The sequence below is a fragment of the Actinopolyspora lacussalsi genome, assembly GCA_030803735.1.
In the GTDB taxonomy this organism is placed as follows: domain Bacteria; phylum Actinomycetota; class Actinomycetes; order Mycobacteriales; family Pseudonocardiaceae; genus Actinopolyspora; species Actinopolyspora lacussalsi.
In genome coordinates this window covers 4,030,001-4,491,373 of sequence record JAURUC010000001.1, presented here as the reverse complement: position 1 = coordinate 4,491,373, position 461,373 = coordinate 4,030,001, and the positions used below count along the sequence as shown (strand labels likewise).

Annotated in this window: 401 protein-coding genes, 3 tRNA genes, 2 rRNA genes, 3 pseudogenes, 9 CRISPR repeat arrays and 1 riboswitch (2 of these 419 only partly in view); of the genes and pseudogenes, 191 read left to right on the top strand and 218 right to left on the bottom strand. The window is 68.0% G+C overall.

The features are described from left to right. The 3 genes from J2S53_RS19990 to rsmI all read right to left on the bottom strand — a co-directional run. Nucleotides 1–1,242 carry the 5' portion of a glycoside hydrolase family 18 protein gene (locus J2S53_RS19990; RefSeq protein WP_456242278.1) on the bottom strand. It extends 144 nt beyond the left edge of the window, so only the first 1,242 of its 1,386 coding nucleotides appear in the window; its start codon is at nucleotides 1,240–1,242; its stop codon lies off the left edge, out of view. A gap of 466 nt (nucleotides 1,243–1,708) precedes the next feature. Further along, complete coding sequence (gene upp, locus J2S53_RS19985; RefSeq protein WP_092974623.1) at nucleotides 1,709–2,332, bottom strand: uracil phosphoribosyltransferase; 624 nt, start codon at nucleotides 2,330–2,332, stop codon at nucleotides 1,709–1,711. Nucleotides 2,333–2,392: 60 nt separating this feature from the next. After that, the gene (gene rsmI, locus J2S53_RS19980) at nucleotides 2,393–3,253 is read right to left on the bottom strand and encodes a 16S rRNA (cytidine(1402)-2'-O)-methyltransferase (RefSeq protein ID WP_456242277.1); all 861 of its coding nucleotides are present in this window, start codon (nucleotides 3,251–3,253) and stop codon (nucleotides 2,393–2,395) included. An 11-nt stretch (nucleotides 3,254–3,264) separates the two neighbouring features. Between rsmI and J2S53_RS19975 the strand changes: the two genes are divergently transcribed. Beyond that, a complete protein-coding gene (locus J2S53_RS19975) occupies nucleotides 3,265–4,842 on the top strand; it encodes a dolichyl-phosphate-mannose--protein mannosyltransferase (RefSeq protein WP_456242276.1) in 1,578 nt (525 codons plus the stop codon). Between the two features lie 44 nt (nucleotides 4,843–4,886). On the opposite strand, the gene J2S53_RS19970 is transcribed toward J2S53_RS19975, so the two are convergent. Both J2S53_RS19970 and J2S53_RS19965 read right to left on the bottom strand, forming a co-directional pair. Then, complete coding sequence (locus J2S53_RS19970) at nucleotides 4,887–5,627, bottom strand: ABC transporter permease (RefSeq protein ID WP_456242275.1); 741 nt, start codon at nucleotides 5,625–5,627, stop codon at nucleotides 4,887–4,889. Continuing rightward, the gene (locus tag J2S53_RS19965; protein WP_456242840.1) at nucleotides 5,624–6,562 is read right to left on the bottom strand and encodes an ABC transporter ATP-binding protein; all 939 of its coding nucleotides are present in this window, start codon (nucleotides 6,560–6,562) and stop codon (nucleotides 5,624–5,626) included. The genes J2S53_RS19970 and J2S53_RS19965 overlap by 4 nt, the downstream gene beginning before the upstream one ends. A 168-nt stretch (nucleotides 6,563–6,730) precedes the next feature. On the opposite strand from J2S53_RS19965, the gene J2S53_RS19960 reads away from it, so the two are divergent. Continuing rightward, nucleotides 6,731–7,918, top strand: a complete 1,188-nt coding sequence (locus J2S53_RS19960) for a sensor histidine kinase (protein ID WP_456242274.1) — start codon at nucleotides 6,731–6,733, stop codon at nucleotides 7,916–7,918. A gap of 96 nt (nucleotides 7,919–8,014) precedes the next feature. Further along, nucleotides 8,015–8,617 carry a response regulator transcription factor gene (locus J2S53_RS19955; RefSeq protein WP_456242273.1) on the top strand — a complete coding sequence of 201 codons (603 nt, stop codon included), beginning with the start codon at nucleotides 8,015–8,017 and terminating at the stop codon, nucleotides 8,615–8,617. A 36-nt stretch (nucleotides 8,618–8,653) separates the two neighbouring features. Here the strand turns inward: J2S53_RS19955 and lat are convergent, their stop codons facing one another. Continuing rightward, nucleotides 8,654–10,018, bottom strand: a complete 1,365-nt coding sequence (lat, locus tag J2S53_RS19950) for an L-lysine 6-transaminase (protein WP_456242272.1) — start codon at nucleotides 10,016–10,018, stop codon at nucleotides 8,654–8,656. 210 nt (nucleotides 10,019–10,228) lie between these two features. Between lat and J2S53_RS19945 the strand changes: the two genes are divergently transcribed. Beyond that, the gene (locus J2S53_RS19945) at nucleotides 10,229–12,268 is read left to right on the top strand and encodes a neutral/alkaline non-lysosomal ceramidase N-terminal domain-containing protein (RefSeq protein WP_456242271.1); all 2,040 of its coding nucleotides are present in this window, start codon (nucleotides 10,229–10,231) and stop codon (nucleotides 12,266–12,268) included. A gap of 132 nt (nucleotides 12,269–12,400) precedes the next feature. On the opposite strand, the gene J2S53_RS19940 is transcribed toward J2S53_RS19945, so the two are convergent. The 4 genes from J2S53_RS19940 to J2S53_RS19925 form a co-directional block, all read right to left on the bottom strand. Next, on the bottom strand, nucleotides 12,401–12,745 hold the full coding sequence (locus J2S53_RS19940) for a hypothetical protein (RefSeq protein ID WP_456242270.1): 345 nt from the start codon (nucleotides 12,743–12,745) through the stop codon (nucleotides 12,401–12,403). Nucleotides 12,746–13,043: 298 nt separating this feature from the next. Continuing rightward, on the bottom strand, nucleotides 13,044–13,439 hold the full coding sequence (locus J2S53_RS19935; protein ID WP_456242269.1) for a hypothetical protein: 396 nt from the start codon (nucleotides 13,437–13,439) through the stop codon (nucleotides 13,044–13,046). Nucleotides 13,440–13,570: 131 nt separating this feature from the next. After that, on the bottom strand, nucleotides 13,571–14,092 hold the full coding sequence (locus tag J2S53_RS19930; RefSeq protein WP_456242268.1) for a hypothetical protein: 522 nt from the start codon (nucleotides 14,090–14,092) through the stop codon (nucleotides 13,571–13,573). After that, a complete protein-coding gene (locus J2S53_RS19925; protein ID WP_456242267.1) occupies nucleotides 14,076–14,324 on the bottom strand; it encodes a hypothetical protein in 249 nt (82 codons plus the stop codon). The genes J2S53_RS19930 and J2S53_RS19925 overlap by 17 nt, the downstream gene beginning before the upstream one ends. Nucleotides 14,325–14,887: 563 nt before the next feature. On the opposite strand from J2S53_RS19925, the gene J2S53_RS19920 reads away from it, so the two are divergent. Together J2S53_RS19920 and J2S53_RS19915 are read left to right on the top strand one after the other, a co-directional pair. Beyond that, a complete protein-coding gene (locus J2S53_RS19920) occupies nucleotides 14,888–15,751 on the top strand; it encodes a helix-turn-helix domain-containing protein (protein ID WP_456242266.1) in 864 nt (287 codons plus the stop codon). Between the two features lie 19 nt (nucleotides 15,752–15,770). After that, on the top strand, nucleotides 15,771–15,971 hold the full coding sequence (locus tag J2S53_RS19915; RefSeq protein ID WP_456242265.1) for a DUF397 domain-containing protein: 201 nt from the start codon (nucleotides 15,771–15,773) through the stop codon (nucleotides 15,969–15,971). Nucleotides 15,972–16,193: 222 nt separating this feature from the next. Continuing rightward, nucleotides 16,194–16,527: direct repeats of the CRISPR family, unit length 29 nt; unit sequence GTGCTCTCCACGGGCGTGGAGGTGGACCG. 85 nt (nucleotides 16,528–16,612) lie between these two features. Here J2S53_RS19915 and J2S53_RS19910 read toward each other — a convergent pair. Beyond that, nucleotides 16,613–16,810, bottom strand: coding sequence for a hypothetical protein (locus tag J2S53_RS19910; protein WP_456242264.1), 198 nt, complete (start codon nucleotides 16,808–16,810; stop codon nucleotides 16,613–16,615). Further along, nucleotides 16,807–17,952, bottom strand: a complete 1,146-nt coding sequence (dgoD, locus tag J2S53_RS19905; protein ID WP_456242263.1) for a galactonate dehydratase — start codon at nucleotides 17,950–17,952, stop codon at nucleotides 16,807–16,809. The genes J2S53_RS19910 and dgoD overlap by 4 nt, the downstream gene beginning before the upstream one ends. A 324-nt stretch (nucleotides 17,953–18,276) precedes the next feature. Between dgoD and J2S53_RS19900 the strand changes: the two genes are divergently transcribed. The 4 genes from J2S53_RS19900 to J2S53_RS19885 all read left to right on the top strand — a co-directional run bounded on the left by J2S53_RS19900 (nucleotide 18,277) and on the right by J2S53_RS19885 (nucleotide 22,017). Then, the gene (locus J2S53_RS19900) at nucleotides 18,277–19,038 is read left to right on the top strand and encodes a FadR/GntR family transcriptional regulator (protein WP_456242262.1); all 762 of its coding nucleotides are present in this window, start codon (nucleotides 18,277–18,279) and stop codon (nucleotides 19,036–19,038) included. Between the two features lie 75 nt (nucleotides 19,039–19,113). Next, a complete protein-coding gene (locus J2S53_RS19895; RefSeq protein ID WP_456242261.1) occupies nucleotides 19,114–20,007 on the top strand; it encodes an SMP-30/gluconolactonase/LRE family protein in 894 nt (297 codons plus the stop codon). Then, nucleotides 20,004–20,954, top strand: coding sequence for a sugar kinase (locus J2S53_RS19890; protein WP_456242260.1), 951 nt, complete (start codon nucleotides 20,004–20,006; stop codon nucleotides 20,952–20,954). Before J2S53_RS19895 ends, J2S53_RS19890 begins: the two co-directional genes overlap by 4 nt. A gap of 439 nt (nucleotides 20,955–21,393) precedes the next feature. Beyond that, nucleotides 21,394–22,017: a bifunctional 4-hydroxy-2-oxoglutarate aldolase/2-dehydro-3-deoxy-phosphogluconate aldolase gene (locus J2S53_RS19885; protein WP_456242259.1), complete on the top strand. Its 624-nt coding sequence runs from the start codon at nucleotides 21,394–21,396 to the stop codon at nucleotides 22,015–22,017. A 56-nt stretch (nucleotides 22,018–22,073) separates the two neighbouring features. Here the strand turns inward: J2S53_RS19885 and J2S53_RS19880 are convergent, their stop codons facing one another. Continuing rightward, a complete protein-coding gene (locus J2S53_RS19880) occupies nucleotides 22,074–23,450 on the bottom strand; it encodes an MFS transporter (RefSeq protein ID WP_456242258.1) in 1,377 nt (458 codons plus the stop codon). A 72-nt stretch (nucleotides 23,451–23,522) separates the two neighbouring features. Here J2S53_RS19880 and J2S53_RS19875 point away from each other — a divergent pair, with 72 nt between their 5' ends. From J2S53_RS19875 to J2S53_RS19865, 3 genes are all read left to right on the top strand, one after another. Further along, nucleotides 23,523–24,446, top strand: coding sequence for a LysR family transcriptional regulator (locus tag J2S53_RS19875; protein WP_130469140.1), 924 nt, complete (start codon nucleotides 23,523–23,525; stop codon nucleotides 24,444–24,446). 210 nt (nucleotides 24,447–24,656) lie between these two features. Then, nucleotides 24,657–26,381, top strand: coding sequence for an SDR family oxidoreductase (locus tag J2S53_RS19870; RefSeq protein WP_456242257.1), 1,725 nt, complete (start codon nucleotides 24,657–24,659; stop codon nucleotides 26,379–26,381). A 382-nt stretch (nucleotides 26,382–26,763) separates the two neighbouring features. After that, complete coding sequence (locus tag J2S53_RS19865; protein WP_456242256.1) at nucleotides 26,764–28,155, top strand: peroxidase family protein; 1,392 nt, start codon at nucleotides 26,764–26,766, stop codon at nucleotides 28,153–28,155. An 88-nt stretch (nucleotides 28,156–28,243) separates the two neighbouring features. Here J2S53_RS19865 and J2S53_RS19860 read toward each other — a convergent pair whose 3' ends face one another. Together J2S53_RS19860 and tnpB are read right to left on the bottom strand one after the other, a co-directional pair. After that, complete coding sequence (locus J2S53_RS19860; protein ID WP_456242255.1) at nucleotides 28,244–28,585, bottom strand: hypothetical protein; 342 nt, start codon at nucleotides 28,583–28,585, stop codon at nucleotides 28,244–28,246. A 28-nt stretch (nucleotides 28,586–28,613) separates the two neighbouring features. Further along, nucleotides 28,614–29,984 carry an IS607 family element RNA-guided endonuclease TnpB gene (gene tnpB / locus J2S53_RS19855; protein ID WP_456242254.1) on the bottom strand — a complete coding sequence of 457 codons (1,371 nt, stop codon included), beginning with the start codon at nucleotides 29,982–29,984 and terminating at the stop codon, nucleotides 28,614–28,616. Nucleotides 29,985–30,037: 53 nt separating this feature from the next. Here tnpB and J2S53_RS19850 point away from each other — a divergent pair, with 53 nt between their 5' ends. Beyond that, nucleotides 30,038–30,241: a helix-turn-helix transcriptional regulator gene (locus tag J2S53_RS19850; protein ID WP_207227430.1), complete on the top strand. Its 204-nt coding sequence runs from the start codon at nucleotides 30,038–30,040 to the stop codon at nucleotides 30,239–30,241. Here the strand turns inward: J2S53_RS19850 and J2S53_RS19845 are convergent. The 3 genes and pseudogenes from J2S53_RS19845 to J2S53_RS19835 all read right to left on the bottom strand — a co-directional run. Beyond that, nucleotides 30,186–30,713 (bottom strand): annotated as a pseudogene (locus J2S53_RS19845) (maleylpyruvate isomerase N-terminal domain-containing protein); the annotation flags it as partial. The gene J2S53_RS19850 and the pseudogene J2S53_RS19845 sit on opposite strands and share 56 nt — an antisense overlap. Nucleotides 30,714–30,818: 105 nt before the next feature. Continuing rightward, complete coding sequence (locus J2S53_RS19840) at nucleotides 30,819–31,367, bottom strand: RNA 2'-phosphotransferase (RefSeq protein WP_456242253.1); 549 nt, start codon at nucleotides 31,365–31,367, stop codon at nucleotides 30,819–30,821. Between the two features lie 220 nt (nucleotides 31,368–31,587). Beyond that, nucleotides 31,588–33,096: a catalase gene (locus J2S53_RS19835; protein ID WP_456242252.1), complete on the bottom strand. Its 1,509-nt coding sequence runs from the start codon at nucleotides 33,094–33,096 to the stop codon at nucleotides 31,588–31,590. Between the two features lie 524 nt (nucleotides 33,097–33,620). Between J2S53_RS19835 and J2S53_RS19830 the strand changes: the two genes are divergently transcribed. The 4 genes from J2S53_RS19830 (at nucleotide 33,621) to J2S53_RS19815 (ending at nucleotide 37,255) form a co-directional block, all read left to right on the top strand. Further along, a complete protein-coding gene (locus J2S53_RS19830) occupies nucleotides 33,621–34,232 on the top strand; it encodes a M15 family metallopeptidase (RefSeq protein WP_456242251.1) in 612 nt (203 codons plus the stop codon). Then, complete coding sequence (alr, locus tag J2S53_RS19825) at nucleotides 34,229–35,374, top strand: alanine racemase (protein ID WP_456242250.1); 1,146 nt, start codon at nucleotides 34,229–34,231, stop codon at nucleotides 35,372–35,374. Before J2S53_RS19830 ends, alr begins: the two co-directional genes overlap by 4 nt. After that, on the top strand, nucleotides 35,371–36,366 hold the full coding sequence (locus J2S53_RS19820) for a D-alanine--D-alanine ligase family protein (RefSeq protein ID WP_456242249.1): 996 nt from the start codon (nucleotides 35,371–35,373) through the stop codon (nucleotides 36,364–36,366). Before alr ends, J2S53_RS19820 begins: the two co-directional genes overlap by 4 nt. 85 nt (nucleotides 36,367–36,451) lie before the next feature. Next, the gene (locus tag J2S53_RS19815) at nucleotides 36,452–37,255 is read left to right on the top strand and encodes an acyltransferase family protein (RefSeq protein WP_456242248.1); all 804 of its coding nucleotides are present in this window, start codon (nucleotides 36,452–36,454) and stop codon (nucleotides 37,253–37,255) included. A gap of 699 nt (nucleotides 37,256–37,954) precedes the next feature. Here J2S53_RS19815 and J2S53_RS19810 read toward each other — a convergent pair. The 6 genes from J2S53_RS19810 to J2S53_RS19785 form a co-directional block, all read right to left on the bottom strand. Next, the gene (locus J2S53_RS19810) at nucleotides 37,955–38,332 is read right to left on the bottom strand and encodes a DUF1330 domain-containing protein (protein WP_456242247.1); all 378 of its coding nucleotides are present in this window, start codon (nucleotides 38,330–38,332) and stop codon (nucleotides 37,955–37,957) included. Nucleotides 38,333–38,671: 339 nt separating this feature from the next. After that, nucleotides 38,672–38,744, bottom strand: a tRNA-Ala gene (locus J2S53_RS19805). Between the two features lie 90 nt (nucleotides 38,745–38,834). Beyond that, on the bottom strand, nucleotides 38,835–39,476 hold the full coding sequence (sepX, locus tag J2S53_RS19800) for a divisome protein SepX/GlpR (protein WP_456242246.1): 642 nt from the start codon (nucleotides 39,474–39,476) through the stop codon (nucleotides 38,835–38,837). Nucleotides 39,477–39,989: 513 nt separating this feature from the next. After that, nucleotides 39,990–40,655 carry a GNAT family N-acetyltransferase gene (locus J2S53_RS19795; protein WP_130469121.1) on the bottom strand — a complete coding sequence of 222 codons (666 nt, stop codon included), beginning with the start codon at nucleotides 40,653–40,655 and terminating at the stop codon, nucleotides 39,990–39,992. Between the two features lie 79 nt (nucleotides 40,656–40,734). Continuing rightward, nucleotides 40,735–41,958 carry a molybdotransferase-like divisome protein Glp gene (glp, locus tag J2S53_RS19790; protein ID WP_456242245.1) on the bottom strand — a complete coding sequence of 408 codons (1,224 nt, stop codon included), beginning with the start codon at nucleotides 41,956–41,958 and terminating at the stop codon, nucleotides 40,735–40,737. 64 nt (nucleotides 41,959–42,022) lie between these two features. Next, complete coding sequence (locus J2S53_RS19785) at nucleotides 42,023–42,946, bottom strand: UTP--glucose-1-phosphate uridylyltransferase (protein WP_092974524.1); 924 nt, start codon at nucleotides 42,944–42,946, stop codon at nucleotides 42,023–42,025. A 37-nt stretch (nucleotides 42,947–42,983) separates the two neighbouring features. Between J2S53_RS19785 and J2S53_RS19780 the strand changes: the two genes are divergently transcribed. The 3 genes from J2S53_RS19780 to J2S53_RS19770 all read left to right on the top strand — a co-directional run bounded on the left by J2S53_RS19780 (nucleotide 42,984) and on the right by J2S53_RS19770 (nucleotide 45,126). Beyond that, nucleotides 42,984–43,580, top strand: coding sequence for a 5-formyltetrahydrofolate cyclo-ligase (locus J2S53_RS19780; RefSeq protein WP_217643357.1), 597 nt, complete (start codon nucleotides 42,984–42,986; stop codon nucleotides 43,578–43,580). Nucleotides 43,581–43,802: 222 nt separating this feature from the next. Beyond that, nucleotides 43,803–44,162, top strand: a complete 360-nt coding sequence (locus tag J2S53_RS19775) for an FmdB family zinc ribbon protein (RefSeq protein ID WP_456242244.1) — start codon at nucleotides 43,803–43,805, stop codon at nucleotides 44,160–44,162. Between the two features lie 304 nt (nucleotides 44,163–44,466). Next, nucleotides 44,467–45,126, top strand: coding sequence for an SAF domain-containing protein (locus J2S53_RS19770; protein ID WP_456242243.1), 660 nt, complete (start codon nucleotides 44,467–44,469; stop codon nucleotides 45,124–45,126). A gap of 81 nt (nucleotides 45,127–45,207) precedes the next feature. Here the strand turns inward: J2S53_RS19770 and J2S53_RS19765 are convergent, their stop codons facing one another. The 7 genes from J2S53_RS19765 to J2S53_RS19735 form a co-directional block, all read right to left on the bottom strand. Next, complete coding sequence (locus J2S53_RS19765; protein ID WP_092975099.1) at nucleotides 45,208–45,387, bottom strand: hypothetical protein; 180 nt, start codon at nucleotides 45,385–45,387, stop codon at nucleotides 45,208–45,210. A gap of 171 nt (nucleotides 45,388–45,558) precedes the next feature. After that, complete coding sequence (locus J2S53_RS19760) at nucleotides 45,559–46,059, bottom strand: molybdenum cofactor synthesis domain-containing protein (protein ID WP_092629600.1); 501 nt, start codon at nucleotides 46,057–46,059, stop codon at nucleotides 45,559–45,561. A gap of 241 nt (nucleotides 46,060–46,300) precedes the next feature. Then, a complete protein-coding gene (locus tag J2S53_RS19755) occupies nucleotides 46,301–48,145 on the bottom strand; it encodes a trypsin-like peptidase domain-containing protein (protein ID WP_456242242.1) in 1,845 nt (614 codons plus the stop codon). Nucleotides 48,146–48,243: 98 nt separating this feature from the next. Next, on the bottom strand, nucleotides 48,244–49,341 hold the full coding sequence (galT, locus tag J2S53_RS19750) for a galactose-1-phosphate uridylyltransferase (protein ID WP_456242241.1): 1,098 nt from the start codon (nucleotides 49,339–49,341) through the stop codon (nucleotides 48,244–48,246). Then, entirely contained in the window at nucleotides 49,338–50,177 is an 840-nt protein-coding gene (locus J2S53_RS19745) for a DeoR/GlpR family DNA-binding transcription regulator (protein ID WP_456242240.1), read from the bottom strand. Before J2S53_RS19745 ends, galT begins: the two co-directional genes overlap by 4 nt. A 310-nt stretch (nucleotides 50,178–50,487) precedes the next feature. After that, the gene (locus J2S53_RS19740) at nucleotides 50,488–51,951 is read right to left on the bottom strand and encodes a sensor histidine kinase (protein WP_456242239.1); all 1,464 of its coding nucleotides are present in this window, start codon (nucleotides 51,949–51,951) and stop codon (nucleotides 50,488–50,490) included. After that, nucleotides 51,948–52,640 (bottom strand): response regulator transcription factor, encoded by a 693-nt coding sequence (locus J2S53_RS19735; protein WP_456242238.1) that lies wholly within the window; start codon nucleotides 52,638–52,640, stop codon nucleotides 51,948–51,950. Before J2S53_RS19735 ends, J2S53_RS19740 begins: the two co-directional genes overlap by 4 nt. Before the next feature lie 218 nt (nucleotides 52,641–52,858). Between J2S53_RS19735 and bluB the strand changes: the two genes are divergently transcribed. The 3 genes from bluB (at nucleotide 52,859) to J2S53_RS19720 (ending at nucleotide 56,529) form a co-directional block, all read left to right on the top strand. Continuing rightward, entirely contained in the window at nucleotides 52,859–53,539 is a 681-nt protein-coding gene (gene bluB, locus J2S53_RS19730) for a 5,6-dimethylbenzimidazole synthase (protein ID WP_092974506.1), read from the top strand. A 105-nt stretch (nucleotides 53,540–53,644) separates the two neighbouring features. After that, complete coding sequence (locus J2S53_RS19725; RefSeq protein ID WP_456242237.1) at nucleotides 53,645–55,138, top strand: diguanylate cyclase; 1,494 nt, start codon at nucleotides 53,645–53,647, stop codon at nucleotides 55,136–55,138. Nucleotides 55,139–55,191: 53 nt separating this feature from the next. Further along, nucleotides 55,192–56,529: a hypothetical protein gene (locus tag J2S53_RS19720; protein WP_456242236.1), complete on the top strand. Its 1,338-nt coding sequence runs from the start codon at nucleotides 55,192–55,194 to the stop codon at nucleotides 56,527–56,529. A gap of 87 nt (nucleotides 56,530–56,616) precedes the next feature. On the opposite strand, the gene J2S53_RS19715 is transcribed toward J2S53_RS19720, so the two are convergent. Beyond that, nucleotides 56,617–58,740 carry a tetratricopeptide repeat protein gene (locus tag J2S53_RS19715; RefSeq protein ID WP_456242235.1) on the bottom strand — a complete coding sequence of 708 codons (2,124 nt, stop codon included), beginning with the start codon at nucleotides 58,738–58,740 and terminating at the stop codon, nucleotides 56,617–56,619. 194 nt (nucleotides 58,741–58,934) lie between these two features. Between J2S53_RS19715 and J2S53_RS19710 the strand changes: the two genes are divergently transcribed. Next, nucleotides 58,935–59,007: transfer RNA gene (locus J2S53_RS19710), tRNA-Arg, on the top strand. Between the two features lie 306 nt (nucleotides 59,008–59,313). On the opposite strand, the gene J2S53_RS19705 is transcribed toward J2S53_RS19710, so the two are convergent. Further along, nucleotides 59,314–59,733: a transposase family protein gene (locus J2S53_RS19705; protein WP_456242839.1), complete on the bottom strand. Its 420-nt coding sequence runs from the start codon at nucleotides 59,731–59,733 to the stop codon at nucleotides 59,314–59,316. 491 nt (nucleotides 59,734–60,224) lie between these two features. On the opposite strand from J2S53_RS19705, the gene J2S53_RS19700 reads away from it, so the two are divergent. Beyond that, the gene (locus J2S53_RS19700) at nucleotides 60,225–61,430 is read left to right on the top strand and encodes a hypothetical protein (protein WP_456242234.1); all 1,206 of its coding nucleotides are present in this window, start codon (nucleotides 60,225–60,227) and stop codon (nucleotides 61,428–61,430) included. 553 nt (nucleotides 61,431–61,983) lie between these two features. Here J2S53_RS19700 and J2S53_RS19695 read toward each other — a convergent pair. Then, nucleotides 61,984–62,418, bottom strand: a complete 435-nt coding sequence (locus tag J2S53_RS19695) for a VOC family protein (RefSeq protein WP_456242233.1) — start codon at nucleotides 62,416–62,418, stop codon at nucleotides 61,984–61,986. Nucleotides 62,419–62,684: 266 nt separating this feature from the next. Between J2S53_RS19695 and J2S53_RS19690 the strand changes: the two genes are divergently transcribed. The 5 genes from J2S53_RS19690 (at nucleotide 62,685) to J2S53_RS19670 (ending at nucleotide 67,268) form a co-directional block, all read left to right on the top strand. Continuing rightward, nucleotides 62,685–63,149, top strand: coding sequence for a PPOX class F420-dependent oxidoreductase (locus J2S53_RS19690; protein ID WP_456242232.1), 465 nt, complete (start codon nucleotides 62,685–62,687; stop codon nucleotides 63,147–63,149). Nucleotides 63,150–63,578: 429 nt separating this feature from the next. Beyond that, nucleotides 63,579–64,004 carry a MarR family winged helix-turn-helix transcriptional regulator gene (locus tag J2S53_RS19685; RefSeq protein ID WP_456242838.1) on the top strand — a complete coding sequence of 142 codons (426 nt, stop codon included), beginning with the start codon at nucleotides 63,579–63,581 and terminating at the stop codon, nucleotides 64,002–64,004. A 181-nt stretch (nucleotides 64,005–64,185) separates the two neighbouring features. Continuing rightward, on the top strand, nucleotides 64,186–65,037 hold the full coding sequence (locus J2S53_RS19680) for a p-hydroxycinnamoyl CoA hydratase/lyase (protein WP_456242231.1): 852 nt from the start codon (nucleotides 64,186–64,188) through the stop codon (nucleotides 65,035–65,037). 95 nt (nucleotides 65,038–65,132) lie between these two features. After that, nucleotides 65,133–66,650, top strand: coding sequence for an acyl-CoA synthetase (locus J2S53_RS19675; protein WP_456242230.1), 1,518 nt, complete (start codon nucleotides 65,133–65,135; stop codon nucleotides 66,648–66,650). A 129-nt stretch (nucleotides 66,651–66,779) separates the two neighbouring features. Then, nucleotides 66,780–67,268, top strand: coding sequence for a DUF1203 domain-containing protein (locus J2S53_RS19670; RefSeq protein WP_456242229.1), 489 nt, complete (start codon nucleotides 66,780–66,782; stop codon nucleotides 67,266–67,268). A gap of 44 nt (nucleotides 67,269–67,312) precedes the next feature. Here J2S53_RS19670 and J2S53_RS19665 read toward each other — a convergent pair whose 3' ends face one another. Then, complete coding sequence (locus J2S53_RS19665; RefSeq protein ID WP_456242228.1) at nucleotides 67,313–69,286, bottom strand: Orn/Lys/Arg family decarboxylase; 1,974 nt, start codon at nucleotides 69,284–69,286, stop codon at nucleotides 67,313–67,315. Nucleotides 69,287–69,825: 539 nt separating this feature from the next. Here J2S53_RS19665 and J2S53_RS19660 point away from each other — a divergent pair. Further along, a complete protein-coding gene (locus J2S53_RS19660) occupies nucleotides 69,826–70,989 on the top strand; it encodes a beta-1,3-glucanase family protein (protein ID WP_456242227.1) in 1,164 nt (387 codons plus the stop codon). Nucleotides 70,990–71,071: 82 nt separating this feature from the next. Here the strand turns inward: J2S53_RS19660 and J2S53_RS19655 are convergent, their stop codons facing one another. From J2S53_RS19655 to J2S53_RS19635, 5 genes are all read right to left on the bottom strand, one after another. Next, the gene (locus J2S53_RS19655) at nucleotides 71,072–72,307 is read right to left on the bottom strand and encodes a macrolide family glycosyltransferase (RefSeq protein ID WP_456242226.1); all 1,236 of its coding nucleotides are present in this window, start codon (nucleotides 72,305–72,307) and stop codon (nucleotides 71,072–71,074) included. Then, nucleotides 72,304–73,140 (bottom strand): ABC transporter permease, encoded by an 837-nt coding sequence (locus J2S53_RS19650; RefSeq protein WP_456242225.1) that lies wholly within the window; start codon nucleotides 73,138–73,140, stop codon nucleotides 72,304–72,306. Before J2S53_RS19650 ends, J2S53_RS19655 begins: the two co-directional genes overlap by 4 nt. A 16-nt stretch (nucleotides 73,141–73,156) precedes the next feature. Continuing rightward, a complete protein-coding gene (locus J2S53_RS19645) occupies nucleotides 73,157–74,104 on the bottom strand; it encodes an ATP-binding cassette domain-containing protein (RefSeq protein ID WP_456242224.1) in 948 nt (315 codons plus the stop codon). Between the two features lie 57 nt (nucleotides 74,105–74,161). Then, entirely contained in the window at nucleotides 74,162–74,782 is a 621-nt protein-coding gene (locus tag J2S53_RS19640; RefSeq protein WP_456242223.1) for a TetR/AcrR family transcriptional regulator, read from the bottom strand. Nucleotides 74,783–74,863: 81 nt separating this feature from the next. Further along, complete coding sequence (locus tag J2S53_RS19635; RefSeq protein ID WP_456242222.1) at nucleotides 74,864–76,321, bottom strand: carboxypeptidase regulatory-like domain-containing protein; 1,458 nt, start codon at nucleotides 76,319–76,321, stop codon at nucleotides 74,864–74,866. Between the two features lie 366 nt (nucleotides 76,322–76,687). On the opposite strand from J2S53_RS19635, the gene J2S53_RS19630 reads away from it, so the two are divergent. Next, complete coding sequence (locus J2S53_RS19630) at nucleotides 76,688–77,353, top strand: TetR/AcrR family transcriptional regulator (RefSeq protein WP_456242221.1); 666 nt, start codon at nucleotides 76,688–76,690, stop codon at nucleotides 77,351–77,353. 606 nt (nucleotides 77,354–77,959) lie between these two features. Next, a complete protein-coding gene (locus J2S53_RS19625) occupies nucleotides 77,960–79,411 on the top strand; it encodes a hypothetical protein (protein WP_456242220.1) in 1,452 nt (483 codons plus the stop codon). Here the strand turns inward: J2S53_RS19625 and J2S53_RS19620 are convergent. The 3 genes from J2S53_RS19620 to J2S53_RS19610 form a co-directional block, all read right to left on the bottom strand. Continuing rightward, complete coding sequence (locus tag J2S53_RS19620; RefSeq protein WP_456242219.1) at nucleotides 79,392–81,485, bottom strand: IucA/IucC family protein; 2,094 nt, start codon at nucleotides 81,483–81,485, stop codon at nucleotides 79,392–79,394. The genes J2S53_RS19625 and J2S53_RS19620 overlap by 20 nt on opposite strands. Then, on the bottom strand, nucleotides 81,482–83,473 hold the full coding sequence (locus J2S53_RS19615; protein WP_456242218.1) for an IucA/IucC family protein: 1,992 nt from the start codon (nucleotides 83,471–83,473) through the stop codon (nucleotides 81,482–81,484). Before J2S53_RS19615 ends, J2S53_RS19620 begins: the two co-directional genes overlap by 4 nt. Before the next feature lie 224 nt (nucleotides 83,474–83,697). Further along, nucleotides 83,698–85,815, bottom strand: coding sequence for a cation:proton antiporter domain-containing protein (locus J2S53_RS19610; protein WP_456242217.1), 2,118 nt, complete (start codon nucleotides 85,813–85,815; stop codon nucleotides 83,698–83,700). A gap of 102 nt (nucleotides 85,816–85,917) precedes the next feature. Between J2S53_RS19610 and J2S53_RS19605 the strand changes: the two genes are divergently transcribed. From J2S53_RS19605 to J2S53_RS19595, 3 genes are all read left to right on the top strand, one after another. Beyond that, nucleotides 85,918–86,136 (top strand): hypothetical protein, encoded by a 219-nt coding sequence (locus J2S53_RS19605; protein WP_092974453.1) that lies wholly within the window; start codon nucleotides 85,918–85,920, stop codon nucleotides 86,134–86,136. Between the two features lie 47 nt (nucleotides 86,137–86,183). After that, nucleotides 86,184–86,519 (top strand): hypothetical protein, encoded by a 336-nt coding sequence (locus J2S53_RS19600; RefSeq protein WP_456242216.1) that lies wholly within the window; start codon nucleotides 86,184–86,186, stop codon nucleotides 86,517–86,519. Between the two features lie 380 nt (nucleotides 86,520–86,899). Next, a complete protein-coding gene (locus tag J2S53_RS19595) occupies nucleotides 86,900–87,985 on the top strand; it encodes a hypothetical protein (protein ID WP_456242215.1) in 1,086 nt (361 codons plus the stop codon). 133 nt (nucleotides 87,986–88,118) lie between these two features. Here the strand turns inward: J2S53_RS19595 and J2S53_RS19590 are convergent, their stop codons facing one another. The 4 genes from J2S53_RS19590 to J2S53_RS19575 form a co-directional block, all read right to left on the bottom strand. Then, nucleotides 88,119–88,520: a type II toxin-antitoxin system VapC family toxin gene (locus J2S53_RS19590; RefSeq protein ID WP_456242214.1), complete on the bottom strand. Its 402-nt coding sequence runs from the start codon at nucleotides 88,518–88,520 to the stop codon at nucleotides 88,119–88,121. After that, complete coding sequence (locus tag J2S53_RS19585) at nucleotides 88,520–88,753, bottom strand: hypothetical protein (RefSeq protein WP_456242213.1); 234 nt, start codon at nucleotides 88,751–88,753, stop codon at nucleotides 88,520–88,522. Before J2S53_RS19585 ends, J2S53_RS19590 begins: the two co-directional genes overlap by 1 nt. A gap of 142 nt (nucleotides 88,754–88,895) precedes the next feature. Continuing rightward, nucleotides 88,896–89,741 (bottom strand): formate/nitrite transporter family protein, encoded by an 846-nt coding sequence (locus J2S53_RS19580; protein ID WP_456242212.1) that lies wholly within the window; start codon nucleotides 89,739–89,741, stop codon nucleotides 88,896–88,898. A gap of 189 nt (nucleotides 89,742–89,930) precedes the next feature. Beyond that, nucleotides 89,931–92,675 (bottom strand): LuxR C-terminal-related transcriptional regulator, encoded by a 2,745-nt coding sequence (locus tag J2S53_RS19575; protein ID WP_456242211.1) that lies wholly within the window; start codon nucleotides 92,673–92,675, stop codon nucleotides 89,931–89,933. Nucleotides 92,676–92,863: 188 nt separating this feature from the next. On the opposite strand from J2S53_RS19575, the gene J2S53_RS19570 reads away from it, so the two are divergent. The 4 genes from J2S53_RS19570 to J2S53_RS19555 all read left to right on the top strand — a co-directional run bounded on the left by J2S53_RS19570 (nucleotide 92,864) and on the right by J2S53_RS19555 (nucleotide 96,140). Then, nucleotides 92,864–93,529 (top strand): esterase/lipase family protein, encoded by a 666-nt coding sequence (locus tag J2S53_RS19570; RefSeq protein ID WP_456242210.1) that lies wholly within the window; start codon nucleotides 92,864–92,866, stop codon nucleotides 93,527–93,529. 244 nt (nucleotides 93,530–93,773) lie between these two features. Further along, nucleotides 93,774–94,556 (top strand): exonuclease domain-containing protein, encoded by a 783-nt coding sequence (locus J2S53_RS19565; RefSeq protein ID WP_456242209.1) that lies wholly within the window; start codon nucleotides 93,774–93,776, stop codon nucleotides 94,554–94,556. Between the two features lie 2 nt (nucleotides 94,557–94,558). Then, a complete protein-coding gene (locus J2S53_RS19560; RefSeq protein WP_456242208.1) occupies nucleotides 94,559–95,266 on the top strand; it encodes a DUF5710 domain-containing protein in 708 nt (235 codons plus the stop codon). A gap of 43 nt (nucleotides 95,267–95,309) precedes the next feature. Beyond that, complete coding sequence (locus J2S53_RS19555; RefSeq protein ID WP_456242207.1) at nucleotides 95,310–96,140, top strand: MOSC domain-containing protein; 831 nt, start codon at nucleotides 95,310–95,312, stop codon at nucleotides 96,138–96,140. Between the two features lie 109 nt (nucleotides 96,141–96,249). Here the strand turns inward: J2S53_RS19555 and J2S53_RS19550 are convergent, their stop codons facing one another. Beyond that, complete coding sequence (locus J2S53_RS19550) at nucleotides 96,250–96,540, bottom strand: helix-turn-helix domain-containing protein (RefSeq protein ID WP_456242206.1); 291 nt, start codon at nucleotides 96,538–96,540, stop codon at nucleotides 96,250–96,252. A gap of 60 nt (nucleotides 96,541–96,600) precedes the next feature. Here J2S53_RS19550 and map point away from each other — a divergent pair, with 60 nt between their 5' ends. The 4 genes from map (at nucleotide 96,601) to J2S53_RS19530 (ending at nucleotide 99,671) form a co-directional block, all read left to right on the top strand. Next, a complete protein-coding gene (gene map / locus J2S53_RS19545; RefSeq protein ID WP_456242205.1) occupies nucleotides 96,601–97,368 on the top strand; it encodes a type I methionyl aminopeptidase in 768 nt (255 codons plus the stop codon). A gap of 70 nt (nucleotides 97,369–97,438) precedes the next feature. Further along, nucleotides 97,439–98,449: an aldo/keto reductase gene (locus J2S53_RS19540; protein ID WP_456242204.1), complete on the top strand. Its 1,011-nt coding sequence runs from the start codon at nucleotides 97,439–97,441 to the stop codon at nucleotides 98,447–98,449. Then, nucleotides 98,446–99,033 (top strand): TetR family transcriptional regulator, encoded by a 588-nt coding sequence (locus J2S53_RS19535; protein ID WP_456242203.1) that lies wholly within the window; start codon nucleotides 98,446–98,448, stop codon nucleotides 99,031–99,033. The genes J2S53_RS19540 and J2S53_RS19535 overlap by 4 nt, the downstream gene beginning before the upstream one ends. Before the next feature lie 125 nt (nucleotides 99,034–99,158). Further along, nucleotides 99,159–99,671, top strand: coding sequence for a MarR family winged helix-turn-helix transcriptional regulator (locus J2S53_RS19530; protein WP_130469096.1), 513 nt, complete (start codon nucleotides 99,159–99,161; stop codon nucleotides 99,669–99,671). Between the two features lie 322 nt (nucleotides 99,672–99,993). Here the strand turns inward: J2S53_RS19530 and J2S53_RS19525 are convergent, their stop codons facing one another. Then, nucleotides 99,994–101,022, bottom strand: a complete 1,029-nt coding sequence (locus tag J2S53_RS19525; RefSeq protein ID WP_456242202.1) for an aldo/keto reductase — start codon at nucleotides 101,020–101,022, stop codon at nucleotides 99,994–99,996. A gap of 344 nt (nucleotides 101,023–101,366) precedes the next feature. Between J2S53_RS19525 and J2S53_RS19520 the strand changes: the two genes are divergently transcribed. Both J2S53_RS19520 and J2S53_RS19515 read left to right on the top strand, forming a co-directional pair. Then, nucleotides 101,367–102,380 (top strand): NADP-dependent oxidoreductase, encoded by a 1,014-nt coding sequence (locus J2S53_RS19520; RefSeq protein ID WP_456242201.1) that lies wholly within the window; start codon nucleotides 101,367–101,369, stop codon nucleotides 102,378–102,380. 62 nt (nucleotides 102,381–102,442) lie between these two features. Continuing rightward, on the top strand, nucleotides 102,443–103,489 hold the full coding sequence (locus J2S53_RS19515; protein WP_456242200.1) for an alcohol dehydrogenase catalytic domain-containing protein: 1,047 nt from the start codon (nucleotides 102,443–102,445) through the stop codon (nucleotides 103,487–103,489). Between the two features lie 165 nt (nucleotides 103,490–103,654). Here J2S53_RS19515 and J2S53_RS19510 read toward each other — a convergent pair whose 3' ends face one another. Continuing rightward, complete coding sequence (locus J2S53_RS19510) at nucleotides 103,655–104,530, bottom strand: arginase family protein (RefSeq protein WP_456242199.1); 876 nt, start codon at nucleotides 104,528–104,530, stop codon at nucleotides 103,655–103,657. A gap of 100 nt (nucleotides 104,531–104,630) precedes the next feature. Continuing rightward, nucleotides 104,631–105,308 carry a haloacid dehalogenase type II gene (locus J2S53_RS19505; RefSeq protein ID WP_456242198.1) on the bottom strand — a complete coding sequence of 226 codons (678 nt, stop codon included), beginning with the start codon at nucleotides 105,306–105,308 and terminating at the stop codon, nucleotides 104,631–104,633. A gap of 106 nt (nucleotides 105,309–105,414) precedes the next feature. On the opposite strand from J2S53_RS19505, the gene J2S53_RS19500 reads away from it, so the two are divergent. Next, complete coding sequence (locus J2S53_RS19500) at nucleotides 105,415–105,987, top strand: TetR/AcrR family transcriptional regulator (protein WP_456242197.1); 573 nt, start codon at nucleotides 105,415–105,417, stop codon at nucleotides 105,985–105,987. Between the two features lie 60 nt (nucleotides 105,988–106,047). On the opposite strand, the gene J2S53_RS19495 is transcribed toward J2S53_RS19500, so the two are convergent. From J2S53_RS19495 to J2S53_RS19475, 5 genes are read right to left on the bottom strand one after another with little or no spacing between them, the layout of a single operon-like run. Continuing rightward, a complete protein-coding gene (locus J2S53_RS19495; RefSeq protein WP_456242196.1) occupies nucleotides 106,048–106,884 on the bottom strand; it encodes an anti-sigma factor family protein in 837 nt (278 codons plus the stop codon). A 20-nt stretch (nucleotides 106,885–106,904) separates the two neighbouring features. After that, nucleotides 106,905–107,441: an RNA polymerase sigma factor gene (locus J2S53_RS19490; RefSeq protein ID WP_456242195.1), complete on the bottom strand. Its 537-nt coding sequence runs from the start codon at nucleotides 107,439–107,441 to the stop codon at nucleotides 106,905–106,907. 54 nt (nucleotides 107,442–107,495) lie between these two features. Further along, on the bottom strand, nucleotides 107,496–108,041 hold the full coding sequence (locus tag J2S53_RS19485) for a hypothetical protein (protein ID WP_456242194.1): 546 nt from the start codon (nucleotides 108,039–108,041) through the stop codon (nucleotides 107,496–107,498). Between the two features lie 53 nt (nucleotides 108,042–108,094). Next, nucleotides 108,095–109,387 carry a hypothetical protein gene (locus J2S53_RS19480; protein WP_456242193.1) on the bottom strand — a complete coding sequence of 431 codons (1,293 nt, stop codon included), beginning with the start codon at nucleotides 109,385–109,387 and terminating at the stop codon, nucleotides 108,095–108,097. After that, a complete protein-coding gene (locus tag J2S53_RS19475; RefSeq protein WP_456242192.1) occupies nucleotides 109,384–110,154 on the bottom strand; it encodes an ABC transporter ATP-binding protein in 771 nt (256 codons plus the stop codon). The genes J2S53_RS19480 and J2S53_RS19475 overlap by 4 nt, the downstream gene beginning before the upstream one ends. Before the next feature lie 651 nt (nucleotides 110,155–110,805). Here J2S53_RS19475 and J2S53_RS19470 point away from each other — a divergent pair. Continuing rightward, nucleotides 110,806–111,456 carry a DUF3800 domain-containing protein gene (locus J2S53_RS19470; RefSeq protein ID WP_207227544.1) on the top strand — a complete coding sequence of 217 codons (651 nt, stop codon included), beginning with the start codon at nucleotides 110,806–110,808 and terminating at the stop codon, nucleotides 111,454–111,456. A gap of 499 nt (nucleotides 111,457–111,955) precedes the next feature. Here the strand turns inward: J2S53_RS19470 and J2S53_RS19465 are convergent, their stop codons facing one another. From J2S53_RS19465 to J2S53_RS19450, 4 genes are all read right to left on the bottom strand, one after another. Continuing rightward, on the bottom strand, nucleotides 111,956–112,342 hold the full coding sequence (locus J2S53_RS19465) for a hypothetical protein (protein WP_456242191.1): 387 nt from the start codon (nucleotides 112,340–112,342) through the stop codon (nucleotides 111,956–111,958). Between the two features lie 79 nt (nucleotides 112,343–112,421). Beyond that, nucleotides 112,422–112,755: a CRISPR direct-repeat array (repeat unit 29 nt; unit sequence CGGTTCACCTCCACGCACGTGGAGAGCAC). A 460-nt stretch (nucleotides 112,756–113,215) separates the two neighbouring features. Next, complete coding sequence (locus J2S53_RS19460; RefSeq protein WP_456242190.1) at nucleotides 113,216–113,662, bottom strand: hypothetical protein; 447 nt, start codon at nucleotides 113,660–113,662, stop codon at nucleotides 113,216–113,218. Continuing rightward, the gene (locus J2S53_RS19455; protein WP_456240747.1) at nucleotides 113,662–113,904 is read right to left on the bottom strand and encodes a hypothetical protein; all 243 of its coding nucleotides are present in this window, start codon (nucleotides 113,902–113,904) and stop codon (nucleotides 113,662–113,664) included. The genes J2S53_RS19460 and J2S53_RS19455 overlap by 1 nt, the downstream gene beginning before the upstream one ends. Beyond that, nucleotides 113,901–114,158 (bottom strand): zinc finger protein, encoded by a 258-nt coding sequence (locus J2S53_RS19450; RefSeq protein ID WP_456240748.1) that lies wholly within the window; start codon nucleotides 114,156–114,158, stop codon nucleotides 113,901–113,903. The genes J2S53_RS19455 and J2S53_RS19450 overlap by 4 nt, the downstream gene beginning before the upstream one ends. A 124-nt stretch (nucleotides 114,159–114,282) precedes the next feature. Between J2S53_RS19450 and J2S53_RS19445 the strand changes: the two genes are divergently transcribed. Together J2S53_RS19445 and J2S53_RS19440 are read left to right on the top strand one after the other, a co-directional pair. Continuing rightward, on the top strand, nucleotides 114,283–115,137 hold the full coding sequence (locus J2S53_RS19445) for a helix-turn-helix domain-containing protein (protein WP_456242189.1): 855 nt from the start codon (nucleotides 114,283–114,285) through the stop codon (nucleotides 115,135–115,137). Continuing rightward, nucleotides 115,127–115,321 carry a DUF397 domain-containing protein gene (locus J2S53_RS19440; RefSeq protein ID WP_456242188.1) on the top strand — a complete coding sequence of 65 codons (195 nt, stop codon included), beginning with the start codon at nucleotides 115,127–115,129 and terminating at the stop codon, nucleotides 115,319–115,321. The genes J2S53_RS19445 and J2S53_RS19440 overlap by 11 nt, the downstream gene beginning before the upstream one ends. Nucleotides 115,322–115,376: 55 nt before the next feature. Next, nucleotides 115,377–115,771: a CRISPR direct-repeat array (repeat unit 29 nt; unit sequence CGGTCCACCTCCACGCACGTGGAGAGCAC). Nucleotides 115,772–115,789: 18 nt separating this feature from the next. On the opposite strand, the gene cas2e (J2S53_RS19435) is transcribed toward J2S53_RS19440, so the two are convergent. The 16 genes from cas2e (J2S53_RS19435) to cas3 (J2S53_RS19360) all read right to left on the bottom strand — a co-directional run bounded on the left by cas2e (J2S53_RS19435) (nucleotide 115,790) and on the right by cas3 (J2S53_RS19360) (nucleotide 134,184). Beyond that, the gene (gene cas2e, locus J2S53_RS19435; protein ID WP_456242187.1) at nucleotides 115,790–116,146 is read right to left on the bottom strand and encodes a type I-E CRISPR-associated endoribonuclease Cas2e; all 357 of its coding nucleotides are present in this window, start codon (nucleotides 116,144–116,146) and stop codon (nucleotides 115,790–115,792) included. Nucleotides 116,147–116,151: 5 nt separating this feature from the next. Beyond that, nucleotides 116,152–117,141, bottom strand: coding sequence for a type I-E CRISPR-associated endonuclease Cas1e (cas1e, locus tag J2S53_RS19430; RefSeq protein ID WP_456242186.1), 990 nt, complete (start codon nucleotides 117,139–117,141; stop codon nucleotides 116,152–116,154). Further along, nucleotides 117,138–117,806 carry a type I-E CRISPR-associated protein Cas6/Cse3/CasE gene (cas6e, locus tag J2S53_RS19425; RefSeq protein ID WP_456242185.1) on the bottom strand — a complete coding sequence of 223 codons (669 nt, stop codon included), beginning with the start codon at nucleotides 117,804–117,806 and terminating at the stop codon, nucleotides 117,138–117,140. The genes cas1e (J2S53_RS19430) and cas6e (J2S53_RS19425) overlap by 4 nt, the downstream gene beginning before the upstream one ends. Beyond that, nucleotides 117,803–118,549, bottom strand: coding sequence for a type I-E CRISPR-associated protein Cas5/CasD (cas5e, locus tag J2S53_RS19420; RefSeq protein ID WP_456242184.1), 747 nt, complete (start codon nucleotides 118,547–118,549; stop codon nucleotides 117,803–117,805). Before cas5e (J2S53_RS19420) ends, cas6e (J2S53_RS19425) begins: the two co-directional genes overlap by 4 nt. Continuing rightward, complete coding sequence (gene cas7e, locus J2S53_RS19415) at nucleotides 118,546–119,721, bottom strand: type I-E CRISPR-associated protein Cas7/Cse4/CasC (RefSeq protein ID WP_456242183.1); 1,176 nt, start codon at nucleotides 119,719–119,721, stop codon at nucleotides 118,546–118,548. The genes cas5e (J2S53_RS19420) and cas7e (J2S53_RS19415) overlap by 4 nt, the downstream gene beginning before the upstream one ends. Continuing rightward, nucleotides 119,718–120,506, bottom strand: coding sequence for a type I-E CRISPR-associated protein Cse2/CasB (gene casB, locus J2S53_RS19410; RefSeq protein ID WP_456242182.1), 789 nt, complete (start codon nucleotides 120,504–120,506; stop codon nucleotides 119,718–119,720). Before casB (J2S53_RS19410) ends, cas7e (J2S53_RS19415) begins: the two co-directional genes overlap by 4 nt. Continuing rightward, nucleotides 120,503–122,128: a type I-E CRISPR-associated protein Cse1/CasA gene (casA, locus tag J2S53_RS19405; protein ID WP_456242181.1), complete on the bottom strand. Its 1,626-nt coding sequence runs from the start codon at nucleotides 122,126–122,128 to the stop codon at nucleotides 120,503–120,505. The genes casB (J2S53_RS19410) and casA (J2S53_RS19405) overlap by 4 nt, the downstream gene beginning before the upstream one ends. A gap of 228 nt (nucleotides 122,129–122,356) precedes the next feature. Beyond that, a CRISPR array of direct repeats spans nucleotides 122,357–122,873; the repeat unit is 29 nt; unit sequence CGGTCCACCTCCACGCACGTGGAGAGCAC. A 253-nt stretch (nucleotides 122,874–123,126) separates the two neighbouring features. Next, nucleotides 123,127–123,363 (bottom strand): type II toxin-antitoxin system RelE family toxin, encoded by a 237-nt coding sequence (locus J2S53_RS19400; RefSeq protein ID WP_456242180.1) that lies wholly within the window; start codon nucleotides 123,361–123,363, stop codon nucleotides 123,127–123,129. Further along, on the bottom strand, nucleotides 123,363–123,656 hold the full coding sequence (locus tag J2S53_RS19395) for a hypothetical protein (protein ID WP_456242179.1): 294 nt from the start codon (nucleotides 123,654–123,656) through the stop codon (nucleotides 123,363–123,365). The genes J2S53_RS19400 and J2S53_RS19395 overlap by 1 nt, the downstream gene beginning before the upstream one ends. 504 nt (nucleotides 123,657–124,160) lie before the next feature. Beyond that, nucleotides 124,161–127,751, bottom strand: a complete 3,591-nt coding sequence (dnaE, locus tag J2S53_RS19390) for a DNA polymerase III subunit alpha (protein ID WP_456242178.1) — start codon at nucleotides 127,749–127,751, stop codon at nucleotides 124,161–124,163. A gap of 71 nt (nucleotides 127,752–127,822) precedes the next feature. Next, nucleotides 127,823–128,156: a CRISPR direct-repeat array (repeat unit 29 nt). A 250-nt stretch (nucleotides 128,157–128,406) separates the two neighbouring features. Further along, a complete protein-coding gene (locus J2S53_RS19385; protein WP_456242177.1) occupies nucleotides 128,407–128,646 on the bottom strand; it encodes a type II toxin-antitoxin system RelE family toxin in 240 nt (79 codons plus the stop codon). Then, entirely contained in the window at nucleotides 128,643–128,915 is a 273-nt protein-coding gene (locus J2S53_RS19380) for a hypothetical protein (protein ID WP_456242176.1), read from the bottom strand. The genes J2S53_RS19385 and J2S53_RS19380 overlap by 4 nt, the downstream gene beginning before the upstream one ends. Nucleotides 128,916–129,066: 151 nt before the next feature. Continuing rightward, nucleotides 129,067–129,767: a CRISPR direct-repeat array (repeat unit 29 nt; unit sequence CGGTCCACCTCCACGCACGTGGAGAGCAC). A gap of 503 nt (nucleotides 129,768–130,270) precedes the next feature. Beyond that, nucleotides 130,271–130,627, bottom strand: a complete 357-nt coding sequence (locus tag J2S53_RS19375; RefSeq protein WP_456242175.1) for a DUF6247 family protein — start codon at nucleotides 130,625–130,627, stop codon at nucleotides 130,271–130,273. Next, the gene (locus J2S53_RS19370) at nucleotides 130,621–130,749 is read right to left on the bottom strand and encodes a hypothetical protein (RefSeq protein ID WP_456242174.1); all 129 of its coding nucleotides are present in this window, start codon (nucleotides 130,747–130,749) and stop codon (nucleotides 130,621–130,623) included. The genes J2S53_RS19375 and J2S53_RS19370 overlap by 7 nt, the downstream gene beginning before the upstream one ends. Before the next feature lie 131 nt (nucleotides 130,750–130,880). Then, nucleotides 130,881–131,084 (bottom strand): hypothetical protein, encoded by a 204-nt coding sequence (locus J2S53_RS19365; protein WP_456242173.1) that lies wholly within the window; start codon nucleotides 131,082–131,084, stop codon nucleotides 130,881–130,883. Nucleotides 131,085–131,460: 376 nt separating this feature from the next. Next, the gene (gene cas3, locus J2S53_RS19360) at nucleotides 131,461–134,184 is read right to left on the bottom strand and encodes a CRISPR-associated helicase Cas3' (protein ID WP_456242172.1); all 2,724 of its coding nucleotides are present in this window, start codon (nucleotides 134,182–134,184) and stop codon (nucleotides 131,461–131,463) included. 237 nt (nucleotides 134,185–134,421) lie between these two features. On the opposite strand from cas3 (J2S53_RS19360), the gene J2S53_RS19355 reads away from it, so the two are divergent. The 6 genes from J2S53_RS19355 to J2S53_RS19330 all read left to right on the top strand — a co-directional run bounded on the left by J2S53_RS19355 (nucleotide 134,422) and on the right by J2S53_RS19330 (nucleotide 141,378). After that, on the top strand, nucleotides 134,422–134,691 hold the full coding sequence (locus J2S53_RS19355; RefSeq protein WP_092927590.1) for a metal-sensitive transcriptional regulator: 270 nt from the start codon (nucleotides 134,422–134,424) through the stop codon (nucleotides 134,689–134,691). 201 nt (nucleotides 134,692–134,892) lie between these two features. Then, nucleotides 134,893–135,213 (top strand): rhodanese-like domain-containing protein, encoded by a 321-nt coding sequence (locus tag J2S53_RS19350; RefSeq protein ID WP_456242171.1) that lies wholly within the window; start codon nucleotides 134,893–134,895, stop codon nucleotides 135,211–135,213. A gap of 8 nt (nucleotides 135,214–135,221) precedes the next feature. Continuing rightward, on the top strand, nucleotides 135,222–136,643 hold the full coding sequence (locus J2S53_RS19345; protein WP_456242837.1) for an MBL fold metallo-hydrolase: 1,422 nt from the start codon (nucleotides 135,222–135,224) through the stop codon (nucleotides 136,641–136,643). Between the two features lie 102 nt (nucleotides 136,644–136,745). Further along, entirely contained in the window at nucleotides 136,746–137,342 is a 597-nt protein-coding gene (locus J2S53_RS19340; protein WP_456242170.1) for a rhodanese-like domain-containing protein, read from the top strand. Between the two features lie 141 nt (nucleotides 137,343–137,483). Next, a complete protein-coding gene (locus J2S53_RS19335; RefSeq protein ID WP_456242169.1) occupies nucleotides 137,484–138,269 on the top strand; it encodes a sulfite exporter TauE/SafE family protein in 786 nt (261 codons plus the stop codon). Nucleotides 138,270–138,495: 226 nt separating this feature from the next. Then, on the top strand, nucleotides 138,496–141,378 hold the full coding sequence (locus J2S53_RS19330; RefSeq protein WP_456242168.1) for a helix-turn-helix transcriptional regulator: 2,883 nt from the start codon (nucleotides 138,496–138,498) through the stop codon (nucleotides 141,376–141,378). 253 nt (nucleotides 141,379–141,631) lie between these two features. Here J2S53_RS19330 and J2S53_RS19325 read toward each other — a convergent pair whose 3' ends face one another. Beyond that, nucleotides 141,632–143,140 (bottom strand): S8 family serine peptidase, encoded by a 1,509-nt coding sequence (locus tag J2S53_RS19325; RefSeq protein WP_456242167.1) that lies wholly within the window; start codon nucleotides 143,138–143,140, stop codon nucleotides 141,632–141,634. 564 nt (nucleotides 143,141–143,704) lie between these two features. After that, nucleotides 143,705–145,201: a potassium/proton antiporter gene (locus tag J2S53_RS19320; protein ID WP_456242836.1), complete on the bottom strand. Its 1,497-nt coding sequence runs from the start codon at nucleotides 145,199–145,201 to the stop codon at nucleotides 143,705–143,707. Between the two features lie 228 nt (nucleotides 145,202–145,429). Here J2S53_RS19320 and J2S53_RS19315 point away from each other — a divergent pair, with 228 nt between their 5' ends. Further along, the gene (locus tag J2S53_RS19315) at nucleotides 145,430–145,885 is read left to right on the top strand and encodes a DUF4442 domain-containing protein (protein WP_456242166.1); all 456 of its coding nucleotides are present in this window, start codon (nucleotides 145,430–145,432) and stop codon (nucleotides 145,883–145,885) included. A 54-nt stretch (nucleotides 145,886–145,939) separates the two neighbouring features. Here the strand turns inward: J2S53_RS19315 and J2S53_RS19310 are convergent, their stop codons facing one another. Then, nucleotides 145,940–146,422: an NUDIX domain-containing protein gene (locus J2S53_RS19310; protein ID WP_456242165.1), complete on the bottom strand. Its 483-nt coding sequence runs from the start codon at nucleotides 146,420–146,422 to the stop codon at nucleotides 145,940–145,942. A 343-nt stretch (nucleotides 146,423–146,765) separates the two neighbouring features. Here J2S53_RS19310 and J2S53_RS19305 point away from each other — a divergent pair, with 343 nt between their 5' ends. From J2S53_RS19305 to J2S53_RS19290, 4 genes are read left to right on the top strand one after another with little or no spacing between them, the layout of a single operon-like run. Continuing rightward, nucleotides 146,766–148,100: a glycosyltransferase gene (locus J2S53_RS19305; protein ID WP_456242164.1), complete on the top strand. Its 1,335-nt coding sequence runs from the start codon at nucleotides 146,766–146,768 to the stop codon at nucleotides 148,098–148,100. Further along, nucleotides 148,097–150,406, top strand: a complete 2,310-nt coding sequence (locus tag J2S53_RS19300) for a glycosyltransferase family 39 protein (RefSeq protein WP_456242163.1) — start codon at nucleotides 148,097–148,099, stop codon at nucleotides 150,404–150,406. The genes J2S53_RS19305 and J2S53_RS19300 overlap by 4 nt, the downstream gene beginning before the upstream one ends. 22 nt (nucleotides 150,407–150,428) lie before the next feature. Continuing rightward, complete coding sequence (locus tag J2S53_RS19295) at nucleotides 150,429–151,172, top strand: response regulator transcription factor (RefSeq protein WP_456242162.1); 744 nt, start codon at nucleotides 150,429–150,431, stop codon at nucleotides 151,170–151,172. Nucleotides 151,173–151,180: 8 nt separating this feature from the next. Further along, nucleotides 151,181–152,677, top strand: coding sequence for a sensor histidine kinase (locus J2S53_RS19290; protein WP_456242161.1), 1,497 nt, complete (start codon nucleotides 151,181–151,183; stop codon nucleotides 152,675–152,677). Between the two features lie 99 nt (nucleotides 152,678–152,776). Here the strand turns inward: J2S53_RS19290 and J2S53_RS19285 are convergent, their stop codons facing one another. The 3 genes from J2S53_RS19285 to J2S53_RS19275 all read right to left on the bottom strand — a co-directional run bounded on the left by J2S53_RS19285 (nucleotide 152,777) and on the right by J2S53_RS19275 (nucleotide 156,174). Next, on the bottom strand, nucleotides 152,777–154,384 hold the full coding sequence (locus J2S53_RS19285; RefSeq protein ID WP_456242160.1) for a long-chain fatty acid--CoA ligase: 1,608 nt from the start codon (nucleotides 154,382–154,384) through the stop codon (nucleotides 152,777–152,779). A gap of 266 nt (nucleotides 154,385–154,650) precedes the next feature. Further along, a complete protein-coding gene (locus tag J2S53_RS19280; protein WP_456242159.1) occupies nucleotides 154,651–154,956 on the bottom strand; it encodes a YrhK family protein in 306 nt (101 codons plus the stop codon). A 243-nt stretch (nucleotides 154,957–155,199) separates the two neighbouring features. Beyond that, nucleotides 155,200–156,174, bottom strand: coding sequence for an aldo/keto reductase (locus tag J2S53_RS19275; protein ID WP_456242158.1), 975 nt, complete (start codon nucleotides 156,172–156,174; stop codon nucleotides 155,200–155,202). Nucleotides 156,175–156,395: 221 nt separating this feature from the next. Between J2S53_RS19275 and J2S53_RS19270 the strand changes: the two genes are divergently transcribed. Next, nucleotides 156,396–156,836, top strand: a complete 441-nt coding sequence (locus J2S53_RS19270) for a peptidase inhibitor family I36 protein (protein ID WP_456242157.1) — start codon at nucleotides 156,396–156,398, stop codon at nucleotides 156,834–156,836. Between the two features lie 135 nt (nucleotides 156,837–156,971). Here J2S53_RS19270 and J2S53_RS19265 read toward each other — a convergent pair whose 3' ends face one another. The 4 genes from J2S53_RS19265 to J2S53_RS19250 form a co-directional block, all read right to left on the bottom strand. Further along, entirely contained in the window at nucleotides 156,972–158,105 is a 1,134-nt protein-coding gene (locus J2S53_RS19265) for a glycosyltransferase family 4 protein (protein ID WP_456242835.1), read from the bottom strand. A gap of 80 nt (nucleotides 158,106–158,185) precedes the next feature. After that, nucleotides 158,186–159,151 carry an alpha/beta fold hydrolase gene (locus J2S53_RS19260; RefSeq protein ID WP_456242156.1) on the bottom strand — a complete coding sequence of 322 codons (966 nt, stop codon included), beginning with the start codon at nucleotides 159,149–159,151 and terminating at the stop codon, nucleotides 158,186–158,188. Between the two features lie 111 nt (nucleotides 159,152–159,262). Then, nucleotides 159,263–160,498 (bottom strand): glycosyltransferase, encoded by a 1,236-nt coding sequence (locus J2S53_RS19255; RefSeq protein ID WP_456242155.1) that lies wholly within the window; start codon nucleotides 160,496–160,498, stop codon nucleotides 159,263–159,265. A gap of 11 nt (nucleotides 160,499–160,509) precedes the next feature. Beyond that, nucleotides 160,510–161,433, bottom strand: coding sequence for a hypothetical protein (locus J2S53_RS19250; protein ID WP_456242154.1), 924 nt, complete (start codon nucleotides 161,431–161,433; stop codon nucleotides 160,510–160,512). 745 nt (nucleotides 161,434–162,178) lie between these two features. On the opposite strand from J2S53_RS19250, the gene J2S53_RS19245 reads away from it, so the two are divergent. From J2S53_RS19245 to J2S53_RS19210, 8 genes are all read left to right on the top strand, one after another. Beyond that, on the top strand, nucleotides 162,179–162,922 hold the full coding sequence (locus tag J2S53_RS19245; protein WP_456242153.1) for a DUF4232 domain-containing protein: 744 nt from the start codon (nucleotides 162,179–162,181) through the stop codon (nucleotides 162,920–162,922). A 41-nt stretch (nucleotides 162,923–162,963) separates the two neighbouring features. Beyond that, nucleotides 162,964–163,767 (top strand): alpha/beta fold hydrolase, encoded by an 804-nt coding sequence (locus tag J2S53_RS19240; protein ID WP_456242152.1) that lies wholly within the window; start codon nucleotides 162,964–162,966, stop codon nucleotides 163,765–163,767. A gap of 166 nt (nucleotides 163,768–163,933) precedes the next feature. Then, nucleotides 163,934–164,467 (top strand): PRC-barrel domain-containing protein, encoded by a 534-nt coding sequence (locus tag J2S53_RS19235; protein WP_456242151.1) that lies wholly within the window; start codon nucleotides 163,934–163,936, stop codon nucleotides 164,465–164,467. A gap of 78 nt (nucleotides 164,468–164,545) precedes the next feature. Then, nucleotides 164,546–165,019, top strand: a complete 474-nt coding sequence (locus J2S53_RS19230; protein WP_456242150.1) for a hypothetical protein — start codon at nucleotides 164,546–164,548, stop codon at nucleotides 165,017–165,019. Between the two features lie 256 nt (nucleotides 165,020–165,275). Next, nucleotides 165,276–165,536: a hypothetical protein gene (locus J2S53_RS19225; RefSeq protein WP_043575913.1), complete on the top strand. Its 261-nt coding sequence runs from the start codon at nucleotides 165,276–165,278 to the stop codon at nucleotides 165,534–165,536. 4 nt (nucleotides 165,537–165,540) lie between these two features. After that, on the top strand, nucleotides 165,541–165,792 hold the full coding sequence (locus tag J2S53_RS19220; protein ID WP_092974306.1) for a hypothetical protein: 252 nt from the start codon (nucleotides 165,541–165,543) through the stop codon (nucleotides 165,790–165,792). A gap of 291 nt (nucleotides 165,793–166,083) precedes the next feature. Then, on the top strand, nucleotides 166,084–169,005 hold the full coding sequence (locus tag J2S53_RS19215) for an FtsK/SpoIIIE domain-containing protein (RefSeq protein ID WP_456242149.1): 2,922 nt from the start codon (nucleotides 166,084–166,086) through the stop codon (nucleotides 169,003–169,005). Continuing rightward, nucleotides 168,998–169,435, top strand: coding sequence for a hypothetical protein (locus tag J2S53_RS19210; RefSeq protein WP_456242148.1), 438 nt, complete (start codon nucleotides 168,998–169,000; stop codon nucleotides 169,433–169,435). Before J2S53_RS19215 ends, J2S53_RS19210 begins: the two co-directional genes overlap by 8 nt. A 78-nt stretch (nucleotides 169,436–169,513) precedes the next feature. Here J2S53_RS19210 and J2S53_RS19205 read toward each other — a convergent pair whose 3' ends face one another. Then, a complete protein-coding gene (locus tag J2S53_RS19205) occupies nucleotides 169,514–169,951 on the bottom strand; it encodes a hypothetical protein (RefSeq protein WP_456242147.1) in 438 nt (145 codons plus the stop codon). 233 nt (nucleotides 169,952–170,184) lie between these two features. On the opposite strand from J2S53_RS19205, the gene J2S53_RS19200 reads away from it, so the two are divergent. The 8 genes from J2S53_RS19200 to J2S53_RS19165 all read left to right on the top strand — a co-directional run bounded on the left by J2S53_RS19200 (nucleotide 170,185) and on the right by J2S53_RS19165 (nucleotide 177,664). Further along, nucleotides 170,185–171,027 (top strand): helix-turn-helix domain-containing protein, encoded by an 843-nt coding sequence (locus tag J2S53_RS19200; protein ID WP_456242146.1) that lies wholly within the window; start codon nucleotides 170,185–170,187, stop codon nucleotides 171,025–171,027. Continuing rightward, nucleotides 171,024–171,239: a DUF397 domain-containing protein gene (locus tag J2S53_RS19195; RefSeq protein ID WP_456242145.1), complete on the top strand. Its 216-nt coding sequence runs from the start codon at nucleotides 171,024–171,026 to the stop codon at nucleotides 171,237–171,239. The genes J2S53_RS19200 and J2S53_RS19195 overlap by 4 nt, the downstream gene beginning before the upstream one ends. A 111-nt stretch (nucleotides 171,240–171,350) precedes the next feature. Next, nucleotides 171,351–171,509 carry a hypothetical protein gene (locus tag J2S53_RS19190; RefSeq protein WP_456242144.1) on the top strand — a complete coding sequence of 53 codons (159 nt, stop codon included), beginning with the start codon at nucleotides 171,351–171,353 and terminating at the stop codon, nucleotides 171,507–171,509. A 158-nt stretch (nucleotides 171,510–171,667) separates the two neighbouring features. Further along, nucleotides 171,668–172,105 (top strand): NUDIX hydrolase, encoded by a 438-nt coding sequence (locus tag J2S53_RS19185; RefSeq protein ID WP_456242143.1) that lies wholly within the window; start codon nucleotides 171,668–171,670, stop codon nucleotides 172,103–172,105. A gap of 169 nt (nucleotides 172,106–172,274) precedes the next feature. Further along, complete coding sequence (locus J2S53_RS19180; protein ID WP_456242142.1) at nucleotides 172,275–173,306, top strand: NADP-dependent oxidoreductase; 1,032 nt, start codon at nucleotides 172,275–172,277, stop codon at nucleotides 173,304–173,306. Between the two features lie 113 nt (nucleotides 173,307–173,419). Next, entirely contained in the window at nucleotides 173,420–175,045 is a 1,626-nt protein-coding gene (locus tag J2S53_RS19175; protein WP_456242141.1) for an FAD-dependent oxidoreductase, read from the top strand. A 454-nt stretch (nucleotides 175,046–175,499) separates the two neighbouring features. Continuing rightward, the gene (locus J2S53_RS19170) at nucleotides 175,500–176,411 is read left to right on the top strand and encodes an ABC transporter ATP-binding protein (RefSeq protein WP_456242140.1); all 912 of its coding nucleotides are present in this window, start codon (nucleotides 175,500–175,502) and stop codon (nucleotides 176,409–176,411) included. Beyond that, on the top strand, nucleotides 176,408–177,664 hold the full coding sequence (locus tag J2S53_RS19165) for an ABC transporter permease (RefSeq protein ID WP_456242139.1): 1,257 nt from the start codon (nucleotides 176,408–176,410) through the stop codon (nucleotides 177,662–177,664). Before J2S53_RS19170 ends, J2S53_RS19165 begins: the two co-directional genes overlap by 4 nt. A gap of 107 nt (nucleotides 177,665–177,771) precedes the next feature. Here the strand turns inward: J2S53_RS19165 and J2S53_RS19160 are convergent, their stop codons facing one another. The 3 genes from J2S53_RS19160 to J2S53_RS19150 form a co-directional block, all read right to left on the bottom strand. Beyond that, nucleotides 177,772–179,076 (bottom strand): citrate synthase, encoded by a 1,305-nt coding sequence (locus tag J2S53_RS19160; protein ID WP_092628874.1) that lies wholly within the window; start codon nucleotides 179,074–179,076, stop codon nucleotides 177,772–177,774. 1,200 nt (nucleotides 179,077–180,276) lie between these two features. Further along, nucleotides 180,277–181,221, bottom strand: coding sequence for a carbohydrate kinase family protein (locus tag J2S53_RS19155; protein WP_456242138.1), 945 nt, complete (start codon nucleotides 181,219–181,221; stop codon nucleotides 180,277–180,279). Further along, complete coding sequence (locus J2S53_RS19150; RefSeq protein ID WP_130469051.1) at nucleotides 181,218–181,889, bottom strand: TetR/AcrR family transcriptional regulator; 672 nt, start codon at nucleotides 181,887–181,889, stop codon at nucleotides 181,218–181,220. The genes J2S53_RS19155 and J2S53_RS19150 overlap by 4 nt, the downstream gene beginning before the upstream one ends. 168 nt (nucleotides 181,890–182,057) lie before the next feature. Between J2S53_RS19150 and J2S53_RS19145 the strand changes: the two genes are divergently transcribed. Next, on the top strand, nucleotides 182,058–183,194 hold the full coding sequence (locus J2S53_RS19145) for an acyl-CoA dehydrogenase family protein (protein WP_456242137.1): 1,137 nt from the start codon (nucleotides 182,058–182,060) through the stop codon (nucleotides 183,192–183,194). Between the two features lie 130 nt (nucleotides 183,195–183,324). Here J2S53_RS19145 and J2S53_RS19140 read toward each other — a convergent pair whose 3' ends face one another. Beyond that, a complete protein-coding gene (locus tag J2S53_RS19140) occupies nucleotides 183,325–184,254 on the bottom strand; it encodes an aldose 1-epimerase family protein (protein WP_456242136.1) in 930 nt (309 codons plus the stop codon). Nucleotides 184,255–184,446: 192 nt separating this feature from the next. Beyond that, a complete protein-coding gene (gene pdxH / locus J2S53_RS19135; RefSeq protein WP_092974260.1) occupies nucleotides 184,447–185,100 on the bottom strand; it encodes a pyridoxamine 5'-phosphate oxidase in 654 nt (217 codons plus the stop codon). A gap of 445 nt (nucleotides 185,101–185,545) precedes the next feature. On the opposite strand from pdxH, the gene J2S53_RS19130 reads away from it, so the two are divergent. The 4 genes from J2S53_RS19130 (at nucleotide 185,546) to J2S53_RS19115 (ending at nucleotide 190,844) form a co-directional block, all read left to right on the top strand. Continuing rightward, nucleotides 185,546–186,688, top strand: coding sequence for a citrate synthase 2 (locus J2S53_RS19130; protein WP_456242135.1), 1,143 nt, complete (start codon nucleotides 185,546–185,548; stop codon nucleotides 186,686–186,688). A gap of 411 nt (nucleotides 186,689–187,099) precedes the next feature. After that, complete coding sequence (locus J2S53_RS19125) at nucleotides 187,100–188,119, top strand: cytochrome c oxidase assembly protein (protein ID WP_456242134.1); 1,020 nt, start codon at nucleotides 187,100–187,102, stop codon at nucleotides 188,117–188,119. A gap of 213 nt (nucleotides 188,120–188,332) precedes the next feature. After that, on the top strand, nucleotides 188,333–190,306 hold the full coding sequence (locus J2S53_RS19120; protein ID WP_456242133.1) for a cytochrome c oxidase assembly protein: 1,974 nt from the start codon (nucleotides 188,333–188,335) through the stop codon (nucleotides 190,304–190,306). A 244-nt stretch (nucleotides 190,307–190,550) separates the two neighbouring features. Then, the gene (locus tag J2S53_RS19115; protein ID WP_456242132.1) at nucleotides 190,551–190,844 is read left to right on the top strand and encodes a DUF2218 domain-containing protein; all 294 of its coding nucleotides are present in this window, start codon (nucleotides 190,551–190,553) and stop codon (nucleotides 190,842–190,844) included. Nucleotides 190,845–191,233: 389 nt separating this feature from the next. On the opposite strand, the gene J2S53_RS19110 is transcribed toward J2S53_RS19115, so the two are convergent. From J2S53_RS19110 to J2S53_RS19095, 4 genes are all read right to left on the bottom strand, one after another. Further along, a complete protein-coding gene (locus tag J2S53_RS19110) occupies nucleotides 191,234–193,816 on the bottom strand; it encodes an ABC transporter permease (protein ID WP_456242131.1) in 2,583 nt (860 codons plus the stop codon). A 6-nt stretch (nucleotides 193,817–193,822) separates the two neighbouring features. Then, the gene (locus tag J2S53_RS19105; RefSeq protein ID WP_456242130.1) at nucleotides 193,823–194,644 is read right to left on the bottom strand and encodes an ABC transporter ATP-binding protein; all 822 of its coding nucleotides are present in this window, start codon (nucleotides 194,642–194,644) and stop codon (nucleotides 193,823–193,825) included. 379 nt (nucleotides 194,645–195,023) lie between these two features. Beyond that, nucleotides 195,024–197,309 (bottom strand): heavy metal translocating P-type ATPase, encoded by a 2,286-nt coding sequence (locus J2S53_RS19100; RefSeq protein ID WP_456242129.1) that lies wholly within the window; start codon nucleotides 197,307–197,309, stop codon nucleotides 195,024–195,026. 73 nt (nucleotides 197,310–197,382) lie between these two features. Next, nucleotides 197,383–198,129 carry a zf-HC2 domain-containing protein gene (locus J2S53_RS19095; RefSeq protein WP_456242128.1) on the bottom strand — a complete coding sequence of 249 codons (747 nt, stop codon included), beginning with the start codon at nucleotides 198,127–198,129 and terminating at the stop codon, nucleotides 197,383–197,385. A 201-nt stretch (nucleotides 198,130–198,330) separates the two neighbouring features. On the opposite strand from J2S53_RS19095, the gene J2S53_RS19090 reads away from it, so the two are divergent. From J2S53_RS19090 to sepH, 3 genes are all read left to right on the top strand, one after another. Continuing rightward, nucleotides 198,331–198,897 carry a sigma-70 family RNA polymerase sigma factor gene (locus J2S53_RS19090; protein ID WP_456242127.1) on the top strand — a complete coding sequence of 189 codons (567 nt, stop codon included), beginning with the start codon at nucleotides 198,331–198,333 and terminating at the stop codon, nucleotides 198,895–198,897. A gap of 295 nt (nucleotides 198,898–199,192) precedes the next feature. Continuing rightward, nucleotides 199,193–200,338, top strand: a complete 1,146-nt coding sequence (gene serC, locus J2S53_RS19085) for a phosphoserine transaminase (RefSeq protein WP_456242126.1) — start codon at nucleotides 199,193–199,195, stop codon at nucleotides 200,336–200,338. Between the two features lie 368 nt (nucleotides 200,339–200,706). Beyond that, the gene (sepH, locus tag J2S53_RS19080; RefSeq protein WP_456242125.1) at nucleotides 200,707–201,711 is read left to right on the top strand and encodes a septation protein SepH; all 1,005 of its coding nucleotides are present in this window, start codon (nucleotides 200,707–200,709) and stop codon (nucleotides 201,709–201,711) included. 143 nt (nucleotides 201,712–201,854) lie between these two features. Here the strand turns inward: sepH and J2S53_RS19075 are convergent, their stop codons facing one another. The 3 genes from J2S53_RS19075 to J2S53_RS19065 all read right to left on the bottom strand — a co-directional run bounded on the left by J2S53_RS19075 (nucleotide 201,855) and on the right by J2S53_RS19065 (nucleotide 203,808). Beyond that, the gene (locus tag J2S53_RS19075; RefSeq protein WP_456242124.1) at nucleotides 201,855–202,205 is read right to left on the bottom strand and encodes a hypothetical protein; all 351 of its coding nucleotides are present in this window, start codon (nucleotides 202,203–202,205) and stop codon (nucleotides 201,855–201,857) included. 93 nt (nucleotides 202,206–202,298) lie between these two features. Then, entirely contained in the window at nucleotides 202,299–202,907 is a 609-nt protein-coding gene (locus J2S53_RS19070; RefSeq protein ID WP_456242123.1) for a DUF2537 domain-containing protein, read from the bottom strand. 94 nt (nucleotides 202,908–203,001) lie between these two features. Next, nucleotides 203,002–203,808 carry a TrmH family RNA methyltransferase gene (locus J2S53_RS19065; protein WP_456242122.1) on the bottom strand — a complete coding sequence of 269 codons (807 nt, stop codon included), beginning with the start codon at nucleotides 203,806–203,808 and terminating at the stop codon, nucleotides 203,002–203,004. A gap of 225 nt (nucleotides 203,809–204,033) precedes the next feature. Between J2S53_RS19065 and J2S53_RS19060 the strand changes: the two genes are divergently transcribed. The 3 genes from J2S53_RS19060 to J2S53_RS19050 all read left to right on the top strand — a co-directional run bounded on the left by J2S53_RS19060 (nucleotide 204,034) and on the right by J2S53_RS19050 (nucleotide 207,846). After that, entirely contained in the window at nucleotides 204,034–205,353 is a 1,320-nt protein-coding gene (locus tag J2S53_RS19060) for a multidrug effflux MFS transporter (protein WP_456242121.1), read from the top strand. A 215-nt stretch (nucleotides 205,354–205,568) separates the two neighbouring features. Next, nucleotides 205,569–207,065, top strand: a complete 1,497-nt coding sequence (locus J2S53_RS19055; protein ID WP_456242120.1) for a glutamate--cysteine ligase — start codon at nucleotides 205,569–205,571, stop codon at nucleotides 207,063–207,065. 151 nt (nucleotides 207,066–207,216) lie between these two features. Then, entirely contained in the window at nucleotides 207,217–207,846 is a 630-nt protein-coding gene (locus J2S53_RS19050; protein WP_043575974.1) for a superoxide dismutase, read from the top strand. Nucleotides 207,847–208,267: 421 nt separating this feature from the next. Here J2S53_RS19050 and J2S53_RS19045 read toward each other — a convergent pair whose 3' ends face one another. Beyond that, the gene (locus tag J2S53_RS19045) at nucleotides 208,268–209,599 is read right to left on the bottom strand and encodes an MFS transporter (RefSeq protein WP_456242119.1); all 1,332 of its coding nucleotides are present in this window, start codon (nucleotides 209,597–209,599) and stop codon (nucleotides 208,268–208,270) included. Nucleotides 209,600–209,844: 245 nt separating this feature from the next. Further along, complete coding sequence (locus J2S53_RS19040) at nucleotides 209,845–210,273, bottom strand: MarR family winged helix-turn-helix transcriptional regulator (protein ID WP_456242118.1); 429 nt, start codon at nucleotides 210,271–210,273, stop codon at nucleotides 209,845–209,847. A 200-nt stretch (nucleotides 210,274–210,473) separates the two neighbouring features. Here J2S53_RS19040 and J2S53_RS19035 point away from each other — a divergent pair, with 200 nt between their 5' ends. After that, on the top strand, nucleotides 210,474–210,776 hold the full coding sequence (locus J2S53_RS19035) for a DUF2530 domain-containing protein (RefSeq protein ID WP_245779965.1): 303 nt from the start codon (nucleotides 210,474–210,476) through the stop codon (nucleotides 210,774–210,776). A 101-nt stretch (nucleotides 210,777–210,877) separates the two neighbouring features. Here J2S53_RS19035 and J2S53_RS19030 read toward each other — a convergent pair whose 3' ends face one another. After that, entirely contained in the window at nucleotides 210,878–213,913 is a 3,036-nt protein-coding gene (locus J2S53_RS19030; protein WP_456242117.1) for a sacsin N-terminal ATP-binding-like domain-containing protein, read from the bottom strand. 422 nt (nucleotides 213,914–214,335) lie between these two features. Here J2S53_RS19030 and J2S53_RS19025 point away from each other — a divergent pair, with 422 nt between their 5' ends. Then, the gene (locus tag J2S53_RS19025) at nucleotides 214,336–214,716 is read left to right on the top strand and encodes a cupin domain-containing protein (RefSeq protein ID WP_130469032.1); all 381 of its coding nucleotides are present in this window, start codon (nucleotides 214,336–214,338) and stop codon (nucleotides 214,714–214,716) included. A 180-nt stretch (nucleotides 214,717–214,896) separates the two neighbouring features. Here the strand turns inward: J2S53_RS19025 and J2S53_RS19020 are convergent, their stop codons facing one another. After that, nucleotides 214,897–215,748 (bottom strand): DUF3027 domain-containing protein, encoded by an 852-nt coding sequence (locus J2S53_RS19020; RefSeq protein WP_456242834.1) that lies wholly within the window; start codon nucleotides 215,746–215,748, stop codon nucleotides 214,897–214,899. Nucleotides 215,749–215,952: 204 nt separating this feature from the next. Here J2S53_RS19020 and J2S53_RS19015 point away from each other — a divergent pair, with 204 nt between their 5' ends. Together J2S53_RS19015 and J2S53_RS19010 are read left to right on the top strand one after the other, a co-directional pair. Beyond that, nucleotides 215,953–216,741: a glutaminyl-peptide cyclotransferase gene (locus J2S53_RS19015; protein WP_456242116.1), complete on the top strand. Its 789-nt coding sequence runs from the start codon at nucleotides 215,953–215,955 to the stop codon at nucleotides 216,739–216,741. A gap of 104 nt (nucleotides 216,742–216,845) precedes the next feature. Continuing rightward, nucleotides 216,846–217,340, top strand: a complete 495-nt coding sequence (locus J2S53_RS19010; protein ID WP_456242115.1) for a DUF2771 family protein — start codon at nucleotides 216,846–216,848, stop codon at nucleotides 217,338–217,340. 75 nt (nucleotides 217,341–217,415) lie between these two features. On the opposite strand, the gene J2S53_RS19005 is transcribed toward J2S53_RS19010, so the two are convergent. Then, a complete protein-coding gene (locus J2S53_RS19005; protein WP_092628913.1) occupies nucleotides 217,416–217,811 on the bottom strand; it encodes a cold shock domain-containing protein in 396 nt (131 codons plus the stop codon). 482 nt (nucleotides 217,812–218,293) lie between these two features. Between J2S53_RS19005 and J2S53_RS19000 the strand changes: the two genes are divergently transcribed. The 4 genes from J2S53_RS19000 to J2S53_RS18985 all read left to right on the top strand — a co-directional run bounded on the left by J2S53_RS19000 (nucleotide 218,294) and on the right by J2S53_RS18985 (nucleotide 221,133). Beyond that, complete coding sequence (locus tag J2S53_RS19000) at nucleotides 218,294–218,512, top strand: hypothetical protein (RefSeq protein WP_456242114.1); 219 nt, start codon at nucleotides 218,294–218,296, stop codon at nucleotides 218,510–218,512. Nucleotides 218,513–218,566: 54 nt separating this feature from the next. Beyond that, on the top strand, nucleotides 218,567–219,559 hold the full coding sequence (locus J2S53_RS18995; protein ID WP_456242113.1) for a R2-like ligand-binding oxidase: 993 nt from the start codon (nucleotides 218,567–218,569) through the stop codon (nucleotides 219,557–219,559). 183 nt (nucleotides 219,560–219,742) lie between these two features. Continuing rightward, on the top strand, nucleotides 219,743–220,423 hold the full coding sequence (locus tag J2S53_RS18990; RefSeq protein WP_456242112.1) for an MmpS family transport accessory protein: 681 nt from the start codon (nucleotides 219,743–219,745) through the stop codon (nucleotides 220,421–220,423). Between the two features lie 326 nt (nucleotides 220,424–220,749). Then, nucleotides 220,750–221,133, top strand: a complete 384-nt coding sequence (locus J2S53_RS18985) for a DUF6247 family protein (RefSeq protein WP_456242111.1) — start codon at nucleotides 220,750–220,752, stop codon at nucleotides 221,131–221,133. A gap of 420 nt (nucleotides 221,134–221,553) precedes the next feature. Here the strand turns inward: J2S53_RS18985 and J2S53_RS18980 are convergent, their stop codons facing one another. Then, entirely contained in the window at nucleotides 221,554–223,206 is a 1,653-nt protein-coding gene (locus J2S53_RS18980) for an AMP-binding protein (protein WP_456242110.1), read from the bottom strand. Between the two features lie 139 nt (nucleotides 223,207–223,345). Between J2S53_RS18980 and J2S53_RS18975 the strand changes: the two genes are divergently transcribed. After that, nucleotides 223,346–224,128 (top strand): PhzF family phenazine biosynthesis protein, encoded by a 783-nt coding sequence (locus J2S53_RS18975; RefSeq protein ID WP_456242109.1) that lies wholly within the window; start codon nucleotides 223,346–223,348, stop codon nucleotides 224,126–224,128. A 126-nt stretch (nucleotides 224,129–224,254) separates the two neighbouring features. Continuing rightward, complete coding sequence (locus J2S53_RS18970; protein WP_456242108.1) at nucleotides 224,255–224,656, top strand: YccF domain-containing protein; 402 nt, start codon at nucleotides 224,255–224,257, stop codon at nucleotides 224,654–224,656. 275 nt (nucleotides 224,657–224,931) lie between these two features. Here the strand turns inward: J2S53_RS18970 and J2S53_RS18965 are convergent, their stop codons facing one another. The 5 genes from J2S53_RS18965 to J2S53_RS18945 all read right to left on the bottom strand — a co-directional run bounded on the left by J2S53_RS18965 (nucleotide 224,932) and on the right by J2S53_RS18945 (nucleotide 228,948). Then, entirely contained in the window at nucleotides 224,932–225,693 is a 762-nt protein-coding gene (locus tag J2S53_RS18965; protein ID WP_456242833.1) for an HAD-IIA family hydrolase, read from the bottom strand. 37 nt (nucleotides 225,694–225,730) lie between these two features. Then, on the bottom strand, nucleotides 225,731–226,867 hold the full coding sequence (locus J2S53_RS18960; RefSeq protein ID WP_456242832.1) for a sulfate/molybdate ABC transporter ATP-binding protein: 1,137 nt from the start codon (nucleotides 226,865–226,867) through the stop codon (nucleotides 225,731–225,733). 73 nt (nucleotides 226,868–226,940) lie between these two features. Then, nucleotides 226,941–227,720, bottom strand: a complete 780-nt coding sequence (locus J2S53_RS18955) for an ABC transporter permease (RefSeq protein ID WP_245779961.1) — start codon at nucleotides 227,718–227,720, stop codon at nucleotides 226,941–226,943. Nucleotides 227,721–227,782: 62 nt separating this feature from the next. Next, nucleotides 227,783–228,547 (bottom strand): molybdate ABC transporter substrate-binding protein, encoded by a 765-nt coding sequence (modA, locus tag J2S53_RS18950; protein WP_456242107.1) that lies wholly within the window; start codon nucleotides 228,545–228,547, stop codon nucleotides 227,783–227,785. Then, nucleotides 228,544–228,948, bottom strand: a complete 405-nt coding sequence (locus J2S53_RS18945; protein ID WP_456242106.1) for a TOBE domain-containing protein — start codon at nucleotides 228,946–228,948, stop codon at nucleotides 228,544–228,546. The genes modA and J2S53_RS18945 overlap by 4 nt, the downstream gene beginning before the upstream one ends. Nucleotides 228,949–229,133: 185 nt before the next feature. Between J2S53_RS18945 and moaA the strand changes: the two genes are divergently transcribed. The 4 genes from moaA to J2S53_RS18925 all read left to right on the top strand — a co-directional run bounded on the left by moaA (nucleotide 229,134) and on the right by J2S53_RS18925 (nucleotide 232,962). Beyond that, on the top strand, nucleotides 229,134–230,192 hold the full coding sequence (gene moaA / locus J2S53_RS18940; protein WP_456242105.1) for a GTP 3',8-cyclase MoaA: 1,059 nt from the start codon (nucleotides 229,134–229,136) through the stop codon (nucleotides 230,190–230,192). 122 nt (nucleotides 230,193–230,314) lie between these two features. After that, a complete protein-coding gene (locus J2S53_RS18935; RefSeq protein WP_456242104.1) occupies nucleotides 230,315–230,656 on the top strand; it encodes a MoaD/ThiS family protein in 342 nt (113 codons plus the stop codon). Between the two features lie 760 nt (nucleotides 230,657–231,416). Then, nucleotides 231,417–232,100 (top strand): transglycosylase family protein, encoded by a 684-nt coding sequence (locus tag J2S53_RS18930; RefSeq protein ID WP_456242103.1) that lies wholly within the window; start codon nucleotides 231,417–231,419, stop codon nucleotides 232,098–232,100. Nucleotides 232,101–232,389: 289 nt separating this feature from the next. Next, nucleotides 232,390–232,962 (top strand): VanZ family protein, encoded by a 573-nt coding sequence (locus J2S53_RS18925; protein WP_456242102.1) that lies wholly within the window; start codon nucleotides 232,390–232,392, stop codon nucleotides 232,960–232,962. A gap of 372 nt (nucleotides 232,963–233,334) precedes the next feature. Here J2S53_RS18925 and J2S53_RS18920 read toward each other — a convergent pair whose 3' ends face one another. The 4 genes from J2S53_RS18920 to J2S53_RS18905 form a co-directional block, all read right to left on the bottom strand. After that, the gene (locus J2S53_RS18920) at nucleotides 233,335–234,321 is read right to left on the bottom strand and encodes a molybdenum cofactor biosynthesis protein MoaE (protein WP_456242101.1); all 987 of its coding nucleotides are present in this window, start codon (nucleotides 234,319–234,321) and stop codon (nucleotides 233,335–233,337) included. Between the two features lie 99 nt (nucleotides 234,322–234,420). Further along, a complete protein-coding gene (gene moaC / locus J2S53_RS18915) occupies nucleotides 234,421–234,912 on the bottom strand; it encodes a cyclic pyranopterin monophosphate synthase MoaC (RefSeq protein WP_456242100.1) in 492 nt (163 codons plus the stop codon). 94 nt (nucleotides 234,913–235,006) lie between these two features. Next, nucleotides 235,007–236,494 carry a malic enzyme-like NAD(P)-binding protein gene (locus J2S53_RS18910; protein ID WP_456242099.1) on the bottom strand — a complete coding sequence of 496 codons (1,488 nt, stop codon included), beginning with the start codon at nucleotides 236,492–236,494 and terminating at the stop codon, nucleotides 235,007–235,009. Between the two features lie 275 nt (nucleotides 236,495–236,769). Next, nucleotides 236,770–236,964, bottom strand: coding sequence for a hypothetical protein (locus tag J2S53_RS18905; protein ID WP_092974169.1), 195 nt, complete (start codon nucleotides 236,962–236,964; stop codon nucleotides 236,770–236,772). A 194-nt stretch (nucleotides 236,965–237,158) separates the two neighbouring features. Here J2S53_RS18905 and J2S53_RS18900 point away from each other — a divergent pair, with 194 nt between their 5' ends. After that, on the top strand, nucleotides 237,159–239,459 hold the full coding sequence (locus J2S53_RS18900; protein ID WP_456242098.1) for a helicase-associated domain-containing protein: 2,301 nt from the start codon (nucleotides 237,159–237,161) through the stop codon (nucleotides 239,457–239,459). A gap of 201 nt (nucleotides 239,460–239,660) precedes the next feature. Here J2S53_RS18900 and J2S53_RS18895 read toward each other — a convergent pair whose 3' ends face one another. From J2S53_RS18895 to J2S53_RS18880, 4 genes are read right to left on the bottom strand one after another with little or no spacing between them, the layout of a single operon-like run. After that, a complete protein-coding gene (locus tag J2S53_RS18895) occupies nucleotides 239,661–240,269 on the bottom strand; it encodes a GTP-binding protein (RefSeq protein WP_456242097.1) in 609 nt (202 codons plus the stop codon). Continuing rightward, nucleotides 240,250–240,996, bottom strand: a complete 747-nt coding sequence (locus J2S53_RS18890; RefSeq protein ID WP_092975004.1) for a DUF742 domain-containing protein — start codon at nucleotides 240,994–240,996, stop codon at nucleotides 240,250–240,252. The genes J2S53_RS18895 and J2S53_RS18890 overlap by 20 nt, the downstream gene beginning before the upstream one ends. 31 nt (nucleotides 240,997–241,027) lie before the next feature. Continuing rightward, nucleotides 241,028–241,456, bottom strand: coding sequence for a roadblock/LC7 domain-containing protein (locus J2S53_RS18885; RefSeq protein WP_017973097.1), 429 nt, complete (start codon nucleotides 241,454–241,456; stop codon nucleotides 241,028–241,030). Then, entirely contained in the window at nucleotides 241,453–245,052 is a 3,600-nt protein-coding gene (locus J2S53_RS18880; protein WP_456242096.1) for a nitrate- and nitrite sensing domain-containing protein, read from the bottom strand. The genes J2S53_RS18885 and J2S53_RS18880 overlap by 4 nt, the downstream gene beginning before the upstream one ends. 580 nt (nucleotides 245,053–245,632) lie before the next feature. Here J2S53_RS18880 and J2S53_RS18875 point away from each other — a divergent pair. The 4 genes and pseudogenes from J2S53_RS18875 to J2S53_RS18860 all read left to right on the top strand — a co-directional run. Then, nucleotides 245,633–246,655 (top strand): ABC transporter substrate-binding protein, encoded by a 1,023-nt coding sequence (locus J2S53_RS18875; RefSeq protein ID WP_456242095.1) that lies wholly within the window; start codon nucleotides 245,633–245,635, stop codon nucleotides 246,653–246,655. A gap of 189 nt (nucleotides 246,656–246,844) precedes the next feature. Continuing rightward, nucleotides 246,845–247,609 carry an ABC transporter permease gene (locus J2S53_RS18870; protein ID WP_092927657.1) on the top strand — a complete coding sequence of 255 codons (765 nt, stop codon included), beginning with the start codon at nucleotides 246,845–246,847 and terminating at the stop codon, nucleotides 247,607–247,609. Further along, nucleotides 247,606–248,412, top strand: a complete 807-nt coding sequence (locus J2S53_RS18865) for an ABC transporter permease (RefSeq protein WP_456242094.1) — start codon at nucleotides 247,606–247,608, stop codon at nucleotides 248,410–248,412. The genes J2S53_RS18870 and J2S53_RS18865 overlap by 4 nt, the downstream gene beginning before the upstream one ends. A 62-nt stretch (nucleotides 248,413–248,474) precedes the next feature. After that, nucleotides 248,475–249,338 (top strand): annotated as a pseudogene (locus J2S53_RS18860) (ABC transporter ATP-binding protein); the annotation flags it as partial. Between the two features lie 597 nt (nucleotides 249,339–249,935). Here J2S53_RS18860 and J2S53_RS18855 read toward each other — a convergent pair. Continuing rightward, nucleotides 249,936–250,586, bottom strand: coding sequence for an LppU/SCO3897 family protein (locus J2S53_RS18855; protein WP_456242093.1), 651 nt, complete (start codon nucleotides 250,584–250,586; stop codon nucleotides 249,936–249,938). A 378-nt stretch (nucleotides 250,587–250,964) separates the two neighbouring features. Between J2S53_RS18855 and J2S53_RS18850 the strand changes: the two genes are divergently transcribed. The 5 genes from J2S53_RS18850 (at nucleotide 250,965) to J2S53_RS18830 (ending at nucleotide 257,943) form a co-directional block, all read left to right on the top strand. Continuing rightward, nucleotides 250,965–252,629, top strand: coding sequence for a DNA repair helicase XPB (locus J2S53_RS18850; RefSeq protein WP_456242092.1), 1,665 nt, complete (start codon nucleotides 250,965–250,967; stop codon nucleotides 252,627–252,629). 111 nt (nucleotides 252,630–252,740) lie between these two features. Beyond that, nucleotides 252,741–253,337 (top strand): suppressor of fused domain protein, encoded by a 597-nt coding sequence (locus J2S53_RS18845; protein WP_456242091.1) that lies wholly within the window; start codon nucleotides 252,741–252,743, stop codon nucleotides 253,335–253,337. 223 nt (nucleotides 253,338–253,560) lie between these two features. Continuing rightward, entirely contained in the window at nucleotides 253,561–254,574 is a 1,014-nt protein-coding gene (locus J2S53_RS18840; RefSeq protein ID WP_456242090.1) for an o-succinylbenzoate synthase, read from the top strand. A gap of 331 nt (nucleotides 254,575–254,905) precedes the next feature. Continuing rightward, nucleotides 254,906–256,582, top strand: a complete 1,677-nt coding sequence (locus J2S53_RS18835; protein ID WP_456242089.1) for an SPFH domain-containing protein — start codon at nucleotides 254,906–254,908, stop codon at nucleotides 256,580–256,582. After that, nucleotides 256,582–257,943 carry an SPFH domain-containing protein gene (locus J2S53_RS18830; RefSeq protein ID WP_456242088.1) on the top strand — a complete coding sequence of 454 codons (1,362 nt, stop codon included), beginning with the start codon at nucleotides 256,582–256,584 and terminating at the stop codon, nucleotides 257,941–257,943. Before J2S53_RS18835 ends, J2S53_RS18830 begins: the two co-directional genes overlap by 1 nt. A 181-nt stretch (nucleotides 257,944–258,124) precedes the next feature. On the opposite strand, the gene J2S53_RS18825 is transcribed toward J2S53_RS18830, so the two are convergent. The 6 genes from J2S53_RS18825 to J2S53_RS18800 all read right to left on the bottom strand — a co-directional run bounded on the left by J2S53_RS18825 (nucleotide 258,125) and on the right by J2S53_RS18800 (nucleotide 264,619). Next, nucleotides 258,125–259,081: an SRPBCC family protein gene (locus J2S53_RS18825; RefSeq protein ID WP_456242087.1), complete on the bottom strand. Its 957-nt coding sequence runs from the start codon at nucleotides 259,079–259,081 to the stop codon at nucleotides 258,125–258,127. Nucleotides 259,082–259,203: 122 nt separating this feature from the next. Continuing rightward, a complete protein-coding gene (locus tag J2S53_RS18820; protein ID WP_456242086.1) occupies nucleotides 259,204–260,058 on the bottom strand; it encodes an FAD binding domain-containing protein in 855 nt (284 codons plus the stop codon). Next, the gene (locus J2S53_RS18815) at nucleotides 260,055–262,523 is read right to left on the bottom strand and encodes a xanthine dehydrogenase family protein molybdopterin-binding subunit (RefSeq protein WP_456242085.1); all 2,469 of its coding nucleotides are present in this window, start codon (nucleotides 262,521–262,523) and stop codon (nucleotides 260,055–260,057) included. Before J2S53_RS18815 ends, J2S53_RS18820 begins: the two co-directional genes overlap by 4 nt. Next, nucleotides 262,520–263,083, bottom strand: coding sequence for a (2Fe-2S)-binding protein (locus J2S53_RS18810; RefSeq protein ID WP_092974122.1), 564 nt, complete (start codon nucleotides 263,081–263,083; stop codon nucleotides 262,520–262,522). The genes J2S53_RS18815 and J2S53_RS18810 overlap by 4 nt, the downstream gene beginning before the upstream one ends. A 531-nt stretch (nucleotides 263,084–263,614) precedes the next feature. After that, nucleotides 263,615–264,166, bottom strand: coding sequence for a PIN domain-containing protein (locus J2S53_RS18805; protein WP_456242084.1), 552 nt, complete (start codon nucleotides 264,164–264,166; stop codon nucleotides 263,615–263,617). After that, complete coding sequence (locus J2S53_RS18800; RefSeq protein WP_456242083.1) at nucleotides 264,167–264,619, bottom strand: helix-turn-helix domain-containing protein; 453 nt, start codon at nucleotides 264,617–264,619, stop codon at nucleotides 264,167–264,169. A 218-nt stretch (nucleotides 264,620–264,837) separates the two neighbouring features. Between J2S53_RS18800 and lexA the strand changes: the two genes are divergently transcribed. Next, nucleotides 264,838–265,491: a transcriptional repressor LexA gene (lexA, locus tag J2S53_RS18795; RefSeq protein ID WP_092974116.1), complete on the top strand. Its 654-nt coding sequence runs from the start codon at nucleotides 264,838–264,840 to the stop codon at nucleotides 265,489–265,491. Between the two features lie 86 nt (nucleotides 265,492–265,577). Here lexA and J2S53_RS18790 read toward each other — a convergent pair whose 3' ends face one another. The 3 genes from J2S53_RS18790 to purU all read right to left on the bottom strand — a co-directional run bounded on the left by J2S53_RS18790 (nucleotide 265,578) and on the right by purU (nucleotide 268,833). Next, complete coding sequence (locus J2S53_RS18790) at nucleotides 265,578–266,729, bottom strand: XdhC family protein (RefSeq protein ID WP_456242082.1); 1,152 nt, start codon at nucleotides 266,727–266,729, stop codon at nucleotides 265,578–265,580. Further along, nucleotides 266,722–267,888 carry a vWA domain-containing protein gene (locus tag J2S53_RS18785; protein ID WP_456242081.1) on the bottom strand — a complete coding sequence of 389 codons (1,167 nt, stop codon included), beginning with the start codon at nucleotides 267,886–267,888 and terminating at the stop codon, nucleotides 266,722–266,724. Before J2S53_RS18785 ends, J2S53_RS18790 begins: the two co-directional genes overlap by 8 nt. 84 nt (nucleotides 267,889–267,972) lie before the next feature. Further along, nucleotides 267,973–268,833: a formyltetrahydrofolate deformylase gene (gene purU, locus J2S53_RS18780; RefSeq protein WP_175529984.1), complete on the bottom strand. Its 861-nt coding sequence runs from the start codon at nucleotides 268,831–268,833 to the stop codon at nucleotides 267,973–267,975. A 496-nt stretch (nucleotides 268,834–269,329) separates the two neighbouring features. On the opposite strand from purU, the gene J2S53_RS18775 reads away from it, so the two are divergent. From J2S53_RS18775 to J2S53_RS18755, 5 genes are all read left to right on the top strand, one after another. After that, a complete protein-coding gene (locus J2S53_RS18775) occupies nucleotides 269,330–270,616 on the top strand; it encodes an SGNH/GDSL hydrolase family protein (protein WP_456242080.1) in 1,287 nt (428 codons plus the stop codon). A 209-nt stretch (nucleotides 270,617–270,825) separates the two neighbouring features. Further along, nucleotides 270,826–271,080, top strand: coding sequence for a hypothetical protein (locus J2S53_RS18770; RefSeq protein WP_456242079.1), 255 nt, complete (start codon nucleotides 270,826–270,828; stop codon nucleotides 271,078–271,080). 205 nt (nucleotides 271,081–271,285) lie between these two features. Further along, a complete protein-coding gene (locus J2S53_RS18765; protein WP_456242078.1) occupies nucleotides 271,286–271,486 on the top strand; it encodes a hypothetical protein in 201 nt (66 codons plus the stop codon). Then, a complete protein-coding gene (locus J2S53_RS18760; RefSeq protein ID WP_456242077.1) occupies nucleotides 271,483–272,196 on the top strand; it encodes a hypothetical protein in 714 nt (237 codons plus the stop codon). Before J2S53_RS18765 ends, J2S53_RS18760 begins: the two co-directional genes overlap by 4 nt. Nucleotides 272,197–272,563: 367 nt before the next feature. Then, nucleotides 272,564–272,749 carry a hypothetical protein gene (locus J2S53_RS18755; RefSeq protein ID WP_456242076.1) on the top strand — a complete coding sequence of 62 codons (186 nt, stop codon included), beginning with the start codon at nucleotides 272,564–272,566 and terminating at the stop codon, nucleotides 272,747–272,749. 451 nt (nucleotides 272,750–273,200) lie between these two features. On the opposite strand, the gene J2S53_RS18750 is transcribed toward J2S53_RS18755, so the two are convergent. The 3 genes from J2S53_RS18750 to J2S53_RS18740 all read right to left on the bottom strand — a co-directional run bounded on the left by J2S53_RS18750 (nucleotide 273,201) and on the right by J2S53_RS18740 (nucleotide 274,913). Beyond that, a complete protein-coding gene (locus tag J2S53_RS18750) occupies nucleotides 273,201–273,377 on the bottom strand; it encodes a hypothetical protein (RefSeq protein ID WP_165400754.1) in 177 nt (58 codons plus the stop codon). Between the two features lie 209 nt (nucleotides 273,378–273,586). Further along, nucleotides 273,587–273,790 (bottom strand): cold-shock protein, encoded by a 204-nt coding sequence (locus tag J2S53_RS18745; RefSeq protein ID WP_092974098.1) that lies wholly within the window; start codon nucleotides 273,788–273,790, stop codon nucleotides 273,587–273,589. 250 nt (nucleotides 273,791–274,040) lie between these two features. After that, the gene (locus J2S53_RS18740) at nucleotides 274,041–274,913 is read right to left on the bottom strand and encodes an AAA family ATPase (RefSeq protein ID WP_456242075.1); all 873 of its coding nucleotides are present in this window, start codon (nucleotides 274,911–274,913) and stop codon (nucleotides 274,041–274,043) included. A gap of 209 nt (nucleotides 274,914–275,122) precedes the next feature. On the opposite strand from J2S53_RS18740, the gene J2S53_RS18735 reads away from it, so the two are divergent. Together J2S53_RS18735 and J2S53_RS18730 are read left to right on the top strand one after the other, a co-directional pair. After that, complete coding sequence (locus J2S53_RS18735; protein ID WP_092927795.1) at nucleotides 275,123–275,680, top strand: suppressor of fused domain protein; 558 nt, start codon at nucleotides 275,123–275,125, stop codon at nucleotides 275,678–275,680. A gap of 167 nt (nucleotides 275,681–275,847) precedes the next feature. Continuing rightward, a complete protein-coding gene (locus J2S53_RS18730; RefSeq protein ID WP_456242074.1) occupies nucleotides 275,848–276,102 on the top strand; it encodes a PspC domain-containing protein in 255 nt (84 codons plus the stop codon). 34 nt (nucleotides 276,103–276,136) lie between these two features. Here the strand turns inward: J2S53_RS18730 and J2S53_RS18725 are convergent, their stop codons facing one another. The 5 genes from J2S53_RS18725 to J2S53_RS18705 form a co-directional block, all read right to left on the bottom strand. Next, on the bottom strand, nucleotides 276,137–278,185 hold the full coding sequence (locus tag J2S53_RS18725) for a beta-N-acetylhexosaminidase family protein (RefSeq protein WP_456242073.1): 2,049 nt from the start codon (nucleotides 278,183–278,185) through the stop codon (nucleotides 276,137–276,139). Nucleotides 278,186–278,583: 398 nt separating this feature from the next. Continuing rightward, on the bottom strand, nucleotides 278,584–280,236 hold the full coding sequence (groL, locus tag J2S53_RS18720; protein ID WP_092974995.1) for a chaperonin GroEL: 1,653 nt from the start codon (nucleotides 280,234–280,236) through the stop codon (nucleotides 278,584–278,586). Between the two features lie 339 nt (nucleotides 280,237–280,575). Beyond that, the gene (locus J2S53_RS18715; protein ID WP_456242072.1) at nucleotides 280,576–281,877 is read right to left on the bottom strand and encodes a serine/threonine protein kinase; all 1,302 of its coding nucleotides are present in this window, start codon (nucleotides 281,875–281,877) and stop codon (nucleotides 280,576–280,578) included. A 394-nt stretch (nucleotides 281,878–282,271) separates the two neighbouring features. Next, nucleotides 282,272–282,475 carry a cold-shock protein gene (locus J2S53_RS18710; RefSeq protein WP_456242071.1) on the bottom strand — a complete coding sequence of 68 codons (204 nt, stop codon included), beginning with the start codon at nucleotides 282,473–282,475 and terminating at the stop codon, nucleotides 282,272–282,274. A 256-nt stretch (nucleotides 282,476–282,731) separates the two neighbouring features. Beyond that, on the bottom strand, nucleotides 282,732–283,388 hold the full coding sequence (locus J2S53_RS18705) for an AIM24 family protein (protein ID WP_456242070.1): 657 nt from the start codon (nucleotides 283,386–283,388) through the stop codon (nucleotides 282,732–282,734). Between the two features lie 201 nt (nucleotides 283,389–283,589). Between J2S53_RS18705 and moeA the strand changes: the two genes are divergently transcribed. From moeA to J2S53_RS18675, 6 genes are all read left to right on the top strand, one after another. Next, nucleotides 283,590–284,843: a molybdopterin molybdotransferase MoeA gene (gene moeA, locus J2S53_RS18700; protein WP_456242069.1), complete on the top strand. Its 1,254-nt coding sequence runs from the start codon at nucleotides 283,590–283,592 to the stop codon at nucleotides 284,841–284,843. A 388-nt stretch (nucleotides 284,844–285,231) separates the two neighbouring features. Next, nucleotides 285,232–287,217, top strand: a complete 1,986-nt coding sequence (locus tag J2S53_RS18695; RefSeq protein ID WP_456242068.1) for a M48 family metallopeptidase — start codon at nucleotides 285,232–285,234, stop codon at nucleotides 287,215–287,217. 559 nt (nucleotides 287,218–287,776) lie between these two features. Continuing rightward, the gene (locus J2S53_RS18690; RefSeq protein WP_456242067.1) at nucleotides 287,777–288,508 is read left to right on the top strand and encodes a phosphatidylserine decarboxylase; all 732 of its coding nucleotides are present in this window, start codon (nucleotides 287,777–287,779) and stop codon (nucleotides 288,506–288,508) included. After that, entirely contained in the window at nucleotides 288,505–289,437 is a 933-nt protein-coding gene (gene pssA, locus J2S53_RS18685; protein ID WP_456242066.1) for a CDP-diacylglycerol--serine O-phosphatidyltransferase, read from the top strand. The genes J2S53_RS18690 and pssA overlap by 4 nt, the downstream gene beginning before the upstream one ends. Nucleotides 289,438–289,544: 107 nt before the next feature. Further along, on the top strand, nucleotides 289,545–290,513 hold the full coding sequence (locus J2S53_RS18680) for a cation diffusion facilitator family transporter (RefSeq protein ID WP_092974071.1): 969 nt from the start codon (nucleotides 289,545–289,547) through the stop codon (nucleotides 290,511–290,513). Between the two features lie 315 nt (nucleotides 290,514–290,828). Then, entirely contained in the window at nucleotides 290,829–293,093 is a 2,265-nt protein-coding gene (locus J2S53_RS18675; RefSeq protein ID WP_456242065.1) for an AAA family ATPase, read from the top strand. A gap of 52 nt (nucleotides 293,094–293,145) precedes the next feature. Here the strand turns inward: J2S53_RS18675 and J2S53_RS18670 are convergent, their stop codons facing one another. Both J2S53_RS18670 and J2S53_RS18665 read right to left on the bottom strand, forming a co-directional pair. Beyond that, on the bottom strand, nucleotides 293,146–293,805 hold the full coding sequence (locus J2S53_RS18670) for a LytR C-terminal domain-containing protein (RefSeq protein WP_456242064.1): 660 nt from the start codon (nucleotides 293,803–293,805) through the stop codon (nucleotides 293,146–293,148). Between the two features lie 4 nt (nucleotides 293,806–293,809). Then, entirely contained in the window at nucleotides 293,810–294,277 is a 468-nt protein-coding gene (locus J2S53_RS18665) for a DUF3263 domain-containing protein (RefSeq protein ID WP_456242063.1), read from the bottom strand. A gap of 269 nt (nucleotides 294,278–294,546) precedes the next feature. On the opposite strand from J2S53_RS18665, the gene J2S53_RS18660 reads away from it, so the two are divergent. Beyond that, on the top strand, nucleotides 294,547–295,119 hold the full coding sequence (locus J2S53_RS18660) for a peptide deformylase (protein WP_456242062.1): 573 nt from the start codon (nucleotides 294,547–294,549) through the stop codon (nucleotides 295,117–295,119). A gap of 94 nt (nucleotides 295,120–295,213) precedes the next feature. Here the strand turns inward: J2S53_RS18660 and J2S53_RS18655 are convergent, their stop codons facing one another. Beyond that, nucleotides 295,214–295,825 (bottom strand): Uma2 family endonuclease, encoded by a 612-nt coding sequence (locus tag J2S53_RS18655; RefSeq protein WP_456242061.1) that lies wholly within the window; start codon nucleotides 295,823–295,825, stop codon nucleotides 295,214–295,216. A gap of 243 nt (nucleotides 295,826–296,068) precedes the next feature. Here J2S53_RS18655 and thiC point away from each other — a divergent pair, with 243 nt between their 5' ends. Then, nucleotides 296,069–297,724 carry a phosphomethylpyrimidine synthase ThiC gene (gene thiC / locus J2S53_RS18650; RefSeq protein WP_456242060.1) on the top strand — a complete coding sequence of 552 codons (1,656 nt, stop codon included), beginning with the start codon at nucleotides 296,069–296,071 and terminating at the stop codon, nucleotides 297,722–297,724. A 143-nt stretch (nucleotides 297,725–297,867) separates the two neighbouring features. Here the strand turns inward: thiC and J2S53_RS18645 are convergent, their stop codons facing one another. Further along, nucleotides 297,868–298,104 (bottom strand): ribbon-helix-helix domain-containing protein, encoded by a 237-nt coding sequence (locus tag J2S53_RS18645; protein WP_456242059.1) that lies wholly within the window; start codon nucleotides 298,102–298,104, stop codon nucleotides 297,868–297,870. A 201-nt stretch (nucleotides 298,105–298,305) separates the two neighbouring features. Here J2S53_RS18645 and thiD point away from each other — a divergent pair, with 201 nt between their 5' ends. The 3 genes from thiD (at nucleotide 298,306) to J2S53_RS18630 (ending at nucleotide 302,699) form a co-directional block, all read left to right on the top strand. Beyond that, nucleotides 298,306–299,184: a bifunctional hydroxymethylpyrimidine kinase/phosphomethylpyrimidine kinase gene (thiD, locus tag J2S53_RS18640; RefSeq protein ID WP_092974047.1), complete on the top strand. Its 879-nt coding sequence runs from the start codon at nucleotides 298,306–298,308 to the stop codon at nucleotides 299,182–299,184. 248 nt (nucleotides 299,185–299,432) lie between these two features. Next, nucleotides 299,433–301,406 carry an FUSC family protein gene (locus J2S53_RS18635; RefSeq protein ID WP_456242058.1) on the top strand — a complete coding sequence of 658 codons (1,974 nt, stop codon included), beginning with the start codon at nucleotides 299,433–299,435 and terminating at the stop codon, nucleotides 301,404–301,406. 138 nt (nucleotides 301,407–301,544) lie between these two features. Beyond that, nucleotides 301,545–302,699: an ABC transporter permease gene (locus tag J2S53_RS18630; protein WP_456242057.1), complete on the top strand. Its 1,155-nt coding sequence runs from the start codon at nucleotides 301,545–301,547 to the stop codon at nucleotides 302,697–302,699. Between the two features lie 36 nt (nucleotides 302,700–302,735). Here J2S53_RS18630 and thiG read toward each other — a convergent pair whose 3' ends face one another. The 3 genes from thiG to thiO form a co-directional block, all read right to left on the bottom strand. Continuing rightward, on the bottom strand, nucleotides 302,736–303,500 hold the full coding sequence (gene thiG / locus J2S53_RS18625) for a thiazole synthase (protein ID WP_456242056.1): 765 nt from the start codon (nucleotides 303,498–303,500) through the stop codon (nucleotides 302,736–302,738). A 2-nt stretch (nucleotides 303,501–303,502) separates the two neighbouring features. After that, on the bottom strand, nucleotides 303,503–303,703 hold the full coding sequence (gene thiS, locus J2S53_RS18620) for a sulfur carrier protein ThiS (protein WP_456242055.1): 201 nt from the start codon (nucleotides 303,701–303,703) through the stop codon (nucleotides 303,503–303,505). Then, nucleotides 303,700–304,815, bottom strand: a complete 1,116-nt coding sequence (thiO, locus tag J2S53_RS18615) for a glycine oxidase ThiO (protein ID WP_456242054.1) — start codon at nucleotides 304,813–304,815, stop codon at nucleotides 303,700–303,702. The genes thiS and thiO overlap by 4 nt, the downstream gene beginning before the upstream one ends. Then, nucleotides 304,806–304,912: riboswitch (TPP riboswitch) on the bottom strand. It overlaps the preceding gene by 10 nt. A 139-nt stretch (nucleotides 304,913–305,051) precedes the next feature. Between thiO and thiE the strand changes: the two genes are divergently transcribed. Continuing rightward, a complete protein-coding gene (gene thiE, locus J2S53_RS18610; RefSeq protein ID WP_456242053.1) occupies nucleotides 305,052–305,726 on the top strand; it encodes a thiamine phosphate synthase in 675 nt (224 codons plus the stop codon). A 556-nt stretch (nucleotides 305,727–306,282) separates the two neighbouring features. Here thiE and J2S53_RS18605 read toward each other — a convergent pair. Together J2S53_RS18605 and J2S53_RS18600 are read right to left on the bottom strand one after the other, a co-directional pair. Next, nucleotides 306,283–307,410: a S1 family peptidase gene (locus J2S53_RS18605; protein ID WP_456242052.1), complete on the bottom strand. Its 1,128-nt coding sequence runs from the start codon at nucleotides 307,408–307,410 to the stop codon at nucleotides 306,283–306,285. Nucleotides 307,411–307,606: 196 nt separating this feature from the next. Continuing rightward, complete coding sequence (locus J2S53_RS18600) at nucleotides 307,607–308,698, bottom strand: hypothetical protein (protein ID WP_456242051.1); 1,092 nt, start codon at nucleotides 308,696–308,698, stop codon at nucleotides 307,607–307,609. A 229-nt stretch (nucleotides 308,699–308,927) separates the two neighbouring features. On the opposite strand from J2S53_RS18600, the gene J2S53_RS18595 reads away from it, so the two are divergent. Continuing rightward, nucleotides 308,928–309,905, top strand: a complete 978-nt coding sequence (locus J2S53_RS18595) for a threonine ammonia-lyase (protein WP_456242050.1) — start codon at nucleotides 308,928–308,930, stop codon at nucleotides 309,903–309,905. On the opposite strand, the gene J2S53_RS18590 is transcribed toward J2S53_RS18595, so the two are convergent. Next, nucleotides 309,886–310,644 (bottom strand): GntR family transcriptional regulator, encoded by a 759-nt coding sequence (locus tag J2S53_RS18590; protein WP_456242049.1) that lies wholly within the window; start codon nucleotides 310,642–310,644, stop codon nucleotides 309,886–309,888. The genes J2S53_RS18595 and J2S53_RS18590 overlap by 20 nt on opposite strands. 237 nt (nucleotides 310,645–310,881) lie before the next feature. Here J2S53_RS18590 and J2S53_RS18585 point away from each other — a divergent pair, with 237 nt between their 5' ends. Beyond that, the gene (locus J2S53_RS18585) at nucleotides 310,882–311,952 is read left to right on the top strand and encodes an SIS domain-containing protein (RefSeq protein WP_456242048.1); all 1,071 of its coding nucleotides are present in this window, start codon (nucleotides 310,882–310,884) and stop codon (nucleotides 311,950–311,952) included. A 232-nt stretch (nucleotides 311,953–312,184) separates the two neighbouring features. Then, nucleotides 312,185–313,195 (top strand): N-acetylglucosamine kinase, encoded by a 1,011-nt coding sequence (locus tag J2S53_RS18580; RefSeq protein ID WP_456242047.1) that lies wholly within the window; start codon nucleotides 312,185–312,187, stop codon nucleotides 313,193–313,195. 142 nt (nucleotides 313,196–313,337) lie between these two features. Here J2S53_RS18580 and J2S53_RS18575 read toward each other — a convergent pair whose 3' ends face one another. From J2S53_RS18575 to J2S53_RS18565, 3 genes are all read right to left on the bottom strand, one after another. Further along, the gene (locus tag J2S53_RS18575) at nucleotides 313,338–314,036 is read right to left on the bottom strand and encodes a DUF3159 domain-containing protein (protein ID WP_456242046.1); all 699 of its coding nucleotides are present in this window, start codon (nucleotides 314,034–314,036) and stop codon (nucleotides 313,338–313,340) included. Nucleotides 314,037–314,114: 78 nt separating this feature from the next. Next, nucleotides 314,115–314,867 (bottom strand): ESX secretion-associated protein EspG, encoded by a 753-nt coding sequence (locus J2S53_RS18570; RefSeq protein ID WP_456242045.1) that lies wholly within the window; start codon nucleotides 314,865–314,867, stop codon nucleotides 314,115–314,117. A gap of 132 nt (nucleotides 314,868–314,999) precedes the next feature. Continuing rightward, nucleotides 315,000–316,967 (bottom strand): hypothetical protein, encoded by a 1,968-nt coding sequence (locus J2S53_RS18565; protein WP_456242044.1) that lies wholly within the window; start codon nucleotides 316,965–316,967, stop codon nucleotides 315,000–315,002. Between the two features lie 713 nt (nucleotides 316,968–317,680). On the opposite strand from J2S53_RS18565, the gene J2S53_RS18560 reads away from it, so the two are divergent. Beyond that, nucleotides 317,681–318,523: an SGNH/GDSL hydrolase family protein gene (locus J2S53_RS18560; protein WP_456242043.1), complete on the top strand. Its 843-nt coding sequence runs from the start codon at nucleotides 317,681–317,683 to the stop codon at nucleotides 318,521–318,523. 377 nt (nucleotides 318,524–318,900) lie between these two features. Here J2S53_RS18560 and J2S53_RS18555 read toward each other — a convergent pair whose 3' ends face one another. After that, a complete protein-coding gene (locus tag J2S53_RS18555) occupies nucleotides 318,901–321,801 on the bottom strand; it encodes a BTAD domain-containing putative transcriptional regulator (protein ID WP_456242042.1) in 2,901 nt (966 codons plus the stop codon). A gap of 310 nt (nucleotides 321,802–322,111) precedes the next feature. On the opposite strand from J2S53_RS18555, the gene J2S53_RS18550 reads away from it, so the two are divergent. Continuing rightward, complete coding sequence (locus tag J2S53_RS18550) at nucleotides 322,112–323,146, top strand: ADP-ribosylglycohydrolase family protein (protein WP_245779954.1); 1,035 nt, start codon at nucleotides 322,112–322,114, stop codon at nucleotides 323,144–323,146. Nucleotides 323,147–323,184: 38 nt separating this feature from the next. On the opposite strand, the gene J2S53_RS18545 is transcribed toward J2S53_RS18550, so the two are convergent. From J2S53_RS18545 to J2S53_RS18465, 17 genes are all read right to left on the bottom strand, one after another. Next, complete coding sequence (locus tag J2S53_RS18545) at nucleotides 323,185–323,577, bottom strand: ectoine synthase (RefSeq protein WP_092974009.1); 393 nt, start codon at nucleotides 323,575–323,577, stop codon at nucleotides 323,185–323,187. 137 nt (nucleotides 323,578–323,714) lie between these two features. Continuing rightward, on the bottom strand, nucleotides 323,715–324,962 hold the full coding sequence (gene ectB, locus J2S53_RS18540; protein ID WP_456242041.1) for a diaminobutyrate--2-oxoglutarate transaminase: 1,248 nt from the start codon (nucleotides 324,960–324,962) through the stop codon (nucleotides 323,715–323,717). Nucleotides 324,963–325,106: 144 nt separating this feature from the next. Next, nucleotides 325,107–325,646, bottom strand: coding sequence for a diaminobutyrate acetyltransferase (gene ectA, locus J2S53_RS18535; protein WP_456242040.1), 540 nt, complete (start codon nucleotides 325,644–325,646; stop codon nucleotides 325,107–325,109). Nucleotides 325,647–326,097: 451 nt separating this feature from the next. Then, nucleotides 326,098–326,850, bottom strand: coding sequence for a S1 family peptidase (locus tag J2S53_RS18530; RefSeq protein WP_456242039.1), 753 nt, complete (start codon nucleotides 326,848–326,850; stop codon nucleotides 326,098–326,100). A gap of 404 nt (nucleotides 326,851–327,254) precedes the next feature. After that, complete coding sequence (locus J2S53_RS18525; RefSeq protein ID WP_456242038.1) at nucleotides 327,255–327,542, bottom strand: hypothetical protein; 288 nt, start codon at nucleotides 327,540–327,542, stop codon at nucleotides 327,255–327,257. A 742-nt stretch (nucleotides 327,543–328,284) separates the two neighbouring features. Continuing rightward, nucleotides 328,285–329,061, bottom strand: a complete 777-nt coding sequence (locus J2S53_RS18520; RefSeq protein WP_456242831.1) for an SAM-dependent methyltransferase — start codon at nucleotides 329,059–329,061, stop codon at nucleotides 328,285–328,287. 382 nt (nucleotides 329,062–329,443) lie between these two features. Beyond that, on the bottom strand, nucleotides 329,444–331,042 hold the full coding sequence (locus J2S53_RS18515; protein ID WP_456242037.1) for a CocE/NonD family hydrolase: 1,599 nt from the start codon (nucleotides 331,040–331,042) through the stop codon (nucleotides 329,444–329,446). Between the two features lie 332 nt (nucleotides 331,043–331,374). Next, nucleotides 331,375–331,638: a GlsB/YeaQ/YmgE family stress response membrane protein gene (locus tag J2S53_RS18510; RefSeq protein WP_092973995.1), complete on the bottom strand. Its 264-nt coding sequence runs from the start codon at nucleotides 331,636–331,638 to the stop codon at nucleotides 331,375–331,377. 178 nt (nucleotides 331,639–331,816) lie between these two features. Beyond that, nucleotides 331,817–332,413: a hypothetical protein gene (locus J2S53_RS18505; protein ID WP_456242036.1), complete on the bottom strand. Its 597-nt coding sequence runs from the start codon at nucleotides 332,411–332,413 to the stop codon at nucleotides 331,817–331,819. 124 nt (nucleotides 332,414–332,537) lie between these two features. Next, nucleotides 332,538–333,284: a hypothetical protein gene (locus J2S53_RS18500; RefSeq protein ID WP_456242035.1), complete on the bottom strand. Its 747-nt coding sequence runs from the start codon at nucleotides 333,282–333,284 to the stop codon at nucleotides 332,538–332,540. Next, nucleotides 333,274–333,612, bottom strand: a complete 339-nt coding sequence (locus J2S53_RS18495; protein ID WP_456242034.1) for a hypothetical protein — start codon at nucleotides 333,610–333,612, stop codon at nucleotides 333,274–333,276. Before J2S53_RS18495 ends, J2S53_RS18500 begins: the two co-directional genes overlap by 11 nt. Before the next feature lie 280 nt (nucleotides 333,613–333,892). Beyond that, entirely contained in the window at nucleotides 333,893–334,564 is a 672-nt protein-coding gene (locus tag J2S53_RS18490) for a hypothetical protein (protein WP_456242033.1), read from the bottom strand. A 12-nt stretch (nucleotides 334,565–334,576) separates the two neighbouring features. Next, nucleotides 334,577–335,881 carry a putative T7SS-secreted protein gene (locus tag J2S53_RS18485; protein WP_456242032.1) on the bottom strand — a complete coding sequence of 435 codons (1,305 nt, stop codon included), beginning with the start codon at nucleotides 335,879–335,881 and terminating at the stop codon, nucleotides 334,577–334,579. Further along, nucleotides 335,878–336,243, bottom strand: coding sequence for a hypothetical protein (locus J2S53_RS18480; RefSeq protein ID WP_456242031.1), 366 nt, complete (start codon nucleotides 336,241–336,243; stop codon nucleotides 335,878–335,880). Before J2S53_RS18480 ends, J2S53_RS18485 begins: the two co-directional genes overlap by 4 nt. A gap of 317 nt (nucleotides 336,244–336,560) precedes the next feature. Then, the gene (locus tag J2S53_RS18475; protein WP_456242030.1) at nucleotides 336,561–337,187 is read right to left on the bottom strand and encodes a hypothetical protein; all 627 of its coding nucleotides are present in this window, start codon (nucleotides 337,185–337,187) and stop codon (nucleotides 336,561–336,563) included. After that, a complete protein-coding gene (locus J2S53_RS18470; protein ID WP_456242029.1) occupies nucleotides 337,180–337,428 on the bottom strand; it encodes a hypothetical protein in 249 nt (82 codons plus the stop codon). The genes J2S53_RS18475 and J2S53_RS18470 overlap by 8 nt, the downstream gene beginning before the upstream one ends. After that, nucleotides 337,425–337,670: a zinc finger protein gene (locus tag J2S53_RS18465; protein ID WP_456242028.1), complete on the bottom strand. Its 246-nt coding sequence runs from the start codon at nucleotides 337,668–337,670 to the stop codon at nucleotides 337,425–337,427. The genes J2S53_RS18470 and J2S53_RS18465 overlap by 4 nt, the downstream gene beginning before the upstream one ends. A gap of 138 nt (nucleotides 337,671–337,808) precedes the next feature. Between J2S53_RS18465 and J2S53_RS18460 the strand changes: the two genes are divergently transcribed. The 3 genes and pseudogenes from J2S53_RS18460 to J2S53_RS18450 all read left to right on the top strand — a co-directional run. Continuing rightward, nucleotides 337,809–338,660, top strand: coding sequence for a helix-turn-helix domain-containing protein (locus tag J2S53_RS18460; RefSeq protein ID WP_456242027.1), 852 nt, complete (start codon nucleotides 337,809–337,811; stop codon nucleotides 338,658–338,660). Between the two features lie 2 nt (nucleotides 338,661–338,662). Beyond that, the gene (locus tag J2S53_RS18455) at nucleotides 338,663–338,854 is read left to right on the top strand and encodes a DUF397 domain-containing protein (RefSeq protein ID WP_456242830.1); all 192 of its coding nucleotides are present in this window, start codon (nucleotides 338,663–338,665) and stop codon (nucleotides 338,852–338,854) included. A gap of 159 nt (nucleotides 338,855–339,013) precedes the next feature. Further along, nucleotides 339,014–339,163, top strand: a pseudogene (locus J2S53_RS18450) (DUF397 domain-containing protein); the annotation flags it as partial. Nucleotides 339,164–339,302: 139 nt separating this feature from the next. Here J2S53_RS18450 and J2S53_RS18445 read toward each other — a convergent pair. Continuing rightward, complete coding sequence (locus tag J2S53_RS18445) at nucleotides 339,303–339,956, bottom strand: hypothetical protein (protein ID WP_456242026.1); 654 nt, start codon at nucleotides 339,954–339,956, stop codon at nucleotides 339,303–339,305. Between the two features lie 155 nt (nucleotides 339,957–340,111). Next, nucleotides 340,112–340,954: a type I-E CRISPR-associated protein Cas6/Cse3/CasE gene (cas6e, locus tag J2S53_RS18440; protein ID WP_456242025.1), complete on the bottom strand. Its 843-nt coding sequence runs from the start codon at nucleotides 340,952–340,954 to the stop codon at nucleotides 340,112–340,114. A gap of 568 nt (nucleotides 340,955–341,522) precedes the next feature. On the opposite strand from cas6e (J2S53_RS18440), the gene J2S53_RS18435 reads away from it, so the two are divergent. Then, nucleotides 341,523–341,984 (top strand): helix-turn-helix domain-containing protein, encoded by a 462-nt coding sequence (locus J2S53_RS18435; protein ID WP_456242024.1) that lies wholly within the window; start codon nucleotides 341,523–341,525, stop codon nucleotides 341,982–341,984. Nucleotides 341,985–342,000: 16 nt separating this feature from the next. After that, a complete protein-coding gene (locus J2S53_RS18430) occupies nucleotides 342,001–342,630 on the top strand; it encodes a hypothetical protein (RefSeq protein WP_456242023.1) in 630 nt (209 codons plus the stop codon). Between the two features lie 324 nt (nucleotides 342,631–342,954). Here the strand turns inward: J2S53_RS18430 and J2S53_RS18425 are convergent, their stop codons facing one another. Next, the gene (locus tag J2S53_RS18425) at nucleotides 342,955–344,076 is read right to left on the bottom strand and encodes an XRE family transcriptional regulator (protein ID WP_456242829.1); all 1,122 of its coding nucleotides are present in this window, start codon (nucleotides 344,074–344,076) and stop codon (nucleotides 342,955–342,957) included. A 50-nt stretch (nucleotides 344,077–344,126) separates the two neighbouring features. Next, nucleotides 344,127–344,810, bottom strand: a complete 684-nt coding sequence (locus J2S53_RS18420) for a hypothetical protein (RefSeq protein ID WP_456242022.1) — start codon at nucleotides 344,808–344,810, stop codon at nucleotides 344,127–344,129. Nucleotides 344,811–345,030: 220 nt separating this feature from the next. On the opposite strand from J2S53_RS18420, the gene J2S53_RS18415 reads away from it, so the two are divergent. The 11 genes from J2S53_RS18415 (at nucleotide 345,031) to J2S53_RS18365 (ending at nucleotide 369,921) form a co-directional block, all read left to right on the top strand. Continuing rightward, a complete protein-coding gene (locus J2S53_RS18415; RefSeq protein WP_456242021.1) occupies nucleotides 345,031–347,865 on the top strand; it encodes a helicase-related protein in 2,835 nt (944 codons plus the stop codon). A gap of 198 nt (nucleotides 347,866–348,063) precedes the next feature. After that, nucleotides 348,064–352,674: an Eco57I restriction-modification methylase domain-containing protein gene (locus J2S53_RS18410; protein WP_456242020.1), complete on the top strand. Its 4,611-nt coding sequence runs from the start codon at nucleotides 348,064–348,066 to the stop codon at nucleotides 352,672–352,674. After that, entirely contained in the window at nucleotides 352,671–356,438 is a 3,768-nt protein-coding gene (locus tag J2S53_RS18405) for an AAA family ATPase (protein ID WP_456242019.1), read from the top strand. Before J2S53_RS18410 ends, J2S53_RS18405 begins: the two co-directional genes overlap by 4 nt. Nucleotides 356,439–356,533: 95 nt before the next feature. After that, nucleotides 356,534–356,950 carry a prevent-host-death protein gene (locus tag J2S53_RS18400; protein WP_456242018.1) on the top strand — a complete coding sequence of 139 codons (417 nt, stop codon included), beginning with the start codon at nucleotides 356,534–356,536 and terminating at the stop codon, nucleotides 356,948–356,950. Further along, on the top strand, nucleotides 356,947–357,372 hold the full coding sequence (locus tag J2S53_RS18395; RefSeq protein WP_456242017.1) for a cytotoxic translational repressor of toxin-antitoxin stability system: 426 nt from the start codon (nucleotides 356,947–356,949) through the stop codon (nucleotides 357,370–357,372). Before J2S53_RS18400 ends, J2S53_RS18395 begins: the two co-directional genes overlap by 4 nt. Before the next feature lie 123 nt (nucleotides 357,373–357,495). Next, the gene (locus J2S53_RS18390) at nucleotides 357,496–363,717 is read left to right on the top strand and encodes a DEAD/DEAH box helicase (protein ID WP_456242016.1); all 6,222 of its coding nucleotides are present in this window, start codon (nucleotides 357,496–357,498) and stop codon (nucleotides 363,715–363,717) included. Continuing rightward, the gene (locus tag J2S53_RS18385; protein ID WP_456242015.1) at nucleotides 363,714–365,888 is read left to right on the top strand and encodes a UvrD-helicase domain-containing protein; all 2,175 of its coding nucleotides are present in this window, start codon (nucleotides 363,714–363,716) and stop codon (nucleotides 365,886–365,888) included. Before J2S53_RS18390 ends, J2S53_RS18385 begins: the two co-directional genes overlap by 4 nt. Nucleotides 365,889–366,051: 163 nt before the next feature. Next, nucleotides 366,052–366,561, top strand: coding sequence for a hypothetical protein (locus J2S53_RS18380; RefSeq protein ID WP_456242014.1), 510 nt, complete (start codon nucleotides 366,052–366,054; stop codon nucleotides 366,559–366,561). Between the two features lie 167 nt (nucleotides 366,562–366,728). Beyond that, entirely contained in the window at nucleotides 366,729–367,298 is a 570-nt protein-coding gene (locus J2S53_RS18375; RefSeq protein ID WP_092973948.1) for an STM3941 family protein, read from the top strand. Nucleotides 367,299–367,468: 170 nt separating this feature from the next. After that, on the top strand, nucleotides 367,469–368,251 hold the full coding sequence (locus tag J2S53_RS18370) for an alpha/beta hydrolase (RefSeq protein WP_456242013.1): 783 nt from the start codon (nucleotides 367,469–367,471) through the stop codon (nucleotides 368,249–368,251). 32 nt (nucleotides 368,252–368,283) lie between these two features. Next, complete coding sequence (locus J2S53_RS18365; protein ID WP_456242012.1) at nucleotides 368,284–369,921, top strand: flavin-containing monooxygenase; 1,638 nt, start codon at nucleotides 368,284–368,286, stop codon at nucleotides 369,919–369,921. Nucleotides 369,922–370,152: 231 nt separating this feature from the next. On the opposite strand, the gene J2S53_RS18360 is transcribed toward J2S53_RS18365, so the two are convergent. Beyond that, nucleotides 370,153–371,094 carry a threonine/serine dehydratase gene (locus tag J2S53_RS18360; protein WP_456242011.1) on the bottom strand — a complete coding sequence of 314 codons (942 nt, stop codon included), beginning with the start codon at nucleotides 371,092–371,094 and terminating at the stop codon, nucleotides 370,153–370,155. 240 nt (nucleotides 371,095–371,334) lie between these two features. Here J2S53_RS18360 and J2S53_RS18355 point away from each other — a divergent pair, with 240 nt between their 5' ends. After that, nucleotides 371,335–371,829, top strand: coding sequence for a hypothetical protein (locus tag J2S53_RS18355; RefSeq protein WP_456242010.1), 495 nt, complete (start codon nucleotides 371,335–371,337; stop codon nucleotides 371,827–371,829). Nucleotides 371,830–371,940: 111 nt separating this feature from the next. Here the strand turns inward: J2S53_RS18355 and J2S53_RS18350 are convergent, their stop codons facing one another. After that, nucleotides 371,941–372,444, bottom strand: a complete 504-nt coding sequence (locus tag J2S53_RS18350; protein WP_456242009.1) for a GNAT family N-acetyltransferase — start codon at nucleotides 372,442–372,444, stop codon at nucleotides 371,941–371,943. Nucleotides 372,445–372,590: 146 nt separating this feature from the next. Here J2S53_RS18350 and J2S53_RS18345 point away from each other — a divergent pair, with 146 nt between their 5' ends. Further along, entirely contained in the window at nucleotides 372,591–373,103 is a 513-nt protein-coding gene (locus tag J2S53_RS18345) for a DinB family protein (protein ID WP_456242008.1), read from the top strand. A 58-nt stretch (nucleotides 373,104–373,161) separates the two neighbouring features. On the opposite strand, the gene J2S53_RS18340 is transcribed toward J2S53_RS18345, so the two are convergent. Continuing rightward, the gene (locus J2S53_RS18340; protein WP_456242007.1) at nucleotides 373,162–374,199 is read right to left on the bottom strand and encodes a zinc-binding dehydrogenase; all 1,038 of its coding nucleotides are present in this window, start codon (nucleotides 374,197–374,199) and stop codon (nucleotides 373,162–373,164) included. 347 nt (nucleotides 374,200–374,546) lie between these two features. Between J2S53_RS18340 and J2S53_RS18335 the strand changes: the two genes are divergently transcribed. Then, entirely contained in the window at nucleotides 374,547–375,017 is a 471-nt protein-coding gene (locus tag J2S53_RS18335; protein WP_456242006.1) for a RidA family protein, read from the top strand. A 129-nt stretch (nucleotides 375,018–375,146) separates the two neighbouring features. On the opposite strand, the gene J2S53_RS18330 is transcribed toward J2S53_RS18335, so the two are convergent. From J2S53_RS18330 to J2S53_RS18315, 4 genes are all read right to left on the bottom strand, one after another. After that, nucleotides 375,147–376,013 carry a PhzF family phenazine biosynthesis protein gene (locus tag J2S53_RS18330; RefSeq protein ID WP_456242005.1) on the bottom strand — a complete coding sequence of 289 codons (867 nt, stop codon included), beginning with the start codon at nucleotides 376,011–376,013 and terminating at the stop codon, nucleotides 375,147–375,149. Further along, nucleotides 376,010–376,216, bottom strand: a complete 207-nt coding sequence (locus tag J2S53_RS18325; protein ID WP_456242004.1) for a hypothetical protein — start codon at nucleotides 376,214–376,216, stop codon at nucleotides 376,010–376,012. The genes J2S53_RS18330 and J2S53_RS18325 overlap by 4 nt, the downstream gene beginning before the upstream one ends. Before the next feature lie 136 nt (nucleotides 376,217–376,352). Further along, nucleotides 376,353–376,925: an AAA family ATPase gene (locus J2S53_RS18320; RefSeq protein ID WP_456242828.1), complete on the bottom strand. Its 573-nt coding sequence runs from the start codon at nucleotides 376,923–376,925 to the stop codon at nucleotides 376,353–376,355. A gap of 188 nt (nucleotides 376,926–377,113) precedes the next feature. Further along, nucleotides 377,114–377,476: a GNAT family N-acetyltransferase gene (locus J2S53_RS18315; protein ID WP_456242003.1), complete on the bottom strand. Its 363-nt coding sequence runs from the start codon at nucleotides 377,474–377,476 to the stop codon at nucleotides 377,114–377,116. Between the two features lie 65 nt (nucleotides 377,477–377,541). Between J2S53_RS18315 and J2S53_RS18310 the strand changes: the two genes are divergently transcribed. Next, on the top strand, nucleotides 377,542–378,561 hold the full coding sequence (locus tag J2S53_RS18310; protein ID WP_456242002.1) for a pirin family protein: 1,020 nt from the start codon (nucleotides 377,542–377,544) through the stop codon (nucleotides 378,559–378,561). A gap of 76 nt (nucleotides 378,562–378,637) precedes the next feature. Here J2S53_RS18310 and J2S53_RS18305 read toward each other — a convergent pair whose 3' ends face one another. Continuing rightward, nucleotides 378,638–379,072, bottom strand: a complete 435-nt coding sequence (locus J2S53_RS18305; RefSeq protein ID WP_456242001.1) for a VOC family protein — start codon at nucleotides 379,070–379,072, stop codon at nucleotides 378,638–378,640. Between the two features lie 133 nt (nucleotides 379,073–379,205). Between J2S53_RS18305 and J2S53_RS18300 the strand changes: the two genes are divergently transcribed. Then, nucleotides 379,206–379,340, top strand: a complete 135-nt coding sequence (locus tag J2S53_RS18300; protein ID WP_456242000.1) for a methyltransferase domain-containing protein — start codon at nucleotides 379,206–379,208, stop codon at nucleotides 379,338–379,340. Between the two features lie 62 nt (nucleotides 379,341–379,402). Continuing rightward, the gene (locus J2S53_RS18295) at nucleotides 379,403–379,531 is read left to right on the top strand and encodes a hypothetical protein (protein WP_456241999.1); all 129 of its coding nucleotides are present in this window, start codon (nucleotides 379,403–379,405) and stop codon (nucleotides 379,529–379,531) included. Nucleotides 379,532–379,620: 89 nt separating this feature from the next. On the opposite strand, the gene J2S53_RS18290 is transcribed toward J2S53_RS18295, so the two are convergent. The 16 genes from J2S53_RS18290 to cas3 (J2S53_RS18215) form a co-directional block, all read right to left on the bottom strand. Beyond that, a complete protein-coding gene (locus J2S53_RS18290) occupies nucleotides 379,621–381,126 on the bottom strand; it encodes an AAA family ATPase (protein WP_456241998.1) in 1,506 nt (501 codons plus the stop codon). A gap of 24 nt (nucleotides 381,127–381,150) precedes the next feature. After that, nucleotides 381,151–384,009, bottom strand: a complete 2,859-nt coding sequence (locus tag J2S53_RS18285) for a hypothetical protein (protein ID WP_456241997.1) — start codon at nucleotides 384,007–384,009, stop codon at nucleotides 381,151–381,153. A gap of 132 nt (nucleotides 384,010–384,141) precedes the next feature. Next, on the bottom strand, nucleotides 384,142–384,660 hold the full coding sequence (locus tag J2S53_RS18280) for an HIT family protein (RefSeq protein WP_456241996.1): 519 nt from the start codon (nucleotides 384,658–384,660) through the stop codon (nucleotides 384,142–384,144). A gap of 212 nt (nucleotides 384,661–384,872) precedes the next feature. Beyond that, nucleotides 384,873–385,496 carry a hypothetical protein gene (locus J2S53_RS18275; protein WP_456241995.1) on the bottom strand — a complete coding sequence of 208 codons (624 nt, stop codon included), beginning with the start codon at nucleotides 385,494–385,496 and terminating at the stop codon, nucleotides 384,873–384,875. A 33-nt stretch (nucleotides 385,497–385,529) separates the two neighbouring features. After that, nucleotides 385,530–386,156, bottom strand: a complete 627-nt coding sequence (locus J2S53_RS18270; protein ID WP_456241994.1) for a hypothetical protein — start codon at nucleotides 386,154–386,156, stop codon at nucleotides 385,530–385,532. A 57-nt stretch (nucleotides 386,157–386,213) separates the two neighbouring features. Further along, nucleotides 386,214–386,654, bottom strand: coding sequence for a hypothetical protein (locus tag J2S53_RS18265; RefSeq protein WP_456241993.1), 441 nt, complete (start codon nucleotides 386,652–386,654; stop codon nucleotides 386,214–386,216). A 14-nt stretch (nucleotides 386,655–386,668) separates the two neighbouring features. Further along, nucleotides 386,669–386,872 carry a hypothetical protein gene (locus J2S53_RS18260; RefSeq protein WP_456241992.1) on the bottom strand — a complete coding sequence of 68 codons (204 nt, stop codon included), beginning with the start codon at nucleotides 386,870–386,872 and terminating at the stop codon, nucleotides 386,669–386,671. 110 nt (nucleotides 386,873–386,982) lie between these two features. Then, a complete protein-coding gene (locus tag J2S53_RS18255) occupies nucleotides 386,983–387,531 on the bottom strand; it encodes an SAV_915 family protein (protein ID WP_456241991.1) in 549 nt (182 codons plus the stop codon). Nucleotides 387,532–388,077: 546 nt separating this feature from the next. Continuing rightward, a CRISPR array of direct repeats spans nucleotides 388,078–388,960; the repeat unit is 28 nt; unit sequence GGATCATCCCCGCGCCTGCGGGGAGCAC. A 74-nt stretch (nucleotides 388,961–389,034) separates the two neighbouring features. Next, entirely contained in the window at nucleotides 389,035–389,454 is a 420-nt protein-coding gene (cas2e, locus tag J2S53_RS18250; protein WP_456241990.1) for a type I-E CRISPR-associated endoribonuclease Cas2e, read from the bottom strand. Beyond that, nucleotides 389,451–390,401 (bottom strand): type I-E CRISPR-associated endonuclease Cas1e, encoded by a 951-nt coding sequence (gene cas1e, locus J2S53_RS18245; protein ID WP_456241989.1) that lies wholly within the window; start codon nucleotides 390,399–390,401, stop codon nucleotides 389,451–389,453. Before cas1e (J2S53_RS18245) ends, cas2e (J2S53_RS18250) begins: the two co-directional genes overlap by 4 nt. Beyond that, a complete protein-coding gene (cas6e, locus tag J2S53_RS18240) occupies nucleotides 390,398–391,081 on the bottom strand; it encodes a type I-E CRISPR-associated protein Cas6/Cse3/CasE (protein ID WP_456241988.1) in 684 nt (227 codons plus the stop codon). Before cas6e (J2S53_RS18240) ends, cas1e (J2S53_RS18245) begins: the two co-directional genes overlap by 4 nt. 1 nt (nucleotide 391,082) lies before the next feature. Beyond that, complete coding sequence (cas5e, locus tag J2S53_RS18235) at nucleotides 391,083–391,808, bottom strand: type I-E CRISPR-associated protein Cas5/CasD (RefSeq protein WP_456241987.1); 726 nt, start codon at nucleotides 391,806–391,808, stop codon at nucleotides 391,083–391,085. Then, entirely contained in the window at nucleotides 391,805–392,926 is a 1,122-nt protein-coding gene (cas7e, locus tag J2S53_RS18230) for a type I-E CRISPR-associated protein Cas7/Cse4/CasC (RefSeq protein ID WP_456241986.1), read from the bottom strand. The genes cas5e (J2S53_RS18235) and cas7e (J2S53_RS18230) overlap by 4 nt, the downstream gene beginning before the upstream one ends. A 5-nt stretch (nucleotides 392,927–392,931) precedes the next feature. Continuing rightward, entirely contained in the window at nucleotides 392,932–393,591 is a 660-nt protein-coding gene (casB, locus tag J2S53_RS18225) for a type I-E CRISPR-associated protein Cse2/CasB (RefSeq protein ID WP_456241985.1), read from the bottom strand. Further along, nucleotides 393,588–395,234: a type I-E CRISPR-associated protein Cse1/CasA gene (gene casA, locus J2S53_RS18220; protein ID WP_456241984.1), complete on the bottom strand. Its 1,647-nt coding sequence runs from the start codon at nucleotides 395,232–395,234 to the stop codon at nucleotides 393,588–393,590. Before casA (J2S53_RS18220) ends, casB (J2S53_RS18225) begins: the two co-directional genes overlap by 4 nt. Further along, complete coding sequence (gene cas3 / locus J2S53_RS18215; protein WP_456241983.1) at nucleotides 395,224–398,076, bottom strand: CRISPR-associated helicase Cas3'; 2,853 nt, start codon at nucleotides 398,074–398,076, stop codon at nucleotides 395,224–395,226. The genes casA (J2S53_RS18220) and cas3 (J2S53_RS18215) overlap by 11 nt, the downstream gene beginning before the upstream one ends. A gap of 278 nt (nucleotides 398,077–398,354) precedes the next feature. Beyond that, nucleotides 398,355–399,539: a CRISPR direct-repeat array (repeat unit 28 nt; unit sequence GGATCATCCCCGCGCCTGCGGGGAGCAC). Nucleotides 399,540–399,541: 2 nt separating this feature from the next. Between cas3 (J2S53_RS18215) and J2S53_RS18210 the strand changes: the two genes are divergently transcribed. From J2S53_RS18210 to dnaB, 3 genes are all read left to right on the top strand, one after another. After that, nucleotides 399,542–400,138 (top strand): GGDEF domain-containing protein, encoded by a 597-nt coding sequence (locus J2S53_RS18210; RefSeq protein ID WP_456242827.1) that lies wholly within the window; start codon nucleotides 399,542–399,544, stop codon nucleotides 400,136–400,138. A gap of 132 nt (nucleotides 400,139–400,270) precedes the next feature. Then, nucleotides 400,271–401,548, top strand: coding sequence for a radical SAM protein (locus J2S53_RS18205; RefSeq protein WP_456241982.1), 1,278 nt, complete (start codon nucleotides 400,271–400,273; stop codon nucleotides 401,546–401,548). Between the two features lie 88 nt (nucleotides 401,549–401,636). Further along, on the top strand, nucleotides 401,637–403,010 hold the full coding sequence (gene dnaB / locus J2S53_RS18200) for a replicative DNA helicase (RefSeq protein WP_456241981.1): 1,374 nt from the start codon (nucleotides 401,637–401,639) through the stop codon (nucleotides 403,008–403,010). Here dnaB and J2S53_RS18195 read toward each other — a convergent pair. Then, complete coding sequence (locus tag J2S53_RS18195) at nucleotides 402,971–404,248, bottom strand: MFS transporter (protein WP_456241980.1); 1,278 nt, start codon at nucleotides 404,246–404,248, stop codon at nucleotides 402,971–402,973. The genes dnaB and J2S53_RS18195 overlap by 40 nt on opposite strands. 185 nt (nucleotides 404,249–404,433) lie before the next feature. On the opposite strand from J2S53_RS18195, the gene J2S53_RS18190 reads away from it, so the two are divergent. Beyond that, a complete protein-coding gene (locus J2S53_RS18190; protein ID WP_456241979.1) occupies nucleotides 404,434–404,841 on the top strand; it encodes a hypothetical protein in 408 nt (135 codons plus the stop codon). A 438-nt stretch (nucleotides 404,842–405,279) separates the two neighbouring features. Then, nucleotides 405,280–407,136: direct repeats of the CRISPR family, unit length 28 nt; unit sequence GTGCTCCCCGCAGGCGCGGGGATGATCC. A gap of 51 nt (nucleotides 407,137–407,187) precedes the next feature. On the opposite strand, the gene J2S53_RS18185 is transcribed toward J2S53_RS18190, so the two are convergent. Continuing rightward, nucleotides 407,188–409,041 carry a tyrosine-type recombinase/integrase gene (locus tag J2S53_RS18185; protein WP_456241978.1) on the bottom strand — a complete coding sequence of 618 codons (1,854 nt, stop codon included), beginning with the start codon at nucleotides 409,039–409,041 and terminating at the stop codon, nucleotides 407,188–407,190. A gap of 88 nt (nucleotides 409,042–409,129) precedes the next feature. Then, nucleotides 409,130–409,205 (bottom strand) — tRNA-Thr (locus tag J2S53_RS18180). A gap of 628 nt (nucleotides 409,206–409,833) precedes the next feature. Here J2S53_RS18180 and J2S53_RS18175 point away from each other — a divergent pair. From J2S53_RS18175 to J2S53_RS18140, 8 genes are all read left to right on the top strand, one after another. Next, entirely contained in the window at nucleotides 409,834–411,279 is a 1,446-nt protein-coding gene (locus tag J2S53_RS18175; RefSeq protein WP_456241977.1) for a threonine/serine ThrE exporter family protein, read from the top strand. Nucleotides 411,280–411,688: 409 nt separating this feature from the next. Then, nucleotides 411,689–413,128 (top strand): alpha,alpha-trehalose-phosphate synthase (UDP-forming), encoded by a 1,440-nt coding sequence (locus J2S53_RS18170; protein ID WP_456241976.1) that lies wholly within the window; start codon nucleotides 411,689–411,691, stop codon nucleotides 413,126–413,128. Nucleotides 413,129–413,616: 488 nt separating this feature from the next. Further along, complete coding sequence (gene otsB, locus J2S53_RS18165; RefSeq protein ID WP_456241975.1) at nucleotides 413,617–416,178, top strand: trehalose-phosphatase; 2,562 nt, start codon at nucleotides 413,617–413,619, stop codon at nucleotides 416,176–416,178. A 326-nt stretch (nucleotides 416,179–416,504) separates the two neighbouring features. Beyond that, nucleotides 416,505–417,113 carry a DUF4178 domain-containing protein gene (locus tag J2S53_RS18160; protein WP_456241974.1) on the top strand — a complete coding sequence of 203 codons (609 nt, stop codon included), beginning with the start codon at nucleotides 416,505–416,507 and terminating at the stop codon, nucleotides 417,111–417,113. Nucleotides 417,114–417,134: 21 nt separating this feature from the next. After that, nucleotides 417,135–417,572, top strand: coding sequence for a DUF4247 domain-containing protein (locus J2S53_RS18155; RefSeq protein ID WP_456241973.1), 438 nt, complete (start codon nucleotides 417,135–417,137; stop codon nucleotides 417,570–417,572). Further along, nucleotides 417,569–418,573, top strand: a complete 1,005-nt coding sequence (locus J2S53_RS18150) for a hypothetical protein (protein WP_456241972.1) — start codon at nucleotides 417,569–417,571, stop codon at nucleotides 418,571–418,573. Before J2S53_RS18155 ends, J2S53_RS18150 begins: the two co-directional genes overlap by 4 nt. Nucleotides 418,574–418,654: 81 nt before the next feature. Further along, a complete protein-coding gene (locus J2S53_RS18145; protein ID WP_092973867.1) occupies nucleotides 418,655–419,080 on the top strand; it encodes a DUF350 domain-containing protein in 426 nt (141 codons plus the stop codon). Nucleotides 419,081–419,114: 34 nt separating this feature from the next. Then, entirely contained in the window at nucleotides 419,115–420,755 is a 1,641-nt protein-coding gene (locus J2S53_RS18140; protein WP_456241971.1) for a polyamine aminopropyltransferase, read from the top strand. A gap of 83 nt (nucleotides 420,756–420,838) precedes the next feature. Here the strand turns inward: J2S53_RS18140 and J2S53_RS18135 are convergent, their stop codons facing one another. Beyond that, nucleotides 420,839–421,369, bottom strand: coding sequence for a MarR family winged helix-turn-helix transcriptional regulator (locus J2S53_RS18135; protein WP_092973861.1), 531 nt, complete (start codon nucleotides 421,367–421,369; stop codon nucleotides 420,839–420,841). Nucleotides 421,370–421,415: 46 nt separating this feature from the next. Between J2S53_RS18135 and J2S53_RS18130 the strand changes: the two genes are divergently transcribed. Further along, complete coding sequence (locus J2S53_RS18130) at nucleotides 421,416–423,071, top strand: FUSC family protein (RefSeq protein ID WP_456241970.1); 1,656 nt, start codon at nucleotides 421,416–421,418, stop codon at nucleotides 423,069–423,071. 133 nt (nucleotides 423,072–423,204) lie between these two features. Here J2S53_RS18130 and J2S53_RS18125 read toward each other — a convergent pair whose 3' ends face one another. After that, nucleotides 423,205–424,308 (bottom strand): LacI family DNA-binding transcriptional regulator, encoded by a 1,104-nt coding sequence (locus J2S53_RS18125; protein ID WP_456241969.1) that lies wholly within the window; start codon nucleotides 424,306–424,308, stop codon nucleotides 423,205–423,207. Between the two features lie 386 nt (nucleotides 424,309–424,694). Between J2S53_RS18125 and J2S53_RS18120 the strand changes: the two genes are divergently transcribed. The 4 genes from J2S53_RS18120 (at nucleotide 424,695) to J2S53_RS18105 (ending at nucleotide 428,905) form a co-directional block, all read left to right on the top strand. After that, nucleotides 424,695–425,795 (top strand): ABC transporter ATP-binding protein, encoded by a 1,101-nt coding sequence (locus J2S53_RS18120; RefSeq protein ID WP_456241968.1) that lies wholly within the window; start codon nucleotides 424,695–424,697, stop codon nucleotides 425,793–425,795. 183 nt (nucleotides 425,796–425,978) lie between these two features. Then, entirely contained in the window at nucleotides 425,979–427,136 is a 1,158-nt protein-coding gene (locus tag J2S53_RS18115; protein ID WP_456241967.1) for a metal ABC transporter solute-binding protein, Zn/Mn family, read from the top strand. Nucleotides 427,137–427,232: 96 nt separating this feature from the next. Continuing rightward, entirely contained in the window at nucleotides 427,233–428,024 is a 792-nt protein-coding gene (locus J2S53_RS18110; RefSeq protein WP_456242826.1) for a metal ABC transporter ATP-binding protein, read from the top strand. Continuing rightward, nucleotides 428,021–428,905 (top strand): metal ABC transporter permease, encoded by an 885-nt coding sequence (locus tag J2S53_RS18105; RefSeq protein ID WP_456241966.1) that lies wholly within the window; start codon nucleotides 428,021–428,023, stop codon nucleotides 428,903–428,905. Before J2S53_RS18110 ends, J2S53_RS18105 begins: the two co-directional genes overlap by 4 nt. 403 nt (nucleotides 428,906–429,308) lie before the next feature. On the opposite strand, the gene J2S53_RS18100 is transcribed toward J2S53_RS18105, so the two are convergent. From J2S53_RS18100 to J2S53_RS18090, 3 genes are all read right to left on the bottom strand, one after another. Then, nucleotides 429,309–430,640 carry an alginate O-acetyltransferase AlgX-related protein gene (locus J2S53_RS18100; RefSeq protein WP_456241965.1) on the bottom strand — a complete coding sequence of 444 codons (1,332 nt, stop codon included), beginning with the start codon at nucleotides 430,638–430,640 and terminating at the stop codon, nucleotides 429,309–429,311. Between the two features lie 180 nt (nucleotides 430,641–430,820). Next, nucleotides 430,821–431,147, bottom strand: a complete 327-nt coding sequence (locus tag J2S53_RS18095) for a winged helix-turn-helix domain-containing protein (protein WP_092929775.1) — start codon at nucleotides 431,145–431,147, stop codon at nucleotides 430,821–430,823. After that, nucleotides 431,144–431,566, bottom strand: a complete 423-nt coding sequence (locus J2S53_RS18090; RefSeq protein WP_456241964.1) for a hypothetical protein — start codon at nucleotides 431,564–431,566, stop codon at nucleotides 431,144–431,146. Before J2S53_RS18090 ends, J2S53_RS18095 begins: the two co-directional genes overlap by 4 nt. A 198-nt stretch (nucleotides 431,567–431,764) precedes the next feature. On the opposite strand from J2S53_RS18090, the gene J2S53_RS18085 reads away from it, so the two are divergent. Beyond that, nucleotides 431,765–431,905, top strand: coding sequence for a hypothetical protein (locus tag J2S53_RS18085; protein WP_456241963.1), 141 nt, complete (start codon nucleotides 431,765–431,767; stop codon nucleotides 431,903–431,905). Between the two features lie 74 nt (nucleotides 431,906–431,979). Further along, the gene (locus J2S53_RS18080) at nucleotides 431,980–432,558 is read left to right on the top strand and encodes a hypothetical protein (RefSeq protein ID WP_092973844.1); all 579 of its coding nucleotides are present in this window, start codon (nucleotides 431,980–431,982) and stop codon (nucleotides 432,556–432,558) included. A gap of 184 nt (nucleotides 432,559–432,742) precedes the next feature. Here the strand turns inward: J2S53_RS18080 and J2S53_RS18075 are convergent, their stop codons facing one another. Continuing rightward, nucleotides 432,743–432,943: a DUF397 domain-containing protein gene (locus J2S53_RS18075; RefSeq protein ID WP_456241962.1), complete on the bottom strand. Its 201-nt coding sequence runs from the start codon at nucleotides 432,941–432,943 to the stop codon at nucleotides 432,743–432,745. 19 nt (nucleotides 432,944–432,962) lie between these two features. After that, nucleotides 432,963–433,826 (bottom strand): helix-turn-helix domain-containing protein, encoded by an 864-nt coding sequence (locus J2S53_RS18070; RefSeq protein ID WP_456241961.1) that lies wholly within the window; start codon nucleotides 433,824–433,826, stop codon nucleotides 432,963–432,965. A gap of 496 nt (nucleotides 433,827–434,322) precedes the next feature. On the opposite strand from J2S53_RS18070, the gene J2S53_RS18065 reads away from it, so the two are divergent. Then, nucleotides 434,323–434,649 (top strand): hypothetical protein, encoded by a 327-nt coding sequence (locus J2S53_RS18065; protein WP_456241960.1) that lies wholly within the window; start codon nucleotides 434,323–434,325, stop codon nucleotides 434,647–434,649. 814 nt (nucleotides 434,650–435,463) lie between these two features. On the opposite strand, the gene J2S53_RS18060 is transcribed toward J2S53_RS18065, so the two are convergent. The 9 genes from J2S53_RS18060 to J2S53_RS18020 form a co-directional block, all read right to left on the bottom strand. Continuing rightward, nucleotides 435,464–435,736, bottom strand: coding sequence for a hypothetical protein (locus J2S53_RS18060; RefSeq protein ID WP_456241959.1), 273 nt, complete (start codon nucleotides 435,734–435,736; stop codon nucleotides 435,464–435,466). A 713-nt stretch (nucleotides 435,737–436,449) separates the two neighbouring features. Continuing rightward, entirely contained in the window at nucleotides 436,450–438,129 is a 1,680-nt protein-coding gene (locus J2S53_RS18055) for a hypothetical protein (protein WP_456241958.1), read from the bottom strand. A gap of 460 nt (nucleotides 438,130–438,589) precedes the next feature. After that, entirely contained in the window at nucleotides 438,590–440,023 is a 1,434-nt protein-coding gene (locus J2S53_RS18050; protein ID WP_456241957.1) for an MBOAT family O-acyltransferase, read from the bottom strand. Between the two features lie 223 nt (nucleotides 440,024–440,246). Then, nucleotides 440,247–441,206 carry a 23S rRNA (guanosine(2251)-2'-O)-methyltransferase RlmB gene (gene rlmB / locus J2S53_RS18045; protein WP_456241956.1) on the bottom strand — a complete coding sequence of 320 codons (960 nt, stop codon included), beginning with the start codon at nucleotides 441,204–441,206 and terminating at the stop codon, nucleotides 440,247–440,249. 3 nt (nucleotides 441,207–441,209) lie between these two features. After that, nucleotides 441,210–442,607 (bottom strand): cysteine--tRNA ligase, encoded by a 1,398-nt coding sequence (cysS, locus tag J2S53_RS18040; RefSeq protein WP_456241955.1) that lies wholly within the window; start codon nucleotides 442,605–442,607, stop codon nucleotides 441,210–441,212. 357 nt (nucleotides 442,608–442,964) lie between these two features. Further along, complete coding sequence (locus J2S53_RS18035) at nucleotides 442,965–443,654, bottom strand: HAD family hydrolase (protein WP_456241954.1); 690 nt, start codon at nucleotides 443,652–443,654, stop codon at nucleotides 442,965–442,967. A gap of 328 nt (nucleotides 443,655–443,982) precedes the next feature. After that, complete coding sequence (gene ispF, locus J2S53_RS18030; RefSeq protein WP_456241953.1) at nucleotides 443,983–444,471, bottom strand: 2-C-methyl-D-erythritol 2,4-cyclodiphosphate synthase; 489 nt, start codon at nucleotides 444,469–444,471, stop codon at nucleotides 443,983–443,985. Next, nucleotides 444,468–445,238, bottom strand: a complete 771-nt coding sequence (ispD, locus tag J2S53_RS18025; RefSeq protein WP_456241952.1) for a 2-C-methyl-D-erythritol 4-phosphate cytidylyltransferase — start codon at nucleotides 445,236–445,238, stop codon at nucleotides 444,468–444,470. The genes ispF and ispD overlap by 4 nt, the downstream gene beginning before the upstream one ends. A 16-nt stretch (nucleotides 445,239–445,254) precedes the next feature. Then, a complete protein-coding gene (locus J2S53_RS18020; protein ID WP_043576289.1) occupies nucleotides 445,255–445,743 on the bottom strand; it encodes a CarD family transcriptional regulator in 489 nt (162 codons plus the stop codon). 287 nt (nucleotides 445,744–446,030) lie between these two features. On the opposite strand from J2S53_RS18020, the gene J2S53_RS18015 reads away from it, so the two are divergent. The 8 genes from J2S53_RS18015 (at nucleotide 446,031) to J2S53_RS17980 (ending at nucleotide 454,532) form a co-directional block, all read left to right on the top strand. Continuing rightward, nucleotides 446,031–446,831: a copper chaperone PCu(A)C gene (locus J2S53_RS18015; protein WP_456241951.1), complete on the top strand. Its 801-nt coding sequence runs from the start codon at nucleotides 446,031–446,033 to the stop codon at nucleotides 446,829–446,831. An 86-nt stretch (nucleotides 446,832–446,917) separates the two neighbouring features. Further along, nucleotides 446,918–448,291 (top strand): DNA repair protein RadA, encoded by a 1,374-nt coding sequence (gene radA / locus J2S53_RS18010; RefSeq protein WP_456241950.1) that lies wholly within the window; start codon nucleotides 446,918–446,920, stop codon nucleotides 448,289–448,291. Nucleotides 448,292–448,432: 141 nt separating this feature from the next. Continuing rightward, nucleotides 448,433–448,930: a beta-class carbonic anhydrase gene (locus J2S53_RS18005; protein WP_456241949.1), complete on the top strand. Its 498-nt coding sequence runs from the start codon at nucleotides 448,433–448,435 to the stop codon at nucleotides 448,928–448,930. A gap of 362 nt (nucleotides 448,931–449,292) precedes the next feature. Next, nucleotides 449,293–450,231, top strand: coding sequence for an A/G-specific adenine glycosylase (locus J2S53_RS18000; RefSeq protein ID WP_456241948.1), 939 nt, complete (start codon nucleotides 449,293–449,295; stop codon nucleotides 450,229–450,231). Between the two features lie 124 nt (nucleotides 450,232–450,355). Next, on the top strand, nucleotides 450,356–451,027 hold the full coding sequence (locus J2S53_RS17995) for a class I SAM-dependent DNA methyltransferase (RefSeq protein WP_456241947.1): 672 nt from the start codon (nucleotides 450,356–450,358) through the stop codon (nucleotides 451,025–451,027). A 136-nt stretch (nucleotides 451,028–451,163) separates the two neighbouring features. Continuing rightward, nucleotides 451,164–452,114 carry an ATP-binding cassette domain-containing protein gene (locus tag J2S53_RS17990; protein ID WP_456241946.1) on the top strand — a complete coding sequence of 317 codons (951 nt, stop codon included), beginning with the start codon at nucleotides 451,164–451,166 and terminating at the stop codon, nucleotides 452,112–452,114. Next, nucleotides 452,111–454,054: a YhgE/Pip family protein gene (locus tag J2S53_RS17985; protein WP_456241945.1), complete on the top strand. Its 1,944-nt coding sequence runs from the start codon at nucleotides 452,111–452,113 to the stop codon at nucleotides 454,052–454,054. The genes J2S53_RS17990 and J2S53_RS17985 overlap by 4 nt, the downstream gene beginning before the upstream one ends. Nucleotides 454,055–454,223: 169 nt before the next feature. Next, nucleotides 454,224–454,532, top strand: coding sequence for an antibiotic biosynthesis monooxygenase family protein (locus J2S53_RS17980; protein ID WP_456241944.1), 309 nt, complete (start codon nucleotides 454,224–454,226; stop codon nucleotides 454,530–454,532). A gap of 308 nt (nucleotides 454,533–454,840) precedes the next feature. On the opposite strand, the gene J2S53_RS17975 is transcribed toward J2S53_RS17980, so the two are convergent. Continuing rightward, complete coding sequence (locus J2S53_RS17975; protein ID WP_456241943.1) at nucleotides 454,841–455,893, bottom strand: endonuclease/exonuclease/phosphatase family protein; 1,053 nt, start codon at nucleotides 455,891–455,893, stop codon at nucleotides 454,841–454,843. 130 nt (nucleotides 455,894–456,023) lie between these two features. On the opposite strand from J2S53_RS17975, the gene J2S53_RS17970 reads away from it, so the two are divergent. Both J2S53_RS17970 and J2S53_RS17965 read left to right on the top strand, forming a co-directional pair. Next, on the top strand, nucleotides 456,024–457,004 hold the full coding sequence (locus J2S53_RS17970) for an ATP-binding cassette domain-containing protein (protein WP_456241942.1): 981 nt from the start codon (nucleotides 456,024–456,026) through the stop codon (nucleotides 457,002–457,004). Further along, entirely contained in the window at nucleotides 457,001–457,831 is an 831-nt protein-coding gene (locus J2S53_RS17965; RefSeq protein WP_456241941.1) for an ABC transporter permease, read from the top strand. Before J2S53_RS17970 ends, J2S53_RS17965 begins: the two co-directional genes overlap by 4 nt. A 96-nt stretch (nucleotides 457,832–457,927) precedes the next feature. Here J2S53_RS17965 and J2S53_RS17960 read toward each other — a convergent pair whose 3' ends face one another. The 3 genes from J2S53_RS17960 to J2S53_RS17950 form a co-directional block, all read right to left on the bottom strand. Then, complete coding sequence (locus J2S53_RS17960; RefSeq protein ID WP_456241940.1) at nucleotides 457,928–459,499, bottom strand: SLC13 family permease; 1,572 nt, start codon at nucleotides 459,497–459,499, stop codon at nucleotides 457,928–457,930. 258 nt (nucleotides 459,500–459,757) lie between these two features. Beyond that, nucleotides 459,758–459,875 (bottom strand): 5S ribosomal RNA (gene rrf, locus J2S53_RS17955). Nucleotides 459,876–460,014: 139 nt separating this feature from the next. Next, nucleotides 460,015–461,373: ribosomal RNA gene (locus tag J2S53_RS17950) — 23S ribosomal RNA — on the bottom strand; it runs 1,745 nt beyond the window's last position.

Below are 461,373 nucleotides of genomic sequence, written 5' to 3'. Positions count from 1 at the left end.
GAACGTGTTGCCGTCGAACAGCCACGCGAAGCCCGCCTGTTCGTCACGGTGGATCGTGTACTGACCGACCTTGTCCTTGAGCACCTTGTAGTCCTCGTATCCCGCTTCGTAAGTGGCGGGAGCGGGTCCGGTGGAGGTCTGGAACAGGCCGTTGTTTTGGTCCGGAACCCCGGTCCAGCCTCGGCCGTAGAACGGGACTCCGAGCACCAGTTCGTTCGCCGGAGCCCCTCTGTCAAGATAGGTGTCGATCGCCTTGTCGACGCTGAACCGCTCGGTGGAGGGATCACCGGCCGGGCTGTACAGCGCGGACTGGTGGTTGGTGGTCTCCTCGTAGGCGCCGTGCAGGTCGTAGCCCTGCACGGTGGCGAAGTCCAGCGAGTCGAAGACCTTGTTCACCTCGAAGCCCGCGTCGATCTTCTCGGGTGAGGCGGGCAGGAAAGCGGTCAGGTCGTAGGTCTCGCCGGTCTCGGCTTCCAGACCGTCGAGCTGGCTGCGCCACTCCCGCAACAGGGCGGTGTAGTTCTGCTTGTCGGCCGGATCCACGATGGTGCCGGGGCCGCCCTCGGAAGCGGGCCACTCCCAATCGATGTCGACGCCGTCGAAGATGCCCGCCGCGACGCCCTCGCCGCCCTGCGGCGAACCGCCGAGCTTCGGCAGGTTGCCCCGCAACCACATGTCGATGCAGGACTTCACGTGCTGCGCGCGGGACTGCTGCGTCGCGGCCGCGGTGTGGAAGTCGTCCGACCACGACCAGCCGCCCAGCGAGATGTAGACCTTGAGGTGGGGATACATCTCCTTGAGCTCGGCCAGCTGGTGGAGATTGCCCGCCAACGGCTGGTCCCAGGTGTCGGCGACGCCGTCGACGGAGTTGGCCGCCGAGAACCGCTTCTGGTAATCGGCCCACGCGTCGGCCTCACCGGCCTGGTTACCGGTGAAGCACTGCCCGGAGGAATCCAGGTTTCCGAACGCGTAATTGATGTGGGTCAGTTTCTCGGCGGTACCCGAGGTGACCAGATCGTTGATGTAGAACTGCCGGTCGTAGATCGACCACTGTGTGAAGTAGCCGACCTTGCGGGATCCACTTTGGGCAGCCGCCTCGGCGGTGGCCGCGCGATCCGCGCCCTGCTCGGTGGAACCGTCAACGCCGGTGGCAGTGGCCGGTGCGGCCAACAGCCCCGTGAACAGCGCGGCTCCGGCTGCCAGTGCTGATAATCGCCACGTCGAACGTGTACTCAGAGACATCGCTCACTCCCGATGGGATCGGTACGGGATGCCCAACACCGTGTGGTCTAGACCAAGTTTGGTCAAGGTATGGACCAATCTTTCACCCGTTCGGACGCAGGACCACGAAACCGGATCCGTGAAGCAGCGAATGCCGCTCAACAGCGGAAACGAAGCACTGGTTCCACACTGGACCGACACTTCCACACTCGGGGCGCCGTGGTGCTCCCACTGCCGCGCACACGATGGTGACTCGACACACAGCGCGGCACCGTCAATCTCTCGCGAAATCGCCGAGCCGCTTCGACGCAGGCCGAACCCCAGCCACTGTCGCAGTCGGCACCGCCGCGGGTTCGCTGGCGCGACTCTCGCGAGGAAGGCCCGACGTTGTGTAGGTCGCTACCCGATGTCGGGCCTCCCGGAGCGAGAGCCGCGCGAGAGGTTCCGCCAAGCAACCGACCACGGAAACCGAGGCAGCGAAGTTCTGCTACCGGGGTCCGTACTCACGATCGCCGGCATCACCCAGCCCGGGGACGATGAACCCGGACTCGTTGAGTCGTTCGTCCACACTCGCCGTGACCACGCGAATCGGAAGCCCCGACTCCGACAACCGGTCGATCCCTTCCGGGGCCGCCAGCGTGCAGATCGCGGTGACGTCGCTCGCGCCACGCTGATGCAGCAGTCCGATCGTGTGGACCATCGACCCGCCGGTGGCAAGCATCGGATCGAGCACGATCACCGGACGCCGCGAGAGGTCGTCCGGCAGCGACTCCATGTAGGGCGTGGGACGCAGCGTCTCCTCGTCCCTGGCCAGGCCGACGAATCCCATCTGCGCCTCCGGGATCAGCCGGTGGGCCTGGTCGGCCATACCGAGCCCGGCGCGCAGCACCGGCACCAGCAGCGGCGGGTTCGCCAGCCGGTACCCGGTGGTGCGGGCCACGGGGGTGTGGATGGACTCCTCGGCCACCTCGGCGTCCCTGATCGCCTCGTAGAGCAGCATCAGGGTGAGTTCCTGCAGCGCGGCCCGGAACGCCGCGTTGTCGGTCCGCGCGTCACGCATGGTGGACAGTCGCGCCCGCGTCAAGGGGTGATCGATGACCCGCACATCCATGACCGCCACGGTATCGGCAAGTCCGTGGAAGTCCGCTGCTCACCCTCGGCGGGGATCGCGTCAGCCGCGTGCCGCCAGCACCGCGTCGTAGAGGTCCTTCTTGCGCACTCCGCCCATCTCGGCTATCTCGGCCACCGCGTCCTTGAGTCGCATCCCGGTGGCCGCACGCTGTTCGACCTGGGCCACGAGTTCCGCGGGGTCCTCCGGTGCCGCGGTTTCCGCTCCGGCGAGCACCACGGTGATCTCGCCGCGCACGCCCTCCCGTGCCCACTCGGCGAGTTCGCCCAGCTCACCACGACGAACCTGTTCGTAGGTCTTGGTCAGCTCCCGGCACACCGCGGCACGTCGCCGTGAGCCGAGCACGGTCACCGCGTCGTCGAGCGTGTCGGCTATGCGATGCGGTGCCTCGAAGAACACGGCGGTGCGCTGCTCGGCCACCAGACCGGCCAGCCAGCGTCTGCGCGGCCCGGACTTGCGCGGTGGGAATCCCTCGAAGCAGAACCGGTCGCTGGGGAGCCCGGACAGCGCCAACGCGGTGGTCACCGCGCTGGGGCCGGGCAGACAGGTCACGGGCAGGCCCTCCGACGCGCACGCCGCGACCAGGCGGTAACCGGGATCGGAGACGCTGGGCATCCCCGCGTCGGTGACCAACAACACGGTCGAACCACCGCGCAGCGCCTCCAGCAGCGTGGACTGCCTGCTCTCCTCCACCGCGTCGTAATAGCTCAGCACCCGCCCGGATGGAGCCACTCGCAGCGAACCGGCCAGCGCACGGACCCGCCTGGTGTCCTCGGCGGCGACGACGTCGGCCGTGGCCAACGCCTCGGTCAGCCTCGGCGAGGCGTCGCGCGCGTCGCCGAGTGGGGTGGCCGCCAGCAACAATGTGCCCGATCCGGATTCGTCAGTCACGAGAACCACCATACGATTTGCGTGTGAACGTCCTCGTGCCGAGCTCCGGTGCCAGCAGCGCCCGCGACGAAGCCGTTCGCGACGGCGAAACCCCGCCGGTCCGGTATCCCGGCGAACACGACCGGGCGAAACTGTTGTCGCCGAGAGAACCGACGGATCGCCTGCGCGGATGGATCGTGACCCTGGTGGTCACGCTGCTGGCGGGTGTGGTCCGTTTCTGGCGACTGGGGCAGGCGACCGACGACGGCACCCCGATCTTCGACGAGAAGCACTACGTCCCGCAGGCGTGGCAGATGCTGCGCAACGGTGGCTTCGAGGACAATCCCGGTTACGAGCTGGTGGCCCACCCGCCGGTGGGCAAACACCTGATAGCGGTCGGCGAGTGGCTGTTCGGATACACCCCGCTGGGCTGGCGGTTCAGCGCCGCGGTCGCTGGCACGCTGATGGTGCTGCTGCTGGTGCGCATCGCGCGCCGCATGACGCGTTCCACCCTGCTGGGCGCGTTGGCGGGAATCCTGCTGATCTGCGACGGGCTCAGCCACGTGCAGGCGCGCGTTGGCATGCTGGACATCTTCCACGCCGTGCTGGTGCTCGCCGCGTTCGCCTGTCTGCTGGTGGATCGCGACCGAATGCGTTCCCGCCTGGCGCTGGTCGTCACCGAACAGCGGATCGGGGAATCGGAGCTGGGTCCCAGATTGGGATTCCGCTGGTGGCGGTTCGGCGCGGGCCTCCTGCTGGGGCTGGCGTGCGGGGTGAAGTGGAGCGGCATCTACTTCGTGCTGGCCCTGAGCCTGCTCAGCCTTGTCTGGGACGCGTTGGCCCGGCGGAGCGCGGGAGTGGCACGCCCGTGGCGCGGCGCGTTGCTGCGGGACGCCCTGCCCGCGTTCGCATCGCTGTTCGTACTGCCGTTGGTGGTCTACTTCGCCACCTGGGCCGCCTGGTACGCGAGCGAGACGGCCACCGACCGGCACGCGGCGGCCGTCGCGGACGACGTGGGATTCGGTTTCCTGCCCGACGTGGCGCGATCACTGCTGTATTACCACTTCAACGTGCTGGAGTTCCACACTCATCTGGTCACCGGCGACGATCCGCACCCTTGGGAGTCGAAGCCGTGGTCCTGGCCGATGGGCATGCGGCCGATGCTCTACTACTACGAGTCCGGGATGCCCGGTTGCGGCCAGGGCGACTGCGTGCAGGCCACGATGCTGCTGGGGACCCCGGCACTGTGGTGGGTGGCGCTGCCGGTCGCGGGTTGGGCGGTGTGGCGTGCCGTCGGACGGCTGGACTGGCGCTACGCCGCGGTGCTGGTCTGCTACTGCGCCGGTTACCTGCCCTGGTTCGTCAACCTCGACAGGCAGATGTACTACTTCTACGCCACACCGCTGGCCCCCTTCCTGGTGCTGGGGATCGTGCTGGTGCTCGGCGAGATCCTCGGGCGTTCGAACGCGAGCACCGAACGCCGCAAGACAGGTCTGCTGGTGGTCGCGCTCTACGTCGGACTGGTAGTGGCCAACTTCGTGTGGCTGTGGCCGATCCTGAACGGTTTCCCGATCACCGAGGCGCGCTGGGCGGCCGAGCTCTGGCTCCCCTCGTGGCGGTGAGCGGGCCCGGCCGCGAGCGCCCCGGAATCCCCGGAGAACTCCGATCAGCTGCGCGGCTCCCAGCGGAAGGTGCGCCGCGCCACCAACAAAGCCAGCAGCGTCCACGCGGCCAGCACCACCAGATCCGTAAGCGTCGCGGTGAACACGCCCTCGCCCGGGGCCACGGCATGCCGTACCAGATCGGTAACCGCACCGCCGGGGGTGAACCGCAACGGCTGAGCGGCCTGCCCCGCCACGGCCGAACCCGCCCCACCACCGAGCAGCAACAGCAGGAACGGCAGCGTGGTGATCTGGGCGTGCTCGGCACTGGAGGTGAAACCGGTGGTGGCCACCCCCACGACGGCGCAGCAGACCGTGCCCGCCAGCACCGCCAGCAGTAGGAACAGCGCCTCCACCCGCAGCGGAGCGAGCAGCCGCAGCCCGACCGCGAGCACCACAGCGAGCTGCGCCACGGCGAGCAGCGCGGGCACGAGCACCAGCGAGTTGAGCACGGTCGTCGGAGAGGGCGCGGCGCAGCAGAGCCGCTTGAGGTAGTGCTCCTGGCGTCTGCTGGTCAGGGTGGTGGTCACGGTCAGGTAGACGGTGAACCCCAGGATCGTCAGGACCTGCATCGCCAGGGCGGGCACCGCCGTCGAGGGCCCGGAGGTCCTGGTCAGCAGCAGCCCCAGCACCACGGGAAGCAGCGTGGCGGTCACCGCGACAGTACGGTTGCGCAGCAACAGGTTGAGTTCGGCACGCAGCAGCGCCGGTACCGCGGTATGTGGTGTCCGCAGCGGTGTACTCATCGGAACTTCACCTCCTGCTGTGTTGCCCGACCGGGACGGCCGTCGCTCTCGCGTACCGCGTGGAAGACGTCCTCCAGGGAGGCCTGCCGGGCGCGCAGGCCGCTGAGGTGGATCCCGTGTTCCCGCGACCAGTCGAGCACCCGGTGCAGATCGGGCTGCAACGACTCGGTGCGGATGTCCACCCGGCCCGTGTCGTCCCGTTCCACCTCGCCGGCCAGCTCCGGGAGTCCGGGAGCTCGCGCGGAGACGGAGAACCGGATGCGGGCGCTCTCGGCGGACAGCACCTCGGACAGCGTTCCCGACAGTGCGATCCCGCCGCGGTGCATGATCGCCAGCCGGTGGGCCAGCCGCTCGGCCTCCTCCAGGTAGTGCGTGGTCAGCAGCACGGTGGTTCCCTCGGCCAGCAACCCGGCCACCAGTTCCCAGCTGGCCCTTCGCGACTCCGGATCGAGCCCGCTGGTGGGTTCGTCGAGGAACAGCAGCTCGGGGCGGGCCAGTGTGGCCAGCGCCAGATCCAGCCGACGGCGCTCACCACCGGAGAGCAGCTTGACGCGAACCCGCTCGCGGTGCCGCAACCCGACGGTTTCCAGGGCGGTGCGCGGGTCCTTCGCGTTCGGGAGCATGGCGCGCCACAACCGGGCCGTCTCCAGCACGGTGAGTTCCCCGGCGAATCCGCTCTGCTGCAGCATGATCCCGGTGCGGGGACGAACCTCGGCCCGCTGCCGCCACGGGTCCTTGCCGAACACCCGTACGCTTCCCTCGGTGGCCGGGCGGAGCCCTTCGACGGTTTCCAGCAGTGTGGTCTTGCCCGCACCGTTGGTGCCGAGCAACGCGAACAGCTCACCGGCACGAATGTCGAACCGCACGCCGCGAACGGCCTCGAAGGAACCGTAGGAGCAGCGCACCCGGTCGACGTTGACGACTTCTTCGAACATGTCCCCGAGCCTGCTGCCCACAGGGACGGTGCGGTAGGAACAGCGATCACCGATGTCGGTGACCGGGGTGGTCGAGGTGATGACATCCGTCATCGAGGCAAGTGACAATCGCGCTCGAATCGCCGCTCCGGTGTGTGTGGCTCGGCCCGGATCGGGGATGCTGCCCTGGTGAACTCCAGTGCTTCCGAGAACAGCGCCGCACGGGTACGCCGGGTGCACCGCTACACCTGGTGGATGGTGATGCCGACCGCGCCGATCTACTGTCTGCTCGCGATCGTCAATCTGGTGCACGGCCGGGTCGCGGGACTCTACAACAACGTCGAGCTGGCGGTGCTGTTGGCGGTGGTGCTGGTCATCGCGGTGGAGGGCACCCGTGCGTGCCGGATGATCATGCGCGGGATGGGCGCGGGCATCCCGGAGCCCGTTCGGATCACAACGGATTTCGCCGCGTCGCTGGTCGTGCTGGGCTACGTAACCACGCGCGAGATCCCCGCCTTCCTGGTGTTCACGCTGCTGCCCGCCCTGTTCGCGGCGGCGATAGTGACGGGGTCACGACGTGAACACCGCTGGTGGATGGGCTGCGGCTGTACGGTGCTGACGGCCGGAGTGGCGAGCGCGAGCGTGGTCGCGACGGGGAACGAGGAGTTCGTCCCGGTGACGGTGGGTTACGCGACGTTCCTGGTGGCGATGACGGTGTTCATGCTGCTGGTGCAGGGCTGGATCTGGGACGTGGTGTGCGAGCTGGACCGGGCCCGCGGCACGGAGGCGGAACTGGCCGTGGCGCGGGAGCGGCTGAGGTTCGCCAGCGAACTGCACGACGTGCAGGGGCATCACCTGCAGGTGATCGCGTTGAAGGGGGAACTGACCGAACGCATGATCGACAGCGACGCGGGCGCCGCGCGCGCCCAGGCGGCCGAGATCGCCGAAACGGCCCGTCGGGCGCTGCGGGAGACCCGCGAGGTCGTGCACGGTTACCGGCGCAGCGATCTGTCCACCGAGTTGAACAACGCGGTACGGATCCTGCGAGCGGCGAGCATCGAGACGACCGTCGAGGGCAGCAGCACTTCGGTGCCGCCGCCGCTGCAACCGCTGTTCGCCGCCATGGTGCGCGAGGGCACCACCAACATCCTCCGGCACAGCGGTGCCCGACGGTGCGAGTTGCGCATCGACGACACCGACGGCATATCGGTGACACTGTGCAACGATGGGGCCGGGAACGGATCGGAGCACGACGCCGGTTCGGGGATCGCCGGACTGCGGGATCGCTTCGACCCGATGCACGGCAGCCTCACGGCCGAACGTCGTGGCGAGTGGTTCGAGCTGGTCGGTCACGCCCCTACGCCCGGGGAGGATTGAGGACTCCTCCACGGCCCGCTCGGTGGCACCGGAACCGACCGGTACCAACCACCCGAGTACCCGAGGCGGAACGGAACTCCGAAAGGACGCCCGAGCATGATCGGTGTCGTGCTGGCCGACGACGAGGACCTGATCCGTGGCGCCATGGCGGCACTGCTCGACCTGGAAAGCGACATCGAGGTCCTAGCGCAGGCCAGCAGCGGCACCGAGGCGGTAGAGGCCGTCTCGCGCGAGCGCCCCGACGTGGTCGTGCTGGACCTGGAGATGCCCGAACTGGACGGTGTCGAGGCCACGGCCCGGATCGCGCGCGAGACGGCGACCCCGGTGGTACTGGTCACCAGGCACGCCAGACCGGGGGTGCTCAAGCGTGCGCTGAGCGCGGGGGTGCGTGGTTTCGTGCCGAAGACGACACCGGCGAGCAAACTCGCGGCCATTCTCCGCGACGTCCACAACGGGGGGCGCTACGTCGACTCCGAGATAGCCGCCAGCGCGCTCACCGAGGGGGACTGCCCACTCGGTGAGCGCGAGATCGAACTGCTGCGGCACACCCAGCACGGGGCCTCGGTCAGCACCATCGCCGAGCGGGTGCACCTGGCTCCGGGGACGGTTCGCAACTATCTGTCCGCGGCCATGAGCAAACTGGGGGCCGAGACCAGGCACGAGGCCGCTCGCCGTGCCTGGGAGGAAGGTTGGATCTGACCTCCCCGCCACGCACGCGAGTTCCACTGTGGATTCTCACTCCGAGGACAGCTCCCGCAGTGTCGCGCGCAGCGCGGCCACGGCGTCGGTGAGCTCGTCCGGGCGCACCGACAACGCGGGGCGCCACCGCAGCGAACGCGGACCGGAGGGCAGGAAAACGGTGTGATGACGCTGCCTGGCCAGGGCCGTCGCCCGGTCCCGCAGCGTGGCGTCCGGGAAGTCCAGCGCGGCCATCAGACCGCGACCGCGAGGAGCGGTGACCAGATCCGGGTACTCCGCGGCCAGCCCACGCAGCTCGGAGAGCAACAGCTCCCCCATCCGCGCCGCGTGGTCCAGCAGGTCCTCCGACTCGATCACTTCGAGGATCCTGGTGGCTCGCACCATGTCCACCAGGGAACCGCCCCAGGTGGAGCTGATCCTGCTGGGCTCGCGGAAGGCGTTGTCCTCGATGTCGTTCACCCGCCTACCGCCCATGACGCCGCACACCTGCAGTCGCTTGCCGAAGGCGACCAGATCGGGTTCCAGTCCCAGGGCCTGGTGCGCCCAGGGGTGGCCGGTGATGCCTCCGCCGCTCTGCACCTCGTCCGCGACGGTGAGCACGTGGTGCTCCCGGCAAAGCCGCTGCATCTCGCGCAGGAAGGCCGGACGCAGATGCCGGTCGCCGCCCTCCCCCTGGATCGGCTCGTAGACGAAGCAGGCGATCTCGTTGCCGTAGCGGGTCAGTGCGGCCTCCGCCGCGTCCAGTGCCTCCCGTTCGGCGGGTAGCAGCTCGGCCGTGTCCCACCGCGGTCCCGGTTCCACGGCGGGGCTCGGGATCCTGGGCCAGTCGAAGGCCGGGTAGTCGCGTACCTTCCTGGGGTCGGTGTTGGTCAGCGACATCGTGTAACCGGTCCGGCCGTGGAAGGCCCACCGCAGATGCATCGCGCGCGAGCCGCGCATCGGCACGCCGCGCCGCGCGTTGTGCTTGGTCTTCCAGTCGAAGGCCACCTTGAGGGCGTTCTCCACCGCCGGACCGCCGCCCTCGATGAAGAACAACCACGGCAACTCGGGATCCCCGAACACGCGCCGCAGGGTCTCGGCGAACCGGGCCTGTTCCACCGTGGCGAAGTCCGGGTTGGCCGGTTTGACCCTGCCCGCCCGCACCAGGGCCGCCTCGAACTCGGGAGTGCGCAGGCCCGGGTGACCGTGGCCGAGCGGCGCGGAGCTGAAGTACATCGTCATGTCGAGATACCGGGTGCCGTCCCGCAGGTCGCTGAGGCGGCATCCCTCGCCGGAGTCGAGATCGACGACCACGTCGAGCAGATCACCGGTCACCCGCGAGCGGAGTTCGTCGACGACGTTCGGAGCCTGCTCCTCCGGAGCGGCGTCGTGCTCGACCGGTGCGAGTCGCTGTGCGGTCATGTTCAGCCTCCTGTGGGCCGCGACTACCTCGCCTTAAGGAATTCATACCCCAAATCACGAATATCGAGCAATATTTTCCGTTTTAACTCCAGATAAAGAGAAAGATTTTCTTAGTGTCATCCCTTTGGGCGACATTAAGCGAGAAATATTCACTTCTCAGTGATCGCCGCGCTACTGTGACGCGCGTCATCCCCGGCGCGGAGGTAGGCGATGGACGGCGGAAACACGCTCGGCAGACGCCCGGTGCTGCGGGGCGGCCTGACCGCACTGCTGACGGCCGCCGCCGCGGGGCGCCCCGCCGCGGCGAGCGAGCCCGGAGGTGGGCACTACCTGCTCGGTCGCGGCATCGGCGACGTGACGGGCCAGCCCGCCGAGAACGGCATGATGGGCTACGCGCGGCTGGGGCAGCGCACCACAGGCATCCACCAGCGGCAACGCGCTCGCGCCTTCGTCATCGCCGAACGAACCGCCCCCGAACGGCGGGTGGCCGTGGTGACGGTGGACGCGGGGATGATCTTCGGGGCCGTGCGCCGCGCCGTGCTCGAACGCCTGGCACGCGCACACGGCACGCGCTACGGCGAGCACAACGTGCTGCTGACGGCCACCCACACCCACGCCGGACCGGGTGGCTTCTCCTGCCACACCCTCTACAACGTCACCACGCTGGGTTTCCAGCCCGGCACCTTCGAAGCGCTGGTGGCGGGCATCACCGAATCGATCGAACGCGCCGACGCCGACCTGGCTCCCGGAAACCTCCACATCGCACGCGGCGAGCTGACCAACGCCAGCGTGAACCGCTCCCGCGCGGCGTTCGACCGCAACCCGGCGACGGACCGGAACCACTTCCCCGACGCGACGGACCCGGCCACGGTGCTGCTGCGCTTCGAACGCGGCGGGAGGGCCGTGGGCGCGATCAACTGGTTCGCCACCCACGCCACCAGCCTCAGCCCGGACAACACGCTCATCAGCGGCGACAACAAGGGCTACGCCGCCTACCGGTGGGAGCGCGAGATCGCGGGAGTGGACTACCGCGCGGGCGACCCCGGGTTCGTCGCCGCGTTCGCGCAGTCCAACGCCGCCGACATGTCGCCGAACCTGGAGCTGCGCCCCGGAACCGGCCCCACGGACGACGAGTTCGCCAACACCCGGATCATCGGCGATCGACAGTACACCGCGGCGGCCCGGCTGCTGCGGGAGGCGACCACCGCCGTGGACGGCGGCATCGACCACCGAACGTCCTATGTCGACATGTCGGACACCCACGTCGGACCGGATTTCACCGGCGACGGAAGTCCGCACCGGACCTGCGCGGCGGCGCTGGGGGCATCGTTCGCGGCGGGTGCCGAGGACGGTCCGGGGCCGTCCTTCTTCGAGGAGGGGGCGGGCAACAACCCGTTCTTCGGCACGATCAGCCGTGCGCTGTACCGGGCGTCACCGCGACTGCGGAACCGGCAGGCACCCAAAGAGATCCTGTTGCCGGTGGGGTCGATGGGCTGGGTACCGCGAATACTGCCGATCCAGCTGGTGCGGATCGGCACGCTGCACCTGGTCGGGATTCCGCAGGAGGTCAGCATCGTCGGCGGGCTGCGGCTGCGCCGCACGGTGGCCGCCGAGCTCGGTGTGGAGCCCACCGATGTCGTGGTCGCGGGCTACGCCAACGACTACGCCGGGTACCTGACCACTCCGGAGGAGTACGACCAGCAGGCCTACGAGGGCGGCCACACCATGTTCGGGAGGTGGTCGCTGCCCGCCTACCAGCAGGAGTTCGCCAGGATCGCGGCCGACATGGCCGCCGGCCGGGACAGCGCCCGGGGACCGTCCCCGGCGGGCAATCCCGAGGGCGGCAGGGTGCGACTGCAGCCGGGAGTGGTGTTCGACTCCCCACCCGTGGGTCGGGAGTTCGGCGAGGTGCTGGAACAGCCCCGGGAGCACTACCGGCGCGGCGGGACGGCGCGGGTGGTGTTCGCCTCGGCACACCCCAACAACGACCCGCACCGCGGCGGCAGCTACCTGCTGGTGCAGCGCCGCTCGGCCGACGGTTGGGTGACGGTGGCCGACGACGGTGACTGGTCGACCCGGTTCCACTGGGCACGCCGTGGGGTGGCGGCCTCCACCGCGACCGTCAGCTGGACGATCCCATCGGACGCCGCCGAGGGCGACTACCGCATCGTGCACCACGGCGCCGCCAAGGCGGTGGGCGGGGAGATCACCCCCTTCTCCGGAACATCGCGGACGTTCCGGGTGGAGTGAGTCGGCCGGGACTGCCTGGCTGGTCACTTAGCTGGTTAATTCCAACTGGTCAAGGCTGTGCGATGTGGATGTCGATCCCGGCCTGTGACAGCGGTGCGGATCTGTCGGGCTGCGCCCATCGGACTTCGAGTTTCACGTGTAGTGGACTACCGCCGCGACAGTGAGTTCGATCGTGTGTATGCCGGTGAGGAGTAGGCCGATGCGGGTGGGCCAGTTGGGTCGCCATCCGGCGAGGCGTAGTCCGCCCACGCCTGTCCACCACAGCAGGCAGGCCAGTGTGCCGAAGAGGGTGTGGAGTTCGATGTTTGGTTCGTCGGGGTGGGTGATCGTCGAGATGAGGGACAGGTTCAGGACGACGGTGATCCAGCCGCTGTAGGCGAAGGCCGCTACGGCCAGCCCGGTTCCGGTGCATTCGCGCAGCAGGATCGTGGTGACCGGGGAGAGTCGGGGCATGGCGATGGGTCCGATTCGGTTCAACGGATTGGGTGTGATGCGGGATCCCCGGCCGGGGCGGGGTGGGAGCGGCCCCGTTCCCGGCCGGGGTGGTGCCGCGCCGGACGGGGAAGGGAAAACTCCGGCACGGCACCGGTCTGGGGGGTGTGCCCTGCTTCGGTCGCGGCGATTTCGCGGGAAATTGACGCGGCTGGGGCGGTGATTTCGTGGGAAATTGGCGGCGGGGTGTGGGTGGCCCCGCACGGCGGTGTGCGGGGCCGGGCGGGCGCGTGCCGGAGGTGTCGGGGTTTTCACGACACACGCCCGGGTCCGAAAGGGACGGTCAGGCCACGACTGGGAGACTGTGGTGACCGGTCCCTGCTGGACACGGGCTGGCGGGGGTTTCCTGGGCTGGTGTCTCGGGCTCGTCGGGATCGGCGACGGGCCAGCCTGGGTCGGTGTCGCTGTGAATGATCCGCAGTGAACGCAGCCGAGGCAGGTACGGCGGTAGGTGCCCGATCGTGTGCAGGCAGGCGTCGCAGACCGACCGGCCCTCCTCGTCGGGCGGGCCGCTGCTGGCCCGGCCGCGGTAGGGGCCACGGCGGGACAGGTGCCCGCACAACGCCCGCACCCCGTGGGCGTGGGCTTCGGTGTTGGCGGGGCAGGCGTGCCACTTCGACTCGAACACGCTGGAGAACCAGGCATGCCCACTACTGGTGTTCAGCGGTTCGGTCCCCACGCCAGCCGTACCAACACCAGCACGAGCAACGCCAGCAGCAGCACCGCGATCTCGAACTCGGACACGGCCCCTCCCGGGAACACGGCGTTTGGTGAGCAGGTGGCGCAGCGCGAGCAGCAGCAGGGTCAGCGTCATGAGGACCACCCCGCTCTGGCACCGATGGCCTCGTCCAGAGCTCCCCGCAGTTGCCGCGCCTCGGCGAGCGTGAGCAGTGAAGCCGCAGCCGGGGCGGGCGCCAGCAACGCGATGCCCTGAGCGGTGGGTTTGAGCCGCAGCACCGCCCGGCCGTGCCGCTGCTGACGGCACGGGATGACCGACCACTCCGACACACCGTCCACAGTGGCCGAAACATCGAGCTGGGCCAGCTCGCGAAGCCACGGCTCGTAGGAATTGACCGGGCTTGGCGGGTGGGCCTCGCTACCGCCGATCACATACTGCAGACACACCCGGCAGTAGTGATGCCACCCGCCCAAGATGCGTTCCGGCGGGTGCGGGGCGAGTTCGACCACCTCGCCGCAGAAACACGCCACGAACCCTTGGCCCGCCCGGGCGGACTCGGTGCGTTTGTAGAACGCGGTGGCATGAATCGCCCCGGAATCGGTGCCGGTGACGAACCGAGGCGGCGGCACGGACAGCTCAACGAGCGACGGCATGGCGCACCACCCGCCCCCGCAGACCCGACCACGCGATCATGGAACAACACTGCGAACACAGCTCCGGATCGGCCTCCGGGCCAGTGATCACGGCCATCTCGCCCAACCCCAGATAAACCTGGCACAGACTCAGCACCCACGAGGCCGTGTACTCGACCGGATGGCGCTCGATCGCATGCAGCCGTGGTGTCCGGCCAGACCGGTGATCGGCCTCGGTCGCGGCCAACACCACACACACCAAGCTGCGCGGAAACAACACCCCCACCTCACACCACCCCCACCAGGCAGCCGAGGTGCGGAAGTTCGAGACGCGCAACGACACACGTCACACAAAGCGATAGCATCAACAACGCTCCACATCAGTAGTAAACGGCTGACGGAGCCACCCCCGCGTGATGCTTGCCGGCGTACGCGGGAAGGGCTACTCGTCCGGTGGCCGCCACCGGACGAGTGGTCAAAACATCGATGACTCAGCTTTCGAGCCACCTGGCGCTACACGAATTCGCTCCAGCAGCACCGACACACGTCTGAACTGGACTCTTCACCGGTCGGACATGTCCTTCGATGGAGCCGTGTCGATGCCCGCGCGACTGTCTACCCCTCGGGTTCACTGCGCACCCCTGCCTCGCCCGATCTTTCACTTTTCGTATCTTGTCAATTACTCTCTATCAAGGTCTTACGCTATCGCGAAACTTTCGAGTTGACAACACAGTGCATAACACTGTCGTGTATAGAGCGTGAGCGTTCGATTCGGCGTGCGCTTGCGGTGACGACGTATCGAAGGAGGCGTCTCGTATGGCCACTGAGGATCCACAGGTCGTGCTGATCCAACTGGGGATTCTGCTGCGACGACTTCGGGAGGACGCGGACTTGAACGCTTCCGACGCCGCTGCGCACCTGGGCTGTTCCACGGCCAAGATCTCCAAGATGGAGAACGGCAAACAGGCCATCAAGTCCGATGAGGTCAGCGCCCTGCTGGAGCGCTACGGGGCGGATGACTCCCAGACAGCGGAGGCGCTGCGCCTGGCGGCAGTGCCGAAACCACGCAAGAAGGGCACCTACCGGGACTCCGTTCCCGACTGGTTCCGCCGATTCCTGGTCATGGAGTCCGAAGCCACCGAACTCTCCATCTACGAGAGCGAGATCGTGACCGGTCTTCTACAGACCGAAGACTACGCGCGCGTCTTGCTGCGAGCGGGTTACCCGCTCGCTTCGGCCCAAGAGCTCGAACAACAGGTCAAGATAAGGATGAACCGAAAAGCGGTACTCACCAAGGAAGACGCTCCGAAGGTCAGTGTCGTGCTGCAAGAGACGGCACTCCACCGAGTCATCGGAAATGACGCGATCATGCGTGAGCAGCTCACTCACTTGAACGAACTCTCCGAGCTGCCGAACGTGAGCCTGCACGTTCTCCCCTTTCGCCCCAGGACAACGCCGAATCACGACGAGGCGTACATAGCCAAGGCAGCGTTCGTGCTCTTGCGTCTGGATTCAACCGGTGTCATGGCCTACGTCGAAGACGTGGCAGGCGCTACCTATCCCGAAGAGAACTCAGTGATCCAGACGTATGCGACTGCCTACCAACGCCTCCGCGGTGCTGCGCTGCCTGAAGAAGAATCACACGGTCTCCTCGATAAGGTGAGGCGCGGATACAGCTAACCCAGACGAGAGGCCTGACATGACTACTAGCGCACGGTCCTTCACATGGCACGCTTCGAGCTACAGCGGCAACACCGGCAACTGCGTCGAGGTGGGAAATGCCGTAAACGTTGTCGGCGTACGCGACACCAAGGACCGCGATGGTGGGACTCTCGTGGTGGACAGCACCGCGTGGACTTCGTTCGTCGACGCGATCAAAAGCGACCGCCTCGACGGCTGAACCGCTGCCGTGAAGTCCCGCTCGATACTGCCGGGCGGGACTTTTCGCGTCTCCAGCCACGATGGCTGGTCGTGGTGTGCGGAGATCGAGACGTTCGGTTGCCGACGCTACGATGACTCCTGACCGGAACCGGCCGAGAAGTACTGAGCTCACATCCGAGGTGCGATGTCGCGGTGGCGCGAAAACGTGCAACGGCGGTCATAACGTCGCAGGTCGCAGAGGGTGCTCTCCACGGGCGTGGAGGTGGACCGCCGTTGATGGTCGGAGGGAACCCGGGCGCCGGGTGCTCTCCACGGGCGTGGAGGTGGACCGGGCTTCAGCAGACCCTGACGATGGCGCGCAACGTGCTCTCCACGGGCGTGGAGGTGGACCGCCTACGACGCGGTGCTCGACGGCGACACCGACGTGCTCTCCACGGGCGTGGAGGTGGACCGCGGCGGCCACCCAGGCCCGATCGAAAGTCCGGGTGCTCTCCACGGGCGTGGAGGTGGACCGACCCCATCGAGCACTAACAGCAGCCAACAGGCGTGCTCTCCACGGGCGTGGAGGTGGACCGGTCGTACGTCGCAGCCTGATGGTGTTCGAGGAGTTATCTCCACACGTGTTGACCGGGCTGGGCGGCACGTGGTCACCGGCAGCGATCAGGTACTCGGTACGCATCCGGCAGTAGTGGTGCCACCCGCCCAGCACCCCTCCGGCTGGTGCTGGGCCAGGTCGATCGCCTCGCCTCGGAACTCGACTCCACGATCACGGAGCAGCGCACACAGCTCGAGATCGGCCTCCGGCACGGCGATCCCGGACATCTCGCCCAACCCGAGCAGGACGTGACACCGGCTCACCACTCGGCGAAAGCGCCGTCCGAATCACGCCAGACCGGTGAACGCCAGCGGTGACCGCGCTCGGCGGCCTCGCGCACCTTCGCCTCGTCGATCTCGACGCCCAGACCGGGCGCCTGGGGCGCGGCGACGTGCCCCTCGTCGAACCGGAACGGGCTGGGATCGACCAGGTAGTCCAGCAGATCCGAGCCCACGTTGTAGTGGATTCCCCTGCTCTGCTCCTGGATCAGGAAGTTCGGGGTCGCGAAGGCGACCTGCAGGCTGGCCGCCAGCGCCAGCGGCCCGAGTGGACAGTGCGGCGCCAGCGTCACGTCGTGCGCCTCGGCCATCGCCGCGATGCGGCGCACCTCCGATATCCCGCCCGCGTGCGACAGGTCGGGCTGCGCGACCGCGATGCCGGAGGGCAGCACATCGCGGAAGTCCCAGCGGGAGAACAACCGCTCCCCCAGCGCGATGGGAATGGAGGTCGAGGTGACGACGTCGCGGACCTTGGCGGTGTTCTCCGGTAGCACCGGTTCCTCGACGAACAGCGGGGACAGCGGCTCCAAGCGAGGTAGCACCCGACGGCTCATCGCGGTGGAGAACCGGCCGTGGAAGTCCACCGCCACGTCACGCTCGTCGCCGAGCACCTCGCGCACCGCGGCGACCCGGCTGACCACCGCGTCCAGCTCGGCGGGCGTGTCGATGTGGCGCAGTCTGCCGCTGCCGTTCATCTTCACGGCGGTGAACCCGGCCTCGACCTGCTCGGCTGCCGCTTCGGCCACGTCCGAGGGCTCGTCACCACCGATCCACTGGTATACCCGGACCCGCTCGCGCACCGGCCCACCGAGCAGCCGGTGGACGGGAACGCCGTAGCTCTTGCCCGCGATGTCCCAGAGCGCCTGGTCTATGCCCGCCACGGCGCTGGAGAGCACCGGACCACCCCGGTAGAAACCGCCCTTGGTCATCACCTGCCAGTGATCCTCGATGGCCAGCGGGTCGCGCCCCACCAGCAGCTCGGACAGCTCGTCGACGGCCGCCGCGACGGTGTGGGCACGCCCCTCGACCACCGGTTCGCCCCAGCCGACGATCCCCTCGTCGGTGGAGATCCTGAGAAACAGCCAGCGAGGTGGCACCGGGAAAGTCTCCAGCCCCGTGATTCGCATGTCCACTCCGTTCCGCCTGTCGGGTTTCGCCTGTCGGGTTTCGCTCGTGGGGTTCGGTGTCCGCGCTTGCCGGGGGTCGCGTGCCCTCCCGGACCAGTACCGAGTCGAGCGAGAGATTCTGTATGACAGGTGACTCCGCGTCAACACCACGTCCGGAGCAATCACGGCCCGGTCATCGGACCAATAAATTACTATGAGCTGCGTATATGCCGAATCGTCCGATCCGAATGAAGCCTATCGAGTTAAGAACGTATCTGATAGGTTCTCGATCCGAACGCTGGGGATACTCGGCGGATGCCGCCCAACGAGCGACCGAGGACACGGATGAGCGAGACCGACGAACCGGAGCGCCCGGGAACTCGGGACGCCGCGACCGAACTCGAGGAACTGATCTTCGAGCGGTTCGGGGTGGGCGAGCTGCTGCCCTCCGAGTCCGAGTTGGCGACCCGACTGGGTGTCAGCAGGCTGACCGTGCGCGAGGCGATCCGGTCACTGCAGGCACGGGGCCTGGTGGAGATCCGCAAGGGAAGGCGTCCCCGCGTCACCGCACCCAGCGGGGACCAGATCGGGGACTTCTTCAACACCCTGCTGCGCTGGAACCCCGGCTCGGCCTTCGAACTGCTCGAAGTCAGGCACGGCCTGGAGACGCAGACCAGCACGCTCGCCGCGAACAACGCCGGTTCGAGCGACGTCTCCGCGATGGAACTGGCGATCAGAGCGATGGACCAGGCCGAGGACGCCACCGAGTACCACGACGCCGACCTGCGGTTCCACGAACTGCTGGCGCGCGCCTCCGGCAACCGGATGCTGGCGTTGCTCATCGAGGCGCTGGCGGGCAGCCTGCACGACAGCATGATCGCCAGTTACCGGGGACACCGGAAGCTGGGCGGTTCGCACGCCGACGCGGCCGAACAGCACCGCGAGGTACTCGACCGCGTCCGGCAACGCGATCCCGGCGGGGCGGCCGAAGCGATGCGCAGGCACCTGCGAACCACCGAGCGGGACCTGCGCGCCGTGTTCAACACACCCCCCACGGGGAAATCGGCAGCCGATCCCCCGAGCGAGCGACAGGATTCGGACTGCTGAGCGGAAGCAGCGGCAGTGTCCGAACCGGACGCACCGTCCGGATCGGCAGAACCCGGCACGAAAGGATTCTTCGGCTTGCACAGCGATTCGAGCGTTGCCGTACACCGGGCCGAACAGCTGACCGAGAACCGCGCCGAGCACGGCGAGGGACCGGTCTGGGACGAGGCCACCGGACAGCTGCACTGGGTGGACATGCTCGCGGGAGACCTGCTGAGCATGGTTCCGGGCGGCACCGTCGGCCGCACCAAGGTCGGAACCGTGGCCGCCGTGGCACGGCCGGTGGTGGGCGGTGGTCTGGTGCTGGCGCTGGAACGGGGCTTCGCCCTGCTGCGGCCGGGCAACGAGACACCGGAGTCACTGCCCGAGTTGTGGAGCGACCCCTCGGTACGCATGAACGACGGCGGGTGCGACGCCCTCGGCAGGTTCTACGCGGGCTCGATGGCCTACGACGAATCCCCCGGCCGGGGGGCGTTGTGGCGGCTGCACGGCGACCTGAGTACCGAGCGGGTGCTGGACGGGGTGACCATCTCCAACGGTCTGGTGTGGACCCCCGACGGTGGGACGGCGTACTACGTGGACACCCCCACCCGGCGCATCGACCGGTTCGACGTCACGCCGGGCACCGGGGAGCTGCACGACAGACGTCCCGTGGTGCGGATTCCGAACGAACTCGGCGCTCCGGACGGGTTGACGCTGGACGCAGCGGGCTGCCTGTGGGTCGCGCTCTGGCAGGGCGGGGCGGTGCACCGCTACAGCCCGGAGGGCGAACTGCTCACCAGGGTGGAGCTGCCCACACCCCAGGTGACCGCCTGCGCGTTCGGCGGAACCGACCTGGACACCCTCTACATCACCACCTCCCGGCAGGGCATCGAGAACCGGGAGGATCCCCACGCGGGCGCGCTGTTCCACTTCGATCCCGATGTCCGGGGCAACCGCGTGCACCCGTTCCGGATCGAGGAGGACGCTTGAGCCCCGAGGTGATCACTTTCGGTGAGACGATGGGGCTGCTGCTGGCGGAGCAGGGGCAGCCGCTGGAGCACGCGGCGGGGTTCCGGCGTTCGATCGCCGGAGCGGAGTCGAACACGGCCGTGGGGCTGGCCCGCCTCGGCCACCGCGTGGGGTGGTTCGGGCGGGTGGGCGACGATCCGTTCGGCCGTTCCGCGCTGCGTACCCTGCGCGGCGAAGGAGTCGACGTCTCCCGGGCTGTGGTGGACGAGTCGCTGCCCACCGGGCTGCTGGTGCGCGACGCGCACGCGCACCGCCCCATCGAGGTCTGCTACTACCGGAGCGGCTCGGCCGGCAGCGCCCTGCACGAGGGGGACGTGGACGAGGAGTGGATCGGTGGGGCCGGGTTGCTGCACCTGACCGGCATCACCGCCGCGCTGTCCGAGGACGCGAGAGCGGCCACCGAACGGGCGGTGCGGGCGGCGCGGGATGCCGGGGTTCCGGTGAGTCTGGATCCCAACATTCGGCGCAAGCTGGCCGGGATCGAGCGGTGGGTGGAGCTGCTGCGCCCACTCACCGAGCGAACCGACCTGGTACTGACCGGTCTGGACGAGGCCGAGGAGATCAGCGGGTGCGCCGGTGAGCGTGCCGCCGCCGGGTGGTTGCTCGAACGGGGTGCCCGGCTGGTGGTGCTCAAGCTGGGCTCGCGCGGGGCCTGGGCCACCGACGGTGAGCGGGAGTGGTTCCAGCGGGCGGCCGAGGTGCCCGCGGTGGATCCGGTGGGAGCCGGTGACGCGTTCAACGCGGGATTCCTGTCCGCGCACCTGCGGGGGATCTCGGTGCCCGAGGCGCTGGCCGAGGCCGCCACCGTGGCGGGCAGCGTGGTGCAGATTCTCGGGGACATGGACGGCCTCCCTGACTCGCGGTTGCGGGATCTGGCCGTGGGTGACGAGCAGGTCACCGCGCGCTGACGCCATTCGACCACGCGTTGTGGAGTCGGCACGGCCCCGGTGGCGTCGATTTCTCGCGAAATCGACGCCCCGCTGGGGCGGCACGGCGGAGGCGGACGTCGATTTCTCGCGAAATCGCCGGGCGGTGGGACGGCACGGGGCCGCACTCCCACCACTCCCGCGAGCCGAGCTCCCACCACTTACGCAATCGGCACCGCCGCGGGTTCTCCCGTGCGACGTCGATTTTCCGGGTGTGTTCCAGGGGCGCCGTCGGGAAGCGAGCGTGAGTGTCGCAGCGCGGGTGTCCCCGGTGCGTGAGTCGGATGCATTGCGAGGCCGGGCCGCTCGCCGCGTAGGTCGCTACTCAAGAGCCGGCCCAACACAGCAAGGCGCCGACTCACGTGACGGCTAACCGAGCACGCACACGAATACCGTTTCGAGTTCTGTACGGAGGAGTGGAATGTACCGCTGGCAGGTAGCAAGCACCATCGCCGAGCACGGGGTGGTGGGTATCGTCCGGGCCGCCGACGCACGAACGGCAAGGCAACGTGCCGCGGCCTGCCTGAACGCGGGCCTGGAGGTACTGGAGGTCTCGCTGACCACACCGGACGCCACGACGGTGTTGCGCGAGCTCCGTGCGGAGTACCCGAACGCGCTGCTGGGGGCGGGCACCGTGCTGGACGCCACCTCCGCACGACTCGCCGTCGACGCCGGGGCTCGGTTCCTGGTATCGCCATCGCTGCACGACGAGGTGATCTCCACCGGCCACCGCTACGGTGCGGCGGTGCTGCCCGGTGTCGACACGCCGAGCGAGCTGGTGCGGGCCCTGGAAGCGGGTGCCGACGCGATCAAGCTGTTCCCCGCGAGCAGGTGGACGCCGGAGAGCATGCGGGACGTGCTCGCGGCACTGCCGCAGGCCCCGATGGTTCCAACCGGCGGAGTCTCGGTGGACCGAGCCCCCGACTGGATAGCGAACGGGGCGGTCGCGGTCGGGATGGGTTCGGCGCTGTCCGAAGGCGATCAGGCGGAGGCCGCCGAACGTATCTCGGGACTGCTGGAACGGATTCGACAGGCCCGCGGCTGACCCAGCTCGCACCCGGTACGGCCGGGAGACGCGACGCGGGCCCGTGTCGCGACGGCTCATCCCGATCGGCTGAACTCGGTATCGGCCGGTTCGAGCCGGTCCTGGTGTGCGGGCACGTCGCGTCGACCGAATCGGCCGAACCGACGGGGCTCACGGAACGGCTGGTACGTGGCGGTGGTTCGTGCCCGGAACTCGGTACGCGACACCCGCCGGTTGCGGTCGGCCAGCAGCAGCGCCATCACGACGATCGGCACGAGCGAAGCGGCGACGGCACCCAACCAGGACACGGCCGTGGCCATGTCGTGCCAGCGGGTCAGCAGTCCGACCACCACAGCGGGCAGCCCGGCACCGGCGTAGAAGGCGATGTAGAGCGCGGAGGTCACCCCCGCGCGCTGCCGTTCGGGAGCTACCACGTCGATGGTGGCGCCCGCGCCGCTGTAGGTGAGGCCGTGCCCGACTCCGGTGGCCACCGCCGCGATCACGGTCACCGACAGCGAACCGCCGCCGGTCAGCGCCAGCAGCACGAGCCCGCTCAGCAACGCACCGAGCCCGAGCAGCTGCGCCAGGCGCGGACCGAACCGGGTCACCAGCGGTTGAATCAGCACCGAGCAGGTGAGCACGGCACAGAGCAGCGCGCCCGTGATCGCCGGGTTCTCGACTCCCGCCCGTCGACCGAGCACGACCGGCACGACCGCCAGGAAGAGGCCGGCGCCGGTCCAGGCGAGGAAGCCGGAAGCGGCGGCCGTGGTGAACGAAGCGCGTATCCCCGCCGGTATTCGCGGGCGTGTCGGGCGCCAACGGCTCACCCGGGAGGTGGCCGCGGGCAGTGCCGAGACCAGGCACCACCCGACCGCCAGCAGCGCCAGATGCACCAGATAGGGCGAGAGGCGGGGCGCGGGCGCGTACTGGGCCAGCACCCCCGCGACGAGCGGCCCGGTGGCGGTCCCCGCCACGAATCCCATGCTGGCCACTGTGGACGCGCGTAACCTGTCCCTGTTCGCGGCCCGTTCGACGAGCAGCGCGCTGGTCGCCCCGGTCACGGCTCCCAGCGCTGTTCCCTGCGCGGCGCGCCCCACCAGCAACCAGGCCGGGCCGGAGGCGAGCGCGAAACAGCACGAACCGAGCGCGGCGGCCAGCAAGCCAGCGCGAAGTACCGTTCTGGGACCCAGCGCGTCCGAAGCCGGGCCGAACAGCAGCAGGGCGGGCGCGCTGACGAGTGCGAAGGTGGCGTAGATCGACGTCATCGTGAGATCGCCGAATCCGAAGGCCTGCTGGTAGTCGGGGTACAACGGGCTGGGCAGATAGGCCCCCGCAGTGAGCACGACCAGCAGGTAGACCGCCGTACGCACCTCGTGGGCGCGACCGGTGGCAAACCTGCCCGTGGCGAGTCGGGGACCGGAACCATCTTCGTCGAAAAATCTCCGGAACAGCACGACACCAGTCTGTCCACGAAAACTGCTGCAGAGAAGCAAACGTTTTCGCAAACGATCGTGCAAAATATTTACATGATCGATCCGAAGTTGCGGGTGCTGCAGCTGGTGGCCCACCACGGCACGGTCACCGCCGCCGCCCAGGCGTTGCACTACACGCCCTCGGCCGTGTCACACCAGTTGCGTCAGCTGGCCGCCGAACTCGGGGTGGAACTGATCACCCAGTCGGGGCGCGGCATCCGATTGACCGCCGCCGCCACGACCGTGCTGCGCCACGCCGAGGTGCTGTCCGCACAGGCCGAGCGCGCCCGGGCGGAACTGGCCGCCGCCACCGACGAACCCGAGGGCTCGTTCACCGTGTGCGGCTTCTCCACCGCGGCGACTCACCTGCTTCCCCCGGCCGCCGCCGCGCTACGGGACCACTACCCGCACCTGCGGGTCCGGGTCATCGAGGCCGAACCGGCGCGCTGCTTCGATCTGCTGCTGGCGGGCGATGCCGATCTGGCACTGCTGATCGCCACCGACGACACGCCGCCCGCATCGGACACCCGCTTCGACCAGCATCCACTGCTCGACGATCCGCTCGATCTGGTGGTACCCGAGCACCACCACCTGACCGAGCGCCGGACGGTCACGCTCGCCGACGCCGCCGACGAGTCGTGGATACTGGGACGGCCGGGCAGCACCTACCACCACCTGGTGCGCACCGCGTGCATGGCGGCCGGGTTCACACCGGACATCGCGCACTACGCCGACGAGTGGGAGACCGGAACAGCCCTGGTGGCCCACGACTTCGGCATCATCCTCGTTCCCAGGCTCGCCAGGTTGCACCAGGACTGGCCCGTCACCCGCATCCCGCTGCGCGGCGAACCGGCACCGGCACGCCGCATCCTGGCGACCAACAGGCTCGGCAGCCGGGACCGCCCGGCGATCGCCACCGCGCTGGACACGATCACCCGAACCGCCGACACGCTCCTCCCTCCGCCTGCCCAGGGGTAACAGGGGCGGAACGATTCGCCGGGACAGGTGGTCAGCACGCGAGTCGGCCCGTCGCGGTGGATCACCGGTGTCGCTCGGTGTTCGACAACCTACTGTTACTCGTGGTAACAGTTACTTCGTCGATCGGGCCGGACGAAATAACGCCCGGACCGGTCGGTTGCCCGCCCCGGGCGGGCCGACGGCTTCGGGACCCCCGACGAGGACGTGATCATGACGGCCAGTCCGCGAGTACACACCAGCGACGGAATCCGGCTCGCGGTGCGCGAGCACGGCGACCGTGCACGTCCGTGCATCGTGTGCGTACACGGGTATCCCGACGACCGGCACGTCTGGGACGAGGTGGTTCCCCTGCTCGCCGAGCGGTATCACGTGGTCACCTACGACGTGCGGGGCGCGGGCGAATCGGACAGGCCCCGCCGGAACGACGCCTACGACCTCGAGCGGCTCGCCGCCGACCTGGAACGGGTCATGGACGAGGTCAGTCCCGAACGCCCCGTGCACCTGCTGGCCCACGACTGGGGATCGATCCAGGCGTGGCAGGCCGTCACCAATCCGAGGCTGCGGGAACGAATCCGCTCCTTCACCACGATCTCGGGCCCCTCCCTCGACCACGCGGGCGAGTGGATGCGGAGCAAACTGCGCCGTCCCACGCCGCGAGGGCTCCGCGACCTGGTGAGCCAACTCACGCACTCCGGCTACATCGGTTTCTTCCAGCTTCCCGTCATCCCCGAACTGGCGTGGCGCACCGGCATCATGCGGCGGGTGATACGGCTGCTGGACCCCAGTGCTCGGCACATCACGGCGCGAACCAGTGACGGGGTGGCCGGGCTCGCGCTGTACCGCAGGAACACCTCGCGGCGGTTCCGCGCTCCGACCCCACGCGCCACCTCGGTACCGGTGCAGGTACTCGCCCCCACGGGCGATTCCTTCGTCGGAACCCCCATGCAGACCGAGATCGACCGCTGGGTCGAGGACCTGCGGGTGCGGCACCTGCGGGGCGGGCACTGGCTGCCCCGCAGCTCCCCGGAACGGATCGCCCACGCTACCGAGGAGTTCGTCCGGCACCTGGAAGGCGGGGAACAGTCCCGGGAACTGCGCAGAGCCCGAACCGGCGTCGATCGGCGGGGTTTCGCGGACCGGCTCGTCGTGGTCACCGGGGCGGGAAGCGGAATAGGTCGTGCCACCGCGCACGCCTTCGCGGCGGAGGGCGCCGAGATCGTGGCGGCCGATGTGGACGAAGCCGCGGCGCGGCTGACCGCGGCGCGACTGCGCGAGCAGGGGGCCGTGGCCGCGGGATACGGCGTGGACGTGGCGACGGGCTCCTCGGTGCGGGAGCTGGCCGAACGGGTACGGGAGGAGCACGGCGTAGCCGACATAGTGATCAACAACGCCGGGATCGGCATGTCCGGTTCCTTCATGGACACCACGGAGGCCGACTGGCAACGGGTCCTGGACGTGAACCTGTGGGGCGTGATCCACGGTTGCCGGGCGTTCGCCGAACAGCTGATCGAGCGCGGCGAGGGCGGCCGGATCGTCAACGTGGCCTCGGCGGCGGCCTATCTGCCCGTACCGGGGTTGCCCGCCTACGCGAGCTCCAAGGCCGCGGTACTCGCCCTCTCCGAACGACTGCGGGGTGAGCTGTCCGCGCACGGCATCGGGGTCACCGCGGTGTGCCCGGGAGTGGTCAGCTCCGGCATAACCGACACGACGACCTTCGTGGGCAGCTCTCCCGAACAGCAACGGCGCAAGCGGGAACGAGCGGGGCGCCTCTATCGTCGTCGCGCCTTCACCTCTGAGAGCGCCGCGGCGGAGATCCTGCGGGCGGTTCGCCGCGACCGAGCCGTCGCACCGGTCACGCCGGAGGCCAGGGCGGGCCTGCTGCTCTCGCGGTTGACGCCCGGCCTGTTGCGAACGGTGACACGTGCCCGGGGCTGATCGGGGATGATCGGCAGGCTTACCCGGTTACCCCGCTACCTTCCGTACTGCCGAAATCCTAACTCTGCTCCATTCGAGTGACTTACCGAGTAGTTGATTGTCACTGTCGAGTGAAATCCACTACTTTCGTTTACGGATCCGATTGGGAATCGGATCTCTCCGGAGGGAAGGATCTCTTCGCGCGCGGATTCGCGAGGAGAAGATCGCAGGCACATCGGGAACGACCGAAGGTCTGTTCATGGGGGGCGAGAGACATTCGATCCTTTTGCGATGTTCGCCGCATGAAAACCAAAGCGGGAGTTTGTTCATGACGGTACACGGATCGCGGAACCGGGGGCAGTCGGCCGCACGAAACGGTGCGGTAACCGGCAGATTCGGCAGAATGTTTCCGACGATCGAACCCAGAAGGGCCACCGGGCCGGAACTCGCCGAGGAGTTCGGCCTACCGGGTGGAAAAATGGATTCCGGAACCACGACCGACGAGCAACAGAACCCGGTCCTCGACTCGGGGTTCACCTTTCTCGGACAGTTCATCGACCACAACATCACGTTCGATCCGACCAGCAGCCTGGAACAGCGGGTCGACCCCGAAGCCCTGCGCAGTTTCCGCTCACCGCGCCTCGATCTGGACCACCTGTACGGCGGCGGCCCGGCCGTCGACGAACTCCTCTACGACGCCGAGTCACAGCAGACCAAACTCGCGATCGCAGAAGGGGGGCACGATCACGCCCGAACTCCGGAGGGAGTGGCGTTGATCGGCGATCCGCGCAACGACGAGAATCTGATTATATCGCAGCTGCATCTGGCATTCGCTAAGTTCCACAACCGGATCGTGGACGAACTGCGATCCGGTGAAATCACCGACGTCTTCGGCCAAGTGTTTCCCAACGCACCCGAACGGCCGGAGGAAGGCCGGTCGACCACCGAACTGCTGACGTTGAGCAATTACTACGACGATCTCCTGGCCACCGCACAACAGTTGGTGCGCTGGCACTTCCAATGGATCGTACGCAATCAGTTCCTCCCGCTGGTGGTCGGCGAGGACCTGATGAACGACATAGCCGAGAACGGACCGCGGTTCTTCGACCCGAGCGGTGATCCGTTCATCCCGGTGGAGTTCGCGGTGGCCGGTTTCCGGTTCGGCCACGCCACCATCCGTTCGCACTACCGGGTCAACGAGTCCTTCTTCGCACCGATCTTTCCGGAGGATCCGGAGGCGCCCGGTGTTCCCAGAACGGATCTGAACGGCGGACCGGTGGCGCCGGAGGACACGGTGGACTGGCGCTACTTCTTCCAGACGGACGAGGAAACGAGCGCCACGCAGGCCAAGCGGTTCGAGGCCGCGATCAACACGCGGCTGCTGGATCTGCCCATCCGTGCCGTTCCGGGCGCGGTCGACGGTGCGTTGCCGTCGCAGCTGCGCTCGCTCGTGGTGCGCAACCTGCTGCGCAGCGAGACGCAACAGCTCCCCTCGGGGCAGGACGTGGCCCGCAAGATCGGGGAGATTCCGCTCAGCGACGAGGAGCTGGGGAGCGAGGGGCCGATATACCTCTGGTACTACCTGCTGAAGGAAGCCGAGGTGCTGCGCGGGGGACGACAGCTCGGTCCGGTCGGCGGCCGTCTCGTCGCCGAGACGCTGGTGGGCCTGCTGCGGGCGGATCCGAGCTCCTACCTGTCGGTGTTCCCGCGCTGGGAACCCACGATCGGTGGCGTGGGCAGCGAGTTCGGCATCGTCGACCTGCTGCGCTACGCCGGGGTGGTCTCGGTGGAGTGACGATCCACTCGCGGAGGGCGCCGTGCCCGGGCGGGCGCGGCGCCGTCCTCCGGTGACGCGTCCGCACGGCCGCCGAACCGCGCGGAACCTAGCGGAACCAGACGGTGACGCGCTCCAACCAGCCGCGCAGCAGCTCGGTGTCGCCGAGCACCTCGAGGTCCGGATCGGACAACGGCTTTCGCAGGTAGGCGGCCAGCAGCAATCCCGTCAGCGACCCCCGTAGCGCCACGGTCGCCTTCTCGTGCGCACGACGCCAGGTGATCGGCTCCCCGCTCAGGTCGACCAACCACTCCGCCGCGAGCTCCTCGGGCACGTCGGTGGCGTGCAGGTGCACCGTGTTCCCGTCACCGAGCAGCCGCCGCAGCTCGGGATCGGCCTGCGATAACCGCGGCAGCGCGCACAGCAGCATCCACTCGTCCAGCGCGTCCACCGCGAGCTCCGGATCCGATGTGAACCGTTCAGGAAACGTGTAAAAGTGTTCCTGAGCTGTCGCCTTGCGGCGCAGCGTTGGCCCTGGCCCGTTGGGGCGGGGTCTTCCCGTGGCGGTACCCGTTGCCAGCGGGGCTGGTCTTACGTGGGTTTCCAGCGGGCGTGTTTTCCGTCCCGACGCAACTCGCCGTGGACGCGAGACCCGCTAGGTTGCGGGCCGCGTTGAGATCACGATCAGCGGTGTATCCGCAGTGATCGCAGGTGAATGTCCGCTCGGACAGGCGCAGTTTGGTTTTCACCGCACCACAGTCGTTGCAGGTCTTCGAGCTGGGATACCACCGGTCGGCCACCACCAGGTCGCGACCGTTCCACGTGGTTTTGTAGTCGAGCTGGCGACGCAGCTCAGCCATGCCGACATCGGAGACGACGCGGGCAAGCTTGTGGTTACGCACCATCCCGGCCACGTTGAGGTCTTCCACCACCACGGCGTCGAACTCATCGACCAAGCGCGCCGAGAGTTTGTGCAGACCATCCCGGCGTGCGTTCGCGATGGCGATGTTCAGCTTCGCGATGCGTGCTTGGGTCTTGCGCCACCGGTTCGACGGCTGCTTCCGGGGGCGCTTGTCTGGGCCGTTTCGGCGGGAGGCTTGGCGCTGCAACCGGCGTAGTTCGCGCTGCGCTACTTCGAGGTGCTTGGGGTTGGCAATGGTTTCGCCGGTGGAGAGCACGGCGAGGGACTTGATTCCGAGATCCACGCCGACCGCACCGCCCTTGCCCGCAGGCTTGGGTTCGGTCTTGGTGATCTCCACGGAGAACGACACGTGCCACCGGCCCCGATGAAAGCTCACACTGGCCGAGCGGATGTGGGCGGTGCCGCGCTCGACGTGCCGGGCGAGTGTGCGGGTGGACTCGTAGGTGCGCACCGTGCCGATGCGGGGCAGCTTCACATGACGGCGATCGCGGGCGGCCAGGCCGAACGAACCGGTCGTGAACCGGCACGACAAGCGGTGACGTTTGGACTTGAACCGGGGGAACCTCATCTTGCCCCCGGCGCGCTTGCCCTTCCGTGACTTGTTCCAGTTGTCCAGCGCGGTCGCGAGGTTCGCCAGCCCGGAGGCGTACGCCTCTTTCGAGTTCTCGCCCCACCAGGGGGCAACGTCGTGCTTGGCGGTGTTCCAGGCTTTGCGCAGGGAATAGGCCGACCACGGCATGGAGGGGGTGAGCTGATCCTCGGGCAAGTCGTAGCTGCGTTCGGCGCTGCGCTGCTCCATCACGGCCTTGACCTGCGCTAAGCCCCAGTTGTAGGCGAACCGGGCCGCGCCGCAGTGCGACGACAACATGGCCCGCTGATCAGGCGTGGGTTCGAGCGCGAACTGGTATGCCTGCAACACCGTGGCCATGCTTGTCACCTCCTCGTGGCGTTTTGCTTGACCACAAGCTAACATACTCAAGTATGTCTAACTTGGATGGGCTGATCTCCGCCCCACAAGCAGCTGAACTACTGGGCATCAGCGTGAAGACGCTGTACCGCAACTCCTACACCTACGACGACTTCCCCCAGCCGACCAGGGTCGGCCGCACCGTCCTGTACGACCCGGACAAGCTCCGCGCGTGGCGTTACGACCACCCACCACGCGGACACGCTGACACGCGTTGACACGTTTTTCCGCGAAACCGACAGCAGTTGAGAACCCCGCACCGACCGTGAACTCCGCGTCGGCCCGGTGCAACAGCGTCTCGTGCGTCATGCGTCGAGCCCACGAGAGCGCGTTCCGCGGTACTCCGACGATCGGGTTCCAGACCTCCGCCTCCGGTCCCGCGCCACGCAGCGCATCCGCGAGGCCCTCGGCCCCCTCGACCAACCATGTCCCGAGGGAAGCCGAATCCTGCCCCGCGGGCTCGGGGGCGCCGTCGGCATGGGCGGCACAGATCTCTACCTGATCACGCGTGCGCACGATCTGCTCCGCCCAGCGGTACTCACCTCCCAGATGCAGCATCAACCGCTCCAGGTTCCAGTTCGGGCAGCTCGGCACGGTCGAGTCCGGTTCCGCGCCGTCGACGGCTTTGCCCAGCAGCTTGGCCTGCGTGACGATCTCCGAGCAGTAGCGCTCGTGGTCCAGTGCACCCATGACTACACCGTAGAGCCGAACCGCCCCGCCGTGCGTCGATTTCTCGCGAAATCGCCGGGCACGCGGAAAGAGCACCCGGTGTACCGGAATGGTGGTGGCAGCGGCTCAGGTACCGCGACGCAGGAAACCCGGCGGGACACGGTCCACCAACCAAACCCCGTTCGTACTGACCCGGAACTCGTGGTCCGCCTCGACCATCTCGCGTGCGGCGATCTCCAGCACGACAGGTGTTCCCCTGCGCGCACCGACAGCACGCGCTTCGGCGACGCTCGCCGAAAGATGGACGTGGTGGCGATTCCTCGGCAGGAGCCCGTCGGCACGGATCGAGGGCAGAAAGCGCTCGACAGTGCCGTGGTACAGCACTTCCGGGGGCGAGGTCACCGGCAGATCGAGATCGACGACGACGCTGTGGCCCTGGTTGGCCCTGATCGACTCGCCGGTGCGATCGAAGGCGAAGCGTGACTTGTCGTTGCGGAGCACGACCTCGGCGAGCTGATCACGAGTAAGCGGCATACCGTGCTGGTCCAACGCGGACAGCAGCTCGTCCACACTCACCCAGCCGTCGGCTTCCAGGCGGATACCGATGCGTTCGGGAGCATGGCGCAGATACAGCGCGAGCCGCTTGGACACGCGCACTATTTCCCGTTGTTCCATTCGCCGCTCATTGCCGCATCGACCGGGACGAAACGCAACTTCTTTTCGAGAACGGCCCGGAGGACCACCCGCTCGGTAGGGCCACAACTCGCTGGGCGGCGTCGATTTCTCGCGAAATCGCCGGGCATGCGGCCGGCGGTACGCTCCGCGCACAACCCGGGGTGCCCCGGCCGGACCGGAGCACCCCGGGTGACGAGGCGCGGCGAGTGGAATTGAGCGGTCAGCCGTTGTGGTTGCGGACCGCCCGCTCGATGCGCTTGCCGATGTCCTCGTCGATGTTGCGCCAGTACTCGAAGGCGCGCTGCAGGATCGGTTCGGTGACGCCGTCGAGCAGGTGCCCCGAGACGTTGTTGACCAGCCGTTCCCGGGCGGCGTCGTCCATCACCTCGCGAACCAGCGTGCCCGCCTGGATGAAGTCGTCGTCGTCCCGGCGAGGGGTGTACGCCTCGTGCACCATCTCACCACTGGTGTGCCAACCGGCGTAATCGCCGAACCGGGCCGTGTCGGCCTCGGGACCACCGTAGGAGTTCGGTGCGTACACCGGGTCCGAGATCTTGTTGACCCGCATGCTGCCGTCCTTGCTGTAACTGTGGACGGGCACCTCGGCCGAGTTGACCGGGATCTGCTTGTAGTTGGCTCCCAGTCGCGCCCGGTGGGCATCGGCATAGGAGAACAACCGGGCCAGCAGCATCTTGTCCGGGCTCGGACCGATCCCCGGAACGAGGTTGTTCGGTTCGAACGCGGCCTGCTCGATCTCGGTGTGGTGATCGGTCGGGTTCCGGTTGAGCTTCATCCGCCCCACCTCGATGAGCGGATAGTCACCGTGGGGCCAGACCTTGGTCAGGTCGAACGGGTTGAACCGGTAGGTCTCGGCCTCGGCGAACGGCATGATCTGCACGTACAGCGTCCAGCTGGGGTGATCCCCGTTCTCGATGGCCTGGTAGAGGTCCCGCTGGTGGTAGTCACCGTCCGCGCCGGCCAGGTGGTCGGCCTCCTGCTGCGTGAGGAAGTCGACGCCCTGGTCGGTCTTGAAGTGGTACTTGACCCAGAACTTCTCGCCCCGGTCGTTGATCCACATGTAGGTGTGGCTGGAGTAGCCGTTCATGTGCCGCCAGGTCTTCGGGATCCCCCGGTCGCCCATGAGCCAGGTGACCTGGTGTGCCGATTCGGGGGAGAGCGTCCAGAAGTCCCACTGCATGTCCTTGTCGCGCGAATTGGTGTCCGCGCGTCGCTTCTGCGAACGGATGAAGTGCTGGAACTTCATCGGATCGCGGACGAAGAACACCGGCGTGTTGTTGCCGACCATGTCGTAGTTGCCGTCGCTGGTGTAGAACTTCACCGCGAAACCACGCGGATCACGCCAGGTGTCCGGGCTGCCGCGCTCACCGGCGACCGTGGAGAACCGGATCATCATCTCGGTGCGGGTGCCCGGCTGAAACACGGAAGCCTTCGTGTAGGCGCTGACGTCGTTGGTCACCACGAACTCACCGAACGCGCCGTTGCCCTTGGCGTGCGGCTGGCGTTCCGGGATTCGCTCCCGGTTGAACTGCGCCATCTGCTCGATGAGGTAGTTGTCCTGCAGCAGGATCGGCCCGTTCGGGCCCACCGTCAACGAGTGCTCGTCGCTTTCGACCGGGATTCCGGCATCGGTTGTTGTCGGGGGTTTGGGTTTTTCTTGCGTCACTGCTGGTGCCTCCTCGTGGTGGTTTCGAGGTGGCGAAGTCCGCATGCTCACCCGGCGGGCCCCGCGACGGGTCCCACAACACGACCCCGGCCCTGGCGAGCATGTCCACGCCGTCCTCGTGGGGATTCAGGCAACGGCGCGGTACCGGGCACACATGCGTCCTCGTACGCCCCGGTCGACGAGACCGCACTCCGCGCCGGAGCGGCACCGCACGGGAACCGGGCGATCCGCCCCCGCGTGACACGCGTGCCACGAGCGGCCCGAACGCGCCCGAATCGGCGAGATCGACCCGAACACCAACCGGCCAGCCGGGCGTGAGAACCCGTGTACCGGCACACCGCCGTTCCCCATACACCCAGTGCACTCCCGTATCCGGAACGGAGCAAATCGGGACACGCGGAAGGGCACTGATCGTGTTGCCCGAGGTGTGGACGAAGGCAGCGACAGCGTCATCTTCGGGAGCCCGACCGATCGGACCATCCGTGCAGAGAGAAAACCGGCCGTTCGGCGCTGTCGCTCGTACTTCCGAACGATGTGGTGACACGCGGTGCGTTCATAGTCTCGACGACATGACGATCTTGCTGGCCGACCCGCGAGTTCGCGCGATCGGTGTGCGTGACAACGGTGATCCGCTGATACCTTTGGACTTCGCGTCCGGGGTCATGGTGCGATCGGGGCTCGCCGACCGGCTGGACGAGGCCAGGAGCGCGCTGCCGCCCGGTGTGGATCTTCGGGTCCTGGAGGGCCACCGGAGCGTGAGGGATCAGCAGGCCATCATCGATGACTACACCGGCGAGTTACGCGTGCTGCATCCCGACTCCGATGAGGCCGAACTGGACCGGCTGTCCAGCCGGTTCGTCGCACCCGTGGCGGTGGCTCCGCACGTGGCCGGAGCGGCGGTCGATCTGACGCTGGTCGACGAGGAGGGCGAGGAACTGTGGCTGGGGACGGCGGTCGACGCCACTCCGGAGCACAGCGACGGCGCGTGTTGGTTCGACGCCGAGGTGGACCGGACGGCACGGCGCAACCGGACGACACTGGCACGCGCGCTCGGTGACGCCGGACTGGTCAACTACCCCACCGAGTGGTGGCACTGGTCCTACGGGGACAGGTACTGGGCGTTACTGACCGAAAGCGGACACGCCATCTACGGACCTGTCGAAACGAAGGTGCCGGCATGAACGCGCCGGCGACCCGCCCACGGACCTCCCGAAGCACCACGGGGGGTCACGAACCCACGTTGGAGATCGACCTGGCCGCCGTGGCCGCCAACACCCGCCGATTCGTAAGGCAGGCACGCGGCGAAGTGATGGCCGTGGTGAAAGCCGACGGGTTCGGACACGGACTGCACGCGATGGTCAGAACCGCGCTCGCGAGCGGCGCGAGCTGGCTCGGCACCACGTCGATCACGGAGGCCCTGGCCGTGCGCGCCACCGGAGTGGACGCACCGGTGCTGAGCTGGCTGAATCCGGTGGACGCCGACGTCACGACCGCTTGCAGGCACCGGGTCGACCTCGCCGTACCCAGTGAGAACCACCTGGCGGTCGTGGTCGAGGCCGCCGCGTGGTCCGGATATCGGGCCCGAGTACACCTCCAGCTCGATACGGGGATGGCCCGCGACGGCGCCGCCCCGGACGAATGGGCCGACCTGATGACGATCGCCCGGCGAGCCGAGATCGCCGGACACATCACGGTCGTGGGGGTGATGGGCCACCTGGCCAGGGCCGACGAGCCGGGCCACCCGGCGAACACGACCGGACTGCGAATGATGCTCGACGGGGTGGAGGCGGCCGAACAGGCTGGGCTCCGTCCCTCGATTCGGCACTTGGCCGCCACGGCCGCCACGCTGACCGACCCCGACGCGCACCTGGAACTGGTTCGGATCGGAGCCGGGCTGGTTGGCATCGACCCGTCCGACAGCACACGACTGCGCTCCGCGCTGCGATTTACCGCACCCGTCGTCCAGGTGCGGCGAGTACCCGCCGAAACCGGGATCGGCTACGGGCACACCCATGTGACCGACCGTGCCACCAACCTGGCGCTGCTCCCCGTCGGCTACGCCGACGGCCTGCGTCGGGACGCATCGGAGGGGGCTTGGGTCCTGGTCGCGGGCAGGAGGTGCCCGGTGGCCGGGGTGATCTCGATGGATCAGGTCGTGGTGGATCTGGGGGACGATCCGGTCCAGCCGGGCACCGAGGCGGTGGTGTTCGGTCCGGGTGACGACGGCGAACCGACCGTCGACGACTGGGCGCACTGGGCGGGCACCATCCCGCACGAGATCGTGACCGGTATCGGTCACCGGATTCGGAGGAGCATTCGATGAGCGAACGGTTACGGGTGGCCGTGATCGGCGGGGGGCAGAACAGCGAACACGATGTCTCGCTGGCCTCCGCGGCCTCGGTACGTGCGGCACTCGACCCCGCCGACTACGAGGCGGTGGCGTTGACCATCCGCCGCGACGGCAGGTGGCTGGGTCCTGACGGGCAGCCGCTCGGCAGCTCGCCCGCCGACGATCTCGCCGCCGCGCTCGGGGTGCTCGCGGATTGCGACGTGGTGATGCCGCTGTTGCACGGACCACGAGGCGAGGACGGGAGTCTCGCCGCCTTGTGCGAGCTGGCCGGCGTCCCGTACGTCGGTGCGCCGGTACGTGCGGGCGCGCTCGCGATGGACAAGTGGGCGACGAAGCGGGTGGCCGAGGCCGTCGGGGTACGAACCGCGCCGGACAGGCTCGTCACGCGGAACGAGCTGTCCACAGTAGTCTTCGACCGATCCGTGGTGGTCAAGCCGATCGCGGCGGGATCGAGTTTCGGGGTCCGCCTGGTGCGGACCGCGGCGGAACTCGAACCGGCGCTGCGGGCGGCGTTGGAACTCGACGAACGGGTGCTCGTGGAGCACGTGGTGGCGGGCCGCGAGGTGGACGTCACCGTGATCGACGATCCGGAGCACGGGCGCCGGGTCGGACCACCGCTCGAGATTCTGGTCGACGACGGCCTGTTCGACACCGCCACCAAGTACGACGGAAGTGCCGCGTTCGAGATCCCGGCTCGGCTGACCGAAGCCGAGGTCGGGGAACTGACCGATTCGGCCCTGCGGGTGTACGACGCCCTCGGCTGCCGCGGGCTCGCTCGGATCGACTTCTTCCTGACCTCCGATGGTTTCGTACTCAACGAGGTGAACACGATGCCCGGCATGACAGCCGAGTCCCAGGTTCCCAAGATGTTCGCCGCCGAGGGACTGACCTATCCGGAGCTGTTGGACCGACTCATCCGATCGGCCCTGGCCGACGGCGAAGTGGCCGCGGCGGCAAGCGGGTGAGCCGGGCACGTGGCGGACAGCTCGCACGTGGCGGACAGATCGTCTCGGACTCAACGTACTGCGGGGTCTCGCGGTCCTGCTCGTCATGCTGCGCCACGCCTTCCCCGACGTATTCCCCGGTGCGGGCGTGGTCGGGATCGTGATGTTCTTCACGCTGAGCGGTTACCTGATCACCGGAGTGCTGACCAAGGAGTTGGCCATCGGCGGAAGGATCGACTACCGGCGGTTCTACCTGCGCAGAGCCCGGAGACTGTTGCCCGCGTTGCTCGCGGTGATCGTCGTGTTCGTCGCGGTGGCGGCGACCGTCGACCCGCTGGACGAGAGCGGCAGCCTGCCCCGCACCGTCGCGGTGATGCTGACGTTCACCGACGACCTGCCGGTCATCCACTTGGGCGGCGCCGCGTTCCACTGTTGGACGCTGGCCACCGAGGAGCAGTTCTACCTGGTATGGCCCGCGCTGCTGACGCTGGCCTGGACACGTCGCAGCGTCACCGCCACGCTCGTGACCACCGCGGTGATCGTGCTGGCCGGTTGTGTGGCGGCGCTGATCTGGTTGTGGCCCCATCCCGACAACGCCTACGGGCTGCCCACCTCGTGGTTCGTGTGCTTCGTGATCGGCGCTGCCACTCGGCTGCGCGGCCACTCGGGGTGGATGTCCGCCAGGTTGGTACCACTCGCCCTCGCGGGGCTCGCGGTGCTGTCGATCCTGCCCCTGCGCGGTCACGTGCTGACCTACCTGCTGGTCGGCCCGACGATCGCCACCCTGACGGCAGCGCTCCTGCTGGTCTGGTCGCGTTGGCAGGAGCTGGACAACCGCGCGTTGCTGACCCGGGGCTCGCGGCACTCGGCCTCGTCTCCTACGGGGCCTACCTGTGGAACTACCCGCTGACCCTGTGGCTGCGGCCCGAACTGGGTGCGGTAGCCGGGCCACTGGCGCTGGTGCTGACCATCGTGGCGGCGGCGCTGAGCTGGCGATTCATCGAGCAACCCGTCATGCGGGGCGGTCGACCACGACGCGGACGCCCGTCCGAAGCCGCAACCCGATGAGCAACGAACTTGAGCTCGACGAAGTCGGCGAGGTCGCGGATCTTCTGGTTGATGGCGGTCACGAAGCCGGATGTGTCCCGTCCGGTAAGGACGTCCGCCCTCCCCTCGGCGGTATCACGTATGTCTTGATCCTCGTACTGGGTTCGCTCCCGGTCCTCATCGTTGAGTGTCCATCTGGCCTCGTTAGAGTCAAACTCGGGTGGGTTCCGCTGCGAGATCCACCTCGTTGACGGTGCCGAATCTGGGCGGCCGGTTTCGGCATGAGGGGCGATACCCGACGCCGCGGATATCGACGAATGTCCCGCAAGGCGTAGGTCCTGTGAGCGATCACGCGCATCGGCCTACCGCGCGGACGCCCGCAGCCGGACGGCGAGATGCGTGCACGACGGCCGGCAACGGCCCGAAAACGGATGCCTCGCCGTCCTGCCCTCTGCAGTGACCAACGGACTCGAGGATTACCTGACGCCTACCGGACAATCGGCCCTGCGGTACCGGGATTCACTCCGGCGGTCGGCGCGACGCTTCCCCAAGCCCGAGCTCGTCAGGATTCGCGACGCGAGTCCCAGGGGAGAGTCGGCTGGAGCACGGCCTCAGCGAGCCCACGGGCACGCAGACCGGTGATCTGCTGGTACTCGGGATCCGCGACCATACGACTGAACGCCTCCCGATCGGGATATCGGACGAGCAGCACCGCGTCCCAGTCCTGCCCTTCCTCGGCGACCAGGGGTGTAGTTCCATCGCCGACATAGATGACCTCACCCCCGTAACGCTGCAGCAAGGGCCTGGCCCGCCTCGAGTACTCCTCGTATGAAGAGCGGCCGTCCGGGGTGAACCGCAGCAGGTTGAGCATCACGAAAGGTCCCTCCGGGACTTCGTCCAGCACGCGTGCGAGATCGTCCGCCGCGGGATCGACTGCCATCGACACTCCCTGTCGTAGTCGGATTCTCGTAGCGACAGCATTCGCTACAGCACGAAGGTCGCCCGAGTTCGGACACCGAGCACCGACATGCATACCGTCCAGTCGGTACGCTACTCGGATACCTCCGCGCGCCGCTAGAGGTGGTTGGAGATCGGGGTCATGGCGATGGGAGGTCCAGTCCGGTCTTGGCGAGGTAACCGGTGATCAGGTCGGGCTGGTGTCGCATTGGCGCCGGGCGGGGAGGAGGCACGCGACCCGGCTCTGCGATAAAAACGAGGCCGTCCCCGCTTTGCCAGCGGAAACGGCCTCGAAAAGTGGTTCGCACAGTGAGCGACCCGGTGGAGCTGCGGGGAATCGAACCCCGGACCTTCTCGATGCGAACGAGACGCGCTACCAACTGCGCTACAGCCCCGGCGTGCCCGGCCTTCCGACCGAGTGCGCGACTAGCATAGCAACCGCCTCAGGCGGATGGGCACACCCCCCACCCATCCGCCGTTCGACGTTATTCTCCCACCGCACGGCGGTACGGCTGCCACAACCGATCGTCGAGTTCGTCGAACTCGGGATCCTCGTCGTCGATGTCGAGCACCTCGGCGTCCCCGGGACGGGAAACGTCCGGTCGTGCCCCCGCGGGCCTCTCCTCCGGAACGGGCTCGTCGGCCGGGTAACCGGACTCGGTCACGGCGTGCGGGGAGCCCTCGTGCCCGTTGTCACGCTCGTCGTCACGCTCGTCCGACTCACCGGAGAGCCGCGCGAGCCTGCGACTGCGCACGTCCTCCTCGATCCGCACCTGCTTACGCAGATACCCCAGGTACCCGATCAGCAGCAGATCGGTGAGACCGTGCACCCACCACAGCGCCGACCAGGACAACCCGGCGAGCACGGCGGTCACCACGGCCACCGCGAGCATGGCGAGCACGATCCGCTGTCTGCGCGCGTACTTGGTACGTGCCGCCAGCGCGGCGGCGTCCGGATCGAAGCCACCTCGGCCGGGGCGGTAACGCCGTCCCGCCCCGGTCTCGTCGCCGTCCGAACCACGCCAGTGCTCGCGTCCCGTGGCGTCGAACTCGTCGTCGACGTCGGTTCGGTCCGAGTCGTCCCGCGCGGCCGATGAACGGGACTTGCCTGCTGTGCTGTCAGGCATCGTGAGCGCCTCCTTGTTTCCACTGCCGCTCGTTCCACCCGCCCCGGGCCGGGACTGGCCACCGCGCCGAACCACTCGCGAGTTCAGCGCGGTATCCGTCGTACGTGGGACTCGTCGGCCGCGGCGGACGAACATGGGCACCAGAACGACGAGCCAAGCCGCTGCCAACCCCACGAAAATCAGTGCGCTGAGCACACCTTGCCACCTCCCCCTGGCAAACGGCGGCACACACCTGCACTGTCCACGTTATCCAGAACCCTCATACCTGTCTTGGAGCCACGCCGAGCCCGGCTCGCTCCAAGCACGCACGAAAATCCCGCAAACGGGGCAAGACACGACACGCAGTGATCAAATTTTGTCGATGGATTTCACCCGAAAGAACCAGTGATTCCTAATGAGATCGTGTGATCGTCGATACACAACATCATCAGAGAGCGCGTTCGGCGGAATCATCGCCCCCGCACAACGGCCGGAACGCCCGGTGGTTCCGGCAGCCGAGTCGGAGCGGCTCCGTCAGGGCCGCTCGGCACGACCCGCTCGAATCAACGCGGCCACCGCCCCTTCGGGGACCTCCTCCCGGGTCAACGCGTAAACCCAGTGGTCGCGCCAGGCTCCGGCCACGTCGAGATACCGCTCGAACAACCCCTCGCGCCGGAACCCCGACTTCTCCAGGACCCGCACACTGGGTGAGTTCTCCGGACGCACCGTCGCCTCCAGTCGGTGGAGTCCGGTCGGACCGAAACAGTGGTCCACGGCCAGCGCCACGGCGGCGGTGGCCACTCCCGAGCCCGCGCTCTGCCGCGAGACCCAGTAGCCGATCCATCCGGAACGCAACGCACCCCGGATGATGTTCCCGATGGTGAGCTGCCCCGCCAGCGCACCGTCCAGCGTTATGACGAACGGCAGCACGTGGCCGCGTCTCGCCATCCTGCGCAGCGCGTTCCACTGTCCGAACCAGGCAGTGCTCGTGTTGCGCTGGTTCCAGTCACCACCGGTGGGTTCCCAACGCCGCAGGTAGTCCCTGTCCCGCAGCCGCACCTCGCTCCAAGCGGCGGCGTCGCGCAGCCTGGGCGGGCGCAACGCCACCCTGCCCGCCGGCACCACCAGCGGCCCGACCCTGGCGGGCCAACCGGGATGTCTGCCCTCGGCGAGCTCGAATTCGGGGACGGCTCCCGCCATAACGAACACCGGCTCCCATCACTGGAAACGCTGACTCGAAAGCACCCCGCCGCGCCGAGCGGATGCGTCAGCACTGTTCTCAGGACCGCTGTGACAGGAAACTCACCCGGAGCCACTCGCCTGCCACGGCCTGAGTGACGTCCTCGTCGAGCATCATCAGGCAGTTGGCCTCGGCCAACGAAGCCAGCAGATGCTCGTCGGAGCCGCCCACCGGCTGCACCAGGTAGGAACCGCCCTCGGCGTCGCGCAGCAGTCTGCCCCGCACGAAACCGCGTCGCCCCTTCGTGGACGAAACCGGCGATACCAGCTCCGCTGCTATGGAACGACGATGCGGATTCGCCTTGCCCAGCGCCGAGCGCAACAGCGGCCTTATCAGTACTTCGAAGACGACGAGAGCGCTCACGGGGTTGGCGGGGAGCAGGAAGGTGGGCACCCGGTCGGGCCCCAGCCGTCCGAATCCCTGGGTGGAACCGGGGTGCATGGCCACTCTCGTGGTGTCGAGCTCGCCGAGCTCCGCCAAACAGGAGCGGACCTCCTCGGCGGCGGAGCCGCCCGCACCGCCGGCGATGATCACGATCTCGGAAAGCAGCAGCCTGCCCTCCACCACCTCGCGCAGGCGTTTGGGATCGGAATCGACGATGCCCACCCTGGTCACCTCGGCACCGGCGTCCCTGGCCGCTGCCGCGAGCGCATAGGAGTTCACGTCGTAAACCTGCCCCGCACCGGGAGTACGGTCCACATCGACCAGTTCCGGTCCCAACGCGATGATCGATATCCGCGGTCTGGGATGCACCAGCACCTTGCTCCTGCCGACCGCGGCCAGCAGACCGACCTGGGCGGGACCGATCGCCGTGCCCCGCCGGACCGCGGCGTCACCGGACCGCACGTCCTCACCCTCGCGACGGACGAAGGCCGCCGAGGGCACCGAACGCCAGATCGTGACCTTGGCGGGATGCTGATCCGTCTCCGAGACCGGCACCACCGCGTCGGCCAGCGTCGGCAGCGGGGCACCGGTGGTGACGTGAACCGTCTGACCCGGCTGCAGTCGACGGGGCTGTCGTGAACCGGCGGTCACCTCACCCACTACGGGCAGCTCCACCGGTTCACTACCGGCGTGGCGAACATCGACGCTGCGAACCGCGTAACCGTCCACGGCGGCCTGGTCGGCACCCGGCAACGCCCGCTCCGCCACGACTTCCTCGGCGCACAACAAGCCCTGTGCCTCCGCTATTGCCACCCGAACAGGTGAAGGCCGCACGGCGGCCGCGAGTACCCGTGCAAGCTGTTCATCCACTGATCTCATGGCTCGACCTCTTCGGCGAAGACACTGTTGACCGGTACGCGCACGGGACAGCGGCGTACGGAGCTCAGCTCCGGTTCAACCGTTCGCCCAGCCACTCTCGCAGGTCAGTCCCGTACTCGGAGTCCCGCAGCGCGAAATCGACCGCCGCTTTCAGGAAACCTCCGGGATTTCCCAGATCGTGCCGCGTCCCGCGATGGACCACGACGTGGACCGGGTGCCCCTCGGCGATCAGCAACGCTACGGCATCGGTCAGTTGCAGTTCACCGCCGGCACCCGGTTCGATGCGCCGCAACGCGTCGAACACCTGACGGTCGAGCAGATAGCGGCCCGCGGCCGCGAGATTGGATGGGGCCTCGGCGGGTTGGGGCTTCTCCACCATGCCGCGGACACGTTTGACATCGGGCTCCTCGGTGTCGGAAACGTCGAAGACGCCGTAGGAAGAAGTTCGCTCGGGCGGCACGTCGAAAGCACACAGCACGCTGCCGCCGTGACGGGAACGCACCTCGGACATCCTGGTCAGCACACCGCTCTCGTCGGCACTCGCGGGGTAGACCAGATCGTCCGGCAGCAGCACCGCGACAGCGTCCTCGTCGGCACCGAGGTTCGGCTCGGCACAGGCCACGGCGTGCCCGAGTCCCAGTGCCTTGTCCTGAATGGCGGAATCGGCCGTGATGAGCTCCGGGGCCCGGCGCACCTTGCGAAGCAGTCGCTGCTTGTCCCTGGCCTCGAGAGTGGCTTCCAGTTCCGGCTGGGGGTGGAAGTGTTCGACCACCGAACTCTTGTCCGGAGCGGTGACGACGACCAGGCGGTCGGCACCGGCTTCGGCCGCCTCCTCCGCCACCAGTTCGATTCCCGGTGTGTCGACGACCGGCAACAATTCCTTGGGCACGGATTTCGTGGCCGGGAGAAAGCGAGTTCCCAGCCCCGCCGCTGGAACGATCGCGGTGCGGAAAGCCGCAGCCGCCTGCGAGCTTGTCAGGCTACTCATGACCGCGAGCCTAGCGATATTGACTACCCTTCGTCTCGTGACGCTCTCGGAAGACGAACTGAACCGAAAAGAACAGTGGCGACGCAGGCTGGGTTCGGAACGTGACGCGCTCACCGAACGAACCCGTACCGAGGAGAACCGTGCGCTGCGAACGACGATAATCGAATGGTTGTCCGAGACACGGATCACAACCGTCTGCGCCTATGTACCGGTGGGGTCCGAACCCGGATCACCGGAACTGCTCGACAGCCTCGTGGCACGGGGCCACCGCGTGTTGCTGCCCGTCATGGCGGGCAGGAACCCGTTGGAGTGGGCGGCCTACGAGGGGCCGGACTCGCTGCGTCGTGCGACCTACGGACTGCTGGAACCGAGCACGCCCCACCTGGGAGCGGGTGCGATCTCGGAGGCGGGCGCGGTGCTGGTTCCCGCCCTGGCCGTGGACCGACGAGGGGTACGCTTGGGCAAGGGTGCCGGTTTCTACGACCGGTCGTTGCCGCTGGCCGACGATTCGGCCGAGCTCGCGGCGGTGGTTCGGGACTCGGAGTTCGTCGAGGAACTGCCCGCCGAGGCACACGACGTGCGTGTCACCGGAGTCGTGACCCCCGCTTCCGGATTCACCCGCCTACCGGTGTGATTTCGGTTACGGGCGCCCCCCGAAGCTCCTTCGGGCGCGTGACATTATCGACGTCGCATTGTGACGCAGCCCCGATTGCGTCGGTGTCCAGCCGTGCAGCATTATCGTATTGGCACTCATCCCGTTCGAGTGCCAATGTCGTTGTCCGGGGACCGGCACCGCGTGTGTCACCGAGCGCGGCGCGTCGATGCGTCGCCGTCCGATTCCGGAGGTATGAGACCCGTGCCCACTTACCAGTACGCCTGCACCGCCTGCGGGCACGATTTTGAGACCTTCCAGTCGTTGAGCGAGGACTCGCTCACCGACTGCCCGGAGTGCTCGGGCAGGCTACGGAAGAAGTTCAACGCGGTGGGTGTCGTCTTCAAGGGCAGCGGGTTCTACCGCAACGACAGCCGCGGGGCGAACTCCTCGAGCGAGTCCGGGGCCTCGGCGGGGACGAACTCCGGCTCGGGCAACGGCTCCTCCGACAACTCCGGTTCGGGAAGCTCCGGGAGTTCCGAGTCGTCGGGTGGGAGTTCCGGTGGTTCCTCGGAATCGAGCTCCTCCGGGGCCCAGACACAGACCTCCGCGGCTACGAACTGACAGAACCGCTCCCTCGCGAATCCCGAGGTACGTCCGCTGCCCGGGCGAGCCAAGGGCGGGCAGCGGAGACCGCACCGGCAGTCCCGGTTCGGAACCCCATCCGTTCCGCGGCTCGGCCGCACGGTGGCTCGCGGCAGGGTGACACGCGGGGAAACGGGCTTCCTGGCCCGGTTCCGCCACCCACGCTGCCGTCCACATCCGGATCGACGCTCCACAGCTGATCAGTTCGAGTTTGTTCGGAACCTCCGGCCCCGCTCCAGACTCGTGGTGACGAGAATCACCACGAACCGAGCGGGAGATCGAATTGCGGGAAAGTACCGCTGACCGACAGCTACGGCGAGGCGCGCGGGAACGGCTGCGCGAGACGATGCGGATACAGGGCAGACGAATCGTGCTGCTCCGTCGTGCCCTGGCGGCCGTGCTGCTGCTGATGGCGGGGTGGTACGCACTGCCCGCGCACTCCGGGACCGCTTCGAGAACGAAGACGGTGCTGACCGCGTCCCGAGACCTGACTCCGGGGACTCGGGTCGGTCCGCGGGACGTCACGAGGGTCCGGATCCCGGAGCGGCTGGTTCCGGACCGAGCACTGCGGCAGCGAGAACGAGTCACCGGCGAGGTCCTGGCACGCGCGGCACGTCGCGGCGAACCACTGACCGACCTGAGCCTGTTGGACGATCCGCTCACCGAGCTGACCACGGGTGGCGAAACCGAGGCCGCGGTCGCGATCCGGCCCGCCGACGAGGCGGTGGCCGAACTGCTTCACCCCGGCCTGCACGTGGACATAGTCGGCAGCAGGACCGGAAACACCCGGATACTGGCCGAGCGAGCGACCGTCGTAGCGGTTCATCCCTCCGATGGGGACGCCGAAGGCGACACACTTGTGGTCGTCGGGCTCGAACGCCGTCGCGCCGCCGACGTGGCCGCGGCGGCGCTGCACGAATCGGTGACGATGACCCTGCGCTGAATAACGGCGTCGATTTCTCGCGAAATCGCCGCGCGGCTTCGACGCAGGCCGCACTACGAGCCGCCGACCTCACCCGAAAGGTCAAGAGTCGTGATGGGGCGGCCTGTTCTCGATGTACCAGGAGTTCGAGCCCCCGTTCTCGGAACCGTCACGCTCGTCCGCCGTGGTTTCCGGCAGTACATCGCCGAAAATCTCGTCGATCGAACGGGATCGGCGCCGTGAAGCCGGTTGTCGCCCGGCCTGATATTCCTGCTGGTTCACGACGCCATTGTCCCGCTCGTTCCCATCCGCCGCCACGGAGCCGTCCCCGTGCGCACCTCCGGTGCTCCACAGCGAGGAGGTCTCGTGGTGCTCCTGGAGTGTGCTCCGTTCGCCGTGACGGCCGGTGGTGGTCTGTTTCGCCGCGCACCCGCCCGCGACGTGGCACCGCCGTCAGATGCCGTCGATGCCGGAAAGCTGCTCGATCACGTGCGTGACCAGCGGGGTCAGCGTGGCCATACCGTCCCGGATGGCCGCGCGCGAACCGGCCAGGTTGACAACCAGCGTGCTGCCGGAGACGCCGACCAGACCACGGGAAACCCCCGCATCGACGGCTCCCGCCGCCAGTCCGGAAGCGCGCAGCGCCTCGGCGATCCCGGGAACCGGTCGATCCAACACGCCGGACGTGGCGTCCGGCGTGACGTCGCGCGGCGACACCCCGGTGCCGCCGACGGTGATGACCATGTCCACGCCGCCGATCACGGCTGTGTTCAACGCGTTCCTGATTTCCACGGTCTCACCGGCGACTGCGACGCTGCCGTCGACGATGAATCCCGCCTCCTCCAACAGCTCGGTCACCAACGGACCGGTGGTGTCCTCCTGCTCACTCTGCGCGACCCGGTCGTCGACAACGACCACCAGCGCTCGTCCCAACCGCTGCGCGTTGCGTTCCATATCGCTCACCGTAGCGGCCGACGGATCGCCGTCCGGATCCAGTGGATCCGATGTCTTCACCTCGCGGAGCGGGTGATCCACGACACTGCCGTATCGACCGTCCATGTCTGCTCCTGATCATCGGGGGTAAGGCGTAGTGCTCGGATCCATCCGGGTGCTCGATGGCTCCGGGCGCTCAAGGGCTCCGGGCACTCAAGGGCTCCGGGCACTCAAGGGCAGGGCACCAACGCCGGGGGTCTCACTACTCCTGGCCGGTCAGTGTCGCTTCGACCGTGTGCTTGTTGCCACCCTGCTCGTTGGTGATGGTCAGCGTGACGGTATCGCCCGGCGCGTAGGAGCGGATGGCCGCGATCAGCTCGTCGCCGCTGGTGATCGTGCGCTCGTTCACCTTGGTGATGACGTCACCGCTCTCGACACCGGCCTCGGCCGCCGGTCCACCCGAGGGGACCTCCACGACGAGACCACCGTTGACGTTTCCGACGACCCGCACCTGCACACCGAGCGTGGTACGAGCAGCCGATCCGTCCTCGATGAGCTGCTTGCCGATCCTGCGGGCGTGGTCGATCGGGATAGCGAAACCGAGTCCCACCGATCCGGCCTGTTCGCTGGAGGAACTGGGGCTGTAGATGGCGGAGTTGATGCCGATCACCCGGCCGTTCATGTCGACGAGCGGCCCACCCGAGTTGCCGGGGTTGATCGCGGCGTCGGTCTGCAGCGCGTTGAGCACCGTGGCCTGAGTTCCGCTCTGGCCGCCCGCGCGGACAGGACGGTCCTTGGCACTGATGATACCGCTGGTCACGGTTCCGGAGAGCCCGTACGGGGATCCGATCGCGACCACTCCCGAGCCGATATCCAGCTCTCCCGAGTTACCCAACTTCGCCGGGGTCAGACCGGTGACATCGGCTTTGACCACGGCGAGATCGGACCACGGGGCGGTACCGACCACGTTGAGCTGACCGACCTGTCCGTCGTTGAAGCGCGCGACGAGATCACCGCCCGCCTGGGAGGCTCCCTCCACGACGTGATTGTTCGTGAGGATGTATCCGTCCTCGCCGATGATGATTCCCGAGCCGGAACCCGAAGTACCCCTGCTGGTCTGCACCTGGATCTGCACCACGCTCGGCAGCACCGTGTCGGCGACGGATTGCACCGACCCCGAGGGCGCGCTGCTGCTGTTCTCCGAGGAGGGTGCCTGCTGGTCGAAGGAGGTGACTACGCCGCTGCCCCCGGTGGCCTGGTAAACGGCGTAGGTGCCCCCAGCGCCTCCCACGAGACCGGCCACCAGGGCTAACGCGGTCATACCGACCAGCAGGCGCCCACGAGCACCGCCACTCCCGGATCTCGGTGGCTCCTCGACCGGGGGCTGGGGGTACTGCTGGGTCACGTAGGGGTACTGCGGATCGGTCTGTGGTGGCAGTTGCTGCGCGCCGTACTGTCCCGGCTGCTGCGGGCCACCCGCGGCAGCACCGGGCTGACCCGCGTACTGGCCGGGATACTGTCCCGGCTGCATCGGCTGCCCGGGCTGGGTCGAGTACTGGCCCGGGTACTGCTGGCCCGAGTACTGCTGGCCCGAGTACTGCTGGCCCGAGTACTGCTGCCCCGTGTATTGCTGTCCCGAGTACTGCTGCCCCGGGTACTGCTGTGGCGGATTGCCCAACCCGTGGGGCTGCTGGGATTGCTGCGGGGACTGCTGCGGGGTGTATGGCTGTTGGGGTTCGGTACCGGAGTTCGGGCTCCACGGTCGCTGCTCGGAGGCCTCGGACGGGTCGGACGAGGCGGTGGCTTCCGTGCCGGTGGTGGGACCGGTGGAGGTGGGGTGGTCGGTTCCGGACCGCGAAGCTCCCTGTTGCCACGTGGTCGAATCCTCGGTGCTGTCCGGTGCGGCTTCGGAGGCGTCGACTCGCTGCGTCGACTCCGGCGGCGGCCCCTCGGAGCTTTCCCGGGCCTCTCCGGACTCCGCGGGTTCCGTCGAAGCGGCACCGGCGACGCCTTGTTCACCGGACTCCGGCCGAGGTGAACCGTGCTCGGTCGGTGTGTCGGGGCGATCCTGACTTTCGTCGGGAGAACCAGGGTGATTTTCGCTCATGTCTCCACTCTGCGCTATCCGGCTGAGAGCCGCCTGAGATCAGGCTTGGAAGCGAACGATGAATCCGTGCCGCCTTCCCGTCCGGGCGGGCAGGCCGATCAGGACACCTCGCGAAGTCGCTCCGCGACCTGTTCCGGGGTCACGTCACTGATCCAGACTCCCATCCCGGACTCCGAACCGGCCAGGTATTTGAGCTTGTCCGGCGAACGCAGCACCGAGAACAGGTTCAGGTGCAGCCAGGACAGTTCCCTGCCGAATCGAACGGGCGCCTGCTGCCATGCCGCGATGTAGGGCAGCGGCCTCCCGTAGAGACGGTCCAGTCTGCGCAGCGCGTCGAGATAGACCTCAGCGAGATCGTCGCGTTCCTCGGCGGTGAGGGCGGCCAGGTCGGGAGCCCGACGGTGTGGGACGACCATGAGCTCCACGGGCCAACGGGCGGCCGGTGGCACGAACACCGTCCAGTGCTCGGATTCGCGGATCACGCGTTGCCCGGAGGAACGCTCGGCGGCGAGCACGTCACCGAGCAGGTGGCTGCCGTGGGTTCGGTGGTGTTCCTCGGCGTTTCGCAGCAGCTGGCCGGTCTTGGGGGTGACGAAGGGATACCCGTAGATCTGGCCGTGCGGATGATGCAGCGTCACCCCGATCTCCTCGCCCCGGTTCTCGAAGCAGAACACCTGTTCCACCCCGTCCACCTCGGCGAGTTCGGCCGTGCGGTCGGCCCAGGCGTCCACGACGGTGCGTGCGTGTCGTGGGGTCAACGCGGCGAACGAGCTGCGGTGCTCGGACGTGAAACACACGACCTCACACCTGCCACTGGCCGGAGCCCGTCGGACCAGTGGATCCGTGTCCAGCACTCCGGGGCCGGAAAAAGCGGGCGGTTCCTCGGGCGCCGCGAACGATGGGAACCGGTTCTCGAACACGGCGACCTCGTAGTCGCTCTCCGGGATCTCACTGGGGTTGCCCGGCTCGCTGGGACACAACGGGCAAAGATCAGCCGGCGGCTTGTAGGTGCGGCTCTGCCGATGTGCGGCCATGGCGATCCACTCGCCGGTCAACGGGTCACGCCGCATCTCCGGTGCCGTGGGTGGCCCGTCGAGCTCGCGGAGGTCCTCGGCGGTTCGTTCCGGCGCCGTGGCCTCCGAGTCGAAGTAGATGATTTCCCGCCCGTCGGCCAGCTGCCGCGCGGTTCGCCTCACTGCTCACTCTCCGCCCGCATAGTGTCCTCATACGTGGAATCGGCCGATTCGCCCCGCTCACCGGAGACGGGAGCGATCGACAGCTCCGCGATCCGCTCCCCGAGCACCCGACGCGCTTCCTCGGGTAACCCGTCATCACTGATCAGCACGTCGGCCTCCTCGAGGCCGACGATGGTGGAAATACCGACCGTGGACCACTTGGCGTGATCCGCTATCACGACCAGCCGGTTGGCCGCCCGCGCGAGCGCGCGGTTGGTCTCGCTCTCGTCGAGATTGGGTGTGGTGAAACCGGCGCGGGTGCTCATCCCGTGCACCCCCAGGAAGACCAGATCCAGGTGCAGCGAGTGCAGCGCGCGCACGGCCACCGGACCGACGAGCGCGTCGGATGGGGTACGCACCCCACCGGTCAGGATCACGGTGCGGTCGGCACGGCCGCGTTGTTGGAGCACATCGGCGATGCGCACGGAATTGGTCACCACGGTCAGATCGGCGACGTCGTCGAGGTGCCGTGCCAGTGTCCAAGTGGTGGTGCCCGCCGAGAGCCCGATGGCCGCCCCCGGGCGGACGAGCCGCGCGGCCCGCTCGGCTATGGCTTCCTTCTCCGCGGGTTGGTACACCGACTTGGCTTCGAAACCGGGCTCGTCGGTGCTGCGGTCCAGCACGGAGGTGGCGCCGCCGTAGACCTTCTCGACCGCCCCGCGTGCCGCCAAGGCGTCGAGATCCCTGCGGATGGTCATATCGGACACGCCGAGGCGCTGCACGAGGTCGCTCACCTGCACAGCGCCGGTTCTACGAACTTCGTCCAGTATCATGTCCTGACGCTGACGTGCCAGCATCACCACTCCAACCCCGCCGTGTTCGCCGCGAATCCGACGCGAGTGTCGCGATCGAAGTCATCACGAAACCACGCGAACTTTACTCGTCAAGTAAACACAAACCAACAATACCCTACACGAAGCGGCATAGAAACCACACAAAGCCAGCACCACTCCGCCGGGTGTGCTGCAGACGTGGGAAACAGCCCGTCCAGCGATCCGTGAAACCGGACCGCCGGCAGCGGGAGGGTTCACGGGTGCTCCCGCCGTCCGCGAGCCGCACCGGGCAGCGCGGCGGAACCGTCCGGCCCGGCGGAACGGCGGGACCGCCTCAGACCGGACGTGCGGGCTGCTGCGGAGCGGCCTGTTCGGGATCGGCGTGGCCGGGCAGATACATCGAGATCATCGCTCCGCCCTCCGGCGCCTCGCCCGCGGCCACGCTTCCGCCGTGCCGCTCGGCCACCTGCTTGACGATCGCCAGTCCCAGTCCTGATCCGCGCAACGGCCTCGCCTCGGTGGAACGGTAGAACCGCTCGAAGACGTGCCTGCGGTCCTCCTCCGGGATGCCCGGCCCACTGTCGGCGACCTCGAAGACCGCGAATCCCGCGTCGAGCTGCCGGCACTCCACACGCACGATACCTCCTGCGGGGCTCCACTTGGCCGCGTTGTCCAGCAGGTTCAGCACCGCACGTTCCAACGCGGTGGCATCGCCGAGCATCGACCACTGCCCCAGCCGAACATCGAACTCCACCTCGGAGGCACGCCGCCTGGCCCGGCTCAGCGCCCGCTCCACGACGTCTACCAGTTCGAGCGGCTCGTGCACCGCGTTCGGCGCGTCCTCCCGAGCCAGCTCAACGAGATCCCCCACCAGCGCGGACAGCTCGGTGATCTGCGCCTGCACGTCACCGAGCATCTCGGCACGGTCCTCGCCGGACAGCTGAGGACTGCCCGGCCGGTCGGAGGCGATGAGCAGTTCGAGGTTCGTGCGCAACGAGGTCAGCGGGGTGCGCAGTTCGTGCCCGGCATCGGCGACCAGCCTTCGCTGCTGTTCCTGGGACTCGGCCAGCGCCCCGAGCATCTTGTTGAAGCTGGTGGTCAACCGTGCCAGCTCGTCGTCGCCGCTCACCGGAATCGGGCGCAGGTCGCCCGTCCGAGCGATACGTTCGGTGGCCGCGGTGAGTCGTTGCACCGGTCGCAGCGCCGTGCGAGCCACCGCGGTCCCCGCGGCGGCGGCGAGCAGGATGCCCGCACCGCCGATCACGACGAGCACCACGCTGAGCTGGGCCAACGTGGCCTTGGTCGAGGCCAGTGACTGCGACATGACCAGGGCACGGTCGTTCCCGGCGGGCAGCGCCACCACCCTGCTGTTGGTGGCGTCGTCGGTGCGCAGCGAGGACTCCGTGAGACCACGCGCCACCGCCAACTCCTCGGGGCCCCACGGCGGGACCTTGCCGGGTCCGGTCAGCGCCTTGCCGTCGGCGGTGACCAGACAGATTCGCAAGTTGGCCGCCGCGTAGAAGGCGGCGGGAACCGAACGCAGGTTGGGTTCCAGCACCTGCGGCCCGGAGACCGCCTGGCTGGCGCGTTCCCGCAGGTTCTGGTCCACCTGTTCGTGGAGGCTGTCCCGAACCGTCAGAAAAGCGCCGACCGAGACCAGCGCGACGGCCCCCGCCACGCAGGCGGCGGCCAGCAGGGTCACCCTGTTGCGCAGCGAAGCCCGCTGCCATCTGCCGGTCTGCCCCTCGGAGGGGGACGACCCGGCCAGTTCCGAAGGTGGCGGGGCCGGTGTGGTCACGGTGGACTCTCCCGAAGCACGTAGCCGACACCGCGGACGGTGTGAATCAACCTCGGTTCGCCCGATGCCTCCGTCTTACGGCGTAGATACCCGACGTAGACCTCCAGGGCGTTGCCCGTCGTCGGGAAATCGTAGCCCCAGACGTCCTCCAGCAGCCTGCTGCGAGTGAGCACCTGCTTGGGGTGCGCCATGAGCAGTTCGAGCAGCGCGAACTCGGTACGCGTCAGGCTGATGGCACGGCTCCCCCGCCGCACCTCGCGGGTGCCGGGATCCAGCTCCAGGTCGGCGAACCGCAGCGACTCCGGGATGCCCTCCTCGGGATCCGGTGGACTCGCCCTGCGCAACAGCGCTCGCAGTCGGGCGAGCAGTTCCTCCAGCGCGAAGGGTTTGGGCAGGTAGTCGTCCGCACCCGCGTCCAGACCCGCCACACGATCCGAAACAGCCTCGCGCGCGGTGAGCACCAGGATCGGCAGGTCGTCACCGGTCCCCCGCAGTCTGCGTGCCACCTCCAGACCGTCCACCTTGGGCATCATGACGTCGAGGACCATCGCGTCCGGTCGCGCGGCGGTGAGCGAGTCCAGGGCCTGCTGACCGTCCGAGGCCAGTTCCACCTGGTAACCGTTGAATTCGAGAGATCTTCGCAACGACTCCCGAACGGCACGGTCGTCATCGACGACGAGTATGCGCATGTCCCCCAGTCTTACCCGAAGCCCTGAGAGAGAACTGAGAAGTGGGGGTGTCGCCACCGGCGAGTCGGGATTTTATGACGGGCGTCACAACGGAGTGCCGCCGACGGTGGCCACGGCACCGCACGCCGGACCGACACGGCGAGCGGCGATGGTGTGCGGAGTCATTCCAGTCGCGGGGCACTGGGAATCACACTCGCGAGCACGGCAGGATAGCCGGGATGACAACGGCAGACCGATCCGGCCGCTCCGAATCCCGACAGCCGGTATCCGACCTCTACGACGTGATCAACCGTCGGCGCGACGTACGCTCCGAGTTCACCGGCGAGACGCTCGACCCCGACGTGCTGTACCGCGTGCTGGGTGCCGCGCACAGCGCCCCGAGTGTGGGACTCTCCCAGCCGTGGGACTTCGTACTCGTACGCGACGAGGCCACTCGACGCGCCTTCCGCGAGCACGTGCTGGCGGAACGAAGCGTGTTCGCGTCCGAGCTCAGCGGGGAACGCGCCCAGACCTTCTCCAAGATCAAGGTCGAGGGCATCGTGGAGTCCTCGCTCGGTATAGCGGTCACCTACGACCCGGAACGCGGTTCACCGGACGTGCTCGGCAGACACGCCATCGCCGACGCCGGGCTGTACTCGGTGTGCCTGGCGATCCAGAACCTGTGGCTGGCGGCCACGGCCGAAGGACTCGGCGTGGGCTGGGTAAGCTTCTACCGGGAGGAATTCCTGCGCAGACTGCTGGACATCCCGTCGGGCGTCCGGCCGGTCGCTTGGTTGTGCGTCGGGCCGGTTCGTGAGCTCGCCGAAACCCCTGACCTGGAACGCCACGGCTGGCGCAGCAGGCTGCGGTTGGAGGATGTTGTACACGACGGCAAGTATCGGCACGATTTCACCCGGTAGCCTGTTGCTCGAAGAGCAGGTAGTCGAAGCGGAGACTCCGGGTGCCCGACCCTCGCGGGCTCGGGGAGAACCCGCAGCGCCGCGATCTGCGAGTGCGAGGACGCCGTGGAACAGGACGATCCGCTGCTGGCGGGCCGGATACCCGAGCAAGACCGTCAAGTACGGCTGTTGCTCGACTCCGGCCTGATCGAGCAGTGCGAGGCGGCCTTCGACGATTCGGTGGCCAGCGCGCCGAACCTGGTCGGCAGTGAGTGGAACCGCCCCATCGTACTCGTGAACCGGGCGATCCTCGCCTGGCGGTTGGGCCGGATCTCGCTGGCCCTCGAACTCGCCGCGGACGCCTGGACCGAGCTCGACGCGGAGAAGCACCGCGACGCGGAGACCGCCCACGCGCTGAGCATGCTCGGCTACCTGCTCGAAGGGCACAGCGCCCCCGCGCTCGAACTGCTCAGCAGGGCGGTGCGGATCGCACGGGAGGTGGGCGACCCGGCCACGCTCGCGCACTGCCTGCTGCGGGAGGGGGCCACACTGGCCTCACGAGTGGTCGTCTCCGGTGTGTCAGTGGAACGTTACCTGTCCGACTCACTGGTGCGGTTCGACGAGGTGTTCCGGCTGGGAACACAGGGGGCGGTGCATCGCCGTGCGCTGGCCAGCAGCGGTCGGGTACTGGTGGCGCTGGAGGAGATCGACGACGCGCAGCGACGCGCCACCTCGGCACTGGCGGAAGCCGAGGAAGCCTCGGACATGTACGCGCAGTCCATCGCCAACTGGACGCTCGCAGAGGTGCGCAGGCGGCAGAACCTGCTGGATCAGGCGAGAACCTTGGCGAGTCGTGCCCTGTACCAAGCGGAGACGATCAGGGAGACCATGCTGATCAACCGCATCTCCACCGACCTGTCGTCAATGTGCCAACGCCTCGGCGACCACGTGGGCGAGGCCACAGCCCTGCGACGAGCGGTGCGTGCGGCCAACGAAACCATCCAGGTGCTGCAGGAGGGGCTCGGTCAGGCACTCGAACAACGCCGCATCGCGGTGCACGCCCAGCGCAAGGCCAATGCGGCCGAGGCAGCGGCGCTGCGCGACCCGCTCACCGGACTGGCCAACCGGTTGGGACTGGAACGCTACGCACCGGCACTGCTGGAGCGCAGCGCCTCCCAGGGAGGCATTCCGTGGTTGCTGCTGCTGGACGTGGACTGGTTCAAGGACGTCAACGACGGAGCGGGGCACTCGATGGGCGACGCCGCGCTGCGGGAGGTGGCGTCGCTGCTGCGGGCCGAATGCCGCGCCGAGGACCTGATCTGCCGCTGGGCGGGTGACGAGTTCGTGGTGGTGCTGGCCGCCTACTCCGGGGACTCGCGCACGGCGGGACCGGTCGTGGCCGAACGCATCCGGGCGGCGGTGGACGGACACGACTGGCGGCAGGTTCTCGGCGAGGTCGAACAACCTCCCACGGTGAGCATCGGCGCGGCGGCCGGTCCGGCCAGACTGGACGAACTGTTCACGGCTGCCGACGTCGCGCTCTACCGAGCCAAGCACGGCGGGCGCAACCGCGTGGAGGTCGACGGTCCGGAATGCCGCGAGCCCCTGCCCGCCGAGTGAGCCGTGGTTCGAACGCCGCCCGTGAATGTCGCGCGACGGTAGGATCGGAGCTCATGAGCGTGACCGACGGCCCGGAACGCTCCGGCGAGAACGGTTCGTTCCGGCTGCCGTCGGATACAATCCGGGCATGGAGCCGGGAGCCGGGAGCCGGGAGCCGGGAGCCGGGAGCCGGGAGCCGGGAGCCGGGAGCCGGGAGCCGGGAGCCGGGAGCCGGGAGCCGGGAGCCGGGAGCCGGGAGCCGGGAGCCGTGGGGCACCGTTCCGGTACGGCGCCGGGTGCTGGGGGTCGTACGCAACCTGACGGCGTTGGACCGGCTCGGTGACGTGCTGCCCGTCCTCGCGGACGACTTCCGGGTGGAGACCCGGTTCACCCGTGCCGAGGGGTCGGCGTTCGACACGGACCTGTCCGACCACTTCCGGCGGGCCGGGATGCGCGTGGTCCCGTGGCAGCGGGCGAGCGCCGCGGAGTTCGATCTGGCGATCTCCCCCAGCGGCAACGGTGCGCTGCACGAACTCGACATTCCGGTGCTCACGCTCTCGCACGGGGCGGGCCACCACAAGCACCGCCCCGCCGCGACCGGATTCACCTCGGAGGTGGCCGGACTGTCCCGCGATCAACTGCTGCGGGACGGCGAGCCGGTTCCCGCCGCGGTCTGCCTGACGCACCAGGACCAGCTGTCCCTGCTCGGCCGGCACAACCCGCGGTTGCGGGAACGGGCCGGCGTGGTCGGCGATCCCTGCTTCGACCGACTCCGGGCCAGCCTCCCGGCTCGGGAGCGTTACCGGAACGCGCTGGGCATCGGCGATCGTGAGCTCGTCGTGCTCACCTCCACCTGGGGCGAACGAGCACTGTTCGCCCGCCGCCCCGAGCTTGCGGCGGAACTGGTGGGAGCACTACCCGCCGAGACCCACACGATCGCGCTGGTGCTGCACCCGAACGTCTGGGACCTGCACGGTCCCTGGCAGATCGAACAGTGGACCCGGCGAGCCAGGGACGCCGGACTGGTGCTGGTACCGCCGGAGCGGGGCTGGAAGGCCACCCTGGTCGCGGCGGACACCGTGGTCGCCGATCACGGTTCCCTGGGGCTCTACGCGGCGGCCCTGGGCAAGCGGCTGCTGCTGGGCAGTTTCGGAGCTCGGGAGATCATCGCGAACACCCCGAGGTACGAACTCGGGAAACGGGCCCGCCATCTGACGGGCACGGCGGAGCTGAAGGAGCAGATCACGGCGGCGACCCCGGTTCCCGGACACGAGAAACTGGCAGCCGATACCTTCGCCAACCACGACCGTGCGGCGGGCGAGCTGCGACGGGTCGTCTACGAACTGCTGGATCTCCCCGAACCGTCGTGGCGAGCCACCGCTCCACCGGTGGATCCGTTCGTCCCCGAGTGAGTCGGCCGGACGTGCGGCTGCGTGCTCCGTTCGTCTCGTGGCCGCACGCCCGGGGAACACGCCACCGGAGAAGAACGGAACCTCCGATCACCCCGTTCCGGCACGCAGTCTCTCGGCCCTCGGACTGCCCGCGCGTTCGTAGATCGCGACGGCCTCCCGCAGGCACTTCTCGGCCCGGTCCCGCTCACCGATCTCGCGCAGCGAAGCGGCCATCTCCTCGAACGGCGCGGCCAGCTCGAACAGCAGCTTCTCGTCGTCCTCGTCGGAGCGGTGAGAGCTCAGTTCGACAACGGCTCGCTCCAGTTGCTCGACGGCCTGCCGGTACCGTCCCATGCGCCGCAGGACGACTCCGGTGGTCAGCTTCACCTTGGCGGAGGTGCGCCGGTCGTTCGGGAAGTCCGCCAGCCGTGCCGCCGCGCTCTCCAGGTACTCCAGGGCCTTCCGCTGGTCTCCGAGTCCACTGTGCGCCCGCGCCGCGAAGTGCTCCACCAGGGCCATTCCCCGTGGCTTCCCCAGTCGCTCGCTGATCTCCCACGCGGAGCGGAACAGTTCGAGGGCGGGCTCGTAGCGCTCCTGCTCCAGGTAAACCCGACCGTGGAACTCGTAGGCCGAGGCGAGCACTTGGCGATGCCCGGTGCTCACGGCTTTCTCCCGCGCTTCGAGGGCCTGCTCGTGCGCCTCGGTGAACCGCCGGCACTCCATGAGCAGCCTGGTGCGCAGGATCCGCATCCTCGCCCCCGCCAACGGATCGTCCCGTCCATCGGCCGCCCCGATCGCCAGCTCGAAGGCTCGCAGCGTCCCTTCGTAGTGCTTGTGATGGTTGTGCAGTGTCCACAGTGCTCCGTCACAGAGCGCGAGCACGGTTTCGTGGTCGCCGCGTCCGCTCGCGTGGTGGACCAGCGCGACGATGTTGGCGAACTCGGTCTCCAGCCAGCGCAGCGCGGTCGGTTTGGTGAAGGGGTTCTCCTCGGATGTCACCAGGTGCTCGTCACCCGCCACCCGCAACCTGCTCGGTTCCATCACCGCCCGATCGGCGTGGGCGCCCATCCGGCGGTACCGCGTGACCAGGCGGTGGTGCGCCCGCTCGGAGTCCCCCGGTCCGAGCTTTTCGGCGTGTTCGATCGCGTGGATCCTTACCAGATCGTGCAGGTGGAAGCGCCCCGGCTCTGACTCGAGCACCAGATTGGCCGCGTGCAGTTCGTAGAGCAGGTCCTCCGCGTCGGCGGGGTCGGCGTCGAGCAGCTCGGCGACCGTGGCGGTGTCGAAAGTGCGGCAGGGAATCGCGCCGAGCAGCCGATAGAGCTCGGCCTGCTCGGCCGGAAGGTCGGTGACCGCGAGTTCCAGGGTGTCCCGCACTTCGGGATTGTCACGCAGCATATCGCCCCGGTGGGCGGAACCGGCGAGCCAGTCGGCCGCGCGACGCGGTGTCCAGTGTTTGAGTCGCCTGATCTTTCTGCCCACGAACTCCAGCGCCAACGGGGTGTAGCCGCAGAGTTCGACGAGTCGCCCGACGTCCGGGTCCGTCGCGGCCGGATCCGTGCCGGTGATTCGCGCGAGCAGTTCGATCGCGTGGTCTCGGGAAAGTGGTTCGAGGTCGATCGAGCTCACCCCGTCGGAGGAGAACTCCGAGGCAGCGTGTTGGCTGGTGAACAGGATCATGGTCTCCGGGGCCGCGAGCCGCAGGTCGAGCAGCTGTCGCGGGTGCACCAGTCCGTCGAAGACGAACCCCATCCTGCGGCCACGGGTGCGGTCACGCAGCAGCTGCAACGCGTCCCGGTCAGCGGCGGGTAGCTCGTGTTCGGCCGTACCCAGCTTGCGCAGGCACGAGCGCGCCAGCTCGGCGGAGCCGGATACCGGGTGGCCGTGCCAGTCGGTGTAGCAGAAGCCGTCCTCGAAACGCTCGTGCACCTGCCAGGCGAAACTCCGCGCGAGCGTACTCTTGCCGATACCGCTGAGACCGCACAGCGCGATCAGGAGAGCCCCTGATCCGGAGTCGGACGAGTCGTTCGCCGCGGAGGAGCGTTCAAGGACGCTGTACAGCGTGCGGTGCTCGTCCCGCCGGTCGACGAGCAGTGTCGGCTCGGCCGGGATGCTCATCGGGCGTTCGGGAGGGCGAGCGTCGGTTCCGTGGAAGTGCAGGTGCTGCTCGAAACGATCGACCCGCCCGGCCTGCGTCACGCTGCGGGCGTCGCCGTGGTACTCGTTCGTCATGGTCACCCCAGTGCCGTCCTATCGCACACGGTAGCGGCAAGTCGACCATACGCGTGCGCCGTTCCGAAAAGATCAGCGGCGGGTGCCGTTCGCCCGGAGCACAACCACTACCGGGGCCGGTGTCGAGGACACCCACCGGGCCGGTATCCTTTGGTGCGGATCGGCACGTACCGACCCGGCTGACAACCGAACAGGCCCTCGTAGCTCAGGGGATAGAGCACCGCTCTCCTAAAGCGGGTGTCGCAGGTTCGAATCCTGCCGAGGGCGCACCAGCCCAGCGCACAGGAAAAGCAGGGATCTCGACCAAGATCGGCCCCCACTTTTGCTCAGTCTTCCCGTGCAGGTCGGCCAGGGCTCTGGCCGCCGAAGAAACTCACCGATCACACCGGTTCGACCTGGCACCGTGGCCGGTTGGGAACCTGTTCCCGCGAAGCCCGGTCCCGCTACGGACGCCCTCACACGGCCAGTTCCTACGGGCGAGCAACCGCGCCCGCGACGTAGCCACCCAGCTGGACCCCTCAGAGCAAACGAAGGCAAGCCACTCATACCATTGAGATCACCTCAGTGATAGCATTATCCCAGACAACCGAGATCCCCGATGGTGTTGGCATGATTGAGCGTCTCGTGCAGTGATGAGCTCCGGAACACCGTGAAGTCATGGGAACCCCCGGGAAATATCTCCGAACACGCGAGAAGTTTCCCTCGAAGACCGGTGCTCAGTTGCAGACGAACGCCGTAGCGTCGATGCTTTCCGGAATACAGTTTTTTCTGGTCACGACGATTCCCAGTGGGGATGAGTACACCATCCACGAGGGCGACTCGTCCGTGGAACTCCTCAAGAGTGGCGTGTGCCTCGTCCAACGTGTCGGCCAGGACGGGCTCAATCCGACGCACTACCCGCGAAATCGTCGACTGGCTCGTATTTCGGAACGCCGCCAATTGTTTCTGGGTCAGATTCGTCCGACAGAACTCCAACGTCACCACGAGAGCCATGAACACCGACAGTGTTCCTCGGGTCCCATAGAATCAACCCACTGATCCGCTCAGCCAACCAGCATAGCTGGTCCTCACTCAACCCTGTGGTTTCCTCGTAACGCAACGGTCTTTCCTTGGCGTACTGCTTGTTTTTGGTCGAACAGCATGATACCGGAAAGACCGTTGCTTCTTGTGTCTATCCCCACTAATCACCACACCTGCATAACCTTCATTTTGCCTGGACGGCCTATATGTCGACTTCCGGTATCGACCTCGACAGCAATGGTGAACCCGGTGTATCCCTAGGAAACATCCGGGATAGCTTCTTCACCGTCACTTATCAGACACTCTGATTGGCACAGCTCGCCCGGAAATGGGCAACAGGCATTCCATGCGGTGGGGTATCATCCACGAAATTGCGGATGATGCTCTACCGCAGCTTCGTATATCTCGGGAGCCTCATGACTCGATCTTCGTTCTCTTCTGCACGCGCAACGGTTGGGCTCGCCATGGTCCTGCTGACCACGTCGGCATGCTTGGGTCCTTCGGCGGATGTCGAAGAGCCGCAGGATGTGACCTTGGACGGCGTTCGGGCTGCCGCCTACATCAGCCCTCCGGCACAGGACGTCGGGGATTCGTCCGCGGGACACCTCGTCCTGGTAGGCGAGGCGGGAGAGACTAACGTCGTCGAAACCTCCGGCATGGATACCGCGGCGATCGGATGGTCGGAGGACGGCCTGTTCTTCTCCGACACTGAACAGGACTATCAGCTCACCGATGAGGGACTGCGTACCACCGACAGCCCCAAGTCCCCGTCACAGCACGCGCTGTTCCCGACGGGCGACGACGGCTTCATCGGCCTGTTCAATGAAGGAACCACAGGAGTCGGCTATACCGAGCAGCTGGTGACTCATACTGACGGCGCATCGAGCCGGAAGAATGTCGAGGGCTACTACCAAGTAGCCGGCTCCTGCGGCGGTGAGATCTACGGTCTGGCCCAGCCCTCCGGAGACTATGAGCGGGTGGCCACCAAACAGGGACTCGAAACCCGGGGAACCCATGGGCCGGCGTCGTTCATGCTGACTCGTCTCTCCGGTGACGATTCCAGCCCATCGGACTTGCCCGACGCGGATGCTGTCGGCCAGAACGAGCGACTCGTCGGGATGGCGCCGGTCTCGGGTTCCGCACAGCAGAACCACGATGCGCCCTGTCGAGAGGGGACGATGTACCACTTGGCCGCGGTTGCCGATGACAGCGGGAACCCTGAGCGGCCGGTTGTCCTTCGAGCCTGGGACGTCTCCACCGGGGAGGTGGTCGAGACGCCACTCACTGATGCGAGCGGAGAGAGCGTTCGGCCGAACAGCTCTTACGGCCTCGCCGTCCTCGACAGTACAGTTCTCTCGGACGACGGCCAGAGCTTTTTGTGGGCTTCGCTCGATCGCCAGGCGTTCATGCGGACCGACATCGGCACGGGAAAGACGGTCGAAGAGTTCCCTCTCGAAGACGAGATCGTGCCGCGCAACAGCGAGGTCAGCGCGACCGTCCGCGACGACCGCTTGGCTCTGATTACACAGACCTCGGACGGGGACGAACCGGAGCTACGGATCTACGACCAGAGCACCGGAAAGAGCCTCATGCACACGAGCCTGCCGGGTATGTCTGATCTTCTCGAAGGGCCGCCTCAGTTGCATGGCATGGCCCTCCGCCCGGAGTAAGGATCTGGGGAACAGTCATGACAGATTAAACGCCAGCGAGTATCGATGCTGCTCACAGCGTCGGAGATCAGCACTCGACCGGCATCCGGAGCGAGCTGAATCAGCCTGCTGACCAGCAGCATCGTTCAATCCTTCCGGGGTCTGAGCAGTAGGAGTGCAGGAACCTCCGGTAACGAGCTTCCTTCCTGGTTACAGCAGCGGGAACAGGGACTCGGGGCCGTCCCAGCCGCTCCACAGCTGTGTGTCGACACCTCGATCACCAACCGAAACCGTGCCTAGCGCCAAATCCCGTACCGCTACTACTCAGAACCCCAATTGGCCCCAAACTCCCGTATCCGTCGATGTGGCCGTCTGTGGTCGCCAGCTCGCCTACAACGGGTGTCGCAGGTTCGAATCCTGCCGAGGGCGCACCAGCCCAGCGCACAGGAAAAGCAGGGATCTCGATCAAGAACGATCCCCACTTCGTCACCACTCGCAGTCGAAGTACATCGCACCTCCCGCCGGGCAACCGAACCCCCGATCGAGTGGTCGGGCTCACCCGCGAGAAGGGGCTTCAGTCGAGACAGAACTCGTTGCCCTCGATGTCCTGCATCACGATGCACGACTCGTCGTTTCCATCGGCGGGCAGCAGTCGCACACGCGTCGCGCCGAGCTCGATCAGTCGTGCGCACTCCGCCTCGAGCGTGGCGAGACGCTCTTCCCCCACGAGCCCGGTGCCGACCCGCACATCGAGATGCACTCGATTCTTGACAACCTTGCCTTCGGGAACACGCTGGAAGAACAGCCGCGGCCCCGTACCGGAGGGATCGATGCAGGCGAATGCCGAGCCCTGCCGCTCAAGCGGCAGCGAGCGATCGAAATCCTCCCAGGTGGCGAACCCTTCCGGTGGTGGAGGTACCACGTACCCCAACACCTCGCACCAGAAACGAGCGACGCGTTCAGGTTCCGCGCAGTCGAAAGTGACTTGGAACTGCCTTACCGATGCCATCGGTCAAGCTTAGTGGCGTGTGCTGGTCACAGCGAGACCGGATGTCAGCGCAGCGGATCGAGCGTTCCTGTGACATGAGTTGGTCACGTGCTGACCGGGTAGCAGCGAAGTAATGTTCCAGCCCCGTTGATCCTCGACAGCGTGACAACGAGCAGGCGAGCGATCTCGTCAAAACCCGTTCCCGTCCGATCAGGCGAGTAGCAGAGCCCTGCGCGGTCCGGAAAGGACAGTCCGGGGCGAGACGCCCCGCGTGAGATGCTGGACTCATGCCACGCATCGCCACGGCCGACCACGTCGAACGGGAAGCACTGCTGGAATTCCTTCGGCCGCGGCATCGCGGTCTGCTGTCGACCACCCGCGCCGGAGGTCGCCCGCAGATGTCTCCGGTGGCCTGCGGCGTCGATCCACAGGACCGGATCGTGGTCTCCACCTACCCGGACCGCGCGAAGGCCAGGAACGCGCGCCGCGACCCACGAGTGTCGATCTGCGTCCTCTCCGAGGAGTGGGACGGACCGCACGTGCAGGTCGACGGCCGCGCGCGGGTACTGGACATGCCCGGGGCGCTGGACGGCCTCGTTGACTACTTCCGCTGCATCTCCGGGGAACACCCGGACTGGGACGAGTACCGCGAAGCCATGGTCCGGCAGAACAAGTCGCTGATCCGCATCGAGATCGAGGACTGGGGCCCGATCGCCACCGGTGGTTTCCCGCCGCACCTCGCGGAGTCCTGAACAGCGACGGGCGACGTTACATCTCCGAATCGGCGACGCAACGACGTGAGGGCGTTTCACAACTGCGGTCTCGTCGGGTAAGCAGTTCGCGCCGATCGAATGCCCCGATCGGGCGAGTCGGACACGTCGAAGAGGCGCGGATCGCATGGCGTGGGTAGCCGCACGATGCGCTCCGCGATTTCGCGAGCGCCGACCACTCTTATGACTCCGGGGCAGGCGAACAAGCCGTTCCACAACGAGCCGTAAATATCAGCATTCCTGATTTCAGGTGAACACGAAGCTCCGCACTACCCACGGATGAGGCGAGAACGAACCACGACGACGGGGTGACAGGATGACCTCGTGACCGACTACGTCGAGGACGCGGGCGAACCGGAGTCGGCGGACGACGAGGCGCCGCTGACGCTTTACCTGGTCAAGCGGCTGGAAATGGTCGTCCGCGCGCTGATGGACGACGCCTTGCGTCCACACGGTCTGACCACGCTGCAGTACACCGCGCTGACCGTGCTGGAACAGCGCGGCGAGCTCTCCTCCGCCCAACTGGCACGACGCTCCTTCGTGACTCCGCAGACCATGCACGAGATGGTGCAGTGGCTGGAGCGACACGAGCTGGTGCGACGCAGGCGGGACGAGACCAACCGCCGTGCCCTGCTGATCAGCCTGACCACACGCGGCCGGGAGCTGGTCACCACCTGCGCGCCTGTGATCGACTCGCTGGAGCGGTGTGTGCTCGACTCGATGAATCCCGGAGAGCGCCTGGTTTTCCGGGAGTGCCTCGGCAGGAGTTACGCGGCCCTGACCCCGCTGGTGCGGCACCGGAACGAACCCGGACACACCTCCGGTTCCGACTCCTGACCCCACCCGGTTGGCGGATCCACGCCTCCGGGCGTCGAGGTCCCCCGAGTGGAGTCTTGCGGCATCCGCACGACTTATTCATTATCAGGGTACCTGATTAATTTTGTCATTGGTTCGGTAGGGGCCGGCACTCGCCCCGTGGGAGTGGGCCCCAACCCGTCACTCGTGTGAGGAGTGTCCGGTGTCCACCAGGAGCGAATCCGTCACGAACCGCTACGAAACCGTCGGGGTCGAGGTCGACGACTCCGGGATCGGCTGGCTCTCGTTCGACCGGCCCGAGAAGCGCAACGCGATGAACCCGACGCTCAATCGCGAGATGACCCGGGCACTGGAACGACTCGAAGCCGACGAGCGGGTCCGCGTGGTGGTGTTGACCGGAAACGGCCAGGCCTGGTCCGCGGGTATGGACCTCAAGGAGTACTTCCGGGAAGTGGAGGACGCGCCGCCGCACGTGGAGAACCGGACCCGCCGCGAGAGCGCCGAATGGCAGTGGCGACGTCTGATCCACTTCGCCAAACCCACCATCGCGATGGTCAACGGATGGTGCTTCGGCGGCGCGTTCACCCCGCTGGTGTGCTGTGACCTGGCGATCACCGCGGAGGACGCGACGTTCGGCCTTTCGGAGGTCAACTGGGGCATTCCACCCGGCGGACTCGTCTCGCGCGCGCTGGCCGAAACCGTTCCGGCCAGGGACGCGCTGTGGTTCGTCATGACCGGGGAAACCTTCGACGGTCGCCACGCGGAACGAATGCGCCTGGTCAACGAGGCGGTTCCCGCCGAGCGGCTGCGTACCCGCACCGTGGAGGTGGCGAGCAAGCTCGCGGGGATGAACACCCACGTGCTGCGGGCGGCCAAGGTCGGGTTCAAGAAGGCGCGGCAGCTCTCCTGGGACCAGGCCGAGGAATACCTCTACGCCAAACTGGACGCGACTACCGGCCACGATCCCGAGCGGGGCAAGCAGCAAGGTCTCAAGCGGTTCCTGGACGACAAGACATACCGGCCGGGTCTCGGCTCATACGAGCAGGAGGCATGACGACGAGCCCAGCCACACGACGAGTCCACCGGAGTTCACCCGGACGACTCCGGTCGGATCGTGCACGGTCGCACGCTCGGGAGAGGTGAACGCACATGCGCAATCAGGGACTGGGATCCTGGCCGGTCAGACGCGCCCGCGGCACACCGGACAAGACGGCCTTGATCCACCGGGGGCGCACCCGCACCTACCGCGAGTTGTGCGGGCGGATACATGCCCTGGCCAACGGCCTGCAGGAGCGGGGAGTGGGCAGGGGTGACCGCATCGCCTATCTTGGCCCGAACCATCCGGCGTTGTTGGAAACGCTGTTCGCGGCGGGAACGTTGGGGGCCGTATTCGTGCCGCTGAACACCAGGCTGGCCGAGGCGGAACTGACGTTCACACTGCACGACTGCGGTGCCGGAGTGCTCGTGTACGACCGGCGGCACACCGAAACGGCCCGATCGCTCCGGGAGCGTGTTCCCGACCTGCTGCTGATCGCCACCACCGAGGAAGACGCCCCGCGGGAAGACGTCGAGAGCCTGATCTCGGCCGCGTCGAACGACTTCCGCGACGAACCCGTCGCTGCCGAGGAAACGGCGCTCGTCCTCTACACCTCGGGCACCACCGGGCGTCCGAAAGGCGCGAGGGTGAGCCACCGCAACGCCGTCTGGAACGCGCTCAACGTCCTGGTCGACGTGGACATGAGCAGCACCGAGGTCACCCTGCTCAACGCTCCGCTGTTCCACAGCGCGGCACTGGGGATGACCTGTCTGCCCACGCTGCTCAAGGGCGGAACGGTGGTGTTGGAGGAAAGATTCGACGTCGAGACCACCTTCGACCTGATCGAGCGGTTCCGGGTCACGCTGGCGTTCGGAGTCCCGACCATGTTCGACGCGTTGAGTCGTTCTCCGCGCTGGCCGGAGGCGGACCTGTCGAGCCTGCGTTTCCTGCTGTGCGGTGGCGCTCCGGTGCCACCGGAGCTCATCCGCCGCTACAGTGCCCGAGGGCTGCCCCTCATGCAGGGATACGGCATGACCGAAGCGTCCCCCGGCGTGCTGCTGCAGAGCGCCGCCGAGAGTGCCGAGCGGATCGGCTGCGCGGGCAAACCGGCGTTCTTCAGCGACGTACGCCTCGAACGGATCGACGGCACGACACCTTCGGTCGACGAGCCTGGCGAGATACTGGTGGCGGGACCGAATGTGGTGGACGGATACTGGCAACGCCCCGAGGAGAGCGCGAACGCCTTCACCGCGGACGGCTGGTTCCGCTCCGGCGATCTGGCCACTGTCGACGAGGACGGTGTTCACCGCATCGTGGGTCGGATCAAGGACATGTTCGTCTCCGGCGGGGAGAACGTGTATCCGGCGGAGATCGAGTCGGTGTTGCACGAGCATCCCGCCGTCGTGGAAGCCGCCGTGGTCGGGGTGCCGGACCCCGTCTGGGGCGAAGTGGGCAGGGCGGCGGTCGTCGTCGGCGCCGAGAGCCCCGTCGAAACCGGCCAACTCGCCGAGTTCCTCGCCGGACGACTCGGCGGATACAAGGTTCCGAAACGGATCGATCTCGTGGACGAACTGCCGCGTGGCGCCACCGGCAAGGTGGACAAGCAGGCGATCCGCCGAGCGGACGGCTGAAACCCATCGGATTGCCTGGGAACGAGGTGTGCCGGCTCGTCGGGTGGTACTGACCACGACGACGGATTCCCGCCGGCAGTGGAGACGCCCGATGGCGACGATGAACGCATGACGGCAACAGGACCGCGGGTGAGTCCCATCGCAACCGGAGTACTCGCCGAACTGCGTGAGCACGACGATTCCGGGCAGTCGCCCGAACTCCTGACCGAAACCCAGCGGAAAGGGGCACCGCTACGCTGTTGTCTGCGACGTGCACGACGAGGAGACCGCATCATGCTGGTTTCCTACGCTCCACTGCACAGGTGGGCTGCCGCCACCGGTGCCGTACCCGGTGCGTACGACGAGATCGGGCCGGTATTCATCCACGCCGAACCCTGTCGCGGACCGGAATCCGCTACATGGCCCGAGGAACTCCGGGGCGAACGCCGCGTGCTGCGCGTGTACGACGTGGACGGTCGAATACTGAGTGGTCGCTTGCTGGACTCCCCCGAACGTACGTGGTTCTCGGAGAGTGTCGCGGCCGAATTGCTGGCGGATTCCGGGGCAGCGCTGGTGCACGTCAGAGCGGTGGAGTTCGGGTGCTTCCTGTTCGAGGTCCGTCGACCGGAGGAGCGATGATCCGCACGGTCGGCGTCAATTTCTCGCGAAATCGCCGCGCCGGGTTACGGGAGTAGGCAGTCGACGTGGTATTCGCCGGAATCGTCGCGGTCGATGCCGTGGATGTCGTGCTCGAATCCGGGAAAAGCGCGGTCGAAATCCCGCAGTGCCACCAGGTAGCGCAGGAAGTCGCCCTCGGAGTCCCCGGTCTCCTCACCCGGCATCAGGATCGGGACACCGGGTGGGACGGGAACCACCATGTTCGCGGCGATGTGGCCGTCCAACCGCCCCAGCGGTACCTGTGCGGTACGCCCGCGGACGATCTCGTCGTGCGCGTCGGCGGGGGTGCGGGGTCGGCGCGGCAGGTTGGTGTAGGCCCGTTCCAGCAGTTCGGGTAACCCGTGGCTCCGCAGCCGCTCGTGCATCCCGTGCGCCAGTCCGCGCAGGGTTTCGCCGCCGTAGCGTTCGGGGTGCTCGTCCACCAGAGTGGGCAGCACTTCGGACAGCGGCGCATCGGTGTCGTAGGCGAGTTTGACGTCCCGCAGCGCCCCGGAAAGACGCTGTCGTTTCTCGGCCGTGGTGCCCAGGGTGAACAGCAACAGCAACGTGTAGTGCCCGGTTTTCTCGACGACGATGCCTCGCTCGGCGAGACAGCGCGCCACGATCTTGGCGGGGAGTCCGGTCTCCTCGAACCGACCCCGTTGATCGCAGCCGGGAGACAGCAGGGTCACCTTGCAGGGGTCGAGCAGCGCGTAACCCTCTTCGAGTTCGGTGAAACCGTGCCACTCGGCCCCCGGTTCCAGTGACCAGCACCGGGGTTCGGAGCGCAACAGTTCCGGAGAGACGCGGTGCAGCGGAACCAGCTGCCCGGATTCGGAAACCTCCACTGTTGGTGGCTGCCACACGCCGAAGAACCACCCCGTCCCACTCTCGGCGGAGTCGGCGGCGTACCCGGCCACTTCCTGGCGGAAACCGATCGCCTCGTCGAGCACCTCGTCCAGCATGGTGGAACCGGAACCGCCGTCCAGCATGGCCGAGGCGACGTCGAGTCCGGCGATCATGGGGTAGGACGGTGAGGTGGAGGCGTGCATGGCGTAGGTGAGGTTGAAGCGGTGGCTGTCCGGAGCCTCGCCCTCCGGAACACCGATATGGATCATCGCGCTCTGGGACAGCGCCGCGAGCATTTTGTGAGTCGACTGCGCCGCGTACACGCGTGGCACACCGACCTTGCCCGCGAGGGCCATGGCGTAGCGATCGCGGTAGACCGGGTGGAACGCGGCGTGTGCGAACCACGCCTCGTCGAAGTGGAGGTCGTCGACCGAATCGCCGAGCAGCTCGGCCACCCGGGTGGTGTCGTAGCAGATCCCGTCGTAGGTGGAGTTCGTTACTACGGCGTACGCCGCCTCGCCCGAGACAGCATGGCGCCGCAGTTCCTCCGGTGGAATCGGCCCGCTGAGGCCGTAACCGTTGCGTTGGGTGGGCAGGTAAACCGGCAGAGCTCCGGTCAGCGTGGCGCCGTCGCAGACGCACTTGTGGCAGTTGCGGTCGAGCAGCGCCCGGTCCCCACGGGCCAGGCAGCTGTGCATGATGGTGCGGTTGGCTCCGGAACTCCCGTTCAGCACGAAGAACGTCTCGTCGGCCCCGAAAACACGCGCCGCGGCTCGCTCGGCATCACCGATCGGTCCGGTAGAGTCCAGCAACGAGCCGAAGCGCGGGACCGAGACCGAAAGATCGGTGCGTGGCACCTCCGAACCGAGGTAGTCGGCGAACTCGGCACCGAGATCCGTCCTGGTGAAGGCACGCCCACCGGAGTGTGCCGGGCTGTGCCAGGATTCGGCGCCGGAACGCCCGTAGTCACGCAGGGCGTCGAAGAACGTCGGCCGCACCACCGGCTGCCCGGCGTAGGTGGGTTCCGAAGTCGGATACCGCAGGCGGACCTCGTGACCTCGCTCGGCCAATTCCGCCACGAGCCGATCGATCCGCTCCGAGAATCCGGTCAGCCGTTCGCCCGCCACGAGCAGAACCGTGTTACGTGTCATTCGGATTTCCTCCGGTCCGGGGCGGGCAGCATCGGCTGGACCGTCCCGGACGCGATCAGATGAGAGTGCCCCCGCACGGAGGAATGCGGTACTACCCTCCGGGGCAGGGATTACGCGTTGTGTTTAACAACGCGGCTTGATTCGACGCTGACACTGCGCTGACAGGAGCAGGGGAGCACGACCGGTCGGCGTCAATTTCTCGCGAAATCGCCGTGCGGCGTCAAGGGACAGCCCCCGGGGGCCATGGCCGCGAAGCGGCATCGAAGACGAGGACCTGATGGCCGCCCCCGCGAAACCTTTCGCCACGACCGGGGGTGGTTGGCCGCCGAGATGGCGGACCCGAACGGCGCGACTTTCGGGGAAAGCAGCTGCTGACGGAGGACACTGTCCCCTCGGGAACGTTCGGGTGGCACTTTTCGCCTCTGCCGGACGTGCCATCGACAGCGCCGGATCGACGTAATGCTGGATCGGTTCCGGCGGCAGCACACTGGTCTGGACCGCATGAGGGCCGTTACCGCGGCCCGACCAAAGGAGGCACCTTGTTCAGCAGGAGAACATTCCTGGGGGGACTTTCCACTGCGGCGCTGGCGGCACCGGTACTGGGCAGCGGCGCCATCGCGGCGGCACGGCCACGAACCACCGCCGCCGCCGTGCCGCTACCACTGACGATCGCCAACCACACCGGCAACTTCGCCAACACCTCGATCTCGCTCTACATCGTCGGAGTCGACCAGTCGGGCCAGCAGGTTCGGGTGACCCCCGACGGCCGGAGAGTGCCGATCTCGTTCTCCGACAACGGTTCGGACGGTTACGCCCACTACGGAATTCCGCTGAACAACAGCGGCGACACCACGATCAGCCTGCCCGCCATGTCGGGACGCATCTATTTCGCCCTGGGCGGCGAGCTCAAGTTCAAGGTGGTCGAGAGCGGCAACGGTCAACCGGCGCTGCAGTACCCGGCGGGCTGGGTGCCCAGCGATCCGAGCAACACGGTGCTGCACGACACCTTCGAGTTCACGCTCAACGACACCGGCATGTACTGCAACACCACGATGGTGGACATGTTCAGCGTGCCCTCCTCCATCCGGCTGGTGGGTGCCTCGGACCAGACCACCGGGACGCTCGAAGCGGGTGGCCGCGATCGGATCTTCTCCAGCGTCACCTCCGCCCCCGGTTTCGAGAACCTGCGGCAGGGCGACTACCGGATCGTCGCTCCCGGCCACGCACTTGACCTGGGCAACTTCTCCGACACCTACTTCGACTCCTACATCGACCAGGTGTGGGAGAAGTACCGTTCGAGCACGATGACCGTGGACATCGGCACCGGTGTCTACCACGGCTCGGTCTCCGGTGACCGGTTCGTCTTCGACGGCGACGTCGGGGCGTTCGACCGGCCGAGCACCCGTGACGTGCTGTTCTGCGATGGTGCGCTCGCGGCGGGTGCGGCCCCGAGAGGTCCGGTGGCGGCGATCCTGGCCTCCGGGCTCAACCGGTCCAACCTGCACAACGTCACCTCGCAGCCCGCCGCTGATCCGGCGGACTTCTACAACCACTCGGTGACGAACCACTACGCGAAGGCGATGCACGCCAACACGGTCGATGGCAAGGCATACGGCTTCGCCTTCGATGACGTGGCCGGTTTCGCGTCCTACATCCAGGACACGCAGGCGAGTTCCGCCACGCTGACGCTCACCCCGATGTGAGGCAGCCGTTCCGACAACCGTGAAGACGGATCGACCACCCGCTCGGAGCAGCCGCTTCCGGGCGGGTGCTCGCGTTCCGGTCTCAGCCGGAGTCCCGCTCCGCGAGCAGGTCCCGCAACGCGTCGGCACCGGCCGCGGCGCCACCGTAACCGCGCACCAGGTCACGCAACCCGCGCACTCCCGCCAGCACGGTGTCGTCCCCGGCGACCTCGTCGACCGTCTCGCGGAGCAGTCGGGGCGAGGCGTTCGGATCGAGCCGACGGCCCGCGTCCAGCCGCGTCACGCGGTCGGCGTTGAGCTCCTGTTCGAGCAGCCCCGGGACGGTTACCATGGGAACTCCGTAGTGCAGCGCCTCCATCGTGGAGTTCATCCCGGCGTGCGTCAGAAACACGTTGGACGCGCGCAGCACCGCGGTCTGCGGAAAACCGGGCCGAACCTCGAAGTTCTCGGGCACTTCTCCCAGTTCGGCCGGATCGACGCGATCACCGATGGACATCGCCACCTGCCAGGCACCGTCCCCGAACGCCTCGATGCACCTGCGGTAGAAATCCACCCGTTCGTGGCCGAGAGTCCCCAGCGAGACGAACAGCAGGGGCTTGTCCGGATCGGCGGGCCGCCACCGTTCCCTCGCCGCACGACCGCCGATCATGGGGCCGAGGAAGACGAACCGCTCGTCGAAGCCGTCCGCCTCGATCTGGAACTCCTTGGGGAGGAAGACGAGGTTCAGCGGATCACCGGCGTCGGACATCATCGAGTGGAAGTCGAAGCTCACCCCGTAGCGCTCGGCGAACGCCCGCATGCGTTGCCCGAAGTCACGCAGTAAGGGATTGTTCGGATCGAACGCGCTCGGCAGCTGCTCGGTGAACATGCCGCGCAGTGAGAACCGTTCGTTGCTCGCGAAACCGGGCAGCAGCGCGGTGTGGACGACCCGGAGCTTCTCGGCGAGCATGCGTCCGATCGAAGTGGCGGCGTCGGAGCACACCACGTCGGGAACGTCCCCGTCGAACCGCTCCAGCATTGCCGGGAAGCTCTGCCGCACGTCGGCGAGGAAACGCTCCATTCGCGACACCGCCGCCACCGGCGCCGTCGAAGCGTCGGTCGGCGGCGGGTCGGGTAGCCGCAGCGAGACCGAGACGGGCTCGGCACCCGCCGCTCGAACGGCGGGCACCGCTTCGGGGCCGGTCACATAGCTGACCCGGTGGCCACGTCCGACCAGCTCCTCCACCAGCGCGAGCTTCGGATTGACGTGTCCGGGCGCGGGGAGACCGACGAACGCGAAGTGCCTGCTCGCTTCGTCGCGTGTGGTTCGGAGTGTCACAGCGGGCGGCGGAATCCCTTCACCGCGAAGAAGGCACCGACCAGCAGCAGCACCGCGCTGGTACCCACGGCGGACAGCACACCGGTTCCCACCGGCATCGCCAGCGACAGGTCCCGGGAGGCATCGACCGCGTAGGTCAGCGGGTTGATGCGCGCGACGATGCTCAACCAGTCGGGCAGCGCGTCCAGCGGGACGAACGCGCTGGATGCGAACATCAGCGGGAACATGGCCAGGAAGCCGACGCTCTGCATGACCTCCTCCTTGCGGACCCACGAGGCGATCGCGAGGAAGACCCAGGTCAACGACCAGCTCACCAGCAGCGCGAGCAACCACGCGCTGAAGGTGCCGAGGAATCCGCCCTTCGGGGAGAAACCGAACAGCACGGCGGCGGCCCCCAGCAGGATCACCAGTTGCACCGCCGTCCGGAACAGGTCGGCGAGGCTGCGTGCCAGCAGCACCGAGCCCATTCTGATGGGCAGTGAACGGAATCTGCCGAGCACACCGTTCTTCATGTCGGTGATCAGCCCCACCCCGGACTGCAGCGAGGCACCGATGCCGGTGGTGACCAGGATGGCGGGCATCAGGTAGTTGATGTAACTACCGGTCTGGATGCTCGACATCAGTGCCTTTCCGAAGACCTGACTGAACAGGGTCAGCATGATCAGCGGCTGCAGCAGGCTGAAGACGACTATTCGGGGATCTTTCAGAACCGCGCGTAAGGATCTGCCGGTCAGCACCACGATCTGGGTCCACACCCCGGCGCCGTGCCAGTTGGTGCGATCCGGCGCGGACTGTTGCGCTCCGGTTCGCGGAGCGTTGAGTGTACTGGTCATCGGGATTTCCCGTCGCTCAGGCAGCCGGTTCGGCGGAGTGGTGGGCAAGGTTCAGGTAAACGTCGTCCAGCGTGGGCTCACCGAGTCCGAGGCCGCTGACCTCGATTCCGGCCTCGTCCAACGCGCGGACCACGACCGCGAGTTCGTGCGAGGCGTTGACCGGGGCGGTGATGGCGTTGCGCTGTTCGTCGTGCACCGGGCTGAGTCCGGCACGGCCGAGCGCTTCGAGGGCACGGGCGGAATCGGCGGCGTCGGCGAGCGTGGCGGTGGCGGTCCGCTGCCCCACCTCGGCCTTCAGCTCCTCGGCTGTCCCGGAAGCGACGACCTTGCCGCTGGAGAGCACGGTGATGGAGTCGGCGAGCCGGTCGGCCTCGTCGAGGTACTGCGTGGTCAGCAGCACCGTGGTGCCGTCGTCGACCAGGTTCTCCACGATCTGCCACAGCCCCATCCGGCTGGTCGGGTCCAGCCCGGTGGTCGGCTCGTCGAGGAAGATCACGTCCGGATGACCGACGAGGCTGGCCGCCAGGTCCAACCTGCGCCGCATACCGCCGGAGTACGTCCGGGCGGGCCGCTTGGCCGCCTCGGTCAGCTCGAACAGGGTCAGCAGCTCCTCCGCCCGCTGCTTGGCGGCACGCTTGGTCGCTCCCAGGAGCCTGGCGATCAGCACCAGATTGTCCAGTCCGGACAACTGCTCGTCGACGGCGGCGAACTGGCCGGTCAACCCGATGCGGGCGCAGACCTGCCTGCTCTGCCGCACGACGTCGTAGCCCGCGACGCGCGCCGTTCCGGTGGTCGGTGGTGACAGGGTGCTGAGGATGTTGACCAGCGTGGTCTTGCCCGCGCCGTTGTGCCCCAGCAGCCCCAGGACGTTGCCCTGGGGAACTCGCAGGCTCACGTCGTCGAGAGCCTTGAACTTTCCGAAGTCCTTGGTTACGTTTTTGACCTCGATGGGCGGTCTTGCCATTGTTTCCCTCTCACCGGTTCGGGCCGGTCGATGTCGGGGCTTGAGATCTCGGGGGCGCTAGGCCGCCAGCGCACCGCGCAGCAGCACATCGATGCGCGGGGCCAGTTTGGCGCGCGCCTCGTCGTCGGAGTTGCCGACGAACCGCGCGCTCAGCAACAGGCCGAGCAACATGGCCGCGACGTCTTCGACGGGGACCCGCAGCCGTTGCTCGTCGGGAGCTATCAGCGTGGCGAAGGCATCGGTCAGTTCGAGCACGAAACGTGGCGGCTCGTGCCGCGCGGCCTGCTTCGCGTCGTGGGCCTCGCGCTGGTGCAGATCGTAGTCGGAGGCGGCCAGATTGCGCTTCAGCTCACCCAGCCTGTCGAAGTGGTCGAGCACCAGCGCCGCCCCTTCGGTCAGTCTGGCGTCGATGGACTGGGTCGTTGATATCTCCCTTATCCGAGCACACAGCTCGTCGGTGCGGAACGCCTCCGCGAGACAGGCACGGAGCAGCTCGCCCTTGTCCGTGAAGACCCGGAAAACCGTCCCCTCCGCCACGTCGGCCGCCCGGGCGATGGCCCGAGTGGTCACGTTCGCGCCCTGCTCGGCGAGCAGGGGCAACGTGGCCCGAACGATCTCGGTTCGCCGCTGTTCCGAACTCATCGCCGGAGCACGGCGGCGGGACTCCTGTGTGCTCACATCCTCATCATAATGAGTGAGTACTCACTCAGCAACCGGCGCGGTCGGATGCCCGCCATCGAGCGGACGCCAGGTCGGCGCTCAGGAACGAACCCCGGAACCGCTCACGCCGACCGGCCGGACGCTGCGACTGACGGACTCGCCGTCCAGTAGGAAGTCGCACCGCTCGACACACCCCTGACGAGCTCGCAACCTGTCCACGGCCGGTTCCAGCCCGGCGGCGGAGGCCACCACGGTGACCGACTCCGCGGGAAGATCGTGTACGCGGTACTCCCCTTCCGGAGAGGTCAGCATCCTCGCGATCTGGACACCATGTCCATTCGTCACGGTGACACTGGCTCCCGGCACGGCAGCCCCGGAAGCGTCGGTCACCGAGCCGGCGAGTGTGCGGTGGTGCGCCGGTTCGGGAGCCTCCAAAGCCGGGGCGACGGTGACATCGCTCTCGTGCTCGTGCTCCTCGTCGGAGATACGCCCGGCCGACTCACCGGACCGCTCCCGCCGCTCGTCGTCCCGCTGCTCGTCGTCCCGCTGCTCGGAGATCTGCTGCTCGGAGGTCTGCTGCTCGGAGGTCTGCTGCCCGGTGGCCCGCGCCGCGAGCCGCTCGGCGCGGAAATGATTGAACACGACCAACGCCACACCGAGCACTACCCAGGAGCACAGCACGAGCGTGCCCCGCACAGCCCCGGCACCGTCGAAGTAAAGAACGCCGCGCATCGCGTCCACGGCATTGCCCAGCGGCATGATGTGGTGTAGGAACTGGAAGATCGGGTGCACGAAGTGCAGCGGGATCGCACCGCCGCTGGAGGGCAGGCTCAGCAGCACGAAGAGCCCGATGGCCACGCCGGGTATGAACTGCTTGACGATCGGCACCAACCCGTAGGCGGTCCATGCGATTCCCTGCGTGAGCAGGAAGCCGACCAGCAGCAGCAACGGGTCGTTGTAGATGACGTCCAGCGAGAGCGCGGTGAAGTAGCAGATCAGCGTCGAGACCACCCCGAAGCCGACCATCGATCCCAGCTTCTGCCGGGTGGTCAACTGTGCCCGCAGCAGCATCATCACCACCACGTAGGGGGCGATGTTCAGGGCCATCAGGCAGTAGAACAGCCCGGTCCCCATCACGTCCCCGGGAGCGGTGGCGGCCAGATCGGTCGTGCTCAGCTGCTGTCCCGCCTGGGCGGCCACCGGGGCGAAGGACTGCCGCAGCATCTGCACGGCCATCCTGCCGTTGGCACTGGCGTAGAACATCTCGCCGTCGGCCGGGTCGTAGGCGGCGACCACATCCCGATCCAGTACCGCCTGTCGCGCGGCCTGTTCACTGGATACGGCGGATATGTCGTAACCGTCCGGAACCGAGTTGTCGAACGAGACCTCGATACCGGCAGCGGCCTGCTCACCTACCACGGCCACCGGCACGTTGTGCGGTGCGGGCGCGTGGAACGGGATCAGGTAGAACACCATGAACCCGACGACGAAGAACATCGGGAACCACAGCGTCGACACCAGCTTGCGAGCCAACGACTTAAGCTCTTCCTTCGGCACACCGGCTCCTCGCCATGATCGCGGAAAAGATTGCGAACGGTTGCGAACGGTGGGCCGTGGAGCCACTGGCCGATCACCGACGCGACGGGGCGTCCGGGAACCACCCACGAGCCGATCGACACTCGGCCCGGCCAGGGCGGGGGCCATGAACCGCTGACCATGAGGCAGCACTGCTCCCGGCACCGTACGGCACTTTAACAGATCAGTGCAGCGGCTGCAAAAATGCATCTACGCATTTTCATGGTGATCAGCCCCACACACCCGGTTTGCCCGAGCAGTGCCCGGTTTGTCCGAGCAATGACGGCCCCACTACGATGAAGCCCCAGCTCAGCAGCGGCGGTATCGCAGCAGCCAGGGAGAGGGCACATGTCCAGATCAGCGCACACCGCGTCCGGCACAGCTGGAACCGCTCCGGCCTCCGACGCGGGTGAAGCTGGCTCCGGTGGGCTGCGCGAGCGCAAGAAACGCGCCACCCGCCAGGCCCTGCAACAGGCGGCCGTCCGACTGTTCCGCGAGCACGGCCCCGGCGCTGTCACGGTGGAGGACATCTGCGCCAGCGCCGACGTCTCCCCACGAACGTTCTTCAACTACTTCACGTCCAAGGAGGAAGTGCTCGTCCCGTGGGACCGGGACACCATCGACAACACCTCGACACGCGTCCTGGAACGCCCTCCCGAGGAGGAACCGCTCGAAGTGGCCCGAGTGGTGCTCGGCGAGGCCATCGGAACGGCGATGAGCGGTCCCACCTGGCGTGATCAGGCCGTCGTGCTTCGGCACCACCCCGAACTGATCGAAAAAATCGTGACCTCGTTCCGCACGTTGGAGGCATCGTTGGCCGAGGGCTTCGCCGCGCGACTCGGCAGGACCGCCGAGGACGTGTACGTGCGGCTGCTGTCCGCCACGACGATCACCACACTCCGGGTCTCGGTGCAGAGCTGGCAGGACTCCGAATCCGGCGAGAGCCTGCGGCACTACCTCGACGAGACCTTCGAACGGCTGCGACAGGGACTGCGGCCCAACGAGCTCGGCTGACGCGGAACCGCGACCCCTACGAACACAACGAGTGTCGGTCGAGACACCCCTAGCAGCCGCACCGAGTTCTCCGGCCCAGCGGGAAGGCAGAGCCGTATCGTCACTGCCTCCGGTAACACGCGGCGTTTCCGCACCACTGTGGTCGCCTGGTGCGAGAAATGATCGATCGACGATACTCACCGGAAAACGATCGAGCGTGTTGGAGCGACACGCGCTATGGTGCTTGACACTGGCCGATGACGGTACCGATCAGCGATGTGACACTGAGAACCGCAGCAGAAGTTCGTTCGGAACAAGTGCTCCGGGCAGGCTGGCAAATGAGGCCGGAAGCGCGAGAAATCGCAGTTCGATCGAGGTGTGGACACGGTAAGTAGTGGACCGCTCACAGCGTTCACCGACTCACGCGGGTGGCGACCGAGTACCTGAGCGAGTTCTATATTATAAGCCCTGGAACCCGAGACGGAATCAAAAACGACTACTCACACTGTTCTTGCGGTGAGAGGGGTAACAGTGGCGGTCACCGAAGCGACGCGGGACGAGGAATCTTCTCAGTTATTTTCCAGTGGCGCGATACCGAACCAATCGGGAAAACGGGAAACCTCGTTGGTGGCCGGTGGTGCAGCACTGCTCGCCGGACTCGTGTTCATGCTCGTGCGAGGCGGACTCACGGACGACGCCTACATCACCATCGACTTCGCACGCAACCTGGCCTTTCACGGCCACTGGGGAATGATCGAGCAGGAATTCTCCAACACCGCCACCTCACCACTGAACGTGCTGGTACTGGCGGCACTGACCTTTCTGCTGCGGCAGCCCGTGCTGGCACTGGGCGCCCTTTTCGTACTCGCCAACGCGGTCCTGGCCGTGGCACTGCACCGCTCCGCACGGCACAGCGGTCTTTCGCGCCTGACCGTGATCCTCGGCACACTGCTCGTGCTGACCAACCCGTTCCTGCTCTCCTCGGTCGGGCTGGAGATGACGCTGGCCTCCGCGCTGCTGGGACTGCTGCTGCTGGGGGCCACCACACACAACCGGGTGCTGTTCGGGGTAGCGGCCGGACTGCTCGCGTTGACCAGGCTGGACCTGGGCATCTTCGTCGTGGTGCTGCTGTTGGGGCGTCCCGCGCTGTGGCGGAAATTCTGGCGCTGGCTGGTGCCCGCCTGCCTCGTCTCACTGCCGTGGTTCGGCTTCAGCTGGTTCGCGTTCGGCTCGGCCGTGCCCGACACGCTGGTGCTCAAGCAGATGCAGGAAACCTGGGGCAGCTGGAGCTTCGGCAACGGACTGCGGCTGTACTACGAGATGTATCCCGCCGCGACCATCGCGGCGCTGAGCACGGTGGCCCTCGGAGCGCTCGCGCTGCCGGTATGGCTGGTGACACGACTGCTGCGCAACACCGCGGCGAACAGGCTGCACCCCTGGGCACTCATGGGAGTGGGCGGCGTCGCGCACTTCTACGCCTACACCACTCTCGGGGTTCCGCCGTACCACTGGTACTACGTTCCGAGCATGCTCGGGCTCACGATGTTCCTCGCCGGCGTGATCGGGGCCGCTACGGCGGTGGCCGCCCGACACCGGCGGCGAATTCCGGTGCTGGCCGCGACTGTGGCGGTGGCCCTGGGAACCGCGATGTTCGCCAACCAGGCCAGGGTCGCGGTGGAAACCGGGATGCCCTGGCAGCGCGCCACGATCACGACCAACTGGGCGACACCGGCGGACTACGCCAGGATCGGGAATCTGCTGGAACAGCGGATCGGCGACGCCACGGTACGCAGCCCCGGCGAGATAGGGACCCTGGCGTACTTCTGCGAATGCGCCATAGTGGATGGGCTGTCCGACCGTGGCATCCTGACTCCCGACATCAACAAACGCATCGCGGAGGCCGGACCGGTTACCGGACCCCTGCTCCGTGCGAACTACCGGAACTTCACCCCCGTGGAACCGCGAGAGGTGGACTACGTCCTGACCAGGGTCATGGGCCGTGGATCCGACCCAGCCTGGAACATCGACTCACCGTGGACCGAACCCGCACACCTCGTGCTCAAGAAGGTGGAACATTGAGCCCCTCGGCAGGAACGGAGTCCCACTCGGGCAACGGGCCGGACATCGGGTTGGGCTGCGGCAGGTAGACATCCCCCTCGTCGGGGCGCAGCCGCATGGTGGCCAGCGCTTTCTGCGGCAACTCGGGAGCGGACAGCGCCGCGAGATCCGCGGCGAGCGCCGGGCCACCACGTTGCCCGACCCGTGCGGCAACTGCCGAAACCGCCTCGCGCACGATCCGCCACGCCACCGCTCCCGGCAGGGCGCACGAACGCTGCAGCAGCAACACCACCTCGGCCAGGTTCGCCTGCAACGTGGCATGGCACATCTTGGCACGCAGCACCGCCGGATCCCCGGTGGTCGTGACTCCCGGCCGCGTCGTCGGCACCTCGTGGCCCGCCGCCCGCAGCCGGTCCGGATGCACCCGCACACCGGCGAAATCACGCAGCAGCAGCCGGACCAGGCGGGAACGCCGCACCACGACCAGGGTGTTCTGCAGATGTGCTTCCACGGCGATGCCGTAGCACGACAGCAGCGGCAACGTGGCGGCGAGCAGCGATTCCGCGTAGTCCCGCAGGAACCACCGGCCCGCTTCGGCGCGTGTGACGCGACCGCGCAGCGCCACGGTGTCCACCAGCTCCACCAGCAACGGCTCCCCCGAGACCGGCGAGAGTGCCAGCAGGGCAGCGGCGGTAACGACCTGCTCACCCTCGTGGAGCGAATCAGCGGGGTCCTCACGCAGCAACGCGGACAGCCCACGCCTCCGACCGGGCGAGGCCGAACCGCCTTCCGGCGGTTCGAAGGCGATCCCGGCGAGGTCGGGGACGATCCCCGCGCCACTCGACAGAACCCGATCCGCGGCGAACAGTTTCCGCAACAACGTGCCGACCACGGGGCCGTCCCGGGTACTCTCCGGCGCGATGGTGCGCCTGGCCGAAGTCAACAGCACGTCCAGTGCCGTTTTGACGGTCAGCCGTCGCCCGTGCCTGCCGGGACGATCGCTCACCAGGGTTCGCACCGAGAGAGTGGGTCTGCACGAAAGTCGCGGCTCGTCGAGCAGTAGCAGCGCGCCCGAGGAGAGCTCGGCGGAGTACTCGCGCGGCACGATGTCGCGCGCCTGCCAGGGATGCACCGGAATCAACAGGTAATCCGAAGGATCAGCACCCCGTTGGAGTAACTCCCGGTGCGTTCCGGCCGCCAACGCCGGAAAGTGCTCGGCGAGCACCTCGCCGACCGAACGCCCGGACTCGTCCGGTGTGGACCGCACGAGACCGCGCCGCACCGCCACGAAGCGCAGCTCGACCACCCGCCCTGCTTCGGCGGTGTAGCGCGTGGAATCGGCGGCGGAGAAGCCGCCCCGCACCTTGCCGCAGGGATGCGTGTTGTGCCCCTCGACCGTCAACGCGTCCAGCTCGAGTGTGACCTCGCTGGCGGAGTGCCGGGACGCCAACGTGGGCAGCAGACCGGTGGTGCCGAGACCGATGGCCCGACGAGCCACGGCCGTCGCCCCGCGTCGAACCGTCGCACGGGACAGCGCCAGATTGCGGGCGGAATCGGCGAGTTCGTTCCGCAGCCCGCGCCGGTCGTCGGCATCGGTCCCGGGTCGCAGCACGTCGATCAGCTGTCCCGGCCGTTCCAGTTCGACGGGCGCGGCACCGTCGTCGAACAGCACCGGCCCGTGGACCCGGTACAACCCGAACGGGGAATCCACCGAGCACACCGTCACGAGCGTGCCGCCGTTCAGCCGCACCAGCACCAACTCGCCCTCGCGAGAGCACCACCGGATCCGCAATTCCCCGACTGCACCGCCGGACAACCCCAGGCGGTGTGCCACCGCCTCGTTCGAGGCATCGTCGTAGGGAAGAGGGACTCGGAAAACCTCCACAGCACCGGGCAGCAGTTGTTCGCGCAACAGCGCGGCGAGGGCGTGGTGGGCGGTGTCCCGCCGCGCTGCCGGCAGTTCCGCCACCCAGTCCTCGGCCAACTCGGCGTCCTCGGCACGTAGCTCGCGCAGCATCGCTCGCTCATCGGCGTCGAACGAGCCCGAACCCCCCGGGAGGGGGGTCTCACCGGTGAACGCGACCTCGCGGGTCATGTCGCCGACAGCGGGTTCGGCGCGGAAACGTAGCGCTGCTCGGTGACCAGCCCGGCCAGCCGCATCCCCAGCATCGTCTTGAGCCGCCACGGCCGGTCCAGCAACGCCTCGGCGTCGGAGTCGCAGTCCGCGACCTCGTCCTCGTCGGCGGCCGTGGTTCGCAACCGCTCGAAGACACCCGCGGCGCTCCCCCGCACCACCCGCCACAACGGTTGTTCCGAACAGCCGGTGGACGCGGCAGCGGCGGCCACGAGCTCGCCGAGCTGATTGCCGAACAGCGGGAAGTACAGCTTGTCGCGCAACGCCGCGGCATCGGTGCCCGTCAGCGCGGAATCCCGGTGCGGGGCGAACTCGTGACCGCGCCGTCGCAGCCGCTCGGACAGCACCCGAACCCCGCCGATGTCCCGTACGAACAGCCGGTGCGGCAGGCCGTCGCGCAGCGCCAGCACGGTGTTCTGCGGATGCGGTTCCAGCGCGATGCCGTAGCGCACCAGCAGCGCGAGCAGCGGGAACATCCCCAGCCCCAGGTACAGCCGCAGCCAGCGACGCGCGGTGTCGAGAGCGGATTCCGCTCCGTTCCCCCGGCCGTTCCGTAGGCCGGGGTTCAGTTCGGCCAGCACATCGGCGAGCACGTTGTTTCCGGTCAGCGGGGAACGGGCGAGCAGTGCCGCCACCGGCAGCGCCACCTCACCGCCGGCCATCGACGCTCCCGGGTGCTCGCGCAGCACCGCCGCCAGTGAACGGGCACGCGCCCTGTCACGATCCGCGTCCCCCGTCGAGCCGGTGGGCCGGTGTCCGACGGCGGCGAGTTCCCGACACACCGCGAAACGCGGTCGGCCGTGCTCGTCCACAGGTGACAGGTCGGGGTCCCGCGACACGATGCGGTCGAACAGCGCGGACAGCTCGGGGCCGTTGTCCACCGCCCCCGGTGAGACCCCGCGCACCGCGCCGGTCAGCCGTATCTCGACGGCGGTTTTGACCTGCAACCCCGGCGGGCGGCCGGCTTCCCGGGCCTCCAGCGTGCGCAGCGACATCAGCGGGCGCGCCGGGACGGTGGCGTCGAGCACCACAGCGGTTCCGGCGGCGAGGGCCTCCCCGTGCAGTTCCGGAATCGCGAACCGCAGCTGGTGCGGGTGCACCGGGATCAACGTGTACGACGCGGGGGAAATCCCCCGTTCGAGCAGCTCCGACTCGGCTGCCTCGGTCGCTCGCGGAAAGGCGGCGCGCAGCTCGCGCCACATCGCCCCGGCACCGTCGAGCTCACCGGTGTGATCAGCGCCGGATACCGCGTGCCGGGCCACCGCCACCAGCCGCATGTCGAACCCGACCTCGAACTCGGGAGCGTACCGGTGCTCGTCGGCCGCACCGAGACCGGATCTGACCTTGGCCACGGGCTGCATCGGGTGCCCGTCGATCACCCACTGCTCGAAGGAGCTCAGCAGTGAATCCTCGGAGCCGTGCCTCGTGCGCAGCGCCCCGAGGAGTGCGGTGAACGGTCGACACCGGACGTCCACGGCGGACACTGAATCGCGGAGTTCGCGGGCACGCGCTCGTTCGGCACGCAGCGCACGCGCCAGCGCCGCCACGCTCTCCGCGACATCGGCGCGAAGCCGCTGCCATGCGTCCGGGTCCCCCGCGAGCAGCTCCAGCCGCAGCAGCGCATCGAGCAGTTCCGCTGGATCGCGCAGCGTGCGTGGCTGTGCCGTGCCTTCCGACAACGTGATCGGCCCGGTGGGAGCGAGTCTGCCCGTGGCGGTAACCCGGGACAGCGGGATGCGGAGTCCGCACCGGGCGGCGTGCTCGGGATCGAGCAGTCCCTCCCGAACGAGCGCGGAGACCAGCCGCGCCAGCACGACCGGTCGGGCGGACACGACACCGGTAGCACGGTAGTCGGTTGCGGGCGGTGCGATGCCGTCCCGGCGGCCGGCGCCGCGCCGGGGCGCCGCACCCGGGGCGGACGTCACCGCCTCCGCACGATCTGCGCTCACTCCCTCAGCGTGATCACTCGCCGGATCGAGGGCAACAGCCCGACGCAAACTCACCCGCTTCGCGTAGCGGTGTGAACCACAACCACACGGCGGGACGCCGGGCACGCGGAGCGGGTCGACCGAACGGGTGCACACCCGAATGAGCAGTGCCCGGGTGCTTCCCGAGTGAGCACCGCCCGAGGTCCCACGGCAGCCGGGTCGGGAGTCCGGCGACCGGGGACGGATCACCGCGTCGGGGAACGCTCCAGTCTGGCCAGGTCGAAGTAGCACCACGCCCAGTCCTCGTCCGGTTCCGCCGAGGCCACGATCGGATGCGAGCACGTGTCCGCGTGCGCACTGGCGTGCCGGTGCGGCGAAGAATCGCAGCACCCCACGTTGCCGCAGTGCAGACACGTCCGCAGGTGAACCCAGTCGCGCTCGCCGAGCCGCAGGCACTCGGTACAACCCGCCGAGGACGGCAGCACCGGCTCGATCTCGGTGGTGTGCGGACAGGCGGTGGCCGGATCGAATCGGAAGTCCACCGGGGTGTTCGGGTCCGGGTAACCGGCGGAATCGAGCCGCCCGAGCCGCCGCAGCACGGTGTCGGTCAGCGGGTGAGCCACGGCGCCGACGGTGTCGACGATCCGATCGACCCCGGCAGGCACGAGTTCCTCCGCACCGGCACGATCGGTCGGACGCACCACGATCGACGTCTCCGGTGCGAACCGCGCGACCACGGCGGCGATTCGGGCGGCCTGTTCCCCCGAGTTCTCGCAGATGACCACCAACCGCGCCGTCGCCAGCCCGGCCTCGTGCAGCACGTTGCCGTGCGTGGAGTCACCCCGCACCACCCGGTCGGCACGCTGCTCGGCGTCCGCGGCCAGCTCGGGGCCGAGCGTGATCACCACCACCGGAATGTCCCGCGCACGCAGCTCGGTGGTCAGCGCGGCGGCGACCTCTCCCCACCCGGAGACGATCACATGTCCTCCCACGGCGCCCTCCGGTTCCACCGCCGCCGTTTCCCCGGTGGGACGGCGCCGCCGCAGCACCTCGGCGAACCGTTCGCCGAGAGCGGCCAGCACAGGGGTGAGAATCATCAGCGTCACCGTCACGGCCACCAGTACCTGTTCGCCGTCGGCCCCCATCCCCAACGGCTCCACTCCGGCCGCGCGCCCAGCGCTCTGCAGCACGAACGAGAACTCACCGACCTGGGCGAGCAGGAATCCACCCGCCACCGCCGTGGGCAGCCCGACCCGCAGTGCCAACAACGCGACTCCGCCGGTGATCACCTTGAGCAGCACGACCGCGCAGGCCAGCAGCAGGATCAGCCACCACATCCGCAGCACGGCGCGCAGGTCCACCAGCATCCCGATGGAGACGAAGAACGTGGCGCTGAACAGGATCTGCAGCGGCAGCACCTCGCCGAGCGCGTGTGAACTGTGCTTGGACTCGCTGACCACGAGTCCCGCCAGGAAGGCACCGAGCGCCACGCTCACCCCGGCCAGCGAGGTCAGCCAGGCCGTTCCGAGACCGATGGCCACCACGGCCAGCAGGAAGACCTCGGGCGAGCAGGTCCGCGCCACGCGTTCCAGCAGTGGTGGCATCACCTTGCGCGCCACCACAAGCACCACCACCAGCACCACGAGCGCGGTTCCCAACGCACGCAGCAGCTCCAGCACCCCGCCGCCGGAGCCCGTGCCGAGCAGCGGCACGAGCAGCGCCATGACCACCACGGCCAGGTCCTGAAAGATCAACGTCGCGATCGAGGTCCCGCCCACCGTCGTGGTGGTGCGCCCCGACGAGGACAACACCTTGAGCACGATCGCGGTGGAGGACAGCGCCACGAGCAGCCCCGTGAGCAGCGCGGGACGCCACTCGACGCCGAAGAGCAGCGACACCGCCGTGGTGAGCCCTACGGTGAGCACGACCTGCAGCCCACCGCCCAGCAGCACGTAACGCCGTATCGAGGCCATGCGGTCCAGCGAGAACTCGATGCCGATGGTGAACAGCAGCAGCATCACACCGATGTCGGCCGCCGCGCGGACCACTTCGGAATCCGAGACCAGTCCGAGTTGATGCGGCCCGATCAACACCCCGGCCAACAGGAACCCCACGATGGGCACGATCCGCAGCCGGATGCTGAGGTAACCGATCAGTCCCGCGGCGCACAGCAGCGCCACGATCGGCCCCAGATAGCCGGTCGTCTCCCCGGCAGCGAGCACCATTCGTCCCACCTCGATTCCTTCCGGCCGGAAATCCCTGCTTACGCCAGGCACCGGCAGCTCGCACGCGGAGAAGGGTCCCGCTCGCCCGATCCCGCCCACCGGGACGGCTCGCGCGCGTCCCGCCACTGTCGCGGACATACCGCCGCTGGGAATCATCGCCGACTTCTCGGATGCGTAGCCGAAGCGCCCACGGGGTAACCCTCCACCACGACCCGCGAGGCGACACCGGGAGGAACGGGAATGGCCAACACCGCTCACTTCATCACGGCGACCGAGGACGACAACCCCGTCCTGACGGTGCGCGACGACCGGGGAGCCGAGGTGACCGAGCTGGAACTGCCACCGACGGTCTCGGGACCGGTAGAGGCCGACGACGAGCTGCTCGCCGCGGGCTGGTCGCGCAGCGCGGACTGGACCACCGCCGACGACGGTTGGGTGGCACCGGTCGTACCCGCATGAACACGTACCCCCGATCCGGCCGCACGAGCGTGCGGGAAGGAGATCCAGTGACGGCACGACTACCGATACCGGACTACGACGAGATGCCGCTCTCCACCCTGGGACATCGCATCCGCTCCCTGACCGAGGACGAGCTGAACACCCTGCTGGAGCACGAGCGGGCACACGCGGCTCGTGTTCCGGTGATCGAGCAGCTGACCGGCAGGCTGAACGAGCTGCGGCAGGGCGCGGAGCCCACTCCGGGGCCCGAGGAGGAGCCCTCCGACGTGCCGGGCCACAGCCGTTCGAGTTCGGAGGTGACCCCGGAGCCACCCCGCGGCAAGGGACGGCCGACCGCGCACGGTACCCGGTCTACGACCGGCAAGGGCATCGAACACGACTGAGCGACGCGAACAGCCGTGGTCCGCGGTCGCGTAACCGGCACGCGCGGCGGTCCTCACCCGGTGACGCCAATTTCTCGCGAAATTGACGCCGCCGGGACCGCTGTAGGGACGCGGCCATGCGGGTCGCAGCGGGTGTCCCCGGTGCAGCACTCCCAGCACTCCCGCGGGCCGAACTTCCGAGGTCCGAACTCCCACCGCCCTCGCCATCGGCACCGCAGCGTGTTCTCCCGTGCGGCTCTCGCGAGGACGGCCCCGACGTTGTGTAGATCGCTACCCGATGTCGGGGCACCCGCTCATGAGCCGTGCGCGAGGTTCCGCCGAGCGAGCAGCTACGAAAAGCGAGCCGAGGAACTCTCATCATCACCGGGAAGGAATATGCAGTGGCATCACTGGGGTTGGTCAGCGATCCGGACTTCCCTAGTCACATCGCCGGGTCGCTGGGCGGGGATCTGCCGGGGCTCCTGGATGAACAGTTCGACGAGGAGTCCGAGTGGTCGGTCGATGTGGTACGCGACCCGGTCGCGGCGGGCCGCAGCAGCGGCAAGGAGATCCTAGACGCGACCGAACGGCAGCGTAAGCTGCACGGCTGGGACTACGCGGTAGCGGTGACCGATCTGCCGCTGCGCAAGTCGGGGCATCCGGTACTGGCCGACATCGGCTCGGAGCACGAGCGGGTCGGAGTGATTTCGCTGCCCTCCCTCGGCGGGCTCCAACCGCAACGCCGGGCCAGGCAACTGCTGATCAGTGTGCTCGGCGAGTTGAACGGCTCGGAAAGAACCGACAGCGGGCTGCAGAGCGGAACGACCGAGTTGCTGGGTCCGATCCGGCGTGAGGGGGCCGACAGCGAGGCCATCGCGGTGCGGTACCGCTCCACGAGACGGCGCGGCAAACTCCGCCTGCTGTCCGGGATGGTTCGCAGTAACACGCCGTGGCGGCTGGTGTTGGGAATGTCCGGAGCCCTGGCCGCCGCGCTGGGCACCTCCATTTTCATGCTGACGTCGAGCACCATCTGGCAGATGGCGGACATGCTCGGTCCGTGGCGTCGAGGTGTGGTCCTGGTGGTGTCGGTGACTGTGATGACGGGGTGGCTGATAATCACACACAGCCTGTGGGAGAAACCGCGCTACACCGCCGACCGGGAACAGCGGATGCTGTACAACTCCTCCACCATTCTGACGATCATGATTGGTGTCGGATGCCTGTACGTGGTGTTGTTCGCCTTCAATCTGGCGGCGAGTCTGTTCCTGATCGACCCCGAACTGCTGAGCAGTACGCTCGGCGGCACGGCCGGAATCAGCAACTACCTGGGGTTGACGTGGTTGGTCACTTCGATGGGAGTTACGGCTGGGGCGCTGGGATCCGGCCTGGAGGACGACGCCACGGTGCGTCGCGCCGCTTACGGCTACCGCGAGGCACAGCGTCGGGCGAACCAGCAGCAGGCCGAGCAGCGGGATCAGGACGGTTAGTCGGATCAGGCGGGGAGCCGGGGCGAACCGGGCAGACCTCTCGGACACCGGGCGATGAAACGGAGCGCGCTCGGACGGAGCAGGGTGACGGGGAACGACCACGTGCGGAGCCGGGCGAAAGTCCGGATCGTGGTCAACCGCGGATGAGGTCGACCTGGATGAGTTCCTCGTCCAGGACGAGGCCGTCGATTGTTTTCCAGGCAAGGTCGGCGGTGAGCGCCGCACGGCCGAAGCGGGCGGCAAGAGCCAGACAGGAACGATCTCCCAAACTCAGTCCAGCCGCTCGTGTGTGCGGGTACAACCGCGCTGCCCTGCGCGCGTCGTCGGCGCCGAACGGTTCGATCCGCAGTCCCGTGGCCACGAGCATCTCGCCGATCCGCTCGGCGTCCCCGCTCTGTACTGTGAGCTTTTGCGAGACCTCCGACCAATTCACCGCCGAGATCACGGCGCCTGCGGCCAACTGCTCCGTCACGTGTTCGTGGCCGTCTTCACGGTAGGTCAGCGCCAACAGCGCCGACGCGTCGAGGACGACCATCAGTGCCCGCCCTCGATCTCGTGGAGCTCGACCGCCGCCTCGGAACGGCGGGTGGCGAGCAGATCGTCGACCACCGAGTCCGATTCCGTTCGTGCACCGAGTGCCATGTCCTGGATGCGTCGCACCATGTCAGCGCGTGGCTCTATGATGACTCTGCTTCCTTCGCTGTACTCGACCAGATCCGTTTCCGGCCCCCAGCCGAGTTCGTGCCGCAGCTGGGAGACGATTGACACTCTTCCCTGCGGGGTTAGTTTTACACTCGCACTTGTCATGGGTTCATTCTAATTGTCAGGTCAAATCTTTCCGTGTACCAAAAATGACCATGAGACACCTCGACCGGGAACGTTCCACAGCCGTAACCACTTCGTGTACCGATCACGGTCGGTGGCTGGCCGGAGCGGTACGCCGCCACTCGTAGAGCCGCTCGTGACTGCGGACCAGCCGCAGAAAGGTCGTCAGCCCGATCCCGCCGACCGCGTTGCCGAGGACCGTCCAGCCGAAGAACGCTATCCAGGATCCGTAGCCGTATCCCGCACCGGCGTGAATACCGCCGAAGATGAAAAGCGTGTCCAGCACGGAGTGGTACATGCTCAGGCCCGCCACCAGGAACGCCGTGGCCAGCGAGGCCAGCACCCGTGCGACGTCGTCATCGGTGCCGATACGCATCCTGGTCAACAGCGTCATCGTGCTGCCCGCCAGTACCGCCAGCAGGAAGGTACGCAGGTCGAAACCGGATTCGGCGAACTTCTCGCCGGTCTCGATCGCCACCGAGTGCAACCCGGGGAAGGCGACCACCACCATCCACATGCTCACCCAACCTCCCAGGAGGTTGCCCACCAGCGTCGCCAGCCAGAACCGGGCCAGCCGCCACCAGCCCGCCTCGCGGGCCAGCACCACGGCGATGGGCACCAGGAAGCCCTCGGTGAAGAGCTCGCTGTTGCCCAGCAGCAGCGCGATGAACCCGACTCCGAAGGCGAGCCCGGCCAACAGTTGGCTGCCGGTGGCCTGTTCGACGTAGAGGAAGGCGAGCACTCCGAGCGAGATCTCGACTCCGGCGATGGTGCCGCTCGCCAGCAGCTCGGGCATGGTCCGGAACAGTCTCGGTCTGCCCCGGGCGACGATGGTGTCGAAGGCGCGTTCGACCTCGTCCTCCCGCAGCGGGGCGTGACGGCCCTTGCTGTCCGTCCGGGACTGTTCCTCTTCCGACTCTCGTTCAGCCATGACTCTCCGAGGGGTTCGCTGGTGCGTGTCCTCCAGACCGGTACCCGAACAGCTCGCGGAGAAACCCGAACGACTCGCCGGGAGATCCGAACGACTCGCCGAGAAACACGGAGTTCGAACCGACAGCCGCTCGGGATACGCGTGCTCGCCGGACTCGAACCCTCGACAGGTCACCGCGACAGCGACAGGTCACCGCAACAGCTTGGCCAGCTCCGTCCGCGAACGCACTCCGAGATTGGCGAAGACGTTGCGCAGGTGGTGTTCGACGGTGCGGTCGCTGACGTAGAGCAGCTCGGCTATCTCCCGGTTCGTCGCACCCTCCGCCACGAGCCGGGAGATCTCGGCCTGCCGCGCGGTGAGTTCGTTCACCGCCCCCGATGAACGCGTGGGCACCGAGCGCCCGGTGGCGCGCAGCTCGGCACGCGCCCGCCGGGACCAGGGTTCGGCACCGTACTCGTCGAAGATGGCTCCCGCCTCGTCGAGCAGTTCGCGTGCCGCCGCCGGTTTGCGCGCACGCCGCAGCCTGCCCGCGTAGAGCAGTTCCGTCCGCGCCAGTTCGAGCGTCCCGCCGCTCTCGCGATGCGACTCGATGGCGGCGCGGAACCTCTCGTCGGCGTCGGCGGGTCGCTCTGCCAGCAGTGCGTGGCAGCGGTGGGACAGCGCCATTCGCGTGGTGCTGCGGGTGGAACTCACCCAGTGGTCGAAGGCGCCGAGCAGCCGCACGGCGTCGTCGGGTTCACCGCAGGAGACGGCGGCCTCCACGAAGTGCGGAGCCGCCAACACCCGCACCGCCGGGTTGAAGCCGCCGATACCGGAATCCATCAGCCGCAGCCGGTGAACGGCCCGCACCGGACGACCGTGCGCGAGCTCGGCGCACGCCGCGGCCCAGGAGCAGAAGGCATCGGGCCTCCCCAGTCCCCGGCTGAGCAGGCCGTGTTCGGTGGCCTGCTTGAGTCGGATCTCCACGGTCTCCGGTTCGCCGCGCAGCGCCGCCACCAGCGCCAGCAGCGCCAGGTGGTCGATCATCCGGTTGCGTTGGCCCAGTGCGCGGGAGATCCGCACTCCTTCCAGCGCGCTGCTCTCGGCCTCGGCGTAGCGCTCCAGCAACAGCGCCGACAGCGAGACGTAGACCGAGGCCCAGGGCAGCTGAACCGTTTCGCCCCGCTCCTCGGCGGTGCGCTGCGCACGGGTGGCCAACCGGTGGGAGACGGCCGGATCGCCCAGGGTGAACGCCGCGTTCCCCGCGAGGACGAGCGGAGCGGGTTCGGTGGCCCGATCAGCGAGTCGGATCACCTCCCGCAGCGCCGGGGCGGCGACCTCGTGCCGCCCTTGGAAGGTGGCCGACATCGCGGTGAAGTTGCGCAGTACCAGCGCGGTGTTTGGGGAGTCGTCGGGTCTTCGCAACCACTCGGCTCGGGAGGCGAGTTCGTAGTACTCGCGGTAGTCGCCCGTCACGCAGCAGGCGTCGCCCGCCAGCATCAACGCGGTGATCGCGAGTTCGCGGTCGGTGTCGAGCAGCGCGCTCGACGCGTCGGTGAGTTCGCGTACCGCCGTGGCCGGTTTGCCGTCGCACAGTTCGACACCCCCGTGCAGCAGATCGCGCATACCGCGCGCCCCGCTCGAGCGAACGAGCGTTCTGGCTCGGCGGGTCATCACCAGGGCACGTCGCGGCTCGCCCCCGGTCCAGGCGTCGTACCCCGCCGCTAGGATCCGGAGTCCCTTCGACTCGTCGTGGTGGCTCAACGCGGCCGCTCGCTCGTACAGCCGCGAAGCCCTGTCGTGCTCGCCGTCGCTCTCGGCCTCGTGGGCGGTGCGTTCCAGCTCGGTCGCGAGCCGTTCCGGGGAGTCCGCGCTCACCTCGGCACGGTGTCGCGGCGCGGGGGTGCGGTAACCGCCGCCTTCGAACCCCCGGGTGCCTTCGAGCTCCCGGGCGAGGGACAACCGGGCACGCCGCAACTCGCCGGGACAGGCGTCGGTTTCCAGGCAGCGTCGTCCGAGTTCACCGGCCGGTCGCGGCCCGCCCTCCCCCAACTCGACCAGGCCCGACCCCAGGACGGTCGACCACGCGTGCGGATCCGCCGCGGCGAGCGGTGCGGCGGCGAGCACGTCATCGTGGTCGAGCCTGTCGTGGACCACGGTCAGCATGACCAGTTCACGCGCGGAATCGGGCAGGCTCCACAGTCGACGCCGTGTCTCGCCGCGGAACCTTCCGTCGTGCGGTGGTACGAGAGGTGGCGGGGCGAGCCCGATCGACTGTCGCGCGGTGAGGGCGCGCGCGAACTCCACCAGGGCGAGCGGATTCCCCTCGGAGCTCGCGACGACCTCCTCGGCTACCTCGGGCGACGGCGGGAACCGGGCTTGCCCGTACAACAGCCGCATGCCGTCGGAGAAGTCCAGGGGCGCCAGCCGCGAACGGGGTATCCCGTCCAGCGGTTGTCCGGGGGCCTCGTGGACGGGCTCGGCGGTCAGCACCAGCAGCGCGGACAGTCGTTCGATCCTGCGCGCCAGCAGCGCGAGCACCCGCAGCGAGGGAGTGTCGAGCAGGTGAGCATCGTCCACCCGCAACAGCAGCGGGCCGTGATCGAGCAGCCGCCCCAGTTCCCGCCAGAGCCGTTGCCACGCCACGGGTTCGGTCTCGTCGATCGGGAACTCGGGAAGGGGTGGGCTGCCGTGCGGCGGGGAGATCCGGTTCAGCCCGGCGAACGGGATGTCGCGCTCGGCCCGGACACCGGTCAGGTCCAACGTCGGCTGTCCCGTCTCGACGGACAACTGTTCGAGCAGCACCGTTTTGCCGCTGCCGTAAGCACCTTCGACCACCATCGCGGCTCCGCCGCGCGCCCGCCGATCGGCCGTGCGGCGCAGCGCGGCAAGCACTGAGCTGCGGCTCTGCAACCGGATCGGTGACCCGGTCTCCGCGGTGATCCCGACCGACATGGCCACAGTGTGAACCGTGAGTAACACCACGAAAAGACGCAACAGGACGAAAATCGACAACATCGTTCGCGTCCGGGAAGACGGTTCTCGAAGACGCTCGCCGGAACACTGGTGATTTCACCGATGTGTCCACCCCGCCATCCGTCACAGACTCGTCGCGTCCTGTCCGAGATCGCAGAGGAGGACTCATGCGCAGGATACTCGGCGTACTGCTGGCGACTGCCGCGATGGCGGCGTTCGGTTCCTTCGGGGTGGCCAACGCGGCCGGTCCGAACCCGGTGGTGTTCGTGCACGGCTACACCGGCAGCGCCTCCAACTGGACCACCGCCGAGGCGCAGTTCAGGCTGAGCGGCTACTCCAGCTCCGAGCTGCACGCCTTCGAGTACGACTGGACCCAGTCGAACGAGCAGAGCGCGGCCGAGCTCGCCTCGTACGTGGACAACGTGCTCGCCGAGACCGGTGCGAACAAGGTCGACATCGTCAACCACTCGATGGGCGGCCTCGTCACCCGCTGGTACATGAAGGAGCTCGGCGGCCACACCGACGTGGCGAACTGGGCCTCGCTGGCCGGGGCGAACCAGGGCACCACATCCGCGAGCACGTGCCTGATCTACGCCTCCTGCCGGGAGATGACGCCCGGTTCGGACTTCGAGCAACAGCTCAACTCCGGTGACTGGACTCCCGGCGACTCCGACTACGCCACCTGGTACTCCCCCACCGACGGAGTCATCATCCCCTACACCAACACCCGGGTGCTGGGCGCGGACAACAACCACGTGGTCGGCCAGACCCACATCGGTTTCCTGACCGACACCAGCGTGCTCGGTGAGGTCATCGACTTCTTCGAGGAGTGAGGAAACCGGTAACGGGCGATCCTCCGGGATCGGCCCGACCCGGCGCCGAGGAATCCCGCCGTCGACCGATGTGCCCACCCCCGCACCGAGGGTGACGACGGGATATCCGGACACGCCGAAAGCTCCACCGGTGCCGCGCACGGCCCACGCCGTGCGCGGCACCTTCACGTGTGCTCGGGCTTTTAGCCGCGGCCGGACACCCACGGCTGGACACACCACGTGGCAGGGCGGGTACTTTCGAATCATGGACGATTCCGGTGTTTGCTGGGCCGACGGCCCGCTGCTCGCCTTCGATCTGGAGACCACGGGCGTCGATACGGACACGGACCGCATCGTGACCGCGACGCTGATCTCGATCGTTCCGGGACGCGATCCCGTGTCCAGCAACTGGCTCGCGGACCCCGGCATCGAGATCCCGGAGGAGTCCAGCGAGGTGCACGGCATCACAACCGAGCACGCGCGCAGCCATGGCAGGCCCGCGGCAGCGGTGGTGGACGAGTTGGCTACCACGCTGTCGGAGTCGTGGGGACCGAGCACCCCGCTGATCGCGTTCAACGCGAGCTTCGACCTCTCCGTGCTGCACGCGGAGCTGCGCAGGCACCACGACCGTGAACTGCCGGTCGCCGGACCGGTTGTCGACCCGTTCTGCATCGACCGGCAGCTCGACCGGTACCGCAAGGGCAAGCGGACGCTCGGGGCGTTGTGCGAGCACCACGGGGTGCGCGCCGACGGTGCGCACACCTCCGACGGGGACGCGCTCGCCGCGGCGAGGCTGGCATGGCGGCTGGCCAAGAGTTACCCCGAGCGGATCGGCGAGGTCTCCCTGGAGCGACTGCACGACAACCAGGTCGGCTGGTACCGGGAACAGACCAGGAACTTCGCGGACTACCTGGACAGACAGGCGGGCAAGGCCTCGGAAACCGCCGAGGCGGAAAGACTGCGGCAGCGCGCGGCGCGGGTTCGCGAGGACGCGGACTCCTGGCCCGTGCGCGCACGTCCGGAACCGAGCACCGTCGCAGGGGCGTGAGCATGCCGGAACGTCACTGGCTGGACGTGCCGTTCGCCGAGAAGGACGAGGCCAAAGCGCTGGGCGCTCGTTGGGACCCGAGCGCGAAACGCTGGTACGCGCCCCGGGAGGGGATGTCGGCGCTGCGCCGCTGGGAGGCGCAGCCGGAGGTGCCGGAGCTGCTTCCCGGTGAGGACAGGGAATTCGGCACCGGCCTGTTCGTGGACCTCGTTCCCTCGTCCTGCTGGTTCACCAACGTGCGTTCGTGCGTCACCGCCGGGGACTGGGAAAGGCTGCGGCGGATGATCGTGCGCCGCGCCGGGGCCACGTGCGAGATCTGCGGAGCGCGGGAGGATCGTTCGATCCCCCGCCGGCTGGAGGCGCACGAGCGGTGGGCCTACGACGAGAACGAAGCGGTGCAGGCACTGCGGCGGTTGATCTGCCTGTGCGACGCCTGCCACACCGTCACCCACTTCGGACTGGCGCGCATACGTGGTCTGGCGGAGACCGCACTGGAACACCTGTGTGCCGTCAACGGGTGGAGCCGCGACGACGCCGAGGAGCACATCGCCGGGATGTTCGAACTGTGGCACCGGCGTTCCACCCGCGAGTGGCGGTTGGACCTGAGCATGCTCACCGAGGCCGGAATCACCGTCGTGCCACCTCCTGACGCCGAGCAGCGACCGGACATCGCCAGGCGTCGCCTGGACGGATCGGGACGATCGGGCTGACTGGGAGTTGTGGCTCGGTGCCGCCGACCCTAGACTCGGCGCCATGCCCCGGGTTTCGAAGCTGGTCCGGTATCCGATCAAGGGGTGTGCCGGTAACTCGTTGAGCGGTGTCGACCTGACGCCGAACGGGCCGCGTCACGACCGCGCGTTCATGGTCACCGACGAGAACGGGGTGTTCCGCACGCAGCGCGGGAGTCCGGCGCTGGCGAGGGTCCGTCCCGAGATCGACCACGACGGCGGACTGCTCACCCTTCGCCGCGATGGGTTCGAGGAGCTGATCCTCGGAGTGGACACCGAACCGCCGCGCCGTGAGGTGACGCTGCACGGGATGAGCTACCGGGGGATCGACCAGGGCGAGGAAGCGGCGGAGTGGTTCTCCGAGGTGATCGGTGCCCACTGTCGACTGGTGTGCGTTCCTCCGGAGCACGAGCGCACCACCGACGGGCTCACACCGGGGACCTCCGCCTACGCCGACAGCTGCCCGCTGCTGGTGCTGTCGGAGTCCACTCTGGAGGAGTTGAACGACAGGCTGGCAGCGAGGGGCGAGTCAGGGCTGTCGATGGACCGGTTCCGAGCGAACATCGTGATCTCCGGTTGGCAGCGGCCCCACACGGAAGACCTGGCACGACGGGTCACCATCGGCGAGACCGAACTGGGCTACGCCAAACCCGCGAAACGTTGCGGGGTCACCAGGGTCGATCAGCGGTCCGGCGTCAAGACGGGTCCCGAACCGATAAGGACACTGGCCGAGTACCGGACCTCCGCCACCCGAACCGGCGTGTTCCTGGGAAGCAAGTTCGCGGTGCTGCGCACGGGGAAGCTCTCGCTGGGTGACGAGGTCCTCGTCGACGTGTGGGGCGAATCGGAGCTGTGACCGCGTCGCTCGACGGATCGTCGAGCATCTCCCGCACCGTTGGGTGAAAACGCCGGCTCGACGAAATCGCCCTTCGGCCTCCGGTTTGATCGCGGTACCGAGCGGCCGGTCAGGAGGCGTCGGCCCGACCGGACTCGTCGTGCGGCGGGTCATCCGGCGCGGTGTCCGTGTGCAGCGCCAGCCGATCGAGGGAGATGTTCAGCACTCCGGCCAGTGCGGCGATGGTGAAGAAGGCCGGCGTCGGTATGCGTCCGGTCTCGATCTTTCGCAGCGTCTCCACCGAGATCCCGGCTTTCTCGGCCGTACGGTTCATGCTCTCCGGCCCGCGAGCGGCGCGGATCATCGCACCGAGCCTGCGGCCCCGGTCCATCTCGTCGGAACTTAGTGGCACTCGTACCATGCACCCAATAATAATACCGGTATTGTTATTGGAAACAGCGCGGCACGAGGAGAAGACAACGTGATCGAACTGAAGACGCCCGGACAGATCGCGAACATGCGGGCGGCCGGGAGAGTCGTGGGGCAGGCCCTGCGGGAGGCCCGCCGGAACGCCCGGGTGGGCACGACTCCGCTGGAACTGGACCGCACCGCCGAGGCGGTCATCAACGACGCCGGGGCGGTACCGGCGTTTCGGGGATACCAACCCTCCGGGGCGCCGACACCGTTCCCCGGGGTCATCTGCGCGAGCGTCAACGACGCGGTGGTGCACGGCATCCCCGACGACACGGAACTGGCCGACGGCGACCTGGTCAGCATCGACTGCGGCGCCTTCGTGGCCGGGTGGTGCGGCGACGCCGCGATCAGCTTCACGGTCGGCTCGGCGGACCCCGCCGACGAGCAGCTGATCGACTCGACCGAGGCCGCGCTGCGGCGTGGCATCGAGGCCGCCCTCGTGAGCGCGAAGCTCGGCGACATCGCCCACGCCATCGGGGCACCGGCACGCGCGGAAGGCTACGGACTACTGGCCGACCACGGCGGCCACGGCATAGGGCGCGCCATGCACGAGCCACCCCACGTGCCGAACGAGGGACGGCCAGACCGAGGCTTCCGGCTGCGTCCCGGCCTGGTCCTGGCGATCGAGCCGATGCTGCTCTCCGGGGGGCGTGACCACTACCGCACCGACCCGGACGGCTGGACGCTCCGAACCGCCGACGGCGCCCGGGCCGCCCACTGCGAGCACACGGTGGCCGTCACCGAGGACGGGCCGGTGGTGCTGACCGAGCCGTGAACCCCGCGCCATCACGGATATATACTGACAGATATTGACATCTGTCATTGCATGATTGATAGTAGAAGGTATGCAACGACACGCACTCGGCGACACCGGACCCGAGGTCTCCACGCTCGGCCTCGGCCTGATGGGCATGTCCGACTTCTACGGACCCGCCGACACACAAGAGAGCCACGCCACCATCGACGCCGCCGTCGAAGCGGGCATCAACCTGCTGGACACCGGCGACTTCTACGGCAGCGGGCACAACGAACTGCTGCTGCGCGAGGCACTGCGGCGGCACGACCGCGACTCGCTGGAGATCAGCGTCAAGTTCGGGGCGATGCGGGACCCGGAGGGCGGGATCGTCGGATTCGACGGCAGTCCCGCCGGGGTGAAGAACTCGCTGGCCCAGACCCTGCAACGGCTGGGTACCGACCACGTCGACATCTACCGCCCGGCCAGGCTCGACCCCCGTGTTCCGATCGAGGACACCATCGGTGCGATCTCGGAGATGGTCGAGGCGGGCTACGTCCGCCACATAGGACTGTCCGAGATGGGCCCCGAGACCATCCGGCGAGCCGCCGCGGTACACCCGATCGTGGATCTGCAGATCGAGTACTCGCTGATCTCGCGGAGCATCGAGCGGTCGATCCTGCCGACCTGCCGGGAACTCGGCATCGGCATCACCGCCTACGGCGTGCTCTCGCGGGGGCTGATCTCCGGGCACTGGAGCAGGGACACCCAGCAGGAGGACGCACGCAGCCACTACCCCCGGTTCCAGGGCGAGAACCTGGAGCGCAACCTGGAGCTCGTCGAGCAGCTGCGCTCGATCGCGCGGGAGAAGGGCGTCGAGGTCGCGCAGGTGGCGATCGCCTGGGTGCTGGCACAGGGCTCGGACATCGTGCCGCTGATCGGTGCCCGTCGCCGCGACCGACTGACCGAGGCACTGGGTGCCCTGGACTTCGAGCTCTCCTCCGACGAGCTGGCCGCGATCGAGCGCGCGGTACCGCCGGAGGCCGTGGCCGGACAGCGTTACGACGAGGGGGGCATGGCACTGCTCGACAGCGAGCGGGACTCCGAGGACGGCTCCTCGTGAGCGAAGCACTCACCGCCGAACGGATCCTCGAAGCGGCTGAGGAGACCCTCCGCCGCTTCGGACCCGGCAAGACGACCGTGGTGGACGTGGCCCGCGCCCTGGGTGTCAGCCACGGCAGCGTGTACCGGCACTTCCCGACGAAGGCCGCGCTGCGCGACGCCGTGGCCGAGCGCTGGCTGGAGCGGGTCAACACGCCGCTGCGACCGTTGATCACCGCCGACGGCTCGGCCACCGAACGGCTCAGGAACTGGCTGGAACAGCTGAGCAAGACCAAACGCCGCATGGCGCGGGAGGACCCGGAACTGTTCGCGACCTACCACGCGCTGGCCACGGAGTCGCGGGAGGTGATCAGGGTGCACCTGGAGACGCTGGCCGGGATGGTCGCGCGAATCATCTCCGACGGCGTTTCCCGCGGCGAGTTCGAGGTCGAGGAGCCGCACCGCGCCGCGCGGGCTGTGCTGACGGCCACCGCGCGGTTCCACAATCCCGCACACGCCTCGGAGTGGGACGAGCCGGAGCTCGACGCGGAGTTCGAGGAGGTATGGGCACTGCTGCTGCTGGGCTTGGCGAGCGGACGTCGCTAGGTCACGCTCGGCTCGGCTTTCCGGGGGTGTCGCTCGGCGGACCCCACTCCCGGCTCGGGGCCGAGCACTATCGGCCCCGACGTCGCGTCACTTGGTTGTGCACAACCGACTGTTATGCTGCGTACGTGTCGGACCGAACGGACGAAGCGTGGGAATCCGGCGGCGAATCACCTCCCGCGGATTCCGAACAGCTGCTGCGGTTGGAACGCCAGCTGTGCTTCGTGCTGCACGCCACCTCCCGCGCGTTCGACACGCTGTACCGGCCGGTGCTGGCGGAGCTCGGACTGACCTATCCGCAGTACCTGGTGATGCTCGCGGTTTGGGAACACGGCGAACGCAGCGTCAAGGAGCTGGGGAGATCGTTGCGGCTGGACTCCGGAACGCTTTCCCCGCTGCTCAAGCGGCTGGAGAAGGCGGGGTTCGTACGGCGGGAGCGCAGTCCGGACGACGAACGCTCGGTGGTGGTGCGGCCCACCGAGGAGGGCATCGCGCTGCGCGAGCGGGCCGGTGACATTCCACGACGGATTCTCAGCGCCACGGGGCTGGACGAACAGCAGCTCGGCGAGCTGCACAGCGCGCTGAACAGCGTCACCTCGGCCCTGGACAAGGCCGCCGAGGAGATCGACCGGCAGGATTGAGCGGACTCCCACCGGTCCGAGGCTTTCCGCCGTTCCACGACTTTCCACCGTTCCGATCCGCACCGGCACTCGACAACCCCGCGAGGGGTTTCCGCCCCGAGCTCGGTTGGTGTCGATTTCGCGAGTGTTCTCGCTGCCGAGCTCCCACCACGCCCGCGACCGGCGCCGCCGCGAGTTCTCTCGGGGTGCTCTCGCGAGGAAGGCCCGACGTTGTGTAGGTCGCTGTCGCTACCCGAGGTCGGGCCTCACCGCAGCGAGAGCCCGCGAGAGGTTCCGCTACCCGCGCCGCTACGGCAGCCGAGCCGCTCCTGCCCCAGAGTTATCACCGCCTGCGGCGCAGCTCCTTGCGCTCCAGGTCCGGCGGGGTCCAGCCGACATCGGCCGGGTTGAGCGTGGTTCCGGGCGGCACGATCTCGTCGATGCGGTCCAGTGTCGCCGCGTCGAGGCGGATGTCCGCCGCGCCGAGCTGGGACTCCAGCTGCTCCATGGTGCGCGGGCCGATGATCGGCGCGGTCACCGCGGGGTGGCTGAGCACGAACGCCAGCGCCAGGTCCACGAGCGTGATCCCGGAGTCGGCGGCCAGTCGCGCCAGCTCCTCGACGGCGTCGAGCTTGCGCACGTTGTCGGGCTTGCTCGGGTCGAACCGGTCGGGCATGAAGTTGGCCCGGTGGGTGTTCGGCGCGTCCTGTCCCCGTCGGTACTTGCCGGAGAGCCAACCACCGGACAGCGGGCTCCACGGGAGCACCCCCATGCCGTACTCGCGGGCCACTGGCAGCACGTCGGCCTCGATTCCCCTGGTCAGGATCGAGTAGGGCGGCTGCTCGGTGACGAACCGCTCCCGCACGCGCTGCTCGGCCACCCAGTGGGATTCCACGATCCGGTGAGCGGGGAACGTGGAACAGCCCGCGTAGCGGATCTTGCCGTCCCGGATCAGGTCGGTCAGCGCACCCAGCGTCTCGTCGATGTGGGTGTCGGGATCGGGCCGGTGGATCTGGTAGAGATCGATGTGGTCGGTATCCAGCCTGCGCAGGCTGTTCTCCACCTCGCGGACGATCCAGCGGCGCGAGTTGCCGCGCCGGTTGGGATCCTCGCCCATCGGGGCGTGCGCCTTGGTCGCCAGCACGACGTCGTCCCTGCGCCCGTCGGCGAGGGCCTTGCCGACGATCTCCTCCGACTCGCCGTGCGAGTACACATCGGCGGTGTCGATGAAGTTGATGCCCGCGTCCAGCGCGCGGTGGATGATTCGAATCGAGTCGTCGTGATCGGGATTGCCCCAGGCACCGAAGTTCATGGCGCCCAGGCACAGCGGGCTGACCTTGACTCCGGTCCTACCGAGTGAAACGTGGTCCACGGGTGCGGTCCTCTCCTGTCATCGCTCGTTCCGGTCGGTTCTGCCGGTGGTCACCAACGGTTCGTGCGTGTCGCGGCCGATCGTGCGGCCCCGCTCGGTGGCGAACACCGGCGGGGCGGAACGGCACGGCCCCGGCGAGCCGACAGTACTCCAGCCGATCACGACAATCCTTCCCACGGAAGCCTCGTGGCCCGTGAGTCGTTCTCCCCGATCGCCAGACCGCGATATCAATTTTACGCAATACAAACTTGGTAATTTAAGTTGTGTACAATGAAAGTTGGTATCGCCCGCGAGACGAAGCGGACGAGGTCCGAACCGAACCACGACCCCGGGAGAACAAGCAGTTGGCACCGCCCGAGACAGCACGAGAAGTACGGCTCGCCGAACGCCCCAGCGGGTGGCCCACCGACAGGACCTTCGAGACCGCCACCGTGCCGGTGAGCGAACCGGCCGCCGGGCAACTGCTGGTGCGCAACCTGGTGATGAGCGTCGACCCGGCCATGCGCGGCCAGATGGACGACCGCCCCTCCTACGTGGCCCCCTTCCAGGTCGGTGAACCGCTGACCGGCGCGGCGGTCGGCGAGGTGGTCGCCTCCGAGGCCGAGGGCTTTCAGCCCGGTGACCTCGTGATGCACGTGCTCGGCTGGCGCGAGTACGCCGTGCTCGACGCCGGGGCCGCGAGGCGGTTGGACCCGGAGCTGGCCGAACCCAACGCGTTCCTCGGCGTACTCGGCGCACCCGGACTGACCGCCTACACCGGACTGTTCGAGATCACCGGGCTGCGCGAGACCGACGTCGTGTTCATCTCCGGGGCGGCCGGCGCGGTCGGCTCCATCGCCGGACAGCTCGCCAAGCTGCACGGCGCACGCCGGGTCGTCGGCAGCGCCGGATCGGACGAGAAGGTCCGACACCTCACCGAGGACCTCGGATTCGACGCGGCCTTCAACTATAAGCGGGGACCGGTTCAACAGCAGCTGGCCGAAGCCGCCCCCGACGGGATCGACGTCTACTTCGACAACGTCGGCGGCGACCACCTGGAAGCCGCGATCCACACCATGAACGACTTCGGCCGCATCGCGATGTGCGGCGCGATCTCGCAGTACAACGAGGTCGACGCGCAGCCGGGACCGCGCGGCATGTTCCAGATGGTCAGCAAACGGCTCACCGCGCGCGGCTTCATCGTCATCGACCACTTCGACAAGTACCCGGAGTTCATGACCGAGGTCGGCGGCTGGCTGCGTCAGGGACGCATCCGCTACGAGGAGACCGTGCTGCACGGTCTGGACAGAGCACCCGAGGCGTTCCTCGGCATGATGCGCGGCGAGAACACCGGCAAGATGCTGGTCGACCTGCGCTGAGCAAACCCGCTCACCGACGAATCGTGAAATCGACAACCCACCTTCATCCGGAGTTCGCACACTTGAAGGCAACACTGCTCCACGGCCCGAATGACATCCGCGTCGGCGAGGTCCCCGACCCCACGCTGCGGGAGAGCACCGACGCGATCGTGCGGGTGACCCATGCCTGTATCTGCGGCAGCGACCTGTGGCCCTACCGGGGAGTCGGGCTGGACGGCGACGCCCCGGCTGAGCCCCAGCGCATCGGCCACGAGTTCCTCGGCGTGGTCGAGGAGACCGGCTCCGACGTGAACTCGCCGCAGCGCGGCGAGGTGGTGGTCTCGCCGTTCACCTTCTCCGACGGCAACTGCGAGTTCTGCGACGAGGGGCTGCACACCTCCTGCGTCAACGGCGGGATGTGGGGCTCCGACGGAGTGGACGGCGGCCAGGGCGAGGCCGTGCGCGTGCCGCAAGCGGAAGGAACCCTGGTCCGGCTGCCCGGTGGTTCCGACGAGGCGCTGAGCGCCTCGCTGCTCACCCTCTCCGACGTGTTCAGCACCGGCCACCACGCCGCCGTCTCCGCCTCGGTGAAACGGGGCTCCACAGTGGTCGTGGTCGGCGACGGCGCGGTCGGGCTGTCCGGTGTGCTCGCCTCCGCCCGCCTCGGCGCCGAGCGGATCGTCATCATGGGCAGGCACACCCCGCGCACCGACCTGGCCAGGCGGTTCGGCGCCACCGACGTGGTGCCGGAACGCGGCGCCGAGGGCATCGAACGGGTGCGCGAGCTCACCGGCGGGCACGGCGCCCCGCACGTGCTGGAGTGCGTCGGCACGGACGACTCGCTGGCCACCGCCGTGGGCGTGGTGCGCGACGGCGGAGCGATCGGCAGGGTCGGCGCGCCGACCTACGCGAGCATCCCGCAGTCGGCCGAGGCGTTCTTCCGCAACGTCACCATCAGCGGCGGAGTCGCACCGGCACGCAACTACATCCCGGAGCTGTTGCCCGACGTACTGGAGGGCAGGGTCCAGCCCGGACTGGTGTTCGACAGGACGGTCGGGCTCGACGACGTGGCCGACGGCTACCGCGCCATGCACGAGCGCGAGGCGCTCAAGGTGCTGGTCCGCCCGTGACAGCCGGGTGACCCGCACCGGCCGGGAACGAGCTGCCCTCCACCGAACGGACACTCGTCGAACGGCCGCTCACCGACCGATCCGTGCCGAACACCACCACGGTGTTCCGCACGGGGCGGAGACCGGTCCTCCCGATCGCTCGGGGCGGTCGGGAGGACCTCGGGGTCAGCCGCGCGTGTTGTCCAGCAGCGGCGAGACCGCCTCGATCAACCGCTGCGCCGCCTGCGTGTCGGTCTCCCCGGTGGGCTGGATCGTCTCGAACTCGCCGAGCTCCACACCGACCGTCTCGTGCTCGGCGAGCATCCCGGCCACCTCGTGCAGCCGCTCCAGCGTGAGCCCGCCCGGCACCCGGTAGTCGGTACCCAGCAGTCCCGGTTCGAGCACGTCGCAGTCGAGGTGGAAGTACACCGGCCTGCCCGCGATCGCGGTGCGGAGGTTGTCCACCATGTCCTCACCCGCGGACACGGCGCTGATGGTGCCTTCGGAAAGCAACCGCTGTTCCGCCTCGTCGATGTCGCGCACACCGCCGAGCACGATGTTGCCCGGCGAGAGCTCCCCACCGAGCCCGGACTCCCACATCCCGCTGGCACCGGCCAGCACCATGCCGCCCAGGTAGCCGCTGTCCGAGGTCGCCGGGGTGTGCAGGTCGGGGTGCGCGTCCAACCAGACCACGCAGGCGTCGGGCCGGTGCCGGGCGACCACCGGGAGCGTCGCCAGCGCCACCGCGCACCTGTTCAACGCGGTGACCGGCTTGGCGCCCGCCGCCAGCAGGGTCTCGTACCGGGCGGCGAGCCTGCGCAACTCCGGTAGCGCGGCGGTGAGTTCGGTTTCCCAGCCCGCGTTCAGCGCCGGACGCGACTGGCCGATCCGCGTCAGCCCGGCCCGCATGTAGCGGGCGAGTTCGGTGCCCAGGACCCGCGCCCCGGCCATGGCACGATCGTTGTGGTCCCCCGCGCGCCCGTGAAACGCCGTGAGCGCCCAGTGGGGCTCCGTGGGTGCCCCGGGAAACGCCGTGGCTTCCGAGTCTTCGCCTGCCGACATTCGCCCCCTCCTCGCCTGGCTGCGGATTCGTGTCGAACACCAGCATCCTATTGGGGGATGCGGTCGACGGTGACGAGGAGTTGGCCGTGGACTCGCCGGGTCACCGGGTGGGCAGCGCGAGCAACCGGTCCGCGATGGTGACGAGGTCGTCGCCGGTCACGTCGGGGGCGTCGAAGACGTCACCCGGTTCGCCCTCCAACCGGGAGCACCAGCCCGAGGTGCAGCCCGCGCGCTTGGCACCGTGGCAGTCCCAGGCGTGCACCGCGACCAGCGCCATGTCGCGGGGTGCCACTTCCAGCTGATAGGCGGTGGCCCGGTAGACGGTGGGCGAGGGCTTCCAGATGCCCGCCTGCTCGGCGGTGACCACTTGATCGACGTGCCGCGCCAAACCGGCGTTTTCCAGGAACCTCGCGGTGTTCTCCGGACTGCCGACGGTCAGGCACCCCACGCGCACCCCGGCCTCGGAGAGCTTGCGCAGCGCGGGCTCCGCGTCCGGGTGGGCGGGCAGGTTGGCGAATCCGTCGAGCACGTGGTCGATGTCGGCCTCGCTCGCGGTGTGCTCGCTCTCGGTGCGCAGCGCCTGGCGGGCCACTGCGGGGAACGAGCCGAACTCACCGGACAACGACAGCGCCATCGCGTCGCGCTGGAACCGCAGGAACCAGGGGTGCAGCATCTCCGCGGGCTGGCCGATGTCGGTGAATCGGGTGTGCAGCGCGCGCAGGTCCAGCAGGGTCTCCAGCACGTCGAACGCGACTGCCACGGGCTTGGTGGTGCTCATCGAACTACCTCCGTCTCGGATTGCTGCCGGGGGACACCGGCAGCCGTACCCTACATACCGGTTTGTATAGTGGCAACCGATGGTGGATACGAAGCACAGTGGGTCGGTGACGAGCGAACCCGGTTCGGCAAGGCAACGCATCCTGGAAACGGCATCGCGGCTGTTCTACGAGTCCGGTATCCGGGCTGTGGGGGTCAACACGCTCGCGGCGCGTGCCGGAGTGACCAAGGTGACGCTGTACGCGCACTTCGGCTCGAAGGACGGGCTGGTGGCCGAGCACCTGGCCGAGCGGGACCGGCGCTGGCGGGAAACCCTGGAACGCGTGTCGGCGGGAAGCGAGACGGCCGAGCAGCGACTCTCGGCGGTGTTCGACGGTTACGAGGAGTGGACCGTCGCGGACGGGTTCCGGGGGTGCGGATTCGTCAACGCCGGAGTGGAGCTGACCGACCCCGAGCACCCCGGGCGCGAGATCATCGAGCGGAACAAGGACGGGATCCGCACCTGGCTGGCGGAGATCGCCGAGGCGGCCGGGTGCCCCGATCCGTCCGACGTGGCCGAGGAGTGGTTCCTGCTGCTGGAGGGAGCCGTGGTGCGCGCGACGCTGCGCAAGGACGCCACCCCACTGCACCGGGCGCACCGGGCGGCGCTCCGGCTGCTCCGGGAGGAGGCCGGCGGCTGAGGCGGTTCCCGGCCAGGGGCGCGTCAATTTCTCGCGAAATCCACGCGGAACCGAGCGGTGTCAACTGCCCATCCTGTCGAAAGCCGAGCGTCGCCCGATCAGCGTCACCGCGCTGAGCACGACCACTCCACCCCAGGTCAGCTGGAACAGCGGATCGAACACCCGTGACACATCGACCACGAGCAGAAACCGGGGCACGAGCACCGCCGCGCTCCACGCGGCACCGACGAGCACCGCGGCGAGACGGTGTTCGATCCAGCTTCCCAGCAGCAGAGTCACCAGTACGAGCGCGAGGCAGGGCAGCAACCAGGCAACGGCGGAGATCCCCCCTGTAGGGAAAACGAAGCTCGTGCCCAGCAGCAACGGAATCGTCACCCCCAACACACCGATCGTGCGAAGCAGCAACAACCGCAACCCCGAGTACGGAGTCGTCAGCGTGAGTTCGTATGCGGGATCCATCCCAGGCCCATAGCTCAGCGCCACTCCTGCCAGTGGCAGCAGTGGCGCGTTGAGGAACAGCACGGACCCCGCTTGTTCCGGCCCACTACTGAGCAGGCTCAACGCAGTCGCGCAAGCGACGACGAACACCGCTGCCACCAACCAGGGCAAGCGCAGGGCGGGGGCCGCGGCGAGCTGCCGCCGGATGCGTGACCGGGAAATCGCTGGTCGGATTTCCGAAGCTGTTCGGGGATGTGCCGCACCGCTGGTCTGGCCGAGGACTCGCTCGCGCACGCTCTCGATCCGTGGTGCCAGTTCGGTGTTCGCCACGGCCCGAGCGACCCGGTCGGCACACATCGCGCACTCGACGAGGTGTGATTCCACGGACCAAGCCTGGGGATCTCCGATCTCCCCGGAGACATACGCGTCCAGCTGGTCCTCGGGAACGTGCCAGTCCATATCAATCTTCCTCGGGTACGTCATGCCAGGGCCTCCCGCAGCAGCACTCGGGCACGTCGGGCGCGGGTCTTGACGGTTCCCTCCGGAATTCCGAGCGCGGTGGCCGCATCCGCCATGCTCATGCCGTCGATGATCGTGGCCCGCACGACGTCCCGGAGTTCCGGCGACAAGCCGTGCAGCGCCGCGCCCAGTTCACCGTGTTCGACACCGCTGAGTGCGTGCTGCTCGGCCGACGGAGTCGTACTGGCGGTGTCGACCGCTTCGCTCGCCTGTTCGGGTCTGGCACCCCGTGCCCGCTGGGCGTCGATGAGACGCCGAGCAGCGATGGTCCAGATCCAGCCACCGACGTTTCCCCGCTCGTACCGCTTGGCGTTACGCCACACCCCCAGGAACGTGTCCTGGGCGACTTCCTCGACGAGTCCCTGATCGGAGCAACGACGCTCGAGCCGGAGAAACAGCCACGGCGCGTGCCTGTCGTACAACTCCGCCAGAGCTTCCGCGTCTCCCCTGGCGACAGCTCGCATCAGCCGTTCGTCGGACGGCCGCCCGCGCCTCATGGCCCGCACACTCCTGTATCGGATGGAATATCCGTCGTGGTTTTCGCGGGACGCTCACTGCCTGATCTCCGGTGTCGTACCGCGAAGGGCGATGAGCGTGGTGCCCATGCCGCAGCACCCGATAGCGACCCACCAGGAAACCTCCGCTGTCGGGGACAGCACGGGCCACAGGAGCACTCTGCTCCAGGGAACGGTCACCGAGGAGAAAACCCATGCGACGAGGGCGTAGGCGAGCGGAACCGTCCAGGACAACCGAACTCCGAGCAAGGCACCCGTCAACAGCGCCAACCCGCTGAATCCGAGCAGATCGCGCAGCACTGCGAGATCGAGACCCGGCGTGCCGTGCCGGTGCACGAACACCGCGAGCGCCAGCGACACCCCACATCCGGCGATACCCACCAGAGCATGCCCGAGATGCCACCGCCACCACGGCACAACGGCACCGGCATCGAGCTCCGGACTCGGCGTGGCGAAACTACCGGCCAGCAGAACCGCCGCGAGCAGCACCACGAACACCAGGACCACTCTCGGCAGAGTCCACCCCAACCACTGCCCGTTCCAACCGCTGAGAACGAGCAGCGAAACCATTCCCCCGACCACAGCGGGGATGTTCCGGGACCGGAGATACAACCGCAGAAAACGCCCGGACACCATCAGGAACCCCGCAATCCCGTGACAGCGGAAACATCACACCGCTCAGCGGCGAGCAGATAGCGGCTCAGCCATTCGTGTCGTTCGTCGTCGGGAAGTGTGGCGAGGTATCGGACGATCTCGGACGCGGAATCACCCGTCCGCCCGAGCAGCCAGTCCCGCACTCCGTTTTCCATCCGAGGAACAGGAGAAGTGTAGCGGAGAGTTCCGGGAGGGGAAGACGAACACCGCCAGCCGACAACTCGGTTGGCGAGCATCTCGCCCGCAGCCGAAGGACGCGGCGAAGAGCACTCGATCCCGTCCAAGTGGGAACGGCAATTCTGCGGCCAAACATACGCACTGGCTGAACTCGAATCGACGGCTCCCAGCGGGGCGACGGTGGGAAGGTCGGCCAGCCGTGCTCGGACCGGTTTCGTCGAGGTAGCCACAGCGCTCGGAGCAACACCGGCCTCGTTCGGCACGCAAACGCGCACACTGCCGTCGCTGCAGCTCAACAGCGGGCTCGCGGTGTCGATACGCCAAACCTGGGTCTGCGTCAGCGGGATCGCGACGAGCACCGCGAGAGCTGACGGTACTACCGCCAGCAGGCGGCGTCGTGCCGTAGCCACTACCAGCAGCGCGACGGCCAGCGCCACGAACCACAGCGCGGCAGCGGGTGCGAACCACCACACCGGTCGATCCCAGAGGCCGACGCTGGACCGGTTGGCCGCGATGGTGCCGTAGGTGGGCTGCGGAACGACGGACAGCAGACCGTGGGGCACCCACGAGCCGAGAGCGATCGTGACAACGAACGACGCCACGCCCGCCACCGGAGCCGTGAATCTGCCGGGAACAAAAGTACCCACGGCGAAACCGAGCGCCGCATAGGCGACCACTGTAGCCAGCCCCGCTGCCAGAATCCCGAACAGTGGTGGACCGGAAACCGCCTCGCGGCTGAGCGACCCGAAAGCCACTACGGCGGGCAAGCAGGAAACCACGGGCCAGACCGTCACGGAGATCCAGGAGAGCAACGCACGCTGCGAACGTGCGCGCGGAGTGGATTCGATCAGTTCAGCTACGCCTCTTCGACGTTCACGCCCGGCCCGCCATACCGCGACCGCCAGAGCCAGTGTGCTGGCCAGCACGACCATCGGCGTCGTGTCGTAGAAAATCGAGGTGGCCCACTCCAAACGCTGTCCCCCCGTCCGCAGCAGAGTTTGGATGAACACCAACCCCGAGACGAGCAGCAGCAGCGGAGTGATCCAGAGCGGCAGGCCGCTACGGCGAATCTCGTGCCAAAGCACACGTGCGGTCATGCCACCGTCCTTTCCCGGTAGGCGCGCAGCGCCGTGGTGTAGCCGCGTTCCAGCGTGGTGTCCCCGGCACGAGCGTTATCCGCCCCGAAAGTGCCCAACTCGGCCAATTCGTTCGGTGTGCCACGGAAAATCAGCTTCCCGCCGTCGAAAAGGGTGACTTCGTCGCAGGCGATGGCGACGTCCTCGACCAGGTGTGTGCTGACGACGACGGTGTTGGTCGAGCCGATGTCACGTAGCAGTTCCCGGAACTCCACCCGTTGCTCCGGATCGAGCCCGGCCGTCGGCTCGTCGAGCAACAGCAGCTCCGGGTCATTGACGATCGCTTGTGCGATCCCCGCACGACGCAGCATCCCGCCGGAGAGTTTCTTCAACTTGGAAACCGCCCGATCAGCCAGGCCGACCCGCTCGACCGCACGTTCGACCGCTTCCGGCACACGCTCCTTCGGCATTTCCTTGAGCCAGGCCATGTACTCCACGAACTCGGCCACGGTGAATCCCGGGTAGTAACCGAATGTCTGGGGCAGGTATCCCAACCGCCGACGCGCTCGCTTCCGGCCGTCCTGTTGCGCGGTGTCATGGCCGAGCAGCTCGACGCTGCCCTCGCTCGGTCGTGCCACTGTCGCCAGCGTGCGCATCAATGTGGTCTTGCCCGCGCCGTTGGGTCCGAGCAAACCGTGGATGCCCGTCCCCATACGCAGGTTTATCCCGTCCAGCGCGAGCTTCCCGCCGTATCGCGCTCGCAAGCCGTCCACCCTGACAGTCACCATGTCGAACCTCCGTCCACACCGACGACGCGGTGCGGCCGGCGAACAACACTCGTGGCTGTGGCGTGTCGACGAGGGGCGTCGTCATCTCGCACACCCTCGCTCGTCCTGCCACGAGTCCGTCCCTCCCGAACCGCACACTTCCCTATCGGACAGCGGACCCGTCACGGTTTTCCCGAGTTGTCCGCCGCCTCTTCGGTGACACGAACGCGGTTGGGCATCGCCGATGGGGCCGGGTTGGTGGTAAGAGCTCACCTATCAGGCAGGACAAGGCCGAGAGCCCGAGCCGAGAAGCGGGCTGATCAGGGTGATCCGAACCATGACTGTTGACCGCGCCAAGAAAGAGTTACGGGATTCGGAGCGCCGTGAGGCGCGGATCGTAGATTGTGAGCACGCGTCGCAGCAAACAGTTCCGTATGCTGAACCACGATCGGCCTCTGTCGCGAAACATCTCCGCACCACCGCTGCACAGTGGACACGTTTCATCGCCGCATCAACTGGTAACCACTTGAAGCACCTTCTGAGTTCCGGTGTGTTCCGGTCGGTGAACCATCGAGTCCTGTGTAGCTGCCGTTTCACAACTATGGCCGCTGCTTCTGACCGAAGCGACCGGGTAACGTGAATGGATCATCAGGTAGTTCACGGGAGACAGTAGTGGCCGACGTTTACATGTATGCCGATGAAACCGGCAACTTGGACTACGAGCAGCATCAAGGTGCTTCCCGCTACTTCGGTATCGCGACCGCGGTTATCCGAGATCATGGGGAGGTCCTCAACGAAGGACTCAAGCTCCGTACCGAGCTTCACGCGAAGGGGATGCCCCTCAAAAACGGGGCTTTCCATGCCTGCGATGACAGCCATCCGACACGCAAAGAGGTTTTCGCGTTGATCGCCGATCAAGGATGGCGCTTCGATACAACGATGCTGGACAAGACCCAAGCCTACGAATCCGTCCGCCAAGCGGGTGACGTTCGCTTGTACAAGATGGCTTGGTATCTCCACTTCAAGTGCATAGCACCATATGTGGCTGCCGAAGGGGATCGCTTGTTCGTAATCGCGGCCACGCTGGGCACGAAAGCCCGTAAGAGAGCTTTCCAGGACTCACTACACGACGTATGCCAAGTTCAAGGTCCTCGCGGTCGTGATGTTCATCTATGCCACTGGCCTGCCCAGAGTTCATGGGGACTGCAAGTCGCTGATTACGTTGCCTGGGCGGTTCAACGACGCTTGGAGAAGAACGAGACTCGGTACTGGGAGATGGTCGCCGACTCGTTCAAAACATTTTTCACACCTTGGAACAAGTAAAAAGCCGGCTACCCCTTTCGGGGGAGAGCCCCCCTGGGGCTCTTATCACCGGCTTGCTACTCATTAAACAGCATCCTTGCCTGTCAGTCAAGAAGCAACGACAACGCCACAGGTTACTGCGCACTCGCCCGGGTACCCTGTATCGCAACGATCTCGCGAGAGATCGTACCTTGAACCGAACCGGGCCCCACGGAGACAGTGCTCGGGATACCGGGGGTGAGGTTTCCACAAGGAAACGGCCAATGCGGCAGTCGAGGCAACAGCGGCCCCTCGGAGAGATGGGGCGCTGCGCCGAACGTCTCACCGCCACGACACAGCCGACGGCCCTCGTTACCGACGTCGTCCCGGTGTAAAGCGGCGTCGGAGCGGCTTCGTATCCGCGATCTCCACATTTCCGAAGCACACGCCTAGTTCGCATAACCCCCGAGGTGGCTCTTTCTCCACCATCCTCACCCCCACCGCAGACCACGGCCCCCGCACCGAACGACTTTCGGGCTTCCTACTCCAGCCTGAGGGCCAGCAGCATGAGTTCGGGAACGAGCAGCCCCGCCACGGCGGCGAAGAGCACCGCTCTGCGCACCGCGACGCGCTCCGGAAGGGAGACACGCCGGGTCAACCCGCACAGCAGGAACGACAACGGCGCGCCGAGGAGCATGATCGCCCACACGTAGAAACCGAATCCTCCGAGCAGGATCCAGCCCGCTTCGGTGGCCTCGTAGTTCCAACCGGTCGCGACACCGGCCGCGAGGTAGAACCCGGCCATACTCATCACCAACAAGACCGGTGCGGCCACGACCATGATCGTTCCCGCCGTCTCGGTGGCCAATCGAATCCGACCGGATCCGACCGCCCCCCGTCCCGCGACAGCGTTCCCTTCCTCTGGCATGCCGCCAGGTTCGGGCCTCGTCCGAACAGTGACATCGGCAGGACTACTCAGATCCCGTCACGTTCTGACCGGTGCGGAACGGTCCACCTCCACGCACGTGGAGAGCACACGGGGCAATTGGCGCATACAGCCAGCGCGTCCGGTTCACCTCCACGCACGTGGAGAGCACTCCGTAATCGGTGCGTTGATCAGACCCGCGGCCGGTTCACCTCCACGCACGTGGAGAGCACCACAATCCTGCGGCGACCAATTTCTCGGCCTGCGGTTCACCTCCACGCACGTGGAGAGCACGGGCTGGATTCTCCGCAGTGGGCGCAGGACAAGGGTTCACCTCCACGCACGTGGAGAGCACCTGCTCGCGTGCCTCGTCGATGGTGGCCTCGGCGGTTCACCTCCACGCACGTGGAGAGCACCCTCTGCGACCTGCGATATCACAACCGCCGCTGCACGTTTTGCGGACCATTCGGAGTCATTCGCCACCACGCTCGTCTCCGGTTAGAGGTACGGAGAAACCGTATCGCGGCGATCACAGGAGATCCCAACCCCGAGCCCGAGATCTCGACCGGACGGGAACTGCTGGGGCAGCTCGACCGTGTCCCCGAGTCGGCACCAACGAGCGTGACGACGCTGCTCGGGTTTGTTTACCGGGAAGATCATGACTGCCCGATAGATGGCCAGCCAATGCACCCTCACCCCAGGTCAAGCCACGTGTTGCACTCACCGGTTGAAGCGAAGCGAAGTTGCCGGAGTTCTGGTCGGGGTGGTCCGGGTGTCCCGCCGCTGTGTCGGGGGTTGGTCGGGACACCCGGACCATGACTGCGGGCCGCGCCAAGGCGGCGATGCTAAGAAGTCGGAGTGGCAGAGCTCAGGGGATCAGGGGTTCTGGAGCCGCCGCAGCCCGGCCAACACCCTGTCCATGACGACCGGGTCCGGATGCTCGGCCGCGCTGCCCAGGCCGCTCTCGGCACTCCCGGTCTCCCCGGCTCCGGCCGTACTCCCGGGACCGGTCGCGGTACCAGCCGCCGCACCAGCCTCGGCAGTAGCGGGAACCACCGACGGTGCCACCGGCCCCGGCACCGCCGGGGCGAACAGGTGCGGCCGCTCATCCGGATCAACCAGCGGCCACCCGATCAACTCCACCGTGGGCCGCTCCTCCCGGAAATACGGCCGCAATCGCAACGCCGCCACCCCGCGTGCCGCCGGACCACTGCCCCCGGCATGGCGCGGACGCCAGGCGCCCCGCCGCGACCAGCACCGCAACACCACCGCCACCCCGGCCAGCACCAACGCCGTCCCCACCGGCCACACCGAACCCACCATCACCGGGCACCACCCTCATCACCCAGCACACCCGCATCGACCACACCATCCACGGCCCCACCACCGAACGACACCGCCGCCGCGTGCTCCCGCAGCCGCCGCGCCACCCGCTCCAGCACCACCGCCGTCTCCGCACACTGCCGCGCCGTAGCCCGACCACCCGCCAGGTCACAGGCCACCCGATCCAGCACCCACCGCTCATGCTTGAGCGCGATCACCAACCTCGCCCGCTCACCGCTCACGACCGCACCACCGCCCCGGCACGCCGCTCGACCTCGGCCAACGACTCCAACCCCACCAGCTCCCGAGTCCGCTCATCGCAGTCGCGACACGTGCCCCACAACCACGCCACCTCACCCGTCCCCGCCGACACCTCCACGCCGCACAACGTCGACACCACCACACCCTCCGGAAACTCCACCCCCGGCAGCGGCACCACATCCCCACTCGCATGCCGAGCACCACCACCCGACACCCACACAAACGGATGCGACACGATGACCTCCTCTATGCCAACAACATCTTTCGTTGCCAACACCAATATGCGTTGCTAGCAACACCATGTGCAATCGCCTGATCGAATGACGTAAGCGCCACGAGACGCGGGTTATCGTTGGCGCATGGGCGGCAACAGCCGAGGATTGCCCAAGACACGAACGCTGGGCGCTGAACTGCGAGAAGCACGCGAGAAAGCAGGACTGTCCACACGAAAACTGGCGGAAAAAGTCCACAAACACCACAGCGTGCTCGCCCGCTACGAAAGCGGCGCCAAACGACCGGAGCCGGAAACGGTCGCGGCGATCCTGACCGCGCTCGACGCCACCGACACCGAGCGCAGCAGAGTGGTCGAACTCGCCCGAGCCGCCGAGGACGCCAACTGGGTGGCCGTCGGCGACTCCTCCCACCGCGACATGACCACACTCATCGAGTACGAACGCACCGCGAGCACTATCGCCGAGGTCGCCACCACCGTGATCCCCGGCGTGTTGCAGACCCACGACTACGCGCGGGCGATCATCGCCACCTGGTCACCCGGCGACGCCGACACACGCACCGCCATCCGGCTCGGCCGCCGCGACATGCTCACCAAACGGGACGCGCCGAACTTCACCGCGATCATCACCGAGAACGCACTCCGCGACCCCATCGGCGGAACCGAGGTGCACACCGAGCAACTACGCCACCTGCTGAAGATGAGCGAGCTGCCCAACGTCGAGATCAGGATCGTCGCCAGCCGCACCGGCCAATGGAACCCCACCCACGCCGGAAGCTTCATCTACTTCGACTTCGACAAAGCAGCACCAATCGTCTACATCGAACACTTCAGCTCACTGACACTGCTACACACCCCGAAAGAAATACACGCGTTCGAAAACGCGCTCACCACCCTGCGGAACACGGCGATGAACCCCGACCAATCAACCGACCTCATCGCCACACTCGCCAACACCCAAGGAGCACCCAGTGACAGCTGAACATCCCACCAACTGGCGCAAACCCACCCGCAGCTCCACCGGCAACGCCTGCGTCGAAGTCGGCCGGTTAACCAACGGCACGGCCATCCGAGACACCAAGAACCGCACAGCCGGACACCTCACCACCACCCGAACACAGTGGACAGCCTTCATCACCGCCCTCAAAACCAACCGCTTCGAATAAAGCCGAAAACCATCTACCGCCCCGACGCGAGGCATACGTCGGGGCGGTTTTCGCATCGGAAACCTCCACGCACGTGGAGAGCACCCATCGATCCCGAAGAGAGGGCGGTCATGGCACGGTCCACCTCCACGCACGTGGAGAGCACCGCAGCCACAGCGAGCTCCCGCTCGGGCGCATCGGTCCACCTCCACGCACGTGGAGAGCACTCGTTGCGGTGCTTGGCCGCCTCGTCGCGCAACGGTCCACCTCCACGCACGTGGAGAGCACGGCCAGCTGCTGGGTGATCGCCATGACCTGCTCGGTCCACCTCCACGCACGTGGAGAGCACCGCCGACCTGATCGGCGACCCCATTCAACCCGCGGTCCACCTCCACGCACGTGGAGAGCACGAATCCGAAGCCCGCCCGAACAAGCGCCCGGACGGTCCACCTCCACGCACGTGGAGAGCACCCTTTGCGAACTGGGGTTTCAGAAGTCGACTCGCACGTTTTCCGAGTTTTCCGAACCGTCCTCTCCGCCACCTTCCTCGCCCCGCTCGCGTTCCTCGCGGAACGCGATGAGTTGCAGACCCTCGAAGTCGGTCACGCGGCGCCGCCGCTGCCCGGCGGTTCGCACCACGTAGCGTTGCTCGGTGTCGGTGGGATGGACGCACACCGCCGCGCCTTCGCCCACCGCCTCGCTGACCAGTTCCCACAGCGAGTCCCGCACCTTCGCCGAGATCGAACCCACGTAGAAACCGGGCGCGGGTTCGGTCAGCCACCGGCTCAACGAGCCCCGCACGTAGTCCGGCACGGCGGTGGTCTGGATGACGACCAGGTTCGGCACGGCTCTCACCCCTCCCATTCGTCGGAGTGATTCACCCCGGCCTCGACCGGCCCGATGTCGGGATCCCAGAGGTGGACCAGCTCCACCTCGTCCGGGTCCTCGACATCGTCCAGCTCGACGGTGTCGCTGTCCGGTTCGAGCAATCGCTGGATGTCGAACACCACGCGCGGCATCAGCCGGTACAGCCGGAACTCCTCCCGCAGCCGCATCCGCGCGTCCCGATCCGGGTTGTTGCTGCGGTGCAGCGCGAACGCCAGCGGCACGGTGTGGTTCGCCTTGTACAGATCGGCGATGTCGTAGACGAAGGAGTGCTGCTTTCCACTGTGCACGAACCCGAGTGCGGGTGAGCAGCCGAGCGCGAGGATCGCGCTGTGCACCGCCCCGTACAGCGCGGTGTTGGCGGCCGAAAGCGCCTGGTTGACCGGATTCTGCCTGTCCCAGTTCTCCGGGTCGTAGTTGCGCTTGAACCCGCGCATCCGGTACTTCTCCGCCAGGCTCCGGTAGAGGGTCTTCATCCGGTGCCCCTCCATGCCTCGCAGCCCGGCGGGCGTGGTCTCCTCCGGCACCGACTCGTCGAACCGCAGCTCATACATCCGTCTGGCCACCGCCGCTCGGGTCTTCTCGTCGGCCCAGGCGTGCACCTGCCGTTCCAGCCACCTGGTGGTGAGGTCGCCCGACTGCGCGGCCGAGTACATCCGCACCCCACCGGCCCCGGTCCACAACACGGTGGTGTTGTGCCGGGCGCAGGTGGCCATCGCGGGTTGGGTGACCGAGGTTCCGGTCCCCAGCAACACGCAGGCCAGCGACGCCACCGGCAGATACACCCGGTCGACGTCGCCGTCGCCGCGCTCCACCCGGGCACACACCCCGGTGTCGTCCTGCACCACGCGCACGTTCTCCAGGTACAGAAACGACAGCGAGTCCCCCACGCGCGGCAGCATCGCCACGGTGGGCGCGGTCAGCAGTTTGCGCGGGTTCGGAAAGGTCGCGCTCATCCCCGCTCCTCCGGCCCGACGCTGAGCATGCCGCAGCCGAAGGTGCGCGCCCTGCCGATCCCGTCGATCACGGCCGCTCGCAGCGCGTCGGGGTCGGTCACCATGCCAACCCCTTCGAACCGGCTGACACCGTGCTTGACCCGCTCACTCGCGCCTCGCTTCCGGTACTCCCGGCCGAGCACGTCCGGCATGGGGGTGGAGCGGATCTCCAGCGGGTGCAGCCCCGCCTCGCCCGCCTTGCGCACCCACCACAGTTCGGACTCGGTGCCGCGCAGCACGGTGAGCTTGCCCCGCTTGCCCTTGTCCTCGACCAGGTCACCGTTGCGCTTGGTGGGGTTGGCGTCGATGCGGTAGCGCACCCGCGTCCCACGTTCGAGTCGTTCCAGCAACGGCGTGAGTTCGCGCTGCCGCACCTCGGTGGCCAGCTCCTCGGGCAGCCGTTCGAGACGGGGCGGGAACCGCAGCTGCGCGAGCACGACGAAACCTCGCTGGTCGGCCTCACACCGGAACAGCACCCCGGCCTCCTTGCGGTGCTGTTCCCCCAGGTCGTCCGGGGCGAGCCGCATCAGGTCCCGGTAGAGTTCCTGCCCGTCGAGAACCGCACCGGAGAACACCCGATGACACCGCGGATTGAGCCGCAGCCGTAGCAGCCAGGCCCGCATCATTCCCCCATCACGTATTCGATCAGCTTTTCCGGGTAGTCGCGCAACGACCGCACCCCCAGTGAGGCGGGCAGCGCGCGGCTCTCGATCCACACCGGACGCAGCCGGTAGTCGCGGTCACCGCCGCCGAACCGGGTCGGGATGTCCTGGATCTCGCTGCTGACCTCGGCGGGATCGCCGTCCGGTCGGACGAGGTCCACCTCGATCGGCCGCTCGCCGCGCCCGACCACCCGCGCCACCGGCACGTTCTCGACCAGTTCCGTCACGGGATCGTTGACCGGTTTGTCCAGCAGCAGCGGCTGGGCGGGCGGGCAGGACCTGCGCCCGAGATAGGGCTGCCAGTGCGGCTCGCGCAGCGCGTCTCGCGCCCCGGTGACGACCTCCTCCGGGCCGGTGACCGCGACGACGAACACCGCGTCGGCCAGGTACTCCCGCCACGTTTGCAGCGTTCCCTTGTCCCTGGGGCGGCCCTTGCCGTCGGCGGTGGGGATCTTGAATCCGGCGGGCAGTCCGCCGCCCGCGGTGTGGTAGTCCACCATCCGCACCCCCGGACGGTCCACCCGCACGGTGAAGTCGAGCCCGGCGAGGTCCTCCAGCGATTCGCCGCGAGCCCGCCCCTGCGCGGCCGCGATCATGCCGAGCAGTCCGGAACGGGTGGGAAACGCGGCGGTGTCCCGCGTGTCGAAGGCACTGCGCTCGCCCCAGCTCTGCATCGGCCCGGCGAGGCGTAGCAGCAGTCCGCTCATGGCCGGGCTTCCTCGTGGGCCGTGCTAGCGGTGACAAGCGCGTCCACCAGGCCGTCGTAGGAGGTGTGCCGCGTGCCGAAGGCGGGCCACTCCTCGGAGTCCTTCGCGGCGATAGGGGTGGCGGCGTGCCCGGCGAAGAGCACGTGCCGCTCGCCCAGCAGCGGCAGCAGCCCACGGCTGTGCTCGTGCAGCCGCTCCACCGAGGGCGCCAGAAAACCGTCCGAAGCGCGCACCGGGGCCTCGAACGCGCTGGCCAGCGAGACCGGGCGATCGTCGCGAACCGTCAGATACACCAGGTCCGGCGCGGTAACGGCGGCGGTGGAGTTCTGCTTGCCGGAGGGGACGCTGTGGATGAAAGAGTGGCAGAACGCCCGCAGCAGGTCCGCGCACATCGCCGGCTCGGAACCGAGGTTGTCGGCCAGGTCCGGCAGGTTCACGTTGGCGTAGCGGTAGAAGGTACCGGCGCTGAACTGCGCGTTCTCGATGTGTCCGCTACCCGGGACGTTGAGCTGCTTCTCGACGTCGTCCACAGCGGAGAAGAAATCGTACTCCACGCTGGTGCCGTGGGTGGTGAACGCGTGCGCCAGCTGCACAGCTCCGTCCACATTGGCACCTGGGAGCTCGGCGAGCATCCGGCCGAACAGGTTGATGGTGCCGCTGCGGCGCTTGAGCACCTCCTCGATCGGTTCGGAGGGAATCCTGGGCTTCATGTCGAAGCGCTTCTTCACCTTGGCCGCTTCGGCGAGGATGTCGTCGCGGTGCTCGGCGGCGATGTCGGCCAGCTCGTCGATTCCGCTCTCGGGGAGCAGCAGCAGGACGCTGGTGGTCAGCACCACCTCGTCCAGATCGTTCTTGTCGTTCTGGAGCTTGATGCCGCCACCGGCCGATTTCGCGACCTGGATCCCGGCGGCCTCGGCCTCGTCCTGCGCCCAGCCGCGCCGCTGCAACCGTTCGGCGACACCGGCCACCACGCGGCGGGTGCGCACGTTGTGCTCGCCCAGCTCCCGCTCCACGTCGAGCCGGATGGCGCGTTTCCAGCTCTGGCTGGAAATCCGGGTGCGTTCGCTGCCGCCGAACTCGACCGTTTTGGGGGAACCGAGATCGTCCCGGTTGGGGTTGGAGTACGGCAGCGTCTGCAGCGCGTGTATCTCCGCGTACTTCGGGGTGCTCACGCGGTCTCCTTCTGCGTGCTCTCGTGATTGTCGTTGTCGCGCTGGGCCGCGGCGAGGCGGCGGTGGTAGTCCCGCAACCACTTGCGCGTGACCGCCCGGTTGGCGCGGTCCCAACCGGCCAGGTCCACGGCCAGCGTGGTCCAGTCGATGTAAACGCCCTTGGTGCGCAGCATGTTCACCACGCGCGGCAGCTGGCGGTGCAGCCCGGCACCGTCCATCCGGCACATGGCGTGCAGGCGGGGTTCCAAGGTCTTGCCGCTGTTCCTGTCGGTCAGCGCCGCCTCGGCACAGCTCCAGCCCAGCGAGCGGGACGGGGTGCGCTCGTCGGAGGACTTCCCACCGTGCTGTCGCTCGTCCGGTTCGGTTCCCCCGGTCATCTCGGGGCTCGACGCGGCGTCCGCGCCCGTCCCCTCCGTATCAGCCTCTTCCGTTTCCGGTTCGGCGGCGGCTCCGTCCTCCGAATCCGATTCGTTCTCGCCGGACTTCGCCTTCTTCCCGATCCGCATGTCGGCGTCCCTGGCGGCACGCGGCTGTGCGCAGATCAGCGCGGCCACGGCCAGGAAAGCGCGTTCGGTGGCGTAGTCGGCGCGTTCCGGCAGGAATCGGGTCACTTCCCCGTAGGCACGGAACGTGCGGGGGTCGCCGGGTTCGCGGCCGACAGCGGTTCGCAGTGACGCCCGCCTACCCGGATTGGTCAGTACCCGATTACGCAGCTCTCGCACCATGGGGGCCGCGTGCTCCCAGAGCCGCTCCCGCCTGGTGCGGTTGTCGGAGTGCTCGGTCATGAATCCTGTCCTCCGTTGCTGGAGCGCCATCCCTTCGAGAGCTGGGCTCGGTGTCGTTCGAGCACGGCTATGTCGGACGGACGGCGTTCGTAGGGTTCGGTCACCTCGGAGAACGCCTGTCGCGCGCGACGGATGAACCTGTTGGCGACGGGTTCGTCCGACGCGGTCGCTGCCTCGCCGAACTCCCGGTGGAACTCCTGCTCCGCGTCGGCCCAGTAGCGCGCCATCGCCGGTTGGGTCCAGGGCACGCCGTTGCCGCGCTTCTTGGGGTCGGTTCTGCCGACGATCTCGCGCCAGGCGGCGGCCAGCGCTCGCTCCAACGTCCCGCCGGTGTACTCGGCCGCCTGGCGGGTCCTGACCAGCCTCACCCAGCGGTGCTCGTCACGACAGCGCCAGGTGTCCAGCAGTGCCGGGGTGCTGCCCGCGAAGTACTGGCGGTCCTTGGCTTGGGAACGGTCCTGGTCGAACCCCAGTACCCGAACGCGGGTGACCGGTGGCTCGGGCTCGTCCTCGACCAGATCGTCGAGCAGGCCGAACACGGCAGGTCGTTGGCGGCGCTGATCGTCCCACTGTTCGCTGTCGAACGCTCCGGTCAGCACGTCCAGGTCGCGCCAGACGGCGCGGTCGGCGGTGGCCGACCGGGGTTGTTTCGTGAGTTTCTCGTCGCTGCCAGAGTACTGGTAGAGCACGTGCGGGTCGTCCACCTGGCCGTGTTCGCGCCGCCAGGCCCAGGTGATCCGAGCGTCTTCCACCGCCTCGCCGTCGGCTGTGGGGCTGAGCAGCAGGGCGTGCCGGAACCGGCCGGTCAGCACCCGCGCGAGACCTTCCGGTCGCGGCGGTACGGCGAGCGGATCGGGCGGCGGTTCCTCCCACGGTGCCCGGTCGTTCTCGCAGGGGTCGTAGTAGGGCACGCTCGCGAGCAGGGTCTCGAAGAGGCTGCGGCCCACCGGGTGGAACGAGACGCTGTCGCGCAGCGGCCCCGCCTTGGTGTCGGCGGCGTTGGTCTCGCCGACACGACGCGGGGTGCAGCGGCCGGGGACACCGTAGAACAGCCAGGACAGCAACGCCCAGAACGCCTCCGGGGCGGTGACCGAGGGCGGCTCGCGGTCGGTGGTGTGGCTGTGCCAGACGAAAGCCTGCCCGGCGGCGCGGCCGAGTACGAGTTTGTTGACGCCGGAACTGGCGGACTCGCCCTTGGTCGTGCGGCACTGCTCCAGCAGACGGTGGTCCTGCAGGAAAAGTGGGGCACCTTCGGGTGTGGCGGTGTGGAACAGCTCGAAGCGGCCCACGTGCTCGGCGAAGTAGCGCTCGACCGCGTCAGGGTCGAATCTTCCCGCGTGCCAGTGCCGTTCCCGGGCCTGCTGCCAGTCCTCGATGTCCTCGTACTGGTCGGTCGCGTCCGGGGGTGCCAGCGCGGTGATCCTTCCCGCGAGCACCGTGAGGATCCGCAGGAATCCGGCCAGTGTCGGTGGTGGGGACACCTCGACGTCAGCGATGTCGTGGGCGTGCAGCAGCAGCGTGCGCAGGTTGACCGGCTCGTCGGGCTCGATGCCCTCCGGCGGGTCGCGCAGCCAGCGGACCTCGCAGAATCCCCGTGTCGCCAGGTCGAAACTCGGTGACATCACGTCCTCTCAGGACAGTCCAATGACCGGCCCACCCCCACTTCTCCCCCAGTGGACCGCTCGCCGTGTTCGAACTCGAGTTCGAAAAGTAGCAGAGTGAATACGATTCATCACTTTCCGGGGGAGGCTACACCAAGGGCCCGACAATCACGGCCGGAAGTGACTACGACAGGAGCGGCCAGCCGATGATCCGTGGTTAGCGGCACGCGGAAAGCTTCGAGTAGTGGTAGTACTACCTCCACGCACGTGGAGAGCACGGGAGCGGTGACCAGTCCCAGCCGCTCGCAGGCGGTCCACTTCCACGCACGTGGAGAGCACCAAAACGTGGGCCTGTGGGGCGCCTGTGACTACGGTCCACCTCCACGCACGTGGAGAGCACTTCGCCGCGGCTGGCTACACCGTCGATGTCGCCGGTCCACCTCCACGCACGTGGAGAGCACGGCTTGCGCCGCCAGGTATTTCGACAGCGCGGCGGTCCACCTCCACGCACGTGGAGAGCACTCGTCGTGCTACTGTCCGGGCAGTGCTCCCCGCGGTCCACCTCCACGCACGTGGAGAGCACGCGTCGGCGTCCACGAGCCCGTCGATGGCGGGCGGTCCACCTCCACGCACGTGGAGAGCACTCGTCGTGCTACTGTCCGGGCAGTGCTCCCCGCGGTCCACCTCCACGCACGTGGAGAGCACGCGTCGGCGTCCACGAGCCCGTCGATGGCGGGCGGTCCACCTCCACGCACGTGGAGAGCACCCTCTGCGACCTGCGACGTTACAACCCTCGTTGCACGTTTTCACACCGCCAAACCAACAAGAAACCTCCAGCCACGATCACGAGCCAACGGCCGGACCGCACCACAGTATCCACGAACCAGCCACAGGAGGCCGGACCCGACCAGTTTCCGTGACTCTTCAACGGAACCGAACCGCACCGGACTTTGGCAAGGCTCATCCATGAGCATCCCGCACAAACCCGCGAGTGCCTTGTCGAAAATCCTCGCGGGATCTCAGAGCGCGGTGATGCGCAGCACGTCGATCAACAGCATCCGCTCGCCGACGGTGTACATGACCAAACCACCGTGGAAAGCGGCTTTCCACTGGTCCCGACCTTTGTCGTAAGTTCCGGTGCGCGGGTCGACGCGCAGCTCGTCCAATCGTTCGTCGACAGCTTTTTGAATCCGTGGCGGGAGGTCGTTGTAAGTCCGATCGGCTTGTTCGCCCCAGCGAATCGCGTATCGAGCCATCAGTGCCGCAACCAAATCGGGGGGGTGGTGGGATCGCTCAAGTCGTCGATCCGTTCCGAGAATCCGGTCTGGTCCCCGTCCTCGAACAGGCGGCGCATCATTTCCCGATCGTGCTCGGTCGGCGGGTTCGCGGCACTGGTGGCAGTGGCCCACCACTCCGTGAACCGCTCCTCGGTGAACCCGTACTCCCGCTCCAGATCGAACTTCATGAGCTCATCCGGCTCGCCGTACAACCGCAACGCCTCCCGAATGTCTTCCGGGTCACGCTCGACCACCAGGGGCCCAGAATTCATCCAGAACACAGCACGAAGTATGCCGACACCACCAGCCGCACCGCACCCCTGACCAGCCAGAAATCACCCGACCGCGCGAACTCGCCACGTCACAGACCCTCTCCCAGATGAGGCGAGCACGGCGCTCGGCTATCACGCCGTGATAACCGTGCCGCTCCACCTCCACGCACGCGGAGAGCACCTCCGCGACCCGCGATGCTGAATGCGAACAGCGATCGTTACGGGTAAGGAGAATCTGTCATGGGTATGGAAGGCGAGCCCTGCCCAAACTGCCCCGGAAATGATCCGGACTGCGCGACCTGTTCCGGAAGCGGCAAGATCTGATGCCGGATACGCTGACTTGCCCGGACTGCGACGGTAACGGGTGGGATCGTCGTCGCGACGATCACTGCGATTTGTGCAACGGGGATTTGCGCAACGGGACGGGATCGATACCCCGCTGAACCCGCGCACGACCCACGACGGGGCTACCCGCACAACGCGGGCAGCCCCGTTCTCGACAGCTCACCCGGCGGATTGCACGGTGATTCCGGGCAACCCCTTGATCTCTCCCATGAGCCCGGGGGAGATCTCGACCGGGTAGTCGGGAAGTTCCACCCTTCCCTCGCGGGTTCCGGCCACGATCACCCGCACCGGGGTCGGTCCGGCGTGCGCCCGCAGGCTGGTGCGCAGGTCCAGCGCCGTCTCCTTGTCGAGCTTGAACGCGTCGGCCCGCAGCACGAACGCCCCGCCCCGTTCCGCGACAGGGGTGGGGTCGTGTTCCGCCGAGGTGATGTCGAGGGTGACCAGCCCGTCCGCGAAGATCGACATGGTCTCGTCCCGATAGTTCACGCGCCCCTTGACCGCCACGGCGCTGTCGGTGACCAGCTCCTCGCCGACCACCGAGTAGGACTTGGGGAAGAACAGCGCCTCGATCGAGGAGTCGTAGTCCTCGACCGTGACGATCGCCCACGGCTCACCCTTCTTGTTCACCCGCTTGTCCACGTTGGTGATCAGCCCCGCCACGTGGACCTCCCCTTCGGCGGGTGCCTCGTTCTTCAGCGTGGCGATGGGTTTGGCGTGTTTGCGCAGAATCCCCTCGGCCCCGTCGAGGGGGTGGGCCGAGACGTATAGTCCCAGCATCTCGCGTTCGTAGGCGAGTTTCTGCTTGCGCGGCCACTCCTCGTCGTCGATCGCGAGATGCGCCAGCGGGCTGGCTTCCTCGGCGGCGGCGTCGTTGCCCCCGCCGAACAGGTCGAACTGGCCGAGCGACTCGGACTTCTTCAGGCTCGTCATCGCTTCGACCGCGTGCTCGTGCACCGCCGCGAGCCCTTGGCGGGTGTAGCCGAGCTCGTCGAACGCGCCCGCTTTCGTCAGGGATTCCACGACGCGTTTCTGGCACACGTGCGGCGGCACCTTGGACAGGAAATCCGCGAATCCGGTGAACGTGCCGGAGTCGGTCTCATTGCGGGCGGCGATGATGCTCTCGGCGACGCCGGTGCCGACGTTGCGGACCGCTCCGAGCCCGACGCGGATCCGCCCGTCCGGGGTGGCGCTGAACATCACCCCGGATTCGGTCACATCCGGCGGCAGCACGGTGATCCCCATCCGGCGGCATTCCGACAGGTACGCCGCTGTTTTGTCCTTGTTGTGCGAGAACGCGGTCAGCAGCGCGGCCATGTAGTCGGCCGGGTAGTGCGTCTTGAGGTAGCCGCTCCAGTACGACACCAGCCCGTAGGCCGCCGCGTGCGACTTGTTGAACGCGTATCCCGCGAACGGCAGGATCACATCCCACAACGCCTGCGCGGAGTCGCGGGTGAACCCGCGTTCTTCCATCCCGCTGAGGAACTTGGGGTGCTCCGCGGCAATGACGTCCTTCTTCTTCTTGCCCATCGCCTTGCGCAGCGAATCCGCTTGTCCGAGCGTGTACCCGGCGAGCTGCTGGGCGATTCGCATCACCTGCTCCTGGTACACGATCAGCCCGTAGGTGTCGCCGAGGATGGGCTCCAGCGCGTCGGCCAGCTCGGGGTGGATCGCCTCGACCTGCTTGCGCCCGTTCTTGCGGTCGGCGTAGTCCAGGTGCGCGTTGACGTCCATCGGGCCGGGTCGATACAGCGATACGCAAGCCACGAGGTCGTCGAACCCACTCGGCCGCATCCGCTTCAGCAGCGTTTGCATCCCGCCGCCTTCGATCTGGAACAGGCCCAGACTGTCACCACTCGCCAGCGTGTCGAACGTGCCGGAGTCATCCAGCGGCAGCGACAGCGGTTCGATCTCGACACCGTGGTTGGCCTTGATCATCTTGACGGTGTCGTCGATGATCGTCATGAAGTTCAGGCCGAGAATGTCGATCTTCAGCAGACCGACGGCCTCACACTGCGGCCCGTCCCAGCCGGTGATGATCTCGCCGTCGTCGCGCTTCCACAACGGCAGCACGTCCAACAGCGGCTCGCGGCTGATGATGTGCGCGCAGGCGTGCACCCCGGCGTTGCGGACCAGACCTTCGAGTCCGCGGGCGGTCTCGAAGATCTTGGCCATCGTCTCGTCGTTCTCGATCAGCGCCCGCGCCTCGGACGCTTCCGGGTAGCGCTCGTGCTCCGGGTCGACGATGCCCGACAGCGGAATGTCCTCGGCCTCGGCGGGGGCGGGCAGCGCTTTGGAGAACTGATCGGCGACCGCGAAACCGGGCTGGCCCAGATGCACCCGCGCCGCGTCCTTGAACGCCGCCTTAGTCTTGATAGTGCCGTAGGTGATGACCTTCGCGAAGTTCTCCTCGCCGTACTTGTCCTTGGCGTAGGCGATTACTTCCTCGCGACGGCGTTCATCGAAGTCGATGTCGATGTCCGGTGGGGAGTTGCGCTCGGGGTTGAGGAACCGCTCGAACAGCAGCTCGTGCTTGATGGGGTCGAGGTCGATGATGTGCAGGATGTAGCTCAGCAGCGCCCCGGCCGCGCTGCCTCGCCCGGGACCGACCCGGATGCCCTGTTCCTTGGCCCAGCGCACCATGTCGCCGACCACCAGGAAGTAGGAGCTGAAGCCCTTCTCGGTGATGACCTTCAGTTCCCAGTCCAACTGCTCGCGGTACCGCTGGGTCAACCCCTCGGGAAAGCGCGAGGGGATGTAGCTTTCGATCTCCTCCCGCAGTACCTCTTCCTCGGTTCGACCCGGCTCGATCTTCGCCTGCGGCATCCGATTGGTCTCGGCGAACGCCTCCTCGTAGTCCTCGACCATCTCGGTGATCGCCAGCGTGGCATCGCACGCCCCCGGGACTTCGGAGTCCCAGTAATCGCGCATGTCCTCGGCGGATTTGATGTGGTACCCGCCGCCCTGGAACTGGAACCGGTTCGTGTCCGCCAGTGTCGCCTTGGTTTGCAGGCACAGCAGCGCATCGTGGTGACCGGCCTGGTCATCGGTGACGTAGTGGCTGTCGTTGGTGGCCACCGTCCGCAGCCCCAGCCGGTTGGCGATGTCGAGCAGTTCCGGCCGGATACCACGCTCCATCTCGATCTCGTGGTCCATGACCTCGATGAAGAACCGGTCCTGCCCGAAGATGTCGCGGTAGTCCGAGGCCGCCTGCAACGCTTCCTGTTTCTGACCCAGCCGCAGCCGGGTGAGCACCTCGCCCGCCAGGCACCCGCTCGTGGCGATGATCCCCTCGGAGTACTGGCTGATCAGCTCCCGATCCATCCGCGGCTTGCGGAAGAACCCCTCGAAGCTGGCTATGCTCGACAGCGTGAACAGGTTGCGCAGCCCGGTCGAGTTCTGCGCGAGCAACGTCATGTGCGTGTAGGCACCGCCGCCGGAGACGTCCCCGCCGACTTCCTTGTCGTCAGCGTCCTTCTTCCCAGTCGCCCGGCTACCCCAGAACACCGGCTTCTTGTGATGACGACTGGCGGGAGCCACGTAGGCTTCGATCCCGATGATCGGCTTGACCCCGGCCTTCTGCGCCCGGGTGTAGAAGCTGTGCGCGCCGAACATGTTGCCGTGATCGGTCATAGCCACAGCGGGTTGCTCCAGCCGAGCGACCTCGCTGAACAGCTTGTCATGCTTGGCCGCACCATCCAGCATCGAAAACTCGGTGTGCACGTGAAGATGCACGAACTGGCTCTGGCTCACGGCGTCCCCTTCGAGGCTCCCACTACGTACGGGGCAACGTTAGTCCCCGCGCGCGGTCCTCGCTCACGGGGCGGTTCACCTCCACACACGTGGAGAGCACGCCCGCATCGACGCCGAGAAGATGTGGAAGATCGGTTCACCTCCACGCACGTGGAGAGCACCCGGCCAGCAGCACCACCAGGGCGCGCAGCTGCGGTTCACCTCCACGCACGTGGAGAGCACATCACCCTGCCCGTGCTCGGCGTCGACGGCACCGGTTCACCTCCACGCACGTGGAGAGCACTTGACCACGCCGTCCTGGGCGTAGACGAGGGACGGTTCACCTCCACGCACGTGGAGAGCACCGCTCACCGATGACCGCGGTGAACGCGATGCCCGGTTCACCTCCACGCACGTGGAGAGCACCCTCTGCGAACTGCGATGTTACAACCGCCGCTGCACGTTTTCACGCCGCCAAACCAACGAGACACCTCCACCCCACGATCACAGGCCACAGCCGGACCGCACCACAGTATCCACGAACCAGCCGCAGGAGGCCGAGCACACCGGTTTCCGCGATACTTCACCGGAACCGAATCACACCGGACCTTGACAGTTCCCCACCGAACATCACACACAGTCCCACGAACGCCGTGCTGGGATTCCTCGAGATACCTCAGAGCGCAGTGATGCGCAGCACATCGATCAACAACATCCGTTCACCAACGGTGTACATGACCAAACCACCGTCAAAGGCAGCTTTCCACTGGTCACGACCTTTGTCATAGGTTCCCGTGTGCGGATCGGCGCAGAGTTCGTTCGTACACTTTCTGATCGCGTTCTGGGTTGGTCGCGGAAGATCTCTGAACGTCTGACTGGCGTGTTCGCTCCAGCGAATGAGGTATTGAGCCGTCACTGTAGTGTGAAACTTCCGTCGTCATTCTGGATGTAGAAGCCAGTGTCGTCGCCTTCCTCGAACAGGCGGCGCATCATTTCCCGATCGTGCTCGGTCGGCGGGTTCGCGGCACTGGTGGCAGTGGCCCACCACTCCGTGAACCGCTCCTCGGTGAACCCGTACTCCCGCTCCAGATCGAACTTCATGAGCTCATCCGGCTCGCCGTACAACCGCAACGCCTCCCGAACATCGTCCGGGTCACGCTCGACCACCAGGGGCCCAGAATTCATCCAGAACACAGCACGAAGTATGCCGACACCACCAACCGCACCGCACCCCTGACCAGCCAGAAATCACCCGACCGCGCGAGCTCTCCTCCCACAGACCTTCTGCTTGGATGAGGCGAGCACAGCGCTCGGTTATCACGCCGTGATAACCGAGCCGTTCCACCTCCACGCACGTGGAGAGCACTCCAGGCCCGCCCGGGAGGCAAGTTCGACTGCCGGTCCACCTCCACGCACGTGGAGAGCACCGCCCCCGTGCTGGACGGCGAGACCATCACCGCGGTCCACCTCCACGCACGTGGAGAGCACTACTCGAAGAAGTCCCTGACGAGCTGATTCCACGGTCCACCTCCACGCACGTGGAGAGCACGTCGGCGGATCTGCTCGACATTCGGGAAATTGCGGTCCACCTCCACGCACGCGGAGAGCACGCTCGGCTCACGGGGAGGATGCCGATGCCGAGCGGTCCACCTCCACGCACGTGGAGAGCACCGAGTCAAGAAAAACTCGTCGGGCGGGGCCGCCGGTCCACCTCCACGCACGTGGAGAGCACATCACGTCGCCGCTCGTGAGTGCGGCGGCGCTCGGTCCACCTCCACGCACGTGGAGAGCACCGCGCATCTCGGTCAATTTCTCGGTGCCGGACCGGTCCACCTCCACGCACGTGGAGAGCACCCGCGAGCGCCGCGGCGAGCGGTAGTCCCTGACGGTCCACCTCCACGCACGTGGAGAGCACAAGGCCGCACACCAGGGGCTCGACAAGTCGCACGGTCCACCTCCACGCACGTGGAGAGCACAGCACGGAGGCTCTGGCCGCTCGCCTCGCGTGCGGTCCACCTCCACGCACGTGGAGAGCACCCTCTGCGACCTGCGATGTTACAACCGCCGCTGCACGTTTTCACACCGCCGAACCAACGAGAAACCTCCTTGCGTCACTGACCAGCTTCCTGGCAACACCGCATGAGCGAACACTACATCGAGTTACCCAGCCATCCGAAAAATCACCTTCCACGGCATCTAGCCGGAGGCTAACCAAAGCGGAATCTCGTGTGGACCACGAGACCGTCTCGTGCCAGCGTCCACGACGTGGTGGACGGCACGCGACTACTCGGTCGTCCTGGGGTGTCCCGTACCAGCGTGAGTGAGCCACACGGTGCGGCTCTGTTCGTCGAGGAGATACCAAACGCGTCCACCGCTGGTGACTTCGATCTGCCACGCGGGCAGTTCGCACCCCTCGCAGGAGCCTGTTGGCACAGTTCGTCCCAGCCTTTACCAGTCTCACTGGTACCGCACCGAATCTCCCACTAGATCCTGCGCCGCTGGTGGGGCGACGCGCTGCTTTCGCCTGGTTCCGCCACCGCTCATACGTTGTCGGGAGGTTCGGTGGCCGGGCCGTGGTCGGTGGCATCTGTGGTCAGCGAGGCGTGCACCTCGGGGTCGGCGTGCACCTCCGCCGTGTGTTTCCAAGACTCGATAACCCGCGCCACGGGCGCCGGATTGTCGATGGTCTCGGTGGCACGCAGTGTCTCGACGAGTTCCACCACGAACGCACGGACGTCCTCGGCGGGCAGGAAACGCACCCGGGGAAATGCTTCGGGGACGACATCGACCGGTAAGGACAGCGCGGCCCCGTCCTGGCGCATCATGGCCGTGAACAGTGCGGTGGTGGCCGAGACGACCTCGTTCTCCTGCTCGGCCCGGGCAGCGGTGGTCAGCACCAGGTCCTCGTCGTCACGGCGCGCAGCCCCGGATGACGGCTATGGCTCGCATCGATCTTGGCGACCGTGTCCTTGGGATGGTTGACCAGGTCGGAGAACCGAACCTCCAGAGCACGTTCCATAGTTTTAAACCAGTGCGAAACTCGAAGAGGCTCGAGCAGCCCCACAGACACTCACGGACGCTTCTCCTGTAGAGAGCGCCGCTCAGCGGGAGCTCTGGGCTCTGCCACGAGCTTACGGGGCCAGCCCGGGGCTATCCGCCGTCCGAACTCGAAGTCGATGGACGCCAGTACAACAGCCCCACCGCGAAGACCACGGCGAGACACGCGAGCACCCCAATACCCCAGAAGTTGCCCTGCTCGCCCGAGTCGAACAGCGACGGTATGAGCAATATCAACGCGGAAGCCGACACGGTCATTCCGGCCAGACCGAACACGAACAGCCACTTCCCTTTCATCATCACCACCTTAACCGAATGAGCTGATAACGGCAGTGATGCGCAGCACATCCAAACATTCGTCGACGGCTTCCCGAATCGGTGGCGGGATCACTCAAGTCGTCGATCCGTTCCGAGAATCCAGTCTGGTCACCGCTTGGCTATCACGCCGTGATAACCGTGACGCTCCACCTCCACGCACGTGGAGAGCACACACCGGCCGCCTGGAGCTGCTCCCGCAGCCCCGGTCCACCTCCACGCACGTGGAGAGCACCCCTCTGCGACCTGCGACGTTACAACCCCCGCTCCACGTTTTCAAAGCGCCGTGCCAACGGGAAATCACCCGATCCGAAGACCACATCGGAGGATCGAACCCGGACGACGGGCACGATCGAGTTCACTCCGCCACCTCCTCCAACCCGACATCGTCGTCCAACCACAACATCCGCTCGCCAACCCGCGCCGGAGCGGCCTTCCCATGTTCGGAAACGGGGTGTTCCAGCGCCACCAGCTCCCCAAGCGGCCAGATGTCGCGCCAGAGCCGGGGCAACCTCGGCAGCCGATCGGGCGGCATCGAGGACAACGGCCCGCGAGGCATCGGCACGGAACGCCGCATCACCGAAATCAACTCCTCGCGGGAGAGCTTCCCGTCGCTCGGCCGGGGCAACGCAGGACCTTCCGGCCCGTCCAGCCGAGGCACTCCGTCAGCCCCCACGAAGTACGCCAGCCCGCGCTCCGAATCGGCCTGGAACCGCGTGCTCGCCCTCTCCTCCGGAAGCAATCCGTCCGACAACTCGTTCAATGCCTTGAACCCGCGCGGTCGGGGTATTCCCACTCGCTTGCCCTCCGAGCGCTTGATCATCTCGTCGGCCTGCCTGCGGGTCTCCGCCTCCTCGAAACCACGGATCAGTTCGAGATCACCCTTGTCCCCGGCGGCCGGATTGCCCCGGTCCACCAACCGCTGGACGTCCTCCGGCACCCGGATGCCGCTCTCGGCGTGCTCGTCCAGCAACCGGTGCGCGCGAACCAGGCTCGCGGTGGGATACACCGCCGCCCAGGCCCCGGGCGGCCCCTTGTCGTTCCACGAGGTCAGCACCACGAGTTCCCGCGTCCCACCGCGATTCGGATCGGCCCACTCCGGCCGCAGCGGGTTCAGCGCCGGGTGCCGTTGCGACCTGCCCGCGCGTTGCAACAGCAGTTCGACCGGCGCGAGATCGGTTATCACCAGGTCGAAGTCGACGTCGAGGCTCTGCTCCACGACCTGGGTGGCGACCAGGATCGTGCGCTCCCGGACTCTGCCCGCCTTCGGATCTTCCTCGGTCGGTTTGCCGAACCGCGCGGTGAGTTCCTCGGTGACGGACTCGCGGACGTGCATCGGGAACCGGGCGTGCAGCAGCCGAAGCTCCACCCCGGTGCCTTCGAGGTGCTCGCGCAGCAGCCGCCACGTGCGCTGGGCGTGCGCCACCGTGCTGCACAGCACCAGCGCGGTTCCCCGGTCCTCGACCAACGGCGTAAGAGCCCGCCGCAGCACGGGCATCCGGTCCGGCTCACCGTCGCGGATCTCGACGGCACGGGAGGACACCGCCAACCTCCGACGCTGTTCGTCGGGAAACGGCACCGGACGCGGAACAACCGGCTCACCGTGTCCGATGTGGACCCAACCGGGATAGGGGACCGTGATCCGTTCCTCGGTTCCCGCCCTGTCGCCGCGGTAGGCGGCGGCGAGTTGGGTGGCCAGCGGGGCGGGCAGCGTGGCCGAGAGCAGCACCACGGGCACGTTCCAGTAGCCGAGCCAGCGCAGCAGCACGCACAGCAGGGTCCGCATGTACTCGTCGAAGGCGTGCACCTCGTCGATCACCACGGTCCTGCCCGTCAGCGCGAACATGCGCAGCGCGTTGTGCCTGGTGGGCAGTACCGAGAGCAGCGCCTGGTCGATAGTGCCCACTCCGGCGCCGGCCAGCAGCCCGCGCTTGGCGCCCAGCAGCCATTCCGCGCAGTGCACCAGGGTCGAGTCCGCACCGCTGACCGAGGCGCGGCTCATCTCCTCGCGCAGCATCTCTTCCACCGGGCTCAGCCACGCCATGCCGTGCAGCATCGCCTGCGAGTTGGGCTCGCTCCCTCTCGTGGTCACGTATCGGGCGATGCGCTTGAACATGTGCTCGGTGGTGGCCATCGTCGGCAGCGCGAAGAACAGGCCGGAGGTGCCCGTGACCTCGGACATGCGGCGTGCCGCGTGCAGCGCCGTCTCCGTCTTGCCGAAACCGGTGGGTGCGGAGATCATGAGCAACCCGCCGGGGCCGAGCGAGCTCGGCAGCCGCTCGGCGATGTCGCGTTGTAGCTCGTTGGCGGGGAAGTCGGGGAACTCCTCGGCGAAGGAGCCAGACCGCAGTCGCAGCGGTGAGAGCCCCGCTTCAGCCACGACCGCCGGTGTCTCGGCAAGCGAGCCGTGGAAGAACGAGCTCAGCGACGACACGTCGCCCCGTTCCGGGACGTCCGGCAACCGTTTCAGCACGTACGGAATCCGGCTCGCCAGCCAGTCGGCGAGGATCACCAGTCCGGTGACCACGTTCGCGGCGGCCGTGTCGAAACTACTGGGCACGGGCGGTTCGAGTACCGCCCGCCAGACGCGCAGCGTGTCGGCGCGCTGCCGTGCCCATTCCTCGTCGCCGAGCCCCAGGGCGCGGGCCTTCACCTGGGAACGACACTCCCGGTTGAGCTCGACGAACCGACCGTGGTGCCCACCGAGCAGCTGTGCCGCCCACTTGGCGATCCTCCCGGGATAACCGAGTTCGATCAGCAGCGGGTACAGCGCGTGCTGCGTGGCCTCGTCGTGGGGAGCGGTCACGTCGTCCGAGTCGTAGCCCGAAGGGACCTCCACCTGGGACTGGAATGAGGACGTGATCTTGCCGATGTCGTGGGCGGCGGCCCAGAACTCCAGCAGTCGGCGGGTCTCGTCCTCGGACAGTTCGAGGAGTTCGGCTATCCGCGCCCGCAGGCCGGGCGAGACATATTCCCGCCACAGGCACCGCAGCATCGCCGCCGCGTCGAGGCCGTGGCACGCCACCGGGTAGCGGGCGCCGCCCAGGCCGCGTTCCTTGCCCCAGAACCGTAAGTCGGCCACTGGTGGCACGTGATCCGGCACATTCACCTCCGAAATATCACGCACTGTTTCGCGGCGAACACACCGCGAATTTCCCGAGAAATTGTCGCCAATACCCCCAAGCCCGCACGTGCTCCCTGTCACTCCCCACCTCCCTGACAATCGAATACCCCTGGGGGTACATTCGGGAAGCGAGTCAGGGAGTCACGAGTCAGGAAATCGCGACCCAGGAAGTCGCACCCGGGGAGGTGTTCGACAGTGGAGATGAAGCCGGAACGCGTGGGCGACGCCCTCACCCGCCTGCGCCGGGCACAGGGCCAGCTCGCCGGAGTGATCGAGTCGATCGAGGAGGGCGAGGACTGCGCCCAGGTGCTGACCCAGCTCGCCGCCGTCTCCCGCGCCCTGGACCGGGCGGGGTTCAAGATCGTATCCAGCGGCATGCGCCACTGCCAGACGGCGCGCGAAGAGGGCGAGGAACCGCCCATGACCGAGGAGGAGCTGGAACGGCTGTTCCTCGCGCTGGCCTGAGCGAGCGACACCTGCCTGGGCAAGAGGCGCAGGATTGGACCCCACGCGCGGCGGCGTGACCGCCGTGATCTCGGGGTCGCGGACCGCAGGCCGCGCCGTGATCCGCTCCCGGCCCGCAGCCCGGAATCCCGCAGCACCGGAATACAGCTACCGGGGGACCCGTTTAATCGTTGTATACCCCCCTGGGTATTAGGAGTGAGCATGCCGGAAGAGTCGATCGAAGTGACCGTCGAGGACCTGGCCACCGCCCGTGACGCGGGTGCGGAAGTCCTCGACGTGCGCTCTCCTGAGGAGTACGCACAGGGACACGTCCCCGGAGCGCGCAACGTCCCGCTGGAACAGCTGCTGCGGACACCCGGTGAGTTCCCGGACGGCGTACGGGTGGTCTGCCAGTCGGGTGGCCGCAGCCTGCGGGCCGCCCGAGCCCTCCGCGAAGCGGGGGTCAACGCGGTTTCGGTTTCCGGTGGAACGGCGGCATGGACCGAATCCGGCCGGGACACCGAAGGAGGTGCGGCGCGATGACACGAACCATGACAGACAGGACACAACCGCCGGAACAACGACTTTCGGAGACACCGCACGTCGAGGTGATCGCCACCTCTTCCCTGGGGGACCGCAGCTACCTGGCGACCGACGGTGAAACGGCGGTGGTGGTGGATCCGCAGCGCGATGTGGACCGGGTCCTCGCCCTGGCGGGTCGCCTCGACGTGCGGATCGGGCTCGTGCTGGAGACGCACATCCACAACGACTACGTGTCCGGCGGGCTGGAGCTGGCCCGGCTAACCGGGGCCGAGTACGGGGTGGCGGCGGCCGACGAGGCGCCGTTCGACCACCGCCCGCTGCACGACGGCGAGGTCGTGGCGGTCTCCGGGAACCTGCGGGTGCGGGCACTGGCCACCCCCGGGCACACCTTCCACCACCTGTCCTACCTGCTGGAGAACGACTCCGGCACGTTCGGCGCCTTCACCGGTGGTTCGCTGCTGTTCGGCACCACCGGCCGCACCGACCTGCTCGGGGAGCAGCACAGCGAAGAGCTCGCCCGGCACCAGCACGCCTCGGCGCGGAAGCTGGCCGACGTGCTGCCGGACGGGGCGCGGATATGGCCCACGCACGGCTTCGGCAGCTTCTGCTCGGCCACCCAGGCGTCGGGCGACTCCAGCACCATCGAACAGGAACGGGAGTTCAACCCCGCGCTGACCCTGTCCGAGGGTGAATTCCTCGAGACCATCCTCTCCGGGCTGGACGCCTACCCCGCCTACTACGCGCACATGGGGGTGCGGAACATCGCCGGCCCCGAACCGCTGGACCTGCGCCGTCCCACCGAGGCGAGCCCGGACGAGTTGGCTAGGCGGCTGGAACACGGCGAGTGGGTGGTGGACCTGCGCTCGCGGAAGGCCTACGTCCGCTCGCACCTGGCGGGCACCGTCGGTCTGGGGCTGGACGGGCCGATGGTGACCTGGCTGGGCTGGATGATCGACTGGGGTTCCCCGATCACGCTGCTGGGCGAGTCGCCCGAGCAGGTCGCGGAGGCACAGCGCGAGCTGGCCCGCATCGGTATCGACAAGTTCGCGGCGGCGGCGAGCGGACAGCCCGCCGAGCTGGCCGCCGATCCGGCGCGGCTGCGCGAGACCACCACGGCGAGCTTCGCCGATCTCGCTGCCGCGCGCTCCGGCGAGCACAACGGGATGCCGCCCGCGGACGTGGTGCTGGACGTGCGGACCAACAACGAGTTCCGCGACTCCCACGTCACCGGCGCGGTGCACATCCCGCTGTACGAACTGCCGAAACGGGTGGGCGAGGTTCCCGAGGGCACGGTGTGGGTGCACTGCGGCAGCGGTTATCGCGCCACCGCGGCGGCCTCGCTGCTGGAATCGGACGGCCGCGCGGCGGTGCTGGTCGACGACAGGTTCGACGCGGCAGGGGACGCGGGGCTCGACCTCACCTCATCCTGACGACCGGTGAAACCCCCGCCGCTCTTCCCCGGAGCGGAGGGCGCCGTGCGGGGCCCGGTGACGGAGCTCCGCCGGAGAACACGACCCACGGAAGGGAACCAATTGTCGAGCGAAACCCCCGGAACACTGCACGCCGCGCGAGTGCGGGAGAACCTGCGAACCCACCCCCGAACCAGGCTGATCGACGTCCGCTCCCCCGGCGAGTTCGACTCGGTCAACATCCCGGGCTCGCACAACGTTCCGATCGAGCTGTTACGCGAGCGGCGAGCCGAACTCGACAGTGGACACGACGACCCGGTGGTGCTGGTGTGCGCCTCGGGCGCTCGTGCCGAGCAGGCCAGAACACTGCTGGAACAGGCGGGAGTGGACGGCTGTCACGTGCTGCGGGGCGGAATCGAGGAATGGCAGCGGGAAGGTGGCGAGGTCAACCGGGGCAGCGGGGTCTGGCCGATGGAGCGGCAGGTCCGACTGGTCGCGGGATCGCTGGTGCTGACCGGCGTGTTGGGCAGTCTCGCCTACCGGCCGCTGAAGTGGCTGGCGGGGTTCGTGGGCGCGGGGCTGACGTTCGCCGCGATCAGTGACACCTGCGCGATGGCTCGACTGCTGGGCATGCTGCCGCACAACCGGAGGAGCGCGGTGGATCCGGACGCCGCGCTGTCCGCTGTCACCGCCGCCGAGCCGGGCGCGCCGCATGCGTGAGGCCGGAACGTCCCGGGGCAGTGAGGCCAGAACGTCCCGGGGCAGTGAGTCCGGAACTGCCCGGGGCAGGGCCTACCCGAGCGGGTACGAGGCCACGACGGACGGTCACGCGCGCGGGCGAACGACGCGGCGGGAGCCGGAATGATCGCGGCGCTCGCGTTCGGGGTGGTCATCGGGCTGGCGATGGGGCTGCTCGGCGCCGGTGGTTCGATCCTGGCGGTTCCGGCGCTGGTCTACGGCGTCGGCCTGCCGCTGCGAATCGCCATACCGGCATCGCTGTTGATCGTGGCGATATCGGCGATCGGCGGGCTGCTGCCCCGGGCTCGGCGCGAGAAGGTGCTCTGGCCGGTGGCACTGGTGTTCGGCGCGGCCGGGGTTCCGGCCGCGTTCGGGGGTGCCGCGCTCGGCGGGTTGCTGCCGGACCGCTGGCTGCTGGTGTCGTTCGCGGTGCTCATGGTGGTGGTCGCGGTTCGGATGCTCACGGGAGGGGAAGCCGCGGGCGGCTCCTGCCGCACCGACACCGGTGGCGTCGAGTGGCGCAGCTGTCTGCCGAAATCGCTGCTCAGCGGTGCGGGTGTCGGAGTGTTGACCGGGCTGTTCGGAGTGGGCGGCGGTTTCGTGGTGGTTCCGGCCCTGACCCTGCTGCTGGGACTGGCCGCGCAGCGGGCCGTGGCCACCTCACTGCTGGTGGTGCTGATCAACTCGGTGGCCGGGTTGGCCGCGCACTCCGGTGTCATCGACGAGATCGAGTACCCGGTGGTGCTGGCGTTCGCGATCACCGCGCTGCTGGTCTCGGCACTGGCCGCGCGGCTGACCGCGCGACTGCGGGCGGAGACGATCCGGCACTGGTTCGGCTACGTGGTGCTGGTGATCGCCATCGGTGTGGGAGTGGCGGCGTTGACCAACCCGGCCGCGCTCGGCGGTTGATGCCGAAGGTGGTCCGGGGAGCACGAGGGGGTCTCCGCCTCCGGATCGCGGCGTGACCACTGGGTGCGAACACGCGGTTTTCCGATTCTCGCCAACCGGAAACCTCGGCAAAACCGGGAAAGAAGATCACTCTTAAGGCCGTCGTTTTTCACTCTTTAGAGGGATACGCTTCCCGTTACTTCACTTGATCCGACCCCGACGCCACTCGCACGCGGAAGGGGTTCGCATGCTCAGTAGTACTCGTCCGTCCGAATCGTTCGCCGTGTCGAGCCGAGTCCCACCGGTACTGGTGGGCCGTGAAGAAGAGCTCGACACCGTTACGGAGCTGGTGCTGTCCCCGCCTGCCGTGCTGCTGCTGGAGGGGGAAGCGGGCGTGGGCAAAACACGCCTGATCCGCGAATCACTGGAACGCCCCGAGATCGAGCGCACCATCCTGACCGGGGCCTGCCAGCCACTCCAGGACCCCTTCCCCTACGGGCCGGTGATCGACGCGCTGCGCACCCTCGATCCGTTCCCCGCCCCCGCACACCTCAATCCCGTCACCGGCGCGCTGCGCAGACTGCTTCCCGAACTGGGCGAGTTCCTGCCCCCGACCCCGGAACTCCTCGGTGACACCGCGGCGGAACGACACCAGTTGTTCCGCGGCGTGCACGCACTGCTCGAAGCGAGCACTCCGGCGATCCTCGTGGTCGAGGACCTGCACTGGGCCGACGAGGGAACCAGGGAACTGCTGCGTTTCCTGATCACCGATCCGCCCGGCGAGCTGGCCCTCGTGCTGAGCTACCGTCGCGAGGAACTGGCCGGGGGCGTCCCGCTGGGGACGGCGTACCGACATCCGCGGCGGGCGCGCAGCGCGGTGATGACCCTGCGTCCGTTGAACATCGAGCAGGTGGGCATCCTGGCCGCGCACCTGCTCGGAACCGAGTCCGTCGAAGCGGGATTCGCGCGGGAGCTGCACGAGCGGACGGCCGGACTCCCGTTCGTCGTGGCCGAGACGCTGCCGACGCTGCGCGCGCAGCGCGAGCGAAGACCCTACTCGGCCGGAGAGCTGAAAACGCTCGAACAGCTCGACGTGCCGGTGCTGCTGCGTGACGCGATGGCCGAGCGGTTGGGCGCACTCCCCGAGCCCGTGACGCGCCTGGTGCACGCGGCGGCGGTACTGGGAACTCCGGCCGAGGCAGGGCTGCTGGGACGGATCGCGGGCGTGCCCGACGCGGCGCACCGGATCGCGTGGGCACTGCGCGCCAACGTGCTGCACGAGGACGGCAACCTCCGTTACGGATTCCGACACTGCCTGGCACGCCAGGCAGTGCACGACACGCTCACCGGCCCGGAACGCCGCGAACTGCACGAGCGCACCCTGCGGCTGCTGTCCGAACAGGAGCGACCGCCGCTGATCCGGCTCGCCGAACACAGCATGGGCTGCGGCAGGGTCGCGGACTGGCTGCGCTACGGAACGGCAGCGGCCGACCGCGCGATCGAGACGGGCGACATCGCCACCGCCACGGAGCTGCTGTGCTCGCTGCTCGAGGAACCCTCGCTGTCGACGGGCGACGTGGATCGACTCGCGGTGCGCTTCGGGCAGGCCGCGCTCGACGGGTTGGGGCAACACCCGGTCCCGGCCGCGTTGCGGCGGGTCCTGTCCGACCAGCGGCTCTCCGCGACCGCGCGGGGCGAGGTGCGTCTCAGCCTGGGGCTGTTGTTGCTGCGGCAGAGCGACTGCCCGGGGACGGCGCGGGGTGAGCTGGAGCTCGCCGTGGCGGAACTGCGGGAGCTGCCGGAACGGGCCGCGGTGGGCATGGCGGCGCTGGCGCAGGCACACGTGGGGACCACGCCGTACGAGCGGTGTTCGGAATGGACCGGTCGGGCGGAGATCGTGCTCGACGAGACCGGCAGCACGGCGGTGCGCTCGGAGTTGCTCGCCAACGTGCTGCCCAGCCGGATGTTCGGCGGGGACTGTTCGGCGGCGTGGCGGCACTTCGAACGGCTGCCCCTCGCGGGCGGGGCGGGTCCGGAGCGGCATCACATCGCGCGGATTCACGGCAACGTCGCCGACGCATACACGTGGCTGGGGGAGTACTCGGCGGCCCGCGAACACCTGACCGAGGCGTTGGGGCTGGCCCGCGCGGCGGGCGGCAGCCCCTACCTGGACAGCACGCTGCGCAGCACCGATATCCGGCTGCGCCGGATGACCGGTGCATGGGAGGAACTGGTCGAGAACGCGGAGCGGCTGCTGCGGGACCACGGACAACTGCGGCCGGTGGCGGTGGAGCTCGCGCTGGTGCTGGGAATGGACGCCGTGACGCGGGGAGACTGGGAGGCCGCCGAACGGTGGCTCACCGCGACCGGAGTGGACACCCCGGACGACTCCTTCACTCCGGTGGTGATCACGGCGGGGGCGACCAGGGTGCGGCTGCGGCTGCTGCGCGGGGACTCACCGGGGGCGGTGAACGCGGCGGATCACGCGGTACGGGTGGTGCGGCGCAAGGGAATCTGGATCTGGGCGAACGAGCTGCTGCCCAACGCCGTGGCAGCCTACGCGCGACTCGACAGGGGCACCGAGGCAGAACAGCTGATCGACGAGTTCACCGCGGCGACCGCGAACCGGCGGAGCCCGCTGATCGCTCCGGCCACGGCGGCGGCGCGGGCGTTCCACTGTGAGAGCGCGGGACGGTTCGACAGGGCGGCCGAGTGGTGGGAAACGGCCCGGGCGGGCTATGCGGCGCTGCCGCAGCCGTACAGTGCCGCCCTCGCGCGGGAGCGCGTCGTTGCCCACCAACTCCGGTCCGGGGAGGATTCCGCCGCGACGCGAATGTCCGAAGTGATCGATTCGTTCGAACGTCTGGGGGCGAGCAGGGACGCCGCACGCTGCAGGCAGCTGCTGCGCGACAGCGGGGTTCCACCGCCGTCGTCGCGACGGGGACGCAGGGGGTACGGTGCCGAGCTCTCGCCCCGGGAGCGTGACGTGGCGAGACTGGTGGGGCTGGGCAACACGAACCGGGAGATAGCCTCGCTGCTGTTCCTGTCGCCGCGAACCGTGGAGCAGCACGTGGCGAAGGTTATTCGGAAGCTGGGGGTAACCTCCCGCACCGAAGTCCGGACCGATTGACCGCGGAGTCTCCGGCTCGGTTGTCGTGGGTGGTTCCGTAGCGGAACCTCTCGCGGGCTCTCGCTGTGGCTCCCCCGACATCGAGTAGGTACGCCGCCCAGGGGCCTCAATTTCGCGAGAAATCGACGGCGACCCTGCCTCCCAGACCGGGTCGAGGCCGGATCTCACGACGATCCCTACCGCACACACGGGGGACCTCCCGCCGTGGGAGCGGCGGGAGGTCCCCTTCGGTCGTGCCCGACAGGGCCGGTGCTCAGGCGAAGCAGTACACCGTACCGAAGTCGTAGCAATCGATCTGGTGCGTGGCCGAGCCGGTGGCACCCTCGTTGTCGGTGACGGTCAGCGTGGCGGTGAACTGGCCGCCGCCGTAGCTGTGGCCGACGGTGCTTCCGGTCGCGGTGGCACCGTCACCGAACTGCCAGGAGTAGCCCACCACGGAACCGTCCGAGTCACTGGAGCCGGTGGCGTCGAAGTCACAACCGGCCGTGGAGCAGTTCACGGTGAACGAAGCGGTGGGAGCGCTGTTCTCCGGCGGCTGCGGGTCCCCACCGTCGCTCTCACCCACGTAGAGCAGCTTGTTGGGCGAACCGGCGCCGATACCGGAGATCTTGCCGGTGCTGGCGTTGTTCACCATGCTGTCGCGGACCTCCGCCGGAGACGCGGAGGGGCTGTCGGCGAGCAGCAGCGCGGCGGCACCGACGACGTGCGGGGTGGCCATGGAGGTACCGCTGATCGTGTTGGTGTCGGTGTCGCTGCCGATCCAGGCGGAGGTGATGTTGCTACCGGGCGCGTAGATGTCCAGGCAGTCACCGTAGTTGGAGTAGCTGGCCTCGGCGTCCTGGCTGTTGGTGGCCCCGACCGTGATGGCGGCCTCGACCCTGGCGGGCGAGTAGTCGCAGGCGTCGGCCGAGGAATTCCCCGCGGCGATGCCGTAAGTGACCCCCGAGGCGATCGAGCTGTTCACCGCGTCGTCCACCGCGCTGCTGGCGGAACCGCCCAGGCTCATGTTGGCGACGGCGGGACCGTCGGCATTCTGGGTGACCCAGTCGATGCCGTCGATGACACCCGCGTAGGACCCACTGCCCTCGCAGTCGAGCACGCGCACGCCGACCAGATCGACGTTCTTGGCGACGCCGTACTCGGCACCACCGACGGTGCCCGCCACGTGCGTGCCGTGCCCGTTGCAGTCGTTGGCCACGGAATCATCGTCGACGAAGTCGTAACCGCTCGAGGCACGGCCCCCGAAGGTCTCGTGGCTGGTCCTGATACCGGTGTCGATCACGTAGGCCGTGACTCCCTCACCACCGTTGGGATAGGTGTAGGAGTCGTCCAGCGGCAGATCGCGCTGGTCGAGCCGGTCGAGGCCGTACGAGGGCGGGTTGTCCTGCGTGCCGAGCGCGTGCACGCGGCGGTTCTGCTCGACGTACTTGACGCTGGGGTCCGCCGCCAGCCGTTCGGCCGCCGTCTCGTTCATCGAGGCGGAATATCCGCGCAACGCGGTTTCGTAGGTCCGCTGGATCTCACCGCCGTAGCGTTGACTGAGATCGGTGGCCGCCGCGCTCACGCCACCGGGCCCGGTGGCCGCGGCGTCCTCGAAGACGACGATGTACTCGCCTGCTACCGCCGCCTTGGCATCGGCGTTCCTGATCTCGCCCGTCGCGGCCTGCGCGGGCAGTGCCGTGGCCAGACCGAAGGATGTCGCCACGGCGGCACCTAGGCACAGGCCTGCGAACCTGCGCCGCCCCGTTCTCGGGTGCTGCATCGTTCCTCCTGCTGATCGCGCCGCTGTCGAGCGGCGGGAACGGTTTCCGTCCACCGCGCACGCCCCGGGGTCTTCGGCACCCGACTCCGGTGAAGTGGCGGTGAACAGTGCCCAGAACGATCGGCCCACGATCGCCGAGGAACAATCCGTGGAACCGTAGGTACGGGTACTTAGGGAATGGAATTCGCCGTTCCCGGAATTCACTGACGGCCGGGCCTGGACGGTGGCAACCAACCCTCGTGCCCACCGCATTCGCGACGGGATTTGGAGAACTCCGGAGAATCGCGCGGAGATCCGCATCGAACCGGCGCGGAAACACGATCCACTCCGGACACCGGGGACTTTAATACTGTTGTCACAACACGAAACCCTTACTCATCGGTAGGAACGAATCGATTCACAGCGTCGGCCTTTCCGCCGCACGCATCACGGAGATTTCGCGGTGCGCACGGAGTTGACAGTTTTCCCAACGACCAGGAAAATCGGGAAATACGGTACCGAAAAACCCGAGGAAAGCTCGTGGGACGCGCCCGATGCTCACCCGAAGGTGTAAAGCATTTGCTGCTAGGCGAGTTCACCGTACTCACCGAACCAGTAGGCCAACCGCCCCCGGCGTCCCACGGCACGGAGCCTGCGTTCGGTCGCCGCGCGCTTGGCGCTGGTGGTCACGATCAGCAGCTGGTCACCGATTTCGATCCTGCTCTCGGGTTGCGGCACGAACACGGATCCGCGGCGGATCAGCAGGGCGATCACGCTCGGTTCGGGCAGCTGCAGCTCCATGACCGTGACGTAGTGCAGCCGCGAGCCCTCCGGGACGGAGACGGTCAACAGCTCCGCGTCGAGCACGTCCAGCGGTGCCGACTCGACCCGCACCTCACGGGCCCCCTCCGGGGTGATGATCCCCAGCAGCCGCGCCACCGGACGCAGGCTAGGCCCCTGCACGAGGGTGAAGACGACGACCAGTACGAAAACGATGTCGACCAGTCGATCACTGCCCCGCACCCCGGCGACCACCGGGAAGGTGGCCAGCACGATGGGAACGGCTCCGCGCAACCCCGCCCAGGACAGGAAGGCGTGCTCGCGCCAGGGAACCCGGAACGGCAACAGCGAGCCCGCCACCGCGAACGGACGCGCCACCAACAGCAGCACGGATCCGATCACGAGCGCGGACAGCACCTCGTGGTAGAGCTCGCTGGGATCGACCAGCAGCCCCAGCAACACGAACAGTCCGATCTGAGCCAGCCAACCGAGCCCCTCGGCGAACGAGCGAGTCGCCGAGCGGTGCGGCAGTCCGGTGTTGGCCAGCACCACACCCGCGAGGTAGGCGGCGATGAATCCGCTCGCCTGCGCCACTCCCGCCGCGGCGAACGCCAGCGCCCCCAGGCCGAATGTGGCCAGCGGATACAGCCCCGAGGCGGGCAGCGCTATCCGCGGCAGCACGAGGGCCCCGATACTCCCGAGCAGCAGCCCGAACAGCGCTCCGGCCCCGAGTTGGTAGAGCAACGAGCCCACCACGTGCCACGGGCCCATCAGCAACGGGGTGGAGCTGAGCAGCATGACGAGGATCACCGTCGGCGCATCGTTGAAACCGGACTCGGCCTCGAGCAGCCCGGCGGCGCGCCTGGGGATCGGCAGTACGCGCAGCACCGAGAACACCGCCGCCGCGTCGGTGGAGGACACGATGGCGCCGAGCAGCAGCGCCAGCTGCCAGTCGAGCCCCAGCAGCAGATTCGCCGCCAGCGCCGTTATCCCCGCGCTGATTCCGACGCCGAGCGTGGCCAGCACACCGGCGGGGGCGAGCACTTTGGACACGTCGGACCACTTGGTGGTCAGCCCGCCCTCTACCAGGATGACGGCCAACGCGGCGGTGCCGAGGTTCTGGGCGAACTGCGGATCGTCGAGCTGAATGCCCAGCCCGTCCTCCCCCAGTAGCATTCCCAGCACCAGGAACAGCAACAGGCTGGGCAGCCCGATCCGGGCGGCGAACCTGGTGGCGATGATGCTCGCCAGCAGCACCACACCGCCCGCGAAAAGGGCCAGGTAGAGCTCCTGCAGGCTCATCTCGTCCCCGATTCTCGGTCGGATGCCGACGTTGGCGGTGGCGAGCACCGGCACGCGCGTCGTCACGCAACGGTGGGTCGGTCATCCAGTACACCAAGATCACCGGAAACGCGCGGCAGCGGCGCGACCACCGTGGTGCGGCGGGAGCCCGTGCCACCGGCACCGCGGCGGGTGGCGCCGCACACCGGTACTACCCAAGAAAGCTACCGTACAGTAACATAACGCGGTATGACCTCCGAGTTCGACTGGGTAGCCGACGCGATGAACAAGACCGTGCCCTGGGTTTCCACCGCGGGGATCGAGTTCTCCGAGCTGGAGCGGCAGCGAGTCGTGTGCTCGCTGCGCGATGTCGCGGAACAGCGGAACCACGTGGGCGGCCCGCACGCCGCCGTGATGTTCGGGCTGGCCGAGACCGCCTCGGGCGCGGTGACACTCGCCGCGTTCACCCCGCTGCTGGACCGCGCCACGCCACTCGTGACCCGATCCGAGATCGCCTACCGCAAGCTGGCACTCGGCGACCTGACCGCCGAAGCGGTACTCGGCCGTGAGATCGACGAGGTGCGCGCCGAACTCGACGGCGGAACCCGCCCCGAGTTCCCGGTGCACTGCACCATCCGGGACGGCGAGCACAACACGACCGGCGAGATGACGGTGTACTGGACGCTGCGGCCGAACGACTCCTGAGCTCGAGGCCGTCCCAGCAACGACGGCCAGCGCCCCGAAGCTCTCGACAGCCGGTCAGTCCCACTCACCCGGATCGGCTTCGAGCAGGTCCGAGAGCCGTTCGAGGAACACCCGCTGGGCGGGCAGGATTCGGCGACTCGCCCGATCCAGGTCGAACCAGGCTACGCGGTCGAGCTCCGGGAACTCCCGGAGCCGACCCGACCCCTTCGGCCACTCCATCGTGAAGGTGCCGGGCACCATCGAACGCGGATCGATCTCGCCCGGCACCGCCCAGACCGTGACGACCTTGCCACCCGACTGCCGCGCGCTGCCCAGCGACTCGAAACGCCCGGCGGGCGGATCCATCCCCAGCTCCTCGCGGAACTCCCGCCTGGCTGCCTTCCAGGCCGACTCCTCGGGGGTGTACTCACCCTTGGGCACCGACCAGGCCCCCTGGTCGCGGTTTTCCCAGATGGGTCCGCCCATGTGACCGAGCAGCACCTCGGCACCACTCTCGCGTCTCCGGAAGACCAGTATCCCGGCGCTGGTTCTGACCACGACGTCAAATTCCCACGAAATCGCCGCGCCAGTGGGGCGGCACGGTGGAGGCCGGCGTCAATTTCTCGCGAAATCGCCGCGCCGCCTCGACGCGGAGCCGAGCTCCGAACACCCCCGCAGGGCGAACTCCGGCCACCCCCGCAGCGAGAGCCGTGCGAGAGGTTCCGCCAAGTAACCACCTACGCGAGCCGCACCGTCGAAGCATCGCCAGGGACTCTCGGCGAATTCCCAGTCGCGCCCCCGCCCGCACCCAGTTGAACGGACCAGAGTCGGTACCGGGCCCACGGATGTTCCCCCATCCGTTCAGACACAGAGCCGAACCGACCTTCGCGTTAGAGGAGCCATGACCGCGAGTCCGACGAGCCCCGAGCGCTGCGGGGCGACGTTCCAGTTTCCCTACGAGGAGCCGGTCGGGACGACCGAACGAGCCTCCCCGGAAACCACCTCCCCGCCGCTGGGCCCGAGCACGGTGGACATCGTCATCCCGGTCCACAACGAGGAGCGCGCGCTGCGCGGCTGTGTCACGACGTTGCACGAACGGCTGCGAAACGACTTCCCGTTTCCCTGGCGCATCACGATCGTGGACAACGCCAGCACCGACAGCACCCCCGAGCTGGCCGAACAGCTCTCGGAGGAGATGAGGGGGGTCGACTGCCTGCGGCTCGATCGCAAGGGACGCGGGCTCGCGCTTCGCACGGCCTGGGGAAACACCGACGCCGACATCGCGGTCTACATGGACGTGGACCTGTCCACCGGGTTGGACGGCCTGCTGCCGCTGGTCGCGCCGCTGGCCAGCGGTCACTCCGACATGGCCATCGGCAGCAGGCTCGCCCCCGCGGCCCGCACGGTCCGGGGGCCCCGGCGCGAGCTGATCTCGCGCTGCTACAACAAGCTGATCAGGCTCACGCACGGCAGTCGCTTCAGCGACGCCCAGTGCGGTTTCAAGGCCGTCCGTACCTCGGCGCTGCGCCCGCTGCTGCACGCCACCAACGACGACGAGTGGTTCTTCGACACCGAACTGCTGCTGTTGGCCGAGCACAACGGCCTGCGGATCCACGAGGTTCCGGTCGACTGGGTCGAGGACACCGACAGCAGGGTGAAGGTGTTCAACACCGCCGTGGACGATCTGCGCGGGCTCTGGCGGATCGCCCGCCGCAAACGCACCGGTGCCGCCCGGGTCGCCGTCCCCCCGCGCGGTCCGGTCACCTCCGAGCACCCCGACGCGGTGCTGGCGCCGGAGTCCAAGCGCTCCCGGCTGTTCGGACAGCTCGGCTACTTCGCGCTGATCGGGGTGTTCTGCACCATCGGCCAGGCGGTGCTGTACTGGCTGCTGCGCCAGTGGTGGCCCGCCGTGGCGGCCAACTTCGTCTCACTGCTGGTGCTGACGATTATGAACACGGAGGCGAACCGGAGGTTGTCCTTCCGGGACTCCAAGACCGGTTTGGGCCGGGCCCACATCGGCGCGGGCGGGCTGTTCCTGCTCGGCTACCTGGTGACCTCGGCGGCCGTACTGCTCTACGACTCGGCGGCGGGCGACGCCTCCCCCGCCGCGGAATCCGTGGTGCTGGCATGCGCTTCCGTACTGGTCACCGCCATTCGTTTCCTGTTGCTGCGGACAACGGTGTTCCGCCACGACGACTCCAGCTCACCACGGCAGGAAAGTGGTGAGACGAATTGAGTACCGAAACAACGGAGGACGACAACCACATGGGTTCCACGCGGATATCGGGAACCATCACCGATGCGGCCGGGGGAGGTGAACCCGGAGTAGGTGACTCCGGAGTAGGTGAACAGCGCCCCACCGACCATCGCGCCGCGAGCGGCCCACTGTGGTCGAAGATAGCGCTGGCGGCGATCCTAGTACTCGCGGCCGGACTGTACGGCTGGGCGATCGGCTCGCTGGGCTGGGGAAACACCTACTACTCGGCCGCGGTGAAGTCGATGGGCGAGAGCTGGGTGAACTTCCTGTTCGGGTCGTTCGACCCGGCAGGGGTAGTCACCGTCGACAAACCACCCGCCGCGCTGTGGCCGCAGGTGATCAGCAGCAAGATCTTCGGCATGCAGGGCTGGGCGCTCATCCTGCCGCAGGTGGTCGAGGGCGTGCTCACCGTGCTGTTGCTGCACCGCACGGTACGGCGCTGGGCCGGTGAGAGCGCGGCGCTGATCGCGGCCCTGGTGCTGACGCTGACCCCCATCACGGTGGCGATCAACCGGGACAACAACCCGGACCCGCTGCTGATGCTGTTCCTGGTGGCTGCCGCCTACGCGCTGACCCGCGCGTCGCAGGCCAACCGCGGTAGGAACGCCACGCTGTGGCTGTGCGGATCGGCGGCACTGATCGGCTGCGGCTTCCTCACGAAGATGCTGGCCGCCTGGATGGTCGTGCCCGCTTTCGCCGTGGTCTGGCTGATCGGCTCCCGGTTCGGCTGGGGAACGAAGCTGGCGCAGTTGGGGGCGGCGGCGGTGTCGCTGCTCGTGTCGTCGCTGTGGTGGGTGGCGATGGTCGATCTCTGGCCGGGCAACCACCCCTACATCGGTGGCAGTGAGGACGGCTCGGCGTGGAGCCTGGTCATCGGCTACAACGGCCTCGGCCGCGTGTTCGGCGGCGAGGGTCCCGGCGGCGGAGGCACCGGCGGTCCGGGTGGCGGCGCCACCGGGTCCGGTAACGGTTCCGACAGTGGCTCGGCGAACGGTTCGAACGGTCTTCCCGGCGGCACGGGTGAGCTTCCCGGTGGAGGCGGCGGCTTCCCGGGCGGAGGCGGCGGCCAGGGCGGTGGTTTCGCGGGGAGCGCCGGGCCGCTGCGGCTTTTCAACGACCAGCTGGCCGGCCAGATCAGTTGGCTGCTGCCGCTGTGCCTGATCGCGCTGCTGCTGGCCATCACGGTCGGCGTGTTGCGGCGCAGCGGTGATCGAACCGTGGGACAACCACTGGCCGCGGGCGGCTGGGCACTCTGGGGACTGTGGCTGCTGATCTGCGGGGCGGTCTTCTCGTTCCAGCAGGGCACGATCCATCCCTACTACACGACACAGCTCGCGCCCGCGGTCGCCGCGCTGTGCGGCGGTCTGGTGGTGCTGCTGGTGCGCGCCCATCGTGCTGGGTCCCGCTGGGTACCCGCCGCGGGCATGCTCGGTGTGGTGGCGACCGTCTGCTGGGCGGCAGTGATCATCCGACGCACTCCCGACTGGATGGGCTGGCTGGCCTGGGCGGTGCTCGGTGTCGGGGCGCTGGCCGTCGTGCTGCTGGCCGTAGGCTGGAAGTGGTCGCGGCTGTTGCCGCTGGCCGCGGCGTGCTCGATGGTGGCCGTGCTACTGGCGCCGGGTGCCTGGGCGATCAGCGAACCGGCCGGAGGATCCACCGGCATGGGAGGAACCAACCCGACGGCCGGACCGTCGAGCATGGGCGGTTTCGGCGGTGGCGGTCCCGGAGGTGGTCGGGGCGGCAACGGATCCGGTGGTTTCCCGGCAGGTGGCGGACCGGGAGGAGGCCGGGGTGGCACCTCGCTGAGCGACCGGCAACAGGCGGTCCTGGACTACGCGATCCAGCATTCGGGATCGGCTCGCATCAAGCTGGCGATCAGCGGCGGCTCCATGTCGGCCTCGTCATATATCCTGCACAGTGACGCCACGGTCATCGGAATGGGCGGTTTCACCGGCAGTGACAACGCTCCCTCGGTGTCACAGTTGGCGGAGTGGACCGACAACGGCGAACTGCGGTACGTCCTCGGTTCGGGCGGTGGTCCCGGTGGCGGCGGCCGGGGCGGCGGCCCCGGTGGCGGTGGCTACTCCCAACAGCGGAGCGAGTGGATCGAGCAGAACTGCTCCGAGGTGGATTCCTCCGAATATCTGAGCGACAGTCAGAGCGAGACCGACAACCGGAGTCAGACCGGCAGTCAGAACAGCGACGACGGTGACGCGTCCGGATCCGGTTCGGGCGGATCGAGTTCGGGCACGGGGCAGTCGTCGACGCTGTACGAGTGTGAGTGAAAGACCGAGTGGGAAGAACAGCATGGGCGAATCCGACGCGGCCGTCGAGCGGCGGATCCTGGTCGTCGAGGACGAATCGAGTATCCGCATCCTGTTGGAGTCGACGCTGCGGCTCGCCGGCTACACCGTCGGCGTCGCCGAGACCGGGCAGCAGGCGCTCGTGGAGGCGCAACGTTTCCGCCCCGACCTGGTGGTGCTCGACGTGATGCTGCCCGATCTGGACGGATTCGCGGTGACCCGCGGGCTGCGGGCCGCCGGGTTGGAGACGCCCGTGCTGTTCCTCACCGCACGCACCGAGGTCGACGACCGCATCGAGGGGTTGTCGGCCGGTGGCGATGACTACGTCACCAAACCGTTCAGCCTGGACGAAGTGTTGCTGCGCATCCGGGCGATCCTCCGGCGCACCGGCCACGAGGAGGGCAGCACTGGTGCGGCGGACTCCGACACCCTGCGCTACGCCGATCTGGAACTGGACCAGGCGGCGCACGAGGTTCACCGGGCGGGCGAGTACATCCAGCTCTCGCCCACCGAGTTCAACCTGCTGTCATATCTGATGACGAACGCGACGCGGGTGGTCAGCAAGACCCAGATCCTCGATCAGGTGTGGAACTACGACTTCGCCGGTGACGGCAGGATCGTGGAGACCTACGTGCGGTACCTGCGGCGCAAGATCGACCGGTTCGAGCCGCCGCTGATACACACCGTGCGCGGCGTCGGCTACTGCCTCCGGCTACCGCGGGAACACGCCGGGACGGCGCCGTCGTGACGGGTGGGGTGACTGTTCCGGACTGGCTGCGTGCCCGCTCGTTGCGGCGCAGGCTGCTGATCGGCGCGACCCTGCTCGCCACGCTCGCTGTGCTGGCCTCGCAGGTGATCGGCGTGGTCGTGCTGCGCTCCTGGCTGCTGGGGAGGGTGGACGAACAGCTGGAGGATTTCCGGCCGCCCCGGCCGGAGGCGATAGGTGGCCCGATACCGGGTGAACCAGACGACGGACAGCGGCGGCTGCCCTCCGATTTCCGGGTGTACTTCTACACCCCGAGCGGCGAGTTGCGTAAGTCGCTGGGCAGCGGACCCGAGAACGGCCCGGAACTGCGGACGGCGCAGGCCGGGAGCTTCTTCGAGTACCGGGAGCCGACCACCGTGCCCGCCAGATCCGGCGGTGACAGCTGGCGAGTACTGCGGCAGGACGTCCCCGGGGAGGGCTCGGCGGTGGTCGCGCTACCGCTGGACACGCTGCAAGGGGCCGTGTCGAAGCTGCTCTGGCTGAACTCGGCACTGCTGCTGGCCACCGTGGTGGGGCTGATCGCGCTCGGCCGGTGGGTGGTGCGCCTCGGGCTGCTGCCGCTGACCAGGATGGAACGGACGGCGGGCGCGATAGCCGAGGGGAACCTGGAACTGCGCCTGCGCGAGACCGATCCGCACACCGAGATCGGCAGGCTCGGCCGGGTGCTCAACACCATGATCGAACGACTGCGGGCCGCGCTGCGGGAACGCGAGTCCTCCGAGGCCAGGCTGCGGCGGTTCGTCGCCGACGCGGGACACGAGCTGCGCACACCGCTCACCTCGATGCGCGGTTTCGCCGAGCTGGTGCTCAAGCACGAGAGCCTGCCCGCGGAGCAGCGGCACGAGGCGCACCGGATGATCGAGCAGAACGCCGAACGCATGAGCCTGCTGGTGGAGGACCTGCTGCTGCTGGCCAAGCTGGACCAGGAGCCGGTCTACGACCGGGAGGAGGTCGACCTGCTCTCGGTGACCGCCGACGCGATCAGCGGCACGGCGCACCGGGAGTCATCCTCGCGGGTACGGCTGGATCCGCTACGCCCGGACGCCACGGAACTGGAGTCCGTGCGGGTGATCGGGGACTCCCACCGGCTGCGTCAGGTGGTGGGCAATCTGGTCTCGAACGCGCTGTCGCACACCCCGCCGCACACCGACATCCGGGTTCGGGTGGGCACGGCCCCGGCAGGCAGCGCGAACGGCGGACTCAACGGCTCCGCGCGGTGGGCGTCCGGCCCGGAGCTGGTGGCGGGCACGCCGACCGCGATCGTGGAGGTCACCGACTGGGGGCCGGGACTGACCCCCGAACAGGCGGGTCAGGTGTTCGACCGGTTCTACCGGGCCGACGCGGCCCGCACCCGGGAACACGGCGGCAGCGGCCTGGGGTTGGCGATAGCCGCGGCCATAGCGGGAAGCCACGGTGGCCGGATCGAGCTGGACACCCGCGCCGGGCGGGGAGCCACCTTCCGGCTCGTGCTGCCCGAAGCGGGGTGAGCGGGCTCGGTCCTGCCCGAACGGCGCGGTCGCGGATACTCCGCTTCACCGCGACCACGCCGGAGCACCCGGGCGGGTCCTCGCCCGGCGGAAAGCCGTTCAGCCGAGCAGCTGTTCCCGGAGCGTCTTCTTGGAGAACTTGCCGGTGCTGGTCTTGGGCAGCTCGTCGACGAACCACACCTCGTCCGGGAGCCACCACTTCGCCACCCGCTGCCGCAGGTGGTCGAACACCTGCTCGGAGGTGAGCTGCTTCCCCTCCTCCGTGACCACGCAGGCCACCGGGCGCTCGGTCCACTTCGGATCCGGCTTGGCGATCACCGCCGCCTCGGCCACGTCCTCGTGGGCCATGATGTGGTTCTCCAGCTCGACTGAGGAGATCCACTCGCCGCCGGACTTGACCAGGTCCTTGGTGCGGTCCACGAGCCGAACGAAACCGTGCTCGTCCATCGTCGCCACGTCGCCGGTGCGCAGCCACCCGTCGGAGGTGAACGCGTCCCGCCCTTCGTCGCCGTAGTAGGACGAGGCGATCCAGGGACCGGCCGCCTGCAGCTCACCGGGCGTGGCACCGTCCCACGGCTGTTCCTCCCCGGTGTCCATGTCCACGATGCGCAGGTCCACCAGCGGCACGGCCTGGCCCTGCGTGGCACGCACCTCGATCAGCTGCTCGGTGCTCAATCCGTCGTGGTGACTGCGGGGGCTGGCCACCGAGGCCAGCGGGCTGGTCTCGGTCATGCCCCACGCCTGGGTGATCGGAATGCCGATCGCCTCGCGCCACCCCTCGGACAGGGCCGTGGGAATGGCGGAACCCCCGCCGACGACCACCCGCAGGCTGGACAGGTCGTGGTCGCCCAGCAACGGCAGCATCCCCATCCAGATGGTGGGCACGCCCGCGGTGGTGGTGACGCGATGGCGCTCCAGCATGCTCACGAGCGCCTCGGGCTTCATCGCCGGACCGGGGAACACGATCGAGGTACCCGCGAAAATCGCGGCGTAGGGCAGCCCCCAGGCGTTGACGTGGAACATCGGCACCACGGGAAGCATGGTGTCCCGTTCGCTGAGCCCCACCGCGTCGACTGTCAGGCTGACCAGGGAGTGCAGCACCGTGGAGCGGTGCGAGTAGACCACGCCCTTGGGCTGACCGGTGGTGCCGGAGGTGTAGCACATCGCGGCGGCCGCGTTCTCGTCGGCGACCTCGAAGCGACCGCGGAACGGCTCGGCGGCGGCGAGCAGCTCCTCGTAGTCCCGGATGCGGGGATCGTCCGGGACCTCGGAGTCGGCACCGTCGTCGAGGACCACGAAGTACCGCACGGTGGTCAGCTGATCGGCCACGGGCCACAGCATCTGGAGCAGCGAACGATCCACGAACACCACGTCGTCGGCGGCGTGCTCGGCGATGTAGGAGACCTGTTCGGCGAACAGCCTGATGTTGAGGGTGTGCAGCACGCGTCCGGTGCACGGCACGCCGAAGTAGAGTTCGAGGTGACGCTGGGTGTTCCAGCCGAACGTGGCCACCCTGGCCCCTTCGGGGACCCCGAGTTGGTCGAGCACGGTCGCCAGTCGCCGGACGCGCGAGGCCCACTCGGCGTAGGTGCTTTCGACCTCACCGCGCAGCGTGGTGGTGACGATTCGCTTGTCCTGGAACTGCCGCTCCGCCCGGTGGAAGATGTGCGGGATGGTGAGCGGACGGTCCTGCATCAGTGCCTGCATATCGGGCTCTTTCGTTCTGGTGGGGTGAGAGCGCCCCGGGAGAGCCGGTACGGACCGAGCCCCGGTCGGCGTGACTGGTGACACAGTAGTGTCTATCACCCGCTCGGGGGTATTGGCACCACGTCATCACCCCGCGATGTTCGCGGATCGTTGTGCGGCGGGCACGATCGTTGTGCGACGGGTGGGGATGTCGATCTCTCGCGAAACCGCCGGGTCGGCACGGCCCTCGCCCCGTCGATTTCTCGCGAAATCGCCACGGGCAGGGCTCAGAAGTCCTGCTCGGAGTCGTTGTCGCGCCGTGACGGGCGGCCGCGCAGTCTGCGCAGGTGCACCCGCCTGCTGAGCCGGATGGCCGGACGGATGGCGAGCTCGATACTGCCGATCAGAAACAGCCAGGTCCCCTCGGTGGTGGTGGCCTCCCAGAAGAAGAGGATGCTGCCCACCATGAACCACAGCGCGATGAGGATGTCGTTGGCGATGCTGATCACTTCGTAGCGCTTGCGGATCAGCAGCTCTTCGTGGCCGATCCGCAGTACCAGCGGCGTGGAGGAGGAGGGATCGGACTCGTGCATCGCTTCAGCGTCCCATCCGGATGTCGGTTGCGTTCGTGGCCCGGCCCGAGGTCACGCCGGACCGCGGCGGTGGACGAACCGGAACCGCCGCGGCCACGTGACAGTCCACCGCCGAAGCGGTTCCGAAGAGCGGTTCCAGAGTTCCGGGGCACCGCGTCCGTGGTGCGGAGGTGGTGGTCGCACGTCCTCATCGACCGGTCAGGCCGTTACTGGTCAGGCCCTGACCGGTCAGGCAGCGACAGCTCAGGCCACGCCCTCCGGACTGGCGCCCTCGATGGAAACGCCCGGAGCGGTGATGCGTTCGATCTCGGCCAGATCCTCGGCATCGAGCCGCAGCTCCGCGGCGGCGAGGCTCTTCTCGATGTTGCGGGAACTCCGCGCCCCCACGATGGCGACGTGCACCCCCTCCTGCGCCAGCACCCACGCGATCGCGAGCTGACTGACGTCGGCTCCCTTGTCGGCGGCGAACCGCGCTAGCCGGTCGACCACCTCCAGATTGCGTCGGAACGTCTCACCCGTGAAAGCGGAGGACTGCGAACGCCAGTCGTCGGCCTCGAAGGTGGTGTCCTGGCGCAGCCCGCCGGTCAGCAGTCCACTCGCGAGTGGGCTGTAGGCGAGCACCCCGATGTCGTGCTGCCGCGCGTAGGGCAACGTCTTCCGTTCGATACCCCGCCGGAACAGGTGGTAGGGCGGCTGCAGCGTCTCCACTGGTCGGGTGCGGTCGAAGTCGGCGAGCTGGGCCGCGTCGTAGTTGGACACACCCACGTGCCGGATCTTGCCCTCGTCGACGAGTTCCTGCAGCGCGGCGGCGGTCTCCTCGGCCGGGGTCTGTTCGTCGGGCCAGTGCACCTGGTAGAGATCGATGTGGTCGACGTCGAGCGCACGCAGGCTCTCGGTGACGCCCTGCCGCAGTGACGCGCGCCGGGCGTCCCTGGGGCGCTCCCCGCCCGGGTTGATACCGCCCTTGGTAGCGATGACGAGACTGTCACGGTCCCGTGCCAGTTCGGAGCGCAACGCCCGCCCCAAAACCTCTTCGGATTTGCCGAAGCCGTATGCCTGGGCGGTGTCGAAGAAATCGACTCCGAGTTCCCGTGCGTGCCGAATGGCCGCGATGGCCTGTTCCTCGTCGAACGAACCCCATTCGCCACCCAATTGCCAGGTGCCGAAGGCGATTCGCGACACCGCCATACCCGTCTTTCCCAACACGATCTGCTGCATACTTCCATGAGATCGAAAACCCCGGAAACACGCCACCCAGGCCGCGAGGCATCGCGCCGCCCGGCCGGCGCGGGACCGACGACGAAACCGAAAAACCACACTTCCGGGGTGAATCCGACGGATTCGCTGGCGAGCGCGCGCACCGGTTGAGCATGTTGATCACAGGTGTCCCGATCGGGAATCACACCTCTTCCCCCGAACGGAACGGAAGGTGATGTTTCATGCTCACTCGCGACCACGGCACGTACCCGCACCACGGATTCCCGCGCGGTTTCCGGGTCCCGGTCGTCCCGCGAGTCCGCCGGGTCTTGTTCCCGCTGCTGGCGGCTCTGCTGCTGGGCGGATCGGTTCAACCACTCGCGGCGGGCGCGGTGCCCGGTGCCGACCGGCCCTGCGACGTCGGAGTGTTCTGCGCCTGGTCGGAAACCGACTACGCGGGCAACGAGCACTCCTCCGACCTGCGCGGCACGAACATGGAGGAATGCGTGCGACTGGACGGGGACATCGAGGCACGTTCCTTCGTCAACCGGATGGACAGACCCGTCACGGTCTACCAGGACGCGCGATGCGCCACCAGCGCGGACTTCAGCACCTATCCCGGCGGCAGCTTCGTGCCCCGCGCACCGTACGTGGTGCGGGCGATCAAGGTCTGGACGCACTGATCGAAGTTTTCCGGTCGGATTGTCGGGGTGCTCGCCTGACGGAACCTCCCGCGGGCTCTCGCTCCGGGGCCGCGACACCGGGGAGGTGGTTCGGCCGAGACCGGGAACGGCGCGGCGGAATCAGGCGGAACGGACCTACAACCGGGAAATCAGTTCGGACAGTTTTCGGGCGGAAACGTCCCAGGTGTATCCGGCCGCGTGCGCACGCGCCGCCGCGACCACGGAACCGCGCGATTCGACGTTCTCGGTGCGACGCACCGCCGTGGCGAATTCCGCGGCCGAATCGGCGTCGAAAAACCACGCGTTACCGCCGCTCACCTCACGGAAGATGGGAATGTCGCTGCACACCACCGGAGTTCCGGCATTCATCGCCTCGATGACCGGCAGCCCGAATCCCTCGTCCCGCGAGGCCGTGACCAACGCGGCGGCACGACGCAACAGCGATCGGTACGCGGATTCCTCGATGCCGTTGTGGAAAACCACTTCGGCATTCGAGGGGACGATCCGGCGCAGCTCGCGTTCCCGCTCGGGCGGTATCCGGCTGAGCAGGTGAAGGCGATAACCGCGCAAGCGGGCCATTCCCGCGACCAGGGTCGCCACGTTCTTGTAGGGCATGAACGACCCCATGTAGAGCAGTTCCCCGCGAGGAGCGCCCGCGCCCCGGTCGGGCTCGTCCACCGCGACGTCCCCGGAGGTCGCGGTGGACGACTCGGTAGCTCCGCTCACCGCGTCCGGCCGGTCGACCGAGGCGTGCGCCTCCCCCGGAGCGTTGGGCACCACCGTCACCGACCGAGCGGTCAGGCGGTGGTGGGCGATCAACCGCTTGGTCGTCTCACTGACGGTGACCACCGCGTCGGCCCGATTGAGCAGCAGCCGCTGCGGCCACCACGCGTGGTGGAACAGCCACCACACGACCCGGACCGGCACCGGCAGGAAACCGGGCGGGCGGGGATCGCGGTAGTAGATCAGGTCGTGCAGCGTGAGCACGAGAACGTATCGGCGCCGGAATCCACCGATCACCTGGAGCGGGCTGAACACCACTTCGGCCCCCAGCCGTCGCAGGGTGCGCGACACCAGGAGTTCCCGGGGCGAGAACGGACTGTTGATCAACCGGTAGGGCACTCCGTCCGGCAGCAGCCGCAACTGGCGCCTGTCGTGAATCAGCATGGTGACCGGGCGGAGGCGGTGCAGCGCTTCGATGATCCCGGCTCCGTAACGGCTGATGCCGTCCGGGAAGTCGGTTCGTGTCCAGCGGGCGTCGACGAACACCCGTTTCGGCGCCGTGTCCTCCTGCCCGCCGTCGTCCTTCCCACCGGCGTGGCGCTCGACCTCGGGATCCGGGTGCGGGGTCACGCGGAGTCCAGGAAGCGTCGGATAGAACGGGCCGCGTGCCGTGGGGCTTCGTAGTGCACCAGGTGCCCCACCTCCTCGATGACCTCCAGCCTGGCGTCCACGAGCGAATCGCGCATCCGTCGCTGCCCGGTGAGCGGTGCTATCTCGTCGGTCTCCCCCGCTATCAGCAACGTGGGCACGGTCAGTTCGGCGGCGTGGTCGGCCACGGTGTCGGAGATCGAGGAACGATAGGTCTCGACGAGCAGCGCGGGGCTGTGGAACCGGCTGAAATGCCGCAGGTGGCTGTCGTGCACGAAGCGCCGCACCCTCGGATCCCGGCTGCGCAGCATCGCGTGACTCGCTCCCAGCACGATCCATCTGTTCGAGAGCAGTGCTCTGCCCAGCCGTGCGGGCAACAGCTCACCGATCCGGTAGTAGACCGAGGTCAACCGGGCGAGCAGCGCCGCGGGGCCGTGCGAGGCGGGGGTGGATATGGGATTGAGCAGCACCAGTCGTCGTACCAGCTCCGGTGATCCCGCCGCCACGGCGGCGGCGATCACCGAGCCGAAGGAGTGCCCGAGCAGATCGATCCGTTCCCCGCCGTGATCGAGTCGGCGCAGCAGCTCGACCACGGTCCGGGCGTATCCGGCGACGTCGTGCCGTCGCGTGCTCATCGGTCCCGAGTCGCCGAAGCCCGGCAGGTCAGGGATGAGGAGTTCCCGCTCCGGCAGTGCCGCCGCCAGTGGTTCCAGCCCGTGATGGGTGCCTCGCAACCCGTGCAGCAGCAGCGTGGGAGGGCGCGAGCGCTCCGCACTCCCGCCGAACGGGTGATCGGCTTCGGGACTTCCGGCCTCCGGCGGCTCGGACACGGCGGGGGCGTATCGCCAGCAGTGCAGCGCGCTGCCGCCGACGTCCAGCCGCTCGCGGCTTCTGCGGCCGCGCAGGGAAACGGCCGGGAGCTGTTCGTGATCGGCTGCTGGCATCGGCGGCTCGGATTCCTTTCGGTTCATCCCTCGTGGCTCGGACGGGCGTCCGGGAGTACCGCTTCCGTTCGCGGTGACGGCACTCGCGGCGGACCGCTCGGCGGTGGCTGCTCAGCCGGCCAGCTCGGTGTGAACCTCGGTCGGGTCGTCGGTGTGCACCGGGTCGATCAGGTGGTGGTAGACCGACTCGAACCGGGCGAGCACGGCTTCGATGTCGTGGGCCTCGGAGATGATGTGCTGGCTGAACGCCCCCATGCCGTCGATGGTGGCGCGTTCGGTGACGACCTCGTCGATGGCCTTCGCCAGGGCGTGCACGTCGCGCGGCGGGTAGAGCCAGCCGTTGCGTCCCGGCCGCACCAGGTGCGGCAGTGCCATCGCGTTCGCCAGCACCACGGCGGTTCGGGCGGACATCGCCTCCATCGTCGCCAGGCTCTGCAGTTCCGCGATGCTCGGCATGCAGAACACGTCGGCACGCGCGTAGGCGGCGAGCAGCTCCTCCTCGCCGACCAGCCCGGCGAAGCACACCCGGTCGGCGATACCGAGCTCCGCCGCGAGCTGTTCGAGCGACTCACGCCTGCTGCCGTCACCGATGATCTCCAAGCGGGTGGCGGCGTCGGTGTGCAGCAGGGACATGGCCCGCAGCAGATCGTCGACGTGTTTCTCCTCGTCGAGCCTGCCGACGAACAGCACGGTGCGTACGGCCGGGGCTGGATGCTGTTCCCGGTACTCGGCCGCGGCGCTGCGATAGCGGTCGATCTCGATGCCGCAAGAGATCGGCAGTGCCCGCTTGTTGAAACCGTGCTCCCGCAACAGCCGTACCGCGCGAGGGGTCGGCGCTGTGACGGTGGCGGCCTTGCTGTAGTGCCTCACCAGGTTGCGCCACAGCACGGCGGCGGCCGTGGACTGCAGGAAGCGGGGGATCGGCAGATAACCGAAGATGTTCTCCGGCATGAAGTGATTGGTCGCCACCAGTGGAATCCCCATGCGGCGGGCGGCGTTGATCACACCGCGGCCGATGAAGAAGTGCGACTGGACGTGCACCACGTCCGGCCGGATCTCGCGCAGCAGGCGTTTGGCCTCGGCGGAGGCCCGCCAGGGCGGGCAGACCCGCGTCGTCGGATGTGCCGGGGTGCCGTAGGAGCTGACCCGGTGGACGGTGACGCCGTCCTCGGTCGCGGTGTACGAACGGCGGTCCGGGGCGTGGCAGATCACGTGTACCTCGTGGCCACGTGCGGCCAGTCCTGTGGCCAGGCGGTGGGCGAAACTGGCGGCACCGTTGACATCGGGCGGATACATGACTGCTCCGAGCACGATCCGCAGCGGCCGCCCACTGGGTTGCGAAGTCACTGCTACTCCCGTTACGAACTATCGACCGAGGTTACCCGTCGGTCACTGCCGTTGGGGGTCACGGTATGTGCGCCGCTGCCGCGGTTGTCCGGGTGGTAGCGCGCCAACGCGAATACACCGGCACAGGCCACGGCGGCACACACCCCCTCGGCGAAGGCGGTCCCGGGACCGACGGCGTCGGCCTCCCCCAGCAAACCGATTCCCAGTCCGACCGCGACCAGCGGATCTATCACCGTGAGGCAGGCGACGACCAGATCCGGCGGACCACTGGCGTAGGCGTGCTGCAACAACCACCCACCGATCAGCACCGACACACCCATGCCGAGCAGCAACCACAACTCGATGTCGGCGAGCCGCCCCGAGGTGACCTGCTGGGAAACCGCCCGCAACAACAGCGAGACCAGGCCGTAGGCGACGGCGCACCCGGACGCGTAGGCGATGCAGCGCATCGATCCGCTGGTCAACAACCCGATCAGCCCGATCGTGAGCACGGCCACCGTCACCAGCTCGATCGCCGTTCCCGCTGCCTGTGGGCTCACGGCGGTGGGGGTGGCGCTGCGCACCGCGAGGAAGACGAACGCGGACACCCCGGCGGTTATGGCCAGCGCGGCGAGCACCGAGGAGCGCGGCAGCCTGTCCAGGCCGATCCCCGATTCGCGGGATCTCAGCAGCACGGTCAGCGGCAGTGCCAGCACCCCGAGTGGCTGCACCACGCTCAGCGGCGCCAACCCCAGTGACAGGGCGTGCAGCACCGTTCCGCCGCCCAGACAGATCAGTCCCAACAGCCAGCGGCTGTTGCCCACCAGCCGCAGCTGACTGCGAACCCCCAGTTTGCGATCGGAGATCGTGGCATGTACCGCACCGTGTTGCAGGTGGGCACCGAAGGCGTTGCCGAAAGCCGCCACCGCCGCGAGTAACACCGCGATCGTGGTCATGTCAGATCACGTCCGCTCATGAGACCGCCGTCCATCGCACCGGTGACGCCGTCTCGTTTCGAGTGTCCGGGATCGTTTCGGGTATCGGATGTGCCTCGAACCTCCCATGTGGCTCCTCCGGAACTGTATCGAGACCAATCTCGCCCACCGGGGCCTCACCGGCATCGGGGTTCACCCCCGACTCTCCCGCATGTGACCCCGACACGGTCGGGCGGATACCGCGACCGGCCCGTGCGCTCGGCCGCCACGGAAAACGGCACACCGTCCGGCACGGACGCATCAACGCGGGGCCGACCGCGGCGCGACTCGGACATCCCCGCGCACGACTGTAGAACACATCAGGTGAACAGCCGGGCCACTCCGGTGAATCGGTGGTGTTCGTCCCCGCGTACCGGATCGGACCGCACACCAGCACATCGACGGCCGGAACGGGGGCGGTCCGAGCACTCGGTGAGATCGACTTTTCCCGCTGCGCAGTGAGTGACCCCACACGAACGGGTAACCGGGGGACACTCGGCGCTGTCGCTCGGCGACGAGTCGTGAGGTCGGACGGGACGGAAAGCCCACCCGCCGTGACGAATCGAAGGGGTTTCGCAGCAGGTCACACAAAACGGAAATGCGGCGTGATCTCGCCCAATCCGGGAATACGGAAACAACCCCGCCGCGACCGACACGTCTTACGGGACAGCAAGAACCGGGCAACGACGAGCCCACCGCGACATGGTGGGAACGGGAGGTGACCTCAATGGTCCCGCACCGATCGAACAAACTCGGTACTCGCGTGCTGGCCGTGTCGACCACGCTGCTCGCGGGCGCGCTGCTCGGGGGATGCGGACAGCAACCGGCGAGCACGAACGGAGTAGCGGACTCGGCGGGCAACGCGTTGGAGCAACAGTCGGGTTCGGGTACCACGACACCGACGAGCGAGGCGACGGGTTCCGCGGGTGAGGACTCGGGTAACTCGGCCGCTCCGGCGGATCACCGGGAAGCGACGACGTCGACCGACACGGGAACGGGAAGTGGGAACGAGGATGCGGCTGGGACCGAGAACACGGCCACGAAGCAGAGTTCCGGGCCCTCGCGCTGCCACACTTCGATGATGGCGGCCTCGATGGAGGGCGGCCACCCCGGCGCGGGGCAGCGTTACGCGGAGCTGACGCTGCGCAACACCACCGGAAGGACCTGCACCGTGTACGGCTATCCCGGCCTGGAGTTCACCGGCTCCAACGGAGCGGCGCTGCCCACCGACGTGGAGTGGGGCGCGGATCCGGGACCGTCGAACGTGCGGCTCGCTCCCGGCGAGACCACCTCGACGACGCTGCACTGGGGAGTCGTTCCCAGTGGCAGCGGCTCCGGGGACGGCGACTGCGAACCACTGCCGTCGGCGCTGCGGGTGACTCCTCCCGACGAGACCGAGATGTTCCACCTGCGGTGGGACTACGGTCGAGTCTGCGGTAACGGGCACGTCAGCGCCACGGCGTTTCACTGAGCGGAGTTGGTGGCTGCCGGAACGTGTGCTGGGGTGATCGCATGATCGAGTCGAAGCGGTGGACACTTTCGGGCAACGAGGGCCGGTTGGCCGTGCACAGCTGGGTGGGCAACAAACCGGGCTGGATCGCGCTGTTCTCGCACGCCTACGCCGAGCACGCCGGACGTTATCGACGGCTGGCCGAGAAGCTGGCCGCTTCGCGGGCCGTGGTGTGCGCCCCCGACATGGCGGGACACGGCGAGTCCGAGGGCGAGGCCGGCGTGGTGGAGGACGTCGAACGCCTCGTGGCTGACCTGGAGACCCTCCGACTCCGGGCGACCGAGTGGTACCCGGGACTGCCCGTGGTGTCCATCGGGCACGGGCTCGGGGGCACGGTGGCGGTGCGGCACGCCCAGTCTTACCAGCAGCACCTGGTGGCGCTGGTGCTGTCGGCTCCGATTCTGGGAACCTTCAACGCGCTGGACCTGCTGGCGGACGAGCACATCCCGCGCACCCCGATCGATCCGGCGAGCCTCTCGCGGGATCCGGAGGTCGGTCAGGAGTACCTCGCGGATCCACTGGTCTATCACGGACCGTTTCCGCGCCACACGCTGACAGCCGTGGCGAAGATCCTGCGCACGATTCGGAGCGGCCCCGGCCTGGCCGTGCCCACGCTGTGGCTGCACGGCGAGGAGGACGAGCTGGTTCCGGAGGCCGACAGTCGGGAGGGCATGGAACAGCTGCGCGGCCCGGAGTTCCACGAGCACGGCTACGCGGGTGCCCGGCACGACCTGTTCCACGAGACCAACACCGAGGAAGTACTACACGATGTAGTGACTTTCATCGGGAGAGAACTAAATACCTGATTCCACCGCACGGGTGGAACTCCTGCCGAATGGTCACTCGAAAGCGTGAAGGGCGTCCTCGAACGGGTTGCGGGTGGATCCCGGTCCAGGCAGCGTGAGTTTTCGGAGCGCATCGCCGCTCCCGAACCACGACTCGGTACCCGACCGTACGATCGAGGCGGAGTCCATGAACGACGTGCCAGCCGCGCAGGACCTGATCGGAAACGAAGTCTACGACCGGGACGGATCGCGTATCGGACGTGTCGGCAACATCTACGTGGACGACGCGACGCACCGGCCGGAATGGATCACGGTGCGCTCCGGGCCGCTGGGAGTGCGGGAGAGCTTCGTACCGCTCGGCGAGGCCGCTGCCGCCGAGGGGGCGCTCAACCTCGATGTCTCCCGGGAGCAGGTGCGTACGGCTCCGCGCGTGGAGGCGGAGCACGGCCATCTCTCGGACGAGGACGGCAGACGGCTTCGTGAGCACTACGAACTCGCCGGTGCGACCGTTCCGGAACCGCGTGGTTCCTCTACACACGACACGGCCGCGCGGACACCGGAGCAGCGCGAGCCCCACTCCGGGCCCCGCGCGGTACCGACCGAGGCGATGACCACCTCGGAGTTCGGCAGACACCACCGACCGGAGTCGGAACCGCGACCGGGACACCTGATCCCCCGCCCCGAGGACGGTACGGGCGGCAAGCACCGCAAGGCCGACTGAACCGGTTCTTCCGGGCGATTCGCCGGTGCGACGTCAACGCATCGGACGATCGACAGCACCGCGGCGGGGAGCGGGACAATGTCGGACGTGACCGCTTATGAGTCCGGCATGGAACTGCTGATCACCGTGGTGGTGGCCGCCGAGGACGAGGCGACGGCTCGTGATGCCTGCGCCGGCGTGGTCGAGCTCCTCGACGGCCGTGTGGTCCGAACGACCGACTGCTCCGACGAGGAGCCGGGCTGCCGTTCGGTGACGATCAGTCGGAAAACCGCCGATCCGAGCACGGGTAACCCCTCGGCGACCCTGGCACGGGCGGTGCGGAACACACTGCACACGCTCGGCAGTGGATTCACCGGAAGCCGGGTCTCCTGCGAACCGCCGAGCGCGTGGACGGTCGTGGACGCTCCGGAGCTGGTCGGCGAACTGGTCCCCGGGGGCGAACGCGTGCTGCTGGAGGCGTGGCAGACCGGTTCCACCGCCCCGGACACCGGCGCCGGCGCACCGGACACCTCCGATCGCTCCCCGCGTCAGGGCAATCGGCGCCCCGGTTGATCCCGAGCATAGAACCGGTGTGGCCCGTCGAACCGACCCGGCCTCTCGAACCGACCCGGCCCGTCGAACGAGTACGGCCGGGACCGTGGTCGGCTTCGCGTGCATGTCTCACACGGACACGCCCGGTGGCCACCTGAGGACGGCCGGGCGCACACGGAGCGCTAACTTGGTGATCGACATCGGTGTTCGGCCAGGACGACCGAACGTTCGGCAAGGGGCATCCGACAACGACCATCCCGGAGGGGGCTCGAAACAGATGGCAGGTGTGGAAGAGGTTCGTGCGGGGATCGCACTCGCCAACCAGAAGGCATCGGAGAGTGTGGCCGCGTTACAACAGGCCACCCTCTCGCTGGAGGAGGCGCAGCAGGCACTGGCGACGGCCACGCAGGGCAGTGGGCAGGAGGAGATCCAGCACGCCTACGGAATGCTGGCCGAGGCGGCGCAGAGCCTCAACGGCATCCAGGGCACCATCAACGCCAGCATCACCTCGGCAGAGAACTACGCGGGACGGCTCTGACACCGTGTCGGCACTCGAAGAGCTCCAGCAGGCACTGCGGACGGTATCGGATCACCTCGAACAGGCCCAGCGGCAGCTGGTGACCTCGCGTACCGCGCTGCACCAGGCGGAGTCGGCGCTGCGACGGATGGATCCGGACAACCCGGAAACCGTGGTGCCGCAGGGGATGCACCGCGCCGACGATCAGATCGAACGCACCCTGTCCACCGTGGAACAGGTGGACGAAACCGTTCGCAGGTTCGTCACCGGTTTGTAACGCCCTCCGTGCTGTGGCGTGTCCGCACGTGTCGAACGACGGTCGCGGACACGCCGGGTTCGGCAGTCCGCTGCCGCTCCCGACTCCGAGAGCGCTCGCGACGCGGAACGAGCGTTCCGGCGTTGACGAACGTCCCGAGTGGAACTTCCCGAAAGAGAGGTGGCTCGGGACTCCGCCACGGCGGGCGGGCATCACCCGACATACCTACGAGGAACGGGTCACACTGCCGAGCGGACGGTGTGATCAGTGGTACTTTGCTTACGGTCAGTGATGCGAGTACCGAGGTGGAGTGTGCGTAAACGCAACGAACGGCGCGGCGCCATTCAGGCAGCCTTCGATCGGCTGAGCGCCACCGCCGCCACGGCTCGCGGAGCGGCTGCCAACGAACTCGCGCGTGTCCGGGCGGAAAGCGCCAAACGGGAACACGCGCTGCGCATCGCGCGGCACGGGGTTACGGCCGCCGCACGCGATCCGGGGGAACTGGAGGGTTCGGAACAGGTCGAGTTCCGCCGCGCCCTGGAGGAAGCGGTCGAGGAACGTACCGAGGTGTTCTCCGAGTGGACCGCGCGTGGCCCGGAACAGCTCGGCGAGCTGGTCGCCGAGGCCGCTCCCGGCACCGCCGCTGCGCCGTGGCGGGAATGGCTCGGCAGCATCGGCACGGCGGACGCCCGGGTCGCCGCCCCCACGCTGTGGCGTTTCGGCACCGCTCACGCGCCGGACGCTCCGGAAGCGGCCGAATTCCCGGCGGCCATTCCGCTGCTCGACGAGTCGCACCTGCGGATCACCTGCCGCTCCGGAACGTTGGAAAGCGCCACGAGGGACACCGCGGAATCGCTGGTGCAGAACCTGCTGCTGCGCATGCTGTCCTACTACGAACCCGGCTTGGTCCGGGTGCACGTCTGGGACACCGCACGGCTGACGGGCACGTTGCCCGGGCTGTTCCCGCTGACCCGTTCCGGACTGCTCACCGCGCACGATCCGACCAGACTGGACGACCTGCTGGAGGAGTTGGCCGAGCACATCCGCCGAATCCACACCACCGCGCTGCTCGGCGGTCACACCTCGCTGAAATCGCTGGCCGCCGAGACGGGTCACCGCGGTGAACCCTGGCGGGTGGCGGTGCTCTTCGGGGACGGCGAACCGCTCAAGGAGGAGCAGCAACAGCAGCTGCAGCGTGTGGCGCGCAACGGGCTCGCCTGCGGAATTCAGCTGATCGTGGTGGATCTGCCGATGACGGTCAACAACGCGCTGGAATCGGTGACGCTGCTCGCCCCCGATCTGGCGCGCAGCAGCATGACCGGGCCGCACCTGGCGATCCGCCCGGACGAGGTGCCGCCCCGGGAGCGCGTGAGCAGGGCCTGTTCCGCGATCTCGGAGACGTTCCAGTCCAGGCGTGCCCGGGTGCGCACCTTCGACGACCTGCTCCCCGAACAGCTGTGGACGCAGGACTCCACTACCGACCTGTCGGCCCCGGTGGGATTCTTCGAGGGTGAACCGGTGCGGATCTCACTCGGCGACACCAGCCCGCACACGCTGATCGGTGGGCCGAGCGGTTCGGGGAAGACGAACTTCCTGTACGGCATGCTCGGCAGTCTGGCCGCGCGGTACAGCCCGGACGAGCTGGAGATGTACCTGCTCGACTTCAAGGAAGGCGTGTCGTTCGCGCAATTCACTCCCGGGAACCGGGATCCGAGTTGGCTGCCGCACGCCCGGCTGGTGGGGGTCAACGTCAACACCGACCGCGAGTTCGGCTTGGCGCTACTGCGTTTCCTCGCCACGGAGATGCGTAGGCGGGCCGACGCCGCCAAGGAGCAGGAAGTCACCAAGCTGGAGGAGCTGCGGCAGCGGGACCCGAAGGGAAGATGGCCACGCATAGTGGCGGTGATCGACGAGTTCCAGTACCTGTTCGCCGAACGCGACGCGGTCTCCAGCCAGGCCGCCACGCTGTTGGAGGACGTCGCGCGTCGGGGGCGCTCCCAGGGTATTCACCTGGTGCTGGCCAGTCAGGACGTTTCCGGTATCGAGGCGTTCTGGGGAAAGCCCGCCATTTTCGAGCAGTTCATCCTCCGGGTGGCGCTGCCGAAGGCACGCCGGGTGCTGGTGGACAACAACACCACCGCCCTGGAGCTGCCCCGCTGGCACGCGGTGATCAACCACGAGTCCGGCGTGAAGCACGGCAACGAGGTGGTCCGCGTGCCGGACGCGACCGCTTCGGAAACGTTCGACTCGCTGCAGCACCGGCTCTGGGAACGGCACCTCTGGGAGACCGGCAGGCGCAACGCTCTCCCACCCCGGTTGTTCGACGGTTCGCACCTGCCCGGCCTGATCGGCACGTCGGACTTCGACGAGCTGCGTCCGGTGGCGACACGTCGGCCGAGGGTGCTGCTGGGGCAGGTGATCGATGTGCGGGGCACGGCCGCGGCGTTGTCGTTCGAGCGCTCCCCGGGGCGGAACCTGGCCGTGCTGGGATCGGCCCACGCGGACGCCACGGCGGTGCTGGGGACGAGCGCGCTCTCCCTCGGGCGGCAGTTCTCCCCCGGCAGGGCCGAGTTCACGATCGCGACGCTGACCGAGGACACGTCCGAGGACGCGTGGGCCGTCGCGAGCGCCCTGCGCGATGCCGGGCACACGGTCACTTTCATCGGCCCCGGCGAACTCGGTGAGACGCTGCGGGGACTGTCCGATCTGGTCGACGAGCGCAGCGGGTCCGGTGGGGCGGGGTCGGAGACCGTGCCGCACTACCTGCTGTACTACGCGGTGGACGCCGCGCAGTCGATACTGGAGCGCAAGGACCCGGAGAGCAGGGTCAGCGGACTGGACCAGCTGCGCAAGACGCTCAAGCAGGGTCCGGAGTGCGGGGTGCACACCATCGGCTGGTGGCGCAGCGCCCAACGGCTGCGCAACGCGCTGGGCATGGGACCCACCGACGACGTCGGGGCCTGGGTGGCGTTCGACGTGCAGGGCCAGGAGCTCGCGCCGTTGGCGGCCGGGCAGCTGATCACGTGGTCACCCCGGGTGCATCGCGGCCTGTTCTTCGACCGTTCGGTGCACTCGCATCCCGAGGTGATCCTGCCGTTCGACCTCTCCGAAGCGGTGGACGGTTCCACCGGGGAGCCGGAGGAGGTCACGGCGGAGCCGAACAATCTTCCCAGGCCGCGGGGACCGGAAACGCTTTCGTCCAACATCTCCGGGGAAGATACGACCGATGACTGAGGCAGCGGGTGGTTCCGGGGTTCCCGAGGAACGGCACGGTACGGATACCGAGCGCTACAAGGAGATCGCCGCGCTGGCCACCGACGCGGTGGAGCGGCTGCACGAGCTCGAACGCGATCGTGTCGAACGGCTGGAGCGGGAGCTGAGCGGTGAGCGCGACCTCGTCGAGCAGGCCGAGCAGCAGCAGGAGGAGGTCGAGGAAGGGGTCCGGCTGCGGTGGAACGCCGCCATGGAGGCGCTGTGGGAGGAACGCTGGCTGCGCGTGACGCAGCTGCCCGCGCCGGACACCACGGCCGAGCCCGCCGTTGCCGAGGACGCGATCAGATCCGTGCAGCGGGCCTATCTGGACCTCTACGGGGAGCTGGAGCAGGGGCGCTGGTCCGCGCCGAACTGGATCCCAACCGGCTGGATCAGCCGCCGGGAGCGGTAGGCCCGATCCGGTTTCGGGGAGCGCGCAGCACACGATCACGCTCCCCTGCCTCGACCGGCTGACGCCCGTGACTTCCACTCAGGTGCACTCCGCTGCTGCGAGGGTGATCGCGTCGCGGTCGAACCACACCAGTCTCGACCGGATGCGGGTACCGAAACGGAAGTTGGGCAACGCCGCTTCCGGACTTCGCAGGCTCATCCGCACGTCCCCTTCCACTGTCACTATCTCGGCCCTTTCGTCGAAGGCCATTCCCCAAGCCGCCACCCGGCCGTCGACCCGCTCGCCGTATTCCTGGACGATCGCGAACACGTGGGGAGCGTGGTCCGCGACAATCCCTCGCAGCAGCTCGGTGAATCGTGGCTCGTCGCAGAGCGATGGCAGTCCCGACGGATCGGGAACCAGGGTGTCCAGCCAGTCGGCCTGCTCCTGCCGCTGCGACCTCCCGTCTTCGGTGGCCCACTGCTGCGCGTGGTTCCGTGATTCGTTCGCTTCGATCGACTGGTGGTTCATGGTCATCCGACCTTTCGAGATCGCGCTTCGGGATTGACGGAGTTCCGACTGCCGATCAGAGGCACTCGCCTCACTGGAGCCGGGACAAGGCAACTTCGGATGGATGCGCTTCGTGATCTAACTTTCACCCTCAGGTAGCGTATCCATGTTGAAAATAATGCCGTGCATTATGCATAGCATGAAATCCATCAGTTGGGTGAAGATACGAGCTGCTCATCTCCACACCGGAAGGAGTCAACGTGCGGCCAACGGTTCGCAGTCGCCGACTCGGCAACAGACTGAAGAGCTACCGGACCTCGAACGGCCTGTCTGGTACCGAGCTGGCTGATCGTGTCGGTATCCACCAGGCCACGTGGTCGAAGATCGAGGCGGGCAAGGCGAAGCTGTCGCCACCCGTGCTCGCGGCGACCGCCGAGGCATTGCGCATCCCAGAAGAGGTCGTGACCCAGCTGGACACTCTTCGCAGGAAAGCCGAAGAACCAGGCTGGTGGCAGGACTACGGCGACATCCTCTCCGAAGCCGTACAACTACTCATCGAGCTGGAAGCCGACGCATCCTGGATAAGGACCTACGAAGGCGACCTCGTGCCAGGTCTGCTGCAGACCCGCGAATACGCCGAACGAGTGATCACAGCGGTGTCCCCACACATCCGGGTAGCCGACATCGATCGCTACCTGGAGCTAAGGATGCGACGTCAACAGCGTCTTTCCGATGGGGTGCGCCTGACGGCTGTCCTCGGCGAAGCCGCGATTCGCCAACGTATCGGCGGACGCGAAGTCATGCGGGAACAGCTCCGCCACATCGAAAGGATGGTCGAAACCCACGACGTCACCATCCAGATCGTCCCGTTCGCCGCGGACGCCCACGCCGCGCTCGGTGAATCCTTCGCGATCATTCAGTGGCCCGACGAGACGACCACTCCCGAGGCCGTTTATGCTGATGGCGTGACTTCCTGGACCGTACACGAGCGCGACGGCGTGATACGTAGCTATCTGCACGCCCTGGCCTCTGTACAGAGTCAGGCTCTCTCACCCCGCGAATCACTGGATCTCGTCCACAGCGCATTCGAGGAGCTGTCTTGAGCAACGCCCCACGGACCGGATTACCGAGTCAGCGATGGCGAAAAAGCAGCTACAGCACCGGAACCGGGAACTGCGTGGAGATCGCGTCCTCACCCGAGGGCTTCCGACTGGTACGAGACACCAAGGACAGGGAGCGTGGCCCACTCGCACTGGATACCGGAAGCTGGCGGGCTTTCATCGACACCGTGAGAACCGGGCGCTTGGACCGCTGATCCCGAGCGGAGAACACTACCTCCGCTGACGACACCTAGAGCAGCGGGTCACCGGTAACCACGTTGCCCAGGGCCATACCTCCATCCCCAATGAGACTCACCGCAGGATCGTTGGCGGATACCATAGCTGGGCCTATCGATCCCGAGGACGCGATCAGATCCGTGCAGCGGGCCTATCTGGACCTCTACGGGGAGCTGGAGCAGGGGCGCTGGTCCGCGCCGAACTGGATCCCAACCGGCTGGCTCAGCCGCCGGGAACGCAAGGACTGATCGACCTCGCGAGCCCGGGGAACGAGCTCGCGTTCCCCGGGGCCACGGTTCCTCTTCCGGAAGAGGTCTTGCCGCACGGCCGACCGCGGATACCGCCTCCGAACCAGCAGCTGCCGAGTACACGATCGGATCGGTAACGACTTTCCCGGGAGGCCGCCGTGTCGGATGCCCCGAAACACTCCGTCAGCGTGGCCGGTGTCGTGGTCGACGAGAACGAGCGAGTTCTGTTGATCCAACGACGCGACAACGGCCGGTGGGAAGCACCGGGTGGCGTTCTCGAACTCGACGAAACCCTCGAGGACGGAGTAAAACGAGAAATCCTGGAAGAAACCGGCGTGTCGGTCGCGGTAGAACGCCTCAGCGGCAGCTACAAGAATCTTTCCCGTGGAATCATCGCTCTCGTGTTCCGCTGCCGCCCACTGTCGGGGAAGCCACGCGCCACCGACGAGAGCGTAGACGCCGGATGGTTCGAGCTTTCCGAAGCACTGGGACGGATGAGCGAGGTCTACGCGGTACGCGTCTCGGATGCCTTCGCCGCGACCCCAGCGGTCCGCAACCACGACGGTGTGACAGTGACCCAGTCGCTGCCGACCTGACCACCCCATCCAGGCGCCGTTGTTCGTAGTTTCACCACATATCTGTCCGGAACACTGATTCGGGCATACCACCCCGACCGACCGGTCGGTACGATCGCACCACGCGGGCTCGCCACATGGCGACACCCCGGCAGTACGGGTAAAATTACGGTACTAGTTAGTTCCGCATATGGAGGTTCTCGTGAGCGACTCATCCGTCCCGACCACGGGCGTGGAAATCCGGCTGGCATCCCGTCCGCAGGGGTGGCCCACCCACGACAACTTCGAGGTCGCGGAAGCACCCGTCCCCCAGCCGGAGCCGGGACAGCTTCTGGTGCGCAACAAGGTGATGAGCGTCGACCCCTACATGCGGGGCCGAATGAGCGCGGCCAAGTCCTACGTCGCCCCCTTCGAGGTCGGCAAGCCCCTGGACGGCGGCGCCGTCGGCGAGGTCGTGGTCAGCGCCTCGGAGAAGTTCGAGGCGGGCCAGCTCGTGCTGCACAGCCTCGGCTGGCGGGAGTACGCCCTGGTGGACGAGTCGCAGGCGACCACCGTCTCCGACGAGGCCCCGCCGAACGCCTACCTGAGCGTGCTCGGCATGCCCGGCCTGACGGCCTACGTGGGCCTGATGGACAAGGCCGAGTTCCAGGAGGGCGACACCGTGTTCGTCTCCGGCGCGGCGGGCGCCGTGGGCTCGCTGGTGGGGCAGCTCGCGAAGCTGAACGGTGCCAAGCGCGTGATCGGCAGTGCCGGTTCGGCCGAGAAGGTCCGCCACCTCACCGAGGACCTGGGCTTCGACGCGGCGTTCAACTACAAGGACGGCCCGGTGGCCGAGCAGCTGCGCGAGGCCGCTCCGGACGGCATCGACGTCTACTTCGACAACGTCGGTGGTGACCACCTGGAGGCCGCTATCGGCGCGATGAACGACTTCGGTCGTATCGCCGCCTGTGGTGCGATCTCGCAGTACAACGCCACCGAGGCGCAGCCCGGCCCGCGCAACATGTTCCAGTTCGTGACCAAGCGGCTGAGCATGCGGGGCTTCATCGTCAACGACAACGGTCACCGCAAACGGGACTTCTTCGAGCACGTCGCCCCACTGGTTCGGGAGGGCAAGCTGCACTACGAAGAGACCACGGTGGACGGGCTGCGCAACGCTCCCGAGGCGTTCCTCGGAGTGCTTCGCGGGGACAACACGGGCAAGATGATCGTCAACGTCCGATGATTCACAGCGGAATCCGCGTAACTGGTCGGGTGGCCCGCACATGAGTCGGCGCCCTGCTGTGTTGGTCCGGCTCCTGAACAGCGCCACACCGCCGGAACGGGACTGACGGGATCATGACCGAATCACCGAGCGGCACTTCCCCGCGCACCACGTCGTTGCACGCGGCCAGACGCGACGCGGAGCTCGCGGAGTTGGCAGCCGGGGCGCGTCCGGACGTGCTGGTCGTGGGCGGCGGGGTCACCGGCACCGCCGCCGCCCTCGACGCGGCTCGCCGAGGGCTGTCGGTCGCGCTGGTCGAGGCCGGGGACCTGGCGAACCACTGTCCACGGTGGTCCGACTTCCTGCCGGACGGTCGTCCCCGCGACGGCCGTCCGGCGGAACTCGCCCGGGCACGCCGCGATGCCGTGGAGCGCGAGGTGCTGCTGCGCACCACCGCTCCGCACCTGGTGCGTACGGTGCCGCTGCTCGTGCCGCTGCACAACGGAGTGCCGCGCGGCGCGGAGCTGGGGTTGCTGGCCCGATCGAACAGTGCGAACGCGATGCGCGTCGCGGCGGGCACTCCGGCGACAACGCTCCCGGCACCACGCCGAGTCCCCGCCGCCGAAGCACGCGCGCTGGCTCCCGGATTGTCCGTGCCGGGGTTGCGGGGCGGGCTGCTGGAGTTCGGGGGCCAGTTGCCGGACGAGGCGAGGCTGACGGTGGCACTGGCGCGTACTGCCGCCGGACTCGGCGCACGCGTGCTCACCAGGGTCCGTGCGACCCGACTGCACCGCGACGGGGCGGACGTGGTGGACCGGCTCGGGGACTCCGAGATCCGGTTGAAGGCCCGCGCCGTGATCAACGCGACCGGTCCGCGCTCGGCCGAGCTGGTCGACCGCCCGCCGCTGAGCGTCTTCCGCACGCCGGGGGTCGTGCTCGATGCCGCGGCCGTGGGGCTCACCGCGACCGGGCTGACCGCACCGACGGCCGATGACTCCGGGCAGGCCGTGCGGTGCGTCCCACAACCGGGGAACCGACTGCTGGTCACGGCAGGCAGCGTCGAACCCGACGGCACTCCCCCGGAAACCGCTGAACGACCGAAGCCGAGCGACTCCGAGGCGAGCGGGCTGCTCGCCGCAGCCGCCGAACTGCTCGGTCCGGCGGCGCGTGCCGCGGCTCCGCTGGACAGCCAGGTGGTGTCGCACGCGGCCCCTCGGCGAACCGGCGGCCGACTGGGGGCCTCGCGCGGGACAGGGGGCGCCACGTTGGAGGCACTGTCGGACTCCCGGAACCGGGAGCACCACGTACACACCTCACCCGCCGGGGTCATCAGCGTGCTGCGGGGTGCTCTCGCGCCGTACCGCACGGCCGCGGTCGAGGCCGTCGACAGGGCCGTGCGCGATTGCGGACTCCGCGCCGGGAACAGCCGCACGGCGAAGACACCGCTGGTAGGGGCAGCGGACCGGGGGAAACTCGCCGAACTGGGTGCGGAGCGACGGCTGATCGACCGCTACGGCACCGAGGCCGAACGCGTGTCGGCGATGACCGAGCTCGACCCGGCGCTGGGAGAATCGGTCGTCCCCGAGCTCTCGACCAGCGCCGCCGAGGTGGTGTGGGCCGTACGGCACGAGGGAGCGATGAACGCGGCCGACGTGCTCGACCGCAGAATGCCGCCCGGACTGTCTTCCGAGGTCCGGGCGAGGGCACTTTCCCGGGTGGCCGACCTGGTGACCAGGGCGCTGCGCGGGGTGTACCACTGATCCGGGCCGCCACCCGGCCCGGCGATTTCGCGAGAAACCGACACCGCGCTGCGCTGGATGGCCTCGCGAAGCGTCATCCAGAGGAGTGAGCTATCTCGCGAGACCTGTATTGCTGAGTTCACCGTTGCCATCCTCGTAGCGGGAGGAAACTCCTGTGAGCCTTGGACCCCGCCTGCGAGCGGGGTCTTCGTGCGTCCGGAGCGTTTCGAACCTCGGAGTCCCACACGCGTCGTGGCGCTCTCCCCTGGCCTCGCCGGGACCGGGCCTTCCCGACCGGTAACGGAGCGACGCGAAAGCTCCCAACCGCCGCGCTTCCACCGATAGGGTGAAGATTCGAACCGAACTCGCGTGTGGTGCGTAGTCACGTTCGGAGGACACCGGTGCGCGGCGCACAGCACGACACGCGTGACTGACGGCGGAACACCGTCGTCAACGACAACCGAAGGAGAATTCCGTGCCCGAAGGCGCGCTGGAGATCGACCGGATCTCCAAACGCTACGGGGACGTCGTGGCCCTCGACGAAATGTCACTCACCGTGCGAAGCGGGGAGATGCTGGGGTTCGTCGGCAGCAACGGCGCCGGGAAAACCACCACCATGCGGATCGCGCTGGGTGTGCTCGCGGCGGACTCGGGGCAGGTGCGCTACGACGACGCGCCCGTCGACCGGATGACACGCAGGCGGATCGGCTACATGCCGGAGGAACGCGGGCTCTACCCGAAGATGAAGGTGCTGGAACAGCTGCGGTACCTGGGCGAGCTGCACGGCATGGAACGCGCGGCGGCCGACCGCGCCGCGAACCGGTGGACCGAACGGCTGGAGCTGTCCGAACGCCGCGATGACCAGCTGCAGAAACTCAGCCTGGGAAACCAGCAGCGGGTGCAGCTGGCCGCCGCCCTGATCCACGACCCGGCCGTCCTGATCCTCGACGAGCCCTTCTCCGGCCTGGACCCCGTGGCCGTCGAAGTGATGAGCACCGTGCTGCTTGAGATGCGCGACCGCGGTGTGCCGGTGGTGTTCTCCAGTCACCAGCTCGAACTGGTGCAGCGACTGTGCGACCGGGTGGGCATCGTGCGCCGCGGCAGAATGATCGCCGACGGCACCGTCGAGGAACTGCGGTCCAGCGGCCCGGTGCGGTTGAACGTGCACGCGCCGGAAGCACCGGGCGACTGGGCGGAAGGGCTGCCCGGCGTGAGCGTCGTGAGCAGCGAGAACGGACACACCACACTGCGGCTCGACGACACGGCCGACGACCAGCGGGTGCTGCGTGCCGCGCTGGAGACCGGCCCGGTGCACGAGTTCAGCAGAACCCGTCCCAGCCTGACCGAACTGTTCCGCGACGCCGTAACCGAGGAGCCCGACGAGTGAAACGGACACTGCACACCGTATGGCTGGTCGCCCGGCGCGAACTGCAGACCAGGGTGCGAACCCGGGCGTTCGTACTGGGAACGCTGTTCATGGCACTGCTGGTGCTGGCGTTCCCGGTGGTGACGCTCTTCGCTGGCGCTTCGAACGCACCCGAGGACGACCTGAGTGCCTCGGACAGCACGACTCGGCTGGGGATCACCCAGTCCGCGAACGGGCTGGCCGAACCGCTGGAACGGAAGGCGGGGGTGGACCGGCCCGCCATCAGCGTCCGGAAGGTCGCCGACACCGAGACGGGTAAGAACCTGGTGCGCGAGGGCGAACTCGACGGGGTGGTCGCGGGAACCCCCACCGCTCCGGAGCTGTTCGTGGAAGAGCACGTCTTCCCGAACCTGGAAAGAGCGCTCACCACGATCACCTACAACAACCAGCTCGACGCCGAGATGTCGGACGCGGGCCTGGATCCCCGGGAGGTGCGCGACCGGGCCGGTCAGGGCGAAGTGGCGATCATCTCCATGGGGGGCTCGCAGGACGCGGCGGACGGACCGATGGCCGGGATCTCCGACGCGGAGAAGGCCCAGCGACTGATCATCGCGATGATCTCGACCTTCCTGCTGTACATGTTCCTGATCATGACCGGCCAGATGATCTCGCAGGGCGTCGTGGAGGAGAAGTCCAGCAGGGTCGTGGAGGTGTTGCTGGCTACCATCCGCAGCACCGAGCTGATGGCCGGAAAGATCGTCGGGATCGGGATCACCGGGCTGATCCAGTTCGCGGTGATCGGGGTGCTCGGATTCGCCGCTGCCACCGTCACAGCCGTACTGACCCTGCCCACCTTCACCGTGGCGGGACTGCTCGGTTGGGCGGTGCTGTGGTTCCTGCTCGGCTTCACGCTCTACGCGACGATGCTCGCGGCGGCTTCCTCGCTGGTCTCGCGGCAGGAGGATCTGCAGAGCGTGATAACCCCGGTGATCATGCTACTGATCGTCCCGTTCTTCGTCGGGGTGTCGGTACTGCCGACCAATCCCGACGGCACCGCCGGGACGGTGCTTTCGATGATTCCCGGCTTCTCGCCCATGCTGATGCCGATGCGGCTCGCGCTCGGCGGTGTGCCGCTGTGGCAGGGGGCGCTCTCGGTGGTGCTCTCGCTGGTGGCGAGCGCGGCCGTGCTGTGGCTGGGCGGCCGGATCTACTCGAACGCGGTGCTGCGCACCGGAGCCAGGGTTCGGCTCAAGGACGCGCTGCGGGCTTCCTGATGCGCTCCTGAGAGGCGTGTTCGCGGGCACGAACGAGCGAACGGGCCGCTCGACCATCCGAGCGGCCCGTTCGGTGCACCGGAGCGCAACAGGATTCCGAGAAGGATTCAGCGCTCGTTCATCGGCACGTAGGCACGCTGTGCCTGGCCGGTGTAGACCTGACGCGGCCTGCTGATCTTGCGGGCGGGGTCGTCCAGCATCTCGCGCCAGTGAGCGATCCAGCCCGGCAGCCGCCCGAGGGCGAACAGCACGGTGAAGAACTTGGTGGGAAAGCCCATGGCCTTGTAGATCAGGCCGGTGTAGAAGTCCACGTTCGGGTAGAGGTTGCGCTCGATGAAGTAGTCGTCGGAGAGCGCGCGCTCCTCCAGCTTGAGCGCGATGTCCAGCAGCGGATCGTTGGAGCCGAGCTTTTCCAGCACCTCGTCGGCCGTCTTCTTGATGATCCGGGCACGCGGATCGTAGTTCTTGTAGACGCGGTGCCCGAAGCCCATGAGCTTGACGCCGGGTTCCTTGTTCTTCACCCGGGACACGAAGGAGTCGACGTCTCCGCCGTCGGCGCGGATCCCCTCCAGCATGTCCAGCACCGCGCTGTTGGCGCCGCCGTGCAGCGGCCCGAACAGGGCGTTGATACCGGCCGAGATGCTGGCGAACAGATTCGCCTCGGAGGAGCCGACCATCCGAACGGTCGAGGTGGAGCAGTTCTGCTCGTGATCCGCGTGCAGGATGAACAGCAGGTCCAGCGCACGGGCCATGGTCGGATCTACCTCGTACGGCTCCGCTGGGAAACCGAACGTCATCCGCAGGAAGTTCTCCACCAGCCCGAGCGAGTTGTCGGGGTAGAGGAACGGCTGACCGGCCGACTTCTTGTACGCGTAGGCCGCGATCGTCGGCAGCTTGGCGAGCAACCGGTGGGTGGACAGCTCGACCTGCTGCCGGTCGAACGGATTCAGGCTGTCCTGGTAGAAGGTGGACAGCGCCGAGACCGCCGAGGAGAGCACCGGCATGGGGTGCGCGTCCCTGGGGAACCCGTCGAAGAACTTGCGCAGGTCCTCGTGCAGCAGTGTGTGCCTGCGGACCCGGTCGGCGAAGTCCTCGTACTGCTCCGCGGTGGGCAGCTCACCGTAGATCAGCAGATAGCTGACCTCGACGAAGTTCGACTTGTCCGCGAGCTCCTCGATGGGATAGCCCCGGTAGCGCAGAATCCCGGCATCGCCGTCGATGTATGTGATGTCGGATTCGCAGGCCGCGGTGTTGACGAAACCCGGATCGAGCGTCACCAAACCGGTTTTGGCCATCAACTTGTCCAAATTGACACCGGGCGCGCCTTCGGTGGGAGCGGTCACGCCCATTTCGTGCTCGCCGGCGTCGTAGCGCAGCGCGACGGTGCGTTTGGCGGTCGCGTCGTCGGGCATTCTCCGAACCTCTCGCGCTCAGTCTGGGGGGTACTGCCGCCGACCAGCGGTACGTCCGACGCCCGAGGCGCCGGGGTCACCCGTTCCCGATCGAGCGCACACGCCGGCCGGGATCACTCCGAACCGCCGCAGCACCACCCCATTGGGGTCCTGTCAGTAGTCACGCTAGACCGCGAAAGGCCTCTCACGCAGCAACGGTGTCAGCTGAAACGGGAAGGTGGGACCACGATCACACCCGTTGTTCATCCCGCCGAAGCGCACACGTCACACCCCGAGTTGTCGGCATCACAGCCCGGTTCGCGGGGAGGGGCAGGTGGGAGAGGCCGACCGCCCGAAGGGTGGCGCGGGAGCTCGTGCCGGAAGATCGACCACTGATCGACAACCAAACCCTCGAAAAGTGACCGAGGTCACTATTTTTTTCGGGGCTACGACGCTCACTCGTTCGAGTTAATCAACACTCTTTCGGGCTAACGGACCACTTCTACGCACCACAGCAAGGCCCACAAACACCCGGAAACACCACCGCGAGGGCCTCGCCTCGGAGAACACCCGACAACACGCCATCGCCCGAACACGAAACGTGATACTAGCCGGACAACATGCTACGAATATTTTTCACGAAAGTGTTTCACAAACACCTGGTGTGTTCACCTGACACGAAGAGTATTGATCACTTTGCACTTCCGTGTGACAGACAAACCCCGGAAACACCACTAACTTCTTCATCGCGGCCGCAACATGAAAAACAATCGCCAAATTGAGCAAAGGAAAGCAACGTGGTCATTATTCAGTCGCTGATCGACCTCCTCGTGAACATCGACGTGCTCTGAAGCGAGGACTCCCGTCGACGATCGGCACGCCAGAAGTGGCTGTGCCGGTTCCACAGGTGAGTGAGGGGCACCCCGGCTCCCAAGGGGTGCCCCTCTTTCACGTCTGTCCGAGGATCGCCGCCTCACCGGCTACCAAGTGGCTCGTTTTGCGGAACCTCTGGCACGGCTCTCGCTCGGGTAGGCCCGAGACATCGGGTAGCGACCTACACGACGTCGGGCCTTCCTCGCGAGAGCCGCACCGGAGAACCCGCGGCGGTGCCGATCGCGAGGGTGCTCGGGGCTAGGCCTACGGGCGTGGTGGGAGCTCGGCACTGCGCCGCAGGGGCGCCAATTTCTCGCGAAATCGCCGCGCCGGCCGTCGATACACGGTTCAGAGTTCGGAGGCGTAGGGCGGTTCGGCCCCCTGGCGGGAGACCGTGACCCCGGCCGCGGCTGCCGCGAAGTTCAGCGCGGCGGTCCAGTCCGCCGCCGAAAGCCCGCGCACCGCGGCAGCGGACAACGCCCCGGCACTGCGCAACCAGCACAGCAGCGCGGCCTGAATGGTGTCCCCCGCCCCGATCGTGTCCACAACCGACGTCTCGGAGGCGGCCACCTCGACGAGCCCGCCGTCCGCGGTCAACACCGCCATCCCGTCGGCGCCCCTGGTCAGCACCACCGCTGCCGGACCACGGCCGAGCCAGTCCCGTAACGCCTCGAACAGCTCCGGCGATTCGACCGCCGACTCCGAGCCGGCCAGCCACGCGGCGTCCTCGACCGAGAGCTTCAACAGGTCCACCGCGGACAACCAGTTCAGGAAACGTCGCCGGTAGGCATCCGGGTCCTCGATCAGATCCGCCCGGATGTTCGGATCGAGCGCTGTGAACCGCCCCCGTTCGGATTCCCGGAACAGCACCCGCTCGTGCACCGAGGCTCCCGGCTCCAGAACCATCGCCAGCGTCCCGAAGGAGAGCGCCTCGACCTCCGGGGGCAGCTCGCCGGGGTCCGCGACGAGCGGCGCGGCGGTGCCCTCGGTGTGGAAGCCGTACCGAGCGGATCCCCGCTCGTCCAGCTCCACCACCGCGAGCGTGGTCGGCTCCGCCCCCACCTGCACCTCGGTGGTGTCGGCACCGGCTTCGTGGAGCCGCTTCAGCAGTTCGACACCGAACCGGTCACTGGACAACCGGGTGAACATTCCCACCGGAGTCGCCAGCCTGCCCAGCGCGATGGCGACGTTGTAGGGACCGCCACCGAGTCGGGGATGCAACGGTGCGAGCTCGCCCCCACGTGCTTCACCGGGAACCAGATCGACCAGGGCCTCACCGCAGATGAGAATCAACTTTCCTCCGTACCGTGTTCTTCCGTGCTCCGCGCCGGATCGGTCTCCGAGGCGGACAACCCTCCCACCAGGAAGTCCGAGAGCGCGTCGAAAGCCGCCGCGTCGGAAAGCCCCGTCCGCTCGGAGATCTCACCACGTTGGATGGCCGAGAGCGTGAGTCCGACCATCTCGGCCACCAGCGCGGAGTCGACCTCGCGGAAGACACCCGTCCGCACCCCTTCGTGCACGTCCTGTCGAATCCGGTCGGCGGCCGCCCTCGCGTTGGACTCGTAACTGGCTCGGGTCGCCGGGTTGCTCGCCATGTCCGCGATGAACCGCCTGCTAGCGGGGGCCAACTCGGCCGCTGCCGCCTTGAGGTACGTGCGCATCCGGGAACGCGGGTCGGTGCACTCGGCGACTCGTCGCTCGATGTTTCCAGTGGCTCGTTTGAAGAAGTGCCCCACCACGCGCACGGCGAGCTGTTCCTTGCTGTGCGCCAGCGTGTAAAGGGTGGACTTGGAGCAGTGCATGCGTCCGGCCAGCTCGTCCAGGGTGAAGTGCGCGAAGCCCTCGGCCAGGAACAGCTCGCACAGCCGGTCCAGCAGTTCCGCCCGACGGGCCCGCACAGCCGGGGTTCGGGCGGTGTCACACGGCTCGTGAGCGGTTTCCGCCGGACGGGAATGAGTCATCGTTCGAGGCTGCCACAGGCGGGGGGATGAACCGTCCCTCGGGACGGCAACAGGTCGAAACCGGTTTCGCCGAGTACTCGACAGCAGTACTATACGCCATCAACAGTACTCTATTAAGTCCTTGAGTACTCAACAGAGTACTACAAGGCGCGACATCCGGGGTCTTTGATGCCAGTCGAACGAATTCTCGCCACCACCGAGGCAACCGACCTGCTCAACCTCACGAGGGACATGGCCCGGAACGAACTGGCGCCGGAGGCGGCGCGCGCGGAGGAGAACGAGAGCTTCCCCCGCGACAAGTTCGAGCTGCTCGGCGAAGCCGGGTTGCTGAGCCTGCCGTACCCGGAGGAGTACGGCGGGGCGAACCAGCCCTATGAGACCTACCTCCAGGTGCTGGAGGAGATCAGCAGCGCGTGGATGACCGTTGGAGTCGGCCTGTCGGTGCACACCATGTCCTGCTACCCGCTGGTCGAGTTCGGCACGGACGAGCAGCGCGAACGCTGGCTCGGCGAGATGCTCGGCGGCCACACCCTGGGCGCCTACGCGCTGTCCGAACCACAGGCCGGTTCGGACGCGGCCGCCCTGCGAACCCGCGCGGAACGGAACGGTGCCGAGTACGCGGTCAACGGCACCAAGTGCTGGATCACCCACGGCGGGGTGGCCGACTTCTACACCCTGCTGACCAGAACCTCGGACACGGAGATCAGCTGCCTGCTGGTCGACGGGAACACGCCGGGGCTCAAAGCCGGGAAACCGGAACACAAGATGGGGCTGACCGGCTCGCCCACCACGGAACTCGTCCTCGACGACGCCCGGGTCGCGGAGCAGCGGCTCGTCGGTGGCGAGGGCAACGGACTGCGCATCGCGCTGCGCGCGCTCGATTCCGGGAGGCTGGGAATCGCGGCCTGCGCCGTGGGGCTGGCACAGGCGGCGCTCGACCTGGCGGTGGACTACGCGCGGCAGCGCACGCAGTTCGGCCGGTCGATCATCGACTTCCAAGGGATCGAGTTCATGATCGCCGACATGGAAGCCGCCGTGCAGTCGGCACGGGCGACCTACCTGGACGCGGCACGGCGCCGCGACGCGGGTCGATCCTTCGGTAGGCAGGCCTCGGTGTCCAAGCTGGTCGCGACGGACGCCGCCATGAAGGTCACCACCGACGCCGTGCAGGTGTTGGGAGGTGCCGGCTACACCAGTGACTTCCCCGCGGAACGCTACATGCGCGAAGCGAAGGTGTTACAGATATTCGAGGGAACCAACCAGATCCAGCGGATGGTGATCGGCCGCGAGCTGGCGAAGACGTGAACCGAGTCCCGGACCGGCCTGGCGACAGTACCCGCCGCACTCGCCGCACACCTCGCCACCGGAGACGGATCGGACGCACTCGCACGTGCACACCCGCGGGCACCCGATGGTTCGCGGACTACCGGGCACCTCAGCCGATGGGGCGGAGGCCCCAACGCGCCGACCAGGTCTGCCCCCGTTCCAGCACGATCAGGTCGGTCCCTGAGTTCAACGCGTCGGGCGGGCAGGTCATCGGCTCCACCGCGACCGCCCTGCCACGCTCCGGGAAGTCGGCCGCCGTGTAGACCTGTACCCAGCCGAAAACCGGATCGGCCCACAGCTGCACGCCGTGACCGGTGGAATCGGTCAACGAGTGCCGCACCAGCCCCGCCGGATCGTCCGGCAGCGGTGCGGCCCCGCCGAAAGCGGTGTCCAACCACACCCCGGCGAGCTTCTTGCCGGTACGAAGATCCTGCTCCTCGCCCTCCAGCCTGCGGGGCGGTCGATCGGGCAGCATCCGTTCGGGATCGATCGGCAGCACGCTGGAGGCGGACAGCCGCAGGGTGCACTCGTCGGTGGCCGCGTTGCCCGCCCGCGGGTAGGGATGCACCCCGACCCCGAAGGGAACGGGACGTGAACCGAGGTTCTCCACGGTGTGCCGCACCGTCAGCCCGTGGTCGTCGACGGAGTACTCCACCGCCGTCAGCAGCGGAACCGGCCAGCCGGGCTGTGCCGGGATCATCGCGTGCAGCACCACGGCGGCGGAGGTGTGCTCCCCCACGGTCCAGGGAGTGTGCCGCAGCAGGCCGTGGATGGCGTTGTGCCGATCCGGCTCGGTCAGCGCGAGCTGCTGCGGTTCGCCCTCCAGGTTCCAGCGGCCGTCGGCGACGCGATTCGGCCACGGCACCAGTACTGTCCCGGCGGCTCCGGGCGGTAGTCGGTCGGCCTCGTAGGTCTCGCTGTAGGGGACCCCGTCGACCTCGAAAGTACGCAGCGCGGCCCCCACCTCGGTGATTACCGCCCGCACGCCACCGTGAACGATCTCGAACTGGTGACCTGTAGCCGGGATGTGTTCGTTCACACGACCACTGTATGTCTTAGCCGATCAATCCCGTTAACCGTGCTGTCACCTTGATCAACCGAATCCTCCGCTCGGGCCACCCGACGACGTGTCGGGCACCGCGCGAGGAGAACGCCCGGAGCGAGAAACCCGCGTGAGGTTCCGCCACCCGAGCGCCCTGCCGGAGAAGGACCGAGAACACCGACACCCGCGTCAGGGCGCGAGCCGCCGCACCTTCCAGGTGTCGTCCTCGCGGACGAACCGCAGCCGATCGTGCAACCTGTCCGGTTGTCCCTGCCAGAACTCCACGTACTCCGGCCGGATGCGCCACCCGCCCCAGTGCGGCGGAACCGGAACCCGCTCGGAATCGGAGAACCTACGTTCGATACCGGTCAGTTTGGATTCCAGCGCGGCACGCCCGGAGACCACACAGGACTGCGGCGAGGCCCACGCGCCGAGTTGCGAACCACGGGGACGGTGGACCCAGTAGTCGGTGGTCTCCTCCTGCTTGACCTTCTCGACCGTGCCGCGCACGTTCACCTGTCGCTGCAGCGACAGCCAGGGGAAGGTAGCCGCGGCCACCCGGGTGGCGCCGAGATCGTGACTCTTGGCCGAGGTGTAGTTGGTGAAGAACACCAGGCCACGTTCGTCGATCCCCTTGCACAGCACCGTGCGCGAAGAAGGCATCCCCGAGGCGTCCGCCGTTGCCAGCACCATCGCGTTCGGTTCCGCCAGTTCCGCCCGCACCGCTTCGTCGAACCACTGTCGAAGCTGCTCGTGCCAGGTGGTGGCAAGCGACGACTCCTGAAGCGGCTCGGCATCGTAGGACACGCGCATCCCGGACAACGTGGCCTTTGCCTGCGACATCCATTCCTCCTGACTAGACCGACGTCTCAAGCGACGCCACCGCTGGGTCAAATGTGCTCGCGCTGAACTGCAATGGTGCGCGATACCTCGAACGCCCGCGCGCCAGGCGAAGCGACTCCCCGAACGACGGTAAACGGAAAACGAAGCCGGGCCGAACCGCAGTTCGGTCCCGATCGATCTCGTAATCGATCCAGTCGGTTGTCGCCGTTCGGGAACGATTCCGAAACCCCCTCGAAGGCGACCACCGGGCCGGTCGGGATGTGATCTTTTTCATTACTCCGCGTTTACCGGGCACGACGATTGCCTTCGCGTGCCGAGTGGGTGCACTGTTACCGCTACGACATCGGCCGCGTTCCGCGACCGTGTGCCACACCACCCCGCCACGTCCCCACCGCGGCCCGCACGGGTCGACGGCACAACCGGCGACGAAGGAGACGAGGCGACGATGCCGAATCCAGTGAACAACGAAGCCACGCAAGCCGCTGTCAGCCCAGGCCTCGAGGGCGTGGTGGCGTTCGAGACCGAGATCGCCGAACCGGACCGTGACGGTGGTGCCCTGCGCTACCGCGGAGTGGACATCGAGGAGCTGGCGGGCCGGGTCTCGTTCGGCGACGTATGGGCGCTGCTGGTCGACGGCCGCTTCGGCAACGGCCTCGGCGCGGCGAGCGACGACCGACTCCCGGTGCGCAACGGCGACGTACGTGTCGACATGCAGTCGGCACTGGCGATGGTCGCACCGACCAACGGGTTCGCCCCACTGCTGGACGTAACCGAGGAACAAGCACGTGACCAGCTGGCGTTGGCCTCGGAGCTGGCGCTGTCCTACGCGGCCCAGTCGGCCCGGGGTGCGGAACTCCCCGCGGTACCCCGCTCCGAGCTGGACGAGTGCACCACGGTCGCCGAACGATTCCTGACCTGCTGGCGCGGCGAGCCGGATCCGGCACACGTGAAGGCGCTGGATGCCTACTGGGTATCCGCGGCCGAACACGGCCTCAACGCCTCGACCTTCACCGCGCGGGTCATCGCCTCCACCGGCGCCGATGCCGCCGCGAGCCTCTCCGGAGCCGTGGGTGCCATGTCCGGGCCACTGCACGGTGGTGCCCCCGCCCGGGTACTGCCGATGATCGAAGAGGTCGAACAGCGCGGTGACGCCCGCGCGGTCGTCGAGTCGATCCTGGATCGTGGCGACCGACTCATGGGCTTCGGGCACCGGGTCTACCGCGCGGAGGACCCCCGCGCGAGGGTACTGCGCGAAACCTGCAAGCAGCTCGGTTCACCCCGGTTCGAGGTGGCCACGGAACTGGAGCAGGCGGCACTGTCGGTGCTGGCCGAGCGGCGCCCCGATCGGCAGATCGCCACCAACGTGGAGTTCTGGGCAGCGGTGATCCTGGACTTCGCACAGGTACCGACGCCGATGATGCCAGCGATGTTCACCTGTGCGCGGCTGGCGGGCTGGTCCGCTCACGTCCTGGAGCAGAAGCGGACCGGTCGACTGGTACGCCCCTCCGCCCGCTACGTCGGACCGGGCGCACGTGAGCCGCGTGAGGTCGAGGGGTGGGACACCGTTTCCCCCCTGGTCTCCGTTTGAGAACTTTTGCCGGCTCGATCTCCGTAGCTCTGCCGTGGCGGAACCTCCCGCACGGCTCTCGCCGCGGGTCCGGAGACATCGGGTAGCGACCTACACAACGTCTCCGGCGTCCTCGCGAGAGCCGCACGGGAGAACCCGCGGCGGCGCGAGCTGCGGGCGTGGTTGGGGGCCTGCGAGGGTGGTCGAGGCTCGGTTTCGGGAGCACCGTAGGCGCGACGATTTCACGGGTGGGTTCTGGGGATCGCCGCAGCGGGGCGGCGATTTCGCGAGAAATTGCGCCGCCCCCGGTAGGGAGACCACACCGCCCCGGCCGGGGGCCACGCCACCCCAGCTGGGAACGACGCGTGTTCCGGGACACGATCCGGGCGCCGCCCGCGCGAACGCGGCGTCCGGATGCGGGAGAGTGTCGGTGTGCACCATGTCGAAGAGCTGACATTCACCAGTGCGCTGCTGAACTGGAAGTTCGCGTTCTGGTGGGATCTGCTGATCGTGCTGCTCGGTGTCACCTACGCCGCCGGGGTGACACGGCTCCGACGCGGGAGTCCGGGACGGCCCTGGCCCGCCCACCGCAATTGGCTGTTCGCCTCCGGGCTGGTGAGCCTGTTCATGGCGATGAACAGCTTCGTCGCGGTCTACAGCCACGCGCTGTTCACCATGCACATGGTGCAGCACCTGATGCTGATCATGCTGGTCCCCGCCCTGCTCGTCTACGGCAAACCACTGCGGCTGTGGTCGGAGCTGGACGAGTCCGGGCGTGTGGCGCGAATCCTGCGCGGACGAGCGGTCGGCATGCTGACCCACCCGGCGTGGACCATGGTGCTGTACTCGGTGGTGCTGATCGCCACCCATCTGACCCCGTTCATGCAGGTCATGCTGCTGAACCCGTGGCTGCACCACGCCGAGAGCGTGTTGTACCTGGTCACGGGTTACCTGACGTTCCTGCCACTGCTGGGCACCGAACCGACCCGCTGGCAGCACTTCCCCTACCCACTGCGGGTGTTCAGCGCCCTGATGGGGATGGGGCCGGACACCGGTATCGGCGTGATCCTGATGATGGCCGACGATCCGCTGTTCCCCGCTTACGGGAGGATGCGCGACTGGTGGATCGACGACGGCACGCTGACCGTGTTGGCCGACCAACGGCTCGGCGGCGGGATCATGTGGTTCTTCGGCGACGCGCTCATGGCCGTGTTCGCGCTGGTACTGGTGAGGCAGTGGATGCGTGCCAACGGTTCGGAAGCCGGTTTCGGCAACTGGCTGGAGTCCGCCAGACGCAGCGCACTCGCCGAAACCGGCGGCGAGGCCGAGTCCGAGGTGGAGAGCCTGCGGACCACGGATGACCTCGACGAGGACGAGCGGGCCAGGCAGGCGTACAACGCGATGCTCGCCAGACTGGCTCGGCAGGACGAGCAGCGGAGCGGTCGACAGTAGTCACCCTGCCGGCTCGCGTTTCACGGGCTCGACTCGGCGCGACCTCCCGTTCCGTGCTCGCGGCGAGTGGCGGAGACATCGAACGGGCACCGCGACCGGGCCGTCGGACCGACTCCGCGACACCCTATGCTGCCCAGCAGAAACAGTACCGGACCGCCGAAACCGGCACCGTTCGCGATTCACAGCCCACCACCCCGATCACGAGGTCAGTTCATGTCAGGTTCCGCACCGAGCAGCCGCAGGGAAGGCGACGAAGCCGCACCGAGTGCTCCCGGGGTGATTCGCTGGGGAACGCTGGGCACGGGGTCCGCCGTGGTTCTCACGACCGTGCTGGTGCTCGCGGCGGGCAGAGGCGTCTACGCGGTACTGGGATACCCCGATCCGGGGGCGTTGACCAAACTGGGCGTCAACCTGCTGCGGTTGGTATTCGACCTCGCCGGGGCGTGCTGCCTGGGCGGGCTGGTGTTCGCCGCGTTCTTCACCGTCCCGCAACGCGGCGGGATGATCTCGCCGGACGGTTACGCGGCGCTACGGACGGCGGGTACGGCCGCGTGGTTCTGGGGCGTTGTCGGGTTGCTGCTCACGGTGTTCGACGCCGCCGACTCGGCGGGGCAGTCGGTCACCGACAGCCTGACGCCCGGCGCGTTGTCGGGGCTGTTGGAAGCACTGGACGTTCCGAAGGCGTGGCTGCTCTCCGCGCTGCTCGCGCTGGTACTGGCTGTCGCGTGCCGTTCGACGCTGCGGTGGCGCACCACGATCGGGCTGACCGTGCTGGCGGGGTTGACGCTGCTGCCTCCGGTGCTGGTCGGGCACTCCGCCTCCAACGGAGGACACGACTTCGCCTCCGACAGCATGGTCTTCCACGTGGTGGCGGCCGCGTTGTGGCTGGGAGTGCTGTTCGCCGTGCTCGCCCACGCTCGCAGGCGGGGAGCGAACCCGGAAATCGTGGCGCGGCGTTACCGGAAGCTCGCCGCGACGTGTTGGGGTGTGCTGGCGGTCTCCGGTGTCATCGGCTCGCTGATACTGGCACCGATCCGGATGTGGCTGGGCACCCAGTACGGGGCGCTGGTGCTGTGCAAGATCGGGCTCCTGCTGCTGGTGGGGCTGGTTTCGGTGCCGTTGCGACGTCGGATCACCCGGTCCGCGCTGGATCGCCACAGGGGGATGCTGCGCCTGGCCGGGGCCGAGCTGGCGCTGCTGCTGGCCACGGTGGGGATCTCGATGGGAATGGCGCACGTTCCGCCGCCCAACCTGCTCGATAGGGACGCCACCGCCATGGACCTGCTCATCGGCTACGACCTTCCGGAGTTTCCGAGCTTCTGGCAGCTGATCACCCAGTGGAGGTTCGACCTACTGCTGGGCACGGCCGCCGTGGTGCTGGCGGTGAGCTACCTGGCGGGGGTGCGCCGGTTGCGCGCGCACGGACAGCGTTGGCCGGTGGGGCGCACGGTGAGCTGGTTGGCGGGCTGCCTGGCGGTGCTGGTGGCCAGCTCCTCCGGGGTGGGAAGCTACGCACCTGCCACCTTCGGGGTGCACATGACGGCCCACCTGCTGCTCAACATGCTGGGCCCGGCCCTGCTCGTGCTGGGGACGCCGGTGAACCTGTGCCTGCGGGCACTACCTCGTGCACGCCGGGGTGAACCGTACGGACCGAGGGAATGGCTGCTCGGGATCGTGGACTCGCCCGTTTCGAGGTGGCTGAGTCACCCGGTGCTGGCCTCGCTGCTGCTGGTGGGCTCGCTCTACGCGCTGTACCCGACCGGCCTGTTCCAGCTGGTCATGCAGGAGCACTGGGCTCACACGATCATGAACGTCTATTTCCTGGGGAGCGGCTATCTGTGGTTCTGGTCGATACTCGGCATCGACCGCACCCCCCGTCGGGTGCCGCAGCTGGCACGACTGGGCGTGACGCTGGGCATGATGCCCGCTCTGGCCTTCTTCGGCGTGCTGGTGCTGAGCATGTCCGAGCCGATCGCGGGCAACTACTACCGCACGCTGGACCTGCCGTGGTCGGTGGATCCGATGGCCGCGCAGCAGGCGGGAGCGCTGATCGGCTGGCTCGGCGGTGAGGTTCCGCTGCTGCTGGTACTGGTCGTGCTGCTCCGGAAGTGGCACCGGGAGGAGGGCGACGATGACGACGCCGACTACCGGGGAATGCTCGCACGGCTGGAATCCACCAGGAGCTGAGCGGATCCGACAGGATCCTGGTGAGCCGGCCGGGCCCTGGTGAACCGGCCGGGCGTGCGTCGACAGCGTCGGTCACCGACAGCGTCGGTCACCGACAGCGTCGGTCACTGACAGCGGCCAACCCGGTGTGACCGGACTCTCCCCTCGGCACGGCGGATCGGTGATCGTGTCCACGGCGAACACCGGAGTAACGTGAGTTCGGTAAGGCATACCTTAACCGAAATCACGTCGAACGAGAGGCAAGATGCTGACCTCACAGGCGGAAGTCACCACCGAACGGCCACAGCGATACCTGTCACAACTTTGCAAGCACTTCGCGCACAAGGTCGACAGCGAGCACGACGAGGTAACCGGGCGCGTGGAGTTCGACGTCGGAACGTGCGAGCTGCGGGCCGAGGGGTGGACCCTGCTGTTGCGGGCGCGTGCCGCTGACCGGGAAGGGGTCGACCGGGTCAAACAGGTGATCGGAACCCATCTGGAACGGTTCGGAACCCGAGACGAGCTGGAAGTCCACTGGACCGATGTCGAAGGGAGTTGACCTCTCCCGCTGTGTAGCTGGCATCCGCCTCACACACCAGAGGTCCCATGCGCTGCGACCCGCACGGTCGCGTCCGACGGCGGTGCGGGGCGTCGATTTCTCGCGAAATCACCGCCCCGTGCGGCGGTGTGGCACCGGCTCCGTCAATTTCTCGCGAAATCGCCGCGCCGGTGGGCGCGAGCCCCGGTGCCGAACTCCGACCACTCCCGCAGACCGAACCACCACCCTCGCGGACGGCACCGCCGCGGGTTCTCCGGTGCGGCTCCCGCGAGGAAGGTCCGACGTCGGGTAGGTCGCTACCCGATGTCGGACCTCCCCGCAGCGAGAGCCGTGCCGGAGGGTCCGACACGGAACCCGCTACGGAAATCGAGCTGTGACGATGCGGCTCGTCACTCCTCGGAGAGGGCCGCGGCCGGTTGGGCCTTGGCAGCCCGTCGGGCGGGCAGGACCGAGGCCAACACGCCCGCTGGTATGGCACAGCCGATCACCAGCAGCAATCGTGCCCAGGGCACGGCGAACGCGACCGGCAGTCCGAGGTTCTCGAACATCGCCGCCACCCCGCCGAAGGCGAACAGCACTCCGATCATGGCTCCCAGCACGGTACCGACCACGGCCAGCAACACCGCCTCCAGCGCCAGGGTTCCCCGCAGTTGACCACGGGTCAGTCCGAGCGCGCGCAGCAGCGCGGACTCCCTGCCGCGTTCCAGCACCGACAGGCCGAGCGTGTTGGCGATACCGACCACCGCGATGATCACCGCGACCGCCAGCAGACCGGTGACGATCAGCAGCAGCGTGTCGAGCACCTGGGTGAACTGCGCACGCTTCTGCACCGCTCCCCCGAGATCTATGGGTGTCGAGGTGCTCTCCTCGGCCAACGAGTTCAGCTCGCCGGTGTAGCCCGGCGTGTAGGTGTCGGAGGTGGCACGGGCCCAGATCTCGGTGGTGCTGGTCTCGGCCCCCGTGGCAGCCAGATCGGAGCTGGTCAGCAGGAAGCCGGATCGGATCAGATCGGTGGACGCCAACCGGAACGTGGCGGAGCCCTCCCCGATGGGCAGCTCAACACGGTCCCCTTCCGACCAACCCCAGCTGTCGAGGATGCCGGAGGGAGCCAGGGCGGTCCCCTGCCGGAGAGCCTCCGCACCATGCCGGGAGATCTCGGCGAGCTTCGCGGGGGCGATCCCCATTGCGTGGAAGGTCGCGGGAGGAATGTCCTCGCGGGAGGCTCCCTCGGGCATGCTCGTCTCCGGCCGCTCCATCTCGAAACTGGCGCCGGACAGGGCGGCGGTGGCGGCCGTGCCCTCCAGGGCCGCGAGGCGCTGCCCCACCCCTTCGGGAACCGGTTGGCCCCGCTCCTCGGCTGCGATCTTCACGTCCACCGGGTAGCGCTGATCGATCTGCTCGTTGGCACCGAGCCGCGCACTGGCGGTACCGGTGAGCAACAGCACGATCAGCCCGACGCCGATCATCAGCGCGGTACTGGTGGAGGAGGCCCGGTAGGGATTGCGCACGGCATTGCCACTGGCGAGCGTGCCCGTGGGGCCGAGCGAACGCATCAGGTAGCCGAACGCCCTGGCAACCGCGGGAATGAGCGTGGGCGTGAACAGCAGCACTCCCAGCACGGCCACGAGCCCGCCGGGCACCGCCATGGTCATCGATCCGAGCAGGGCACCGCCGAGCAGGAAACCAGCGCCCGCCACGGTGAACACCACGGCGGACACCAACCGCGCTCGACCGATCCGGCGGGAGGCCTGCTCGTCGGGGACGGGACGCAGGGCGGCCAGCGGCGCGACCCGCATCGCGCGTGCGGCGGGGGCCAGCGAAGCCAGGAAGGTCACCAGCAGTCCGGCCGCCACGGGCGCGGTCAGCGCCAGCGGGGTAATACCGAGCGCGCCGAAGTCGACCGGGGAGTCGGTCAGCCCCAGTGGCCAGCTCACCGTGGCCGAGACCAGCACGCCGAACACCGTGCCGATCACCGAGGTGACCAGCCCCACCAGCAGTGCCTCGAACAGCGCTGACCGCCGGATCTGTCCCCGGGTGGCCCCGACGCAGCGCAGCAGTGCGTACTGCCTGCTTCGCTGGGCGTGCAGCACCGAGAAGGTGTTGACGATGACGAACCCGGCCACGAACAGCGCGATCGCGCCGAACGGCAGCAGTACGGCGTTCAGTGCGACGGCCACTCTCCCGCTGAACAGCTTCACCGCGTAGTCGGCCTGCTGCTGTCCGGTTCGGACCTTGACGTACTGGCCAGCGTCGAGCTTGCCGCGCAGCCGGTCGAGCACCGCCGAGGTATCGGCTCCGTCGGCCAGCAGCAGGTCGATCGCGCGGTATTCGGTTGTCCCGAGTTGGTTCAGCAGCCCCTGGGGGGCGAAGACCGTGATGCGGCTGCCACCCGTGAGCACGTTGCTCCCGATGTCGACCAGCCCCGAGACGGTGACCTCGCGCTTCGGCGGTGCCTTCTCGCTCTCTCCCTCCCGAGCCGAGACGTATCGCGGCTGCTGGAGGGTGAGGGTGTCTCCGGGAGAAAGATTCGCCGAGTCGGCGGCGCGCTCGCTGAGCACCACCTCGTCCGCGGCGTCCGCATAGCTGCCCTCAGCGAGCTCGTACCAGCGCAGTGCCTGTTGCTCGGGCAGCCGGTTCAGCTCCACCGAGTACCGCTCGCCCTTCCAGGAGGCATTGGCGTAGCTCTCGGTCCTGGGGACGGCCACGTCGACACCTTCGGTGTCCCGAACCTTCCGCAGGCGTTGCTGTCTTTTGTCGTTCTCGCTCCCCTCGGCGACCCTCGCCATTTGGTCGTCTACCACGACGTCGGCGGCCAGGTTGGGTGCTGCCACCATGTGCCGCACCGAGGACTGCATGGTGCCGGTGAACACGAGAGTGGCGGCGACGAATCCGACGCCCAGCACGATGGCGAGTCCGGCCGCCGTGAGCCGTCCGATGTTGTGCCGCAGTTGCAGCAGGGTGTTGCGCAGCACTGGCCCTCACCCACCCAACCGGCGCAGCGAGTCGAGCACCGCTTCCTGCGTGGGCTCCTCGATCCGGCCCGCGATGTTGCCGTCGGCCAGCAGCACCACGCTGTCCGCGTGGGACGCGGCGACCGGGTCGTGGGTGACCATCACCACGGTCTGGCCGAACTGGCGTACCGAGCCGCGCAGGAACTCCAGCAGGTTCGCGCCGGACTTCGAGTCCAGCGCACCGGTGGGTTCGTCGGCGAAGACGACCTCGGGGCGCGTGATCAGGGCGCGGGCCACCGCGACCCGCTGCTGCTGCCCGCCGGAGAGTTCGCTGGGCCGGTGGCGCAACCGCTGGTCGATGCCCAACGACTCGGTGAGTTCGTTCAGCCACTGCCGGTCGGGTTTGCGACCGGACAGCTCCAGCGGCAGCAGGATGTTCTGCTCCGCCGTCAGGGTGGGCAGCAGGTTGAACGACTGGAACAGGAAGCCGATCCTGTCACGTCGCGTGAGGGTGAGCTGCTTGTCCGAGAGACCGGTCAGGTCGGTCTCTCCCAGCATCACCCGACCCGAGGTAGGGGTGTCCAACCCGGCCAGGCAGTGCATCAGGGTGGACTTGCCGGAACCGGAGGGCCCCATGATCGCGCTGAACCGTCCGCCCGCGAAGCCGATGTCGACGTTGTCCAGCGCGCGAACTCCGGCCTCACCGCTGCCGTATACCTTGACCAGTGCCGATCCGCTGGTCGCCGATTCCGGTTCGGCGAGTTGTCCGGCGAAGCCTTGCTGTCCGTTGACTCCGCCCTGTTCCGAAGGGACGGCCGCGGGTTGCTGCGACCCGTTCGGGAAACTCACGTGATTCCCCCATTGTGGTATCTGAATTGCGAAACTGACTCTAACGTGACGCTCCGGACACGGAGTGCCACGCGTGACGTTCGGAAGACGCGCTAGGGAACAGCCCGGTGGTCGAGTACTACGACCACCTCGGGCGAGCGACAGCATCGAGAGCGCGCGGCGGGGCCCTCGGCTGATCCACCCGACGCGGATTCGCCGGGGCGGATTTCGATCTCCGGAACCCGCTCGGCGGGACTTCGCGGCTCTCCGCTGTGCACTGTCCCCAGTAAACGGATCGAACTCGTGAACCGCTTCCGGGAAAGCCCCCAGACACCCCGGAACCTCCCCGGAGGGAACCCCGAGGCGGGGCTCCCCGAACCGGACACTCCTGGGAGCGATTTCACGCGGGGGTGAACCGGCGCAACCGCAGACTGTTGGAGACGACGAAGGCCGAGGACAGCGCCATGGCCGCGCCCGCGATCAGCGGGTTGAGCAGTCCGCACACGGCCAACGGCACGGCGGCCAGGTTGTAGCCGAACGCCCAGACCAGGTTGCCCCGGATGGTGCCGAGCGTCCGCCTGGCGAGTTTCACGGAGTCCGGCACCGCCGTCAGCTCCTCGCGGACCAGGATGAGATCGGCCGCCGAGATGGCCACATCCGTGCCCGCCCCCACCGCGAGCCCCAGTTCCGCCGTGGCCAGTGCGGGCGCGTCGTTGACCCCGTCGCCGACCATCGCCACCCGGCGCCCTTCGGCGCGCAGTCCTTCGATCGCCTCGACCTTCTGATCCGGGAGCACGTCGGCGACGACCTCGCCGATCCCCACCTCCTCGGCGACGGAACGAGCCGTGGCCTCGTTGTCACCGGTCAACAGCACGGTCCGCATCCCGAGCCGCCGCAGCTCGGCCACGGCGGCCGGGGCCGAGGGCTTGACCGCGTCGGCGAGCCCGAGCACCGCCACCACGACTCCGTCCCGCGCGACGAGGACGGTGGTCCTCCCGCCGTGCTGCCACTCCGCGTGGTGTCGCCGCACGTCCTCCGGAACGGTGATCCCGTTGTCGGTGAACAGCTTCGCCCTGCCCGCCAGCATGTGGTGTCCGTCCACCTCGCCGTGCGCGCCCAGTCCGGGATCGTTGGCGAACCCCTCGACAGCGGGCAGTTCCACGCCTTCCCCGAGCTCGGCGCGCGCGGCGGAGGTGATCGCGGCGGCGACCGCGTGTTCGGAGGCGTGCTCCAGTCCGCCCACCAGTCGAAGCACCTCGGACCGCGCCACACCGGCGACGCAGTACACCTCCCCGAGGGTCATGCTGCCGGTGGTGACCGTGCCGGTCTTGTCGAACACCACCGTGTCGACCGTCCTGGTGGACTCCAGGGCCTGATACCCCTTGAGGAAGATGCCGAGCTGCGCACCACGTCCGGAAGCGGCCATCAGCGCGGTCGGCGTGGCCAGTCCCAGCGCGCACGGACACGCGATGACCAGCACCGAGAGCGCGGCCGTGAAGGAGCGCTCGGCCGAGCCGCCGAGCAGCAGCCAGCCGAGCAACGTCAGCACGGCCAGCCCGAGCACGGCGGGCACGAAGTAGGCCGAGATCCGGTCGGCCAACCGCTGGACGGCGGCCTTGCCGCTCTGCGCCTGTTCGACCAGTCGCATCATCCCCGCGAGCTGGGTGTCCCGGCCGACCCTGGTGGCCTCGGTGAGCAACCAGCCGGTCGCGACCGTGGTTCCTCCGGTGACCTCGTCGCCCTCGACGACCTCGGCGGGCACCGACTCCCCGGTCATCGAGCTGCGGTCCACGGCGGCGCCGCCACGCACCACGCGCCCGTCGGTGGCGATGGTTCCGCCGGGGCGGGTGACGAACCGATCCCCGACCCGCAGTCGTTCGACCGGCACCTCCCGGTGCGTGCCGTCCTCGTCCCGCACCAGAGCGGTCTTGGCTCCGAGCCGGGCGAGGGCGCGCAGCGCGCCGCCCGCTCTGCGCTGCGCCTTGGCCTCGAAGTAGCGTCCGGCCAGCACGAAGGTGGTCACTCCGGCCGCCACTTCCAGGTAAGCGGCACCGTCGGTGTTGAGCAGCAGCCACAGCCCGGAGGCGTCGGCGGGCGCAGCGCTCGGCGCGAACATCGCGTAGAGCGACCACACGCTCGCCGCGGTGATCCCGATGGAGACCAGCGTGTCCATCGAGGAGGAACCGTGCCGGGCGTTGCGCAGCGCGGCGCGGTGGAACGGCCAGGCGGCCCAGCCCGCCACGGGAAGCGCGAGCACGATGATCAGCCACTGCCAACCGGGGAAGCGGGCTTCGGGAAGCACCGTGAACAGGATCGCCAGGTCGGCCAGCGGCACGAACAGCACGACCGAGACGACGAGCCTGCGCCACAGATCGCGCAGCCGGGCACGAGAGTCGTCCGGGCTCTCCTCGGCTGGGCGCAGCACCTCGGCCCCGTAGCCTGCCTTGGTCACCGTCTCGGTCAGCAACTCGTCGGCGGCGCCCGCCGGGGCGGTGACGCTGGCACGGGCGGCGGCGTAGTTGACGCTGGCGTGCACACCGTCGAGTTTGTTGAGCTTGCGCTCCACCCTGTTGGCGCACGCCGCACAGGTCATGCCGCTGACGGCCAGCTCGACGCTGCGTTGCTGTTCGGCGGAGCCGCGTTGCTGTTCGGCGGACTCGGTTGAGGTGTCCGCGGACGTCGTCATCCGACCACCTTTCGTGCGGTTCACCGCGACCGGCGAAACTCCCTCCAGCTTGAACCATGCCGTCCGTCACGTCTCACGCGCTCTCCCGGTACGCCACGGGCGGCGGGGACGACTCGGTCCTCCCTCCGTCGAGCGCGCTCGTGGTGGTGTGCTCCGCCACCCCGCGCTCGGCACCCTCGCCGGGGGAGCGGCTCCCGCTCGCGGGCACCCGGTCCGAGCCGTGCAGCAGCGCCAGCACCGCCACCAGTACCAGCCCGAGCAGCACCGGCAGGTGTGAAATCACCCGTTCGGGGCCGACGCGGCCGGTGACCAGATCCACCAGGCACAACGCGCCGAGCACGCCGGTGAAACTCGCCAGCACCGGCAGGTGCGCGGCCGCGTGCCTGGCACGCAGCGCCACCCAGGCCAACGCGACCGCCACCGCAGCGTTCCAGGCGCCCGTCTCGTGATCGATGTGCGGCATCGTCGACCGGGCCCCATCGCCCACGCGAACTCCGACACCGGTGAGCTGCAGCAGGGCCACCCCCAACTGAACCGCCGCCACCAGTGCCAGCAACCAGCGCAGGGCGGTTCGCGGTCGCCTCCCCGCCGCACCGCGCAGCCGATCCAGCGACCGGGGCCGCAGGGCCGGCAGCACGGCTCCGGTGACGTCGGGGCCGGGCTCGGCGGGCATGATCCGCACCGCCCGGTGCAACTCGTCGAAACCAGCTCGGCGCCGTTCGCACTCGGCACAGCCCGCCAGGTGCTGCCGCACCAGTCGACGCTGCTCCTCGGTGGCCGCCCCGTCGAGCTCGGCGGAGAGGATCTCGACACTCGTCACGCAGTCCACACCGTGCTGGTCGTCGGTGACCTCCCGGTAGTTCCCGGCTCCCGTGCCGGAGATCGAGGGGACACGCGTATCGTGCTCCCACGGTAACGACGGTTCACGCCCGCCGAGTCGGCATCACCGCGGCTTACGTGGTCGAGTGAGCCGAACAACCGTGGCAGCGGGCCCGGGCCCGAAGTTCATTGGATATTGGGCGTGGACGACCAGGAACTCACACGCTGCGCGCTGGCGGCGAAACAGGGGGACACCGACGCCGCGACCAGGTTCGTGCACGGCACGCAGCGTCAGGTCTGGCAGTTGCTGCGGCATCTGGCGGACGCGCACGTCGCGGAGGATCTCACCCAGGAGTGCTACCTGCGCGCGTTCCGCTCACTGGCCACCTACCGCGGCCGCTCCTCGGCGCGCACCTGGCTGCTGTCGATAGCTCGCAGGGTCGCCGCCGACCACATCCGGCACCGCGACCGCCGCCCACGCACGGCCGACATCGACGACTGGCAGCTCGCGGCGGAACGGGTCCAACCGCGAATCCTCTCGATACCGGAGGGATACGCGCTGCGCAGCGCACTGGAGGCCCTCGACGAACGGCGCAGGGAGGCCTTCGTGCTGACCCAGCTGGTCGGGCTCAGCTACGAGGAGACCGCCGAGGTGGCGGGCTGCCGCACCGGCACGATCCGTTCCAGGGTGGCCCGGGCACGCGCCGACCTGGTCGACCGGCTCCACGAGTATGATACGGATCACAGTGCGAGTTCCCGGGGATCGTAACTCTTTTCCGATCTCAGCCGGCGTTCCGGGCGGACGGGGACGGCCGCACCGGTCGGTTTCGCTCGGGTGACACCGGGCTCGTCGCGGTAGCCAAGGGGGCGACGGAGGCAGTAAGTTGCCCGCGGCTGGTTCACACCGGCGGCACGGTGGCGCGATCCGTCGGACCGCGCCGGCGGTGTGCGCCCAGCCGTGCTTGAGCCGGCAACGGCGCCGGTCATCTGGCCAACTTCGTGCATGTTCGCAAGCGGCCCTCGAACGGGCCGAAACCAACACAACAAGGACCGGAGGCGCCGGCATGACGCAGGCCGAAACCAACATCGACCCGACGACGCTGCGGTTGCCAGCTGAACTGATCCCGGCCGACGGACGGTTCGGATGCGGACCGTCGAAGGTCAGGCCGGAGCAGTTGACGCGGCTCGCGAACGAGGGTGCCGACGTGATGGGCACCTCGCACCGGCAGAAACCGGTGAAGTCGCTCGTCGGACGCGTGCGGGAAGGTCTCCGCCAGCTCTTCTCCCTTCCGGAGGGCTACGAGGTGGTCCTCGGCGTCGGTGGCACCACCGCCTTCTGGGACGCCGCCACCCTGGGCCTCGTACGGCAGCGTGCGCTGCACCTGACCTACGGTGAGTTCTCCGAGAAGTTCGCGAAGGCGACCAAGTCCGCCCCGTTCCTGGACGACTCGATCGTCGTCAAGGCCGATCCGGGCGATGCCCCCGATCCGGTGTCCGACCCGAAGGCCGACCTGATCGCCTGGGCGCACAACGAGACCTCCACCGGCGTGATGCTGCCCCCGAGCCGCCCCGCCGGGTCCGAGAACTCGCTGATCGCGGTGGACGCCACCTCCGGCGCGGGCGGGCTGCCGTTCAACCCCGCGGACGTGGACGTCTACTACTTCGCGCCGCAGAAGTGCTTCGCCTCGGACGGCGGCCTGTGGATCGCGGCGATGAGCCCGGCCGCGCTGGAGCGCGTGGGCGAGATCGGTGGTTCGGACCGCTGGATTCCGGAGTTCCTCTCGCTGACCACGGCGCTGGACAACTCCCGCAAGGACCAGACCTACAACACCCCCGCCGTCGCCACGCTGTTCCTGCTGGCCGACCAGATCGAGTGGATGCTCGAACAGGGCGGGCTGGACTGGTGCGTGCGGCGCACCGGTGAGTCCTCGCGCCGGGTGTGCTCGTGGGCCGAGTCCTCGGACTTCGCCTCCCCCTTCGTCGCCGACCCGGCCAAGCGTTCCCAGGTGGTCAACACGATCGACTTCGCCGACTCGATCGACGCGGACGCCGTGGCCAAGGCGCTGCGCGCGAACGGGATCGTGGACACCGAGCCCTACCGCAAGCTCGGCCGCAACCAGCTGCGCATCGGCACCTTCCCCGCCGTCGAGCCGGACGACGTCACCAAGCTGACGCAGGCGATCGACTGGATCGCGGGCAAGCTCGGCTGATCCGACGCGACTACCGGGGTGGGCGGTGCGCCGCTCACCCCGGATCCCGGCCTCGGCCGAGGCTCCGGCGAGGTGATGTCGTCACCGTCCACCCCGATGCGCCGCGAGGATGCCGAGGGTCAGCCGGCATGTCCCCGAGCGATACACCCGAGCCCGCGACGATGGGATACCCCGCGGCGGCCCGACCGGGTAATCGAGACCACACGGTTTTTCGGGGAATCAAGGTATTTCCACGGATGCGACGGGGTACGCCCGTTCGGCAGGATCATCGTTACGACACTCGGCGCGTCCGTCCCACGGAGACCCCCCGCCGAGTTATCGTTATAGCTTGGTGATCTAAAATCAGCGGGAGGCGCGGGGAGGCACTTATGCGAGCGCTGCGAGTGGTCGGGCTCGAAGAGGACGGCGAGACCGTCGTGTGTGAGGATCCCGACAACGGCGAACGCTTCGCGGTGCCTGCCGACGAGCGACTCCGCGCCGCGGCCCGCGGTGACCTCACCCGTCTCGGGCAGGTACAGATCGAGCTGGAAGCCCAGATGCGGCCGCGCGAGATCCAGACGCGAGTTCGTGCGGGCGCTTCCGTCGAGGAAGTCGCCGCTGAGGCCGGCATTCCGCAGCAACGCGTGGAGCGCTACGCCTACCCGGTATTACTGGAACGGGCCCAGGTCGCCGAGAAGGCCCAGCAGGCACATCCGATCCGCGAGGACGGGCCGGACGTACAGACACTCGGCGAGATCATCTCGCAGACCTTCGGAATGCGGGGGCAGGACTACGGCGAGACCAGCTGGGACGCCTGGCGCGGCGAGGACGGCAAGTGGGTGGTCACGCTGCGCTGGCAGGCCGGCCGCACGGAGAACACCGCGCACTGGACGTTCCACCCCGGCGCGCAGGGGGGCACGATCGCCGCGCTCGACGAGGACGCGCTCGACCTGCTCGATCCCACTCCGAACCGGCCACTGCGCACGGTACGTCCGGTCACCGAGCTCGCCAGGGAAGCACTCGAGCTGGACCACTCGGACGAGGAGGAGGTTCACTCCGGCGATCGGGAGACCACCACTCCGCTACTGGGAGGAGCGTCCGAGCAGAACAACCCCGACCTCTCCGAGAGTTCCGTCGGAACCGCCCACATCCCCGCCATGACAGCGGGGACGCTACTCGGCTCGACCTCGCAGTCGAACGATGCCGAGTTCGGAAACGCGATCCAGGACTCCGAGGCCGAACAACCCCTGGAAGGGTCGGACAACGAGGTCGAACACGTGGCGACGGACCGGGAGGACATCGAGGACGACGCGGGTACCGGGGAGGGGCGCAAGAATCACCCGATCGTACCCTCCTGGGAGGACGTGCTGCTCGGCGTGCGGTCGAACCGGTGACCGACGGCGAGACCGCGACCGGCGGCCGAAGTGTGACGAGTTCGGCACGTCGAACCGGCCGGGCTCGGGCGGGCGACTACGGGGCAGCGATACCAGGGCCAGCGATACAGGGGCCAGCGATACCGGATTCGGGGGCGCCGGATTCAGGGGCGGGAGGAGTCCTGTTCCGGACTCTGCTGCTCGTCACCGGAGTTCCCACCTCTCGATTCGAGGTGTCGTTGCCAGATGCGGTCCCGCACTCCCGGCAGCGATCTGCCGATGAACCTACCGCGGGGGCGTCCGCCACCGGGGGAAATACCGTCCCCTGTGGACTTCCCGCCGCCGGTGTCCGGGGAGAGCGCCCTCGCCACGAACCCTCCCGCGATGGAGACCGCGCCGATCGTCCCCGCTATCCACGCGACGTAGTCCATCGTGAGCAGCACTGCCCCGGCGAACAGGGCCACGAGGATCGACAAGAGGCCGACCAGGAACAACACGCGCGCGGACGGTGACATGCCTCGATTGTGCCCAACGGCTCAACGCGGAACCATGCTGACCGGGCCGAACATTCGTTCCCCCGGATGGTGTAGGACTCGGGGAGGCCCGGCTCACCCCAGCAGACTCAGCGGCAGGATCACCCAGGAAGCGGCGACACCGAGTACTACTCCGAAAGCTACCCAGCGCCAGGTGGGTACGGCGCGTCCGAGCCAGACCGACGGGGCGAATCCGCCCGCCACAGCGAGATTGACCACCACACCGAGCAGCGGGTTCACCTCGGCCAGCCCCAGCGAAACCACCACCAGCACCACGGAGACCAGCACCGCGAGGATGACACTGACCGTCACGCCGGTGGGCCGGGCGGTGCGGTCGAACACTTCTGTCCGCGGGTCCGACCCCGCGACAAGCCGCTGTCCGACGGGTGCGGGCAGCGTGCTCGGCTCACCGGTCAGCGGATCGTGGTAACGAACGGCACGCTCGCACTCCCCCGCCGTGCGGCCCGCGAGCAGCCGGCCGCGACGTGCCACCGCGCGCGACGCCCGCCCGTCGAGGGGATTCCCCCGGCTGATTCGCTCCACGACCTCGGCCCATTCGTACAGCGCCGCACAGAGCTCGGGAGAAAGCCCCACGTGCTCCGGCTTCAGACCGAGCGACCCGTCCGCCTCGACGAACAGGGGCCGCCCTCGGGCGACCCGGAGTTCCATGGTTTCCCCCACCATCGCGACGTCCCCCTACTGAGATCTTCCACCGGGACGATGTTCTCCGGCACAGTCGGGCCCGAAGATCACCCCGTGGCCCGCGGACGCGGCGGCCTCACGAGTCGGAGCGCATGGCGTGGAACACGATCGCGGCCGAGGCCGCGACGTTCAGCGAATCCACCTCACGAGACATCGGGATGCCGACGGTGAGATCGGACGAGCGCAGTGCCTCCTCGCTCAGCCCGGGCCCCTCCGAACCCATCAGCACGGCCACCTTGCCCTCGGAGAGACCCGCTCGTCCCACCGGAACGGCATCGGGACGGGGGGCCAGCGCGGCCACCCGGAAACCGTTGGCACCGAGGCGCTCCAGATCGCCGGGCCAGTCCGTGAGCCTGGCGAACGGCACACGCAGCACGTGCCCCATCGAGACCCGGACGCTGCGGCGATAGAGCGGATCGGAACAGCCGCGGCCCAATAGCACCCCGTCGAGGCCGAGCCCGGCGGCGTTGCGGAACATGGCTCCGAGGTTCTCGTGATCGACGACCCCTTCGAGCACGGCCAGCTTGCTGGAACGGCGAATCAGCTCGGCCGGATCGGGTTCGGGAGCGCGGTCCGCCACCGCGAGAACTCCGCGGTTGAGGTGAAAGCCCACGATCCCGGCCAGCGTGTCCGGCTCGACGATGTAGGCGGGGACATCGAGATCGCGCAGCAGCGGTTCGAGGGTGTTTATCCGTTTGCGTTCCCCGAGCAGTCCCCGAATGGGGTAGGGCGAGGCGAGCAGCCGCTCCACCACCAGCCTGCCCTCGCCGATCACGAGCCCGCGCCCGCCGGGGCGATCGGGACGACGATCGGCGGTAGTCAGATCGCGGAAGTCGTCGACCGCGGGGTCCTCCGCATCGGTTACTTCGATCAGCCTGGCCACACTTCGTATCCTCGCATCAGGGGATGTGACCTTCGACGACGACCGTGGTCGTGGCCGTTGTGTTCGTGGCCGGTGTGTTCGTGGCCGGTGCCGGTCGACCTCGCCACGGGGGAACGAGGTCCGTGACCGGGCTCACTTAGCCATGCGAACGAGACGGGCATAACCACCCGCCTTCACACGTTCGTGCTGAACGGGTGCGAGTTCCCGATCACGGAAGGCCGGCTCATGAGCGACCCGCGACCGAGTGACGCTCCACCGAGCGGCGCCAGGCAGCAGCACAGCCACCGCGACGGCGGAACACCACCCCACACCGAGACGGAGACCGGCGTCGACAACTCCGGACTGCGCCGCAAGGCGAAGTTCGCCCTCATCCTCGGGGGACTGACCGCGTTCGGCCCGTTGACCATCGACATGTACCTCCCCGCCCTGCCGGAGCTGACCAGGGAGCTGGGTGCCACCTCCGCGCAGGGTCAACTCACGCTTACCGCCGTGCTGCTCGGGCTGGCCTTCGGGCAACTGGTCGCGGGAACGCTCAGCGACTCGGTCGGCAGGCGCAAGCCACTGCTGGTCGGGCTGGGCGTGTACTTCGCCACCTCCGTGCTGTGCGCACTCTCCGGGGACGTGTACGCACTGACCGCGTTGCGGTTCCTGCAGGGATTCGGCGCGGCCGCGGGAATGGTCATCGCCCGCGCCTCGGTACGCGACCTCTACTCCGGAGTGGAGGCGTCCCGGTTCTTCTCGTCACTGATGCTGGTCACCGGCCTGGCCCCCATTCTGGCGCCGGTCATCGGCGGGCAGGTGCTCAACTTCACCACCTGGCGCGGGGTATTCGTGGTGCTGGCGTCCTTCTCGGTGGTGCTGTTCCTGGTGACGGTACTGGCACTCCCGGAGACCAAACCGAGGCGATGGCGTCAACCGCTGCGACCCGGTTCCACCGCGCGCATCTTCGGCGGACTGCTGGGCAGTCCCTCGTTCCTGGGCAACGCACTGGCGGCGGGACTGGCCATGGCCGCGATGTTCGCCTACATCAGCGGTTCCTCGTACGTGCTGCAGGACATCTACGGACTCTCCCCGCAGGCGTACAGTCTCGCGTTCGGCAGCAACGCCCTGGGCCTGGTCGCGGGCGGACAGATCAACGCACGACTCGTCGGCAGGATCGCGACCGAGTCCCAGCTGCTGCTCTGCGCGCTGAGCGCGGCAGCGGTGGCCGGGTTGCTGCTGGTGTTCACCGTGTCGGCGGGGCTGCCACTGCCGTTCCTGCTCGTGGCACTGTTCGTGATGATCTCCAGTCTCGGCTTCGTGATGCCCAACACGACGATGCTCGTGCTCGCCGAACGCCAGGAGGTCTCCGGAAGCGCCTCGGCACTGCTCGGAGTCCTGCAATTCGTGGTGGGGGCGTTGGCGGCCCCGCTGGTGGGACTCGGCGGAGTCGGATCGGCGCTGCCCATGGCACTGGTGATGTTCGGCGTGGTGCTCGCCTCGCTGACGGTGCACCTGACCCTGGGCAGACGAAGCACGGGTGCGGCGGCACCCGCCGCGCGCTGAACGGCCGAAGTCCGGCGCTCGGCCCCGAGAGGCACTCGCTTCGACCCCCGGACACGCGTGAACACACAGCGTTTCCACGCCTCTCCCTCGTTCGTCAGATCGTGCCACCATTTTGGCCGCTGGCATGGGCGGTCACCGGTGTGCCACTGTGAAATCCGGCGCTGACCAGCACGGAAGCTGCCGATGTGCACACCGTTGGATCGGGGTGACGCGGCATGGGAAAGCAGAACGTAATCAGTCGAGCGTTCAGACCGGGCGATCGGCAGCGATACCGGGACAAGATGCAGCGCGGTCTGGACGCGCTGGCCCGGATGCTGGCTGAGGGCAACTTCTCCTTCCCCCACCAACAGATGGGGCTGGAGATGGAACTGAGCTTGGTGGACGAGGGGATGAACCCCTCGATGTCCAACGCCGAAGTACTGGAGAAGATCGACGACCCCTCGTACACGACCGAGCTGGGGCAACACAACCTGGAGCTCAACGTCCGGCCGCGAGCGCTGGCAGGCCAGGGAGCCCTCGAACTGGAGGACGAGCTGCGCGCTTCGCTGTCGAACGCCGACAGCAAGGCACAGGACATCGGGGCCAAACTCGTCATGATCGGAACGCTGCCGACGCTGCGGAGCTCCCACTTCGATCCGCGTTGGCTGTCGCACCCCGCGCGCTACGGCCTGCTCAACCAGCAGATCTGCGCGGCACGCGGCGAGGAGATACTGCTGCACATGTCGGGCACCCCGCTCGGCGATCAGGAACAGGAGCGGTTGCGCTCGCACGCGGAGTCGATCCTGCCCTCCTCCGCCTGCACTTCGGCACAGCTGCACCTGCAGGTCGCTCCGGAGGACTTCGCCGCGCACTGGAACGCGGCGCAGTGCCTGGCCGGGGTGCAGGTGGCCGTCGGGGCGAACTCACCGTTCCTGCTGGGCAAAGCGCTCTGGCAGGAGACGCGTGTCCCGCTGTTCCAACAGGCCACCGACAGCAGGCCCGAGGAGCTGAAGAACCAGGGGGTGCGTCCCCGCGTGTGGTTCGGGGACCGCTGGATCACCTCCATCTTCGACCTGTTCGAGGAGAACGTGCGCTACTTCCCCTCGCTGATGCCGGAGCCGGAGGAAGAGGACCCGGTGGCCGCGTTGAACTCCGGACGAGCCCCGACGCTTTCGGAACTGCGGCTGCACAACGGCACGATCTGGCGCTGGAACCGCCCGGTGTACGACCTCGTGGACGGGGTTCCGCACCTGCGGGTGGAGAACCGGGTGCTCCCCGCGGGACCGACGGTGGCCGACATGCTGGCCAACGCCGCGTTCTTCTACGGCGCACAGCGCGCACTGGCCGAACAGGACAGGCCGCTGTGGACACAGATGTCGTTCGCCGCGGCGGAGGAGAACTTCTACAGCGGAGCCCGTTACGGAATGAACGCCCGACTGTACTGGCCCGGCATGGGATGGGTTCCCGCCGACGAACTGGTACTGCGCAAGCTGCTCCCGATGGCCCACGAGGGGCTGGAGGCGTGCGGGGTCTCGGCAACGGCCAGGCAACGCCACCTCGGTGTGCTGGAACAGCGCTGCAAGGCCCGGCAGACCGGAGCCGACTGGCAACGGGAGACGGTGCTGCGGCTGCAGCGCAGCCGTGACCGACAGCCCGCTCTGGTGGAGATGCTGCGCCGCTACATCGAACTGGGTGACAGCGGCGAACCGGCACACACCTGGCCGGTGGAATGAGCTCACACCGATGGGGCCCGGGAACGGGCCGGGCCCCACCGGGCTCCGCCCCGTACTACCCACCCGAGTCGAGCGCGCCGAAACTGTTGCTAGTAGTTTGCAACTGCGACAGACTTGCTACCGAAACCCCATTGCGAAAGGGAGACGGTCAATGGCGCAGTACGTGCTGCCCGAGCTGGATTACGACTACTCGGCGCTCGAACCCGCGATCGCCGGTGAGATCAACGAGTTGCACCACAGCAAACATCACGCGGCTTACGTCAAGGGAGCCAACGACACGATCGAGAAGATCGCCGAGGCGCGCGAGAAGGGGGACTTCTCGTCGATCGTCGGGCTGGAGACCACACTGGCGTTCAACCTCGCGGGTCACTCGCTGCACCTCGTGTGGTGGAAGATCCTGAGCCCGGACGGCGGCGACAAGCCGACCGGCGAGCTCGCGGCGGCCATCGACCAGGACTTCGGTTCCTTCGACAACTTCCGCGCCCAGATGGAGGCCGTCTCCACCACGATCCAGGGCAACGGATGGGGCGTGCTCGCGTGGGACCCGGTCGGACAGCGACTGATCACGCAGCAGCTGCGCGATCACCACTCCAACCTGTCGATCGCCACCACCCCGCTGCTGGTGTTCGACATCTGGGAGCACGCCTACTACCTGCAGTACAAGAACGTGAAGGCCGACTACGTCAAGCAGCTCTGGAACGTGGTCAACTGGGACGAGGTCTCCCGGCGGTTCGCCGACGCGCGGGCCGGCTACAACGGGCTGCGGCTGCCGCAGTCCTGAACCGCCTCGCCCGGACCTGTCCGCCCGGGACGGGCGTTTCCGCACGAGGCGGGGTTCGAAGGACTCGCGGACCCGAGCACGAGCCCCCGCGGCTCCGGCAGTGAATGCTCCGACAAGCCGAACTGCCGGAACTCGGGTTTCCCTCCCCCGGGGGAGGGAAACCCGAGTTTTTCTCCGATCGGGGGGCGGGGTGCTCTGCTGGGGGTGGTTCCGTGGCGGGAGTTCGCCACCGCGCCGAAGCGGCCCGGCGATTTCGCGAGAAATTGACGGAGCTGGGGCCACACCGCCGTAGTGGGGAGCCGCGATTTCGCGAGAAATCGTGGCCATGCCAATGAAAAAGCCCCGGCCCCACGGGCCGGGGCTTTCTCGGTCCCCGAACTGACTGCCGCTCCCACCACGAAGCGACATCATTTAGGTTAGCCTAACCTGCTTCTCTCGGCAACCCCGACGAGCCGCTCTCCTGTTCCGAACTCCGTGCCAACACGACGGCACCCACCAGGCTCGCCAGCACCACGCCGATGCCGCCGAACAACAACGGCGCCCTGCCGTTGAAGATCTCCGCCAACCAACCGGAGAGCAGTCCGCCGACCGGCCTGCCCCCGAGGAACAGCATCATGTACAGCCCCATGACCCTGCCCCGCATCTCCGGGTCCACGGAAAGCTGCACAGTGGAGTTGGCCGCCGTGGTACAGGTCATCACGGCGATACCGACGGGGATCAGCGCAACCGCGAAGCTGCGGTAGGAAGGCATCAGCGAGGCCGCCGCCTCAAGGGCGCCGAACGCGGCGGCACCACCGAAGACCAGCCGCAACCGAGGCCGACCACCGGCCCGACGCGCCGCCAGCGAGGAGCCGCTGAGCGTGCCCACCGCCAGTGCGGTGATCAGCAACCCGTATCCGGCGGCATCCCGGTCGAACACGTTGCGCGCGATCACCGCGAAGGCGTTCTCGAAGTTCATCCCGAACGTGCTCACACAGCAGACCAGCGCCAGAACCACGATCAGTCGCGGACTCCGCGATACGTAACGCAGTCCCGCCAGGAGACTGCCGCTCTCCTCCGTGGCTCCCGATGTCCGGTGCAGCCTGCTCGGATCCATCAGCAACAGGCCGAGCACCACGGCGCCCGTGCTCAACCCGTTGACCAAGAAGACCGGCCCCGTACCGATCAGGGTTATCAGCACACCGGCGATCGCTGGACCGACGATACGGGCAAGGTTGAAGGTCATCGAGTTGAGGGCGACCGCGTTGGGCAGTTCTCGGGCGCCGACCATCTCGACCACGAAGGATTGCCGCACCGGGGCGTCGACGGCCGAGAAGCACCCCAGCCCCAGGGCCAGCGCGTAGACGTGCCAGAGTTCGACCACACCGCCGACGTCGAGCAACCCCAGTGCCACGCCGCACAGCCCCATTCCGCTCTGCACCGCGATCAGCAGCCGACGCTTGTCGACCCGGTCGGCGATGACTCCGGCGTAGAGCGTGAACAACAGGGTCGGCAGGAACTGCAACGCGACCGCCACTCCCAGTGCGGCCGGCGATCCGTCGGAGAGTTCGAGTACGAGCCAGTCCTGCGCGGCGCGCTGCATCCAGGTGCCGGTCAGCGAGACGACCTGCCCGGAGGCGTAGTAGCGGTAGTTGCGTTCCCGCAGCGAACGAAACATCCCGCCGCGCGCCCGCCCACCAGTGGATTCATCCGATGCCGCTGACCGGCTGTCTCGCTCCGGCCTGTCGGACTCCTGCTGGGCGGGTTTGGACATCTGCTGCGGCCAACCGTTCGGTTCGTCGGGGGTATCGCTGGTCGGGGCGCTCCGTGCCGCCCCACCGGGGGCTCGGTAGACGGAGCATCCCGCCGGATCGCTCGCCGCGGCGGGCACACCGAGTGCGGACTACGTCGGGACGAGCACCGTCCACGGGAGCGAGTACAGGTTGACCGCGGAGCTGGTCGTGCCGGCACCGAGCAGGCCGAGAACTCCGCTCCTCCGGCAACCACGGCGGGGAGGCGTCATCGGGCCATCCGCTCGAGGATGCGCGCCGCGCTGGAGAGCGTGTCGCGCTCCTGGTCCGTGAGCTCCGCCAGACGCAGATCGAGCCACTGCTCCCGCACGGAGACCTCCTGCTCCATGCGCTGGTCGCCCGCCTCGGTCAGCTCCACGATGGCCTGGCGACCGTCGGTGGGGTGCTGACGTCGGTACACGAGACCGAGATCCTCCAGCGCGGCGATGACCCTGGTCATGGAGGGAGGCTGCACCCCCTCGTGGGCGGCCAGCTCCCTGGGTGCCAGCGGCCCGTTCCGCCACAGGCAGGCCAGCGCCGACATCTGGGAGAGCGTAACGCTGGATTCGGTCTGCGCACGCAACCGGCGGTTCAGGCGAACGATGGCGATACGCAGTCTGCTCGCCAGAGTGCGCTCGCGTTCAGCCGTTTCAGACACCTCGTTAGTCTAGCAAAATAACGGACAATTCCGCCGCGACGCGGCAGTCACAGGACGGCGCGGGTAAGCTGGCGACTCCCGCGTACCGCGTACCCCGTCGGCCGCGTCGCGTCCCTCGACTCGTGGACGGAGCACGCACGCGAACTCCCGGCGAAAGCGTCTCGCCCCGAACGAATCCCGACCGAAGGGAGAGGACGACCGTGGCAGCGGACGACAACGACGCTCCCACCGGACCGCCACAGATGCGCCCGGTCCCTCCGCTGCCGGCCAAACTCGCCGGTCCGACTCCGGTCGTGATCACCGGCACGCTGTGCTGGCTGGTGGCCGCCGTGGTGTTCGGCATGCTCGGCTGGACGAGCTCGGGGGTCGACGTACGGTTCTGGACCTGTGTGACCGGTGGTGCGCTGGGAGTGCTCGGCTACTGTGTCTTTCACTGGCAGCGTTCGGCATCACGGCGCGGGTCCCGCGGTTCCTGGCAGGGACTCGCCGGGCTCGACGGCTGACATCTCAACGGAACTTTGTCCACTCGGCCTTCGCTGCTCTCACTTGGCGGAACCTCTGGCACGGCTCTCGCTGCGGGGAGGCCCGACACCGGGTAGCGACCTCAACGGAGCAGCGTGGTGGCGTCCGGGTCGGCCAGCAGCGCCGCCAGGGTGAACCGGTCCTGCCAACGATCGACCGCCCAGGCCAGCGCCCGGGCCAATCCGTCCGAGCTCCGCTCGCTGTAGATCGCACCGGCGTTGTCGACCCACCAGTGCACCCGGTGCTCCCCTTCCGAGGTACGCACCCGCAGACCGTCCCGCAGTTCGACCTCGCCGTGGGGCACGGGCACCCCGAGCAGTTCGCAGGCGCCCGGCACCCTGGCCACGTCCTGCCAGGACTGCGTGACGCCCTGCCCGAGTATCTCGACCACCCCCTGCTCGGAAGCCAACGGCAGATCGAGCAGCTCGGCGAGCGACTCGGCGTCGAACTCGTGCGAGTTTCCGCCCGCCACCACCAGAGCCGGTTCGAAGACCCCCAGCAACCACGGCTCGTCCAACACCACCGCGCGATCAGCGGAGACCACCGCCGAGCTGACCGACCGCACCGCTCGTGGCGGGTCGACATCGCCCGGATCGATCCGGTCGCAGGCCACCGCCTCCGCCAACGCGCGGTGGGCACCCAGCGTCAGTCCCGCGCGCACCCCGCGTTCCGGATCCGCGAGCCGAGCCACCAGCTCGGCGGCATCCGCCGTGTCGTGCACCGTCAGTTCGGCACGTACCCCCACGAGCCGCAGGGTTCGTTCGTCCACACCGACATCGGGCACCGGGTCGTAGAGCCCCGCGAGCTGTTCGGCGTCCGCGAGCCGCCATTGCCTGGGGGAACGCCCACCCAGCACGGCGAACCGGGCTATCCACCAGGGGGTGTAGCCGTCGGGCTCGCGCAGGGCGCGGGCGGTTTCGGGGTCGGCGGTGAGCAGCCGCAGCGCCGCGGGCCAGGAGTCCTCGGCGACCAGATCCAGGTCCCGCACTCCGACGAACCGGTGGGGCGGCCACTCGTCGCCGCGCAGGCGCTCCAACTCTCGCCACCAGACCTCGGCGTCGGCCACTCCCTCGTGGGGTGAGGTGGGTTCCTCCTCGACCAGCACGGCGAACGAGTCCAGCACCCCGACGGAACGGAGCCGCTCGGCCGAGCACCGCTCGACCACGTGCCCCGCGACGGTCTGCAACGGCGCGTCAGGGCCGACGGCGTGCGGATCGAGCACTTCCAGCAGCGCCGCGTCCGGCAACAGCAGCTCGTCGGCCCGGCGTACCTCACCGTCGGAGTCCTGCAACGCCAACGCACCCAGCCAGTCGCGGTGGCCCGTCTCCCCCACCAGCCGAAGCACCGGCTCGGCCAGCCGCATGGGATCGGCTCCGGCCCGTGCGTCGGCCACGCTGTTGTGCACCGCCTCGACCAGGGCGGGCGCGTCCAGTAGTTCGGAAGCCCCCGCGTGGTGCGCGCCGAGACGTTCCAGCAGCGGATGCACCGCCTCGGCCGCCGCGATCCGCAGCCCGGTGACGTCCAGTTCGGCCAGTGCCGCCACGGCTTCCTCCGCACCGTCGCCGGGCAGCAGCAGGTCCCGCACTCCGGTCACGGTTCGACCGTCGGCCAACGGAACCGGCAGCGCGGTGAGCTCCTCGCGGGCCGTGCGGTCGGCACGCTCGATCGGCAGCAACGCCTCGTACAACCGCCGCCACCATGCCGCGGACCTGTCGAGCCCGGTCACGGCTTCGACGACCTCGGCCGCTCCCATGCGGTGCACTCCCAGGGAACGCAACGCGGTGGCGTGCGGGGACTCCGAAAGGTCCGCCCTGAGCAGGCCCGGCACCACTTCGGCGAGCAGTTCGACCAGTTCGGGGGCGAACGGGTCCAACACGGTCGCGCGGTGTGGCGCGATCATCGAACCGTCGGCGGCGGGCAACCAGTCGGCCTCGGTCAGCCGCTCGACGACGTCGCGGCGCAACCGTTCGTCGGTGTCCGACAGCGGAAATCCGGGTTCCGGGACCAGCGCGGACCGTTCGAGCGGTTCCAACCGCGAGAGCAGCAGCGGGTAAGCGGCGGCGGCCCGTTCCAGCACCACCCTTGTGGCGGGTGACTCCGATACCCGCCTGCGGTCCGGCTCCACGGGTACGCCCGCCAACAACCGGGCGGGCAGCGAGAGCCGTTCCTCGGTTGGGGTGGGTGCGTGCAGCACGTCGCCGCGCGACGGCAGCACGGTACCGTCACCGGCCAGCTCCACCGCCCAGCAGATCCACCAACGCGAGTGCTCGCGCTGCTCCACCCCTATGCCGCTGAGCGTGGACTCCGGCCACTCCCCGGTCGCGCGTTCGACCAGCCAGTTCCGGGTGGTTTCGGGGGTGTGCACCACTACTCCGTCGTCGGTGGAATCCGTGCGGGACCAGTGCCGGTCACCGATGTCGACGTGGTGCAGGGCGGGCAGCGCCAGCAGCAGGTCCACCACCTGCTCCGCCATGTCGTCCAGCAGTTTCTCGCCATCGATGTCGGAGCGCAACGGCAGCACGACTTCGGTGTCGAACCCTTCGGGGGGCCGCTCGCCGGTCGGCCAACCGAGCCGCAGGACCGGCACCTGACCGCCGCGGGAGGCCAGTTCCGTCACGGCGGCGGGCGTCTCCGAACTCGACTCGGCCAGCGCCGCCACCTCGTCACGGGTCCGGGCGGCCGAGAACTCCACACCACCCGCGGCCGTGGCCAGCCTGGGGGCGTCGGTGACAGCCAGGACCGCCGCGAACCCCACACCGAACCTGCCGACGGACGGTTCGGCACGTTTGGGCGAGGCGCGCAACGCCGTCAGTCCCGAGACGCCCGTTCCGTCGAGCGGCTTCCCGGTGTTGGCCACCCGGAGCTCGCCGTCGACGAGCCGGACCGACAACCGTCCGGTCGTCCCGGCCGCGCGTGCCGCGTCCGAGGCGTTCTGGGCGAGTTCGACCAGCAGCCGGTCCCGGTAGCCGCCCAGCCGGAGGTCCTCCTCCGCGTTGGCGTCCTCCCGGAACCGGGTGGGCGAGCCGCGCCAGGCATCCAGCACGGCGGCGCGCAACGCCGCCGTGCCGAACGGATCGGACGAGTCGTCCGTGGCCACGTTGTCCGCTGAATCGCTCAACTTCGTCCTCTTGAACAGGCCGCTTTACCGGGCTTTTCCCGGGGTGTCACTGTATCCTGCGAGGACACCCGCTCACCGGACGGCGATCAGGGGCTCGGACGGGGCCACCGCGACGAGCGGCTCCGCAGAAGCACGTTCGACGAGCGCCGCGATCGAACCGGCACGAGCGGAGTGACCGGTCCGCACGGCGGTTCGGGACGGCCGCGACGGCTTCCGCACGACCTCGCCGAGGCGCTCACCGGACGGAACCACCGCGAGCCGATGCCGCTCGGACGATTCCGGGCGGCCCACGTCGAGGCGGGGAGTCACTGCGACAGCACGCACGGGAGAAGCGGCCAGGGCGGAAGCGCGGTTCGGCACCCGGTGCAGAGACGTCATCCGGACGTCGATCCGACCGGAGAACATCAGTCAGGGGGAAGATCATGCAATCACTGGTATCGATGTCGTTCGCGGATCCCACCGAGATCCGCGAGTTCCCGCACGGCAGGCTGGAACTGTTCGACCTGCACGGTTCCGCCGTCGGGAGGTTCGTACTCGAACCCGGCTGGCACTGGTCGCGGGACGTGGCACCACTGGTTGGCACCGAGACCTGTCAGCAACGCCATGTGGCCTACCTGCTCACCGGAAACCTGCACGTGGCCATGAACGACGGTTCCTACGGCGTGGTCAAGGCGGGCGAGGTGGTCCACATCGAACCGGGTCACGACGCCTGGACCGTGGGCGAGGACACCGTCACGATCCTGGACTTCGCCGATGTCGCCACCTACGCCGTGGATACGGCGGCGCTGCGAGCGGCGCACTGAGCCGCCGAAGCCCTCGGAAGCCACCGGAGGTCGCCACCGGTGGAACGAGCGCGCCGCCCCGGAAACCGGGACGGCGCGCCGTTCTGGTGCGTTCCGAAGCCGTTCGGCGGCCGAGCCCGCGACGGGCACCCAGCGGCGCCCGAGCGATTCACTCCCGGTAACGATCCGCCGGATCGGCTCTCACTTCGCGTCCCGGGACTCGAAGTCGAGGGACGTGTCGTCGTAGACGACCTCCGCGACCGGAATGGTGGAGGAAGTGTCCACTTCGCCCTCGGAATGAGCTCCGCAGCCGAACTCGACGTGTACGACACGCCCGTCGGCGGGCGAGACCGAGTTCGCACACACCCCGAAAGCCGCTCGCATGGATCCGGCCAGTGGTAGGAGGAAGCCGCAACTACCGCAAGGTCCGGGTGCCAGCCGGGCGGTCTCGCTGTCGGGGCCGAACTCACCGGACTCCCAGCGTTCGGCCGCTTCGAGTCGCCCCTCTCTGCTGAGCACCCGTTGCCTGCCGCCACCCACCTCGTAGGCGAGTTCCGTCACCGGATCGTCGTCCCCCGGCAACGTGCCCTCCGCGAGCCTGGGATCGTCCTGCCCGCTGGGCAGCAGATCCCCCGCCCCCAGGTCTCCGGGGCGGACCCGTTCGCTCCACGGCAGCCACTCCGGGGCCACCAGTGCCTCCGGCCCGGGCAGTAACACCACCTCGCTGACCGTCACCGGGTCGTCGGGGCCGGAGGTGGCCACGGTCACCGCCCAGCGCCAACCGACGTAGCCCCGATACGTCGTCTCGAAGTAGTGAGTGGCAGCGTGCTCGGACTCGTACTCGACACCGACGTGCTCCCCGACGGCTTCGCCGTTCGTCTCCATGACGAGGACCGGCGAGCCGGTGGGGTCGGTGCCGATTACGGCCTCCTCCTCGGCGGCGGAACGCGCGGTCTCCACCGCCCCGGCGAGTTTCGGATCGGGTCGCCGCTCGCCCCCGGCAGCGGTGCTTGGCGCGGACGCCGTCTCGACGTCGCTGATCGGAGCAGGCATAGGCGTCACACTTCCGATTGTGCCGCACGTGTTTTGCGGTGTATCCGGGCGTGCCACGCTTTCGGGGTGCGAATTCGGAGCGGGCGGACTCGAATCGGACCTCACCGACGGCTCCCCCTCCGCGGGAGGGGAATCCGTACCGGAGGACGCCGGAGTCGAACCGGCAGGCTGCTGCTGGTATGCCTCGTTCCGCTGGTGATCCTGATGATCTCTCGATGCGGAACGCCGCACCAACCAGAACAGCACGGCTACCAGGGCCGCGATGAGAGCGAACAGGGCTTGTGGCACGAAGGCAGCGTGCCACACCTGCGTGCCGATGTGATCCACGTTCTGCCACATGATCCGTCCTTGTTCACCCAGGGTCTGGAAATTGACTCGGGAACACTCTACGAAAGCACCGGTAAACGTGGTGAATCGGTTCTGCGCGCGAAAAGCTTGACAACCGGGCGCGAGTCGGCCCGGGTCCGGCTCCCGGATCGGTTCTTCGGCGAGGGCATCACCCTGACGGATGACCGCGTTTGGCAGCTGACCTGGAAGTCCGGAACGGCGATACTGCGCGACATTGACGACCTCCGTGAGATCCGTCGCGTCGATTACCGAGGAGAGGGATGGGGCCTGTGCTCCTTCGCGGACAGACTGGTGATGAGCGACGGCACGGACGAGCTGACCTTCCGTGATCCGGAATCGTTCGCCGAACGCGGCAGTGTGTCGGTGCGGCTGGGCGACGAGCCGGTGACGGAGCTGAACGAACTGGAGTGCGTGGACGGCTCGGTGTGGGCCAACGTCTGGCGCACGGACACGATAGTGCGCATCGACCCGAACACCGGCCGGGTGACCGCTGTGGTGGACGCGAGCGGCCTGCTCAACTCCGAGCAGGCCGAAGGGGCCGGGGTGCTCAACGGGATAGCCGCCACGGAGGAGCCGCGGAGGTTCCTGCTCACCGGGAAGAACTGGCCGAAGATGTTCCGGGTGCGCTTCGTGCCGGTGGAGTGATCGCGTGCGTCGAGTCCTCGGCCCGGCGGCGGAGGACGGCGGATCGCGGTGCGCGGCGGGACCGGGCCGGGCGGGCCGCACCACGGGGTCGTAAGGTCAGCGGCGTGCGCCGAGGACTGACAGCACTGCTCATGCTGGCCCCCCTGTTACTGGCGGGCTGTTCCGTACCGGACGAACCGGGCGTGACGTTCTACTCGCACGGCGAGTCCGTACGCGTCCCGCCGGTGCAGTACTGCGAACGACTCGCCAGGCAGTGCGGCGAGCCGGACCCGGAAGCCGCCGGTGAACTGCCGATGCCCGCCGGCTATCCGCTGCAGATCTCGGTTCCCGACGAGGTCGCGTCCGCGCCGTGGCAGGTGGTGTTCACCTACCTGAGTGACTCCGGTGAGCGGCTGCAAGGCCGCAGCGGCGTGATGAGCGGCGAGGACGAGCAACACGCGTACACCCTCCGGCTGCCCGAGGACGGGGCACGGCTGGACCAGGTGGAGGTGCAGCGGTACGGCACGGTGAGTGTCAACCAGACCGGTCAGCTGCAGTTCGTCATCGGCGGAACCTGGTTGGTGGGTAACTCACGAGAGCAGGAACCGGTGACGAGCTGAGCATGAGGCCGGGCCCGTCGCCTCACCGTGACCGTCTCGCATCGGACACCGTTCGGACGCGGGGCGGCGTGAGCTTCAGGAGCCGCCCGGATCGAGTTCGCGGGCCACGGCACGCACGACCCCACCGACCCGCTTGGCCACCTTTTTGTCCGGGTAACGCCCCTTGTCGAGCTCGGGCAGCACACTGGCTTCGAGAAGCTTGATCATGTCGTCGACCATGCCGTGCAACTCGTCGGCAGGGCGTCGACGGGCTTCCACCACCGATGGGGGCGGATCGAGCAGTTGCACCCGGAGCGCCTGGGGACCGCGGCGGCCCTGGGCCAGGTCGAAGTCGACCCGTTGCCCCGTCTTGAGCGCCTCTACCCCGGACGGCAGCGCGGAGGCCCGCACGTACACGTCCTCCCCACCGTCCTGGGTCACGAAGCCGAAGCCCTTGTTCGCGTCGTACCACTTGACCCTGCCGGTCGGCACAGTCCTCACCGTTCCCTGTCAGATACGTGTTCCCGGCCATGCGGCACTGGTACCGCGCGGTTCCGGGAAACGTTGCTACCTACATTCGATTGTTGCCACTAAGCGTCGGCGCCGATCGGAAACTGCTCCGGCACGACGAACGCGCCCCGGACACGCCACCTCCTCACGGCCACTGCGAGCCTGTTGCGGCGATTGCGTTCCAGGACGCGTCGGTTTCAAGCGTACCTGGCCCTGGGCGCACAACAACGCCACAGGCTGCGTTGCGTCCGATCGGAGACCCCGTCCCGTGATGTTCCCCGACACTCCGCGTGACCGAAACCGGTGGGCAGTCCCCTCACCGCACCATCCCTCGGACGAGTCAGCCCTCGGACGAGTCAGCCCTCGGACGAGTCAGCCCCGTCGCTCGCGGCCGTTCGGCGCTCGGGGATCCGGCGGACAGGGACCCGGCGAGGGCGAGCGAGGAGCTTCAATAGGCTGGTCACATGACAGCACCCGCACGCGGCGTCGTGATACCGGTGGCAGTGGGGATGTTCTGTGCCGGACTGGTCGTCATCCTGGTGATCTTCGGGCTCTGGACCGCAGGCTACGGCGACCTGCCCTGGTGGCTCAACGCGTGCGCGATGCTGTGTCCGCTGGGCCTGGGGATCGCGCTGGTCTCGCTGTTGGTGCGGGGTGCACGGAGATCCTTGACGCGAAACTGACGCGTATCGAAAATACTCGGTGTTGCCCTCGTCACAACTCGTGAAGGTGAAACCATGAGCAGCACCGCACCGGACCGAAGCCCGGCACAGCGCACCGACTTCCACTCGCTGCGCGCGGGCGGCGTCAACTGGGACGCGTTACCGCTGCGGCTGTTCGACAAGGGCAACGCGAAGTTCTGGAACCCGGCCGAGATCGACTTCAGTCGCGACGCCGCCGACTTCCGGGAGCTCACCGAGCAGGAGCAGCAGGGGGTCGCGCTGCTCTGCGCCCAGTTCATCGCCGGCGAGGAGGCGGTCACCGAGGATCTGCAGCCGTTCATCTCGGCGATGGGCACCGAGGGGCGGTTCGCCGACGAGATCTACCTCACGCAGTTCGCCTTCGAGGAGAGCAAGCACACCCAGGGGTTCAGGCTCTGGCTGGACGCCGTCGGCCTGACCGAGGACCTGCACCCGTACGTGGCGGAGAACCCGGGTTACCGCGCGATCTTCTACGAGGCGCTGCCCGAGTCGCTGAACTCGCTGCATCGGGATCCGAGCCCGGCCAACCAGGTGCGCGCATCGGTGACCTACAACCACATCGTGGAGGGGACGCTGGCGCTGACCGGCTACTACGCGTGGAACAAGATCTGCCGGGAGCGCGACATCCTGCCCGGCATGCGGGAGCTGATCCGCCGGATCGGCGACGACGAGCGACGCCACATGGCCTGGGGGACGTTCACCTGTCGCCGACACGTGGCCGCCGACGAGCGCAACTGGGAACTCGTGCAACAGCGGATGGACGAGCTGCTGCCCCACGCGGTCGAGCAGATCCAGTGGCGGCCCGACTGGGCCGGCGACCAGGAACCGTTCGGCCTCGACCTCGACGAGCTCTCCGCGTACGCCTCCGACCGGGCGGGCAGGCGACTGGGCGCGATCTCGGCGGCGCGGGGTGCCGACGTGGCGAGCATCGACGTGGACGCCGCCCCGGAACGGCTGGAGGAGCGGTTCGGCGAGGAGGACGCCGCGGAGCTGGAGCGGATCGACCGGGGTGAGACGAACGGCTCGTGATCCCAGCCCGAACCCGAGCCGGGCCGCCGGGGCGTGGATTTCCCGCGAAATCGCCGGTCCGACGGCCGGAACCGGTCGTGGCCGTTTCGTTACCGCCGCTCCCGAAACGATTTCGCTCCCGATCGCGATGTCGCGGACAGCGTGCGCGGCACGCTGTCCGTAATCGACAGAGAGGTTGCACAGATGTATCAGCAGCCGGGACAGGCTGCCCCGAAGAACGGCATGGGGATCACCGCCCTGGTGCTGGCGATAGTCGGAATCCTGCTGGCGTGGATCCCGGTTATCGGTTTCTTCGGTTTCATCCTGGGGGCACTGGCGATCATCTTCGGGATCATCGGCGTGGTGCGCGGTCACAAGGGCACGGCCACCAACCTGGTGATGAGCTACATCGGGCTGGCACTGGGAGTGGTCGCGTTCATCGTTTCGATCGTCGTCTTCGTGAGCCTCACCATCGCGGTCGACAACCAAATCAACGAGATGAACAGCGGCCCGGAACAGAGCCTTCAGGAGCAGCCGACACCCGCATCGAGCACGAGCTCTGACGAGCAGGGGCAATCCTCCGGCGACGGTCAGGACGCCGCCGGCTCGGGCAAGGTGATCTACGAGGTCACGGGCTCGGGAGGCGCGAGCTCGATCACCTACGGCAAGGGCACCCAGACGAGCCAGCAGACCAACGCCGAACTGCCCTGGAGCAAGGAGACCGGGGAAGCCGACAGCGTGCAGTTCTACTCGCTGTCCGCGCAGAACGGGCAGAGCGGCGGCGACATCACCTGCAAGATCACCGTCGACGGCGAGGTCCTGGCCGAGAACACCAGCAACGGTCAGTACGCGGTGGTCACCTGCAACGGCAACACCGGATTCTGAGCGAAGCCATCGGATCGCGCTGACCGCCCGCGGGAGAAGTCGATCCCGCACCTCGGGTGTCCCTCGACCGGTCGAAGGACACCCGGGGCAACCGCTCCGGGGAGCCACGGTTGCCTCGATCAACCGTCCGAAGTGTGCGGTGCTCGCCACTCGGGATGCGTGACTTCGCCGGATCTCGTAGCTCGTTCGCTTGACAGCACGCGCGGATCGTGGACCACGGCTCGACGCCACGGCACTCTGGTTGCCGGCACAGCAGCGTTGCCGCCCACTCGTCCTCCCGTCGCGAGCGGAGTACATGCTGGGCGGTTTCCGGCTAGGGAGAAAGCGTGGTCGACAGCGGCGATTGGAAGATCCGGGGCAACGTGCACCGCGATGCCAAGGTATTCCGGGAAGCCCTCGAAGACGAGGACCGCACAGCGTTCGAACGGGAATTCCGGGGCGCACTGTGGGAAGTCGCCCAGGACTTCGACACCTCCCACATCGACGAAGTCCTCCTTCGCTGGTGGGGAAACGCCGTGAACGCGGCCCAACCGATCACCGACGAAGAGCGGGACGCCATCGAACGCGCCGAACGTGGCGACTTCTCCAAGGTCTGGCAGCACGACACGGACGGCACGTCGTGGCAACGATACGAGAACGGCGTTCTCTGGCGCAGGGGCGAGCACGGCGTTCACCGGGAAACCGATTCGGGACTGCGGGTGGACGGCTGATGGCGAAGTACCGAGTCATCTGGTCGGAAGTAGCTGATGACGCTTACAGCAGGCTGCCCGCATCCCGGAAAAAGAAGGTAGATCACGTCAACGCGACGTTGACGAGCGATCCGAAGTCGATCAGCCGGTACAACGGGGAGACGGATCAGTGGACGACGACCGCTGACAGGGGAAGATACTTATCACGTTCATCCGCAGTGACGCTGTCCTGCAGGTGAACGTGCTGCGAGCACAAGACATCCGAGCAAGCGGTGGAGCGGTTCCCGGAAACCGGAGAAGAGCCCATCCCGGCTCGGCGGATTCGAGGGGTCGCGGCGTACCGGCGCGAGACCCGCACCCGGTGGGTGCGCCGCATCCTGGCGGGGTGCCGCGGCGCACCGGCACGTTGCCCACACCACCCGGGCCACCCCTCTCATCGGTTCACCCGATCCCGAGCATCTCCTTCGCCCGCTCCCGCATCTCCACCTTGCGCACCTTGCCGGTCACCGTCATCGGGAACTCGTCGACCACCCGCACGTAGCGCGGAATCTTGTAGTGCGCCAGCTCGCCGTGGCAGAACTCCCGCAGCGCCTCGGGGGTGAGTTCCTCGGCTCCCTCCCGCAACCGGACCCAGGCCATCAGCTCCTCGCCGTAGAGCTCGTCCGGCACTCCGATCACCTGGGCGTCCAGGATGTCCGGATGCGTGTACAGGAACTCCTCCACCTCGCGGGGATAGATGTTCTCGCCACCCCGGATGATCATGTCCTTGATGCGGCCGGTGACGCTGACGTAGCCGTACTCGTCCATCACGGCCAGATCGCCGGTGTGCATCCAGCGTGCGGAGTCGATCACCTCGGCGGTCTTGGCCGGCTCGTTCCAGTAGCCGAGCATCACCGAGTACCCGCGCGTGCACAGCTCCCCCGACTCGCCGCACGGCACGGTCAGTCCGGTGTCCGGATCGACGATCTTTACCTCCAGGTGCGGCCCCACTCTGCCCACGGTCGACACCCGCCGTCGCAACGAGTCGTCGGCCCTGGTCTGCACCGACACCGGTGAGGTCTCCGTCATCCCGTAGCAGATGGCGACCTCGACCATCCCCATCCGCTCGATGACCTGCTTCATCACCTCCACCGGACAGGGCGAGCCCGCCATGATGCCGGTACGCAGCGAGGACAGGTCGTACTCCGCGAAGTCGGGCAGATCCAGCTCGGCGATGAACATCGTCGGCACGCCGTACAACGAGGTGCAGCGCTCGGCCTGCACAGCACCGAGCGCCGAGGCCGCGTCGAACCCCTCGGAAGGGATGATCATGGCGGCACCGTGGCTGGTGCAGGCCAGATTGCCCATCACCATCCCGAAGCAGTGGTAGAAGGGCGGGACGATCGCCACCCGGTCCCGCTCGGTGTAGCCGCACAGCTCACCGACGAAGAAACCGTTGTTGAGGATGTTGTGGTGCGACAGCGTCGCGCCCTTGGGGAAACCGGTCGTTCCGGAGGTGTACTGGATGTTGATCGGGTCGTCGGCGGACAGCTCCTCCTCGGCACGACGCAGCCGCACGGGGTCGAGCGGATACCGGAACAGCTCGTCCCATTCCGGGCTTCCGAGGAAGACGACCCGTTCCAGCTCGGGGCAGCTCGGGCGAACCCGTCCGACCATGTCCACGTAGTCGGAAGTCTTGAACCGTTCCGCCGAGATCAGCGTGCGAACCCCGGCCTGGCCGAGCACGTACTCCAGCTCGTGCACCCGGTAGGACGGGTTGATGTTGACCAGGATCGCGCCGATCCGCGCGGTGGCGTACTGCACCAGTGTCCACTCGGCACGGTTCGGCGCCCAGATGCCGACCCGGTCCCCCTTGACCAGCCCGGTCTCCAGCAGACCGATGGCGAGCGCGTCCACCTCGGCGACGAACTCGCGGTAGGTCCAGCGGCGTCCGGTGGCGAACTCGACCATCGCGTCCCGCTCCGGGAACCGCTCCGCGGTGTGCAACAGGTTGGCACCGATGGTCTCGCCGATGAGCGGGACGTCGGAGGTCCCCGAGGAATAGCTGGGGCTGGTGGTCGGAACAGCGGGCTCCGCGCGGTCGGTGTGCGACACGACTACCTCCGTTACGCCGTTCAGGGCAGTGGAACCGCATGATTGCGCACTGTCGCGCCGGAGTCGAGGGGTCACGCGAGGACTCGGGTGCCGAGCACGTCGAAAAATCCAGTGGACGAAGCCCTATAGAGTGACGATCATGCGGAGCTACCTCGTCGACTCCTTCACCGACACCCCCTTCAGCGGCAATCCGGCGGCGGTCGTGCTGCTCGACGAACCCGCCGATCCGGCCTGGATGCAAGCGGTGGCGTCCGAGTTCAACCAGGCCGAGACCGCGTTCGTGGTCACCGGGGTCGACGAGCACTCCGCGAAACCACTGCGCTGGTTCAGCCCCACCACCGAAGTGGACCTCTGCGGGCACGCCACGCTCGCCACCGCCCACGTGCTCGGTGGTTCGCAGCGGTTCGACACCCGCGGCGGTGAGCTGCGCTGCGAAGTGGCCGCTGACGGCACGGTGGAGATGGACTTTCCGCTGCGACCGAACGAACCCGTCGAGGACGTCCCCGTCGTGGCCGCGCTCGGCGATGTCGCCCCCGAGCGGGTGATCGCCGTGGCCCGCAGCGACACCGATCTGCTGGTTCACCTCGACGACGCGGGACTGGTGCGCGAGCTGCGCCCCGACCTCTCGGAAGTACTGCGGATCGCCGAGCGCGGGGTGATCGTCACCGCCGCGAGCGACCGGCCGGAGGTGGATTTCGTCAGCAGGTTCTTCGCTCCCGCCGTGGGAGCGCCCGAGGATCACGTGACGGGCTCGGCCCACTGTTCGCTGGCGCCCTGGTGGGCGGAGCGGCTGGGACGCACGGAGTTGGTGGGTGAGCAGGCATCGGCACGCGGCGGAACGGTGCGGGCCCGGCTGGAAGGTCGGCGGGTAACGCTGGGAGGCCGTGCGGTGACCGTGCTGGATGGAACCCTCGCGGCGTGACGGCACGTCGAACGGCGCGGCGGAAGGCCCGATGGCGGTGCGAGCCGACCGCGAAACCGGAAGTTCTCCGGAAAACTGGGGGACTTCCCCGAACCGGCCCGCGCCGGGAGCTGGCACCGTGGTGTCATGCGACTGCTTCTCAACATCGTCTGGCTGGTGCTCAGCGGCCTCTGGATGGCGCTCGGCTACGTCTTCGCCGGGATACTGCTGTGCGTGACGATCATCGGCATCCCGTTCGGCATCGCCTCGTTCCGGATGGCGAACTTCGCGCTGTGGCCCTTCGGTCGGCGACTGGTCGACGAACACGGCTCGGGGGCGTTCTCGGCGATCGGCAACGTGCTGTGGATCATCCTGGCAGGCTGGTGGCTGGCGCTGGGACACATCACCACGGGAGTGGCGATGTGCCTGACGATCATCGGGATCCCGCTGGGTGTCGCCAGCTTCAAGCTCGTCCCCGTCTCGCTGGTGCCGTTCGGCAAGCGGATCGTGGACACCGACGACGCCCACGCGCTGGTGCCGCGTCGGTGACGGTCGGTGCGGCGCGCGCTCGGCTCCCGGTCGAGCCGCCGCGAGCAGCCAGTCGCTTCGCGGTTCCGACAGCCCGGGAACGTCGAACGAGCACGATCGGCGCGGCAGCGCCGACACCCGCCCCTGGTGTTCGGCACCGCCGCGGCCTCCCCTCGGGCGCTGTCGTGCGGGCTCCGACGTGACGAACGGGTGCCCGCTCGGGCTCGTGCCGCGTACGACCGCCCGGGCGGAGTACCCCGGTCCGGCGCGCCAGATCGAGGACGAACCGATCACGATCAGTCGAAGGGGTTGGCCACCCGCCCGGCCAGGTCCGCCACGGAGTCGATGACCTTGGTGGGGCGGTACGGGAAGTGCTCGGCGGTGTCGCGGTCCGAGATTCCGGACAGCACCAGGATGGTCTGCAACCCCGACTCCAGTCCGGAGCGGACATCGGTGTCCATCCGGTCACCGATCATCAGGGTGTTCTCCGAGTGGGCCTTGAGCTCCCGCAGCGCCGAACGCATCATCAGCGGGTTCGGTTTGCCGATGTAGTAGGGCTCGCGCCCGGTCACCCGCTCGATGAGCGCGGCGACCGCTCCCGTGGCGGGCAGCGTTCCCTCCCGGCTGGGTCCCTTCTCGTCCGGGTTGGTCGCGATGAACCGGGCACCGCCCTCGACGAGCCGGATGGCCTTGGTGATCGCCTCGAAGCTGTAGGTGCGGGTCTCGCCGAGCACCACGTAGTCGGGGTCGCGGTCGGTGAGCACGTAGCCGATGTCGTGCAGCGCCGTGGTCAGTCCGGACTCGCCCACCACGTAGGCGGAGCCACCGGGGCGCTGCTGGTCCAGGAACTGCGCGGTGGCCAGCGCGGAGGTCCAGATCGACGACTCCGGCACGTCCAACCCGCTGCGTTGCAGCCGCGCCCGCAGGTCTCGCCTGGTGTAGACGGAGTTGTTGGTGAACACCATGAAGGGGAGCCCGTGTTCGTGCAGGTCGGCGAGGAACTCGTTCGCACCGGGAACCATGTGTTCCTCGTGCACCAGCACGCCGTCCATGTCCATCAGGTAGGTCCAGGGGGATATCTCAGTCACCCCTCGATCATCCACCGGAAACCGGGTGTATGGCTACTTCAGTGGCCTTGACCGCGAAAAAAACCTCGTCTCCGATCCGCAGCCCCAGTTCGGCGACGGCGGCGGGGGTGATGTCGGCGGCCAGTGCGGCCTCCGAGTCGTGCGGGTCGGTCTCGCCGCGAAGCCTGATCGCGTCGCCACGGGGTTCCATACCGACCACCCGTACCGGGATCGCGTTGCGCGGACTCCCCTCGGGCGCGTGGGGATGCACCGCCACCGCCGTCGGTGGGAACACGGCGGCGGCGGGTTCTCCGGGAGTGGTCGGTTCGGCCGCGCTGCCGTGGAGCGCCCTGCCCCGCGGTGTCCGTACGGTCTCGCCGGTGGCGGTGCCGGTGATCAGGTTGAGACCGGCGATCCGCGCGGTGAACGCGGTCCTGGGGCGGGACAGCACCCGGTGGGTGCTGCCCTGCTCGACCACGGCACCCCGGTCGAGCACCAGAACCCGGTCAGCGAGCACCACCGCGTCGAGCACGTCGTGCGTCACGAGCACGCAGGGCCGTCGCTGCTGCCCCAGCACCCGGTGCAGCAGCCCCCGCATCGCGGGAGCCGCAGCCACGTCCAACGCGGACAGTGGCTCGTCGAGCAGCAACAGTTCGGGCTCGGCAGCCAGCGCCCGTGCCAGTGCGACCCGCTGCGCCTGTCCGCCGGAAAGCTCGGACGGTTCGCGGTCACCGAGATCGCCGGCCTCGGTTCGCCGCAGCCACTCCAGCGCGGCGCGCCGTGCCGGTTTCCTCCGGGAGCCCGAGGCGCGTATCCCGAATGCCACGTTGTCCAGCGCTGTGAGGTGCGGGAACAGCATCGCCCGCTGGGCGAGCAGTCCGACGCCGCGGCGGTGGGTGGGGACGTCGATCCGACGTCGGGTGTCCAGCCAGGTGTGGTCCGCGAGCCGGATCCTGCCTTGTTCCGGGCGAACGGAGCCGGTCAGCGCGGTCAGCAGCGTGGACTTGCCCGCCCCGTTCGGGCCGAGCACGGCCAGCACTTCACCGGGGGGCACTCGGCAGGCCAGTTCGAGCGTGAAATCGCCGTGCCGCAGGCGAACCTCGGCGACCAGCCCGCTCCCCTCGGGGGCCTCTCCCCCGCCGGGCGGGTTCGCCGGGGAGGGCACGGTGGCGTCCCCCGTGAGCTCGGAACCGTCGGTAGGGCCGGACCCGTCGGTACGATCAGGGCCGTCGTTAAGGTCAGGCACGTCCTTCCACCGCCTTCGGTCGGGCGACGAGGATGACCAACAGGGCGATGGCCACCAGCAGCAACGACATCGCCACGGCGGCATCCACGTCGGCCTGCGCTTCGGTGTAGATGGCCAGCGGCAGCGTCCGTGTGGTGCCGCGCAGGCTCCCCGCGAAGGTGATGGTGGCCCCGAACTCGCCGAGCGCGCGTGCGAAGGTCAGTACCAGGCCGGACCCCAGCGGGGGAAGCAGCATGGGCAGTGTGACGCGCCGGAAGGTCAGCCACGGCCCGGCCCCCAGGGTGGCCGAGACCCGCTCGTACTCGGTTCCCGCCGCGCGCAGCGCTCCTTCCAGGCTCACCACCAGGAACGGCATGGCGACGAAGGTCTGCGCCAGCACCACGGCGGTGGTGGTGTACGGCAGGGTCAGTCCGAACCAGTCGCGCAGCGGTCCGCCGAGGGAGCCGGTGCGGCCCAGCAGGTAGAGCAGTGCCAGCCCGCCGACCACCGGGGGCAGCACCAGCGGCAGCAGCACGCACCCGCGCACGAATCGCAGCCCGGGAAAGCGGGAACGCGCCAGCACCACGGCCAGCGGTCCGCCGAGCAGCAGTGCCAGCACGGTCGCCGTCAGCGCGGTCCGCACCGACAGCTCCAGCGCGGTCAGCGCGGTCGAGCTGGTGAGCAGCGCGGGCAACCGTCCGGGGTCGATACGGGCGAACAGCCCGAGCACCGGCAGCACGATCAGCGCCAGCGCCAGCAGGGCGGGAAGCCGCAGCGGCAGGGGGACCCCCACCGGCCGCTCCCCGCCACGTGCGCGCCGAGCGGGGAGACGGATGCGTCGTGGCCCCGATTCGCTCACGGCGCACCGAAGCCGTACTCGCCGAGGATCCGCTGTCCCCGTTCACCGCGCACGAATTCGACGAACCGGCCGGCGAGTTCCGGGTGCTCCGCCGCGGCCAGGCGGGCGATCGGGTACTCGTTGGTCACCTCGTCGGAGGTCGGGAAGTCGATCGCCTCGACCTCGTCACCAGCGGAACCGGCGTCGGTGACGTAGACGAGTCCGGCGTCGGCCTCACCCGCGACGACCTTGTGCAGCACGTTCTTGACGTCGCTCTCCTCACTGACCGGGTCGAGCCGCACGCCGGAGGCGGACTCGACCTGTTCGGTGGCCGAACCGCACGGCACCCGCGGGGCGCAGACGACGAGCGAGGTGTCGGAGTCGGTGAGGTCGGCGAGCGACTCGACTCCCGCCGGATTGCCCGGCGGGACCACTATGGCCAGTTGGTTGGTGGCGAAGGTGTGGGGTTCACCCGCGAGCGCGTCGGCCCCGCGGACCCTGGCCATCATGTCGGTGTTCGCGGAGGCGAACACGTCACCGCCGCTGCCCTGCCTGATCTGCTCCGCCAGCAGCGAGGAGCCCTGGAAGTTGAACCGGATGTCGACTTCGGGGGCGCGCTTCGAGAACTCGTCGCCGATCTCGCGGAAGGGTTCGGTCAGTGAGGCCGCGGCCAGTACCGTCAGGGTGTTCCGATCGCCCGACGCGGCACCGCAGCCACTGAGCAGGGACAGCAGGACCACCAGCACCGCCGTCGGAGCCGCGCCGCGAGGCGTGCGGTTCATTGCCCACCTCCGGGGGTCTCGATTACCACGGCGGTGGACTTGACCACGGCCACCGCCAGCACCCCCGGGCGGAGCCCGAGGTCGGTCACCGCTTCGGTGCTCAACAGCGAAACCACCCGCTGGGACCCGCACTGGAGCTCGACCTGCGACATGACGGTGTCCGAGGTGACCTCGGTGACCAGCCCGACGAAGCGGTTGCGCGCGGAGCGCTCGATCCCGGAGGGGTCACGGGCGGCTCTGGCTCTGGCGCGGGCGAACCCGGCCAGCGCCGAGCCCTCGACCACCAGGCGACCGGAACCGTCCGACTCGGCGGGCAGTTGCTGCGCGTCCACCCAGCGTCGAACGGTGTCGTCGCTGACGCCGAGCAGTTCCGCTACCTCGGAAACACGATATTGCGGCACGAAAAACACGTTAAACTCGCGAATGCGGTTCGATCCAGGGGTTTTGTTCCGCTTTCACGGAATAAAGAAGTTTTCGTGTTTTTCTCCGAACCACACGCGGTCGCGGCCTTACCGATTGAGCGCACCGGCACAAAACCGTTTCGCGCGATCGAATTCGCCCCGACTTGGCGGTTACGCTGAACGGTGTGACTTCCGTGGACCTGGGCATCCCGGTCGCCCGCCGGACGATCGACACGTCGGCGCGTCCGGATACGCCGTACCTGGTCGACCGCTTCGGACGGATCGCGACCGACCTGCGGGTGTCCCTGATAGACAAGTGCAATCTGCGCTGCACCTACTGCATGCCCGCCGAGGGCTTGCCGTGGATGAAGCGCTCCGAGATGCTCGACACCGGGGAGATGATCCGGCTCATCGAGCTCGCGGTACGCGAACTCGGGGTGACCAACGTGCGCTTCACCGGTGGTGAACCGCTGCTGCGGCAGGACCTGGTGGACATCATCACCGCCACCAGCGAGTTGCCGCGGGCTCCCAAGACCTCGCTGACCACCAACGGCATCAACCTGGGCAGGTTCGCCGACCAGCTGGCCACGGCGGGGCTCGACCGAGTGAACATCTCGCTGGACACCCTGGACCGGGAGACGTTCCACCGGCTGACGCGCCGGGACCGGTTCGACGACGTGCTGGACGGACTGCGTGCGGCCAAGGAGTCCGGACTGGAACCGGTGAAGGTCAACGCCGTACTGCTGCGGAACACCAACGATCACGAGGCCTGCGATCTGCTGCGGTTCTGCCTGGAACGGGACTACCAGCTGCGGTTCATCGAACAGATGCCGCTGGATCCGCAACACGGCTGGGACCGCGAGGAGATGATCACCGCGGACGAGATCCTGCGGATGCTGGGTGAGGAGTTCACCCTCACCCCGTACAGCGCCGAACGCGGTTCGGCTCCGGCCGAACGCTGGCTCGTCGACGGCGGCCCCGCGACGGTCGGAGTGATCGGCTCGGTCACCAGGCCGTTCTGCGCCACGTGCGACCGCACCAGGCTGACGGCCGACGGGCAGCTGCGCTCCTGCCTGTTCTCGCAGACCGAGACCAACCTGCGCGAACCGATGCGGGAGGGCGCCGACAACGAGGAACTCGCCCGACTGTGGCGAGAGACCATGTGGGCCAAGGCCGCGGGGCACGGCATGGACGAGGAGGGCTTCGCGCAGCCTTCCCGCCCGATGAGCTCGATCGGCGGTTAGAACCTCTCGACGCGTTACTCGCTCGGTGGTTCGGCAGGCGCCGACCGGCGCGTGTCCGGACCTCCGAGCCGACACGGCATCTCCACGAGCCGACACGGCATCCCGAAAGGACTCCTCGGCCGATGATGGACGACCGGCAGGAAACACAGCTCGTCCCACCGGATCCCCCGCCGACGGGCTCCGCCGCGGCGACGACGGTCGCGGTGCGGGTGCGGTACTTCGCGGGTGCCCGTGCGGCGGCCGGGGTCGCGGAGGAGACGCTGCGGGTGAGCCCGAGCGCCGTTGACGTGCCGGTGTCCGCGGCCGACGTGGTCCGAGCCGTGCTGGCAACGCACGAGGAACCGTTGGCCCGGGTCGTCGGAGCGTGCGGTTTCCTGCTCGACGGGGTGGCCGTGCGGGACGAGACCGTGTCGGTTCCGGACGGGGCCGAGTTCGACGTGTTGCCACCGTTCGCGGGCGGCTGAGCGGGTCCGCGTCCCGATGATCCGACCGACACCTCGGCTCTCCACCAGTTGCTGTCGACCGCCGGCCGGGAACCACCGGCCGGGAACCCCGGGCTGGGCACAACAGCGGCGAGGAACCGACACGCCGGAGGCTATGTCTCGGCGTGTCTGCCTAACTCTTTTGTGTGATTTTACCGGGATCTCACAGCAGCCTTTCCGGCGCCACATCTTCCGCATTCCACAACCGGGTGACGGATCACCCGATGAACCGTTTTCGATCGCGCTTCGCGACCACCGAATAGCTAAGAGTGGCGAAACCGTCCGTCGCGCAACTTCCTTCCACACGGCGGCGAAAAATGACAGGATGGAACTACCACACTGGATCTGTGCGGTCGAAGCCGGGTCCGCAAAGGTGACTCAGACCTCACCGCGAGTGATCGATATCGACTCGGAAACGGCTTGATAACAACGCTGTGCGCTGCACAAATACCCCTGATCGAGTGACCCCGAAGTCATGTTACTGTGACTAGCGTCACATTCCATTAAGTTTCCGTTCGCTTGCGCGATTACGTACTGTTCCCATCGGTCGGCCCCGAACCGACCGGAACAACGAGAAACCGGGAAGTCCGCAGCGCCGAGCTCTGCCCGGCGGGCTTCCTACCCCCGAACGAAACGAAACCGGGCAGGGACGGGAAACCGTTGGAGTCCCCCGAAACTCCACGGAATCCGGGTTCCCTTCGGAGCCGTCGGAACTCCCGCAGGCGCGGCAGGAGAGAGGGACATGGCTCGTTACAAGGGCAAGCACCGTAAGTCGTCGAATTTCACTCGCAACGCCGCCAGGGTGGCCGTCGCGGGTGCTGTGGTGGCCACGCCGCTCGCGGTCGCCGCTCCGGCCAGTGCCGCGGACTGGGACGAGCTCGCCCAGTGCGAGTCCAGCGGTGACTGGCACATCAACACCGGCAACGGTTTCTACGGCGGCCTGCAGTTCACCCCTTCGACGTGGTCGGCCTTCGGCGGTGACCAGTACGCCCCGAACGCCCACCAGGCCAGCCGTGCCGAGCAGATCGCCATCGCCAAGAAGGTACTGGCCCAGCAGGGTCCCGGTGCCTGGCCGGGCTGCACCGCCAAGACCAACTGGGTCAGCGGCAGCACCGGGAACGAGGGCACCGTCTCCGAGGACTCCGCCGCCCAGGAGCAGGCAGCCGCGCCGCAGAAATCCGCCCCGAAACAGGAATCCGCCCCGAAACAGGAGCAGCCCGCCGAGACCGAGTCGGACTCCGGGCAGCAGTCCCAGCAGTCCACGGTGCGCTCGAACGGCGCCGACTACACCGTCCGCTCCGGCGACACGCTGAGCGAGATCGGTCAGCGGTTCGGCGTGAACTACCAGGACATCTACGAGCGCAACAGCGACGTCCTGGAGAGCGCCGACCTGATCTTCCCGGGTCAGCAGCTCGACATCCGCTGATGACGCGATAACCGAAACACGGCCGAGCTCCACCGCGGAGCCCGGCGCCCGGACGCGAACCGGTTCTCGGGATCGAGGGAGCGAGCACCGGCCCGGCGCCTAGCCGGGGACGCGGGATCCGGGCACACCGAGCTCGGGGCCTCGCCGCCTTCCCCCAGCGGCGGGGCCCCGTTCTTGTTCACCACACGGCTCCTCGAGGGCCCGGAGGACCTTTCGGACACGGTTGGACACCATCCGGCCACGGCACCAGAATGGATCATGGTTTTCGCCCCCGACCGGAGGGAGCGCGGTGCTCGAAGCCGTGATCCGAGCCGTGGTGACTCCCGCTTCTGTGGCGGTGTTCGTGGTACTGGCGCTGCTGGGGGCCGCGCTGCACGGCAGGCTGGCACGAGCCGCCGGAACGCGAAAGACCCCGACCCTGGCCGCGACGACGGCACTGGCCGCCGGAACGGCGGTGACACTCACGCCGCCGCGCGGACCGGAGTTCGGCCTGTCCGCGCGCCGGATATTCGCCTGCCCACTCGGTTGGCCCGACAGCTCGGGACTGTTGGATCTGCCCACGCCGACCCAGAGCTCGTTGAACTCGCTGGTGCTGCTGCCGTTCGGGATTTGTGCCGGGCTGGCCGTGCGGAATTGGCTGCAAACGGCCGCTGTCGTGGCGGTGATACTGCTGTTGCCCGCCCTGGTGGAGGCCAGTCAGGGATTCACGCTGTTCGTTCGGCACTGCAGCACGCAGGACTGGCTCGACAACGTCAGCGGCGGACTGCTGGGACTGGCGCTGGTGCTGCTCGTGCGAGGGATCACGGTCGTGTTCACCGGTGCACGACACCGCGACGGTTCGAGTATCGAACAACGACGATGAGTCTCGCCGGTGTCGCGGCACCACCTTGGCGTCGATTTCTCGCGAAATCTCCACCCCGGAGACCGCCGTGGAGACGCGGCCGTACGGCGTGAGCAGCACGCGTGTCCCCGGTGCGTGAGTCGGATGCATTGCAAGGCCGGGCCGCTCGCCGCGTAGGTCGCTACTCACCAACCGACTGATGTCCTTTCGGCGTGGCAACGCCGAACCACCACGCACGCAGCCCACACCGCCGCGGGTTCTCGCGTGCGGCTCTCGCGAGGAAGGCCCGACGTTGTGTAGGTCGCTACCCGATGTCGGGCCTCCCCGCAGCGAGAGCCGTGCGCGAGGTTCCGCCAACCGCACTGCCACGCAGACAGAGCCGACGCGGTAACACTAAGGGCAGTTGACCCACTCTTCCTGCCCGTCGTCGAAGACCTGGCGCTTCCACACCGGAAGCCGCCGCTTCACCTCGTCCACCAGCTCCGCACAGGCGTCGAAACCCTGCTTGCGGTGTTCGGCCGAGACCGCGCAGCCCAGCGCCACGTCACCGATCCCCAGCATCCCGGTGCGGTGCTGCACCGCGAGAGCGCGCACCCCGTCCGACCGCGAGAGCACATCGGCCGCCACCTCCGAGATCACCTCCTCGGCCGAGGGATGGCCGGTGTACTCCAACTCCTGGACCCCGCGCCCACCGTCGTGGTCGCGGACGGCACCCGCGAACGTGACCACCGCACCCGCCGCGCGATGCTCCACTCGCTCGGCGAGACGGGACACGTCGATGCTCTCCTCGGTCATTCCCGCGATCACGACTCCGTCCTCCCCGACGCTGGCGACCGAGTTCACCGGCGCGGGTTCGGCCGTGCCGCTGCCGGGGTTCGCGACAGGAGACGGCTCCGAGCCGAGGGAGTGATCACCACCGCGCAACTGCTCCAGCGCGTGCTCCAGCACGCCGTCCAGCACCTCGAGACCGTCCCGCACGCCCCCACGCGATCCGGGCAGGTTGACGACGAGCGTGCTGCCCGCGACACCGGCCAGCCCGCGCGAGAGGATCGCGGTGGGAACCTCGGGCAACCCGGCCTCGCGCAGGGCGTCCGCCAACCCCGGCACGGGGAAGTCCAGCACCCGCGCGGTCATCTCGGGAGTCCGGTCGGTGGGGCTGATGCCGGTACCGCCGGTGGTCAGCACGACCTCCACCCCCTCGGAGACGGCAGACCGCAGCGCTTCCCCCACCGGCTCGCCGTCGCCGACGACCTCGGCGTCGGGCACCCGGAAACCGCGCTGTCGCAGCCAGTCCACGATCACGGGGCCGGTGCGGTCCTCGTAGACTCCCCGCGCCGCGCGGTTGGAGGCGGCGATCACCCGGGCACTTCGTTGGGTCATGGTTGTCTCCCTGCTGCCTGCCACTCTGCCGAGTATTCGGCCCGGCGCTCACTCCGACCCGGCGCTCATTCCGACCCGGTGCCCATTTCCACGCGGTGCTCATTCCGAGTCTTCCGGCCGGGTCCACACCCCGGTTTTACCGCCCTCCTTGCGCTCGACGCGCACCTCGTCGAGCACGGCGGCCGGGTCCACCGCCTTGATCATGTCGTGCAGCGCCAGTCCGGCGCCGGTGACGGCGGTGAGGGCTTCCATCTCGACCCCGGTCCGGTCGGTGGTACGGACCGTGGCGGTTATCCGCACCTCCCGCTCCGCGGTTTCGAGTTCCACCCGCACTCCGGCGAGCGCGATGGGATGGCACAGCGGAACGAGATCCGGGGTTCGTTTGGCGGCCATGATGCCCGCGATACGGGCTGTGGCGAGCGCGTCCCCCTTCGGGAGATCGTCCCGGCGCAGCTGTTCGATCACGGCCGCCGTCGTACGCACCACCCCGGAGGCCACCGCGCTGCGGGCGCTGCTGTCCTTGTCGGCGACGTCGACCATCCGCGCGGCACCGGACTCGTCCACGTGGCTGAATTCGTGCTGTGTCGCCATGCGGCGAGCCTAGACGATCGGCACCGGAGCGACACAGGCGTGCGGCCGCCGTGGAGGTCCGACGACGGCCGCACTGTGAACCGGTGGTGCTTCGTCAGATATCGGCGTCCTCGTCGAGTTCCGCGAAGCCCGGCGCCACGGCACCCACCACGGTGCCGCCCGCGGCACCGCCATGTGCCGCCGGGGTGACCGACTCGCCGGAGACCGCGACCCTGCGGACCGCGTCCGCCACGGCGGGCGCGACCGTGGTGTCGAACACGCTGGGCACGATGAACGAGGCGTTCACCCGGTCATTGCCGTCCACCACGTCGGCGATGGCGTTGGAAGCGGCCAGCATCATGTCGTCGGTGATGTCGTGCGCGTGCGCGTCCAGCAGTCCTCGAAAGAACCCGGGGAAGGCCAGCACGTTGTTGATCTGGTTCGGGTAGTCGCTGCGGCCGGTGGCGACCACGGTGGCGTGTCGCTGCGCGACCAGCGGATCCACCTCGGGGTCGGGATTGGCCAGCGCGAACACGATCGCGTCGTCGTTCATGGCGGCCACGTCTTCCTCGCTGAGCAGGTTCGGCGCGGACACCCCGATGAACACGTCGGCACCCCGCACCGCGTCGCTCAGCGTCCCGGTGCGTTCCTCGGCGTTGGTCTGCTCCGCGATGGAGCGCAGGTGCTCGTCGGCGTCCTGCCGCTCGCTGTGCACGATGCCGTCGACGTCCACCGCGATGATGTCGGCCGGATCCTTCTTGCGCAGCAGCCGGATGATCGCGGAGCCCGCGGCGCCCACGCCGCAGACCACCACCCGACAGCCCGAGAGATCCTTGTCAACCACTCGCAGCGCGTTGCGCAGCGCCCCGAGCACGACGATGGCGGTGCCGTGCTGGTCGTCGTGGAAGACGGGGATGTTGAGCTTCTCCCGGAGCCTGGCCTCGATCTCGAAACAACGCGGCGCCGCGATGTCCTCGAGGTTGATACCACCGTAGACGGGAGCGAGCAGCTCCGCGGCTCGGATGATCTCCTCGGTGTCCTGGGTGTCCAGGCACACCGGCCAGGCGTTGACCCCGGCGAACTTCTTGAACAGCGCCGCCTTGCCCTCCATCACGGGCAACGCCGCCTCGGGACCGATGTTGCCGAGCCCGAGAACGGCCGAGCCGTCGGTGAGTACCGCGACGGAACTGCGTTTGACGGTCAGTCGGCGCGCGTCGTCGGGATTCTTCGCGATGGCGGTGCACACCCGTGCCACACCGGGGGTGTAGGCGCGGGAGAGATCGTCACGATTGGCCAGCGCGACCTTCGAGTTGACCTCGATCTTGCCGCCGAGGTGCACCAGGAAGGTCCGATCGGAGACCTTGCGAACGTGCATGCCCGGCAACGCCTCGAGAACCTCGGTGATGTCCTCGGCGTGATCGGCGGACAACGAGTTGCAGGTGATGTCCACGACGATGCGGTCGGAGTGCGACTCCACCACGTCGAACGCGGTGATGACCGCACCGGTACGACCGACCGCGGTGGTGAGATCACCGGCGGCGTTGGCCGAGGGCGGCGCCTCGACACGAACGGTGATCGAATAGCCCGGACCTGGAACCGGCATGTAGCACCTCTGTCAGTGATGAGCTCTCGCGAAACCCTGTGGCAGTTCCGAGACTAGAACTCACCATCGCGGCACCACGGCGACCCCGTCCCAACGGGTGTTCGTCCCCTACCGGCCAACGCCCCTGGCAGGACCCGGCCAACCCGCTCCTCGCCGTGCCCCGCCCGCCGGAACCTCTCGCGGTCCCCGGCCGCGTGTGGTCGATCCGACACCGGGGAGCACCGGTGGTACGCCGGGGCGAGCGGGGCGGCGACCGTTCACGTGAGCGAGTACCGCTACGAGCTCTTGTTGATCCTGGTCTCGGGGTGGTGGTAAGGCACGGAGCCCTCCGGCAGCGGGAAGGTGACCTCCCCGAAGGGGGACATGGCGCCCTGGCGATCGGCCAGGAACTCGGTCACCGGGTGCCCGTCCTCGTCGTGCGGCCATTCCGGGTCGATGCGCTCACGTTTGGACTTGTTCGCGTCGGCCACGCCAACCTCCTTCGGGGATTCCCGCCGCGTACGCCCGGTGGTCCCGGCCGGAACCGAGCCGCGAGAGGGTTTCGAACTTACCTACTGGAAGCACAGTCTGCCTGATCCGAGGTGTTGCCCCCACCACCCCCGAACGCCGAGTGCCGTCTACCACACACCACCGGGTAGCCACCCGCACGGGTATGTTGGAACGGATGCCCGCCGACCCAGCCGCGAACGAACCGCCCCCCGAAAGCGTCGACTCGCTGACCGAACTACTGCGTTCCGGCGACGACCGGCAGCTGCTCGCGCTGCTGCGTTCGCGACCCGATCTGGCGACACCGCCTCCGACGGACTCCGCGGTGCTCGCGGCACGCGCGACGGTGCGTTCCTCGGTCACGCGCGCCTGCGAGGACCTGGACTCGTTCAGCCTGAACGTGCTGGAGGCCCTGGTGCTGCTGGACGCCGACGAGCGAACCGTGTCACTGGAGCGGCTCACCGGCTTCTTCGGCGGCGAGGCCACCCGGGAGCAGCTGCGGGCACGAATCGATCCGCTGCGGGAGCGCGCCCTGGTGTGGGGACCGGACGAGGCGCTGCGCACCGCGGTCACGGTGCGGGAAACCATCGGCGCCCACCCCGCGGGGCTGGGGGCCGAACTCGGGGGACTGTCCGAACAGCGCGCCCGGGAGGTCCTGGCGGAGCTGGACGACGAGGAACTCGGCGTCGTGACCAAGCTCGCGGGTGCTTCCCCGATCGGGCGCACGGGGCAGGCAAAACCCGGCGCGGAGCGTTCGGACACCCCGATCGGTCGGCTGCTGCTCCGCGGTCTGCTGCTCCGGCGGGACGAGAACACCGTCGAGCTGCCCCGTGAGCTCGGGCTCGCCGCGCGAGGCGACCGCCCGATGGGGACCGTGGCGACGGCGGAACCGGTGCCGGAACTCGACGAGCACGGCCAGCAGCGCATCGACGGCACGGCAGCCGGTGAGGCGCTGGAGCTGAACCGCCACGTCGAGCTGTTGCTGGAGAGCTGGGGACAGGAACCTCCGGACGTGCTGCGTTCCGGCGGCGTGGGGGTGCGTGACGTCCGTGAACTGGCCAGGAAGCTGGGCAGCGACGAGACGCGCGCCGCGCTGGTCGTGGAGCTGGCGGCGGGGACGGGGCTGGTCGACACCAGCCCCGAGGAGGATCCGCAGTGGGTTCCGACGGTGCAGGCCGATGTGTGGTTGGCCGCCTCTCCGGAACACCGCTGGGCACTGCTGGCCGGGTCCTGGCTGGAGCTGCCCCGGTTGCCCGGGCTGATCGGTTCGCGGGACGCGCGGGACCGGTTGCTGGGCACGCTGTCCGAGGGACTGCGACGTTCCTCGGCGCCTCGCGATCGGCGGCGCGTGTTGGAGTTGCTGGACGAGCAGCCCGGCGGATGGGGTTTCCGGCGGGACGACGGCGTGGCCGCCGTGCTCGCCTGGCGCGCTCCGCGACGCGGCGGTTCGATGCGCGACGAACTGGTGACCTGGACGCTCCGGGAGGCGAGGGCGTTGGGGATCGTCGCGCTCGGGGGGCTCTCCTCGGCCGGGCGCGCGTTGCTGACCGGTGACGAGAGTGCTGCCGCCGGGGTGATGGCCTCGGCGATCCCGGAACCGGTCGACCACGTGCTGGTGCAGGCCGATCTGACCGTGGTGGCCCCTGGCAGGTTGGAGCCGGAGCTGGCCGCCGAGCTGAACCTGGCCGCCGACGTGGAGTCGGCGGGCAGCGCCACGGTCTATCGCGTGAGCGAGTCGAGCGTGCGACGAGCGCTCGACGCCGGACGCAGCAGCGAACAGCTGCGGGAACTGTTCGAGCAGCGTTCCCGCACCCCGGTGCCGCAGGGACTGACCTATCTCATCGACGACACGGCCCGCAGACACGGCAAACTACGCGCGGGAACGGCTTCGTCGTTTCTGCGCTGCGAGGACCCCGTGGTGCTCACCGAGGTCCTCGGCAAGCAGCAGCTGGCCCACCTGGGGCTGCGCCGGATCGCCCCGACCGTGCTGATCAGCCCACTGCCGTTGGAGCAGCTCGTCGACGAGTTGCGCGGCAACGGTTACGCGCCGGTCGCGGAGAGCAGCGACGGTGGTGTGCTGGATCTGAGCCGGGGACCGCAGCGGATCAAGGGCCGGGGCAGGTACGGCGGAGCACGCGGCGAACCGGGCAACTCCGCTCGCCCGGACGAGCAGCAGCTCACCGAGCGGGTGCGAACCCTGCGGGCGGGAGATCAGGCCGCCGCCACGCGGGGCAACACCATCGCGCCCGAACGCGGCAGGCCCAGCGCGAACGCGACGCTGGAACTGCTGCGGGAGGCGGCGCGCCAGAGCCACAGCGTGTGGCTGGGGTTCGTGGACGCCCAGGGTGGAGCGACGCAGCGGATCGTGCGGCCGGTCAGTGTCGGCGGCGGCGTGTTGCAGGGGTTCGACTCCGCCCGAGGCGAGCTGGGTGACTTCCCGCTGCACCGGATCACCTCGGTGGCGGTGGTCGACCAGTGAGCGGCACGCCCGGAAGTCCCGCGACGGAATCAGCCTGACCGGGCACGCACCGGCACTCGGCCGGTGCCTCCGGAGCGTCGTGATTCCCTCGGTCGAGCACCCCCGCGGGGCGGATCGCCCCACTTCGGGAGTGACACGACTCACGCACCGGGAGGCTCGGCCGGGCGGGCCGAACCCCGGTCACCGGGGACGGCGAACCGCTCAGCTCTGCGAGGTCGCCATCCGCTGCCGCATCGCGTGCTGCACGAGTGTGATCAGGGTGTTCTTGGTGGACTCCTTGTCCCTGGCGTCGCACCCCAGAATCGGCACGGATTCGTCGATGGTCAGCGCCTCCCGCACATCCTCGATACGGTGGTGCATCACCCCGTCGAAGGTGTTGACCGCCACCACGTAGGGCAGCTGACGATCGTCGAAGAAATCGATCGAGGCGAAGGCATCGGCGAGACGGCGGGTGTCCACGAGCACCACCGCGCCGATGGCGCCCCGGACCAAGTCGTCCCACATGAACCAGAAGCGGTGCTGGCCGGGGGTTCCGAACAGATACAGGATCAGCTCGGAGTCCAACGAGACCCTGCCGAAGTCCATGGCGACCGTGGTGGTCACCTTGCCCGGCGTGGCCGTGAGGTCGTCGACCCCGACGCTGGCCTCGGTCATGACCGCTTCGGTGGTCAACGGGAGGATCTCGGAGACCGATCCGACCAGGGTCGTCTTGCCTACCCCGAAACCACCGGCGACCACGATCTTCGTCGAGGTCTTTCCACCACCGTCTCCACCGTTCATCGCGTGGGGATCAGAGCCTGCGAAGCCCACTGAGCACCCTTTCCAAGAACTCCATGGACGGCCGGTCGCCCACGACCATTCCGCTATCGTGAATCTCGACCAGGCCGAGACTGGCCATATCGCCGATCAGCACTCGCACCACTCCCAGCGGAAGCCGCAGGTGCGCCGAGATCTCGGCGATCGAACGGGCATCCGTGCACAGGCCACAGATCGACCGGTGTTCCGGTGTGGCCTGGGCACTCTGCGTGCGACCTCGCTCACTGGTCGAGACCAGGGTCTCGATCGCGAGTTCGTAGTCGCTCCGGGTACGCCCGCGCGTCCGGGCGTACGGCCGCATCAGCGAGCCTTCTTCCTCAGTGTCGTCACCCGACGTGCCGTCCTGTCCCGGGATGGAAGGCATCGAGGAGGAAATCGACGGCATGGACTGCGACAGCGGGGACATCGGCTGCGAGATGGACGGCATGGACATCGGACCGCCGCCCGAGCCGTCCTCACCGCCACGCGGCTCCTGGCCGGAGGCGGCTTCGCCGTACTCCGAGCGGTAGTCGGATCCGTAGAGATCCGCCCCCGGTCCGCCGAAGAGTCCGCGCTGGTACTCCTCGGTACTGGCGGCTTCGCCGCCGCGCGGCGTGCGTTGCCCTCCGGCACCGCCGTCCGGAGCTTCACCGAGGAAGTCCTGCTGCCAGTCGTCACCCATCCGTTGGCTGTAGAGCCGGAACAGGTCACCGTCCCAGTTCGGGTTGGCCCCCTCGCTCATCATGAGCTCCCAACGTCAGCCTCGGCTGATCTCATCGACCCATACCCTGCAACTGAGCGCGCAGCTCGGGGGTGAGCTGTCGCCCGACACGCTCCACCAACAGGGTCATCTCGTAAGCCACCAGCCCGATGTCGGCATTGGGCGCGGCCAACACCGCCAGGCAGGAGCCGTCACTGATCGACATCAGGAACAGGTAGCCCTGTTCCATCTCGACGACCGTCTGGGTGACGTCACCTGCCTCGAAACAACGCGCGGCGCCTTGGGTAAGGCTGACCAGCCCTGACGCGACGGCGGACAGCTGCTCCGCACGGTCTCGGGGCAGACCCTGCGATCCTGCGAGCAACAGACCGTCCGCGGAGACCACGACAGAGTGCGCCACGCCGGGTACCCGACGCACGAAGTCGGTGATCAGCCAACTGAAGCTGTTGCTGCTCATGGGTTGTTGGACGGACCCGGTCACTCCTGCTCCTCGGGACGGCTCGGAATCGAGCGGGACTGTTCGGTCGATTCTGGTTCGACCTTTGCGTGCCTACCACGCCGGACGCCTTGCTGGAAGTTGGACATTCTGCCACGGACGGCCGAGGCCGACCGGGGCACTGCCGGTTTGCTGGGCGGCGGCGACTGGTGTTCTGTCGCCGAGCCCGGAACAAGATTCGACTTCGGTCTGCGCTTGGGCAACCCTGCCGCGGTTTGTTCCTGTTCCTGCTCGGTCTGCTGTACGAGTGCTTCGGCGGCCTCCCAACCGGCGTCGCCGGCGCCCCAGCCCGGGTCCTCACCGGACTGACGCGCGTCGGCCACCCGGTTGCGCTCCTCACGGTTGGCCGCCCTGCGGCCGGAGAAGGCACGCATGGCGGTTTCCGAGCTGTTGGAACCACCGCTGTCGGTCGCGGATCCGGCCTCCGGCGCGGGGACGGCCCCGCCGGGATCCTCGTGCGGCACTCGCCGTTCGTGGCCCTCGGGCTCGGCGGGCCACGAAGCAGGCTCGCGCTGCACGGCCGAATCACGAGCGCTCGGTTGGGAACCATTCCGAGACTCGCCTCCGGTAACACCAACATCGAGATCGTCACCAGACGATACCGTGTGGTTCATACCATTACGTCGCGAGTCACCGCCATGATCGCCGGTGAACGTCGAGCGCCCCGGCCAACCGATCGCGTCGTCGACCAGCTCGGAGTCGGAGGGCAACTCGGAGTTGCGCTCCAGGGCCGAACGCCCCGAAGCGGCGGGTTCCCCGTCGTCCTCGCGGAACCACTGCGAGAGCACCGCTTCGTATATCGGCAGTCGCTCGGTCGGGGTGTCGTCCATCTCCGGCCCACCCGAGTCGGAACCGAATCCGACAGCGGGCACCTGCTCGGTGATGCCGGTGTCACCCGCGGCAACGGGCGGTGCTGCCCCGGCGGGTTCGTCCTCCGGCGCGGGGCCGGGCCAGGACATGTGTTGTTCGGTCTTCTCCGACTCGAACGGACTGTGGAACAGGTCCGGAGAGTCCTCCAGCCCCGGAGGTGCGGCGCAGCGCCCCTCGTATTCGTCCGAGAGGTCCGATTCACCCGGGAAGCCCGATTCGGCCGCGCGGGGCGAATCCGCCGGGCCCGGCCAGTCCATCGTGGGCCGCTCGTCGCGCCGGCGTTCCGGTTCGCCCGGGGAATCCCGCGATTCGGAATCGTTCTCCCATCGCGGAACCTCGGTGACTCCGTAGGTGTCCCCCGAGGACAACCGCACCGAATAGCTGGGGGTCTCCGGCGACTCCGAATCCGGTGACCAGGGTTCCGGTTGTTCCTCCGGCCACGGGGCTCGCGTGGTCGGTTCCGCCTCCAATGCCGCCGGACTGTCCGGGACGGCGTCCCGTTCGTCGAGTTCCGGGGAGTTCGAGGGGAACTGCTGGTGGTAGCCGTTGTTGGCCTGCGGTTGCTCCAACTGGGCCGAGCGGTCGGCGCCGCCGAACGCGGCGGCGAGCCCCGAGTTGGAGCCGGTCTCGCCCATGCCGTCCCGCGACTGCTCGCGCGGCATGTCGGGCATCGGCATGGGGCCGTTCGGGGTGAGCTGCACGATCAGCTCGCCCGGCAACCGGACGGTGGCGGTGGCGCCACCCTCGAGGTCACCGTTGTTCTGCAGTTCGACCGTGACGTGGTGCCTGCGTGCGAGCTGGCCGACGACGTAGAGGCCCATTCGGCGCGAGACCGCCACGTCGATGTCCGGCGGGCGAACCAGCCGGTCGTTGATCTCGTCGAGCTGCTCCGCGTCGACGCCCACACCGCGGTCACGGATCTCCAGCACGAGCTCCTGCCTGCGATAGGCGGTACGCACGGTGACCTCGGTGTCCGGGTTGGAGTAAACGGTGGCGTTCTCCAACAGCTCCGCGATGAGGTGCACGATGTCGTTGACCACGCGCCCCTGCATCGCCAGTTCGGGCGTCTCGCCGATGACCACCCGCGCGTACTGCTCCACCTCGGAGACGGAAGCGCCGATGACCTCGCTGAGCGGAACCGGACGCACCGTCCGACGGGTCAGATCGGTGCCACCGAGAATGAGCAGGTTCTCGTTGTTGCGGCGCATCCGGGTGGCGAGGTGGTCCAGTTCGAACAGCTGGCTGAGCTGGTCGGGGTCCTGTTCGTCCTGTTCCAGCCGGTCGATCAGCGACAGCTGACGCTGCACCAGCGTCTGACTGCGGCGTGCCAGGTTGACGAACAGGTCGTTGACGTTGTTGCGCAGCAGGGCCTGTTCGGAGGCCAGGCGCAGCGCCTGCGCGTGCACCGCGTCGAAGGAACGCGCCACCCTGCCGATCTCCTCGGTGGTGTGCACCGGGATCGGGTCGATACGGCTGCGTTCGCCCAGGTCCGGATTGTCGTCCTCGAGGATGGACTCGACCGCCTCCGGGAGCCGGTTGTCGGCCACGTTCAGCGCGGAACGCCGCAGCGTGCGCAGCGGCAGCAGCAGTGAACGCGCAACGAGGAGCGCGATGGCGAACGCCACGACCAACACGAGGAGTACCAGCACCACCACGACGTAGGTCTGGGTGCGAGCGGCACCGGCGAGCTGATCCGCCTGGTTCTGCAACTGTTGCCGGAGTTCCGACTCCACCTGGTAGGTGAGGTTCACCGTCTGCGTCGCGGTGCGCATCCACTCCTGCGCGTTTATATCGCCCAGCCCCTCACCCTGCTGGGTCTGCACGATGGCGGTTTCTTGCAGGTCACGAGCCTGTCCGACCGCGAGACCGGAGACGGTGTCGTTGTAGCGCTGGATCTGGGCGTTGGTGGCACGCTTGCGGAAGTCCTCCAGAGCGGCTTCCATGCTCGCGTCGGTGGCGAGCAGTTGTCGCTGGCCACCGATGCCGAACTCGCCGCTTTCCAACGCCGAGAGCAGCCTGGCGCGTTTGACCGATTCCTGCTCCTTGACCCGGGACAGCGCGTTGGTCGCCCGGTAGAGCCGAACCACGCTCTCGTTGTTGATCCTGGTGACGGCACGCTCACCGAGCGCGATCAGGTTGTCCACCGAGGCGCTGTAGGCACGTAGCGCGGCCTTGGCCGGATAAGCGGTCTCGTCGGTGACCGAGCGCAGTGCTTGCAGCCGGTCCAACCGGTTGATCGCTTGCTCGTAAGGTGTGGCGACAGTGGTGTTGCCCTGCTGTTTCGCCTCGTCGATCGCCGAGCGGAACCGCTCGATCGCGGCGTCCACGGCGTCGCGCTGCTCGGTGAGCTGGGAACGTTCACCGCCGCGTCCGGCCGCGATGTAGGCCACTGTGAGGTCGCGCTCGCGCTGTAACTGGTGCACGACCTCAGCGGATCTGGTGTCCAGAGTGACCTGCTCCCGCATCCGGAGCAGTTGCTGTGTCTGGTTGTAGTCGGAGACGACCTGCAGGGCACCGAAGACCAGCGCTGCCAGCGCCGGGACGAGCAGGACCACCAGCAGCTTGGTTCGCAGGCGCCAGTTGCGCATCCGCAGCCCACCCGAGGGGCGCTCCTCGGAGTGATCATCGACCGGACCGCTGCTGCCGTTCGCAGCGGGTGCCTCCCCCGGCGCACCCGTTTCACTCGCGGTCGCGGTTTCCGCACCCGTCATCAATGGGTGTGAACCCGCTGACCCCGTCCCGGTCGACCGATCGGGGCCTTTGTTTCCTCCGGCCACTCGTGGCTTCCTCATTCCGACAGTTACGGGCACGTGTCGTCTCCGCAGTGCGGACAATCGACACCGAAAACACGGAAAGTGCAGCTCAGGGGATGGTCTTCACCCTGACATCCCGAACGCACCACCCATGGAGCCGGGGCTGCGCGACTCCTGCGGGCGGCCTCAGCGTACTGGCGCACACCGCGATCGGGAAAGTGGGTCGCTATACGTACCGTTATTCACACTATTGCCAGGATTAGACCTTTAGAGGGTAATCACCCGGGTAGATCGGCACAGCGAGCTACCCCCACGGGGAGCTGTGAGATAAAACACCCAACGAGGTGCGGGCGCCTGAGATCAATCGCACTCGTTATCCGAAAGAGATTCATTGTTCGCACTGTGTGTCCAAATAGCTCATTGTGCATCACTCTTGTGGTGGTGTAACTATTGAGCTGTTGACTCTTAGTACCGGAACCGTGAAAGTAATGACCTGTTCGCCGTCCCGTTCAGATCACCCGAAAGAGCATTGCTGACCATGGTTCGACCTGTTACGCGCGGCGGCCCCAGCGGCCGCTCACTGTCCCGGAGAGCGCTGGCGCTCGCTGCCGGAATCGGTCTTTTCCTGACCTCCGGCTGCGGCCTGCTGAGCGGCTCGGAAGGCAACGAGGAATCGAACTCCGGGATGACCACCATCAACCTGGGCACCATGCCCGCGGTTGACGTGGCACCACTGCACCTGGCCAAGGACAAGGGTTACTTCGCCGAAGAGGGCCTGAAGGTCAACACAAGCACCATCGCCGGTGGTGCGCAGGGAATCCCGAAGATCGCCAGCGGCGAGCTGGACGTCACCTTCGGCAACTGGGTCTCGTTCATCCGGGCCAAGCAGCAGGACAAGGTGGACGTCAAGGCCATCTCGGACGCCTACCAGGCCACCAAGGGCACGTTCCTGCTGATGCACATGCCGGACGGAACGGTCCAGGAGCCCGCCGAACTCGAGGGCAAGAAGGTGGCCGTGAACACGCGGGCCAACCTCAACGAACTCACCGCGGTGAGCGCGTTGCAGACCCGAGGTGTCGACACCAGCAAGATCGAGTTCGTCACGATGGACTTCCCGGACATGCCCGCCGCACTGGAGCGGGGCGATGTCGCGGCTGCCTCGGTGATCGAGCCCTTCATCTCCCGTGCCAACCAGCTCGGCGCGGAGACCCTGCTCGATCAGGCCTCCGGCCCGACCGCGAACATGCCGATCGCCGGCTACGCCGCCACCAGCGACTGGGTCGAGCAGAACACCGAGGCCGCTGCCAAGTTCCAGCGCGTGATGTCGAAGGCCCAGGCCGAGGCCAACGGTGACCGCAACGCGGTCGAGGAACTGCTGCCGGACTACACCAAGATCGAGCCGAAGACGGCTTCGCTGGTCACGATCGGCACCTACCCCTCGACGCTCGAAGCCAGCAGGCTCAAGAGCGTCGTGAGCCTGATGGAGAACAACGGTGAGCTCCCGGCGAACCAGTTCGAGATCAAGACGATGCTCTACCAGGCGCCCGAAAGCAGCGAGTGACCTGAGGACGAGCAACACCAGCCGGGCCGCCGAACGCGGCCCGGCGTTTGCTTTGCCGCTCGACTGATCGAGGTTTTCCGCCCGGGAATGCGAGGCGCTCGCCGGGCCGAAGCTCCCGGCGGGACGAACTCGTAACAGTGTCCCGGATCGACGGATCCCGGCCAAACCATCGGAACCAGTCAGGAAACCATGCGTAACACCTTACGCGCGCTGATCGGGGTCGCCGTCTTTCTCGTGATTTGCGAGATCGTCGGCCGTTCCGGTCTCGCGCCACAGCAGTACCTCCCACCTCCGTCCACAGTGCTACAAGAGCTCGTGCGGATGCTCGGCGAGCAGGACTTCCTGCGCGACGTGGTCGCCACCGTGCTGGCATGGCTGATCGCGCTGTTTTTCTGCGCGGTGATCGCCGTACCGGCCGGACTGCTGCTCGGCAGCGTGCCGTTGCTGCGCACCGCGGTGACGGCGCTGATCGAATTCCTCCGCCCCGTCCCCTCGGTCGCACTGATCCCGCTGGTCGTGGTCGTGGCTGCGGGCAGCCCGGCGGGAAAGATCTTTCTGGCCGTCTACGCGGGTCTGTGGCCACTGCTGTTCAACACGATCTACGCCATAGGTGAGATCGACGACCAGTTGCTCGAGTCCGCCAGGGCGTTCCGGATCTCGCGAACGCAGGTGTTGCTGCGAGTGAAGCTGCCCAACGTGATCCCGTTCGTGTTCACCGGTCTGCGGCTTTCCGCGAGCACCGCGCTGATCGTGCTGATCAGTGCCGAGATGCTCATGGGCAGCAACGGTGGGATCGGCCACTACATCTACCTGGCCAGCAGTGGCGCGGGCCGGATGGATCAGGTACTGGCGGGAACCCTGGTCGCGGGCGTGTTCGGCTATCTGATCAACGCGGGTATGGCCGGCGCACAGCGGAAGTGGATCACTTGGGCACCCGCGGGAGGGACGTCATGAGTACCGAAGGAACCGGGGTACGCACTCGTGGCCGGCTGACCGGAGTGACGCTGCAGCTCACGGTGCTGGTCGTGTGCGCGCTGCTCTGGCAGTTGATCACCGTCGGCGGTGACAGCACGTTCTTCCCCACCCCGCTCCAGATCGTCACCAGGACCTGGGAGCTGTGGTTCAGCGGTGGGATCGGCACGCTGTTCCTCACCGAAGCCGCGTTCGACGATGTACTGCCCAGCATCGGCAGGCTGCTGCTGGGATGGCTGGTGGCCGGAGTCGCCGGAGTGGCCCTCGGGCTGGCACTGGGCCGTTCGCGCAACGCGCTCGCCTACATCGGGCCGCTGTTGTCGTTCGCGCGTTCCATTCCGCCCCCGGCGCTGCTGCCGGTGTTCATGGTGCTGTTCAGCATCGGGTTCAAACTGCAGCTGGCCACGATCGTCTTCGGTTGCGTGTGGCCGATCCTGCTCAACAGCGCCGACGGCGCGCGTTCGGTGGACGTCACCAAGACCGAGACCGCCCGTGCCTTCCGGATATCCCGTCCGCTCTGGTTCGGCTCGGTGGTACTTCCCAGCGCCGTGCCGAAGATCTTCGCGGGGCTGCGGATCAGTCTCTCGCTGGCGCTGATCATGATGGTGATCTCGGAGCTGGTCGGGGCCAGCGACGGCCTGGGCCACGCGATGGTGCTGGCACGCGACCAGCTCGACTACGAACAGCTCTGGGGCGGAATCGTACTCATCGGCGTTCTCGGCTACGGGCTGAACGCGATCCTCTCGGCTGTCGAGAACCGTGTCCTCAAGGCGGTGCCGCAATGACCAACACCCTGACAGTGGAGCAATCCGAACCGATAACCGACAGGAGCGACACCGTGCCGAAGATGCTGGAAGTCACGGGGTTGGGCCACACCTACGCGGGCAGTCAACAGCACACCGCGATCGGCGACGTGTCGTTCGACGTGGAATCGGGCCAGCTGGCCTGCATCGTCGGCCCTTCGGGGTGCGGCAAGTCGACGCTGCTGCGTTGCCTGGCCTCCCTGATCGCGCCGAGTCGCGGCGAAGTGCGGATGCACGGCGACCTGGTGCGAGGTGTTCCGGAGGACCTGGCTGTCGTCTTCCAGGACTACAGCCGTTCGCTGTTTCCGTGGATGAGCGTGCGCGGCAACATCGAGTTCCCGCTGCGCTCCCGCGGCATCGGCAAGTCCGAGCGCCGCGAACGGGCGGAGCAGACCCTCCGGTGGGTGGGACTGTCCGGTTCGGAACGCAAGTACCCCTGGCAGCTCTCCGGCGGCATGCAGCAGCGCGTGGCCATCGCCCGGGCGCTGGCTTGCCGTCCCGCGCTGCTGCTGATGGACGAACCCTTCGCCTCGGTGGACGCGCAGACCAGGTTCGAGCTGGAGGACCTGCTGCTGCAGGTGCGCAAGGAGCAGGACACCACGATTCTGCTGGTCACCCACGACATCGACGAGAGCGTGTACCTCAGCGACCGAGTGCTGGTGCTGTCGAAGTCCCCCGCCTCCATAGTGGCCGATCTGCCGGTCGAACTCGGTGAGGACCGCGACCAGATCAGTACGCGCGAGTCGGAGACCTTCGTTCAGCTGCGTGGCGAGATAGCCCGGTTGTTGCGAAGCCGTGAGCAGCAGGCCACTGCGGAAAGCGCTGTTGAGCCGAGCACCGAGCCCGCGGATACCGCGGAGGTCGCGGACGAACGCGCATCCGAGGAGACTCCGGAAGACGCGACCGAGCGTACCGAGGACACGGTTCCGGAGGACGACACGGAATCGACCGCGACAACGGAATCGGCCGACGACGCGAAGCCGGATTCCGAGACCGAGCCGGAGTCCGGCGAGGACCGCTCCAGGGCGGAAGAAGCCGCTCACGAGGAAGACCCGGATTCCCACGCGGAATCGGGCGCGTCCCGCGAAGCGGACTCCGAAGACGATGCGGTGGCCGAAACAGCGGTTGGTTCCGAAGCCGACGGGACGAACTCCGAAACGGAGACCGCCGGCACGGCTGAATCCGCCGAATCCACTACGGAGCACGCGGCGACCCGCGACTCGAGGTGACCCGCGCACGGCACGATTCACCCGTGACGCGAGGAGCCGCCCGCCACCGTCCGGGGGCGGGCGGCTCCGGTCACCCGAGCGCGGGTGGGTTTCATCGCTACCGGTGCGACATCACGTCCGACATCGCGTGACCGGCTACGGCGCACGAACGTTGTCCACGGGAGAACGCGCCGCGGGAGAACCACGACGGTGCCGCCCGCGGGATCGCGGGTCGGTACCGCCGGTATCGAACGAACACTCGGCGAGTCCGTTCACGGGGACGATCATCCCAGCGCTTCAGCCCTTACCACCGATTTCCTGCATGCACACCGTGCGGGCGAGCTCGGGGTAGGTCGCGTAGTAGGAGCCGGGGGCGCAGACGTTCTTGTCGCTCTTGTCGGCGACCTTGGTCACGTTCAACGAAGCCCTGTCCGACTCACAGCCGACCTTGGTATCCAGGTACTGATCGCCCTGCACCCACAGACAGTCCTCCGGAGTGACGTCCAGAACCATGCAGTAGACGTCATTGTCGAAGGTCAGGACTTGGTAGTAGTCCTCCTTGTCGGTGCAGCTCGTACTACCCGTCTGATGTTTGACGATCTTGTAGTCCGAGGCGTCGGAGCCGCACTCGACCTTTTCCTGTTCGAAGTCCTCCAGCCCTGCCTCGATCATGTCGAGGCAGTCACCCTTCTCGATGTTCGGCCCCGTGAAACCCGAGATCGCTTCGGTGATGTTCGACCGCAGCGGCCCGAGGGCGAACGTCCCGAGGACTCCGAGCAGCACCGCCACGCCGAGCGTGGTGAGTGTGATCACCAGCGGTTTACGAGACTTGCCCTCTCCCGCTTCGGAGGTGGGCTGTTCTTCTTCGGCTCCGAGGGCGGGTTCTTCCGCTGCCCGCTGCTGTTCGGGCTGTTCCGCCGGGTCGGGTGGTTGCGATGGAGTACTCACGCCGTCCTCTTCGATAGCTTTCACTCTTTCGGACGAAGAAAATACTGGAGGCGGACGACATGCCGGGAGCTCGTTTTCCGACGAACCGGACAAGTGTTGTCGCAATGGAATCTCACCGCAACAGGAGTTTTGTCCTCCGCGCCGCCGGACGCGGAGCCCGTTCGCCAGACCGTGGCGAAGCGCACATCCGCGCGAGTGGGCACCGATCTCGCGCGAGATCGACATCCATCCCGCCGGTCGCCTCGACGGGTACCCTGGTGCGCGACACTGTGGCACGCTCCGTCGGCGGTGGAATACTCGACGGCCGGGAACCCGTTGCGCCGGTGGTGACCGCGCCGCGCGCACCAGCACCGATCCAGTTCAGCCAGGAGCCAGCACGTGACTGACGGACCGCTGATCGTCCAATCGGACAAGACCGTCCTACTGGAGGTCGATCATCCCGGGGCCGAACAGGCCCGAATCGCGATCGCACCGTTCGCCGAGTTGGAGCGAGCACCGGAACACGTCCACACCTACCGGGTGACCCCGCTCGCGCTCTGGAACGCACGGGCCGCTGGGCACGACCCCGAGCAGGTGGTCGACGCGCTGGTCAACAACTCCAGGTACCCGGTTCCGCAGCCGCTGCTCGTCGACATCGTCGAGACGATGGGGCGGTACGGCAGGCTGGAACTGTCCAACGACCCGGCGCACGGCCTGGTGCTGACGGCGCGGGACCGTGCCGTGCTCGAAGAGGTGCTGCGCAGCAAGAAAGTCAAACCCATGGTGGGGGCGCGGCTGGACGACGACACCGTGGTGGTGCATCCAAGCGAGCGCGGGAGGCTCAAGCAGACCCTGCTCAAACTGGGGTGGCCCGCCGAGGACCTGGCGGGCTACGTGGACGGCGAGGCCCATGCGATCTCGCTGCGACAGCACGGTTGGCAGCTGCGTGACTACCAGCGGCAGGCCGTGGACTCCTTCTGGGCGGGAGGCTCGGGAGTGGTCGTGCTGCCCTGCGGCGCCGGTAAGACGCTGGTCGGCGCGGCGGCCATGGCCGAAGCGGGCGCCACCACGCTGATCCTGGTCACCAACACGGTCGCCGGGCGACAGTGGAAGCGAGAGCTGGTGGAACGAACCTCGCTGACCGAGGACGAGATCGGCGAGTACTCCGGCGAGCAGAAGGAGATCCGGCCGGTCACCATCGCCACCTACCAGGTGATAACCCGCAAGTCCAAGGGTGAGTACCAGCACCTCGACCTGTTCGAGTCCCGGGACTGGGGGCTGATCGTCTACGACGAGGTGCACCTGCTTCCCGCACCGGTGTTCCGGATGACCGCCGATCTCCAGTCCAGGCGTCGCCTCGGTCTGACCGCCACCCTCGTGCGGGAGGACGGTCGGGAGAGCGACGTGTTCTCGCTGATCGGCCCCAAGCGGTTCGACGCACCGTGGAAGGAGATCGAGGCGCAGGGCTGGATCGCGCCCGCCGACTGCGCCGAGGTGCGCGTGACGCTGACCGAGAACGAACGGATCGAGTACGCCACCGCCGAAGCCGAGGAGCGCTACAAGGTGTGTGCCACCGCACGGACCAAGGCGTCGGTGGTACGGGCGATCCTGGACCAGCATCCCGACGAGCCCGCGCTCGTGATCGGTGCCTACCTGGAACAACTGCACGAACTGGGTCAGGAGCTGGACGCTCCGATCATCGAGGGCTCGACCAGGAACAAGGAGCGCGAGGCCCTCTACGACTCCTTCCGGCGTGGTGAGATCAACCGGCTGGTGGTCTCCAAGGTCGCCAACTTCTCCATCGACCTCCCGGAGGCCTCGGTGGCCGTGCAGGTGTCCGGTACGTTCGGTTCGCGGCAGGAGGAGGCCCAACGGCTGGGCAGGCTGCTGCGGCCGAAGTCGGAAGGCGGCCAGGCGCACTTCTACTCGGTGGTTGCCAGGGACACCCTGGACACCGACTACGCTGCACACCGGCAACGCTTCCTCACCGAACAGGGCTACGCCTACCGGATAATGGATTCCGAGGACCTGCTGGGGCCTGCCGTTCCCGATGTGGACGGGTGAGAGGCGATTGCCCCGCTCCTGGGAGCGCGGGGCACGGCTCGTGGTGGGCCGATCCCGCTTCGGCGCCCGTAGTTGGACACCACCGCAGGCGGAGGATGCTGGAGGGCCAGGATGAGCACCGGGAACGACGCGACACCCACGATAGGCGGGGCTCACCGCTTCGTCGGGTTGGCAGAGAATCTGGAGCGGTACGCGGGCACACCGTCCGAGGCGGAACCACCGAACGTGCACGGTCCCGACCGCGGCTACGGTCTGGTGTTCTTCCACCTGGACGAATACCACCTCAGCTCGGTGATCAGCTCGGGGCTGCGTTTTCAACCGATCGGTGCGGAGCCGGCACAGGAGCTGGCGTGCACGGTCTACCGGGAACAGGCCGAGGCGGCCCGGTACCTGGTGGACATCTCGGCGGAACTGCTGGTGCGGAACGGGACCCACCTGGTGCCGGATCAGCTCGTGCCGAACGACAAACCGCTGCTGGCCGGTACCGAGTTCCACGCGCTGCTGGCGGGTGGGCACCCGCTGTTCCCGCCCGAGTTCACCCGGTTCACCGACGCGCAGGGGGTGGAACAGCTGCAGGTGTTCACGCTGCTGCCGGTCACCCTGGGTGAGCTGAACTTCGCGCTCGACCGGGGCGTCGCGGCGCTGCGGCAGCAGTGGGCACGCTTCGAGGTCGACGTCTTCGACATCGGCAGGCCAAGCGTGGCCTGACCACACCGCTCGGGACTTCGTCGGCTCGATTTTCGCCGTGCTCGGGTGGCGGAACCTCTCGCGGGCTCTCGCTCCGGCGAGGCCCGACATCGAGTAGGTACCTCGACGGAAACACCCCGACCCAACAACGCATTACCACCGCTCGGCGGTGACCACCGCCGACGGTGTGGTGTTGGCTCCAAACCCGTGCCCGAGTTGGTACGCACGTGCCAGGATCGAAGTCATGTGCTCCACCGATCGCGAACTCGACCTGGCCGAACTCGACGCGGTGCGCGTCTACAGTCTGCCGATGCGTACGAGATTCCGTGGAGTCACCACCAGACAGGGCGTGCTGCTCAGTGGCCCCGCGGGTTGGGGGGAGTTCTGCCCGTTCGAGGACTACTCGGACGCGGATTCGGCCCCGTGGCTGCGCACCGCACTGGAGAGTTGTTTCGAGAGCTGGCCCGAGCCGGTACGTGACGCCGTGCCGGTCAACTGCACCGTTCCGGCGGTGGATCCGGAGCTGGCCCACCGGATCGTGGCGGACTCCGGTTGTCGCACCGCGAAGGTCAAGGTGGCCGAAGCGGGCCAGCCGAAGTCGGCCGACATCGAACGGTTGGTGGCGGTGCGGGCCGCGCTGGGCGGATCCGGGGCCGTGCGGGTGGACGCCAACGCCGCCTGGGACACCGACACGGCGGTGCGGCGGATACGCGAGCTCGACCGCGCCGCTTCCGGCCTGGAGTACGTCGAACAGCCCTGCCCCACGGTGCCGGAGCTGGCCGCCGTGCGGCGGCGTGTGAACGTGCGCATAGCGGCTGATGAATCGATTCGGCGGGCGGTCGACCCGCTGCGGGTGGCGGTAGCGGAGGCGGCCGACGTGGCGGTGATCAAGGCGACCCCGCTGGGCGGAGTACGACGCGCGCTGCGGGTGGCCGACTCCTGCGGACTTCCCTGCGTGGTCTCTTCCGCGGTGGAGAGCAGTGTGGGGTTGGCCGCGCAGCTGGCCCTCGCCGGGGCGCTGCCGGACCTGCCCTTCGCCTGTGGCCTCGGCACGGTTGCCCTGCTGGACGGCGACATGGTCAGCGACTCCCTGCTGCCGGTGAACGGATGGCTGCCGGTACCGCGACGTGCCCCCACTCCCTCCCCCGCGCTGGTCGCCGCGGCCACACCTCCGGCGGAGACGCAACACCGCTGGCTGGACCGGTTGCGACGGGTGCACGACGTCATGCCGCGCCGCGAGGCCGAAGAACCGGAATAATCGAGTTCGCGGCGACGGAAAAACAGTCCTCCGTGGAAGAGACGAAACACGCGAAAACGGCGGGAAGGATCGAATTCCCGGTTCGGATACGACGAAATCGCAGCGTGTTTCCCGCCGTGTGCGATAACCTCTGGCAACCGCACGACGGCGGCACCGGGATTTCAGCGGTTCCCCGAACATCGCTGTCGCGAGTTACGAGTGCGGGCGGTTCCGTGACCACGAACGATCCGTTCGGAACGGTTCGTGGACTCGGTCGAGCGGCCCGGCCCGCGGTGGTCGGCGATCGTTCGAACCGGTTTTTCGACGATGAGCTCTAAAAGGAGCGAGGCGCATGACCATCGCAGCGGCCGGGCGTCGAGCCACGTCCGCGGTGAGCGAGGGACAGGATCTGTCCGAAACGGTCGGTGAGGCCGCCGAGCGCGGCGACGACGGGTTCGCGATCGACCCAGGTGACTTCCTCTCCGCGCGGGAACAGGGCAGCTCGGCGGGTACCCGGATAGAGCAGCGGAACGCACCGATGGAGGAGATCGGTGCGATCGTCAGCAACACCACTCTGGAACGGGGCGGCGACGGGGAGTGGGTCAATGTCATCTGCCCTGTCGTGATCCCCAAGCGCAACGCGATCACCGCCCTCGCGATCCCGGTGCTGGGGTTGGCTGTCCTGGCGGTGATCGGTCTGGTGGCGACCCGGTTGACCGGCGTGGGGACGGCCTGGTTCGGCCCGCAGATCTGGACGCTGCTGGTGATTCTGGCCGGACTGCTCTGGGCACGGCGCAGCGTCGTCATGGTGCCGGAGGGTTGCCAGGCGATGATCACCAAGTTCAGCAAGCTCGACCGCACCGTCGGACCGGGGCGCACGGTGCTGCTCGACCCACGCAAGAAGGTCAGCTACGTGCTGAACACGACGCGGGAGTACCCGTTCAACGCCCCCATCAGCGAGGCACCCACTCGAGGTGGCATCAAGGCCTCGGTCGATCTGTTCCTGCAGTTCCGCATCGAGGACCCGACACAGTTCATGTTCGCGCTCGGTGCCGTCTCCGGTTTCTCCGACAAGCTGTCCAACGCGGTCAGCGAGGTCACCCGGAGCCTGATCTACCAACAGCGCGCGGAGGACATCTACGACCTCGTCGGGGAGAGCACCCAGGAACTGCTGGACAGCCTGAACGAGCAGTTCCTGCCCGCCGTACGGCTGACCAGCGCCAACATCACCCACGCCGAACCGTCGAGCCAGCAGTACCGGGCCGACCTCGCCGCACCGGAGATGGTGCGGATGGCCAAGGACGCCTACACCTACGAGTACGAGCTCAGCCTGCGCAAGGAGCAGGACGAGGGTGATCTGAACAAGGAACTGGCCTCGATGAACGAGAGCCTGTCCGGGATCAGGGCCGAGATCGCCAGTTACCAGGCGCAGATGGACACCGCGCTGGAGCGGGAGACCAACCGCGCCAAGGCGCAGGCGCGGCAGCGCTTCGTGGAAGCCGAGAGCACCGCCAACGCCAACTCCGCGCTACTGGAGGCGCAGGCGCTGGACATCCGTGCGGTGAGCGCCGCGAACAATCCGGAGATCCTGGAATACCACTACGAGAAGGACGTGCTGGACAAGCTGGAGAGTCTGGCGGAGCACCTGCCGGTGCTCGTCTCGCTCGGCGACCAGGACGACATCGACTACCCGGCCGCGGCACGCCGGATGCTGGGCATTCACGAGGGCGCGGCGGGACTGTCCGAATCGGATGTGGCCGCGATCCGGGAACGCGCCGAAGCGATCCGGGAACGCATCAGCGGCCGTGAGGCCGAGATCGAGCAACTGCTGGCGGCGGGTGGACACACCGAATCGCCCGAAGCGGAGACGGCAGCGGAATTCACCGGCGTGGCGGACGCTCCGACACCGCCCACGACCGGACCGGACCCGGACGGCACCGCCGGGACCCCCACCGACGAGATTCGGGACGGTGAGGCTCGGGACGGCGAGACTCGGGACGGCGAACAACAGCAGGCAGGTGAGCTGTGATGTCCACCCAACAACGCGGTTTTTCCAAGATCACCGATGTGGTCGCGCCGTGGTCGAAGGTCCGCGAGCTCATTCGTGGCGGCGACGAGGGCAGGCTCGTCCCCGTGGTGATCCCGAAGGACGGCCGGAGCGTCGGCTGGGTCGCGCTGCTGTTCGTGGCGCTCTACCTCGCGGGTACGGCGGCGTTCAGCGGCGGCGTGGTCGCCGTGTCCACGGGGATCGCCGCTGCCCTGGCGCTGGTGCTCGCCGCGATCGCGCTGTGGCGTGCTTCGATCGTGGAGATCGAGCAGGGCACCACCGGCATCCGCAGTCGCTACGGCGCGTTCACCGGCACCCTCTCCCCCGGTCGGCACTACCTGTGGTGGCCCTGGGACAAGGTGGAGTTCGTCGTCGACACCACCACCGAGATCCCGTACAACGCTCCCGTCGCGGCCTGCCCCACCTCCGAGGACGTGCCGTTGAAGGCGATCGAGTTCTTCCTGAAGTTCCGCATCGACAATCCGATCGACTTCGTGCGCACCATCGGGGCGGGCAATTTCGACGTGGTGCTGTCCAGCGCGGTGCAGGACGCGATCCGGCAGCGCGGCAGGCAGGTGCACACCGAGGAGGCCTACGAACTGCGCGGCAGCGACGTCGAGGACATGCAGGCGACGCTGAACCGGCAGCTCAACAAGTACGGGGTGAGCATCCTCGGCGCCAACATCCCGGACGTGCAGCTACCGGACCAGTACCAGCAGCACCTCGCCACCCGGGAACGGGTCGCCAAGGAACTCAGCGCCTACGAGCGGGAGTGGGAGCTGACCCGCAAGCGTCGGATCGACAACCTGCTGATGGAGATCGAGCGCGCCAAGAAGACCCGCGACGCCAAACTCGTCGAGGTGAAAGCGTCCCGCAACCAGGCTCGGCGCGATGTCGCCAGGCAGCTGGAGGAGCAGGAGACCGAGGCGCAGCGGGCGCAGTGGGAGATCGAGGCGCGCGGCAGGGCGACGCTGACCGAGGCGCAGAACGAGGCGAAGTCCAGGCAGCGGCTGGGCCAGTCCTACCGCGACAACCGGGCGGTGCTGCACTACGAACTGGCTCGCCGCAGGCTGGAGGTGGGTGCCAGGCTCGCCGAACGGGCACCGCGTCCCGTGGTCGTGCGTGGTGGTGGGGGTGAGCAGTCGGGACTGTCCACCCTGCTGCTGTCGCAGCTGCTGCCGAAGCTGACTTCGGAGGCGTTCACGGCCGGCCACTCCCATCAGGGCGCGGGCTCCGAGAGCGGTCGGGGCGAGGCCTATGCGGACGAGGCGATGCGTGCGCTCGGCAACGCCAACGGCATCGCGGACTCACTGCTCGGTGAGGACGGCTCCGGCAACCAGTAGGACCTCGGGAACCAGCGGGAAACCGCCGGTTCGGTCGGGCGCGTCCGGATCTCCCGGGTGGCCCGGCCGAACTCGGCCCGCCGCGAAAGCCGGGGAACGTCCCGCGGGACGGCCGCGACCGGAACGGTCCCGACCTTCGAGCCAGCACTCGGAACGACAGCTCGACGGCCACGCTCCCGGTTCACCCGGCGCGACGGGCTCTCCTGCGGAGCAGCACGAACAACACGGTCAACGCCGCCAGCCCGGCGACCACCGGAGCGACCCGCTTCAGCACCGGCATACCAGCCGTGCCCAGCAGATCCACGACATCGTTCGAGTCGCTCGTGGCCGCCGCTCCCGTATCTCCCGTATCTCCCGTATCGCCCGAGCGCACCGCCGATAACCGGGCGGTCGAGCGGGAGCTCTCCCCGCTCTCCGCCTCGGTGACCTTCCAGCCGGGGCCGGTTCCGGCCGGTGTCGATGCACCACCGCTCGTTTCCCCGGTGGCGGAACCGGAAGCGGGACTCGCGGTGGTCCGGTCGCCGTCGTTCGACGAGGTGGAACCGGAACCGTTTCCGGCGGGGCCGACCGGAGTGGAAGCACCCGGCTGCGCCGCGGACCGCTGTTGCGAGGACTCCGAAGAGCTCGCCGCGGTGCTCGACCCCTCGGTGCTCTCCCCCGCGGCTGTCTCCTGCCCCGTGGCTGTCTCCGATCCGCTCCCGGTGAGTCTGCCCGCCAGGCACTCCGCGAACTGGTCGATGAGCTTCTGCGCGACGTCGGAGATCAGTCCGCGGCCCAGCTGTGCGGGTTTGCCGGTGACCTTCAGATCGGTGTCCACACGGACTCTCGTGCTCGTTCCCTCCGAAGCGAGCCGGGCCGTGACGGTCGCCGAGGCCGTACCGTTGCCACGCGAGTCCTTGCCGCTCGCCTCGATGACGGCGCGGCGCTCCTCGTGATCGACCTCGGTGAAACTGCCGTTGCCCTTGTACATCAGCGACACCGGTCCCAGCTTCACCTTCACCGAGCCGGAGAACTCCTCACCCTCGGCGCTTTTCAGGGTGGCTCCCGGCATGCAGGGGGCCACCCGTTCGGGATCGAGCAACTCCGGCCACGCGACATCGGCCGGAACCGGGACGGTGAATTCGTGTTCGAGCCGCACTGCTCCTCCTACTCGTATCACTTCCGGTTACGAACCGTTGGGCCGCGCGCCGGGAAGGTGCCGAACAGTGGGGGCTCGGGTCCCGCGATCCGGAGCCCCCACGTCGAACCGAACAGCCGCGTCTACCCACCGGCCGCCGTGGTCAGCGCCCTGCCGGTCAGTACCTCGGCGAGGTGTTCGCGGTAGTCGGCCTCCGCGCTGGCGTCGCTGCCGGCCTGGGTGCCTTCCGTGGCGTGCGCGGCCGCCTGCCGGATGGCCTCCCCGCTGGGCGGTGAGCCGAGCAGGGCCTGCTCCACCCCGCGTACCCGCACCGGCGTGGCGCCCATGTTCGTCAACCCCACCCGTGCCTGTGCCACGGTTCCGTCCCGTACCAGGAGGGTGGCCGCCACTCCCACGACCGACCACGCCTGGGCGACACGGTTGAACTTCTCGTAGTGCGCCCGCCAACCCGTGTACTTGGGTAGCCGCACCTCGACCAGCACTTCGTTGGCCTCCAGCGCGGTGGTGAAGTAGTCCACGAAGAACTCGGCCGCGGGCACGGTCCGCCTGCCGCCCGGCCCGGCGATCACCATCTCCGCGTCCATGGCCAGCACGGGAGCGGGCAGATCACCCGCCGGATCCGCGTGGGCCAGCGAACCGCCGAAGGTGCCGCGATGGCGCACCTGGGGATCGGCCACGGTACGGGTGGCCAGCGCCACCAGTTCGGCGTGCTGTCGCACCAGGTCGGAACGCATCACCTCGTGATGGCTGGTCATCGCCCCGATCACCAGCGCGTCACCGTCCTCGCGGACCCCCTTCGTCTCGGGAATCCCGCCGAGGTCGACGACAAGACCGGGGTCGGCCATCCGCATCCGCAGCACCGGCAACAGGCTCTGGCCGCCCGCCAGCACCTTGGCGTCGTCGCCGGCCCCGTCCAGCGTCCGTACCGCTTCCTCCACCGTGGACGGTGCCACGTACTCGAACTCGGCTGGAATCACCGCGCACCTCCGCTCGCTCCGGTGGCGAAACCGCCACCGCTGTCGATCGATCCGAGTCCGCCGCCGGACTCCGCCCCGGTCGAGGAACCGGCTCGGGCACCGGTCAGCGCGCGCCAGACCCGCTGCGGTGAGCACGGCATCCGCACGTCGTTCACTCCGTAATGGCGGAGTGCGTCGACCACGGCGTTGACCACCGCCGGGGTCGACGCGATGGTGCCCGCCTCACCGACCCCCTTCACACCCAGCGGGTTCGAGGTGGCGTCGGTCTCGGTGCGGCCGGTGTGGAACTCCGGCAGATCCACCGCCGAAGGCACCAGGTAGTCGGCGAAGGTGGCCGTGGTCAGCGTGCCGTCGTCGTCGTAGACGGCCTCCTCGTACAGGGCCTGGGCGATGCCCTGCGCGAGGCCGCCGTGCACCTGCCCCTCCACGATCATCGGGTTGACCACGCTGCCCACGTCGTCCACGCACACGTACGACCTGATCCGCACCGCCCCGGTCCCGGTGTCCACCTCCGCGGCGCAGAGGTGCGTGCCGTGCGGGAACGAGAAGTTCTCCGGGTCGAAGTTCGCCTCAGCGTCCAGATTGGGCTCCACGCCCTCGGGAAGGTCGTGCGCGGTGAACGCGGCCAGCGCCACGTCGGTGATCGCCATGCCCTTGTCGGTCCCCCGCACGGCGAACCTGCCGCCGGCGAAGTCGAGGTCGTCCTCGGAGCACTCCAGCATGTGCGCCGCGATCCGCCTGGCCTTGTCGATCACCTTGTCGGCGGCGTGCACGGCGGCGATGCCGCCGACGGTGAGCGAGCGCGACCCGTAGGTGTCCAGTCCGCGCGGTGAGCTCTGGGTGTCCCCGTGCAGCACCTCCACGTCGTCGAACGGCACTCCCAGCCGGTCGGCGACGATCTGGCTCCACGAGGTCACGTGACTCTGGCCGTGTGGCGAGGTTCCCGTGACCACCTCGACCTTGCCGGTGGGCAGCACGCGCACCTGGGAGTTCTCCCAGCCGCCCGCCCCGTAGGACAACGACCCCAGCACCCTGGAGGGAGCCAACCCGCACATCTCGGTGAAGGTGGAGATCCCGATACCCAGCTGGACGGTGTCGTCGGACTGCCTGCGTCGCAGCTGCTCGTCGCGCAGCTGCTGGTAACCGAACATCTCCATCGCGCGGTCGGTGGCGACCTCGTAGTTGCCCGAGTCGTAGGTCAGCCCGGCGACGGTGGTGTACGGGAACTCGTCGTGGCCGATCCAGTTCCTGCGGCGGACCTCCAGCGGGTCCATGTCGAGCTCCGCCGCGAGTTCGTCCATCATGCGCTCGATGGCGAAGGTCGCCTCCGGACGTCCCGCGCCGCGGTAGGCGTCGGTCGGCGTCTTGTTGGTGAACACGTTGGTGCAGCTGAACCGGTAGGCCGGGAACTTGTAGATCGCGTTGAACATCAGCGCGCCGAGTATCGGCACCCCGGGAGTGACCAACCGCAGATAGGCACCCATGTCGGCGAGCAGCTTCACGTCGAGACCGGTGACGGTGCCGTCCGAGCGCGCCGCCAGCGAGAGTCGCTGCACCTGGTCACGTCCGTGGTGCCCCGCCACCATGGTCTCCGAGCGGGACTCGGTCCACTTGACCGGCCGTCCGAGTTGCTCGGCGAGCAGGAAGGTCAGGATCTCTTCGGGCGTGACCTGGAGTTTGCCACCGAATCCACCGCCGACGTCGGGGGCGATCACCCGGATCTTCTGCTCGGGGGTTCCCAGCGTCATGGCGAGCATGGTGCGCAGGATGTGCGGAACCTGCGTGGCCGAGTACATCGTGTACTGCTCGCCGGTCGGATCGGCCAGTACCGAACGGGGTTCCATGAAGGCCGGGATCAGCCGCTGCTGCCGGAAGGTGCGATCCAGCCGGATGTCGGCCTCGCGCAGCGCCGCGTCCACGTCACCGCCGGTCCCGGCCTCGGCCGAGTCGAAGGTCCACGTGGCGTTGCGGTTGGTGCCGAGGTCCTCGTGCACCAGCGGCGAGTCGTCCCGGGCGGCCGACTCGATGTCGAGCACCACGTCGAGGTCCTCGTAGTCGATGTCGATGGCGTCGAGCGCGTCGCGTGCCTCGGCGGCGCTGCGGGCGGCGACCATGGCCACCGCCTCGCCCGCGAAGTTGACGGTGTCCACCGCCATGGCGGGTGCGGGCGGGGCCTTCATGTCCTCGGTGACCGGCCAGGCGCACGGCAGGCTGCCCTGCCGTTGGGCGATGTCGGAACCGGTGACCACGGCCTGCACCCCGGGCATGCGCCGTGCCTCGGAGGTGTCGACGGAGGTGATGCGGGCGTGCGCGACCGGGCTGCGCAGCACCGCCATGTGCAGCATCCCGGGGACGGTCATGTTGTCCGTCCAGCGCGTTCTGCCGGTGACCAGGCGTGCGTCTTCCTTGCGCTTGCGGGAACGACCGAGTTCCGACTCGGTGGGACTCACCGGTGTGGCGGTCATGACTGTCCTCCGGCTACCCGCTGTTGGGTGGTCTGTTCGGTCGAGGTGCGCGGGGCCGGAGTCTCTCCGGAGTGTTCCATCGCGGGCCCCGCGCCTGCCCGCATCCGCTGGGAGGCATCACGCACGGCACGCACGATGTTCTGGTAGCCGGTGCACCGGCAGAGGTTGCCCTCCAGCCCCTCGCGGATCTGCTCGTCGTCGGGGTCGGGGTTCTCGGCGAGCAGGTCCAACGCCTGCATGATCATTCCCGGCGTGCAGAATCCGCACTGCAGGGCGTGGTTGTCGTGGAACGCCCGCTGCATCGGGTGCAGTTGCCCGTCGCGGGAGAGAGACTCGACGGTGGTGACCTCGTGCCCGTCGGCCTGCACGGCCAGTACCGAGCAGGACTTCACGCTGCTCCCGTCCATATGGACCGTGCAGGCACCACAGTTGCTGGTGTCGCAACCGACGACGGTGCCGACCTTGCCGAGCTGATCACGCAGGTACTGCACGAGCAGCGTTCTGGCCTGTACCTCGTCGGTATAGGTGGTTCCGTCGACCTCGACGGTTATGCGCGGCATCGGGCCTCCTTCACGGAGCCTGCCCGCATGGTGCGGACACGCGTGGGGACGACGCCTCGGGGTTCCTTCGGAAGGTTCGGCACGTAATCACGGGAACGCTTCGCCACGTGGGAACCGGCGGACGGCGAACCGCGGCGCGGCGCGGCGGCGACCGCTCGCGAGCACTCCCGAGCGCACGAGCACGCCCACGAGCACGAGGTAGCGCCCGGCCCGCTTCGGCCGAGCGGCCCGAGCAACCGAACCATCGCGAAAGCACCTCTCGGCAGTGACTGCTGTCACACTTTCGAGGCTGCTACGCCCAGGGCGGCGAGGCAAGCCCCTTGCGACTCGACACAATGATCCCGAAGAGCACGCACCGCACCCGGGTAGCGACACACGGTTTGAGCGACACGATCAGGTGAGCGGCGATTTCGCGAGAAATCGACGCCGCCCCCACCCGAACCCCCTTCACACGGCAGGGTGACGATGCTCCGCCCGACGGCCGCCCCGGCACACCGGTGATCGAATCGGCTTCACCGGCCCCGGGTGAGTTCAGATCCGCAGTGCCGCCACCGTTTCCACCAGCCCCTGCTCGTCGAGCCTGCGAATCAGATCATCGGTGGTCATGGGCGGATTCCGATAGGCATCGGCCATACGCTGGATCGCTCCGAAAACCTTGGACTTGTCGAGATGGACCTGATCGGCCAGGAAAGCGTCGGCCGTCTTGGGCTCGATATCCCACCTCGCCAGTACATCCGAGGGGAAATCACCGAGGTTGTTCGTCACGATCACCTGGGCGCGAGCTTTGATGGCCGCGGCCAGTACATGCCGATCGTTCTTGTCGGGCAATTCGACGACCTCGACCAGAGGTTCGTAATCCTCGATCAGGCAGTCACGAACCGACTCGAGCATCAGCTGCCTGGTTCGCGAAAGTCTCTCGCGATCCAACTCGGGCCGATTGATCACGAGGTTGTCGAACACCTCGTCGAGGATCGTATGCGTCCATTTGGCCTGAACCAACCCGGCTTGCGCGACTCGAATCAGCAGATCCCGCGGAATGCTGCCGTAGAGAACGTTCGCGTCGTAGACAACGACGAAGGACACTCACACTCCCATGTCCTGACTCAGCCGGGTGAGCTCATCGGCCGCCGAACGCCGGTCGTGGTCATCACGGCGCATGTACTCCAACAACGACTCGACGTTCACCCGACGATGGGTACCGACCATGCGGTAGTAGATCTTCTCGGCTTCCAGCAACCCGATCAGATGCGGCCTGGACACGTTGAGCAGATTCGCGGCCTCCTGAGTGGTGAGCTCCTCGTTCGTCGGAACGATCGAAGTGCCGGCGCCCGCTGCCATGTAGGCGAGGATCCGTTCGAAGAGCCTCACCGCTGAACGCGGTACGACCAGTTCTTCCCGTTCGAAGTCGTCGACCGTCAACCGCACCGTGGAGTGATCGTGCGTGTTCAGGTAGTGCCGTACCCGCGGTAACGCCGCCACCGCCGTTTCGCGGTCCGGCTCACTCGGCTGCACGGAGTCGAGCATCGACTGCGACATCACGATCACACCCTTCCTGCGAGTCGATACAATCGCATTATCCGCAACAAACGAAACAAACGCAATGGCACTTCCCCCAACACCGGCGATTTCGCGAGAAATCGACGCCGCCCCCACCCGAACCCCCTTTACACGGCAGGGTGACGATGCTCCGCCCGACGGCCGCCCCGGCACACCGGTGATCGAATCGGCCGGGCCCGCGTCTACCATCTACGCCCGTGACCACCTACGACGATCTCGACCACCCGGACACCTCCACCCTGCCACCACGCCAGCGGCGCATCCTGGCCGCGATCCGGGACTGGGTGGTGGAACACGGGTACTCACCGAGCACGCGCGAGATCGGTGACGCCGTGGGGCTGCGGTCCTCGTCCTCGGTCTCGAAGCACCTGGCGAGCCTGGAGTGGAAGGGCTTCCTGCGGCGCGGAACCACGGTCTCGCGACCGATCGACGTGCGCATGTTCCTGGGTGACTCCCCGACGAGGGAGCCGAGCGGCGACCGGGTGAGCGTCCCGGTGGTCGGCGATATCGCCGCGGGCACCCCGATCACCGCCGAGGAGCACGTCGACGACGTACTCACGCTGCCACGGGAGTTCGCCGCACGCGGCACCGTGTTCGCCCTGCGGGTCAGGGGCGACTCGATGATCGAGGCCGGGATCAATCACGACGACGTGGTCGTGGTGCGCCAGCAGCCCGAGGCGCACTCGGGTCAGATCGTCGCGGCGATGCTCGACGAGGAGGCCACGGTCAAGGTCTACCGCCGCCGCGGCGGCCACGTGCTGCTCGAACCGCGCAACCCGGCCCACGAAGTGATCGACGGCGACGACGCCGCGGTCCTCGGCATCGTGGTATCGGTGCTGCGCAGCGTCTGAGCCGAGCGGCTAGGCCGCCCGGTGAGACTCGACCGGACCGCACGAGCCCGGCAGGCCCACTGGAGTCCGACAGGTTCTGCCGACTCCTACTGCTCGGCGGACCGGGAACGTTCGGGCATCTCCGGCTCGTGGTGGATGGCCCCCTCCAGCCGGGAGAGTCGCTGACCGGTTCCGCCCCACCGGGAAGCGATCAGCTCGGCCGAGATGGACACGGCTGTCTCCTCCGGGGTGCGCGCCCCCAGGTCGAGCCCCAGCGGCGAGGACAGCGCGGCCAGTTCGGAGTCCGTCACCCCTTCGGCACGCAGCCTTTCGAGCCGGTCGCGGTGGGTACGTCGCGAGCCCATGGCCCCGACGTAGGCCAACGGCTGCCGCAGCGCGACACGCAGCACCGGCACGTCGAACTTCGGATCGTGGGTGAGCACCAGCACCGCGGTGCGGGAATCCAACCTCCCCGCCCGGGCCTCGGCCTCCAGGTAGCGGTGCGGCCAGTCCACCACGACCTCGTGCGCGTCCGGGAACCTGCTGGAGGTGGCGAACACCGGGCGGGCGTCGCACACGGTCACCCGATACCCCAGGAAGGCTCCCACCCTGGTCATGGCGGCCGCGAAATCGATGGCACCGAACACCAGCATCCGGGGTGGCGGCTCGAAGGAGTTGACGAACACCCGCAGCCCCTCGCCGCGCCGCTGCCCGTCCGGACCGTACTCCAACACCCCGGTTCTGCCCGTGGCCAGCATCCCCCTGGCGTCGTCCACCACCGCGTCATCGAGCCGGTCCGACCCCAGCTCGCCCTCGCTACGGTCGTGCCACACCAGGACCCGTCTGCCCACCCGGAACTCGTCCGGTGCCTCGATCACGGTCGCCACGGCGACCGGCTCACCCGCCGTCACCGAGTCGACGAGTTCGTCGAAGCGGGGGAAGGACTCGCGATCCACGCGCTCCACGAAGACGTCGATGATTCCGCCGCAGGTCAGTCCCACCGCGAACGCGTCGTCGTCGCTGACACCGTAGCGGGACAGCGTCGGCGGGTCACCGGCCAGCACCGAACCGGCCGTTTCGTAGACCGCGCCTTCCACGCAACCTCCGGAAACGCTGCCCGCGACCTCGCCGTCCCCGTCGACCAGCATGGCGGCGCCGGGCGCGCGCGGCGCCGAGGAAAAGGTCGCCACCACGGTGCCCACCCCTACGGGGCTGCCGGACTCCCAGTGCCGCCGGAGCGCACCGAGTACGTCACGCACCACTCACCTCCACGGAATCGCCTGCGGGACGGCCTGTGGCGGCCGACTCCGAACAACTTCGCACCCGTTGCCACAGCTCACGCAGCGCGGCGAGGCTGTGCCCGGCGACGAGCCCGTCCACATGCGGCAGCGCCGCCGCTATGCCGGACTGCACCGGGGCGTAGCCCTCGTGACCAGCGTGCGGGTTGGCCCACAGCACCGCGTGTGCCAGCCTACGCAGTCTGATCATCTGCTCGGCGAGCTCGGCGGTGTCCCCGCGCTCCCAGCCGTCCGAGAACAGCACCACCACCGCCTGCCGAGCGGCCCCGCGCTGCCCCCACCGGTCCAGGAACGCGCGCAGCGTGCTTCCCAGCCGCGTACCACCGGAGAAGTCCGGTACCGCCCGCCCGGCCGCGGTCAGCGCGAACTCCGGGTCGCGTTGCCGCAGTTGCCTGGTCACCCGGGTGAGCCTGGTACCGAGGGTGAAAACCTCCGTGCTGGCCGGTGCTGCCCGCACCACCACGTGCGCGAAACGCAGCAACGCGTCGGCGTAAGGACTCATCGAGCCCGAGACATCGATCAGCAGCACGACCTTGCGCGGCCGATCACCGCGTGTCCGCCGCACCAGGCGCACCGGTTCCCCACCGGTTCGGATCATGGCCCGCATGGTCGCGCCGGGGTCGAGTCGCCCGTCGCGCGCCCGGCGCCAACGCAGTGCGGGACGGCGCGGCGGACGCGGATCCAGCCAGGAGATCATCCGCCGCAGGTGGGCGCGCTCCTCCTCGCCGAGTTCGGCCAGGTCACGGCGGTGCAGCACTTCCACGTCACCTGCGGCCGCGAGCTGTTCGACCTCGGTCGACTCGGCCGGCTCCGGCTCGTCACCGCCCAGTGGCAGCGCACGGGAACGCACCTGTCTGCGCTGTTCCTGCCGGAGTTCGGTCGTCTCCACCAGCCTGCCGAACCAGGCGTGGAACGCCGCGTCGAAGCGGGGCAGGTCGTCGGGGTCCGAGCACAGCGTCAGCCTGCCCGCCCAGTACAGCTGATCACGATCGGCGAAGTCGACGTGCTCGGTGGCGTCCAGGAAGGAACGCACCCGCGCTGGGCCACACCGCATCCCGGAATGGCGCAGCGCGCGAGCGAACCCGACGAGCCCTTCGAGGGTGTGCTCCGCCTCGCGCATATCCACATTGTGCACCTCACGCGGCGATCACGGCCCGGTTCCGACGCCGGTTCGGGCACCGGCTCAGCCGTTCCGGCTCCTCGATCAGGCGAAGACGATGGTGCTGTTGTCGGTGCGGATCACGCGGTCCTCGCTGTGCCACCGCACCGCACGGGAAAGCACGGTGCGCTCGACGTCGGCACCACGACGCCGGATGTCGACGACGGTGTCGGCGTGGGTCACCCGCACCACGTCCTGCTCGATGATGGGTCCCTCGTCGAGGTCCTCGGTTACGTAGTGGGCGGTCGCTCCGACGAGTTTGACCCCGCGTTCCTTGGCCTTGGCGTAAGGGGCCGCACCGATGAAGGCGGGCAGGAACGAGTGGTGGATGTTGATGATCGGCACCCCCAGGCTCGCGATGAAGTCGCCGGACAGGATCCGCATGTACCGGGCCAGCACGACGAAGTCCACGTTGCCCCGCAGCAGCCGCAGGTGTTCGGCCTCGGCGGCGGCTTTTCCCATTTCCCCCGTGGGCACGTGCACGAACGGGATGCCGAAGGCGCGCACTTCGTCGGCGGTGTCGGTGTGGTTGGAGACGACCATCGAGATGGTCACCGGCAACTGGCCCCGCCGGTGTCGCCACAGCAGGTCGAGCAGACAGTGGTCCTCCCTGGATGCGAAGACGGCGACGCGTTTGGGTACCGACATGTCGCGCAGCGTGAAACCGAGGTCGAAGCCCTCGGCCAGCTCGGTTTCCAGATCCCGCTCGATCGTGGGAAGCACGGCCTTGAGGTTGGCGAGACTGAACACCGTGCGCTGATAGAACGCACCACCCTGCGGGTCGTCGGAGTACTGGTCCAACGAGACGATGTTCGCGCCGTGCCCGCTCAACACCGCGCTGACCGCGGCGACGATGCCGGTGCGGTCCTCGCCCTGCACGATCAGCGAGGCGTGGTTCTCCGACAGTGCGTGGTTCTGGGGCGAGGCGGGCGTAGCGGTCCGCGAAGCCGCCGGTTCGGTCGTCAAGTGGGCTTTCCCTCCGCCGGAACTCGGTGTCCGGTCCGATATGGTCACGAGCTCAATCCGGTCCGCGCTCCTGGAACCCGCCGTGGCGGGACGCGCGGTGGTTTCCGTGCCGGATTGTGCCGGAACCGCCCCGGCTCGGCAGCGGGAGATCGGAGCGGTCCGCGGAGAGCCCGTACTTCCCGATGACGCTCGCGCTCGTGTCGATCGCGGGGTTCGTGCGGTACAGCGCGGCGACCCGCCTCGCGCGAGCGGGAGAACCGGCTCTCGAGCGTGACTGTTTCTCAAGCGCTGACGCATCCCCCGCGCGAAGCCCGGCCGCGCTTCGAGCGGGAGGTCGCCGGGCACTGGCGTCACGTGCGGGCCCCGCTACCGCCACCCGGAGTATTGCCGCTCGGGCAGCGGGGGAGTAGGTTTCGATTGAAACGATTCAAAACCCATGACGAAGCTGCCGAGGTCGGTCGTGTCGCACAACACCGGTTCCGGAAGAACGACGCCCCGCAGGGGATTCTGGTATCTCCTCGCGGTAGCGGCCACCACCCTGCTGCTGGTCACGCCCTCCTCGGCCTCCGATCACCGACATCCGCCGCACGCGGGCGACTCGGAATGGGTGGGATCCTGGGCAGCGGCCGTGACTCCGCCGGACAACCGCCCGGAGACCCAGCACTTCCACGATCAGACGCTGCGCCAGGTCGTGCACCTGTCGGTGGGCGGTGACCGGTTCCGGCTGCGCCTGACGAACGTCCACGGCACGAAACCGCTGCCCGTGGGAGCGGTGACGGTGACCCCGCGCCGGGGCGGACGGGGAACCCCGAACATCGACCCCACGACCGCGGTGCCGATGACGTTCGACGGCCGGTCCTCGACCACGGTTCCGGCGGGTGCGGAGTGGATCTCGGACCCGGTCGAACTGGACGTGGCCGACAACAGCGATCTCGTCATCAGCGTGCACCTTCCCGAATCCACCGGGCGGGCCTCGGTGCACTACGAGGGCAGGTCGACCACCTTCCTCGCGCCGGGCGACGCCACGAGCGGCTCAGGGGAGAACTACGAGTCAATCGGCACGGCACGATACTTCCTGGACGGCGTCGACGTCCGCACCGATTCGGCCGGTTCTGTGGTGTTCTTCGGCGACTCGATCACCGACGGCGTGAGCTCGACGCTCGACGCCAACCACCGCTACCCGGACGTGGTCGCGGATCGGCTGCTGAAACGACCGGAACCGCGCGAACTCGGGGTGCTCAACGCGGGGCTGAGCGCGAACCGGTTGCTGACCGACGCCGGTCTCGGCGGTGAACCGGCGATCGCACGGTTCGAACGCGACATCCTGTCCCAGACCGGGGTGCGAACCGTTGTGCTGCTGGAGGGCATCAACGACATCCACCACAGCGCCGGGTCCGTGGAGTCGCACGAACTCATCGGTGTCTACGAACAACTGATCGCCCGGGCGCACGAGGCCGGTATCCGCGTCGTGGGCGGGACGATCACACCCTTCGAGGGCGCACCGCGCTACAACGCCGCGGGCGAGTCCGACCGGCGGGCCGTCAACGAGTGGATCCGCGAATCCGGAGCGTTCGACGCCGTGGTGGACTTCGACGCCGCGGTGCGGGATCCGGGGCATCCGAGCAGGTTGGCACCTCGCTACGACACGGGTGACCACGTGCATCCGAACGACGCCGGACTGGCGGCGATGGCCCGGGCCGTCGAAATACGGGAACTGTACTGACCGACGTTCCGCCGCACTCGGCCGTCGGGTGGGCTCGCCCGTCGGAACCGACGCTCGCTGCCGTACGGCCCCGTCCGGTGGCGCGCCGTCGGGCATCGCCGAGCCCGCCCGGGCAACGGCAGCTCGTCGACGACGAAGCCCCAGGGGCTTCCGGAGCACGTTTTACACACCCGCATGAGGCCGGATCCCGGTCTGGCAGGGTTGCCGGTATGACTGGGCCCGAACACTTCAAGACCGCGCAACGCCTGCTGGCCGAAGCACCGGAGCAGCACGACCAGGAGAAGGAACGTACCTACGTGGCCTATGCCCAGGCGCACGCCACGCTCGCGCAGGCCGCGGCTACCGCCCAGGCGGGAGGACCGATCTTCAACGAGGACGGCGAGTTCGTGATCGGGGGAATGACCGAGCCGCAGGAGGCGTCCTGGAAAACCGTGCTCGATCCGGAAGGGACCACAGCGGAATAGCCGGACCGAAGAACACGCCCGAAACACGGCGGTCTCGCCGGGATCGCCGCCCGGCACCGTCGCGGTTTCCACCGCGTTATGAATTCGTTGTGCCGGCCTCCGGAAAAGCGATGGGAACCGCGTCCCGCTGCCGAGGACCGAATCAATTCACCTCCGGCACGGCACGCGGTGTTCCACGGCGATCTCGCTGCTACACTGACCCACCGTGGCCGACCCGACGGGAAATTCCGAGAAGTCAACCAGGATCTGGTCCAGCGCGGCGGCTTTCCTCTTTTTCGGCGTGGCGATCGCGATGGTAATTCTGCACATTCTCACTCCGCGAAATTACGCGACCGTCATAGGCCCGTTCCTGGTGTTCGGTTTCTGTTTCCTGACGCTCTGGTTGAGCGTCCAGAAGAGCCGATGACGCCTTCGACGACGGACACGAACCCCACCGGCTCGGAAGCCGACCACGCATACGCGGCGCTGGTCCGCGACCTCGCCGCTCTCGCCATGGGGATCTCGCCGGGGTCCAGCGCCACTGTTCGAGCGGTCGTGCGCCCCGAGCCGGACGCGCTCTGGGTGGGGGTGGCGCCGTGGAACCAGCTGATCGAGCAGTACGCACTGCGGATACCACTGTCGCGATCGGACGGTCGTCCGCGCGGTTTCGAGGACGTGCTGCTGGTGCTGCGGCGCTCGGAATCGCTGCGCAGGCATGACAGGGGGAGGTTCGACCGACTCGACACCGTGGGGGAACTGCACGGAATGGCCGTGCACGACAGCGGCGAGTTCCTCGACGACCCTCCACTGGACATGTTCCAGGACGCGCTGCGCGGCACCCTGCTCACCGCCGCGTTCCGAGGCCCGGCACCGCTGCCGCCCGACGGTACGACCCGGCTTGCCGGGTTCGCGTGGCTGCTCGACGACGAGACGCAGTGGGCGAGACTCTACCTCGACTCCCCCACCGAGGCCGGAACACTCGGTGTCGACGTCGATGTCGCGCACGGCTCCGATTCCGTGCCCGACCTCATGGACCGCCTGGATCGCGGCGTGCCCGACGCGTGGAGCCCGCACGAGCTGACTCCCGACCCGTTCTGTCTGCGGATGTTCGACCTGCGCGACCAGCCCCGGCTGTGAGTGACAGCCCTCCCACGCGACGGGCGTAGTGGGTCGACGGGATGCGGCAGGGCAGCGGGACGGCGTCGATTTCACGAGAAATCGACACCCTCACCGCTGTCTCCGCACGCCTACACGCGTCACACGAAAGTGGCTGAGTTACTCGCCGTCCCCCACAGCGCCGAAGCGCTCTGGCACGTTCGACTTCGATCTTGCCCGTAGCCGCTGGGGAACACCGATGTCGACCGCGGCTTCCGAACGACAGGGGGAAACCGTTGCCAACAACCGCGCGGGGAGAGTCGACCTCACTCCTACCCGGGCAACAGGGTCACCGGTGGTCTGGTAACGGCTGGTGGGATGGTTACCGCGGTCGGCGCGGGAGCCACACATGACACCGACGCGGGCGCTGGCGATCGTGCTCGGGGCATGCTGCCTGGTGGTCACACTGGGCGTACTGCAGCTGGTCGGCGTGATCGAGCGAGTGGCGTGGGTGGCCTTGAGCATGCTGCTGCTGGCCACGGTGACCACCGTGTTCGACGCGAAGGGATTGCTCCCTCGCTCACGACAACGGTGAGCGCACATGAGCAGCGCCTTCGGACGCGTCCGAAGGCGCTGTGCCGCGCTGTGCGATCAGTCGAACCAGGTCGGACTCACCGCATCGGTGAACGTGGACCACTGCGAGCACAGATCTCGTTTTCGCCACCGGCCGCGCGTCAATTTCTCGCGAAATCGCCGGATCGAGCACCGCCATCGCCTCCGTCAAGTGGACGGTGCGACTCCACCCGGGATACCTCTGCAGTAATGGGCGCCAGCCCCGAAATCCGGCACAGCCGGAACCAACCACTTCCGGGGCTTGAAAACGCACGATGCGGGAACTGTGCGACAGGTAACCCGCATGAACGGTCGAGCTCGACGTGCAGTGGGAGGACCGCCGATCTCGGAAAAGAACTCGCTTCACGCACCACTGGCGATATCGGCAACGGTGTCGGAATCCGCCCCACGAGCCCGGGGAGGCATCGTGCCGTTCAGGGTTCCCGGAAGGGATCGGTGTCGAACGGAGTGCGCAGTCCGCGCATGGCGGCGTCGCTGTGATCGGCGACCGGGGAGTACTGCTCGGGCAGCTCCCGGGTGTGCGCCGGTTCGATGAACTGGACCGTGCTGACGGTCTCGGGAATGGGGACGCGTCCGCGGGACGACGGCACCGGATGGTTGCCCGTCTTGCCATGGCTCTGGGGCCGAGCGTGACGCGAGGGTTTCGTAGTACTGATAGTGCTCCTTGGAACCACTCGGACGAAGTACCGAACGACCGGGTGGCCTGCGAGAGGTGGCGGGTGCAGTCGATCACCCGAAAAGCCGGTGGCTCCCCATCCGAGCGGATGAGGAGCCACCGGAAAAAGCTCTGCGAAAAGACTCAGAGCACGCGAACCACGTCGGCCTGCGGGCCCTTGCTGCCCTGGCTGGCCTCGTAGTCCACCTGCTGGTTCTCCTCCAGGGTACGGAAACCCGAGGCGTCAATCGCCGAGTAGTGCACGAAGATGTCCGGCCCGCCCTCGTCGGGGGCGATGAAGCCGAAGCCCTTTTCCGAGTTGAACCACTTCACGGTTCCCTGTGCCATGTCTGTCTCCTTACGGGAGCTGGTATGACGGGTGAACGCACCTCGCGAACACCCGGGCCGGAAGATCTCAGACGGCAACTACTCCAGCTACAACCAAAGACAGCAGCTCGCCCGCATCAACATCCTGCGAGCGTGCACAAACACGGACCCAGAAATACGACGACCAAGGGACAGTATACACACACCCGGCCGGTGCTGCCTAGGCCAGGCATCAACTTCCCACGAAATCGCCGAACCGCTGGTCAGAGCGTCAGGAGTCGAAGTCGAGCAGCCCACCCGCGGCGTGCACGCGTTGGGCGTCCTCGCGGTACTTCAGCACCGCGCCGAGTGTCCGGGCGGCCGTCTCGGTGTCCAGCTCGGTCCTGCCGAGCGCGAGCAGCGCACTCGCCCAGTCGATGGACTCCGCCACGCCCGGCGGCTTGAGCAGTTCGAGCGAACGCATCCGGCGCACCGCACCGGCCACCTGTTCGGCCAGCCGCCGGTCCAGTTCGGGGACCCTGCTGCGCAGAATGCTCACCTCGCGATCCGGATCGGGGTGCTCCAACCAGTGGTAGAGGCAGCGCCGCTTCAGGGCGTCGTGGATCTCGCGGGTTCGGTTGGAGGTCAACACCACCAGCGGCGGCTCCGCCGCGGCCACCACACCGAACTCGGGGATGGTCACCGTGTAGTCCGAAAGGATCTCCAGCAGGAACGCCTCGAACTCGTCGTCGGCACGATCTATCTCGTCCACCAGCAGCACGCAGGGGGTCTCGCGCAGTGCTCGCAACAGCGGACGGGCCAGCAGGAACCGCGAGGTGTAAAGCGACGCCTCGGCCGCCTCCGCGTCGAGGCCGCCATCGGCGGCTGCCTCCAGCGTGCGCAGGTGCAACAGCTGCCTGGGAAAGTCCCATTCGTACAGTGCCTGGGAAGCGTCGATCCCCTCGTGACACTGCAATCGGATCAGCTCGACCCCGTGAGCGGCCGAGAGCGCGTGGGCCAGCGCCGTCTTACCGGTACCCGGTTCGCCCTCGCACAACAGCGGCCGGTGCATCCTGCCCGCGAGAAAGGCGGCAGTGGCTATGCCCTCGTCGGGCAGGTAGCCGGTACCGCGCAGCGCCGCCGAAACGTCCTCCGGAGAGTTCATCCCACTGATTCTAGGACTTTCGGTGTCCATACGATTCCGGTGCGTGCCCACTTCCCGGAACACGTACTCGCCGGTGAAACACCGTCCGGGCGAGCACGATATGCCGAGCGGAGGTCGTGATCCGCGAGCGGAATCGCGAAGGAGGAACCGCCACGGATCAGCGGGGGGCATACTTGACGTGGCGGAACGAACTACAGCCGAGGTGGATCTTGAGCCGGTTCAGTGAATTCCCCGCGCATGTCGAGCACTACCTCGGCAGGATCCGCGGAGCGGACAGCCCGGAGGCGGGCTCACGGGAGCGGGGATACCACCTAGTGTACTGCGATCCGCCGCACGGCGGGCACGTCTCGGTGCTGACCAGCGGGCTGCGTTCGCGTACCGCCGGCGCCCCGCTGCCGCACGAGCTGGTCTGCACCCTGCACAACGGACAGGAGCTGTACGCGCGGCACCTCACCGGTGTCGTCGCGGAGCTGCTCGAGGAGTCGAACAGCCGCGTGGGTCCGGGGGCGCTCATCATGAACGATCGCGCACTGCTGCCGGACACCTCGATCAGCGGAGCCCTGGCGGCCCCGCACCCCTACCTGGGCGAGGACTTCGACGTGGTCCGCGACAGTTCGGGCGAGGCCGTGCTGCGCCTGATCACCCTGCTGCCGATCTCCCGGGGAGAGAGCCAGCTGGTGGCGCGTTACGGCAGCGACGTGCTCTACGACCGCTGGCAGGAGCGGGAGACCGATCTGCTGGACATATTTCGCCCCCCGGTGGCCTAGGGGCGCGGCGGAGCCGGGCCGGGTGTGCCCGCGGTCGACACGACTCACCACCTGACCCCACCCGCGAAATCGCCGGGGTGTCTCTCGGGGTAGCTCCCTCGGGACTACGGGACGGGTCAGGGCACTTCCCGGAGTCGTCGCGCCGCTCGGGCGGGTTCACTGAAGTCATGACTAACCAGGAACAGCTCGGACAACCGCCAACCGGCACGGGAGAGCGGGACTCGACGGGGCAGCACCGCGAGCACCGCTTCCGCCGCAGCCGCGACGAACGAATGATCGCGGGCGTCTGCGGCGGCGCCGCGGAACTGTTCGGCATCGACGCCACGATCGTGCGCATCCTGCTGGTCGCCGCCACGCTGGTGGGATTCGGCACCGGACTGCTGATCTATCTGGCCTGCTGGCTGATAGTCCCGGAGGCGTGAGACTCCGGAACCGAACCACGTTCCGTTCGGAAGCTCACCGCATGTCGGGGGCTTGGCGGACGAAGTCGTCGAGCACACCGTCCGCGAGGCGCACCGGCCCCTGCGGCAGCGTCTCGCCCTCGACGGTACGCACCGAACCCGCGCGGGCGGCCAGCTCCGCGGCCCGGCGGAATTCCTCGGAAGCGGTCGCCGAATCCCCCGACGCCCGCGCGGACAGTCCGTCCAGTGTGGCCAGCAGGGCATCGCCCCAGAGATCAGTGGCCCGCAACCAGGGCCGTACATCGGAGACGAAATCCTCCGGGGTGCCCTTGCGGATCTTCTCGGGGGCCTCGGCGATCGAGCGCGCGTAACCACGCAGCTCGGAAACCGCCCCCTGCCGGTTCGAGGCGTCGCCGTTCCACGCCTCGCGGAACTCGTCCAGTCGACGCCGCAACTCCGGTGCGGGCTCCAGCCACGGCTCACCGTCCGGCAGCACAGCGGTGTGGTTGAGGTCGAAGAAGACCATCAAGGCGTTGACCGTCCCGCTGTCCGGGGAAAAGCGCTGTTCGTCACCCCGGAAACGATCACCGGCCAGATACTCGGCGGCCTCGTGCCAGGCCCGTCGCTCGTCGAAGTCGGTGCTGTTCCACGCGAAGTCCGCCGCCGAGATCTCGACCACCTTGCTCGCGGCGGCCTGGTTCATCGGGTTGATCACCAGCCCGGAGAGTCGCAGCCCCAGCCCCGGTTGCCGTTCGGCGTAGGGGCCGAGCATCATCAGTCCCTCGGTGGCGTCATAGTCGTTGACCGGATAGTTGTCCCAGAGCAGCGTTTTCCTGCCCCACACCTGCTCGGCCGAGGCCGCGTCGTCGACGGTGATGTCTTCCGGGATCACTCCCTCACCGGTCCACATCACCTCGACCGCGGGATCCAACCGCTGTCGAATCGCGGTTTTGTACGGTGAGTTGTCGGTGTCGGAGTACTCGGTCGGCACCGTCTGCAGCGGCATCGTCCCGACGTGAGCGTCGAGGAACTCACGCTGCAACCTATTGAGCAGCCGTGCCTGCGCCATCCCCGCCGCACGTGCGGAGGGCGCACCGTACTCGGCGCGGTCCGCCTCGCAGTTCCACTCGGCGTAGTCGATGTCGTCGAACGGTACCGAGAAGCTGCGGATACCGATGTCGTACAACGACTGGAGTTTGTCCGTCAGCGCACGCCAGTCGTCCGGATCGGAGAAGCAGATCGACTTGCCGGGCGAGAGCGCGAACGTGAATTTGACGTGGTGCTGCGTGGCCTGCTGCTGCAGATCACGCAACCGCCGCAAGCGGTCGGCCGGGTAGGGATCGCGCCAGCGGTCGCGGTGATACGGGTCGTCCTTCGGTGCGTAGACGTAGCTGTTCAGCTTGACGGAACCGTAGAACGCGAGCTGGTCCATCCGCTCGGCATGGGTCCACGGACTGCCGTAGAAGCCTTCGATCACTCCACGAGTGGACATCTCCGGCTCGTCGAGAACAGCGACCCCCGCGACCCGCCCGGGTGTGGCGAGCTGCCGCAGCGTCTGCACGGCGTAGTAGGCGCCCGCGGGGTCTATGCCGCCGAGCGCGATGGCCGGGTTCTGACCGTCGCGCACCGATATCGCGTAACTCTCGGATGCCAGCTTCTCGTCCCCGTCCGGGAAGTCCAGCTCGGTGTCCTGAAAGGTCTTGCGTACCGTGGGCGACCAACGGCTTCCCAGTCGAACCCGCAGGTCGGAGTCATCGATGGAGCGACCGGGCTCCCGCACGACGACTTCCTCGGCACCGATTGCGCGCAGCACCCGCACCGCCAGGCTGCGGGTCCACGGCTCCACAGTGGGATCGGTGACCAGGGCGACCTTGCCCGACACGCGCACGTCCCCACCGTTGGGAATTATGCTGGTCGGCCGCGGCACCACTTCGGGAAGTTCGCCGCCACCGGGTGACGGAGCGGCCGTGCCCGTCCCGGAGCGGTCGGTCTCGCCCGAATCGGGAGGCTGATCGCCGGTGCAGCCCGCCAGCAGGAGAGCGAGCACGCACGCCAACGACGCCAGCACCGCCGAACGGCGGGAAGTTCGCCGGAAGCGGTTCACGGCGCCTCCTCTGATTCGGGGAAGGAACACTGCGGCCACCCTCGTCGGAAACCGTGGAGCGGCAGCACAGAGTGAATCATGATGCCCTGGTCGGGTTCTAACCGGTGGCCCGTTTCGGAGGACGTGCGGCGCACCGTTAATCCCCCGGAAGTGTGAGAGCTACTCACCCGATCGAGCTGTCAACGTCAAGTCGGCCCGTCTGACGCGGCTCGTCCCTCTCCGAGCGGCCGGACCAGCAGCGCACTCGGATCAGCTGAACGGGGCGGCGATTCCCCGCCGGACACAACGGAGGGCCGCTCCCCTTCGGGAACGGCCCTCCGTAAGGCACATGCTCGGATGGTGCCGGTGGCCGTCGCCGCCGACGACGGCGACAGCGGCGAGAACGTCCTAACCGGACGTCACATCATGCCGCCCATGCCACCCATGCCGCCCATGCCGCCGGTCGGGTCACCGCCGCCGGCATCGCCGCCGCCGTTCTTCTCCGGCTTGTCGGCGACAACGGCCTCGGTCGTCAGGAACAGACCGGCGATCGAGGAAGCGTTCTGCACGGCGGAACGAGTCACCTTCGCCGGGTCGATGACGCCTGCCTGGATCAGGTCCTCGTACTCGCCGGTGGCCGCGTTGAGGCCGTGTCCGGGGGAGAGCCCCTTGACCTTCTCGACCACGACGCCGCCCTCGAGACCGGAGTTGACCGCGATCTGCTTGAGCGGGCCCTCGACAGCGGTACGGACGCTGTTGGCACCGGTCGCCTCGTCGCCCTCCAGCTTGAGGTTGTCGAAGGCGGAAACGGCGGCCTGCAGCAGCGCCACACCACCGCCGGCGAGAACGCCCTCCTCCACGGCGGCCTTGGCGTTGCGCACCGCGTCCTCGATGCGGTGCTTGCGCTCCTTGAGCTCGACCTCCGTGGCGGCACCGGCCTTGATGACGGCGACACCGCCGGCCAGCTTGGCCAGCCGCTCCTGCAGCTTCTCGCGGTCGTAGTCGGAGTCCGAGCGCTCGATCTCGGCACGGATCTCGTTGACCCTGCCGGAGATCTGCTCGTCGTCACCGACACCGTCGATGATGGTGGTCTCGTCCTTGCTGACCACGACCTTGCGGGCACGACCCAGCATGGACAGGTCGGCACTGTCCAGCTTGAGGCCGACCTCCTCGCTGATGACCTGGCCACCGGTCAGGATGGCCATGTCCTGCAGCATCGCCTTGCGGCGGTCGCCGAATCCCGGTGCCTTCACGGCCACGGACTTGAAGGTGCCGCGCATGTTGTTGACGATCAGGGTCGGCAGCGCCTCACCCTCGATGTCCTCGGCGATGATCAGCAGCGGCTTGTTGGACTGCATGACCTTCTCCAGCAGCGGGAGAAGATCCTTGATGTTGGAGATCTTCGAGCTCAGCAGCAGGATGTAGGGGTCGTCCAGCGACGCCTCCATCCGCTCCTGGTCGGTCACGAAGTAGGGCGAGACGTAGCCCTTGTCGAAGCGCATGCCCTCGGTGAGCTCCAGCTCGAGCCCGAAGGTGTTGCTCTCCTCGACGGTGATGACGCCTTCCTTGCCGACCTTGTCCATCGCCTCCGCGATGAGCTCGCCGATCTGGGAGTCGCCTGCCGAGATCGCGGCGGTCGCGGCGATCTGCTCCTTGGTCTCGATCTCCGTGGCGTTCTTGAGCAGCTGCTCGGCGACGGCCTCGGTGGCCTTCTCGATGCCCCGCTTCAGAGCGGTGGGGCTGGCACCCGCCGCGACGTTGCGCAGGCCCTCGCGCACCAGCGCCTGGGCCAGGACGGTGGCGGTGGTGGTGCCGTCACCGGCGACGTCGTCGGTCTTCTTGGCGACCTCCTTGACCAGCTCGGCCCCGATCTTCTCCCAGGGGTCCTCGAGCTCGATCTCCTTGGCGATGGAGACGCCGTCGTTGGTGATGGTCGGCGCGCCCCACTTCTTTTCGAGCACGACGTTGCGGCCCTTGGGGCCGAGCGTCACCTTGACGGCGTCGGCGAGGGAATTCATGCCGCGCTCAAGACCGCGGCGGGCGTCCTCGTCGAACGCGATCATCTTGGCCATTGCGGTGTGGTCCTCCAGCTTTTTGGACGCCGTGGGATCAGCGGATTCCACGGCAGGACTCGTGCTCGGCCAGGCTCGGTGCCCGCGACGGACGACCGGTCACCACGCGAATGCGCGGCTACGGCCTCACCGTCCCGACCTGGCACTCACCCCTACTGAGTGCCAGTATCGTGTTTAGCACTCACCAGCAACGAGTGCAAGCCAGTGGGTGGAACGCTTTCGGGGAAAATGTCCGGCGCGGGCCGCGCCGGGAAGCCGGGAAGCACCCAGTGCTCCCGGGGCCGCGAGGCCGGTTCCCGACGAAGCGCAGCCGCCGCGAACAGCGACGACCGGCGAGTACTAGCCGAACGCGATGATTAAAATCACCACGATCACGGTGAACACCGATATCGCCAGCACCGGAACCAGCCAGCGGGCGGTGCTGTCCGACTTCTTGGCGAAGGACGCCGACTGCGCGGGCATCGGCGGGCGCAACCGCACCGGTTCACCCGGCCCCTGCTGCGGGGGTCCGGGAGGCATCGGCTGCCTGGGGCCACCGACGGGCGGCGGTCCACCAGGTGTCGTCCCCGGAGCGACGGGTGCCCCCGGGCCGCCCGCGGCGCCGGAAGGAGGACCGGGAGGTGGCATTCCGCCGGGAGGCGTACCGGGCGGTGCCGTCGGCTGGGGCTGCGACTGCGGAGGGGGCTGCGAGTGGGGCGGAGGTGGAACCGGTCCGGAGGACATGGGGTGCGGGCCGGAAGGTGGTGGTTGCGAGGCCGAGGGTGCCGCCTCCGGAAAGGCCGGACGCGGCGGTTGGTCGCCCTGCTTCCCCAACGGGCTCAACGCGTTCCTGGTCGCGGCGACGAGCTCCTTGCAGTTGCCGTAGCGTTGCTCGGGCGTCTTGCCCATCCCCCGGCGCAGCACGTCGTCGATCGCGGGAGGCAGCGCCACGCGGGAAGTGACCCGGGGAGGATCCAGCTGGAGATGCCCCTGGATGATCTCCTGCACCTCGCCCTTGTAGGGAGCACCGCCGGTCAGACAGGCGAACAGCATGCACGCCAGCGCGTAGAGGTCGGTCCTGCCGTCGACGGACTCGCCGCGCAGATGCTCCGGTGCCGCGTAGGTGGGCGATCCGAGGAAATCACCGGTGCTCGTCCGATGCCCGGTGGCGCCGCGCCTGGTGAGCCCGAAGTCGGCCAGGTAGACGTGCTCGTGCGACGCCTCCCTGGAGGTGACCAGCACGTTGGCCGGTTTGAGATCGAGGTGCACCAGACCCTGTTCGTGCAGGGTGTCGAGCGCCTCGGCCACCTGCCCCAGCAGTTCGACCGCGCGGTTCGGGGCTATCGGCCCTTCCGAGATGAGGCTGGCGAGGTCGGAGCCGTCGACCAGCCGCATCGCGATGTAGAGCATCCCGTCGACTTCACCGAAGTCGTAGAGCGGAACGATGTTGGCGTGGTCGATGGCCGAGGTGTTGCGCGCCTCGTCCACGAAACGTTCACGGAACTCACCGTCCCCGGTGATGTGCTCACCCATCACCTTCAGGGCGACCTTGCGCCCCAGGCGGACATCGGTGGCGCGGTACATGACACTCATGCCACCGCGACCGAGAACTCCATCGATCTTGTAGTGGCCGAGACGGCGCCCGGTGAGGTCTTCCGACACGCCGATCAGCCTAACGTTCCGGACGCATCAACGTCCGCCGGTGCGGCCGTCACACCATCCGAGTGGAGCAGTTCCCGCGGCCACCGCCCACTCTCGAACGGGTGCGGCGGCTCGCCGTCGGCGCGGCGTCAATTTCTCGCGAAATCGCCGCGCCAGCAGGGTGGTGTGAGGCCGTCCCTCCGCCAACTCCCGCCGGCCGAGCTCCCACCACGCCCGCAGGCAGAGCTCCGGCCACCATCGCATTCGGCACCGTCGCGGGTTCTCCGGTGCGGCTCTCGTGAGGAAGGCCCGACGTGGTGTAGGTGGCTACCCGATGTCGGGCCTCCCGGAGCGAGAGCCGTGCACGAGGTTCCGCCACAGAACCACTTACGACAAAAGAGGCCACACAGTCCGGTTAAATCTTGTGGACACCGTCCGCCTGACTCCGCCCGTCCCGTCCGGGCTTCACCTCGTACTCGACGCGGTCCCCCTCGTCGAGGGTGCGGAATCCGTCCATCTCGATCGCCGTGTAGTGCACGAAGACATCCGACCCGTTGTCGGTGGCGATGAATCCGTAGCCTTTTTCGGAGTTGAACCACTTGACCGTGCCGATCGCCACGGTGTCCTCCTTGAAATATGATGCGCGACGCCTGGGCGCCGATGTAGCAAGCGCTACGCTACCGCATGAGTCGGTGGAAGTCGCGATCTCGACCGGACCGATTCAGGTGATCTTTTCCGAGGAAAGTCCCGTCGGGAACCACCGGATCACGGCGTTCGACACGGGAATTCCCGGCGGGAATCCGAGGAGTTCGCGTGCGGGACCACGCATCACCGTGACTTCCCCCGAAAGATCGACCACGAACGTGTTCCCGGAATCAGTGCCCGCTCGCCGAGTGCAGCCAGGAGGACAATCTGCGCGGATTGCGGGTCTGGGTCACCACCCGCCCCGGACCGGCGAAATCGAAAACCAGTCCCGCCCCGGTACGCAGGGATTGTGCGCGGCCGGGTTCGAATTGCCGCAGGCGGGACTGCACGGTGTCCACATAGGCCACCAGATGTCCGGTGTCGATCGTCACGAACTCACCGGCCCGCAGATCGTGCACGTCCAGCGCACCGCAGCAGGCCAGCACCAGCTGTCCCTGTCCGGTGGCGTGCGCGAGAAACCCGGGTCGTCCGCCGAACAGGGGTTGGAAACCCTGCCATCGGGTGTCCAGTCGCACCGTTCCCGCCGCTGCCAACCAGGATTCCCGCGCGATGCACCAGTCGTTGTTGCCGTCCAGCTCTATGGTGTGCACGTCGCCGGGAAAGCTGGGTGCCACATCGACCCACCCACCCTGCGGCCCGGCCGAGTAAGCGGACTCGGGGATCGAGTCACCCACCAGCGCCCTGAAACCCCCTCGGCGCGCGGCACGGGTACTCGTCACCCCGTAACTGGTGGCCATCGCCTCGCATCCGGCACGCGCCACTTCTCCCGCGCCGAGCACGAGACGGGCCACGCCGAACGAGGACTGATGACGGGAACGAACCTGCACGATCACCTCCCCAGCCGCGGCACGACACTTCGCCGAGCACGATCACCCCGTCGAAGTCTGCCATGCGCACCACTCCCCACGGACGGACGCCACGACGAGCACACCTCTGGAACGGTCGACCGGAAACCCCGTCGGAAACCCCGGTCGAAACCGACCTCGGTGTGCCGGTGACGACGAGCCGGGGGCGACATCGGGCGTGCGATGTCCGATGATCGGGGCGTGGGCCACACGACTGACACTTCAACCCTGCTGCCGGTGGACGAGTACCGCGAGCGGATCTCGAACCTGCTCGCCGCCACCCGGGAGCGACACTGTCCCCTCGACGAGTGCCTGGGGCTGGCGCTCGCCGAGGACGTGACGGCACCGATCCCGCTGCCGCCGTTCGACAACTCGGCGATGGACGGCTACGCCGTGCGCGCCGCGGACGTGGCCGAGGCGGATTCGCGGCACCCCGTAACGCTGCCGGTGACCGCGGACATCCCTGCCGGACGGGTGGAAATTCCGCCGCTGGAACCGGGCACCGCACACCGGATCATGACCGGAGCGCGGCTTCCCCCCGGTACGGAAGCCGCTGTGCCGGTGGAACTCACCGACGGCGGCACGGAACGCGTCACCGTGCACCGCGCGGTGCCCGAGGGAAGCAACCTCCGTCGCGCGGGCGAAGACGTAACCGTGGGCCAGGTCATCCTCGAACGGGGACAGACGCTGGGAGCGGCCCAGCTGGGGCTGGCCGCGGCCGTGGGCAACGCCGAGCTGCCGATTCACCGCCCCCCGAGGGTGCTGGTGCTTTCCACCGGTTCCGAACTGGTCGAGCCGGGCACGGAGTTGCTGTCGGGCCAGATCTACGAGTCGAACGGCACCATGCTCGCCGCCGCGGTGCGCCAGTGCGGCTGCGAGGCGAGACTGCTGCGGTTCGTTCCCGACGAGGTTTCGGAGCTGCACGCCGCGCTGGCTCCCCACTTGGCCGAGACCGATCTGATCCTGACCTCCGGCGGGGTGAGCGCCGGAGCGTACGAGGTGGTCAAGGACGCGCTGGCGGGTTCCGGAGTGCGGTTCGACAAGGTAGCCATTCAGCCGGGAATGCCGCAGGGCTCGGGACACTACGAGGCGGCCGGGTACCGCGTACCGGTGGTCACGCTGCCGGGGAATCCGGTCAGTTCGATCGTGTCCTTCGAGGTGTTCGTCCGTCCCGCGCTGCGCCGCGCCGGCGGGCACCGCGAGACGCGGCGTCCGCATCGCCGGGTGACGCTCACCGAGACGCTGCGCTCACCGAGCGGGAAACGGCAGTACCGCAGGGGCAGCTTCGATCCGGAGGCCGACACCGTGACGACGAGTGGCGGGGCGGGCTCCCACCTGCTGTCCGGGATGGCCGCGGCCGACTGCCTGTTGGAGTTGCCGGAGGAGAGCACCGAAGTAACGGCCGGAAGTACCGTCGACATCTGGCTATTGGAGTAGGAGCCGCCGCGCGGTTGGCATAGATGGTCGTTCGACGGAACCTCTGGCACGGCTCTCGCTGCGGGTCCGGCGACATCGGGTAGCGACCTACACAACGTCTCCGGCGTCCTCGCGAGAGCCGCACCGGAGAACCCGCGGCGGCGCCGATTACGAGGGTGGTCGGAGTTCGGCGCTGCGTCATAGCGGCGCGGTGATTTCGCGGGAAATCGACGCCGCTCCGGCGACGTCACGGGCACGACGCGTAGCGGTGGTGTCGGACCGAAAACAAGGGAAACCCCCTGTGAACTGGAACGATCCGGCGGTGCATCGGGCTCCCTACCGCCGAGGCACCTCAGGTGACTAGCCTGACCGGGCATTCGCGGACCAATATCAGTCGGGAGTTGTCACTGTGCGTGGCCCATGGCGCGCTGCCCTGGCGGTGGCGCTGCACATCGGATTCTTGGTCGTACCGGCAGCACTGGTCCTCGGCCTGGTGAGTATCACGGCCTACACGATTCGTCACGACCTCGGCGACGGGTTGCAGGCCGGATTCGCGGCTCTGCTGGTCGGGGCCTCGGTAGCGATGGTTCTCCGGGGCGTACTGCGTGCGGGGCACCGCCCCCCACTCGGTGTGGTGGTGGACGGTGAGGCACAGCCACAGCTGTGGCGCAGACTGCGGAAGGTCGCCGAGACCGCCGAGGCGGACAGCCCGGACGAACTGCGCGTGACGTGCGAACCGACGCTGCGGATGCGGGAACGGACCCGGTTGTTGGGCTTGCTGCGCAGCGAGTCGCACCTGGAGCTCGGTCTGCCGTTGTTGGCGGGTCTCACCGTGACCGAACTGTCCGCGGTGCTGGCCGACGAGATCGGCAAGAGGGAGGGCGGTGGGTTGGACGCCCTGTCCGTCCGGATACGCGACGCCGTGATCGAGGCGGAACGCGACATGGTGGGTGGACCCACCAAGTGGTTGTTCAGCGGATACGTAGTGCTCTGCAGGCGGATCACGGCACCACTGGCCCGTGGACGAGTGATGCGCGGGGATGCCGTGGCCGTACGTCTGGCGGGCAAACGCACCACGATGGCGGCGCTGCGCAAGCGGGTGGGCCTGGAGCTCGGTTGGGAGGACTACAGCGCCGAGTACCTGAGCATGGCCACCCGGGTGGGGCGGACACCGGAGATACTGCCCGGTTTCCGCGCGTTCCTGGAACACCCGGAACGCAAGCACGGACTCGCCGAACGGGCCAAGGAGAGCATCGCCGCCGAGAAATCCGCGGATGCGGCGTGTCCCACGGTCGCGCAACGGCTCGACGTGTTGAAACGGGCCGGTCACGAGCCCGACGAGACCGACGATCGTCCCGCGCTCGCACTGATACGTGAACCCCGCCGCGATGTTCCGGCGATCGAGGACCGACTGCTGGTGGGCGACCTCGGGGAACGTACTCCCTGGCCCGAACTGGCGAGGCTGGCCGGTATGCACGACGTCGCGGTCAAGGCGGGTGAGCTGAGCTCGGCCGTCGAGCAGAGCGGGGTGTCGACGGAGCCGACCCTGGTGGGGGTGCTCACCGCCATTCACCGAGGGGAGACGGCGGATCTGATCAACCCCGCGCTCAACCCCGGGCTCGCCCCGGAACTGGTGGACGAAGCCGTCGTGGACACCATGACCGAGCTGCTCGGTGCCGCGGTGGTGGACGCGCTGGTCAGGTCAGAACGTGCTCATCACCAGCTGGACTGGGGCGGCCCCTCCACTGTCCAGCTCACCGACGGCCGTGCACTGGATCCCGACAAGCTGGTACGACCCGCCGTGCTCGATCCACGGCTCGTACCCGGGTTGCACCGCCACCTGGTGCATCTCGGGGTGCCGCTGGACCACGCGCAGCCCGCGGCCGAGGAGCCCGAACCGAAGCTCTCGGGGATCGTGAGCCCGGTTCGTTACGCCGAGGAGTCCTACGACCTGCTGGTCACCGATCGCGGATTGCTGCTGCTGCCCGATCGGACCCGTTGGATGTACCGGTTGCTCGCCGGAGCGCTGACTCCGGTACGCCGCTCCGAGCACGAACGGTTGGACCGGCTGGCGGCCACCCCGGCGCACCGGTTGCGCGAACAAGAGGGCGCGCAGTGGTTGGACAGCCGGGACGTGGCCACGGCCGAGCTCCACGAGGACGGTGCGGACTGGGAACTGACGCTGGACCTCTACCTGGACGAGTACGCGGTCTCGGAGGTTTCCTCGCGCGCCACGGACTCCGGTGAAGCGGAGTCGCCGGACGACGAGGAGATGACCAGAATCCGAATTCGCAGTATCCCGGATTCGGGAGCGCGCGGAGCCCCTTACTCGGGGTTGGGGGAACTCATGGGAGCGCGCATGGCGACGGCCGAAAATAATCATCAATTCGAGTGAGGCAATAGCGGCACGATACACGCAAAGTCATTAAATCTGTGACGAAAGTCCTCCGTTCGCGGCTACGCAGTTCCCTATGAGTTCTATTACACTGGTATCAGCATCACAACCAGTCGATGGATTGCATCCAAAGACGTGTCGGGGCTTTCCGGCACGGTTTCCACCTCCTGGAGATGACGACTTCGGGTGCGTGTGCCGTCGGGGGGCACACGGATCCACCGGGGGGACCGTTCGGAGTCAGCGGGGAGACCCCGAGCGGTCGTGACTCCGGGACGACATCGGCGCATCGGGGGCGCTGATGTCGCCCCGGAGCGTACTTTCGTCCGAGCCCGTTTTCCGTACCGCGCGTCGGTCACGATCGGGTCGGCGTGTTCCGAGATACCGGTCCGCGGCGGATCGCGGCAGTGACGTGACCGCGCGCACACCACGACACAGCAGGTAAGCGACCTACCCCACCCCCTGTGCACAACCGGCGACCGGATATCAGCGATGCTGTAGCGGCGGCGACGCAACCGACACGTCGCAGCCCTATCCGTCGACGCAGGGGCGAGCCACCTCGATGAACAACGCGGATTCCGCGCCGAACAACGGCCCGTTACACAAGCTGGCACGACTGGCCCGCGACACCATCCCACCGATGCACCCGGCGGGAAGACCGTTCGTGCTGGGCGGCGCACTCGCCACCCTGCTGCTGCGCCGGCTCTGGCGCCCCGCCGGAGCCCCGGCCGCGCTGCTCACCGCCTGGTGTGCCTGGTTCTTCCGGGAACCCCGCAGGGTCACCCCCACAAGGTCGGACATCGCGGTCGCTCCGGCCGACGGCACGATCGCGGAAATCACGAAGGCGACTCCCCCGGCGGAGCTGGAGCTGCCCGACCGGGAGATGCTGCGGGTGAGCACTTTCCTGACGGTGTTCGACGTGCACGTCCAGCGCGCCCCGGCCGACGGCGAGATCACCGGGCTGGCTTACCGGCCCGGTGCGTTCCTCTCCGCCGACATGGACAAGGCCAGCGAGGACAACGAACGCAACTCGATGCTGCTGCGCACCACCGGCGGGGCGGAACTGGCCGTGGTGCAGATAGCCGGGCTGGTGGCCCGGCGGATCGTGTGCTCGGTGAGCGAGGGCAGCATGGTCACCGCGGGCAGCACGTACGGCCTCATCCGGTTCGGCTCCCGGGTGGATCTGTACCTGCCGCCGAACAGCCGGGTTCTCGTCGAACCGGGCCAACGGGCGGTCGGCGGTGAGACCGTACTCGCCGAACTCACCACCGAGCGGGACGGTGTGCGGGCATGAGCGAGGCACGTGCGAACCCTCCCGGCGTCCGGTTCCTGCCGAACGCGATCACCGTGCTGGCCATGTGCGCCGGGCTGTCCGCTGTGCAGTTCGCGCTCAACCAGCAACTGGAGGGGGCCATCGCCGCGGTAGCGGTGGCAGCGCTGCTCGACGCGCTGGACGGCCGGATCGCCCGGCTGCTCGACGCCACCACGAGGATGGGCGCGGAGCTGGATTCGCTGTCCGACGCGATGTCCTTCGGAGTCGCCCCCGCACTCACGCTCTACGCCTGGCAGCTGGCGGGCAACCGCGTGGGCTGGGTGGTGGCCCTGATCTTCGCGGTGTGCATGATCCTACGACTGGCTCGGTTCAACACACTGCTCGACGACGGTGACCAGCCACCGTTCAGCAAGGAGTTCTTCGTCGGTGTGCCGGCTCCGGCGGCGGGACTGCTGGCGCTGCTGCCGATCGTGCTCACGGCGGCCGTGGGCGGGCAGGGCTGGTGGTCGAGCCAGCCGGTGGTCATGGTCTGGATGATCGCGGTCGCCGCGCTCGCGGTCAGCAGGGTTCCGACGCTCTCGCTGAAGACGGTCAAGGTACCGGCGAAGCTGATCGCCCCGCTGCTGGTCGTGGTCGCGGTACTGGCGGCGGGGATCGTGACCTACCCGCTGCTGTCGTTGACCGTGGTGCTCGTGGGATATCTGGTACACGTCCCCTACGCCGCCTATCGACACCGCTGGCTCGCCAACCACCCCGAGGTCTGGGAGTTTCCGCCCCGCGAGCGGCGGGCGATGCGGCGCAGTCAACGTCGACTCGGGCTGCACCCGCCACTGCGGCGCCGGGTCGCGGGTGCGGCGCGACGGGTCCGGCTACCGCGTCGCGGCGGCGACCGGGACGGCGAGAACCGCCGCAGCTACCGCAACCTGGGCCTGCGGCACCGCTCCAAGTGAGTACGCCGCGTGGCTACCGGAACAACTCGGCTCCCCGGTATCCACTCCACCAACCGCGGCGCGGCTGAGGCAGGACTCCGCGGCGACGCCGGTTCGATCATCGGCGGATGCGCGGGTGTAACGCCGGGGTCATGCTTGCCATGATGGCGGATACGTCGGACACGCCGGACACGGGTGGAGCCCGTTCCGCGACGGCCACCCGCAGCCTGCTGATCTCGGTGATCGGCGCGGCCGCCTTCGCCGTGCTGGCGCTGTTGTGGGGCTTGGCCGTCAGCTCCCCGATGATCGTGTTCGACGGGTTGTACTCCTTCGTGAGCGTGCTGCTGTCGCTGGTCTCTGTCGCGGCGGTTCGCACGATCGAACGCGGCGCCGACGAGCGGTACCCGTTCGGAAGACACGCCTGGGAACCGCTGACCGTGATCCTCAAGGCGGTCTCGCTGGCGACGCTGTGCGGCTACGCACTGATCGGTGCCATCGGCGACATCCTGGCGGGTGGCAAGCACCCGGAGACGATCCCGTCCGTGCTGTACGCGCTGGTCGCCACGGTCGGCGCCGGGCTGATGACCCGCTACCTGCGCTCCCACTCGGACGGGCTGGTACGGGCCGAGGCCGCGCAGTGGTTGATGGACACGCTGCTCAGCGTGGGCGTGCTGCTGGGGTTCCTGCTGGCGCTCGGGTTGGAGAGCGCGGGCCACCCCGATATCGCCGGATACGTCGACCCGGGAATGGTGATCCTGTTCTCCGTGCTGTTCCTCCGAATGCCGGTACGGCTGTTCACCCGCAGTCTGCGCGAGGTGCTCTCGATCTCGGTGGATCCGGCGCTCAGCGGCGACATCGAAACGGCCGTGAACGGGATCGTCGAGCAGTACCGCTTCGACGAGGTCTTCACCCGCGTCACCAAGATCGGCGACCAGCTGGACGTGGAGATCGACTTCGTGGTGGGGGCCCACTCCACGGCGCGCGAGGTCACCGAGTTCGACCGGATCCGACAGCAGATCTCGGACATCCTGGAGACGATGCCGCACGAGAAGTGGATGACCGTCTCGTTCACCGCCGAGCGCCGCTGGGCGCACTGACCCACGGCTCACCCCGGCACTCCTACGGCTCACCCCGGCACTCCTACGGCTCACCCCGGCACTCCTACGGCTCACCCCGCCACGGCGGCGTCAATTTCTCGCGAAATCGCCGCGTCCTCGATGCAGTGCCGAACTCCCACCACTCATCCAGTCGGCACCGCCGCGGGTTCTCTCGTGCGGCTATCGCGAGGACGGCCCCGACGTTGTGTAGTAACTACCCGATGTCGGGGCACCCGCAGCGAGAGCCGCACGAGAGATTCCGCCACCCGACCGGCTACGGAAACCGGGCCGACGCAACACCATTAGCCTCGTGGGGTGAGCGCATCCCTCTCGCTACGAGCCCGGTTGTCCAACTCGGCCACCGACCACCGGCGCGGTGTACTGCGACTGCACCCGGAAGTACTGGACGCGCTGGGGATACGGGGACTGGACGCGGTGCGGGTCTCCGGCGCGCGGGACACGGTGGCGCTGGCCGCGACCGCGCCGGTACGGGAGTCCACCGGTGTGGTGCTGGTCGACGACATCACCCTCACCAACGCGGGGGCGCGGGAGGGCGACCGGCTGGTGGTGACCCCGGAAGAGGTGCGTACCGCGCGTTCGCTGACCGTGTCGGGTTCGCGGCTGGCGACCGCCTCGGTGCCCCCGGAAACACTGCGTCAGGCGCTGACGGGCAAGGTGCTGCTCGCCGGGGACACCGTGTCGCTGCTGCCGCAGGACCTGTCCGGAACCCCGTCCGTGACGACGAGCAGAGTGCGCAGCACCCTCTCGGCCGTGATCGGGGTGACCTGGACCAACGAGCTGGTGACCGTATCAGCCACCGACCCCGCGGGTGCCGTGACCGTGCACCCGGCGACGATGGTGTCCTGGCAGCACGACTCCCCACCGGCGGCCTCGACCGGTACCGATCGGGAAGTGCCCGGCACGATCCCGACCGGCGCCGGGAGGGAGGACTCCCGAACCAGCCGGGCGGGTGAGGACGAGGCGGCGGAAGGTGAATCTCCCCCTCCGCTGCCGGTCTCGGACCTGGTTGCCGGGCGGCAGGCGGCGAAACGCCTGGAGGAATGGCTGCGGCTGTCGTTCGAACAGCCCGAGCTGCTGGCACGTCTCGGCGCTCCGGCCAAGCTGGGCGTGCTGCTGGACGGTCCTCCCGGTGCGGGCAAGACCACCCTGGTGCGCTCGGTGACCGCCGCGGTGGGAGCACACCTGGTCGAGCTCGGGGGGCCCGGCACCGGAGCGCTGGAGGCGGCCACGGCGGCGCAGCGGGTCCGCGACGCACTCGGGCGGGCACGCGCGGCGGCGGCCGAGGACGACGGCTGTGTACTGCTGCTCACCGACGTGGACGGTTTGCTGCCCGCGACCTCTCCCCCGCCGCTTTCCACGGTGGTGCTCGACGAGCTGCGTGCCGCTGCCGCCGTGGACGGGTTGGCGATCGTGGCCACCAGTTCCGATTCGCGACACGTCGATCCTCGGCTGCGCGGGGCGGATCTGCTGGACCGGGAGCTGACCGTCGGGTTGGCCGACGAGGCGACCCGCACCGAGCTGTTGCGGGTGCTGCTGCGGGACACCCCGCTGGATCCCGCGGTGGACCTGGGCGAGCTGGCCGAACGTACCCCCGGCTTCGTCGCGGCCGATCTGGGAGCGCTGACCAGGGAGGCGGCCGTGCAGGCCGCGCTGCGGCACCGTGCCGAGCCGGAGGGCGGCGCACCGGGAGTGCGGCCCGAGGACTTCGAGCAGGCACTGTCGTCCGTCCGCCCCCTCTCGATGTCCACCACGGACACGTTGCGCACCGGCGAGATCGGGCTGGACGACGTGGGCGACATGTCCGAGGTGAAACAGGCGCTGCACGAGACCGTGCTCTGGCCGCTGCGGTACCCGGACTCGCTCGCGAGGCTGGGCATCCGACCGGCGCGCGGAGTGCTGCTCCACGGACCACCCGGTTGCGGCAAGACCTTCCTGGTGCGCGCCCTCGCCGGAACGGGCAGGCTCAACACGGTCGCGGTCAAGGGAGCGGAACTGCTGGACAAGTGGGTCGGCGAGTCGGAACGCGCGGTGCGCGACCTCTTCGCGCGCGCGGCGGACGCCGCGCCGACCCTGGTTTTCCTGGACGAGATCGACGCACTCGCACCGGTGCGGGGACAGTCCTCGGACTCCGGGGTGACCGACCGGGTGGTGGCAGCGCTGCTCACCGAGCTGGACGGGGTGGAGCCGATGCGCGACGTCGTGGTCATCGGCGCCACGAACCGGCCCGAGCTGGTCGATCCGGCACTGCTTCGCCCCGGCAGGCTGGAACGTTCCGTGGGGGTTCCACCGCCCGACGCGGCGGCGCGAGCGGAGATTCTGCGCACGGCGGGCGCCAACACCCCGTTCGCGGCCGATGTGGATCTGACGAGCCTCGCCGAGTCGTTGGAGGGCTACTCGGCGGCCGACTGCGCTTCGCTGATCAGGGAAGCCGCGTTGGCCGCGCTGCGCGAGTCGCTGCACGCGGCCGAGGTGTCGGCCGCGCAGCTGACCTCGGCGCGTGAACGGGTACGACCCTCACTCAGTCAGGCACAGCTCGCCGCCTTCGAGTCCTTTCGGTAGAAAGGGCAACTCGACCGCGAGGGTGGTGGGAGCTCGGCGCTGGGGCCGTACCTCAGCCGAGGCCGTCGTAGTTCTTGGTGACGATGACGATCACGCCGGGACTGGCGTCGGTGATGCCGTTGAACCTCGGCTCGACCCTGGCGTCCAGCCGCCGCGCCACGGTGCGCGCCTGCGCGCGTTCCTCGGTGTCCGGCCGGTAGTAGACGGTGGTGACCGGGATCCTGCCGCCCGCGTAGTTGTCCACCTCGACCACCCGGAATCCCGCGCCCCTGAGGTCGCCTGCCGCGCGGTGCGCGAGGTTCTCGATCTTGCTGTTGTTGTAGACCCGCAGCGAGATCCGTTCCCGGGAGTCCCCTTCACTCGAATCGCCGTCACCCTGACTGCCATCACCCCCGTTCCGGTTCTCCGATGTGGTCCCGGGAGCGGTCGCGGAAGACGACCCCCGGTCGGTCTCCGAGGAACGGGAGTTCGACGACTCGGACGGCTCCGAGGACGCCGAGGTGTTCGGCGCGGAAGTTCCCGGGGCTTTCGCGGAGGTGCTCGTCGAAGCCGGTGGCGGAGGCGCCGTACCGGTGGGATCAGCCGAGGGCTCGCGATCACCGGTGAGCGCGGTGGCCACTCCGAAGAACAGGGCGAGCACGCCGACTCCCAGCAACGCGAAACCGCCGATTCGGGCGGCGGAACGCCCGGTTGCGAACTCTCCGGAGGGCATTCGGTTACTCCCGTTCGGGTGCTGGACGCGCGGTGCTCGTGCCGAGCCTGCCATCCGCGCGCTGCCTGCGCAGTCGTTTGATCAGCATCGGTTCGGCTCGCATCGCCGCCGGTTTGTCGAGCAGTTTCGCGATCAACCGATAGTACTCGTGGGGTTCGAGAGCGAACAGCTCCCGGACGGCACGCTCCTTGCTGTCCACCGCTTTCCACCACTGGCGTTCGAAGGCCAGCAGTTCACGCTCGCGGTCGGTCAGTTCGGTGCCGGAGGAGTCCTCTTCGGACTCGGTTTCCTCGGTCGGCCCACCGGGTTGTTCCGGTACTCGCTCGAGGGGTTGGGTGATCGGCTCCACCGCACGTAAGTGCCCGTATCCGCGGGACTCCTCCGGTTGTGAATCGGACCGCTCCGCCACCCGCGCCAGCAGCTCGCACTGCCGCGCGATCTCGTGTGCGGTCAACATCTGGGCGGCGTCCATCTCGCACCTCGCCTCACGATCGGCTCTCCGCACATGGTGAATCACGGAAGCGTGATCCCCACCCTCGTATTACACCATGTCTTGATCAGTGCCGGGGGTCATCACACGTAAGGGTGATGTATCAGGATCACAACGACTGTGAATCCCGCGCGCCGAATCATCCCGACACGGTGAGTCATCCCCCGGCAGAGCCGGAAGGCTCGGCAACGATCACTCTCGGCGTTCCGCCGCCTCACTCGGGACGCGCCCGGCCGGATAGGCTTTTGCGCATGACTGTCCACCCCATCCGCATCGCGGGCGATCCGGTACTGCACACCGCGACACGCGAGGTCGATGCCTTCGACGACGAGCTGCGCACCCTGATCGACGACATGTTCGAGACCATGAACGCGGCCAACGGGGTGGGGCTGGCGGCCAACCAGATCGGGGTGGACCTCCGGCTGTTCGTCTACGACTGCCCGGACGACGAGGGCGTGAACCATCGGGGTGTGGTGGTGAACCCGCGGCTGGAGACCTCGGAGATACCGGTGACCATGCCCGATCCGGACGACGACTGGGAGGGCTGCCTGTCGGTTCCCGGCGAGTCGTTCCCCACCGGCCGGGCGGACTACGCGAAGGTCACCGGCTTCGACGGCGACGGCTCAGCCGTGAAGCTGGAGGGACACGGTCACCTGGCCAGGTGCTTCCAGCACGAGACCGACCACCTCGACGGTTACCTGTACCTGAGCAGGCTGACCGGGAGGCACGCGCGCGCCGCCAAGAAGATGCTCAAGCGCAACGGCTGGACCGAACCGGGCAACTCGTGGAACCCGGTCACCGACGCGGACCCGTTCGCCGAGTAACGGGCCTCCGTCTGCTCGGATTTCCGCCGTGCTCGGTTGGCGGAACCTCTCGTGGGCTCTCCGCTCCGGCGACGCCCGGTAGCGAGCAGGTGGCTCAGAACCGCGTGGTTTCCAGGCGGAAACCGAACGGCTCGGGCAGCTCGATCCCGTCGCCGAACGGGACCTGAACCAGGTGCCGGTAGTGCCCGGACGCGGGATCGGAGTACAGCGACACAGTCGGTTCCCTGGAGTCGTAGCGGTCGACGAGCAGGTAGAGCGGCACTTCCGCACCGGCGTACGCCCGAAGCTTGGTGGTTCGGTCGGTCTCGGGATTGCTGGGGGAAGTGATCTCGACGGCCAGCAGCGCGAGCGCGGCGGGCACAGGAGTGGCTTCCGCATCGCTCGGAACCCGGTCGCGCGGTATCACCAGCAAATCCGGCACAAAGAGACCGACGCGCGGCGCCACCGAGACACCGGCGGTCTGAAAGATCGCCCAGTGATCCGGCACGTTGCGCACGAACAGCCGGTGCAGTTGGTCCGCGACCAGGTTGTGTTCGTGCCCGGGCGGCGGTGTCAGCACTATCCTTTCCTCGATGATCTCCGCGCGCCACCCCTCGGGCACATCCAGTTCCCGCCAGACCTCGAACAGTCCCGTCGAGGTCGGGGGCGAGTATGCCGGCGCGGCGGGCACAGCGCGCTCACCTCCTGTGTCGGATTCGTGACGCATCGTATCCTCCCGGCAGGAACCGCGGACCCGCGACTGGTCAACAGCTTACCGACTCGGGAACCACCCGGCCGGGGCAACGACACGCATTGCGCGCCGGGCCGAGGATGGCTAGTGTCTGCCGCCGACAACAGAAACCGCGGGAGCTCGCACCGGAAGCGGGCTGAGAGGGCGACTGGAGCGGATCTCCGGGGTCGCCGACCGCATGAACCTGACCGGGTAATACCGGCGTAGGGAGGAACGGCCATGGCCGACGTGTATCCGAACGAGTCCACATCGAACGGAACGGCCACACCGAGCATCACCACCGGAGCGATCCGGGGTTCGCACAAGATCCACCACAGCACCGAGTCGGGACTGCGCGTGCCCGCGCGCCGGATCGAGCTGAGCAACGGCCAGCACCTCGACGTCTACGACACCTCCGGACCCTACACCGACGACAACGCCGGGATCGACGTGCACGAGGGCATCCACCCGCTGCGTCGTGGTTGGACGGACGGACGGGAGCACCGCACCCAGCTGGAGTGGGCGCGACAGGGTGCCGTCACCCGCGAGATGGAGTACATCGCGGCGCGCGAGGACCTCTCCCCCGAATTCGTGCGCTCCGAGGTCGCCGCCGGCCGCGCGGTGGTCCCGGCGAACCGCTGCCACCCGGAGACCGAGCCGATGATCATCGGGAAGAACTTCCTGGTGAAGGTCAACGCCAACATCGGCAACTCGGCGGTCACCTCCTCGGTCGAGGAGGAGGTGGAGAAGATGGTCTGGGCGAGCCGCTGGGGCGCCGACACGATCATGGACCTGTCCACCGGCAGCCGCATCCACGAGACCAGGGAAGCCATCCTGCGCAACTCACCGGTGCCGATCGGCACCGTCCCGATCTACCAGGCGATGGAGAAGGTCGACAGCGATCCGGCCAAGCTGACCTGGGAGATCTACCGCGACACCGTGATCGAGCAGTGCGAGCAGGGCGTGGACTACATGACGGTGCACGCCGGGGTGCTGCTGCGCTACGTTCCGATGACGGCCCAACGTGTGACCGGCATCGTCTCGCGCGGGGGCTCGATCATGGCCGCCTGGTGCCTGGCGCACCACAGGGAGAGCTTCCTGTACGAGCGGTTCTCCGAGCTGTGCGAGATCCTGCGCTCCTACGACGTCACGTTCTCGCTGGGCGACGGGCTGCGTCCGGGCTCGATCGCCGACGCCAACGACCGCGCCCAGTTCGCCGAGCTGGAGACCCTCGGCGAACTCACCCACATCGCGCGGGAGCACGGCGTGCAGGTGATGATCGAGGGGCCGGGACACGTGCCGATGCACAAGATCGAGGAGAACGTCCGCCGCGAGGAGGAGCTGTGTGGCGAGGCCCCGTTCTACACGCTCGGGCCGCTGGCCACCGACATCGCTCCGGCGTACGACCACATCACCTCGGCGATCGGCGCGGCCGAGATCGGCAGGGCGGGCACCGCGATGCTGTGCTACGTCACCCCGAAGGAGCACCTGGGATTGCCGAACCGGGACGACGTCAAGACGGGCGTGATCGCGTACAAGATCGCGGCGCACTCGGCCGACCTCGCCAAGGGGCACCCCCGTGCGCAGGAACGCGATGACGAGCTGTCCAAGGCGCGCTTCGAGTTCCGCTGGAACGACCAGTTCAACCTCTCGCTGGACCCCGACACCGCGCGGGCGTACCACGACGAGACGCTGCCCGCCGAGCCCGCGAAGACGGCGCACTTCTGCTCCATGTGCGGGCCGAAGTTCTGCTCGATGAAGATCACGCAGGACGTGCGCGACTACGCCGCGAAGCACGGCCTGGACAGCGTGGAGGCGATCGAGGCCGGGATGCGGGAGAAGTCCGAGGAGTTCGCCGCCTCCGGCGGGGAGGTCTATCTCCCGATGGCCGAGTAAATCCCCGCACCGTCCCGCGTGAAACCGTTCGGGTTGTTCCGACGTCTCGGGAACATCCCGGACGGTTCAAGCGGGCGAGTACCGGCCCGCTCCGGGCGTTTCCGGAACGGCATCACGCCGGATGTGTAGGAATGATGCCGTACTCATAGCGATTCTTCCTCCCGGACTTGATCCACGAGGGCGTTCGACACGACAGCCCCTCGGCGTGGCAACGGACTGAATCCTCGGTTGAGGACGCTCCTCGGCCGGAGGTCACCGGAGGCGTACAACGCCTGGCGGGCGAGTTCGGACAGGGTCTGCCCGGTAGAGCGGCCCTCGCGACGGGCACGCTCCTTGAGCGCGACGTGAACATCGTCATCCAACCGAAGTGTGGTGCGCATGGATCCGATGCTGGCGCATCGAACCGACGAACACGCACGAGGTGACTGTCGGACCCCTTTTTCCCACTCGCGAAAATTGCCGGACGAGTCGCTCCGATTCCTTCATCCGCAGCTACACAACGCGGGTGCCGCTGGGATACACCGTGCGCTAACCGAGCCGACCCATCCACCCGGCCCACTCACAGCACGGGAACTTCTACGATGAGTTCGATGGACTCCACACCCACGGGCACCGGAATCCGGCCCGCCAACGACACGGCCCCGCCCACGGCCCTGACGATCGCGGGATCGGACTCGGGAGGCAGTGCGGGCATGCACGCCGACCTGCGCACCTTCTTCTCCTGCGGCGTGCACGGCATGACCGCGGTGACGGCGGTGACCGTGCAGAACACGCTCGGAGTCTCCGACATGGTCGAGATCCCGCCGGAGACGGTGGCGGCCCAGGTCGAGTCGGTCGCCTCCGACATCGGGGTGCACGCCGCCAAGACCGGGGTGCTGCCCTCGGCGGCGTGCATCGAGGCGGTGCTGGCGGCCTGCGACCGGCAGGGCATCGGCCGGGACGGCCGCACCCCGCTGGTGCTCGATCCGGTGGCCGCCTCGCGCAACGGCGAACCGCTGCTGCGGGCCGACGCGCTGGCGGCGCTGCGCGACGAGGCGTTCCCCCGGGCCACCCTGGTGACACCGAACCTCGACGAGGTGCGGCTGCTGACCGGTATCGAGGTGCGAGACCGGGACCAGCTCTGGGACGCGGCCAAGGCGGTGCACGACTTCGGCCCCGAGTACGTGCTGATCAAGAGCGGGCACCTGCCCGAGGACCCGGAGTGCGTGGACCTGCTGTTCGACGGGCACGAGGCGGTCACCCTGCCCGGCCCCCGGTACTCCACGGTGCACACTCACGGCGCGGGTGACGCCTTCGCGTCCGCGATCACCGCCGCGCTGGCGCGCGGCGCGCCGATGGAGCGCGCGGTCCGGCTGGGCAAGCGGTTCGTCAGCCGCTCGGTGCGGCACGCCTACCCGCTGGGCAACGGCGTCGGCCCGGTCTCGACCTTCTGGCGGATCAGCAGTCGCTCGATCCAGTGATCGCCACCCGGCCCCGACGATCCCGGGCGCGGCGATTTCGCGAGAAATCGCCGAAAAGCCCTACTAACGAGTGATTTCGCTCGCTGCTCGGTAACCCTGATCGTGGGGTGTGTCGACGTATCCGACGAGGGACTGAATTACCACGGCAGAGTGGTTCGGGGACCCCTGCCCTGGTAACAGCCGATCGTCGGCATCGCCGTCGATACGTCAGTACGAGCACACACCAGGGGAAGCGTGGGGCGAATCCGGTGCTGAAACGACTACGGGCAGAGCTGTCCACCGAAGCGGGCGCGCCAGACCCACGACAGCGGCAGTACACCACGGCAGTGCTGCTCGCCGTGGTGGCGGCGACCCTCGTCGGCCGACTGTCCGACATCGGAGAACCGCTGATCATCGCGGGAATGACGGCGGTGCTCACCCTGATCTCCTCCGGCGGGCACTCGCTGCGCGCCGACCTGCGGATGTTCGCGAGATTCGCGCCCGCCATCACGGTGGTGCTGGCCGTCGGTCCGCTGCTGACGAACGCGCCGGTGCTCGCGGGGGCGCTGGTGGCCGCCGTGGTGTTCGGCGCGGGCATGCTGCCCGCGCTGGGAGAGCGCTACCGCACCTTCGGGCAGACCTTCGCCGCCGCGACGCTGCTGTCCACCACGACCGGGATCGGCGCGGGAGAACCGGCCTGGATGCTGGCCACCGCCGCCGTGCTCGGCGCGCTGCTGGCGCTGCTGCTGCGGGTGCTGGTGGGGCTGACCGATCCGAGCAGGACGATCCGGGCGACCGTGGCGCGCACGCTGACCACCCCCGGTCCGGGCGTGGTCGAGAGCGCGGCCGACTCCTGGCGCGCCGACGGCAGGGTCGGCTGGCTGGGCCAGGTGCTGGCCGGCGCCGCCCGGTTCCGGGCCGCTCGCGAGGTACTGCTGGCGCAGGCGCAGCAGTCGCACGGCGAGCAGCGGGAATGGCTGTACCGCATCGCGACGCGGGCCGACGAGATCGCGGCCGAACTGGCGGTGGCCGTTCGCTCGCGGGTGTGCACCGGTTTGAACGGTCTGGCCCGCACACGTCCCGAGGTGCTGGAAGGTGCGGCCAACCGGCAGGTGCCGGACGCGGTGCGCGGCATCAACGAGGGGTTCGACCGGGTGCGCCGCGCGGTGCTGCAACGGGACCACGCGGCGGCCACCCCGGCGGAACGCGGTGGCAGGCGGCAGCAGGCCGTGGGGGCGATGCGGGCCCATCTGTCGCTGCGGTCCTCGCTGTTCCAGCACGCGCTGCGCTGCACCCTGGCCGTCACGGTGGGCATGGTGATCGTGCTGCTGCTGCGGGATCCCTCCGCCTCCACGCTGCTGCTGAGCCTGTACGTGGTGCTGCAACCGGCCGCGCGGGACAGCATGAACGGTGCGCTGGAACGCACCGGCGGGGCGGTGCTCGGGGTGATAGTGCTGGCCGTGGTGATCGTGCTGGTGCCCTACGCGACGCTGCTGATACCCGTGTTCATAGCGGCGATGCTGTTGCGGGTGGAACAGCTGCGCAACGACTACCGCGTGCTGCTGGGCGCGCTGATCGCCATCACCGTGCTCGCCCGGATCGTGGAGTTGGACGAGCGTTCGCTGGTCAACGCGACGATCAGCTTCGCAGCCAACACCGCGATCGGTGCCGCGGTCGCGCTCAGCGTGGGATTCGTGAGCTACCTGGTGCTGCCGGGCAGCCTGGTGCCGGACGTGCGGGGGACGGTGCGCGCCACCGTGTGGTCGGTATCGGAACTGCTGCGCAGTGTCCGCGCGGTCGGGCGCGGTGCCGAGCTGAAGGCACCGCTGCGGGCCGCGCACGTGCTCGCGCTGCGCCGCACCCAGGACCTGCTCGGCCTGCCGGCCAAACTGGACGGTTCCGACACGGTTGAGGAGGAAGCCGAGCGCAGCAGCAGGGACGCGGCGGTGGCACTGGACGCGCTGCGGCAGGACCTGGCGACGCTGGCGTTCCGACCCGACTCCGAACGGGCGCTGGCGGTACCGGCGCTGAGCGCGGTCGACGACCTGCTGGGCGGCAACACCACGGCGCGGATACCCGACATCCCGTCCGGGCAGGCACCCGCAACCGAGCTGCTTGCCGGTTCCCTGCTGGAGAACGCGCTGCACGCCAGAGCCGCGATCGACGAGACGTTCGGCTACAACGACCCGTGGAAGAGCTACACCATCTCGTTCGTGCGCCCGGAACGGCTGCGGATCCGTTGAGTCCGGCGTCGCGGAGAAGACCCCTGGCTTCTCACCCGATGCACCGAGGTGGTCTCCGATCGTGGCGGAAAATGGGATCGAAAGCGGCAAAATCTTTCACGATTCCGGGATGACCACTTCGGACAGGGGGGAAATCGGATGTGGCGGTGGGCAGGGCCGGAGCGGCAACGGTCGAACTCCTCGTCACGGCGCGCGCTGGTTCTGCTGGCGATATTGACCGTACTGGCCGGCGCGTCGGCGAGCGTGAGCTCGGGAGCTCGTTCGACCATCGAGCGTGAGGTACTCAGCTCCGGCGGATCGACTCGGATCGAACTCTCCTCGATCGAAACCGGTCACTCCGTTCGTGAGCTCAACACCGAGAACCTCGACGAAGCGCGAGGGCTGGAGCACGTCGCCAAGATAGTTCCCGACCACATATCGACCATCTACACCGGAAACTCCGATCCCGACGCCCCCACCTTCGACCTCACCACGCACTCCTGGTGGCCCGCGGCACGCCCCTCCATCGTTCGAGGTGAAATACCGCAACCACTCGAACCGGGTCAGCTGGTACTCCCCTCACGCGGCTCCGGGGTCGATTTCAACCGATACGTGGGAGAGGAGCTTCTCGCCGCCTACACGCGGGCAACCGGCGAGCGCTCGGGAACACCCGAGCAAACGACTTTCGAGGTGGTGGCCACCTACGACCCCGACTGGCAGTTGGACGGTCCCGATGTCGCCTATGCCGCCCCGGAAACGACAGCCATGCTGGCAGCGGCCAAGGCGGGGATGCCCCCTGAGCGATACCGATCCACCACGGGAGCGACGTCGGCGGTGGTCTCGGTGGCTGAGGAACAGTACGTGTCCGCTGTGGCGGAAAGGCTACAGCGGATGGGATTCTCCGCGTCACCGGTTGCCGATCGGGTGCGCAACCTGCCGGGTGTGCTCGGAGCGGCCGAACCCGGATGTCAGCTCGGTATCCTCGTCCTCGTCGTACTCGCCGTCGCTGTGCTCGTCGGCCTGTCCAACACCCGTTCCAGTGTCCACAACCGCCTGTTCGGCGAAGTGATACGAACCGGACTGCTCACCGGTGTCCTCGGCAGCGTGGTCGGGTTCAGTGGCGCGCTGCTGCTACGTGGGCCTCTTGAACAGCTGCTGGGACTGAAGGTGAGCCTCACCGACATGTTGCCGCATCCGCTCTGGGCCGTGGCAGTCGTACTGACGCCGCTCATCGGTCTGGTGCTCGGAGCGTTGTTCGGAGGGCGTTTCGCCGTTCGACGAGCTCCCCGCCCGCCTGCCGCGGGCCAAGCCTGAGTGAACCGAGTGGGATTCGGGAGACTCCCCCCTTCCTCACTCCATCGGCCTGCCGGGGCTGGACGCCTCGGCCCAGTAGCGGCGCGGGATCCGGCCCGCCTGCACGGCCAGCCGCCCCGCCTCCACACCGGAACGCATCGCGGCGGCCATGCGTTCCGGATCGTGCGCGCGGGTGACGGCCGAGGCCAGCAGCACCGCGTCACAGCCCAACTCCATGGCGAACGCGGCGTCGGAGGCGGTGCCGATCCCGGCGTCGAGCACGATAGGCACCGAAGCTCGGGAGCAGATCATCTCGATGTTGTGCGGGTTGCGAATGCCCAGCCCCGTCCCGATCGGCGAGCCCAGCGGCATCACCGCCGCGCAGCCGAGCTGTTCCAACCGCGTGGCGAGCGCGGGGTCGTCGTTGGTGTAGGCGAGCACCACGAAGCCCTGGTCGATCAGCTGCTCGGCTGCGTCGGTCAGCTCCACCGGATCGGGCAGCAGCGTGTCCTCGTCGATCACGACTTCCAGCTTGATCCAGTTCGTGCCCAGGGCCTCGCGTGCCAGCTGCGCGGTGAGCACCGCCTCGGCAGCGCTGCGGCAACCGGCGGTGTTGGGCAGCGGAGCTATGCCGAGCCGCCGCAGCAGGTCGAACACCCCGGTGCCCCCACCGGTGTCGGCGCGACGCATCGCCACGGTGGTCAGCTCCGTGCCGGAGGCGATCAGCGCCTGCTCCAGCGCGGTCAGACTGGCCGCACCCCCGGTTCCGGTAATCAGCCGCGAACCGAATTCGTATCCGGCTATGACCAGCGGATCGTCCATGATCATCCTCCTTGCACGGCGGTGACGATCTCCACCGTCGCGGCCGTACCGAGTTCGGTCTCCTGCCAGCGGTCCCGGGGAACCACGGCGCCGTCCAGCGCCACCGCCACCCCGCGGGACGGGCTGCGGAAACGTTCCAGCGCGTCGGCGAGGGTCGCGCCCCGCTCGAACTCGTAGCGCTCTCCGTTGATCGTGACGTTCATCGTCGAACTCCACTTCGCATCGGATCGGCGGGTTCGGTCTCGGCGGGCACGTCGCCGCCCCGCAGCAGCGCGGTGACCGCCTCGGCGGTGATCGGCGCGTGCAGGAATCCGTTGCGGTGGTGCCCGGTGGCGACGAGCACCCCGGGTTCCAGCCAACCGATCAGCGGCAGGTTGTCCGGCGTGCCGGGACGCAACCCCGCCGTGGCCTCGGCCAGTTCGTACTCGCCGAGGCCGGCCACCAGCCGCTCGGCGTCGCCGATCAGGTCACGCACCCCGCCCACGGTGACCCGCGTGTCGAATCCGTTCTCGTACTGCGTGGCACCCACGACCAGGCCGTCCGGACGCGGCACCAAGTAAACCGGCCTGCCGTGCACCGGTCCCCGGATGGTGTGTGCCGGGGGCGGCAGCGCGGTGCTCCTGCGACTGAGCCGCAGGATCTCGCCCTTGACGGGGCGGACCAGCTCGGCCAGGCCGTCGTGCAGCTGCCCGGAGCCGCTGCCCGCCGCGATCACCACCGCGTCGCAGCGCAGCTCGGAATCGGCGAGTTCCACCACGCCGGGCCGGACGCGGCGGGCCGACTCGGTGTGGAACTCCACCCCGGCCCGCCGGGCGGCCTCGCGCAGCGCGGCGAGCGTGGTGCGGTTGTCGACCGAGAGGTCGCCCGGCACTTCCAACCCGCCGTGCACGGCGGGCGCCAGGGCGGGCTCCATCCTGCGCAGTGCCCTGCCGGAGTGCCTGGTGACCGTCCGGCCCAGCTTGGCCAGGTGTTCGGCGATCTCGTGCAGCTGCTCGCGGTCGGCGCTGTCGGCCCCCACCACGAGCGTGCCCCGCTCACCGAGTCCGGAGGGTGCGTCGGCGGCGCGGGACAGTTCGGCGGCGAAGTCCGGCCAGCGTCGCAACGAGGCCGTTCCCAGTTCGAGCAGCTCCTCCTCGCCGAACCAGGTCTCGGCCAGCGGCGCCAGCATCCCGCCCGCGACGTGCGAGGCACCGCTCGCCGGTTCCGGGTCGACCAGCCGCACCCGGCAGCCCAGCGTGGCCAACCGCCACGCGCAGGACAGCCCGATCACACCGCCCCCGACCAGGGCGATGTCGTGATGTCGTTCGTCGGTCAATGCTCGCTCCCTGCGCCGGCATGATCCGGATCAGGTTCGGCGGTCGGGGCTTCAGCCCCCTCTCAGTCCGTTCGGCCGGACTCCCGCGGGTACCCACCGCACAGCTTAGGTGATGAACTCCGTCCGCGTCAGGTGGTGCTCGACGAGCCACTGGTCACGTCGACGACATGTTTCCACCGGAGCCACAGCGGGATGTGACTGGCGCCACCCTCCGGCGCGTGGCCTACCCTGGAAGCATGCCCGGAATGGACGGCTACGGAATGCGCGCCCGGCTGGCTCAGGCGCGGCTGTACTTGTGCACCGACGCGCGCCGGGAACGCGGTGACCTCGCCGAGTTCGTGGACGAGGCGCTGGCGGGCGGGGTGGACATCATCCAGCTGCGTGACAAGGACGAGTCCGGCGCTCCGCTGGAGGCCCGCGAGGAGCTGGCGGCGTTGCGGGTGCTGGCCGACTCCTGCGTCCGGCACGACGCGCTGCTGGCGGTCAACGACCGCGCGGACATCGCGCTGGCCGTCGACGCGGACGTGCTGCACCTGGGGCAGGACGACCTACCGGTGGCCACCGCCCGCGGCATCGTCGGCGATCAGATGATCATCGGTCGTTCCACGCACGACGTGGTGCAGGCCGACTCGGCGGCCACCGAGCGCGGGGTGGACTACTTCTGCACCGGCCCGGTGTGGACCACCCCCACGAAGCCGGGCCGCGAGGCCGCGGGGATCGACCTGGTGAGCCACGCCGCCGAGCACCACGGACACGGCAGGCCGTGGTTCGCGATCGGCGGCATCGGGCCGGAGAACCTGGACGAGGTAATGGCGGCTGGCGCCGAGCGCGTGGTGGTGGTCCGCGCGATCACCGAGGCGGAGAATCCCAGGGAGGCAGCGGCACAGCTGCGCTCCCGCCTGGTGGGCTGACCGCTGGTGAGCCCAGTACGGCCGCGAAGCACGGTGGACGACCGGATCGGGTGACCGCGAGCCGAAGCGGAACGACACCACTTCCCGTGTGGCCGTACGCTCCGGCGATCGACGGCACGGCCCGACGATTTCGCGAGAAATTGACATCCCGCCCCCGCAAAACCCTCAACTGGAACAACCCCACCGAACAACTCACCCTTGCACTCACCACCTGACCCCACCCGAGAAATTGACGGTGCACCCTCTGGTGACGGCGGCCCCCGCTGGGAGGGGGCCGAGGGCCGCCGCCCGGAGTCGTTCCCGCCGCTCGCACGTCGGCGGGACCGAACACCGTCCGTGGGGCGGGCACCGAGCCGGTGCCCGCCGGAACTCCGCTCCGTCCTGCCTTCTCGGTGGTGCTGTTGTCCTTCTCCGGCACTCCCCATGCCGAATCACGGGCCACCCACGCGGCTAGAACAGCGTCGATTTCTCGCGAAATCGCCGCGCCGCTGGGCGAGAGCCGTGCCGGAGGTTCCGCCACCCGCACCGCCGAGCAAGCCGAGCGGTCACACGGGAATCAGCCGGTCAGGAGAGAGACGCCGTAGTGGCCCAGTGCCTCGTTGACCGGCTGGAAGAAGGTGGTCCCGCCGGAGGTGCAGTTGCCCCAACCACCGGAGGTGATTCCCTGCGCCTGCCGCCCGGAGACGAACGAACCACCGGAGTCGCCGGGCTCGGCGCAGACGTCGGTACGGGTGAGTCCTTCGACGATCCCCTCGGGGTAGCGCACGCTCTGGTGCTTGCCGACGATGGTGCCGCAGTGCCAGCCGGTCGTGGAGCCGGAGCGGCACACCGAGGCTCCCACCGGCGCCTCCGTTGAGCCCGCGATGTTGACGGTGCCACCGCCGTAGTCGTTGACCAGCGGTTTACCGGGTGCCGAGCTGCGGACGAAGGAGAAGTCGTTACCGGGGAAGGAGGAGCCCGCCACCGTCCCCGCCGGGTTGCTGGTGCCGTCCCCGGTGGCGGCGCAGTGCCCCGCGCTGAGGAATCCACCCCGGACGGCGAAGCCGATCGAACAGCGGGTGTCACCGCCCGTGTAGTAGGGGTTGCCGCCGATCACGTCGGCGTAGAGTCGCGGCTCGCCCGGGGTCTCGGTGATTCGTACCGCCTCGGTGGGCACTCCGGTGGAGCGGAGGAACTCCCGCACCCGCGGCGCGCTGCCCCGTTCGGCGGTGAGCACCACCGAGTTGTCCGTGGTGTCCACGTAGTGCCCGGTCACCGCGGCCGGGGCGCCGCGCAGCGATCCGTCCAGCCGCTCGGCGATGCCTTCGAGGTACCGGGAGCTGTACTGGACCAGCTCGGCCCGTGCACCGGCAGCGCGGGCGTCGGCCAGCCGGGAGCGGTCGGTCACGCCGACCACCAGCCGCCCGCTCGCGGCGTCGTAGTGCGCGCCGCCGTAGGAGTTCCCCAGCGTGCGCCGCAGCGTGTGGCGGACCTGCTCGGCTATCGTCTCCTGGTACAACCGCAGCCGGGACTCGCGTGCGCTGAGACCGAGGTCGCGCTGCATCGCCTTGAGCAGCGAAGCGGCCCCGTCCGGTTCAGCGGTGTTCGTGTTGTCGGCTGCCGAGGCGGCCGGTGCCGCGGTCGCGACGGTGGCCGTTGCCAACAACAGGGTCCCCACGAGACGGCAGGCGATCCCTAACTTCACTGACGGCCTCCCTCGAAAGCGGGAAAATTTCCACGATCGCGTGAGCGGCGTTGGGTGATCACCGCGCCAGCATTGCTGCGCAACGTAGCAGATCTCGCCGCGATATCGGAGAGGTATCAGCGGAATAACTCACGGTGTGTTTTCGCCGCCACTTCGCGTGATCGAAATAACGGACGAAACGAACCAACCGGATCAATCACTCGCCGGGTGCCGAGGAACGACCAGTCTGTCGGAGGCGCGCGCTCGGTGTGGGTTCGGCCGAGCCGGTCTCCGACGTCTCCGGGGTCTCGGACTCGGTGGGGGACGTCGAATCCGTGGTGCTGCCGGGCCGCTGCTCACCGGACTCCTCCGGAGCGGAGGTCTCACTCGGTGCGGTACTCGTACCGGAGGGCTCGGAGGGGCCGGAGGATTCGGAGGGTTCGGGGGTCGAACTCGACTCGGAGGCGGGCACCGGCTCCTGCCCGTCGGACGGATCGGACCGCGTACCGGCATCGCCCTGCCGGAACATGTTCCCCACGGTGGTCCCACCGGAATCGCCGGAGACCGAGTCACCGGTGATGCTCTCGTAACCGGTGATCAGCACCATGCACAGCACGAACGCGAGTCCACTGGTCAGGGCCACCACGCGCCAGTTGAAACGACGCCGTCCACGCCGGACGGAGGATTCGTCGCCGCTCGGGCTGGTCTCCCCGTTCGCCGCGTTCCTCCCGTTCGCGGCGGCGCCACTAGCGGCGCCGGCGATGACGCTTGTCGGTTCGTCCGACGAGTCGCCGTACCCGGCGGGACGTATCCGCCTGGTTACGTCCGGCGCCACCAGCCGTCTGGTGACTTCCGCGTCGGGCCGCTCGACCGTCGGGGAACCGCCCGCGGTGCCCGTTCCGGAACTGCCGCTCCCCGTGTTCGCCGTCCCCGTGGTCGGTCGTTGTCGCATCGGCTCGGTGGGCGCGTGCGGATCCACCCACCCCGCCGCGTTCCCCGTTCGCACCGCCCTGCGCCTGGCGGCTCGCTTCAAAGCGGCATTGGCCGCCTTCTCCCTGGTCGATTCCAGCGAACGCTGGTACACCGCCCCGCCGAGCGTGATCACCACACTGGTCAGCGCCGCACCGGAAACCGTTCCGGCTATCCCGAGCTGACCACCGAGCACCGCGGCCGTGGCTGCGGCGAGCCCGGTGCCGGTCACCTGGGCGGGCGAAACACCGAGCTTGTCGAACGGTTTCGTCGAGCGCTTGGGCTCGGCCTTGTCGGACTCCTCCTCCCCCTGGATGTCCGGATCCCGCTGTTGGCTCATCTCTCTCCCACGCAGTCGTCGCCTCGCACGTCCAACGGACGATCTCGGCGTGCTGCTCCCGGGAGAGCCCCGCTAGTGAGTACTCCCACTCGGTGTAACACCGGTGCTCGCGAGCACCGAAGGATCTCCGGAACCGGAAGCATGGGTGCACCACGATGCCGCGCGGCCGGGGCACCCCGCGGTCGACCCCGGACGCGGGACGGCTCACCGGATCGGCAAGGATTTCCGCATGTCGTTGGTCACGAACGAGGACGCGCGTGCCGCGCGGGAGATCCTGGGACAGCTGGGGCCCCAGGGCCCGGTGCGTACACCGCTGCTTCCGGTACCCGACGCCGACCGGAACGCTCCGCTGCTGCTCAAACCGGAGAGCCTGCAACCGACCGGCGCCTTCAAGATCAGGGGTGCGCTGCACGCCACGGCCGTGCTGGACGAACGCACCCGCGCCAGGGGGATAGTCGCCTACTCCAGCGGGAACCACGCGCGTGCCGTGGCCCACGCCGGGAAGGTGTTCGGGATACCGGCGACCGTGGTGGTGCCGCACACTGCCCCGGCGGCGAAGGTAGCCGCGGCGCGTGCGCTGGGTGCCGAGATCGTGCCGGTGGAGGTCTCGGAACGGGAGTCGCGTGCCGGTGAGATCGCCGAGCGGCGCGGCGCACGGCTGATCCCGCCGTTCGACGACGCGACCGTGCTCGCGGGTCAGGCGACGGTGGGGCTGGAGATCGCCGAGGACATCGACGCGCTCGGGCTGTCCGAGGTGACGGTGCTGGTGCCGGTCAGCGGCGGCGGTTTGATCTCGGGGGTCGCCGCCGGGCTGGCTGGTTGCCGCGCCCGCGTGCGGCTGGTGGGGGTGGAACCGGAGCTGGCCGCGGACACCAGGGAGAGCTTTTACGCGGGCGAGCGCCGCCACTGGTCGGTGGCGGCGCGCACCAGCACTTTGGCCGACGGACTGACCGCGCAGCCCTCCGAGTTCACCTTCGCCCACATCCGTGAGCTGGTCGACGACATCCGCACGGTCTCCGAGGACGAGATCCGCGAATCGGTGGGATTCCTCGCCGAGAGCTGCCGACTGGTCGCGGAGCCCAGCGGGGCGGTGACCACGGCCGCGCACCGCCACCGCACGCGGGAGTCGGGGACGACCCCCACGGTGGCGGTGGTCAGCGGCGGAAACATCGACCGCGCCGCGCTGCTCAGTTCCTTGGCGGATTGAGGCTGGCGACGAACTTGTAGCGGTCTCCCCGGTAGATCGAACGCACCCACTCCACCGGGGTGCCGTCCTGGTGGAAGGAGTGCCGGGACAGCAACAGCATCGGCAGCCCCACGTCGGCACCGAGCAGTTCCGCCTCCTCCGGGCTGGCCAGCGCGGTCTCGATGGTCTCCTCGGCGCTGGCGAAGGAGATGCCGTACCGCTCACGCAGCACCTGGTACAGCGAAGCCCCCGCTTCCACGAGCTGGGTCAGCCCCTTGAAGCGGCTCAGCGGCAGATGGGTGGTCTCGATGGCCATCGCCTCGTCGTCGGCCAACCGCAGCCTGCGCATCCGCAGCACCGGACTGCCGGAACCGATGCCGAGCAGATGGGCCAGCTCCCGCTCGGCGGGCTCCTCGTTCATCTCCAACAGCCGGGAATCGGGCTGCCTGCCCTGGGCACGCATGTCCTCGGTATAGCTGCTCAGCTGCAATCGCTGGGCCACCTTGGGTTGCGCGGCGAACGTGCCCTTGCCCTGGACGCGCAGCAGCCTGCCCTCCACCGTCAGTTCGGCCAGCGCCTGCCGGACCGTGGTTCGGGAGACGTCGAACTCGGCGGCCAGCGCCCGCTCGGTCGGTATCGAGGACCCAGCCGGCATGGAGCGAAGCATGTCCAGCAGATGCTGCTTCAACCCCCAGTACTTGGGCTCGCGTTGGTTCTTGGTCGGCATGTCGGCCCCGCCGGGCACCGACGCTTCGAGCATGTTTCCTCCTACCGTCGCGCCTGCGAACGGGGCGATCAGCACTACCGATTCCAGCATGCCGGAGTTTCACGGCACAGTAGGAATCGCATCCCGCCGCCCCCTTGTCGATATGCCCGGGGTCACAACCCGTCGTGCGGCCCGCGAGTTCGGTGGACAAGCGGGGCTGTCGGCCCGCCGGAGCTATCGGTAGCATTGGTCTAGACCGAAATTCTCGCACGACCACGAACGGATCACGACATGAGTGAGGACCCCGGAGCCGGGGCCGACGAGCGGACTCAGCATCCCGGCAGGTACATGAGCGCCGAGATCGCCGAACAGCCCGCGGTGTTCGACGGCCTGCTCGGCAACCGCCCCGAGCTGGCCGAGGTCGCCCGGCGTATAGCGGAACGCAAACCCCGCTTCGCGCTGCTGGCCGCACGCGGCTCCAGCGACCACGCGGCGCTGTACGCCAAGTACCTGGTCGAGGTGCTGCTGCAGCTGCCCGCGGGACTGGTCTCCCCGTCGACCACCACGCTCTACGACGCCCGGCCCGATCTGAGCGAAGTACTGCTGATCTCGGTCAGCCAGAGCGGCGGCTCCCCCGACATGCTGGAAGTCACCCAGGCCGCGCGCCGCGACGGCGCCACCACCGTGGCGGTGACCAACAACCCGGACTCCGCCCTGAACCACGCCGCCGAGCTCTCGGCGGACATCCGCGCGGGTACCGAGCGGGCCGTGGCCGCCACGAAGACCTACAGCGCTACGCTGCTCACGCTGTACCTGCTGATCGACGCGATACGCGGCGGGAAGGCGGAACGAGTCGCCGAGCTGCCCGAGCTGGCCCGGCGCGCCCTGGAGCCCTCGGACGAGCTGGACGAGGCGGTAAGGCGCTACCGCTTCGCCGACCGGATGCTGACCACCGGGCGGGGCTACTCCTCGGCGACAGCGGCCGAGGCGGCGCTCAAGCTCGCCGAGACCAGCTACCTCTCGGCACGGGCCTACAGCGGAGCGGACCTGCTGCACGGCCCGGTCGCGGCCGTGGACTCCGAAACCGCCGTGCTGGCGCTGTGCAGCGCCGGGAAGGGCGGGGCGGCCATGAACGAGGTGCTGAGCACGGTGCACGAGCGGGGAGCCGACATCTGCGCGATCGGTTCGGCCGCGGCTGGCATGCCCTGCGCCCACAGCATCGGTCTGCCGGAGACTCCCGAGGAACTGGCGCCGCTGCTGGAGGTGCTGCCGGTGCAGCGGCTGGCCCTGGCGCTGGCACTGGAGCGGGGAGCCGACCCGGACAGCCCACGCGGGCTGAACAAGGTGACCCGCACCCGGTGACACACCGGAGCGGGACGTGGCGGAATCCACCTCGCCGAGCCAGGATCACCACATCGCGGATTCGTGGCCGCACAACACGACCTCGCGCACCCGCACCGGAGTCGATCACCCGGCGGTACCACCCCGAACACCGAAAAGCCCGCCTCACCGAGGGGGCGGGGGTGAGACGGGCACCGTCAGGCTACTCCGATCAGCGCAGCGCGGGGAGCACCGGGTTCGGAGGGGAACAGACTTGACCGATATCGACGACGCGGCCGGTCCGCTGCTGCTCGGGCTCGACGTGGGTGGCACTTCCAGTCGTGCGTTGCTCACCGACACGAGCGGACGAACGCTCGGAACCGGGCACGCGGGTGGCGGCAATCCCAACACCCACCCCCCCGAGCGGGCCGTCGAACAGGTCGCACGTGCCACCCGGACCGCGCTGTCGGACACGGTTCCGGAACGCGTGAGCGCGGCGGTGCTGGGGATGGCCGGGATCAGCAAGCTCACCGACCCGGTCGTCTCCGGGCTGTTCGAGCAGGCCTGGCGCACCTTGGGTCTGAGCTGTGCGGTGCGGACCGTCAGCGACAGCGAGGTCGCGTTCGCGGCGGGTACCGCCGAGCCCGACGGCACCGTGCTGATCGCGGGAACGGGTTCGATCACGGCTCGGATCGAGCGGCACCGTCTGGAACGCACGATGGGTGGTTACGGCTGGCTGCTCGGCGACGAGGGATCGGCGTTCTGGCTCGGGCGCGAGGCCGTGAGCACGACACTGCGTGCGCTCGACCACGGCGAGGAGCGACACGACCCGCTGGTGGCTTCGGTGCTCGGTGAACTGCTTCCGGGAACGGCGACGGCGGCCGATCCCGATCCGGTGCTGGTGCGCAGGCTCGTCGCGCTGCTCGGCAACGGCCCGCCGACACGGTTGGCCGAGCTGGCGCCGCTGGTCACCGCCTCGGCCTCGGAAGGAGGCGGCAAAGCCGCGGAGATCCTGGCGAAGGGGGCGCGGTTGCTAGCCGCCGACGCGCTGTCGGTGCGGAAGGAGCCCGAGGAGTCACCGATCGTGCTGGCCGGGAGCCTACTCTCCGGCGAGGGAACGCTCGACGAGGCCGTGCGACGGGAACTGCGCGCCCGGAGCGCCGCGCCGCTGGCCAAGGCGGGCTCCGGCGCCGCCGGAGCGGCGTGGTTGGCGGCCGAATCGCTGGTCGACGACGAGCACGCGCGGTGGCTGCACGACAGGCTGTTGGGAACGGAAACCCGCTGACCGGCGATTACCGCTGACCGGGTGGCGATCCGCGAGCGGTTTCACCGTCCGTGCGCGAGCGGAACGGTCTCGGCTCGGCCCCCGCACCATCGGAGTTCCAGCGAGCGGAGTCCCAGCGGGCGGAGTTCCAGCCAGCGGAGGTCTAGCGACCGGGGCTCCGACGCACCACGTCCTCCGGGCCGCGGGCGTGCCGGATACCGGGGTGGTCCGGCGGAAGCGTACGCCGCAGCACCCACCAGCTGGCCACGACGCAGAGCACCACCAACGGCCAGGTCAGTACCACCTGGGCGATGCTCAACGGCACCACGGCGTTGATCATCCAGAGCGGAATGAACACCACCAGCCGCGTGACGTACTGTCCGACCCAGACCCAGCTGGCCCTGCTGTAGGCACGCAGCAGATCGGGATCGCGCCGCCACCGCGTGCGCTGCCCCAGCAGCGTGCCCACCACCAGCCCGAGCAGTGGCCAGCGCACCGCGATACTGATCATCCAGGCCAGTCCGCTGGCCGCGTTGGAAGCCAGCCGAACGAGGTAGAAATCGACCGCCTGCCCGGTGCGCAGCGCGATGATCGACCCCACCAGCACGGCGAGCAGGCTGAACAGCACAGCCAGCGGACGCGCACCGCTCAGGAGTCGCCAGACACCGATCACGACTCCCACCACGACGGCGGAGATCCCGGCGGCGGCTACGGACTCACCGCTGAGCACCCACCCCAGCCCGAAGGCCACCGGTGGCAGGCTCGCGTCGAGCGCACTGGCCCGACCTCCCAGCAGCCGCAGCAACGAGTCGCGCTCGGTCCCGCTCGCCTCCGTGCCGCGCCCGGTGCTGTCACTGTCCACGACTTAAGCCTGCCTTACCCGCGCCGCCGCACGCACACATCGATCGACGTGTGGTGCCTTACACCCGTGCTCGAAACCTCAACCGCCCCGGACCGAACGCAGTTGCTCCCCGAGCCGTGCGGCGATACCCCGCTGGTCGGCGGGTGCGCAGACGAGCGTCTCGTCCTCCTCCGAACGCCCGTAGCACATGGTGTAGCGACCGCGATCGGTGTCGAACCACGTCAACGTGGGCATGCGGAATCGATTGCCGTCCCCGCCGGTGCCCGCCACCACGAAGTGACCGAGACGGTACTTGTGCAGCCTCGTGATCTCCTCCACCTCGGAAGGTGAATCCGCAGCGCCCGACACCCCCTCGGCGGAACGGTGTTCCGCGTCGCGCAGCAGCCGCAGCGACACACTGGTTTCGCGTCCCGGTCCGGGACGAGCGGGGGGAAGCAGCCGCGCGCATACCTCGGGCAGCGTTTCCGGCGCCATGAAGTCGAGCTGGAGTCCGCGAGCGGTGATCACGCCCGCGACCCCCACCTCCCCGGTGGCCACGGCTCGCGCCGCCATCCGTTGGCCGTTTCGGACGTCGAGCAACCCGGCGGCCGCGATCGAGGTCTCGGAACTGGACATCAGGTAGAGGGCGTCGGCCACTTCCGGCTCGGGCCGACCGTCCACGGCCAACCCCGCGGTCTCCAATTCACTCCAGACCCGCCGGACCACGTCCTCCCGCTCCGCCCGCGAGTCGGCGAGGTCGGGAATCTCGAACGGATAGCGCCGCACATCGAGCCGCAGGTGCTCGCCAAGCACGTCCAGCGCGGGCAGCGAAAGAGTGATCGTGTCGACCATTCGGGGTTCCTAGTATGACTTTGTCGTCTCGGTTTGCGGGGTACGCGCTCGGTGGAACCTCTCGCGGCGAGAGCCGTACGAGAGGTTCCACCGAGGGAGAACTCACGGCAGGACAACCGGAGAATTCCGGTATCAAAAGCCCGGGTAGCCGGGCGGCCCCTCTCCGATGACCGGTGGTGCCACCAGCCGGTCGGACCCGAAGTCGGTGCCGTGGAGATCGTCCGCCTGCACCAGGAACCTCGGTTGTTCCTCGTCGTCGTCACGGTTGTAGCCCTGCCCGCTGCGCAGCTCGTTCGTCCTGGGACGCTCCTCGCCACCCTGCTCGGCAGGATCCTGCTGGAACTTGCCCTTGGCGGTGTAGTTGGAGTTTCCGGATCCGGACCAACCACCGGAGCCCATGGGGCCGAATCCTCCGTCGGGACGCGGTTCGTACCTGGGCGGTTGGGGCGTCGGAGCGGCCGAGGGCTCCGACGGCCGATTGCGGACGTCCCGGTCCTCCGGAACGGCCGCGAGCGGTTGCGGTTGGGGCTGCCGCGGTTGGGGCTGCCGCGGAGATGGGCGCGAGGGTGTCGCGGGGGTGCCCTCCGGAACGGACTGTGCCGCCGCGGGAGCGGGGAACGGAGCGCTCGAAGGTCCGGTGCTCCCGTTGCCAGGGGGTGGTTGGGGTGGCCGCGCGGGCTGTGCGGGCTGTGCCGGAGCAGGCTGCCCCGGCGGAGGGGTGGGAGGCATCGGCTGCCGTGGAGGTTGCGGCACGGGGAACGGCCCGCTGGCCGGATTCGCCGGTGGCCGTACCGGGGCCTGTCCACCGTGCGGAGCATTCCCCCGGGGTGGCGGCTCAACGGGTGGCCGCGATCCGGGATGCGGTGGAGCGGGAGGGGGTGCGCCGGGAGGGGGCGGCGCGGGTAACGGCCCGCTGGCGGGACCGGTCCGCGGCGTGGGCTGGCCCCCGTGCTCACGCGGCGGATGGGACGGCGGCATCGCCGCCGTGGGCCCGGGTTCGATGGTGGGGCCGGATTCGACAACAGGGCCGGGTCGAGCGGCCGGCTGCTCCTGTGCCACGACGGGAGCGTGCCGCCCGGACTCCGCGATTTCGTCGGAGCCGTCCGTGCCGATCTCGACCGCGGACTCGTCGGGGACGGACTGCTCCGACGGCACGCCGAGGATGTCCGCCGCGCTGCCCAGCGGCAGGGTGGGGTTTTCGTCCTCGCGTTCGAACCGCGCGGGCCCCTGCTCCGGAACAGGGGGAGCCGTGGGATCCCCGGCTTCCAGCGAGCCGGTCATCCCGGCGTGCCTTCCCCGCGGTTGTTCCCGCGCCTCGGCGGAATCACCGTCCCGTGGCGCGGATTCGTCCCGGTGAGCGGGTGCGGCGGCTGCCGAGGCAGGATGTTCCGCCGCGAGCCGCACGGCATCGGATGATTCGGGCTCCGGTTCGTCCCCCGCTTCCGGTGCGGCGTGCTGCTCGACATCACGACGCTGCTCGGTGGGAAGCGGTATGGCGCCGCTGAACGTGCCGTTGGCGGACTCGGATTTCTCCTGATGTGGTGGCCTCTCGGGAGCGGCGTGGCGTCGCTGTTCACCGTTGTTGACCGCGTGCGGCAGTGGTAGTGATCCCGAGACGGGTTCGACGCGTGCCGGTGCCACCGCTCCCGCCCCGTCGAGCTCCCCGGAGATGGCGGCGCCCGCGTTCTCGGTCTGCTCGGCCCGGCCCCTGGGCCGCCACGGGGAGCGGGACCGTTCGTGCTCGAAACGCTCCAGCAGTCCGTCGAGGCGGCTGTACAGCGCGAGCGGATCGGACTGGGCAGCGGCAGTGGCGAATTCCGCGCGCAGGTCGAACCGAGCAGCGGACCCGGCCGCTCGGGACGCCGAGCCGGGCACCGCGGATCGGTACTCGTGCGCGCGGTCGGGGTCGTTCGGCTGCGCGAAGCCGGGCCGCACCGGTTCAGCGGCCGAGTTCGTACCGCGCGCTCCCTCCGGCGGCGGCGTCCCGGTGACGGAGGTGGCCGAGGTCGCGGAGGCAGGTGGCTGCTCCGACCGCGGAAACCCCGGCCGAGCCTCGTGCCGTTCCATCGACCCGGGCATCGGTTCCCGCGGACTCGTCACGACTCCCCCAGAGCTTCGATGCTGTCGGCAGACACACTCGCTCCGACGTCAGCAGGCATGCTTCGCGTTCCCCATTCAAGTGATCGAGGCAGCACCACCGACCACTTCCGATCGTCGATATCCCCTTGATCGTCTCGTTTTCCCGCCGGACGTTAGCAGCCGCGCCGCGCGCGCGTGGAGTTTTGCTGTAACCGACGGAACACTATACCGACTCAACGGTACGAAACGAACTGTTCAGCCGAACACAACCATCACTCGCGAGTGGGAACACGGCGCACTCCCGCGTGAGTGCCGCCGTGTGCCGTGGGGCCACGCTCGCGCCCCGTGTGTGAGTCGGCTCCCCAGGGGTCGGCGTCGATTTCTCGCGAAATCGCCGCGCCGCTACGACGCGGCGCCGAACTCCCACCACCCCCGCAGGCCGAGCCCCCACCACTTACGCAGCCGGCGCCGCCGCGGGTTCTCCGGTGCGGCTCTCGCGAGGACGCCGGAGACGTTGTGTAGGTCGCTACCCGATGTCGCCGGCCCCGCAGCGAGAGCCGTGCCAGAGGTTCCGCCAAGCGACCAGGCACGAAAACCGAGACCGAACAGTGCCATAAGTGCCGTTGGTCACTGGGGCGGTCACCGACGCTGGCGTAGGTGACCAACCGAGGTCCAGTGTGTTTTCCGGTTACGAGACCGCGGGCGAAGACGAGCTAGTACGAAAGGCGGCCCCGATGAGTGAGGAGTCACCGAACTCGGGAAGGCGCGCACCGGAGGACGATGCCGGGAGCGGGGATCGGGAGTGGCGGACGTTCGTGGCGATGGGTGACAGCTTCACGGAGGGGCTGAACGATCCGGCCCCCGACGGCGCGACTTTCCGGGGATGGTCCGACAGGCTGGCGGAACGGTTGGCTACCGAGAACCCCGGGCTGCACTACGCCAACACAGCGGTTCGGGGGAAGCTGCTCGACCAGATCCTGCGGGATCAGTTGCCACGTGCCGTGGAGATGCGGCCGGACCTCGCCGCGTTCAGCGCCGGGGGCAACGACATGATCCGACCGTTCGCCGACCCTGACGAGTTGGCGAGCCGGTTCGAGACCGCGGTGGCCGAGCTGCGTGCGACGGGGGCGGACGTGCTGATCGGCACCGGTTTCGACACTCGGCGGACGGCGGTGATGCGGCTGGTTCGCGGCAAGGTCGGCACCTACAACTCACACCTCTGGGCGATCGCGCGGCGACACGGCTGCTATGTCGTGGATCTCTGGTCGATGCGGGTGCTACAGGATGAGCGTGCCTGGAGCGAGGACAGACTGCACCTGTCCCAGGAGGGACATCGCCGCGTGGCGCTGCACGCCGCGGAGATCCTGGGGCTGCGCGTGGACGAGGACTGGCGGCAGCCGTTGCCTGCTCGGGCCGACCGCTCCTGGTCGGAACGGCGCGGTGCGGACCTGCGCTGGATCGGTGAACACCTGGGCCCGTGGGTCGGTCGGCGGCTGCGCGGCACGTCCTCGGGGGACGGCAGAGAACCCAAACGGCCCTCGCCGCGCCCGCTCCAGGGCGCTTCGGAACACGGCTGACCCGGATGTCCCCGGATCCGAGAAAGCACTACTGATCGCCGCCGGGGCGCAGCGGCGGTGGCTCGAACCGCCCGGCCCTCGGGACGGGCCGGGCGGGAACACGAGCGCGGACCCCGTGTCGTTGTGGAATCCCCCAGAACACGGAGTCCGCACCCACCCCCATGTCCTTCCCGGCGCCGAAGACGCCGGGAATAACCTGACCCCTTTGTTGCGGGCGGTGGACAACTCGACGGGTCGAGTTCTCCGCACCGCCCCTTCTCGGCCACTCACGACCCCCCGAGAGTCGCCGCGGTGCGATCGTGACCGGCACCGCAACGGCCGGCCGGAACGCACATTCACACGTTGGCAGGCATCACTAAGAGCACACTAAACGCTGACTAAACGCCGGAGCAGCGCCGCACCTCGGGTGCCTCGGTGGCGGCGGCACCCAGGCGCAACCGTTCACGCGGCTCCGCGGCACGCGGTGAGCCACCGGCCTCGAAAATGGACAGTGCCGTCTCCCACCGCCGCCGAGCTACCTGGTGATCCTCGCGCAACGAGGCGACATCACCCAACCCCAGGTACGCCGCGGCCTGGCGCATGGTCGAGCCACAGCGCTGGGCCACTTCGAGCGCCTCCCCGTAGTAGCGCCGCGCGCTGTCGATCCTGTCCAGTTCGACACTCACTTCACCACAGTTGTTGAGCACCATGGCCAGAATTTCGAGATCGTCGGCTTCCCGGTAGCGCTTTTCGGCCTCGTGCAGGTATGCCAGCGCCTCCGCACGGTTGCCGATCACCTGCTCCACCTGGGCCAGATTGTTCAGCGCTCCCGCCTCCCGGTACCGGTCCCCCAACGACCGGTAGGTCCGCAGCGCGTCCTCACAGTGCTGTCGCGCTTCCGAGTAGCGTCCCAACCGGAACAGCGCGCTGGCCATGTTGACCTGCGTCATGGCCAGCTCGCCGCGCTCGGACAGCTTGGTGGCGACCCGCTGCGACTCCGCGTAGTACTTCAGGGCCACCTCGGGGCTGCCCGAACGGGAGTGCACCACTCCGAGCCCGGCGAGCATCAGTACGGTGCCGGTGTCGTCGTCGATGTGACGCGCCGACTCGAGTCCTCTGGTGTAGATGGTGACCCAGTCCTCCCAGGGACAACGAACCATGAGGTAGTTGAACTGCAGGCGCACCAACCACCAGGCCATCCGGTGCCATCGCCGGTCGGCGGCCGTGTCGATGGCGGTCACCAGGTTGGGCCATTCGGCGTCGAACCACTCCAGTGCCTCGGACCTGCCGGTGATGTCCGGAAGCTCCCGCTCGGTCGCCGAGAAGTCCAACTCGTCACGCGGTGGGCGCAGGAACCTCCTGGCGTGGTCGGCGGCGGTGAGGTAGTGCTCCAGCAGTCCGCGCAGCGCGGTCTCCGACTCCTCCCCGGTTTCGTCGGTGGCGGCGAACACGAGTTCGCGCGCGTAGACCCGCAACAGGTCGTGCATCGCGAACCGGTCCGGCCTGGGCTCGCTGACCAGGTGGGCCAGCGTCAGCGCTCGCAGTCTGCGACGAGCCGTCTCGGAGTCGGTGCCGCACAGTGCGGCCACCGCGTGCGCGGTGAAGGTGTGGCCGGGAACCAACCCCAACAGCCGGAAGGTCCACGCCTGACTGGGGTGCAGGTTGCGGTAGGAGATGTCGAAGGCACGACGGACACTGATGTCGGTGTCGTCGATGTCGAACCCGGTGAGCCGGTTGTGCTCGTCGGTGAGCTCGCCGACGAGGTCGTCCACCGCGCGGCCCGGGTTGGCGGCCAGTCGCGCGGCGGCGATGCGCAACGCCAGCGGCAGGCCGCCGCACAGGTCGGCGAGTTTCCGCGCGGCCTGCGGCTCGGAGCGGGATCTGCCCGGCACACCGGCCCGATCCAGCAGCTCCACGGCAGCGGTGGTGGGCAGGGTCTCCAGCGGCAGCGCCCTGGCCCCGCTGCGCACCACCAGACCGTCGAGCCGTTTCCTGCTGGTGACCAGCACGAGCGAACCGTCGCTGCTGGGTAACAGCGGACGCACCTGGTCGGCGTCCCTGGCGTCGTCGAGCAGGATGAGCACGCGGCGCCGCGCCAGTTGCGAGCGGTACAGGGCCACCCGTTCGTTCAGGTCGATCGGTATGGCGTCGTCGGCGATCCCCAGGCTCTTGAGGAAACCGGTGAGCACTTCGCCAGGTGAGAGCGGAGAACGCTCGTAGTCGAACCCACGCAGCGAGGCGTAGAGCTGGCCGTCCGGGAATCGGTGCGCGACGCGGTGCGCCCAGGTCACCGCCAACGCGCTCTTGCCGATTCCGGCGGTTCCGGTGATGGCGGCGAGCACGCTGGCGGAGTCGCTGTCCTGTTCGGACAGCATCCGGTCCAGCGCCGCCGATTCGGTGACCCTTCCGACGAAACCGGCCACGGGCGGAGGTAGTTCCGCCGGTTGTATCGGGGTCACGTCACTGGCGCGGGTGATGGAGCCTGCCACGGCACGGTTCGGGGCGGCCAGTGTCTCGTCGTCGCGCAGCAGTCGTTCGTACAGCGAGCGCAGTTCCGGCCCCGGATCGATGCCGAGTTCGTCGGCCAGCAGTTCCCGCAACGTGTGGTAGCAGGACTGGGCCCTCGCCCGTTGTCCGGATCGGTAGTAGGCGAGCATCAACTGGCCGGTGAGCCGCTCGCGGAGCGGGTACTGCTCGACCAGTTCGGACAGCTCGACCACGACACCGTGGTGTTCGCCCAGTTCGAGGTCGGCCTCGATTCGCTCCTCCAGCGCCACCATGCGCAGCTCGTCCAGGTTGGGGGCGACCATGCGGTGCAGTCGCTCGGAGGAGATATCGGAGAGCACCGGACCACGCCACAGCGTCAACGCGCGGGCCAACGTCCGGGAACGTTCCCGGGGTTCGAGGTTTCCGGCTTGGTTGACCAGGGCTCGGGCCCGGTGCGCGTCGATCCGGTCGCTGTCCACCTGGAGCAGGTAGCCGGGGGCACGGGTGACCAGCGCGGGATTCTCCGGATCCGCTGTCCCCTCTTCGGGGGTGAACAGCTTGCGGATACGCGACACGTAGCCGTGGATGATGGTCCGCGCCGTGGGCGGTGGTTGCTCCCCCCAAAGAGTGTCGATCAATCTGTCCATCGACACGACCTGGTTCGGTTCGAGCAGCAAGCAGGCCAACGCACTGCGCATCGCCGAGTTGCCCAACGGCTGCAGTCGCCCGCCGTGACGCACTTCGAGCGGCCCGAGCAGTCCGAACTCGTAGCCGCTCTTCGGGTGCTCGGCCAGGTTGTCGTGCGGTGGCATATCCCCCCGAAGCTCGATCCCACGTTCGCGTACATCTTTCCCGGTTCCGTGACAGCGGCCGCAGGGTGCCGCCCTACGCACAAACGTCCCGAAACCGATCCACGTTAACCACTAAAACCGACAAACGTGTTCGGATTCACCTGGCTTCACCCCAACAGACTAAGATCAACTTTTATTCTTCGACGAATGTCACAATCTGTGAGCAAACTCCGCCGTGCAATTGCACAGATCGCTGCCAAGTGGCTGTGGCGGGCCAGTAGAGTCGGGTGAGGACCAGAACGCGAGCAAGACCACTGTGGAGGTATCCCGGGTGTCGACGTCGTCCACGGTGGTGGATCGTGCCGTGGGGTGCTTGCTCGGTGCGGCGCTGGGCGACTCCCTCGGAGTTCCGGTCGAGTTCGAGGAGCACGGTGACATCCGTGCGCGCTACGGCCCGGACGGAGTAACCGAACCACCGCCGCAGGCGCTACTCGGCGACGCCGCGCAGATGCTGCTGTTCACCGGCGAGGGATACCTGCACGCCTGGGCGACCGGCAATCACGGCGGCCGGTGGCGCCCGGTGGAAGCCACGGGCGCCGCCTATCGGCGGTGGCTGCTGACGCAGCAGGAGGACAAACCGCACTACGGAGCGACGGGCCTGTTGGCCGAGCCGGAGCTCTACGTGAACCGCTCCCCCGGGCTGACCAGCCTGCGCGCGCTGCAGGAGGACCTGCTGGGAACTCCCGAGGAGCCGATCAACAGTTCCAAGGGGTGTGGCGCGGTGGACCGCGCGGCCGGAGCCGGCTTCGCTCCCACCGTCGAGATGTCCTACACGCTGGGCTGCCAGTTCGGCGCGCTGACCCACGGCGCCCCCGGAGGGTGGGCGGCGGCGGGAGCCATGGCCGCGCTGATCCACCTGCTCGCGGTGCAGGGCAGGCGAATTCCGCAGGCGGTGGACCAGGCGGCGGGCAGAGTGCTGCGGGAGGACGGCGAAACGGCCACGGGACTGGCCGACGCGGCGACCCTCGCCCGCATCGACGTGCGCACGGCGTACGTCCAGCGGCTGGGGCAGGGTTGGGTCGGCCCGGAGGCGTTGGCCATCGGGGCCTACTGCGCGCTGGCCCTGCCCAAGCGCGAACAGTTCCGCGACGCGCTGTGGCTGGCCGCCAACCACTCGGGACACAGCGACACCACGGCGGCCATCACCGGGGCCATCCTGGGCGCCAGGCACGGCACCGCCGCACTGCCGCGGGACTGGCTCAACCGGCTGGAGCTGGCCGACGTGATAGAGCGCATCGGACACGACCTCGGCGCGTCCTGCGTGGGCGAGAAGTTCAACGACCGGCGGTACCTGACCCTGGGTTGAGGTCAACCCCCAGGAAGGTCGTCAGGTGCCCTCGCGGTTCACTCCTCCTCGGTCACCAGGGGGTAGACCCCGTTCTCGTCGTGCACCTCCCTGCCGGTCACCGGCGGGTTGAACACGCAGACCGTGCGCATGTCGGTCCTGGGGCGCACCTGGTGCTTGTCGTGGTCGTCGAGCAGGTACACCGAGCCCGGCCCGAGAGAATGCGTCTCACCGGTGGCGTGATCGGTGATCTCGCCCTCGCCCTCGAACACGAACACGGCCTCGATGTGGTTGGCGTACCAGAACTCGTTGACCGTGCCCGCGTACAGCGTCGTCTCGTGCACCGAGAACCCGGCCTTCTCCTTGGCGAGGATGATCCGTTTGCTGCGCCAGTTCTCGGTCCTGATGTCGGATTCGGTGTTCTCGACGTCCCGGACGGTACGAACGATCAACTCGTCTCCTCGGTGTTTCGGGGGTGGACGTTTCAGGGGCCGGACGCGGCGGGCGCCGTGCGCGGGAGCGTGTTCGCACGCCCCGGCTCGCGACGGGCGCTTCGGCGCCTGTGAGTACTTCGGCGCCTGTGGGTGCTTCAGGCCAGTACCGAGCGCACGGAGTCCCGAATGATCCGGATCCCCCGCTCCAGCTCGTCCTCGGTGATCGTCAGCGGGGGCATCACCTTGACCACCTCGTCGCTGGGGCCGGAGGTCTCCAGGATCATCCCCCGGTCGAAGGCGGCCTTGGAAACCTTGCCCGCCATCTCGGGCTCGGCGAAACCGAGGCCCCGTGCGAGGCCGCGTCCCTTGGACAGCAGCCCGGGGTGGTCGGCGCAGAGCTCCAGCAGCGCCTCGCCGACGCGCTCGCCCTTGGCGAGGGTGGCGCGTTCCAGTTCGTCGTCGCTCCAGTACTGCCGCAGTGCCTCGGTCGCCGTGACCAGGGCGGGGTTGTTGCCACGGAAGGTGCCGTTGTGCTCGCCGGGTTCCCAGACGTCGTGCTCCGGCTTGATCAGGGTCAGCGCCAGCGGACTCCCGTAACCACCGATGGACTTGGACAGGCAGACGATGTCCGGCTCGATGCCCGCGTGCTCGAAGCTGAAGAACGGGCCGGTCCTGCCGCAGCCCATCTGCACGTCGTCGACGATGAGCAGGATGCCGTGCCGCCGGCACAGCTCGGACAGTCCGCGCAGCCACTCGGCGCGGGTGTCGTTGATACCGCCCTCGCCCTGCAGGGTCTCCACGATCACCGCGGCGGGCGCGTTCAGGCCACTGCCGCTGTCCCGCAGCAGCGACTCGAAGTAGAGGAAGTCGTCGACCTGGCCGTCGAAGTAGTTGTCGTAGGGCATCGGCGTGGCGTGCACCAGCGGGATGCCCGCCCCGCCTCGTTTCATCGAGTTGCCGGTGACCGAGAGCGAGCCCAGCGTCATGCCGTGGAAGGCGTTGGTGAAGCTGATGATCGACTCGCGTCCGGTGATCTTGCGTGCCAGCTTCAGCGCGGCCTCGACCGAGTTGGTGCCCGTCGGCCCGGGGAACTGCACCTTGTAGTTGAGCCCACGCGGTCGGAACAGCTTCTCGTCGATGGTGCGCAGGAACTCACCCCTGGCGACCGTGGCCTGGTCGAGGCCGTGGTGTATCCCGTCGCGCTCGATGTACTCGATCAGTTTGCGCTTGAGCAGCGGGTTGTTGTGCCCGTAGTTGAGCGCGCCCGCCCCGGCGAAGAAGTCGAGGTAGGCGTTCCCGCTCTCGTCGTAGAGCCAGCTGCCCAGCGCGCGGTCGAAGGTCGCGGGCCAAGTTCGGCTGTAGCTGCGGACCTCTGATTCCTGGGTTGCGAAGACGTCTTTCACGATCCTCCGTTCGGTCCGGTTCGAAGCGCTCGTGACGCCTCGCCCGCCGGGCCGGTTACGTGTCGTGCCGTGCGGTGACACGGCTGGATGGTTCGTGGTTCGGGTTTCACCACGAACCGGGTCGGGTGTGTGGGGCGTGGGGCCTCACGAGACGGACGCCGCGAGAGTGCCGTGTGCCGTGGCACCGTCAGCGGCGAACGGTCCGATGCGGTAGAGGTCCTCGCCGATGTGTGAGTCCGGGAACAGCTCGGCCGGGAACAGCGGGCTCACCTCGAGCGGAGCGCCGCGGTCGCGCGCCAGCGCGGAGAAGAGGTTGATCGAGGCCGCGTTGTCGGCGGTGATGGTGGTTTCCAGGTGGCGGATACCGTCCCGCGACGCCGTGTCGAGCAGCCGTTCCAGCAGGCGACTCGCCACGCCGTGGCCGCGCAGCGCGGCGTCGACGCCGATCTGCCACACCACGAGGGTGTCCCCGGCGTCGGGGCGGACGTATCCGGTCACGAAGCCCACCACTCCGTCGTGCGAACGCGCCACCAACGAGGTGGTCGCGAAATCGCGACACCACAGCAGGTAGGCGTAGGGGGAGTTGACGTCCAGCACCCCCGAATCACGCGTGATCCGGTACAGCTCCGGGCCGTCCGCGACGGCCGGAGTGTCGATCTCCACCCGCCCGGCTGACCCACTCACGCCATCGGGCCGTGCGCCACGATGGCCAGGTTTTTCGCCGGTCATGTCTCACGAAACTAACCACGCACCGGTGAAATCGCCAGGCGAGAAAAGATCGACATTTCCACCACCAGGCGCGAAGCAAAATACCCCGTGACAAGCACAACAAATTTCTTGCGACGCCGAGAACGAATCGCTAGCAGCGATTTACCCTACCCTCAAAGAGGTCAATATCGGCGCTATGAGCTGCGAAAACAATTAAACGATCTATTCTTAGCACCGAATACGATCACGATCTCACTCCGTGATCGATTTCGTCGGTCACGATGCACCGAGACTTCGGCAGCGGTCAATGCCCGAATCCGAAGCGACACGGAAAGGAGTCGACCCACGTGTGCTTCCCAACACATTTCCCCGCCGCCGTGAGCGGCGACGGGGAAATCGGGTGTAGCCACGACGGGAGGAAGCCGCGTCACACGCCCGCGAGGGAACCGATCCAGCTGCTGTAGCGAGTCACGTTGGTGTAGGCGGTACGCGAGGAGCGGTCGCTGGTGGAAGCCACTCCCACCTGCACGTAGTCACCGTCGGCGGCGGTGGCGAACATCGGGCCGCCGGAGTCACCGCCCGCCGGGATGCCGTCACCGCGGTAGGCGCAGATCGCGGTACCGCCGCGGTAGTCGGAGCAGGAGGTGTCGGTCACGGTCACGTCGGCGACCTTCAACCGCTGGGACTGGCATTCGACCTCGGGACGGTCGGTGCAGGTGGCACCCCAGCCGTAGGTCTGCACGGTCTCGCCGACCTCGGCGGCGCCCGGGGCTCCGATCGGGGCGTACTCGACGTCGACCGAACTGCCCACATTGACCAGTGCCAGATCGGCGCTGGGATGGACGTTCACCCCGCCCGGGACGGCGAACACCTCACGCCCCTGGGTCTGGTCGAGGCTGCCCACTCGGAAGCTGACCTGATTGGCGCCCTGGACACAGTGCTGCGCGGTGAGTATCCACTTCGGAGCGACCACCGAGGCGCTGCACGCCTCCCTGCCGTCGGCGAACATTCGCGCCGCCCACGGGGCGTCGTCGGCGTAGTCACCGTCGATGATCATCGTCTCCGGGCCGGAGTCGTCATTGGCGACCGGAGCGGAGACGGCGGCCTGGGCCGGAGCGGCCATGCCGACCGCGATCAGCGCGGCGGCGGCAGTCCGGGTGAAGATTCTTGCTAGTGACAAGCTGGGGCTCCTTTTGGGACAGCAGCTGTGTCGCTGCGTGATCAGGACGCATCCCAAAGTCACCCGATCGAGTAGCAAAATCAATAAATTGGTCACTAATCGCCAACGCAGTACGTGGCTTGGTAACCACTCGAAGCCGGGCTGCCCTCGACCGTTCCGAACCGGCCCCGGAGCCGGACTGCCCCCACGAACCGCGCGCGTGTCCCCCGCACGTGCATCGGATGTCCGCTCGGCGCGGCGTCGATCTCTCGCGAAATCGACGCCCCTGCGGCGCAGTGCTGAACTGGTGGCCCGGCCCGCTGGAGAAGTGCTAGAGTAGCCCCAGAAGCCACGGCTTCGCGGAGCCGATGGAAGTGAGCCCGGGTACTCCCGCCGGACGACGGGGTCCCGGGCTCGCGTAGTTTCTACTCCCCCTCAACCGTATGAAGAGTATGCAATGTGACCAGCGGCTTGAGAGCTTGTAGATAATCCGGCACGCCGCCCTGCTCAGCGGTCACCGCCCCGCAAACGATGTCGGGGATGGCCAGCATCGGCGAATCCCGTCCCCGAACGTGCTCCATCCGTACCGCGCTGGTCAGCACCTTCTGCGCACGCAGGGTATCCAGCATCCTCCGGTCAGCACGGTTTTGCTGCTCCTGACGGGCTTCCATAATGACGCGGTCGACGTCGGCCTGCTCCAGCTCGTAGAGCAACCGCCGCAGGCAAAGGCGTCGACGGCGCTCGGAGCGCTCCCTCGGAGCGCTCCCTCGGAGGACCACCGAGGCGGACCACGACCAGATGCAGGACCTCCGGGTCGGCCACCGCCGATGCCAAGCGACAGCGCCGCGCGGCTGACTCGTCGTGCCAGTGCACCTTGCGCTGCCCGGGAAGCCGTAGTTCCTGCACAGCCGTAGTGACCTGCTCGTGCTGAGCACGATCGACCAGAGCCGCCGCCAACACATACATCGGCTCTTCGGGACAGTGCGGCTCGGACTCGTCGACATAGGCCACCCAGCCCGCCGTCATGATCGCTCCACTTCAAGAAAAATACTCTCGGTAACCGAGCGGCTTCCCAAAGAATAAATGTTCTCGATTTCACGCACGTGGTCGGGGCGCTTTTGCCAAGGAATTCGGTCGGGGCGGAGCGTAGCTCTTCGTAATGTGCACCGGATACTTGCCCACTGGAGACATATGAGATCGCTGGTGGGCGGTACACGCCGGCGCGTACCTCGGATACCCGCTCGGCGCGGCGTCGATCTCCCACGTAATCGCCGGGCAGCCCGTCGAGACGCGACCATGAGCGCGGCAGCGGGCTCGTCCCCGGTGCGTGAGTCGGATGCATCGCGAGGCCGGGCCGCTCGCCGCGTAGGTCGCTACTCAAGAGCCGGCCCAACGCTCCCGAGGCGCCGACTCACGTGACGACTACCCGACCAGCTACACAACAGGAGTACAAGTTCAAGGAAGGTAGCCGAGCGCTCCTACCGCGTTGGCGGAGGCGGTGGCGTCCTGCTGCCCGTTGATGTCCGGCTCCGGCCGCCACTGCGGCAGCGGGACCAACCCGGGCGCCACGAGCGAGTAGCCGGGAAGCAGCTCGCGGATCCGCTCGATCTCACGCACGGCCAGCGGCGTGCGGGTTCCCTGGTAGGCCGATTCGCTGTGGCGCACCTGCTCCTCGGTCATCGTCAGCGGCGTGCTGTGCGAGACGGCCAGGTAGCTGCCCGGCACGCAGTTGTCCCGGTAGGCGGCCACGAGCGAGGCGGGGCCGTCGGCGTCCGGAACGTAGGGCAGGATCGACACGGCCAGCACCGCGACGGGACGGGTGAAGTCGAGCAGCTCGGTGACCTCCGGTGCCGAGAGCACCGTCTCCGGCTCCCGGATATCGGCCTGGGTGACGGTCACATTGTCGACTCCGCGCAGCAGTTGTCTGGCGTGCGCCACGACCTCGGGCTCGACATCCACATAGGCGACTCGTGCGTCGGAACGGCACCGACGGGCTATTTCGTGCACATTCCCGACGGTCGGCATTCCCGATCCCAGATCCAGAAACTGGTCGATTCCGCGGTGGCTCAGAAAACGGATCAATCGTCCGAGAAAAGCCCGCGTCGCACGTGCGTAAACCCGAGCCTCGGGAACCTCGGCAACCAGCCGGTCGACGGCCTGCCTGTCCGCCGCGAAATTGGCTGTACCCCCGAGGTAATAATCGAACATGCGTGCGGCGTTGGGGCGCTGCATGTCCACGCCCCTGACCTGCAGATCTCCCGATATGCGCCTTAAGGGTCTTCTCGGTGGCTCATCATCGGCACCTTCGCGCTGTAACGCGTCCGGTGGACGAACATCCGTCATATACGCCACGGTACAGCCGAAGGCGGCGATTGTGGAGCAGTGTTCCCGCCCGTGGCGAAAACATACCGCGAACAGCGAGAAAAACTTCGTTGCGCTACTTTTTGGACACTATTCGTATTCGAGCGAATCCTGATAGCACAACCGAACGGATCCGAACAGTTCGGCCGGTTTTTCGGATCGGTTTTCGGCCGGTCACAGTGGTGCCCGCGCCATCCGGTACGGGCACCACCGGAGAACCGAACAGCAGGCGCTAGTCGGAGCGGAAACGGTGTCAACCCACCGGAATTCGCAATTTGGCCGGCCGTTCGGCCGAGGAACCGAACGTCACCTCGCCACCGGAGCTCTCGTCGCGGTAACGAGCGTCCACGGTGTCGACCACCAGCACCAGCCGGTGCCCCTCGTCCACCTGCCAGGAAGTGGGTTGCAGCGAGATGTCCACCCGACTCCGCACCCCGGGAGAATTATTACGCAGTGTCACAGGCTTGTGGCTGATCAGGCTTCCGTTACCCGCGGGTCCGACGTCGTAGAGGTAGGCGAACAGCGACACGCTCTCGTCCTCAGGGGTGACGTTCACCCGCAGTCGCGGGGTTCCGGTGACGTTGACGCCGTCCGCGTAGGGCTCGGTCGCCCACACCGCGGCGTCGTCCCGGTCCACGAACGGCACCGAGACTCCGACCGGGATCCGCGCGTAGCCCTGCAGCGCGCCACTGACCAGGACGAGGCCGCTGTTGGCCAGGGTCGGGTCGCCGCTGTCGATCGAGTGCCGCCACCCGGTGTCGCTCTCGGTGCTCAGCCCGCCGGTCTCGGGGGCGAACAGGTGCCGCCGGGTGGGTTCGGTGAGTTCGCGGGTGGAGGTGTGGTCGGTGACCGACCGCCAGTCCGGATACCGCTTCCAATCGGAGCCGTTCGACGGCTGGATCTCCACGGCGCTGTCGGCCATTCCCTCGTCCACACCGCGCAGCTGCTGGTCGAACCAGCGGGCCGCGGTGTCCCAGATGTGATTGGGCAGGCCCGCCGCCCCAAAGAGCTCGGCCGTGGCGTGGTCACCGGGAGCGAGCATGAGCCGCTTGGGGCCGTTCAGGCCGCTGAACAGGTCGGCGATCTGCTTCGGCGGGAACAGCGAGTCCTGCCAGGAGTTGGCGAGCATCACGGCGGTGCCGTTGGCGTTGAGCTCGTCGATCTCGTTGATCGGGGAACGCTCCCCTGCCAGATGCAGCGCCTCCTCGGTGCGGTGCTCGCGGTAGGCGTTCTCCAGCTCGGTGAGGTCGTCGCCGAACCTTCCGGTGAGTTCGCCGACTCCCAGCAGCAGTTCCGCGCCGGAGGCGTTGACCGTACGGTTGGGATACAGCGAAGCCACGAGGTCGGCCCAGCCGCTCATGGCCGCTATCGCGTCCACCCTGGGGTCGGACGCGGCGGTCAGTGCGCTGATACCGGCGCCGTAGGAGATACCTGCCATGCCGACGTTCTCGTCGCCGGCGGAGGTGTTGGCCACGGCCCAGTCGATGACCTCGCTGGCGTCGGCGACGTCCTCCTCGCCCGCGACCTCGACCTCACCGCCGGAGGCGTAGAACCCACGGGCGGTGTAGCTGACGACCACGTAGCCCGACTCGTAGGCCAGCCGGGCGGCGGCCCCGACGTACTCGATATTGGGGGTGGCCCAGCTGGCGGGCATGACCAGCAGCGGTCGTGGCTCGGCCGACTCGCCGGTGGGTTCGATGACTTTGGCTCGCAGCGTGACGCCGCCCGACCCGGGGATGCTCGCCCGGTGCACGGTCACCCCGTTCGTCTCGGCCGTGGCGGCCGGGGCGAGCAGGGAACCGCACAGTGCGGCGATGAGGGTCGCGGCGGCTGTCGAGAGTATTCGGCGCACCGTTGCCTGGCCCTTCCGGCCGCGACGGAGGAGCCGCCCCGGCCTTGTGGTGATCCATCACACAGGCCGGTCAGTAAACACCGTTCTACTGACGAGTAGCAACAGTCGAGGCCGAAGTGCCCCGAAACGGGCGCTCCGGTTGCCCCGTTTCCCGGATTCACCGGAAGGGCGGCATGTGGGGCGCACGGCGTGCGAGAAGAGCACGGGAGGTGTGTCGCGACGTGGGCCGCCGCTGCTCCAGGAGCGGCCCGACGCCGCGACGCACCGACTCGGCGCGAACTACCCGGCTACCCGATTGCCAGGCCACCCACGCGAGGTGGCCAACCGTGGGATCAGCCTCGGGATTTGTGGAAGACGAGGCGGTAGAGCAGCAGCAGGATCAGCGAGCCGAGCACCGCCCAGCCGAAGCTGGCGAGGTTGAAGCCGGATATCCCGCCGCCGCCGAAGAAGGAACTGCCCAGCCAGCCGCCGAGCAGACCTCCGACTATGCCGATGCCGATGGTCACGATGATGCCGCCGGGATCCTTGCCAGGAAGGATCAGCTTGGCCACTGCTCCCGCGATCAGACCGAACAGGATCCAACTGAGGATGCTCACGGCGAACTCCTTGTCGAGGGTGGGGTCTCTCCGCCTGTTCGATCACTACCCCGGTTGGTAATCACCCAAACGGAGCAGGCTCGATGGCATCACCGATCATCACAGTTCGGGTCGCGGTTCAGGAGCACGGGTCCTGGCGTGTCGCCGATCGGCGGCACACCACGGCACGGTCGGGTTCTCACCCGTCGTTGGATCGGCTCTTGTCCGCTCGTGATGCCGTACCGGCGCGTCGGAAGACCAACCGCCATTCGTCCGCCACGAGTTCCTCCGCGTGCAACTCCCAGTCGTGCCGGGAAGCGGTGTCGAGAATCTCCCCGCTGGACAGTGGGCCCAACCGCTGCCGGGGCAGCACCAGCTCGGTATCGGCCGCGCGAGCGCCGCGCAGCATCCGACGCAGCCGCCAGCGGGCGAGCGGACGACCGCTGTCACCGCCGACCGGGGCTTCCGCGGCTCCGTGCCGCCGTTCCCGCAGCGCTTCGCGGCTATCGGTGGACCGGAATCCGAGATCGTGGTACTTCGTTCGCTCGAACAGGGTGAATCCCTCGTGCCGCCCCAGCTCGCGCAGCATCTCGGTGGATACCTTCTCGTAGTCGTCGGCGTCCAGCCACACCAGACCCGCCGAATCACGCCGTCCGTGCAGATCCTTCCGGGCGCGTTCGAGCTCGGGGCGCCACGGCTTGTTCGCATGGCGCACCAGGTGCACGGTGACCGCACCGAGCAGCATGACGCCCGGCAGCGGGGACATAACGAGGATGAGGGCTTCAAGGGGATCCAAGTAATCCACCTCCGGCTGTCTCCGTCGCGGAGGAGGTCATCCGCTCTCCTTCCAGCCGCGCGGCGATTTCGCGAGAAATCGACGGCCGCCTCTTGGCCGCGAGGTGCTGAAACTGGGAAGCGGTTCAGCTTCGCTCGGTGGTGTTGCTGTCCAGCGTGGCGTTGGTGCCCATCGTGGCGTTGGTGCCCTTCGTGGTGCTACTGCCCAGTGTGCTGCTGGTGCCCAGCGCCGCCGCGACGACGCGTTCGTAGCCGGCCTTGTAGTCGGCCACGGCCGCTCTGCGGGCCCTGGCGGCACGGATCGTCGGCCAGAGCAGCAGCACGAAGACCACCGCCGAGACCGTCGAGACGATCAGCAGCGTCCGGACCGCCTCGGGATTGCCGTCGCCCAGCGCCACCAGCGAGAACATGAGCGTGACGAACGCGACCAGCGCGGGCAGCGCGGCGAGCCGTCCCAGCCAGACGTAGCGACGACGCAGCCGCACGTGCTCGCGGCGCACGCCGTCGAGCACCGGGTCGGACAGCACGTCCACTCCCGTCTCCCGCCGCACGCGTTCGGCCTCCAGCAGGGCGGACTCGTTGCCGCGCAGTTCGTCCAGGCTCGGCCCTTCGATGAAGGTGGGGCCGAGGATGTGTGGGGCGGAAGTGGAGCCGGACCGTTCGAGCACGAGCCGGAACATCCCTTCGTCGCCACGCTCCATACCGGTGATCCGCCACCCCCGCTCCCGCACCAGACCGCGATAGTGCCGCAGCGAGATCTTCTTCTCGCTGTAGGGGATGTCCACATAGGCCACGCCGGCGAGGTTGGTGCGCGCGTTTTCGAGGCGGCGCAGGAACTCCGCTTCGGTGGGGTTTCCCACGTCATCCGTCATCGGCGAACAACCGCCTCTCGTCCCGCTCATGCTCAGTCGCGCCAGGGCGGAAGGTCAGCCGCCACTCGGTGTCGGTGATCTCCTCCGACTCGAACGACCAGCCGTACTCGGCCGCCAATTCCAGGATCTCCGCCTTCGGCAACGCACCCAGCTGATCACGACGCAACGTCAGCGAGGAGTCGTCAGCGGAAACCCCGTCCAACCACTCCCGCAACAACCGCCGGTGCTTGCCCGACCCCATGCCACCGTGTGGTTCGATCCGTCCCTTCCAGGCACCAGGCACTTCCACTGACTCGCCATCGGAAGGAACCGGGCGCTGGAAATTCATACTCCGTCCCGTACTGCCCAAAAAGACGAATCCCTCGTGCCCGGCAAGGTCACGCATCATCTCGTTCGAGATCTTCGGATAGGAACCCGATATCAACCTCGATGCGCCGTTCTTCTCTCGCGAGGCGAGGTCTCTACGAATCTTGGCCACATGCGTCCCCAACGATTTGAAATGATTCCTGATCAGGAGAATCACTCCGAGTAGCACATATGCCCCACCTAATACCGGGAACGCCCACATCAAATCCTGAAATGTCAACGCCAGCTCCCCTTGTCCTGATTCACAGCAGTCCCGCCAACTTGTCCTCGATGGAACTCCGAGCCGAGCCGCGCCACTGGATGCTGTTACAGATGTCGGCCATCATCGCCACGTAGTCGTCCCAGTCACGCAGACACTCGGTGGCAAGCCCGAAGATCGCCAGCTGACTCCGCTCGGCCAGCGGAACGATCACCTGGAACTGCCGGGAAACCCGCGGCTCGTAGTGTGCTGCCCCGGTCAGGTTGGCCTCCGGCTTCGGAGTGTCCTGCTGCACCACGGCCAGGCAGCGCCCCACGGTGAGATCCACGAAATCGACCTCCCGCCGAGCGTCCTCCTCGCGAAGTCCGGCGGCCAGCGCTTCCAGCGGTCGAGTGGCCTTCAGATCAGCCTCGCGCAGTGTGAGCGTGAACTGCGCGGTGGTGGCGGCGGTGGTGTCCCGTGCCGAGCGCCCCACGAAGTAGGCCGCGTAAATGACCCCTTCTTCGGCCATCCGCCGCAGCAGGTACTCGTTGGCGACGAGCAGCCGAAGGTACTGCTCCTCCGCCAACCCCGGAAGGGCCGATCGCGCCGACTCGAACAACCGCTCGGCGCGGTCCTCCGAGGACTCGTTGAAGTCCACGGGCTGAAATCCGGAATGCAGCCCGAAACTCAACGGGAAGGTGTCGGAGGAATCATCGGAAACCGACTGTGTCATGCTCAGCCTCCACTACCCGAGCGCCTTGGCGAAGCTCGACAGCGATTCACCTAGCCCTTGCAGTTCATGTCCTACTTTTCCCCACTCGCCGTAACTCTGCGCCGCCCCACCCCCGAAAGCCACGTAACCCGCCTTGTTCTTGACATCGGCGCTCGCCTCATCGCTGTGAACCCAATCGTTCGCGACGGGAGCCTGCATTCCCACGTTGAAAGTTCCCTGAATCGTCTTGGCCATGCCCTCGCCACCGACGAACCTGTTTGCCAGCCTGTCACCAAACAACGTTGCTATATCGGCGGGATCAGCCATATCGGTTACGACTTCGGAAGTCTTGCTACCGAACGCCTTCACGCCAACTCGCCCGGCATCGACCAGGCCGTCGCTGACCTGCAGTGCGTCCGTGGCCGCCGCGCCTCCCTTGGCCAGCGGGCCGACCATGGGCAGCATGCCGAGCGCGTCGGTACCGACACCCACCCAGGCGTTCACATCGGTCCATTTGTCGTTCGCGGCGATGTCCCCGGCGTGCGCGGCCAACGCGACACCTCCCGCGATGAGCGCGATGGGACCGAAGGCCAAATTCGCACCGGGAATGAGCGACAGTGTTCCGGCGACAGCGGCGACCATCCCCGCCACGTCACCGATCGTGCCCAGGTTGTCGACGACGAAGTCGCCCATGTCCGAGAACGCGTCGCCGAGCGCGCTCCAGAAACCGGGGGCGATGTCGGTGGCGTCCCGGAGTTTCCGCGCCACGGCCCGTGCGTTCTCGCGCCAGGTCTCCTGCAGCTCGACGGCTTGTTTCCGGATGCTTTCGACTTCGTCCCAGGCGCTGCGGGCGTCACTCTTGGCGCTGGTTACCGCTTGTGCCTGCTGCTCGGCACGGCGGTTCGCCGCCGCGCGCGCCTCGGGGTCGCCGGAGTCGTACGCGATCGGCTTGTTGGCCTCCGCGACGGTCTGGCTGACCACTTGGTCGGCCTTCTCGGCGGCCGCGATCGCGTCCCGGGCCTTTCGCTCAAGTCGGGCGGCTTCAGTCTGGTGTCCTTTCAGGGTGTCCTGCCACCCGGAAAGCGCCTTGCCCGCGGCTTTCATGGACTCGTGGGCGTCGTCGAGCTTTCCGGGTAATTCGCCGAACTTCTCGGCGAACGCCTTGGACGCCTCCCCCGTCCAGGTGTCCTTCTGCTGCCTGATGTCGCGCAGCACTTCGTAGGTCTCGAACAGCCAGTTGCCGGTGTCGGTCAGCTGTTTCGCCAACGTGCCCACCGACGAAGGGTTTCCCCTGGCCGGGTTGAATCCGAGCGCGTGCCAGTCCCCGTTGCCGCTCACCCGGCACCCCCGCTCTGGGCGGGCCTCGCCACCGGTGGCTCGCTCTGCCCGGCCTCGCCGGAGTCGATCGCTTCCCGCATCTCCGTGAATCCCTCGGTGATGGCGGTCTCCAGCTCCTGGTACTGCTTCTTGGCGGAGCCGAGAGCTTCGGTGATCTTCTTGACGCACTCGCCGATCTCGTCGATGCCGTGCTGCCAGTCGTCGCGGAACTCGGCGCAGGCTTCGTCCAGTTCATCCGGCCCGATGGAGTCCGGGCCGATGTCGTCCATCGCCTTGAGTGCGCTCCGCAGGTTCTCCTCGGCCCGGTTGAGGTTCTTCTCCATGGCGTCCAACGAGCCGATGTCGACCGTGAAGTCGGACACTGGCGTTCCCCCTCGATCGCTTCGCTGTCCGAAGCGGAACGCTACCAAGCCGATGATCTCGTTCGGGGCTGTTCGGTCGACTCAACCGGGGCTGGTCGCGCGGCGATTTCGCGAGAAATTGACGGGGAGCCGCCCCGCCCCGCACGGCGAGTGGGGAGGGAGCCGCGCGAGGTGAGACGGCGGACGGGTCCACGGCGGAGTGTCGGGGATCGTCGCCGTGGCCCGTGGTCAACGGGGCGATTCGGTTGCCGTCCCGAGGTCGGCGGCCGTTCCGAGTGCGGAAGTGGCGGCGCGGCGCCGCGGAGACGGGCGAAGCTTCAGAGGCGGCGCAGTCCTTCGAGGACGCGTCCCAGCAGCGCCAGGTTCGGATCGGAATCGGGTAAGGAACCCACGGTCCTCGGCGCCGGTTGGCACCGGGAAGTGTGGCGGTGGTGCGGCCCGGGAGCTCGCCGAACGGCGGTGCCGCGCGGCGTGGTGTGGTGAGAGGCCGTTTGCCATGCGGCCAGGGCTTCGGTGTTCGGAGTCGCCGGGGAATTCGATGTCGCCGGGACCGCGCCGTGGGATTCGTCGTCGCGATCCCGGAGCGCGTGGTGAACGCTCACGCGGGATTCGAGCTGTTCGTCGGGGTCGGTTTCGGGCCAGCGGATCGGTTCTGGTTCGGATCGCGACTGTGTCGGTACGGCAGCACCGGATTCGGGGAGACCGCTGGAACCAGTAGTCGCGCTCGCGGTAGCTGCGGCCCGGGGCTCGGTGCCAGTGGAACCACTGGAATCACCGGCGGCACCGGCGAGTTGGGCTTGCAGTTGTCGGACCGTCAGCGTGCCCGGTCCTGCGCCGCCGTGCCTGGTGTGCGGACGCGGCGCGGGCTCGGGGTGCTGCGGCCAGAGCGCCAGGAGCATCGCCAGCGCTACCAGCAGGGTCGGCACGAGCAGCGGGTCAGACATCGGGATCGCCCTCGACAATGCGGTTTTCGGTTCCGTACCCCTCGGGAAGCGCGGGTTTCGCCGGGCTGTCGTGCGAGTCGGCGTAGTGCCGCAGTGCGATCGCCGTCTCGGCGAGTTCCTCCGCGAGTTCGCGGCAGCGGTCGGCGCTGAAGCGCCCGCCGCCCATCGCGAAGGCGGCCTCGTCACAACGCCACTGGCAGAGCCGCAGGAACCCGGCCAACCGGATGTGGTCACTGCTCATCGCGCATCACCTTCGTCAGCGTCATGGCGAGGCGGGGCGCCGACCAGTTCGCGGGTGGTGCGGTCGCAGTCCGGGCAGGTCGGCCACAACCAGGGGATGTCGCCGGTGGCCGTGAGCACCTCCCGGCCGCACAGCGCGGACACGGTCAGCTCCGGCGGGAACTCCAGGGCGGGCGGCGGCACCGGATCCCTGCTCGCGTGCCGCTGCTCCTCGGCGGGAACCCAGGTGAAGGGGTGGGACATGGTTGCCTCCAAAATCAGGATCAGCGAAGCGGCGCTTTGGTGCCACTGGTTCCAGAATTTGTCACCTTGTCACCAAACGATCAATGCCTCGATCAGGTGATACCTGTAGGCACAGCATGTTCACCTAGGATGTGGTGCATGGCTGGCACCAATGGCACGCCAAAGGCCAAAGCACTGGGCACCCGGCTCAGAGAGGCACGGAAAGCTGCTGGCTACACAGTTCGAGGACTGGCGGACCAACTCGAGCTCTCCCACAGCGCTATTTCCCGTTGGGAAACCGGCACGCGCTCACCGGAAACGGAAGACGTGGCTTCCATACTCGCCGCTACGGGCGTAAACGGCAGAGAACGCTCTGAACTGCTGGAAATGGCCCGTGGAACCGACGACCCACAGTGGCTCTCAGTACGAAGTGGCGACCGTGAGCGACAGATGGCGGCGCTGATCGACTTCGAACGCAACGCCAGCCACATCACCGATGTGGCTCCACTGCTGATACCTGGTCTGCTGCAAACAGCTGACTACGCCAGAGCCATCATGATCGCAGGCGAAGTCCCACAGTCGGAAGTTGAAACTCGCGTGGTGGTACGTGTTGGACGCCGTGAAGCACTCACAAGGCGAAATCCAGCGCGCTTCCTCGCACTGATCGGTGAAGCTGCTCTTCATCAAGAGATAGGTGGCAGCGAGGTCGTTCTCGACCAGCTCAAGTACCTACTGAGTGCTACTGAGATGCCCAACGTCGATCTGCGTATCGTGCCGGCTTCCGCAGGTTGGACCCCAGCGCTGGAAGGCCCGTTCGTGCTGATCGACTTCGACGCCGACTCACCGATAGTGCACCTGGAGAACAGGCGCGCAGCACTCTTCTTCCACGAAGCGGACGATATAGCGGCATACCGTACTGCGGTGGATAAGGTGAAACAGGTTTCGATGACGGCAGCGGAGTCCACCGCACTCATCGCAAACGTCATAACAGAGCTGGAGAAATCGGTATGAGCATGTCCCAAGAGCCAGCCAGCTGGCGAAAGTCGAGTCGGAGCAGCACACAGACGAACTGCGTCGAGGTCGGCCGCACCACCGACGGCGCCGCCGTCCGCGACAGCAAAGACCGCACGGCGGGCTACTTCACCACCACCCACCGGCAGTGGCAGACCTTCCTGCAAGCACTGAAGACCGACCACTTCGACTGAGCGAGGCACAGCCACGAGCGCGGCACCCCTGTAATCGGACAGGGGTGCCGTTCCGGCAGCTGACACCACCCGTTCGGACGTGGCGAACTCCCCACTCCCGGCGCGAGACTCAAGCTCGGCAGCGACCTCGACTCCCCGGAGCCCCACGACTGGCGAAAGTCCAGCCGCAGCAGCACACAGACGAACTGCGTCGAGATCGGCAGCGCCGCCGTCCGCGACAGCAAAGACCGCACAGCGGGCTACCTCACCACCACCCACCAACAGTGGCAGAACTTCCTGGTGTCGTTGAAGACTGATCACTTCGATTAAAGATTCGGGGAACAGCTACGCCTCACCGAGCAAGATGTAATCCTCTTCCACCAACAAGTTTTATGGTTCGCACTGCGAATCCTGCTAGTTCTCCTCATACTATGTAACTCCCCAGCACTGTCACCAACCTCACTGAGTACTACCCCTGCCCCTGCTCGGCAGTCCGTTCGCGTAGATACGGGGTGTCTGCGGTAATCAGGTGGGCCAATACCCACATAGGCAGCCGTAGGTTCAGCTTGGCCCCGGGGTTAATCTCTAGCAGCGTCGACGATTTTCCCATCAATTCCAGAATCTGGCTACCCTCCACCTTGCTGTGCTGCTCCCATTGACAGAACTGTTGCGAAGTGTAAGCCAAGAACAGTTGGGTTCCGGGATTTTCGGGATCGTCAATAAGTACGATACCGTTGTCATCGGGGTATCGGGCGTAGCTGACAAGCTCGGCATGGTAGAAACTGTCGGCCAGAGTACCCAGCGGATTGAAGCCGTTCAACACACGCCAGAGGGTCAGCTCCAGACCATTAGCAAAGCGCACACCAGCACGATTCGGATGAGGACAGTATCCCGGATTAACTTGATACTGCCCGGTAAACTGGCCCTGATTATCGACATAATATCCTCCCTGTACAGCGTACGCGGGAGGCTCTGTCACGTCGGGACGCACCATTGGGTCAACGATTGCTACCCAGTCATTTGATTTACTACGAGCCTGTTCGCGAAGCTCTTCATTGATTTCTGGCAACGGAAAGGGGCCGATCATCGTACTACGCGTGACCTGATCAGGCGTTAAAGACATCAATAATCCTCACAGTCGATGTTCCCAAACAATCTATTCTCAACGTGTTGACATGAGACAACTCTGCTACCTATTAAACTGATTTCACAACCTCCTGATTTCCGCTGAATGTCTGGAAGACAAAACCTGTTTCCATATGCCGCACTAGCACCCACTCATCCCGCCGACACAGAATCTCCGGTCAACGGCGCGAGCGTGAGCAATCCGCAACCGTAGGCCTTGGCGGGACCGATGCCGTGCAGCAGCGCCCGCCGCAGCAGCTCCACCGAGGTCACTCGTAACCGCCCCTCGAACGTCGCGGTGTGCAGCACCACTGGTTTCGAACCCCGCTTCTTGGCGAAGGAGTGCCTTTCACGTGCGGTGATCCGCACGTCTCCCGCGAACTCCGACGCATCGGCGGTATCCCCACGCGCAGCCTCGGGCGTCAGGGCGCCGCCGGTCGCGTCGGTGGAATCAGCGGTTGCCGCGACACTGGGGTGTTCGGTCGCGCCCGTTCCGGACGAAGCTCCCGGCACCGAGAACCCCCACTTCTCGGTGCGTTGCAGGAACCAACCGAGCTGCGCTCCGGCGGTACGGTGACCTATCCGCTGCGAACGCCGCCGCTGCCCTTCCCCGGCACGCTGCCGCTGTCGCTCGGTGGGGTGTTCCGGCTCGCTGGTGTTCTGCACCGGATTCGCGGTCACGCGGAAGGCGAACTCCTCACCCACCGCCAGCTGAGTCAGCAGTGGCTCGTACTCGCGCAGTTCGTAGTGCTCACCGTCGGCGTGCGGCCAACCGGCCTGCTCGACCAGGTGCGTCCAGTCCGGTTTGGACTCGGAGAGCACCAGCAGCTTCGGCCGGTGCGGGTTGTCGCTGTCCAGCCGCCACAACGGGCGCTGCCGCTCGGGATCGTCGGCCAGGCCGCCCATGACCGCCCCGTGCAGCCTGCGGGGATTGCCGAGCAGGTCACGGCTGCCCGAGCGCAGCGGGTTGAGTCGGATGCGGGACAGGTAGTTCATCGGTTCACCACCCCAGCCGCGCGAACGGATCGCGCACACCAGGTGCTCGTCGCGTCACGGACAGCCACACGGTATCCGCGATCAACGACGACGTGGGGTCATCCGCGGAGATCGATCGCTCACACGGTGACCGTTCGCACTGTTGTGCACTGTGGACAACTGGGAGTCCGATCCCCGTCCAAGCTCTGCGGGCCTCGATTTCTCGCGAAATCGCCGGGCACCGGACGCCGGACAGCGGAGAGCCGGGCGTCGAGCACGGGGCGCTGGGTGCCGAGCGGGGACACCGGAGCGCACGGGAATACCGGGCAAGAGAAGCTAGTGGCCACGGAGGTGCTCGCCCCATACCCCCAGAACGGGGCGAGCACGCTGCCGCTGGTCAACTCCCCGGAAATATTTCGCGTTTCCACGGGGCGCTGGGCTCCGGAAGCTATGATCCCGGATCGGCGTTTGCTACTGTTGACAGTAGCATCATCACTGTAAACCATCACGGTGAAACACTGTCAACAGCCGTTTACGGTGCTTGGACCTGGGGAAACTCACCAACAAACTGGCGGACGAGAAGAACGCTATGAGTGCCAACGAAGCCGGACGCGAAAACACTTTCGCGGGCAAGCTCGCCCATCTCATCGCCACGGTGCATCCACCGGACCGCGGCACCTACAGCTACCGCGAGATCGAGGCGGGAATCCGGCACCTTCCAGGGGCGATGTCGGCGCAGTACATCAGCCAGCTCAAAACCGGGACACGAACCAATCCCAAGATCCACTACGTGGAGGCGCTGGCGGAGTTCTTCGGCGTGCCCGCGGGATACTTCTTCGACGACGAGGTCACCGAGCGCATCGACGCGCAGATCGCCGACCTGAAAACCTGGCGCGACACCGAGGCACGCGACATCGCCCAGCGCTTCGCCGGACTGGACCGACGGGACCGCAACACCGTCTCCAACCTCATCGACAGCCTCGACGCCTACAACGCACGCCCCCGCCACCAACGCACCCGTCGCAAAACCGACCGCGACAACACGGCGTAAGACGTAAGATGTGCCGATGTCGACCCGCGAGACCAGTTCCCAGACCGAGCGCAAGCACCTGCTCGCCCGCGTCGTCACCGAGGTTCTAGCCCCCTGGGTGATCGTGCTGGTGCTGCCACTGGTGGTGGCCGGTCAGGCCACGGCGGAGTTCGGCTCCACCCTGCTGTGGGGAATGGTCGTGGCGCTGACCAGCAGCGTGCTGCCGATGGGCGTGGTGGTGTGGGGCAGCCGCACCGGCAGGTGGGACGGGCACCACGTCCGCGACCGCCAGGGCAGGCTGATTCCGTTCACCGCGCTGATCGTGCTCAGCCTGCTCGGGCTCGCGCTGCTGATCGCGGGCCGTGCTCCGGAGAAACTGATCGCGCTGGACATCAGCATGATCATCAGCCTGCTGGTCACCGGCACGATCACGGTCTTCTGGAAGATCTCGATGCACACCGCCGTGGCAGCGGGTGCGGTGACCGTGCTGGCACTGCTCTACGGACCCGCGCTGTGGTGGGGCGCGCTGGTGACACTGGCCGTGGCGTGGTCCCGGGTGGCCGTCGACGACCACACCCCGGCCCAGGTCACCGTCGGCGCGCTGACCGGGGCGGTGATCGGCGGCGGATCGTTCGCGCTGCTGCTCGGCGGGAACACCGCGCTCTGAGCGGCACGGCTCGGCGGATCGACGGTTCAGCCGCTCGGCGAGCGCGAACTCAGTCCATCCAGCCGCTCCGTTCGGGATGACGCATGTCGTACTCGAACTCCTGCAAGGCATTCCACCCCCACCACGTCAGCAGCCCGAGCAGGATCATCCCCCCAGAACGACGAGCCATTTCGCGCGAACACGCAAGCCGTGATTCCCCTCGATTCGGAAACGATGGCCGAGTCCGGAACATCCGGCGGTGTTCCGAAAGCCGACAACCGTCTATACGAGGATGGATGCTCACCCTCACGAAGCTCCAAGAATCCACTGCGGACACTTGTCGCCTCAACCGGAGGGAACCGGTTTGAGCGCGGGATAGCCTCGCGTCTGCTCGGATTCACGGTGCACCCGCATCCGCTCCACCGAGTCGACGGTCTCGTGGACCGGAACGATCGCCAAGCCGCGCAGGAAACCGGCGACGTCCTCGACCGGCAGGGCCAACTCCTCGGCGATCCGCCCGACCGAGATTCCCCGCGCACGCAGCGAACGCAGTACCTTCTCAAGCAGCTGCGAACCCTCCCTGCGGACCCCGTCCGGTTCCCCATCTCGGTACCCCCTGGCGCTGAGCTCGACGCAGGCGTCCCGGTAACGCTCCTCGCCGAGCAGACCGAGCTCGTGCACCCGGTGGGCCAGCGCCATCGCCGAAACGCGCCAGATGGACTTGCCCTCCAGCAACTGCCCGGTCAACGGCGAGCGCGGCATACTCGCGAACACGCTGTCGCGCGGCATCAGGAAGGCCCCCGCGAAGGCGTCGGCCTCCCGCTCGACCGCGCTGCCGGTCAACTCGACACTTCCGGAGTGCAGCACGAGATGCCCCAGCTCGTGTGCCGCGTCGAATCGGCCACGCTCACCCGAGGTGAAGGTGTTCAGAAAGACGAAGGGGCGCGCCGAGTGCCGGAACGAGAACGCGTCGACATCCGAGTAGTCGGCAGCGTGGGCGAAAACCCGGACCCCTCGTGACTCCAGCAGATGCACCAGGTTCGGCACGGGTTTGCAGTCCACGCTCCAGCGGACCCGCAGCATCTCTGCGGCCGTGTGCGGGTCGAAGCCGCCGAGATCCGGCACGTCCGGAGCGGGCAGTTCGAAATTGCGTTCCAGCCAGTCGTTGAACTCCACCGCGAGAGTGGAGGCGCTGACAGCGGCGCCGACCTTGCGTTTGGCCGTCTTGCGGCGTGCGCGGAACGAGACCGCATCGGTGGCGATCTCCGCAGGTTCCTCCCTCGCGAAGAACTCCACGGGGAACCGCAGCCGTTCGGCCAGCAGCCGCAGCGTGTCCTCGCCGGGCTCGGCGCGGCCCCGCTCGAAATCGCTGATCCGCCTCGCGGGCACACCCACGTATCCCGCCAGCTCGGCCTGCGGCAGCCGACGGCGTGCACGAGCGAGCGTGAGACGACCGGGCGAGAACATCACCGAACCATTGTCGCGCAACCCCGTTGAGCACCCAACAGGTCGGACGGTTACTTTGCCGCGACGTAGACGTCGATGTCCTTCGGTTTTTCCGGCCCGTACGGCTGCGCCACCGGATCGAAGGTCTGTTTCGGCAGCAGCAGACGTTCCCGCCACCGAGTGATGTAGGAGCCGGTTTTGATGGGCTCGGCGAACGAGACCTCCCGGTGAACCTCGAACCTCTTCCCGTCATCGGTCGGCACCGTGAGCGAGTACGTCACCAGAAACCAGAGATCCATCTCGCCGAGCTCGTCGGAAGTCAGCTGGGTTCGTCCGTTGGGCTGGGCCACGTCGAACGTGAGTACCGAATCGCCCCCTCGCACGGCGGTACCTTCCGAAACCGCTTTGCCCTTGGGGTATTTGCTGCGCGGCCCGTCCTTTCCGTACTGGTTACCGGTTCTGTTGTCCCCCAGTAGAACTCCCAGCGCTGTTTTGCTGTCCGGGTCGAAGACCACCGGCACGTTCTGCGGATCGGCGAACCGCCAGTTCATTTCCGCCACGATCAGCGAACGCAGCTTCCCCACCCGTGCGATCCAGTCCCGGAGCCCGGCCGCGGAGCGCGGTTCGAACTCGCCCCTGAGGCGTCTCGCCTCGACTCCCGCGTGCACGGCCTCGTCCATGTACGAGGCACGCAGCCCCAGCTCACGCAACCGACGTTGCGCGTCCTCGCCGCTCCGAACGATGGTCTCCGACATGTGACCTCCCACAACGCACGGCCACCCCACCTCTACTAAGAAACGATCACCGCCGGATACCGCCGAGCGAGCGACGCGAGCACGTCGAAACCACCGATTCCGGGCGAGAACCGCACATCTCGACCCGCTCACCAGGTGATGATCACTCCGCTGAAACGAGCCTCTTACGATTCGTGATGTGACCCCACGGCCCCGTGGGTCACTGGATAGGCTCGGGGACGTGTCAGCAGGGCTAACGGAGGCACCGGATATTCCGGTGGGGGCGCAGATCGTCGTACGTGACGAGGAGTGGCTGGTTCGCGCGGTTCGGAACGCGGGCCGGGACGGCATGCGGGTCGAGGCCACGGGGGCCTCGGAACTCGTTCGCGACCAGGACGCGGTGTTCTACACCGCGCTCGACGAGATCGAGGTGCTGGATCCGCGCAAGACGCGCCTGACCGCCGACGACAGTCCGGGTTTCCGCCGGTCCCGGCTGTGGCTGGAATCGCTGCTGCGGCAGAGTTCCACCCCGGTGAGCAGCACCGACATCGTCACCGGCCACCGGGGTCTGGCCGACGACATGGAGTACCAGCTGCGCCCGGCGCACCAGGCGCTGTCCAACCTCCGGCCGCGGGTGCTGATCGGCGACGCCGTGGGGCTGGGCAAAACCCTGGAGATCGGCATCACGCTGACCGAGCTGATCGAGCGCGGTCGGGGCGAGCGCATCCTGGTGGTCACGCCCCGCGCGGTGCTGGAGCAGTTCCAGCACGAGATGTGGACGCGCTACGCCATCCCGCTGGTGCGGCTGGACTCGGACGGCATCCAGCAGGTGCGCCAGCGGCTGCCCGCCTCGCGGAACCCGTTCAGCTACTACCGCCGCGCGATCGTCTCGATCGACACGCTCAAGAACCCGGCGCGCTACAAGCACCACCTCAAGGACCAGCACTGGGACGCGGTGGTCATCGACGAGTGCCACAACCTCATCAACCGGGGCACCCAGAACAACGAGCTGGCGCGGCTGCTGGCCCGGCAGACCGACGCGCTGATCCTGGCCAGCGCCACACCGCACAACGGCAAGCCCGAGTCGTTCGCCGAGCTGGTGAACCTGCTGGAGCCGACCGCGATCGCCGACCCGAGCGACTACCGGGCCGCCGACATCGAGCACCTCTACGTGCGCAGGCACCGCAACTCCGAGGACGTGCAGCTGGAGGTCGGGCACCGCTGGGCCGCGCGCGAGGAACCCGACATCCGCCCGGTCACCCCCAGCGCGGCGGAACGGGCCGTGCTGGACGAGCTCCGCGACGTGTGGCTGCGCCCCTCGGCCGGTAAGTCCCCGGTCAGCGGCAAGGGCGGCACGCTGTTCCCGTGGACGCTGTTCAAGGCGTTCCTGTCCTCGCCGCAGGCCCTGCACAGCAGCATCCAGCGGCGGCTGCGAACCCTGGGCGAACGCACCGAGGCCACCGACGTCGCGACCGAGACCTCCGCGCTGCACCGGCTGGACGAGCTGACCGACAAGGTGCGCGAGCGGGGTCCCGCCAAGTTCGACGCGCTGCTGGACTACCTCCGCGAGGTCGGCGTCTCCGCCGATGGCGAGGCCCGCGTGGTGGTGTTCTCCGAACGCATCGACACGCTGAGCTGGCTGCGCGACACGCTTCGACAGCGGCTGGGGCTTCCCGAACGAGCGCTGGCGATGCTGCACGCCCAGCTGCCGGACGCCGAGGTGCAACGGATCGTGCAGGACTTCGAGCTGGCCTCCAGCAGCGTGCGGGTGCTGCTGGCCAGCGACATGGCCTCGGAGGGCATCAACCTGCACCGCCAGTGCCACCGGGTGGTGCACTACGACCTGCCGTGGAGCTTCATCCGCATCCAGCAGCGCAACGGCCGCATCGACCGCTACCTGCAGGAGAACCCGCCGGAGATCACCGCGCTGGCGCTGGGCGACGAGGACACCGCCACCGACAGCGAGCTGCGGGTGGTGACCAAGCTGCTCGCCAAGGAGCAGGCCGCCAACCAGGCGCTGGGCGACGCGGGCGCGCTGCTGAACCTGCGGGACGAGCAGCTGGAGGAGGAAGAGGTCATGAAGCTGCTCCGCGACGGCGGCGACATCGCGGCGGAGATTCCCGACGCCGATTCGGATGAGCTCGACCCGTTCGCGGCGCTGCTGGCCAACGGCGGGGAGCACGCCGAGGACACCGCGGTCCCGACCGCGCCCAAGCGCACCCTGTTCGACGACGACGACAACTTCCTCGCCGAGGCGCTGGAGGAGATCTCGCCCGACGGCGAGAAACTGGAGATCCACCGCGACGAGGAGACCGACCTGCTGGCGTTCAACACGCCCCAGGACCTGGCGCAGCGGTTGAACGACCTGCCGGAGAGCTACCGCTCGGAACGCGGCATCGGAACCAGGATCAGGGTTTCCGCCCAGCCCGCTTTCGCCGAGCAGCGGCTCGCCAGGGCCCGCGCGGACGAGAACACCACCTGGCCGGACGTCAGCTACCTCGCCCCGATCCACCCGGTGCTGGAGTGGGCGGCCACCCGCGCGCTGGCCCGGTTCGAACGGGACGAGGCGCCGGTGATGGCAGCGGCGGTGGCCGAGCCGGTGTTCCTCACCCAGGCCAGCTGGTCCAACTCACTGGGTCAGGCGGTGCTCAACCACTGGGGCGCGGTCAGTGGCCTGCCCGACGAGCCCGTGGTGGGCGAGCTGCACGAGACCCTGGAGCGGGCGGGGCTGCGGGAGCGGGTCCGCAACCCCGGCGGCGTGCGGGAGTGGCTGGACAAGGCACAGCCGCTGGTGCCGGAGGCGGTGGACGCGGCCGAGCGGGACCTGCGCCGCAGGCGCGAGGAGATGGAGAGCGATCTGCTCGCGCGGCTGGACCGGCAGCGCGAGCGACTGAGCGAATGGCGGCAGCTGGCGCTGTCGATCGCCGAGGACAACAACGCCTCGAACGACCGCAAGCAGGGTCTGCGCAGCACCCACGACGAGACCTCGCGGCTGATCGACTCACTGGCCGTCTCGGGCGAGCCGTTCGTGCGGGTGGTGGGGCTGATCGTGCCTGCCGACCGGTCGGGGGAATAGGACCTCGCCGGGCTCGGCCGCTCGACCGTCCGAACCCGAGCCCGCCGTCCGAACCCGACCCGCCGCGCGGCGGCGCCGCAGCGGCCACCGCACCACCGGCAGCGACCAGCCCGTCGGCGTCGCCCCGCCACCGACACCGCGCCAACCGGCACCACGCCAACCAGCACTGCGCCACCCGAAACGACGAAGGCAACGAGGATGTACGACTCGATCCACAACGTCGGCGACTTCCTGTCCCCGCACTGGCTCTCCGAAGCCTTCCCCGGCAAGCTCAAGACGCTGACCAAGGAGTGGCGGGAGCGCGCGAGCCACGGCAAGCACAGCCCGCTGCGGGGGCTGTCCGGGATCAGCGGGCGCTTCGTCAACGCCAAGGCCGCGCTGCCCGCGCCTCGGGAAGCGGACTTCGGCCGGGCGGTGACCGAGCTGCACGGCATCCTGCTGGAGGCTCTCGGGATCACGCCCGACCCCACGGTGCTGCACACGAGGCAGTCCGAGACACCGGTGGAGGTGCCGCTGCTGGCGCGCTGCCAGTCCGCCTCCGGTGAGGCGCTGCACGTGCTGCAGGCGGCCCCGGTGGACGATGTGGACGACCTGTTCGGCGCGGACGGCGGGCTGCTGGAGCCGGTTCGGCTGCGCACCGGCAAGGAGAAGGTCGAGGAGATCCCCGCGGTCACCCAGGCGGTGCAGCGGCTGCTGCTGACCGAGGAGGCGCCCCGGTTCGTGCTGGTGGTCTCCGGCGGCTGGCTGGTGCTGTCCGATGTGCACCGCTGGGCCGAGGGCCGCTACCTGGCCTTCGACGTGCACACCGCGCTGGCCAGGAAGGACGACAAGGCCACCGGCGAGCTGGCCTGGCACGCCGGGCTCGCCTCGGCCGACGTGCTGCTGCCCTCGGCGGAGAGCACCAGCCTGCTCGCGGAATTCACCGACGAGTCGATCAAGCACGCGGTCGGCGTCAGCGAGGAGCTGCGCGAGGGCCTGCGGGTCTCGGTGGAGCTGATCGCCAACGAGGTGATCGACAAGCGCAGGCAGCGCGGCGAGGCCGTGGCGGACATGCCCGAGCTGCCCAGGGAACTGACCACCCAGTCGCTGCGGTTCCTCTACCGCATCCTGTTCCTGCTCTACGCCGAGGCCCGCCCCGAGCTGGGCATCCTGCCGGTGGGGGCGCCGGAGTACGACGCTGGCTACGGGCTGGACCGGCTGCGCGAGCTGATCCACAAGCCGCTGACCGGCAAGTCCCGCGAGGGCCACCACCTGCACGACTCGCTGCGGCTGCTGTTCCGGCTGGTCAACACCGGCCACGGCACCGAGCACCCGGAGAGCGACGGGCTGGTGTTCGAGCCGCTGCGCGCGGACCTGTTCGACAGCGGGCACGCACACCACATCGACGATGTGGACCTGAGCAACGCGGTGCTGCAGCGGGTGCTGTCGATGCTGCTGCTGTCCAAACCGTCCAAGGGCAGCGGCGGCCGAGCCGGTTACGTCTCGTACGCGCAGCTGGGCATCAACCAGCTCGGCGCGGTTTACGAGGGACTGATGGCATACAGCGGGTTCATCGCCGACCGCAGGCTGGTGGAGCTGGCCAAGGACGGCGACCCGAGCAAGGGCACCTGGCTGGTGCCGGAGGAGAACCTCGGGCAGTACGAGGAACGGCACGTGGTACGCCGGGAGGACCCGTTCACCGAGGAACGCAGCAACGTGACGCACCCGGCGGGCACCTTCGTCTACCGGCTCTCCGGGCGGGATCGGCAGCGCAGCGCCTCGTTCTACACCCCGGAGGTGCTGACCAGGTGCGTGGTGCGGCATTCGCTGCGGGAGCTGCTGAGCGAGCACACCCCGGCCGAAGCCATCCTGGACTACCGGGTGTGCGAGCCCGCGATGGGCAGCGGCGCCTTCCTGAACGAGGCGATCAACCAGCTGGCCGAGGAGTACCTGCGGCGGCGGCAGCTGGAGCTGGACGAGACCATCGACCCGGAGCGCTACCGCGACGAGCTGCAGAAGGTGAAGGCCCACTTGGCGCTGCACCGCTGCTACGGGGTGGACCTCAACGACACGGCCCGCGAGCTGGCCGAGATCTCGCTGTGGCTGAACGTGATGCACCCCGGCCTGCGGGCACCCTGGTTCGGGCTGCATCTCAAGCGCGGCAACTCGCTGGTGGGCGCGCGCCGTGCCACCTACGACCTCACCTCGCTGGGCAAGGCCAAGCGCAGCTGGACCGGCACCCCGCCCACCGAGCGCCCGCTGAGCCAGGGCGCGCTCCCGGACGGCGAGATCCACCACTTCCTGCTGCCAGCGGCCGGTTGGGGCTCGGTCGCCGGGGTGAAGCAGGCCAAGGAACTCGCGCCGGACCGCGCCAAGGCGCTCCGGGAGTGGGCCAAGTCCGTCACCAAGAAGCCCACCGAGAAGCAGGTGCAGCGGCTGCGCGGGCTGGCGCGGCGCGTGGAGCGGCTGTGGGAGCTGACCCGACGGCGGCTGGAGATCAGCGAACGCGAGGTGTCCCGCGAGATCGGGGTGTGGGGCGCGACGAGCGGTTCCGAGACCGCCGCCGTCACCCGCGAGGAGGTGGAGCGGGAACTGAACGACCCGGACGGGCCGTACCAGCGGCTGCGGCTGGCGATGGACGCCTGGTGCGCGCTGTTCTTCTGGCCGGTCACCACCGAGGTGCAGCCGCCGGACCTGGAGCAGTGGCTGAGCATGCTGGAAGGGCTGCTCGGCTCCGGCGGCAAGCGGGACCCGGGCAACCAGGCCGAGCTGGCCGAGAGCGTGGCCGGGTTCCACGAACTGGCCGATATGGACGAGCTGGAGAAGAGCTACTCCGGCATGCGCTCGGTGACCATGCTGTACGTGGCGCACCCCTGGCTGGGCACCGCCCGCGAGATCTCGCAGCGGGAGGGCTTCTTCCACTGGGAGCTGGACTTCGCGCAGGTCTTCGCGGGCGGCGGATTCGACCTGCAGCTCGGGAACCCGCCGTGGGTGCGGCCCACGTGGAACGACGACCAGACGCTGGCCGAGTTCGACCCGTACTTCGTGCTGCGCGAGAAGATTCCGCCGGAGACTTTCCAGCGACTGCGCTCGGAAATCCTCGCGGATCCCGGCGCCACCGAGCGGTACCTGGGGGAGCTGAGCTCCTGGGCCGGACTCAACGAGCACCTCGGATCAGCGGTGGAGCATCCCGTGCTGCACGGGGTGCAGACCAACCTCTACACCAACTTCATGGAGCGTTCCTGGCGCTCCATGCACGACTCCGGCGTCGTCGGGCTGCTGCATCCGGAGAGTCACTTCACCGACCCCAAGGCCGGGAAACTGCGTGAGGCGACCTATCGGCGGCTGCGTAGGCACTGGCAGTTCATCAACGAAGCCCAGCTCTTCGACGATGTGCATCACCAGACCATCTACGGCGTCCAGGTATACGGCTATCCGGGAGAGATCAGCTTTCGGCAGGTCGCCAACCTACTGGTGCCGGAGACCCTGGAGGGCTCGCTGCAGCACGACGGTTCGACCGAGATCCCCGGAATCCAGTATCCCTCGGGCGGTTGGGACCTGCGGCCGCACGCCTCGCGCGTCGTGGAGATCACCGAACGCACTCTGGCCCAGTGGGCGGCGCTGTTCGACGAGCCGGGTACCCCGGCACCGCAGGCCCGGCTGCTGCGGCCGGTGACCCGCGAACAGCTCGACGCGCTCGGCGCCGTCTCGGAACAGACCAGGCGGATGGCCGGCCTCGACTACCAGTGGTCCAGCGGCTGGCACGAGAAGGGCGCCAAGGAGGACGGCTTCATCGAGTGGCGGACGGAATACCCGTCGAGCTGGGACGAGGTAATCCTGCAGGGGCCGCAGTTCTCCGTGGCCACCCCGTTCGGCAAGGAACCCAACGAGAACTGCAAGAGCAACCTCGACTACTCCGACTGGGATCCGGAGGAACTGCCGGAAACGGTGCTCCCGCGCACCAACTACCAGCGCGCCACCGATCGGGAGAATTACGAGGCCGGACTCACCCACTGGAACGGGCGGCCCTACACCGACTTCTACCGCCTCGCCTGGCGCGCTATGACACAGCCAGGGTCCGAGCGATCGCTAATCGCATCAATAATTCCACCGGGACCGGCTCATATCCACTCAGTGATGAGTCTATCCACCGAGACAAATTACCAAACTCTGTTCATGGGTGGGCTTTGGACATCGATCCCGTTTGATTATTTCGTAAAGATCAGCGGGAAAGCGAATATTTCCGATGAGCTGATCAGACGCTTCCCCGCCCCGCTCGACCACCCGGCCGCGCCGATGCTGCTGCTGCGCGCGCTGCGGTTGAACTGCCTCACGCGGGACTACGCGCCGTTGTGGGAGGAGCTCTACGAGCGGGGCTTCGCCGCGGACAGCTGGACCACCCCGTTCTCCGACTGGCCCGAGCTGGGGGTGTCCAACCAGGAGTGGGACTGGGAGACCCCGCTGCGTTCGGAGTTCGAGCGCCGGGCCGCGCTGGTGGAGCTCGACGCGCTCGCCGCGCTGCTGCTGGGGCTGACCGCCGAGCAGCTGTGCCTGATGTATCGCGGGCAGTTCGCGGTGCTGCGCAAGTACGAGTACAACATGTGGTTCGACAACCTGGGCCGCAAGATCGCCAAGGACCACCACGCGCACGGCGTCAAGCAGCACAAGGACGACTTCAAGCTGCTGCAGGCGTACCTCAACGAGCAGGACAGCGGCGACCTGCTCGACCGCTACGAACCACCGATCACCCCGGTGGACCGCGAGCGGGAGATGACCGCCGCCTACCAGGACTTCGCCCGACGTCTCGGATCTCAGGAGAACGACCAGTGAACAACGTGCGCCATCTGTCGGTAAGGGTGCCCTGGCACGACGCGGGCTGGAACGGCTCGGTGTGCCACGACCCGAGTTCCAACAGTTCCTGCGTGCTGTTGAAGAACATCGGGGAGAACCGCGAGGACGACTACGAGACCGAGAACGCGGGCAGACCCTTCGCCGAGCTGAACCCGAAGAAACTACCGTGCGTCTCCGAACGCGCGGGCTTCCTCAGCTCACGAGAGCAGCCGGTCCCGAAGAAACACCCCTATTCGTGGCACTCCGCGCTGCAGAACATCTCCGAAACCACGCTGGAACTGCCCGCCTACTCGACGCACGTCACGCCGTACTACTGGCTCAACACCGAACACACCGACGAGGTGCTGCGCCAACACCACGTTCCGGAGTACTCCCCGGACAAGGAACAGCTGGCGCTGGACGCGCTGGGGTGGGACAACTCCCCCTGGCTGCTGCACGCCGACAACCAGCGGGCGATGCTGGAAACGTTCTTCCGGGACGTGCGGGCGGAACAGTCGCTGGTGTTCTTCTACCTCAAGCACTCGCCCTTCGAGCAGGCCGGGCGGCGGCTGTTGGTGGGAGCCGGGTTGGTCGACAGGATCACCATGCCCGGCAGGTGGCCCACCAACGGCCCCACCGAGTTCCCCAACCAGATGTGGGAAGTCACCCTGGGCCACACGCTGCGCCCGGACGGCACCGGCGGCATCCTGCTGCCGCTGCAACGGCTGTCCGAACTGGACGCCAAGGGCGTGGACGTCTCCGAAGCGCTGGCGAACGCGCCCGAACGCGAGCGGGAGTTCTCCTACGTCACCGAGCACGTCCCGCAGGACACCGCGGTCGCCACGCTACTCGAACTCAGCCGCGCGGCCCACGCGGCCCACGAGCTCGGCTGCGAGTTGCCCAATCGCTCGCTGGAATGGCTGGACGAGCAGCTCGCCCAGACCTGGCGGCGTCGCGGGCCCTCCCCCGGCCTGCCCGGGGTGCTCTCCCGGCTCGGCTGGGAACAACCCGCTTTCGCGGCGCACGCCCTCGGCGAGGCGGCCGGGGACGGGGAAGACCCGTGGCCGCTGCTGACGGACGCACTGGAGGGGCGCGAGGTTCCCGAACCGTTGGGAACGCTGGCGACCAAACCACGCAGGAAAATTTGGTCCAAACTGGATGAGCAGTGGCGCGCCGCACTGCGGCTGTTGGCGCGCTTCGACCTGAGTGCGGAGGAGATCGACCGGATCCTCGACGGGACCACCTCCTTCGAGATAACGCCGGAGGAGCTGCTGGAAAACCCGTACGACCTGGTCACCTCCACGGTCGATGACGACGAACCGATCTCGTTCACCGTGATCGACCGGGGGTGCTACCCCGATCCCGCGATCTCGGAACGGCATCCGCTACCGGTTTCCGAGCCGTTCGAGGATCCGGTGGACCAGCGCCGGGTGGAAGCCGCCCTCACCGAAACCGTGGCCGAGGCCCAGCAGGAGGGCCACACCCTGCTTCCACGAGCCGAAGCGGTCGAACGCGCCCAGCGGCTGACCCCCACCCGGCCGATGAAGCTGACCGACACCACGCTGTCCGGGTTGGATCTGCTGCCCGAGGATCTCGACGCCGATCCCGAGTACAACTGGCCACCGCTGGCGCACACAGAGCTGGCCGACGGGGAGTGCGCCTATAAGCTGCGTTCGGCCATCACCAGGGTGAACACGATCAACTCGTTCCTGGCGAACCTGCGCGCCGCTGAGCCACACCCAGTCCCGGACGACCTGGGCAGCGAGTTGGCGGCGATACTGTCACCCGAGGATTCCGACGAAAACGCCGACGAGGAGGACCCGGCCGAACAGCGGGCGCGTACCGAGAAGCAGCAGGCGCTGCGGGAGCTGTACCGCTCCCGGTGCACCGTGCTGAACGGTCCAGCGGGCACCGGTAAAACCACGCTGATCCGCGCGCTGGCGCAACGTGACGAGGTTTCCGAACGCGGCGTGCTGCTGCTCGCCCCCACCGGCAAAGCACAGGTGCAGCTGTCCAACAAGGTCGGCGGGACCGCCAAGACCCTCGCGGCTTTCCTCGGGCCGGCCGGACGATACGACGGGGAGAGCGCCCGTTACCGCGCCACCGGCGATCCCAGCAGCAGACAGCGCTACGGCACCGTGGTGGTCGACGAGGCGTCCATGCTCACCGAGGACATGCTGGACGCGCTACTGGACGCGCTGGTTCCCCCGGACCGACTGGTGCTGGTCGGGGACCCGAGGCAGCTTCCCCCGATCGGGGCGGGGCGCCCCTTCGTCGATCTGGAGCACACGGCCAGGCAAGGGCACGACGGGAGTTGGCCACGGGTTTCCGACGGGTGGGCCGAACTGACCGTGCTGCGCCGCCAACGGGAGTCCGGGCGTACGCGCGACGACCTGATGCTGGCGCGCTGGTTCGGCGGCGACGAGCTACCCGAAGGGTTCGACGAGACCTGGCAGCGCCTCCGGAACGAGGAGTCGATGCCCACGCTGCGTGCCGTGCCGTGGCGGGGACGTACGCCGGAGCAGGTCATCGACGAGGTGCTGGCCGAGGAGTTGCACGTCGACCCCGCGGACGGCGGACGCAGCTTCGCGGCCTCCTACGGCGCCACCGTGGACGACTTCGTCAGCTACAACGAGGCACCGGAAGCGTGTGAACAGTGGCAGTTGCTCTCCCCTGTGCGCGGTCGCGGGCACGGCACCGTCGAGCTCAATCGGCATCTGAAACGAACGCACCGGGAGTTCGAGCTCAAGAAGGCCACCAAGTGGCCGAAGTATCGGAACGTGCCCAAACCGTTGGGCAGTGAGCGCATCGTGCTCGGCGACAAAGTGGTGAACCTGCGCAACCAGATGCTGCGGTCGTGGTCGCGGGAAACGGGCCAGACCCGCGAGTACGTGGCCAACGGCGACATCGGTGTCGTCACCGGCCGGATCGCCAGAAAGGGCCAGAAGGCTCCGTGGGAAACCCAGGCGCGGTTCTCCTCCCAGCCCGAGAAGCGGATGACCGTCAACGGCGCGCTTTCCGGGGAGGACCCCAGCATCGAACTGGCTTGGGCGCTGACCGTGCACAAATCGCAGGGCAGCGAGTTCGGCACGGTGTTTTTGATGCTGCCCGCGGGGGCGTGGAACCTATCCCGGGAAATGCTCTACACCGCGCTGACCAGGCAGAGCGAGAAGATCGTGATCTGCCACGAGGGGCCGCTGGAAGACCTGATGCGGCTCAGCGACTCGACCCGATCGGACGCGGCACGCAGGTTCACCGACCTGAACCGCAGCCCCGATCTGCGGGAGATCACAGCGGGTGGCAAGGGCGAGAAAGCCACCGTGGACAGCGGGCTGCTGCACATCACCAGCAGCAACATCGCCGTGCGCAGCAAGAACGAAGTGATCATCGCCGAGATCCTGGAAGAGTTGCATCCCGGTCGCTGGCAATACGAGTCCCCGCTGGTGGGCGACGACGACACGGTTCGGTTGCCGGACTTCACCATCGAATCCGCCAACGGCGACAAGTTCTACTGGGAGCACCTGGGCATGCTCGACGAGCCGGACTACGCGGCAGCCTGGGAACGCAAGAAGGCCTGGTACGCCGAGCAGGGAGTCCTGCCCCGGGAAGCGGGCGGCGGACCGCGCGGAACCCTGATCTCCACCGAGGACCGCGACGGTGTGAACGCCCGCGAATGGAAGGAGCTCGCCGAATCACTGCTCGGTGACGGTCCCCGGCGTCCCGAGCGCGGCGGCGGCAAGAAACGCGCCCCCGCTCGTGAGTGACGGAACGTGGCGTACGTACAGCCAGTCCGTACGCCACGTACTTGACGTACTTAAGCTTCGGCGGAAGAATGACGGTAACCACCGAGGAGGTCACCATGTCCGCTGTGCACTACGACAGCTACACCGAAGCGCGGGCTCATCTGAAGGATCTACTCGACGCGGCCGATCGTGGACACGTAGCGTCACTACGTCGAGACTCGGCCACCACAGCGGTGGTCGATGCCGAACGGTTGCGCTCTTACCTCGCGTCGGTCACCCCGTCCCAGGCACAAGTGATCCCCGAAGGAGAGGGCTGGTCGGTGTTCATCCCCGGCCTACCGGTGGCCGCGGACGGCGCCACATTCGATGAGGCGATCACCGAGATGATCGCGGCGCTGCGCGAGTACGCCGAGGACTGGCAGGAACGACTGCTGAACGCGCCCAACCACCGCGAGAACTGGGGCCTGGTCCAGCTCGTGAGCTTCAGCGACGACGAACAACTTCGCGACTGGCTGATTGGTAGCAAGCAGTGAACCACCCCCGCGCGACCCGGCAGGACCACGAACGGTTCTGTCGGACAGAAGGCTGGGATCGGGTTCGGGACGCTCGGGGCCGCTCCGGCACCCACCACATCACCTATGAACTCGCGCTCCCCGACGGCCGGATTCTGCGCACGCGGATTTCCCACCCGGTCGACCGAAGCGCCTACGGGGCCGGCCTGTGGCAACACGTCCTCCGCGATCAGCTCGAAGTCGACGAACCCCAGTTCTGGTCGTGCGTGCACGACGGGAACCCCCCGACACGCGGTGTTCCCGAACCGCAGGCCGAGACACTGCCTGCCGACCTGGTCCACCTGCTGATCAATCGCGTGGGGTTGGCGGACTCCGAAGTCGCCATGATGGACAAGGACGAGGCGATAGCACGGCTCCAGCGTTACTGGACCGAAGGTCGGTGACTCCGCACCGGAAGAATGTTCCGCATGAAGTGACGACTCGGTAACCGTACGCGACGCGCCCGGCCCGATAAGCGATGATCAACGCGGGGCGCAGCACAGCCGCTGGGGAAGGAAAGAATCCCGATGTATCCCTCGTTACTGGCGGAAGAGACCAAGCGGGCCGTCACCGAGTACCTGTCCACCACCTTCGCGTTGGCCGACGACGAGGCGCGGGCGGCGCTGGAGGATTTCCTGCTCGGTTCGAAGCACGGGATCTTCCGGGGTCCTTACCTGCGGCTGCGCACCCCGTTCCGCTCGGTGGACGCCGACTGGCGCAGCCCGCTGGACTGGCAGCCCACCGGTTTCCGGCCGTTCCGGCACCAGGCGCGTGCCTTCGAGCGGCTGTCCACCCGCGACGATCCGGCCGAGCCGACGATCATCACCACCGGCACCGGCTCCGGCAAGACCGAGTCCTTCCTGGTGCCGATCCTGGACCACGCCGCCCGCGCCAGGGCTCGCGGGGAAACGGGCATCAAGGCGATCCTGCTCTACCCCATGAACGCGCTGGTCGGCGACCAGGCGCGGCGGCTGGCCGAGCAGCTGCACGACGACCCGAGGCTGCACCAGGTCAACGCCGGGGTCTACACCGGCGACGGGGAGCAGCACAGCACGCTCGGCCGCGGGCACCTCATCGACTCGCGCCGGGCGCTGCGGGACCACCCGCCGGACATCCTGCTGACCAACTACAAGATGCTCGACCTGCTGCTGCTGCGCTCCGACGACGCGCCGCTGTGGTCGGAGTCGACCACGAGCCTGCGCTACCTGGTGCTCGACGAGTTCCACACCTACGACGGCGCGCAGGGCACCGACGTGGCGATGCTGCTGCGCAGGCTCGGAACGACCCTGCGGGTGGCCGAGCCGGGCCGCCCGCTCGGCCGGATAACCCCGGTGGCGACCTCGGCCACCCTCGGCGGGACCACGCGCTCGGCCGAGCTGCGCGAGTTCGCCGAAACGGTGTTCGGCACCCCGTTCCCGCCGGAAGCGGTGGTCACCGAGGAACGGCTGGACGCGGCCGAAGTGGTCTCCGACATCGACTTCGGGCTCGACGTGCCCGACGTCGAGACCGTCAACGCGCCACCGGAGCCGGATGTGGCCGCCGAGGGCTCGTGGCAACCGCTGGCGGAGGCCTTCCTGGGCGAGCGCGTCCCGGACCGGCGGACGCTCGGCGAGCGGCTCAGCCACAGCTTCCTCACCCGCGCGGTGGTGCAGGCGCTTTCCGGCGGCCCGCTGACCCAGGCCGAAGCGGTGGACGCGGTCAGCAACTCCGGGGTGCTGCAGTGGGGCGTGGCCAAGCAGCACTCCCCGCACGACGTGCGGCGGGCGCTGCGGCGATTCCTCGCGCTGATCTCGACCGCACGAATCGCGACCGACTCGGGTGAACGACCGCTGCTGAACCTGGAGGTGCAGCTGTGGGTGCGCGAGGTCACCAGGATGCTGCGCGCCGTCTCCACCGAGCCGGGTTTCGCCTGGTGGCACGACGGGCCGCCGGACAACGAGTACCGCTACCTCCCGGCTGCCTACTGCCGGGTCTGCGGGCGTTCGGGCTGGCAGGCGCTGGCCACCGAGCTGGGCGAGGAGCTGGAGGGCAGTCCGGAGAAGATCTGGCGGGCCAGCGTCCGCGACCCCAAGAACCTGCGCACCGTGCTGCTGGCTAACGAGGACGAACCGGGCGCGCGCCACATCGACAAGCTCACGCTCGCCTACCCGGGCGCCGACGACGAACCCGGAATCCCGGTGCTGATCACGCCGGACGCGGATGCCGCCGAAGCACAGCGCTGCCCCTCCTGCGAGACCGACGACGCGATCCGCTTTCTCGGGTCCTCGGTGGCGACACTGATCAGCGTGGCGCTGACCCAGCTGTTCGGATCCAACCTGGTCGCCGACGGCGAGAAGAAAACCCTGGTGTTCACCGACTCGGTGCAGGACGCGGCGCACCGGGCGGCGTTCGTCGAGGGACGTTCCTTCCAGTTCAACCTGCGCTCGGCCATCCTGCGCGCGCTGGACGGCCAACCGCGCAGCCTCGCCGAGGCCACCGAGGAACTCGCCGACAGCCCCACCCGCGATCTCTACACCATCGCGCCGCCGGACTTCGCGCGACGGCTGGGTTACGAGGGGGAATGGCTGGACCACGACCGGAGCGGGAAACGACGCGAACTGCTCGCCAACCGGCTGCGGTTCCAAACCCACCTCGAAGTGGGGCTGCGCTCCCGGCTGGGCCGCACGCTCGAACTCACCGGGGCGCTGGGCGTGGACTACCGGGTGGACCTGGCGCACTACGCCGGGCTGGCCCGCGACATCCACGAGAACCTGCCGGAGCGCGGTTTCCTGCCGGAGGAACCCGCCTACCAACGCTGGCTGCTCGGCCTGCTCGACCGGCTGCGCCGCCGGGGCGGGATCACCCACCCGTGGCTGGCGAACTACATCAACCAGGACGGCAAACGCTATCCCATCTGGGGCGGCAGTCCACAGGGGATGCAGAAGTTCCCGAAGAACCGGGCCGCGCCCGTGTTCTTCTCCACCGCCGCCAAGAGCGAGTTCGACAGTCTCCGGCCGCGCGGCGACTCGTGGCTGACCGACTGGACCGTGCGCTGCCTGGGAACCAGCCAGGCGGAGGCCCGCGCGCTGGTGGAGCCGGTGGTGCGGCTGCTCGGCGAGCACGAGCACGCGCCGCTGGTCGCCGCCAGCTCCCGCACCGACGCGTACGTGTTCGGGCTGGCCCCGGAACGGGTGGAACTGCGACCGCTCGGGGCGGACGAGCTGGCGGCGGCCCAGTTGCGCTGCCCGAAGTGCCACCACATCCAGCCGAGCACGCCGAACCGGTTCGAGTTGTGGCTGGGGACGGTGTGCCCCCGGATGCGCTGCACCGGACGGTTGGTGGCCCACCCGGTTCGCGGCGACGACTTTTACCGTCGCCTCTACCACGCCGGGCGGCTGCGGCACCTGGTCTCGCACGAGCACACCGCGCTGCTGGACGGTAGCGAACGGCAGCGGGTGGAACGCCGCTTCGCGGCCGGGGACTCGCCGATCGACCCGAACGTGCTGGCCTGCACCCCCACGCTGGAACTAGGTATCGACATCGGCGACCTCTCCACCGTGGGGCTGGCCTCGCTGCCGCGCGGCCCGGCCAACTACCTGCAGCGCGTGGGACGCGCCGGGCGCGCCACCGGGAACGCGCTGGTGCTGGCCACCGTGCCCAGCCAGCCCCGCGACCTGTACTACCTGTCCGATCCCACGAACCTCATCAACGGCGAGATCACGCCGCCCGCCGCCTACCTGCGGGCCAGCGAGCTGTTGTGCAGGCAGTACTTCGCGTTCTGCCTGGACCGGGTGGCCGCGGGCGAACTGGATCCCGGCGGGAACATGCCGGGCAGGCTCGGCGCGCTGCTGGAGGACGGGCTGGCCGAGGGCAGCTGGCTGCGGAAGTTCGTGGACACCGTCACCGCCCGCGCGGCCGAACTGGCGGAACGGTTCCTGGCGCTGTACGGCGACAAGCTGGACCGGGTCGCGGCGGACGGCGTGCGCGAGTTCGCCTCGGACGGGCTGCCGAAGGCCGTGGCGCGGACGGTGTCGGAGTGGTCGGAGCACCAGCGGGAACTGACGCGGCGGCAGGGCGAACTCGCCGAGGCCATCGCGCGGCTGGACCGGCAGGGCCACCTGGACGACACGCAGCGGGACGACCGCCGCCGCTGGTCGGGCGAGTGGAACGCACTGTCCAGGATGGTCAAGGACAACCGGGAGGAGAACGCTCTCCTCGGCCTGGGGCAGCTGTCGCTGCTGCCGAACTACAACCTGCGGGACGACCACACCGAACTGGATGTCTCGCTGTGGTGGACCACCGACGACGGCGACGGCAAGAGCCCGCGAACCCTCAAGCACACCTACGGCAGGGGCAGCCGCGCCGCGCTGACCGAGTTCGCACCCGGCGCCGTGTTCTACGCGCAGGGCTACCGGGTCAGCGTCGACGCGCTGGAGATCGGCCCCGCCGGGCAGCCGCACTGGCGGCATCACCGGTTGTGCCCGGACTGCGGCTGGGGCACCGAGCGCACCACCCCCGCTCCCGGTCACTGCCCCCGGTGCGGCGGCACCGCGGTCTCCGACACCGGAGCGGTGCACAAGGTGCTGGAACTGCGGAGGGTCTCGGCCGTGCACCGCAGGGACGACGCCCTCATCGAGGACGAGACCGAGGACCGGGTGCGCACCCGGTTCCACACCGCGACCGGAGTGGACATCCCGCCCGAGCACGTGGCGAACGCCTGGCGGCTCCCCGAACGCGCGTTCGGCGCGGAGTACGCGCGGCAGGCCACCATCCGCACCGTCAACATGGGCCGCGCCGACCGCCCGGCACCCGACGTCTCCATCGCGGGCGAACGCCAACCCGCCACCCGGTTCACCACCTGCACCTACTGCGGCGTGGTCTGGCAGCAGGGCAAGGAGGACAACGTCCGCCATCGGGGCTGGTGCTCCACCCGGCGCGGCACCGCGAACAGCTGGGAAGAGCTGCTGCTCAGCCACGAGCTGACCACACAGGCGGTGCGGCTGCTGCTGCCGGTGTCGACCTTCCAGATCGAGCTGCGCCTGACCTCGTTCAAGACGGCGCTGCTGCTGGGGCTGCGGGCCGACTTCGGCGGCGACCCGCAGCACCTGGACGTGGTGACCGCGCGCATGCCGGACGAGTACGGGCGCACCCGTCAGTTCCTGGTGCTGCACGACACCGTGCCCGGCGGCACCGGCTACCTCGACCGGCTCGGCGAACCCGAGCGGATGCGACGCATCCTGCTGCAGGCCCACGACATCCTGAGCAACTGCCGGTGCCAGCACGATGGACACGCCGCCTGCCACCGCTGCCTGCTGGGAGTGGCCGCGCCGAACGAGGTGGAGCACGCCAACCGGCGCCTCGCCAGGGAGCTGCTCGCCGACCTGCTGGACGCGTGGCACGTGGAGGACATCGACAGCGTCACCGGGATCGACATCTCCTCGGTGCAACTGTCCGAACTGGAACTGCGGTTCCGCGAACAGCTCAAGCGGTGGGTGGACACGCAGCGGGGCCAGTCCTGGAGCTCCGCCATGGGCAGCAGGGGCGAGGAACTCGACATCCGACTGCTCAGCCCGGACGGCGAACCGCGCCGCTGGACGATGCGACCGCTGGTCCAACTGGGCGGCGAGGTCCCCACCGAACCCGATTTCCTGCTCAACCGGCAGGACGCCCAGGACGCACCGGTCGCGGTCTACCTCGACGGCAAGGCCTTCCACGCCTCACCGCGGGGCGACCGGACCGCCGACGACGCGCGCAAGCGCGACGCGCTCCGCACGCGGGGCTACCGGGTTTGGTCACTCACCTGGGAGGACGTCGAGGACTTCGCCCGCCTCACGGACGGCTACCAGAGCAAGCTGCGAGGTCTGGTGGCCGACACCGTGACCAGGAAGGCCCGTTCGAAAGTGGGTGACAACAGGGCACCGCTGCTCTGGGGAAACCCGATGCGGGCACTGCTGGACTACCTGCGCGACCCGGAGCACGACGTCTGGGGCGAGACCGCGGTGCGGACCTGCTTCGGAATGCTGGAATCGCGGGAGCACCTGAACGGGCAGCCGACGAAGTGCTCCCGGGAAACCCTCGGCCCGACCCTCGAAGCGTGGGCGAGGGAAGAGGACTTCGCCCACAACGGCAAGGGCAAGTTGGCGGCGGTTCCCTGCGTGGGGTTGTCCGGACTGCCCATCGCGCTCGTGGCATCCCTCGGCGGGGGGCAGGAGGCCGACACCGTCGGGGCCCTGGCGGTGCTCGACGACAGCCCGAGCGAGGTGGGCGGCGCCACCCACGACGAGCGCTGGCGCGACTGGCTCCGCTGGTCCAATCTGCTGCAGTTCCTGCCGCTGCCCCGCCACGGCCACACGATGCCGCTGCGGATGGCCGAGATATGGACCCACGGCTGCCTGGAACTGTTCACGGGACGCACCCCGCCGCTGGCGCTGGGCGGCCCGACCGAGTCCATGCCACGGATCGAGGTCAGCCACCCCGGCTGGAAGACGGTGATCGAGTACACCGACGAAAGCCTGACGAACCTCGGCAGGACACTCGCGGAACGCGGCGTTCCCGAGCCGGAAGCAGGCGGCGAGGTCGGCGACAGCGAACTCTGGCAGGTCGAGTACTGCTGGCCCGACAGCCGGATCGCCGTGGTGGTCGACACCGTGGCGTCGCGCGACGAATGGCTGGTCCGGCACGGCTGGCGAGTGTTCAACCATCGAGACGTGGCAACCGAGGAGGAACTGGTGGACGAGATCGTCGCGGCCTTCGAAGGAAAACGAGCATGAGCACACGAGTCGTCATATCCGACCTGTTCGAGGGCTCCTACAAGGAGCTGGAGAACTCGATCAAGAACAAGGTGCTGGACTTCATCGTCAAGCTCCAGACCAACCCCGACCTGCCCGGGCTGAACATCAAAACGCCGCAGGGGGTCACGGACAAGCGCATCAAGACCGGCAAGGTGTCGGACTTCTGGCGGGCGGTGCTCATCGAACTGCCGGAATCGTGCGGGTACGTGATGGTCGCGGTCAAACCGCACGACGACGCCTACACCTATGCGGGCAAGCTCCGCTTCGGAGTCAACGAGGTCACCGGTGCCCTGGAAGTGGTCAACGAAGCGGCCCTGAACGAGGCGGTCAGCCACGCGAGCAGCAGCGGCTCCCGACAAGCGCGGCCAATGCCGATCCTGCGGCACGTCAAAGCGGGAGAACTGCGCGAGTTCGGCGTCGACGAGGAGATCGCCACCCGGCTGGTCGCGATCACCGACGAGAACGAACTGCTGAGCATCGCCGAGGAACTCCCGGGAGTCCAGGGCAAGGCCGTGATCGACCTCGCGGCCGGACGCACCCCCGAGGACGCCTGGAAGGACCTGGTGATCGAGCAGGAGAACGAGATCGACACCGACGACGTGCTGACGGCGCTGGAACGACCGCTGTCCAGGGTCGACTTCACCGACGGACGCGACATCGACGAACTGCGCGCGATCCTGGAGGACGACTTCAAGGCCTGGCGGGTGTGGCTGCACCCGCTGCAGCGCAAACTGGCCTATCACGACGGCTGGCGGGGCCCCTACCGCGTGACGGGCGGGGCGGGCACCGGCAAGACCGTCACCGCCATCCACCGGGCACGGCACCTGGCACAGCGGCTGGAGTCCGAGGGTTCCGAATCCAAGATACTGTTCACCACCTTCACCAAGAACCTCGCGCGCGACATCAAGTCCCAGCTCGTCGAACTCGCCGGTTCCGACATCCTGAACCGGGTCGAAGTGCTCCACATCGACGCGCTCGCGCAGCGCGTGCTCGCCACGGGCGAGGACAACGGCGCGAAGCCCAGGATGCTCGGCGAGAACGAGGAGACGATCAAACAGGTATGGCGGCAGGCGCGTGACCAGGCCGAGGAGAACTGGGACATCGACTTCCTGCGCAGCGAGTGGTCCGAGGTGGTACTCGCGCAGGGGCTCACGGAACGCTCCGAGTACCTGAAGACCTCCCGCAGTGGACGCGGCAAACGGATCTCGCGTCCGCAGCGGGCAGAGCTATGGGCGATCTTCGAAAGGTTCACCCAGACCCTCAACGCCCAGAACCTGACCACGTTCACGCAGGCCTCCGCGCGTGCGGCGGCGATCGCGGCGCAGCTGTCCGACGGGCGATCGGGCGAGTCGCAGCGTTCGGCCGAATCGGCGTTGTCGCACTATCGGCACGCGATCGTCGACGAGGCGCAGGACCTACATCCGGTGCACTGGTCGCTCATCCGATCACTGATCAGCAAGGGCAACGACGACCTGTTCATCGTCGGCGACGCGCACCAGCGCATCTACGGCAGGCAGGTGGTGCTCTCCCGCCTGGGCATCGAGACCCGAGGTCGTTCGCGGCGGCTCACGGTCAACTACCGCACCTCCAAGCAGATACTGAACTGGTCGATCCAGGTGGCCTACGGTCCGACGGTCGACGACCTCGACGGGGACGAGGAGTCCCTGACCGGAGCGCGCTCCGAGTTCGTCGGTCCCGACCCGGTGCCGCGGGGCTACGACAACTGGGCGGAGGAGAAGACCGGGCTGATCCGCCGGCTGCGGTCCTGGTACGAATCCGGCATCCCCTGGTCGGAGATGGCCGTCATCGCGCGGGAACACATGCAGACCGGCAACATCGGCGAGGCCCTGGAAGAGGCGGCCGTCCCGATGGCGAAAATCGCGGCCAGCACCGACGAGAGCAAGCTGGGAAACCAAGTCCGCGTGATGACGATGCACCGCGCGAAAGGACTGGAGTTCCGGGCCGTGGCCATTGTCGGTCTCAGCGATAAGGACTTCCCACCGTCGTTCATCAGGGAAGTCGCCGAGGACGAACTGCCCGCCGCGTGGGCAAGGGAGCGCAACCTGCTGTACGTGTCGGGCTCCCGCGCGCGGGAGGAACTCTACGTGTCGTGGCACGGCAAGCGTTCCGAACTCGTTCCGGAGAACTAGCGGGAGTTCGTCGACTCGCTTTTAGTACGGGCCCACTCGACAATGCCGACCACGTGCGTGGTGGTTCTCCGCTGGGCGGTTCGACACTGCCGTGCCGAACCGCCCGCTCGCCCACCAATGGGCGGGCACCGGCTCGTTCCGTACAGAGTTCTACGCTGCCCGCATGGCGAACTATCTGCTCGTCATCGGCGACCGGCGAGCGCTCGACTGGGTGCTGCGGCAACAGCGGATGGCGTTTCCGGACTTCGACCGCGCCGAAGTGCGCGCACTCGCCCCGGGCGACCGGCTTTACCTGTACACCACGCGCGGCTGCTTCGGAAACCCCACGCGGGACCGGGGCAGGGTGGTCACCACCGGCGAGGTTCGCTCCACCGTGGCCGAACTGGACGAACCGGTCGAGATCGGGGGTCGCAGCTACCCGGTGGGCTGCGAGCTGCGTATCGCCGAACTCCCGCTCTGGCCCGGTGGCGTGGAGCTTTCCCCGATCGTGGGTGAGCTGGAGCTGTTCGACGGGATGGCGAAAAGCTGGAGCATCCGACTACGCCGACCGCTGGTCGGGCTCTCCGAACGGGACGCGGGACTGCTCGACAGCTACCTGACCGAGCACCACCGGTATCCGCTGGACGAGGTGATCGACAGCTACCGTCCACGGCGACGCGAGTCCCGGGGCTGAAACCGAAACACCGCGCCGTGACGCTTCCGACCTCGACCGAAGCGTGATCCTCAACCGCGATGCTCGACCCGCCCGGCCGACATGGCAGGCTCTACTTCTCGGAATGGCTCCGCCGACGAGCCTGGTCCCGCGGCGGGGCGCGCAGCCTTACAGGAGGAGCGGAACGGATGAGAGGGGTCCAGCGCAACGGACAGCCCGGTCAACGGGACTACCGATTAGCGATCTACCCGAACCGGATCCGGCTGGGGCTGGTGATCCTGGGCGCGCTGGTCTTCGTGCTTTTCGGGGTGTTCATGTGCTACCAGGCCGTCACCGCCATGAGCTCGGCCCCGCTCGCGGGGGTCTTCCTCGCGCTGAGCGCGCTGGCGATCGTGTTCTTCGGCGGCTGCCTGATCTACGGCGCCGTGCGGCTGGCCAAGCCGAAACCGGTGGTGGTGCTGGACAACGAGGGACTGTACGACCACGCCTCGTTCACCGGCGTGGGATTCGTGGCATGGCGGGAGGTCTCCGGGGCCATGGCCGACAACGACGGCACGCAGCGCGTGCTCAGCGTTACGCTGTTCGACCCGAGCGCGGTGCTCGACCGCACCACGGGCTGGCGTGGCTTCCTGGTGCGCGGCAACGCCAGGATGATGGGAACACCGGTCAACATCTCGCAGAACATGGTCGCGATGCCGATCTCGCAGCTGGCGGCCGAGATCCGGCTGGCCGCCGAGAAGACCACCACCTGGCGCTGAGCCGAAACCCGAGGCCCTCCTCCGTCGCGGCCTGTCCGGACTCCGCGACACGACGATGATTACGCCATTCGAAGGGTCGAGCTCGCTCACAGGGAAGTTGTATTTACACAACGGCCAAGCGCGTCGCATATTCATCGTGGACCGAGAACGGACACGAGCACGGAGCCGAATTGGCGCTCGACGACGCGACCAGCGCGCTGCTGGACCGGATGGCGGAACAGGGTTCGAAACCGCTGCAGGAGATGACCCCGGCCGAGGCACGCGAGTTCATGGGCGCCCAACAACCCGAGAACGGGCCACCCACTCCGGAGATGCGCCACGTGGAGCTGGTCGAGATACCGGTCGACGGCGACGAGTCGATCCCGATCCGACTGCTCACACCGAACGACTCACCGCGCGGGACACTGGTCTACTACCACGGCGGCGGCTGGGTGCTCGGTGACGCGGCCCTTTTCGAACAGCTCGGACGCACCCTTGCCGCCCGCACCGGCTGCGCCGTCGCGTTGGTGGACTACCGGCTCGCGCCGGAACACCGCTACCCCACCGCCGTCGAGGACGCGCTGACGGCGCTGCGGTGGGCCGACAAGCAGCGTGCCGCGCTGGGTGACGCGGAGATGCCGCTGCTGGTGGCGGGCGACAGCGCGGGCGGGAATCTCGCGGCGGTGGTCGCGCGGCGCGGCGAGTTCGATGCCTCCCCGCTGCGTGCGACCGAGCTGTCCGGACTACCGCCCGCCGTGGTGCTGACCGCGGAGCACGACATGCTGCGCGACGAGGGCGACGCCTACGCCGAACGGTTGCGCCGAGCGGGCGTGCCGATGCGGCACCACTGCTTCACCGGACAGACGCACGGCTTCCTCACCCAGATCGACGTGCTTCCCGGCAGCGCGGCCGGGGTGGACTACATCGTCGGAGCGGTCGAGGAGTACCTCCCACAACGATGGAAACGAAGCTGACGTCGAGGACCACGCTCGCGCCGGAGGCGAAAATGTCCGAATCGGACTCATTGGCAACGGACTTTCCGGAATCGGACTCCACCGAACCGGACGCGGTGGTGGTGGGAGCGGGTCTGGCCGGGCTCTACCAGCTTCACCGGCTGCGTGAGCTCGGACTACGGGTGCGGGTGTTCGAGAACGGCTCCGACGTGGGCGGCACCTGGTACTGGAACCGCTACCCCGGCGCGCGGTGCGACGTGGAGAGCATGTCCTACTCCTACTCGTTCTCGCCGGAACTGGAGCAGGAGTGGACCTGGACGGAGAAGTACGCGGCACAGCCCGAGATCCTGCGCTACATCCGGTATGTCGCCGAGCGTTTCGACCTGCGGCGCGGCATCACGTTCGACACCCGGGTCACCGAGGCGCACTACGACGAGAACGCGCACCGCTGGCTGGTGCGGACCGACACCGGTGAGTCGGTGTCGACACGATTCCTGATCATGGCGACCGGCTGCCTGTCCGCGAGCAAACCGCCGGAACTACCGGGAATCGAACGGTTCGGCGGCGCGGTGCACCACACCGGCCGCTGGCCGCACGAGGGCGTGGACCTCACCGGGCAACGGGTCGGGGTGATCGGCACCGGATCCTCCGGTATCCAGGTGATCCCGGAACTGGCCGAACAGGCCGCCGAACTGACGGTGTTCCAGCGGACCCCGAACTTCAGCATGCCCGCCTTCAACCGGCCGCTGCGCGACGAGGAGATCACCGAGCGCAAGGCCAACTACCGGCGGTGGCGCGCGGCGCAGCGCGATTCGTACGCGGGAGTTCCGCGGCAACCCGCCGAGCGCTCGGCGTTCGAGGATTCGCCGGAGCAACGCGAGGAAACCTACCGGCAGAGCTGGCGGGAGGGCAGCCTGTTCGGAATACCGGGCAGCTACGCCGACATTCTCGTCGACCCGGCCGCCAACGAGACCGCCGCCGAGTTCGTGCGAGCCAGGATCCGCGACAAGGTGCACGACCCGGAGATCGCCGAGACGCTCTCGCCGCGCGACTTTCCGATAGGAACCAAGCGGCCCTGCCTGGACACCGGCTACTACGAGACGTTCAACCGGGAGCACGTGCGCCTGGTCGACCTGCGGTCCACCCCGCTGGCCGAGATCGTCGAAACCGGGGTGCGCACCTCGCGGCGGGAGTACGAGCTGGACACGCTGGTGTTCGCCACCGGGTTCGACGCCATGACCGGCGCGCTGCAGGCGGTCGACATCCGGGGCAGGGACGGACGCACGCTGCGGGAGTACTGGTCCGCCGGACCACGGACCTACCTGGGGCTGGCCGTGTCGGGCTTTCCCAACCTGTTCACCGTGACCGGACCGACCAGCCCCTCGGTGCTGAGCAACATAATCGTGTCCATCGAGCAGCACGTGGACTGGATCACCGACTGCGTCTCGTACCTGGCGGCCAACGGGCTCACCGAGGTCGAGGCGACCGAGCGTGCCGAGCGGGAGTGGCTCGACCACGCCGCCGAGGCCGGGAACGCCACGCTCTATCCCACGGCCGACTCCTGGTACACCGGGGCCAACGTGCCGGGCAAACCCCGCGTGCTGCTGGCCTACGTGGGCGGGGTCGCAGCTTATCGGCAGTGGTGCGAGCAAGTGGCCGACAACGGGTATTCGGGTTTCTCACTTCGCTAGCGGATGTTCCGGAGTGGGTTGCGTGGGTGGTCGCTTGGTGGAACCTCTCGCACGGCTCTCGCCGCGGGAGTCCCGACATCGGGTAGTCACTACGCAACGTCGGGCCTTCCTCGTGAGAGCCGCACGGGAGAACCCGCGGTCGGTACTGCTGCGAGGATGGTGGGAGTTCGGCCCACGTCGAAGACGCCCGGCGATTTCGCGAGAAATCGACGGTGTTCGGATGGCGGGGTTTCAACCGAGGTCGGTGAGATCGGTGTTGGCACCGCAGAGCACCACGGCGAGGCGCTCCCCCTCGGTGGGGCGGTAAGCCCCGGCGAACAGCGCCCCGAGCGCCGCTGCCGTGCCGTGTTCCACGACCAGCCGATAGCGCTGCCACAGGTACTTCCGCGCCGCGACGATGTGCTCGTCGTCGACCAGCACCGAACGCACTCCCGTTCGCGTCGCCACCTCGTAGGCGATCTCGCCGAGGCGGGTGGCGCCGAGCGAGTCCTTGGCGACACCGGAGACCGCCACGTCGGTGGGGCCGCCCTCGGCCAGCGCGGTGTGCAGCGTCGGGATGCCGGTCGGTTCCACCCCCACCACGCGCGCACGGGATTCGAGCGCGGCGGCGACACCGGCCATCAGCCCACCCCCGCCGACGGCCAGCAGCACGGTGTCCAGCTCGCCCTCGGTCTGTTCGAGCAGTTCCGCGCCCAGCGTGCCGTTACCGGCACACATCTCGGGCTGGTCGTAGGCGTGGCAGAACACCGCGCCGTTCTCCTCGATGTCCTTGACGGCAGCCCGGTAGGCATCGGCGTAGACCTCACCGACCGCCACGACCTCCGCACCCAGTTCCCGCAGCTTCGCCTGCTTGAAGGCCGGCGCGTTGGCCGGGACGTAGACCCGGGCGGGAACACCGTGCCGGGAAGCGGCGTGCGCCACGGCCATGCCCGCGTTGCCGCCGGAAGCCGCGACCACTCCCGCCTCGCCGATCCTGTCCTCGGCAAGGGCCGAAACCACCCGGTTGTAAGCGCCACGCGCCTTGAACGAGCCGGTGTGCTGCAACTGTTCGAGCTTGAGCCGGACGCTCGCCGCGCCGGGGACCAGCTCGGGATCCAGGTCGACGATCGGGGTGCGCCGGACGCTGGCCGAGATTCGTTGCCTTGCCTTCTCGACATCCGAATGAGTTGTCACGGTTCCAGCCTGCCCTGCGTTCCGGTGGAGCGGAGCAGGGCCCGGGGAGCTGGGCCAACGGGATACGGAAACCACGGGATTCCCGCATGTCCTCGATCACAGCAGAACGAAACACCCGTGCGGCACCATCGCCGACTCCTATGCTGCTCCGCGAGCTCCGCTCCTTCCGAGGCACAACCTGCCGGAAGGGGACAACTCGCCGGGGCTGAGCAATCGGTAACCGAGCCCGAAAATGGATCGATGCGTTTCGTGGACACCGTCGGATCAACCTGGGAGGCGAAACGGCAGTGGCTGCCGTGGCGACGCAGGCTCCGTTTCCGGGACAGCTGGGGACGCATGGGGTTCGTGGAGGGGATAAGTGAACTCCCCGACCTCGTCGTCGCCCTGGCCTTCGGGGTGCTGATCGTGATCCCGGTCCTGCTGGAGCTGGTGGTGGAGCTCGTGCTGCTGCCGTTCGTGCTGCCACTGCGGGCGATGAGCGTGATGGCCACTCCCGTCCGGATCCGCTGCCTCGACAAGAACCTCGCGACGGAGGGTCGGATATACAGATTCTTCCAGCGGATCTCGATCCCGGACTCCTGGAACATCCGGATCAGCGGATTCCGCCGGGCCGGGAAGTTCCGGCGAGCGGCCGTGGAGCTGGTGACCGAGTACGGCCACGGCGCCGACGTCGAAGGACTCGCCTCCGGACATCGGGACCGAGCAGTACCGGTCCCCGCGCGGGAGAGCCGGTAGTGGAAAACCCCGCCGCGGTCTCGAAGGTCTAGGAGCCTCGACGCGGTGCTTCGATCCCCTGCTGCTCCGCTGCCGAGCATTGCCTACCGAGACGGACCTCAGGAGCTGTCGTCAGATCCGCTTCTCGAACAGGACCACGGGAAACAGGCCACGGATGACGTGTCTGCCCACCTCGTGGAATCCCCGCGCCGCGTAGTAGGAACGCAGCGTGGCGTTGGCCTCGGCGCAGTCGAGCCGGAAGGTGTGCAGCCCAGCGGCGCGGCCGATGTCGGCGGCGCTTTCCAACAGGAAGGTGCCCATCCCGGTTCGGGCCATCGACCGGTCGACCATGAGCCCGTGGACGTAGATCGCGGGCGTGGGGTCCGCACCCCAGAAGTCGGGATCGGACCACAGCACCCGCATCGCCGCGACGACACCGAGATCCGGCAGCCGCACGCGGCGCCACTCCGCGCGCTCGACCTCGCTCGCGATCCTGTCGAACGAGACCTCACCGCGCGGCCACTGCTCGATCCCCCGGTCGTAAAGCCAGTCCTCCAGCTGCCTGCGAAGGCCGTGTATCGGAGGGGCGTCCTCCGGGGCGGCGGTTTCGAGCTGCCACTGTCGCGTCTCGGTCACGCGGGTGAGGATAGTTCCGGTTCTCGGTTCTACTCGGACCCGAGGCCCCGCGAGGCGCGACCCCAGTCCCGGTAGCCGGGGCGGTTCCACGAGCAGTTTCGAGTACACAGTGGATCGCACGTCGGCGTGGTGGAAGACTGCCGACCATGACGAGACCGCCGTTCCCGGAACCAACCGATTCCCGCGAATCCCGAACCGAGGTGTTCGTCGGGTATCTCGACTACTTCCGCGCGGCGCTGGTGGACAAGCTGCGCGGGATTCCGGAGGAGGAGCTGCGCTCCAGCAGGCTGCCGTCCGGTTGGAGCCCGATCGCGCTGCTGAAGCACCTCACCAACGTCGAACGCAGGTGGTTGGTGTGGCGATTCGGCGGTGAGCACGTCGGACCACCGTGGCCGGAGTGGTCGGAAGGACGCTGGTACGTCCCGGACGACGAGACGTTGGACGAGCTCGTGAGCTCGCTACACGAGCAGGCCGGGCGCAGCGACGCGATCATACGAGCCCACGAGCTCTCCGATACAGGAAGCGCCGGTGACGCATGGGACGGCGAGGAACCGGCGAGCCTGGAACGGATCCTGTTCCACCTGGTGCAGGAGTACGCCCGCCACCTCGGGCACCTAGACATAGTCCGCGAACTGATCGACGGCGAGGTCGGGGAATGAGCACCCTCGGTCGTACGGGACACCCGATCGCCCGCGAAAACCGAAGCGGGAACGTCGGCTACGGCACCACCACGATCTTGCCGACGTAATCGCCCTCGCGGAACCGCCGCTGTGCCGAATGGATCTCGTCGAGCGAGTAGCGCTCCGCGACGCGCGGGCGCGGTCGGCCGGAGCGTGCGGCAGCCACGAGCTCGGCGAAGTGCGTGCGGGTGTGCATCGATGAGCCGATCAGGCTGAGGTTGTGCAGGTACAACCGGCGCAGGTCGAATTCGATCACCGCCTGGGCGATGGCCCCGGCGACGACGCAGCGGCCGTCGTCCCGCAGCAGCGGCAGCAGGCGTGCCAGCTGCGGGCCGCCGACGACGTCGGCCACCGCGTCGAGCCCCTCGGGAGCGAACTCCCACACCCGGTCGGTGAGATCGGCGGCGTCCCGCAGCGCCACCCGGTTAGCCCCGGCAGCACGGACCTCGGCCTCCTTGCCGCCGCTGGTGATCGCCAGCACTTCCGCTCCGCGAGCGGCGGCCAGCTGGACCACGGCCAGCCCCACCCCGCCGGACGCCCCGGTGACCAGGATCCTCTCGCCCGAAGCCACTCCGGCGCGTTCCAACATGCCCATCGCGGTGCCGTAGGCGATCGGTAGCGCGGCCAGCTCCTCGTCCGACAGCGGCGAGTCGGTCACGTCGTGGGCCTGCCGGTCGGCGACGAGCACGTACTCGGCGAATCCACCGTCGTACTCACTGCCCAGCAGACCGACCGGCGGGGCATGAGGGCCTTCATCGCGGTATTCGGCCGGATCGACCAGCACACGGCGCCCGACGCACTCACTCGGCACTCCGGAACCGACCGATTCGACCACTCCAGCCACGTCCCCACCCTGGATGCGGGGGAACGAGATCGGCCCGCGCCACCCGGCGAGCGCGGTGGGGTCGCCGGGGAGGCCGTAGGCGCCCTCCCTGGTCCAGATGTCGGTGTTGTTCAGGGCACCGGCACCGACCCGGACGAGCAGCTGCCCTGGTCCGGGTTCCGGGGTCACCACCTCGTCGCGGTGTTCGAGCTTCTCGGGACCACCGTGGCCCGTGAGCAGCACAGCGCGCATCGTGCACCCTTAATGATTAGACCGGTCTGTCTATAACAGCCTAACACGCGACACGCGGGACTTCCGAACGAAGACCGGAGCCAAGTCCTGCACGGCGCCGTTCCGCGAGAGCGTTCCGCGCGGGGCCGAACTCCGGCCAACGGGCGAGCTGGCAGGAGCCGCTTGCGACTCGTACCGGACTCCGAACGTCACTGCCACGTGTGACCAGTGCCCGGGCACCGTGAACACTCGCCGCGCGATACTCGGCCGACTCGGAGGCCGACAGCGCCGATCCATCCGACGAAACGCCCGGAGTACCCTGCGAGCACCGCTCAGGTGACATCCGAAAAGCCGAAGGAGATCGACTGTTGTCGAGGATCGACGCTCGCCTTGCCGAACTCGGGATCGAGCTCCCCGTCGTCGTCCCACCGCTCGCCGCCTACACACCCGCGGTAGTCGACGGTAACCACGTCCACGTCTCCGGCCAGCTGCCCATGGTCGACGGGGCACTGCCGGAGACCGGCAAAGTAGGCGAGGGCGCCGACCTCGTGACGGCCGAGGACGCCAAGGAGTACGCCCGCAGGTGCGCCCTCAACGCGTTGGCCGCGGCGAAGAGCGTCATCGGATCGCTCGACCGGATCACCCGCGTCGTCAAGGTCGTGGGATTCGTGGCCTCGGACCCGTCCTTCACCGGGCAAGCGGCCGTTATCAACGGTGCCTCCGAGGTTCTCGGGGAGATCTTCGGCGATGCGGGAGTTCACGCGCGTTCAGCGGTGGGAATGGCCGTACTGCCGTTCGACTCACCCGTCGAGGTCGAGTTGATCTTGTCCATCGAGTAGCTCCGACTCCGAACGAGGGAAAGGCCAGGGGCACCGTGCGGGTGCCCGGCCTACCCTGGGGGCCTACCGTGGGCCGTGGAGACGTCTGCGCAGCGCACGCCTCCAGTCGTGGTCAGCGCCGCTCGGGGATCATTCGATCCGCGCCGCACCACCCGTAACGACGATGCCTCCCGACCCGGGCACCGTCACTCGCAGCAGGCTCGGACGCCCGACGTGATCGCCCTGCTGGATCCGGAGCTGTGCCGGCGGCTTTACCGCACCGATAGCTCTCAGGTACGCCCCTGTCGCCGCCGCTGCGGCGCCGGTTGCCGGATCTTCCGTGATGTCGCCGACCGGGAAAAGGTTGCGTGCGGCGAACTCGCTCTCCCCCAAGGGGGACAGCACGGTCACCGTAGCCGCCCAGCCGTGTTCGTCCATCAGTTCTCGCAGCCGCGACGGATCGAAGTCGAACGAGTCGAAGGTCTCGCGGCTGCCCAGGACGATGACCGGATGGACGTTTCCGGCGAACGACAGCCGGGGCGGGTAGGCCGGATCGAGATCGGCCCGAGCGAGACCGAGCAACGACAGCAACCGGTCGACGACGTCGTCGTCCATCGGCGTCACCGAGGGTTCGACGCTGGTGAAGGAGGCGGTGGTCTCACCATTCGCCGTCTCGGCGGTTTCGATGGCGACCTCGCCGACCGCTGTGTCGAACAGCAACAGCCCGGTGCCGTGGCGGTCGGCGAGTGCCACGGCGGTGGCGACCGTCGCATGGCCGCAGAACGGCACTTCCGCGGTGGGCGAGAAATAGCGGATGCGGACCCTCCCGGGACCGTTGGCCTCCGCGGGCTCCTGGATGTCGAGCACGAACGCCGTTTCCGAGTAGCCGGTCTCGGCGGCGATCGCGAGCATCGCGGTCTCGTCGAGCCCGGCCGCGTCGAGAACGACTCCGGCGGGATTTCCACCGTTCCGCGCGGAAGGCGCGGGGAAGGCGCTGATGCGCAGCACGTCCGTCACGAGGACAGCATGCCCCGGATCGGCGCTTTGATGTTCTCGGGGTCAGGGATTTCACCGGCCGTCGCCGAGCCCCGGCCCGTTCCGGCCGAAGCCTCGATGAGCAAGTCGCCATCGCCGCGTGCGTCCGGTCGCACAGCGACCAAGTCCTCCCGGAAGGCGGCGGGCTCGCCGTGGCCCGTGAGCAGCAACAGCGCGTCTTGCACCTCTGATTTTGGACAGGTCTATACGATTGCGGTGGCCGAAACGGCTCGGAGGAGACACAGGGGAACGAAGCTCGTCTTCCCAACTGGGCGGAGAACGATCAGGGCCGAACTCCGCTAGTGTCGAGGTGATGGCAGTTCAGGGATTTCGCTCCGCGTAAGCGGCCGTGTCTAGCTCTTGGAGGACGAAATCGGCGCGGGCCTGCGGATCGACGCGGGGAAGCGTGACTAGTTCGTATCCGAGCTCGGTGTAGGTTTCGACCATCATCTCGTGGGTGCGCTCTGCTTCGGCGGGATCCTGCCGACGTTGCTCGTCCCGATCGAAGATCTCCGGCCAGGGCGGAGCCACGAAAACCCGGTGGTTGTAACGAAACTTCTCAGCCGCGGCGTGAACGTGTTCCGGGACCGCCGTTCCGGTGAGCCGTAGGTACCCGAGCACATCGGGAACACCACGATCGAAGAGCACGACCCCCTGACGCTGCCTTGCCCAGTGGTGGGAGCGCATCTCCCACGAGAGCATCAACTCGGCGAACAGCGCACGATCGCCCCAGGGCAGTGCTGCTCCACCGACAGTCGTCTGGTCACGGATCACGGCGCGACCGGCCTCGGGCGTGGTGGCAAGGCCGCTGCGCGCGAGCTCGTCCAGCAACGTGGTCTTGCCCGAGCCGGGCCCGCCGGTCACCACGAAGAACCGGCCGGTGTCGTCCTCGATCACCGAAACCCTCCCTTGCCGTTCCGGGACGTGCGTGAAGAACGGGGTGTAAGCAGGATGCTGCCGATCGGGATCACGGTGGGCGGACTACGAGATGTCCGCTTCTGAACCGTGCTGCGAGGAGACTCTCCGGGATTCACGGAGCGGCCGCACGTACGCGAGCTACGCAGCGGCGAACGATCTCGATATTACTCCGACCGCACGGCGGCCAGCACGTCCGGGGTGACCGGATCCCGGATGTCGTCGAAGTCGTGGTGGTTGTCGAGGTACCTGGCCACGAACGGGCAGACGGCGGTGATCCGCATCCCGGCCGCACGCGTCCGCCGCAGCGCGCCCGAGATCAGCTCGCTGCCCAGGCCACGACCGGCGAAGTCGCCGTCGATCTCGGTGTGCACGAAGACCCGCTGGTTCCCGCGATCGAGATACCGCGTGAGCCCCGCTCGCACGCCGTCGACGCTGATCTCGTAGCGGTGCCGGGACGGCACGTCGAGCACCGAAACCTCGGACGGAGGGTTCTCGGCCGGTGTGCTGCCACGCTGTTCCTCGGACATTCCGCCACTATGCCGCACACTCGGGTGGAACACGAGCGGAATCCAACAGGGGACATGAGAAGAAGATGAGCAACCTCGAAACAGCGCCGACCGAGCTGACCTGCACCAACGCCGACGACCAGGCAGGGCGGGCGTGGCTGCTGCGGCCCCGCGAGGTCCCGCTGGGCGGGCCGAGGGCGATGACGGTGCGCCGCACGCTGCCGCAACGGGCGCGGTCGTTGATCGGAGCGTGGTGCTTCGTCGACCACTACGGCCCCGACGACGTGTCCGGGACAGGTGGCATGCGGGTTCCCGGCCACCCGCACACCGGGCTGCAGACCGTCTCGTGGTTGTTCAGCGGCGAGGTCGAGCACCGCGACACGCTCGGAACGCACGCCCTCGTCCGGCCGGGTGAGCTCAACCTGATGACTGCGGGCTCGGGCATCGCCCACTCGGAGTACTCCACATCGGACACGAGCGTGCTGCACGGGGCGCAGCTCTGGGTGGCGCTGCCCGAACGGCACCGGTTCACCGACGCGGCGTTCGACAACTACGCACCGCCGGCCCTGGAGCGGGACGGCGCGCGCGTGTCGGTCTTCCTGGGCAGCCTGCTCGGGCAGACCTCGCCGGTGTCGACCTACACCCCGCTGCTCGGTGCCGAGATCACGCTACCGCCCGGCGGGAGCCTGGACCTGGCGATCGAGTCGGGTTTCGAGCACGGCGTGCTCGTCGACACCGGCGAGGTGACCGTGGCCGGTGCGGCCGCGAGCGCGGGCGAGCTGGTCTGCCAGGACACCGGGCCGGAACGGCTCACGTTGCGTGCGGGAGCGGCTGAGCGGGCACGGGTGCTGCTGCTCGGCGGGCAACCGCTCGGCGAACGAATCGTGATGTGGTGGAACTTCATCGGGCGCAGTCACGAGGAGATCGCGGCGTTCCGCGAGCGGTGGCAGCACGAACGCGAGCAACCGGATTCCGGGGAATACCGGGATTCCGTGGAGTCGGGACAGTACGGGGAGTCGGGGCAGTACGGCCGATTTCCGACGCAGTGGGAGGAGACCCTGCCCGCTCCGGAGCTTCCCAACGCGCGGCTCAAACCCCGCGAGTGAGCGGTTCGGTTCCGGTCGTACGTGGTGATCACTTCCGGTGAACCACTCGTGGCGCAGGACTGCTGGGGCCGCGGGACTACTGGGAGCCGAGATCGGGAATGGTGATCGTGCCGTCCTCGGCGATCGGGAAGCCCGGGTTGTACGCGATCTCCCAGGCGTGCCCGTCGAGGTCGGTGAACACCCCGGCGTAGCCGCCGTAGAACGTCTCGGCGGCGGGCCGGGTCACCGTGGCACCCGCCTGCCGCGCGGTTTCCAGTACCTCGTCGACCTCCGCTTCGGTACGAACGTTGTGCGCGAGGCAGACACCGCCGAACCCGCCGTCGCGCTCACCGGTGAGGCCGGTGTCGGCCGCGAGCTCGTCCCTGCCCCAGAGCACGAAGGCGCCTCCGGGGGTGCGGAAGAAGACGGTCCGTTCGAGTTCCTGTCCCCGCCACCCCAATCGCTCGTAGAACTCCTTGGCGCGCCGCAGGTCTGTGACGCCAAGGGTGACCAGGCTGATCCGCTGTTCCATGCGGCGAATCTAGCGCGCGGAACCGACAATCGCCCGATGGTCGGGCCTGCCACGAGTCGGCCGCGCCGAGGCGCCGAGCCGCGACAGTCGCGCGAGTAGCGGTGATTGCCGAGTTTTCGCGCCCAGCGGTGACGTGCTGGAACTGGCGTGCGGGCCGGGCACGTGGACCCCGGAGCTGGCGCGGCACGCGAGCACGCTGACCGCCGTCGACTCCTCCCCCGAGATGCTGCGCGTGGCGCGGGAGCGGACTGTACCGCCGACGAGCTGATCGAGGGCGAGGAGTCGTCGACCATCCGCCGCAGACTGAGCGACGGTACCCAGCACCGGGCGGTGAAGGTGCCGCACGAACCCGCCGAGCTGCAGGACCGCCTGGTCCGACTCGGCTGGGACGTCGAGGTGCGCCCCACCTCTGGGCCGTTCTACTGGGGGCGCGGAAAACCGACTACGTCAGCCGCGTGACGTGGTAAGGCCACTGTGGATGGTTCGGTTGTTCGGCAGGCGGAACGGGCGGAAGAACACTACTGGGAGTCGCACGAACAGCGCCTCCCCTACTCCTGGTCGGAGCCCGTGGTGAGCGTGCCGCGCGCGAAGGTGCCGAGGATGCGCTGGTGGGTCTGGCGCGGCAGGTGCCGGTTGCCCGGCTCCCCGAACGGGGTTCCGGGCCGGACCGGGGCCTCGCCGAGCAGCCCGTCGATGCCGGGCCGGGTGAGCATCAGCAGCCCGTGGGTGGCGCGCGTGCAGGTCACGGCCAACCTGCCGAAGGCCGAGTTGAACTCGTCCAGCCGCGAGGCCCCGCTCAACGGGTGAATCGCGACCGTGAGGCGGTTGGTCTGTCCCTGCCACGAGTCGACCGTCGAGGCCACGACCTCGCTCTCGCGCAGCGAGTACTTCCTCCGCAGCCGCTCGGCGACATCGGTGGCGTCGTCCACCGCCTGGTTGCGCGTAGCCAGGATCGCGACCAGCGGGTCACCGGATCCCTCCCCCGGACGTGCCGTGAGCGTGTTCCCAGTCGGAGCACCCTCGCCGTCGTACTCGGCGTGTTCGAGCACGAACCCGGCGGCGAACAGTTCGTCGAGCAGCGACTCGACGGTAGCCAGCAGCGGCGGGTCCACATCGGCCGCCTCCGGCTCGGGCAGCCCGTCGACCTCGAGCAGCGTCGGCACGCCGGTACCGACCTGCCGCCAGATCGCGGCCGACTCGCCGGAGAGCTCCTCGGCGACCAGCGCCCTGTCCCCCGGCGCCGCAACGCAGTCGAGCTCCTTCCACTCGGGGTAGAACGCCCGCCACAGTTCGAGGTGACCGGCGGCGGGCCGCCAGACCGCCGGTAGTTCGACGGACCAGGTGCGTTCGTCTCCGTCGTAGTCGGTGGGCCATGCGCGGTAGGGGTTGAACCCCGGGTCGCCCCGCCACGGGTTCGCGCCCACCTCCAGCGGCGGGAGCTGCCCCACGTCACCGACCCCGACCGTGATCGGGGCCGCCTTCGCCACCCTGTCGAACCGGTGGTGCGGCAGCTGCCACGCCTCGTCGACGAACAGCACGTCGAACACGGTCTCGCCGTTGTGCCCGGGGCCGAGATGTTCGGCCAGCCGGTCCAGCTCCCGGGGCGTACCGAGCCGGTGCGCGGTCGAGATCACCACCTCGCACTCGGCAGGGATGTCCGAAGCCTTGCTGACCACGGTCGAGTGGGAACTCGCCTCCTCGGGAACCTCCTGGTAACGGTCCTTGCCGACGAACAGGCAGACCCGATCCGCCCCGAGGAGCCGTCCCAGCGCTGCCGCGAGCGGGTGGATCTGCTTGTTCGTGAAGGCGGTGATGACCACGCGGTCGCATTCGGGCCGCTCTACGGCATCGGCCACCAGCTTCCGCAGGATGAAGGACTTTCCCGCACCCGCCGCGGCCTTGAGCAGCAGCCGATCCAGTGGGGCGGTGCCGGACAGCGTCTCGCGCAGCACCCGGATCGCCTCGTCCGCCACGGCGGCGTTGCCCGCCGCCGCCCGGTCGTGGTGCACGCGATCGACAACGCGCTCCTCCGGTTGGCGGAACTCGACGGTCACTTCGTCACTCCAGTTCGCACGTGGTCACTCCAGCTCGTCGAGGGTCACGCCGTCCGGGGGAACCATCACCGGCCGTGTGGTGGCGTCCCCGACCGGCGCGCCGGACGGGGCCACCTCGAACGCGTCGGAGTCCACGATCGGCGGCCACACCTCCGGGTTGAGCTCGCCACGAGCGCGGCGCTCGGCGAGCTGGTCGGACCGCTCCGCCTCGACGTCCTCGTGCGGACGGCAGCAGCGCTCGTGCGTCTCGGGATCCTCGGCGTAGGATTCCGCCTCGCACGTCGGCTCCGGCGCCGCGAGGTTGTCCACCCGGGGCCTGTCGACGCTGAGGAACGCGTTGGTCCTGTTCGCCGAGAACCACGCGAAATCGGCGACGACCAGCCGGTCGCCCACGGCCAGTTCGGGGACGTTCTCCGGTTCCCAGCCGAACCGGCGCGGCGTCTCAGGGTCATCCGCATCGGACAGCGGGCCGATCGACAACCCCGCGAACTTGAAGTTGCTCTTCTGGACCGTGAGTTCGACGTCCGGATGTTCCACGCAGGATTCCCCGTTGACGTGCAGCAGCACGATCCTGCTCCCGGCGCGGATCCTGCGGGAAGTCACGTCGAGCACCAGCGGTCGGACCGAGACCACCGTGGCCACGGCGACCTCGCGCGTGCCGACGTCGGTTGCCAGCTCCTCGGCGACCTGCGGGTTCGACAGCGCCAGGAGCTGACTCCGGCACCTGCCGTCGCTCTCGATGACGTCCACGAGCGCGTTGCGCCAGAAACGGTGCGTACGTCCGAACCGGACCAAGTCGGAGGCGCGCAACGAGAGCCGTCGCCGCCAGACCGCCTGGGCGTCGGCCTCGATCTCGCGGTGCACCCGGCGCAGCCGCGAGTCGGGAACGGTGTGCAGCACGGCCAGGGCGCGGTCGAGGATGCCGCGCTTGTAGTCGAGTTCCTCGGTCACCAGCGCGGTGTACTCGCTCGCCGCCGAGTCCGTCCGCCCGGTACCGGTCTGTTCCGGGGCGGACTGTTCCGGATCGGCCTGCTTCGGATCGGCCCGCTCGGCATCCACTCGGGTCAGCGCCTCGTGGATGGCGTCCGAACTCCCGCTCGTCAGCCGGGCGCCCGGGGTGTGCGGCGCGGCCTCGATCTCGTCCTCCAGCTCGCGCGGCTCCACCGCCCCCTCGGTCGCGGTTTCGGCCCAGCGCACCAGGTAGTCCAGCCGGTGGGAGGCGACCGGTGGTCCGCCCGCCACCACGTGCCGCGCCAGTGACTCCCGCAGCTCGATGATCGGGGACCGGAGGGTGAGCGCCCTGGCGCGGTCCTCCTCCAGCAGGAACGAAACCGCGGTGCGCGCCGTCTCCGGCAACGAGTGCGGGATCTCGGCGGGCTCGCCGTCGAAGGTCAGCGGAGTGCGGCCCATCAGCTCGTCGCGTCGCCAGCGCAGCCCGCTGAGCTCGATGCCCGCCAGGTTGTCGGCGATCGAGACGAGCACGTCGGCCGTCGGCTGGTCCGGGACGACGAGGTGAACCGGGCCGGGGTTCTCCTCGTCGAGACGGCACTGCTCGGCCATCGCTTCGGACAGTTCCCGGCCCAGCAGGTGCATCACCTCGCGCCGGGTCCACGCGGACTGCGGGTCGTCGAACACGGTGGTCCGCCACGGCTCGGGGCCGTGGGTGGTGACGCGCCGCAGCGCGATCCCGTGTATGCCCAGCACAGCGGAGTCCGATTTGGCCAGTACGAGGTCGATGGTGCCCGGGCGGCCCGCCTGGTCGACGCGTCGCTGGCCGGTGTGGCGCGCGACCCCGTCCAGCGTCGCGGACACGTTGGCGACCACCGAGGCGGGCGCGTCGCCGGTCCCGTTCGTGCCGTCCACCAGACCGACGAGTTGGGGCCGCGTGTCGGGCGGTATTCCCAGCTCGACCAGCAGGTCGGTCGGATCGTCGGAGGTGCGGAGCTCGTCGCGGCAGTAGGAGAACAGGGTGCAGGTAGTACAGGAGGCGGGGTCGAACGTCGCCCGCAGGTGCGCGACGTAGTCCGCGAGGTTCGCGGTTTCCTCGGGGGACGACCGCTCGAACTCGCGCTGCCGCTCCGCCAGCCGCATCCGCACCTCGGCGCGGTGGTCGTCGAGCGCTTCGACCAGGGCCTCGGGCTGCAGGAAGGCGTTGCGCGGGACGGCGAGCACGCCGTGCGAGTGAACCGACATGCCGGTGGGCAGCGACGGAGAGGCGCGGGCGGACTCAGCCGCGAGGGCCACCCGCAGGAAGCCCTTCAGCAGTCGGGCGTCCTCGATCCGGGATCTCACCCGTTCGTAGTCCTTGGTGGCGCCGAGGACCAGCCAGGAACCGCCGTCGGCGTCGAGTTGGGGGGCGATCACGGCGAGGTCCGACTCCACGTCGGATTCGGCTGCCGCGGCCCGGTTTTCCGGGGGCGCCGCGCTGTCCGGGAGTGCCGCGCTGTCCGGGGGTGCCGCGCTCTCATCGGTGTTGTCCACGGGTGCGGCGAACGGCAGCGCGACCGAATGCAGCAGCGTCACCGAGCCGTCGGAAACGGCTCTGGCGTGCGCGTCCGCCAGCAGGCCCGAGGTCTTCTCGGCGTCGCCGTGCGCGTCGGCCGTGACGATGTCGGTGGGGCGGTTCAGGCTGAGCCTGCCGACCGTGGTGGTCGCCAGCTCGCTCGCGAAGCGGTCCGTGCGGACCAGATGTTCGAAGGTGACGGCGCGCATCCAGCGGGCGGCCGGGATGCGGCCCGAGTCGTCGGGGTAACCGATCTCGGCCGCGAGCCGGCGCCGCGTGCGCCCGACCAGCAGCGGGTCGGTGCCGCGGAACCGGGCGCAGGCGACGTGCGCGGACGCGGCGACGTCGCTCGCCGCCGCCGCGAGCGAGTTCTCCGCCATAACGGAACCCCCAGTGGCGAGCCGGAACGCTCAGCCGGGCACGAGGTGACAGGTCACGGCCCACGAGTGTAGGAGACCGTGATCCGGCGGAGGCGCGTGTGCCCAGCGGAGCCGATCGCCGCGTTCCTGCTCTCAACTTCCCCCGGAGGGTGATTCGGGATGTTCAGGAGAACTCCCCGCCGGCTGAGAATCCCAGGAGCCACGGATGAGATCGGCGACCTTCCGCATCTCCGCTTCCGGCCGCAGCGGGAAGTCCTCGCTGGTCTGCACGATCGCACCGCTGTACAGCTCGGTTTCCACCACCTCGCCCTTGATCATGCTGTCGTTGAGCGCACCACCCTCGTGATGCGGTGCCAGGTGAACGTGCAGATGATCGAACGAGCCGCCGAAAACGTAGACGTAGACCAGCTCGGCGTCGGTCGCCAGCTTCACGGCGCGCATGCACTCGGCGAGAACAGCGCCGAAGGTGGTCGCCTCCGCACCGTCCAGTTCGTGGAGGTAGCGGATGTGCCGCTTCGGCTCCAGAAACGAAAAGCCCGGCACCTCACCCAGCAACGCGGTGGTCATCCGCCAGAGCGGATCCTCCCAGACCTGCACACGCATGAGCTCGGGGTCGCCTTGCGTCCCGCTGCACAACAGACAGCTCGCCATCTCCAACATCCTCTCGATGTGCTTGGTCCGCACAGAAATGGCAAGGATCAACGGCAACGGCCGTACAGCCTGCCACCGTGCTCGCCGCTGAACACACTCGTCGTTGCCGTTTCGCCCTGCGGGCGATGCAATGATTCGTGGGAGAACGGCCGAGTCGCAGCATTGTCCAGTGACGTCACCGCACCCGTTCGAGCGTGGTCGGCGGCAACCGTTCACTCCGGCTGGTCGGGGACTTCCAGTAGCGAGTGCGCGGCCCAGTTCGTCGTCGCACCATTGGTGACCACCGAGTGCAGCAGGCCGTTGTAGACGAGATCCCACATGTCGCGGTCCTCCTGCAGCTCGTCCACCTTCACCTGCACCTTGCGCCCCCCGCTGTCCTTGAGGTCGAGGTGCATCGACATTCCCCGGTGGCGGACTTTGATGTCGGTGAGCTCGTACAACAACACCCAGGTGCGGCCCACTTTCAACCAGTCGGCACCCACCGCCGGATCGACCAAGCGGAAGATCCCGTACATGCCCAGGCCGGCCACGGCGAGAAAGAGCCACATCCAAGGAATGCTGAGCCAGCTGTAGTCGAGCCCCTGCCGGAAGCCGATCAGAATCCCGATCAGCACGAATCCGGCGAGGCCCATGCCGATCGAGTAGCGCTGGCTGTGCCGATACCACTCCAGCACCGGTCCCTGCCCCTCGGGCGGCGTGGGTTTGCGTCGCTGACTGCGGTCCCGTTCCGAATCCTGATCCTTCGGTGGCTTGTCCCACTTGAAAAACCCCGGTGCCCGCGGCGGGCGCGGCTCACCCGTCCACGGATCCGGACGGGGCGGCAGCTGCTCCGACACCACTGGATTCTCCTCAGACATCCCTCGTCCCGCCTACTCAACCGTCAGCAGGCTTTCCGCCTCGGTCGCGAGAAAATCCCCGGCCATACTCCCGAGAGCTCCACCGACCACGGTGCCAACACCCGGAAAGATCGCCGATCCGAGCGCGGCACCGGCAGCGCCCCCGACCGCCGCTCCGCTCAGGCTGGCCCCGGCATCCATCGCGGCCTCTCCCGCAGTGTCGGTTCCGGTCGCGTAGTCGGTCAGTTCTGAGCCGATCGTCGCCGCTGTCCCCAGATACGGCACGCCCCGAAGCACGGAACCGGCTCCGTCGGCGAGCTTGGATCCGCCCTTCACGTACTTGCTCGCGTCCGCGGCGATGATGTCACCACCACGACCGAACTTCTGGGCAAGTCGCCCGGTCCGCTCACCCCGCGCATTCGCGACCTTGCCCTTGGCCCGGTTCTGCATCGCGGCTACCTTGGTCCGGGCAGCCTCACTGCTGTGATCGGCGGTTTTGGCCAGCCTGTCCATCTCTTTCGCCTGCCCCTCCAGGGTGCGGGCGTTCTGCAGGAGGGTGGCCGCACTGTCACTGGACGTCTTGACCGCGGTCAGACCCCCGGTCACCGCGCGCATCACGTGTGTCTTGACCGTGTTGAAGGTCCCGATCGGATCCTCCAACCGCCCCTCGAGTTCGCGGTGCGCGTCCTCCTGCTTCGTCCGAGCGTCCTCGACCGTTCAACCGGCTTCCTCGAAGGCCCTCTGCTGCCGCTCTTCCGCTCCGCTCGGGCCGTCGGGCCTGCCGGCAGGACCGTTCGGACTCGGTTTCGGCGGCAGGATCTTCGTGCCGTTGATCACCAAGCCGGCACCGCGGGCGATGTCGCGCGCGTCGGTCATGCGCTTGTTCACGGTGTCGATATCGTCGGCGAAGACCTCCAAGGCCGACTTGACCTTGTTGATCGCGCTTTCCAAGTCGTCCGCGTTCTTGCCGTGCCCGCCGAGCTCACCGCGGGCCGCATCCGCCGCGGTTCCCCGCCAGAAACTCTCGGATGCGCTGCGCTGCTGAGCCACGGTGTCAGCGACCTCGACGATCCCGCCGACCAGTTCGCCCAGCCACTCGGCAGTGCCTCGGCACGTGTCGGGGCTGTCCAAGACCTCGGTGTCGAGTTCCCCAGCCATGTCCTACTCCACGTTCAGTCCGGCCGACCGGCGTACTCGTCGTAGTACTCTTTCCGAAGCTGCTCGGCATTACGGTTGTCCACCTCGCCGTAGCTACCGTCGCTGGCATCGATCTTGGCCGCGACTTCGTCGATCGTGGCGATCAATCCGGCAGCGGCTTGCGAGAGCTCCCCCAGCGTGTAACTCACCTTCTCGGCAGAGGTGCTCACCTCCGGCATACCGGGACACTCTTCGCCACGCGGTCGAGTTCGTCGGTACTACCGCGCAAGGCATCCGCCATCCGGCGCAGCTGCTCGTGACCGACATGGACTTCATCGCCGGACATGTCTCATTCCTCCCCGCCGTGCCGTAATCGCTCCGGCAACGGCGTATCCAGACAAATCGTGTGCGCCCCGCACTGGCGTCGGATGTCGCCGAGCATCGGTTGCAGTTCGAGTTCGACGTTCTCGGGTCGGCCGTCGAACGGCCGCGAGGCGAGATAGATCGTCGTCCAGTCCGGCGACTCCGACTCGTTCCACTCCGCCTCGTCATCCGCCCAATCACCGGCGGTGCCGCGCAGCTCGGACGGCACCGGCACATCCACCGCCACGCTGAACCGGAAAGTCGGCGGTGCCATCACCGAACCCTCCTGAACGCAGGCGATCTCACGAACCTTGCCCGCAGGCAGCAGAATCCACGGCTGATCCGCTCCGCACCCGGCGAGGAACGTGTCCAACGTCGAATACCCCAGAACCACCAGCTGCCCGGACAACTCCCTGGTCTCCAGCATCAGCCCACCGTTCACCTCGTCCGGCCGACAGGCGAGGTAGAGCTGTGCGGGCAACGAGTCGGTCTCGTCCGGGTCATACACCCGGGGTTTCTCGGCGAGTTCGACCATCACCGGCTCCGGCTCAGTACGGGCTATGCCGCACGGACTCCAACCGAACCGAGCCTCCCCAGTCCCAGCTTTCGCACAATCGGCGCGATGCGCCGCGAATGACCGCCACCGGATCGAAGCCCGCGCAGAGCTTCACCAGAAGGGAGCAGCCCGGAAGCTTGGCGACGCCGCCACGAGATCGCTTACGCCGGTTCCCGGCCTTCATCGTGGGATCAAGTACACGCGAGCTCGCACCACGACTGGGGTCACGGAGCGAGTCACAAGAACCGCCGAAGCGGGAGACCTGACGTGGAAACCCCAGGTGAGAGATGGAGCCGCTGAGGGGACTCGAACCCCTGACCTTCCGCTTACAAGGCGCCTTACCAGCGATAACAACCGCCACGAGCTGCGACAACGACCACACACCCCTCCTCACCGGCCGACTGTGACCACACTGATCAACGTTCATTCGGGTCACTGAGTGGGTCATGACAACGAGCGTGATGCGGCTTATCCCGCACCTACAGGAACAAGATCTCACTCCCGCCAAGCTCGTTCCGGCGGAGAGATTAACCCCCGCGCCTGCGGGGAGCACAGCAGCGGGACGCGGCCCGTGAACAGCGCAACCGGATCATCCCCGCGCCTGCGGGGAGCACCGAACCGGGATCTTCCGGGGTAATGCCCGGTGCGGATCATCCCCGCGCCTGCGGGGAGCACGCTCCATCCTCGGAAGACATGTGGAGAAGCTTCGGATCATCCCCGCGCCTGCGGGGAGCACGGCTTCGAGGGGATGAACCGTGTTGTCGTGCCGGGATCATCCCCGCGCCTGCGGGGAGCACGATTTCACCGCGCCCGGCAACCCGCACGGGATCGGATCATCCCCGCGCCTGCGGGGAGCACAGCGTGGCCGCGAGCTGGGACACCAGCATGGACGGATCATCCACGCGCCTGCGGGGAGCACCCGCGCGCTCTCCCACCACGCCAGTCCCCTAGCGGATCATCCCCGCGCCTGCGGGGAGCACCGGCGGGTACGGGCGATACGTCAGGGTGACGCGGGATCATCCCCGCGCCTGCGGGGAGCACGAGGCTGCCACCGGTGCGGCGATCACCGACCAGGGATCATCCCCGCGCCTGCGGGGAGCACTAGCCGTCGCACCCGAGTTCTTTCCGGGTGTTCGGATCATCCCCGCGCCTGCGGGGAGCACTGCCAACTGGTGGTGTTCACCGGCCAGAGGTGGGGATCACCCCCGCGCCTGCGGGGAGCACGAGAGCGTCGTGTTCTCTCTGGTCGATGGTGAGGGATCATCCCCGCGCCTGCGGGGAGCACCGCTGCACCGAGGTGACCATGCCTGGCATGGCGGGATCATCCCCGCGCCTGCGGGGAGCACGGCGGCGACCCTGCGGTAGATGTCGCTGTGGTCGGGATCATCCCCGCGCCTGCGGGGAGCACTTGATGACCAGGCACTACACAGCGCCCTCAGTCATTTTTGCTTCAGTTTTGTCGGACGATTCTGTCATCACAGGCTACTTCCGTTTGAACTTCCTGCGCCCCTCCCGACGCTTCCACACGGTTTCGGAGTTGATCGTCGGTGCGGCGTCGGTGGGGGCGGACTTCTTCTGTTGGGACAGCGGTTTGTGCGCGGGGACCTCGTCAGCGGGCACGTAGTCGGGCACAGTCTGCCGACGCATCAGCTTTACCCCGTCGTAGTCGACGGGAGTCCAGTCGTGCCCGTGAACTTCGAAGGACAGTCGCTGTTCGCCCTGCGTCGAGTGGACCATGATCGCTCGCCCGTCGGCCGCGAACTCGCGGATTCGTTCCCACAGCTCCTCACGGACACGGGCGGAGACGTTCCCGACGAACACGCCGGGACTGATCTCCAACAGCCAACGAGTCAGATGTCCACGCAGCCCGGGTGGGACAGCGGTCAGTACGACGACGGTCATGACGCACCTCCGTAAGAAGTTCCGCCCTGCACGTCGTCCCCGCGTTCGTCCCACAGCGAGATGACGTCGAACTCGAGGTAGTCCTCGGGCAACTCGTCCCTCTCAGCTGAGCTGAGCAGCAGTCGTTGGATGTCGGCGGCACAACGTGCCAGCAGTTTGCCGCCGTAGAAGGCGTCCCGCAGCAGTCGGCGGGTTTCACCTCCCACGTCCATCGCCGTCTCGGCCGCCACGTCGAAAGCGATCGGGATCGTCAGCTCCGCCTTGTACAGGTCGGCGATATCGTAGACGAACGATCGGTGGTGACCGGTGTGGACGAACCCCAACGCCGGTGAGCAGCCGAGCGCCACGATCACCGAGTGCACCACGCCGTACAGCGCGGAGTTCGCCGCGGAAAGGGCCTGGTTGACCGGGTCACCCGCCTCCCAGTCCTCCGTGTCGTAGTTGCGTTTCGACCAGGGCACCCCGGTGCGCTCGGACTGCCGCCGGTAGACGCGACGGATGCGTGCTCCTTCCCTGCCCCGGAGCTGCTGCATGGTGAGGCCGGAGACGTCCTCCTCTGGGAAACGCATCTCGTACATCGCACGTGCCACCCGCAGTCGCGATCTGCGGTTCGTGACCGCTTCGGCCTGCGACTCGGCGAGGCGGGAGGAGCGGGCCGGTGAGACGCCGTGCGCGTAGTAGCGCACGCCTTGCTCACCGACCCACACCACGGTCGAACCGCTGTCCGACATGAGTGCGATCGCCTGATGCGTGACCGTGGTGCCCGGCCCCAACAGCAGCACTCCCACGGAGGAGGCCGGGATGTGGACGGTGCCACGCTCATCGGTCGCGGTGATCGCGTTGCTGTCGCGGTTGACGACACACCGTTCCAGGTAGAGGAACGAGATCCTGTCGACCGCGCGGGCGAGTTCCCGGGGCTGAGTGGGCCGCTTCCCGATCGAGGTCATGCCGAACCCTTCCGCGGTGGCGGTGCCAGGGTGAGCATGCCGCAGCCGTATGCTTTCGCCCGCCCGATACCGAACGTGAGGGCATGACGCAGCGCCGCGGGCTCGGTGACCTCGAGCTGTCCCTCGAAGGTCGCCGTGGCGATGGTGACCGGATCGCTGCCTCGCCGATTGAACCGTCGGTTGTTGCGCTCGACGACGGCGAGATCAGGGGCGGCCTCGCCGTCGGAACCAGTGGTGACGAGTTGGAATCCCAGTCGCGGGATTCGGTCGAGCAGCCACTGCTCCTGCTGTTTGACGGTGACGTGCGCGAGGGGTTTCGTATCTGACCAGTCCTCGCGCCTGGCGGAGTGCACCGGGTTCGCCGTTAGGCGGAACTGCCAGTGCTGGCCCGGGCGCAGTGACTCCAGCAGGCCGTCGTACTCGCGGGTCTGCCACGCCTCGGTGGTAGGCCAGCCCACTTGTTCGACGATATGGGTGAAGTCGGGTTTCTCCGGACTGGCGGTGTAGAGCAGGACCCGATGCTGGCCGTAGGTGTCCAACCGCCACAGCACCCGCCCTTCCTCGGTCGGGCTCGGGTCGGCGAATCCCGCCTGCACGGCGGCGTGCAGTGCCTGCGGCGATCCCAGCAGCTTCCGCGCTGCTCGCCGTCTCGGGTTGAGCGGCATCTTCGTCAGAAACACTTCAACCTCCCAGACTCGCCATGGGGTCGTGCTCCTCACCTTTCTCGGCAGTGCCGTGCGGGTTGTCGATCTCGACGGTTCCACGCGTGATGGTGCGCCAGGCGTGCTGTCGCCGGTTCGGGTCGAAGCTGACCGGTATGTCCTGCACCAGTTCCCCTTCGGCTTCGTCGGGGTGTGCGTCGCGAACAGTGGCCAGGCGCACCGTGTTGGCGCGATGTCTCCGCTGACTGCGCGTGCTCGCCACCCACGGCAGGCTCGCGAGGGCCTCTTCCAGCCCGCGGTCGTAAACTCCCAACGCCACCGGCCCTGCGGGTGGGCAGGAGCGCCGACCGAGGTAGAGCGGGAACTCCGGACCGCGGACGGCCTCGTCGATGCCCTCGACGAGGCCGCGCTCCCCTTCGAGAACGGCGAGAAACACGGCGTCGGAGACGTAGTAGCGCTGCGACAGCGGCAGGGACGACCAGCTGGTGGTGCCGTCCTTCTCCTTCTTCGGGCGTTGCGCCGTCTGGAAGTCCCGGAGCAGCTGCCCGGGCTGGTCGATGCGGACACCGAACCTCAGGTCCGGCAGCTCCCCCAGCGAGTCGGTGCGCCGCAACCCTTTCGCGGCCGCGACCATGCCGATCACACCACTCTTGGTGGGTGCTTTCTCCGTCTCGCGCCGCACGAATCGGCTGCGGGATCCCCACGCCTGCAGTGGTCCGGCCAGTCTGAGAGCGACCACGGTCATGAGCGCTCCTCCACGCGCGTGCCGACCAGTTCGCCGAGCTGCGTCACCATCTCGGTCAGCGACACGTTCGATCCCAGCTCTTCGAGGTTCGCCGTGTCGTCTCCAACGCGGGTGACCCAGCCGTCGAGTGGCTGTTCCCCGTAGGCACGCTGGACTTCGAGCGCTTCCTCGCGCAACGCGTCGGCCGCTCGCTTGACCCGCCCGGAGTGCTCAGACTCCCGCACCGGGTTCTCGAATGCTCCCACGAGGTTGATGGGCTGGCTGTCCCGTGCCAGCACCACCACCGCCTCCGGCAACGTCCGGTTGGCGAAGGTGTTCTGCTTCCCGGAGGGCATCGAGCGGACGAAGGACTCCAGGAACGCCTCCACCGCCCGGCGAACGGCCGTGGTGTCCCCGAGGTTGTCGGCGAGCCGGTTCACGTCGATCGTGGCGTAGCGGTAGAGGGTGGAGGAGTTGAACTCGACGGTTCCGATCATGCCGGCGCCGGTCTCGTGGTCCTCGTTCCGGTCGTCCACCGCGGTGTAGTAGTCGAACTCGGTTTCCACGGGGTGCACGCTGATCGCGTGCGCCACCTGGGCCGCCGCGTCGACGTTGATGTCGGCCTGGTCGGCCACCATGCGGCCGAACAACGCGATGTCCACGGAGTGCTCCCGGTCGGCCAGGTCCTTGACCTTGGCTTCCTTGAGAGCCTTCTTCACGTCGTCGGCCTCGGCGGCCTCGATCGCGGCGCCGGCGAGGTTCTGGATCTGCCGCCTGCTGAGGAAGAGAAGGTAGCCGGACTGCGGGGTCGCTTCCTTCTCGGGTGCTTTGACCTCGATACCGACGGCCTTGATGGTCTCGGTCGCCAGCTCCGTCGCCCTGCTTCCGAGTTCCGGAGCACGGGTGGTTATCTCCTCGGCAAGCAGCTCCACGACGCGCTTGGTGCGCGTGCCCAGCTCGGAACGATCGAGGCGGGAGTCGAAGTCAACTCTGGTGGAGCGCTTCCACGCCTGACTGGAAACCCGGGAACGACGCACCCCTCCGTAGGTCGCCGTCTTCGGGCTGCCCGTGTCGTCACGGTTGAGATTGCTCGGTGGGACGGTCTGCAGCACGTGGATGTCGATCATGGTTCGACTCATGGGAATCACTCCTCGGTGTTCTCGTCGGTGGAATCGTTTTTATCGCTGTCACCGCCGGTGGCGCTCTCGGCGCTCGTGCGGTAGAAGTCCCGGCCCCAGGCGAGCCGTACTCGCTTGGCACGGGCGGGAGTCAGCAGACCGGTTAGGTCATCGGCCAGCCGCGCGTAGTCGAAGGCCTCGCGCTCCGAACGGAGCTGCGTGATGAGCCCCCGAATGTGGACGAGCACTTCGTCGACGGACTCGGCCGTGGAGACCGCCATGAATCTGTTGGTCACGGCTTCCGGGCTGCGGGTGGCTTTGGAGCGCAGTTTTCCCACAGCACGTCCGAACGAGGTTCCTGGCTCGTGTACCGCCACGGTCAGGGACTGCTGGTGCAGCGCGAACAGGGTGAAGGCGGCGTGGGACGCCTGCTCGGCCCTGCTCGGTTCGTCCCGGTCCCAGCTCAGCGTTTCGGGGACGGAACCGATGGTCAGCTCCCAGATCTCCGGGACGCTGCCCGCGGGTTTCCCCAGTCCGCGACGCAACCGGGCGAGATCGGCTTTCGCCGCCGCTTCGTCCCGCAAGTACTCCTGCTGCAGCCGGGTAAATCGCTTGTCCAGGGCATAGCCGAGCTTGCCCAGCCTCCGCTCCGAGTTGATCTTCGAGGCGGTCTCTGTCGAGGTCATACAGCTTTCTCCAGTGCTGTGTTCTCCGAACTCGTGCGTGTCATGGGAAGCGCTCTGCGCAGCGCCGCCTTGAACCACACTTCCGCGATCGCGACGTTCACCAGGTGGTTCTGGATGGTTCGCCCGTTCCACGCCGCCGGTGCGGCTTCTTCGATCAGTTCGTCGGTGATGGGGGTGGTGGCGGAATCGACGATCCGCTGCCACTCGGCACGGGCCCCGGCAAGGTCCGTGCTCGGGCCGAGTTCGGCCAACCATGCGCGGTAGGGGGATTCGAGAGCCGCGTAGAGCTGTTCCCGTGCCCGGTCACCCGCACCTGACTTGGGTTCCGCACCCGCCGCCTGGGCGATGTTCTCGGCGAAACCCCAGATCGCCTTCCCGACGTTCTCCGCGTCGGCCACCGCCTCCTTGGCTGTCTGCCCCGCGGCGGGGCTGTCCTGGCGCAGCAGCACCACCGACAGCGGCAGCACGTCGTCGATGATCTCGTTGTAGGTGGCGCTCTGGGAGCCGTACTCCGCACCCAGCACACGAACACGAGGTACGTACGTCTCGGAAAGCTTGCCCTCGGAGGTCAGGTCACCGAGCCACTGCAGCACACCGGGTGCCAGATACCGCTGCGAATCGCCACTACCGATCCGGCGTCCGGAGATCGAGGGCAGCATGGCCGCGATTCCGCGCCACACCGACCGGTTGGGGTCGTGCGTCTGCGGCATGTAGACGGTTTTCTTGAACTTCTTGGACTGCGGATCGCTGTAGCGCCAGGCGGTGTGCGGATCGAGGCTTTGGCGGTTCTGCGGCTGGATCTTGTCGCCGTTGGCCAGCAACACCCCGGTAACCCCGTCACGGTCACCGGCCAGTCGAACCCGGCGGGTCTGCCACGTGTACAGGTCGATCGCCCCGCGAGGTGGTCGGTCGTCCTGGTGTTCCGGACCGTCCGGTTCGCGTTCCCACGGCGGCACGTCATCCTTACCTCCGATGCGGACGAAGGTCTCGACGTCCCGGGAGACGAGATTAAGCAGCAGCGTCTCCCGCAGGTTCGCGCCCTGCGGCAGCACGCCTCCGAGCTGTCCCGCCCAACCGGTGCCGATCGGATAACCCCGGCCACCCTTGACCTTCGGGTCCCCCACCGCACCGGACTTGATCCCGGAAGGATCGAAGGCGTGGGCGTGCACGAGCCAGCGGGCGGCCTCGGCCGCGTCGATGCGTCGCAGACTGGCCGCCGACCGGCTGGTGAAGTACGGCTCACCGTTGGGCACGTCCGCCACGATCTTCTCCAGGCCCGAGATCTCGTTCTTCGCGGTGTGCAGCGACGCGACCTGGAAGAACGGGGCTTCGGTGTCGAACAGGTCGAAGCGGGGCCGCACCTGCCGGGCGTAGTCGTGGATTCGCTCCAGCGGCAGCTCGTCGGCTTTCCAGAGCTGTTCCCACTCGTCCTGGTCCCGCGGCCCGTCGATCGCGCGGTGCAGGAAGGCCAGCAGCAACCGCTTGATCGCGAAGCCCTGGGTGGGAACCTCCCCGTCGATCATGCCGAGCCACGGGGCCCGCTCGAAGGCGTCGAGGATCGAAACCCGCTGTTGACTACCACTCGAATCGAGGACTGTGATCCACGGCTCGTCGAGCAGGTTGAATACTGTGTCAGTCGGCACTGTCGTAGACCTCCAGCCCCGTGTCGGGGGTGTAGCGGATCTGTCGGTCGGCGATTCGTGCCCAGCCGTGCTGGTCGACCAGCAGGACGGGCAGCTGGTAGATGAGTGGGGACTGTTCCCAGGCCTCAGGTGTGGTCTGCCAGAGTTCCTCCTCGGCCTCGGCGTTGCTGAACACCAGCGGCAGCCGCAGCGAGCACGAGGCCATGACCTGGGCGAGGTCGTCGGCGGGGGTCTCCTCGCGGGGCACCGGGAGTTTCCCGGTGCCCCGCGGCAGCCAGTCGGGGGTGAACCAGTTCCCCGCCGCATCGTGCTGGAGCAGGATCACCTCGAGACTGGGAGCACCGTCGCGGACCTGTCCCTGCCCCTGCGAACCGTCGTCGGATTCGCCCACGTTGGCCGAGATCCACCCGACGATGGCCTTGCCCGCCTTGGTCGGCGCCGCGATCTGGAAATCACTCGCCTTGGACTCGCGTTCTTCCGAGTGCTCTTGCCACTTCTTCCACGCCTCGGAGACGGCTTCCTGCCAGTCGTCGGGTTCGACCTGCTCGTGACCGTAGGCACGTTGCACGAGCGTGGCGATGTCCTCCGGAAGCGCGATTCCACAACCGAGGCGAGGTTGGAGCACCGCTGCCGAGCGGAGCAGCCAGTACGTGCCGTAGATGTGGCGAGCGGCCGCTTCCTCGAGCACAGGCGGTCCCTGCGTGAGATCCACACCCGCGAGATAGGCGTGCGCCGAACGCAGCTTCGCCGGGCGATCGCCCTGCTCGACACCGCGCTGATGCCGATGCAGCCGCCCCATCCGCTGCAGCACGAGATCGACCGGGGCGAGATCGGTGACCAGCAGGTCGAAATCGACATCGAGGGACTGCTCGATCACCTGCGAGGAGACCACGATGCGTCGACCCGGCCGTCGCACGGCCCTGTCCGGAGCGCCGAACTCGTCGAGCAGCTCACTGTCCTTGCGCATCCGGTCGGCCGTGACGAACCGGGAGTGAGCCACCGTGACCTCGCCGGGGAACTCCCGCTCCAGTCGTCTGGCCGTCTCCAGCACCCGGCGAACCGTGTTCCGGACGACCACGACGCAGCCGCCCTCGGACAGCGAGTCCCGCAGCAGCGAGGTCAGCTCGTCGAGATCGTCGTCGACACTGCCGCCGAGGGCGTGGAGCGACACCTCGGTACGCCGCCCCGACGGTTCGACCACCCTGGTATCAACCCGGTTCCCGTCACTCCAGCTGAGCAGCGGATATCCGGGATCGCCGTCCACTTCGGCCGGAAAAGCCGCCGGTTCCTGACCGTTCGCACCGCCAGGCCCGTACTCACGCCCTTGCTGGTAGGCCTCCAGCAGGGCACGACGCCGCTCGGCGGGCAGGGTCGCCGACAACGCGACCACCGGAACCCGGTAGGCCCCCAGCCAGGTCAACACCTTGGTCAGGTAAGAGTTCATGTAGACGTCGTAGGCGTGTACCTCGTCGAGCACGACCACCTTGCCCGCCAGTCCCAGGTGGCGAAGCATCAGATGCCGCGACTTCAGACCCGCGAACAACAACTGGTCGATGGTGCCGACCATGAAGTTGGCCAGTTGGGACTTCTTGCGGCCCGACAGCCAGGAGTGCGCCACGACCGCGTGTGAGGTGCGGTGACGCTCCTCGTCACAGCCGATCTGGGAGGGGCGTCGGCCCTGTCGAACCAGACCCTGGAACAGCCGGTTGAACCGGGCCTTGCCGTGGCTGAGGGTGACAGCACCGCCGACCTGCTGGTCCTCGGCCCCCATCGCGTCCAGCCAGCCGACCACGCGGTCGAACATGGCGTCGCTGGTGGCCTGGGTGGGCAACGCGACGAGCACTCCACCCAGCCCCCAGCGCGCCGCCATGATCTCGGAGACCCCGAACGCCGCCTCGGTCTTGCCCTCCCCCATCGGGGCTTCGACGATGATCAGCCCGGGTTCGGACGCGGTTCGGGCGAGCTCGCAGGCAGCGTGCTGCACCGGGCGAGGCTGGGCATCCTCCGGGAGCTGGAACCGCGTGCGGAACAGCTCCGCCACGCTGTCCGGCCCACCGGACGATCGCCACGGTTCCGGTAGGCGCAACTCGCCGAGCGCCCGCTCGATGCGCTCGGCGTCCTCGGAGACCTCCGGCAGCTGGCCCCTCAAGAACGGCAGCAGATCCTCGTTGCTGGCAATCCAGTCCGAGACGATCACCAGAGCCGTGGCCAGCACCTGGAACGCCGCCGAGAGCTTCAGCTCCCGCCACTGGTCGAGCCGTTCCGCCGCGCCCGAGCGAACCGCCACGCGCTCGAGCAGTTCCCGCTGGACCGTGTTCCAGACTCCGGTGCCGTAGAGCCCCGGAAAGTTCGCCGGAGTGTTCTCGGAATCGGAATCGAGCGGAACACCGTGGTGGCTTCCCAGCACGATGCCCCACGCCCTCGCGGAGCTCTTGCCCCACCCCTTTTCGAGGAGCCATCCGATCAGCAAATGATGGCCGGTTACGGTGTGGTGCGCGAGCTGCCGATCGGGAAGATCCCGCTTCGTCGTCGGCATGTACAGCCCCAACTCGCGCATCCGCTGCGCGAGCCCCGTGTCCTGGACCGCGAAGGCCGGTGTCGCCTTGCCGACATCGTGCGCACCGGCCAGAAACATCACCGCACCACGGGCAGCTGCCGCATCGCCACCGAACTCCGCCGCCAGCAATCGGACCACACTGGACGCCAGCCAGTGGTCGAACAACCAGCCTGCGACATCGGCAGCATCGTCCATGTGCCGCCACAGCGGCAACCAGTCCCCTTCTGCGTTGGTCGACTTCGCCCACACCGCACGAGCCGACTCGCTCAGTTCCAGCTCTTCCAACTACCCCATCCGATCGCGAACCGCCCGGAGGCGGAACCTCAACATTCACGGGGAGTCAAGCACAGACCACTGACAGCGATATGGGGCTTCGAGCCAACCATCGAGCAAATCGTGTCTCAAATCACAAAAATCTGTGAATGTCGGTGTCCGCGCCGAACAACGGAAAACACCGAATCAAGGACCATCCCACGAAGCCACCACCAGCCGACCCCGACTGCGCTCCAGCCATCCGAGCTGGAAAACCGGGTTCAGCGGAATCCTCGGTCCAGTACCAAGCGGGGGTATCCCCGTTCCTGCGGGGAGCACATCACACCCGCGCACCCGCGTGGGGGGTTCGGAGGATCATCCCCGCGCCTGCGGGGAGCACTCCGGCCACCGTGGACTCCGGCTTCGAGTTCCGGGATCATCCCCGCGCCTGCGGGGAGCACTCACGGTGCAGACCGCGGCGAGCGATCCGTCCAGGATCATCCCCGCGCCTGCGGGGAGCACTCACGGTGCAGACCGCGGCGAGCGATCCGTCCAGGATCATCCCCGCGCCTGCGGGGAGCACACACTCAAACCCAGCGCCCGGCTGCTGTACGGCGGATCATCCCCGCGCCTGCGGGGAGCACGCCGCCATGAACCACCCCACCACGGGGCTCGCGGGATCACCCCCGCGCCTGCGGGGAGCACGTGCCGGGCCGTGTCCGGTCGATACTCAGCAACGGATCATCCCCGCGCCTGCGGGGAGCACGCCGCCATGAACCACCCCACCACGGGGCTCGCGGGATCACCCCCGCGCCTGCGGGGAGCACGTGCCGGGCCGTGTCCGGTCGATACTCAGCAACGGATCATCCCCGCGCCTGCGGGGAGCACGCCGCCATGAACCACCCCACCACGGGGCTCGCGGGATCACCCCCGCGCCTGCGGGGAGCACGTGCCGGGCCGTGTCCGGTCGATACTCAGCAACGGATCATCCCCGCGCCTGCGGGGAGCACCCTGTGTCGAGCACAGGACCGGTCCACCCCTGCGGATCATCCCCGCGCCTGCGGGGAGCACGACGCACAGCGCCCCCGGACTCCGAGATGGAGGGATCATCCCCGCGCCTGCGGGGAGCACGTGCCGGGCCGTGTCCGGTCGATACTCAGCAACGGATCATCCCCGCGCCTGCGGGGAGCACCCTGTGTCGAGCACAGGACCGGTCCACCCCTGCGGATCATCCCCGCGCCTGCGGGGAGCACGACGCACAGCGCCCCCGGACTCCGAGATGGAGGGATCATCCCCGCGCCTGCGGGGAGCACACTCGCCGAGGTCCGCAAAAAAGTGGGCGTCAAGGATCATCCCCGCGCCTGCGGGGAGCACCCGGCCGATCCTCGCGACGCGAGACGTGCTGACGGATCATCCCCGCGCCTGCGGGGAGCACGCCGCCTGCGGCCCACACAACGCCGACACGTTCGGATCATCCCCGCGCCTGCGGGGAGCACGACTGACCGCCACCGGCTGGTGGTGCACCGGCCGCTACGCCTCGCGATTACACCGCGAGCTGCGCACCGACCCGCTGACCGGACTCGGCAACCGACTCGCACTGCGGGAGGCCTTCCAGCGCGATGGCGCGGGCAACGGCCGGTGCGTGGCCGTGCTGCTGCTCGACCTGGACGGTTTCAAGGAGCTCAACGACACCCACGGACACCGCTTCGGCGACCAGGTGCTGCGCGAGGTGGCGCGGCGGATGCGCGAGAGCCGGCGCCCGGGTCGGCTCGCCGTGCGGTTGTCCGGCGACGAGTTCGCCTGCTGGCTCGGCACGCTGCCGGACACGCCGTCGCACTGGCAGCGGGTCGAGGAGCTGCAGCACGCGCTGGCCGAACGGCTCGCCGAACCGATGCTGATCGAGGGAAGCACCGTGCGGGTGAGCGCGAGCATCGGAGCGGCGATCACTGCCGGACCGGCCGACACGCTCGAAGGCGTGCTGGAGCAGGCCGACCGTGCGATGTACCGCGACAAGCGCGGCCGCGGCCGCTCGGATCGACTCAGGCATGGACGGCGGACGAGCGGTCACACCCGAGCGGGGAGAACGGCCGAGTGAGCACGGAGCCGCGCCTCGCACGACGAGGTGCGGCGCCGGGTCCGCTCGGACCAGACCCGACCGGGACGCGTCTGCCTGGCAAGCGTGGCGTCCCGGCCGGGTTCCCACGACCCGAAAGAAGTGGAGACCCCATTGTCTCTGGACAGGAATCTGCCGCTCGTCGACCTCAACCGACCCGGCTCGAACGAGCCGAACCCGCCGGAAACCCCGGACGAGCTGTACGGACGACTCAACCGGTTCCTCACCGAGGGCCTGGACTACATCGCCGGGTTCACCCCGCTCGACGACAGCGATCGGGAGGACCCGGACACCGCGCTCAGCCGTACCCAGCTGCTGTCGCTGCTGATCGGCTTCCTCGGCTGCGACACCACGGAACCGCTGGACAACCGCACCTACACCCTCGTCTACACCGACGGGGAGCAGGACAAGTCGAACTACCAGACGATCTGCGTCCCCGACTACCGCACGGCCTCACCGGTCCTGTTCACCCGCGAACAGGACAACCGGGCGCGGCTGGTGCACCGCTCCACCGGACGGACGCTGGCCGAGGTGCTGGTGCACGCCAGGATCTTCGCGGCCAGCAACCACTACTACAGCCGCGTCGCGCCGGACTTCACCGAACTGCCCACCGCGGCGATCATCTCGCCGTACTCCACCTGCGCGGGAGGCTGCCTGGGCTGCTCACGCGGCGCGGTCAAGAGTTTCACCCCTCCGCCGAGGGACTACATCGAGCGGCACGTGGCGCAGTTGGCAGCCGACTACGACCGCCGTGGCTGGGACCGCGGTGAACTGGTCAGCGTCAACATCACCACCGGTTGCCAGCCCGACGAGGACCGCGAGCTGGAGATGATGCTGAACCTGATGCGGACCTACCGCCGCTACGGGTTCGGCAACACCGCCTTCCACGCCTTCACCTACGCCATCGACTCCACCAGGGCGATGGAGCTGCTGCGCGAGCACGGCGCGATCGGGTTCATCGGCACCGTCGAGACCATCAACGACGCCGAGCGGATCCGGCAGTGGGGGCGCAAGAAGGGCTCGATCACCTTCGAGCGGCACCTGGAGAAGTACCGCCGTGCGCGCCGGGTGGGCTTCGACATCGTCGAGACCGACTACGTGCTCGGTGCCGACTCCTACACCGAGATGCTCGACGGCATAGCCGAGCTCGACGAGAACGGCGTCGCCGTGGTGCCCAACATCAAGCGCAACTACACCGTCGAACAGCTCGACAGCAACCACCGGGACCTGTGGCGCCACGGAATGCGCTACATCGCCGACGGGTTCCACGCGGCGCTGTCCAGCTACGACAACGGCACGATCAAGCGCCGTGCGGCGCGTTACTCGGTGGACTACCTGCGCCGGTGCGGCCGGGAAACGGGTCTGCGGGACCTGCCCATCCGCCACACCTGATCCCACCCCGTCCGTAGTCCCAACACGCCCGTAGCCCGAGCCCGGCCGGGGAACGCCTCCCGGCCGGGCTTGTCACCGAGGAGTCGTCATGTCCGTCACCGTGAACACCACCGAGGAAGAGCTCCACGGCCCGCACGCACCGATGCCGCCGCAGGACATCGAGGCCGAGCAGTCCGTGCTCGGCGCGATGATGCTCAGCCGCGACGCCATCGCCGACGTGATCGAGGTCGTGCGGGCCGGGGAGTTCTACCGCCCCGACCACGGGGTGATCTTCCGCCACGTCGTGGAGCTGTTCGGCCGGGGCGAGCCCGCCGACGCGGTCACCGTGCGCGACGCGCTGGAGCAGTCCGGCGAACTCACGCAGATCACCCGGAACTCCGACACCGGGACGTACCTGCACACGCTGCTGGAGGCGGTGCCGACCGCGGCGAACGCGACGTTCTACGCCGAGATCGTGGCCGACCGGGCGCAGCGGCGCCGCATCATCGAGGAGGCCAGCGGCATCCTGCAGCAGGGCTACGGCGGGCAGGGCGAGGCCGCCGAGCTGCTCGACCGGGCGCAGGAGCGGTTCTCCTCGATCGGGCGCAGCCGCACCGAGGACATGTACTTCCTGCAGGACCTGGCCGACCCGCTGATGTCCGAGCTGGAACGGATCCAGCTCAACGACGGCCGCTCCGGCATCCCCACCGGGTTCACCGAGCTCGACCGGCTCACCAACGGGCTGCAGCCGGGACAGCTCGCCGTCGTGGCGGCCAGGCCGGGACTGGGCAAGTCCGCGCTGGCGCTGGACATCGCCCGCTCGGCCGCGATCCGGCACCGCCGTGGGACGGCGCTGTTCAGCCTGGAGATGGGGCACGGTGAGCTGATGATGCGGCTGGTCTCGGCCGAGGCGAAGGTGCGGCTGGACCGGATGCGGGGCGGCTACATGTCCGAGGCGGACTGGAGCGCGGCCACGCGGCGCACCGGCGACGTGCAGGACGCGCCGCTGGTGATCTCGGACGCGCCGAACATGACCATGATGGAGATCCGCGCCAGGGCGCGCAGGCTGAAACAGCGCGGGCAGCTGGACCTGGTGATCGTGGACTACCTGCAGCTGATGACCTCGGGCAGGCGGGTCGAGTCCCGCCAGCAGGAGGTCTCCGAGTTCTCGCGGAATCTCAAGCTGCTGGCCAAGGAACTGGAGGTGCCGGTGGTGGCGCTCTCGCAGCTCAACCGAGGGCCGGAACAGCGCCTGGACAAAAAGCCCGAGCTCGGGGATCTGCGGGAGAGCGGCTCGATCGAGCAGGACGCCGACCTGGTGGCGCTGCTGCACCGCCCGGACGCCTTCGAGCGCGACACCGCCCGCATGGGCGAGGCCGACCTGATCCTGGCCAAGCAGCGGTCCGGGCCGACCGGGGTGGTCACCGTGGCCCACCAGCTGCACTACAGCCGCTTCGTCGACATGGCCCCGGAACCTGGCTGAACCGCGTCCGGATGTGCCCGAATGGTGGGTGCGGCCAGTGCCACCAGGGTGCTGGCCAGTGCCCACATCGCCGCCGCGGCCAGCAGCAGGCGGGCGTCGACGTGCTCGGCCAGCGGGCCGACGGCCGCCAGGCTCAGCGGCACGAGCACCAGGTTGCCGAGCTGGAAGCAGGACGCCACGCGGGCAAGCTGCTGGTCGGGCACGTGCCGCTGCAGCAGCCAGGCCTGGGTGGCCAGGTAGTACGAGCCCTGCAGCCCGAACCCGAGTGCGGCCAGACTGACCAGCCACAGCGGCGCGGCAGCGGCGAACAGCGCGAGGTACGGCAGCATCAGCAGCGAGGCGGCCACCGCCGCCACGAGCGGGCGTGGTGGTCGCAGTCGCAGTGCCAGCGCGCTGCCTGCGATCGAGCCGATCGCCTGGACCGCTCCGATCACCGCCCACGAGGCCGCACCGTGGTAGTACTGCCGCGCCAGCAACGGCCCCAGCAGCATGTGCGGGCCGATCACCAGCGCCTGCAGCAGCGCGGTGTAGCCCAACAGAGTCCGCAGCCACGGCGTGACCGCCACGTGCCGCCAGCCGCCCCACATCTCGGCCAGCACGCCCCGGCGCTCCCGCTTCCCGGCGAGCGTGGCCACGGGGCCGATCAGCAGCAGCGAGAGCGCACTGACGGCGAACGTGGCCGCATCGGCCAGCAACGCCCAGCCCGAGCCGAGCCCGGCCACCAGCAGGCCCGCCACGCTGATCGCGGCCACCTTGTTCACATTGGCCGCCAGCCCGAGAAGCGCGTTGGCCTGCCGCAGCAGGTTCTCCGGCACCAGCACGGGGAGCAGCCCCGTGGCCGCCGGGGTGAACACCGCGGTGCCCACACCCGCGCAGCCCTGCAGCACGATCAGCGCCCACAACGGAAGCTGACCGGCCAGCAGCAGGGCCCCGCACACCGCCTGGGAGGCCATGCGCCACACATCGGCGGCCACCATCACCCACCGCCGGTCGAACACATCCCCCAGCACCCCACCGGCCAACGTCGCCACCACCACCGGCAACCGGTTCGCCAGCAGCACCCCGCCCAGTCCCACCGCCGAACCGGTCAGCTCCAACGCCGCGAACGCCACCGTCAACGGCACCAAGCTGTCCCCGAACGACGACAGCACCCGCCCCACGAACAACCACCGAAACCCCCGCAGTCGCAGCGGAGAGACAACAGCGGAACGGTCCACACGCGACGCTGAAACGGCCATCCGGCCATCACAGCCGGGAAGGAGAACGCATGGAAGAGGGCTGGAGCGAGGCTGGCACATCACTGCGCCTGCGGAGAAGCACTCCAGTTCGACTACCGCACGAGCACCGAAACTCTGTCCAGCATAGATGCCATCTCGGTCAAACTATTGACGAAAATCGTCATTAATGACGTAGAGTGTCTACCATGGCAAAGCGAGACATCTTCGACGACATGGCGGCGTTCGCTCACCCGTTGCCCAGCTCTCCCACGCAAGCTCCTCCCCCCGAAGGCTTCGACGAGACCGTCAAGGAGCTACTTGAGCAACGTGAGGACTACGCGGCGAACCTGAGAGCCGCCTCTGACGCGGAAGACATTGATCCGCTGCTCGCAGAGATCCACAAGGTTCGGCACCAACGTGAGCGCTACGACCGACTTCTTCGGCAATTGGTGGCGTACGGAAGGGAGTTCGTGGGGCCACGGCCGTACCCACTGGCCATGCTCGCTTCAGCTGCCGGCCTCGGTTCACACAGCAGCGCCCGCACGTTCTACAGCGAGAAGGACATTACCGACGTGGCAGCTACCACCGGCGCCAAGCCTCAGCGGAATGCGTGAAATCCTTGCAGCTCACCAGGCTGCCTTGCTTACAGTTGCCCCTGAGGTGATGCTTCTGTGATGCCTGATCACAGGGGCAACTCATCCTTACTGTCTAGTAGTCCACACCGATACTTTTCACTAGTAATGGCTGGTCGCAGGCGTAAACTCTGCCTCGCAGATGGTGTCGTACAACAGCCGTTTCCATAGACCAGCGGGTCGGAGCACAAGCGCAACTCCACAGGGACTGTCCTGACGCTAAGCTTGACCAACGAACCACTGACTACTTTCGACCGGAATGTGGTTGTCCTCCGGTTCCGTGGAGGATCTAAGTGGTGTTAAGGAGCGGGTGGTTGTCGGTTGTGTGGTGTGGCGTGGAGGTAGTTTTGGTTGGTGGTTGTTTGACACAAACTGAAGCTATTTTGCTGTGTCGGGCTGTATAGTGCCTGGTCATCAAGTGTGCTCCCCGCAGGCGCGGGGATGATCCGCGAACTATAACCCTAACGAATCTAACGGAGGTGTGCTCCCCGCAGGCGCGGGGATGATCCTCACCATATCAGAATCCTATCGTGGGGACGGTTGTGCTCCCCGCAGGCGCGGGGATGATCCGGTTTAACAATGAATTCAAATATTATCACAGTGCTCCCCGCAGGCGCGGGGATGATCCCTCATTTATTCTACCAACGGGGATGTCTCTAGAGTGCTCCCCGCAGGCGCGGGGATGATCCGGTTTCATTCTTGGTTGGCACGCGGCTAACGAAGTGCTCCCCGCAGGCGCGGGGATGATCCTGGGTGACCTAGCACCCGATTATCCGGGATCGAGTGCTCCCCGCAGGCGCGGGGATGATCCGTCCCCACGCGCACGCGTAATGTCACTGCCAAGGTGCTCCCCGCAGGCGCGGGGATGATCCTCTAACGGGGGTAGCGGGCAATCTAAACCGGGCGTGCTCCCCGCAGGCGCGGGGATGATCCGCCGGACGACGCGAAGTCGAACGACACGAAGACGTGCTCCCCGCAGGCGCGGGGATGATCCTCGTTATTTTTGGTTTTCTTAGATTTCTTAGGAGTGCTCCCCGCAGGCGCGGGGATGATCCGTGCACGCCACGTGGACGGCGGCGCGGGTGACGGTGCTCCCCGCAGGCGCGGGGATGATCCCTTTGGACAGCCACCCGGGGGTGAGGGTGCCGGGTGCTCCCCGCAGGCGCGGGGATGATCCCCGGCACGGCACCGCTGAGGGAGTGCGGATCGGGTGCTCCCCGCAGGCGCGGGGATGATCCCGGAACACCGGGAAAGGAACCCACCATGAACCAGTGCTCCCCGCAGGCGCGGGGATGATCCCTCCCGACGCGTCCTGTGATCGTTTCCGGCGGTGTGCTCCCCGCAGGCGCGGGGATGATCCGAGAGTAATCTTCGTAATCTCGATTATGGTGATGTGCTCCCCGCAGGCGCGGGGATGATCCCGGGAGGCTCGCCATGATCTACGGGACGGACGTGTGCTCCCCGCAGGCGCGGGGATGATCCGTCGCCGAGTTCGGCTTCGTCTTCGGCGTCGGTCGTGCTCCCCGCAGGCGCGGGGATGATCCCGTCACCGACCCCTCCGGGGCCGCATCCGGATCGTGCTCCCCGCAGGCGCGGGGATGATCCCAGCCCAGCGTGTTCGAGGGCTGGGGACTGCCCGTGCTCCCCGCAGGCGCGGGGATGATCCACGGCCACAGAGAGGAAAAACCCCCGGCCGGAGCGTGCTCCCCGCAGGCGCGGGGATGATCCGGTCACTCAGGGGCAATACGACAGCCAGGTGTCGTGCTCCCCGCAGGCGCGGGGATGATCCCGACAGCTCGCGGATCTCCTCGGCGCGCTGCACGTGCTCCCCGCAGGCGCGGGGATGATCCCGAGGACGTGGCCGACGCGCTCGTGCGCCGCGAGTGCTCCCCGCAGGCGCGGGGATGATCCCTCTTCCTCCGGTGCGCGTGCGAGCGCGCCCTCGTGCTCCCCGCAGGCGCGGGGATGATCCGAACGGGTCGCTGCGTTCGCCGGAGATGGTGCCATGCTCCCCGCAGGCGCGGGGATGATCCTTCGGTCTCGCCCACAGCGGGCTGCTCACCGAGGTGCTCCCCGCAGGCGCGGGGATGATCCCTCGGTAGGGCGATCGCGGCGACGTGGTTACTGGTGCTCCCCGCAGGCGCGGGGATGATCCTTCCTCGGCCAGATCTACGGCATCACCCGCGAAGTGCTCCCCGCAGGCGCGGGGATGATCCGGACGTGGCGGAGATGCTGGCCGCCGCGATGCGGTGCTCCCCGCAGGCGCGGGGTTTCAGCTACAGCACGATGGACAGTCATCCTCAGGGAGGAGAAGTGAAAACCACCCGTCTACGCCGCCATCTTGACGAAGGTGGTTATGAGCTCACCATCAGAATCGCGAACGTCGAGCTCGTAGTCGAGGATCTCGGCGTCACTGCGGCCGTCGCGGCGGACGGCGGCGGTGAGCAGACGCTTGAGGTGATCGGCACTGCCGGGGTCGGCTTCGGCGGTGAAGGTGCGGACGAGTTCACCGAGATAGCGGAGCTCGAAACTCAACATCCTCGGACCTTCCTCGACTGAGGTGGTCATGGAATCGCTCGTTGGTTCCCAGTTGCGAGGCGGTTCTTCAGGTGACCGGAGGGCTATCTCGTTCGAGTGCTCAGCCTCCGTTGCCAAGGCTTCACATGCCCCGACGGAGACCGTGTTCGGCTGGCCGGCTCCGGTGGTTTCGACGAGCCCCCACGTCTTGAGCAGTGACACGGCGCGGCTGGCGGTGGCCGAGGCGACGTCGTATTCGGCCATGAGCTTCTTCAGGCTCGGAATCGCGGCACCGTCGGTGAGCTGCCTTGCGGCGATCTGTGCTCGGATGTCGGAGGCGATCCGCTCGTACGGGTTCTCCGGCGCGATCTTCGCACGCTCCTCGACAGACCGCGGCCCATCCGGACGTTCCGGAACACGCTCGAACAACGCCCGCGAGGCCCGCTGATCAGCTTCGGACACCCACGCCGAATACACCCGCAGCGTGGTCACACCACCCCCACCATGCCCGAGCCGCCCGGCCACGGTCCGCGGATCCACGCCAGCCGAGATCAGCTCGGTGGCCGAGTAGTGCCGCAGCTTGTGCAGTGTGGTCGAGATCCCGAGTCTGCGCACCATCCGGTCATAGCGCTGGGTCACCGAATCCGGCTTGGCGAACCGCTGACCATCGGGCTCCGGCGAGAACACGAACATCTCCCGCGACCACGCGAGCCCGAGATCACCGACGCGCTGCTCCTGCCGCGCCCGCAACCCCGCCAGCACAGCAGTGGTCTCGGCATCCAACGCGATCCGCCGCTGCTGATGCGTCTTGGTGTCCTTGACGAACCACTCCCCCGCCTCATCGTCAAAGGCCACCGCCTGCTCCAGCCGCAACACCCCCGACTCCAGATCCACGTGCTGCCACCGCACCGCGCACAACTCACCCCGCCGGATACCGGTGGTCATCACCGTCCACACCAGAGCACCCCAGTCGGCATCACGCCGCCACGCCTCGTTGAGGATCCGCGCGGCCTCCTCCGCCGACGGCGGACTCGGACGCGGCGGCGGAGCCGCCGGCGGCTCCGCCTGACCCACCGGACTGCTCGCCACCCACTTCCACCGCACCGCACGCTTGAACGCACCCGACAGCAGAAAATGAATGTGCCGGATCGTCGTCGCACCCAACGGCTTGCACTCGTGCCGCCGACACCGATCATCACACTCGTGCTCGCCCCACGTTCGGTGATCCACCGCTCGCCGCTTACCCGAGCAGTGATCCCGACACCGCCGCAACTCGGCGTACAACGAATCCAGCGCGTCGGCGTCGAGCTGGCCGACCTTGACCTGCCCGATGAACGGCAGCACGTGCAACCGCGCATAGCGCCGATAGTTCGCCTTCGTCGACGGCTCACCATCGAAATGCTGATCCAGGTACCGCTCCAGCAACTGCTCGACCGTCGCCTGCGTCCGCGGACTCCGCCGCTCATCCACCTCGTTCAGCAGACGAGTGCGAACGCGTTCGGCTTCGGCGAGTGCTTGGGGACCTGGGGGCACGACCTCGATGAGTCGATGCCGCTGCTTGGTCACCGGATCAAGACCGGCCGAGACCCGGACACGTAGCGCACCGTTCGACAGCTGATCGATCGTGCCTCGTTGACGACGAGTTCCCTTCGAACGCCGACCCATGGACCCAGAATAAGGGACTGTGGGTCACAAACCGGGTCACAAGAACCGCCGAAGCGGGGGCCCTGGAGAGGAAATCCCAGGTGAGAGATGGAGCCGCTGAGGGGACTCGAACCCCTGACCTTCCGCTTACAAGGCGGGCGCTCTGCCAACTGAGCTACAGCGGCGCGTGTGGATCAGTTCCACACGCCCCCATGGTAATCCCCGCTCTCACAGCGAGGAGGCACCGGGCCGGGCATCGCGCCCTGGAGCCAGCGCCGGGCCGAAGCTCGGGCGGACCCGCACCTGCCCCGACTCCGGGGTGCCGACGGTCCAGCCCGCGCTTCACCCACCCGACCACGTGACGGCGCACGCTCCGCCGCGTCCCACGATGCGGTAACGGGCGACTCCCCGGAAAGATCCGGGCGTAGGCTCGGACGGCGGAGCACGGTTCACGAAACCCCACCGCACCACCGGAAAGAACACCGTTCCCGGCCCCTCGTCCCGAAATCGGATCGCCCCGAAACCGGATCGATCCGAGCGGACCGGGCACGGCAACGCACCGGCGAGCGTGGCGCGGCGGCGTGAACCGGCCGCTCCGAATCGTGCCGGAGCAGGACCACACGACAACGGCCCCGCACGACAACTCCCTCGGACGGCGGCGAGCCCGAAGAGCGACACGCCGAGTCACACCGGCGACCAGTGATGGACGCCACCCCGGGGGAGTGCAACGGTGCGTACGTGGCTGGCGATTCCAGGGGTGAACAGCACGAACCGCGCTTCACGCGGAAGGTCATGCAAGGAGGAAAAGCGGCAGTGGGAATCACGCAGCGCGCACGTGGTGTGCTGCGGCGACGCGACCCTTCCGAAACCGTCGGGACTCGCAACGTCGTCTACGGCCCCGCCCTGCCCGACGACTCGACGGTCCATCTCGTACTCGAACTGGCGCTGCGCATCGGCGAGATCCAGATGGCGAGCGGCGTCGGCGCCTCGGACGTCAGCGCCACCATCACCAGCGTCACCGACGCCTACGGGCTGCCGCACTGCGAAGTGGACGTGATCTACACGTCCATCACGGTCTCCTGCTACCGGGGGACGGAGAACCTCCCCATCACCTCGCTGCGCGTGGTGCGCAACCGCTCGCTGGACTACAGCCGGCTCGCCGAGGTGGAACACCTGATCCGCCGCATCGTCGCGGGCGAGATCACCACTTCGGACGCCTACGCCGAGCTGGAGACCATCGCCCGCGCCCCGCACCCCTTTCCCCGCGCCGTGTCGACCCTGGCCTGGGCGGGCATGGCCGCCGCGCTGTCGGTGCTGCTCGGCGGCGGCACCACCCCACCGATGCTGCCGCTGGTCGCCGCGGCCTCCACCGCCCTGGTCGACCGGGTGGGGCGGCTGCTCAACCAACGCGGCCTGCCGGTGTTCTTCCAGCAGACCGTGGGTGGGGCGCTGGCCACCAGCGTGGCACTGGCCTGCTTCGCCACGGACATCCTGCCCACGGCCGCGCTCGCCGTGGCCGCGAACATCATCGTGCTGCTTTCCGGCATGACCGTGGTCGGCTCGATGCAGGACGCCATCACCGGATACAACGTCACCGCCGCGGGCCGAATAGCCGAACTCGCGCTGACCTCCGCGGGGCTGATAGCGGGCGTGGTGCTCGCGCTGTACATGGCACTGCGCATCCTGGGGGCCGACGCCCTGGGCGGCGGGCTGAACGTGCAGGAACTCGGCGGCGGGGTGTTGCCGTTCCCCGGCCTGCTGGAACTGCCGCTGCAGGGTCTCGCGGGGGCCGCCACCTCCGCGTGCTTCGCGGTGGCCAGCTATTCCCCGCCGCGCCCGTTGATCATGGCGGCGGGCGGCGGGGCCATCGCCGCCCTGGTCTTCCAGGTCATGGCCAGGATCGAGTTCAACCCGATCTTCGCCTCGGCCATCGCCACCACCATCGTCGGCTTCATCGGCGGGGTCATCGCACGCCGACTCCGCATCCCGGTCCTGGTCGTCGCCGTGTCGGGCGTGGCACCGCTGCTGCCCGGGCTGGCCACCTACCGCGCGCTGTACGAACTGTCGGTGCAGGGCAACCCGACTGGGTTGTCCACCCTGATGATCGCTGCGGCCACGGGGCTGGCACTCGGTGCGGGCGTGGTGCTCGGTGAGTTCCTCTCGCAACCGGTGCGTACGGGGCTGGGCAGGCTGGAACGGCGGATGTCCGGTCCCCGCATGTCGGGACCGCTGCGCCCCACCAGCCGCAGGTTGGACTGAGGTCCCGTCCACCGAATCCGCGTCCGAAGGCGCGATCTCGCACCACCGTCTCGGAAAGTCCGGCCGCGCGAGGCTTCCTGCCCCGCGCGCACCCTGCGAGGATGATCGGACCCGACCAACCGCGTTGCGACGCTCGAACCACGCGAAGTGGATCACGATTGACTAGCCTCGACCACGGGTAACCGACTTCGGGAGCCGCTCCCGGAACTCTTCGGCTCGACCGGGCGGTGGCGGAACCGGACGGTCCGGGTCGAAGGTCCGCGGCGTCGCGAGGCACGCCGAGCGAACGGCCACGTGCCCTGTATCCCCGCGGACGCGTCCGACTCGGCAGCCGGTTCCGCTCGCGCTGCTCGGGCTGGGCACGTGAGCCCCGCATCCGAACCGCAACCGGACCATAGGAGGAAGACCGGTGAGTAAGGGCAGTGAGCCCAGGAAAGCTGACTTCGTCGTCGTCGCCAATCGGCTGCCGGTCGACCTGGAACGCATGGAGGACGGGACCCAGCGCTGGAAGCACAGCCCTGGCGGGCTGGTGACCGCTCTGGAGCCCTTCCTGCGTGCCCGGCAGGGGGCGTGGGTAGGTTGGCCCGGCGTCGCCGACGTCGAAGTGGACCCCTTCGCGGACGGGGACATGTGGTTGCACCCGGTGCGGCTGTCGAGCGCCGAGTTCCGGGAGTACTACGAGGGATTCTCCAACGCCACGCTGTGGCCGCTGTACCACGACGTGGTGGTCCCACCGGTGTTCGACCGCTCCTGGTGGGACTCCTACCAGCGGGTTAACCAGCGGTTCGCCGAGGCGGCCGCCGAGGTCAGCGCCGAGGGCGCGACCGTGTGGATCCAGGACTACCAGTTGCAGCTGGTCCCTGCGATGCTGCGCGAACTGCGCCCCGACCTGCGCATCGGGTTCTTCCTGCACATCCCGTTCCCGCCCGTGGAGCTGTTCATGCAGCTGCCGTGGCGGACCGAGATCGTGCGGGGGCTGCTCGGCGCGGATCTAGTGGGTTTCCACCGTCCCGGCGGTGCGCAGAACTTCATGTGGTTGGCCCGCAGGCTGGCCGGTTTCGAACCCAGCCGCGCCCAGGTGGGGGTGCGTTCCCGTCCCGGTGTGGTGCAGGTGGGTGATCGGGTCGTGCGGGTCGGCGCGTTCCCCATCTCCATCGCCTCGGGGGAGCTCGACCAGCTCGCCCGCACCAGGGAGGTGCAGCAGCGGGCCAAGGCCATTCGTTCCGAACTGGGCAATCCGCGCCGCATCATGCTCGGTGTCGACCGGCTGGATTACACCAAGGGGATCGACGTGCGGCTCAACGCGATGTACGAGCTGCTGTCCGAGGGGCACGCCACCGTCGAGGACGTCGCGATGATCCAGGTGGCCACCCCCAGCCGGGAGCGGGTGGAGCACTACAAGCAGATGCGCGAGGACATCGAGCGCAAGGTCGGCAGCATCAACGGCGAATTCGGCCGAGTGGGTCACCCGGCCGTGCACTATTTGCACACTTCGGTGGATCGAAAGGACCTGATCGCGTTCTACTGCGCGGCCGATGTCATGATCGTTACGCCGGTTCGTGACGGGATGAACCTCGTCTGCAAGGAGTACGTGGCCAGCCGCGGTGACCTCGGAGGTAGCCTCGTACTCAGTGAGTTCGCCGGAGCGGCCGCCGAACTCACCAGCGCGCTACTGGTGAATCCGCACGATCTGGACGGGGTCAAGGACTCGATGCTGGCGGCCCTGAATATCGAGCAGGCCGAGGGACGCCGTAGGATGCGCGCATTGCGTAGGCAAGTGCTCACGCACGATGTCGACCGTTGGGCGCGGTCGTTCCTCGAGGCGCTGGGAGCTTCGCCGACGGAGTAGGAATCGGTCGACGGCGGACCTCGACACTACGGAACCGGGTGGACGCATGGGCTACGGCACGGCTCGCGGGAGATCCCCCGCCACGGCCGGGCGCTGTCGCCGCCCGGAACGTGGCGGACGACCTCGCCACGAGGTGCCGTTAGGGTTCGGGTCGGTTCCGGAGCCGGGTACGGTGTGTCCGGCCCGGCCGCGCCGGGGTACTCCGGCTGTCGAGCCGAACGACCGGCGAGTCGGCGGGGCACGTGGCGTGATCGTCCGCTCGATGTGGACCGCGGCGTCACCGAACGTCGACTCGGGCACCGGTTCACCGACCACCGGACCGGGCCGTGGCACGGCTCCGGGGCCGGCGGCCCGACCACTTCAATAGCGATACACCGGTCGACCGGCGGCACGCGTAAGCGGCCACCACGAATCGTGGGGCCGACACCCGCGGCCCGTGTGTTCGACCCGCCTTCCGACCATCCCGAGATCTCAACAGGAGTGTGGCGTTGACCGCCGAAGCCCTCCCCGCCGAGCTTCGTCGCACGATCGTGCAGCTCGCGCGCACACCTCGCCTACTCGTCGCCTGCGACTACGACGGCACACTGGCCCCGATCGTGGGGGATCCGAGTCAGGCCAAACCACTACCCGAATCCGTACACGCGATGCGTTCGCTGGCCGCGCTGCCCACCACGACCGCCGCGGTCATCTCGGGCAGGGCACTGCGGGACCTCGCCACGCTGTCCCGGCTGCCCGCGGAGGTTCACCTGGTGGGCAGCCACGGTTCCGAGTTCGACGTCGGTTTCGTGCACGAGCTCGACCCGGACACCACGCACCTGCGCACTCAGCTGCAGCGCAGCCTGCAGGAGATCACCGCCGGTCAGCCGGGGGTGACGCTGGAGGCGAAACCGGCCAGCGTGGCCGTGCACGTCCGCAGGGCGGACCCCGAGGTCAGCGAGAGCGTTCTCGACGCGGTCCGTTCCGGACCGGCCACCTGGGAAGGCGTGCAGGTCACCGCCGGCAAGTCGGTGATGGAGCTCGCCGTGGTGGAGACCGACAAGGGCAACGCCTTCGAGGCGCTGCGGCACCAGACCGGTTGCACCGGGGCGATCTTCCTCGGGGACGACGTCACCGACGAGAAGGTCTTCAGCAAACTGCACGGCCCCGATCTGGGCATCAAGGTCGGCGAGGGCGATACGCTGGGCCACTACCGGGTGCCGGACACACCCGGGGTGGCGACGGTGCTCGCCCTGCTCATGGAGGAACGCCGCACCTGGTTGTACGGCGAGCAGGCCCCGGCCATCGAGCGGCTGTCGATGCTGGCCAACGAGCGCACGGTGGCGTTGCTGACGCCGGACGCCCGGGTCACGTGGATGTGCCACCCCGGCCCGGATTCCGCCGCCGTGTTCGCCGATCTGCTGGGTGGGCAGGGTGCCGGGCACTTCTCGGTGCTGCCCGCGCAGCCGCAGCCGGAGAACAGCAACGGCGCGCCGCGCAGCACGCTGCCGCTGGGGCAGCGTTACATACCCGGCACCATGACGGTGGAGACCCGCTGGTCGCGGTTGCTGGTGACCGACTACCTGGAGCACGGCGGCGACTCCCACCGCACGGACCTGATCCGGGTGATCAGCGGCAGTACCAAGGCCGAGGTGGAGTTCGCGCCCCGTCCCGAGTTCGGCCAGGTCCCGGTGCGGATGACCGCCGAATCGGAGGGCATCCGGGTGCACGGCACCTCGGAACCGATGGTGCTGTACTCGCCCTCGGTGAAGTGGTGGATCACTTCGGACGGCATGCACGAGTCCGCGCACGCGGAGCTGGACCTGTCCGAGGATTCCCCGGTGGTGCTGGAGCTCCGCTGCGGCACGGAAACGCTGGCGGGTTCCGATCTCGCCGAGCCGGAGCGGCGGTCGATCGCGAACCGGTACTGGTCGGAGTGGGTGAAGCAGCTGCGGCTGCCGAACTTGGAAACCGACCTGGTGGTGCGTTCGGCGTTGACGCTGCGGGGGCTCTGCAACACCGACACCGGCGGGATCATGGCCGCGGCCACCACCTCCCTGCCGGAGGAGATCGGTGGGGTGCGCAACTGGGACTACCGCTACTGCTGGCTGCGGGACGGTGCGATGAGCGCCCGCGCGCTGGTCTCGCTGGGCTCCACCGCCGAGGCCGAGGCGTTCCTGGACTGGCTGCACCGGGTGATGGACACCCTGCCCGGCCCGGAACGGCTGCACCCGCTGTACTCGCTGACCGGTGGCACGCTCGGCCCGGAGGCGGTCATCGACAGCCTTCCGGGGTACGCGGGTTCCCGACCGGTTCGGGTGGGCAACCTGGCCGATCAACAGGTGCAGCTGGACGTGTTCGGCCCAGTGGTGGAGCTGGCCACGGATCTGGCCCTGGCGCACGGCAAGCTGCGTGACGCCGACTGGGAGCTGGTCAGAGGCATGGCGGAGGCCGTGACCCGGCGCTGGTTCGAGCCGGACCACGGCATCTGGGAGGAACGCGACGTTCCCAGGCACCACGTCTACTCCAAGGTGATGTGCTGGGTCACGATCGACCGGGCGATCAAGCTGGCGGCGCACTACGACCGGACTGCCGAGCCGGGGTGGGTGCAGCTGCGCGAGCAGATCGCCGAGGACGTGCTCAAGAACGGCTGGCATCCGGACGTGCAGGCGTTCACCACCGCCTACGAGGGGTCTGACCTGGACGCGGCCTCGCTGTACGTGGGGCTTTCCGGTCTGATCGACCCGAGCGACGAGCGGTTCAGGTCCACCGTCACGGCGATCGAGTCGGAGCTGCGCAGTGGTTCGACGGTGTACCGCTACCGCCGCGACGACGGTCTGCCCGGCCACGAGGGCGGGTTCCACCTGTGCGCCACCTGGCTGATCGAGTCCTACCTACTGATCGGCAGGCGCACCGAGGCGGAGGAGTTGTTCCAGCAGATCGTGGACAACGCGGGCCCCACCGGCCTGCTGTCCGAGGAGTACGACCCGATCGCGGAACGCTCGCTGGGCAACCACCCGCAGGCGTACTCCCACCTCGGGTTGATCCGCTGCGCCCAGCTGCTGGACGAATGAGCCGAGCGGCGACCGGCTGACCGGTGTTCACGCCGGTTCACACCGCCGGTGGCGGGGCGCGTGCTACCGCGTTCCGCCACCGTCAGGCCGACGCGGCGCCGTTCGGCCGAAGTCATCCCCGAGATGTTCGAGAGCCCCGGCGAGTCCCTCCCGCGTGGCACCGTTGGTAGCGGGAATCACGTACTGATCTCCCGAACGGGTCACGAATCACACTCGGTGACATGTTTTTTCACCCGAACGGCGGACAACCACACGTCACTACCGATACGCTACCGATCGGCCGGTGGTGCTCGGGAATCGCTCAGGGGGCTTAGTTGAACATATTCGTGATCCTTCCGATCCTCATCCTGCTGGTAGCACTGGTGGCGGTCGTGATCGCGCTCGTGCTCCGGGGTCGGCGTTCGCAGCGGGGCGGCTCCGACCACGGCGAACGGGGCCCGAAGGACCCGTTCGACACCGCCGATCAGGACACGCTGCGCGGCGACCCGCGCTCGTTGACCGCGGGCGACATCGTGGAGGTCCGGGGAATGTCCTACACGGTGCGGGGAACGCTGCGACTGTCGGAGGGCAGCTGGCGCTGGTCGGAACACCTGCTGGACGACGCCAAGGGCACCCAGGTGTGGCTTGGGGTCGAGGAGGATCCCGACCTGGTCCTGACGCAGTGGACGCCCGTGGAAACCGAGGTACCGACACCGGGACCCGCGAAACTGGGATTCGGCGAACGGGAGTTCCGCTCCGAGGAGTCCGGCACGGCTCGGTTCCGCAGTGAGGCGACCACCGGCCTCGACGAGAGCGGCAGCGTGCGCTACCACGACTACGAAGCCTCCGACGGCACGATGCTCGGTTTCGAGTCCTTCGACGGCGCCGACTGGGAAGCCACCCTGGGCGAGGAACTCACCCGCTACGACGTGCGTATCTATCCGGCTTCGGCCTGACGGGAGGAACCGGGCGAGGCGATGAAACCGAAATTCTGGTTCGTCATCGCGGGTATGACGGCGTTTCTGGCGCTGATCATCGCGATGGTCATGATCTTTTCGACCGGCACGGGGCCACGGGCCTACGTGGCGAAGAACTACACCAGGGCCGTCCAGCTGGACAAACCGGGTGACGACGACAACAAGGCCTACACCTCGAAACTCAAACCGTCCACCGTGGCCGACGACATCACCGACTCCTGGGAACCGATCTCGCAGTACGCGGAGGGCAGCGGCATCTACCTGCGCTACAGCGAGGACGCCGTGATCGTTCAGCCGCGTAACCGAGGCTCGGTCATCCACGTCATGGAACTCGACGAGGCCAACAGCCACTACCACCACGTCGTCGGCGGTGTCTGGGGCTGGGGCGGACCGCACGGACAGAGCTTCCGTGGCGGCGGACCGGGATCGGGCAAATGAGCACGGGAAACAGCGGAACGAACGACAACAAGACCGGAAAGACAGTCGGGCTGCTGGCGTTCTTCGGGATCGCGGCCCTGGTGCTCACCCTGATCGTCCTGGGCACGGGCGGGAAGGGCGGTTCGGAGTCGTTCTACGGCGAGGAGAGCGACAGGTACTCCAGGGCGCAGAGCTACGGCGGGCAGTCCATCCCCCGGTTCACCGACGCCGACTCCCGCCAGCTCTCCGAGGAACTCGCCGAGGAGGAGCGGCGCTACGGTGTCTGCTTCGGGTGGAAGCTGACCGACGGCAGCGACGATCTCGAATACTCCGAACTCTACGAGTCCCAACCGGACCGCGACATCGGTATGCCCGATGAGGAGGATTCCGAGGCATCTCAGTCGGACGAGTCCAACTCCCCGGCGGATCCCGCGCACAGCTACGACCAGGGGTCCAGCCGTGGCCCGAACACCCCGGCCAGCACCTGCGAGGAGTGGGTCGAACTGCGGGCCACCGTCGCCTACACCTCGGCGACCAGCGAGCAGTGGAGCGCTGTCGAGCTGGAGGTCGCCCAGGACTCCGGCTCGAACATGGACCTGCCGTACGACTCGGACTTCGCCGAGCTCGGCATCACGGCCGAGCGGTTCATCGAGGCCCCGGTGGACACCACCGGCCAGGCCGCGATCGCGTTGCCGCTGCTGCTGACCCAGGAAGGATCGCTGCCCGCCCGTGCGGCCGAGAGCCGGACCGAGACCCGCGCCGCGGAACCGCTACCGAGCGCCGACACCGGGATTCCCGGGCTGTGGCGCTGGGTGTGGCTGGTGGTGCTCGGAATCGTCACGGTGCTCGGAATCGTGCTCGGCACCGTCGGCCTCGTACGACAGCGGGGCGGGGATGGCGGGGACGGCCGGGACGGGCCGCCGAGCGGTCCTCCCGAACAGGGACCACCACCCGGGCAGCAGCCGCCGCAACCTCCCCCACCCGGTCAATCCCCCGGTCCGCGGTGGCCACCACAGCAGTGACCCGACCACGAGAACCCGGCCACGCCCCAACACAGCGGTGACCGGTGATCCGTTCACATCACGATCCGAAAGGCGCAACAGTTGTTCCAGGAACTGCTCTTCGGCCTGTCCGCGGCGATCGCCTACGGCATCGTCGGGGCCGTACTGATGGTCCTCGGCTACGTTCTAGTGGACCTGGCCACTCCGGGCAAGCTCCGCGACCTCATCTGGGTGCACCGCAACGCGAACGCGGCCATCCTGCTGGTGTCCGGGCTCATCGGCGTGGGCATCATCCTCACCACCGCGATCGCCGCCAGCTCGAACGACCTGGTTTACGGACTGATCGGCACGCTGGCCTACGGGCTGCTCGGTCTGATCCTGATGGGCCTGTCCTTCCTGCTCATCGACGCGATCACGCCGGGAAGGCTCGGTGACGAGCTCTCCACAGCGTCCATCCACCCGGGCACCTGGGTCTCGGCCTCCTCGCACGTGGTGATCGCGACGATCATCGCCGCGGCGATCTGGTGACCCACCGCTCCCTATCGAAGAGCAGCGAAACGCCATGAGCAGCACCGCGCAGGACGACCACCTCGACGGGACGACGGATTCCGACCCGGACGGAGCGGTCGAGGACACCGCGACGCCCCGGCAGCACCGGTACCGTCGTCCCGGCATGGCGCGGTTCACGGTGCTGCTGGCGGTGTTCGTCTGCTCGGCCTGCGGGCTGGTCTACGAGCTCGCACTGGTCGCGCTCGGCAGTTACCTGATCGGCAACAGCGTGGGACAGGCTTCCATCGTGCTGTCGCTGATGGTGTTCGCCATGGGCCTCGGCGCGCTGCTCGCCAAACCGCTGCAACGCTGGGCGGCGGTCTCCTTCGTCGCCGTGGAGCTGGTGCTGGCGCTGCTCGGCGGGCTCAGCGTGCTCGGTCTGTACGCCGCCTTCGCGTGGCTGAGCATGTACATGCCGATGCTGATCGTGACCTCGCTGGTGCTGGGCACGCTGATCGGCGCGGAGATTCCGCTGCTGATGGTGCTGCTGCAGCGGATCAGGCGGCAGGAAGCGGGTTCCGCGGTGGCCGACATGTTCGCCGCGGACTACGTGGGAGCCCTCATCGGCGGGCTGGCCTTCCCGTTCCTGCTGCTGCCGCTGCTGGGCCAGGTCCGGGGCGCCCTGCTGGTGGGCATGCTCAACGCGGCGGCCGGTCTGGGCCTGATCCTGACGGTGTACCGCGTCGAGCTGGGAAAGCGGCTCGTCGTGCTGCTGACGGCCTCGGTGGTGCTGATCGGTGGGGTGCTGGGCGGCGCGTTCGTGCTCTCCGACCGGTTCGAGACGACGGCGCGCCAGGCGCTCTACGACGATCCGGTGGTGCACGCGGAGCGGTCGAAGTACCAGGAGATCGTGCTCACCAGTTCCGAATCGCTGTCCGGCAGGACCGACACCCGGCTGTTCCTCAACGGCGATCTGCAGTTCAGCTCGGTGGACGAGCGCCGCTACCACGAAGCGCTGGTGCATCCGGCCATGACGGGCGATCACTCCGAGGTGCTGATCCTGGGTGGCGGTGACGGGCTCGCGCTGCGCGAGGTGCTGCGCTATCCGGACGTGGAACGGGTGACCCTGGTCGAGCTGGACCCCGCGGTGCTGCGGTTGGGGCGCGAGGACCCGCGGCTGACCTCGCTGAACGAGCACGCCTTCGACGATCCCCGCGTGAACACCGTCTCGGCGGACGCGTTCAGCTGGCTGCGCGACAATCAGCGGCGCTACGACACGGTGCTGGTGGACATGCCGGATCCGGACTCCACCGAGACCGCGAAGCTGTACTCCACGGAGTTCTACTCGCTGGTGCGCCGCTCGATGGCCGAGGGGGCCAGAGTCAACGTGCAGGCGGGGTCGCCGTACTTCGCGCCGGAGGCCTACTGGTGCGTCGAGGCATCGATGCGGCAGGCGGGACTGGCCACGGTGCCGTACTCCCGCCCCATCCCGAGCTTCGGGCAGTGGGGTTTCCAGCTGGGTGTCTCGGGGGACTCGGCGCCGTCACCGCGGTTGCCCGAGGAGGTGCCGGGATTGCGCACGTTGGACGAGCGGACGCTGCGCGCGGCGACCGTGTTCCCGCCGGATCGGGACCGGATCGCCGACATCGAACCATCCACTCTGATGCACCCGAGAATCGTGCGGTACGAGCGGGGGGCCTGGCGGAACTACTGACCGGTTTCCCCGGTTTCCGCCGAGCGCGCTCCCCTGCGACACCCGGGCGGATGTCCTCGGTCGGCCGCGTCAGTCAGGCCGCGTCAATCAGGCTGCGAGGATGCGGGCGGCGCGGGCGCGGGGGGACCTTCCAGGGAGCGCAACAGCTCCGCCAGCCCACCGGAGACCGCCTCCCGCTGTTTGGTGTTCATCCCGGCCAGCAGCTCGCGCTCGGCTTCCAGATTGCGGGCGAACGCCCTGTCTATGAGCTCCGCACCGTGATCGGTGATCCGCACCCGCGCGCTGCGGCGATCGTGCTGGTCCCGAATGCGTTCGAGGAGACCGCGTTCGGCCAGCTGCTGCACCCGTTTGGTGGTCGCCGCTCCGGAGGCGACCATCAGGCCGTTCAGCCGCCCCGGTGTGACCGGTTCCCCGCTGCGGCGCAGCGCGGAGAGCAGATCGAACTCGGCCCGGTTGAGTCCCTCGTCACCGAGGACGGTGTCCAATCGTTGCCGCAGTACGGCTGCGGTGCGGAGCACCCGCCCGACGATCTCCATGCTGGAGGTGTCCAGCTCGGGGTGGATCTCCTTCCACTGCCCGCGTGCGGCACTGATGATGTCCGGCGTGCGTCTCATCCCACCATCACTTCACTAGTAAAATACTTGTGTATTACAATAGAACGTGTCCTCGACGATACTGGCACGTCATCTGCGTGAGGCCATTCACATCAACCGGCATGGCCCCATCTTGTGGCCCGCGCTGCGCGCGTTCCTGTCGGTACTGACACCGCTGCTGGTGCTGCTGGGACTCGACCGGCTGGACCTGGTCGCCGGAGCGGTGTTCGGCGCGTTGACCAGCGTCTACTGCCGCAGCGAGCCGTACCGCAACCAGACCCGTTCGCTGGCGGCGGTCGCCGCCGGAATGGTGATCGCGGTAGGTCTGGGCGACGCGATCGCGCTGGCCGACGTGGCACCGTGGCAACACCGACTGCTGGTGGTGACCGGCACCGCCGTGGTCGGAGCGGTCGCCACCGCCGCCACCACGGCCGTCAAGCTCGGCGCTCCCGGCGGGCTGATCTTCTCGTTCGCCACCGGTGCCTGCGCGAACCTGGCCATCACCCCCGCCGACGTCGCGCCCCAGCTGGCCGTCTGCGCCGTCAGCGGCGCCTTCGCCTGGCTCATCTGCACCGTGGGGGCGGCGTTCGCCGGCCTGCGCCCGCAGCGCAGGGCGGTGGCCTCCGCCCTGGAAGCCACCGCCGCCTATCTGTCGAACCGCTCCGACGTGCTGGCCAGGCACCGATCGGCCGTGGCAGTGGAGGCCGCGTGGACACGTCTGGCGCTGGTGGGGGGACGACAGCGTGACACGGCGGAGCACCAGAGGCTGATCCAGACCACCGAGATCTGCGAAGTGCTGGGCGGTTCCGGGCGAGCGGCGAGCGAGACGATCCGGTCGCTGCGCGAGACGGCCGCCGGGATCCGCAGGGGGGACTCCCCCGCCGCCCCCGGATACGCCCGCGAGGAATCGGCGGTCGTACCGGCGCTACCGCCCTCCCGGTGGTGCACGATCCGGGGAGTACTGCTGGCCGCGGTGCGCCCGGGCAAGGGCTCCGGCAGCTGGTTGGTGCCGTTCGCGCTGCGGGTGGGCGTCGCCGCGCTGCTGGCGGGCGTGCTGGCCGACCTGCTCGACACCGGACACATCTACTGGGCCGGGGTCTCGGCGGTATCGGTCCTGCAGGCCACCAGCACCTCGCGCTCGGTACCGCGGATGCTGCAACGTGTCGCGGGCACGGTGGGAGGCGTGCTGCTCGGGCTGGTGCTGCTGTCGCTGCATCCGGCCGTGTGGGTGATCATTCTGCTGCTGGCCGCGCTGCAGTGGGCCGTCGAAGCGACCATGCCCGTCAACTACGCGTTCGGACTGTTGTTCGCCACCCCGGTAGCGCTGCTGGTCAGCGGGATGATGACCCAGGCCAGCCCGGCCCAGTTGGTCAGCAGCAGGTTGTGGGCGACCCTGCTCGGCGCGGCGGTGGCCGTCCTGGTGGCCTGGCTCGCCCCGCACGGGGCCTGGTTGGCCAGGCTGCGGGACTCGCTGGCGCGGGTCAGGGAGCTGACCGAACCGCAGCGAACCGATCCGGAACGCCTCCGAAAGGCGCTGATCGAGCTGCACGACGCCTACGAGACCGCGGCCGGTGAGGTCCCGGAGTCCCAGCTGCCCACCGAGGAACTGCTGGCGGTCTCGCGGGACGCCTACAAACTGCTCGACAGGGGAGAGCTCTCCCCTCCGGCGCGGCGCGGCCTGTTGCGGCGCAACCCGTTGCAGGGCGGCCCGGTACGAGGTTGATCAGTGCGGTGCTGACCAGTGCGGGGCTGGCCGGGAGCCTCCGGCCGGATCGGTGGGCGGGAGCCGATCCGGGCCCCGACACCACCGTGCCGAAACGCCCGGCGACGAGACCGGTGTGGCCGCCGCGAACCGGTCAGGGCCCGAACCAGCGCTCCTCCACCGAACGGGGTGATCCCGCGGTGGAACCGGTGACGAGTTGGGTGTCGAGCAGCACCTCGCGCGGCTTGCCGGTCGACTCGCTCGCGTCCAGCAGCAATCTGCCCGCTGCCCTGCCCTTCTCCAGCACCGGCTGGCGCACGGTGGTCAGCTCGACCCGCTCGGCGTCGTCGATGCCGTCGAAACCGGTGATGGTGATGTCCTGCGGCACCCGCCTGCCCTGCCTTCTGACCTCGGTGAGCGCACCCAGCGCGAGGATGTCGGAGGTGCAGATGATCGCGGTGATCTCCGGGTCGAGCTCCATGAGCCGGGCGGCGGCCGAGCCACCCGACTCCGTGGTGTGGTCGAAGCGCTCGATGACCGGGACCTGCTCCCAGTCCACCCCGACCTCGGCGAAGGCCTCGGACAACGCGGTGAGCCTGGCCCGCTGCACGTGGAAGCCGGCATTGGCCTGCCGTTCGGGGGACGCCGGCCCGTCGTTGCGGGTCCGCGCCAGCCGCATGCACACGACGCCGATCTTGCGGTGACCGAGTTCGATGAGGTGCCTGGCCAGTTCCTTGATGGCAGCGCCGTCGTCGATCCCCACCCGGTCGATCTCGGGCAGGCTGGGTTGATCACAGATCACGGTGGGAACGGGGCGTTCCATGACAGCGGCCAGATGCGGATCGTCGTCGGGCACGGAGTACACCACGAAACCGTCCACACCGGCGCTGTGCACCGAGGCCACGTCCTCGTGTTCCGGGTTCGCTGGTATCAGCAGCAGCCCGTGATCGGCGTCCTCACAGGCCAACGCGAGCCCTTCGAGGAAACCGACGGCGGCCGGGTCCCGGAACGCGTAGGAGAGGTTCTCGGTGAGCAGCAGTCCGACCGCCCCAGCCTTGCGGGTGCGCAGCGAGCGCGCCACCGGATCCGGACCGGGATAACCGAGTCGGCGGGCGGTGTCGAGTACGCGTTTGCGCAGTTCCGGGGAAAGTTGGTCGGGACGGTTGTAGGCGTTGGAGACCGTAGTCCGGGAAACGCCGAGTTCCGCGGCGAGCGACGCCAGTGTCGCGGGTCGCCTCGAATTCGTAGACCGCACCATGCGGGAACCGTAACGGTTCAGTAAGTGTGGGTGAAGCTTTGATGACCCAGATCCCACAACCATTTTGCCGAAGTTTCGCGGACCCCCACCGCGGCGGGCCGCCAGGCGGAACCTCCAGCCCGCTCCAGCCCATGGTGCCGGAGGTTCCGAGCGGACACCCGCACCGCGTTTCGAGCCTCCCGACCAGGGCTCGACGCGGGAGGTGGGAACGCCGCTGCCCACCGGAACCCCACTGGAAACGCGTTGGGAACCCGGCTGGAAACCCGGCCCGTCGGAACGCGGCCGAACGCTGAAAAACGAATTCTTTCCGACACTCGGGGGTGGCGGCACGATCCACCGAAGGATAATTTGTCCAGACCAATCCTTCGGTGAAAGGTGTGTCACACATGGCCGAGGTCGCGTACGACGGCGCTTCACGTGTATTCCCGGGCACGAAACCGGTTCGCGCGGTGGACGAGCTGGACCTGCGGATCGGTGACGGCGAGTTCCTCGTGCTCGTCGGACCTTCCGGATCCGGCAAATCCACGGCACTCCGGATGGTCGCCGGGCTGGAGGACGTCGACGAGGGTGCCATCAACATCGGCGGAAACGATGTCACGAACGTTCCCCCGAAGTCACGGGACATCGCGATGGTCTTCCAGTCCTACGCGCTCTACCCGCACATGACGGTGGCAGAGAACATGGGCTTCGCACTGCGGTTGCGCAAGACGAAGAAGGACGTCATCCGGGAGAAGGTCACCCAAGCGGCCGACATGCTCGACCTGCGCGAGTACCTGGACCGCAAACCACGGGAACTGTCCGGCGGGCAGCGCCAGCGAGTCGCGATGGGTCGGGCGATCGTGCGCGACCCGAGCGTGTTCCTCATGGACGAACCGCTGTCCAACCTGGACGCGAAACTGCGCGTGGAGACGAGGGCCAACATCGCCGCGCTGCAGCGACGGCTCGGCACCACGACTGTCTACGTCACCCACGACCAGGTCGAGGCGATGACCATGGGGCACCGGGTCGCCGTGCTGGCCGACGGAAAGCTCCAGCAGGTCGACACACCGCGCGAACTCTACGAACGGCCCGCCAACTCCTTCGTCGCCGGGTTCATCGGCTCCCCGGCCATGAACCTGCGCACGGCGCGACTCACCGAAGAGGGCGCGAGCTTCGACGGGCAGACCGTGCCACTGCCCCGTGAGACAGTTTCGGAGGCCTCCGCGCGCGGCCTCGGCGAGGTCACGGTGGGCCTGCGCCCCGAGTCGTTGCGACTCGGCGCACCCGGTGGGGACGGCGCGGAGCTGACCGTCGAACTCGTGGAGGAGCTGGGGGCCGACGCGCTGGTGCACGCGCGTCCGGACACTGCCGATTCCGACACGCGACTGGTGGTGCGCATCGACGGCCGCGAGCCGCCCACGCTCGGTGAGCGGGTCTCGGTGATTACACGGGATCCGAACGAGCTGCACCTGTTCGACCCGAGCACGGGGGCCAGGTTGACGGGCTGACACTCCCGTGGCCGAACTCGCGTGCCCGCTCGGATCGAAACCACCGGGCACGCGTGTCCGTGCTCATGTCATCCGAACGGGTACTGGGTGGAAGCCCGCCCACGACGGCGCGTAGACTCCAATCGATAATGATTTCCATTAGCGGTCGAGTCGGTTGACACGATCCGGCAAGCAGGAGTCTTCGTGAACACACCGCGTAGTTGCCACCACGGACGTGCCGGAAGCCATCGCGCGGGCGGCGTAACGGCGTTAGCCGGGCTGACAGCCGCTACGCTGCTGCTCGGTGCCTGCGGCAGCGGCACCGGCGGCACCTCGGAGGGCGGCAAACCCACCGTGGTGGCCTCCACGGACATGTGGGCGGGCGTGGCGAAGGCCGTCGCCGGCGACGAGGCCGAGGTCGAGTCGATCATCAACAGCGAAGAGGCCGATCCCCACTCGTACGAGAGCACCCCGCGCGACGCTGCCCGGCTCGACCGCGCCGACCTCGTCGTCTACAACGGCGGTGGTTACGACGCCTTCGTCAGCCAACTGCTCAGCGACGGCGACGGGACCACCGACGGCATCGAAGCGGTGAGCGTGGCAGAGTCGGGCGGTGACCCCGGGTCGGGCGGCCATTCCGGTGCGGGCGGCCACTCCGAGAGCGAATCGAGCTCACCCCCCGGCTCCGCCCAGCAGCACGCGGAATCCGAGCAGAGTCACGAGCACGGCCACGAACACACCGAATCGGAACACCAGCACACCGAGTCCGAACAGGGCCACGAGCACGCCGAATCCGGGCACGGCCACCAGCACTCCGGCAACGAACACGTCTGGTACGACCCGGAGGCCGCGCGGCTCGTCGCCGAGCGCATCGCCGCTCGGCTCGGCGAACTCCGCCCGGATCGGGCCGAGAGATTCGAGCGCAACGCCACCCAGTTCGGCGACAGGCTCGACGAGATCGAGCGGAACATCACCGAGCTGCGGAACGAGCACCACGGCACCGAGGTGATGACCACCGCCCCGGTGGCCGACCACCTGCTGGAGAACGCGGGACTGACCGACATCACACCCGACTCGTTCGTGCGCACGGTGGAGGCGGGCAACGACCCGGCGGCGGCCACCGTGGCGGAGCTGCAGGAACTCGTCGGCTCGGGCAGGCCGGCCGCGCTGATCCACAACCCGCAGACCGCCTCCCCACTGACGGAACGGATCACCGAGCGCGCCCGGAACAACGGCATCCCCGTGGTCGCCATGCCGGAGACGCTGCCCGACGACCGGACGTACTCGGAGTGGCTGTCCGGCCGGGTAACCGCGCTGGACACCGCGCTCGACGACAACACCGCGGGAACCGGGGGGCAGTAAGTGCAGCGACCGCAGCCGTCGACGGAGCCGACCGAGCACCGCACCGACGAGACACGACCCGACGAGACCACGACCGGCCGGGAGCGGCCCCCCGCCGTGCGGTTGCGCGACGCGGCGCTCTCCTACGGCCCGCGCGAGCTGTGGCGGGGCCTGGATCTCGACGTGTCCCCCGGCGAGTTCCTCGCGGTGCTCGGCCCGAACGGCGCGGGCAAGACCAGCCTGCTGCGCGTGCTGCTGGGACTGGCCCCGCTGAGTAGTGGCTCGGTACGCATCGCGGGCGAACCCGCGTACCGGGGCAACGACCGGATCGGCTACATCCCGCAACAACGCTCACTGCAGAACAGCCTCACCATGCGCGGCAACGACCTGGTCGGGCTCGGGCTGGACGGACACCGCTGGGGCATCGGTCTGCGGCACCGCGCCGCGCGGGCGCGCCGGGTGCGCGAGGCACTGCGCGCCGTGGATGCCACCGACTACGCCAAGACCCCCCTGGGGCTGCTCTCCGGCGGGGAGCAGCAACGGCTGCGGATCGCGCAGGCCATCGTGTCCGAACCGGACGTGCTGCTGTGCGACGAACCGCTGCTCTCGCTGGACCCCTCGCACCAGCGCCGGGTCAGTGAACTGATCGGCCGCCAGACCAGGACCACCGGGGCGGCGGCGCTGTTCGTGACCCACGAGATCAACCCGGTGCTGCCGCTGGTGGACCGGGTGCTGTACCTGGTCAACGGCGGATTCCGGATCGGCACCCCCGACGAGGTGATGAACTCGACGACGCTGTCCGAACTGTACGGAACCGAGGTCGAGGTCGCCAGGGTCGGAGGCCGCCTCGTCGTGGCGGGGGCCGAGAACGAGCAGGACCACCACGTGCACGAGGGGGGCGAGGCATGAACCGGCTGCTGGACGCGCTGAGCAGGATATTCGACTTCGGCCTCACCGGTGAGCTGCTCGGCTACCCCTTCGTGCAGCAGGCCCTGCTGGCAGCGGCGGCGCTGGGGCTGGTCTCCGGCGTGCTGGCGCCGCTGGTGGTCACCAGGAAGATGTCCTTCGCCGTGCACGGCACCGCCGAGCTCGCGTTCACCGGAGCCGCGGCGGCGTTGCTGATCGGTGTCGGCGTGACGGTGGGTGCGCTGGCCGGGGCGGTGGTCGCGGCGCTGCTGCTCGGGCTGCTGGGGCAACGCGAGACCGAGCGCGACTCGGTGATCGGCGCCGTGCTCTCGTTCGGGCTGGGTCTGGGAGTGCTGCTGCTGTGGATGAACCCCGAACGCGCCTCGAACAAGTTCACCCTGCTGGTGGGGCAGATCGTCGGGGTGAGCTCGGCCGACGTCACCCTGCTCGGTGTGGCCGCGCTGGTGGTGCTGCTGGTGACCGCCCTGCTGTACCGCCCGCTGCTGTTCGCCAGCGTCGACTCGGAGGTGGCCGCGGCGCGGGGTGTGCCGACCGGACTGCTGACACCGGTGTTCGCGCTGCTGGTGGGGATCGCCACCGCGCTCGGGGTGCACGTGGTGGGAGCGCTGCTGGTGATGGCGTTGATGGTCACCCCCGGTGCGGCGGCCATGCGGGTGACGGCCAGCCCGGTGAAGGCGACGCTGCTGTCGGTGGTCTTCGCCGAGGTCGCGGCCGTCGGCGGGATCCTGCTGTCGCTGGCTCCGGGCGTGCCGGTGAGCGCGTTCGTCACGGCCGTCTCGTTCGGCATCTACCTGGTGTGCCGGGTGGTCGGCGGCCTGCGCGTGAACCGGTTGACCAGGGGGAGCTCCGCCGCCGCGGTGTGACCCGGAGCTCGGGGCGGAACTCGCTCGCGCGGTCGGCCTCGTGTGCTCGGCCTCATGCGGTCGGCCTCGTGCGGTCGCTCCGCGTGGTTGGTCACCGCTCCCCCGCGTACATTTCGCGAGAAATCGCCACTCTCGGGACCGCTGCCGAAACGGGACCATGCGGATCGCGCGCATGGGCCCCCGGTGCGTGAGTCGGATGCATTGCAAGGCCGGGCCGCTCGCCGCGTAGGTCGCTACTCAAGAGCCGGCCCAACGCCGCAAGGCGCCGACTCACGTGCCGGCTAACCGGCCACCCGGACAAGCACCACCACAGTTGTCCACCCGATGTCGGGCCTCCCCGCAGCGAGAGCCGTGCGCGAGGTTCCGCTACTCGCACCGCCCCGCAGGCCGACCCGACGGACCCTCACACGGGGTTGCGCTTGAGGATCCGGCCGACTTGCTCGGCCATGTCCGGGGCGAGCATCGCGTACCTCCCACCCGCCAGGAACCGCTCCGACAGTTCGAAGGTGACCACCTCGCCCTCGGCGAGCATGCGTCCCGTTCGCTCGGGGTCGGTGAGCACGTGGTCCGGGTGCGCGATGGTGATGTCGGCGAAGGAGGCCGCCAGGTAGGGACTGGCGAACTGGGTGAACGAGTCCGCGATCATCCTCGTGGGTTCGTCGATCATCCCCGGCCGCGCGCTCGACTCCAGGTGCAGCGGCTCGTGGAAGTCGCTGCCGACGAACCGCGTGTTGTCGGCCCCGCCGTCCGGGGCCAGCGAATAGGACCGCACGGTCCATTCCCGGTTCTCGCCCACCAGCTCGGGGATGTCCGCGCGGTGCCGGTAGGTCCTGCCCGGCTCCACCTCCCAGCTGTCGGTCACACCTGGCCGCAGCGACTCCGCCAACCGGCGAACCATCGCCAGCCCTCCGGCGTGCCGCCAGTGGGTGTCGAGTTTGGTGAAGACGGGTTCGTCGCGGCGCCGGTCGAGCTCGCGCAGCGTGGGGCGCATGTCGATCGCCCCGGTGGCTCGGGGCACACGTCGCCAGAACTCCGAGCGCAGCTCTCGCATGCAGTCACGCCCCACGTACTCGTCTGGCATGTGCTCGGAGTACACGGTGGACTTGTCAGGGGCAATGACCAGTCGGAACTCGCGGCCTGACTCCTCCACCACCGAACGCCAGCGGCGCAGCCCGGCGACGACGCGGTCCAGTTCCATGTCGGGCAGGCACTTGTACGACACGTCGTGGCCCAGGAAGAGCCACCCTTCCTCACCCCGAACCACGTCGGGAAAGAGCTCGGGGTCCGGCTTGGTGGAACGCTGCTGGTCCGCGCCACCACCTCCGACCCCGGGGGGTCCCCCGGAGTCGGAACCGTGCGGGGCCGGTTCGCCGAACACTCCCTCGCTGATGCCTTCGACGGCGTCGACCGCCTGGGGGCGGAACGCAAGGCGATCGCTCGCCCAGTCGTTCAGCCCGGTGAAGAACCCCCATCCCTCGGTGACGCTGGGGAAGGAGGCGAGTTCGCGGTTCTCGATTCGTTCCGCCCGGGCTCCGAGGGTCCAGGACAGCACCGGCGCGGCGAAGAACAGCAAGACACAGGCCAGCGCGATGTACTGCTTGGCACCGTGTCGGGGGCGGTGCAGCGGGTGCTCCCTGGGCAACCACGCCTCGTGCACGGCGGGCAGTTCCGTCGGAGTCGCCGACGGGGCGTCACGATCGGCCGTACGAGGAACGCTGGGCTGGTTGCCGGACACGTTCACACCGTAACGACCCGCCGGACGGCTCGGTTGTCATTCCCGGCGGAAACCGGTTCGGCCGCGGTCAGCGGTTGTCGGTGTCCCAGCTGAACACCCGGGTGGCGAGCACGGTGAGCACCGCCGCGAGCACGAAGCCGAGTGACGGGGAGAACGCCACACCGGACACCTGTTCAGTCGTCAAGACCTCTCCTCCTCGGCGTGGTGGTCGACAATTCGGCGCAGGGCGGCCAGGTAGTCGTCGAAGGCCCGCCTGCCGTTCGCGGTGAGCGAGTACCACGTGCGCGGCCTGCGCAGCACGTGTCCCTTCACCGCCGTGATGTAGTCCGCCTCCTCGAGCGTGGCGAGGTGCTTGGCCAGCAGCGAGTCGCTGACTTCGATGCTGTCCCGCAGGAAGCGGAACTCCACCTGCTCGGCCTCGGCCAGGGCGGACACGATGGACAGTCGCACCGGGGTGTGGATCAGCTGGTCCAGTGCGTGGCGCGGATGACTCCCCGACTCGCTCATCGACGTAGCACCCACCAGGCCGACGCCCAGCACGGCAGTGCGGGCAGTAGCGCGAGCAGGCACTGCCACAGCGGTTCGTCGTCCAACCAGGTGCTGGTGACGACGCTGGTGAGAATCACCGACGATGCGTAGGCGATCGTGACCGCACGGGTGATGCGCGGGGTCTCCCGACTCACCACCCGTTGCCGGGTCACGTACCAGAACAGTCCGGCGATGCAGGCCGCGTACAACCACGCGAACGCGGCGGCGATCCAACCCTGGGTCAGCGCCTGGCCGACGAAGAAAACGGTCGTGACGAGCCCGAGCAGGATCAGCATGTAGCCGAACCAGCGGGAGCCGTCACGAGCGAGCTCGCTCATGCGCCCCGCCCGTCCGAGCGCTTCGTCCGGGGGCATCTCGTGCGATGAGCTCTTGTCCACTGCCATTCCTCCGTTCACTTGAACGGGAGGCTAGTACTTGAATGCAATTCAAGCAACCGTTCGCGACGGAAGCGCGGTGGCGGACCCCGCTTCAAAGGCGACGGCTATCAGCTCGTCGAAGTGCCCCGGAGCGGTCGCCACGAACGCACCGAACAGGCAGGCCCGTGTCCGCGTAGTGCGCCCCGGAGGTCAACGCCCGTGAAGGTGGCACGCCGCCTGGGCGGGGGCGGCATCGAAAAAGCGGTGAGCGAGGCCGTCGGCAAGGCCGTGGAGCAGGTCCGGGTGGCGGTCCAGACCGCCACGACGGTGGGAGCCTTCGTCGCGGTGACCAACACCTGAGCCGCGTGGCGGTCTCGCGACCGGCTCCGCCCGCATCGGTTGCTCGTCACTTCTCGGTACGCTGAGCTATTCCGATGACTGTCGATGTCGCGAACACCGCGATCACCCTGCTGCGTCGAGTGGGCGTCACGTTGCACGACGGCCTGCACCAAGACGAACTCCGTGCGGTCCAGCGGCGGTTCGGATTCGAGTTCAGCCCGGATCATGCGGCACTGCTGGCCAGCGCTGTGCCGGTGGGAGACGGCTGGCCGGACTGGCGACACGACACATGCGAGGAGCTGTCGACTCGCCTGACGTGGCCCGTGGAGGGCGCGGTTCTCGACGTGCTGCACGATGATTTCTGGCCGGTGTCCTGGGGGCCGCGCCCGGTCGATGATCGGTTGGCCGAGCGCCGGGCTCGTGAACATCTCGAACGTTGGCCGAAGCTGATCCCCCTCTACTCCCACCGGTACATGCCCGCCGCACCGGCGTGCGGCGGAGACCCGGTTCTCTCGGTCCACCGAACCGATGTCATCCATTACGGAGTCGATCTGGTCGACTACCTGCACCGCGAGTTCCATCGGTCGGCGACACCGCACGAGCACACGCGGTCACACCGATGGGTAGCGCACTGGTCGGACCTCGCGTCCGGGGCCGAGAACGACGAACTGTAGTCGCTGTTTCGTCGCTCGGCCAAGACAGCGCACGAAACGCCGCACAGCTAGGCAGCTGTCGGGGAGCTTCTAGGACGGTCCGGCGCCGAATTGTCCGGTTGCGAAGCAGGAGTCTCTCGTGTCGCGGAAAGCGATACGAAAAGTCCCGCCCGGCGTGTACCGAGCGGGACTTCACGGCAGCGGTTCAACCGTCGAGGCGGTCGCTTTTGATCGCCTCGAGGAACGAGGTCCACGCGGTGCTGTTAACCGCGAGAGTCCCACCATCGCGATCCTTGGTGTCACGGACGCCGATCACTTCGCGTGCGAATCCGACCTCAACGCAATTGCCGCCGTTTCCTCCGCTGCGGCTTGACTTGCGCCACACGGCGCCGTGAAGCTCGCTCATGCCGCACCCTCTCATCGTGCTATGCCTGTAGATCCCGGGCCGCCCTGCGGATCAGCTCCGCACTCTCCGCAGGACTCGACGCAGTGGCCCGTAGACGATCGAACACCACCGTATACGTTTCCACATCGGCCTGACGATCGTGGTAAGCGGCTGAGGTCAAGCTCTCCGTGTAAGCCAATGAAGGGGCTACGTCATCGGGGAAGCGGAGCAGCACGAACGGAAAACCGGCTCCGGGATGAGCCCCAGCCGAGCAGGGAACGATCTGTACCTCGACCTGAGCTTGCTGTTGGACATCAACCAGCAGTTCGAGTTGATCAGACATCACCGCTCGCCCACCCACCATTCTCCGGATGGCGGCTTCACTGATCACGGCTACCAGGCGTGCTCCATCGTTGAGTAGGCGTTCCTGTCGTTCGGTACGAACCTTGAGCCTGTTCGCCACTTCGTCAGCGGGCATTTCCGGGTTGCTGCTGTTGATCAGAGTGTGTGCGTAGTCCGCGGTTTGAAGCAGACCTGGAATCAGCTCCGTCTCGTAGGTACGGATCTCCGCAGCGGCTGACTCCAGCCCGACATAGCGGCGGAACCAGCGAGGCACAGCTCCCTTGTAGCTCTGCCACCAACCGCGTTGGTTCGCTCCTCTTGCCAAGTCCTGTATCTCGGACTTGTCCTCATCAGAGGCACCGTAAGCCTCGACAAGTGCATTGCGCTCGGCAACTTTGGTGGGTACATCTCCGTACTCGATCTTCCGGATCTTGCTCTCGGAGCATTCGAGTATCGCTGCTGCCTCAGCGGTGCCTTTCCCTGCGGAAATACGAAGTTCACGCAGCGCTTGGCCAAGAGCTCGTCGGCGTGCGGTTGGGCTCTCCTTCATGACGCGCATCATCTCTGCTCGGCGAACGATACGCGATCACCCGTAAGGGCGATTGGTAATAGTTACCAGTAACGGTTATGGTCATCGCAGTCGATCAACAGGACGCGTGCACTGCTGGCGCCGGCGAGTGAGATAGTGATGAAGCGGGCATTGGAAGACACCTCGGAGAACAGCACCACAGCGCTGCTCCGCTGGAACTGCGTAGCTGAGCACTGTTGCAAGCCCTGCGACGAACTGGTTTCCGCCAACTCTTCACCAGGAGCAGCGGAGTGAGTTCGAAAACGGTCACGAAATCCGGATGCCACGAAGCAGGTAAACAGGTGTTCCGACGTCGCCCGGCCCACACCTGCTTATTCCCTGCATATACCAGGGGCACGTTCCTCGACTTCTGAACCGCTCGTCCGGTGGCGGTAACCACCGGACGAGCAGCCCTTCCCGCGTGCAAGCCGCCAAGCACCACGCGGGGACGGCTCCGTCCAGTACCGATTACTGCGTAAGGAGCATGGTCATGCTATCGCCTGAGTTCCTCGGGACAAACAGCGAGGAATCATCGTGCACTGCCGAACCGGATGCAGGCTCGGTGTTTCTGGTGGCGGTACCGCAGCAGTGGCCGCCGGACGAGCGGCGGCACGCGCTACGTGAGCATCCCAGCCGCCACGCACTGCGGACTCAGATCCGGGCGTTGTGTGGCACCTCGGTGATCGTGCCGTTTCCCACCGTGCCACGGCAGCAGGACGAGGACCCGAGCACCACGGCAGCGGTGATCGTCTGCGAATACTGTGAGACCGAATCATTCGAACGCGGCTACCACCGCGTGGTCCTCGAATCCGGGTAACCCCGTCCCACCTGGACATACATGTCTCTGTTTCGGCCGATACCGCTTCGGACGAACGCTGAAATCGGGACGCATCCACGACGGCGTGTCCGTCCCGATTTCGGCCCCGAAATTCCTGCCACGCGGGGTCGGCTCATGCGTTTCAGGCGGCTGTCGACTCCCCTCGCTACGATCCGGACGAGGACCAGAACGCATGATCAAAGTGATCATTGCCTACTTGCTCAAATTCTTCCGATGGATGCAGATCAGGAACGACTGCTTCCGACCTGGCTCGAACGGAAGTGTGTACCCCGCTGATGCCGACAGCACCGGTGCCGGATGCAGTACCACAGCCGTCACGACGAAAATTCCACGACTACGAGGAACAGCCAGCGAACGAACGTGGATCGCAAGCAGCGGTGAGGCCCAATGGGACGCCTGCGGACAGCACGTCAGCCCCTGTGCCGCATCCGCGACAGCTGATTGTGGACACACTGCACGTGGTCCACACGAACGGCGAAACGGCTACGACTCACCCGAGCAGGGGAACCGATCGGTGTGCGGCCCATGCCTGCACGCGATCGAGTACATCCCGCCACGCACCACTCCACGAAGACACGTAGTGCGAAAACAACCGCAGCTGCCGGAGAGGGCCCGTGTACCGGCCACCCACCCACGGTGACCACGTGGCCTCACTTACGGAAGCCACAAGCCGTCCCCCGACGGATTCCGATACGGCACGGAACACGAATCGGAACCTCCGCTGTACGGCCTGACCACCCATGAACTCGGACACGCCTCGACCAACACCTACGTGTGGCGTGTGTCCGCGCCATCAATCCAACAAGCACCCGGACGGGACTCCAGCATCGTCCGAGCTTTGTCCGAAAGGCAATGGAGAGGAAATTGTGAGCCGAGCGGGTTCAGGAGAGAAAAACGTGAAAGAGGTATTCACATGAATGTAGGAAGTGACATGGCTGGTGGCGGTGCCGCGGAGGACGGCGCACGGCCCGAGGCGCTGCGTGCGGCCATGGTCGAGGAATTGCGCCAGATGGGCGTACTGCGCAGCGATCCGGTCGAACGGGCTTTCCGGGTGGTGCATCGGCATCTGTTCTCCCCGGAGGCACCGCTGATGGAGACTTACGGGGTCAATCGGTCGGTGGTGGTCAAGCGGGACGACGACGGGATGGCGTTGTCGACCGTGTCGGTCCCGAGTTTGCAGGCCGACATGCTGGAACAGGAGTATTGCTCCTCACCCTCCAAACCAGTGTCATCGGTGGGTGCGGTAGCCGCACCTTGTGGTAAACGAATCGTTTCCAGAGAAAATGATGATGTCGGCGAACCCGACACGGACCCACTTGCTGTCACAGATCATCCGTTCACCATGTACGAGCCACTCGCCGTGCTTATCGGCCATGTCCATCTAGCTATTTCACTAACGAGACCGCTAAGCGCTCGTGGCGCTGTCCGGCTGTACAACGAAGACACCGTCCACATGCCGGATGACGAGCGTGCCCCCCTTCCTCCAGTAAACAGTAGGCACGTCGGACCGTATTTCACGAGATGCCATACTCCTTCTAGAGCTGCGTCTCGCACCGGAACACTGTCTCGACCGCGAACTCTCCGTCTCGGCCCGCTCCCTCAGAGCGGAGTGAGGAACCCGTACGCAACCGTCGCAGTAGCCGTAGATGTCGACCCAACCGCCGGACGCATACTGCCCAACCTTGATCTGCCGCTCCAGTTCCTCCGCGATCAGACGGAGCGTCCTTCTTTCAGCCACGCTCAATCCTCCGTAAGACTCCAAGTAGCACTTCCCAAATGTCACTGTTTCCCTAGTTCTAAGGTTGCCCGTAGCTTTGCGCTATCGTTCGGACGTGCAACTACCTGCCAGTTTCCTTCAGGACCGCTTTCCAAGGTCAAGTAAGCTTCTGCCAGATGTACCGCTACTGTGCCAATCTCAATAGGCTGCGCACCCACTGCAACCGACCATTCTACCCAGAATAGCACCGCCGCTGGACCTTCCTCGAATTTACTGCCATCCCACGCACAAGAAAGCTCATTTATAATGACATTTACTTTGCTTCCCCTCAATAGCTCCGCTGCAATGTTGATATCATCGCATTCCTGATCAATATCCTTGGAGTCCAAATCAGGAATCCTTAGTTGTACAACTGTGTGTTCCTGCAGTGTGATAAGATCTTCCACCAAGCGTACAAGAAAATCCGGAATAAGCGCAGCAGTGCCCTCTGGAATAGGGATCGGTTTCTCGCGCAACGGGCCATACTCAGGGCCGATTCGCAACTGGTTCGGATATACCAACTGATTCAGCAACCGCAATCCGTGGAGCACCTTCTCTGGTGCTCGACCAGATACATCGTGGAGCTGAAAATTGAAGTTCCACTGCAGCGTTTCAGGATTTGCCTTAGAGCGGACTGTAAAGCATCTTCCTTCCTCGTTTCCTACATTGCTAACTCCCGCTTGACGCACACCGACATACGGCTGGTTCATACGGATTCGACAAAGAGCAAGTTCCTCCCCGCTCGGATCCACAACCTGGAACCTTACACTGTGACTAGGCTTGTCCTTTGATATTGGTTCAATCGATACAGGGCCGCTTTGCGTCCCACCTAGACCACCAGGCAAATTAGCAGTGACATTCGCCACCACACCGTCAGAAGCATCCAATGGGGTTCCAAAATCGAGAAATTCTTCAAACTTTTCTCGAACCTCAGAATCAGAAGGATCAACCCTGACATGAAAATCGATAGGCCTATCTTTTAATGCCTCCAGATATTTCGCAAATACTCGAAAAGTTACAAAACATCCACTTTCCCCCTCTGTTAAAGAGAAAACCAACCCGGGACTTTCAATAGGAGTCGGGGATTCAGATTCCACCGAAAAATCATAGTAAAAATGTGGATCCAGACTATTGACTAGATTATGCAAATCTACAAGCCCTTTTTTAGTATCTGCAACTGTCAGATAGCAGTCTGCACCTGTACTAGCTTTCACAAAAAGACCGGTCGCCGAAGCCATCTCCCGAATCTTTGCTTCAAGTCTTTCTTTTCCGTCGCGAAAGTAGTAGTCCACTACGTCTGTGTACTTGGCAGCGAGCCCATCCAGAGAGTCCAGACCAAACCAGTGGCACGGAAAACTGGCCTGCGCAGTCACCTCTTTAAGCCACTCCAGATTTTCCAAAGTGGGATTCAGAGGGATCGCCAGGCACCATGAATTAATTTTTAGACCCTCAGCCTGACTGTATGATTCTAATTCCCTCAATGAGTCACGTATTTTACTTTTTTGGCCAGATTTTAGGTTGCCAGTAAAACTCTTAACTTGGTATACATCCCACCCCTCCGGAGTCGGTACAAATACATCAACTCCACGATCACCTTTAGAGGGCCTGACGCGCTGTGCTTCTTTGTGTTCCCTACACAGCATGATACCGATGACAGCTTCAACATCGTCGCCAGAGTAGCGTGTCCATTCCAATCGCGACATAACTACATTATGCATGGCGACGTCACCTACTAGAAATAGGTTTGCTCATGCTGTCGGCTAACTTTGGCAACTACGATCTCGATCCGACTCCTGGCTAAGTGACCGTCCATGCACTTGTTGGGGAGGGGTGGATAGATGCAACAGATCGTCGCGACCTACGGACAAGGTCGAGTTCTCACACGTTGATCCACTTGCCTCCCAAGGTCATCGTTGCAGATCACATCCCGTCTCCGACGGAGATATACTGGGGGCACCTCAATGGAAGTGTCCTTTCCTTCCTAAACAACACCATCCGTACTGGTACGTTCACCTGCCCGGCAGAGGGCTGGAGCACTGGAGCCCAGGGTTCACCCATGCCGCCAAACGTCGGGCACGCGTGAATGGCCGCGAGAACTCTGAGATATGAACAGGCAGGTCAGGAGGGGGCTCTCCCCGAGTCTCAGATGCTCCAGCTACCCCCCTAGAACTGGTAGTACAGGAACGGGCTGAACGAGCCCGCCGCCACCAGCAGTCCGGAGTAGACGGTGCCCGCCGTCATCACCCCGACCCGAACGCCGGTGGCCGTGCGGCCGCGGGCCGACTCGATGTAGGTCCCGGTGGCGTCGTCGGCGGGCAGCAGCACCACCAGCAGGGCCACCAGCAGCAGCAGCGTGCGCTGGTTGGTCAGCGCCGCGTCGACCACCGCCGTCACCCCGCCGAGATCGGGAAGCAGCATGTGGCCGAGCATCATCCCGGCGGTGCCCAGGTCCGGCGCCCGGAACACCACCCAGCCGAACGTGACCAGCAGCATCGTCGCCGCTCGCCGGGCCGCGCGCGTCCCGGGCCGGACCGGCATCCGGTAGGTGCCGGTTGCCCGCTCGATCACCAGCAGCGCGCCGTGGAACAGTCCCCAGACCAGATACGTCCAGGCCGCGCCGTGCCAGAAGCCGGTCAGCACGAAGATGATCGTCAGGTTCCGGTAGGTGCGGAACGTGCCGCCGCGGTTGCCGCCGAGCGGGATGTAGACGTAGTCGCGGAACCAGCGCGACAGCGACATGTGCCAGCGCTGCCAGAACTCCGTGACCGTCACCGAGGAGTACGGGCGGGCGAAGTTCTCGGGCAGCCGGAACCCCAGCATCCGCCCCAGCCCGATCGCCATGTCGGAGTACCCGGAGAAGTCGAAGTACAGCTGCATCGTGTAGACGATCGCGCCGAGCCAGGCGATCGCGAACGTCATCTCCGACCCCGAGGTGGCGAAGCAGGCGTCGGCCACCGGGGCGAGGCTGTCGGCGATGACCACCTTCTTCGTCAGGCCCCAGGCGAACCGGGGGAACCCCGCCGCCATGTCGTCGAGCCGGTGCGTACGCCGCTGCGGCAGCTGGTCGGCGATCTCGTGGTAGCGCACGATCGGCCCTGCCACCAGCTGCGGGAACATCGCGATGTAGGCCACGAAGGCCACCGGCTCCCGCAGCGCCGGGCGTTCACCACGGTAGATGTCGACCAGGTAGGAGATGTGGTGGAACGTGTAGAACGAGATCCCGATCGGCAGGATGACCTCGAACGTCGGCAGGTGACCGCCGAACCACCCCGCCAGCACCGCCGCCTGCTCACTGGCGAAGCCCGCGTACTTCCACACCCCCAGCACGGCCAGGTTGAGCACCACGGCGGCGGTGAGCAGCAGTCTGCGGCGGCTGCCGTCCAGCCGCCACTCGTCTGGCTCCAGGTTCCGGCCCACGAAGAAGTTCACGACGATGCAGCCGAGCAGCAGCATCGTGGTACCGCCCGCACCGCTGGCGTAGAACACCAGGCTGGCCACCGCGACGACCGCGTTGCGCCAGGAACGCGGCGCCAGCAGCACGGCGAGCAGCACCGTGGGCAGGAAGTACCAGAGGAAAAGCGGAGTTGCGAACGACATGTGGGTCCGAGCTCGGTTCGGCGTACAGCGCGGCTGCCGGCCTGCGGTCCGTCAGACTCTAACCGAGCCGCACCGAGCACGGGCGCGGAACCGCTGAATTCGGCGGTGAGACGACCGACACAACCCGTCCGCACCGCACCGGTGATTCACCGTCCACATCGGATCAAACGGCGAGTTCGGTTCCCAGCTTCGGATTCGACGCGCCGCGCCCCGGAGCGGGGCGTCAGCTCAGCCTGCGCCTGCGCGCGACCTCGGCGAGCACCACCCCGGCCGCGACCGAGGCGTTCAGCGACTCGACCCCGGAGCTCATCGGAATCGAGACGGTCTGATCGCAGTTCTCCCTGGTCAACCGGGCCAGCCCCCGGCCCTCGGAGCCCACCACGACCACGAGCGGATCGGTAGCCAGCTCCAGCTCGTCGGAGGTGACGTCGGAGTCGGCGTCCAGACCGACCACCATCAGCCCCTCGGACTTGAGGTTCTTGAGCGTGCGGTTGAGGTTGGTGGCTTTCGCCAGCGGTATCCGAGCGGCGGTGCCCGCGCTGGAACGCCACGCCACCGCGGTCATCCCGGCGCTGCGCCGCTGCGGCAGCAGCACGCCGTGCGCGCCGAACGCCGCAGCCGAACGCACCACCGCCCCGAGGTTGCGGGGATCGGTCACCCCGTCCACTGCCACCAGCAGCGGCGGCAGCCCGGAGTTCCGGGCCGCGGTGAGCAGATCCTCCGGCTCGGAGTACTCGTAGGGCGGGACGCGCAGCGCCAGTCCCTGGTGCAGCGCGCCGGAGGTCATCCGGTCGAGTTCGCCACGCGGCACCTCCACCACGGAGATCCCCTGGTCCGCGGCGAGCCGGACAGCCTCGGTCACCCGCTCGTCGGTGTCGATCCCCTCCGCCGCGTACAGCGCGGTGGTGGGCACCCCGGCGCGGACGCACTCCAGCACGGGATTGCGGCCCGCCACGAGCTCACCCGCGTTGTCGGACTCCTTGCGGCGCTTGTCCCGCTGCTGCTGCGCCTGCTTGCGCGCGTCCGCCTTGCGCTTGGCGGGGTGGTTGAACCTGTTCTCGGCCTTGGGGGTGGGTTTCTTGCCCTCGAGAGCCTTGCGGCGCTGGCCACCTGATCCGACGACCATGCCCTTCTTGGTGCCCGACTTGCGTACCGCGCCCCTGCGCTTGTCGTTTCCCGGCACGAGCTATCCGTCCTTCAAAGTCCACATCGGACCGTCGGGGGTGTCCTCGACGGCGATACCGCAGGCGTGCAACCGATCCCGAACCGCGTCGGCGGTGGCGAAATCGCGGTCGGCCCGTGCCTGACTACGCTGTTCGAGCAGATCGTCGACCAGCGCGGAAAGCGCCCGGTGCGCCTCGTCGGAAGCACCCTCCCGACCGGCCCAGTGCGGCGCCAGCGGATCGAGCCCGAAGACGTCGAGCATCGCACGCACCCGTGCCGCACCCTCGCGGGCCGCCTCGTCCTCGCCGGCGTCCAGCGCGGAGTTGGCCTCCCGAACCACGTTGTGCACGGCCGCGATGGCCTGCGGTGTCCCCAGGTCGTCGTTCATGGCCGCGGCGAACTCCTCGGTCACCCCGGAAGGCGCGACCTCGCCGGTGCGCTGTACCACCCGGTGCAGGAACGACTCGATCCTGCGGAAGGTCGCGACCGCCTCCTCGAGCCCCTCGTCGGAGAACTCCACCGTGGACCGGTAATGCGGTACGACCAGATAATACCGCAGCTCAACGGGTCGGACCCGCTGCAGCAGCGCGGCGATGCCGAGGGTGTTGCCCAACGACTTCGACATCTTCTCGCCGCTGGCGGTCACCCAGGAGTTGTGCAGCCAGTAGCGGGCGAACCCGTCGCCGGCCGCGTTGGACTGCGCCAGTTCGTTCTCGTGGTGCGGGAACACCAGATCCAGCCCACCGCCGTGGATGTCGAACTCCTCCCCCAGGTAGTAGGTCGACATCGCCGAGCACTCCAGGTGCCAGCCCGGCCGACCCCGCCCCCACGGGGCGGGCCAGCTCGGTTCACCCGGTTTCGCGGACTTCCACAGCGTGAAGTCCCTGGGGTCGCGCTTGCCGGCCGGGACCGCCTCCTCGGCCTGCTGCATCTCCTCGGGGCGCTGCCCGGACAGCCTGCCGTAGGACTCAAGGAAGGAGGGCACCGAGAAGTACACGTCGCCGTCGGCGGCGTAGGCGTGGTCCCGGTCGATCAACCGCTGCACCAGCTCGACCATCTGGGTGATGTGCCCGGTCGCCCTGGGGGTGGCCGAGGGCGGCAGGCAACCGAGCCGGTCGTAGGCGTCCTCGAACGCGCGCTCGTGCGTGGCGGCCCACTCCCACCACGGCCGCCCGGCCTCGGCGGCCTTGGCCAGGATCTTGTCGTCGATGTCGGTGACGTTGCGCACCAGCCGCACCTCGTAGCCGAGGTGGGTCAGCCAGCGCCGCAGCACGTCGAAGTTGAGCCCGCTGCGCACGTGACCGACGTGCGGCAGATCCTGAACCGTGGCCCCACACAGGTACAACGTCGCCAGGCTCTCCTGACGGGGCTGGAACTCACGTGTGGTGCGGCTCGCGGTGTCATGCAGGTACAGGCTCACACCGTGATGATACGGGCAAGACCTGTGCCGATCACAAATCCGGTGGTTCCTCGGCCACCGACGGGGTTGTTGACTGTTCCCATCCCTGTGTAACTTTATGTAGGACAGTGTGATACTGTCCGTATTGAAGGAGTTCGGGGTGGTGAAAACCAAGCCGTGTCGAGGTCTTTCGAGTGTCCGCTACGGCGGCGTCCACGGAGAGTTGCGCCGGGACGGTAAACAAGCCCGCTGGAAACTCCGGTGAGACCAGCCCTGCTGGCATGGGGTATCGCCACGGGAAGACCGCACCTCCGGGTGCGGCCAAGGCCGCGTAGCAATACGACGGCTCAGGAACACTTTTACACGTTTCCTGAACGGTCACAGCGACACGCCGTGATCGACGACGGCCCGCAGCAACGCGTCCGGCCGCTCGTCGGTCGGGGAAGGTTCGACGTGGGCGAACCGGCAGCCCACCTCGGTGGCGGCGCCGTCGGCCTCGACGCTGTCACCGATCATCAGTGCCTGCTCCGGCTCGACGTCGATCCGCTCGCAGGCACGCAGGAACAGCTTCGGATCGGGCTTGATCACACCTTCGACGTAGGACATCAGCACCGAGTCGAAGAGATCACCGATACCGACGCGGTCCAGCGCGGGTCGGATGTCGAAGGCGATGTTACTGATGACCGCGGTGCGGATACCCGCCTCGTGCAGCCGCCGCACCACGGGGGCCGCGTCGGGATAAGGAGTCCAGCAGTCCGGATCGATCAGCCGCGAGTAGAGCGCCTCGGCCTGTGCCGGTTCGGTGAGGCCGGAGCTGCGCAGCACCTCCAGGTAGACCTTGCGGTGCTGGTCCGGGTAGAGGTCCCGCTCGTCCCATGCCTGCTGGTACTCCTGGGAGAGCTTGACCACCTGCTGCGTGGGGGCGGTCATCCGCCGCATCAGCTCGGTCTGGGCCTCCAGGTCCCACTGCTTCCCGGACTCGTCGGTCACCCCGGCCAACCAGGACTCGTCCTGCTCCAGCCGGAACAGGGTGCCGGAAAAGTCGAAGAGCACTGCGCGCACGGTCACGGTTCCACGGTACTGGTGCACACCACCTCACCGTCCCGCCGATGCGGTGAACATCACCACTTTCGTGCGGTCGGCGGCTCGCTTTCCGTAGCTGGTCGCGTGGCGGAACCTCCGACTGCGTCAATTTCTCGCGAAATCGCCAGGGCACTTCGACGCGGGGCCGAGCCCCACCACGCACGCAGCTCGCACCGCCGCGGGTTCTCCGGTGCGGCTCTCGCGAGGACGCCGGAGACGTTGTGTAGGTCGCTACCCGATGTCGCCGGACCCGCAGCGAGAGCCGTGCCAGAGGTTCCGCCACCCACACCGCCAGGCAACCCGAGCCGCCGATTCAATAAACCAACGCGGTGGCGATGGCGGCGATCCCTTCACCTCTTCCGGTGAGTCCGAGCCCGTCGGTGGTGGTGCCGGAAACCGAGACCTCGCCACCGAGCGCCTCGCCGAGCACGGCACCGGCCTCCGCCCTGCGGTCGCCTATCCGGGGGGCGTTGCCGATCACCTGCACCGAGGCGTTGCCGAGCCTGCGCCCCTCATCGGCGAGCAGGCCACGCACGTGCGCCAGGAAATCAACACCGTGCGCCCCGGACCACCGCTGATCGCCGGTGCCGAACACCGAACCGAGATCCCCCAGTCCCGCCGCGGCCAGCACCGCGTCGCAGAGAGCGTGGCTCGCGACGTCACCGTCGGAGTGCCCGGAGCAGCCGTCGCGGTCCGGCCAGTGGAGTCCGGCCATCCAGCACGGCCTGCCCTCCACGATCGGATGAACATCGACACCCTGACCGATACGGGGTAGCCCGATCGGTGACGGCTCGGCACTCACGACTCGTCACCGCACCTTTCGGGAGCGTCACTTCCCGTGTCGTTCGAATGACCGAGAGTGTCCACCCGGGATTCGGGCAGTTCGACCGGCCCGGCGGCCAGCACGGCCTCGGCCACGGCCAGATCGAAGGAAGTGGTCACTTTCAGGGCGTTGGTGTGACCGGCGACCGTTTCCACCGGGTACCCCAGTCGTTCCACCAGACCGGCGTCGTCGGTGGCCACTTCCCCGGCCGCCCCGTAAGCCTCGCGGAGAACGTCGACGGTGAACCCCTGCGGGGTCTGCACCGTGCGGAGCCGCGAGCGGTCCACGGTCTCGGCCACCACGCCCTCGTCGTCGACCCGTTTGATCGTGTCCGCCACGGACAACGTCGGCACCACGGCAGGAGCGCCCCGTTCGACCGCGGCGACCACGTCGCGGATCACCCGGGCGGGAGTGAACGCACGAGCGGCGTCGTGCACCAGCACGATCTCCGCCGAAGGCACCAACCGGTCCGCGGCACGTAACGCCGTACGAACGGAGTCGGTGCGCTCACCGCCACCGGGAACGACGTGCACCCGTTCGCCGAGGTCTCGCACCTCGCGGCCCATCAGGTCGAGTTGATCCGGTGCGGCGGCCACTACGACGTGCCCCACACTCCCCGAATCCAACAGACCACGGACCGCACGCGAGAGCAGGGACTGCCCGAGAACTCGAACCAGTGCTTTGGGAACACCGGCACCGAGACGGGTACCCCGCCCGGCGGCCGGAACCAGCGCTACGGTGTCCACACTGCTCGGATAGTCGTCAGACCGTCGTCGCCAGGACTTCGTCCAGCAGACTCTCGGCCTTGCCCTCGTCGGTGCCCTCCGCCAGCGCCAACTCGCTGACCAGGATCTGCCGGGCCTTCATCAGCATCCGCTTCTCGCCCGCGGACAGCCCGCGATCCTGCTCGCGCCGCCAGAGATCACGCACCACTTCGGCCACCTTGTTCACGTCACCGGAGGCGAGCTTCTCGACGTTCGCCTTGTACCGACGCGACCAGTTGGTGGGCTCCTCGGTATGATCAGAACGCAGCACGTCGAAAACGTGATCGAGACCCTCCTGGCCGACCACGTCTCGCACCCCGACGTGCTCGGCGTTCTCGGCGGGAAGACGAACGGTGAGGTTGTCTTTTTCGACCCGAAGTACGAGGTACTGTTTTTCTTCGCCCTTGATTACACGTGTCTCGACTGCCTCGATCAGCGCAGCGCCGTGACGCGGGTAGACGACGGTCTCTCCGACCTTGAAAACCATGTGTCCTCTGCCCCTTTCGCTGTGTCCAGTCTAGCATGGTCAGCAACGCCACTTCGACGGGCTCGACATCTTCGTTGCAGGTCAGACGACGATCAGGGGGTTGACAACCCGGCTTCCCCCGTGCATGCGGCCCGGCTTCCCCGGTGCGCAAGGCAGGGGTTCCGTGCCCGGGAACGGCCCCGCGAACGGGACGCACGGCACATCCGCCGGGGTGCGACCAACATCGCCGACGACAACGGTTTAGGCTCATACCCGGTTGTCCGGCAAGCAGGAAGGACGCTGCATCCGTGAGCCGCCCACAGCACAGCAAGGCAGTTCGCCAGCGGTTGGTACCCGCGGTCGTCGGCCTGGGCGCCGTCGCCGCGCTCTCCGGCTGCGCCACCGGCCAGCAGGCCGAGACCTCGCAGCAGGTCGCCGCCATCTACGGTGCGAGCGCCGACGCGAAGACCATGTCCGTTCGGGACGCGACCCTGAGCTACCCGGAGGGGGAATCGGTCTACCCGGAGGGGTCGAACGCACCGATCGAGACCGTTCTGATCAACGGTGGCGAGCAGCAGGACAGGCTGGTCGGTGTCAGCAGTAGCTACGCGCGGTCGGCGGAGATCAGCGGAACCCAGCGGATTCCCGCGGGAACCAGGCTCTACGCGGTCTCGGACAGCGCGGATTCGAGCAAGATCACCGCTGCCGAGGCCACCGGCGACGACCAGCGCGAGACGGTACGAATCTCCCTCGAAGGGCTGACCCAGGGCATCCGGCCGGGGGTGACGATTCCGGTCGAGTTCACCTTCGCCAACGCGGGCGCGGTGACCCTGCAGGTCCCGATCGGCGCCAGCCCCGAGCCGAGGCCGGAGTACGGCAGCCCGCACGGTGGCGGTGGAACGGGCACCGGCGACGAGTCGGGTCACTCCGGCGGGTCGAGCGGATCCGGTGAGTCCCACGGGTCCGGCGAGTCGGGCGAATCGAGCGGGTCCGGCGAGTCCAGTGGCTCCGAGCAGTCCGGCGACTCCGGCCAGAGCGACGAGAACTCCTCCGACGATTCGAGCGGTTCCGACCAGAACGCCGAAACCGGGCAGTCCACCGGCGCGTGAAACTCGACGTCCCCGGCGCGCGGCGGACTGCCGTGCGCCGCGCGGGCCGTCCCGAACGTGTCGTGACCACCGGTTAGTCTGCCCACGTGGCTACCAAGAACACGCGTGCCGGAAACGGCTATCGGTGCACCGAGTGTGGCCGCACGGTTACCAAGTGGGTCGGCCAGTGCCCGGACTGCGCGAACTGGGGAACGCTGGAGGAAGCCTCCGCCCAGCCCGCCGCACTGTCCAAAGTCGGCAGCGCCGAACCCGGCTCTCCCGCTCGCCCCATCGCCGAGGTGGATCTGGAGTCCGCCCGCGCGGTCCCCACCGGGATCGCCGAACTGGACCGGGTGCTCGGCGGCGGCATCGTGCCGGGGGCCGTGGTCCTGCTCGCGGGCGAGCCCGGTGTGGGAAAGTCCACACTCCTGCTGGAGACCGCGTACCGCTGGGCCGCGGGCGGCTCCGGGGGCCGCTCGCTGTACGTCACCGGGGAGGAGTCGGCGGGCCAGGTGAGGCTGCGCGCCGAACGCACCGACTCGCTGCACGACGAGCTCTACCTCGGCGCCGAGAGCGACCTCTCCGCCGTCGTCGGGCACGTGGAACAACTGCGCCCCGGACTGTTGATCGTGGACTCGATCCAGACGGTGCAGTCCGGTGAGGCCGATGGCACACCCGGCGGAGTCACCCAGGTGCGTGCCGTGACCACCGCGCTTGTGGCGCTGGCGAAGGAGCGCGGCCTGCCGGTGATCCTCGTGGGACACGTCACCAAGGACGGTGCGGTGGCCGGTCCGCGAGTGCTGGAGCACCTGGTCGACGTGGTGCTGCAGTTCGAGGGGGACGAGCACTCCACGCTGCGGATGCTGCGCGGGGTCAAGAACCGGTTCGGCCCCGCCGACGAGGTCGGCTGCTTCGAACAGGGCGACGACGGGATCGCCGAGGTGACCGACCCGTCCGGACTGTTCGTCAACGGACGGCAGAACCTGGTGCCGGGCACCGCCGTGACGGTGGTAGTGGAGGGCAAACGTCCACTGCTCGCCGAGGTGCAGGCGCTGGTCAGCCCCACCCAGATGAACATGCCGCGCAGGGCGGTGAGCGGGCTGGATTCGGCCCGGTTGTCGATGATGCTCGCGGTGCTCGACAAGCGCGGCAACATCAAGACCGGTGACCAGGACGTCTACGCCGCCACGGTCGGCGGCATGAAGATCACCGAACCCGCGATCGACCTGGCCATCGCGTTGGCCGTGGCCTCCGCGAAACTGGACGTGCCGCCGCGCGCGAACACGATCGCGGTGGGCGAGGTCGGGCTCGCCGGTGAGGTGCGCCGGGTCAATGCGGTGGGACGCAGGCTGGCCGAAGCCGCTCGGCTCGGATTCGAGTACGCGCTGGTGCCACCGGACAGCGGACAACCACCCGCCGGGATCAAGGCCGTCGAGGTCGGCGACCTGCGGGGCGCGCTGCGGGCGCTGCGGAGCAGCTGACCGACCCGGCCGACGTGTTCGCGGACACGGACGATCTCGGCGGGTATGCTCGACCGCGAGAGTCCGTGTGCGTGTACGCGGCGACAACTTCCCGCACAACCGACCACCCGGGTCGGTGTTACCGGTTCGAGGAGCTGCCCGATGACCGCGACCGACGAACTGCTGCGACGCAACAGCAAGCACGAGGAGAAGTGGGACGGCCAGGTCCCCGGAGCTCCCGAGCTGTGCACCGCGGTGGTCACCTGTATGGACTGCCGGATCGACCCCGTCCGCACCCTGGGGTTGAACTCCGGCGAGGCACACGTACTGCGCAACGCGGGCGGGATCGTCACCGACGACGTGCTCCGCTCGCTGTCGGTGAGCCAGCGCAAGCTCGGCACCACCGAGGTGATGCTGATGCACCACACCCGCTGCGGCATGGGAACGTTCGCCGAAGCCGACTTCAAGCAGGAGTTGGAGGACGCGACCGGGCAGCGGCCGAGCTGGTCGGTGGAGACCTTCACCGACACCGAGCGGGACCTGCGCCAGTCCGTCCGGCGGGTGCTCAACAGCCCCTTCCTGACCGAGACCACGAGTGTGCGCGCGTTCGTGCACGACATCGACACCGACGAGCTGCACGAGGTCGACACCGCCTCTTGAATCGGGAGAGGCCCGGAGTGGGTTGCCTGGGTACTCACTTGGCGGAACCTCTGGCACGGCTCTCGCTGCGGGTCCGGCGACATCGGGTAGCGACCTACACCACGTCTCCGGCGTCCTCGCGAGAACCGCACCGGAGAACCCGCGGCGGTGCCGACCGCGTGAGTAGTGGGAGCTCGGCTCTGCTGGGGGTGGTGGGAGCGCGGCCCGTGTCGAAGCGGCCCGGCGATTTCGTGGGAAATTGACGGCGCCCCCGCCGTGCGGTCACCGACGGCGATTCGGCGGCGGGGAGCGCCGATGCCGAGGATCTGTCGCTGCCGAGGCACGGTTAATGGAAATCCGGGTCATGGCACTATCGAGGGGTCATGACTAATCAGAACGCGCGACCGGCCGAATCCGTCGCGAAGAACGCCGCACCCGGACGGACCAGCACGATCAACACCGACGATCTGATCGAGTGGTTCGCCGCCGAGGCCCGCGACCTGCCGTGGCGCGGCCCCGAGGTCGACGGCTGGGGCGTGCTGGTCAGCGAGACCATGCTGCAACAGACCCCGGTCGCCAGGGTCATGCCGATCTGGCGGGAGTGGATGGCGCGCTGGCCCAAGCCCTCCGACCTCGCGGCGACTAGCCAGGCCGAAGTGCTGCGCGCCTGGGGCAAACTCGGGTATCCGCGTCGCGCGATGCGGCTGCACGAGGCCGCGAGCGCCATCGCATCGGAACACGACGACACCGTTCCCTCCGATGTGGACACCCTGCTGGCGCTGCCCGGCGTGGGAACCTACACCGCTCGCGCGGTGGCCGCCTTCGCCTACGGCAAGCGGGCCCCGGTGGTGGACACCAACGTGCGCAGGGTCGTCGCGCGCGCCGTGCACGGGGAGGGCGACGCGGGCAATCCCTCACCCAACCGGGATCTGGCCGATGTCGACGCGCTGCTCCCCTCGGACGACCGCGACGCGGCACGGCTGTCAGCGGCACTGATGGAACTCGGGCAGACCGTGTGCACCGTGAGGTCGCCTGGTTGCGAGATCTGCCCCATCGTCGCGGACTGCGCCTGGCAGCACGCCGGTCGTCCCGCCTACGCCGGACCGCCGAAGAAGGTGCAGCGCTTCGCCGGGACCGACCGCCAGGTGCGCGGACTGCTGCTGGACGTGCTGCGGCGTTCGGAAGGACCGGTGCAACGCCCCGAGCTGGACGCGGTGTGGCACGACGCCGCCCAGCGCGATCGGGCGCTGGACTCGCTGCTGGTGGACGGGCTGCTGGAACAGACCGAGGACGGCAGGTTCGGGCTGCCCGGCGAGGAGTGACGGCGCGGCGCGTCGTCGCGCGGTCCCGGCGATGGTGGGACGGTTCCTCGCCACCCGCTAACCGAGGCCGGCCACGATCGCTCGGACGACTCGCTCGCCGATCTTCGCCCACTACGATTCCGGCATGACCGATCACGACTTCGCGCATCGCACCCGGTGGTCCTACGACGCGGCTGCCGATACCTACACCGAGTGGATCCGGGGCGAACTGGCCGCCAAACCGCTGGACCGCGCGATGCTGGACGGCTTCGCCGAGCTCGCGCGGGACGCGGGCGGACCGGTGCTGGACGTGGGATGCGGCCCGGGACGCGTGACCGCCTACCTGGCCGATCACGGCCTGGACGTCTCCGGCATGGATCTGTCACCGGGAATGATCGCCGCGGCACGGCGGACTCACCCGGGACTGCGATTCACCGAGGGATCGATGCGGGCGCTGGGTCACGACGACGGCGAACTCGGCGGCATCGTGGCCTGGTACTCGATCATCCACGTTCCGGACGAGCACCTGCCGGAGGTGTTCGCCGAATTCCACCGCGTGCTGGCGCCCGGTGGATACGTCCAGCTCGCCTTCCAGGTCGGTGACCGGATCAAGCACCGTACCGAGGCGGGCGGCCACGAGGTCTCGCTGGACTTCCACCGGCGGCGGCCGGAGCACGTCGCCGAACTGCTGAGCCGGGCCGGACTCACCCCGCGAGCACGGCTGCTGCGCGAACCCGACGAGGACGGCGACTTCCCCGAGGACACCCGGCAGGCATTCCTACTGGCCAGAAGGACGATCGACCCTTCCGAGAGGTAAGTGCCCCGGGGGCGTCGGGACCTAACGACCACCCCGGCAACGGGTTCGCGGATGTGATCCGGCGGATCTCGAGTTGCCGAGGATCGCGCTGGGGTCCACGTTGGATCAGCAGCCGATCCGTTCACCAGGGGGGTCGATGAGCACCGCAGGGGTGGCCATCACCGCACGCGGAATCAGCGTGCGCGGACCGCTGGGGCCGGTCTTCAGCAATGTCGACGCCGAGATCCGCCCCGGGGAACTGGCCACCGTGACGGGGCCGTCTGGAACCGGCAGAACCGCACTGCTGCTGACGCTGTCCGGCAGGCTCCGCCCGATAACGGGCACGATCGAGGTGGACGGGCGGTCACTGCCGAAGGGCGCGAAGCGCGCACGCACCCTGATCGCACCGGCACGACTGCGCCCCGGGTTCGAGCTGGAGGGGCGCTGGCGCGTGCGGGAAGCCGTACGCGAGCGGCGCATCACCACCAAGGTGGACCACGACGATATCTCGGACGCGTTCGACCTGGTCGGCATAGATCCCGAACCCGAAGCCGTGATCGACTCGCTGCATCCCGGCGAGCGGCTGCTGCTGGCCGTCGCGCTCGGCATGGCGGCACTTCCCGCCGGGCTGCTGGTCGACGACGTGGAACTCGGCCTCCCCGAAGCAGCGCGCACCAGGGTGTGGGCGGCGCTGGAGGCGATCGCCGACGCGGGAACTACGGTGCTGGCCAGCAACACCGACCCGCCCCGGTTCGCGGCGGGCCCGGTGATCAGACTGCCCGGACCGAACGGGGAGATACCCCACCGCGCCGGGGGGACCGCACCGGAAACCGCTCTGCTGCCCGGCCAGGAACCGAACACGGTCGAATTCGACGCCGAAACGGCGCGAACACCGCGTGAGGACGCGATCACCGAACCCCACACCTTCGGCACCGAGGTGCTCTCGCCCGATCCGGCGCAGCTCGCGCTGTTCGAACCGCCCGCTCCCGTGGTTCCACCGGAGCCCGACACTGCGGAGACCGACTCGACGGACTCCGGCACCAACGAGACATCACCCGATGCGGAACCGACCGATTCGGACTCCGAGGACGACGGAGATCCGCGATGAAAATCGTCAAACTCGCGCTGCTGGAACTGCGCAGGTTCCGGGGCGGAAAGCTGCGCCCGCTGGTGCTGGTGGCGCTGATACTCGTGCCGCTGCTCTACGGCTCGCTGTACCTGTGGTCCAACTGGGACCCCTACGGCAGGCTGGACCGGGTCCCGGTGGCCGTGGTCAACAACGACCGCCCGGTGCGCGCATCCGGGCAGTTCATCGACGCGGGCGAGCAGTTCACCGAGCAACTGCGCGCACGGGATCTGTTCGACTGGCACTTCGTGGACTCAGGTGAGGCGCGACGCGGGCTCCGCGAGGGCGACTACTACTTCACGATCACCGTTCCGAGTGATTTCAGCGGCAAACTCGCCACCGCCACCCGCAGATTCCCGCAACGGGCCTCGCTGCACATCACCAAGAACGACGCGAACGGCTACATCGCGGGAATCATGGCCGACACCGTCGAGGCCCAGCTGCAGAACCAGGTCAACGCGGCCGCGCACAGCGCCTACGCGCGGGCGCTGTACGACGAGGTGGACAAGGTACGCGAGAAACTGCGACTCGCATCGCAGGCCTCCGGGCAACTGGTCGAGGGCACGGAACTCGGCGAGCAGGGCACGGAAGGGCTGCGCAGCGGACTCTCGGACGCCGCCTCGTCGACTGGGGAGATCTCACGAGGCGTCGGCGAACTCTCCGACGCGGCCGACCAACTCGACCGACGACTCACCGCGCTGACCAACCTGACTGCCGAACAACTCCCCACCGCCGTGAACGGCGCCGCCGAGGCCAGCGGGTCGGTGGTGCAGGGGCTCACCACCCTGGCCACCGCGACCGCCTTCATCTCCGACCGCGCCGATCAAGGAGTGGCGAGTCTGCGGGAACTCGGGGACGAATACCCGGCACTAACCGGGGACCCGGTCTACCAGCGCGCCCTGCGCGACGCGCGACAGCTGTCCGGAACCACCGAGAACGCGGACCAGCGTGCCAACGAGGTGCTGAGCCTGGCCCGCGAGGCCAACTCCGAGGCGGTGGCGCTGCGCGGCAGCCTCGAAGCGCTGCGACAGCGAACCCTCGCGGTGACCGAGCCCGCCGACCAGCTCGCCTCGGGCACGACACAACTGGCCAACGGCACGGAGTCGCTGCGCGGCAGTCTGAGCAACCTCGCCTCCAGCAGCCAGACGCTGCGAACCGGTGCGGGACAGCTCAACGACGGGGCCACGAAACTGTCGGACCTGGTCGACGACAGCCTGTCGCGGATTCCCCCCACCAACCCCCGGCAGGTGGCCCAGGCCGCCGAGGTGCTCGGTTCCCCCACCAGGATCACCGAGGGCAACCTCAACCCCGCGCACGTCTACGGGCGGGGGCTGGCGCCGTTCTTCTTCGCCATCGCACTGTGGGTGTTCGGGCTGTTCGCCTACCTGCTGCTCAAACCCGTCAACCTGCGGGCCCTGGCGGGCAGGCCCCGCGCCGCCACAGTGGCGCTGGCGGGTTGGCTGCCCGCCACAGTGCTGGGGATACTCGGCGCCGGGGTGCTGCTGACCGTGGTCGGATTCGGTCTCGGGCTGGATCCGGTGCGGCTGTGGCCGACGGTCGGACTGCTCGCGCTCGCCACCGCCGCGTTCGTGGCGATCGACCATCTGTTGCGCACCGCCTTCGGCGCGATCGGCGACGGGCTGTCGCTGGTGCTGCTGATAGTGCAGCTGACCGCATCGGGTGGGCTGTATCCGATGGAGACCACGCCGACGCCCTTCCAGGCGGTACATCCCTACCTTCCGATGACCTACCTGGTGGACGGGCTGCGCGTGACGATCTCGGGCGGTCTGAACGAGCACCTGGTCCGGGATCTCATCGTGCTCGGCGGCTTCCTGGTGATACCGCTGGTGCTGACCACCTTGGTGGTGTGGCGACAGCGGACCTGGAGCATCTCCAGACTCCACCCCGCCGTGGAGCTTTAGAGCCGCGCGGCGATTTCGCGAGAAATCGACGCCCCGAAGAGCATCAGCGGCGGTCGCGTTCGACGCGACGGACCGGTGATCGTTCCGGCGCCACGTCGCCGGCGCCACGTTGCCGACCGTAGCGGTTTCACTGCTCCGGAAACCGCCGGACGAGTCGTAGAGTGGAGTTATGGCCGTAGTGAAAATTAACGCTATCGAGGTACCCGAAGGCAAGGGCGAGGAGTTGGAGCGCCGGTTCGCGCAGCGCCACGGCGCCGTGGACGGCACCCCCGGATTTCTGGGATTCGAGCTGCTGCGACCGGTCAAGGGTGACAACCGCTACTTCGTCTACACCAAGTGGGAGTCCGAGGAGGCGTTCCGCGCCTGGGCCGACGGCCCCGCGAAAGAGGCGCACGAGACCGAGAGCAAGGACCCCGTCTCCAGCGGGGCCAACCTGCTCGAGTTCGAACTGGTCACCGAGTCTCACCCCGAGCAGTAGCAGGGCCGAGTCCTCGTTCGGAGCCCAAGGCGGCTGAGCGGCACGGTCGGCTGCTCTCCGCTCGTGCGGCGTCAATTTCTCGCGAAATCGCCGCGCTATCAGCGCCGACGAGGACCGAGGCCCCACCATCGTCGCAAGCCGAACTCCCACCACGCCCGCAACCGGCACCGCCGCGGGTCCTCCCGTGCGGCTCTCGCGAGGAAGGTCCGACGTTGTGCAGTGACTACCCGATGTCGGGCCTCCCGGAGCGAGAGCCGTGCGAGAGGTTCCGCCAAACGAGCACCCCGGCGAGCCGGAATGCACCTTCACTACGAAGGAATCGTGAGCTGGGCGAACACGGCCCGGTGATCGGTACCGTCCACCTTGAGGGTGCGGTAGTCGTGTACGGCGGTGTCACCACTGACCAGCACGTGATCGAGGGGGATCGGCGGCGCCCAGGGCCGTCCCAACTCGGGCCAGGTCGGGGCCAGCCCGTCGCCGGTCAGCTCGGCGGCGTCCGAGTAGCCCCGTCCCAGCAGTTTCCGCAGCGGCGTGTGGTCCAGGGTCGCGTTGAAGTCACCGGCCAGTATCCGGACCGGCTGGTCCCCACCGGTGGTCGGCGCGGGGAGTGTGGTTATCTCACGCTTCCACGTGGCCGTGGTGTCCCCTCCCACCGGCACCACCGGATGCGCCGCGACGTACTGCACGTCCCGCTGCCCGGGCATATCGATCAGCGCGGAAGGTTGCCGCATGGTGGTGTTCGAAGCCAGCGAGAGCTCACGCAGCGGATAGCGCGAGACGATCCCCGAACCATCACCATCGCCCTCCGGTGTGAGCACGCGGTGCGGCAGCGTCTCGAACAGTCCGGCCCGGCGCAGCTCGTTCACCATGCCGGAGTCGAGCTCCGGCATGCTCAGCACGTCCACGTCGTTCTGCCGCACCAGCCGCACCAGCTGATCCGCATCGGCTTCGCCGAAGTACACGTTGGCGCTGAGCACGTTCAACGAGTCCCCCCGCACACCGCCTGCCTGTTCGTCGGGAAGCACCCGTGGCGCGACGCTGACGGCGAGCACGGCGGTCACCACGGCCACCACCAGCGCGGTCAGCCAGCGTCGCAGCGCCAGGGTGAGCAGCAACAACACTGCTCCGCCCGCCGTGACGTAGGGCGTCAACGCGATCAGCGCCGAGGAGATCTGGCCGCGTTCCAGTCCGCCGAACCTGCCCAGCGCCACACCGCAGAGGAACGCCGCGAGCAGCAATAACAGCAGCGTGACGACACGCCCGCCGGGAGCTCTCCGCCTACCCGAGGACTCCGGCTGTTCGGACATCGCTTCGTCCGCTACGAGATCACCCTGTCGCATATCCGCCGACTCACGCCCCATACCGCCACACCTACCGGAAAACAACCAAGGGTAACTGAAGCTGTGTCGCACCTCACCGGTGCTGTGCGACGATTGTGCGTCTTTTGTCAGTGGATCGGGTCATGCTGGGGTGTCGAGACGAGGAGGTCGCATGACACTGGCAGTCCAGGCCGAGGGCCTGGTCAAGCGATTCGGAACGACCAGGGCACTGGACGGGGTGAACCTGGCCGCACCGGCGGGTTCGATCCTGGGGGTACTGGGGCCGAACGGCGCGGGCAAGACGACCAGCGTACGAATCCTGGCGACCCTGCTCCAGCCGGACGGTGGTCACGCCACTGTGGCCGGACACGACGTGCTGCGCGATCCGGTCGGGGTGCGCGGCAGGATCGGGCTGACCGGGCAGTACGCCTCGGTGGACGAGGAACTCACCGGTACCGAGAACCTGGTGCTGATCGGTCGATTACTGGAGATGACACGCTCCAGCGCGAAGTCCCGCGCGAAGGAACTGCTGGAGCGCTTCGGCCTCACCGACGCGGGCAACCGGGCGATCAAGACCTACTCGGGCGGGATGCGTCGACGGCTGGACCTGGCGGCGAGCCTGGTTGGCCGCCCAGAGGTGCTGTACCTGGACGAGCCGACCACGGGGCTGGATCCACGCAGCCGCAACCAGGTCTGGGACATGGTCGGCGCGCTGACCTCCGAAGGCGTGACGGTGCTACTGACCACGCAGTACCTGGAGGAGGCCGACCAGCTGGCCGACCGGATCAGCGTGATCGACCACGGCAGGGTCGTCGCGGAGGGACGCGCCGACGAACTGAAGCGCCACAGCGGAAGCCAGACGCTGCAGGTTCGGCTGAGCGATCCCGACGACGTCAGCGCCACCGAGACCATCCTGCGGGAACTCACCGAGCAGACACCCACGGCGAACCACGACACCGGGTTGCTCACCACCCCCGCCGACGATCCGGTGCTGATGTCGACGCTGGTACGCAGGCTGGACGAGGCCGGAATCGTCGCCGACGAGCTGTCGCTGCGGCTGCCCAGCCTCGACGAGGCGTTCCTGTCCATCACCGGGAAACCGGCCACCGCCGAGGACTCGGCGCGAGAAGGCGAGGAGGAGGACGCGGCATGAGCACGCAGACCGTCGAGCGGGCCGAACAGGCCGACCCGCGACCGCACGGCACACCCCGCCGCGTCGGTCCGCTGCGCACGATGCAACACGGCCTGACGCTGGCCGGGCGCAGCGTGCTCAAGATCCGAAAGTCGCCGGAGGGGCTGCTGGACGTCACCCTGCAGCCGATCCTGTTCCTGGCGATGTTCGTCTATCTGCTCGGTGGCGCCATCGCCGGGGACACCGGGGAGTACCTGCAACGGACTCTGCCGGGCGTGATGGCCATGAACATGGTCTTCGGCAGCCTCGGCACCGGGATGCAGTTGAACAACGACATCACCAAGGGCGTGTTCGACCGGTTCCGGAGTCTGCCGGTGGCACGATCGGCGCCACTGATCGGGGCCGTGCTGGGTGATGTGGTTCGCTATGCGGTGTCCATAGCGGTGCTGCTGATCGTTGCCACGCTGATGGGCTTTCGCATCGAGACCAACGTACTCTCGGCCGCGGCGGCGATCGTGCTGGTCATCGGTTTCGCGCTGTGCGTGTGCTGGATCTCGGTGCTGCTGGGGATGCTGGTCAGGAGCCAGCAGGCACTGCCCGGTGTGGCGATGGCGTTCATGTTCCCGCTGACCATGGGCAGCAACGTGTTCGCACCGACCGACACCATGCCGGGGTGGCTGCAGGCGTGGGTGAGCGTGAATCCGGTGAGCAAGCTGGCCGACACCGCCAGGGGACTGATGATCGGCGGACCGGTGGCCGGGCCGCTGTCGGCCACGCTGGTGTGGATGGTCGCGCTGGTGGTGGTGTTCTTCCCCCTCGCGTTGTGGGCTTACCGCAGCAGGGTTTGACGTCAGGGTGCCGCCCCGCTGCAACCGGTGATTTCGCGCGAAATCGCCGCGCGGTGGGGCCGGTTCGGCGGGCCGTCCCGGCCCCACGGGTAGGGGTCAGCCGAGGACGATTCCCAACGCCCAGGCGCCGAGACCGTAGAGCGCGATCGGGATGAGAACGATCGCGGTGAGGTTCAGCCACCAACCCGCCTTGACCATCTGCGGAATGGTCACGTAGCCGGAGCCGAACACGATGGCGTTCGGCGGGGTAGCCACCGGGAGCATGAACGCGCAGCTCGCCGCCACCGTCGCGGGCACCACGAGCAGCAACGGATCCATGTCGAGCCCGAGCGCCACCCCGGCCAGGATCGGCAGGAAGGTCGCCGCGGTCGCGGTGTTGCTGGTCATCTCGGTCAAAAAGATCACCGCGGCCACGGTGACCAGCACCAGCAGGATAGTGGGAATCCAGCCGAGCGCGCCGACCCGGTTCCCGATGAAGGCGTCGAGCCCACTGGAACCGACCGCGGACGCCAGCGAGAGCCCACCACCGAACAACAGCAGCACGCCCCACGGCAGCTTCAGCGCCGAACCCCAGTCCAGTGTGAACACTCCCTGCCGCGCGTCGACCGGAATCGCGAACAGCACCAGTGAGGCGAATATCGCGATACCGGCGTCGGAGAGGCCGAGTCCCGGCAACAGATTCGTCAGCGGCTCACGCAGAATCCACAGCAACGCCGTGAGCACGAACACCACGAGTACCACCCGCTCGCCCCGGTTCATCGGGCCGAGCTTGGCGAGCTCGTTCCGGAACAGCTCGCGACCACCGGGGATGTCGGTGATGGTCGTCGGATAGACCACCCTGGTCAGCAAGAACCAGCTGAGGAACAGCAACACAGCCGCCAACGGCAACCCGAAGATCATCCACTGCCCGAAACCGATCCGGATGTCATAGCTCTCGGACAGAAAACCGGCCATGAACAGATTGGGCGGAGTCCCGATCAACGTCGCCAGCGAACCGATGCTGGCCGCGTAGGCGATCGCCAGCATCAGGCAGGTCGCGAACCTTCCGGCGCCGTCGTCCGCCGACTCGTTCATCGCGCGCCGCACGGTTTCGTCGCCGGAATCACCACGAAGATGCTCGAACACCAGAGTCAGCACGGACATGCCGATCGGAAGCATGACTACGGTGGTCGCCGTATTGCTTACCCACATCGACAGAAACGCGGTGGCGAGCATGAAGCCACCGACCACCCGCACCGGACGGGTGCCGACCGCCAGCACGGTCCGCAGCGCGATCCTGCGATGCAGTCCCCAACGCTGCATCGCCAACGCCAGCATGAAACCGCCCATGAACAGAAAGACGATGTCGTTGGCGTAGGGCGTGGTAGCCGCTTCGACATCCCCCACACCCAACAGCGGGAACAGCGCGATCGGCAGCAGTGCGGTGGCGGCCAGCGGCAGTGCCTCGGTGACCCACCAGACAGCCATCAGCACTCCGACACCGGCGACACCGCGCCCGGCGTCGGTGACTCCGTTCTCTCCACCGGGGAGTACGAAGTAGACGGCGATAGCGAGCAGCGGCCCGAGGAACCGGCCGATCCAGGCACGCCGGGAAACTCTGGTGGGTTCGGTGGTCTCCCCTACTTCCGGTGCGACCGCTGGACCACCCGCATCACTGTCCTGATTCATCAACTCCGCCATTCCACGGGGAAACGTCGGCACCTGTCGGCGACACCGCCGAAAGTGACTCGGGAAAGGACGTTAATGGTATGCGAACAGCGGTCAAAGCGGGGTCCACCGCACGGAACCGGTGCGGTAGTGGCGAGTCCGGTCGGTGAGTGCCGATGGCCGCGTCGCGATTTCGCGCGAAATCGCGACGCGGGTGGTGGGTGATAGTTGTGTGGCCCGGACACCGCGGAGGTGTCCGGGCCACACTGTGGGGGAATGGGTCGGCGGTGTCCGTGTCTCCCACACCCGTGGGGGTGCAGTACCTGGGGCGCTGGAGGGCTTAGCTGCCGGGTTCGGGATGGATGCCGGGCGTGTCTCCTCCGCTGTGGCCACCGACCCAAAGAACTATGGGGGCCGTTTGGGGTTCAGCCGGTATGTAGTTAGTTGGTGGGGGTGGTGGCTGGGTTGGGAGCCGTATAGTGGTGGCGAGATCGCGTGTGCTTGCGGGTTGGTGCGTGTGTGGGCGGTGTGTTGGGGGGGTGTCGCCGTTCGGCGGGTTAGTACCCGTCCACTGAACACATCGCTGTGCGTACATGTCGGGCCTATCAACCCAGTCATCTGCTGGGTGCCTTATCCCCCCTTACGGGGGGTGGGAGACGTCATCTTGGGGTGGGCTTCCCGCTTAGATGCTTTCAGCGGTTATCCGTGCCGAACATGGCCAACCAGCCGTGCCCCTGGCGGGACAACTGGCACACTAGAGGTTCGTCCGTCCCGGTCCTCTCGTACTAGGGACAGCTCCCCGCACGTCTCCACACGCGCGCGGCGGATAGGGACCGAACTGTCTCACGACGTTCTAAACCCAGCTCGCGTGCCGCTTTAATGGGCGAACAGCCCAACCCTTGGGACCCACTCCAGCCCCAGGATGCGACGAGCCGACATCGAGGTGCCAAACCATGCCGTCGATATGGACTCTTGGGCAAGATCAGCCTGTTATCCCCGGGGTACCTTTTATCCGTTGAGCGACACCGCATCCGCATGCCGGTGCCGGATCACTAGTCCCTGCTTTCGCACCTGCTCGACCCGTCGGTCTCACAGTCAAGCTCCCTTGTGCACTTACACGCGCCACCTGGTTTCCGTCCAGGCTGAGGGAACCATTGGGCGCCTCCGTTACCTTTTAGGAGGCAACCGCCCCAGTTAAACTACCCACCAGGCACTGTCCCTGATCCGGGTCACGGACCGAGGTTAGACGCCCGGAACGACCAGAGTGGTATTTCACCAGCAACTCCCCACACACTGGCGTGCGTGGTTCACCGTTTCCCACCTATCCTACACAAGCCGAACCAGACGCCCATACCAAGCTGTAGTAAAGGTCCCGGGGTCTTTCCGTCCTGCCGCGCGAAACGAGCATCTTAACTCGTCCTGCAATTTCGTCGGGCCCGTGGTCGAGACAGCGCCCAAGTCGTTACGCCATTCGTGCAGGTCGGAACTTACCCGACAAGGAATTTCGCTACCTTAGGATGGTTATAGTTACCACCGCCGTTTACCGGCGCTTCGGTTCGCAGCCTCACCCCGAAGGGTTCACCACTCCCCTTAACGTTCCGGCACCGGGCAGGCGTCAGTCCGTATACCGCGTCTTACGACTTCGCACGGACCTGTGTTTTTAGTAAACAGTCGCTTGGGCCCAGACTCTGCGGCCACCCCCAGCTCACCCCGCCAATGGGGGATCACCAGGCGCGGCTCCCCTTCTCCCGAAGTTACGGGGACAATTTGCCGAATTCCTTAACCACGGTTACCCCGCTCGCCTCGGTATGCTCTACCAGACCACCTGTGTCGGTTTCGGGTACGGACCACGCGGCCCCTCGCTAGAGGCTTTTCTCGGCAGCCGGGGATCACCC

What these genes read in the sequence shown, in the direction of transcription:
- upp (WP_092974623.1), bottom strand. Translation starts at nt 2,332, where the DNA reads ATGGATGTGCGGGTCATCGATCACCCCTTGACGCGGGCGCGACTGTCC.
- rsmI (WP_456242277.1), bottom strand. Translation starts at nt 3,253, where the DNA reads ATGGTGGTTCTCGTGACTGACGAATCCGGATCGGGCACATTGTTGCTG.
- J2S53_RS19970 (WP_456242275.1), bottom strand. Translation starts at nt 5,627, where the DNA reads ATGAGTACACCGCTGCGGACACCACATACCGCGGTACCGGCGCTGCTG.
- J2S53_RS19965 (WP_456242840.1), bottom strand. Translation starts at nt 6,562, where the DNA reads ATGTTCGAAGAAGTCGTCAACGTCGACCGGGTGCGCTGCTCCTACGGT.
- J2S53_RS19955 (WP_456242273.1), top strand. Translation starts at nt 8,015, where the DNA reads ATGATCGGTGTCGTGCTGGCCGACGACGAGGACCTGATCCGTGGCGCC.
- lat (WP_456242272.1), bottom strand. Translation starts at nt 10,018, where the DNA reads ATGACCGCACAGCGACTCGCACCGGTCGAGCACGACGCCGCTCCGGAG.
- J2S53_RS19945 (WP_456242271.1), top strand. Translation starts at nt 10,229, where the DNA reads ATGGACGGCGGAAACACGCTCGGCAGACGCCCGGTGCTGCGGGGCGGC.
- J2S53_RS19930 (WP_456242268.1), bottom strand. Translation starts at nt 14,092, where the DNA reads ATGCCGTCGCTCGTTGAGCTGTCCGTGCCGCCGCCTCGGTTCGTCACC.
- J2S53_RS19920 (WP_456242266.1), top strand. Translation starts at nt 14,888, where the DNA reads ATGGCCACTGAGGATCCACAGGTCGTGCTGATCCAACTGGGGATTCTG.
- J2S53_RS19915 (WP_456242265.1), top strand. Translation starts at nt 15,771, where the DNA reads ATGACTACTAGCGCACGGTCCTTCACATGGCACGCTTCGAGCTACAGC.
- dgoD (WP_456242263.1), bottom strand. Translation starts at nt 17,952, where the DNA reads ATGCGAATCACGGGGCTGGAGACTTTCCCGGTGCCACCTCGCTGGCTG.
- J2S53_RS19900 (WP_456242262.1), top strand. Translation starts at nt 18,277, where the DNA reads ATGAGCGAGACCGACGAACCGGAGCGCCCGGGAACTCGGGACGCCGCG.
- J2S53_RS19885 (WP_456242259.1), top strand. Translation starts at nt 21,394, where the DNA reads ATGTACCGCTGGCAGGTAGCAAGCACCATCGCCGAGCACGGGGTGGTG.
- J2S53_RS19875 (WP_130469140.1), top strand. Translation starts at nt 23,523, where the DNA reads ATGATCGATCCGAAGTTGCGGGTGCTGCAGCTGGTGGCCCACCACGGC.
- J2S53_RS19870 (WP_456242257.1), top strand. Translation starts at nt 24,657, where the DNA reads ATGACGGCCAGTCCGCGAGTACACACCAGCGACGGAATCCGGCTCGCG.
- J2S53_RS19865 (WP_456242256.1), top strand. Translation starts at nt 26,764, where the DNA reads ATGTTTCCGACGATCGAACCCAGAAGGGCCACCGGGCCGGAACTCGCC.
- tnpB (WP_456242254.1), bottom strand. Translation starts at nt 29,984, where the DNA reads ATGGCCACGGTGTTGCAGGCATACCAGTTCGCGCTCGAACCCACGCCT.
- J2S53_RS19850 (WP_207227430.1), top strand. Translation starts at nt 30,038, where the DNA reads ATGTCTAACTTGGATGGGCTGATCTCCGCCCCACAAGCAGCTGAACTA.
- J2S53_RS19840 (WP_456242253.1), bottom strand. Translation starts at nt 31,367, where the DNA reads ATGGAACAACGGGAAATAGTGCGCGTGTCCAAGCGGCTCGCGCTGTAT.
- J2S53_RS19835 (WP_456242252.1), bottom strand. Translation starts at nt 33,096, where the DNA reads ATGCGGACTTCGCCACCTCGAAACCACCACGAGGAGGCACCAGCAGTG.
- J2S53_RS19830 (WP_456242251.1), top strand. Translation starts at nt 33,621, where the DNA reads ATGACGATCTTGCTGGCCGACCCGCGAGTTCGCGCGATCGGTGTGCGT.
- alr (WP_456242250.1), top strand. Translation starts at nt 34,229, where the DNA reads ATGAACGCGCCGGCGACCCGCCCACGGACCTCCCGAAGCACCACGGGG.
- J2S53_RS19820 (WP_456242249.1), top strand. Translation starts at nt 35,371, where the DNA reads ATGAGCGAACGGTTACGGGTGGCCGTGATCGGCGGGGGGCAGAACAGC.
- J2S53_RS19815 (WP_456242248.1), top strand. Translation starts at nt 36,452, where the DNA reads ATGCTGCGCCACGCCTTCCCCGACGTATTCCCCGGTGCGGGCGTGGTC.
- J2S53_RS19810 (WP_456242247.1), bottom strand. Translation starts at nt 38,332, where the DNA reads ATGGCAGTCGATCCCGCGGCGGACGATCTCGCACGCGTGCTGGACGAA.
- sepX (WP_456242246.1), bottom strand. Translation starts at nt 39,476, where the DNA reads ATGCCTGACAGCACAGCAGGCAAGTCCCGTTCATCGGCCGCGCGGGAC.
- J2S53_RS19795 (WP_130469121.1), bottom strand. Translation starts at nt 40,655, where the DNA reads ATGGCGGGAGCCGTCCCCGAATTCGAGCTCGCCGAGGGCAGACATCCC.
- glp (WP_456242245.1), bottom strand. Translation starts at nt 41,958, where the DNA reads ATGAGATCAGTGGATGAACAGCTTGCACGGGTACTCGCGGCCGCCGTG.
- J2S53_RS19785 (WP_092974524.1), bottom strand. Translation starts at nt 42,946, where the DNA reads ATGAGTAGCCTGACAAGCTCGCAGGCGGCTGCGGCTTTCCGCACCGCG.
- J2S53_RS19760 (WP_092629600.1), bottom strand. Translation starts at nt 46,059, where the DNA reads ATGGAACGCAACGCGCAGCGGTTGGGACGAGCGCTGGTGGTCGTTGTC.
- J2S53_RS19755 (WP_456242242.1), bottom strand. Translation starts at nt 48,145, where the DNA reads ATGAGCGAAAATCACCCTGGTTCTCCCGACGAAAGTCAGGATCGCCCC.
- J2S53_RS19745 (WP_456242240.1), bottom strand. Translation starts at nt 50,177, where the DNA reads ATGCTGGCACGTCAGCGTCAGGACATGATACTGGACGAAGTTCGTAGA.
- J2S53_RS19735 (WP_456242238.1), bottom strand. Translation starts at nt 52,640, where the DNA reads ATGCGCATACTCGTCGTCGATGACGACCGTGCCGTTCGGGAGTCGTTG.
- bluB (WP_092974506.1), top strand. Translation starts at nt 52,859, where the DNA reads ATGACAACGGCAGACCGATCCGGCCGCTCCGAATCCCGACAGCCGGTA.
- J2S53_RS19720 (WP_456242236.1), top strand. Translation starts at nt 55,192, where the DNA reads ATGAGCGTGACCGACGGCCCGGAACGCTCCGGCGAGAACGGTTCGTTC.
- J2S53_RS19715 (WP_456242235.1), bottom strand. Translation starts at nt 58,740, where the DNA reads ATGACGAACGAGTACCACGGCGACGCCCGCAGCGTGACGCAGGCCGGG.
- J2S53_RS19705 (WP_456242839.1), bottom strand. Translation starts at nt 59,733, where the DNA reads ATGGCTCTCGTGGTGACGTTGGAGTTCTGTCGGACGAATCTGACCCAG.
- J2S53_RS19700 (WP_456242234.1), top strand. Translation starts at nt 60,225, where the DNA reads ATGGTCCTGCTGACCACGTCGGCATGCTTGGGTCCTTCGGCGGATGTC.
- J2S53_RS19695 (WP_456242233.1), bottom strand. Translation starts at nt 62,418, where the DNA reads ATGGCATCGGTAAGGCAGTTCCAAGTCACTTTCGACTGCGCGGAACCT.
- J2S53_RS19690 (WP_456242232.1), top strand. Translation starts at nt 62,685, where the DNA reads ATGCCACGCATCGCCACGGCCGACCACGTCGAACGGGAAGCACTGCTG.
- J2S53_RS19685 (WP_456242838.1), top strand. Translation starts at nt 63,579, where the DNA reads ATGGTCGTCCGCGCGCTGATGGACGACGCCTTGCGTCCACACGGTCTG.
- J2S53_RS19675 (WP_456242230.1), top strand. Translation starts at nt 65,133, where the DNA reads ATGCGCAATCAGGGACTGGGATCCTGGCCGGTCAGACGCGCCCGCGGC.
- J2S53_RS19665 (WP_456242228.1), bottom strand. Translation starts at nt 69,286, where the DNA reads ATGACACGTAACACGGTTCTGCTCGTGGCGGGCGAACGGCTGACCGGA.
- J2S53_RS19650 (WP_456242225.1), bottom strand. Translation starts at nt 73,140, where the DNA reads ATGACCAGTACACTCAACGCTCCGCGAACCGGAGCGCAACAGTCCGCG.
- J2S53_RS19645 (WP_456242224.1), bottom strand. Translation starts at nt 74,104, where the DNA reads ATGGCAAGACCGCCCATCGAGGTCAAAAACGTAACCAAGGACTTCGGA.
- J2S53_RS19630 (WP_456242221.1), top strand. Translation starts at nt 76,688, where the DNA reads ATGTCCAGATCAGCGCACACCGCGTCCGGCACAGCTGGAACCGCTCCG.
- J2S53_RS19620 (WP_456242219.1), bottom strand. Translation starts at nt 81,485, where the DNA reads ATGACCCGCGAGGTCGCGTTCACCGGTGAGACCCCCCTCCCGGGGGGT.
- J2S53_RS19610 (WP_456242217.1), bottom strand. Translation starts at nt 85,815, where the DNA reads ATGTCCGCGACAGTGGCGGGACGCGCGCGAGCCGTCCCGGTGGGCGGG.
- J2S53_RS19605 (WP_092974453.1), top strand. Translation starts at nt 85,918, where the DNA reads ATGGCCAACACCGCTCACTTCATCACGGCGACCGAGGACGACAACCCC.
- J2S53_RS19590 (WP_456242214.1), bottom strand. Translation starts at nt 88,520, where the DNA reads ATGGTCGTCCTCGACGCGTCGGCGCTGTTGGCGCTGACCTACCGTGAA.
- J2S53_RS19580 (WP_456242212.1), bottom strand. Translation starts at nt 89,741, where the DNA reads ATGGCTGAACGAGAGTCGGAAGAGGAACAGTCCCGGACGGACAGCAAG.
- J2S53_RS19575 (WP_456242211.1), bottom strand. Translation starts at nt 92,675, where the DNA reads ATGTCGGTCGGGATCACCGCGGAGACCGGGTCACCGATCCGGTTGCAG.
- J2S53_RS19570 (WP_456242210.1), top strand. Translation starts at nt 92,864, where the DNA reads ATGCGCAGGATACTCGGCGTACTGCTGGCGACTGCCGCGATGGCGGCG.
- J2S53_RS19565 (WP_456242209.1), top strand. Translation starts at nt 93,774, where the DNA reads ATGGACGATTCCGGTGTTTGCTGGGCCGACGGCCCGCTGCTCGCCTTC.
- J2S53_RS19560 (WP_456242208.1), top strand. Translation starts at nt 94,559, where the DNA reads ATGCCGGAACGTCACTGGCTGGACGTGCCGTTCGCCGAGAAGGACGAG.
- J2S53_RS19555 (WP_456242207.1), top strand. Translation starts at nt 95,310, where the DNA reads ATGCCCCGGGTTTCGAAGCTGGTCCGGTATCCGATCAAGGGGTGTGCC.
- J2S53_RS19550 (WP_456242206.1), bottom strand. Translation starts at nt 96,540, where the DNA reads ATGGTACGAGTGCCACTAAGTTCCGACGAGATGGACCGGGGCCGCAGG.
- J2S53_RS19540 (WP_456242204.1), top strand. Translation starts at nt 97,439, where the DNA reads ATGCAACGACACGCACTCGGCGACACCGGACCCGAGGTCTCCACGCTC.
- J2S53_RS19510 (WP_456242199.1), bottom strand. Translation starts at nt 104,530, where the DNA reads ATGTCGGCAGGCGAAGACTCGGAAGCCACGGCGTTTCCCGGGGCACCC.
- J2S53_RS19505 (WP_456242198.1), bottom strand. Translation starts at nt 105,308, where the DNA reads ATGAGCACCACCAAGCCCGTGGCAGTCGCGTTCGACGTGCTGGAGACC.
- J2S53_RS19495 (WP_456242196.1), bottom strand. Translation starts at nt 106,884, where the DNA reads ATGGACTGGCACGTTCCCGAGGACCAGCTGGACGCGTATGTCTCCGGG.
- J2S53_RS19490 (WP_456242195.1), bottom strand. Translation starts at nt 107,441, where the DNA reads ATGAGGCGCGGGCGGCCGTCCGACGAACGGCTGATGCGAGCTGTCGCC.
- J2S53_RS19480 (WP_456242193.1), bottom strand. Translation starts at nt 109,387, where the DNA reads ATGACCGCACGTGTGCTTTGGCACGAGATTCGCCGTAGCGGCCTGCCG.
- J2S53_RS19475 (WP_456242192.1), bottom strand. Translation starts at nt 110,154, where the DNA reads ATGGTGACTGTCAGGGTGGACGGCTTGCGAGCGCGATACGGCGGGAAG.
- J2S53_RS19465 (WP_456242191.1), bottom strand. Translation starts at nt 112,342, where the DNA reads ATGCCAGAGGAAGGGAACGCTGTCGCGGGACGGGGGGCGGTCGGATCC.
- J2S53_RS19460 (WP_456242190.1), bottom strand. Translation starts at nt 113,662, where the DNA reads ATGGTGGGTTCGGTGTGGCCGGTGGGGACGGCGTTGGTGCTGGCCGGG.
- J2S53_RS19445 (WP_456242189.1), top strand. Translation starts at nt 114,283, where the DNA reads ATGGGCGGCAACAGCCGAGGATTGCCCAAGACACGAACGCTGGGCGCT.
- cas1e (WP_456242186.1), bottom strand. Translation starts at nt 117,141, where the DNA reads ATGAGCGCGACCTTTCCGAACCCGCGCAAACTGCTGACCGCGCCCACC.
- cas6e (WP_456242185.1), bottom strand. Translation starts at nt 117,806, where the DNA reads ATGATGCGGGCCTGGCTGCTACGGCTGCGGCTCAATCCGCGGTGTCAT.
- cas5e (WP_456242184.1), bottom strand. Translation starts at nt 118,549, where the DNA reads ATGAGCGGACTGCTGCTACGCCTCGCCGGGCCGATGCAGAGCTGGGGC.
- casB (WP_456242182.1), bottom strand. Translation starts at nt 120,506, where the DNA reads ATGACCGAGCACTCCGACAACCGCACCAGGCGGGAGCGGCTCTGGGAG.
- casA (WP_456242181.1), bottom strand. Translation starts at nt 122,128, where the DNA reads ATGTCACCGAGTTTCGACCTGGCGACACGGGGATTCTGCGAGGTCCGC.
- J2S53_RS19400 (WP_456242180.1), bottom strand. Translation starts at nt 123,363, where the DNA reads ATGGCTCGATACGCGATTCGCTGGGGCGAACAAGCCGATCGGACTTAC.
- J2S53_RS19395 (WP_456242179.1), bottom strand. Translation starts at nt 123,656, where the DNA reads ATGAATTCTGGGCCCCTGGTGGTCGAGCGTGACCCGGAAGACATTCGG.
- J2S53_RS19380 (WP_456242176.1), bottom strand. Translation starts at nt 128,915, where the DNA reads ATGAATTCTGGGCCCCTGGTGGTCGAGCGTGACCCGGACGATGTTCGG.
- J2S53_RS19370 (WP_456242174.1), bottom strand. Translation starts at nt 130,749, where the DNA reads ATGGAACGTGCTCTGGAGGTTCGGTTCTCCGACCTGGTCAACCATCCC.
- J2S53_RS19365 (WP_456242173.1), bottom strand. Translation starts at nt 131,084, where the DNA reads ATGAAAGGGAAGTGGCTGTTCGTGTTCGGTCTGGCCGGAATGACCGTG.
- J2S53_RS19350 (WP_456242171.1), top strand. Translation starts at nt 134,893, where the DNA reads ATGCCGGAAGAGTCGATCGAAGTGACCGTCGAGGACCTGGCCACCGCC.
- J2S53_RS19345 (WP_456242837.1), top strand. Translation starts at nt 135,222, where the DNA reads ATGACAGACAGGACACAACCGCCGGAACAACGACTTTCGGAGACACCG.
- J2S53_RS19335 (WP_456242169.1), top strand. Translation starts at nt 137,484, where the DNA reads ATGATCGCGGCGCTCGCGTTCGGGGTGGTCATCGGGCTGGCGATGGGG.
- J2S53_RS19330 (WP_456242168.1), top strand. Translation starts at nt 138,496, where the DNA reads ATGCTCAGTAGTACTCGTCCGTCCGAATCGTTCGCCGTGTCGAGCCGA.
- J2S53_RS19325 (WP_456242167.1), bottom strand. Translation starts at nt 143,140, where the DNA reads ATGCAGCACCCGAGAACGGGGCGGCGCAGGTTCGCAGGCCTGTGCCTA.
- J2S53_RS19320 (WP_456242836.1), bottom strand. Translation starts at nt 145,201, where the DNA reads ATGAGCCTGCAGGAGCTCTACCTGGCCCTTTTCGCGGGCGGTGTGGTG.
- J2S53_RS19315 (WP_456242166.1), top strand. Translation starts at nt 145,430, where the DNA reads ATGACCTCCGAGTTCGACTGGGTAGCCGACGCGATGAACAAGACCGTG.
- J2S53_RS19305 (WP_456242164.1), top strand. Translation starts at nt 146,766, where the DNA reads ATGACCGCGAGTCCGACGAGCCCCGAGCGCTGCGGGGCGACGTTCCAG.
- J2S53_RS19295 (WP_456242162.1), top strand. Translation starts at nt 150,429, where the DNA reads ATGGGCGAATCCGACGCGGCCGTCGAGCGGCGGATCCTGGTCGTCGAG.
- J2S53_RS19285 (WP_456242160.1), bottom strand. Translation starts at nt 154,384, where the DNA reads ATGCAGGCACTGATGCAGGACCGTCCGCTCACCATCCCGCACATCTTC.
- J2S53_RS19280 (WP_456242159.1), bottom strand. Translation starts at nt 154,956, where the DNA reads ATGCACGAGTCCGATCCCTCCTCCTCCACGCCGCTGGTACTGCGGATC.
- J2S53_RS19275 (WP_456242158.1), bottom strand. Translation starts at nt 156,174, where the DNA reads ATGCAGCAGATCGTGTTGGGAAAGACGGGTATGGCGGTGTCGCGAATC.
- J2S53_RS19270 (WP_456242157.1), top strand. Translation starts at nt 156,396, where the DNA reads ATGCTCACTCGCGACCACGGCACGTACCCGCACCACGGATTCCCGCGC.
- J2S53_RS19260 (WP_456242156.1), bottom strand. Translation starts at nt 159,151, where the DNA reads ATGCCAGCAGCCGATCACGAACAGCTCCCGGCCGTTTCCCTGCGCGGC.
- J2S53_RS19250 (WP_456242154.1), bottom strand. Translation starts at nt 161,433, where the DNA reads ATGACCACGATCGCGGTGTTACTCGCGGCGGTGGCGGCTTTCGGCAAC.
- J2S53_RS19245 (WP_456242153.1), top strand. Translation starts at nt 162,179, where the DNA reads ATGGTCCCGCACCGATCGAACAAACTCGGTACTCGCGTGCTGGCCGTG.
- J2S53_RS19240 (WP_456242152.1), top strand. Translation starts at nt 162,964, where the DNA reads ATGATCGAGTCGAAGCGGTGGACACTTTCGGGCAACGAGGGCCGGTTG.
- J2S53_RS19235 (WP_456242151.1), top strand. Translation starts at nt 163,934, where the DNA reads ATGAACGACGTGCCAGCCGCGCAGGACCTGATCGGAAACGAAGTCTAC.
- J2S53_RS19230 (WP_456242150.1), top strand. Translation starts at nt 164,546, where the DNA reads ATGTCGGACGTGACCGCTTATGAGTCCGGCATGGAACTGCTGATCACC.
- J2S53_RS19225 (WP_043575913.1), top strand. Translation starts at nt 165,276, where the DNA reads ATGGCAGGTGTGGAAGAGGTTCGTGCGGGGATCGCACTCGCCAACCAG.
- J2S53_RS19210 (WP_456242148.1), top strand. Translation starts at nt 168,998, where the DNA reads ATGACTGAGGCAGCGGGTGGTTCCGGGGTTCCCGAGGAACGGCACGGT.
- J2S53_RS19205 (WP_456242147.1), bottom strand. Translation starts at nt 169,951, where the DNA reads ATGACCATGAACCACCAGTCGATCGAAGCGAACGAATCACGGAACCAC.
- J2S53_RS19180 (WP_456242142.1), top strand. Translation starts at nt 172,275, where the DNA reads ATGGAGGTTCTCGTGAGCGACTCATCCGTCCCGACCACGGGCGTGGAA.
- J2S53_RS19175 (WP_456242141.1), top strand. Translation starts at nt 173,420, where the DNA reads ATGACCGAATCACCGAGCGGCACTTCCCCGCGCACCACGTCGTTGCAC.
- J2S53_RS19160 (WP_092628874.1), bottom strand. Translation starts at nt 179,076, where the DNA reads ATGCCCGACGACGCGACCGCCAAACGCACCGTCGCGCTGCGCTACGAC.
- J2S53_RS19150 (WP_130469051.1), bottom strand. Translation starts at nt 181,889, where the DNA reads ATGACTCATTCCCGTCCGGCGGAAACCGCTCACGAGCCGTGTGACACC.
- J2S53_RS19145 (WP_456242137.1), top strand. Translation starts at nt 182,058, where the DNA reads ATGCCAGTCGAACGAATTCTCGCCACCACCGAGGCAACCGACCTGCTC.
- pdxH (WP_092974260.1), bottom strand. Translation starts at nt 185,100, where the DNA reads ATGTCGCAGGCAAAGGCCACGTTGTCCGGGATGCGCGTGTCCTACGAT.
- J2S53_RS19130 (WP_456242135.1), top strand. Translation starts at nt 185,546, where the DNA reads ATGCCGAATCCAGTGAACAACGAAGCCACGCAAGCCGCTGTCAGCCCA.
- J2S53_RS19120 (WP_456242133.1), top strand. Translation starts at nt 188,333, where the DNA reads ATGTCAGGTTCCGCACCGAGCAGCCGCAGGGAAGGCGACGAAGCCGCA.
- J2S53_RS19115 (WP_456242132.1), top strand. Translation starts at nt 190,551, where the DNA reads ATGCTGACCTCACAGGCGGAAGTCACCACCGAACGGCCACAGCGATAC.
- J2S53_RS19100 (WP_456242129.1), bottom strand. Translation starts at nt 197,309, where the DNA reads ATGACGACGTCCGCGGACACCTCAACCGAGTCCGCCGAACAGCAACGC.
- serC (WP_456242126.1), top strand. Translation starts at nt 199,193, where the DNA reads ATGACGCAGGCCGAAACCAACATCGACCCGACGACGCTGCGGTTGCCA.
- sepH (WP_456242125.1), top strand. Translation starts at nt 200,707, where the DNA reads ATGCGAGCGCTGCGAGTGGTCGGGCTCGAAGAGGACGGCGAGACCGTC.
- J2S53_RS19075 (WP_456242124.1), bottom strand. Translation starts at nt 202,205, where the DNA reads ATGTCACCGTCCGCGCGCGTGTTGTTCCTGGTCGGCCTCTTGTCGATC.
- J2S53_RS19070 (WP_456242123.1), bottom strand. Translation starts at nt 202,907, where the DNA reads ATGGTGGGGGAAACCATGGAACTCCGGGTCGCCCGAGGGCGGCCCCTG.
- J2S53_RS19060 (WP_456242121.1), top strand. Translation starts at nt 204,034, where the DNA reads ATGAGCGACCCGCGACCGAGTGACGCTCCACCGAGCGGCGCCAGGCAG.
- J2S53_RS19055 (WP_456242120.1), top strand. Translation starts at nt 205,569, where the DNA reads ATGGGAAAGCAGAACGTAATCAGTCGAGCGTTCAGACCGGGCGATCGG.
- J2S53_RS19050 (WP_043575974.1), top strand. Translation starts at nt 207,217, where the DNA reads ATGGCGCAGTACGTGCTGCCCGAGCTGGATTACGACTACTCGGCGCTC.
- J2S53_RS19045 (WP_456242119.1), bottom strand. Translation starts at nt 209,599, where the DNA reads ATGTCCAAACCCGCCCAGCAGGAGTCCGACAGGCCGGAGCGAGACAGC.
- J2S53_RS19025 (WP_130469032.1), top strand. Translation starts at nt 214,336, where the DNA reads ATGCAATCACTGGTATCGATGTCGTTCGCGGATCCCACCGAGATCCGC.
- J2S53_RS19020 (WP_456242834.1), bottom strand. Translation starts at nt 215,748, where the DNA reads ATGCCTGCTCCGATCAGCGACGTCGAGACGGCGTCCGCGCCAAGCACC.
- J2S53_RS19015 (WP_456242116.1), top strand. Translation starts at nt 215,953, where the DNA reads ATGATCTCTCGATGCGGAACGCCGCACCAACCAGAACAGCACGGCTAC.
- J2S53_RS19000 (WP_456242114.1), top strand. Translation starts at nt 218,294, where the DNA reads ATGACAGCACCCGCACGCGGCGTCGTGATACCGGTGGCAGTGGGGATG.
- J2S53_RS18995 (WP_456242113.1), top strand. Translation starts at nt 218,567, where the DNA reads ATGAGCAGCACCGCACCGGACCGAAGCCCGGCACAGCGCACCGACTTC.
- J2S53_RS18990 (WP_456242112.1), top strand. Translation starts at nt 219,743, where the DNA reads ATGTATCAGCAGCCGGGACAGGCTGCCCCGAAGAACGGCATGGGGATC.
- J2S53_RS18975 (WP_456242109.1), top strand. Translation starts at nt 223,346, where the DNA reads ATGCGGAGCTACCTCGTCGACTCCTTCACCGACACCCCCTTCAGCGGC.
- J2S53_RS18970 (WP_456242108.1), top strand. Translation starts at nt 224,255, where the DNA reads ATGCGACTGCTTCTCAACATCGTCTGGCTGGTGCTCAGCGGCCTCTGG.
- J2S53_RS18965 (WP_456242833.1), bottom strand. Translation starts at nt 225,693, where the DNA reads ATGGACATGGACGGCGTGCTGGTGCACGAGGAACACATGGTTCCCGGT.
- modA (WP_456242107.1), bottom strand. Translation starts at nt 228,547, where the DNA reads ATGAACCGCACGCCTCGCGGCGCGGCTCCGACGGCGGTGCTGGTGGTC.
- J2S53_RS18935 (WP_456242104.1), top strand. Translation starts at nt 230,315, where the DNA reads ATGATGGACGACCGGCAGGAAACACAGCTCGTCCCACCGGATCCCCCG.
- J2S53_RS18930 (WP_456242103.1), top strand. Translation starts at nt 231,417, where the DNA reads ATGGCTCGTTACAAGGGCAAGCACCGTAAGTCGTCGAATTTCACTCGC.
- J2S53_RS18920 (WP_456242101.1), bottom strand. Translation starts at nt 234,321, where the DNA reads ATGACCCAACGAAGTGCCCGGGTGATCGCCGCCTCCAACCGCGCGGCG.
- moaC (WP_456242100.1), bottom strand. Translation starts at nt 234,912, where the DNA reads ATGGCGACACAGCACGAATTCAGCCACGTGGACGAGTCCGGTGCCGCG.
- J2S53_RS18910 (WP_456242099.1), bottom strand. Translation starts at nt 236,494, where the DNA reads ATGCCGGTTCCAGGTCCGGGCTATTCGATCACCGTTCGTGTCGAGGCG.
- J2S53_RS18900 (WP_456242098.1), top strand. Translation starts at nt 237,159, where the DNA reads ATGCCCGCCGACCCAGCCGCGAACGAACCGCCCCCCGAAAGCGTCGAC.
- J2S53_RS18890 (WP_092975004.1), bottom strand. Translation starts at nt 240,996, where the DNA reads ATGAGCGAGGGGGCCAACCCGAACTGGGACGGTGACCTGTTCCGGCTC.
- J2S53_RS18880 (WP_456242096.1), bottom strand. Translation starts at nt 245,052, where the DNA reads ATGACGGGTGCGGAAACCGCGACCGCGAGTGAAACGGGTGCGCCGGGG.
- J2S53_RS18875 (WP_456242095.1), top strand. Translation starts at nt 245,633, where the DNA reads ATGGTTCGACCTGTTACGCGCGGCGGCCCCAGCGGCCGCTCACTGTCC.
- J2S53_RS18870 (WP_092927657.1), top strand. Translation starts at nt 246,845, where the DNA reads ATGCGTAACACCTTACGCGCGCTGATCGGGGTCGCCGTCTTTCTCGTG.
- J2S53_RS18865 (WP_456242094.1), top strand. Translation starts at nt 247,606, where the DNA reads ATGAGTACCGAAGGAACCGGGGTACGCACTCGTGGCCGGCTGACCGGA.
- J2S53_RS18845 (WP_456242091.1), top strand. Translation starts at nt 252,741, where the DNA reads ATGAGCACCGGGAACGACGCGACACCCACGATAGGCGGGGCTCACCGC.
- J2S53_RS18840 (WP_456242090.1), top strand. Translation starts at nt 253,561, where the DNA reads ATGTGCTCCACCGATCGCGAACTCGACCTGGCCGAACTCGACGCGGTG.
- J2S53_RS18835 (WP_456242089.1), top strand. Translation starts at nt 254,906, where the DNA reads ATGACCATCGCAGCGGCCGGGCGTCGAGCCACGTCCGCGGTGAGCGAG.
- J2S53_RS18830 (WP_456242088.1), top strand. Translation starts at nt 256,582, where the DNA reads ATGTCCACCCAACAACGCGGTTTTTCCAAGATCACCGATGTGGTCGCG.
- J2S53_RS18815 (WP_456242085.1), bottom strand. Translation starts at nt 262,523, where the DNA reads ATGACCGCCACACCGGTGAGTCCCACCGAGTCGGAACTCGGTCGTTCC.
- J2S53_RS18810 (WP_092974122.1), bottom strand. Translation starts at nt 263,083, where the DNA reads ATGCCGCGCATAACCGTCGAGGTCGACGGAACCACCTATACCGACGAG.
- J2S53_RS18800 (WP_456242083.1), bottom strand. Translation starts at nt 264,619, where the DNA reads ATGTCGCAGTCGATGCTCGACTCCGTGCAGCCGAGTGAGCCGGACCGC.
- J2S53_RS18785 (WP_456242081.1), bottom strand. Translation starts at nt 267,888, where the DNA reads ATGCGCGAGGCGGAGCACACCCTCGAAGGGCTCGTCGGGTTCGCTCGC.
- J2S53_RS18775 (WP_456242080.1), top strand. Translation starts at nt 269,330, where the DNA reads ATGACGAAGCTGCCGAGGTCGGTCGTGTCGCACAACACCGGTTCCGGA.
- J2S53_RS18770 (WP_456242079.1), top strand. Translation starts at nt 270,826, where the DNA reads ATGACTGGGCCCGAACACTTCAAGACCGCGCAACGCCTGCTGGCCGAA.
- J2S53_RS18760 (WP_456242077.1), top strand. Translation starts at nt 271,483, where the DNA reads ATGACGCCTTCGACGACGGACACGAACCCCACCGGCTCGGAAGCCGAC.
- J2S53_RS18755 (WP_456242076.1), top strand. Translation starts at nt 272,564, where the DNA reads ATGACACCGACGCGGGCGCTGGCGATCGTGCTCGGGGCATGCTGCCTG.
- J2S53_RS18745 (WP_092974098.1), bottom strand. Translation starts at nt 273,790, where the DNA reads ATGGCACAGGGAACCGTGAAGTGGTTCAACTCGGAAAAGGGCTTCGGC.
- J2S53_RS18740 (WP_456242075.1), bottom strand. Translation starts at nt 274,913, where the DNA reads ATGAACTCTCCGGAGGACGTTTCGGCGGCGCTGCGCGGTACCGGCTAC.
- J2S53_RS18730 (WP_456242074.1), top strand. Translation starts at nt 275,848, where the DNA reads ATGACTAACCAGGAACAGCTCGGACAACCGCCAACCGGCACGGGAGAG.
- groL (WP_092974995.1), bottom strand. Translation starts at nt 280,236, where the DNA reads ATGGCCAAGATGATCGCGTTCGACGAGGACGCCCGCCGCGGTCTTGAG.
- moeA (WP_456242069.1), top strand. Translation starts at nt 283,590, where the DNA reads ATGTCCGATGATCGGGGCGTGGGCCACACGACTGACACTTCAACCCTG.
- J2S53_RS18690 (WP_456242067.1), top strand. Translation starts at nt 287,777, where the DNA reads ATGAACAACGCGGATTCCGCGCCGAACAACGGCCCGTTACACAAGCTG.
- pssA (WP_456242066.1), top strand. Translation starts at nt 288,505, where the DNA reads ATGAGCGAGGCACGTGCGAACCCTCCCGGCGTCCGGTTCCTGCCGAAC.
- J2S53_RS18680 (WP_092974071.1), top strand. Translation starts at nt 289,545, where the DNA reads ATGCGCGGGTGTAACGCCGGGGTCATGCTTGCCATGATGGCGGATACG.
- J2S53_RS18670 (WP_456242064.1), bottom strand. Translation starts at nt 293,805, where the DNA reads ATGCCCTCCGGAGAGTTCGCAACCGGGCGTTCCGCCGCCCGAATCGGC.
- J2S53_RS18665 (WP_456242063.1), bottom strand. Translation starts at nt 294,277, where the DNA reads ATGGACGCCGCCCAGATGTTGACCGCACACGAGATCGCGCGGCAGTGC.
- J2S53_RS18660 (WP_456242062.1), top strand. Translation starts at nt 294,547, where the DNA reads ATGACTGTCCACCCCATCCGCATCGCGGGCGATCCGGTACTGCACACC.
- J2S53_RS18655 (WP_456242061.1), bottom strand. Translation starts at nt 295,825, where the DNA reads ATGCGTCACGAATCCGACACAGGAGGTGAGCGCGCTGTGCCCGCCGCG.
- thiC (WP_456242060.1), top strand. Translation starts at nt 296,069, where the DNA reads ATGGCCGACGTGTATCCGAACGAGTCCACATCGAACGGAACGGCCACA.
- J2S53_RS18645 (WP_456242059.1), bottom strand. Translation starts at nt 298,104, where the DNA reads ATGCGCACCACACTTCGGTTGGATGACGATGTTCACGTCGCGCTCAAG.
- thiD (WP_092974047.1), top strand. Translation starts at nt 298,306, where the DNA reads ATGAGTTCGATGGACTCCACACCCACGGGCACCGGAATCCGGCCCGCC.
- J2S53_RS18630 (WP_456242057.1), top strand. Translation starts at nt 301,545, where the DNA reads ATGTGGCGGTGGGCAGGGCCGGAGCGGCAACGGTCGAACTCCTCGTCA.
- thiG (WP_456242056.1), bottom strand. Translation starts at nt 303,500, where the DNA reads ATGGACGATCCGCTGGTCATAGCCGGATACGAATTCGGTTCGCGGCTG.
- thiS (WP_456242055.1), bottom strand. Translation starts at nt 303,703, where the DNA reads ATGAACGTCACGATCAACGGAGAGCGCTACGAGTTCGAGCGGGGCGCG.
- thiE (WP_456242053.1), top strand. Translation starts at nt 305,052, where the DNA reads ATGCCCGGAATGGACGGCTACGGAATGCGCGCCCGGCTGGCTCAGGCG.
- J2S53_RS18600 (WP_456242051.1), bottom strand. Translation starts at nt 308,698, where the DNA reads ATGAGCCAACAGCGGGATCCGGACATCCAGGGGGAGGAGGAGTCCGAC.
- J2S53_RS18595 (WP_456242050.1), top strand. Translation starts at nt 308,928, where the DNA reads ATGTCGTTGGTCACGAACGAGGACGCGCGTGCCGCGCGGGAGATCCTG.
- J2S53_RS18590 (WP_456242049.1), bottom strand. Translation starts at nt 310,644, where the DNA reads ATGCTCGAAGCGTCGGTGCCCGGCGGGGCCGACATGCCGACCAAGAAC.
- J2S53_RS18585 (WP_456242048.1), top strand. Translation starts at nt 310,882, where the DNA reads ATGAGTGAGGACCCCGGAGCCGGGGCCGACGAGCGGACTCAGCATCCC.
- J2S53_RS18570 (WP_456242045.1), bottom strand. Translation starts at nt 314,867, where the DNA reads ATGGTCGACACGATCACTCTTTCGCTGCCCGCGCTGGACGTGCTTGGC.
- J2S53_RS18560 (WP_456242043.1), top strand. Translation starts at nt 317,681, where the DNA reads ATGAGTGAGGAGTCACCGAACTCGGGAAGGCGCGCACCGGAGGACGAT.
- J2S53_RS18555 (WP_456242042.1), bottom strand. Translation starts at nt 321,801, where the DNA reads ATGCCACCGCACGACAACCTGGCCGAGCACCCGAAGAGCGGCTACGAG.
- J2S53_RS18520 (WP_456242831.1), bottom strand. Translation starts at nt 329,061, where the DNA reads ATGCAGCGCCCCAACGCCGCACGCATGTTCGATTATTACCTCGGGGGT.
- J2S53_RS18500 (WP_456242035.1), bottom strand. Translation starts at nt 333,284, where the DNA reads ATGACGGATGACGTGGGAAACCCCACCGAAGCGGAGTTCCTGCGCCGC.
- J2S53_RS18495 (WP_456242034.1), bottom strand. Translation starts at nt 333,612, where the DNA reads ATGAATTTCCAGCGCCCGGTTCCTTCCGATGGCGAGTCAGTGGAAGTG.
- J2S53_RS18490 (WP_456242033.1), bottom strand. Translation starts at nt 334,564, where the DNA reads ATGACACAGTCGGTTTCCGATGATTCCTCCGACACCTTCCCGTTGAGT.
- J2S53_RS18475 (WP_456242030.1), bottom strand. Translation starts at nt 337,187, where the DNA reads ATGTCTGACCCGCTGCTCGTGCCGACCCTGCTGGTAGCGCTGGCGATG.
- J2S53_RS18470 (WP_456242029.1), bottom strand. Translation starts at nt 337,428, where the DNA reads ATGAGCAGTGACCACATCCGGTTGGCCGGGTTCCTGCGGCTCTGCCAG.
- J2S53_RS18465 (WP_456242028.1), bottom strand. Translation starts at nt 337,670, where the DNA reads ATGTCCCACCCCTTCACCTGGGTTCCCGCCGAGGAGCAGCGGCACGCG.
- J2S53_RS18460 (WP_456242027.1), top strand. Translation starts at nt 337,809, where the DNA reads ATGGCTGGCACCAATGGCACGCCAAAGGCCAAAGCACTGGGCACCCGG.
- J2S53_RS18455 (WP_456242830.1), top strand. Translation starts at nt 338,663, where the DNA reads ATGTCCCAAGAGCCAGCCAGCTGGCGAAAGTCGAGTCGGAGCAGCACA.
- J2S53_RS18445 (WP_456242026.1), bottom strand. Translation starts at nt 339,956, where the DNA reads ATGTCTTTAACGCCTGATCAGGTCACGCGTAGTACGATGATCGGCCCC.
- cas6e (WP_456242025.1), bottom strand. Translation starts at nt 340,954, where the DNA reads ATGAACTACCTGTCCCGCATCCGACTCAACCCGCTGCGCTCGGGCAGC.
- J2S53_RS18435 (WP_456242024.1), top strand. Translation starts at nt 341,523, where the DNA reads ATGAGTGCCAACGAAGCCGGACGCGAAAACACTTTCGCGGGCAAGCTC.
- J2S53_RS18430 (WP_456242023.1), top strand. Translation starts at nt 342,001, where the DNA reads ATGTCGACCCGCGAGACCAGTTCCCAGACCGAGCGCAAGCACCTGCTC.
- J2S53_RS18425 (WP_456242829.1), bottom strand. Translation starts at nt 344,076, where the DNA reads ATGTTCTCGCCCGGTCGTCTCACGCTCGCTCGTGCACGCCGTCGGCTG.
- J2S53_RS18420 (WP_456242022.1), bottom strand. Translation starts at nt 344,810, where the DNA reads ATGTCGGAGACCATCGTTCGGAGCGGCGAGGACGCGCAACGTCGGTTG.
- J2S53_RS18410 (WP_456242020.1), top strand. Translation starts at nt 348,064, where the DNA reads ATGTACGACTCGATCCACAACGTCGGCGACTTCCTGTCCCCGCACTGG.
- J2S53_RS18400 (WP_456242018.1), top strand. Translation starts at nt 356,534, where the DNA reads ATGTCCGCTGTGCACTACGACAGCTACACCGAAGCGCGGGCTCATCTG.
- J2S53_RS18390 (WP_456242016.1), top strand. Translation starts at nt 357,496, where the DNA reads ATGTATCCCTCGTTACTGGCGGAAGAGACCAAGCGGGCCGTCACCGAG.
- J2S53_RS18385 (WP_456242015.1), top strand. Translation starts at nt 363,714, where the DNA reads ATGAGCACACGAGTCGTCATATCCGACCTGTTCGAGGGCTCCTACAAG.
- J2S53_RS18380 (WP_456242014.1), top strand. Translation starts at nt 366,052, where the DNA reads ATGGCGAACTATCTGCTCGTCATCGGCGACCGGCGAGCGCTCGACTGG.
- J2S53_RS18375 (WP_092973948.1), top strand. Translation starts at nt 366,729, where the DNA reads ATGAGAGGGGTCCAGCGCAACGGACAGCCCGGTCAACGGGACTACCGA.
- J2S53_RS18365 (WP_456242012.1), top strand. Translation starts at nt 368,284, where the DNA reads ATGTCCGAATCGGACTCATTGGCAACGGACTTTCCGGAATCGGACTCC.
- J2S53_RS18355 (WP_456242010.1), top strand. Translation starts at nt 371,335, where the DNA reads ATGCGTTTCGTGGACACCGTCGGATCAACCTGGGAGGCGAAACGGCAG.
- J2S53_RS18345 (WP_456242008.1), top strand. Translation starts at nt 372,591, where the DNA reads ATGACGAGACCGCCGTTCCCGGAACCAACCGATTCCCGCGAATCCCGA.
- J2S53_RS18340 (WP_456242007.1), bottom strand. Translation starts at nt 374,199, where the DNA reads ATGCGCGCTGTGCTGCTCACGGGCCACGGTGGTCCCGAGAAGCTCGAA.
- J2S53_RS18315 (WP_456242003.1), bottom strand. Translation starts at nt 377,476, where the DNA reads ATGTCCGAGGAACAGCGTGGCAGCACACCGGCCGAGAACCCTCCGTCC.
- J2S53_RS18310 (WP_456242002.1), top strand. Translation starts at nt 377,542, where the DNA reads ATGAGCAACCTCGAAACAGCGCCGACCGAGCTGACCTGCACCAACGCC.
- J2S53_RS18305 (WP_456242001.1), bottom strand. Translation starts at nt 379,072, where the DNA reads ATGGAACAGCGGATCAGCCTGGTCACCCTTGGCGTCACAGACCTGCGG.
- J2S53_RS18285 (WP_456241997.1), bottom strand. Translation starts at nt 384,009, where the DNA reads ATGGCGGAGAACTCGCTCGCGGCGGCGGCGAGCGACGTCGCCGCGTCC.
- J2S53_RS18280 (WP_456241996.1), bottom strand. Translation starts at nt 384,660, where the DNA reads ATGGCGAGCTGTCTGTTGTGCAGCGGGACGCAAGGCGACCCCGAGCTC.
- J2S53_RS18265 (WP_456241993.1), bottom strand. Translation starts at nt 386,654, where the DNA reads ATGGCTGGGGAACTCGACACCGAGGTCTTGGACAGCCCCGACACGTGC.
- J2S53_RS18260 (WP_456241992.1), bottom strand. Translation starts at nt 386,872, where the DNA reads ATGCCGGAGGTGAGCACCTCTGCCGAGAAGGTGAGTTACACGCTGGGG.
- J2S53_RS18255 (WP_456241991.1), bottom strand. Translation starts at nt 387,531, where the DNA reads ATGGTCGAACTCGCCGAGAAACCCCGGGTGTATGACCCGGACGAGACC.
- cas2e (WP_456241990.1), bottom strand. Translation starts at nt 389,454, where the DNA reads ATGACCGTCGTCGTACTGACCGCTGTCCCACCCGGGCTGCGTGGACAT.
- cas1e (WP_456241989.1), bottom strand. Translation starts at nt 390,401, where the DNA reads ATGACCTCGATCGGGAAGCGGCCCACTCAGCCCCGGGAACTCGCCCGC.
- cas5e (WP_456241987.1), bottom strand. Translation starts at nt 391,808, where the DNA reads ATGACCGTGGTCGCTCTCAGACTGGCCGGACCACTGCAGGCGTGGGGA.
- cas7e (WP_456241986.1), bottom strand. Translation starts at nt 392,926, where the DNA reads ATGAGTCGAACCATGATCGACATCCACGTGCTGCAGACCGTCCCACCG.
- casB (WP_456241985.1), bottom strand. Translation starts at nt 393,591, where the DNA reads ATGACCTCGACAGAGACCGCCTCGAAGATCAACTCGGAGCGGAGGCTG.
- dnaB (WP_456241981.1), top strand. Translation starts at nt 401,637, where the DNA reads ATGTCCGTCACCGTGAACACCACCGAGGAAGAGCTCCACGGCCCGCAC.
- J2S53_RS18195 (WP_456241980.1), bottom strand. Translation starts at nt 404,248, where the DNA reads ATGGCCGTTTCAGCGTCGCGTGTGGACCGTTCCGCTGTTGTCTCTCCG.
- J2S53_RS18190 (WP_456241979.1), top strand. Translation starts at nt 404,434, where the DNA reads ATGGCAAAGCGAGACATCTTCGACGACATGGCGGCGTTCGCTCACCCG.
- J2S53_RS18185 (WP_456241978.1), bottom strand. Translation starts at nt 409,041, where the DNA reads ATGGGTCGGCGTTCGAAGGGAACTCGTCGTCAACGAGGCACGATCGAT.
- J2S53_RS18155 (WP_456241973.1), top strand. Translation starts at nt 417,135, where the DNA reads ATGAAACCGAAATTCTGGTTCGTCATCGCGGGTATGACGGCGTTTCTG.
- J2S53_RS18150 (WP_456241972.1), top strand. Translation starts at nt 417,569, where the DNA reads ATGAGCACGGGAAACAGCGGAACGAACGACAACAAGACCGGAAAGACA.
- J2S53_RS18140 (WP_456241971.1), top strand. Translation starts at nt 419,115, where the DNA reads ATGAGCAGCACCGCGCAGGACGACCACCTCGACGGGACGACGGATTCC.
- J2S53_RS18135 (WP_092973861.1), bottom strand. Translation starts at nt 421,369, where the DNA reads ATGAGACGCACGCCGGACATCATCAGTGCCGCACGCGGGCAGTGGAAG.
- J2S53_RS18125 (WP_456241969.1), bottom strand. Translation starts at nt 424,308, where the DNA reads ATGGTGCGGTCTACGAATTCGAGGCGACCCGCGACACTGGCGTCGCTC.
- J2S53_RS18120 (WP_456241968.1), top strand. Translation starts at nt 424,695, where the DNA reads ATGGCCGAGGTCGCGTACGACGGCGCTTCACGTGTATTCCCGGGCACG.
- J2S53_RS18105 (WP_456241966.1), top strand. Translation starts at nt 428,021, where the DNA reads ATGAACCGGCTGCTGGACGCGCTGAGCAGGATATTCGACTTCGGCCTC.
- J2S53_RS18095 (WP_092929775.1), bottom strand. Translation starts at nt 431,147, where the DNA reads ATGAGCGAGTCGGGGAGTCATCCGCGCCACGCACTGGACCAGCTGATC.
- J2S53_RS18080 (WP_092973844.1), top strand. Translation starts at nt 431,980, where the DNA reads ATGACTGTCGATGTCGCGAACACCGCGATCACCCTGCTGCGTCGAGTG.
- J2S53_RS18075 (WP_456241962.1), bottom strand. Translation starts at nt 432,943, where the DNA reads ATGAGCGAGCTTCACGGCGCCGTGTGGCGCAAGTCAAGCCGCAGCGGA.
- J2S53_RS18070 (WP_456241961.1), bottom strand. Translation starts at nt 433,826, where the DNA reads ATGATGCGCGTCATGAAGGAGAGCCCAACCGCACGCCGACGAGCTCTT.
- J2S53_RS18065 (WP_456241960.1), top strand. Translation starts at nt 434,323, where the DNA reads ATGCTATCGCCTGAGTTCCTCGGGACAAACAGCGAGGAATCATCGTGC.
- J2S53_RS18060 (WP_456241959.1), bottom strand. Translation starts at nt 435,736, where the DNA reads ATGCCGATGCACCACCCGGAAAGCCCGTTCGACCGGATCGCTGCGCAG.
- J2S53_RS18055 (WP_456241958.1), bottom strand. Translation starts at nt 438,129, where the DNA reads ATGTCGCGATTGGAATGGACACGCTACTCTGGCGACGATGTTGAAGCT.
- J2S53_RS18050 (WP_456241957.1), bottom strand. Translation starts at nt 440,023, where the DNA reads ATGTCGTTCGCAACTCCGCTTTTCCTCTGGTACTTCCTGCCCACGGTG.
- J2S53_RS18020 (WP_043576289.1), bottom strand. Translation starts at nt 445,743, where the DNA reads ATGGTTTTCAAGGTCGGAGAGACCGTCGTCTACCCGCGTCACGGCGCT.
- J2S53_RS18005 (WP_456241949.1), top strand. Translation starts at nt 448,433, where the DNA reads ATGACCGCGACCGACGAACTGCTGCGACGCAACAGCAAGCACGAGGAG.
- J2S53_RS18000 (WP_456241948.1), top strand. Translation starts at nt 449,293, where the DNA reads ATGACTAATCAGAACGCGCGACCGGCCGAATCCGTCGCGAAGAACGCC.
- J2S53_RS17995 (WP_456241947.1), top strand. Translation starts at nt 450,356, where the DNA reads ATGACCGATCACGACTTCGCGCATCGCACCCGGTGGTCCTACGACGCG.
- J2S53_RS17990 (WP_456241946.1), top strand. Translation starts at nt 451,164, where the DNA reads ATGAGCACCGCAGGGGTGGCCATCACCGCACGCGGAATCAGCGTGCGC.
- J2S53_RS17985 (WP_456241945.1), top strand. Translation starts at nt 452,111, where the DNA reads ATGAAAATCGTCAAACTCGCGCTGCTGGAACTGCGCAGGTTCCGGGGC.
- J2S53_RS17980 (WP_456241944.1), top strand. Translation starts at nt 454,224, where the DNA reads ATGGCCGTAGTGAAAATTAACGCTATCGAGGTACCCGAAGGCAAGGGC.
- J2S53_RS17975 (WP_456241943.1), bottom strand. Translation starts at nt 455,893, where the DNA reads ATGGGGCGTGAGTCGGCGGATATGCGACAGGGTGATCTCGTAGCGGAC.
- J2S53_RS17970 (WP_456241942.1), top strand. Translation starts at nt 456,024, where the DNA reads ATGACACTGGCAGTCCAGGCCGAGGGCCTGGTCAAGCGATTCGGAACG.
- J2S53_RS17965 (WP_456241941.1), top strand. Translation starts at nt 457,001, where the DNA reads ATGAGCACGCAGACCGTCGAGCGGGCCGAACAGGCCGACCCGCGACCG.
- J2S53_RS17960 (WP_456241940.1), bottom strand. Translation starts at nt 459,499, where the DNA reads ATGAATCAGGACAGTGATGCGGGTGGTCCAGCGGTCGCACCGGAAGTA.